Below are 460255 nucleotides of genomic sequence, written 5' to 3' on the forward strand. Positions count from 1 at the left end.
GCTGGAAGATTTCGACGTCTTCCACCCCGACCGGATGGCGTCGCGCATCCTGGGCATGGGCGACGTGCTCACCCTGATCGAACAGGCCGAGCAGGTCTTCGACGCGCAGCAGGCCGAGGAGGCCGCCGCCAAGATCGGCAGCGGCGAGTTCACCCTGGAAGACTTCCTCGATCAGATGCTGGCCATCCGCAAGATGGGCCCGATCGGCAACCTGCTCGGCATGCTGCCCGGCGCCGGTCAGATGAAGGACGCGCTGGCCGCCGTCGACGACAGCCAGCTCGATCGGGTGCAGGCCATCATCCGCGGCATGACCCCCGCCGAGCGGGCCGATCCGAAGATCATCAACGCGTCGCGCCGGCTGCGCATCGCCAACGGCTCCGGGGTCACCGTCACCGAGGTAAATCAGCTGGTGGACCGGTTCTTCGAGGCCCGCAAGATGATGACCCAGATGGTCGGCGGACTCGGGATTCCCGGTATCAGCCGCAAGTCGAACAAGAACCGCAAAGCCGCCAAGGGCAAGAGCAAAGGCAAGGGGAAGGGCCGCGGCCCGACGCCGCCCAAGGCCCGCAGCCCGTTCGGCCCCGGCATGCCGGCCGGTTTCCCGGACCTGTCGCAGATGCCGCCGGGTCTGGATGAATTACCTCCCGGGCTGGCCGGTTTCGACCTGTCGAAGCTGAAATTCCCCGGACAGAAATAGGTTTCGACGACGGGAGGTCGGCCGTGACGGCTCTACACGTGCGCGCCACCGCGCTGCCGGATGAGTCGCCGGTCGACTGGTGGATCGCCGACGGCGTGCTGTCCGCAGAGCCGATCGCCAGTGCCACAACGGTTTTCGACGGAGGCTGGATCGCTCCGGGGCTGGTGGACGCGCACTGCCACATCGGTCTCGGAGTGCACGGCGGGACCACCCTGGAGGAGGCGATCGAGCAGGCCGAGACCGAACGCGGCGCCGGCGTGCTGCTGATCCGCGACGCCGGAGTGCCGATCGACACCCGCAGCCTCGACGACCGCTCTGACCTGCCGCGCATCATCCGCGCCGGTCAACACCTGGCCCGGCCCAAGCGCTACATTCCCGGTCTGCCGATAGACCTGGAGGACGAATCCCAGCTGCCCGAGGCCGTGGCCGAACAGGCCCGCGCCGGCGACGGTTGGGTGAAGCTGATCGGTGACTGGATCGACCGGGGTGTCGGCGATCTGGCGCCGCTGTGGTCGGATGCGGTGCTCGTCGAGGCGATCGCCGCCGCACATGCCAACGGGGCCCGGGTGACCGCGCACGTCTTCGGTGAGGACGCTCTGCCCGGATTGATCAACGCCGGCATCGACTGCATCGAACACGGCACCGGCATCACCGACGACATCATCGCGTCGATGCTCGACCACGGCACTGCGCTGGTGCCCACGCTGATCAATATCGACAACTTTCCCGGAATCGCCGAGGGCGCCGGGAAGTACCCGGTGTACGCCAAGCACATGCGCGACCTGTACGCCACCAGCGCCGCGCGCATCGGTGCCGCGCACGAGGCGGGGATCCCGATCTACGCCGGGACCGACGCCGGCGGGATGATCGCGCACGGCCGGATCTCCGAGGAGATCGCCGCGCTGAACCGCATCGGGATGAGCCCGCACGACGCGCTCGGCGCGGCGTCCTGGGATGCCCGGAAGTGGTTGGGGCAACCCGGTATCGAGGACGGAGCGCCCGCAGACCTGGTCTGCTACGCCGAGGACCCCCGTCGTCCCGGGGGACCGGGGCGCCCGGATCTGGTGATCTTGGGCGGTCGGGCTTTCCGCTGACCGCGGTGCCTAGCGCCCTTGGGCGAAGCCCCAGTCCAGCAGGCCGGTAGCCTGGTCCCACATGTCGCCGGTGCTCTTCATCAACACCACCGCCAGGGTTCGGCCGTTGCGCTGGGCGACGGTGACGAACGTGTGGCCGGCCAGATCGGTGTAGCCGGTCTTACCGGCGATGTCACCCGGATAGCGATCGAGCAGTTTGTTCTGCGCGGTAAGGGTTTTGGCCCCGCCCCGGCCATCGGGGAACTGGGTGGTCCGCTGGCCGAAGATCTGCGCGATGATCGGGTACTGGATGGCCGCCCGGTAGATGACCGCCAGATCGTGTGGCGTGGTGACGGTTTCGAAGCCCGGCCCGTCCAGACCCGACGGCGACATGGCCCGGGTACTCGTCGCGCCCACGCTCTGGGCCTTGGCCGTCATCCGGGTGATCGCCGACCGGTAGCCGCCGAGCATGTCACCGAGCAGGTTCGCGGCATCGTTGCCGGAGACCATCAGCAGGCCGTCGAGCAACTGCCGTGCGGTGTAGACCGCGCCGGGAACCAGCCCGACACAGGAACATTCGACCTTGGTGTGCGCAGTCGTCGCGCGCACGGCGACATTGGGATTGAGGTTGTCCAGCACCGTCATCGCCAGCAGCGCCTTGATGGTCGATGCCGGCGCGTAGCGACCGTTCGGGTCCTTGCTGGCCAGGATGGAGCCGGCGCCCAGGTCGGCCAGCAGCCACGCCTTCGCCGCGGCGTCGGGGGCGGTGAGCGCGGTGGCGGCGTCGGGGGCGGCCGTCGCGGTGGGGGAGCCGACGGCGAGCAGCAAAGCGGTCGCCACCAGCGCGAGCCCGCGGCGGACGCGCGCGACGGCAGGCACACCCATCCCGCCGACGCTAATCAGCGCACATCACTCGCGGACAGCGGTGGCGTTGCGATTCGGACTCACCCCGGTGCCTGTCAGGGCCCTTCCGCGGAGCTCGTCGCTCAGAAGTGGATGGTGGGTTCCACAAGTGGTCTGTCGAGCGTGCTGTGGGGAGCGAGCGACTTGCGTACCCCGGTGGCCTGAAACGGGTACGCCCGTGGCGTGAGTTCGGCCCCAAGCCGCCGTCAACAGCTGTGCGGTACCGGCATCGTCCCGGTTACAGCGTGCCGATCCCCGGGCCTTGGCCCTGGGCGAAGCCCCAGTCCAGCAGGCTGGTGGCCTGATCCCAGTAGCTGGGCCCGCCCTCGCGAACCAGGCCGTACATCATCGCGATGACCAGCCGACGGCCGTCGCGCGAGGCGGCGCCGACGAACGTCTTGCGGGCCAGATCGGTGTAGCCGGTCTTGCCGGCCAGGAAGCCCGGGTAGCGTGCCAGCATCTCGTCCTGGTTGACCAGCACCCGGTCACCGCCCTTGGCCGGGAACGTCGCGCTGTGCTGGGCCATGATCTCGGTCAGCACCGGATACCCCATAGCGCCGCGGAAGATCACCGCCATATCGCGCGGGGTGGACCACATGTCGATGCCCGGCCCGTCGATACCCGACGGGCTGCCCACCCGCGTCGATGTCGCGCCCAGCGCGGCGGCCTTGGCGTTCATCTTGGCCACGGTGGCATCCATCCCGCCGAGCAGGTGCGCCAGGGTGTTGGCGGCGTCGTTGCCCGACACCAGCAGCAACCCGTCCAGCAGCTGGCGTGCGGTGTAGGTCTGGCCGGGCGCCACCCCGGCGCAGTTGCATTCCACCCGGGTGTCGGCGGCGTCGGCGACGACCGTGGCGTCCAGCGGCACCTCGTCGACGACGACCTGGGCCAGCAGCGTCTTGATGGTGCTGGCCGGGCCGGACCGGTTGTTCTCGTTGCGGCCGGCCAGGATCTCACCGCTGTCCAGATCGGCGACGATCCACGCGGTCGCCGGCCCGTCCAGCACGCCGACGCTGGCCTGCGGCTGCGGATCAGCCGGATCGGCGAGGGCCGGCGGCGCGGCGGTCAGCAGCAGACACAGGGATGCGGTGGCGGCAAGCAGTCGGCGCATGAGGATTCACGGTAGAGCCTGACAGCGGCTCAATACACATCGCGCAGGTAGCGGTGGTTGCGCATCAGGTCGTTGACGAACGCGTGGGCGCCGTCGGCATCCAGCCCACCGCCCTGGGCGACGACGGTGTGCAGCGTCCGGTCGACGTCGCGGGCCATATGGGTCGCGTCGCCGCAGACATAGAGGTGGGCACCGTCGGTCAGCCAGCCGTACAGCTCGTCGGCGTGCTCCAGCATCCGGTGCCACACGTATTCCTTCTCCACTCCGTCGCGGGAGAACGCCAGGTCCAGCCGGGTCAGCGTGCCGGACGCGGTGAATTCCTCCAGGTCCTCGCGGTAGAGGTAGTCGGTGGCACGGTGCCGGTCACCGAAGAACAGCCACGACGACCCGGTGGCCCCGACGGCCTGACGCTCGGCCAGGAAGGCCCGGAACGGTGCGATACCGGTGCCGGGCCCGACCATGATGATCGGCACATCGGGGGCGGGCAGCCGGAAGTGGTTGTTGGGGCGCAGGTACACCTCGACGCTCGACGTCCGGTCGGCCAGGAAGGTGCTCGCGGTACCGGCGCGATCGCGGCCGTCGCGGGTGTAGCGCACCGCGGCGACGGTCAGATGCACCCGGCTCGGATCAGTCAGCGGTGACGAGGCGATCGAGTAGTCCCGGGGCGCCAGCGGGCGCAGCGTCGCCACCACCTCCTCGGCGCTGAGCTCCGCGACGTCGAGCAGGTCGACCAGGTCGCGGCCGTACAACCACGCCGTCAGCCGGTCACTGTCGGTGCCGGTGAGCACCTCGCGAATCTCGGCGTCGCGAGTGCGGTCGGCGACCAGGATGCGCAACTCCCGCGACGGCGAGCGCAACTCCGCGGCGGCCAGCAACTGCGACAGCGACTGATCGTGGCCCTCGGGAATCCGGTCGCCGGGTTCACCGAGGCGCTCCAGCACCGCATCGACCAAGGCGGGATCGTTGAGCGGTTGCACCGCCAGCGAGTCCCCGGCCTGGTACGCGATGCCCGAGTCGCCGAGATCGAGCTCGAAGTGCCGGACCTCCTTGTCCGAGCCGGGGCCGGTGAGTAGCCGGTTGACCGCCACCCGCGCCCGGTACGGGTGGCCACGGTCCCAGGACGTGCCGTCGGCCCGCGCCGGTTCGGGGTCGCCGGTGGCTGCGGCAGTCGATGCCGACTGGGCGAGTTCCTCCCCGCCGCCGGCAGCGGTGACCTCCGCCGTCAGCAGCTTCACCACGTCGCTGATCCATCCGGCGGCCTGGCCGTCGAGATAGCAGTCGTACTCCGTCCGGGGCACCAGCCGCACCCCACCGAGCTCCTCCAGCCGCTCATCGATGATCCGGCTGGCGTTGTTGTACAGCGGATAGGAGCTGTCGCCAAGGCCGGCGACGGCGAAGCGCAGCCCCTCCAGGGCCGGGGCGTCGGCAGCAGACAGGGACTCCCAGAACAGTGCGCCATTGTCGGGCAGTTCCCCGTCGCCCCAGGTAGAGGCCACCACGATGAGGTGGGTGCACGACGGCAGGTCCGTCGGCGCCACCTCGTTGAGCTCGACCTCTGCGACGTCGATCCCGGCCGCCTGGGCGGCCTGGGCGAGCTGGTAGGCGACGTACTCGGCGCTGCCCATATCGCTGGCGTAGCCCAGGACGAGCGAGAACCCCGCTGATTCCGACACCGCGTTCCCTTCCCGTCGAATTAGGGAGACCTTACTTTGTCGTTTGGTTCCGGCGGTGCCTCCGTAGCCCGTTGCTGCGTCGCCGAACCGCGCAAGTTGGTTGCGGGCGGTCCCGGCTTCACTCCGGCTTCGCCGGCACTCGCTGCGCTCGCACCACCTCCGCCTGCGCTCGCCGAACCACCCGTGTTGGTTGCGGGCGGTCCCGGCTTCACTCCGGCTACGCCGGCACTCGCTGCGCTCGCACCACCTCCGCCTGCGCTCGCCGAACCGCCCGTGTTGGTTGCGGGCGGTCCCGGCTTCACTCCGGCTTCGCCGGCACTCGCTGCGCTCGCACCACCTCCGCCTGCGCTCGCCGAACCGCCCGTGTAGTTGAATCGGGGTGTGCTGAGCCTCCAGGAGATCTCCGACCGGCTGGAAATCCAGCAACTTCTGATCGACTATTCGACCGCTATCGACGGCCGCAACTTCGACGCCCTCGACGCCGTCTTCACCCCCGACGCCTATATCGACTACCGCGAATCCGGCGGGGTTGACGGACAGTTCCCGCAGGTCAAGGCCTGGCTGGCGGAGGTGCTGCCGAACTTCCCGGCCTACTCGCACATGCTGGGCAACGTCGACATCCGGCTGTCCGGCGACACCGCCACCGCCCGCACCATCTGCTTCAACCCGATGGTGCTCAACGCGGAGACCAAGCAGCTGCTGTTCGTCGGGCTCTGGTACGAAGACGCACTGATCCGCACCGCCGAGGGCTGGCGGATGACGCGTCGCGTCGAGGTGAAGTGCTTCGACAAGCTGCTGTGACCGAGGTCGTGCTCTCGGCGATTTCCGGCCGGGGTGCCCACTCTGGCAGAATGAGCAGCCGTCTGCCCCCGGCCACGGCCGCGCGGTGGTCACACACGTGAGGCAAAACCGGATCCGGGCACTCGGCCCGGCATCGCCGAATTGCAGCGTGGCAATTTTCTAGGAGAAGTTTCGTACATGGCTGTCAAGATCAAGCTCACCCGGCTCGGCAAGATCCGCAATCCCCAGTACCGCATCATCGTCGCCGACTCCCGCACCCGTCGCGATGGCCGCGCCATCGAAGTGATCGGCCGGTACCACCCGAAGGAAGAGCCCAGCCTGATCGAGGTGGACTCCGAGCGCGCCCAGTACTGGCTCGGTGTCGGTGCGCAGCCGACCGAGCCCGTCCTCGCGCTGCTGAAGATCACCGGTGACTGGCAGAAGCACAAGGGCCTGCCGGGCGCCGAGGGCACCCTGAAGGTCAAGCCCGCCAAGCCGTCCAAGCTGGAGCTGTTCCAGGCCGCGCTGGCCGAGGCCGACGGCGCCCCCTCGGGTGCGGCCGTCACGCTGAAGAAGAAGTCCAAGAAGGCCGAAGCCGAGGAGGCCCCGGCCGCCGCCGAGGCCCCGGCTGAGGAAGCCGCAGAGCAGTGAGCACCGTCGTCGTTGACGCCGTCGAGCATCTGGTTCGCGGCATCGTCGACAACCCCGACGATGTGCGGGTCGACCTGGTGACCAACCGGCGCGGCCGCACCGTCGAGGTGCACGTTCACCCCGATGACCTGGGCAAGGTCATCGGCCGCGGCGGCCGCACCGCGACCGCGCTGCGGACCCTGGTCGCCGGGATCGGCGGCCGGGGCATCCGCGTCGACGTCGTGGACACCGACCGGTAGCAGCGATGGAGCTCGTCGTCGGGCGGGTCGCCAAGGCGCACGGTGTCACCGGCGAACTCGTCGTCGACGTCCGCACCGACGATCCCGACCTGCGGTTCACTGCGGGGAAAACACTGCGGGCCAAAGGGTTCCGCGGTGCCCCTGATCGGGATATGACGATCGAATCGGTTCGCCCGCACGCCGGCCGGCTATTGATACGGCTGGCCGGCGTCGCCGACCGCGACGGCGCCGACGCCCTGCGCGGCACCCTGTTCGTGGTCGATTCGGCCGAGCTGCCGCCGATCGCCGACCCCGACGAGTACTACGACCACCAGCTCGAAGGGTTGGCGGTGCGCACGGTCGACGGCGCCGACGTCGGGCGCGTCGCCGAGGTTCTGCACACCGCTGCCGGTGAGCTGTTGAGCGTGAAAACTCCTGACGGAGCCGAGATTTTGATTCCGTTCGTCACCGCCATCGTCCCGACGGTGTCGCTGGCCGACGGCGTGGTGCAGATCGACCCACCCGACGGCCTGCTGACTCTGGCCGACGGCTCCTCCGAGCCGGACTGATCCTCGCCGTGCGGATCGACGTCGTCACCATCTTCCCGGACTACCTCGCGCCATTGCGACAGTCCCTGCCGGGCAAGGCGATTGCCACCGGCATCGTCGACCTGCGCGTGCATGATCTACGCGAGTGGACGCACGACGTGCACCGCTCGGTGGACGACTCGCCCTACGGCGGTGGCCCCGGAATGGTGATGAAGGCCCCGGTCTGGGGTGAGGCCCTCGACGAAATCTGCACCGAGGAAACACTTCTGGTAATCCCGACACCGGCCGGGCGGCTGTTCGACCAGGAGACCGCGCACCGGTGGAGCGCCGAGTCGCATCTGGTTTTCGCCTGCGGCCGCTACGAGGGCATCGACCAACGGGTCGCCGACGACGCCGCCCGGCGGATGCGAGTCGAAGAGGTGTCCATCGGCGACTACGTGCTGGCCGGGGGAGAGTCGGCGACGCTGGTCATGGTCGAGGCCGTCGTGAGGCTCCTGCCCGAGGTCCTCGGTAACCCCGAATCCCATCGCGACGACTCGCACTCGGCGCACGTCGGTGGTCTGCTGGAGGGCCCCAGCTACACCCGGCCGCCGAGCTGGCGCGACCTCGACGTGCCACCGGTACTGCTGTCCGGGGACCACGCCAAGGTCGCGGACTGGCGCGCCGAGCAGCGACGGGAACGGACCCGGCAGCGCCGTCCGGACCTGCTGGACTGAGCTGGCGCTCGCGTCTCAGCCGATGCTGTGCCCTCTGGCACGGCTGGCCTCGCTCGCTGGCGCTCGCTCGTCAGCCGATGCGGCCGCCGGGGAACATGGTCTTCACCACGTCGGTGATGGTCTGGCGGGCGGCGGCGTCGTCGGTGGGCTGCAGCGAATACACCACCATGACGTAGCGCCGCTGGGCGCCGATGACACCGGTGGACAGGTGCATCCAGTCCGCGCCGATGCAGCACATCCAGCCCTGCTTGACCGCCACCGGCTCGGCGTAGAGGCCGTCGGGGATGCCGAACCGCTGGGGATAGCCGTCCACACCGACCGGAGTGGACTGGGCCAGCGCGTCGATGATGATGTTGCTGCGCTCCGGCGGCAGGCCGCCCGTCCCGTTCAGCAGCATGTCGTAGTAGCGGACCAGGTCCGGACCCGAGGTGATGGTGTTCCACCACCGGCCGTTGCCCGGACCGGTCGTCGAGCCCAGCCCGTAGCGGGCGGCCACCCGCGGAATGATCGCGTTGCCGCCTCCGCGGCTCCAGAAGTCCTCGGCGACGTTGTCGTCGGAGGACCGCAGCATCGTCTGCAGTCGGCCGCGGTCCTCGGCGGACAGGTTCGGCTCGCGGTAGAGCAGGTCGTCGGCGATGAACAGCTTGGCCACCGACGCGGTCGCCAGCCCGCGGGCCGGTCCGCCGGAGACCTGCTGGCCGGTGTTGCGGTCCAGGACCAGCACCGAAACGCTGGCACCCTTGTCCGCCGCATCGGCCACCGCCTGGTTGGTGCGGGCGCCCAGCCCGTCGAACGAGGCTGTCGCCGGCGCTTCCGGGACGTCGAACTCCGGCGCCAGGGGGGTCACGATCTCCGCGCCGTGCGACGGCGGCGACCCGTAGACCCGGGCTTCACACCCGGCGGCCAACGCCGAGGCCAGGACCAGCAGTGACGTTCCCGCCACCCGCTTGGTAACCAGGTACGACCGGCGGCGCATCGCTGATGTCCTTCCCACGGAGGCGGAGTCTGTTCGTCGGTGCCGGCCCGATAACGGAATGGCCGCGCCGTTGCAACAGACTAGACGGCCGGGGCTACTGCCGCGAAGTTCCGCGCCCATCGCGGTGTCGTCTCCCGGCGATTTCACTCCACGGTGCGGTATCTGGCACAATTGAGCAGTTGTCTGCGCAAGCCGTGCGCGTCGAGACGACCCCGAATGCCCATCGGCTCGGTAACCGGTACGCCCACCTCGGCGAACTCGGCTGCCCACGGCCGCGACCGCAAGGATTGAATCACCGATGAACACGCTGGACTTCGTCGACCAGGCGTCGCTGCGCGACGACATCCCGGCCTTCGCGCCCGGCGACACCGTGAACGTGCACGTCAAGGTGATCGAGGGCAGCAAGGAACGTATCCAGGTGTTCAAGGGTGCGGTCATCCGCCGGCAGGGTGGCGGGGTCAGCGAGACCTTCACCGTCCGCAAGGAGAGCTACGGCGTCGGCGTCGAGCGCACCTTCCCGGTGCATTCGCCCAACGTCGACCACATCGAGGTCGTCACCCGCGGTGACGTCCGCCGCGCCAAGCTGTACTACCTGCGCGAACTGCGCGGCAAGAAGGCCAAGATCAAGGAGAAGCGCTGAAAGCGCTCGGTGAGCACCGACACATTGCTGACCGAACCACTCGCTGACCGAACCCTGAGCCTGTGACCGACGCGTCCGATCCGGCCGAGGCCGGCGAACACCCGGAACAGGCCGACGTCGACGAGCCGAAGGCAGACGCCGCCCCGGAGGCCGAACCGGCTGCCGATGAGGCCGCGGAACCGGAGAAGAAGAAGTCGACGGCACGCGAGCTTGCCGTTCTGACGGTGCTCGCCCTCGCGGCCTACTACATCGTGCTGACCTTCGTCGCGCGGCCGTATCTGATCCCGTCGGAATCCATGGAACCGACCCTGCACGGCTGCCAGGGCTGCACCGGGGACCGGATCGTCGTGGACAAGGTGAGCTACCGCTTCACCTCCCCGCACCCCGGCGATGTCGTCGTGTTCAAGGGCCCGCCGTCCTGGAACTACGGCTACAAGTCGATCCGCTCCGAGAACGCCGCCGTGCGGATGCTGCAGAACACGCTGTCGGTCATCGGGTTCGTCCCGCCCGATGAGAACGACCTGGTCAAGCGGGTTATCGCGGTCGCCGGACAAACCGTCCAGTGCCGCACCAACACCGGCCTGACGGTCGACGGCAAACGGCTCCACGAGCCGTACCTGGACCCGGCGACGCTGGGCCGCGACCCGGCGACCGACCCCTGCCTGGGTCCGGAGTTCGGGCCGGTCACCGTGCCCGAGGGCAAAATTTGGGTGATGGGCGACAACCGCACCCACTCTGCCGACTCGCGGGCGCACTGCGAGAACAGCCCCGACTTCCTGCAGACCCGGATCTACTGCACCGGCAACCCCGATCACGGCACCGTTCCGGTGGCCAATGTGATCGGCAAGGCCCGGTTCATCGCCTGGCCGCCCGGCCGCTGGGGTGGTGTCATCACGGTCAACCCGCAGCAGGGTGACTAGGTGCCGGCCTGGCCGCCGCGCACCGTCATCCGCCGCTCGACGGGCCTGCGGACCCTCGAATCGGCGCTGTACCGCAGTGGGCTGGGCCCCGTCGCGGGCGTCGACGAGGTCGGCCGCGGCGCGTGCGCCGGACCGCTGGTGGTGGCCGCCTGTGTGCTCGGCGCCGACCGCCGGGAATGCCTGGCCGCGCTCGATGACTCCAAGAGGCTCACCGAACGGCAGCGGGAGCGGCTGTTCCCGCTGATCCGTCGGCACGCCCTGGCCTATCACGTGGTGTTCATCGAGGCCGACGAGGTGGACCGGCTCGGGGTGCACGTCGCCAACATCGAGGGGATGCGCCGCGCGGTGGCCGGCCTGGCGTTGCGGCCCGGTTACGTGCTGTCCGACGGCTTCCGGGTGCCCGGGTTGGCGGTGCCGTCGCTGCCGGTGATCGGTGGTGACGCCGCTGCTGCGTGCATCGCGGCGGCCAGTGTGCTGGCCAAGGTGAGCCGGGACCGGCTGATGGTCGCCATGGATGCTCAACACCCCGGCTACGGGTTCGCCGAACACAAGGGTTACGCCACCGCCACCCACACCGCGGCGCTGGAGAGCCTCGGGCCGTGCCCCGAGCACCGGTTCTCCTACCGCAACGTGGCCGGGGCTGCGCAGCGTCGGGGCGTTCGGGCGCGCCCTGACGTCGCGCAGGCCGGTGGATGAGGGACAATGATTGGTCACCGGAGGAGAAAAATCGTCGATGAGCACCCGAAAGCCGAGCCATGAGCGCTGAGGATCTCGAAAAGTACGAAACCGAGATGGAGCTCTCGCTGTACCGCGAGTACAAGGACATCGTCGGACAGTTCAGCTACGTCATCGAGACCGAGCGCCGGTTCTACCTGGCAAACAGTGTCGAACTGATCCCGCGCAACTCCGACGGCGAGGTCTACTTCGAGCTGCGCCTGGCCGACGCCTGGGTGTGGGATATGTACCGCCCGGCGCGCTTCGTCAAGCAGGTACGGGTGATCACCTTCAAGGACGTCAACATCGAAGAGGTCGACAAGCCCGAGCTCAGGCTGCCGGAGTAGTCACCCGCTAGATGCGGGTGACGCGGCGCACCGTGATGCCCTCGGTACCGCAGCGCCGGCAGTCCACCGATCGGACTTTCATGCGCGCGGTCGCGCGGCTCAGGGCGCGCCGGCAGAACGAGTAGTGGCAACCGCACGACAGCGTGACCCAGTAGGCGGCGGCGTGTTCCTGGTGACTGCAGGCGCCCTTGCAGACGCATGGGATCTCGGGGTCGAATTCCAGGGAGGACAAGCAGCTTTCGAGGTCCGCGGTGGCGATCGTCACATGGCTCAGGGTAAAGCTGAGGTTGAGGGTAATGCGGGAGGCGCGCCCGGATATTCCGATCAAAAGATCGTGCGTTGTTTGCCCTGCGGGTCCTGGCCCTGGGGGAAGTTGCGCAGCAACGCATCCTGGGCGAAGGAGGCGACCAGTCGACCGTCGGCGGTGAAGATGTTGCCACGCCCGTGGGTACGCCCGCCGCCGCTGGTGATCGTCTCCAGATCCAGCAGCAGCCACTCGCGGGCGTCCAGGTCGCCGTGGAAGCTCAGCGTCTGGGTCAAGACCGCCGTCGATACCGTCTTGTGCGCCATGGCCTGTCCCAGATTCGGGTGCGGCCGCATGGCGGTCGCGATGGACCAGCCGTCGGTGGTGTGTGCGACGAGCGCGCGGTGCAGCCCGGGGTCATCGGCGGGCGCATCGGGAAAGCGCACCCACAGTTGCAAATTCGCCGGTCCGGTCAGCGCCGGGTCGCGGACGTCGACGTCACCGACGATGATCGTCTCCGGGGCGGTCAGTGGATGCGCTTGAGCGACGGCGGGATCGGGTGCGTCGACGTCGGGCATCTCGATCTGGTAGAACACCAGATCCGGCTCCTCGGCGTCTAACAGCACCAGCATGCGGGCACACGTGCGTCCGTCCTGCACGAAACTGACGGTCACACTGCCGATGTTGCGCCCCTCGTGCATGGTCACGACGCGGATGTCGGCCGGTTCGTCCGCCCGCACGCCGCGCGCGAACAGCGTCTGCACGGTGTGCACGCGCTTGTCCGGCATCTGGTGTGACGCGGCGACGATGCCCTGGCCGAGCAACTGTCCGCCGAAGACCACACCCCGGCCGTCACTGAAATAGGGCGCCCGCCAACTGCCGTCGGGCTGCGACCGCAACGTCAGCGCGTTGATCAGGTCGTTGTGCAGTGACGAAGCGGTGGTCATCGTCGCATTGTTGCATTCCGACGCACTATGTCCGGGCGTACCGAATACTGACGGCCGCCGACCGCGTGCGATTGTCGATGGATTCGGGTGTGTGCATAACCCCCGCGGTTCCGGACGAAAAGCACTGTCGCTGAACCGTGCCTGCCGGTCGGTGCGTCCACAGTGGGGCCATGAGCCCACCGCAGCGACTCACCCGGGCCGAGATCGGCGCCTTCGGTGAACAACTGGCCGTCGACTACCTGCTGGAGTGCGGGTTGGACATCCTGGACCGCAACTGGCGATGCCGCTGGGGCGAAATCGACGTCATCGCACAGGAATACGACGGCTGTACCGGCTCGGCCACCGTCGTCTTCGTGGAGGTGAAGACCCGGACCGGCGACGGATTCGGGGGAGTGGAACAGGCCGTCACCGACGCGAAGATGCGCAGGCTGCGCCGGCTGGCCGGCGTCTGGCTGGGCGGGCAACAGGCAGGCTGGTCGGCCATCCGGCTCGATGTCATCGGGATCCGCATGCGTCGTGGTCGGGAGCCGGAGCTGTCCCACATCAGGGCGGTGGGGTGATGACACTCGGGCGCGCCTACTCGGTGGCCATCAGCGGGCTGCGGGGACACATCGTCGAGGTCGAGGCCGACGTGGCGTCCGGGCTGCCGGGCGTGCACATCGTCGGGCTGCCGGATACGGCCGTGCAGGAATCCCGCGACCGGGTGCGCGCCGCCATCACCAATAGTGAACGGGACTGGCCGATGAAACGGCTGACCTGGTCGCTGTCTCCGGCCACCCTGCGCAAGGTCGGCAGCGCCTACGATCTCGCCCTGGCCGCATCGACACTCGCTGCCACCGGCAAACGCCCGTGGGCCCGCCTGCAGGACACGGTGCTGCTGGGGGAACTCGCCCTCGACGGGCGGGTGCGCGGAGTCCGCGGGGTGCTGCCGGCGGTGCTGGCCGCCGCGCGGGAGGGCCGCCACACCGCGGTCGTGGCCGCCGACAACCTCGCCGAGGCCAGCCTGGTCGACGGGATTGAGGTACTCGGAGTGCACACCCTGTGCCAACTGATCGACTGGCTCAACGGGAAGGCTGTGCTGGAAGAGCGGCGGGAACGGGCCATTGGAACCGCCGAGCCGATTCCCGATCTCGCCGACGTCATCGGCCAGACCCAGGCCCGCTACGCCCTGGAGCTGGCTGCCGCCGGCGCCCACCACCTGCTGTTTACCGGCCCGCCCGGAGTGGGGAAAACCATGCTGGCCCAACGACTCCCGGGTCTGCTACCGGTGCTCTCGGACACCGAGGCGCTGGAGGTCACCGCCATCCACTCGGTGGCTGGAATGCTGGCCGAGGACACCCCGCTGATCACCACCCCGCCGTTCGTGGCCCCGCACCACACCGCGTCGGTGGCCGCCCTCGTCGGCGGTGGGGCGGGCCTGGCCCGCCCGGGTGCGGTCAGCCGGGCGCATCGCGGCGTGCTGTTCCTCGACATTACCGAACATGTCCGGATGTGTACGGGACGTGTGCGTGTCATGGCACTTTGTGGGCCGAGTCGAGGCTTAACCAAACATGTCCTCGAGGACGTGTACTGTCTGCTGATTCAACACGGAGGAAGGTGGCAGAGAACTTGAGTGGTCGGCCAGTTTTGGACGGCTTGCGGGTCCAGAAGGTCGTTTTCAGCACTGGTCAAATGGCGTTCACCATCGTCGAGCCGGATGGGCATGTGCACGAGGCGGCCGATCGCTATCTGAAGACGTTCACCGTCGGTACAGCCAGGACTTATGCGTACATGCTGGTCGATCACCTGCGATGGCTCAGAAGGGAAGGCCTGACTATTGAAACCGTCAGCGCTGCTCACCTTTCGCGCTATATGGCTGCGCTCGGCGCTAAGTTTCGTGGGCCCTACGGCACCCCGTGGCGGGCCGGCAAGAAGCCGTACTCGCAGAGCGCCCTTGTTACGGCTGCGTCTTGTCTCAAGGGCTTCTATGTGCATCTCGGGTCGCGTGGAACTCGTCGCGACCTCGCGACGGAACTGAACCAAACGCGACTGCCAACAAAGTTGGACAGGCGAAGAAAATTTCTGGGGCATACCGTCTCCGGCGTAAGTGGAAATCCGCTTTCACCATCCCGAAGTGTCCGCCGTCATCCGAAGCTTCCCCCTCAACACGCCCGTGAAACCCTGGTTGCCGCAGCGCTGACTGCCCGCGATCGCATGGCGATCACCTGGCTTGCTGATGGCGGGTTTCGAGTGGGGGAGCTTTGCGGCCTTCACTTGGTGGATCTACATCTCCGCGCGAATGCTGTTTGCGGTCAATGCAAATCCAGACATGTCCATATCTGCCACAGGGAACTCAACCCCAATGGGAGTCGTGTCAAGACCAAGGTTGATTGGACTCTCAGTGATGGGGTCGTAATCGGTGGGGCAATTCGCAGAGTCAGCCCCGCGATGGTCCACTCGTACTTCGAATACATGACGACCGAATACCCGCCGAACGCGGACCACGGCATGCTCTTCGTGCAGTTGCACGGCGCACAAAGTGGCGGACCATGGGCCGCCTCCGCGCTTCGCGGAATGCTTGCGCGGACGAGTCATCGAGCTGGTATCGGCCTCGTTAAGCCGCACGCTTTGCGGCATCAATTCGCTACAGACGTTCTGAGTGCAGCTGGGGGTAACGCGCTTATCGCACGAGATGCGGGCGGCTGGGCTTCGGCCTCAACGGTTGAGGAAATCTATGGCCACGTCGATGTCGACGACCCAGTTTTTTCTAGCGCCTTGGAGCGCGTATGGCGGGAGAATGAACGTTGAAGATACTGGCGATTCTTGCCGAAGACTACGGAAGTCGTGTCCACCAGGACAGACTGGAATTGCTCTTAGCTCTCATCGCGTCCCCTACTTTTGACCCGCTATTCCGAGACGAGGTTATCTTCATTCCGCCCGATCACTATGTTTTTCCTTGGGCGTGCAACGTCCCAAATTGTGAGCGGCCGCGGTCTGATAGCACCGATAGGCTCTGCTCCAATCATCACGAGGACTGGTTGGTCGCGGCGGCTGCGAAGCAGTCCATGCTCGATTTCCTAGCTGGCGCGGAACCACTATCCACGGCGTATGGAGCGAACTCGAAGTACTGCCGTATCTGTAAAGATCGGGCTGCCTTTCATAGCAACACCCTGCTGTGCAAGCGGCATCATCGCCGTTGGTACATCGAGGAAAAACGATATGGCACTGGGGGATTCGAGGAGTGGTTGAGCAGGCAGGAGCCCCTTCCTGGATACGGCACCTGCTTGTGCCTTGTTTGCTACGATCCGGCAGCAAGCCCCCTCGGGCTCTGCCACGGGCACGCGGATCGCTACTCCGCAGCCGGCAAACCTGGAGGGGTGGAACTCCCTTGGCAGTGGGCGAGGAACCTGGAACCTCAGGGACTTCCTGTGAGCGTCCATGCGGAGAATCCACGCGATTTCAAGGATTGGTGCGCGAAGCAGTCGCCATTACAACGAGTTGGCGTCCTCAATCTGCTTGGTCTTCAGCCTGTTCTCTCGGCAGAGATCAGGTGGGGTCTGTATGCGCACACACTGGACACCGACCCCATGTGCTGGCAGGCGTATGAGATCCAACGTCTCATTAATCACTGTCGCGAGCGGGGATACGGATCGCTGTTCGACCTTGAGGCCGAGCTGAGCCATCGCAAGACCGTGAACGCTCGCGTCGCCATGGTCGCCAGAGAGATCATCGACAGGCTCCGACCGGTTTACTTCAGCCCCTCGGATACAAGAGACGCCGGCTTCATTGAGACGGATCATTTTGGTCACCGCTTCCCAACGGCGGCAAGCTATTTCGATCTATCGGGTGTGCAGCAGCCTTGGCTACGCGATTTGCTCTGGGACCACCTCGCCGAGCTCCTTCGTTCCCCCAATCCGCCGAGAAGCCGCGGTCCCTTCGACAGCTTCCGTAGAGCCGCCGTTGAACTAAGCGCGTTTTTGGACCTCAATGCACCCCAAGGGGGCAAGCTCCCACCTCTGCTAACAACAGAACATGCACAAGGATTCGTTGCCGACCAGCGGCGAAGGGAGAAGAACAAGATGGCTTCCCTGGGTGTGAAGCGTCCGGACAAGAGGCCGTCGATTGTCACTGGCACGACCCGACGTATCGTGTTCAACCATATTCGGAAGCTTCTCTACAGCGCTTTGGAGTCCGGACGGGCAGATGAGATTCAGCTGCCGAGAGATTTCATTACGGCGTTTCCCTACGGTGGAAGCGATAGTAGGGCCTCCCGCAATCCCTATAGCGATGACGTCGCAAGGGTGTTGGCCGACGAGGCGAACCTAACCGCGTTCGCCGCCAAATTCGATCCATACGACCGGGGTCTTCGTGACGTCTGGGAAGTGATTTTGGCAACCGGGCGCCGATGCAGCGAGGTTCTTTCCCTGCGACTCGATTGTGTCGGCCGCTACGGCAGCCTTCCAATGCTCTGGCACGACCAGACGAAGGTGGGGAACCTCAACGCGGGCATAAGGATCCCGGAGCGCATCTACGCGTTAATCGTTGCCCGCCAGGAAAAGACGCTAGTGCGGTTCGAAAGTCGGCAGGGCCGCCGGCCAACCGCGGCGGAACGTCGGGATATCGCGTTGTTTCCCTCGCGTGTCCGAAACCGAAGCGAGCAGCGGGCGATTTCCTACGGGTTCTTCAGCAGAAGCTTCAGCCAGTGGGTTCAGGAGATGGACCTACCGCCTTCCGTCCCCCATCAAGCCCGCCATACCCTCGCGACAAACCTCCTGAGGGCTGGCGCAACGCTGACGCATATCCGTCGATACCTAGGGCAAGTCAGTGATCGCATGGCCGAGCATTACGTGACGATTACAGACTCCGACCTCGAAGGAGTTCTGCAGACACTATGGGTCGCAGGTCCATCCGCATCTGAGCCTGGACGGCTGCTTTCAACGCCGCAAGAGCCGCTGAATCGCGAAGAAGCTCGTAATCTGGCGATTGACCTGTCCAGACGCAGTGCGCCCGCGGACGGTGGCTTCTGCACCTTTCAGCCGGTCGTAAAGGGCTCAGCCTGCCCTTGGAACCTCAACTGTCATGGTTGCGACAAGTTCGTCATGTCCGGCGCGGACCTGGTCTACTGGCGTCGCAAGCAGGAACAGTGGCGCTCCATTGCCGAACGTGCGCCCGATGACGTAACGGCTGACTATCTTCACAAGGTGTTCGAGCCGACTGCGCGAGCGATCGCCGGACTAGAACGCGCGCTCTCAAGTGTTGGACTGCTGGAAGAGGCTCTCACGCTTGACCTCCGGCGTCCTCAGGACTACTTCAACAGGGTTTGGAACACAGCTTTCTCGGTTGCGGATCTTGGCGAGCTTGCAGACGCGGGCTCACCGGCATGACAAGGAATCAGCCGAGGGAGGAGGCGCGGCGGACCGACGCTGCGAATCAGACACGTCGGGAGAACGTCTCGGCGATGCTCGAAAGGCTTGCAAAGGCGATGCGCCAACTGGACGAACGCGGCGAGGGTCTCACGGCCGCGGAAGTAGCTCGTCGGGCACGGGTCTCTCGTACCTTTCTTTACCAGAATGCGGACGCGCGAACGATGCTTTCGGACTTCAGGGTGAAGGCGGCGCAATCTAGTGCGCTTGCTGCGGAACGGAATGCAAGCCGGAGAGAAGCGATCTGGCGTGAGAGAGCTCTCAACGCGGAGGACAGCTTAAGTGAGGCGCGAGGTGAAATAACACTGCAGCGCAGAACAATTGGCTCACTGCTTGGGAAGATTGAAGAGCTTGAGTCTGCTTTGCCAGAGGAGAGCGCCAAACGGTTGCTGGGCGAAAACGAATCACTAGCACTTCAGGTCCGGGAAATAAAGCAAGATCTTCGCAATACCGAAGAGAGATTGGCGGCAGCGCGGGCCAATAACAGGTCGCTAGATGAAAGGATCGCGGAACTCGAAGTCACGGTCCTGACTAGAGATGGAGTTAAGGGGGATTAGTTAGTTCATGAATGCTGTTGCGAGATCCGACGTGCTCCGTGTCTGGTGGGAAATCCCTTTTTCGCGGAATCTGGCGATCTGGGCGCAATCCTGGAAGTGGGCACGACGCGGTGACGCTGCGCAAGCTTGCGCTTCCTACTCGCCACCGCGCCAGCGGAGGGCGCGTAGCCACCCCACAGCCGCAACCGTGTTCTCATGGCAATAAGAGCGTCCTTAAAGCGGTTCATCACCCTCGAATGCTCGGCAGACTCGCTGCGGATCGTCGTAGAGTTTCCGTCGAGCGGGATCGCCATATCGGGGTAGGTGTTCCCGACTTGACGTCGGTGTGATCTGGGACGTGATTGTGATGCGCTGGTGCTCGCGCTGATTGCTCTGCCCTGTCACCGTCGATCTGTGGGCGCCAGGGATGTGACGAGGACCGATAGCCGGCTCGCTGCGCGGTGCGCGGCGGTGGCTTCTTTCGGTGCGGCCGTCATCCACTTTGCGGTGACACCGATGCATTGGCGGGATTGGTTGCCCTCCGGGGTTTTCTTCGCGGCATTGGCGACGTTCCAACTGGTTTGGGCTTTTTTCGCGTGGTCGCGGCCGGGGGCTTTGGTGCTGTCGGCCGGGATTGTGGCCAATGTCGGGACGGCTGGTTTGTGGGTGATGGCGTGCGTTAGCGGACCGCCTTTTGGGCCGGCGGCCGGTGAGCCCGAGGCTGTGGGGGCCGCGGGGATCTGTGTGCTGCTGCTGCAGTGCTATGTCGTCATGGGTTCGGCGTGGGCGTGGTCGCGGAAGTATCAGGCTGACGAGGTCTCGGGTTTGGGTAGGTCAGTGGTTTTGATGGGTGCGAGCACGATCATGGCGGGAGCTGTGACGGTTGGCTTGGCGGCAAGCCTGCAGGGTCATGGTCATCATCACCACGGAGCTGCTGTGGAGGCGCAGGGTGGGCACCACGCCACTCCCGAGGCGAACATGGAGGGTCACCAGCATCCCTTGGAGGCGCAGGTTCCCGATGCCGATGGCGTGAGGACACCGCCACTGCCGTTGCAGCAGGACGGCCAGGGGCTGCCGGTGACGGATATGTCACTCGACATGGATGCCGATCAGGGCCATTCGGCTCCGGCCGATTCGCCGGTGGTGGCGCCGGGGGCGAAAACGGCACCGCCGGAATCGGAGTCGCCGGAGTCGGATTCAGGTGGCGAGACTGACGGTCACCAACACCATCACGACGACTGAGGCTGCCGCAGCGGTGAGTTAGTGGTGCCCGCTGTGCGGGTTGGGCGGGCTTTCCTGTGGGGCGGCGGTGGTGTGTGCTGGGATGTCGAGAGTGGTTGTGGCGGCAGCTGCGGGCGCCGGTGGGCGGGGTGAGTAGCTGATGCCGTTGGGTGCGGCGGCGACCGGGATGGTTGCCGACACCGACAGGCTTGTCAGGTCGATGGCGGAGACGGTGTTGTCGTAGCTGTTGGTGACCCACGCGAAGTGTCCGGTGGTGTCGATCGCGACGCCGTGTGGGCCGGATCCGGTGGGCACGGTTGACCGGGTGGTCATCGCGGCGGTGTCGATGACCGACAGGGTGCGGCCCGGCTTGTCGCGGCTGCCTTGGTCGGCGGACACGATGGTCTTCTCGTCGGGGGTCAGATACAGCTGGACGGCAGGGGTGGGCACGGCCGCGGCTTCGAGCACTTTGCGTTGGGACAGATCGACTTTCACCACTCTGGGCGGATCGGTGATCCCGGTGTAGGCGTATCGGCCGTCGGCGCTCACGGCGACCTGTACGGGGGATGTGCCCACCGGCACTGCGCCGACGGCGCGGTCGGTGGCCGGGTCGATCAGGTCCAGGGCGCCGGCCGTCATGTTCGCCACCACGATCACTGAACCTCCGGAAGCCGGCCGCATCCCGTGCGGCATCCCGCCGAGGGTGATCTCGCCGGCCGGGATCAGGCCCTGCCCCTGATACACCGACACAGTGCCGTCCCCGGCGTTGGTGACGTAGACCTTGCCGTTGGGTGCCTCGATGACGTGGGCGGGGTGGGATCCGGTCGGGGCCGTGGCGGTGACCCGGTAGGTCATCGGGTCGATGGCGACCACCATGTCGGCGCCGCTGGTTGCGTACACCACTGCGCCGTCACGAACGGCCTGAACGTTGTGGGGGGCGTTGATGCCGGTCATGGTCATGGCTATCGAGTGGGTGGCCGCGTCGATGACACTGAGGCTGTCGGCGCCTTCGTCGGCGACCCAAACCGAACCGGTCGCGGCGGCCGCTGGCGGTGCGGAGGGGGCGGCGTTTTGGCGTCCCGAACAGGCGCCCAGGCTCAAGCAGGCCACGCTCAGCGTCGCGGCGGTGAGGAATCGTGCGGTGGCCATGGCGGCCCCCTTGCCTGTGTGGTGCTTCCTAGGGTGTCAACGCTAGTGGCCGTGGTCGAAGACGACCAGGGTGTGGGCGAGTGCCCCGTCGACGAAATAGGCGCGGCAGTCGAAATGGTCCTCGATCGTGGAGCCGACTTCGCTGGGCGCGTGGGTCACGCCGGAGACGTTGAGCACGGTGATGCGCGAGGCGTCGATACCGGTGAGCGGTTCGCTGGCGTTGAGCGAGGAGAAGTCCCGGCCGTCGGTGTCGAGGGTGCTCGCCTCGGTGCGAAGCTCCGTGATGGTGGCTGCGGCGGGGGAGACCAGTCGCTGCAGCACGTCGGACTGGCATCGCTGCTGGGCCAGCTCTGCGGCGGTGGGGGCGTGTTCGCCCGGTCCTGCCGGTCGCAGCGCACCGGTGCCCACGGCGATCGCGGCGGCCCCCGCCCCGGCACCGACCAGCCCGGCGGTCCACCAGAGTCGGCGGCGCCCGCCGTGCTGATCACCGTGGTGGTTGCTCATCGGCTCCCGGGTCCGTCCGGTGTGCTCGCCGCGTTGTTGCCCGCAGGTGGCGGCGGGCTGGGGGTGGCTGTGCCGCCGGCGAGCCACTGCGGCCACGGCACGCTCCAATCCCCGTTCTGCCACAGTTCCAGCGGAGCTCCGCCGGTGTCGCGGACCTCGACGACGTCGCCGGGCTGGGAGAAATCGTAGAACCAGCGGGCATTGTCGGCGCTGAGGTTCAAACAGCCGTGGGAGACGTTGGTGTTGCCCTGCGCCCACACGGTGTCTTCGAGTTCATGCAGGTAGATACCGTCGGTGCTGATGCGGGTCGCCCAGTTGATCGTTTCCTTGTAGCCCAGCCGGGAGTTGATCGGCAGCCCGTAGGTCGAGGAGTCCATGACGACCGGGTTGGCCTTGTCCATCACGGTGTAGACGCCGGGCTGGGTCCAGAAGCTGATGGTGCGCCCGCCGATGGTTTCACTGCCGCCCATGCCCATCGAGGTGGGCATGGTGCGCACCAGCTTTCCGTTGCTGAACACGCTGACCTGCTTGGTGATGTCGTTGGCGATCGAGACGTGGGCGTCGCCGATGCGGAAGCTGACCGCGGTGTCGGCCTGCCCGTAGAGGCCGTCGCCGAGGGGAACGCCGTAGATGTTGGCTGCCACCGACACGGTGGTTCCCGGCGTGTAGTAGTGGCGGGGCCGCCAGTGCGCGGTGGCGTCGTCGAGCCACGTCCAGGCGCCCTCGACCGGCGGGTCGGTAGTGACCCGCAGGGTGCGCTGGGCGGCGGCGCGGTCGGGGACGGGTTCGTCGAACCGGGCGACCACAACGGTTCCGATGCCGTAGGTGCCGCCGTCGACCAAATTCTGGTTGCCGGTGGTGGTCAGCCGCACCGCGGCCTGATTGCCCGGGATCAGGGTGGTGAAACTCGACACCAGAGCCCGGGTCGTCTGGTCTTCACCGCGGCCGGTGGCGGTCACGGTGTAGGTGCGGCCGTACCCCAACGGCACGGTCGGTTTCCACACCGTGTTGTCCGGGGTCACCACCGCGTCGATGGGCTTGCCGGCGTCGTTGACCATCCTCACGCTCAGCAGGGTCCCGGCGGTCGCGGTGACGGTGACCGGTGCGAGCGGATCGACGTGCTGCGCATTCGGTGCAAGGCTCATCGACAGCGTGACCGGAGCCGGTGGCACCACGGCGCGGTGGGAGTCGGGGGCCGACTCGGCGTGACGGGCACACAGCAGCGGCGGGCAGCTCAACGCGCTGGGCATCGCGACCACTACGGCGAGCAGGACCGCCAGGTGCACGATCAGTAGCGCACGCCGCCGCAGATGCCTGGGTCCGGTTATCGCGGTAGTTCGGCCGGTGTGCAACTGCGCTCATCCTCCGAAGAGTAGGTACAACCCGGTCAGGGTGTAGGCGACCATCACCAGCATCATGGCGAGTTGTCCGGTCAGTTGGTGGCCCACCGGTATCACCCGCAGCGCCTGATCGTGGGCGGCGAGGACACCCACGACGTGGCCGGCCACCACGCAGGCGACCTTGATGGTCCACAGCAGCGTCGGGTTCAGCGACAGCACATAGACCACGTCGCCGGAATCGAGCCCGAACAGCTGCCAGCCTGCGCCCAAGGGGTCGGCCAGACGGACCACCGTCTCCTGGCCGCGCTCGACCAGGTAGGACAGGTAGTGGGCGAAGATGTAGCCCACGACGATCGGAATGAGGCAGTGCGCCAGCCGGCCGGGCAACTCGCGGCGCTGCTCGCGGGTGACGCCGCCGGTCGCGCGGGCCGCGGCCGAAAACGTCACGCCCACAACGGCGACGAAGACCAGCAGGCCAACGGTCCTGATTGCGGAGCCGCCGCCGGCCTCACCGACGAGCGGTACGCCGGCGGCGTTGCGGTCGACGAAGTTGCGGAAGCCTGTGAACCCGGAGAAGCTGTCGAAGGCCGTGGAGCCGAGAAGCATCGCCATCACCGCGACGGTGCCGGGCCGCACCGGCAGGGTGGGCAGGTGATCGAGCGGGTTTCCCACCACGATGCGTCCGGTAGCGGTGTTGCGCCGCAACGGCGCCAGCCGGGACACGGTCATGCTGTACACCTCGAAGGGATCCGCGCGGGCGAACCACCGCGACCCGAACACCGCCGCGCCGGCGAACATGGCGATGGCGTAGGCGAGGATCCACAGCTTGATCGCCCCCAGTGAGCCGGGATCGGGGCTGGCCAGTTCCAGCCACACGAACGCGAACAGGCCTGCCGCCGCCGGCCAGTATCCCCAGCGTTGCGGGTATCCCCGAGGTGGATGCCCGGTCCGCTTGCCGCCCAGAAGTCCCCAGAGGGTGCGCACCGGGGAGATCACCCGCCAGACGGGCCCGAGGAGGACCGAGACGGCGACCAGACCAACCCAGAGCAGGACGTAGAACGAGCCCGGCAGGGCGTTATCGGCGTTCTGCGGTCCCCAGATTGCCGCGATGCCAACCCACACCGTGACCAGCAGCGCCGCCGCCGCGAGGATGCTGCGCACGGGGCGCGAGTCCACGGCGGTGGTCACCCAGCCCGGCAAGGCGCGCCCGGGTTTGGCCGGGTCGAACTTCGGTGTGCGCCAGGCAACCGCGACGACGGCGAAGGTCAGGATCAGTGCCCACACACCGCCGACGAGGGCATAGTTCAGGGGGATCGGCAGATCGGTGGAACCGCCCACCCCGTGGGCGAGGACGGTCTCGCCTGCCTCGCTCATCGGGGCCGGACCGTGATGGTGACGATGGTCCTGTTCAGATCGTGCAACTCCACGTCCACCTGACCGGGAACCTCGACGGTGAACTCGAAGCGCTGACCGGGACGGGCCTGTACCTCGAAGACATGTTCGGGAATCGAATGCACGTGAATGCTGTCGGATGCATCGCTGTTGACCTCGAGTGTGATCGGCTCCCCCGCAACCGCCGTTGCCTCGGCGTTGGTGGGGGTCACGGTGCCCCCGGCGATGCTCACAGGGAGGAGTGTCCCGACCTGGGGCGGGGCGCTCGGAACGCCGGCCGCGGACGTCAGCGGGGGGGCATTTCCCGACGCGGATGATTCCAGCGGGGGTGTCGCCGTCGAACCGCATCCCGAGCCGACAAGGGCGACGAGGACACCGAAGACGGCGAGTGTTGACCGGCGCATCGCGTCAGTGCACCGCGGGGTCGGGGGTCAGTGCCCGGGTGTCCGACGACGGGTCGCCGCCGGCGGGCCGGCGGGAGGCCCGGTCGATCGCGAACACCCCCAGGCCCAATCCGACGACCGAGAACCCCAGCGCGGTCCAGGCGATGACGGGCAGCAGCCCGCCGGTGGCCTGCTTCCCGATGGTCACGGTGGGGACGGGGAACTTGGGCTTGTCGCCGCCGGTGCTCTGCTCGGTCCACGCTTCACTGGAGCCGTCGGAGAAGGTCTGTGTGGTGGGCAAGGCGAAGGTGTCGGCGTCGGGCATGGGCCCTAGGTAGAGGGCGAATTCCTGGAACTGCCCTTGCGGGAAGCCGCCACCGGGGGCCGCTGTCCAGGTCACTGTGCTGACCACCTCGTTGACCGGGGTTCCGTCGTCCTTGCGCAGCGGCGGGTCGATCTTGCGCTTCTGGATGTCCAGCGTCCAGCCCGCGACCGGTTCGGCCCGCACCGTCCGCAGCGGTGTCTCCTCGGGGATGCGGACTTCGACCTTGGTGGTGGGCGGCTTACCTGCCTCGGTGGGAACCCCCAGGGTGACCACGCCGAATCCGCCCGGGCCGGTGCCATCGAGGGTGGCGTCGACGTGGGCGGCCGCCGACGGGCTGAAAATCAGGGCCACGGCCGCGCTGACCAATAGGACTCCGGCTGTGCGCCGCAAGGGTGTGAACATCGGTACCTCCGTTGTGTTGGGTGTTGGGTGTTGGGTGTGGTGCGCGGACGCTCGGCGTGCCGAGCGACTCGTTTCGGAAATTGAGAGGGTTATCCGTGGCCGACGGGTGTGCAGTCCATCGGCATGTCGCTGTTGGGTGGCGGTAGCTGGTTCAGGCCGCCCACCTGCCCCGGTCGGGTCAGGGGGTTGTCGGCGCCAGGGTCTGTCTGAACGGCGGGCGGATGAGCCATGACGCTGCATCTGGTTGTGGAGTCGTCCTCGATGAAGGGTGCACTGCCCAGCAATGACAGGGCGACGGCGGGGGCGGCGGCGATGACCGCGACAGCGCGGGTTTTGCGCCGTAGCTGTTGCAGGGCCGTGGTGAGCTTTCCGGCGATGCGGTGCGGGGGTGTGAACATGAGTTCCTCCAGTCGGTGTCGTGCGGGTTTCTGCTCGTCGGGACCCCGTTTCCGTGCGGGGCTGTTTGTCATGGGTTCGCCGTTGCCAGGTGGGCTTCCCGGAGGTGGCCGTTGCGGGCGAGGGTGTGCAGTGCGGCGGTGCAGAGCAGTCCGATGCCGGTCAGCGCCGTCCACACGAGTACTCCCAGGCTGTGCTGGTTGGCGGCTTGCATCAGCGCCCCGGTGGCGACGTTGCCGGCCAGGATGCCGACGCCGACGATGGTGCTGTAGAAGCCGTAATGGGTGCCGACCAGTCGGCCGCCGGACAGGCCCACCACGGTGTCCATTTCGAAGGGGAACACCGCGGCCGAACCGATCGCCAGCACGGCGGTGCTCAGCAGCAGCGCCGCGATCCCAGCAGGTGTCCCGAACCGGGTGTCGGGCAACAGGATCAGCGGGGTGAAGGACAGTGCCACCACGGTCATGCCGATGACCAGGGAGCGGCTGGTTCCCCAGCGCGAGGAGAACCAGCGGGTGACCCGCAGTTGTGCGGCCACAGCCACCACGCCGGACACCACGAACAGCGCGGCGATCAGCAGCGCCTGGTGCTGGGGTGCAAGGTCCGCGGCGTGCAAAGGCAGGGCCAGATAGACCTGGAAGGACAGCACGTAGGAGCCGGTCATCGCCGCGGCGAACAGCAGGAAGGAGCGGTTGGCCAGCACGGCGCGCCAGTCCTGCCAGATCGAGGTCTGGTCCTCGACCGGGTCGGGGTCGCGGCGGGGCAGCGCGAAGAGCTGGGCGATGGTCAGCAGCGCGAACACCGCGGCCGCCGCGGCGGCGGTCGCCCGGAAGTCCACGGCCATGAACGCCAGGCCGACCAGCGGCCCGGCCAGGATGCCGGCCTGGTAGAAGACGTTGAACACTGCGAACGCCTCCACGCGGCGCTCCCCGGAATCGGCGGCCAGGTAGGCGCGCACGGCCGGGTTGAACAGCGCCCCGGCGAAACCCGTTGCAGCCGAGGCGATCAGCACCATGGGTAGTGATTGGGCGAACACCAGCAGCCCGAAGCCCGCGGTGCGCAGCAGGCAGCCCGCCACGATGAGCGGTTTGCAGCCCAGCCGGTCGGCCAGGGTGCCGCCGACGATGAACATGCCCTGCTGGGAGAAGTTGCGCACCCCCAGCACCAGGCCGACCGCCCACGCCGCCAACCCCAGCGGCCCGGCCAGATAGCCGGCCAGGTAGGGCATCAGCATGTAGAAGCCGAGGTTGATGCCGAACTGGTTGATCATCAGCAACCGGCTCGGCCAGCCGAAACTGCGCCACGAAGCGACCACGCCCATCAGCGCACCGCCCGGGTCGGGTCGACCACCGTGGCGCAGCGGGTCCAGGAAGTGATGACCGTTTCGGTGGGATCGGCAACCGTCAGCGGCTCCGACGGCGGCGGCTGCTGATCCAGCAGTCCATGCTCGCGGCAGTAGTCGTCGTTGAAGACGGTGTCGAAATAGCGCTGCGGACCGTCGGGGAATATCGCGGCGATGGTGGTCCCGGCCGGGTAGGTTCGCGCCGCCCATCCGGCCACCAGGCCGACCGCGCCCACACTCCACCCGCCGGTCGCATACTGAGCCGCCGCGAGTTCCCGCGATGCCCACACCGCCTCGCCGGGGGCGACCCAGTGGACCTCGGTGAATGCCTCGTAGTCCACATTCTGGGGATAGATGCTCGATCCCAGCCCGCGCATCAACCGCGGCCCGGCCGGCTGCCCGAAAATCGTGGACCGGACCGTGTCCACCCCGATCAACTCCATGCCGGGGTTGGACTCCCGCAGCACCCGCGCCACCCCCGCCGAGTGCCCTCCGGTGCCCACCGAGCACACCAGAACGTCGACGCGGCCCAGTTGGGCCTGCAGTTCCAGGGCGAGTCCGCGGTAGGCGTCGACGTTGTCGGGGTTGTTGTACTGGTCGGGATGCCAGGCGCCGGGGTCCTCGGCAAGCAACTGTGCGACCCGATCGCATCGGGCCTGCTGCCATCCGCCGTCGGGGTGTGGCTCGCTGACCTGGTCGACCACGACGCCGTAGGCCGACAGCATCCGGGCCACGATCGGCTCCAGCCCGGTGTCGGTGACCACGGTGACCGGGTGCCCGTACACCTTGGCGGCCAGGGCCAGGCCCAAACCCAGTGTGCCGCTGCTGGACTCGATGATCCGTGACCCGGGGGCAAGGTCTCCGCGGGCGCGGGCCCGCTCCACCATGTGCAGCGCGGGGCGGTCCTTGATCCCGCCCGGATTGAAGCCTTCGAGTTTGGCCCAGAATCCTCGATCGCCACCGGTGAACGGGGTGGTGATATGCAGAATCGGGGTGTTGCCCACCGTGGCGGCAATCGTTGCGGCGGGGTCCTGGCCATGCAGCAGCCGCGGATGGGTGCGGCGCCGGTGCGGGGGGTCGAAAGGAAGAACAGAGGTCATCGGGGGATCGCTTCCATGCGAGGCCGCGATCGACAAGCGCGGCCGCTGAAGTGGACAACAGTCACCGACCGACCAACCCGCGCCGGGTGGCGGGGTCGAGCGGTCTGCGCTATCCGATCAGCGACGCGAAATGCACAGCCGGGCCAGAACGTCACGGCCCGAAGAAACCACGATCGGCCCGCGCGGGGGATCCCGCCCGACCAGGGGCGTCTCCCGGGGCAGCAATCCCCACAGCAGTGCGGCGGCGAAGAGCAGGCCCACGGCCAGCAACGCGGGGCGTAACCGGGAGGCCACGATGTCGCCGACCTCGTCTTGAGCATCAGCTGTCGCGGCGGCGCCGATATGGGCGTGGTCGGTGAAGGCAAGCTGGTCGTGGTGGCCGTCAGCGGTCACATGGTGGTCGACCTGCGGGGCAGCCGGGGAGGCCGCGCTGGCCGGTGCCGCGCTGAAGAGCGCGACGAACACCAGTCCGATCGCCGCCCAGAACCGGGCGCTGCGCAGTGTCCGTCGGGTGACCATGATGATGCCGACGGTAGCAGCGTGCGTGCCCGATCCGGCCGTCCCGAACTGCGCTTCGAGCAATCTTCGTTGAATCTTTATCAAACCCCTACCGCCCCTGCAGCGAGCGGGGAGGACGGTCGAAGTGGACCGAAGACGGCGTTCGGCGTGGATGAGTTTCCCGGCAGGACCCGGTGGGAAGCCATGACGAGGGCCGCAGCACTAAGGAGATTCATGCCCACCTCGACCGCGGTACTCGACGTTCACGGCCTGCACTGGGCCACTTCCGCCGCGGTGGTCGAGTCGGCCCTGACGCGCCGCCCGGGGGTGACCGGGGTGCACGCCAACGCGGCCAATCAGACCGCGACGGTCACCTACGACTCAACGGCGACCTCCGTGGCCGACCTCACCAACTGGGTGCGCGAGTGCGGCTTCCACTGCGCGGGCCGCTCGGTTCCCGACCACATGTGCGACCCGATGTCAGAGCCTGCCGGCCCGCCCGCAGAGCACCCCGCCGACCATCAGGTAGTCGGCGAACACGCCCATCACGCCCCGGCGACACAGCACAGCCCGCACGAGATGATGGGCCACGGCGGACACGCCGGCATGTCGATGGACGCCATGGTGCGCGATATGCGCAACCGGTTCCTGGTGGCACTGGTGTTGTCGATCCCGATCATGCTGTTCTCGCCGATGGGCCGCGACATGCTCGGGTTCCATGTGCCCGCCCCGTTCGGGCTGCGCGACGACGTGTTCAGCTTCTTGTTGAGCCTGCCGGTGGTGTTCTACTCGGCGTGGATCTTCTTTGACGGCGCCTGGCGGGCGCTGCGCGCCAGGACCCTGGACATGATGGTCCTAGTCGCCGTCGCAGTCGGCGCGGGCTGGCTCTACAGCGTCGCGATCACCTTCACCGGCGGCGGCGAGGTGTTCTACGAGGCCGCATCGGTGCTGACAGCCTTTGTGCTGCTGGGACATTGGTTTGAGATGCGCGCCCGCGGCGGGGCCAACGAGGCGATCCGCACCCTGCTGGAGTTGGCCCCACCGATGGCGGTGGTGATCCGCGGCGGCGAACCGGTGGAGGTGCCCACCGCCGACGTGGTGGCCGGGGACCTGCTGCTGATCCGGCCCGGGGCCAAGATCGCCGTGGACGGCACCGTCGAGGAGGGCGCCTCCGACGTCGACGAGTCGATGGTGACCGGGGAGAGCCTGCCGGTGTCCAAAGCCGCCGGGGACACCGTGATCGGGGCGTCGATCAACACCACCGGCACACTGCGGGTACGGGCGACCAACGTGGGCTCCGACAGCGTGCTGGCCCAGATCGTGGCGATGGTCCAGCAGGCGCAGAACTCCAAGGCCCCCGGGCAGCGACTGGCCGACCGGGCGGCGTTCTGGCTGGTGCTCGTCGCGCTGATCGGCGGGACGGTGACCTTCCTGGTCTGGTGGTCCGTCGGGGCAGGGGTGCAGACCGCACTGCTGTTTGCGATCACGGTCGTGGTCATCACCTGCCCGGACGCCCTCGGTCTGGCCACCCCGACGGCCATCATGGTCGGCACCGGTCTGGGCGCCAAACGCGGAGTGCTGTTCAAGAATGCGACCGCCCTGGAAACCGCGGCGCGCATCGACACCGTCGTGATGGACAAGACCGGCACCCTGACCAAAGGCGAGCCCGAAGTCACCGACCTCATCGCCGAGGCAATCAGCGAGCCCGAACTGCTGGGCCTGGTGGCGGCGGTGGAAAAAGAGTCCGAGCACCCGCTGGCCGCCGCGATCGTGCGCCACGCCACCGCACGGGGAGCGACCGCTGCGTCCGCGACCGGCTTCCGCAACGTGCCGGGCCACGGGGCCACGGCCACCGTGGACGGCCGGCGGGTGGCCGTCGGCAACCGCAAACTGATGGTGGACGAGGACGTGGACGTCCCGGCGGCGTTGATGGGCCGCCGCGACGAATGGGCCTCCACCGGCCGCACCGCGGTCCTCGTCGCCGTCGACGGCCGCGGAGTGGGTGTGATCGCGCTGGCCGATGCCGCCCGGGAAACCTCCGCCGCCGCGGTCCGGGACCTGCACGACCTGGGTGTGCAGGTCGTGATGCTCAGCGGTGACAATCAGGCCACCGCGCGCCGCATCGCCGACCAACTCGGCATCGACACCGTCATCGCCGAGGTGCTGCCCGGGGACAAGGCCGCCGAGATCGCCGACCTGCAGAAGGCGGGCCGCAAGGTCGCCATGGTCGGCGACGGCGTCAACGACGCTCCCGCGCTGGCGCAGGCCGACCTGGGGGTGGCGATCGGGGCGGGCACCGATGTTGCGATCGAAACCGCCGATCTGGTGTTGATGCGCTCCGATCCCCTCGATGTGCCGATCGCGTTGCGGATCGGGCGGGGCACCCTGCGCAAGATGCGCCAGAACCTGTGGTGGGCGGTGGGCTACAACGTGATCGCGCTCCCGATCGCAGCCGGGGTGTTCCAACCGGCGTTCGGGCTTGTGTTACGCCCGGAGATCGCCGCGTTGTCAATGTCGGGATCCAGTCTCATCGTGGCCGTCAACGCCCTGATGCTCAAGGGCCTCAAACTTCCGGCACCCCCGGCGGCGCCTAGCAACCCCGGCCCCGTAACGGTCACCCAATGAAACCCGGGAAGCGCCGGGGGGCGATGCCGGCCAGCTCTAAACCCCGGGACGGGGTCGGATTTCAAAGACTCAGACAACAACCAAACACAGTATGGAGGGTCCCATGTTCACATCCCAGCCGCGCGTGGCCGGAGTTCTCAACAGATCAGCTGCCACAGTCAGAAAAGGCACCCGTCGCCTCACCGTCATTGCTGCTGCCCCAGCGTTCGGTCTGTCGCTACTGCTCGGCAGTGCCCCCGTAGCTGCGGCCGAGCCCACTACGGAGTGCAGCCAGATGGCTCATCCACCCGCCGGTCAGACAGACCCCGGTTCGGGCAACCCACTGACGCGACCGGGGCAACTGGGTGGTGTGAACCAACAGCCGGCGCCCAACGGCGACATGCCGATGGACTGCCCGCCCATCGGTCACGGATAGCCCTCGAAGTGCTTGAAATTTAGGGGCCCCGCGCTGCATGCCAGCGCAGTAACTGCTTTGGGGCCGACGCCCACCCCGGTGTGACTGCCAGCAGCTACGCCGAGGTGGGCGTCAGTGTTTCGATCGCGGTGCGCAGCTTGCCGGTGACCTCATCGGCGACGTCCTGCAATGCGGGATTCCCGGTCACTTGAACCAGCAGTTGCGGGTTCACCGCCTCCACCAGCACCCGGGTGGCATCGTCGGGGTCGGTGCGTACGACGACGTTGCAGGGCAGCAACAACCCGATCTGGCGGTCGAGGCTCACCGCCCGGTGGGCCAGTGGCGGATTGCAGGCGCCCAGGATCAAGTAGTTCTCCATGTCCTGATCCAGTTTGGCTTTCAGCGTGGCTTTCATGTCGATCTCGGTGAGCACGCCGAACCCCTGACCGGCTAGGGCCTGCCGGGTGCGGGCCACCGCATCGGCGAACGAGGAGTGCAGCGACGTCGAAATAGCAATGCTCATGCGGGTTCCCTCCGGTGTGTCGTTGCTGTCCACTTCCCGAATCTGGCACCGGTATCCACCCAGAGGGACGAGTAGGTCGGTTCTTTATCGAATCTTCACAGAACGACCAAAAGACCCGCACCAGTCTGGGGAAGGCTGTTCTGGGAAGCGATCTCAACGACGAAGGGGATGCGTGTGACCGGCAGTGGCGTGAATAGGACAAGGACTGTGGCGATCGGCGTGGTGGCGTTGGCCGCGGTGGCCGCCATCGGGGCGTGTAGCAAGTCGGCGACCACAGAGGCCGGTCCACCGGCGTCAACGTCCACCCAGATCTCGGCAACAACCCAGGCGGCCGCCCACAACCAGGCCGACATGGATTTCGCGCACAGGATGATCCCGCACCATCAGCAGGCAATCGAGATGAGCGACATCATCCTCGGAAAGCAGGGCATCGACCCCCGCGTGGTCGATCTTGCCGAGCAGATCAAGGCCGCCCAAGGCCCGGAGATCACTACCCTGCAAGGCTGGATGAGCCAGTGGGGCATGCCGATGAGTGGGATGCCGGGGATGAGCGGTAACAGCATGCCGCCCATGAGCGGAATGCCCGGGATGGATCACGGCAGCATGTCCGGGATGGACGGCATGATGTCGCCGGCGCAGATGGACGCGTTGACCACCGCCCAGGGTGTCGAGGCCAGCAAGCTGTTCCTGACCGGGATGATCGCCCATCACCAGGGTGCGCTGACCATGGCCCAGGACGAGATCAAGAACGGTCAGTTCCCCGATGCGATTGCGATGGCCAAGGCGATCCTGGACAGCCAGCAGAAAGAGATCGACACCATGAACCAGATCCTGTCCTCCCTGTAGGGGTTGGGATGTCCCAGACCCGGACCTATCAGGTGCGCGGAATGACCTGCGGGCATTGCGCTGGTGCGGTGACCGCGGAGCTGGAGAAGCTGGGTGGTGTCACCGCGGTGGCGGTCGAGGTGGTGCCGCAGGGTGATTCACCAGTCACCGTGACGAGCACGGCTGCTCTGACCGACGATGCGGTGCGCGCGGCGGTGGCGGTCGCGGGTTACGAGCTCGTCGGAACACCCTCGCTCTGAGAGGCGACCGGCACCGCCACGGTGAAGGTGGTGCCCTGACCGGGTCCGCGGCTGGCCGCGCTGATGTGCCCGCCATGGGCTTCGGTCAGCGCCTTGGCGATCGCCAGTCCGATACCCGATCCGCCGTGACCCCGGTCCCGGGCGGAGTCGGCCCGGTAGAACCGTTCGAAGACGTGCGGCAGGTGCCCTGCGGGGATCCCGTCGCCGTCGTCGGTCACAGTGAAGGCCACTTCCGGTCCGCGCCGGGTGGTGGTCAAAGTGACGTGCCCGCCGGCGGGGGTGTGCCGCAGGGCGTTGTCGAGCAGATTGCCCAGTACCTGGGTGAGCCGTTGCCGGTCAGCCCAGATCGGCGCGGTATCGCCGGCTTCGGTGTGCAGGGCAACCGCCTTGGCGGCGTAGCGGTCGGCGAACGCCGCCTTCAGTGCGGTGAGGAGTTCGGCCGTGTCGACCGGACCCCGGGCGATCGCGGTGTGGGATTCCTCTGCCTGGGCCAGCGCTGCGGCGTCGGCGGAAAACCGCACCAGACGCCCGGTCTGCTCGCGCAGCATCGCAATCGTCTGAGGGTCAAGGGTTTTCACGCCGTCCTCGACGGCTTCCAGGTAAGCCTCCAGGACCGCAACCGGGGTCCGGATTTCGTGCGCTAGGTCCCCGAACATCCGGCGGCGGGTGGATTCCACCGATTGCAGGCGCTGCGCCATCTGGTTGAACGAGCCGGCCAGGTTCTCGAATTCGTCTCCCAGTTGCGGTGGGGCGACGCGGATGTCGTAGTGGCCCTCAGCGATCGCCGCGGCTGCTTGCGACAGTTCGGCGATGGAGTGTTGCAGACGCCGGCTCAAATAGGCGGTGACGACGAACGCGGTCGAGGCGGCCACGGTGATCGCCACCGCGATCGACAGGGCGGTGGCGTGCTGATAGGCCTGCTCGGCGTGGAACTGCTCGTTGGAGTTGTGTTCCACCCCTGCCTGGTGCAGATGTTCGCGGAACAGCGGCGGCCCGACCACCGAAGCGACCACCCAGGTGGTGGCTCCGCCGGCGAGCAGCACCAGTGTCTGGGCGAGCAGCAGCCGCCCGCGCATCCCCATCCCCGGCCGCGGCGTCATCGCCCGGTTGCCATTCGGTAGCCCACCCCGCGGACGGTGAACACGAACCGCGGATCGGCGGGGTCGTCGCCGAGTTTGCGGCGAAGGTGCCCGACGTGGACGTCCACCAGGTGGTCGTTGCCCACCCATGGCTCACCCCACACCGCGTCGATGAGCTGGCGGCGGCTCCACACCGCACCCGGCCGCGACGACAACGCCGCCAGGATGTCGAACTCGGTACGGGTCAACGGGATCAGATCCCCCTCGAGGAACACCTGCCGGCTGGCCAGCTCGATCGACAGCGGCCCGAAGAGGCGGGCGGGCGGCATCTGCGCATCGGCAGCCGTTGCGCCCGGCGTCGCCGCGGCCGTGCGTGGCCGGCGCAGCATGGCGCGGATCCGGGCGACCAACTCCCGCGGGCTGAACGGTTTGGTGATGTAGTCATCGGCCCCCACCGAGAGCCCGACGATGGTGTCCATCTCGGTGTCACGGGCGGTCAGCATCACCACGTAGGCATCGGAGAACGTCCGCAGCTGTCGGCACACCTCCAGCCCGTCGATACCCGGCAACCCCAGGTCCAGCACCACCACGTCGGGATCGACCTCGCGGGCCACCGCCAACGCCTCGGCCCCGCCGTGGCAGACCGTCACCTCGAAATGTTCGCGCTGCAGATAACTGGCGACCACGTCGGCCAGGGCGGCCTCGTCATCGACCACCAACGCGCGATAGCCGAGGTCCGCGCCACCCCCGGCGGCACCGGGTAAGGAATTCATCCTCACATCGTGCCGCCCGAGCCGCGGCACACCGCGTCTTGAGCGAATCTTCACACAACCAACACCAAACCCCCGCACCCGCCGGACCACAGTGGAAAGCGCAGCCCCACAACGACAGGACCGGTGATGACCCAAGCGCCCCCGCCGGCGGTGCCGCTGACACGGCGGGGGTTTCTGGTGGCCGCCGCCGTCGGCGGTGCAGCCCTGGTGGGGTGTAGCCGCTCCACCACCGCCACCGCCCCGACCAGCGGCACCACCGAGGCGATCGCCGCGGCTGAGGCCGCCCGCCCCCACACCGGCAAGACCGTGACCGCCCGGTTGTCCCCAGGCGCCGCTGAAGTCGACCTCGGAGGCACCCGCGCCCGGACCCTGGCCTACAACAACCTCCTGCCCGGCCCGTTGATCCGGGCCAACGTCGGCGACGAGATCGCCGTCACCATCGACAACGGCCTCGACCACCCCACGTCGGTGCACTGGCACGGCATCGTGCTGCGCAACGACATGGACGGAGCCGCCCCGGCCACCCCCAACATCGACCCCGCAACGTCGTTCACCTACCGGTTCACCTCCCCGTACCCGGGCACCTACTGGGCGCACCCGCACACCGGCCTGGACACCGACTACGGCCTCTACGTGCCGCTGATCATCGACGACCCGACAGAACCGGGACGCTACGACGCCGAGTGGATCGTCATGCTCGACGACTGGACCTCCGGGGTGGGCAGCAGTCCCGAGGAGATCTTCAGCGGCCTCAGGTCGATGGGCATGGGCGCCCGATCCGGGCATGGCCCCATGGCAGGGATTCCCGCGAGGGGACCCATGGGCAATATGGGGCGCATGCCGGGAATGGGCGGCATGGGTTCGATGCCCGGGAACCCGGGTGCCGGGGTGGGCGCGGTGAGTGACCTGCTCGGCGGGGACGGCGGCGACGTCACCTACCCCTACTATCTGATCAACGGCCGAATACCAGCGGCGGCTAAAACATTCACCGCCGCACCCGGCCAGCGCATCCGCATCCGGATGATCAACGCCGGTGCCGATACCGCCTTCCGGGTCGCCCTTGCCGGCCATCGTATGACCGTCACCCACACCGACGGGTTCCCCGTCGAGCCGGTGGACGTCGATGCGGTGCTGATCGGTATGGGGGAGCGCTACGACGTCCTCGTCACCGCGGGCGACGGGGTGTTCCCGTTGGTCGCCTCGGCCGAGGGGAAGAACGCCGTGGCCCGCGCGCTGCTGTCCACCGGGGCGGGCCGCGCCCCCGACGCGGCATTCCGGCCCGCCGAACTGACCCGCAGGGTGGGAACCGTCGACACCTTCACCGCCGCACCCCAGGTCCAACTGCGCACCACCAGTGACCTTTCCATGCAGGCCCGGCTGACCGGTTCGATGATGCACTACGACTGGGCGATCAACGGCCGGCCCTACGACCAGACCGTGCCGCTGACCATCCACGAGGGTCAGAACGCCACCCTGACCTTCGCCAACCAGACCGCGATGTGGCATCCCATGCACCTGCACGGGCACACCTTCCAGGTGATCAAGGCCGACGGTAGTCCCGGTCCGCGCAAGGACACCGTCATCGTCACACCCATGCAGTCCGTGTCGGTCCTGCTCGTCGCCGACAACCCCGGTATCTGGATGCTGCACTGCCACAACGGCTATCACATGGATGCCGGGATGATGACGACCCTCAACTACAGCAGCTGACATCGCAGCTTTCGGATAGAAATCGAGGTGGAAGAGAAAGGAGACGTCCCATGATGTTCTGGTCCGACCACGACATGAGCGGATGGGGATACGCAGGCATGGTGATCGGAATGGTGTTGTTCTGGGTCCTGATCATCGTCGGCATCATCGCCTTGATCCGCTACACCACCGGTGCCACCCAAACCCGCGTCACCGCGACCCCGCACTACAGGGACTACGAGACACCCGAGCAAGTGCTGGCCTGCCGGTTCGCTCGCGGGGAGATTGACGACACCGAGTACCGCAACCGCCTTGAGGTGCTGCACAGCACCCCGCGGCGCTGACACGGCAGAGGGCGGTGGTTTCCGTGAGCCGCGACGATTTCCGCCTGCCGATCGCCGTTCGGCTCGGCGGGCACCAGCAGCGCCGAATCAGCTAGACACAAGCGCGCCATCAGAAATCCCGGGCCGAAGGCCCGGATCTTCAACCCGAAGGGATCGCCACCATGACCGAATCGACACCAACCACCGCGACGCTGGACCCGACCGACACCACCGAACCCATGGGCCGCCCCAACACCCGGCTGTACCAGGTGTTGGCCTGGGTGGGCATCGTCGCCGGGATCCTGTTCATCGTCGCCGTGGTCTTCTTCTCCGGCTTCTTCGCCGCCCACGCAACCGGCGGGTACGGATGGCACCGCGGCGTCCAGAGCGGCCAGATGGGTTCGGGCGGACCCATGGGCGCGGGCTGCCCGATGATGCAGGGCGGCGGAATGGGCCCCGGGATGATGAGTCCCGGCGGTATGCCCGGCATGGGACCCGGTGGGATGGCACCCGGTAGCTCCCGGGCATCGACCCCGCCCTCGTCAATGCCGATGCCGATGGCGCCTGCCGGACAGCGGTAAACGTCACCCCAGCGCGGGTCCAGCTGGCCGCGCGCGATGATCGCCGAGCCGGGAGAGCCTGGCGATGCGGTCACCCCCTCACCGGGCGCGGACGTAATGAGCGGTCGGCGGTTAGCGAGGAAGCGCTGACGGCCCACCGGTGCCGCAATTTCCGCGGCAGCCAAGACCTGGACAACCTTGCGGTTCTGGGATCCGCCACAAAAACCGGAAAAAGCACTTCGCCATGGTTGGCGGAATTCGTACGGCTGCGCTGATCAGAGCGGTTGGCATTCGCCAAGGTAAAGCGGACCGACCCTCAACCAGGTAGCAGAGTGGGCTGCCATTCGCCTCAGGGTGGGAAGCCGTATTCGGAAGCTGCGTACGGGCGGGCCGGCATGACTCAAGAGGGACTGGCGCTCAAGTCTGGGCTCTCTCGCAATCTGCTGTTGGACGTCGAGCTCGGGCAAGAGCGGTCTTCTTTACGAAAGATTGTTCGAAACTGGCCGAAGCTCTGGGCGCAGCACCCCACGAACTCCTGGTGATTGACGCACAGTAGATGCCCCTCACCGAGCGTCGCTTACATGTGTGTGGCACGTATCGGCCCAGATAGTGGACGACGCTTACGACTAGACGCTCAGTAAAGTGGACGAGTACGCCGAGATCGCCCCGGCCGTCATGGAGGCGCTGCGTACCCCGCTGGAGGAGGGCGAGGTCCGGCTGGCCCGCGTCGACGGGGTGGCGCGCTACCCGGCGCGGTTTCAGCTCATCCTGGCCGCCAATCCCTGCCCGTGTGCGCCGCCGGATCCACAGAAGTGCATCTGCAAGGCCGTCGACAAACGCCGCTATCTGGCCAGACTGTCCGGCCCGCTGATCGACCGGGTCGATTTGCGGGTGCAGCTCAACGCGGTGCGGGCCGGGACCATCACCGACACCTCCGGTGAGCCGACGGCGGCGGTGCGCGAGCGGGTGTGCCGGGCCCGAGCAGCCGCGGCGGAACGGTGGGCTGCGATCGGCGTGCGCACCAACGCGGAGGTGCCGGGGCCGGTGCTGCGCCGCGCCTACCGGCTGGATCGGGCCGCCATGCGGCCCCTGCACCGGGCCATGGACGCCGGGCTGCTCAGTGTGCGCGGCGTCGACCGGACGCTGCGGGTCGCGTGGTCGGTGGCCGACCTGGCCGGGCGAGACCGCCCCGGTATCGAGGAGGTCGGCGTTGCCCTGAGCTTTCGCCAGTCCGGGGAACCCCGGTGAGCGCCGAGACGACGCGCCGCGCCTGGGCCTACCTGTCCCGGGTGGCCGAGCCGCCGTGCACGCCGCTGCGGGAGCTGGTGGCGGCCGAGGGGCCGGTGGTGGCGGCGCGGATGATCTGGCAGCACAAGGAACCGGCCGAACTCACCGCGTTGGTGGCGGGCCGGCGCGGCGTCGACCGCTCGGCGGCCGACCTGGAGTTCCTGGCCGGGCGCGGCGGGCGGCTGCTCACCCCGGACGACGAGGAGTGGCCGTACCTGGCCTTCCAGTCGTTCGATTCCGCCGTCGCCGAACCCACGCGGGAGGCCGTCGCGCCGCTGGTGCTGTGGGTGCTCGGCCCGGCCCGGCTCGACGAGGTCGCCGAGCGGGCGGTGGCGATCGTCGGCACCCGAGCCTCCACCGCCTACGGCGACACCCTGGCCGCCGATTTCGCCGCGGGACTCATCGACACCGATATGGCGGTGGTGTCCGGGGCGGCCTACGGGATCGACGGCGCCGCGCACCGCAGTGCGCTGGCCTGCTCCGGGGTGACCGTCGCGGTGCTGGCCGCCGGCCTGGACGTGCCGTACCCGGCCGGGCATTCGGCTCTGCTGCACCGCATTTCACAGACCGGTGCACTGGTGACCGAGTACCCGCCGGGAGTGCGCCCGGCGCGCTACCGGTTCCTCACCCGAAACCGGTTGGTGGCGGCCCTGTCCCGGACGACGGTGGTGATCGAGGCGGGCCTGCGCAGCGGCGCGGCCAGTACCGCGGCGTGGGCGCGGCTGCTGGGGCGACCGGTCTGTGCGGTCCCCGGACCGGTGACCTCGGCCGCCTCGGCGGGCTGCCACGAGATGCTGCGCGCCGGTGCGGCGGAACTGGTCACCCGCGCCGAGCACGTCGTCGAACTGGCCGGAAGCTGCGGCGAACTCGCCGAGGACCCCGAGCATCCCAGCACCGAGCTGGACGGACTGGGCGACGTCGAACGCCGGGTCTACGAGGCGCTGCCCGGCCGAGGCGGGGTGAGCATAGAGGACATCGCGCTGGGAGCGGCGCTGCCGCCGGAGCAGGTCATCGGGCCGCTGGCGCTGCTGGAGCTGGCCGGGCTGGTGGAGAACCGGGAGGGTCGCTGGCGGCTTCGCCGGAGCAACAAGTGAGTCCAGCGAGCGGTTGTGCCGGGGCTCGCGGCGTTGGCCGACGGGCTACTCGGCGCCCAGCGCCGAAGCGACCGTCGTATCCGGTTTGTAGACGCAGATACCCTTGGCGATGGTCGCACCCAGCGAATAGTTCTCCGCCGGGATCATGGATTTGCCACCGGACAGGATCTCCTTGGCGACGGCCTCCTGCGTGGCCTCATCGAGGGTGATGAACTTCGAACACTTCATGGTCGTCGAATCCGCGGGCGCCGGGGGTAGCGGCGAGGTGCTCGTCGTCTCACCGGTGGTGGGCGTCGGTGATTCGGTGTCCGACGGCGGGGACGATTCGGTGGGCGACGGCGTCTCCGACACTGGCGTCATCGACACCGACGCCCGCACCGTCGAGGGGGCGGTGGAGGAGGCCGGGGCCTGGTTGCCGCCGGACGAGCACGACGCGGTCAGCACGGCAATTCCCACCCCGGCCAGCAACCCGGCGGCCCGCATCGTGATGTTCATGAATCGACTGTACTGTCGCGCAGCGGTGCGAAACCGCGGCAATTCTCAGAACTGGGCGTGCAGGAAACCGGCGAGCAGCACCGCAAACCCGCCGATCTCGCCGATCGCCAGCAGCACCGTCCCCGCGTGCAGCGCCGGTGTCGCATGCTCGTACTGATTGGTGGTGTCGCGCCGGATGCCGTGCCCGATATAGGCGAGGATCGCCGTCACGAAGAAGAACACCAGCACCATGGCCGCGGTCAGATTGATCGCCGACGGCCAGTCGCTGAACTCGACGAACACCGCGACCAGCAGGGTGGCAAAGGAATACATCAACGCTGCGCGGTGGGCGATGTCGACATACGGATGCGCAAGATGCTCCGGGGAGGTCGCCATCTGGCGGTACTTCCACACACCCAGGATGAGCGCCAGCAGGAAGATGCCGCCGGCTGCGCCGACCGTCAGTGCGGTTGCGAACTCCAGATGGTGCTGCGCCATGACGGCGATCATGCGCGCCTGTCACCGCGACGGTCAATCGGGTGCGCCCACAGATCAGCCGCGCAGCACTGCGAGCGGCCCGGCGAACATGGATTCCTTGATCGCGCCCAGGGTGCCGCGGTCCTTGCCGGCCAGCGGCCGCAACAGGTCTACGGCGTCGGTGGTGACGGCGTCTTCGTCCGCGACGGCGTCGACGATGCCGAACCGCAGGGCATCGGCCCCGCCGAAGCGGCGGCCCGTCGTCATGCTCGCGACGGCGGTCTGCGGGGTGAACTTCGCCTGCAGCAGTGCCGTCATTCCCGGCGTGAACGGGATGCGGATATCGGACTCCGGCAGGCAGAAGAAGCCCCGGTCGGTCCGCATCACCCGGAAATCGTGCGACATGGCCAGCATCGCGCCAGCGCCGAAGGCGTGCCCGACGACGGCCGCGGCGGTGGGTACCGGCAACGCGAGAACCCGGGCGAACAGATCGTGCACCCGGCCCACGTACCACTCCAGCCGGTCGCTGTGCGCGCCCACCCAATCCAGATCCAGGCCGTTGGAGTAGAACTTGCCGCCGCCAGTGGTCACCAGGCCCTGGGCGCCCTCCTCCAGTGCGCGCTCGATGTCGGCTTCGATCTCGTCGAGAAGTGTTGGGGAGAAACGGTTCTCGTCGTCGCCGAGATTGAGGACCGCGATGCCGTCGTGAAACTCCAGGTGCGTCATTACTGCACGGTAACATCGGGGCTGACCGGGGGGCGATACCCGGACGTATAGTCAGGCGATGGCCCCCCGCCCGCTGCACACCTTCGACGTCGTGCGTACCGAAGACCTCAACCCGCACATGGTTCGTGTCGTTTTCGGCGGGCCCGGATTCGACACCTTCGCACCCAAGGAATTCACTGATTCCTACGTCAAGTTGGTGTTCTTCCCGGCCGGCGTGGACGTCGACGCGCTGCCGAAGCCGCTGACCAACGACAGCTTTTCCGGTTTGCCGGCCGAGCAGCAGCCGACGATTCGCACCTTCACCGTCCGGGACGCCGACCCGGTGGCCCGCGAACTCACCATCGACTTCGCGATCCACGGCCACGGCGGGGTGGCTGGGCCGTGGGCCCGCGCCGCCCGGCCCGGCGACCGGCTGTACATCATGGGACCCAACGGCGCGTATGCCCCCAACCCGGACGCCGACTGGCATCTGTTGGTCGGCGACGAGGCCGCGCTACCGGCCATCACGGTGGCGCTGGCCGCCCTGCCCGCCGACGCCGTCGGCCGGGTCTTCCTGGAGACCGCCGGTCCCGAGGACGTCATCGACCTGCCCGCGCCCGCGGGGGTGCAGGTCAACTGGGTGTTCCGCGGCGGTGCGGCCGACGAGGTCGGCGACGACCGCTCCGGTGACAACTCCCCGGTGATCGCCGCGGTCCGGGCTGCCGAATGGCTGCCCGGCCAGGTGCACGTCTTCATCCACGGGGAGGCCCAGACCGTCATGCACAACCTGCGCCCCTACCTTCGCCGGGAGCGCGGGGTGCCCGCGGCGTGGGCGGCTTCCATCTCCGGCTACTGGCGCCGCGGCCGGACCGAGGAGTCGTTCAAGACCTGGAAACGCGAACTGGCCGCCGCCGAAGGTATCGATCCGGCGTAGGTGGCGCGCGTCGGCTGGCACCCCCGCGCGGGGTTCTGGCACCGTGGAAATCGTGCACCCGTCGCTCACCGTCGTGCTCGACGACTTCGACGACTTCCTCGCGCTGGAGCGGGGCCGGTCGGCGCACACCCGTCGGGCCTACCGGGGGGATCTGCGTTCGCTGCTGGAGTATCTGGACCGGCGCAGTCCCGGCGCCACGCTGAGCGCCCTGTCGCTGCCGGTGCTGCGATCTTGGCTGGCCGAACAGGCCGGCGCCGGTGCGGCGCGCACCACCCTGGCGCGGCGCACGTCGGCGGTGAAGACGTTCACCGACTGGGCGGTGCGACGCGGCCTGCTGGCCAGCGATCCCGGCGCCCGGCTGCAGCTGCCCAAGTCCCACCGCACGCTGCCGTCGGTGCTGCGCGCCGATCAGGCGCTCGACGCCATGAAGGCCGCGAAAACCGGTGCCGAACAGGGGGACCCGATCGCGCTGCGGGACCGGTTGATCGTCGAGCTGCTGTATGCCACCGGCATCCGGGTCAGCGAGCTGTGCGGGCTGGACATCGACGACGTCGACGCGAGCAGGCGGCTGCTGCGGGTGCTGGGCAAGGGCGGTAAGCAACGCACCGTGCCCTACGGCGAGCCCGCCGAGGACGCCATGACGGCCTGGTTGGGTCACGGCCGCCCGGGGTTGGTGGGCCCGTCCTCAGGACCGGCGCTGCTGCTCGGCGCGCGCGGCGGACGGCTCGATCCGCGCCAGGCCCGCACCGTCGTGCACCAGACCGTCGCCGCCGTCGACGGTGCCCCCGACATCGGCCCGCACGGTCTGCGCCACAGCGCCGCCACCCACCTGCTCGAAGGGGGTGCGGACCTGCGCATCGTGCAGGAACTGTTGGGCCACTCCACGCTGGCCACCACCCAGCTCTACACCCACGTCAGTGTCGCCCGGCTGCGCGCCGTCCACGACCAGGCCCACCCCCGGGCATGACCCGCGGGATCACCACCCTGCCCTGGGGACAGGTCAGCTACCTGGAATGGTCGCCCGACGAACAAACCGGCTGCGACGTGCTGCTGCTGCACGGCGCCGGGGTGGACAGCGCCGAACTGTCCTGGGGTGAGATCGGTCCGGGTCTGGCGGCCGCCGGGCACCGGGTGATCGCGCCGGACCATCCGGGGTTCGGCCAGAGCCCGCCGGCACCGTGGCCGGCGACCCAGGACCGGTTGGTGCGCTACGTCGGTGAGTTCGTCGACGCGCTGGGGCTGCAGGCCTACGCCATTGGCGGCCTGTCCCTGGGCGGCGGGATGACCATCGGGCACGTCCTGGCCCGACCCGAACAGGTCCGTCGCGCCATGATGCTCGGCGCCTACGGCTTCATGCCCCGGCTGACCGACGGCGCGCTGTCGAGGCCCACACAGTTGCTGACCTGGGCGATGGTGCGGACCGGGCTGCTGGAAGCGGTGACTCGGCGCCTGGCCGCAGACGGGCGCACCCTGGACTGGAGCCTGTCGCGGATCGTCCGAGACCCGGTCCGCCGCACACCCGAGCTGATGGCGGCGGTCCGGGCGGCCACCCGCACGGGCCACGGCATGCGGGAATACGCGCAGTGGCAGCGCGACCAGGTCCGATGGAATCGGCTGAAAACCGATTACACCGCACGGTTACCGGGCTTTGCCCGGCCCGCGCTGATCATCCACGGCGACCGGGATGTCGGTGTTCCGGTGGCCCGGGCTGTCGCCGCCGCCAAACTGATCCCCGACGCCACGCTGCTGGTGCTACCCGGGGCCGGGCACTGGGTGCAGCGCGACCGGCCCGACGAGGTGGTCGCCGCAATGACGGAATTCCTGGCACGCGGATGATTCCAACATCCGCGGGAACAGTCGACACTCACGATAGGGGTTTGAGCCGCACCCGGGTGCCGGTCAGCAGTCCCAGCGGATCGACGTAGTCCGCACGCGACGACGGGCCCCACATCGCACCCCAATGCAGGCAGGCCGGTGCCGGGCAACCGGGGTGGCCGGCCAACAGCACACCCAACTGCGAACCGGAATCCACCCGCTGGCCGGCCCGCACGCTCGCCCGCACCGGTTCGTAGCTGGTGTGCAGCCCACCCGGATGCGCCAGCGACACCACTGGCCGGCCGGCCAGCACCCCGGCGAAGACCACGGTGGCCGGTCCCGCCGCGTACACCGGCTGATCGGGGACACCGGCCAAGTCCACGCCGCGATGACCGCGGTGCCAATCGGGTGACGGCGCGTCGAACGCCCGGGTCACCACCGGATCCGGGCGCAACGGCCAGGACAGCCGCGTTCGGTCGGCCCAGGCCGGCGCCGCGGTGAGCAGCAGCACCGCGATCACCACCGATATGCGCATCTGCCCAGTTCAGCGCCGGGGCCACGGCCGGGCCAGTCGGGCGACCGGGGGTTGTGGATGCGCCGGCCGGTGTGGACGGAGCACCCGCTGCGACGGTGTAAACTCATTCCCGCAGCTCGTCTCGGCGGGCTGACTTCGCGCGTCTGCACCGGACTTGTGGCATTGAGTCCAACCTGCATGCCGGGCGGTCCCACCGCGGTGGGTCCGGCATCGAACGCAGTCGCCAGGGTCCGGGATCACCCGATTCCGGCCGACAACCGATAAACAAAGAGGTATGGCCGACTATGGCTGTTGTAACCATGAAGCAGCTGCTGGACAGCGGCGCCCACTTCGGGCACCAGACCCGGCGCTGGAATCCCAAGATGAAGCGGTTCATCTTCACCGACCGCAACGGCATCTACATCATCGATCTGCAGCAGACGCTGACCTACATCGACAAGGCCTACGAGTTCGTCAAGGAGACCGTCGCCCACGGCGGCACCATCCTGTTCGTCGGCACCAAGAAGCAGGCCCAGGAGTCCATCGCCGAAGAGGCCACCCGCGTCGGCATGCCCTATGTCAACCAGCGCTGGCTGGGCGGCATGCTCACCAACTTCTCCACCGTGCACAAGCGCCTTCAGCGGATGAAGGAGCTGGAGGCCATGGAGCAGACCGGCGGCTTCGAGGGACGCACCAAGAAGGAAATCTTGATGCTGACCCGCGAGAAGAACAAGCTCGAGCGCAGCCTCGGCGGCATCCGCGACATGGCCAAGGTGCCCTCGGCGATCTGGGTCGTCGACACCAACAAGGAGCACCTGGCCGTCAACGAGGCCATCAAGCTGGGCATCCCGGTCATCGCGATCCTGGACACCAACTGCGACCCGGATCAGGTCAACTACCCGATCCCGGGCAACGACGACGCCATCCGCTCCGCGGGACTGCTGACCAAGGTGATCGCCTCCGCCGTCGCCGAGGGCCTGCAGGCCCGCGCCGGTGCCGGTGCCGCCGACGGCAAGCCCGAAGCCGGCCAGGAGCCGCTGGCCGAGTGGGAGCAGGAACTGCTCGCCGGTGCGACCGCCGGCAGTGAAGCCGTCGCCACCGAACCCCCCGCCGACGCGTCCTAGTCGCAACGGTCCCCGGGCAGCCGCGGTTGTCCGGGGACCGGCGCTGGGTCCACCACGATCTTTCGAGGAACACTTATGGCTAACTACACCGCCGCCGACGTCAAGAAGCTCCGCGAGCTGACCGGCTCCGGCATGCTGGACTGCAAGAACGCGCTGGTCGAGACCGAGGGCGATTTCGACAAGGCCGTCGAGGTGCTGCGCATCAAGGGCGCCAAGGATGTCGGCAAGCGCGCCGAGCGGGCCACCGCCGAGGGCCTGGTGGCCGCCAAGGACGGCGCGCTGATCGAGCTCAACTCCGAGACCGACTTCGTCGCCAAGAACGCCGAGTTCCAGGCGCTGGCCGACCAGATCGTCACCGCAGCGGCCCAGTCCAAGGTTGCCGACGTCGACGCGCTGAACGCCGTCAAGGTCGGCGACACCACCGTCGAGCAGCTGGTCGCCGACCTGTCGGCCAAGATCGGCGAGAAGCTCGTGCTGCGCCGCGCCGCCTACTTCGACGGCACCGTCGAGACCTACCTGCACAAGCGCGCCGCGGACCTGCCGCCGGCTGTGGGTGTGCTGGTCGAGTACAGCGGCGCAAACGGCGAGGAGGCCGCGCACGCGGTCGCCCTGCAGATCGCCGCGCTCAAGGCCCGCTACCTGACTCGCGAGGACGTGCCCGAGGAGATCGTCGCCAACGAGCGCCGCATCGCCGAGGAGACGGCCAAGGAGGAGGGCAAGCCCGAGGCCGCACTGCCCAAGATCGTCGAGGGCCGGGTCAACGGCTTCTACAAGGACGTCGTGCTGCTGGACCAGCCGTCGGTGTCCGACAACAAGAAGACCGTCAAGGCTCTGCTGGACGAGGCCGGTGTGACCGTCAGCCGGTTCGTCCGCTTCGAGGTCGGCCAGGCCTGATCAAGCCACCGACCAGCAGTATCCATACTTGAGCGGCGCACCAACCGCTCACTCGTAAGGCCCCGCGCCGGCGCCGGTGATCCCGGCGGTGCGGGGTCTTACACATTTCCGGGGGACGAGAGGCCGCCGCTGCAGGTGCGCGTCGCGGCGTGCGGGCAGCCCACTAATCTGATCGGCATGCCCGTCGTACACGCCTATGCCGATGACGCACTCGGTGATCTCGATGCCGTCGGCGCCGTCGAGGCGCTGCGCTCCGGGGACGTCTCCGCCGCGGAACTGACCGAGGCCGCGATCGCCCGCACCGAGCGGCTCAACCCCGAGCTCAACGGCATCGCGTACCCGGCGTTCGAGAGGGCCCGGGATCGCGCCGCGAGCCCGGACGGCGCCTTCTTCGCCGGGGTGCCGTCGTTCATCAAGGACAACTCCGACATCTCCGGCATGCCGACGATGAAGGGCGCCGACGCCTGGGAACCGACCCCGGCCGCTGCCGACGGGGCGTTCTCCCAGCTGTTCCTGGCCACCGGGCTCAACATCCTGGGCAAGACCCAGATGTCGGAATTCGGGTTCAGCGCCGCCGCCGAGCATCCGCGCCTGGGACCGGTCCGCAACCCGTGGAACACCGAACACACCGCCGGCGCCTCGTCGTCGGGCTCCGGCGCGCTGGTCGCCGCCGGGGCGGTGCCGATCGCCCACGCCAACGACGGCGGCGGCTCCATCCGCATCCCCGCCTCCTGCACCGGACTGGTCGGCCTCAAGCCCTCCCGCGGCCGGCTGCCGCTGGAGGCCGAGCACTCCCAGATGCCGATCAAGATCGTGGCCAACGGGGTGCTGACCCGGTCGGTGAGGGACACCGCGGCGTTCTACCGGGAGGCCGAACGGCAGTGGGCGAACCCGAAACTGGCGCCGATCGGTGACATCACCGGGCCCGGGCGACGCCGGCTGAAGATCGCCGTCGTCACCCGATCGCTGCGCCGCGACAGCGCCGTCGAGGTGTGTGAGGCGACCGCGCAGACCGCGGACCTGCTGCACCGGCTCGGCCACCACGTCGAGTACCTCGACGAGTTGCCGGTGCCCGACAGCTTCGTTGACGATTTCGTGCTGTACTGGGCGCTGCTGTCGATGGCCCTGGTCCGCGGCGGCCGGCGCCGCTTCGGCCCCACCTTCGACGTGACCCGGCTCGACAACCTGTCGCGCGGACTGGACCGGCACGCCATGCGCAATCTGCACCGGCTGCCGATGGCGATGGCCCGGCTGGCCGCCACCCGGCGTCGCACCAACGCGCTGTTCGGGCGATTCGACGTGGTGCTCACCCCGACACTGGCCGAAATCCCGCCGCCGATCGGGTATCTGGATCCGATGGCCGACTACGACCAGATCATCAACCGGCTGATCGACTGGGTCGCGTTCACCCCGCTGCACAACATCACCGGCGAGCCCGCGATCTCGCTGCCGCTGTCCTCCTCGGACGACGGCATGCCGATCGGGATGATGTTCGGCGCGGCGCTTGGGCAGGACGCGACGTTGATCGAGCTGGCCTACGAGCTGGAGGAAGCCGCGCCGTTCCAGCGCCTCGGCGCCTGAACGACCTGCCCGAGCGGACCCGGTTAACCCTCGGCGGCGACCAGGGCGCTCAGCTTGACGTCGGGATTGTCGCGCTGGAAGCCCTGCAACCGCCACGGTGTGGAGAACAGCGCCAGCTTGACGCCGTCGGTGCGGGTCAGCACCTCCGCCGACACCTGCCGGCCGACGAAGTCCGCGTCGGCGGGGTCCACCACCCGGGCGACCTGATACGGCAACGGCTCCAACGAAATCGGCGCACTGAGCTCGGCGGCCATCCGGTGCGAGGCGACCTCGAACTGCATCGGCCCGACGGCCGCCAGCACCGGTGCCTGCTCACCGCGCCGCTCCGAGCGCAGCACCTGCACCACACCCTCCTGCTCGAGCTGCTCGATGCCGCGGCGGAACTGCTTGTGCTTGCTCGGATCGGTGCCGCGGGCCACCGCGAAATGCTCGGGGGAGAAGCTCGGAATCGGCGGAAACTCCACGGGCACATCGCGATACAGCGTGTCACCGGGCCGCAGCACGGCGGCGTTGGCCAACCCGATCACATCGCCGGGCCACGCGGTGTCCAGCGTCCCGCGCTGCTGCCCGAACACCGACTGGGCGTACTTGGTGACGAACGGTTTCCCGGTGCGCGCGTGGGTGAGCACCTCGCCGCGCTCGAAGGTGCCCGAATACACCCGCGCATAGGCGATGCGGTCCCGGTGCGCGGAGTCCATCCCGGCCTGCACCTTGAACACGAACGCGGAAAACGGGGCGTCGACCGCGCGTCGGATGCCGTCGACGTCGACACCGCCGTCGGGCGCCGGAGCCAGGCCGACGAGCACGTCGAGCAGCTGATTGACGCCGAAGTTCAGCGCCGCCGAGGTGAACAGCACCGGCGACGACGCCCCGCTGAGAAACTCCTCGCGGTCGAAGTCGGCGCCGTCGGCGCTGAGCAGCTCCGATTCCTCCACCGCGGTGTCCCAGTCGACACCGGCCGCGTCGTGCGCGTCGGCCGCGGCGATGTGCTCCTCCGGCGCGATGGTGGCCCCACCCGCGGTACGGGTGAACCGGATGAAGTTCCCGGTGCGGCGGTCCAGCACCCCCTGGAAATCCCCGGCGATACCGACCGGCCAGGTCAGTGGTGTGGTGCGCAGACCGATCCGCTCGTTGATCTCGTCCATCAGCTCCAGCGCGTGCCGGCCGGGCCGGTCCCACTTGTTGATCACCGTGATGATCGGAATCCCGCGGTGCCGACACACCTGGAACAGCTTGAGCGTCTGCGGCTCAAGACCTTTGGCGGCATCGACGAGCATCACCGCGCAGTCCACCGCGGTCAGCACCCGGTAGGTGTCCTCGGAGAAGTCGGCGTGCCCGGGAGTGTCGAGCAGGTTGATGACGGCGTCGCGATAGGGGAACTGCAGCGCGGTGGAGGTGATCGAGATGCCGCGGGCCTTCTCCATCTCCATCCAGTCCGACACCGTCGCGCGGCGCCCAGCCTTGCCGTGCACGGCACCGGCCTCGGTGATAGCCCGGGCGTGCAGGGCCAGCGCCTCGGTCAGCGTCGACTTGCCGGCGTCCGGGTGGCTGATCACGGCGAACGTGCGGCGGCGACGTGCTTCGGCGGCAACCTGGCCGGTCGCGGGGGCGGCGGAGATGTCGGTCATAACGTCAGCGATGGTATGGGCCGCGGCGGCAAATCGATAAATCGATCCCACCGGCACCCGGTCGGCCAACTGCCGCAGCTACCGGGCCCCCGGGCCCGCTACGGTGGTGCTATGAGCTTTCCGACGGACGATCCCCCCGGGGGCGCGCCCGCCGGTGATCCGTCGGCCCAGCCCGCAGAAGCCGCGCCGGCTTACGGGGCGATCCGCTGGCAGGAGCCCGGTGTCACCGTCCCGCGGCCGCCGACGGTCGCCGAGGCGCGTCAGCGCGAGAAGATGCGCAAGGCGCAGGAGGCCGCCGAGGAGTTCGCCCGGACTCAGCACGAGAACGCCGAGGCCCGCGCCGCCACCCGCAAGAAGATCCTGATCGGTTCGGTCGCCGCCATCGGGCTCGTCGGTGCCGTCGCGCTGGGCTATCAGCTGATGAATCGCGGCACCGTGGACGCGACCTGCGTCAAGGACGGCAGCAACGAGGTGGTGCCGGACTCCTACTGCGCCGCGGGGCACAGCTCCGGTGGCGGCGTCTTCATCTTCGCCGGGTCGCCCTACCGGTACTACTACGGCGGCAACAACCGCGGCGTCGGCACCATTGCCTCCGGTGGCAGCCTGAGCGCGCCGTCGAACAAGACCGCCAAGACCAAATCCGGTACGACGGTCTCGCGCGGCGGCTTCGGGGCCGGCAAGTCCGGTTCGGGCAGCTGATGCGCCGCGAACACCACAAGCCGCGCCCGGGCTGGGAGGAGATCGTCGCCGCCCAGGGCCTGTGCTTCGGGCTGCCGGCCCGGGATGAGCGCGGGCGCCCGCGGCCCTACTGGGACGAATCGGTGCATTACAGCTTCGAGATGGACGAGGTGCTGTCGCTGGAGGCGACCGTCGAGGTGCTGCACTCGATGTGCCTGGAAGCCGTCGAACAGGTGGTGCTGATGGGCCGCTACCGCGACTTCGGGCTGCCCGAGTGGAGCTGGGAACACATCGAAAAGTCCTGGCGCAGAACCGATCCCTACGTCTACGGCCGGTTCGACCTGCGCTACGACGGCCGCCGGCCGCCGGTGCTGTTGGAATACAACGCCGACACCCCCACCTCGCTGCTGGAGGCGTCGATCCTGCAGTGGCACTGGAAGACCGACGTCTTCCCCGACGACGACCAGTGGAACTCGCTGCACGAGAAGCTCGTCGCCCGCTGGTCCGCACTGCACGACAAACTCCCCGGCGACGAGGCGCATTTCGTCTGGTCGTCGGCCGACGCCAGCGGCGAGGACAACGTCACCCTGGCCTACATCTCCGAATGCGCGGCCGAGGCCGGCTTCTGCGCGGTCGGCCTGCCCATCGAACAGCTGGGCTGGGACAGCCTGCTGGGTCGCTTCGTCGACCTGGAAGAGGCGCCGATCTCCACGGTGTTCAAGCTGTACCCGTGGGAATGGATGCTCGACGACGAGTTCGGCCGGCACGCCGTCGAGCAACTGCCCGAGACGCTGTGGATCGAACCGCTGTGGAAGACCCTGCTGTCCAACAAGGCGCTGCTGGCCGTGCTGTGGGAGATGTACCCCGGCCACCCGAACCTGCTGCCGGCCTACATCGACGATCCGCACGAACTCACCGAGTACGTCCGCAAACCCAAACTGGGCCGCGAGGGTGCCAACATCGAGATCGTCGGGCCCGATTTCCGCACCGAGACGCCGGGCATCTACGGCGAGGAGGGCTACGTCTACCAACTGCTCGACCCGCTGCCGGAGTTCGACTCCATGCGGCCGGTGCTGGGCGCCTGGATCGTCGGCGACGAGTCGGCCGGCCTGGGCATCCGGGAGACCGCCGGCCTGATCACCGACGACGGCGCCGCCTTCGTCCCGCACCGCATTCCCCTGCAGTGATTCTGTTGTGAGTACGGAAGGACCTCCGATGACACTTGCCCTCGCGCCAGAGTTCTGGCCGAACGTCGGCCACGGCGCCACCGCGATCGTGCTCTACACGATCGTCGGGATCGCGCTGATGGTGCTGGGATTCTTCGTCATCGACTGGACGACGCCGGGACCGCTGCGCCAGATGGTGCGCGCCGGCCGGCCCAACGCGGCGGCCGTCACCGCTGCGGGTGTGGTGTCGATGGCGATCATCGTCGTGCTGGCGATCTACACCTCGACCGGTGACCTGGCCGGCGGGCTGGTCAAGACCCTGCTGTTCGGGCTGCTCGGCATTGCCTCCCAGGCCGTGTCCGTGCGGCTGCTGGAGGCGGTCAAGGGCGTGGAGATCGGCCGGGTGCTGGCCGAGGAGAAGTTCACCCCCGAGGTGCTGGTCGTCGTCGCCGGCTACCTGGCCTTCGGGCTGATCATCGCGGCCGCGATCCTGTAGACATGGGTCGGCCCCGGTGCATTCCGGGAGCCGCCGATGAGGCAGGATATTGCTGATCAGCAGCCGCGAGTCGAGGAGTCCGATGGGGGAGAGCACCAGCACCGGTGAAACGGCGAGCCGACCCAAGTACTCGCGGGTCCTGCTCAAACTCGGTGGCGAGATGTTCGGCGGCGGCGCCGTCGGCCTGGACCCCGACGTGGTCGCCCAGGTGGCCCGCCAGATCGCCGAGGTGGTGCGCAGCGGCGTGCAGGTCGCTGTCGTCATCGGTGGCGGCAACTTCTTCCGCGGCGCCCAGCTGCAGCAACGCGGCATGGAACGCACCCGCAGCGACTACATGGGCATGCTCGGCACCGTGATGAACAGCCTGGCCCTGCAGGACTTCCTGCAGAAGGAGGGCATCGACACCCGCGTGCAGACCGCCATCACCATGGGCCAGGTCGCCGAGCCGTACCTGCCGCTGCGGGCCGTGCGGCACCTGGAGAAGGGCCGGGTGGTGATTTTCGGCGCCGGCATGGGCCTGCCGTACTTCTCCACCGACACCACCGCCGCCCAGCGCGCCCTGGAGATCGGCGCCGAGGTGGTGCTGATGGCCAAGGCCGTCGACGGGGTGTTCACCGACGACCCGCGCACCAACGCCGAGGCCGAGATGCTGCCCACCGTCAGTCACCGCGAGGTCATCGATCGCGGACTGCGGGTGGCCGACGCCACCGCCTTCAGCCTGTGCATGGACAACGGCATGCCGATCCTCGTCTTCAATCTGCTGACCGACGGGAATATCGCCCGTGCCGTCGCAGGTGAGAAGATCGGAACATTGGTCACCAGCTAACGCTGGGCGCGAGCAGAACCGACGGGAGAAATCAGCAGTGATCGACGAGGCCCTCTTCGACGCCGAAGAGAAAATGGAAAAGGCGGTCTCGGTGGCCCGCGACGACCTGGCGTCGATTCGCACCGGCCGGGCCAACCCGGGCATGTTCTCCCGCATCAACATCGAGTACTACGGGTCGATGACCCCGATCACCCAGCTGTCCAGCATCAACGTGCCGGAGGCCCGGATGGTCGTCATCAAACCCTACGAGGCCTCCCAGCTGCGCCCCATCGAGGATGCGATCCGCAACTCCGACCTGGGCGTCAACCCCACCAACGACGGTTCCATCATCCGGGTGTCCGTCCCGCAGCTCACCGAGGAACGCCGCCGCGACCTGGTCAAGCAGGCCAAGGCCAAGGGCGAGGACGCCAAGGTGTCGGTGCGCAACGTGCGCCGCAAGGCGATGGAGGAGCTCAACCGGATCAAGAAGGACGGCGAGGCGGGCGAGGACGACGTGGCCCGGGCGGAAAAAGACCTGGACAAGAGCACCCACACCTACACCGCGCAGATCGACGAGCTGGTCAAGCACAAGGAAGCCGAGCTGCTGGAGGTCTAGCACCCCAGCGACCTCGCCATGGCGGCCACCAACACCAGCGAACCGGCACCCAAGCAGTCTCGCGCCGGCCGGAACCTACCCGCGGCGATCGCCGTCGGCGTACTGCTCGGCGGTCTGATCATCGTCTCCCTGGCCTGGCTGCCGACCTGGGCGTGGGTGGCCATCGTCGCGGCGGCGATCGCCGTCGCCACCCACGAGGTGGTGCGACGGCTGCGGGAGAACGGCTACGTCATCCCGCTGATCCCGCTGCTGCTCGGCGGGCAGGCGATGATCTGGCTGACCTGGCCGGCGCTGGACCCCGCCGACCAGCACCGCGCCAACACCGCCGGTGCACTCGGCGCCTTCGCCGGCACGGTACTGGTCTGCCTGATCTGGCGGCTGCTGGCCCAGGGCCCGAACGCCGCGCCGCAGAACTACCTGCGCGACGTGGCCGTCACCCTCATGGTGGCGGCCTGGATCCCCCTGTTCGGCGCGTTCGCGGTGATGCTGATCTACCCGGACGACGGCCGCAAGGCGCTGTTCACCATCCTGCTGGCGGTGGTGTTCTCCGATATCGGCGGCTACACCGCCGGCGTGCTGTTCGGCAAGCACCCGATGGTCCCGGCGATCAGCCCCAAGAAGTCCTGGGAGGGATTCGCCGGCTCGCTGACCGCCGGCACGGCCATGGCCGTGCTCGCCGTGGTGTTCCTGATGCACCAGAAGTGGTGGATCGGCATCCCGCTGGGCATCTTCCTGGTCATCACCGGAACCCTCGGCGACCTGGTGGAATCCCAATTCAAACGCGACCTCGGGATCAAGGACATGGGCACCTTGCTGCCCGGGCACGGCGGACTCATGGACCGCATCGATTCCATCCTGCCCGCCATGCCGGCCGGCTGGATCGTGCTGGCGGTCCTGACCGGGGGCTGAACCGGCCAGTCGGGTGAGCCGGATTCGCCGAGTTCGGGCCGGGGAGGCGATACTGGACCCGGTGAAACAGGAACTGGTCTTCGAGGCGCCGCGCCGGGCGATGCCGCCGCGGCATTTCGCCGACCTCGACGACGGCGCGCGGGTGGTCGCGGTCACCGAGCTGGGGCTGCCGGCGTTTCGGGCCAAGCAGTTGGCCAACCAGTACTTCGGCCGGCTGACGGCCGACCCGGCGGCGATGACCGACCTGCCCGCGGCGGTCCGCGCGCAGGTCGCCGACGCGCTGTTCCCGACCCTGCTCACCCCCGCCCGCCAGGTCGAATGTGATGCGGGGGAGACCCGCAAGACGTTGTGGCGTGCCGTCGACGGAACCACCTTCGAGTCGGTGCTGATGCGCTATCCGGGTCGCGACGGTTCGGCGGGCCGGGCGACGGTCTGCATCTCCTCTCAGGCGGGCTGCGGCATGGCCTGCCCGTTCTGCGCCACCGGCCAGGGCGGGCTGAACCGCAACCTGTCGGTCGCCGAGATCCTGGAGCAGGTGCGCGCCGCCGCGTCGGAGCTGCGCGACGAGCGCGGTGAGCGACTGTCCAACATCGTGTTCATGGGCATGGGCGAGCCGCTGGCCAACTACAACCGCGTTCTCTCGGTGTTGCGCCGGATCATCGCGGCACCGCCGAACGGCTTCGGGATCTCGGCCCGGTCGGTGACGGTGTCCACGGTCGGGCTGGCCCCGGCGATCCGCCGGTTGGCCGACGAGGGACTCGGTGTCACCCTGGCGCTGTCGCTGCACGCACCCGACGACGAGCTGCGCAACACCCTGGTGCCGGTGAACAACCGCTGGGATATCACCGAAGTGCTCGATGCCGCAACGTATTACGCGCGCACGACGGGCCGCCGGGTCTCGGTGGAGTACGCGCTCATCAGGGACGTCAACGATCAGCCGTGGCGCGCGGATCTACTCGGCAAGAAGCTGCATGCGGCGTTCGGCCCGCTGGTGCACGTGAATCTCATCCCGCTGAATCCGACGCCGGGCAGCCGCTGGGATGCCAGCCCCAAGCCCGTCGAACGCGAATTCGTCGCCCGAGTGCGGGCTCAGGGGGTTACCTGCACGGTCCGGGACACCCGGGGCCGCGAGATAGCCGCCGCATGCGGGCAGCTCGCCGCCGAAGGTTAGCGGGGGTTAGCGGATCCAGCCGCGGCTGCGGCCCCAGATGTCGCGAATCAGGAAGAACGCGCCCAGTACGGCGAAGCTGATGCACCAGATGTCCTCGACGCGGCCGACGTGGTTGCCGTGGCAGAAAAGCACCAGCAGGATGATCGCGGCGAAGCCGGCGATGTGCCAGGTGCGGTAGTTGATCTTGCTCCAGCCCCACTTCGCCGAGGGCACGTCAGCGGTGTCGACGTCGTCGTAGCGGTCCACTTCGGTGCTGACCACAGCTGCTCCTCAGATCGGGCTGGATTGCGGGCACATCATTCTGACACACCGGATTCTGGCACATCCGCCGTCGGCGGCGGGGGCACGGCCCGCAGCGCCCGGTAGGCGGCCCGGCCGAACACGTCGGCCTGCTGGGCCGGGGTGGCCCGGGTGGCGTCGGTCAGGAACGTCATCACGGCCGTCTCGCAGATCGCCAGGAACACATCCGAGAGCAGCGGGTTCACCAGATCCGGGTCGCCGACCTGCCAGCGCTCCAGCAGCGGGTACATGACCTCGGTGATCCGGTCGCGCACCTGCGCCCGGCCGAGCCGCACGGCCGGCGCGACGGCGGGATCCGGGTCGTCGGCGTACATCAGGCTCCAGGACAGCCGCCGCTGGCCGACGGCGGTCAACAACGCGGCGAACCCGTCGACGAACATCTGCTCGATGGAGCCGGTGCGTTCCGGCGGCAACATGGCGAACAGGTTCTGCAGCGCCAGATCGCGTTCCCGTTCCAGCAGCGCGGCCAGCACCTCGGCGCGGTCGGCGAAACAGGCGTACACGACCGGCCGGCTCACGCCCATACCCGCGGCGAGGGCACCCATGGTCACCCCGGACAGACCCTGCTCGGCGGCGATCTGCAGGGCGGTGTCGAGTACCTGCGGGCGCCGTCGATCGGGCCCGAGGTGGGCGGCGCGGGCGCGGGCGGTCGTCACGGTCAGCGATATTGTCACGAGCGGGCGCCCCACCGTGGCAATCCAGGCCGAACTGGCCGGAAATGCGCCAACGGATGCCGGTCCTGGAGCACAGGCACGGCACAATGGAGACGTGAGTGCGCGTACACGGGTCCTGATCCTGGGCAGCACCGGCTCGATCGGCACCCAGGCCCTCGAGGTGATCGCCGCCAACCCGGATGTCTTCGAGATCGTCGGCCTGGCCGCCGGCGGCGGAAACGCCGATCTGCTGGCTGCCCAGCGGGATGCCACCGGCGTCGACAACATCGCGGTGGCCGATGCCGCGGCCGCGGAGACGGTCGGGGCCCGCTACGCCGGCCCGGACGCGGCCACCCGCCTCGTCGTCGACACCGAGGCCGATGTGGTGCTCAACGCGCTGGTCGGGGCGCTGGGCTTGCATCCCACGCTGGCGGCGTTGGCGTCCGGGGCCCGGCTCGCGCTGGCCAACAAGGAATCGCTGGTGGCCGGTGGACCGCTGGTCACCGCGGCTGCCGCGCCCGGCCAGATCGTGCCGGTGGACTCCGAACACTCCGCGCTGGCCCAGTGCCTGCGCGGCGGGACGGCCGACGAGGTGGCCCGGCTGGTGCTGACGGCCTCCGGCGGCCCGTTCCGCGGCTGGACCGCCGAAGCGCTGGAAAGCGTCACCCCCGAGCAGGCCGGGGCGCATCCGACCTGGTCGATGGGCCCGATGAACACACTGAATTCGGCGTCGCTGGTCAACAAGGGCCTCGAACTCATCGAGACGCACCTGCTGTTCGGCATCGACTACAACCGCATCGACGTCGTCGTGCACCCGCAGTCCATCGTGCATTCCATGGTCACCTTCACCGACGGGTCGACGCTGGCCCAAGCCAGCCCACCGGACATGAAACTGCCGATCGCGCTGGCACTGGGCTGGCCGCACCGGGTGGCCGGCGCGGCGGCCGCCTGCGACTGGACGCTCGCCTCGACCTGGGAATTCGAACCGCTGGACGAGGAGGTGTTCCCCGCCGTCGCACTGGCCCGGCACGCCGGCAAGGCCGGGGGCTGCCTGCCCGCGGTCTATAACGCCGCCAACGAGGAGGCCGCCGCCGCCTTCCTGGCCGGCCGCATCGGCTTTCCGGCGATCGTGGCGACGATCGCCGAGGTGCTGGGCGCCGCAGACGCCTGGTCGGCGCAACCGGCTACCGTGGAAGACGTACTCGACGCTCAACGGTGGGCGCGGGACAAGGCGCAGGCCGTGATCGGCGCCACCGAACCGGAGGTCGCAGCAACCCGATGATGTACGTCCTGGGGGTGGTGCTGTTCGCCCTGGCCATCCTGGTGTCGGTGGCGCTGCACGAATGCGGCCACATGTGGGTGGCGCGCGCCACCGGCATGAAGGTCCGCCGTTATTTCGTCGGTTTCGGGCCGACGCTGTGGTCGACGAAACGGCCCAACAAGCTCGGTGAGACCGAGTACGGGCTCAAGGCCATACCGCTGGGCGGCTTCTGCGATATCGCCGGGATGACCGCCGCCGACGAGATCGCGCCGGAGGACGAGCCGCATGCGATGTACAAGCAGAAGGTGTGGAAGCGGGTTGCGGTGCTGGCCGCCGGGCCGGCGATGAACATTCTGATCGGCCTGTTGTTGATCTACGGCATCGCCGTGGTGGCGGGGTTGCCGAATCTGCACGCGCCGGCGGAGGCGCTGATCGGCGAGACCGCCTGCGTCTCCGACCAGACCGGCGCGGACAGCTACGCGCCGTGCACCGGTCCGGGACCGGCCGCCGCGGCCGGCATTCGGCCCGGTGACGCCATCGTCAAGGTCGGCGACACCCCGGTAGCCGGCTTCGGTGACCTGGTGAGTGCGGTCCGCGGCGCCCACGGCCCCATCCCGGTTACCGTGCGCCGGGACGGCACCGAGTTCAACACCACGGTCGACGTGGTCTCGGCCAAGCGGCTCACCGGCAAGGGCGGCGACGAGGTGAGCACCGTCGGCGCCATCGGCGTGACCGATGCGAACCAGGGCGACCGGCTCAACCACTACAACCCGCTCACCGCGGTGCCGGGCACGCTGTCCTTCACCGGTGACCTGTCGGTCGAGATCGGCAAATCCCTGGCCAGGATCCCGACCAAGGTGGGTGCGCTGGTGCACTCGATCACCGGCGGGGTGCGGGATCAGGACACCCCGATCAGTGTCGTCGGTGCGACGCGGATCGGCGGGGAGACCGTCGAGCACGGTCTGTGGTTGATGTTCTGGTTCTTCCTGGCCCAGTTGAACTTCGTGCTCGGTGCCATCAACCTGGTGCCGCTGCTGCCGTTCGACGGCGGCCACATCGCGGTGGCCTGCTACGAGAAGCTGCGCAACATGGTCCGGTCGCTGCGCGGCCTGTCCGTCGGGGCGCCGGTGAACTACATGAAGCTGATGCCGGCGACGTATGTGGTGCTGATCGTCGTCGTCGGGTACATGCTGTTGACGGTCACCGCCGACTTCGTCAACCCGGTCCGGCTGTTCCAATAGCTTTTCATTTCCAATGACCCAGGAGCGATACAGATGAACGTCGGGTTGGGAATGCCCGGTGCCCCGGCACCGGTACTGGCGCCGCGTCGGGTGACCCGTCAGCTCATGGTGCGTGACGTCGGCGTCGGCAGCGACTACCCGATCTCGGTGCAGTCCATGTGCACCACCAAGACCCACGACGTCAACGCCACGCTGCAGCAGATCGCCGAGCTGACCGCGGCTGGCTGCGACATCGTGCGGGTGGCCTGCCCGCGGCAGGAGGACGCCGACGCGCTGGCCGAGATCGTCCGGCACTCCAACCTGCCGGTGATCGCCGACATCCACTTCCAGCCGAAGTACATCTTCGCGGCGATCGACGCCGGGTGCGCGGCGGTGCGGGTGAACCCGGGCAACATCAAGGAGTTCGACGGCCGGGTCAAGGAGGTCGCCCAAGCCGCCGGTGCCGCCGGCATACCGATCCGAATCGGCGTCAACGCCGGCTCGCTGGACCCCCGGCTGCTCAAGAAGTACGGCAAGGCGACACCGGAGGCGCTGGTCGAATCCGCACTGTGGGAGGCGTCGCTGTTCGAGGAGCACGGCTTCTCCCAAATCAAGATCAGCGTCAAGCACAACGACCCGGTGATCATGGTCTCCGCCTACCAGCAGCTGGCCGCCCAGTGCGACTACCCGCTGCACCTCGGTGTCACCGAGGCCGGTCCGGCGTTCCAGGGCACCATCAAGTCCGCCGTCGCGTTCGGGGCGTTGCTGTCCCGCGGCATCGGAGACACCATCCGGGTGTCCCTGTCCGCGCCGCCGATCGAAGAGGTCAAGGTCGGCAACCAGATCCTGGAATCGCTGAACCTGCGCCCGCGCGGCCTGGAGATCGTGTCCTGCCCGTCCTGCGGACGCGCCCAGGTCGACGTCTACACGCTGGCCAACGCGGTGTCCGCCGGTCTGGAGGGGCTCGACGTGCCGCTGCGGGTGGCGGTGATGGGGTGTGTGGTCAACGGTCCCGGCGAGGCGCGCGAAGCCGACCTCGGCGTGGCCTCGGGCAACGGCAAGGGCCAGATCTTCGTCAAGGGTGAGGTCATCAAGACCGTGCCGGAGGCGCAGATCGTGGAGACGCTGATCGAGGAGGCCATGCGTCTGGCTGCCGCCGACGATGAGGGAACTCCCAGCGGTCCGCCGGTGGTCACCGTAAGCTGAGGCCATCCCCGCGGGCCCGGTTCGCCGCCCCCGTCCCTGCGCATCAGGAAGAGTTCGCATGTCGGCCCCGCCGTTCTTCCGCTTGGTCGATGAGCGACGGGTGGCCGTGGTCCGCGACGAGGCCGCGGTGGCGCGGGTGTTCGCCGAAGACCCGGTGGCCAGTTGCATGGTGGCGGCCCGGGTCGCCGACCACGGCATCGATCCGGCGGCCATCGGTGGTGAGCTGTGGACCCGTCGTCGCCCGGAGGAGTCGCTGTGTTTCTCCGGACCGAATCTGATTCCGTTGCGCGGCAAGGCCTCCGACATCAGCGCCTTCGCCGACAAGGCGATGGGTTCGCCGCGCCGGTGCTCGTCTCTGGTGGGCCCGGTCGATCTGGTGCTGCCGATGTGGCAGCGGCTGGAGCCGGTGTGGGGACCGGCTCGTGACGTCCGCGCCAACCAGCCGCTGCTGGCGCTGAGTTCGGCTCCGCAGTGTGCCGGCGATCCGCTGGTGCGCCAGGTCCGCATCGCCGAGCTGGACGCGTACCTGGAGGCCTCGGTCGACATGTTCATCGGCGAGGTCGGCGTCGATCCGCGGATCGGCGACGGCGGCCGGGCGTACCGGCGCCGGGTGGCCGCGCTGATCGCGGCGGGGCGGGCCTGGGCCCGGTTCGAGCGCGGTGCGGTGGTGTTCAAAGCCGAGGTCGGCGCGCAGTCGCCGGCGGTCGGACAGATCCAGGGCGTGTGGGTGAACCCGGAGCGCCGGGGCCGCGGCCTGGGCAGCGCCGGGACCGCGACGGTGGCCGCGGCGATTCTGGCCGGCGGGCGGATCGCCAGCCTGTACGTCAACGACTTCAACACCATCGCGCGGGCCGCCTACGCCCGGATCGGTTTCCGGCCGGTCGGGACGTTCGCGACGGTGCTGCTGGACTGAGGCCGCCGTACTCAACCGGCCGTCCGCCGGTGTGTCTCAATCGTTATCAAACGTAACGGCTCTAACATCAACCTCAATGGTTACTTGGACCTCATTAGCAACACGAGTCACAGCTTCGGCTGCGGCGCTGCTGTTGACGGCCGGGGGCCTATCGGCGTGCACCCCACGCCCGGACGGCCCCGAACCGGCCGCGCAGGAGTTCTTCGACGCGCTGACCGGCGGTGACACCACCGCGGCCGCCGCCCTGACCGACCGTCCCGAGGACGCCCGGTCCGCCATGAACGCCTCCTGGACGGGGCTGCAGGCCGAACGTCTCGACATCGCCACCCTGGGCTCGAAGTTCACCGAGGACACCGGCACGGTCCGCTACCGCTTCACCTGGCACCTGCCCAAGGACCGCACCTGGACCTACGACGGGCAGCTGAACATGGCGCGCGACGAGGGCAAGTGGGGGGTGCGCTGGACCTCGACCGACCTGCACCCGCGGCTGGGGGAGAACCAGAGCCTGCAGCTGCGCGCCGACCAGCCGCGCCGGGCCTCGGTCAACGAACTCGGCGGCACCGACGTCCTGGTCCCCGGCTACCGGTACAGCTACCAGCTCGACGCCCGCCGCGCCGGGCGCGAGCTGATGTCGACCTCGCGGGCCATCGTCGACGCGCTGCGCGACCTCGGCGGACCCACCGACCCCCAGCTGCTCGCCGAACAGGCCAGCTCGTCGACCACCCCGATGGAGCTGGCGACGCTGTCCAAGGACGACGAGGACCGTGTCGCCCCGATGCTGGCCAACCGGCCCGGCATCGTGGCGATCAAGATCCCCGACATGTTCCCCACCGATCCCGGATTCGCCCCGGCGGTGGTCAGCGAGGTCAAAAAGTCCGTCGGCGACAACCTGTCCGGAGCCCCCGGCTGGCGGGTGGTCAGCGTCAACCAGAACGGCGTCGAGACCGACGTGCTCAACGAAGTGGCGCCCGATCCGGCGCCCTCGGTGTCGATCACGCTGGACCGCGCCGTGCAGAACGCCGCACAGAACGCCGTCAACGGCCAGGGTCGCAAGGCCATGCTGGTGGTCATCAAGCCGTCCACCGGCGACATCCTGGCGGTCGCGCAGAACGGCGCCGCCGACGCCGACGGCCCGACCGCGACCATGGGCCTCTACCCGCCGGGGTCGACATTCAAGATCGTCACCGCCGGCGCGGCCATCGACCGCAACATGGCGACCCCGAACACACTGCTGGGTTGCCCCGGCGAGATCGACATCGGCCACCGCCGCATCCCCAACTACGACCGGTTCGATCTCGGCGTGGTGCCGATGAGCAAGGCGTTCGCCAATTCGTGCAACACCACCTTCGCCGAACTGGCCAGCCGGATGCCGCCGCGGGCGCTGAACCAGACCGCCGCGATATTCGGTATCGGGCGCGACTACGTGGTCGACGGCCTGCCGACGGTGTCCGGCCAGGTGCCCCCGACCGTCGATCTGGCCGAGCTCACCGAGGACGGCTTCGGCCAGGGCAAGGTGCTGGCCAGCCCGTTCGGCATGGCGCTGGCCGCCGCGACGGTAGCCGCTGGGGCGACCCCGGTGCCGCGGCTGATCGTCGGGCACAACACCGCGGTCACCGGCGACGCCAAGACGATCAGTCCGACCATGCTCGACGGCCTGCGCGCCATGATGCGGATGGTGGTCACCAACGGCACCGCCAAGGACCTCGCCGGGTACGGCGACGTCCGCGGAAAGACCGGTGAGGCCGAGTTCGAGGGTGGTTCGCACGCCTGGTTCGCCGGATATCGCGGGGATATGGCCTTTGCCGCGCTGATCGTGGGCGGCGGCAGTTCGGAATACGCCGTGCGGATGACCCGGCAGATGTTCGACAGCCTGCCCGACGGGTACCTGGCCTGATCGCACCGGCACGGGCGGCCGCGCGGGCGAAGTAAACTTGATCCGCCATGACCCTTCCCGACGATCCGGCCGCGTTGCTGCGGATTTCCGACGCCGACCGCAACGGAACCCTGCGGCGGCTGCACAACGCCGTCGCGCTGGGTCTCATCGACATCGACGAGTTCGAGGAACGATCGGTGCAGGTGGCCACCGCCCGGCTGCGCGACGAACTCGACCTGCTGGTGGGCGACCTGCCCGGTCCGGGCTCGGTGGTCACCACCGCCGCCGACCGGGTGGAGCTGCGCGGGATGCTCGGCTCGCTCAAGCGCTCGGGTGAGTGGACCGTGCCCACGCGGTTGGTGCTCTACCGCCGGGTCGGCTCGATCAGCCTCGACCTCACCCGGGCCCGGTTCGCCGGGTCCATCGTGTCCATCGAGCTCGACATGAAGTTCGGCTCGCTGGATCTGCGGCTGCCCGAGGGCGCCAGCGCCTCCCTCGACGACGTCGAGGTCAACGTCGGCAGCGCCCACGACCACCGCCCCGACCCGCCGGCCGAAGGCCGTCCGCACGTGATTCTCAGCGGGAAGGTGACCGGCGGTTCGATCGACATCCGCGGTCCGCGGCGGTCGCTGCGCGAGCGCGCGGCCGCGTTGCGGCCCGGGCGGCGCTGAACCCGGCTGCTGTTCGAATCCCGGTGTGCCGAGGGACTACTGGGGTGCCGCGACAGCCGGCGCCGTGACCGCCCGGGCAGCACACCAGCGCCGGACCGTCCGCCGCTGCGCCAGGACGATCACGGCAACGGCCCAGGCCACCGTGATCACCACGATCGGGATGAGGATCGGCAGCGCTTCGGGCGGGCGCCGGTCGTTGTCCACCACTTTGGCGAGCACGGCGAATGCCACCAGAATGTAGGCCGCCCAGCAGACGACGAGGGTGATCGCCCCGGCAAACCGGCGCCGAAGCAGCAGGATCCCGCCGGTGATCAGCCCGATGGCCAGCAGGCCGCACACCCCGCCGACGATCCCCGCCACCACCCGGGCAGCGGGATTCTCGTCCGAGCTGAGGGCGCCGTCCACGCCCGCGACGGTGCCCACCAGGAAAAGCACGCTGCTCAGCAGGCTCATTACCGCCGCGGTGATCGCGGTGCGGCCCGACGGTGCCGGCTGCGAGGAGTCCAGGGTCCCGACGGGTCCCGGCGCGAGCGGTGACCCCGGCCCGGCGGGCTGTCCCTGGCCGGTCAGCCACCGTTTGGTCGACGGCGCCAGCACCAGACCGAGGATCACCGCGGCGCCGAGCGCGGCGCGGATTGCGGTGCCCAGGCCGGGGCCGATGCGCCAGACCTCGACGTCGTCGATCTCGCCGATGGCGGCGACGATGTCGTTCCAGATCTGGCTGGAGATGATGTAGACGATGACGGCGCCGACCAGGGAGACGGCGCAGGCAGCTGCGACAACCATGCGGCCCGCGGGTTTGCGGCGCAGCAGCATGATGCCGCCGACCAGCAACCAGACCGCGAGGATCACGTTGAGCACCCCGACGACGGTATTCAGCCGGTCCATCGAGGCGATCGCCGATCTCGCCGCCGTGGTCAGGTGATCGCTGACCTCGGTGAACGATTCGTCGGTGACCCACTGCGCGTACACCGCCCAGACGGCGCCCACAGCGGAGCCGAACGCGGCGAGGAAACACAGAATCGCCGCCCACAGCGTGGTGGTGCGAGTCGGGGGGAGGACGGTCTGTGCGGGGTGGCCGGCCGGATCCCCGGGCTGTGCGGGCTGCATATCCCGAGAACTTACCGGTTTCAATGTGTGCCTACCTGCACAAATTCGCTACCGGGCGTCGAGCACCGCGAAGCCGAGGGTGGACCGGGCGGCCAGTCGGTCGCGGCCGACGTCGGTCACGTCCACCGCGGCGACGATCAGCCGGCGCCCGGCGCGGACGATGGTGGCCTCGGCGCGTGCGGGCCCCTCGATGACCGGTGCGAGGTAGTGGATGTTGAGGTCTGCGGTGGTGACGCTCTGGTCGGGGCCGACGTGATGCCCGCAGAGGATGCCGGCGGCGATGTCGATCAGGGTGGCCAGCAGCCCGCCCTGCAGGGCGCCGCGGGTGTTCGCCAGGTCCGGCCGGTTGTCGATCTCCATGATCACCCGCTCGGGGGAGTCGACCACCGTCCGGTAGTTGAGCTGTTCGAGCAGGTGCACGGTCTCGGCCATGCGTCGCACGCTATCAGTGTTCTCGCCTACTGAGAATGATGTTCTCGCCGGTGGACGCCCGGCGCGGCGGTCCGCATCGACCCGGGACTATCGTGGTGGCCATGGTTGTGCGTGCCCCCCTGCGACCCGGCGAGGTCTCGGCCACCTTGGCGGTGCCCAGGATGATCGAGCGTCCCGAATACGCGTGGCGCGACACCGTCAACGAGGGCACCGAACCGTGGGTGCAGACCCCCGAAGTCATCGAGAAGATGCGCGTCGCAGGGCGGATCGCCGCCGGCGCGCTGGCCGAGGCCGGCAAGGCCGTGGCCCCCGGGATCACCACCGATGAGCTGGACCGGATCGCCCACGACTACATGATCGACCACGGCGCCTACCCGTCGACCCTGGGCTACAAGGGCTTTCCCAAATCCTGCTGCACCTCGCTGAACGAGATCATCTGCCACGGCATCCCGGACTCGACCGTGGTGCAAGACGGCGACATCGTCAACATCGACGTCACCGCCTACATCGACGGCGTGCACGGCGACACCAACGCCACCTTCTGCGCGGGCGACGTGTCCGAGGAACATCGGCTGCTGGTGGAACGCACCCACGAGGCCACCATGCGGGCGATCAAGGCCGTCAAACCCGGCCGGGCGCTGTCCATCGTCGGCCGGGTCATCGAAGCGTACGCAAACCGGTTCGGCTACAACGTCGTTCGTGACTTCACCGGGCACGGAATCGGCACCACCTTCCACAACGGCCTGGTCGTCCTGCACTACGACCAGCCTGAGGTCGAGACCATCATCGAGCCCGGGATGACCTTCACCATCGAGCCGATGATCAATCTCGGCGCGCTGGACTATGAGATCTGGGACGACGGCTGGACCGTCGCCACCCGCGACAAGCGGTGGACCGCCCAGTTCGAGCACACCCTGGTCGTCACCGACGACGGCGCCGAGATCCTCACCCAGCTGTGATGAGCCGAGCAGACGCGCGGTGAGCGGCGCGCTGCTGGTCGCCGGCACCACCTCCGATGCCGGCAAGTCCCTGGTCGTGGCCGGTCTGTGCCGGATCCTGGCCCGGCGCGAAGTGAGAGTGGCGCCGTTCAAGGCACAGAACATGTCCAACAACTCCGCGGTCACCCTCGACGGCGGGGAGATCGGCCGGGCCCAGGCCATGCAGGCCCGCGCCGCCGGGCTGGAACCGAGCGTCCGGTTCAACCCGATCCTGCTCAAACCGGGCAGCGACCGCGCCTCGCAACTGGTGGTCCGCGGCCGGGCCGTCGGCACCGTCCGCGCCGGCGACTACATCAGCCACCGGGACGAACTGGCGTCCCTGGTTGCCGACGAATTGGCAAGTCTGCGAAACGATTATGACGTCGTCATCTGCGAGGGCGCGGGCTCGCCGGCGGAGATCAACCTGCGTGCGACCGACCTGGCCAATATGGGCCTGGCCCGCGCGGCGGACCTGCCGGTGCTGCTGGTCGGCGACATCGACCGCGGTGGTCTGCTGGCCCACTTCTTCGGCACGGTGGCCATCCTGGAACCCGAGGACCAGGCGCTGATCGCCGGTTTCCTGGTCAACAAGTTCCGCGGGGACGTCACCCTGCTGTCACCCGGGCTGCGGGAACTCGCCGAGCGCACCGGCCGGCCCACCTACGGTGTACTGCCCTGGGCCGACGGCCTGTGGCTGGATACCGAGGACTCGGTGTCGGTGCGCCCCGGCGGCGTGGTCGGCATCCCAGCACCGCCGGTGGGCGCGGAGTGGCTACGGGTCGCCGCCATCCGGTTCCCCCGCATCTCCAACAGCACCGACGTCGAGGCGCTGGCCGCCGAACCCGGGGTGTCGGTGCGCTGGGCCGACACCGTCGCCGACCTGGCCGACGCCGACCTGGTCGTGCTGCCCGGTTCCAAGGCGACCGTCGCCGACCTGGACTGGTTGCGATCCCGCGAGTTGGACCGCGCCGTCGTTGACCACGCCCGGGAAGGCGGACCGGTGCTGGGCATCTGCGGGGGTCTGCAGATGCTGTGCCGGCGCATCGACGACCCGGTGGAATCCGGGCGCGCCGCGGTGCCGGGCCTCGGCTTGCTCGACGCCGACGTCGAGTTCGCCGCGGACAAGACGCTGCTGAGGCACCGGGAGCCGTTGTCGGGCTACGAGATCCACCACGGCCAACTGACCCGCACTCGCGCCGACCCGTGGTGCCCGGACGGCTCGGCGCCCGTCGGGATCACCGCCGGCGCGGTGTACGGAACCCACTGGCACGGGTTGCTGGACAACAACGAGTTGCGGAGGCGCTGGTTGGCCGCTGTCGCAGTGCAGGCCCGCCGCGGCTTCGCCCCCGCCCCCGACACCGACGTACCCGCTGCCCGCGACGCGCAGCTCGACCTGATGGCCGACCTGCTGGCCGCCCACGCCGACCTCGACGCGATCCTGGGCCTGCTCGACCGCGGCGCACCGGCTCGCCCGACGATGCGGACCGTCCTGCATTAACCTGGGCACATGTTGGTGCGGCGTCCCGTTCAGTGGAGCCGCTCCGTCCCGGTGCTGGTGGCAGCCCTGACCGTCGCGGCGGTGGTGGCCGCGCTGGTCGCTTCGGGTGCCACAACCCGAGTGGTCGACGGCACCGCGACCTGGCCGGGGGAGCGGCTGCAGAAGGCGCTGCTCACCAAGGCGGATTTTCCCGCCGGTGTCGGATTCAACCGACTGCACGACACCCCCGACGCCGCCGGTGGCGCGGCCAACGCGCCGAGCATGCTGACTCGTCCGGAAGGCTGCTCGAACGGGCTGACCAACGTCATCGCGGCCTCCGGTGAACGCGGCCCGGGCAGCGCCGAGAAGTACGAGGTGATCTACGACGGCGCCCGGATCATGATGACCGTGCTGTCCTGGCATCTGGATCTGGCCGCACTGGAGGCGACCGCGTCGCGGTGCGAGCACTTCGTCGTGCTCTTCGACGCCGCCGACGCCGGCATCCCGATGACCACCACCGCGCTGCCGCACAGCCACCCGCAGGAGCTGATGTACAAGCAGACAATGGCGCTGGGTTCCGACGCCGCCGACGTCTACATGGGCTTCGCCAACATCGGGTCACTGTCGTTGTTCGGGGTGGTCTTCCCCACGCCCAACCCGAACGTGAACGTCAAGGCCGAACTGCCACAGACGTTTTTGACCGTGTTCGCCAAGCAGTCGGAGCGGCTGCGGGCGGTCTGAACACCAGACCGCCGTGCGGATCGGTGAAACGCCGGGACGCGCGCAGTCACGCTGGGTAGCGTGTGGCGATGTCTTCGACGACCCTCACCGTGGCCGGCCACCCGATGGCCGTCGACGTGTCGGGGCCCGACCGGGGCAACCACGTGGTGCTGCTGGGGGCGGTCACCGCTCCGCGCGACGCCTACGCCGCGCTGTGCGCGCGGCTGCACAACGCGGCGCTGCGCACCGTCGTCATCTCCACCGACGCAAGCCTGCGGACATCCCACGTGATGGGGGTGCTCGACGCCGTCGGGGTGCGCTGGGCGGTGCTGTTCGGGGATCGCGCCGGGGCGGAACGCGCCTGGGAACTCGCCGCCACCTCGCCCGGCCGGTTCACCGCCCTGGTCGCCGTCGACCGCGGGCACCCGCGGGCCTCCGACGAGTCCTCGGACTGCCCGCCGGTGGAATGCGACACCACCATGCTGTTCGGCACCCGGACCTCACGCGCGCAGGCGCGGGCCAGCCAGCGCTACGTCTACGCCGATTTCCGCCAGGTCCCGCTGCTGGACCGCAGCAACGTCGACGATCTCAACGCCCAGTTGGCCGCCGAGATCGTGCTGCGCAGCAACACCTGGTGACGCCCGTCGGCCACGACGATTCCGGCCCCGCAACCTGTTGGTTGCGAGGCCGGAATCGAGTGCGGTCGAAGGGGGACTACTTGTGGTCGGCGCCGCAGGTGCAGTTGGCGCCACACTGACAGTTGGTACAGGTGCAGTTCGGGTTGTCGCAGCCGGAATTCGTTTCATTGCTCATTCTGCATATGTTACCGCCGCCGTCCCGGCGACGGGGAGATTCACCGTAAAGTCCGGCGCCCCTTCGCCGCCGCGATCGGCGCCCAGCACCGGCAACGCCGCCGCGGCCTTTGCGGGCGGGGTGATTCCCGCCACTGCGGGCCGGACGATAACCTGGTAACCGGTAACTCCGTCCTCCCCGGGAAGTTGTGAAACCGGGCCGGGCGGACACGCGAACGCGAAGGGCGAGCAAACCCGTGGCACAGACACGAGAGACCAAAACCGACGTCGTGTTGATCGGCACCGGCATCATGAGTGCCACGCTGGGCGCGTTGCTGCGGCTGGTCGAACCTGACTGGTCGATCACCATGGTCGAGCGCCTCGACGCGGCCGCCGCGGAGAGCAGCGACCCGTGGAACAACGCCGGCACCGGGCACTCGGCGCTGTGCGAGCTGAACTACACCCCCGAGCTGCCCAACGGCACCATCGACATCACCAAGGCGGTGACCGTCAACGAGCAGTTCCAGGTATCGCGGCAGTTCTGGGCCTCGGCGGTGGAGAACGGCGTGCTGACCGACGTCCGCAGCTTCCTCAACCCGGTGCCGCACGTGTCCTTCGTGGAGGGCGCCGAACGCGTCGACTACCTGCGCCGGCGCCGCGACGCCCTGGCCGCCAACCCACTGTTCGCGGCCACCGAATTCATCAACGACAACGACGAGTTCGCCCGCCGCCTGCCGTATATGGCCGCCGGCCGAAACTTCACCGAGCCCGTCGCACTGAACTGGAGCACCGACGGCACCGATATCGACTTCGGCGCGTTGTCGAAGAACCTCATCGGCTACGGCGTGCGCACCGGAACGTCCGTCATGTTCGGCCAGGAGGTCACCGACCTCAAGCGTGACGGCGACGGCTGGGAGGTCAGGATCCGCAACCGTCGCACCAAGGAGCGGTCGGTCATCAGGACCCGGTTCGTCTTCGTCGGTGCCGGCGGCGATTCGCTGCCGCTGCTGCAGAAGTCCGGGATCACCGAGGCCAAGGGCTACGGAGGCTTCCCGGTCAGCGGGCAGTTCCTGCGCACCGCCAACCCGGCGGCCACCGGGCGGCATCAGGCCAAGGTGTACGGCTTCCCGCCGCTGGGCGCCCCGCCGATGTCGGCGCCGCACCTGGACACCCGCATCATCAACGGCCAGCCGTGGCTGCTGTTCGGACCGTTCGCCGGCTGGTCGCCGAAGTTCCTCAAGTTCGGCAAGATCACCGACCTGCCGCTGTCGGTCAAGCCGAACAACCTCGGCTCGATGATCGGCGTCGGGCTCACCCAGATGAGCCTGACCACCTACCTGCTCAGCCAGCTGGCCCTCTCGGAGTCGGACCGCATCGCCGCGCTGCGGGTGTTCGCCCCGACCGCCGACGGCGCGGACTGGGACCTGATCACCGCGGGCCAGCGGGTACAGGTGATCAAACCCGCCGAGGGCTTCGGCGGCACCCTGGAGTTCGGCACCGCCGTGCTGGCCTCGTCCGACGGCAGCATCGCCGGGCTGCTCGGTGCGTCCCCGGGTGCCTCGACCGCCGTCCCGGCCATGCTCGACGTGATGACGCGCTGCTTCCCCGATCGGTACCAGCGCTGGCAGCCGCGGCTGACCGAGCTCATCCCGTCGCTGGGCACCGAGTTGTCCGGTGAGCCCAAGCTGTTCGACGAGGTGTGGAACTGGGGGAACCGGGTGCTCGGACTGGGCTCGCAGGTTCCCGCCGTCGATCCGACCATCTGACGCCGATCATGACGCCCGCGCTGCGCCGGTCCTGGGCCAAGGACATCGATGCCGCGACGCTCTATGAGCTGCTGAAACTGCGCGTCGAGGTGTTCGTCGTCGAACAGGCGTGTCCGTACCCCGAACTCGACGGCCGCGACCTGCTTGCCGAGACCCGCCAGTTCTGGCTGGAGAACCCCGACGGGCAGGTGATCGCCACGCTGCGGCTGATGGAGGAGCATCCCGGCGGAACGAAGGAGTTCCGGATCGGGCGGGTGTGCACCCGCCGGGACGAACGCGGACACGGGCACGCCGCCCGGCTGCTGATGGCGGCACTCGCCGAGGTGGGGGACCACCCGTGCCGGGTCAACTCGCAGACCTACCTGGCCGACATGTACGCCCGGCACGGATTCGTCGCCGACGGACCGGAATTCACCGAGGACGGCATCCCGCACATTCCCATGGTTCGGGGAATCGGGTGAGTGCCCCTGCGGTTCCCCCGTATCCGTTCAGCGCCATCGTCGGTCACGACCGGCTACGGCTGGCGCTGCTGCTGTGTGCCGTACGGCCCGAGATCGGCGGCGTGCTGATCCGCGGCGAGAAGGGCACCGCGAAATCCACCGCCGTGCGGGCCCTCGGTGCGCTGCTGGCCGAGGTCGACGGCGGCCGGCTGGTCGAACTGCCGATCGGAGCCACCGAGGACCGGGTGATCGGATCACTGGACCTGCAGAAGGTGCTCGGCGCCGGCGAGCACGCCTTCTCCCCGGGCCTGCTGGCCAACGCGCACGGCGGAGTGCTCTACGTCGACGAGGTCAACCTGCTGCACGACCACCTCGTCGACATCCTGCTGGACGCCGCCGCCATGGGCCGGGTGCACATCGAACGTGACGGCGTCTCGCATTCCCACGACGCCCGATTCGTGTTGATCGGCACGATGAATCCCGAAGAGGGCGAGCTGCGTCCGCAGCTACTGGACCGGTTCGGCCTGACCGTGCAGGTGCGGGCGTCCCGGGACATCGACGTGCGCACCGAGGTGATAGCCGCGCGGCTGGCCTACGAGGCCGACCCGCACGCATTCGCCGCAGGGTATGCCGATGCCGAGGGTGCGCTGATCCGTCAGATCGCCGACGCCCGGGCCAGGGTGAGCTCCGTTGTCCTGCCGGACAACGAGTTACGGCGGATCGCCGGGCTGTGCGCGGCGTTCGACGTGGACGGTATGCGCGCCGATCTGGTGGTGGCCCGCACCGCCGTCGCACACGCCGCCTGGCGCGGCGCCGACGAGGTGGACGCCGACGACATCCGGGTGGCCGCCGAACTGGCACTGCCGCACCGCCGCCGCCGCGACCCGTTCGACGATCCGGACCTGGACTCCGATACGCTGGAACAGGCGCTGCGCGACGCCGACCCGGAGCCCGATCCGGACTCCGACCCGCCGGGCGGCGGCGCACCCGACGACGGCGGGCCCGGTGACGGACCGTCCGACGGCAGGTCGCCGAGTGGTACCGAATCGGCTGCGCCGCACGGTGAATCGGTCGACGGGCCCGGTTCCGCGGCGCCGCCGCGGCCCAGCGGAACACCCGGAGCCACCTTCCGCACCCGTGCGCTGCGGGTGCCCGGCGTCGGTGAGGGGGCACCCGGCCGTCGTTCCCGGGCCCGCAACCGCACCGGCGCGATGATCGGGCCGGCGCAGCCCGGCGATGAAAACGGCACCGGGATCCACCTTTTCGCGACGCTGCTGGCCGCGGCCGAGCGCGCCGAGAGACCCGGCCCGTTGCGCCCGATTCCCGCCGACCTCTACCGGGGCATCCGGGAGGGCCGGGAGGGCAACCTGGTCATCTTCTGCGTCGACGCCTCGGGCTCGATGGCCGCCCGCGACCGGATGTCGGCGGTCACCGGCGCCGCACTGTCACTGCTGCGCGACGCCTATCAGCGCCGCGACAAGGTCGCCGTCATCACCTTCCGCGGTCAGGGCGCCGAGGTGCTGTTGCCGCCGACATCCTCGGCCTACATCGCCGGCCGCCGGCTCACCGACTTCGCCACCGGCGGGAAAACTCCGCTGGCACAGGGCCTGCTGACGGCGTCCGAGTTGGTATCCCGGGAACGGGTGCGTGATCGCACCCGGCGTCCGCTGGTGGTGATCCTGACCGACGGCCGCGCGACCGGTGGTCCCGATCCGCTGGGCCGCACCCGGCTGGCCGCGACCCGGCTGCGCGCCGAAGATGCGGCAGCGGTCGTGGTGGACTGCGAAACCGGTTACCTACGACTGGGTCTGGCCGCCGACCTGGCCCGGGCGCTGGATGCCCCGGTCATCCGACTGGACCGGTTGCGTGCCGACGCACTGACCGCGGCGGTTCGGTCCGCCGCCTGACCAACAGGAGACCCGTTATGCCGCAAGGCCGTCCGGTCAGCGTTCCCGACGACGGGCTGAGCACCAAGGCCCGGCGCAATCAGCCGGTGCTGGCCGTGCACACCGGCACCGGGAAGGGCAAATCCACCGCGGCGTTCGGCATGGCGTTGCGCGCCTGGAACGCCGGGCTGAGCGTGGCGGTGTTCCAGTTCGTCAAGAGTGCCAAGTGGCGGGTCGGCGAGGAGTCGGCGTTCGCCGCGCTCGGCCGGTTGCACGAGGAACAGGGCATCGGTGCCCCGGTGGAATGGCACAAGATGGGCTCCGGCTGGTCCTGGTCGCGCAAACAGGGCGATGACACCGACCACGCCGCCGCGGCCGCCGACGGCTGGGCGGAGATCACCCGGCGGCTGGCCAATGCCCGGCACGATTTCTACGTGCTCGACGAGTTCACCTATCCGCTCAAGTGGGGCTGGATCGACACCGCGGCCGTCGTTGAAACGCTGGCGGCCCGGCCGGGCAGCCAGCACGTCGTCATCACCGGCCGGGACGCGCCGGCGGAACTCATCGACGCCGCCGATCTGGTCACCGAGATGGTGAAGGTCAAACACCCGATGGACGCGGGCCGCAAGGGGCAGAAAGGGATCGAGTGGTAGGAGGGGCAAGGCCCGTCACTCGGGTGAGGGCGTCCGTGGTCGGGGGAGGCACACAGTGGTGACGGAGGCGACGCCCGTCACTCGGGTGAGGGCGTCGGTGGTCGGGGGAGGCACACAGTGGTGACGGAGGCGACGCCCGTCACTCGGGTGAGGGCGTCGGTGGTCGGGGGAGGCACACAGTGGTGACGCCGGGGGTGGTGATCGCCGCGCCGGCATCCGGCACCGGCAAGACCACCGTCGCGACCGGGCTGATGGGCGCCCTGCGCCGGGCCGGGCGCAGCGTCGCCGGCTTCAAGGCCGGACCGGACTTCATCGACCCCGGATACCACGCGCTGGCCACCGGCCGGCCCGGACGCAACCTCGACCCCGTCCTCGTCGGCGACAACCTGGTCGCACCGCTGTACGCGCACGGCGCCGACGGCGCGGACATCGCCGTCGTCGAAGGCGTGATGGGCCTGTTCGACGGCCGGATCGGTGCGTCCGTCGGGGTTCCCGCCGGATCGACCGCCCACGTCGCCGGCCTGCTCGGCACCCCGATCCTGCTGGTGGTCGACGCCCGCGGACAGAGCCAGAGCCTGGCCGCGCTGCTGCACGGCTTCGCCACCTTCGACGCCGGCACCCGACTGGCCGGGGTCATCCTCAACCGGGTCGGCTCGCCGCGGCACGAGCAGGTGCTGCGCGACGCCTGCGAGACGGTCGGCCTGCCGGTGCTCGGTGCACTGCCCCGGGCCACCGAGCTGGAGGTCCCGTCGCGCCACCTCGGCCTGGTCACCGCCGCCGAACACGGCGCCGCCGCTCGGGCGGCCGTCGACGCGATGACCGCGTTCGTCGGCGCCCACGTCGATCTGGGCGCCGTCGTCGCCCTGGCCGCGGCGAAAACCGGCGCCACCTCGTGGAGCGCGGCCGAGGCCGTCGGGCAACCGGTGACCGGGGACCCGGTGGTGGCTGTGGCCGCCGGCCCGGCATTCACCTTCGGCTACGCCGAGCACACCGAACTGCTGACGGCCGCCGGCGCGCGCGTCGTCACCTTCGACCCGCTGCGCGACGAGCTGCCCGACGGGACCGCCGCGGTGCTACTCGGCGGCGGCTTCCCCGAGCAGTACCTGCCCGAACTGTCGGCCAACACGGCGCTGCGCCAACAGATCCGGACGCACTGCGGTCCGGTGCACGCCGAATGCGGGGGACTGACCTACCTGATGGACGATCTGGACGGGCACCCGATGTGCGCGGTGCTGGCCGGCTCGGCCCGGTTCACCCCCAAGCTCAGCCTCGGCTACCGCGACGCGGTCACCGTCACCGACTCCGTTGTCTTCCCGGCGGGCATCCGGGTCACCGGCCACGAGTTCCACCGCACGACGATCGACTACACGGCCGAATACAGCCCGGCGTGGAAGTTCCGGGACGCCACCGGTGCGACGGTCGCCGACGGCGCCGCACACCGGGCGGTGTTCGGCGGCTACCTGCACACCCACCCCGCCGCCAGCCCGGCCGCGGTCCGCCGGTTCGTCGAGCACGCCGTTAAGCTCACCGGGTGAGCGAGAACGCCTACCTCGTCGGGCTGCGACTGAGCGGCAAGAAGGTGGTGGTGGTCGGTGGCGGATCGGTCGCCCAACGGCGGCTGGGCCTGCTGGTCTCCGCCGGAGCCGACGTGCACGTCGTCGCCCGCACCGTCACCCCCGCCGTGGAAGCCACCGCCGGGGTCACGGTCACCCTGCGCGACTATCGCGACGGAGACCTCGACGGCGCCTGGTACGCGCTGGCCGCCACCGACGATCCCGACGTCAACGCCGCCGTCGTCGCCGAGGCGGACCGGCGCCGCATCTTCTGCGTCCGGGCCGACGCCGCCGTCGACGGCAGCGCGGTCACCCCGGCGACCTTCGGTCACGACGGATTGTCCATCGGGGTGCTGGCCGGCGGCGAACACCGGCGCTCGGCCGCCATCCGCACCGCCATCCGGGAGGCCCTCGCCTCGGGCCTGGTGCAGGCCGGTGTTGACGAGGAGACCGCCGAGTTGCGCGGCACGGTCGCGTTGGTCGGCGGCGGTCCGGGCGATCCGGAGCTGATCACCGTGCGCGGCCGGCGACTCCTGGCCCGCGCAGACGTGGTGGTCGCCGACCGGTTGGCCCCGCCCGAGTTGCTCTCGGAACTGCCCGCCCACGTCGAGGTCATCGACGCCGCCAAGATCCCCTACGGCCGGGCGATGGCGCAGGAGGCCATCAACGACGTGCTGATCGAACGGGCCCGGGCCGGGGCGTTCGTGGTGCGGCTCAAGGGTGGGGACCCGTTCGTCTTCGCCCGCGGCTACGAGGAGGTCATCGCCTGCGCCGAGGCCGGCATCCCGGTGACCGTAGTGCCCGGAGTGACCAGCGCGATCGCGGTTCCGGCGCTGGCCGGTGTGCCCGTCACTCACCGTGGCGTCAATCACGAATTCGTCGTCGTCAGCGGCCACCTGGCTCCGGACGCACCCGAATCGTTAGTGAATTGGGACGCACTTGCGGCAATGACCGGAACCATCGTGCTGTTGATGGCCGTCGAACGTATCGAACTGTTCGCCGCGGCGCTGCAAAAGGGTGGTCGACCAGCGGATACGCCGGTGCTGGTGGTTCAGCAGGGCAGCACCGCGGGCCAGCGGACGGTGCGCGCCACGTTGGCCGATGTTGCGACCGTGATTCGCAGCGAAGGAGTACGTCCACCTGCGATTATCGTGATCGGACCGGTGGTGGAGGTCGCCGACGCGGTGGGTGGCCGGTGATGACCAACACCACAGTCACGGGCTTAAACTTCTCTTAATATTACTGTAGGGTAAGCCGCTATGACGGCTCTCAACGAAGCAGAGCAGGCGATGACAGCTACCGATCCCGAACCCCGGGACCGCGCTGGGCGCCCGCGCCTGGATCGGACCGATGAGCTCGCCGGCCGGATCGCCGAATGGCTGCCCTCCTGGCGTTTCATCTCCGCAGTCGTGGCCATCGGCGGCATGCAGCTGCTGGCCACCATGGACTCCACCATCGCGATCGTGGCGCTGCCCAGGATCCAGGCCGACCTCGGCCTGTCCGACGCCGGTCGCAGCTGGGTGATCACCGCCTACGTGCTGACCTTCGGCGGCCTGATGCTGCTGGGCGGACGGCTCGGCGACACCATCGGCCGCAAGCGCACCTTCATCGTCGGCGTCGCACTGTTCACCATCGCCTCGGTTCTGTGCGCCTCGGCCTGGAACGAAACCACTCTGGTCATCGCGCGACTCCTGCAGGGCGTCGGCGCGGCGATCGCCAGCCCGACGGGCCTGGCACTGGTGGCCACCACCTTCCCCAAGGGTCCCGCACGAAATGCGGCGACCGCCGTGTTCGCCGCCATGACCGGCATCGGCTCGGTGATGGGCCTGGTGGTCGGTGGCGCGCTGGTGCAGTTCGACTGGCGGCTGGCCTTCTGGGTCAACGTGCCGATCGGCCTGGCGATGATCTACCTGGCACGCAACTCGCTGACCGAGACCCAGCGTGAGCCGATGAAGCTCGATGCCGCCGGCGCGCTACTGGCGACGCTGGCCTGCTCGGCAGCGGTGTTCGGTTTCTCCAGCGGCCCCGAGTACGGCTGGGACAGCCCCGTGGCCATGATCTCCGGGGCCGCGGCTGTGGTGTTCTTCGGCTGCTTCGTGCTGGTGGAGCGCTCGGCGGAAAACCCCGTCGTGCCGTTCAAGCTGTTCGCCGACCGCAACCGGCTGGCCACCTTCGCCGCGATCTTCCTGGCCGGCGGCGTGATGTTCACCCTCACGGTGCTGATCGGCATCTACGTGCAGGACATCCTGAAGTACAGCCCGCTGGAGGCGGGCGTCAAGTTCATCCCGTTCGTCATTGCCCTGGGGGTCGGGCTGGGCTTGTCCAGCCAGCTGGTGTCCTACTTCTCGCCGCGGGTGCTGGTGATCGGCGGCGGCATCCTGGTACTGGGCGCCATGATCTACGGCTCCACCCTGCACGAGGGCATTTCCTACTTCCCGAGCCTGGTGCTGCCGATCACCGTCGGTGGCTTCGGCATCGGCATGATCGTGGTGCCGCTGACCGTGTCGGCGATCGCCGGGGTCAGCTTCTCCGAGATCGGCCCGGTGTCGGCGATCGCGCTGATGCTGCAGAACCTCGGCGGTCCGGTGGTGCTGGCCATCATCCAGGCCGTCATCACCTCCCGGATGCTGTACCTGAACCCCACCACCCGCGACGTCAAGGTCGCCGACATGAACGACGACCAGTTGTCCGCCCTGGACCAGGGCTACGCCTACGGTCTGCTGTGGGTCGCGGCCGTCGCCGTGTTGGTGGGCGCCGCCGCGCTGTTCATCGGCTACACCGCCAAGGAAGTCGCGCACGCCCAGGAAGTCAAGGAAGCGATCGACGCCGGCGAGCTGTGACGCCGCCGTCCCGAATCGTGGGCACAGGCGTGCCAAGATGACCCGGTGAGTTTTCCGGGATATCCGCAGCAGCACTTCGGGCAGATGCCGTACCGGGGCGCCCCGGTGCCGCATCCGCAGGCAACCTTCCCGGGTTACCCGGTGACACCGCCGCGCTCGGGTGGGGGTGAGGCTCTGGTCTCGGTATTGCTGTTGCTCCCGATGCTGGTGCTCATCTTCCTGGGTGACGTGTTGCCCTTACTGGTGCCGGATCTGGACGTGCCGGGTAGATCCGGGTGGTGGTCCGCGGGCTGGGGGATCGCCCTCGGTGTGTACTTCATCCTTCTGGTACTGGTGCGCGGCCGCAGCGTGGGCCGCCGGGTGGGGGCGGTGTTTCTTGCCTTGCCGGCCGCGGTGTTCTTCAGCGGTCCGTCAGTGTGGCACGAGGTGACCGGCCACTACGGGTGGCCGCTGTCGAACAGCTTCACCGTCGGCCGGCTGATCGCGGTGTTCGTTCTGGTGGTGCTCGCCTGGGGCGTTGCCCGGCGCCGCTCCGCGCTGTGGCTGGTCGGACTCGTACTGACGTTTATCGTTGTGGCGCTGTGGCTGTGGGCCAGGGACAGCGTGGTGAACTCGTGGTCCCCAGACACCGACATGGTGCTGCTGCTGATCGTGTCCTACTACGGGGCGATGATCGCCGGCGTGCTCTGCTGCTGGGCCTTCGACGCGATGGGCTCCGGCGGGCGTGGTCGATACCCGGTCGCGATGACCCCCGGCATGGCGCCGGGCCAGCACCCGGGCATGGCGCAGCAGATGTATCCGCAACCGGGATCCGGCGGCTTCGGCTATCCGCCGTCGGGCCCGGCGCCCGGGCGGGGCAGCGGATACAACCCGATGGCCCGGTAGCCACGGCGGGGTAATCCGTTTCGGGACGACGCGCGGTGCCCGGTAGGCTGGCCCGTTGTGATCACCCGCATGTCGGAACTGTTCCTGCGCACCCTTCGTGATGATCCGGCCGACGCCGAGGTCCCCAGCCACAAGCTGTTGATCCGGGCCGGCTACGTCCGCCCGATCGGCCCGGGCCTGTACAGCTGGCTGCCGCTGGGGCTGAAGGTGCTGCGCAAGATCGAAGGCATCGTCCGCGCGGAGATGAATGCCATCGGTGCCCAGGAGATCCTGTTCCCGGCGCTGCTGCCGCGGGCACCCTACGAGCAGACCGGACGCTGGACCGAATACGGTGACGGGCTGTTCCGCCTGCAGGACCGGCGCAAGAACGACTACCTGCTCGGTCCCACCCACGAGGAGCTGTTCACCCTCACGGTCAAGGGCGAATACAGCTCCTACAAGGACTTCCCGGTGGTGCTGTACCAGATCCAGGCCAAATACCGCGACGAGGCGCGGCCCCGCGCCGGCATCCTGCGCGGCCGGGAATTCATCATGAAGGACTCATACTCCTTCGACGTCGACGACGCCGGGCTGCAGCGCGCCTACGACGCGCACCGGGAGGCCTACCAGAAGATCTTCGACCGGCTGGGCCTGCGCTACGTGATCGTCTCCGCGGTGTCCGGCGCCATGGGCGGCAGCGCATCCGAGGAATTCCTGGCCGAGAGCGAGGTCGGCGAGGACACCTTCGTGCGCTGCCTGGAATCGGGCTACGCCGCCAACGTCGAGGCGGTGACGACACCGGCGCCGGCGGGTCTGTCCGACGACGAGATCGCTGCGCTGCCGGCGGCCGTCGAACACGACACCCCGGACACCGAAACCATTGCCACGCTGGTCGACTGGGCCAACTCTGCGGGGCTGGAGCAGTTCGCCGGCCGCGAGGTCACCGCCGCCGACACCCTGAAGAACGTCCTGCTGAAGGTGCGCGTGCCCGGCGGTGACTGGGAGCTGCTGGCCATCGGCGTGCCCGGGGACCGCGAGGTCGACGACAAGCGCCTCGGCGCCGCACTGGAGCCCGCCGAATACTCGCTGCTGGAGGCCGCCGACTTCGCGAAGTATCCCTTCCTGGTGAAGGGCTACATCGGACCGAAGGCGCTGCGCGACAACGGCGTCCGCTATCTGCTGGACCCGCGGGTGGTCCCCGGGACGGCGTGGATCACCGGTGCCGACGCGCCGAATCGGCACGTCGTGGGGCTGGTCGCCGGACGTGACTTCACCGGCGACGGCACCATCGAGGCCGCCGATGTGCGCGACGGTGACCCGTCGCCGGACGGTGCCGGCGCACTGGTCAGCGCACGCGGCATCGAGATCGGCCACGTCTTCCAGCTGGGACGCAAGTACACCGATGCGTTCTCCGCCGACGTGCTCGGCGAGGACGGCAAGCCGGTGCGGCTGACCATGGGCTCCTACGGAATCGGGGTGTCCCGGCTGGTGGCGGTGATCGCCGAACAGCAGCACGACGAGCTCGGCCTGCGCTGGCCGGCCAGCGTGTCGCCGTTCGACGTGCACCTGGTGATCGCCAACAAGGACGAGCAGGCGCGCGCGGGTGCGACCGAGCTGGCCGCTGAACTGGACCGCCGCGGCCTGGAGATTCTGCTCGACGACCGGACTGCCTCGCCGGGGGTGAAGTTCAAGGACGCCGAGTTGCTCGGTGTGCCGTGGATCGTCGTGGTCGGCCGCGGTTGGGCCAACGGCGTGGTGGAACTGCGCAGCCGGTTTACCGGGGAGACCCGGGAAATCCCGGTCGCCACCGCTGCGCAGCAGATCGTCGCCGCGATCGGGTAATCCTCGCGGGACGGGTTCCGCTGTTAGTCTCGGGGTATGGACTCCGGGAGGGTGGATTCCGGGCACCGGGGCTGATCGGCAAGGGGATGGCGATGAGGCGTTTCGGCATGGTGGCGGCGGTGGCCGCGATCGGATTCTTCACGGCGGCAACGGCATCGGCGGCGCCCGACGTCACCGGCCAGTACAACGTGGAGAACTCGTCGGAGACGTGGACCGTGACCAGCTGCGGTGTCGGCTGCGTCGACATCAACTCCAGCGGCGGCCACAACCGGCATCTGCATCTCAACGACGGCCGCTGGGTCTCGGTACCGTTCGTCGGCTCGGTGCACTGCCCGGTGGACAACAGCGAGGCCGCCGCCGAGATGACGACGACGGTCAACGAGAGCTTCACCGAGTACAACGACCACACCATCCGGGTGATCGGCACCTGCGAGAACGGTTATTCATTCATCGGTCAGGCGCCGGACGTCTCGGGAGGACTCGTTAAACAGTCCTGATCTTCGGCGAGGATCAGGCCGACATCATGGCCAGAAAGCCGGGCCAGTCCGGGAACAGCGCGCGGTCGACGAGTTCGACGCGCACACCGGCCGGATCGAGATAGTAGGCGAAGGCCGAGAGTGTTTCGCCGGTGGGCCGGGCTTCCTGCCGGTACCCGGCGGCTTCCAGCCGGGCCGCGGTTGCGGGTAGGTTGTCGACCCAGTAGCCCAGATGGTGGGTGGCGTTGCCCGGCGGCGCGGTCCAGATGGTGCCCGCCACCTCCTGGACCAGTTCCAGGTGCGGAGCCTGGCGGGAGTAGACGAATTTGAACGGCACGTCGTAGTCGCCGTCGACCGTGGTGACCGACAGCGTCGCCTCCACCGGCCGGGTCCACCGGTAGCCGGCCGCCTCGGTGAGTCGTGTTGCGGCCGAGTCGATATCGGCGACGACGATGCCGACGTGGTAGAGGTCCGTGGCGAGCAGTGGTGGCGCGGTCATGAGGTTGCGTCCGTCTCGGCTTTCTCGGCGTTGCGTCGTTCCAGCCAGGCGACCAGGGACCGTCCGGCCTCCAGTACGTGCTGCTCGGCGATGCGGCGGGCACGTTCGGGATCGCCGGCTGCTATCGCGTCGAGCAGCTGGCGGTGCTCGTCGAGAGAGTGCTGCTCATGCTCGGGGAACAGGGTCAGGAAGTTGAACGGCACCACTCGTACGGCCTGGCGGACCTGAGCCGCCAGCCGGGGGGAGTGGGCGGCGCGGTGGATCTCCTGGTGAAAGCGCCAATTCGCCTCGCCGATGCTGTCCGAGCCGGAGCGGGCCTCCACCTCGGCGGCCAGCCGGCGCAGCTCGGCGAGTTCCTCGGCGGTGATGCGTTCGGTGGCCCATGCGGCTGCCTGGCCGGTCAGCACCCCGAGGATGGTGAAACTGTCCAGCACATCGGCGGTTTCAATACCGATCACGGTGATCCCGCTGCGGGGCGCGATGTGCACCAGCCCCTCGAAGGACAGTTCCAGCAGCGCCTCGCGCACCGGGGTACGGCTGGTGGCGAACTCGGCGGTGATGGCGTCCAGGTCGATGCGGCTGCCCGCGGGCAGGGTGCCGGTGAGGATGCGGTCTCGCAATTCGCGCGCAGCGCGTTCCCTGACGGTGCCGGAGACGTCGACCGGGCTGGACATGGCCAAACGCTAGCACGAATTCAACAGTTGATATCTGATATATCAGATGTTAGATTTCGGATATGACGAGCGCGAAGAAGCGGCAGATGTCCCTGGTGGCCTTCATGCAGGCCGGAAGCACCTCGGTTTACTCGGGTTCCTGGCGCCACCCCGCCAATGAGCCGGGGTACCTCGACGCGTCCTTCTACGCCAAGATCGGCCGCCAGCTCGAAGAGGGTTGTTTCGACCTGATGTTCTTCGACGACCGCCTGGCCATGCCGGGCATCTATGGCGGGACTGTCGACGAAGCGGTGCGCTACGGCGCGCGCCCGGTCAAGCTCGACCTCGGCATCGTGCTCGGCGTGCTGGCGCACGCAACGTCCAAGATCGGCCTGGGTGGCACCTATTCGACCACCTACTACGCGCCGTTCCACGTCGCCCGGACCTTCGGCACCCTCGACCACCTCTCCGGTGGTCGCGGTGCCTGGAACGTGGTGACCTCCATCAACGACAGTGAAGCCCAGAACTACGGCGTGGAGGCGATTCTCGGCCACGACGCCCGCTATGACCGTGCCGATGAGTTCATGGAGGTCGTCACCGGGCTGTGGGAGACCTGGGAGGACGACGCGATCATCGCCGACCGGGAGGCCGGCATCTTCGCCGACCCGGACAAGGTGCACGAACTGCACCACAAGGGTGAGTACTTCTCCTCCCGCGGGCCGCTGACCGTACCGCGCACCCCGCAGGGCCGACCGGTACTGCTGCAGGCCGGATCCTCGGGTCGCGGACGTGAATTCGCCTCCCGCTGGGCGGATCTCATCTTCACCGGTGATCCGGGAATCGAGGTCGCCCGCAACCACTATGCCGACCAGAAGGCCCGCATCGCCGAGGCCGGCCGCGATCCCGAGCAGGTGAAGATCTGCCCCATGGCCTACGCGGTGGTCGGCGAGACCGAAGCGCAGGCGCGTGACCGTGAGGCCATGCTGCTCAACGACCTCGTGCATCCGATGGCCTCGCTGACGCTGCTCTCGGAGCTGATGAACTACGACTTCGCCAAGCACAACCTCGACGACCCGATCACCGACGAACTGATGGAAGAAGCCCAGGGCATCAAGGGTCTGGTGAAGAACCTGCACGACCACATCGGCGGCACCGTCACCGTCGGCGACCTAGCCGCTCACCGCGCCACCCTGCTGCAGGGCCCGCGCTTCGTCGGCACCGGAACCCAGGTGGCCGACCAGATGACCGAGTGGTTCGAATCGGGTGCCTGCGACGGATTCGTGCTGGCCGCCTCGCACTTCCCGGGTGCGTTCGAGGACGTCACCCGCATGGTGGTGCCGGAATTGCAGCGCCGCGGCCTGTTCCGCGAACGCTACGAGGGCAACACCCTGCGTGACCACCTGGGCCTGAGCCGGTACGAGTCGGCCCCGTCCGCTGCTGCCGCGATCTAGATGGCGGTCAACAACGGTTCCCTCCTGGAGGGCGTACGGGTCCTGGATCTGGCGACGTTGGCGGCCGCACCTCTGGTGGCGACCTATCTCGGCGAATTCGGTGCCGACGTCATCAAGATCGAGCAACCCGGTTCGGGTGACGCGATCCGGACCTGGGGAAATCAACGCAACGGCGTCGGGCTGATGTGGAAGTCGGTGGGCCGCAACAAACGTGGCGTCACCGCTAACCTGCGCGACCCCAAAGGCCAAGAGCTGGTTAAGGGCCTGGTCAAACACGCCGACGTGGTGATCGTCAACACCCGGCCGCAGACGCTGCGCAAGTGGGGCCTGGACTACGAGAGCCTGCGCGCGGTCAACGACAAGATGATCATGTTGCACATCACCGGATTCGGGCTTTCCGGCCCGAAATCCGAGCGTCCCGGTTTCGGCACGCTCGGCGAGGCGATGAGTGGTTTCGCGAACATCACCGGCGAGGCCGACGGGCCTCCAACGCTGCCGCCGTTCATGCTGGCCGACGGCGTCGCCTCGCTCAACGCCGCGTACGCGGTGATGATGGCGCTGTATCACCGCGACGTGCACGACGGCCCCGGGCAGTTGATCGACGTGAACCTCATCGACCCGCTGTCCCGGCTGATCGAGCAGACCCTGCTCGGTTACGACCAGCTGGGCCTGGTGCCCACCCGCGCCGGAAACCGGTGGGACATCTCCGCGCCGCGCAATACCTACCGCACCTCCGACGGGAAGTGGCTGGCCATGTCCGGTAGCTCACCGGCGCTGGCGTTGCGGGTGTTCAAGGCCATCGGGCGCGACGACATGGTCACCGACGGCGACTTCTCCGACCCGCAACGACGGCTGGCCCGCGCCGTCGAGATCGACGAGATCGTCGCCGGCTGGGTGGCCTCGAAGACCCTCGACGAGGCGATGGCCGTCCTGGATGCCGCCGAGGTCGCCGCGGCGCCGGTCTACGACATCACCCAGTTGGTCGCCGACGAACAGCTGCGCCACCGCGAGGTCTTCGTCAAGGTCGACGACGACGAGCTCGGCGCGATGACGGTGCAGGCACCGGTGCCGCGATTCTCCGAGGCTCAGGGCCGGGTCGAGCACCTGGGGCCCAAGCTGGGTGAGCACAACGCCGAAGTCTACGGCGAGCTTCTGGGTTTGACCGCAACCGATTTGGAACAGCTGCGCGCCGACGGCGTGCTCTAGAAAGGAACGAAGATTCGATGACCGGGCTACTGCGCCGCTCCGAGCTCGCCCTGCCGGCCTGCAATGACCACATGTTCGCCAAGGGAGCATCCAGCGGCGCCGACCTGGTCTTCCTCGATCTCGAAGACGCCACCCCGGTATCGCTGAAGGTGGAATCCCGGGCCAAGGCGATCAAGGCGCTCAACGAGCTGGACTGGGGGCACACCGCCCGCGCCATCCGGATCAACGGACTGGACACGCCGTGGTGCCACGACGATCTGATCGAGGTCGTCACCGGGGCAGGTGCGAACCTGGACACCGTCGTCATCCCCAAGGCGCTCACCGCCCGCGACGTGTGGTGGGTCGACGTCATGCTCACCCAGCTGGAGGAGAAGCTCGGGCTGAGCAAGAAGATCCGGCTCGAGGTGCTCATCGAAGAGGTCGAGGGTCTGGCCAACGCCGAGGAGATCGTGCGGGCCAGTCCCCGGCTGGACGCGGTGATCTTCGGCGTCGGCGATTTCTCGCTGTCGCAGGGCGCGCGGGTGGACACCAACTTCGACCCACTGGACCCGTATCCCGGTGACTTCTGGGCGTACGCGCGCAACAAGGTGATGGTCGCCGCCCGGATCGCCGGGATCGACGCGATCGACTCGCCGTACCCGGACTACCAGAACCTGGCCGGCTACGAGGCCGAGGCGCGACGCTCCTCGCTGTACGGCTACACCGGCAAGTGGGCGATCCACCCGTCGCAGATCCCGATCGCCAACGCCGTGTTCGCGCCCACCGAGCAGGAGATCGCGCTGGCACAGCGCAATATGGCCGCCTACCGCGAGGCCGAAGCCGCGGGCCGCGGCGCGGTAGGCGTCGAGGGTGTGCTGGTCGATGCCGCACACGTGAAGAAGGCCCGCGAGGTGCTCGATCGCGCCGAGCTGATCAAGAGCGCGGCTCGGTAGAGGGCTCCCGGACCGTTCAGCGCGTGCTGACCTGTTGCAACCTCGATCTGATCATCTCCGTCGGCTACCGGGTCAACAGCAAGGTCGCGACCCAGTTCCGCATCTGGGCCACCGAACGCCTGCGGGACTATCCGGTGCGCGGATACGCCATCAACGAGCAGCGGCGCTGTTCGTCATTTTCTGGCCCGCAACGGTGTACTCACCGACGCTGCGGGTAACCCACGGATCACGAACAACGCCCTTGCCGCCATAACGCTTATGGTGGCTATGAGTGCCCCGAAGGAAAAGGACCTGATGATTGCCCTGCTCACCCGCATGCTCGCAGTTGAGGGTGAGCGCTAGGGAGGCGCCTATGCAGACCGCAGAGCAGATGGAGCTGGCCGGCTCCGAGGAGGCCGTCCAGCAGATCATCGATGGCTACCTGCACGACGGCATCGTCGGGCAGGTGGGCCTGGAACTGGAAGCGCACTGCGTCGACCCGGCCGATCCGGCGCGCCGACCGGGATGGGCGGAACTGACCGCGATCGTCGAGTCACTTCCGGTGCTGCCCGGTCAAGCCGTGCCCAGCATCGAACCCGGCGGTGCGCTGGAGCTCTCCGGGCCGCCGGCCGACGGCGCGGCGACTGCCATCGCGGCGATGGCCGCCGACCACGCCGTGCTGCGCGCCGCATGCGCGCAAGCGGGGCTGGGTCTGGTGCTGCTCGGCGCCGACCCGCTGCGTCCGCCGCGGCGCATCCATCCCGGGCGCCGATACCGCGCCATGGAGTGTTGCTTCCGTGCCCTCGGCCACGGGACCGACGGCGCGGCGATGATGACCTCCACCGCGGCGCTGCAGGTCAACGTCGATGCCGGTCCGCGATCGGGCTGGCCGGCCCGACTGTGGCTGGCACACGCGCTGGGCCCGGTGATGATCGCGATCACCGCCAATTCGCCGATGCTGGGCGGAGCCCGCACCGGTGCGGTGTCCGAGCGCCGGCGCATCTGGGGGCGCCTGGACCCGGCGCGCTGCGCACCGGTGCCCGACGGCGCCGACGGCTGGGCGCGCTACGCCCTGGGCGCACCGGTGCTGGCGGCCTACGCACCCGATGCCGACGGCACCGGTTCCGCCAACGCTGGTGCCGCAGCCGGGAAGCCGGTGACGTTCGCCGACTGGGCCGACGGTCGTGTTCGGCTGCACGGCCGCCGCCCGACCGCAGATGACCTCGACGAGCACCTCAGCACCCTGTTCCCCCCGGTACGCCCGCGGGGCTGGCTGGAGATCCGCTACCTCGACGCCGTCCCGCACGATCTCTGGCCGGCCGTGGTGTTCACGCTGGCGACCCTGCTCGACGACCCGCTCGCCGCGGGCCGGGCCGCCGAAGCCGTCGAACCCGTCGCCGGCGCTTGGACCACCGCGGCCCGGATCGGGCTGGCCGACCCGGCGCTGCACACCGCGGTCACCCGCTGCGTGACCGTCGCCGCCGAGCGCGCGCCGTCGTCGCTGCAGCCCGCTATGGCCGGGCTGGTGGACCGCGTCGAACAACGGCGCTGTCCCGCCGATGATTTCACCGATCGCGTGGCCGACGCCGGTTTGCCCGCAGCCCTGGCCGAACTCGCCCGGGACCAGCCGTGAGCACCCGCGACGCACTGGCCGCCGGACTGCACCGCGCCCGGCAGCGGACCCTGACGCTGACCGACCTCGACGACACCACCCTGTGCCACCAGCACGATCCGCTGATGAGCCCACTGGTGTGGGACCTGGCGCACATCGGGCAGCAGGAGGAATTCTGGCTGTTGCGCGACGGCGACCCCACCCGGCCCGGACTCCTGGCACCCGACGTCGACAGCCTCTACGACGCCTTCGTACACCCGCGCTCGGCCCGCGGCGAGCTGCCGCTGCTCTCCCCGGAACAGGCACGCAACTACTGCGCGACCGTGCGCACCGCCGTGTTGGACCGACTCGACGAATTGCCGGACGACGATCCGGGCTTCACCGTCGCCATGGTGATTAGCCACGAGCACCAGCACGACGAGACCATACTGGCCGCCATCAACCTGAGAACCGGAGTCCCACTGCTGGATTCGGGGTGCGCACTACCGGCCGGGCGCCCCGGGCTGGCAGGCGAATCGGTAGTGGTGCCGGCCGGGCCGTTCACGCTGGGCGTCGATCAGGTAGACGAGCCGTACTCGCTGGACAACGAACGACCCGCGCACACCGTCGATGCCCCGGCGTTCCGGATCGCGGTGGTACCGGTCACCAACGGCCAGTGGCGTGCCTTCATCGACGACGGCGGCTACCGGAACCCACAGCACTGGTCGGCGCGGGGCTGGGCGCACCGGGAGGAAGCCGGCCTGCAACGCCCCGGATTCTGGCACTCCGACAACACCACCCGGACACGCTTCGGACACCGCGAGGAGATCCCCGACGCTGAACCGGTACAACACATCAGCTACTTCGAGGCGCAGGCCTACGCCGCCTGGGCCGGCGCCCGGCTGCCCACCGAAATCGAGTGGGAGAAGGCGTGTGCCTGGGACCCTGCGGCCGGCACCCGGCGCCGATATCCCTGGGGGAGTGCGGAACCCACCCCGGCCCACGCCAACCTCGGCGGGGCGGCGCGCCGGCCGGCCCCCGTCGGCTCCTATCCGGCCGGCGCCTCGGCTTACGGGGTCCAGCAGTTGTTCGGCGACGTCTGGGAGTGGACCAGCTCGCGGTTTGCCCCGTGGCCGGGATTCACGCCGATGATCTACCGGCGCTACAGCGAGCCGTTCTTCGAGGGTGACTATCGGGTTCTGCGCGGTGGATCCTGGGCGGTGGCCCCCGACATCCTGCGGCCCAGCTTCCGCAACTGGGATCACCCTCACCGACGCCAGATCTTCGCCGGCCTCCGATTGGCCTGGGACGCCTGATGTGCCGGCATCTGGGCTATCTGGGCGCACCCGTGTCGGTCGCCGAACTCATGCTGGATCCAGCCCACGGGCTGCTGCACCAGTCCTATGCCCCCCGGCGCCAAACCCACGGCCTGCTCAACGCCGACGGCTGGGGTGTCGGCTTCCTCGACGGCACCGACGTGCGCCGCTGGCGCAGCGCCGCCCCGCTGTGGGGCGACGCCTCGTTCGCCTCGATCGCACCCGCGCTGCGCAGCGGTTGCGTGGTGGCCGCGGTGCGCTCGGCCAGCCCCGGCATGCCGATCGAAGCCAGCGCGACGTCGCCGTTCACCGACGGGTGCTGGCTGCTGTCGCACAACGGCGCCGTCGACCGGGCGGTGCTCCCGCACACCGACCGCGCCGAATCAGTCTGCGACAGTGCACTGTTGGCCGCACTGCTCTTTGCCCGCGGCCTGGACAACCTGGCCGCCACCGTCGTCGAAATCGGCGCCGCCGCCCCCTCGGCCCGGCTGAACATCCTGGCCGGCGACGGCACCCGGCTGCTCGCCACCACCTGGGGTGAGACCCTGTCGGTGCTGAACCTGGGCACCGGGGTGGTGCTGGCCAGCGAACCCTACGACGACGACCCGCGCTGGCGCGATATCCCGGATCGTCACCTGGTCGAGGTGGACGCGCACGGCGTGCGCCTGATGCCGCTGGAACGCCGGTGATGCCGGTGCAACTGGCCAACCACCTCGGCGCCGATTCGGCACATCGGGCGCTGCGGGACGACGTCCGCAGTGGCCTTGCGCAGACGCCGAAAACCATTCCCCCCAAGTGGTTTTACGACGAGTCCGGCAGCGCGCTGTTCACCCGCATCACCCGGCTGCCCGAGTACTACCCGACCCGTGCCGAGACCGCGATCCTGACCGACCGGTCCGCGCGGATCGCCGCTCTCACCGGCGCGGACACCCTGGTCGAACTTGGTAGCGGCAATGCGGAGAAGACCCGGCTGCTGCTGGACGCGCTGCGCGACCGCGGTTCGCTGCACCGCTACGTCCCGTTCGACGTCGACGCCGCCATGCTGGCCGACGTCGGCGCGGCTGTCGCCGCGGAGTATCCCGGCATCGAAATCATCGCCGTCTGCGGTGATTTCGAGAAACACCTGGAGACCATCCCGGACGGCGGACGCCGGCTGTTCGCCTTCCTCGGTTCGACGATCGGCAACCTCACCCCCGGCCCGCGGGCCCGGTTCCTGTCCGCGCTGGCCGCGGCCATGGCGCCCGGCGACCATCTGCTGCTGGGCACCGATCTGGTCAAGGACACCGGACGGTTGGTCCGCGCCTACGACGACGCCGACGGGGTGACGGCGGAGTTCAACCGCAACGTGCTGGCGGTGATCAACACCGAGCTGGGAGCCGATTTCGATCCGCAGGCCTACTCGCACGTCGCGCACTGGAACGCCGACGCGGAGTGCATCGAGATGTGGTTGCGGTCCGATCGTGCTCAGCGCGTGCGCATCGCCGAGCTTGATCTGGTCGTCGACTTCGCGGCGGGCGAGGCCATGCTGACCGAGGTGTCGGCCAAATTCCGGCCCGACGGCGTCGCGACCGAACTCAACCTCGCCGGCTTGCGGGCCGTGGAGTTCTGGACCGATCCGGCCGGCGACTTCGGACTGACGCTGGCCGCGAAGTGATCCGCGCCATATCGTGGTGTGCTCCGGTGCAAAATTGGGTAAACAACCGGTTGACCAAACTTTGGGAGGGTGTGCAATGAAGCGCTGGACAATGATGCTGGCCACCGGGGTGGCCGCGGCGACGCTGGTCACCGGCTGTTCGTCGACGATCGGGAACAAGGGCGGGGACACCACCTGCAAGGAGTTCACCGCCGCCGACGAGAAGACGCAGAACGAGACCATCACCAAGATGCTGACCGACCAGGGCAAGAACGAACCGTCGAACCTGGAGCTTTCCGCCACCCGGGCGGCGGTCTCCGGCTACTGCCAGACCCTCGGCACTCCGGACACCAAGATCAGCCAGGCCCCGCACCTGTAGGCCGCTACCGGCCCGGGGGATACGGCAGGTCGGTGGACCAGTCCGGATGCACCAGCACCGGACGGCCCAGATACGGGAACGCCCGCTGCGGGCAGGCCGGACGATCGCAGATCTTGCAGCCCGCGCCGATCGGCACCATCGCCTCGGCGTCGGACAGGTCGATCCCGGCCGCATACACCAGCCGGTCGGCGTGGGCGAGTTCGCAGCCCAGCCCGATGGCGAACCGTTTGCGCGCGCCCAGGTAGTGGCTGGGCTCGGAGGTCACCGTTCGGGCCAGCCAGAAGTAGCTGCGGTCGTCGGGCATCTGGGCCACCTGGGTGAGGAACTGGCCGGGCTGCGCGAACGCGCGGTGCACCACCCACAGTGGGCAGTTGCCACCCACCCGGGAGAAGTGAAATGCGGTGGCGGACTGGCGTTTCGAGATGTTCCCGGCGCTGTCGGTGCGGACGAAGATGAACGGGACACCGCGGGCGTCGGGACGCTGCAGGGTGGACAGTCGGTGGCAGATGGTTTCGAAGCCGACGTTGAAGCGTCGGGCCAGCGCATCGATGTCGTAGCGCAGCGCTTCGGCGGTTTCCAGGAACTGCCGGTACGGCAACAGCAGGGCGCCGGCGAAGTAGTTCGCCAGACCGATCCGCGCGACCCCGCGGGCGTCGGCGCTGAGCTGGTCATCGGCGGCCAGCAGGGCCGTGATCGCCGGCGAGTACTCCAGCAGTGCGATCTGGGTAGCCAGCTGGAAGGCCCGTTGGCCCGGGTAGAGCCAGCGCGCCAGCCTCAGCGTCCGGTTCTCCTTGTCGAAGATCCGCTTGGCATTCGGGGCCAGGGTGTCGTCGAGAATGACCCGGATGCCCAACGTGGACTCGAGCAGCTCGGCGAGTCGAACGTCGAGCTCGCCGACCCGCATGTTGTGTTCGGTGAACAGCGCCTCGGCGGCCATATCCAGCTCGCCGATGTAGTTCTTGCGGTCGTAGAAGAAGTCGCGGACCTCCTCGAACGGCATCGGCTGCCCCACCTCGGGGGACCCCGTCGCGCCGGGTGCGGCCTGCCCGTGCAGCGCTTCCAGCTCGACGTTCGTGTCGTGCAGCCGCCGATGCAGGTTCACCAGCGTCTGCCCGACCTCGGGCATCCGGGCCACCAGTTCCTCGATCTGACCCGGGGTCACCCGCTCGTCGACCAGGATCTCGCGCAGGTCCGCAATTAGCCGCGCGTCGGAGTCGGTGGCGAAGTACTGTGGCGGCAGGTCGAAGCGCTCGGTGACCGACAGCAGCACCGACACCGTCATCGGCCGCTGGTCGTTCTCCAACTGATTGACGTAGCTGGTGGACAGGCCGAGCGCACGGGCAAGCGCGACCTGGGTCAGGCCGCGTTCCTCGCGCAGACGCCGCAATCGGGCGCCGGCGAAACTCTTCGCCACGTTCGCAGACGATACTCCGCGAGGCTTACACAAAGTTTGCATACCGATTGGTACAAGGACGCAAAAATACGCAATTACCGGGTCTTTCCCGGATTTCCGCAGCTGCGTACCGTGCGAACTTATGCAGATTCATGACGTCCGTACCCACCGCAGCGCCGAAGACTTCCCCCGCCACGAGCACCTTGCCGCCAAGATCGCCAAGGTCGCGGCCGATCCGGTGGCCGTGCCCGCCGATACCCAGGAAATGGTGCTCAACCGCATCATCGACAACGCGTCGGTGTCGGCCGCCTCGGTGATCCGCCGCCCCGTCACGGTGGCCCGGGTCCAGGCTCAGGCGCATCCCGCGACCACCGGTTCCGGTGTCTTCGGCATCACCGGCTCGTACTCGCCGGAGTGGGCGGCATGGGCCAACGGCGTCGCGGTCCGCGAACTCGACTTCCACGACACCTTCCTGGCCGCCGAGTACTCCCACCCCGGTGACAACATCCCGCCGCTGGTCGCCGTCGCGCAGCGCCTCGGTGCCACCGGCGCCGACCTGATCCGCGGCCTGGCCACCGCCTACGAGATCCAGATCGACCTGGTCAAGGGCATCTGTCTGCACAAGCACAAGATCGACCACGTCGCGCACCTGGGCGCCTCGGCCGCTGCCGGCATCGGCACCATGCTGCACCTCGACGAAGACACCATCTACAACGCCATCGGCCAGGCCCTGCACCTGACCACCTCGACCCGGCAGTCCCGCAAGGGCCTGATCTCCAGCTGGAAGGCCTACGCCCCGGCCTACGCCGGCAAGGTGGCCATCGAGGCCGTCGACCGGGCCATGCGCGGCGAGGGCTCCCCGTCGCCGATCTGGGAGGGCGAGGACGGCGTCATCGCCTGGCTGCTCGACGGCCCGGAGCACACCTACCAGGTGCCGCTGCCTGCCCCCGGCGAGCCCAAGCGCGCCATCCTGGACAGCTACACCAAGGAACACTCCGCTGAATACCAGAGCCAGGCCCCGATCGACCTGGCGCGGCGGATGCGGGAGAAGATCTCCAACCTCGACGACATCGAGTCGATCGTGCTGCACACCAGCAACCACACGCACGTCGTCATCGGCACCGGCTCGGGGGACCCGCAGAAGTTCGACCCGGACGCCTCGCGGGAGACCCTGGACCACTCGGTGATGTACATCTTCGCCGTCGCTCTGCAGGACGGCACATGGCACCACGAGCGGTCCTACGCACCCGAGCGGGCGCACCGGCCCGACACCGTCGAGCTGTGGCGCAAGATCTCCACCGTCGAGGACCCGGAGTGGACCCGGCGCTACCACAGCCTGGACCCGGCCGAAAAGGCCTTCGGCGCCCGCGCCGTCATCACGCTGAAAAACGGTGAGGTCATCACCGACGAACTGGCCGTCGCCGACGCGCACCCGCTGGGCGCCCGGCCGTTCGCCCGCCAGCAGTACATCAACAAGTTCCTCGAGCTGTCCGAGGGCGTCGTCGAATCCGCTGAGCAGCAGCGCTTCCTGGCCGTCGTCGACGGCCTGGCCGACGCACCGGCCGGCGGCGCCGACGCGCTGAACATCGTGGTCGACCCGATTGTGCTGGACAAGGCCCCCACCATCGGCGCGGGGATCTTCTGATGACCGGGCTGTTGGGCGCCCCGTCGGCACCGGCGGACAAGCGACGCCGGTTCCGCCAGGGGCTGGAATCCGGCAAGCTGCAACGCTTTCCGGGCGCGTTCTCCCCGCTGGTCGCCAAGCTGATCGCCGAACTCGGCTTCGAGGGCGTGTACGTCTCGGGCGCGGTGCTCTCGGCTGACCTCGGCCTGCCCGACATCGGTCTGACCACCCTGACCGAGGTCACCGGCCGCGGCGCCCAGATCGCCTCGGTCACCGACCTGCCGACGTTCATCGATGCCGACACCGGCTTCGGTGAGCCGATGAGCGCGGCCCGCACCGTCACCGTCATGGAGGACGCCGGCCTGGCCGGCCTGCACCTGGAGGACCAGGTCAACCCCAAGCGGTGCGGTCACCTCGACGGCAAGGCCGTGGTGCCGACCTCGGAGATGATCAAGCGGATCCGGGCCGCGGTCACCGCGCGCCGGGACCCCAACTTCATCATCTGCGCGCGCACCGACGCCGCCGGCATCGAGGGCATTCCGGCGGCGATCGAGCGGGCCAAGGCCTACGCCGACGCGGGTGCGGACCTCATCTTCACCGAGGCGCTGCACACCCCGGCCGACTTTGAGCAGTTCCGGGCCGCGGTGGTGACCCCGCTGCTGGCGAACATGACCGAATTCGGCAAGTCCGAACTCCTCACCGCGGCACAGCTTTCCGACATCGGCTACAACATCGTCATCTACCCGGTGACCACGCTTCGGATCGCGATGGGCGCCGTCGAGCGCGGACTGCGCGAAATCGACTCGACCGGAACGCAAGCCGGCTTGCTGGACCAGATGCAGCACCGCAGTCGGCTCTACGAGCTGCTTCGTTACACCGAGTACAACCAGTTCGATTCCGACATCTACAACTTCGCATTGCAGGGAGTACAACGATGACCGTCACCGACGAACCCCGCAAGATCTTCAAGGGCCTGGCCGGAGTCGTGGTGGACACCACCGCCATCTCCAAGGTGGTGCCGGAGACCAACACCCTGACCTATCGCGGCTACGCGGTCCAGGACCTCGCCGCCAACTGCAGCTTCGAGCAGGTCGCCTGGCTGCTGTGGCACGGCGAGCTGCCGACCGACGAGCAGCTGGCGTCGTTCACCGAGCGGGAACGCGCCGCCCGGGCGCTGACCCCCGGGCTCAGCGCGCTGCTGAGCGGTCTGTCGGAGACCTGTCACCCGATGGACGTCGTGCGCACCGCCATCAGCTATCTCGGCGCGCAGGATCCCGCCGAGGACGACCCCAGTGAGCAGGCCAACCTGGCGAAGTCGGAGCGGATGTTCGCGGTGCTGCCGACCATCGTGGCCGCCGACATGCGCCGCCGGCGCGGGCTGGCCCCGATCGAGCCGCGCAGCGACCTCGGCTACTCGGAGAACTTCCTTAACATGTGCTTCGGCGAGGTGCCCGAGCCGGAGATCGTCGCGGCGTTCGGCGCCTCGATGGTGCTCTACGCCGAGCACAGCTTCAACGCCTCGACGTTTGCCGCGCGGGTGGTCACCTCCACCACCTCCGACATCTACAGTGCGGTCACCGCGGGGATCGGTGCGCTCAAGGGCGCGCTGCACGGCGGCGCCAACGAGGCCGTCATGCATGACATGATCGAAATCGGTACCCCCGACAAGGCGGCGGAATGGCTGCACGGCAAGCTGTCTCGCAAGGACAAGGTGATGGGTTTCGGTCACCGCGTCTACAAGAACGGTGACTCCCGGGTGCCGACCATGAAGGAGTCGCTGCTGGCGGTCGCCGCCGTCCGCGACGGGCAGAACTGGGTGGACATCTACAACGTGCTGGAGAGCGCGATGTACGCTGCCACCAAGATCAAGCCGAACCTTGATTTCCCGACCGGGCCCGCCTACTACCTGATGGGATTCGACATCGGTAGCTTCACCCCGATTTTTGTGATGAGCCGCATCACCGGCTGGACTGCCCACATCATGGAGCAGGCCGCCTCCAATGCCCTCATCCGCCCGCTCAGCGACTACGTCGGGCCGCCGCAACGCCCCCTGGGATAGGTACTCATGATTAGCAAGGTCCTCGTTGCCAACCGTGGTGAAATCGCGATCCGGGCCTTCCGTGCGGCCTACGAGCTGGGGTTGTCGACGGTCGCGGTGTTTCCCTACGAGGACCGCAACTCGGTGCACCGGCTCAAGTCCGACGAGTCGTATCAGATCGGCGAGCAGGGCCACCCGGTTCGGGCCTACCTGAGCGTCGACGAGATCGTCTCCACCGCGCTGGCCTCCGGCGCCGACGCCATCTACCCCGGCTACGGATTCCTGTCCGAGAACCCACAACTGGCCGCCGAGTGCGCCCGCAACGGCATCACCTTCGTGGGACCGTCGGCGGATGTGCTGGAGTTGACCGGGAACAAGGCCACCGCGATCGCGGCGGCCCGGGCCGCCGGCTTGCCGGTGCTGCGGTCCTCGGAGCCGTCCTCGGACATCGCCGAGCTGCAGGCTGCGGCGCCCGAGGTGGGCTTCCCGCTGTTCGTCAAGGCCGTTGCCGGCGGCGGTGGCCGCGGTATGCGTCGGGTCACCGAGCCCGGCGAGCTGGCCGAGGCGATCGAGGCGGCCAGCCGGGAAGCGGAGTCTGCGTTCGGCGACCCGATGGTGTTCCTCGAGCAGGCGGTCATCAACCCCCGCCATATCGAGGTGCAGATCCTCGCCGACACCTATGGCAACGTGATGCACCTGTTCGAGCGGGACTGCTCGGTACAGCGCCGGCACCAGAAGGTGATTGAGCTGGCGCCCGCGCCGAATCTGGATCCCGCACTGCGGGAACGCATGTGCGCCGATGCGGTGGCATTCGCCCGGCACATCGGCTACTCCTGCGCGGGCACTGTGGAGTTCCTGCTGGACGAACGCGGTGAGTACGTGTTCATCGAGATGAATCCGCGCATCCAGGTCGAGCACACGGTGACCGAGGAGATCACCGACGTGGACCTGGTGTCCTCTCAGCTGCGGATCGCGGCGGGGGAGTCGCTGGCCGATCTCGGGTTGAGCCAGGACGAGATCGCCATCCGCGGGACGGCGCTGCAGTGCCGGATCACTACCGAGGACCCGGGCAACGGATTTCGCCCGGATACCGGGCGCATCACCGGTTACCGCAGTCCCGGCGGTGCCGGTATCCGCCTCGACGGGGGCGCCACCCTGGGTGCCGAGGTCGGCGCCCACTTCGACTCCATGCTGGTCAAACTCACCTGCCGTGGCCGCGATTTCGCGACCGCGGTGCGCCGGGCCCGTCGTGCCCTGGCGGAGTTCCGCATTCGCGGGGTGTCGACGAACATCGGTTTCCTGCAGGCGGTTCTCGACGATCCGGACTTCCTGGCCGGCCGGGTGACCACGTCGTTCATCGACGAGCGTCCCGCCCTGCTGACCGCCCGTACCAGCGCCGATCGCGGCACCAAGATCCTCAGCTTCCTGGCCGACGTCACGGTGAATCGGCCGCACGGCGAGCGCCCGTCGGCGCTCTACCCGCGCGACAAGCTGCCCGGCGTCGATCTCGACCTCAACCCGCAGCCCGGCTCCAAGCAACTGCTCGACGAGCTCGGTCCCGCCGGATTCGCAAAGTGGCTTCGGGATTCACCGGGGGTGAAGGTCACCGACACCACGTTCCGCGATGCGCACCAGTCACTGCTGGCGACCCGGTTGCGCACCAGCGGGCTGGCCCGGGTGGCGCCGTATGTGGCCCGGCTGATGCCGGAGCTGCTGTCGGTGGAGTGCTGGGGTGGGGCGACCTACGATGTGGCCCTGCGCTTTTTGAAGCAGGACCCGTGGGAGCGGCTGGCCGCGCTGCGCGAGGGGATGCCCAACCTCTGCCTGCAGATGCTGCTGCGCGGCCGCAACACCGTGGGCTACACGCCCTACCCGGTGGCGGTCACCGACGCGTTCGTCGACGAGGCGGCGCGCACCGGCGTCGATATCTTCCGGATCTTCGACGCGCTGAACAACGTGGAGTCCATGCGCCCGGCGATCGACGCCGTGCTGGCCACCGGCACCACGGTCGCCGAGGTGGCGATGTCCTACACCGGCGACCTGTCGGACCCGGACGAGAAGCTCTACACACTGGACTACTACTTGCGGCTGGCCGAGCAGATCGTCGACGCCGGGGCGCACGTGCTGGCGATCAAGGACATGGCCGGACTGCTGCGGGCGCCGGCGGCGCACACATTGGTCTCGGCGCTGCGCTCCCGGTTCGACCTGCCGGTGCACGTGCACACCCACGACACCCCCGGTGGGCAGTTGGCCACCTACGTGGCGGCGTGGCAGGCCGGCGCGTCGGCGGTCGACGGTGCGGCGGCACCGCTGTCGGGGACCACCAGTCAGCCGTCGCTGTCCTCGATCGTCGCCGCGGCGGCCCACACCGAGTACGACACCGGCCTGTCACTGGACGCGGTGTGCAGCCTGGAACCGTACTGGGAGGGCGTCCGGCGGGTCTACGCCCCGTTCGAGGCGGGCCTGCCGTCGCCCACCGGGCGGGTCTACACCCACGAGATCCCCGGTGGCCAGCTGTCGAACCTGCGGACCCAGGCCATTGCACTGGGCCTGGGTGACCGGTTCGAGGACATCGAGAACGCCTACGCCGGCGCCGACCGGATCCTCGGCCACCTGGTGAAGGTCACCCCGTCGAGCAAGGTCGTGGGCGATCTGGCGCTGGCCCTGGTGGGCACCGGTGCGACGGCCGAGGAGTTCGCCGCCGACCCGGGACGCTACGACATCCCCGAATCCGTCATCGGGTTCTTCCGCGGCGAGCTGGGCGACCCGCCCGGCGGGTGGCCCGAGCCGCTGCGCACCAAGGTGCTCGCCGGCCGTGGCCCCGCCCGGGCGGAAACCCCGCTGTCCGACGGGGACCGGGCCGTTCTGGAACGGCCGGGAGTGGAGCGTCAGGCTCGGCTCAACGCCCTGCTGTTCCCCGGCCCGACCGCCGAGTTCGAGGCACACCGCGCCGAATTCGGGGACACCAGCCAGCTCTCGGCGAACCAGTTCTTCTACGGGCTGCGCCAGGGTGAGGAGCACCGGGTCAAGATCGACAAGGGCGTCGAGCTGCTGATCGGGATTCAGGCCATCTCCGAGCCGGACGAGAAGGGCATGCGTACGGTGATGTGCCTGCTCAACGGGCAGATGCGGCCCATCCGGGTGCGGGACCGCTCGATCGCCGCCGATGTGCCGGCCGCCGAGAAGGCAGACAAGGCCAACCCGAACCAGGTTGCGGCGCCGTTCTCCGGCGCGGTGACGCTGACGGTCACCCAAGGGGACACGGTCGAGGCGGGCCAGACCATCGCCACCATCGAGGCGATGAAGATGGAGGCCAACATCACCGCACCGAAGTCCGGGACGATCACCCGGACGGCCATCTCCGCCACCACCCACGTCGACGGCGGGGACCTGCTGGTCGTCATCGGGTAGCGGTGCTGATCCCGTCCGGGACGGCGCCGCTACGCTGAAGGGCCGAACACCCCACTTGGAGTGACCATGCCCGAACCGATGGACGCCCGCGACGGCGGAGCGCTGGCCATTGTTCGGTACTTCGACGGTTTGAGTCGCAAGGGTGCCACGCTGGATGAACTGGTCCGGGCGGCCGCCCGACTTGCCGGGGTGCCGGCCGGCGTCCGCTATGACGGGCTCACCGTGCGGTTTGCACCGAATGGGCGCCGGCTGCCCGAGACCGTCGGCGTGGGCGTGGCGAATCCGGAGATCGCCGCGCACGCCGGTCCGGTCTGGCTGGAACGGCGCGGAATGACGCAACCCAATGATGAGCTGATCGCCGAACGTCTTGCGGTCGCGGCCGAGGTCATCGGCGCCTACCGCGCGCCGGCGGGGCTGCTGACCGCGATCGACGCGGCTCACTCCTACGATATGCGGGCCACCGGGTTGGCCGATCTCAATATCGAAACCGATGCCCGCGTCCGGCTCATCGCCACGCCCCCGTCGGTGGCGTTGGCCGACACGCTCTCTGCGGTGGTACCCACCCGCTACGGGCTGCTGCGCGCGACCCTGGTGACGTCGGACTCCGATGTGCCCACCGGCCGGGCCGGGCTGGGACTGTGGGTGCGTGCCGATCACGCTCCCCAGTCGTGGCTGGCCGCGGTGATCGCCTATCGCCTCGCCGAACCGGATAACCCGATCATCGATGCCGTGGACCTCGGCGCCCTGCTCGTGCTCGCCCAAGCCTACGATCCGGACAACCCGCACCCCGATGTGACGGCGTTGAGCCGTCTCGATGTTCGCACGGCGATGATCCTGCGCGCGCTGGTGGAGGCGGACAGCATCCGGTCCGCGGCGTCGGCGCTGCAAATGCACCATTCGACGGTGCAGGTGCGCCACGAAGCGCTCACCCGGGAACTCGGCTACGACCCCAGGACACCGGTGGGCCGGATGCGCTACAGCTCGGCGGAGATGCTGCGCCGGCTCACCATCGACTGGCCGACGGCCTGACCGGATGGCGGTGCTCATCGTGGGCGACCAGTAGGTTCACCGCTGCTTAGGGTGCGCTAATCCGGCGGTTCAGCGAGGCTCGACGGAGTGGACGCGAGCGGAGCGAGTGGCCACGGAATCGAGGGGAAGCTGGGACCGCCGTAACGAACCCGGCGTTTGGCGGATCGGCGGCCCTGGATTGCTGGCATTCGGCGGCTGTTGCCGCCGGCCGGCGGCGGCTTCAATCGGAGTATGGCCGATATCACAACGGCCAACCGAATCGGACCGGCTCATCGGATCGCGTCGGCTTTGGTATCAGGTCGCTGCGCTCAATCGGGCGCGGTGCTGACATGAGGAGATAGGTGAAATGGCAACAACTTTGACGCTGGAGGAAATGGAAGCCCTGCTCGCGGAGCACGAGGCGGCCGAGTTCAACCTCGATATCGACCGGACGATGGCGACCCTCATCGACGTCCCGGTCTTCGAGCTGCCGGGGCTCAATCTCCGGATCGAGGGGTACGACGCGGTTGCCGAGATGTACCGGCGACTGCTCGCCGGCGGTGATGCGCGGAACTTCTGGGCGGAGAAAATCACCCACGCCATCGCCGAGAACAGCCTGGTCCGCGAGGCCTATATCTACTTCGACACCGCCGACGGCGAACGGAAGACCGGTCGCTACAACGTGGTGATGGAGTTCGAGGGCGACAAGATCAAGGGCGAGCGGTTTTTCATGGACGCCACCTACACCGAGGTCATCCGCGAGGTCATGGGTGAGGATTTCCTCGACGTCCCGGGGGTGTTCCCGCTGGATCAGAAGAGCCCGCCGCCGCTGGCGCGGATCGTCGACCGGGCCGCCGCACACGCCGCAAACTCCAACCACTGAGACAGCAGGACTGTGGCCCCGGTCGCCCGGACCCCGCTATGAGAAGAGTCCTCGTCTAGCATCGGCAACCGTGAGCCAAAACGTGAGCGGGCCGGTTGTGTCGACCGAGGTTCTGGTGGTGGGGTTCGGTGCGGCCGGTGCGTGCGCAGCCCTGGAGGCCCGGGCGGCCGGCGCCGATGTGCTGGTCGTCGACCGGTTCAACGGCGGTGGCGCGACGGCGATTTCGGGTGGCATCATCTACGCCGGCGGCGGAACCTCGGTGCAGCGCACCGCCGGGGTGCACGACACCGCCGACGGGATGCTGACCTACCTGCGCGCCGAGGTCGGTGACGCGGTCCGGCCGGAGACGCTGGAACGCTTCGTGGCGACCAGCCCGGCGATGATCGACTGGCTATCCGGCCACGGTGTCCCGTTCGACGCATCGGTGTGCCCGTACAAGACGTCGTACCCGAACAACCGCTACTACCTGTACTACTCCGGCAGCGAGTGCGCGGGCGCGTTCCGGGACCTCACCCCGCCCGTCCAGCGGGGCCATCGGGCCAAGGGGCGCGGCGCGTCGGGCAAGCAGGTCTACGATCCGCTGGCGGCGTCGGTGCGGCGCTCCGGGGCGCGAATTCAGTTACACACCAGGGTGACCGGTCTCATCATCGAGGGCGGTCGGGTTATCGGCGCCGACGCCGTCACGCTGGCCGGCGCCCCGGACCGCGTCCGGCGCCGGTTCGCCCGGATGGCCGCGATCGCCGCCAAGCCCGGCATCTACTACCCGCCGCTGCGGCGCGTGCTGGAATCGCGAATGGCGCTGCTGGAGAAGCGGTTCGGTCAGCAGATCAGAATCGCCGCGAGCAAGGGCGTCATCCTGTGCGCCGGCGGCTACATCGCCAACACCGAGATGATCGCCACCCACGCACCGCAATTCACCAGCGGGCTCGCCCTGGGCACCACCGGGGACGACGGGGCCGGGATCGCGATGGCGGTGGCGGCCGGCGGCGTCACCGACCACCTCGACGATGTGTCCGCGTGGCGGTTCATCACCCCGCCCAGCACGTTCTTCGGCGCCATCGTTGTCGACGAGAATGGACGGCGGATGATCGACGAGAGCCGCTACGGCGCCGCACTGGGACGCCAGCTGGTCCGCGAACACGACGGACGCGGCTGGATCCTGGCCGACGCCGCGACCATGCGCGAGGCCACTCGGCAGTTGCCGCGCGAGTCCCTGTGGTTCCAGCTGGTGCTGGCCGTGGGCCTGTCGGCCAGCGGCCGGGTCCGCGGGCACACCCTGGCGGAGGTGGCGCGCAAGGCCGGTATCGACCCGGCCGGGCTGGCCGTCACCGTCGCCGCCCACAACGACGCCATCGCCGCGGGACAACCCGACCCGATGGGCAAGCCGGCGGATTTCACCCGGGTGATCGGCGACGGGCCCTACACCCTGCTGGACATCTCGGTGCGGCCCAGCGTCATCTACCCGTGCCCGATGTTCACCCTCGGCGGGGTGCGCGTCGACGAGCAGACCGGCGAGGTCACCAGGGCCGACGGCACGCCGATCCGGGGTCTGTACGCGGCCGGGCGGACCGCCGTCGGGATCTGCGCCAACTCCTACGTCAGCGGATTGTCGATCGCCGACTGCGTGTTCTCCGGCCGTCGCGCCGGCGCCCACGCGGCCACCGCGGGGGACTGACGGCGGGCGCCGTTCCGGCGGCACAGACCGCCATTTGGCGGATTCCGGGCGCTGAATCGCTCGTGTTCGGCGGCTGTTGCCGCCGTTCGTCGGCCGTTTGAATGGGATTGTGGCGGTGATCACCGGCTTCCGGTCGCCCCTTCCCATCTATACAGCTCTGTACAGCCGGGCAAAGAGAGTGAGTTCCCATGTCGAATCTTGAGGGCCGGGTCGCCATCGTGACCGGATCGTCGCGCGGAATCGGCGCGGCCACGGCACGACGGCTGGCCGCCGACGGTGCCACGGTCGTGGTGAACTACGTCGCCTCGGCGGACAAAGCCGAGGGCGTGGTGGAGAGCATCCGGCAGGCCGGCGGTAAGGCCATCGCAATCCAGGCCGATATGGGCGACTGGAAACAGGCGCAGGGCCTCGTCGAGCAGACCGTAAAAGAACTGGGACGCCTGGACATTCTGGTCAACAACGCCGTGCAGGAGGTCGGCCGGGAACCGATCGAGGACGTCACCGAGGAGTTCACCCACAAGCAGTTCAACGTGAACATCATCGGCCCGATCGCCGCCATTCAGGCTGCCGCGCCGCTGTTTCCGGCCGAGGGTGGACGGATCATCAACATCAGCTCGTGCGTCACTGTGCACCCGGTGCCGTGGAGTGCCGTCTATTCGGGAACCAAGGCCGGTCTGGAGGGCACCACCCGGTCGCTGGCGGTCGAGCTGGGGCCACGCAACGTCACCGTCAACACCATCGGTGTGGGCTTCACCGCCACCGAGCTCATCGGAACCAACACGCCGGAGCAAAACGCCGCGTTGATCGCCCGGACGCCCCTGGGGCGCATCGGTCAGCCGGAGGACATCGCCGACGCGGTGTCGCTGCTGGCCTCGTCGGACGCGCGGTGGATCACCGGCCAGCTGGTACTGGCCACCGGCGGAATCGTGCCCTGACGAACGCCGACCCGGTCAGCCGGCGTCGGGGGACCAGTAGGCGAGCATCTCGGCGAAGGTGTCGAACGCCGGGGCCGAGACGCCGTAGGGCGCCTCGAAGTGCACGCTCAGCGGGAAGCCGAGGTCGACGACGCCGTCGATGACCCGTTTGTAGAGGTCCACCAGGTCGCGGCGTTTGCCCGCGGGTTCGTCGCCGGCCAGCCGGCGGACGAACTCCTGCTCGCGGGCGACGGCCTCGTTGCCGGGGTCCTGGATCAGCCAGTTGATCAGCCCGACCTTGCCCTCCAACTTCGGCACGAAACCGAAGGACAGCAGCAGCTCCGGCCGGTGGTCGGATTCTCGGGCGAAATCGCGCAGGAAGCCCACGATCGCATCCGAGTACAGCAACTGGGTCATGCCGAACGTCGCACCCTGGGCGCACTTGAACTCGAACCGGCCCTGCTCGCCGTCGCGAGTCGGGATCAGAATGGCCCCGCGATTGTCGACCTGATCGGCGAACATCGACAAGGCGTCGGTGGGCGCCACCCCGCCGCCCTCGCCGTCGCTCATGGTCCGCGGCACCCCGACGAAGATGATGCCGTCGAATCCTGCGTTGTTGAGCACGGTCAGCCGCTCGCCCAGCGCCGCCTTGTCCGTGAACGACGTCACCTGGGTGCACAGGCCCTTCACCCCGGGCAGCTCCGGGCCCAGGATGGACCAGAAGTCGAGAACGTCCAGCTTCGGCTTCATCGGCATCGGACGGTCGTTGTCCTCGGGGATCATCCCCGGGATCATGATGTGGCCGATGCGCCCGGCGATGCCGGACTGCGCGCTGTGGCGCAGCACCTTCTCCGCGTCCTCGTGGGCACGCTCGACGCCGTGCTCGACGTTGGGCGCCACCAGCTCCAGCGCGACGGTGTTCAACTGCACAGGGTCCTCCAACTCACATGCTCGGGTGAAAACGGTACCGGGTGGTTCCGACGCCGGGACCAACCCGCTGCGCCCCGGGATTGCCCCCGGGGCGCAACGCCCTAATTTCCGGGCGGGTTAGGCGGACACCTCGCGGACCGCCTGCGCCGCTACGGCTGTCACGCGCTACGGCGTCACGCTCGTTCCTCGCGCACCGCCTGCGCCGCTAGCACCATGTTCCGCAGGGACTCGGTGACCTCGTCGGTCTTGCGGGTCTTCAGACCGCAGTCCGGGTTCACCCACAGTCGCTCCGCCGGCACCGCAGCGACGGCTTCGCGGAGCGACGCCGTCATCTCCTTAGCCGAGGGCACCCGCGGCGAATGGATGTCGTAGACCCCCGGTCCGACGCTATTGGAGAACCCGATTGCGTTGAGGTCGTCGAGCACCTCCATGTGCGAACGCGCGGCTTCGATCGAGGTGACGTCGGCGTCCAGGTCGGCGATCGCCCCGATCACCTCGCCGAACTCCGAGTAGCACAGATGCGTGTGGATCTGGGTGCTGTCGGCCACACCCGAGGTGGACAGCACGAACGAGCCGACCGCCCAATCCAGGTACGCGGGCTTGTCGGCGTCGCGCAGCGGCAGCAGCTCGCGCAGCGCGGGCTCGTCGACCTGGATCACCGCGATACCGGCGGACTCCAGGTCCACGGTCTCCTCCCGGATCGCCAGCGCGACCTGATAGGCGGTGTCGGCCAGCGGCTGGTCGTCGCGGACGAACGACCAGGCCAGGATGGTGACCGGCCCGGTCAGCATGCCCTTGACCGGCTTGTCGGTCAGCGACTGGGCGTAGGTGGCCCAGTCGACCGTCATCGGCGTCGGCCGGGTCACGTCGCCGAACAGCACCGGCGGGCGCACGCACCGGCTGCCGTAGGACTGCACCCAGCCGTTGCGGGTGGCGAAGAAGCCGTCGAGCTGCTCGGCGAAGTACTGCACCATGTCGTTGCGCTCCGGCTCACCGTGCACCAGCACGTCCAGGCCGAGTTCCTCCTGCAGCTTGATGACGGCTGCGATCTCATCCTGCATCCGCTTGGTGTACTCGGCCTCGTCGATCTGGCCGGCCACCAGCGCGGCGCGGGCCTTGCGGATGTCGACGGTCTGCGGGAACGAGCCGATCGTGGTGGTCGGCAGCGCCGGCAGGTGCAGCCGCTGCTCCTGAGCGGCGCGGCGCACCTCGGCCGAACCGCGCTGGGAACCGGCCGCCCGGATCCCGGCGATCTGGGTGCGCAGCGCGGCGTTGTTCAGCCGCGGGTCGGACTTACGGGAGGCGACCGCGGCGTTGGACGCGGCGATCTCGTCGGCGACGGCGTCGCGCCCGTCACGCAGGGCGCGGGCCAGGGTGGCGACCTCGGCCACCTTCTCGGCGCCGAACGCCAGCCAGCTGCGCAGCGCGTCGTCGAGACCGATCTCCGGGTCCAGCGAGTAGGGCACGTGCAGCGTCGAGCACGACGTGGAAACAGCGACGGACCCCGCCGGGCCCATCAGCGCGGCCAGCTTGGCCAGCGCGGCCTGCAGATCGGTGCGCCAGATGTTGCGGCCGTCGACCACACCGGCGACCAGGGTCTTCGACGCCAGCTCCGGCACCGACGCGACAGCGGTGTTCGGGCCGTAGACCAGGTCGACGCCGATCGCCTCAATGGGAGTGCGCGCCAGCGCGGGCAGCCCGGCGCCCGGGTCGCCGAAGTAGGTGGCGACGAAGATCGACGGCCGCTTGGTCAGCGCACCCAGGCGGTTGTAGACCTTCTCGGCCAGCGCCGGGGCGTCGTCGGAGATGTCGGTGACCAGCACCGGCTCGTCGATCTGCACCCACTGCGCGCCGGCGTCGGCCAGCGCGCCGAGCAGCTCGGCGTACACATCGGTCAGCTCGTCGAGGCGGGAGACGGGCGCCTCCGCGCCGTCAACGGCCTTGCTGAGCAGCAGGAAGGTCAGCGGCCCGATGATCACCGGGCGGGCGGGCACCCCCAGTTCCTTCGCCTCGGCGAGCTCGGCGAGCACCTTCGCCGGGTTCAGGGTAAATGTCGTCTCGGGCCCGATCTCGGGGACGATGTAGTGGTAGTTGGTGTCGAACCACTTGGTCATCTCCAGCGGCGGGATGTCCTGGGTGCCGCGGGCGGCGGCGAAGTAGCGATCCAGGTCGTCGGCGACTCCGGCGACCCGGGCCGGCAGCGCGCCGAGCAGCACGGTGGTATCCAGCATCTGGTCGTAGTAGGAGAACGTGTTGACCGGGATCGAGTCCAGGCCGGCGGCTTTGAGTGCGGTCAGGGTGTCGCGGCGCAGTCCGGCGGCGACCGACTCCAGCTCGGCGCGCGAGAAATTGCCCGCCCAGTACTTCTCGGTGGCCCTCTTCAATTCACGGTTCGGGCCAATGCGGGGGGTCCCCAGCACAGTGGCGGTAAACGGTGCGGTGCTCATATGACGTCCTTCGGTACAGGGTTACTCGCCGCCGTATCAGGACGTCGTCGCAGCAGGGGACCGGTCACCGAAGAACGCCGGGACCACCGTCTGCGACCATCCGCCCAGTCCGCGAGGCGACGCGCGCCGGGCGTGGCACGCCCGGCACAACTGGCAGGTCTTCGGACTCGCGGGCGCACACCAACGATCCGGTGTTCCTACTGACCGTCGCTTCCCGGATGCAGGGCCCTGCGTACCAGTGCTTATTGACGGTGGTCGTTCCCACTTACCGCTGCGGGACAGTCCCGGATTCTCACCGGGTTCCCTCTCGTGACGGGACTGGTGACCAGCGCCCGCCACTCGATGCCGAAGCGCCCGAGGACACGACGGCAGACCAGCTGCACTGCTCAGGATAGCCGTGCCGGGTTGACCGGCCTATTCGGTGCCGCCCGGGAACGCCACGGTGACCGGGGACCGGTTGGACTCGGCCCGCCAGCGGGCGGCCAGCACCGCGGCGTCGGTCAGCGAGGTCACCGCCAGTTTGCGGGCCTCCTCGGAATTCGTCTGCTCCAGGACAGCACGCCAGGCGGTCGCGGAGTCCTCCTCCATCCGCACGGCCAGGGTCGCCGCATCGGTGGGGTTCTCGACGGTGATCGGCAGCTGATAGCCGACGGCGGGCAGCGGCGCGGTGGTCTTGAGCTCGCCGGCCAGCGCGATCGCGTGTTCGCGGCGCTCCCGGTGGCTGCTCAGCGCCTCCGAGACCAGCGGGTTGAGTTCGGGGGAGGAATGCGCCGAGACCATGCCGTAGCCGTAGATCACCCCGTGCTCGGTGGCGATCGCGTCGTAGAGCGCGGCCGGTCCGGGGTCGGTGGGCCGATCCGGTGCCGATGAGGTCGTCGGGGGTTCGGTGGTGGTGCTGCTGGGGGTCGACGCGGTGGTACTCGGCGTGGTCGACGACGGCCTCGGTGTCGCGCTGGGGGCGGGTGTGGTGGTAGCCGGTGTGCTCGGGCGGGGTTCGACGGACGTCACGGCTTGGGCTCCTCCGGAAGACCGACCAGATACAGCGCCGTGCAGGAAGCCGCGATCGAACCCAGCAGCCCGGCGCGGTACCCCGACTCGGTGACCGCGCGCCCCGAGGCGGACTCGGCCGAGCGGGTCAGCGCGGCCACCACGTCGCGGCGGGCCGGGGCCGGGGCTGCGGCGGTGCCGCCGGCGGCCGTCGTCGAACTCGTGGGGGAGCTGCCGATGGCCCGGGTGATCTCGGCGGCCAGCGCATCGGCGTGCTTGCCGCGTTCGGTGGCGACCTCGGTGTAGGCCGCGACGGTGGCCGGGCTCAGGCCCGGGGCGGCCGCGGCGGCGGTGGCCAGCGCCGCATCGGAGCGAGCCGCCTCCAACTGCGGCAGCAGCGTATCGGGCTCATTGTGCTCGTCGTGGCCGCACGCGGAGACCAGCACGCCGATCGCCGCGGCGCCCACGGCGGCACGCAACACCGAGCGTCGGCTCAACGGGGTGTCGGCGGGCACGGCCCACATCCTGCCACTGTCGCGTCCGCGCGGGCGCAGGCGTGCCGTGGTGTCGCGCGGCGTGGCCGGAGAACAGACGTTTCTGAGTATCCGGCCGGCAACCCTGGCGTATCCTGGGTGGCCGATGTCGTGCCGGATGCCCGGTACCGACCGACCGTGGACAACTCAAGATGAGGAGCTCGCCGTGACGCAGCAGTTCGCCGGGCTGCCCTCGCCACCGCAGGTGATCGAGTTGCTCGCCGCCGACTTCGCCGAGGCCGGTTATGACGTCGAGGATGTCCTCGTCGTCACCGGAACCTCGCCCCGGATCACCGTGATCGCCGACGGTGACACCCCGCTGGACCTCGACGTCATCGCCGACCTGTCCCGACGCGCCTCGGCGCTGCTCGACGAGGCGCTGCCGGAGGACACCCCGGCCTATCTGCTGGAGGTCAGCTCCGCGGGCCTGGACCGGCCGCTGACCGCCGAGAAGCACTTCCGACGCGCCCGCGGGCGCAAGGCCGAACTGGCGCTGGCCGACGGCGCGACGGTGACCGGCCGGCTCGGCCGGGTCGACGACGGGGCGCTCGATCTCGTCGTGCGCGCCGGGCGGGACGTGGCCGTGCGCCGGATTCCCCTGGCCGATATCGAGAAAGCTGTTGTGCAGGTGGAGTTTTCGACACCGAACCCGCGCGAGTTGGAACTGGCCGGAGTCCCCGGCCCGCAGACCGGAACGGAGGCTGCCGAATGAACATCGACATGGCCGCACTGCACGCCATCGAGAGCGAGCGGGGAATTCCCGAAGGGGAACTGCTCGAGACCATCAAGACCGCCCTGCTGACGGCCTACCGGCACACCGAAGGACACCAGGCCGAGGCTCGCATCGACATCGACCGCAAGACCGGTGAGGTGCGGGTGATGGCCGCCGAGCACGACGACGACGGCCGGCTGATCAGCGAGTGGGACGACACCCCGGACGGATTCGGACGCGTCGCCGCGACCACCGCCCGCCAGGTCATGCTGCAGCGCCTGCGGGACGCCGAGAACGAGAAGATGTACGGCGAGTTCTCCGCCCGGGAGGGCGACATCGTGGCCGGCGTCGTGCAGCGCGACGCCCGGGCCAACGCCCGCGGCGATGTGGTGCTGCGGATGGGCAGCGACACCAAATTCTCCGAGGGCGTCATCCCGTCGTCCGAACAGGTGCCCGGAGAGAGCTACGCGCACGGCGATCGGCTGCGCTGTTTTGTGCTCGGGGTAACCCGCGGCAACCGGGAGCCCCAGATCCGGCTGTCGCGCACGCATCCCAACCTGGTGCGCCAGTTGTTCGCCCTGGAGGTGCCCGAGATCGCCGACAAGTCCGTCGACATCGTCGCCGTGGCGCGCGAGGCCGGGCACCGCTCGAAGATCGCGGTCGCCTCCAAGGTGTCGGGCCTGAACGCCAAGGGCGCCTGCATCGGCCCGATGGGTCAGCGGGTGCGCAATGTGATGAGTGAGCTCTCCGGCGAGAAGATCGACATCATCGACTGGGACCCGGACCCGGCCCGGTTCGTCGCCAATGCACTGTCGCCGGCCAAGGTGGTGTCGGTGACGGTGATCGACGCGGCAACCAAGTCCGCCCGGGTGGTCGTTCCGGACTTCCAGCTGTCCCTGGCCATCGGCAAGGAAGGCCAGAACGCCCGGCTCGCCGCTCGGTTGACCGGCTGGCGGATCGATATCCGCAGCGACGCGGAGGAAGCGCCGGAGTAGTCAGCCGGCGGGTGTGACCACAGCGACGGGTGTGGCGGCGGTGGTTGGCGTTTCCGCGATCCAGGGCCGTTCCCGTCTTGATCGGTGCCTCGGCGGTGACGCCAGTAATTGGGTGGCGGCGTACGGGCGGTTTTTCCGCCCTGGGCTTACTGGCGACGGGCCGGGTCAGCCGGTGACGAGGACGATGAGGCCATGCGGTTGACCGGCGAGCGCGGGGGTTCTCGGCTGGACCGCCGCTCCTATCAGTAGAGCGGCTTCTCCGGCGGCGTCCTGCTCGCCTTGGACGCGGCCGTCGTAGTAGATCGTGGTCACCGTGACCTCGGGCATTTCCAGCCGGCCGTCGCTCGTGGCGTTCCAGTAGGCGTCGCGCAGCCGACCGGCGACGCGGGCGTCCGCAGCGTCGACCCGAGAGACGTTGTAGACGTGCACAGCCGGTCGCGCGGTCTCGGCGGCCGGCAGCGACGACGATGCGGCCGAGTCCGCGTGGTTGGGGGCCACCGAGAACTTGTTCCGGGAGGTCATCGCGACGACGACGACGAACGCGACGATCAGCAGTATTGCGGCTGCACCGACGAGCAGCAGTTTCTTGCTGGCTTCGGCCTCCAACGGAGTGGGCGCCGTGATCGGCACAAATGCAGAGTCGTCTTCGTGCTGACTTTGCGCCACCGGCACCTCCTGAACTATCCACAGCCCAGATCACCATAGGTGACCGGCCGCCGCCCATCGGTGCACGCGGTCGGTTACGCCGCGGGCAGCTTGACGACGCGTTTGTTGTCGCCGTCGGCGACATAGACATTGCCGTCGGCATCGACGGCGACTCCGCCCGGACTCGACAACCCGGTGAACGGCAGATCGAACTGCTCGGCGGTCTGGGGGTTGAACTTGACCACCCGGTTGAAATCGTCGCTGACGTAGACGGTGCCGGTGGAATCGACGGCGAGCCCGGTGGGGACGCTGAGCTGGCTCACGGCCAACTCGGTCGGCACGACGGCCCGCGGGGTCAGCTCAAGAACCTGATTCGGTCCGCTGTTGGCGATGAAGAGGTTTCCGTTGCCATCCAGGGCGATATCGCTGGGCGAACTCAGCGGACTCTGCGACAGCCGCTCGGTGGCGGCGGTCTCCCCGGGGCTCAGCTCGAGAACCCGGTCGTTGTTGAAATCGGTGACATAGACCGTGCCGTCGGCGCCGACGGCGATCCCGAGGGCAGAGGCCGTCGAATCCAGGCCGAACGAAAGCTCTTTGGGCGCTTCGCTGTTCGCGTCGAGTTTGAGGACCCGGTTGTTGCCGGTATCGGTGACGTAGACCGCTCCATCGGCACCGACGGCGACTGCTGCCGGCTTGTTCAGCCCGGTGAACGGGAGCTCCTCGGCAACCTCGGTGCCGGAACGCAGTCGCAGGATCTGATTGCTTCCGGCATCGGCGACGAGCACCGATCCGTCGTCCTCGATCGCGACTCCGGTGGGAAAGTCGAGTCCGGTGAACGGCAGCGCAACGGGTTCGCCGTAGGTCGTCGTTGCGGCTTGTGTCGTTGTCGCTGTTTCGGAGGGCGGTGCTGAATTCTGTTTGTGCGCAGAGCTGTTCGGCCACAGGAGTGCCACCGCGGTGATCACTGCTGCCACCGCGATCACCGCGCCGACGATCAATAGGGGCTTGCGCCGCGAGTGCTGCGGCGACGGGGCCACGACCCGCGTCGGGGGTACGTCGCCGACGGCCGATGCCACGCGGGCGGCCGACGGGGCCGCACCGCCGAGTGCGCCGCGGACGGCGGCGGCCAGCTCCGGGGCGGTCTGGAAGCGCTGCTGCGGGTCTTTGGCCATCCCGACGGCGACGACCGCATCGAACGCGGGCGGCAGGTCGGCCCGGGTTGCCGACGGCCGCGGCGGCGGGTTGTGCAGATGTCCGGTGACCTGGCGTTCCATCGAGTCGCCGGGGAACGGCTTGGTGCCGGTCAGTGCCTCGTAGAGCACGCACGCCAGGGCGTAGGTGTCGCTGCGCGGGTCGACGTCGTCGGTGGTGAATCGCTCCGGCGCCATATAGGCCCAGGTGCCGATGGTGTTGTCGGTGCCGGTGAGGCGGGCGTCGACCGCCGAGCGGGCGATGCCGAAGTCGATGAGATAGGCGGTGTCGTCGTCGCCGATGAGGATGTTCGACGGCTTGATGTCGCGATGCACCAGCCCGGTTTTGTGGGCGGCCTGCAGGGCGAGCGCGATCTGCTCGACGATGGCTGCGGCACGCGCAGGCGCCAGGGGACCGCCGGCGATTTCACCGGCCAGGTCGTGGCCGTCGATGAGTGCCATGTCGACATAGAGGCGCCCGTCGATCTCGCCGTAGTCGTGGATCGGGACGATGTGGGCGTTGTTCAGCCGGGCCGCGGAGTGCGCTTCGCGGCGGAAGCGCTGCTCGAAGCTGGGGTCCTCGGCGAGGTGCGCGGGCAGCAATTTCAGGGCGACGATCCGGTCGGTGCCGGTGTCATAGGCCCGCCAGACCTCACCCATCCCGCCGCGGCCCAGCAGTTCGATCAGCCGGTACCGCCCGAACGGAGTTCCCTCCACCAACGTCTCCCACCATGTGTCGCTATCCCGACCACGATAAGGGCACGGGATTCAGGACCGCAGCAGCTACGCGGACAGCGTTCGGTGAGTCCGTGCACCGGGATCATGTCCGCCGACGACCTGCGGCAGCTGGCCGGCGGCGAGGGGTCAGAAGCGTCCACTTCGATCCCGACGGCTGGGAAGACCCTCAAGGTTCGGACCGCCGAAGCCCCCCGAGCGGCCAATTACGGTGCGGGCGCCCCATGGCGTTCGCGTCGGCCGAAGCTGTCCTGGGCTTTTGTGTTCCTGATGGAGCGCTCGGGTCGGAGTTGGACTCTCGTGCAGTGTTGGAGCGCTCGGCGAGGGGGGTCGTCGCGGGTGGTAATCCGTGCATCGGCGAGCAGGTAGGATGAATCGTGATCCAGCACGAGTCTTCGCTTGCCGGCACGCGCCCGCATCGCAGCCCCCGCGGCCCGGTGCGAACGTGTGTCGGATGCCGAAAGCGCGAGTTGGCCGCCGAACTGATCAAGATGTCAGCCAGGCCGGACGGTGACGACGGGTACGTCGTCGTCGTTGACACGGCCGGTAATCTTCCGGGGCGGGGTGCATGGTTGCACCCCGACCAGGACTGTCTTGCGACAGCGATCCGACGGCGGGCAATCGCCCGGGCATTGCGGATCGCCGGTTCACCGGACACCACCGGGGTCGCCGAGCAGCTCGAACTGCTCGACGGGCCCAGCAACAGAACAGGCAGTAACGAACATGAGCACACCGTGAAGTCCCGATGACCATGCGTCATAGCTAACCGAGGCGTCGGCTGCCCGCTGCCGCCTCCAGATCAGGAGAAGTAGTGGCAGGTAAGGCCCGCGTACACGAGTTGGCCAAGGAACTCGGTGTCACCAGTAAGGAAGTTCTCGCCCGGCTGAGCGAACAGGGCGAATTCGTCAAATCGGCGTCGTCGACGGTGGAAGCACCCGTCGCGCGCCGTCTCCGGGAGTCGTTCGGCGGCGGTAAGGCCGCTCCGGAGGCTGCCCCCGCGGCGGCCAAGGCTCCCGCAAAGTCGCCCACGCCGGGACCGGTGCCGGGCCCCAAGCCCGCGCCGAAGCCGCCGGCCCCCGAGGCCCCGGCTGCACCGGCACCGCCCGCGCCCGCGCCCGCGGCGCAGGCTCCCGCCCCGGCCGCCCCCGCGGCTCCGGCTGCCCCCGCTGCCGGCCCGACCCCGGGTGCAGCCCCGGGCCCGCGTCCTGCGGCGCCGGGTCCCAAGCCGGGTGCCCCGCGGCCCCCGCGTGTCGGCAACAACCCCTTCTCGTCGCAGCAGCCGGTGGAACGCGCCATCCCGCGTCCGGCGCCGCGCCCGGCCCCGGGCCCCGGTGGCCCGCGTCCCGGCCCCCGCGCCACTCCCGGCAACATGCCGGCCCGGCCCGGTGCCAGCATGCCTCGCCCGCCGCGTCCCGGTGGTCCGCGTCCCGGACCCGGTGGCGGCGGCGGTCGTCCCGGTGGTCCCCGTCCGGCTCCCGGTGGTGCCGGCGGCGGCGGTAACTACCGCGGCGGCGCACCCGGTGCCGGCCCCGGCGGTGCAGCCGGCGGCGGTGGCTTCCGCGGCCGTCCCGGTGGTGCACCCGCCGGTGGTGGCGGCGGTGGCCGGCCCGGTCAGCGCGGCGGTGCCGCCGGTGCGTTCGGCCGTCCGGGCGGCGCCCCCAAGCGGGGTCGCAAGTCCAAGCGGGCCAAACGCGCCGAATACGAAAACATGCAGGCCCCGATCGTCGGTGGCGTGCGGTTGCCGCACGGCAACGGCGAAACCATCCGGCTGGCCCGCGGCGCGTCGCTGTCGGACTTCGCCGAGAAGATCAACGCCAACCCGGCCGCGCTGGTCCAGGCGCTGTTCAACCTGGGCGAGATGGTCACCGCCACCCAGTCCGTCGGCGACGACACGCTGGAGCTGCTCGGCAGCGAGATGAACTACGTCGTGCAGGTGGTGTCCCCGGAGGACGAGGACCGCGAGCTGCTGGAGTCCTTCGACCTCACCTACGGCGAGGACGCCGGCGACGAGGAAGACCTGGAACAGCGTCCGCCGGTGGTCACCGTCATGGGTCACGTCGACCACGGCAAGACCCGGCTGCTGGACACCATCCGGAAGGCCAACGTGCACGAGGGCGAAGCCGGTGGCATCACCCAGCACATCGGTGCCTACCAGGTCAGCGTCGAGCACGACGGCGTCGAGCGGCTCATCACCTTCATCGACACCCCCGGTCACGAGGCGTTCACCGCCATGCGTGCCCGCGGTGCGAAGGCGACCGACATCGCCATCCTGGTGGTCGCCGCGGACGACGGCGTGATGCCGCAGACCGTTGAGGCCATCAACCACGCGCAGGCGGCCGACGTGCCGATCGTGGTGGCGGTCAACAAGATCGACAAGGAGGGTGCGGATCCGCAGAAGATCCGGGCCCAGCTCACCGAGTACAACCTGGTGGCCGAGGACTTCGGTGGCGACACCATGTTCGTCGACATCTCCGCCAAGAACGGCACCAACATCCAGGCGCTGGAGGAAGCGGTCCTGCTGACCGCCGACGCGTCACTGGACCTGCGGGCCAACCCCGACATGGAGGCCCAGGGCGTGGCGATCGAGGCGCACCTGGACCGCGGTCGCGGTCCGGTGGCCACCGTGCTGATCCAGCGTGGCACCCTGCGGGTCGGCGACTCGATCGTCGCCGGCGACGCGTACGGCCGCGTTCGACGGATGGTCGACGAGCACGGCGAGGACGTCGAGGAGGCACTGCCGTCGCGGCCCGTTCAGGTCATCGGGTTCACCTCGGTGCCCGGCGCCGGCGATAACCTGCTCGTCGTCGACGAGGACCGCATCGCCCGCCAGATCGCCGACCGGCGCAGCGCACGCAAGCGCAACGCGCTGGCCGCCCGCAGCCGCAAGCGGATCTCGTTGGAGGACCTGGATTCGGCGCTGAAGGAAACCAGCCAGCTGAACCTGATCCTCAAGGGCGACAACGCCGGTACGGTCGAGGCCCTGGAAGAGGCCCTGATGGGGATCCAGGTCGACGACGAGGTGCAGCTGCGCGTCATCGACCGTGGTGTGGGTGGCATCACCGAGACCAACGTCAACCTGGCCTCGGCCTCGGACGCCATCATCATCGGCTTCAACGTGCGTGCCGAGGGCAAGGCGACCGAGCTGGCCAACCGCGAGGGTGTGGAGATCCGCTACTACTCGATCATCTACCAGGCGATCGACGAGGTGGAGGCTGCGCTCAAGGGCATGCTCAAGCCGGTCTACGAGGAGAAGGAGCTCGGCCGCGCCGAGATCCGGGCGATCTTCCGCTCCAGCAAGGTCGGCAACATCGCCGGCTGCCTGGTCACCTCGGGCATCATGCGGCGCAACGCCAAGGCCCGCCTGCTCCGCGACAATGTCGTGGTGGCCGAGAACCTCACCATCTCCTCGCTCAAGCGGGAGAAGGACGACGCCACCGAGGTGCGCGACGGCTACGAGTGCGGTTTGACGCTGACCTACAACGACATCAAGGAAGGCGACGTCATCGAGACCTACGAACTGGTCGAGAAGGCGCGGTCCTGATGACGGCCGGACGCGAAGGGCATCATGGCTGATCCGGCCCGGGCCAAGCGGCTCGCCAAGCGGATTGCCACGATCGTCGCCTCGGCGATCGAGTACGAGATCAAGGATCCCCGGCTGGCCGGGGTGACGATCACCGACGCGAAGGTCACCGGCGACCTGCACGACGCGACCTTGTACTACACGGTGCTGGGCACGTCGCTGAACGAGGAGCCGGACTACGCGGGTGCCGCCGCCGCGCTGGAAAGCGCCAAGGGTGTGCTGCGGTCGAAGGTCGGCGCGGGTACCGGTGTCCGGTTCACTCCGACGCTGGCCTTCTTCCGCGACACGGTTCCCGAGGCCGCCGACCGGATGGAGCAGCTGTTGGAGGCGGCGCGCGCCGCGGACGCCGAGGTGGCGCGGGCCCGCGAGGGGGCGGTCCCGGCCGGCGATCCCGATCCGTACCGCACGCCGGCGGACCGTGAGGATGAGGACGACGAACTGGGGGACGAGGACGCGGAGGTCACCGGTGACCGCGATCGAACCGTCGGCTGAGGCCCCCGGGCGCCGGGTCGACGCCCACGGGGCCATCGCGGTTCTGAACGCCGCCGACGACATCGTCATCGTCGCGCACGTCTTTCCCGACGCCGACACCATCGGCGCGGGCTTGGCGCTGGCACAGGTGCTGGAGCGGCTGGGCAAACGTGTCGCAGTGAGCTTCGCGCGGCCCGCCGCGCTGCCCGACTCGCTGCGCAGCCTGCCCGGCGGGCATCTGCTGGCGCATCCCGACGAGGTCAGCCCGAATCCGGACCTGGTGGTGACTGTCGACATCCCGAGCCGATCGCGGCTGGGGGCACTGGGCCAATTGGCCGAGCCGGACTGCGGCCGGCCGGTGCTGGTGATCGACCACCACGCGTCCAACCCGATGTTCGGCAGTGCGAATTACGTTGACAGGTCGGCGGATTCGACGACCATGCTGGTCGCCGAGCTGCTCGACGCGTGGGAGCAGCCGATCGACGTTGCCGTCGCACACTGCCTGTACGCCGGGCTGATCACCGACACCGGATCGTTCCGCTGGGCCAGCGCCCGCGCACATCGGCTGGCGGCGCGGCTGATCGACGTCGGCGTCGACAACGGCGCGGTGAGCCGCACCCTGCTCGACACCCACCCCTTCTCCTGGCTGCCGATGCTGTCGCGGGTGCTGTCCTCGGCGCGGCTGCTGCCCGACGAGGTCGACGGCCGCGGACTGGCGTACGCCGTCATCGAGCACCGCGAGGTGGCCGCGGCGCGCATCGAAGAGGTGGAAAGCGTCGTCGACATCGTGCGCACCACCGAGCAGGCCGACGTCTCGGCGGTGTTCAAGGAGGTCGAACCCGGGAAGTGGTCGGTCTCTCTGCGCGCCAAATCCGTCGACCTGACCCCGGTGGCCAGTGGTTTCGGCGGCGGCGGGCACCGGTTCGCGGCGGGCTATTCGGCCAGCGGCCCGGTGGAACTGCTCGTCGATCAGCTCCGCGCGGCCCTTGGCTGAGCCCGCTTCGACCAGGGAGATCGCCCGGCTGGCCTTCCCCGCGCTCGGGGTGCTCGCGGCTGAGCCGCTCTATCTGCTGTTCGACACCGCGGTGGTGGGGCGCCTGGGCGCCCTGGCGCTAGCGGGCCTGGCCATCGGCGCGCTGTTCCTGGGTCTGGTCTCCTCCCAGGGCACCTTCCTGTCCTACGGGACGACAGCGCGGTCGGCCCGGCATTTCGGCGCCGGCGACCGCCGCGCGGCGGTGCGCGAAGGAGTGACTGCCAGCTGGCTGGCCGTGGCCCTCGGGGTGGCGATCGTGGCCGTCGTGCAGATCGCGGCGGTGCCGCTGACCATGGCGATCGCCGGGTCGGCCGACATCGCCGACGCCGCGCTGGGCTGGCTGCGGATTGCCATCGGTGGAGCCCCGGCGATCCTGCTGTCGCTGGCCGGTAACGGCTGGATGCGCGGCGTGCAGGACACCCGCCGGCCGCTGCACTACGTCATCGCCGGCTTCGCCGTGTCCGCCGTGCTGTGCCCGCTGCTGGTGTACGGGTTGTTCGGGCTGCCGCGGCTGGGCCTGGACGGATCGGCCGTGGCGAACCTCGTCGGCCAGTGGTTGGCGGCGCTGCTGTTCGTGCGGGCGCTGGTCGGCGAACGGGTGCCGCTCGCTCCGGATCCGGGGCTGCTACGCGCCCAACTGGTGATGGGTCGCGACCTGCTGGCCCGGTCGCTGGCGTTCCAGGCGTGCTTTGTGTCCGCGGCTGCGGTGGCCGCCCGGTTCGGGGCCGCCGCGGTCGCCGCGCACCAGGTGGTGCTGCAGCTGTGGTCGTTCCTCGCGCTGGTGCTCGACTCGCTGGCGATCGCCGCGCAGTCTCTGGTCGGCGCGGCGCTGGGCGCCGGGCAGCCGCGGGCCGCCCGGTCGGTGGCGGCTCGGGTGACGGTGTTCTCCACGGTGGCCGCCACCGTGCTGGCGGCGCTGTTCGCCACCGGGTCCCGGGTACTTCCCACACTGTTCACCGACGACCCCGCCGTGCTGGCTGCGATCGGTGTCCCGTGGTGGTTCCTGGTCGCGCAACTGCCGATCGCCGGTGCGGTGTTCGCCCTCGACGGGGTGCTGCTGGGTGCCGGGGACGCGACTTACATGCGTAACGCGACGCTGGTCAGCGCCCTGGTCGGGTTCCTGCCGCCGATCTGGCTGTCACTGCGCTTCGGCTGGGGCCTGGCCGGCATCTGGGCAGGGTTGTCGACGTTCCTGGTGCTGCGGCTGGTGTTCGTCGGGGCCCGAGCCCTCTCGGATCGGTGGACGCGGACCGGCGTGGCGTAGGGCACGCGGGCATCCGCTGAGTCCCGTGCGGCTACAGGCCGCCGGCAGCCTCGGCGAGGTGGGTGCCGACAACCGTCCCGATCACCACGATGAGCGTGCCCAGCAGCGGCCACACGAACATCAACCGGCCCCGCAGCGCACCGATCAACACGCCGGTCAGCGCCAGTGCCGCGGCGAGGGCGACTCCGCCCCAGACGCCGCCGTAGGCGGCGACCATCAGGCCGTCGCTGCAGGTCCGCCCCGAGTAGGACGACGAGCAGGAGTCCCACGCCATCGGGAAGAAGAACGACCAGAACACCGCGATCACCGACAGCGCCACCTGCAGGGTGCCCACCAGCACCGTCGCCACGATGTCGGCGATCCGTGCGCCGCTCATCGGTGTGCGGACCGGGACCGGGGTCGGATACGCGTACGGGTAAACCGGCGGCGGGACCACCGGATAGATCGGCTGCGGGGGCAGGTAGGCAGGGGGGAGATCGGGGGACTCGGACACCGGTGCCGTCCTCAATTCCCGGCCGCGATGTTGATCAGATGAGCACCGATCACCACTGCGATGATGCCCACCGCGATCCCGGCGACCGGCCAGACCGACAGCGTGGTTTGCCGTTTGGCCGCCACCCAGAGGCCGACCACGGTGATCACCAGCCCGAGGGCCAGGCCGCCCCAGGTCACCTTCCAGGCGTGGTAGACGAACTCCTCGCGGCAATGCTCGAAGCAGCCGTCGGTGGCCATCGCCCAGAACAGCGTCACCCACCAGGTGAGCGCGGATCCGACGATCTGCAGCGTGGTCAGCACCGCGGCGGCCACGCCGTCGACCACGGCGCCGGTGCGGCGTGCTTCGGGTTGTGCGGGCGGGTGCGGGTGAGGGGGGATCGTCGTCACCGGACCCATTGTCCCCGTGGTCGGGGCCCTGGCGGATCGGAAAAACTACCTAAGGTCATACCATCCAGAGTTACAGAATCCTTTACAGTTGCATATTCGGCAAGGTCGGTGCGCAGTCCGCCGGCCCGGATATTCGGAATCGAGACGTGATGAGTGCAGAGGTCGAGGGTGACCGGACCCAGGTTCTGGTCATCGGCGCCGGGTTCGCCGGGCTGTATGCGCTGCACCGGCTGAGGGAACTTGGCATCTCGGCGCAGGTGCTGGAGAAGGCGGAAAATGTCGGCGGGACCTGGCTTTTCAACCGCTATCCGGGGGCGCGCTGTGACATCGAGAGCATCGAGTATTCCTACAGCTTCTCCGACGAGATCCAGCAGGAGTGGGTCTGGACGGAGAACATGCCCGCCCAACCGGAGATCGAGGCGTACCTGAACTTCGTCGCCGACCGCCTCGACCTGCGCCGCGACATCCGCTTCGGTACCGACGTCGTCGCGATGACATTCGACGAGGACGGTGCCGTCTGGCACCTGGATAGCGCCGACGGGCAGCGGTTCAGCGCGCAGTACGTCATCGCAGCCTCCGGCATCCTGTCGGTGCCACTGGAACCGCAGATCCCCGGAATGGACACTTTCGGCGGTGACTCACTGTTCACCGCCCGGTGGCCGCGCGACGGCTACCCGCTGGCCGGCAAGCGCGTCGGCGTCGTCGGAACCGGTTCTACCGGTGTGCAGACCATCCCGGTGATCGCCCGGGAAGCCGGTCACCTCTTCGTCCTCCAGCGCTCCGGCGCCTACACGCTGCCGTGGGAGGTGCGCGCCTTCGCCGACGGTGAGCTCGACGAGCTCAAGGCAAACTACCCCGAGATCCGCGCGGCCCAGCGGGCTCACCCGGTCGGCGCGGCGCGACTGAGCGCCTTCGCCCTGCTGCTGGACATGCTCACCCGCCCACCGATCACCTCGGCGACCGAGGAAGACAAGCAGCGCGCGATCGCCGAGCACGGCGTCTTCGGAGCGCTGAACTGGGGCGACGTGTTCTTCGACATGGAAGCCAACGACATGGCCCGGCGGCTGTACGGGGAGGCCATCGCCCGCATCGTCGAGGACCCGGAAACTGCTGCCGCACTAGTGCCCAGCCACCCGTTCGCCTGCAAGCGACCCATCATCGACCAGGGCTACTACGAAACCTTCAACCGCGACAACGTCACATTGGTTGACCTGCGTCGGGACCCGATCCGCACCGTCACCCCGACAGGTATCGACACCGAGCACAACAGCTATGCGCTGGACGTCATCGTCTACGCGACCGGGTTCGACGCGATGACCGGCGCACTGACCCGCATCGACGTCCGCGGGCGCGATGGGGTACCGCTGCGCGACGTGTGGGCGCAGCGGGGCCCGGGCGCATACCTGGGCATCGCGGTGGCCGGCTTCCCGAACCTGTTCATCGTCCAGGCGCCGGGAAGCCCCTCGGCGGCAACCAATTACGTCGCGGCGATGGAACAGCACATCGAATGGATCACCGACTGCATCGACCACCTCCGGAGAAACGGCAATCGCACCATCGAGGCGTGCCCCGACGCCCAGGACGCCTGGATCGCGCACACCGAGGAACTGGTCGCCCCGACGGTCCTGGTGCATCCCAGTTGCAACTCCTGGTACAACGGCGCCAACGTGCCCGGGAAGAAGCGGCGATACCTGGGCTATGTCGGCGGAATCCCGGAGTACCGGCGCCGCTGCGACGAGGTCGCCGCCGCCGGCTACGCCGGATTCACCCTCGGGTAGCGCAGCTGCGGGTTTGCGCGTTGAAGGGGATGCCGTCGGGCATGGTGACCGTTGTTGCGCTGACCGCCTATTTCACCTGGCTGCGGCCGCGCTCCAGCACGGCGGCGCGGTTGGCCTCGATGCTGGCGCCGGTGGTGCGCAGCGCCCAGTCGCGGGCTGCCTCAGCCTCGATCCAAAGGCTGGCGCCGGTCTGGGCGGTGTCGATGCGGTGGTAGGTGCCCAGCAGGGCGCGCACCGCATCCTGGTTGTTGCCGACGATGGAGGTGGCCACCGCGCGGGCGGCGTCGAGCAGCCGCTCGTGCGGCACCACCTCGGTAACCAGTCCGGCGCGCAGCGCGTCGGCGGCCGACAGGTAGTCGCCGGTCATGCTCATCCGCCGGGCCATCCCGACGCCGACCTTCTGTGGCAGCCGGACACTGAGCCCCCAGCTAGGCAGCAGCCCCACCCGGGCGTGGGTATCGGCGAACCGGGCGTTCTCCGAGGCGATCAGAATGTCGCAGTACAGCGCCAGTTCCAGTCCGCCGGTGACCGCGGCGCCGTTGATGGCACCGATCACCGGGGTGCTGATGTCCGGCCACTTCGGCGACAGGTCGGGCAGCGCGTCGGAGTTGCCGAGCTCCTTGAGGTCGACACCCGCGCAGAACACCGGGTCGGCGCCGGTGACGATGATGACGTCGACGTCCGGGTCGGCGTCGGCGGTGGCGAGGGAGGCGAAGAAGGTGTCGCGCAGTTCGCTGGACAGGGCGTTGCGGGACTTCGGCCGGTTCAGCGTCAGGGTGGCGATCCGGTCGGTGGTGTCGATCAGCAGGACGGGCTCGGTGGTCATCTGCCCACCGTAGCCGCCGCGACGCAACCGGATCCAGGGGGTCTGACAATGGATAGTTTCAGAATTGGTCCATCCGGCCGGCGCCCCGCAGCGTGAGCACCGGCGTTCCGGCGGCATCGGAGGCCGCCAGGTCCACCTCGACGTCGAAGCCCCAGTCCCGGTCCCCGGCCGGATCATCGAGGATCTGGCGCACCCGCCACGCGGTGGCGCCGCGGTCGATGATCAGCAGCGCCGGCCCGCGGGCATCGGCGCCGGTGCCCACCGCGTCGTGCTCGGCGAAATAGTCGTCGCCGACCTGTGCCCAGCGCGCCGCGGTCCAGCCGGCGTCGAGGGCGGCCAGTTCGTCCCAGCGTTCCCGGGCGAACAACTGCACCCGGTGGAACAACGCGTTGCGGACCATCGCGGTGAACGCCCGCTGGTTGGCGGTCAGCGGCCTCGGTGGGACCGGCACGGCGGACGTCGGCAGCGGGCCGTCGCCGGCGGTGATCTGTTCCCACTCGTCGAGCAGGCTCGAATCCACCTGGCGCACAAGCTCCCCGAGCCACTCGACGATGTCGGTCAGCTCCTCGGTGCGGGCGGCGGCGGGGACCGACGAGCGCAGCGCCCGGACCGCGTCGGACAGGTAGCGCAGCACCGTACCCTCGGAGCGGGTCAGCCCGTACTCGCCGACCAGTTCCCGGAACGTCATCGCACGCTCCCACATCTCCCGCACCACCGACTTGGGTGACAGGCCGGCCCCGGCGGCCCACGGGTTGCTGCGCAGGTACAGCCCGAAGGCATGCTGCAGCAGCTCGTCGAGCGGCTTGGGGTAGGTCACCTCGTCGAGCAGCTCGATGCGTTCGTCGTAGTCGACGCCGTCGGCCTTGAGCTCGGCCAGCAGCTCGCCGCGCGCCCGCTTCAACTGGGCGGCCAGGATCGGTCGCGGATCCTCCAGCGTCGCCTCGATCACCGAAACCACATCCACCGCATAGGTTTCCGAATCGGGATCCAGCAGGTCGACGGCCGCCAGGGCGAACGTGGACAGCGGCTGGTTCAGCGCGAAATCCCGCGGCAGGTCACCGGTCAGCCGGTAGCGCACGACGTCGGTCCCGGGTTCGGCCACCCGCTGCAGCACGCCGGCCTGCAGCAGCGATCGAGCGATCCCCACGGCATCGCGGATCAGCCGCAACTGCCGTTTGCGTGGCTCGTGGTTGTCGGTGAGCAGCGAACGCATCTCCGCGGCCGCGTCCGACGTGCTCGTCGCCGCACCGGAGCGGGCCGCGACATTGAGCATCATCGCCGTCGTCACCCGCATATTGCTGGTCAGGGCCTCGGGTTCGGCGGATTCCAGCCGTCGCAGCGTCGGTTCACCCCAGGGGACCATGCCCTCGGGGGCCTTGCGCCGCACCAGCTTCCGGCGCTTGCGCGGATCGTCGGCGACCTTGGCGAACTGTTTGAGGTTGGCGATCTCGTGCTCGGGCGCCTGTACGACGACGGTGCCCGCAGTATCGAAGCCGGCGCGTCCGGCCCGCCCGGCGATCTGGTGGAACTCGCGCGCGTTGAGCAGCCGGGTGCGGGTGCCGTCGTACTTCGACAGCGCCGAGAACACGACCGTGCGGATCGGCACGTTGATCCCGACGCCGAGCGTGTCGGTGCCGCAGATGACCTTCAGCAGTCCGGCCTGGGCGAGCTGTTCGACGAGGCGCCGGTACTTGGGCAGCATGCCGGCGTGGTGCACCCCGATGCCGTGGCGGACCAGCCGCGACAGCGTCGACCCGAACGCCGTGCTGAAGCTGAACCCACCGATCAGCTCGGCGATCGCCGACTTCTGTTCCCGGGTGCAGACATTCACGCTCGTCAGCGCCTGGGCGCGCTCCAGTGCCGATGCCTGGGTGAAATGCACGATGTAGATCGGGGCCCGGTCGGTCTCCAGCAGCTCGGTGATGGTCTCCTGCATCGGCGTGGTGGCGTAGGAGAAATACAGCGGTACCGGGCGTTGCGCATTGGCCACCAGCGCGGTGGGCCGCCCGGTGCGCCGGGTCAGGTCCGCGCGCAGGTTTGTCACGTCGCCCAGCGTCGCCGACATCAGCAGGAACTGGGCGCCGGGCAGTGTCAGCAGCGGCACCTGCCACGCCCAGCCCCGGTCCGGGTCGCCGTAGAAGTGGAACTCGTCCATGACGATCAGCGGCGCGGGCGCATCGTTCCGGCCGCCCTCGCGCAGCGCGATATTGGCGAGCACCTCGGCCGTGCAGGCGATGATGGGGGCGCCTGCGTTGACGGCCGCGTCGCCGGTGAGCATGCCGACGTTGACCGCGCCGAACACCTCGCACAGGGCGAAGAACTTCTCGCTGACCAGCGCTTTGATCGGGGCGGTGTAGTAGCTGCGCCGGCCCCCGGCCAGCGCGGCGTAGACCGCGCCGGTGGCCACCAGCGACTTCCCCGATCCGGTGGGCGTGGCCAGGACGACATTGGCGCCGCTGACCAGTTCGATCAGCGCCTCCTGCTGCGCCGGGTACAGCGCGGTCCCGCCGGCCTGGGCCCGTGCCGCGAACCGTTCGAAGAGTGCGTCCGGGTCGTCGCCGTGTGCCCGCAGCGGCGAGAGGTCGCCGGGATCGGTGACCAGCGGCGCCGGACCCGTCACGGGCGGTGAATCGGCAACAGCAGCCGGGAGGCCCCGCCGTGGCCGATGGTCTGGGTGGACGGCACCATCCGGACCCCGTCGCGGGGATGTTCGCCGGTACCCAGATTGCGGGCGTACCGCGGGTGGGAACCACCGGCGATCAACAGCCGGATCCGGTTGCCCGCGGTGAACCGGTGCGCGATCTCGTCCAGGGCCAGCCGGATCGGCGCGGGATCGTCCGCATCCCGGACGAATCGCCGGTAACCGTCGCTGATGTTGGTGGACCGCCCGCGCCCGTCGACCTCGCTGATCCGGACGAACACGTCGAAGTACGGGTTGTCGGAGCGGTGGTCCAGCTCCACGACGGGTGCGCCGTGCACCTCCACATCGGCGGTCAGCTCCGGACCGTTGAAAACCAGCACGTCGTCACGGGTGGCCAGCGCGTCGTCGCGGCGGCGGCCGCTGTCCGGCGACAGCAGCCGACCACCCACGGTCGGCGTCGGATCGGCCGGGTCGTAGGTGAACTGCGAGCTCACCGCTGCGTCCGGGCCGGGTTCGGCGCGCAATTCGCCCGGCTCCAGATAGAGAACCGCCTCACCCGCGTCGGCCGGCGGCCAGTCCGCCAGCTCGCGCCAGCCCCCGCCGCCGGTGACGAAGATCCGGGTGCGCGGCCGGGGTGCGACGTCGTGTCCGCCCAGGTGCCGGCCGAACCAGTCCAGGGATTCGCGCAGCACGGCCGGCGCGGCGCGGGTCATGGTGTGGGTGTGCGTCCACGGGCCGACCGTCAGGGCCACGTCGGCGCCGCGGTCACGCAGCCGCCGGTACTGCTCCAACGTCTGGTCCAGAAAGATGTCCTGCCAGCCGCCCACCACCAGGATCGGCACCTCGGCGCGGTCCAGGCCGCCGTCGCGGCGGTACGGCGCCCAAAACGGGTCGTCGAGGTCGGCGTTGCCGGTCCACGGTTCCCACCACGGCGCACCGTCGCCGAGCAGATCCCGGCCGGAGCGGCCGAGCGGCACCTCGGAAACCGCGCGGCGCACCTCCGAATACTGGCGCAGGTTGCGGATGGCGGCGCGCATCCACCCGGGTTCCTCCTGGTGGACCAGCCCGTGACTCCAGCCCAGGAAATCGTTGACGGTGAACGCGCCGGTGCCCCAGGTCGCATCGGCCAGGTCGTGCACCCCGACGATGGTCACCGCCGCGGCCAGATCCTCGGGCGGATCCTCCAGCATCGCGAACTGGGTGTGTGCCAGATACGACGGGCCGATGGTGCCGAAAGATCCCGTGTACCAAGGTTGTTCACGCAGCCAAGCCGCGGTGTCCAGGCCGTCGTCGGCCTCGTTGACCGCCGGGGAGAATTCACCGCCGGAACCGAACGTGCCCCGCACGCTCTGCAGGATCACGTGGTGACCGCGCGCGGCGTACGGCGTCCCGTACAGCTGTGCGAGTGGGAACCCGCGGCCGTACGGGCTGCGCACCAACAGGGTGCCGACCGGTTTCCCGATCGGCTCATAGTGGTCGGCGAGCAGTTCGACGCCGTCGCGCATCGGGATCGGCACGCCGCGGCGCACCCGATAGCGGTGGGTGGGGGGTGGTAGATCGGCGACGCGGCTCAGCGCCCGGTGGGCGAACTGGGGCAGCGGGGGCACCCCGCCAGGGTACGGCGTGGCCCGGACGCCGGCAGATTCCGCGAGGTCAGAACTTGTAGTAGGGGGACAGCTGCTGGGCGCGCATCATGTTCTCGGTCATGCACTCCGGGGCGTCCGGGGAGTGGATGGGGGAGTAGAACAGCGACTGCTGGATGACGCCGTAGCTGGTCTTGTAGGCGATCATGCAGGAGAACCACCACCGGTTGTTCCAGTCGGTGGGCTTCATCACCCAGTAGGTGGCCGCGCGGTGGCCGTTGATGGTGGTCTCGACGGCGTCCTTGGGCAGCGTCTGCTCATAGGTGCGCCAGACGAACGCCTCCACCGCCATCTGGTAGTTGCCGGCGTCGTACTGGCAGCGCAGGCCGTTCTGCGGTTCCGGCGGCGTGAAGCCCAGGCCGATCGAATCGGTGACGTCGAGCGGGATGTCGCGGCACGGGTCGAACGGATCGGGGTCGGTCAGGTTGAGCACCGGCCGCCGGGTGGTGCTCAGCGGCACGTCGGTGTTGCGCAGCTCGATCGGGGCGGCCCAGGTCCGCTCGACGTTCCCGAACGCGGCCGCCGAGACCCCGTCGCGCGATCCGCCGGTGCCGGCGGTCAGCACGGCGGCGGCGACGACCGCGGTCAATGCGGCCCATAACCGCAGCCTGGCAACCATGACGACCCTTCCTCGGAACCGGCTCTGCGGGCAGTGTAGCCCGGCCGGGGGCACCGCCGGCCGGAGAAACGAGAACCTGTTACAGATGGCCGGGAACCTGTTGCGCAGCGCATCGGCGGGGGCCCCGACCCGGTCAGTAGGCTGAGGCCGTGGCGAGCGGACAGGCACCGGGACGATCCCGGCCCACCCTGTGGGCGATCAGCGACCTGCACACCGGGCACACGGGCAACAAGCCGGTGGCCGAATCGCTGTACCCGTCGACTCCCGACGACTGGCTGATCGTCGCCGGTGACGTCGCCGAACGCACCGACGACATCCGCTGGTCCCTGGACCTGCTGCGCAAGCGGTTCGCCAAGGTGATCTGGGTACCCGGCAACCACGAACTGTGGACCACCGGCAAGGACCCGGTTCAGGTGTTCGGCCGGTCCCGCTACGACTACCTGGTGCAGATGTGCGACGAGATGGGCGTCATCACCCCCGAGCACCCGTTCCCGGTGTGGACCGAGGAAGGTGGCCCGGCCACCATCGTGCCGATGTTTCTGCTCTACGACTACACATTCCTGCCGGCCGGGGCGAACAGCAAGGCCGAGGGTCTGGGCATCGCCAAGGAACGCAATGTGGTGGCCACCGACGAGTTCCTGCTGTCCTCGGAGCCCTACGCCACCAAGGACGCCTGGTGCCGGGATCGGCTGGAGCACACCCGCAAACGCCTCGAAGACCTGGACTGGATGACCCCGACGGTTCTGGTAAACCACTTCCCGATGGTGCGCGAACCCTGCGACGTGCTGTTCTTCCCGGAGTTCTCCCTGTGGTGCGGCACCACCGCCACAGCCGACTGGCACACCCGCTACAACGCGATCTGCTCGGTTTACGGGCACCTGCACATCCCGCGCACCACCTGGTACGACGACGTGCGCTTCGAGGAGGTGTCGGTCGGTTATCCGCGGGAATGGCACCGCCGCAAGCCCTATCGCTGGCTCCGTCAGATCCTGCCCGACCCGCAGTACGCACCGGGCTATCTCAACGAGTTCGGCGGGCATTTCACCATCACCCCCGAGATGCGGGAACAGTCGGAGAAGGTGCGTCAACGGATCATGAGCCGGCGCGGATGAGCACGCTGATCTCCGCGCTGGTGCCCGAAACCGTCGCCGGCGCCGAACTGTACGACGACCCGCCGGGCCTGGCGCCGCTGGCAGCCGAAGAACCATTGATTGCCCGCTCGGTGGCCAAGCGCCGCAATGAATTCGTCACCGTGCGGCACTGCGCCCGGTTGGCGCTGGCCGATCTCGGGGTTGCGCCGGTGCCGATCCTCAAGGGGGAGAAGGGCGAACCGCGCTGGCCGGCCGGCATCGTCGGTTCCATCACCCACACCGAGGGCTACCGCGGTGCGGCAGTGGCCCGCAGCGCCACCGTGCGCTCGATCGGCATCGACGCCGAACCGCACGACGTGCTGCCTGACGGGGTGCTCGACGCGATCAGTCTCGACGCCGAACGCGATGAGCTCGCCGCCCTGCCGTCCGGTCTGCACTGGGACCGAATCCTGTTCTGTGCCAAGGAAGCGACGTACAAGGCGTGGTATCCGCTGACGCATCGGTGGCTGGGCTTCGAGGACGCCCACATCACCTTCGCGGTCGACGAGCTGGACGGCGCGTCGGCGTCGGGCCGCTTCTCCTCCCGCATCCTGATCGACCCGGCCGCCGAGTCCGGTCCGCCGCTGACCCAGCTGGCCGGCCGGTGGTCGGTGGCCGCGGGTCTGGCGCTGACGGCGATCGTCCTGTGAGCGAGAGCGCGCCGCAGCCGGGGATCGTCGTCGTTGACAAGCCGGGTGGGATGACCAGCCACGACGTCGTCGGCCGCTGCCGGCGGTTGTTCGGCACCCGCAAGGTCGGCCACGCCGGCACGCTGGACCCGATGGCCACCGGCGTGCTGGTGGTCGGGATCGAGCGGGCCACCAAGATCCTCGGGCTGATTGCCGGCACCAGCAAGTGCTACGACGCCACCATCCGGCTGGGGCAGACGACCTCCACCGACGACGCCGAGGGGGAGGCGCTGATCTCCGCCGACGCTTCCGGGGTGGACGACGCGGCGATCGGCGCGGCGGTGGCCGCGCTGCGCGGCGACATCCTGCAGCGACCGTCGGCCGTCAGCGCCATCAAGGTGGACGGCAAGCGCGCCTACCAGCGGGTTCGCGAGGGCGAGGCCGTCGAACTGGCCGCCCGCCCGGTGCGCATCCAGCGGTTCGACGTACTGGGTATCCGCCGTGACGGCGCCCTGGTGGACGTCGACGTCACGGTGGACTGCTCGTCGGGCACCTACATCCGGGCGCTGGCCCGCGATATCGGCGAGAGTCTCGGCGTCGGCGGGCACCTGACGGCACTGCGCCGCACCCGGGTCGGGCGGTTCGGACTGGAGCAGGCCCGCACCCTCGACGAGCTCGCCGAGGCGCCACGGCTGAGCTACACCCTCGATGAGGCGTGCCTACTGGGCTTCGCCCGCCGCGACCTGTCCGACGCCGAGACCGTCGACGTCGGCCACGGTCGGGCCCTGGAACCCGCCGGGATCGACGGGGTGTACGCCGCCGTCGCCCCCGACGGCCGGGTGATGGCCCTGCTGGAGGACTCCGGCCGCCGCACGCGATCCGTCGTGGTGGTCCGTCCGGCGACGATGCCGCTGCCGTAGGAAGCCGCGTGGTGGGCGGCACCGTCCCGCAAACCGGTGACCAAGGCCGGGACCAAGGCCCCTGTGGGGCCGGCACGCCCGGATGACAGACTGGCGACATGACTGGTATTCCCACAGCAGGCTCGATCGTCGTCGCGGATCTCATCGGAGACGCGGTGGTCCGGATCCCGGCCGGTGCGACGGTCGCCGACGCGGCCCGGGTGCTCGTCGACGCCGGCGTGGGCGCCGTGGTGGTCGGCGATGATGCCCGCCCGGCCGCGGTACTCAGCGAACGTGACGTGGTCCGGGTGGTGTCCGAGGGCCGCAATCCGGCCGATGTGCCGGTCGCCGAGGTCGCCAGCACCAACCTGGTGTGGTGCGAGGACACCGATTCCGTCGACGCCGTCGCCACCCGGATGACCGATCGCTACATCCGCCACATCCTGGTCGAGAACGGCGGCGAGCTGGCCGGCATCGTGTCGGCCCGCGACCTGCTGGGTGTCTACGCCGGCGACGCCGACGCTGTCGACGCCTGAAACCCATGCCGACTTAGGCCCGCAACGGGCCGTCGTTTCACAATGGGAAACGACGGCGCGCAGCGGTACCAGATCGGTACAGGCGCGGGTCAGAGGACCCAGATGGCCGAGGTGGCGGGAGTCCCCAGGTCGACGGCGACCTCGGATCCTCCGTCCAGCACCGCCACCGAGAGCAGCCCGGCGAAATCCCGTCGGGCCAGCACTCGCAGCCGAGCGTCCAGAGTGATGCCGAGTTCGTCGAAGTAGCGCAGCATCTCCGGGTCGTCGTCGGAAATCCGGGCCACCGTGACGGTTTCCCCGTCGCCGCATTCGCTCAGCCGGCGCGCCGGAGGCGCGGGCACGCGGCCGTCGGCGGCCGGGATCGGATCGCCGTGCGGGTCGCGGACCGGATGCCCGAGCTTGGCGTCGATGCGGTCCAGCAGCCGATCGCTGATGGCGTGCTCCAGGATCTCGGCCTCGTCGTGCACCTCGTCCCAGCCGTAGCCCAGTTCGCTGACCAGGAACGTCTCCAGCAATCGGTGGCGGCGGACCATCGCCAGCGCGGCCTCCCGGCCCGCGTCGGTCAGCGTCACCGCGCCGTACTTCTCGTGGTCCACCAGTCCCTGGTCGGCCAGCCGGCGAATCGATTCCGACACCGTGGACGGTGACACCCCCAGCCGCTCGGCCAGCATTTTGGTGCTGACCCGCTCCGCCGACCACTCCTGGACCGTCCAGATTGTCTTGAGATAGTCCTGGGCGACGGCACTCAGCTCGCCTGCACCTCCGCCGGGGACCACGTGGGGGAGTGTAACCAGCGACGCGGTCGGCGTGGTTTCACTGTGGGTGGACTCCAACGAGGGAACCCGGACGCGGCATCGTAGGCTTGGGGCGTGCAGCGGTGGCGGGGAGTAGAAGACATCCCCACGGACTGGGGCAAATGCGTGCTGACCATCGGCGTTTTCGATGGCGTGCACCGCGGTCACGCCGAACTGATCGCCCGCGCGGTCCAGGCCGGCCGCGACCACGGCGTCCCGGTGGTGCTGATGACCTTCGACCCGCACCCGATGGAAGTGGTGTTCCCGGGCAGTCACCCGGCCCAGCTGACGACGCTGACCCGGCGCGCCGAACTCGCCGAGGAACTCGGCGTCGACGTGTTCCTGGTCATGCCGTTCACCGCCGACTTCCGCCAGCTGCCCGCCGACCGCTACATCCACGAACTGCTGGTGGAACGACTGCACGTGCTGGAAGTGGTTGTCGGACAGAACTTCACCTTCGGGCGCAAGGCCGCCGGCAACGTGGACCTGCTGCGCGAGGCCGGACAGCGATTCGGCTTCGCGGTGCAGTCCATCTCGCTGGTCACCGAACATCTGCCCGGCCAGACCCTCGCGTACTCGTCGACCTACATCCGGTCCTGCGTGGACGCCGGCGACGTGGCCACCGCGGCCGAGGCACTGGGCCGCCCGCACCGGGTGGAGGGCGTGGTCGTCCGCGGCGACGGCCGGGGCCGGGTGCTGGGGTTCCCGACGGCCAACGTGGCGCCGCCGATGCACTCGGCGGTTCCCGGCGACGGGGTGTATGCCGCGTGGTTCACCGTGCTGGCACACGGCCCGGTGATCGGCTCCGTCGTACCCGGTCAGCGCTACCCGGCCGCGGTGTCGGTCGGCACCAACCCGACGTTCTCCGGCCGGACCCGCACCGTGGAGGCGTTCGTCCTGGACACCGCCGCCGACCTGTACGGCCAGCACGTCGCGGTCGACTTCGTCGCCCGCGTCCGCGGCATGGAGAAGTTCGCCGGAGTCGAGGAACTGGTCGTCGCGATGGGCCGAGATGTCGAGGCCGTGCGCGCCCTGCTCGCATCCCGCGATGCAGATGGCGATTAGGGCCCGTACCCGCCGCGCTGCTAGACTTCGGACCCGAATCCGGCATGTGCTGCAGTTCGCGGTGGCTCATGCCTTGTCCCCGCCGGGGACCGCTTTTCCCGCGGACCGATAGATGGAGTGAATTCGTGGCGCTTTCCGCCGAGCAGAAGAAGCAGATCCTGGCCGAGTACGGCCTGCACGAGACCGACACCGGTTCCCCGGAGGCCCAGGTCGCGATGCTGACCAAGCGGATCTCGGATCTGACCGAACACCTCAAGACCCACAAGCACGACCACCACTCGCGCCGCGGGCTGCTACTGCTGGTCGGCCGTCGCCGCCGGCTGCTCAAGTACGTCGCCCAGGTCGACGTCGAGCGCTACCGCGCGCTGATCGAGCGCCTCGGCCTGCGTCGCTGACGCAGGTTCGAAGCCGCGCAGCACGCTGCGCGGCCGGTTTGCCGGGAATCACCGGCGAAGATGTATTGTGAATGGGGTTTGCTGGCGTTTGGCCGGCAAACCTCCTGGTGCGACGCGCGCAGTACCGCGCGCCCGTTCCGGCGAGTCACGCAGTACCAGTCCCGAGTGTGGACCGGTCTTCGGTAGTGGCTGCCGGGTCCCCGTCAGGGCGGGCCGGCCGCTTCGATCGACGGCCGCAGCCGCATTCCGGTTCCCTGGTCCCTGTTGTGACGACGCGAAACAGCGTTGACTGGCGCGCCACGGGGCGCCCAGGTGAACAGAGAGGGCCGCGGACTTTTCATGTCTGTTGCTGAAATTGACGAGGGCGTCTTCGAATCGACCGCCGTCATCGACAACGGGAGCTTCGGCACCCGCACCATCCGTTTCGAGACCGGCCGGCTGGCCCGCCAGGCCGCCGGTTCCGTCGTCGCCTACCTCGACGACGAGACCATGCTGCTGAGCGCCACCACCGCCAGCAAGTCCCCCAAGGACCACTTCGACTTCTTCCCGCTGACGGTCGATGTCGAGGAGCGCATGTACGCCGCGGGCCGCATCCCCGGCTCGTTCTTCCGCCGTGAGGGCCGCCCGTCCACCGACGCCATCCTGACCTGCCGGCTGATCGACCGTCCGCTGCGCCCGTCGTTCGTCGACGGCCTGCGCAACGAGATCCAGGTCGTGGTCACCGTGCAGAGCCTCGACCCGCAGGACCTCTACGACGTGCTGGCCATCAACGCCGCTTCGGCGTCCACACAGCTGGCCGGTCTGCCGTTCTCCGGCCCGGTCGGTGGCGTGCGGGTGGCTCTGATCGACGGCCAGTGGGTCGCGTTCCCGACCGTCGACCAGCTGGAGAAGGCTGTCTTCGACATGGTGGTCGCGGGACGCGTCGTCGCTGACGACGTCGCGATCATGATGGTCGAGGCCGAGGCCACCGAGAACGTCATCGAGCTGGTGGCCGCCGGTGCGCAGGCCCCGACGGAGACCGTCGTCGCCGAGGGCCTGGAGGCCGCCAAGCCGTTCATCAAGGTGCTGTGCGAGGCCCAGGCCGCCCTGGCTGGCGCCGCAGCCAAGGAACTGCGCGAGTACCCGGTGTTCCCGGACTACGCCCCGGACGCCTACGACGCCGTCGCCGCGATCGCCACCGACGCCCTCGGCGAAGCGCTGACCATCGCAGAAAAGGCCGCCCGCGAGGCGCGCACCGACGAGATCAAGGTCGAGGTGCTCGACAAGCTGTCGGAGAGCTTCGCCGGCCGGGAGAAGGAAATCGGCGCCGCGTACCGTTCGCTGACCAAGAAGCTGGTTCGCCAGCGGATCCTGACCGACCACTTCCGCATCGACGGTCGCGGCATCACCGACATCCGGGCGCTGTCCGCCGAGGTCGCTGTCATCCCGCGGGCGCACGGCAGCGCACTGTTCGAGCGCGGCGAGACCCAGATCCTGGGTGTGACGACGCTGGACATGGTCAAGATGGCCCAGCAGATCGACTCGCTGGGGCCGGAGACCTCCAAGCGCTACATGCACCACTACAACTTCCCGCCGTTCTCCACCGGTGAGACCGGCCGGGTCGGTTCGCCCAAGCGCCGCGAGATCGGCCACGGCGCCCTGGCCGAGCGGGCCCTGATGCCCGTGCTGCCGAGCATCGAGGAGTTCCCGTACGCGATCCGTCAGGTGTCGGAGGCGCTGAGCTCCAACGGCTCCACCTCGATGGGCTCCGTGTGCGCCTCGACGCTGTCGCTGCTGAACGCCGGTGTGCCGCTGAAGGCTCCGGTCGCCGGCATCGCCATGGGCTTGGTGTCCGATGAGGTCAACGGTGAGCGCCGCTACGTCGCGCTGACCGACATCCTCGGCGCCGAGGACGCGTTCGGTGACATGGACTTCAAGGTCGCCGGCACCAAGGACTTCGTCACCGCGCTGCAGCTGGACACCAAGCTCGACGGCATCCCATCGAAGGTGCTGGCCGGGGCCCTGTCCCAGGCCAAGGACGCGCGCTTGACCATCCTGGAGGTGATGGCCGAGGCCATCGACGCCCCCGACGAGATGAGTCCGTACGCGCCGCGGATCACCACCATCAAGGTCCCGGTCGACAAGATCGGCGAGGTGATCGGGCCCAAGGGCAAGATGATCAACTCGATCACCGAGGAGACCGGCGCGCAGATCTCCATCGAGGACGACGGCACCGTGTTCGTCGGCGCGGCCGACGGCCCGTCGGCCCAGGCCGCGATCGACAAGATCAATGCCATCGCCAACCCGCAGCTGCCCAAGGTCGGCGAGCGGTTCCTCGGCACCGTCGTCAAGACCACCGACTTCGGCGCGTTCGTGTCGCTGCTGCCCGGTCGCGACGGGCTGGTCCACATCTCGAAGTTGGGCCGCGGCAAGCGCATCGCCAAGGTCGAGGACGTCGCCACGGTGGGCGACAAGCTGCGGGTGGAGATCGCCGATATCGACAACCGCGGCAAGATCTCGCTGATCCTGGTCGACGAGGATGAGGCCCCGGCCGCGGCCGATGCAGCAAGCGCGTCGGAGTAAGCGCACCGCAGCGGCGGCACTTCGCGAGGAGTCACTGGTCCGCAGGACCACCCTTCCGGGTGGTCTGCGGGTGGTGACCGAGCGGGTGCCGTCGGTGCGGTCGGCGTCGGTGGGTGTGTGGGTCGGTGTCGGCTCCCGCGACGAGGGTTCGTCCGTCGCGGGTGCGGCGCACTTCCTGGAACACCTGCTGTTCAAGTCGACGCCGACGCGCAGCGCCGTGCAGATCGCCCAGTCGGTGGACGCCATCGGCGGTGAACTCAACGCGTTCACCGCCAAGGAACACACCTGCTACTACGCGCACGTGCTGGACACCGATCTGTCACTGGCCCTGGATCTGGTCTCCGATGTGGTGCTGCGCGGCCGGTGCGCGGCCGAGGACGTCGAGATCGAGCGTGACGTGGTGCTCGAAGAGATCGCCATGCGCGACGACGACCCCGAGGACGTTCTCGGCGAGGAGTTCCTGACCGCCATGTTCGGCGATCATCCCGTCGGGCGGCCGGTGATCGGCAGTGTGGCCTCGGTGTCGGCGATGAGCCGCACCCAGCTGCGCTCGTTTCACACCCGGCGCTACACGCCGGAGCGGATGGTTGTGGCGGTGGCCGGCAACATCGACCACGACGAGGTGGTGGCGCTGGTGCGCCAGTACTTCGGATCCCGGCTGGACACCAGCCGCGAGCCGGTGGCACCGCGAACCGGCACCGGGCGGATCCCCGGCGACCCGACGCTGCGGCTGATCAACCGGGACTCCGAGCAGACACACCTGCTGCTGGGCGTGCGTACCCCGGGGCGCACCTGGGAGCACCGCTGGGCCACCGCCGTGCTCAACGGCGCACTCGGCGGCGGACTGAGTTCGCGTCTGTTCCAACAGATTCGGGAGACCCGCGGGCTGGCGTACTCGGTGTACTCGTCGGTCGACAGCTACTGCGACACCGGCACACTGTCGGTGTACGCCGGATGCCTACCCGAACGATTCGCCGAGGTCGTCGAGGTGGCCACCGATGTGCTGGCGTCCGTCGCCGCCGACGGGATCACCGAAGCCGAATGTCGAATCGCCAAGGGCGCCCTGCGCGGTGCCCTGGTGCTCGGACTGGAGGATTCCGCATCGCGGATGAACCGGATCGGCCGCAACGAGCTCAACTACGGGGAGCACCGCAGCCTGGAGTCCAGCCTGGCCAAAATCGAGGCGGTGACCCTCGACGAGGTCAACGCGGTCGCCCGCACCCTGCTGACCCGCCCGTTCGGCGCCGCGGTGCTCGGCGACTACCCGTCGAAGAAGAAGCTGCCCAAACAGCTCACCCGTCTGTTGTCCTAGCAGGGGACGGGCACATACCCGGGTCAGACGACGGGCAGGGAGTTGTCGCGGCGCAGCACGAAGAAATACGGCCGCCGCGAGCCGCGCAGATCCATCGCGCCGAGCACCGTGTCGGCGTCGAGGCGGCGGAACACGTCGTTGATCGGCAGCTGGTCGTAGATCATGGTCGCGGTGTCCACGTCACGGTAGCGGGTGGTGCGCAGTCGGGCCTTGGGGCCGCGGGCTGCCGCCACCGGACGCAGCGCGGTGATGCTGCGGGCCAGCGGCAGCCGCTGCAAACCCGGTAGCTTGCCGGTGGCCCCGAGCCCCGCGAACGCCACCGTCGGGTTCAACGGCCACAGCGCGGTGCCGTCGGCGGTGGGGAACAGCAGCGGATGCACGGTTTCGGCGTCGATGAACTGTTTTCCCCACCAGCCGCTGAGCTCCAGCTTTCCGTCGAGCGGATGGCCGGTCGGGAGTTCCACCCCGTGCCAGGTGCCGATCATGGACGCGGCGTCGACGGCGGGCGCGTCATCGAACAGGGCCAGGGCGTCCGCGGTACTGGTGGGGGCGTCGGGCATCACATCGGCAAGGCGCATGTTTCTCACCGTACTGGCCCGAGGGCTCCATTGGTCAAGAGTCCCGCGACGGCCTAACTACCATGGGCGGATGCACGGCCCCGATCCCTGCCCCTGCGGCGCCGGCCTCTACCGGAATTGCTGCGAACCGCTGCACACCGGTGAGCACCGCGCCGAGACCGCCGAGGCGCTGATGCGCTCGCGATACAGCGCATACGCCGCCGGCGACGCCGACTACCTGTGGCGGACCTGGCATCCGCGCACCCGGCCGCCGGCTCCGGAGGCCGATCCCGACGTGGACTGGGTCCGGCTGGAGATCCTCGACGTGGTCGCCGGCGCGGCGGGCGATTCCGACGGCGAGGTCGAGTTCCGGGCCTACTACCGCAGCACCGACCCGGACCTGCCCGGCACCCGGGTGCTGCACGAGCGTTCGCGATTCACCGTGCGGGCCGGGCGCTGGTTCTACCTTGACGACGGCATGGATCCGGACTGACCGCAGGTTGCCAGGTGCCGAACTTGTGTCCGGTGTCAGAGCGGTGGAGTGTTAGGTTTTTGCGGTGTTCAACCGGGTGATGGGACGGGTCGGCGCGGCAGCGCTGGTGACGGTGGCCGTCGCCGCCGGGCCGGTCGCCGTCGCGCACGCCGACGCCCATGAGGCGAACACCTGCGCATCCCAGGTAGCCGCGTACGACGGGGTGGTCAGCGACCTCAAGGCGCACGTCGCCACCCGCGACAGCGTCAACCGCTACTCGCAGACCGCGGTGGACAACTACAACAACCGGCTGCACGAGCTCAAGGCCCAGTTGGAGACGGTGTCCACCAAGCGGGCGTCGTGCGAGGTCGCGGTGAAGGGGCTCGGTGGCGCGCCGGCCGACATGCCCACCGAATTCACCTCGTTGAGTTCGGCGCTGGGGACCAGCCCCGGCAAGGACGCGATCAACACCTTCGTCACCGGGTTCGGCAAACTCGTCGGCGACTCCTTCAAGGACGAGCGTCTGCAGGCCAAGAAGATGCCGGCCGTGGGGGACAAGGATCTCGCGGTGCCCGGCGGGCAGATCACCGCGTATTCCGACGGTTCGCCGGCCATTTCCGCGCGCGCCGTCGTGCCGATCGCCGATGTCGTGCAGTTGTCGCAGTTCACCGCGTTGACCCCGGTCAATCAGTGGGCCGTGCTGATGGCGCGCAAGAACTATCAGTGGATGTCGAACCAGGCGGTGCTGAGTCAGTCCTCGGCCAGCGCCAAGGCCGTCAACGGCTTGGACTCGGATTGGACCTCCATGCAGCAGACCCTGGCCACCGAGACCAAGCAGACCTTGAGCGCATCGATCGACCTGCTGATCAAGAGCCAGTAGCCGAGCGTGGGAGCAGCGTCGTGAACCAACCACCGCAGCCGGGCCAGCCCGCAGAACCGCCCGCGGGCGACTGGGGTCTCGACACGCCCGTGCAGCCCGCCGCGGATTTCGATGCCGCCGGCGCGACCGAGGTCGTCAGCCCGCCTGCCGCGCCGCCGTCCTACCCGGCCGCCCCGCCGTCGTCCCCGGGCACGCCGCCGTCGTACCCGTCCCCGTCCCCGGTGGAGCCGCCGGTGCTCGACTACCCGGATTCCGGGTACGCGCCACCCGGGTACCCGCCGTCCGGCTATAACTACCCCGCGAATTACCCCGGGCCGACTGCCTACGCTCCCGAGGAACCGCCGATCAGCTACGGCGCCGTCGGGCTGCCCGGCACACAGACCGCGGGCGCGGCGGCGTGGATCTATCCCGGTGCGCCCGAGGGGCAACCGGTGCCCAAGAAATCCCGGAAGAAATGGGTCATCGTCGCGGCTACCGTGCTGGTCGTCGCACTGGCCGGCGGTGGTATCGCGATCTACCAGGTATTTTTCTCTGGCAAAGCCGACCGGGAGGCGGTCGGCACCGCGGCCACCGAGTTCACCCGGGCGGCCGCCGGCGGTGATCTGGCCGGGGTCAAGGGGTTGCTGTGCGACTCCGAGGCCGCCGGCGTTCCCGACGTCATCGCTGCGTCGGGCGCCTCAGGGGTTCCGGACAAGGATGTCCAGGTAAACCTGGGTGCGGTCGAGGTGCGCAAGGATCTGGCCTCCGCGGTGGTGACCAAGGGATCCAACCCCGACGTCACCCTGTACCTCCGCAAGCAGGGCGGCGGGTGGAAGGTCTGCGCGTCGGCCGAGAGTGACTTCGACTCCGCCGCGAAGTAAGCCGGGCCGGCCGTCCACGCAGCCAATCTTGCGGGAATCGACGACCCACCGGGTATACTCGCGGCTACCATAAGTTCAACCTGTCGACATTTGGCGACTGTTTGTAAACGATAAGGCCGGGAATGCTCAACGTTGACAACCGGGCCGCGGGCCCACACGATGCGACGCTGGACCACGAGTCGATCGTGCTGCAGGCGCGCGACGTCCACTTCGACTGGTCGGACCTGCCGGTGCACTACATACCCGGCGAGCCCTTCGTCACGCACTTCTGCAACGTGCTGCACCTGCTGCTGCCGGCCGGCGAGGAGTTCTTCGTCGAGGTGTTCAAAGAAGCGCTGCCGCTGATCCAGGACGACCAGCTGCGACTGGACGTCCAGGGCTTCATCGGTCAGGAGGCCATGCACTCCCAGACCCACGCCGCCGTGGTCGAACACTTCCGCGCCCAGGGCATCGACATGTCGCCCTACACCGACCAGATGCGCTGGGTGTTCGAGAGGGTGCTCGGCAACCGGCCCCGATGGAGCAAGCGACGCCAGCGCGCCTGGCTGCTGGAACGGATCGCACTGATCTCCGCGATCGAGCACTACACCGCCATTCTGGGCGAATGGATCCTGGAGACCCCCGAACTCGACGCGATCGGCACCCACCCCGCCATGCTCGACATGCTGCGCTGGCACGGCGCCGAGGAGGTCGAGCACAAGGCCGTCGCCTTCGACGTGATGAAGCACCTGAAGTCCGGCTACCTGCGGCGGGCACGGACGCAGTGGCTCGTCACGCCGCTGCTGTTCCTGCTGTGGGTCCGGGGCCTGAGGTTCATGTACTCGATCGATCCGGAGCTGGCGCCCGGTACCAAGGCCAGATGGCGGGACTGGTTCCTGCTGGCCCGCCGGGGCCTGGTCCCCGCTCCTATCGAACTCGTCAAGGCGGTCGGCTCCTACTACCGGCCGAGCTTTCACCCAGCCGAACTAGGCGGTATCGAAAAGGCGGTCAACTACCTGGCCGTGTCACCGTCCGCGCGCGCCGCTCACTGAGGAAACCATGACCACCACAGCTCCCGTCACCACCGTGACGGCCACCGACGGCGTCGCGCTGGCGGTGCACCGCTACAACGAGTTCGACGCCGCCCGCCCCACGATCCTGGCCATCCACGGTTATCCGGACAACCACCACGTCTGGGACGGAGTGGCCGAACTGCTGGCCGACCGCTACAACATGGCGGCTTTCGACGTGCGTGGCGCCGGTGACTCGGGCGAACCCGCCGACCGCGCCGGATACCGCTTCCCGCAACTGGTTTCCGACATCGGCACCGTGATCGATCACCTCGGCGTGGACCGGGTGCACCTGCTCGGCCACGACTGGGGCTCCATCCAGGGCTGGGCCGCGGTCACCGATCCCGACCTGATGCCCGAAATCGCCTCCTACACCTCGATTTCCGGGCCGAACCTGGAATACGCCGGGCATTTCCTGCGCTCGGTCCGCCGACCGGCCGACCTCGGTGACGTCGCCAAACAGCTCCTCGCATCCGGCTACATCGGGCTGTTCCTCACCCCGCGGCTGCCCGAGGCCTTCTTCGGATCCGGCCTGGGCGGGCGCGTCATCGCCACCCTGGACCGCATCGGGCGTTCCAGCACCCGGTCCCGACGGGACGCGGTGCCCCGCTCCGAACGGGACTACACTAACGGGCTCAACCTCTATCGCGCGAACATGCCCGCACCCATGGTCCGCCCGCCGGCCGAGCTGCCGCCGACAACCGTGCCGGTCCAGGTGCTGGTGCCCCGCAAGGACATCTTCGTCACCCCGGCTCTGCAACGGTTCACCGGCTCGATCGCCGACGGCGGTCGAGTCGTCGAAATCGAGGGCGGCCACTGGGTGGTCACCGCCCGTCCCGAGGTCATTGCCCGGCTGACCGCAGACTGGGTCGACCAGGTCGAGACCGGCCGCGCACCGGTCGGGCCCACCGAAGTCGGCCCGGGTCCGCGCCAGGTGGCCGGGAAAACCGCTCTGATCACCGGCGCGGGAGCCGGCATCGGCCGGGCCACCGCACTGGAACTGGCCCGCCAAGGTGCGTGCACCGTCATCATCGTCGACCGCGACGAGGCCGCCGCCCGCGACACCGCGGAGGCGGTCACCGCCGCCGGAGCCCAAGCCGCCGTTTACCCGACCGATGTCACCGACGAAGACGCCGTGAAAAACCTTGCTGCACAGGTCAACAGCGAACACGGTGTGATCGACATCCTGATCAACAACGCCGGTATCGGGATGGCCGGCCGATTCCTGGAGACCACCCCCGAACACTGGGACGCCATCATCGCGGTCAATCTCCGCGGCGTCCTCAACTGCAGCCGGGCGTTCGCCGAGCAGATGGTCGCCCGCGGCGAGGGCGGCACCATCATCAACGTGTCCTCGGCGTCGGCGTTCCTGCCGTCGAAGTCCATGGTCGCCTACAGCACCACGAAGGCTGCGGTGCTGGCGTTCAGCGAATCGCTGCGCGCCGACCTCGCCGACGAGGGCATCACCGTCACCGCCGTCTGCCCCGGATTCGTCAACACCAACATCGCCCGCAACACCGTCTACGCCGGGATGAGCGACGAACAGCAGGAACGGGCCCGGGCCAAGGCCGACGCCGCCTACCGGCGCCGCAACTACACCCCGGAGGCCACCGCCCGCGCGATCGTCAAGGCGATCCGCACCGGACCCCCGGTGCTGCCGATCGCGCCCGAATCCCGGTTCGGCTACGCCATGCGGCGGATCAGCCCCGGTGCGATCCGGCTGCTGGCCCGCTACGACATACGGCAGAACTGAGACGGACATGACCGCTTCCATCTGGCAGAGCCGGCCGCCCGCCCTCTACGGCCACCGCAAACACGACCGGCTGACCAACGCACTGTGGACGCTGAGTGCGGCGTTCGGCGTCGTCACCGCCATGTCCCGGTGGAAGCCCTCGAAGGTGACCCCGGTGCGGCGCACCGTCGACACCGTCATCGTCAAACGGGAACTGATCACCCCCGACGTGGTGGCACTGACCCTTGCCGACCCGGCCGGCGGACTGTTGCCGTCGTGGACCCCCGGTGCCCACATCGACGTGGCCCTGCCGTCGGGACGGATCCGGCAGTACTCGCTGAGCGGCCCGCCGGGACGGCGCACCGACTACCGGATCGCCGTGCGACGCATCGCCGACGGCGGCGGCGGGTCCATCGAGATGCACGGCCTCGCCGAGGGCGACCCGCTCACCTTCGAGGGGCCCCGCAACGCCTTCCATCTGGGCAGCGGGGAGTCCGAGGTGCTGTTCGTCATCGGCGGCATCGGGGTGACCCCCATCCTGCCGATGATCCGCGAGGCGCACGCAGCCGGAATCGACTGGCGCGCAGTCTGTGCCGGACGCAGCCGGGAATACATGCCGCTGCTCGACGAAGTGCTGGCGGTGGCGCCGGAGCGGGTCACCGTGTGGGCCGACGACGAACGCGGCGGCTTCGCCCTCGTCGACGACCTGCTGGCCGGGGCGGGCCCGCACACCGCGGTTTATGTGTGCGGGCCGACGGCGATGCTCGACGCCGTGCGCATCGCCCGCGACGAACACGCCGACGCACCTTTGCACTACGAGCGGTTCGCCGCGGCCCCGATCGTCGACGGCGTGCCGTTCGAACTGGAACTGGCCCGCTCGGGCCGGGTGCTGTCGGTACCGGCGGACCGCTCCGCGCTGGCGGTCATGCTCGACGACGACCCGACCACTCCGTACTCGTGTCAGCAGGGCTTCTGCGGCACCTGCCGGATTTCCGTGCTGCGCGGCGACGTGGACCGGCACGGACGCACCGCCGAGGCCGACGACGAGATGCTGGTCTGCGTGTCGCGGAGCCGCGGAGAGCGGATCGTCATCGACCGCTGAGCCCCACTCGCCTATGGGTAGGCTTGCCCGCATGCGGGTAGCTGTGCTGGGAGCCAAGGGCAAGGTCGGAACGACGATGGTGGGGGCGGTGCAGGCCGCTCCGGATCTGGAACTGTCGGCGGCCGTCGACGCCGGTGATCCGCTGAGCCTGCTCACCGATTCCGGCACCCAGGTCGTCATCGACTTCACCCACCCCGACGTGGTGATGGACAACCTGAAGTTCTTGATCGAGAACGGGCTTCACGCCGTCGTCGGAACCACCGGGTTCACCGCCGAGCGCCTGGACACCGTGCGGGGCTGGCTCGACCAACATCCGGAGGTCGGGGTGCTGATCGCCCCGAACTTCGCGATCGGCGCCGTGCTGTGCATGCACTTCGCCGCCCAGGCCGCACCGTATTTCGAATCCGTCGAGGTCATCGAACTGCACCACCCGCAGAAAGCCGACGCCCCGTCGGGCACCGCCACCCGGACCGCGCAGCTGATCGCCGCCGCGCGCAAGGACCTGCCGCCCAACCCCGACGCCACCAGCACCGGTCTGGAGGGGGCCCGCGGCGCCGACGTCGACGGGGTGCCGGTGCACTCGGTGCGGGTCGCCGGCCTGGTCGCGCACCAGGAGGTGCTGTTCGGCACCCAGGGCGAAACACTGACCATTCGCCACGACAGCCTGGACCGGACCTCGTTCGTCCCGGGTGTGCTGCTCGGGGTCCGTGGGATCGGCGATCGCCCGGGCCTGACGATCGGCATCGAGCCGCTGATGAACCTGACGTGAAGTCGCTGCGCACTCTGGCGCTGATCGGATTCTTCTGCGCCGCACTGCTCTTCTACTTCGTGACGCTCGGACGCATGGGCGTCGGCATGATCGCCGACGGCCGGGGCGCCGCCGTCGGACTCGGCATCGCACTGCTGATCCTCCCGCTGATCGGCCTGTGGGCGATGGTCGCGACGCTGCGGGCGGGACTGGCGCATCAGAAACTGGCCCGGCTCGCCGACGAGGCCGGAATGGAGCTCGACGTCAGTGAGCTGCCACGTCGGGCCAGCGGCCGAATTCAGCGCGATGCGGCCGACGCCCTGTTCGAGACGGTGCGCGGTGAACTCGACGCCGACCCCGACAACTGGATCCGCTGGTATCGGGTGGCCCGCGCCTACGACTACGCCGGGGACCGCAGCCGCGCGCGGGAGGCGATGCGCCGCGCCGTCGAGCTGGAGCAGGCCCAGCCGTGAGCGCGACATTGCTGATCATCCACCACACCCCGTCGCCGCACTGCCAGGAGATGTTCGAGGCGGTGCTGGCGGGGGCAACCGATCCCGAGATCGAGGGCGTCGAGGTGGTGCGCCGACCGGCCCTGACGTGCTCTCCGAGCGACGCGCTGGCCGCCGACGGCTACCTGATCGGAAGCCCGGTGAATCTGGGGTATCTCAGCGGCGCCGTGAAGCACGCGTTCGACCAGCTCTATTACCCCTGTCTGGATGCCACGCGCGGGAGACCTTTCGGCGTTTGGCTGCACGGCAACGAGGGCACCGAGGGAGCGGTCCGCGCGCTCGACGGGATCACCGCCGGACTCGGTTGGGTCCGGGCCGCAGACGCCGTCGTCGTCTCAGGCAAACCGACCAAGGCCGACCTTGAGGCGTGCTGGAACCTGGGTGCCACCGTCGCCGCGTCACTGATGGAGTAGCCGGCCGCGCCAGTCCGCGCCGGGCCTCGTGCTCGCGGAATCTACACCGCTCGCCGAGCGCGGCGGCTCAGCTGTGCACCGGGGACGGCAGCCGGTTCTCGGTGATGCCCAGCTCGTCGACCTGATAGACGTGGGCGGTGTTGAGATCGAAGAACACCCCGACCACCTCGATGCGCCCTTCGGCCACCGCCTCGGTAAGCACCGGATGCGCGATGAGGCGGCCGACCTGGATCGCCACATTGACCACCCCGAGCTGATCGGTTTCACCGAACCCACGCTCGGCCGCGGTGGCCCGGGCCGGGTGCCCGTCGTGATAGGCGGTGACGCTGTCATGGGCGTGCGCCAGCCAGTGGCTCACCGGGTTCGGCGCCTCGTCGTCGTTGTCGATCAGCGCGGTCATTGCGCCGCACGACGAATGTCCACACACCACAATCGAACTCACGCCCAACTTGCTGGCGGCGAAATCCAGGGCGGCATCCATCGACTCGTCCGTCCCGTCGTTGACCACCAGGTTTCCGACGTTGCGTACGGTGAACAGGTCACCCGGCCCGCTGGCGGTGATCACGTTCGGCAGGATCCGGGAATCGGCGCAGGTCAAAAACAGCGCGTCCGGATTCTGGTCCTCGGTCAGCTCGGCGATGTGCGGCGACAGCACCCCGCGGCCACGCCGGTTGTACTCGTCGATGCCGTCGAGGACCGAGCCGCCCTCGTCGCGGTAGCTGGCCAGCCAGGACCGCCACGGCACCAGACCCACGGCACGGGTGCCGTAGTGCCGCTTGGGCGGCGCGGCATGCGCGTGGTGCAGCTTGGCGTGCGACGACTCGATGATCAAGACGGTGCCGCCGGTGGCCTCATGCGCCCGCTTCCAGTCGGCGATCGTCTCGGAGATCGCGTGATCGACGTAGTCGGCGTTGATGGTGATGGTGACCCGCGAACCATTCGGCAGCTCGCCGAGGATCCGGGTCAGCCGCGGCAGCGACAGGAAGCTCAGCGTGCCGTCGAGTTCGACGTGCCAGTCCTCGTTGTCGTCGGCGTCGTTGCCGAATTCCGCCGGCCGGGCCTCCATGTGCGCCCGCATCACCCGCCACAGCAGGATGACGATCGAGACGGCCAGGCCTATGGCGACGCCCTCGAGCAGGTTCAGGAACACCACGCACACCACGGTGATCAGATAGACCGCGAGGTCGCCGGTACGACGGGCCATCCGGATCTGCGCCAGCTTCACCAGTTGCATGCCGATGACGATCAGCAGGCCGGCCAGCGCCGCCTTGGGCACCAACTCCACCAGGTCGGTCAGCATCGACGCGAACAGCAGAATCCAGACGCCGTGCAATACCGCCGACCACCGGGTGCGGGCACCGGCATTCACGTTGGTGGAGCTACGGACGATGACGCCGGTGACCGGCAGGCCGCTGAGCGCACCGGACACCACGTTCGCGCTGCCCTGACCGATCATCTCGCGGTCGAAATTGCTGCGCGGACCGGTGTGCAGCTTGTCGACCCCGACCGCGGACAGCAGGGACTCGACGCTGGCGATCAGCGCGACGGTCAGCACCGCCAGCACCAGGGCACCGATGTGCGCGCTCCACGGCGAGCCGTCCCCGGCGGCCGCGGCCACGTCGGGCAGGCCCACCGAATCGAAGAAGTCCTTCCCCTGCAGATCGATCCGTTCGGCCGGCAGCTTCGCCACGACGGCCACCGCGGTCCCGACGACGATCGCCACCAGTGCTCCGGGGATCACCCGCAGCCGGGCGGGCAGCTTCGGCCACAGCAGCAGGATCGCGATGACGATGACGCCGATGATCACGTCGGGCAGATGGTGGTTGACGATGCCGTGCGGGAGCGCGGCGAGGTTCTCCCACGCCGTGCTGCGCGACGCTCCGCCCATCAGGACGTGGATCTGCTGCAGGGCGATGGTGATGCCGATTCCGGCCAGCATCGCGTGCACCACCACCGGGGCGATGGCCAGTGCCGTCCGAGCGATCCGGGACAGTCCGAACAGGATCTGCAGCACACCGGCGGCCGCGGTGATGACACACGTCATCGCCCAGCCGAACTGGTCGATGAGGCCGGCCACCACCACGGTCAGGCCGGCGGCGGGACCGGTCACCTGCAGCGGGGAGCCGCCGATCAGGCCCGCGACGATGCCGCCGACGACAGCCGCGATGAGTCCGGCCATCAACGGCGCGCCGGACGCGTAGGCGATGCCCAGCGACAGCGGCAGGGCGACCAGGAACACCACCAGTGAGGCGGGCAGGTCGTGTTTGAGGTTCTGCAGAGCGGAGGATTTCGAGCCGTGCTCGAGGGAGGCAGTAGCCATCGTGGGGCCTATCGGTGTGAGTGGTGTCGACAAGAATGCGCCGGTACGGCCGCCGCCGGGGGAACCGTCAACTCGATTCACCACACGGAGGCGCCGCGGCGCCGGTCACTGTCGATCGATACCGATATCCGTCAGCCGGGAACGCCCCGGTGAATCGGGGCCACGGCTCAGCACCCGGCCGCGGACCGGACGGCCCACCACAATCGCCACGGCCAGCAGGGCGGCGAAGGTCAATGCGGCCGGCACATACGACGGCCCCGGCGGCACGTCGCGCCGCAACCGGTCACCGACGGCGCTGGCCTGGTTGACCGGGTGATGGTGGGTTTCCTCCGGAAGTTGCCAGGGAGTACTGGCGGCGGCGGCCGCGGCGGCGACCCCGGGCGCCGTCGTGCTGCCGGTGGCCGGCATGAAGAAACTCAAGGCCGCCAGCAACAACAGCAGCGCAGCATTCGCGCTCGCCCGGCGGTTACCCATGTGTTCGAGATTAGCAGCGTGTCAAGGGTGGGTGCCATTACGCGAGGTAGGCTTCGCGCCAAGGGGATTGACGTGAGGAGGGTCACATGCCGGGTTTGGCCGAGTTGGCGCTGGGGACGGCACCGATCGCCGGCGGGGCTTTGCTGGGCCTGATCGTCGGCAACGGCCGCGGGCCCGATGTGCGGGCAGGGATCAAGGCCGATATGGACCTGTTGGACCGGCTGCCGGCCGAGGACACCGAACGTCGGGCGGCTCTGCAGGGGGCCATCGACGTCCGTATCGACGACATCGTGGCGACGGTCGCCCGCAACCGGGATATCCGGGCGCTGGCCACCTCCTACCGGGGCAATTGGCGCGACATCGTGGTGTTCGTGTGCACCGTGCTGTTCACGATCGTCTGGTGGGAGGTCGACCACCACCGCGCGCACTGGCTGCCGATGTTCGTCGCCCTGATCGTGCTGTCGGTGATCTGCGCCGGGTACGCGCTGCGCGGGTTCGCTGAGGGCCTCGGCGAGTTCCGCCGCCGCCGGTGGAACTGAGGCCGTCAGCGCCGCGATAGCGGGAAAATCGGTTGCCGGGGATGGTCGCGCCGGTGCGACGATAGCTTTCGTGGACTACCAGCGCGACCTCGAACGCGAGCTCGACGGTGCGGCCGAACTGCGGCCCCGGGCGATGGCCGCCGGTGGCGCCCTGCTGATCGTCGCCGTGGTACTGACCGCGCTGAACCTGCGCCCGGCGATCACCAGCATCGGTCCGCTGCTCGGCGAGATGCGCTCCGAACTCGGGGCATCGGCGGTGTGGGCCGGCGTCCTGACCACGCTGCCGGGATTGTGCTTCGCCGCCGCCGGGCTGGCGGCACCGTGGCTGTCGCGGAGGATCGGGCTGGGCTGGGCGATCGCAGCCGGCTTGACGATCCTGACCGCCGGTCTGATCGTCCGGGTACTCGACGGGCCGGCCGTCGTGATCGCCGGCACCCTGCTGGCCACCGGTGGCATCGCCCTGGTCAACGTGCTCATCCCGGTCGTCATCAAGGGCTCATTCCCCACCCGGATCGGGGTGATGACCGGCGTCTACACCGCCGCGTTGCAGGGCGGCGGAGCGCTGGGCTCGGCCCTCACCCCGCTGCTGGACCGGATACTCGGCGGCTGGGCCGGGGCGCTGGGCGCCTGGGCGGTGGTCTCCGGGCTGGCGCTCGCACTCTGGTTGCTCGGCGCCCGGCAGATCGAGGCCGCCCGGCCGTTGAGCACCCCCACCGCACGGCGGGGCCCGTCGCTGCTGCGGTCCCGACTGGCCTGGACCATCACCCTGTTCTTCGGCACCCAGTCGTTCCTCGCGTATGTGGTGATGGGCTGGCTACCGGAGGTGTTCATCGACGGCGGCATCAGCCAGACCCGGGCGGGCCTGCTACTCGGGCTGATCTCGGTGCTGGCCGTCCCGATCAGCCTCGTCGTCGCCCCGCTGGCAGCCGGCCGGCCCAGCCAGAGCGGCTGGATCGTCGGGCTCGGCGTCGCCGGCGTCGCCGGGGTGATCGGGCTGCTGATCGACCCGGGTGCGGCGCCGGTCCTGTGGAGTGTGCTGGTCGGGCTGGGGATGAGCGTGTTCTCGCTGGCCCTGGCGGTGATCGCGCTGCGGGCGCGCGACGCGGACACCACCGCTGCGCTGTCCGGCATGGTGCAGGGCTTCGGCTATCTGCTGGCCGGGGTGGGCCCGCTGTTGTTCGGCGTGCTGCACGATGCGACGGGAGCCTGGACCGTGCCCTTTGCGATGCTGCTGGCGGTCTACGCCGTGCAGATGGTCACCGGCGCGCTGGCCGGGCGCCAGCGCTACGTGTAGCCGCGGGTCAGTAGTGGTAGGTGTCCGACGGGGCCGGGCGGTGCCCGCGCTCGTCGTACCCGACGTCACCGGAGCCGATGCCGTAGGCGCGGGCCAGATCCAGGATCTTGGTCGCCCGGGCGATACGCGGCAGGTCCGAGCCGTTGCGGATCTCGCCGCCGTCGCGGTTGAACTCGGCGAAAAACTCCTTGGCCCAGGCGATGTCGTCGGGCGACGGTGACAGGCCGGCGTTGACCGCGGAGCACTGGTCCGGCGACAGGCAGATCTTGCCGGTCATCCCGAACTCGGCGGACACCGCGGCCGCCTCGGACAGCTTCAGCGCGCTGGAGCCGACGGTCGGGCCGTCAATGGCGCTGGGCAGATGCGCGGCCCGCGCGGCGATGGTGAACCGGGACCGCGCGTACGCCAGCGTCGCCGGGTTGTCGCCGAAGCCGGTGTCGCGGCGGAAGTCGCCGATGCCGAACGCCAGCCGGAAAGTGCCCTTGGTGGCCGCGATCTCGGTGATGCGTTCCAGTCCGCGCGCGGTCTCCACCAGCGCGACGATCGGCACGCCGGGCAGCATCCGCGCGGTCTCGGTGACGTGGTCGACCGACTCCACCATCGCCAGCATCACGCCCCCGACCGAGGTGCCGGCCAGCAGTTCGCAGTCACCGGCCCACCACTGGGTGCCGAAGCCGTTGATCCGCACCCAGTCGTCGCGGCCGCCGGCCAGCCAGGAAGCGACATGGTCGCGGGCGGCGGCCTTGTCCTTGGGGGCGACGGCGTCCTCGATGTCGAGCACCACGATGTCCGCGTGCGAGCGGGTGGCGGCCTCGAAACGGTCGGCGTGCGAGCCGTTGACCAGCAGCCAGCTGCGGGCCAGTACCGGGTCGAGCCGGGTGCCGCCGTCGGTGGAATCGGTGCTGAAGGGTTGCTCGTACACGCCATAATCGTCGCCTACCGGCCGGTAGCCGAATGCCAGGGGGTCCGCGACGGGTGGGTTACAACGCCGCGCCGAACACCCGCTCCATGGCCTGCCAATGCCGCTCATCGGCGGTTTTGTCGTAGGCGCCGGCATTGTCGGGCACCGCGAACCCGTGCGCGGCCGGGTAGAACTCGACGGTGTGCTCGACGCCCGCATCGGCCAGGGCCCCATCCAGCGTGACCCCGTTCTCGGCGGTGAACGACGCGTCGCTCTCGGCCGCGGCGACGTAGACGACGGCCTGGATGCGCGGGGCCGCCAGGTGCGGGCTGTCCGGCGCCTCGGTGACCAGGCCGCCGCCGTGGAACGACATCGCGACCGCAACGCGCTCCGGAAGGCGACCGGCCACCGTGAACGACGTGCGCCCGCCCATGCAGTAGCCGGTGGTGCCGAACCGGGTGCCTGCGACGTCGGGGCGCTGCTGCAGGTAGTCGAAGAACGCAGCGGCGTCGGTGGTCATCCGCTCCGGGGTCACCTCGGCCATCATGGCGAACAGCCGGTCCCGCTCGGCCGGATCGGTGAACGCGGTGGGCAGGTCGAACGGCGCCCGACCCGCGTGTCGGTAGTAGATGTCGGGTACCAGAACCACGTAGCCCAGGGCGGCCATCCGCGCCGCCATGGCGTCGAACGTCGGCCTCGGCCCACCCGCGTCGGGGTACATCACCACCGCCGGCCACGGGCCGTCGCCGTCGGGGGTGGCGACGGTGATCCGGCAGTCGCCGTCGGGAGTGGTCACGGTGTCCGTGGCAGTCGGCATGCTTCGGTTATAGCGAAGTAAGCTGGCCTCCGTGTCAGCTTCGCCGACGGCTCCCATCCCGACGCCGTACGAGGATCTGCTTCGGCTGGTGCTGAGCCGGGGCACGCCGAAGTCCGACCGCACCGGAACCGGCACCCGCAGCATCTTCGGCCACCAACTGCGCTACGACCTGTCGGCCGGTTTCCCGCTGATCACCACCAAGAAGGTGCACACCAAATCGGTGATCTACGAGCTGCTGTGGTTCCTGCGTGGCGATTCCAACGTGCACTGGCTGCAGGAGCACGGCGTCAGCATCTGGGACGAATGGGCCGCACCCGACGGCGACCTCGGCCCGGTGTACGGGGTGCAGTGGCGCAGCTGGCCGACGCCCTCGGGCGAGCACATCGACCAGATCTCCAACGCCCTGGCGCTGCTGAGGTCCGACCCGGATTCCCGCCGCAACATCGTCTCGGCGTGGAACGTCGGGGAGATCCCGCAGATGGCGCTGCCGCCGTGTCACGCGTTCTTCCAGTTCTACGTCGCCGACGGGCGGCTGTCGTGCCAGCTGTACCAGCGCAGCGCGGACCTGTTCCTGGGCGTGCCGTTCAACATCGCCAGCTACGCGCTGCTGACGCACATGATGGCCGCCCAGGCCGGGTTGGACGTCGGCGAGTTCGTCTGGACCGGCGGGGACTGCCACATCTACGACAACCACGTCGAGCAGGTCGAGCTGCAACTGTCCCGCGACGCGCGGCCCTACCCGGAACTTCTTCTCAAACACCGCGATTCGATCTTCGACTACACCTACGAGGACATCGAGATCACCGGCTACGACCCGCACCCCGGCATCAAGGCACCGGTGGCGGTGTGAGGGCACGCCGATGACGCTGTCGCTGATCTGGGCGCAGGCACGCTCCGGGGTGATCGGCCGCGGCGGCGACATTCCCTGGCAGCTGCCCGAAGACATGGCCCACTTCAAGGAGCTGACCGTCGGCCACCCGGTGCTGATGGGCCGGGCGACCTGGGAGTCGCTGCCGCCGCGGTTTCGCCCGCTGCCGGGACGTCGCAACCTGGTGCTCACCCGAGATCCGGGCTACCGGGCCGAGGGCGCCGAAGTGGTGACCGCCCTGCCCACCGGCTTCGACGGCTGGGTCATCGGCGGCGCCCAGATCTATGCGTTGGCACTGCCGCTGGCCGGCCGTTGCGAGGTCACCGAGGTCGACGTCGACCTGCCGTTTCGCGGTGGCGACGCCATCGCGCCGGTGCTCGACGGCTCCTGGTCGGTGAGCGCCGGTGAGTGGCTGACCAGCCGCACCGGTCTGCGCTACCGCTTCTGCACCTACCTGCCTCAGGAGTAGCGTCCGGTGAGCGTGGCCAACCTCACCACCGCCCAGGCCCGTCGGGTCGCGGTCGCCGCACAGGGCTTCCACGCCCGCCCGCGCAGCGGTCCGGTCACCCGCTCCGACCTCGGCAGGCTGGTCTCCAGAATTCAGGTACTGCAACTGGATTCGGTTTCGGTGACGGTGCGGGCGCACTACGCCCCGGTGTTCAGCCGGTTCGGGGCCTATGACCGCGACCTGCTGGACCGCGCGGCCTGGTCGCATTCGGCCCGCGCACCCCGGCTGCTGGTGGAGTACTGGGCGCACGAAGCCGCGTTGATGTCGGTGCAGGACTGGCCGTTGTTGCGTTGGCGGATGCGCGAGTACACCCACGGCCGGTGGGGCACCGAGATCGTCAAGCGCAATCCGCGGCTGGCCGAGGACATCCTCGCCGCCGTCGCCGACCTCGGCCCGTCGACCGCCGGCCAGATCGAGGCGCATCTGGAATCCGCACCGCGGGCGCGCAAGGGCCCGTGGTGGGACCGAAGTGAAACCAAATGGGTGGCCGAGGCGCTCTGGTCCTCGGGAGCCCTGACCACCGCGCACCGGGTCGGATTCGCCCGCCACTACGACCTCACCGACAACGTGCTGCCCGCAGATGTACTGGCCCGCCACGTCGACGACGACGAGGCGGTGCGGGAACTGACCCTGCGCGCGGCGACCGCGCTGGGTGTTGCAACCGCCGCCGACATCCGCGACTATTTCCGGCTGTCCGCCGCCCAGGTCAAGCCCGCGTTGGCGCAGTTGACCGCGGCGGGGGAACTGGAGCCGGTCACCGTGGGCGGGGTACCGGCGTATCTGCGCAGCGGGCAACCTATTCCGCGCAGTGACCGCGGGACCGCGCTGCTGTGCCCGTTCGATCCGCTGATCTTCTTCCGGCCCAGGGTCGAGCGGCTGTTCGGCTTCCGCTACCGCATCGAGATCTACACCCCGGCCGCCAACAGGGAGTACGGCTATTACGTTTGGCCGTTCCTGCTCGACGGTGAACTGGTCGCCCGGGTCGATCTCAAGGCGGATCGGGCCGCCGGGCTGCTGACCGTGCCCGGCGCATTCCTGGAGAACGGCCGAGACCCGGTCCGGGTGGCGGCGGCCCTGGCCGCCGAGCTGGCGGCGATGGCCGACTGGCTGGGATTGCCGGGGATCAGCGTGGGGGACCGGGGTGATCTGGCCGCCCCGCTGCGGCGGGCATGCCCGTAGCGCGTCGCCGCTTCGGTCGGCAGGCTAGTACCAACTGTTGACCGGTGGCGGCCGATAACTGGATAGTCCATGTGTCGGCGCTCGGCGGTCAACATTCGGTACGGGTTCGGCTGCCAGGCCGGCGGCGCTAGGCTGCCCCGGTGGCCGAAACCGCGCCGCTGCGTGTGCAGCTGATCGCAAAGACCGAGTTCACCGCGCCCGAGTCGGTGCTGTGGAGCACCGACGTCGACGGCGGCGCGGCGCTGCTGGAGTTCGCCGGGCGCGCCTGCTACCAGGCCTGGGACAAGACGAATCCGCGTACCGCCGACAACGCCGACTACCTGCGGCATCTCATCGACGTCGGGCATCTGGCGGTCCTGGAGCATGCCACCGCGAGTTTCTACATCACCGGCCTGTCCCGGTCCTGCGGGCACGAACTCGTCCGACACCGGCACCTGTCCTTCTCCGAGCTGTCCCAGCGCTACGTCGCCGAACCCGACGCCCAGATCGTCGTGCCGCCGGGGATTGCCGGTGACCCCGAACTGGAGGGGCTGCTGGCCGACGCGGCCGATGCCAGCCACCGGGTCTACACCGAACTGCTGGATCGCCTCGACGCCAAACTGGCCGGTGACCCGTCAGCGCGGCTGCGCCAGAAGCAGGCCCGCCAGGCTGCCCGGTCGGTGCTGCCGTACGCCACCGAGACCCGCATGGTGGTCACCGGCAACTACCGCGCGTGGCGACACTTCATCGCGGTGCGGGCCAGCGAGCACGCGGACCTGGAAATGCGCCGGCTGGCCATCGCCTGCCTGCGGGAACTCGCCGCCCTGGCGCCGGCGGTCTTCGGTGACTTCCAGATCGCCACGCTGAACGACGGGACCGAGGTCGCCACCAGCCCGCTGGCCACCGAAGCCTGAGCCGGGCGACGGCGGACCCTGCGGTGGTCACGGGTAATCTGTAGCGCGTGACTACCAGCGGATTCGACGTCGGCGCGCGCGCGGGCGTGGCGGGCGAGAGCGCCCGATTGGGAACCGTCCTGACGGCCATGGTGACGCCGTTCGCCTCCGATGGATCGCTGGACCTCGACGCCGCCAAGAAGGTGGCCACCCACCTAGTGGATACGGGCTGCGACGGGCTGGTGGTCTCCGGGACCACCGGCGAATCGCCCACCACCACCGACGAGGAGAAGATCGAGTTGCTGACCGCGGTGCTCGACGCCGTCGGGGACCGGGCGCGGATCATCGCCGGCGCGGGTAGCAACGACACCGCCCACAGCGTCAAACTGGCCAAGGCCAGCGCCGCCGCCGGCGCGCACGGGCTGCTCGTGGTGACCCCGTACTACTCGAAACCGCCCCAGTCGGGCCTCATCGCGCATTTCACCGCCGTCGCGGACGCCACCGACCTGCCCAACGTGCTCTATGACATCCCGCCGCGTTCATCGATCCCGATCGCCTGGGAAACCATCCGCGAGTTGGCTTTCCACCCGAACATTGTGGCGATCAAGGACGCCAAGGGCGACCTGCCTGGCGGCGCGCTGATCATGGCCGAGACCGGCTTGCTCTACTACTCCGGCGACGACGCGCTCAACCTGCCCTGGCTGGCGATGGGTGCCACCGGGTTCATCAGCGTGTGGGGTCACGTCGCGGCCGGGCAGCTGCGCGAGATGCTCAACGCCTTCCACTCCGGCGACCTGGCGACGGCCCGCAAATGCCAGGCGACGCTTGCGCCGCTGACCGAGGCGCAGAACCGGCTCGGCGGCGTGACGATGTCCAAGGCCGCCCTGCGGTTGATCGGCATCGAGACCGGTGACCCGCGACTGCCGCAGATGCCGGCCACCGCCGAACAGATCACCGAGCTGGCCCGCGATATGCAGGCCGCCGGCGTACTCGGCTGAAGGGATCGTCGATGAGTACTGCCGCGCATACCGACCTGGCACCGCCGGGGCCGCTGCCCGACGGTGGCCTGCGGGTCACCGCCTTGGGCGGGATCAGCGAAATCGGCCGCAACATGACGGTTTTCGAGCACCTGGGCCGACTGCTCATCATCGACTGCGGGGTACTGTTCCCCACCCACGACGAACCCGGCGTCGACCTGATCCTGCCGGATCTGCGGCACATCGAGAACCGGCTCGATGACGTCGAGGCCCTGGTGCTCACCCACGCGCACGAGGACCACATCGGGGCCATCCCGTTCCTGTTGAAACTGCGCCCCGACATCCCGGTCGTCGGTTCGAAATTCACCTGCGCGCTGGTCGCCGCCAAGTGTCGCGAGCACCGCATCAAGCCGGTGTTCGTGCAGGTCGCCGAGGGGCAGCGCAGCACCCACGGGGTCTTCGAGTGCGAGTACTTCGCGGTCAATCACTCCATCCCGGACGCCTTGGCGATCGCGATCCACACCGGAGCGGGCACCGTCTTGCACACCGGTGACATCAAGCTTGACCAGTTGCCGCTGGACGGCCGCCCCACCGACCTGCCCGGCATGTCGCGGCTCGGCGACGCCGGGGTGGATCTGTTCCTGTGCGATTCGACCAACGCCGAGATTCCCGGCGTCGGCCCGTCGGAAAGCGAGATCGGCCCCAACCTGCACCGGCTGATCCGCGGCGCCGAGGGCCGGGTGATCGTGGCCTGCTTCGCATCGAACGTCGATCGGGTGCAACAGATCGTCGACGCGGCGGTCGCCCTGGGCCGCAAGGTGTCCTTCGTCGGCCGCTCCATGGTGCGCAATATGGCGATCGCCCGTGACCTGGGCTTCCTGACGGTCGACGACGCCAGCGTGATGGATATCGGTGCCGCCGAGATGATGCCGGCCGACAAGGTGGTGCTGATCACCACCGGGACCCAGGGCGAGCCGATGGCTGCACTGAGCCGGATGTCGCGCGGCGAGCACCGCAGCATCACGCTGACCGACGGCGACCTGATCATCCTGAGCTCCTCGCTGATTCCCGGCAACGAGGAGGCGGTCTACGGGGTGATCGACGCGCTGGCCAAGATCGGCGCCCGGGTGGTCACCAACAACCAGGTCCGGGTGCACGTCTCCGGCCACGCCTACTCCGGGGAACTGCTGTTCCTCTACAACGGGGTGCGCCCGCGCAACGTCATGCCGGTGCACGGCACCTGGCGGCACCTGCGGGCGAACGCCAAACTCGCCGCCGGCACCGGGGTGCCCGAGGAGAACATCGTCATCGCGCCGAACGGGGTGAGCGTGGACCTGGTCGGCGGAGTCGCGTCGATCTCCGGCGCGGTGCCGGTCGGCAAGATGTTCGTCGACGGTCTGATCACCGGTGACGTCGGTGATGCGACGCTCGGCGAGCGGCTGATCCTGAGCTCCGGGTTCATCGCGGTCACCGTCGTCGTGCAGCGCGGCACCGGCAAGCCGATGGGCCCGGCGCATCTGCACTCCCGCGGCTTCTCCGAGGACCCGAAGGCGCTGGAGTCGGCGGCGCGCAAGGTCGAGGCGGAGCTGGCAAACCTGGTGGGCGACAACGTCACCGACCCGGTGCGCATCGCCCAGGTGGCGCGCCGTACCGTCGGCAAGTGGGTCGGCGAGGTCTACCGGCGCCAGCCGATGATCGTCCCGACGGTCATCGAGATTTAGGTAGGTCCGTCACGGTGAGCGCTGTCGTGGCCGCGGGCAATATCCAGAGCTGAGGGTCGCCGCTACGGTCGCATGCTCCACCAGGTGACGGTTTCGCCGCCGTCGACCCGGCCCAGTGCACTCCCGATGCGCCGGTCGCACGGTTCTGTGCAACCCGTTTCTTCTTGGCCGGTCGACGGGCAGCCGGCCACGGTACTGGTAGCCATCGACCCTGATAAGGCCCCTGCTCGTGTCGCAAGAACTCCAGGTGCTTAGGTTCGCTCGGCGACGGCGGTCCACTCGATCTGCGAGGCGGTCAGGTCGCGTCCGGTCGGGCGGATATAGGTGTCGCGGTAATAGCCGGGGCCGGCCTGTTCGGACAGCCGCCAGCCGTGCTCGTGCAGCACATCGCCGAGGTGCTCCGGCACGAAACCGGTTTGCCACACCTGCGCCCGTTCCCGGAAGCGCCGGTACAGCGACTCGGCGCCGTAGCGGTTCTCGCCGTCGATGAAGTCCTGGCGGACGTAGCTGAAGATCAGCTGGCTGCCGGGTGCGGCGGCCGACAGCCGGTCGAACAGGGCGGTGACGGCGGCGGGGGAGAGATACTGGGTGAGTCCCTCGGCGATGAACAGGGTGCGGTAGCGGGCCCGGAACTTGTTGTCGGTCAGGCAATCCCAGATGTCGTCGTGCTCCAGGTCGGTCGCGATCAGGCGCACCGACTCCGGTTGGGCGCCCAGCACCCGGCGCACCACCTCGGCCTTGAGTTCGATGTTGACCTGTTGATCCACCTCGAACACCGGAAGATCGGAATGCCGGGCGATCCGGTAGGCGCGGGTGTCGAAGCCGGCGCCCAGCACCACGACGGCGTCGAAGGAGTTGAACGGATCCGACACCCGGTCATCGATCAGCCGTTTGCGGCAGGCGATGGACGCCCACAATCCCGGCCCGGACCGCTCGACCGCCGCGACCGCCGCCTCACGGACCCAGCCGACTCGGGTCGCCGCGACCGCCATGCGCAGCCGCGCGGGCAGGAACGCGGCGGCCAGGTCGTCGTCGACCAGCCGGCGCGCCGGTGGCTGGTTGTGCTCCACCGCAGCCAAAACCATCGGCCCGTAGGCGGTCTGGGCGGTGACATTGGTGGGCACCGGTGGGCCTCTCAGCGCTTGTTGGTGTAGCCGGCGTCGACGGGTAGCGCGACGCCGGTGACGTAGCGGCCGGCGTCGGACACCAAATAGTAGGCCGCGTTGGCGATGTCCTCGGGATCCAGCGTCTGTACCGGCAACGCGTTGCCCATATCGGGTCCGCCCTGGGACTGCTGGGCCAGCCCGTCGAGCCAGGACCGGGTGAACTCGTTGTCGATCATCGGGGTGTTCACCCCGGCGGGATGCAACGAGTTGACCCGGATATTGTGCTGCGCCAGCAGATTCGCGTAGTTGCGCATCAGCCCGACGATGCCGTGTTTGGCCGCCGTGTAGCCGATCGAGCCGGCCATCGGACCGCCGATGCCGACCAGCCCGGCCACCGAACTGGTCAACACGATGGACCCGCCGTTGCCGTACTTGACCATCGGCCGCATGGCGACGTCGACGGTGTGGTAGACCCCGGTCAGGTTCACGTCGATGACGTCCTGCCAGGCGTTCTCGGCGGCCATCGGTGCGATTCCGGCGTTGGCGATGACGATGTCGAGCCGGTCGCCGAGTGCATCGGTGCCGGCGCGCAGCGCCTCCTTGAGGCTCGCGCGGTCGCGGACGTCGGCCGTCCGCGCGACGATCCGCGACCCGGTCTCCTCGACGAGGGCGACCGTGACGGACAGGTCGTCGGCGGTGGCCAGCGGGTAGGGCACCGAGTCGATCTGTGCGCACAGGTCGACGGCGATGATGTCGGCACCGGCGGAGGCCAGGCGCAGCGCGTGGGCGCGCCCTTGGCCGCGGGCGGCGCCGGTGATGAAGGCGGTCTTTCCGCTGAGGTCACCCACGGCTCAGCCTCGCAGCAGCCCCTTGGCCGGATCGCCGCCGCCGAGCGGGGCCAGCATCTTGATGTCCGGCGCACCCTCGAGCAGCCCGCCGATTGCCCCGAACAGGGTGCCGATTGCCGGGGCGGAACTGTGCGTCTTGACGGCATCCTCGTCGACCCACTGCTCGACGAACACGAACGTGTTGTCGTTCTGGTGCACGGAGTAGAGCTGGCAGCCGGGCTCGTTGTGGACCTCCGCGACGGCGGCCAGACAGGCCGCGCGGACCTCGTCGACCTTCTCCGGTTGGGCGGTCATGGTGGCGACGATGACGACGGGCATGCGTTGTGCTCCTGGGGGCCGGCGGATGTGGTCAACCTCACCCTAGAACGTGCCGGGGTCGCGGCGGGGTATCGGACTGCATAACGAAGTGGTTTCGGCCCGGCCTGTGACCCTTGTTGCAGATGGTGCTGACGGGACAGATGCGACTAGGCTGACCGACATGCCAAGTAAGACCGCCGCCCGTACCGGCAGCAAAACGAGCAGGTCAGGGGCGCGTCCCCGGTCCGGCTCCAGCGCGAACGCGAAGGGCAAGCGCCCCGCGCCGCGCAAGCCACCCGCGCGCCGACCGGCCCCGCAGGGTTCCGTCGTCGGCAGCGCGGGCCAGGCGGTCGGCCGCGCCGGGCGGGCCACCTGGCTGATGCTGGCCCGTGGCACCGGTCGCACGGTCCGCTCGGTCGGCCAGGCGCGGGACATCGAGACCGGGCACCGCCGCGACGGCATCGCGCTGGCCCTGCTGGCACTGTCCGGAGTGATCGCCGCGGGTTCCTGGTTCGACGCCGCCCGTCCCGTCGGCGGCTGGCTTGACACCGCGCTGCGCACCGTCGTCGGCGCGGCGGTGGTGCTGCTGCCCATCGCCCTGGCCGCCATCGCCATCACGGTGATGCGCACCGAACCTCACCCGGAGGCCCGGCCCCGGGTGATCTTGGGGGCGGCGATGGTCGCTCTGGCCGTGCTCGGCCTCTGGCACCTGTGGGCCGGGTCGCCCGCCGATCCGGTCGCGCGCCGCCACGGCGGCGGATTCGTCGGGTTCGCCATCGGTGGCCCGCTGTCGGACGGGCTGACGGTCTGGCTGGCCGCGCCGCTGTTGTTCCTCGCGGGGGTCTTCGGCCTGCTGCTGATCAGCGGCACCACCATCGGCGAAATCCCGCACACCCTGCGCGAGATGTTCACCGCGCGCCTCGGCCGGGACGACTGGGACGACTACGACGGTGACTACGACGCGGACGGCTACGACGAGTACGACGACGTCGACGACGTGGCGGCCGTCGCCGACGACGCACCGACCCGTCGTACCCGGCGCCCCCGCGGCGCCGACGCCCCCACCCGGGAACTGCCGCGCCGCAATCAGCCCGACGACTTCTCCGACGGCTACTACGACAACCCGGCCGCCTACGGCGACGGTGACAACCCGGCCGCCTACGGCGACGGTGACAACCCGGCCGCCTACGGCGAGGATTCGCCCTGGTCGGCCGGCAGCCCCGCCGACAACTACCCGGTCGAGGAGCCGGCCAAGCGCGCGCCCCGGCGCAAGCCCGCCAGGGCGGTCAAGGCGGCCGAACCCGATGCGGTCACCGAACCCGTCATCGACGCCAAGGCGCTGGACCGGGTCATCGACGGCCCCTACACCCTGCCGCCGATGGAACTGCTGGCCGAGGGCGATCCGCCCAAGCGCGTCGGCCGCGACAACGACCGGCTGATCGAGTCCATTCAGGAGGTGCTGGCCCAGTTCAAGGTCGACGCGACCGTCACCGGGTTCCAGCGCGGCCCCACGGTCACCCGCTACGAGATCGAACTGGGCCCGGGCGTGCGCGTCGAGCGGTTCACCCAGCTGCAGCGCAACCTGGCCTACGCGGTGGCCAGCGAGAGCATCCGCCTGCTGGCCCCCATCCCCGGCAAATCCGCCGTCGGCATCGAGGTGCCCAACCGGGACCGGGAGATGGTGCGGCTCAAGGACGTGCTCAGCGCGCCCAGCACCCGCAAGGACCACCACCCGATGGTGTTCGGCATCGGCAAGGACGTCGAAGGCCACTTCGTCAGCTACAACCTGGCCAAGATGCCGCACCTGCTGGTCGCCGGATCCACCGGCTCGGGTAAGTCCAGCTTCATCAACTCGATGCTGGTGTCGCTGCTGCAGCGCGCCACGCCTGATGAGGTGCGGCTGATCCTGATCGACCCCAAGATGGTCGAGTTCCCGCCGTACCAGGGCATCCCGCACCTGATCACGCCGGTCATCACCGACCCGAAGAAGGCCGCCGCCGCGCTGGCCTGGCTGGTCGAGGAGATGGAGCAGCGCTACCAGGACATGAGTGCGTCCGGGGTGCGGCACATCGACGACTTCAACAAGAAGGTGCGCTCCGGGGCGATCACCGCGCCGCTGGGCAGCGAACGGGTCTACAAGCCCTACCCGTACATCCTGTGCGTGGTCGACGAGCTGGCGGACCTGATGATGACCGCCCCGCGCGACATCGAGGACGCCATCGTCCGGATCACCCAGAAGGCCCGCGCCGCGGGCATTCACCTGGTGCTGGCCACCCAGCAGCCGGTGGTGTCGGTGGTCACCGGCCTGATCAAGGCCAACGTGCCCTCGCGCATGGCGTTCGGCGTCACCAACGCCACCAACTCGCGGGTCATCCTGGACCAGGTCGGCGCCGAGAAGCTGATCGGCAAGGGCGACGGGCTGTTCCAGCCGTCGGAGGCGCCCAAGCCGATCCGCGTCCAGGGCGCCTTCGTCAGCGACGACGAGATCCAGGCGATCGTCGCGTTCACCAAGGCCCAGGCCGAGCCGCAGTACACCGAGGGCGTCACCGTCAAGACCGTCGACAAGCGGGAGATCGACAGCGACATCGGCGACGACATGGACGTGCTGCTACAGGCCGTCGAGCTCGTGGTGTCGTCGCAGTTCGGGTCGACGTCGATGCTGCAGCGCAAGCTGCGCGTCGGTTTCGCCAAGGCCGGCCGGCTGATGGACCTGATGGAGACCCGCGGCATCGTCGGGCCTTCGGAGGGATCCAAGGCGCGCGAGGTGCTGGTCAAGCCCGACGAGCTGGCCGGCACCCTGGCACTGGTCCGCGGCGGTTCCGACGCCGGCGGGGCCGGCTTCGGCGATATGGACGGCGAATCGGACTTCTAGCGATCCCGGTGTAGACGGCGGCTACAGGACCAGCAGCATCCGCGTATTGCCCAGGATATTGGGCTTGACGTAGCTCAGATCCAGGAACTCGGCGACGCCGATGTCATAGGAGCGGCACATCTCCTCGTAGACCTCGGCGGTGACCGGGGTGCCGTCGATCTCGGCGAAACCGTGCCGGCCGAAGAAATCGGTCTCGAAGGTCAACACGAACAGCCGCTGCAACTCCAGGTCCCGGGCCACCTGCAGCAACCTGCTGACGATCGCGTGTCCCACCCCGTGCCCCTTGACCGACGGGTCGACCGCGACGGTGCGCACCTCGCCGAGGTCGGCCCACAGCACGTGCAAAGCCCCGCAACCGACCACCGCGCCTTCGAGCTCGGCCACCCAGAACTCCTGCACGGATTCGTAGAGGGTGACCAGGTTCTTCTCCAGCAGGATCTTGCCGGCGTAGATGTCGACCAGGCGTTTGATCGCCGGGACATCGGGGGTGCGCGCCCGTCGCACCTGCACAGCGTCGGCCCGCGGTTCCACGACGCAAGCGTATCGGCTGCGGGTCTGCGCGGCGCCAACCGATATCCTGAGCCGGTGTCGGGACAACCACCCGCCGGAGAACCGGCGCGCCGCGTACCGGTGTTGAACCCGGCCAACGTGCTGACCGGCGTGCGGCTGGCCCTGGTTCCGGTGTTCGTGCTGGCGCTGTTCGCCGACGGCGGGCACGCCGTGACCAGCCGGATCGTCGCCTTCGCGATCTTCGCGATCGCCATCGTCACCGACCGAGTGGACGGCGAGATCGCCCGCAACTTCGACATGGAGACCGAGTTCGGCAAGCTGGCCGACCCGATCGCCGACAAAATGCTGATCGGATCGGCGCTGATCGGCCTGTCGATCCTGGGCGACCTGCCCTGGTGGGTGACCGCGGTTATCCTGGCCCGGGAGATCGGCGTCACGCTGCTGCGGTTCGCGGTACTGCACCGCGGGGTCATCCCGGCCAGCCGGGGCGGAAAGCTCAAGACCCTCGTTCAGTCGGTCGCCATCGGTTTGTTCGTGCTGCCGCTGCACGACTGGCCGCACCCCTGGACGACGGTCGCCTGGGTGGTCATGTGGATCGCGATCGTGCTGACGGTGGTCACCGGGATCGACTATCTGGTGTCGGCGCTGCGCAGCCCGCCGACCGATCCGGAGACTGGCGAGGCGGTGCCGGGAACCAATCCGAGTGCCGTCGACGTTGAAGGTTGAACACCGCGGTCCGACGGACGCTGCGTTATACGAAGGAGAATCCCGCGTGACGGCACTTTTGCGTGAGGTTATCGGCGACGAGCTGCGCCGCACCCGCACCGCGCAGGGACGCACCCTGCGCGAGGTCTCCGACTCCGCGCGGGTCAGCCTGGGCTATCTGTCCGAGGTAGAGCGCGGCCGAAAGGAGGCCTCCAGCGAACTGCTCGGCGCGATCTGCCTGGCGCTGGACGTGCCGCTGTCGCGGGTGTTGATCGACGCGGGACTGCGGATGAGCCGCACCGAGGCGCCGGTGGCCCCGGTCACCGGGCATATCGATCCGGCCACCAAGGTGGTGATCCCGCCCGTCGTGTCGATGGCCGTCGCCTGACCCGACGAGCGGTGTAGTTTCCGCGAGGAGGTGTCAGGCGTGGTGGTCGAGCCTGACCCGACGAGCGGTGTAGTTTCCGCGAGGAGGTGTCAGGCGTGGTGGTCGAGCCTGATGGTCCCCGTCCACGCGAAGCGGTCCTACCTGACGCACCCCCATCGAGGCGATAGGGTTTGCAGTACGAGACCGGACCGGTGGACCACACCGAGTGCCGCGCACAATCGATATCGAAGGCGGAGCGAAGTCATGGCCAATCCGTTCGTCAAGGGATGGCGCTACCTGATGGCGCTGTTCAACTCGAAGATCGACGAGCACGCCGATCCCAAGGTGCAGATCCAGCAGGCCATCGAGGACGCGCAGCGGCAGCATCAGGCGCTGACCCAGCAGGCGGCCCAGGTGATCGGCAATCAGCGCCAGCTGGAGATGCGGCTCAACCGCCAGCTCGCCGACATTGAGAAGTTGCAGGCCAATGTTCGTCAGGCGCTGACGTTGGCCGACCAGGCCACGGCCGCCGGTGACGTCGCCCGCGCCACCGAGTACACCAACGCCGCGGAGGCATTCGCCGCTCAGCTGGTCACCGCCGAGCAGAGCGTCGAGGATCTCAAGGCGCTGCACGATCAGGCCCTCGGTGCGGCCACCCAGGCCAAGAAGGCCGTCGAGCAGAACGCGATGGTGCTGCAGCAGCGGATCGCCGAGCGCACCAAGCTGCTCTCCCAGCTGGAGCAGGCCAAGATGCAGGAGCAGGTCAGCTCGTCGCTGCGGTCCATGAGCGAGCTCGCCGCCCCCGGCAACACGCCGAGCCTCGACGAGGTGCGGGAGAAGATCGAGCGCCGCTACGCCACCGCGATGGGTGAGGCCGAGCTGGCGCAGAACTCGGTGCAGGGCCGGATGCTGGAGGTCCAGCAGGCCAGTGTGCAGATGGCCGGCCATTCCCGGCTCGAACAGATCCGCGCCTCGATGCGCGGTGAGGCGCTGCCCTCGGGCGCCGCCGGCGCCCCCGCGGCCACCCCTGTTGCGCCGCAGCAGGGAGCCGTTCCGGAGAAGCCGCTGGGGCAGTGATGTCCGACGGGGCGCCGCCGCGGGGTTTCCGGGGTCTGGTTCAGCGCGGCGTGGACGCCGCCAGCCAGGCCGCCGACGCGGCCGCGTTCACGCTGCGGGCGATCGCCGATCCGCGCGGCCGGCTGGTCCGCAAGCGTCGGTATGCGCTGTGGATCGGCGCGTTGTTCACCATCGCCTCCGTGGTGATGATGGGCGTGACGGTGCTGATGGCGATCTGGGACACCCCGCCGTGGATGCTGCCGATCACCGCGGTCCCGGCCGCGCTGTTGGCGTTCCCGGCGACCCTGGCCTTCCTGCGGCTGCGCCGGCTCCGCACGATTCCGCTGCCCGCCCCGCGCCCGGCCTCCAGCCGCCGGCTGCCGCCGCACGGCTCGGCCGCCCGTCCGGCGATGTACGCCCTCGGCGCGTCCGAGCGCGGACTGTTCTCCCTGCTGGCGGTGATCGAGCGCGGTGAGTTGCTACCGGCCGGGGAGCTGGCCGAGCTGACCGCCGCGGCCAACCACGCGGCCGCGGCCATGGCCGGCACCGCCGCCGAGGTGGTGTCGATGGAGCGGGCCGCCGAGGCCAGCCCCGCCGGCCGCGAGTTTCTGGCGCCGACGATCAACGCCTACACCGCCCAGCTCGGCGCCGGTGTCAGACAGTACAACGAGATGGTGACGGCGGCGGCGCAGCTGGTGGCCGCGACGAACGCCGGGTCGACGTCCGGGCCGGTGCTGACCGCGTCGGTCATCGAGGCCCAGCGCTACCGCGGCGCGCTCACCGACGCCACCGATCGCATGCAGGGCTGGGCGGACGCGTTCGAACAGCTGGGCGAACTGCGCGGAGCCTAACCTCCCGGCTTACAGGCGGGGCCGCAGTGCCGGAATGACGGCGCCGACCAGCCCGCGCAAGAGCGCCTTGGTCATGTCCAGCATGTCGAAATAGTCCCGCCACAGGGTGATCTTCCCGTCGTGCACCTCGAACACCCCGCATACCCAGAACGTCAGCTGCACCGGCCCGAACCGCAGCAGATCGGTGCGCTCGTTCATCACCGTGTCGCCGTCGGTGGCACTGCGGTGGATCCGCACGTCGAAACCGAGGGCGGGGTGGTTCATCGCGGCGAACACCTTCATCACCCGGCGGGCACCGCGGATCCGGGAGAATCCGACGTTCTCGTAGACGATGTCGTCGTCCAGCAGATCCGCGGCGATATCGAGATCCTTGTCCCGCAGGGCGCACAGGAAGTCGTCGACGGCGGCGATGTTGGCGTTCGCGATGGCGGAGTTCGTGGCGGTGAGGTCCTGCGGGGTGCTCATGGGACCCACCTTAAGGTGATGCGGTGGCAGAAAGTGCGCCGTTGCGCGTGCCGGTGGTCGCCGGCCCCGATCCCGGACACGCGTTCCCGGCGCTGGCCCTGTGCCTGCGGCTGCAAGCCGCCGGTCACCTCCCGACCCTGCTGACCGGGCGGTCCTGGCTGGACACCGCCCGCGACGCCGGTATCCCCGCGGTGGAACTGCTCGGCCTGGACGCCACCGACGACGATGACGACGCCGACGACGGCGCCAAGATCCACCAGCGCGCGGCGCGGATGGCGGTGCTCAACGTGCCGGTGATCCGGGACCTGAACCCGGATCTGGTGGTGTCCGACGTGATCACCGTGTGCGGCGGGATGGCCGCGGAACTGCTCGGCCTGCCGTGGGCCGAGCTCAGCCCGCACCCGCTGTATCTGCCGTCGAGGGGCCTGCCGCCGATCGGCAGCGGCCTGGCCCCGGGTACCGGCCTGCGCGGCCGGCTGCGCGACACGGTCATGCGGGCGCTGACCGCCCGGTCGCTGGCCGACGGCGAGCGCCAGCGCGGCGCGGCGCGGGCCGGTATCGGGCTACCCGCGCGTGATCCGGGTCCGGCCCGCCGGCTGATTGCCACCCTGCCCGCGTTGGAGGTGCCGCGCCCGGACTGGCCGGCGGAGGCGGTGGTCGTCGGGCCGCTGCATTTCGAGCCGACCGACGCGGTGTTGACCCCGCCGCCCGGTGACGGTCCGCTGGTGGTGGTGGCGCCGTCGACCGCGACGACCGGCACCGTTGGGCTGGCCGAACTGGCGCTCGACACACTGATCCCCGGGGCCACACTGCCCGAGGGGGCCCGGATCGCGGTGTCCCGGCTGTCCGGCCCGGAGCTGGACCTGCCGTCGTGGGCGGTCGCCGGATTGGGTCGCCAGGACGAGCTGCTGAGCCACGCCGACGTGCTGATCTGCGGCAGCGGACACGGGATCGTCGCCAAGTCGCTGCTGGCCGGGGTGCCGATGGTGTTGGTACCCGGTGGTGGCGACCAGTGGGAGATCGCCAACCGGGTGGTGCGTCAGGGCAGCGCCGAGCTGGTCCGGCCGGTGACCGGCGAGGCGCTGGTCGCCGCGGTCGCCGCGGTGCTGGGGTCGCCGCGCTACCGGGAGGCCGCGCGCGCGGCCGCGGCCGGGCGCACCGAGGTCGCCGACCCCGTCGAGGTGCTCCGACAGGTGTAGTTCCGTTGTCTGGAACGGAGTGTGGACGCCGGCGTCGCGGATCGGGTAGACCGGATCTGACGCGTCGTCGGCGGCGGGGGACGGGAGCGCAGTGATGAACGGTGGGGGATCGCGGACGGTGCTGGGTGCGCTGGCGGCGATTCTGCTGCTGGCCGGGTGCTCGGGGCCGGCCAGGCAGGATCAGCCGGTGGCACCCACCGCGACGGCGTCGTCGACGACAGCGGCCGCGCCGACCTCGGTGGCCCCGCCCCCGTCGACGACGCCGACCTCGGTGACCGTGACCGGCACAGCGACGATGGGCGGGGCGCAGGGCGATATCTCGGTCCAGATTTCCGGCGGTGGTGAACCGCTGTTTCCCGGTGGAGCCGCGTTGCCGCTGACCGTCACCGTGACCAACACCGGGCCGGAGGCCGTCACCCAGATCGGTGTGGTCGTCTCGCTGGGTCATTGCAGCTGCACGACGCATCCGCAGAAGATGATGGCGACCGGTTCGATGGAGATGCTCGACCCGGCGACGGGTACCTGGTCGGCGGTGCCCTATGTCAGGGAGGCCGGCGGCACCGACTTCCTGGGCCAACCGGTGGTGCCGGCGTTCGACCTGGCCGCCGGATCGACCGTGACCTACCGGCTGCGGATCCGGCTGGACGCCGAGCAGCAGTATCCGGTGACCGGCGGCGCCGCCAAGGTCAACGTCACGATCACCGATCCGGAAACGGCCCGGTCGGGGTCGGCCGCGACGGCGGTGTCGCTGCCCATCACCGTGGCGGCCTGAGTAGGTTGGTCGGGTGCGCCTGACCGAATTCCACGAACTCGTCTACGCCCAGTTCGGCCGCGCCAGGGGAGCATCGATGCTGGTCGACCACGTTTTATCGTCGCTCGACGGTCGTACCGCGGCCCAAGCCGTGGCGGCCGGGGTGGAGCCGCGCGACGTCTGGCGGGCGCTGTGTGCCGATTTCGAGGTGCCTCGGGAACAGTGGTGACATGGCCCAAGATGAGTGGGCACGTGGCTGGTCGGAGGGTGCGGGTGCCGCGAGAACAGTGGTGACGCTGCCCGGGGTGAGCGGCTGGGTGGTTGTTCGGCGTGTCTCCGGCGCGCCTGCTTGCCATCGAACATCTGTTCGCTAAAGTGGTGGGCGATCGAGGGAACGGATTTGTCGGTGGCTCGGTCTAACTTGACAAGCAACCGACCGAAAACGGTCACCGACCACAACTCCTGGAGAGGTAATCACCATGGCGCAACAGGCACCGGATCGCGCAAAGGCCCTCGAATTGGCGATGGCCCAGATCGAGAAGAACTTCGGCAAGGGCTCGGTGATGCGCCTCGGCGAGGAAGCCCACCAGCCGATCGCCGTCATCCCGACCGGATCGATCGCCCTCGATGTGGCACTGGGCATCGGTGGCCTGCCGCGCGGCCGCGTCGTCGAGATCTACGGCCCGGAATCCTCGGGTAAGACCACCGTCGCCCTGCACGCGGTGGCCAACGCCCAGGCCGCCGGCGGCATCGCGGCGTTCATCGACGCCGAGCACGCGCTGGACCCGGAGTACGCCCGGGCGCTCGGTGTGGACACCGATGCCCTGCTGGTTTCCCAGCCGGACACCGGTGAGCAGGCCCTGGAGATCGCGGACATGCTGATCCGCTCCGGCGCCCTGGACATCCTGGTCATCGACTCGGTGGCCGCGCTGGTGCCCCGCGCCGAGATCGAGGGCGAGATGGGCGACAGTCACGTCGGTCTGCAGGCCCGCCTGATGAGCCAGGCGCTGCGCAAAATGACCGGCGCCCTGAGCAATTCGGGCACCACCGCGATCTTCATCAACCAGCTCCGAGAAAAAATCGGGGTGATGTTCGGATGCTTTGCCTATGGCACCCGGGTGCAGCTGTCGGACGGGACCTCCGAGAAGATCGGCAAGATCGTCAACCAGAAGATGGACGTCGAGGTGATGTCCTACGACCCGGTCACCGACCAGATCGTGCCCCGGCGGGTCGTCAACTGGTTCAACAACGGACCGGCCGAACAGTTCCTGCAGTTCACCGTCGAGAAGTCCGGCGGCAACGGCCGTTCGCAGTTCGCGGCCACCCCGAACCACCTCATCCGCACTCCGGCCGGCTGGACCGAGGCCGGTGACATCATCGCCGGGGACCGAGTGCTGGCCGCCGAGCCGCATCTGCTCAGCGACCAGCAGTTCCAGGTGATCCTGGGTTCGCTGATGGGTGACGGCAATCTGTCGCCGAACCTGCGCGGCCGCAACGGCGTTCGGTTCCGGATGGGCCACGGTGCCCGCCAGGCCGACTACCTGGACTGGAAGACCGGTCTGCTGGGCAATATCAAGCATTCAGTCCGGGAGAACGACAAGGGCGCCCGGTTCGCCGACTTCACCCCGCTGCCGGAACTCGGCGAATTGCAGCGTGCGGTGTATCTGGGTGACGGCAAGAAGTTCTTGTCCGAGGACTACCTGAAGGCGCTGACCCCGCTCGCGCTGGCCGTCTGGTACATGGACGACGGGTCCTTCACCGTGCGGTCCAAGGGACTGCAGCAGCGCACCGCGGGCGGTAGCGGCCGGATCGAGATCTGTGTCGAGGCGATGAGCGAAGGTTCACGGGAACGGTTGCGGGATTACCTGTGCGACACCCACGGACTCGACGTCCGGCTGCGCTCGGCCGGTGCCGCGGGCAAGGCGGTGCTGGTGTTCTCCACCGCGGCGACGGCCAAGTTCCAGGAGCTGGTGGCACCGTATATGGCTCCGTCCATGGAGTACAAGCTGCTGCCGCGTTTCCGTGGGCTCGGCACCGTCGAGCCGCAGTTCGTGCCGGCCTCGCAGCGGCTGGTGCCGGCGCGGGTGCTCGATATCCATGTCAAGCCGCAGACTCGTTCGATGAACCGGTTCGACATCGAGGTGGAGGGCAATCACAACTACTTCGTGGACGGCGTCATGGTGCACAACTCGCCCGAAACGACCACTGGCGGAAAGGCGTTGAAGTTCTACGCCTCGGTCCGGATGGACGTCCGTCGCATCGAGACCCTCAAGGACGGCACTGACGCGGTCGGTAACCGCACCCGGGTCAAGATCGTCAAGAACAAGGTCAGCCCGCCGTTCAAGCAGGCCGAGTTCGACATCCTGTACGGCAAGGGCATCTCCAAGGAGGGCTCGCTGATCGACATGGGTGTTGACCAGGGCTTCATCCGCAAGTCGGGATCCTGGTACACCTACGACGGCGAGCAGCTGGGCCAGGGCAAGGAGAACGCCCGCGGCTACCTGCTGACCAACCCCGAGATCGCCGACGAGATCGAGAAGAAGATCAAGGAGAAGCTCGGTATCGGGGCGGTGCTGGGCGACGAGCTGACCGATGACCCGGCACCGGCGCCCGTCGACTTCTGAGTCGCCAGAAGTCGGTGAGCCCGGCGAGGTCGGCGGCGGGCCTCGTGCTCGCGGAACTACACCGCTCGCCGAACCCGCCGGTGCAGTCGGCGGCGGGCCTCGTGCTCGCGGAACTACACCGCTCGCCGAACCCGCCGGGCGGGTGGCGCAGGCGCAGTCCTACAGTCTGCGCCTGCTCACGGCCCGGGCGCGCACTCGCGGCGAGCTCACCGAACGGCTGACCCAGCGCGGCTATACCGAGGACGTGATCGACGTCGTGCTGGGCCGGCTCGCCAAGGCCGGTCTGCTCGACGACGCCGAGTTCGCGCGGGAATGGGTGCGGTCGCGACAACTCAATGCCGGCAAGGGAAAACGGGCACTGGCCGTCGAACTGCGTAACAAGGGCGTCGACGCCGAGATCATCGATGCCACCCTGGCCGACGTCGACACCGACTCGGAACGGCGGCGGGCCGAGGAACTGGTGGCCACCCGGCTGCAGCGGGAATCCCTGGCCGACGGCGACGACGTCAAGGTCACCCGCCGCCTGGTCGGCATGCTGGCCCGCCGCGGCTACAGCCAGGGCATGGCGTTCGATGTCGTCAAAGTTGCGTTGATGGGGGAGCGGGAACGAAGGAAGGTTTAAGGCCAACCGGATCTGGGTTCTCGTTTGCGTCGAGGCGCGTAGATTCCGACCATGTTGATCTCGGCGAAGCTGGCGCCCACTTTCGACTACCCGGTGCTGGACCGTTTCTGGCGGGACGCCGACGAACTGGGTTTCCACGGAGTCTGGAACTATGACCATTTCTACGGCCTGGTGGATCCGCAGCAACCAACGCTGGAAGCCTGGACCACCCTGGCCGCGATGGCCACGCTGACCACCCGTGCACGAGTCGGCTGCCTGGTGAGCTCGGTGACCTACCGCAACCCAGGGCTGCTGGCGAAGATGGCCGTCACCGTCGACCACATGTCCGGCGGGCGCCTGGACTTCGGGATCGGCGCCGGTTGGCACGAGGATGAGCACCGCGGCTATGGCATCGAATTCCCCAGCCCGGGCGAGCGAGTCGAGATGCTCGATGAGGCGCTGGCGGTGATCCGGCGGCTGTGGACCGAGGATTCTGTCACCCACCGGGGTCGGTTCTTCACGCTGCAGGACGCCATCGCCAACCCAAAGCCCCGGCAACGGCCGCACCCGCCGATCGTCATCGGTGGCGGTAAACCGAAGATGCTGCGCGTCATCGCCAAGCACGCCGACGAGTGGAATATGCCCAGCTCCGGGGCCGCGGATTGGGCTACTACCAGCGCTGCCCTCGACGAGGCCTGCGCTGAGGTCGACCGTGACCCCAGCCAGATCCGTCGCTCCGTCCAGATCTTCCTGCACCCGCAGGATCCGGGGCAGGTCGACGCCGAGCTCGCAAAGCTGACCGGCTACGCCGAAGCCGGCTGCCAGCACGCGGTGCTGTCGTTCTATCAGCCGCCGGACCGGGAGCTGCTGAAGCGAGTCCGGGCGATCGGATCGGGCCCGTAGGGATGGCGTTCGACGTGGTCAGCGTGGCACGGGCCCAGGAGCGGCTGCGCCGGGCGGTCTGACGTGCGTGCGGGCGTGGGCGATCGCCTCGTCGAGGCCCTCGACCAGGTGGTTCTCATGACGCAGCGAGTCGATGACCCCGACATTGGCGAGCAGCCGAAGATGTTCGGGCTGCACACCTTTGATGATGACGGTCACGCCGCGGGCTTCCAGGTCCTCGGCGATCTGAGCCAGTGTGTGCGCACCGGTGGCGTCCAGCATGCCCAGCTGTGACATACGGATGATCACCACGTCGACATCGGGGTGGCGGTCGTCGGCAATGGTCGACCAGATACGTTCGGCCGCACCGAAGAACATGGCGCCGTCCAACCGCAGCAGAGCGATCCGCTCGTCGCCGGGTTGTGGGGTTCCGGGCAGATCCTCGCGGGTGACGCTCGATCGCCGCGCCACCACCCGCAGGGCGAAGAATGCGGCGACCAGAATGCCGATCTCGACCGCCTCGATCAGGTCGAAACACACGGTGACCACGGCGGTGAGCGTGAATGTTGCTGCATCCGAACGGGTGGAGCGCAGAATCGTGCCGACGGTGCGTGCCGAGATCATCCGGAACGAGGTGACCATCAGCACGGCCGACAGTGCCGCCAGCGGGATCGTCGCGACCGGCCCGCTGGCCAGATAGACCACGCCCAGCAGCAGCACCGAGTGCGTGATGGCCGCGACGCGGGTGCGGGCACCGGCGCGGATGTTGACGGCCGTGCGGGCGATCGCCCCGGTGGCCGGCATTCCGCCGAACAGGCCGGAGGCGACCGACGCCAGTCCCTGCCCGGCGAGTTCCCGGTTGGGGTCATACGGGCCGGTGGGGGACATGGTGGCGGCGACCCGCGCCGACAGCAGCGACTCGATCGCAGCCAGCGCGGCGACGGCTACCGCCGCACCACCGAGGGTACGCAGCGCCGCCAGGTCGGCCTGCGGCCACAACGGGGCGGGCAGGTGAGCGGGTAGCGCCCCGATCCGCCCCACCGACAGCCCGGTGAGGCCGACCAGGGCGGTGGCGGCGACGATGGCGGCCAGCGACTCGGGAATCGCGCGGTGCAGCCTGGGCAGCACGACCATCAGAACCACGACGAACGCGGCGATCAGTGCGGGCGGCCACCACGCCGTCCCGGGTACGTGCGCCAGGACCGTCACCGCACCGACCAGCGGCGGCTTTCCGGCCGGGGCGGGTTGGCCGACCGCGGCCGGTATCTGTTGCAGGAAGATGATGGTGGCGATACCGAGGGTGAAGCCCTCGATGACGGGCCACGGGATGAAGGTCACCGCTCGTCCCAGGCCGGTGGCTCCCGCGGTCAGCACGATCAGCCCGGCCATCACGGTGACCAGCGCGAGGCTGGCTGGACCGTAGACCGCGACGATGGGGGCCAGCACCACCGCCATCGCCCCGGTCGGCCCCGACACCTGGACATGGGAGCCGCCGAATATCGCGGCCACCGCCCCGGCGATGACGGCGGTGGTCAACCCGGCCGCGGCCCCGGCGCCGGAACTGATGCCGAACGCCAGCGCCAGCGGCAGCGCCACCACGCCGACGGTGACACCGGCCAGCAGGTCGCGGCCCCAGGACCGGGGCAGTTCCGCGTAATCGGCCCGCCGCGGCAGCAATGCGGCCAGCGCGGCGATCGGTCGGGTCATCCTCGAGCCCTCCTCGCGGGCAAAGCCGCGACTATCAACAACAAAACAATATTAGAAAAACTGCAATCAGTGGCTGTGCTCATCGGCGGGTTCATTTCGGCAGGGTTATCGGTTGTTCAGGTTTTCGGCGGTCAGCCCGCGGCCCCGGTGGACACTGGTTCGGCGGTGTCGAGCCACCCGGCCTGATCCGACACCACCCCGGTCAGGATCCGCCGCGCCGAAGCCAGCAGTTCGGCCACCTCCGGCGAGGACAGGGTGTACATCACCGACAGGCCTTCTCGGCGGGAGGTCACCAGACCGGCCCGGCGCAGTACGGCGAGCTGCTGGGACAGCGCCGCCGGTTCGATGCCGACCTCGGGCAGCATCTCCGAAACCGCCCGGTCCTGCCGGCTGAGCAACTCCAGCACCCGGATGCGGACCGGATGGCCCAGGGTCTTGAAGAACTCGGCCTTCATCCGGTACAGCGGCTGACGCGCATCCACCACACACCACCTCGACCCAATTGACGACATGCAGATATTAGCAATCCGGCAATCATGCAGGCAGGCGACCCGGGAAGCGGGCGGGACTAGTCACCGGGCTGGATGAGCACCCCCGGCGCACCGTCGGCCTCGACGGCCTCGGCATCCGGAGAACCCGACGCGCCGCGCGAGCGGGTCAACCGGCGCTCCAACCGGGTCGCCACCGCCGACAGGGCGAAATTCATCGTGATCATCAGCACCGCGATGACCAGCAGGGCCGGCAGGTAGTTGCCATAACTCGAGCCGATCACCGTGCCCTGGCGCACCATCTCCACGAACGTGATCTGGTAGCCGATGGCGGTGTCCTTGAGCACCACGACCAGCTGGGAGATCAGCACCGGCAGCATCGCCGCGACGGCCTGCGGCAGCTGGATCATCCGGACGGTCTGCCACCAACCGAGGCCCAGCGAGGCCGCCGCCTCGGTCTGACCGCGCGGCAACGAGGCCACACCGGTCCGGATGATCTCGGCGATCACCGCGCCGTTGTACAGGGTCAGACCGGTCACCACACCGGCCAGCGGCAGCTGCTGGGACGGAAACACGTCGTACAGCGCGTAGAGGAAGTAGGCGAAGATCATCATGATCAGCACCGGGACCGCGCGGAAGAACTCGACGACCACCGCGGCCGGGCGGCTGACCCAGCGGTTCGGCGACATCCGGGCCACCCCCAGCCCCACGCCGAGGATCCCGGCCAGCACCACCGACATCGCCGCGGCGGTCAGGGTGCCTTCGATGCCGGGCCAGACGTAGGTGCGCCACAGATCGGCGGTCAGGAACGGATGCCACTTGGCGGCGGCGAGCTGGCCCTTGTCGGCCAGCCGGGCCAGCACCGCCGACACCGTGATCACGGCGACGACCAGCACGGCCAATGAGATGACGCGGTTGCGCCGCCGGGCGCGGGGCCCGGGGGCGTCGAACAGCACGGACCCGCTCATCGGTACCTGCTCCTCATCGCAGCACCGCCATCCGGGAACCCAATCTGCCGAACAGCAGTCCCAGCGGCAGCGTCAGGATGATGAACCCGACGGCGAAGATCGAGCCGACGACGAGCAGCATCGCGGTGTTCTCGATCATCTCCTTCATCAGCAGCGCCGCCTCGGCCACACCGATCGCCGACGCGATGGTGGTGTTCTTGACCAGCGCGATCAGCACCGAGCCCAGCGGGATCAGCACCGCGCGAAATGCCTGCGGCAGCAGGATGAGTCGCAGATTCTGGCCGAAGGACAGACCGAGGGACCGGGCCGCCTCGGCCTGGCCGAGCGGGACGGTGTTCACACCGGAGCGCAGCGTCTCGCAGATGAAAGCCGCGGTGTAGACGCTCAATCCGAGCACTGCGAGCCGGAAGTTGCTGTCCACGATGAAGGTCGGCGACGTCGAATCGGCCAGCGTCACACCCATCGTCTGCGCCAGCCCGAACGAGCAGAACAGCAGGATCAGCGTCAGCGGCGTATTGCGCACGACGTTGACATACGCGGTGCCCAGCCACGCCAGTACCGGAACCGGCGACAGCCGCATCGCCGCCAGCGCCGTGCCCAGGATCAGCGCGCCGATCGCGGAGAACACCGCCAGCTGAATGGTCACCCAGAATGCCCGCAGCACCTTGGTGCCGTACTCGCCGAGCAGGTCGATGTCGGAGACCGCGGCGACGGCGTCGTAGCGGTCCACCTGCGGTGGGGTGGGCGTGGGTATCCCGGCCGGGCCGAGGTTGCGGTCGAACGCCGCCCGCCATTCCCCGGTGCGGATCATCTTCTCGATCGCGGTGTTGATCTGCTCCCGCAGCGTCGGGCCCTGGTGTTCTTCCGCGTTCTCCTGGCGCAGCCCGATCCCGTAGTTCTCCACCGAGAACGGCGTGCCGACCAGCTTGAACGTCCCGGGGAACTGGGCTGCATAGCCGGCCAGGATCACCTCGTCGGTGCTCAGCGCATCCAGGATCCCGTTGCGCAGCGCCTCCAGGCATGCCGAATAGGTGTCGTACTTCTGCAACTGGACACCGGGGTACTTGTCGGCGATCCGTTGCGCCGGCGTCGACCCGCCAACTGAGCACAGTTTCTTGTTGTGCGCCAACGATTCCGGGCCGACGATATCGGTGTTGTCCGCTCGCACCAGCAGACCCTGCCCGGTGGTCAGGTACGGGCCGGCGAACGCCACCTTCTGCTTGCGGGCGTCGGTGATCGAGTAGGTGGCGACGATGAAGTCGACCTGGTGGTTCTGGATCATCGTCTCGCGCTGCGCAGACGGCGCCTCCTTCCAGTCGATCTGGTCGGGGGAGTAGCCCAGCTCGCCGGCGACGAAGGTCGCGACGTCGACGTCGAAGCCGGCCAGCGACCCGTCGGGCAGCTTCGCGGCCAGGCCCGGCTGGTCGAACTTGGTGCCGATGGTGATCCGCTTGCCGCCGGCCGAGCACGACGACAACCCCAGTGGGACCAGCACGGCCAGCAGGGCCACCGCGAGCAGCCGCACCGGCCGAGACGCCAACGTCATGCTCCCTCCCGCACTAGTGGCTGAGGATCTTGCTGAGGAAGTCCCGGGCCCGTTCGGAGCTGGGATTGGCGAAGAACGCCTCCGGGGCGGCGTCCTCGACGATCGCGCCGTCGGCCATGAACACCACCCGATTGGCGGCCCGACGGGCGAAGCCCATCTCGTGGGTCACCACCACCATGGTCATCCCCTCGGCGGCCAGCGCGGTCATCACCGCCAGCACCTCGTTGACCATCTCGGGGTCCAGCGCACTGGTCGGCTCGTCGAACAGCATCACCTTGGGCTCCATCGCCAGCGAACGGGCGATCGCCACCCGCTGCTGCTGCCCGCCGGACAGTTGCGCCGGATACTTGTCGGCCTGGTTGGCCACCCCGACCCGGTCGAGCAGCTCCATCGCCCGTTTGCGCGCCGTGGCGGAGTCGAGGCGGCGGACCTTGACCGGAGCCAGCGTCACGTTCTCCAGGATCGTCTTGTGCGCGAACAGGTTGAAAGACTGGAACACCATGCCGACCTCGGACCGCAGCCGCGCCAGCGCGCGGCCTTCCTCGGGCAGCGGCACCCCGTCGATGGCGATGGTGCCCGAGTCGATGGTCTCCAGCCGGTTGATGGTCCGGCACAGGGTCGATTTCCCCGACCCCGACGGCCCCAGCAGCACGACGACGTCGCCGCGGGGCACCGACAGGTCGATATCGCGCAGCGCGTGGTGGGTGCCGAAGTACTTGTTGACCCCGCGCATCTCGACCATGGGGGATCCGCCCGGGTCCGGCTGCCACTGGGTTACCGGTGCCTCGTCGGGGACCGGTGCGTCGCCGTTGGCCTCCATGGGCAGTAGACCTTACCGAGCGAATTCAGGGTTTTCTTGCCTAAGTCACGATTTCTCGGCCCGGCGGGCGGCTCCGTACGATGAATGGGTGACTTCCTCGGTAGCGGCGCGTACCTACCAGGTCCGCACCTACGGCTGTCAGATGAACGTGCACGACTCCGAGAGGCTGGCGGGCCTGCTCGAGGACGCCGGCTACCGGCGCGCCGCCGAGGGAGCCGACGCCGACGTGGTGGTGTTCAACACCTGCGCGGTCCGGGAGAACGCCGACAACAAGCTCTACGGCAACCTCAGCCACCTGGCCCCGCGCAAGCAGGCCGACCCGAACATGCAGATCGCCGTCGGCGGCTGCCTGGCGCAGAAGGACCGCGCCGCGGTGCTGCGCCGCGCGCCGTGGGTCGACGTCGTCTTCGGCACCCACAACATCGGTTCGCTGCCGGTGTTGCTGGACCGGGCCCGGCACAACCGCGTCGCGCAGGTGGAGATCCTCGATGCGCTCGCGGAGTTCCCGTCGGACCTGCCCGCGGCCCGGGAGTCCAGCTACGCCGCCTGGGTGTCGATCTCCGTCGGCTGCAACAACACCTGCACCTTTTGCATCGTTCCGTCGTTGCGCGGCAAGGAAATCGATCGCCGCCCCGGCGACGTCCTGGCCGAGGTGCAGGCGCTCGTCGACCAGGGTGTACTGGAGGTGACGCTGCTCGGGCAGAACGTCAACGCCTATGGCGTGTCCTTCGCCGACCCCGACACCCCGCGCGACCGCGGCGCGTTCGCGTCTTTGCTGCGCGCCTGCGGTGCCATCGAGGGCCTGGAGCGGGTCCGGTTCACCTCGCCGCATCCGGCGGAGTTCACCGACGACGTCATCGAGGCGATGGCGGCGACCCCCAACGTCTGCCCGCAGCTGCACATGCCGCTGCAATCGGGCTCCGACCGGATCCTGAAGGCCATGCGCCGGTCGTACCGGGCCAAGAAGTTCCTGGGCATCATCGACCGGGTCCGCGATCTGATGCCGCACGCCGCGATCACCACCGACATCATCGTCGGCTTCCCCGGCGAGACCGAGGAGGACTTCCAGGACACCCTCGACGTCGTCGAGAAGGCCCGCTTCGCCTCCGCGTTCACCTTCCAGTACTCGCCGCGGCCCGGGACCCCGGCCGCCGACCTCGATGACCAGGTGCCCCCGGAGACCGTGGCGGACCGCTACCGCCGGCTCATCGACTTGCAGGAACGGATCTCGCTGGAGGAGAACCAGGCCCAGATCGGGCGCCGGGTCCAGGTGCTGGTCGCCGCCGGTGAGGGCCGCAAGGACACCGCCACCGCCCGACTCAGCGGCCGCGCCCGCGACGGCCGGCTGGTGCACTTCGCGCCCGGCGCGCTGGCGGAGGCCATCCGGCCAGGCGACATCGTGTCCACCGTCGTCACCGCGGCCGCCCCGCACCACCTGATCGCCGACGGCGGGGTGGACGAGCACCGGCGCACCCGGGCCGGCGACGCGACCCGCACCGACGACGGGCAACGGGTCGGCACCGCCGTCGGGCTCGGGATACCGACCCTGGGCGCCCCGGCCCCGGAGCCGCAGGGGCAGACTGGGGGCGAATGCGAAAGTGGGTGCTCATGGTGACCGATCAGGGTTTTGACGCGTACCGAAGTGAGATCGAAGCCGCCGAGCGGCGGGTGTCGCGGGAAATCGACCCGGGCGCGCGCGCCGTGGTGGTCGCCGCCCTGGTACTGGTGCTGATCGTCTCGCTGCTGCTGCCGCAGACCGGCGACGCGCGCGGCGTCGACGTACTGGTGAACTCGGCGGCCGCGCACGCCGAGATGGTCGCCCTGCCGCACCGGGTGTTCTGCTGGCTGACGCTGGTCTTCGGCATCGGCATATCGGCGCTGGCCCTGACCACCCGGCGCTGGGGCGTGGCGTGGGTGGCGCTGGCCGGCTCGGCGGTGGCCTGCGCGGCCGGGATGCTGGCGGTGTGGAGCCGACAGACGGTGAACGTCGGCCGCCACTTGCCCGAAGTGCTACCCGGCCCCGGGATCGGTCTGATCATCGGCTGGATCGCGATCATCGCGCTGACCTTCCACTGGGCGCGGGTGATCTGGGCGCGCACCGCCGCGCAGTACGCCGCCGAGGAGCTGCGCCAGCAACGGCCCGAGCCGCCGACGGCCGAGCAGCTCGGCTGACGCCTTGGCTGCCCGAGATCGGCAGCGAATCGGTCCCGGCCCTCTAAACTTTCCGGCTATGAGCAGCCCTGAGCCGAGTGGCAACGAACGGGTACAGGCCGTCCTGCACAAGGTCGTCATCGTGTCCGTCGTACTGGTGTTGCTGGTGGCGAGCTATTTCCTGCTCGCGTCGCTGGTACCGCGCTGGTGGGCCCAGCGAATCGCCGACCAGGTCCAAGGCTCGTTCCGCACCGGCATCACCCTCGGGCTGAGCACCGGGTTCGTGTGCACGTTCATCCCGATCCTGCTGGTGCTCGCCGCCATCCTGGTCTGGAACAGGTGGAAGCACATCCCGACGATCCTCTGTGCCGCGGGCGCCGTCATCGCGGCGCTGCCGAACCTGCTGACCCTCACCGTGGTGCTGGGCCGGAGTGACGCCGCACACGCCGGGGACCGCGTCCTCGACGTTCTGGCCCCGGCATACCGCGGTGCCACTGCGTGGGGGGCGATCATCGGGGTGCTGGCCTCGGCGGTGGTGATCTACTTCATCCTCAACTACCGGCGGCGCGGCCGCAGACTGCACGAGGCCGCCCGCCCCGCCGACGGCGAGTAGCCTCAGCGCTTCTTGGCGACCGCCTGGGTCGCGGTCTGCGCCCAGTCCCGCCACTGCGCGGCGCTGGCCCGGGCCTCGCCGGCCTCCTTGGCGCGCCCGGCGGCCTCGGCCTTGGTCGCTTGCTTCTCGAACTGCTCGGCGCGGGCGATGAACTGCTCGGCGCGCGCCTGGGCCTGGGGATCCGGCTGATCCGCGTCCCCCGCCTCGCGGACCTTCTTCTCGACGGCGCGGAGCCGGCGCTCCAGCTCGGCGCCGCGCTCCCGCGGCGTCATGCCGATGGCGTCCCACTTGTCGGTGATCGCCCGCAGCGCCGCGCGGGCGGCGTTGCGGTTGCCGACGTCGATCCGCTCGGCCTCGGCCAGCAACGCCTCCTTGGCGTCGGCGTTCGCGCTGAACTCGGCGTCCCGCTCGGCGCTGTTGGCGTTGCGGGCGGCGAAGAAGGCGTCTTGCGCGGCCTTGAACCGGCGCCACAATTTGTCGTCGACGTCCTTGACGGTGCGGCCCGCGGCCTTCCACTCGGTCAGCAGATTCCGGAATGCGGCGCTGGTGGGACCCCAGTCGGTCGACGACGTCAGCGCCTCGGCCCGCTCACACAGCTCCTCCTTGGCGCGGCGCACGCCGGCGCGACCGCGATCCAGCTCCGCGAAGTGGGCGCCACGACGACGGTTGAAGGACTCCCGCGCCGCGTAGAACCGCTTCCACAGTTCCTCCTCGGTCTTGCGGTCCAGCCCGCCGATCGTCTTCCACTCCTCGGCGATGGTGCGGAACCGGTCGCCGGCGGCCTTCCAGTGCGTCGAGTTGGCGGCCAGGTCCTCGGCCTCGGCGGCCAGGGTTTCCTTGCGGGCGGTGTTTGCGGAGCGCTCTTCGTCGCGCTGGGCGCGGGTCGCCTCGGCGACCTCCATGGCGTGCTGGGACAGGGCGGCCAGCCGGGCGGCCAGTGCGTCGACGTCGCCGAGCACATGGGCCTCGGGCAGGGTCTTGGCCAGGCTCGCGGCGGCATTGCCGATCTTGCGCGGCTCACCGGTGCCGGAGGCCAGCCGTCGCTCCAGCAGCGCCACCTCGGTGGCCAGGTCGTCGTAGCGGCGCCCGAAATGCTCGTAGGCGGCGTCCGCGTCGCCGGCCTGCCAGGACGCGATGACCCGCTCGCCGGCTGCGGTGATCAGCCACACCGTGCCGTCGGGGTCGACCCGGCCGAACCGGTGCGGATCGCTGGACGGGACCGCGGGCACCACGGCGGCCACCGGATGGGCGCCGGGCCGGGGGCCGGGACGCGGACCGGGCAGTGGTCCGGGGCGGGGAGTCACGGGTTGCGGGTTTTCCTGCGCCGAATCCGTCATCTGCAACCTCGTACTTCCCTGGGTGCGGACTCTCCGCACACTGCCGCGCGACGCGGCGCCGGTCGGATCTGCCGAACAATCCGATAGGGCCTATTCAAGCAGGCCGCCGCTGCGCCGTCACGATCTTGGGTGGCCACCACCGGTGCAGTTGCGCGCGGGGTCATCGAGATGGTTGCGTGGCACACCGTGTCCAACTCCGGTATCGCCGCGGCCCTGCTGGCCCTGGGCGCCGCCCTGTTCATCGGGATCGGCAACGTCCTGCACCAGCGGGCCGCGCACGCGGTCACCACCGAACCGGTCGGCAACTTCGAGCTGTTCCTTCGGCTGTTGCGGGACTGGCCGTGGTGGCGGGGCAGCCTGATCGCCGCCATCGGATTCGCCTGCCAGGCCGCCGCTCTCGGTCTGGGATCGGTGCTGCTGGTCCAGGCGCTGATGGTCACCTCGCTGCTGTTCGCGCTGGTACTCAACGCCCGCTGGACCCACCGCAGGGTCGCGCACAGCGAATGGGTGTGGGCGGCGCTGCTGGCGGTGTCGGTGACCGTCATCGTCATCGTCGGAAAACCCACGCCCGGTGCCTCCCGCGGCACCCTGCACATCTGGCTGCTGGTCGCCGCGGTGATCGTCCCGCTGATGATCGCCTGCCTGATCGGCGCCCGGATCTGGTCCGGGCCGGTCTCGGCGGTGCTGATCGCCCTGGTCTCCGGCACCTGGTGGGGCATTTTCTCAGTGCTCACCAAGGGCATCGTCGAGCTGGTCGGCGACGGGCCGATGGCGGTACTGCGCTCTCCGGAGCTGTACGGGTTCGCGCTGGCCGCGCTGGCCGGCACGGCCTGGCAGCAGGCCGCCTTCCGGGCCGGGGCGCTGACCGCCTCGCTGCCGACGCTGACCGTCACCGAACCGATGGTCGGCTCGATCCTGGGCGTGGTGGTCCTCGGCGAAACCCTGCACCCGGGCCGCGCCGGGTGGGCGGTACTGGTGGTCACGGTGGCGGTGATGGTGGTGGCCACCGCCAGGCTGGCCCGGGTGGAAGCCGACTCCGTCGAGCACGCCGACGATCCCGTCCCGGCCGGCGGCGCCGGATAGCCTGATCAGTCGTGCTGACCGCCATCGCGATCGTTCCCTCACCGCCGGTCCTGGTCCCCGAGCTGGCCGGCGGCGGCGCCGCCGAGTTCGCCGGTCTGCGCGCCGCGGTCGCCGAGGCCGCGGCAGCTCTCCCGCCGCGCTGGCTGGCGGTCGGCGTCGCGGGCGACGCACCGGCGGTGTTCGGGACCCGGGCGTCGGGCACCTTCGCCGGATACGGGGCCGACGTCCCCGTCGCACTGTCCGGCCACCCCGATCCCGCGGTCCGGGCGCTGCCGCTGTGTGCGCTGATCACCGGCTGGATCCGGGGACAGAGCGCGCCGCAGGCCGTCGCCGAGGTGCGCTGCTGGCCCGCCGACACCCCCGATGCCGCCGCGGTGGCCGCGGGCGCGGCGCTGCGCGCCGAACTCGACGCCACCGGTGAACCGATCGGCGTACTGGTGGTCGCCGACGGGCTCACCACGCTGACCCCGTCGGCCCCCGGCGGCCACGATCCCGCGTCCGTGCCGCTCCAGCAGGCCCTCGACGACGCCCTGGCCACCGGCGACACCGCCCGCCTGGCCGTCCCGCCACCGGCGGCGGGACGGACGGCCTACGCGGTGCTGTCCGGACTGGCCGGACCCGGCCCGCACGAGGTGCACCAGCTCTACCGCGACGCCCCGCTGGGCGTCGGCTATTTCGTGGGGGTTTGGAGGTTTAGCGAGGCTCGGCGGAGCGGGGACGGAGAAGGCCGAGTCAGCGGAGCTTGCGGAGCTGACGCTGGCCGGATCCGACCGTTGGTTGCGAGCCGAGTCGAAGCTGGAACCGACCATCAGGGCTGGAGGCTGTGAGTACCCGGCCAGATGTAGCGCCCGGCCTCGCCGTCGCGGAACTGCACTGCTCCTCGAACCGGCCGGTCGCGGTCATCGGCCCCACCGGGACCGGGAAATCCGCCCTCGCCCTCGATCTGGCCGAACTCCTCGCCGCCGAGGGGATCGGTGCCGAGGTGGTCAACGCCGACGCCATGCAGCTCTACCGCGGGATGGACATCGGCACCGCCAAGCTGGCGCCAGACCAGCGCCGCGGCATCGTCCATCACCAGCTCGACGTGCTGGAGGTCACCGAGACCGCCACCGTCGCCAACTACCAGAGTGCCGCCGCTGCCGACGTCGAGGCCATCGCCGCCCGCGGTGCGGTGCCGATCATCGTCGGCGGCTCCATGCTCTATCTGCAGTCGTTGCTGGACGACTGGGCCTTTCCGGCGACCGACCCGGCGGTGCGGGCCCGCTACGAGGCCCGGCTGGCCGAGATCGGCGTGGCGGCGCTGCAGCGCGAGCTGGCCGCCGTCGACCCCGAAGCCGCCGCGAGCATCCAGGCCGGCGACGGGCGCCGGATCGTGCGGGCCCTGGAGGTCGTCGAGCTGACCGGGGCGCCGTTCGCCGCGTCGGCGCCGGTCATCGGCGCACGACCCCGGTGGAACACCCTGATCATCGGCCTGGACACCGACACCGCCACCCTCGACGAGCGACTGGCGGCCCGCACCGACGCGATGTTCGCCGACGGCCTGGTCGCCGAGGTCCGCTCACTGCTGCAGGTCGGCCTGCGTGACGGGGTGACCGCCGCCCGGGCGCTGGGCTACGCGCAGGTGATCGCCGACCTCGACGCCGGCGGCGACGGTTCCGGTGCCGCCGAACCGACGTTCATCGGGACCCGCCGCTATGTCCGACGGCAGCGGTCCTGGTTCCGCCGTGACCCCCGCGTCCTGTGGCTGGGCTCCGGCGACCCGGACAACCCGGCCACGGTGCTGCGACGGTGGCACGACGTATCCTGATCAGGTGAAATTCACCAAGGGGCACGGCACGCAGAACGACTTCGTCGTGCTGCCCGACCTGGACTGCGCCCTGGAGCTGACTGCGGGCGCGGTCGCCGCGCTGTGCGACCGGCGCCGCGGTCTCGGCGCCGACGGTGTGCTGCGGGTGACCCGGGCCGGAGCCGCCGTTGACGCCGGGGCGCTGGCCCGGCTGCCGGAGGGTGTCGACGCCACCGACTGGTTCATGGACTACCGCAACGCCGACGGCTCCGCCGCCGAGATGTGCGGCAACGGCGTCCGGGTGTTCGCGCACTACCTGGCGGCCAGCGGGCTGGAGGACCGCGGCGAGTTCGTCGTCGGCACCCGCGCCGGGGCGCGCCCGGTGCAACTGCACCAGGTCGGCCCGGTGCACGCCGAGGTGACCGTCGACATGGGCAAGGCCACCCGCACCGGGACCTCCGGCGCGACAGTCGGCGGCCGCACCCTGCGCGGAGTCGCCGTCGACGTCGGGAACCCGCACCTGGCCTGCGTGGACCCCGAGCTGACCGTCGCCGCGCTGGATGCCCTCGACGTCGCGGCCCCGGTGACCTTCGACGCCGAGGTGTTTCCGCACGGCGTCAACGTCGAGGTGTGCACCGCGCCGGTCGAGGACACCGTGTACATGCGCGTGCACGAGCGCGGGGTGGGGGAGACCCGCTCCTGCGGCACCGGAACGGTGGCCGCCGCCCTGGCCGCCCTGGAACACCGCGGCGAGACGACCGGGACGCTGACCGTGCGGGTCCCCGGCGGAGCCGTCACGGTCACCATCACCGAGGGCACCAGCTATCTGCGCGGACCATCGGAACTCGTGGCCCACGGCGACATCGCCGACGACTGGTGGCGTGCGCAGCGGTGAAATTCCCCCGGGAGAAAACTCGGATGCGCTCGCCCGGGTCGCCGTGTCACCATCGAAAGCGAATATGACGAACTTTGACGACACCGTTCCCGACAGCGACGACGACCTCGACCCGGATTTCGACGACTTCGAGCCGCTCGACGATCCCGGCCCCACGGTAGGTGAACTCGCCCTGGCCGACCGCGCCGCGCTGCGCCGGGTGGCCGGGCTGTCCACCGAACTCGAAGACATCAGCGAGGTCGAATACCGGCAGCTGCGGCTGGAGCGCGTGGTGCTGGTCGGGGTGTGGACCGAGGGCAGCGCCGCCGACGCCGACGCCAGCCTCGCCGAGCTGGCGGCGCTGGCCGAGACCGCCGGCTCGGAGGTACTCGACGGGCTGATCCAGCGCCGCGACAAACCGGACCCGGCCACCTACATCGGATCCGGAAAGGCCGCCGAGCTGCGCGAGATCGTCGTCGCCACCGGCGCCGACACCGTGATCTGCGACGGGGAACTGTCCCCGGCGCAGCTGGGCGCGCTGGAGAAGGCGGTCAAGGTCAAGGTGATCGACCGGACCGCGCTGATTCTCGACATCTTCGCCCAGCACGCCACCAGCGCCGAGGGCAAGGCGCAGGTGTCCCTGGCCCAGATGCAGTACATGCTGCCGCGGCTGCGCGGCTGGGGTGAGTCGATGTCGCGCCAGGCCGGTGGCCGCGCCGGTGGCGCCGGCGGCGGGGTCGGTACCCGTGGCCCCGGTGAGACCAAGATCGAGACCGACCGCCGGCGGATCCGGGAGCGGATGGCCAAGCTGCGCCGCGAGATCAAGGAGATGAAGAAGATCCGCGACACCCAGCGCAGCGGCCGGGTACGCAGCGAGATCCCCCGGGTGGCGATCGTCGGCTACACCAACGCCGGAAAGTCCAGCCTGCTCAACGCGCTGACCGGGGCGGGGGTGCTGGTGGAGAACGCCCTGTTCGCCACCCTGGAGCCCACCACCCGCCGCGGTGAGTTCGACGACGGCCGCCCGTTCGTGCTGACCGACACCGTCGGCTTCGTGCGGCACCTGCCGACCCAGCTGGTCGAGGCGTTCCGCTCCACCCTGGAGGAGGTCGCCGACGCCGACCTGCTGGTGCATGTGGTGGACGGTTCCGACGCCAACCCGCTGGCCCAGATTTCGGCGGTGCGCCAGGTGATCGACGACGTCATCGCCGAGCAGCGGGCCGCACCGGCGCGGGAACTGTTGGTGGTCAACAAGATCGATGCCGCCGACGAACTGATGCTGGCGAAGCTGCGGGGCGCGCTGCCGGATGCGGTGTTCGTCTCCGCGCACACCGGTGCGGGCCTCGACGAGCTGCGCCGCCGGATGGCCGACGCGGTCGAACCGCGCGACGTCGCCGTCGACGTCACCATCCCGTACCGGCGCGGCGACCTGGTGGCCCGGGTGCACGAGACCGGCCGGATCGAATGTTCCGAGCACACCGACACCGGAACCCGGATCCGCGCCCACGTACCCGCCGCGCTGGCGGCCGGACTGGCGGAGTTCGCCTCGACCGGCTGAATCACAGTCTCGTAACACGATGTTCAGACGCGTGTAACCATCGTGATACGTTGATAGGTATGTCGAGCCGTACGGGTCACCGTGGCGCGCTCCAGTGGTTGATTGTGCTGATCGTCCTGGCCACCATCGGGATTCCGGCGCTGCCGGGACGAGGTGTTTCCGGTGCACGGTATGACGCGATCGGGCAATCCCAGGAGTCCGCGCCCGTGGCGGTCGACGGCCTCAACACCGCTCCGGCGGCCGCCGAGCGCGATGGCGGGCGCGCTCCACAGGAGGTGCCCCGCTCGGCGCTGGAGGAGGAGCACCTGATCCGCGCCGGCGGTCCGACGCGACTGGCGTTGGTCGTGCTGGCAGTGCTGCTCGGGGCCGGTGCCGCACTCTGGAGCGCCCGCGGCACCAGGGGCCCGCCACGGCCGCGGGATCCGCGCAGCAAGCGTTCCGGTCGCGACATTCTGCAGGATCACTGCGTTCATTTGTGCTGAGCCGACACCTCGGGTCGGGCGGGGTTCCGCCATGCCCAGATGTGTCCACGTAAGCATTCGGTCGCCGCGAGCGGCCGCCACCCACGCAGGGATCAACATGTCTGAAAAGTCTGTCACCTCTAGTAACGCTGTCACCTCTGATAACACCGGTACCGTCAGCCCCGTCGCTCCGGCCGATCGGGAACGCCAGCGGATCGGTGCCGCCGCGGTGTCGGGCGGTATCGCCGCCGCGGTCGTCGCGGTAGGTGTCGCCATGACCAGTTCTGAACCGTCCACCCTGGTTGCGACCGACCGCAGTGAACTGGAACTGACCGTCATCGATACGGATCCGGAGGCCTCGGGGCCCAAGGAATCCACCCTCGGCGAAGGGACGGCGAGCACCCAGCTCAACCCGCGGAGCAACCGCAAGCGCTACAACAACAACAAGCCGCCGCTGCGTTCCGGCGTCGGGTAGTCCGGCGTCGGTTCCGCCGCACGCCGCCACCGTCGCGGGCGCCACCGCGGTGGTGCCCGGACGGGTACCGGTCAGCGGTCAGCGGGCGGCGGTTCGTCGGTCGTCTCCAGGTGTCCCCGAGACGGGACCGGCCACTGCACGGCTGATTGCACCAAGACCGGACAGGCCGAGACCACCGTCGACGACAACGCGGGCACCGGTGACGTAGGACGCCAACGGTGAACTCAACACCACCGCCATGGCGGCGACTTCGGCCGCCTCGCCGAGCCGGCCGAGAGGTACCGCGTCGGTCCACACCTCTTCGCCGGTGGGCTGCGCCAGCCGGCGCATCCCTTCAGTACCTCGGATGGGCCCGGGCACGATCGAGTTGGCCCTGATCCCGAAGCGCCCCCATTCGAACGCCAAGTTCGCCATGAGATTGTCGATCCCGGCCTTCGCCGCGCCGACGTGAGACTGATTGGCGAACGGCAGGTACGCCTGTCCGGCAGAGAGAAAAAGGATGCTTCCCCGACTGTTTCGCAGATGTTCGAACGCGGCACGCGCGGTGTTGAAGCTGCCGAGTAGGTCAATATCGATGACCGTGCGAAAGCCATTGGGGCTGATCGTTTCCGCGGGTGCAAAGAAGTTGCCTGCGGCGCCCGCGATCACCGAGTCCAACCTGCCGAATCGCTCGACGGCGGTGGTAATCGCGACGGTCAGCGCCTCGGCGTCTCGGACGTCGGCGACCGCGGTGAGGACGCGTCCGCCGTGTGCCGAGAGTTCGTCTGCGGCGGCGTCCAGCCGCGATCGAGTGCGGCCGCAGATCATCAGGTCGGCGCCGACGGAGGCCAAACCGTGGGCGATGGCCAAGTTGATCCCGCTACCGCCGCCGGTGACGAAGGCCGCCGTGCCGGAGAGCAATTCGGGGGAGAGCAGGTCATCGATTCTGCCGGTCGTCATCAGGCATCCTCCAGGTAGCGACTGCGCAGCGGGCCCTTGACGAGCTTTCCCGTCGGAGTGCGCGGCAGGACGTCGGTGAAGTCCACCGACCGCGGCGCCTTGAAATGGGCGATGCGACTGCGGGTGTGGTCTATGAGCTCCTGCGCCAGCTGTTGGGAGCCCTCGATGCCGGCGGTGAGTTGGACGACGGCCTTGACCTGTTCACCCATTTCCGGGTCGGGCACGCCGATCACAGCGACGTCGTGGACCGCCGGGTGCAGAGCGAGTGCGTTCTCGACCTCCTGCGGATAGATATTGACGCCGCCGGAGATGATCATGAACGACTTCCGTTCGTCCAGATAGAGGTAACCGTCTTCGTCGAGGTGGCCGAGATCGCCGACGGTCGTCCAGGACGGATGCGCCCGGTGTTGGGCTTCAGCGGTCTTATCGGGGTCATTGTGATACCGGAACGGCAGGCTGTCGCGTTCGAAGTACACCGTGCCGATGTCGCCGGGGGGTAACTCCCTGCCATCGTCATCGCAGACGTGCGGTACCCCGAGAACCGCGCGCCCAACCGAGCCGGGATGAGTCAACCAGTCGGCGCTGTCGATGAAGGTCATCCCGTTCACTTCGGTGGCGGCGTAGTACTCGTAGAGAATTGGCCCCAGCCAGTCGATCATTGCGCGCTTGACATCGATCGGACAGGGCGCGGCGGCGTGGACGATCATCCGCAGGCTGGAAAGGTCGTGTGCCCCACGGATCCCGGCGTCCAGCTTGAGCAGCCGGACCAGCATGGTCGGCACCATCTGGGTTACCGTGACCCGGTATTGGGCGATGTCCTCCAACGCCTTGGTCGCGTCGAACCGGGGTGCTAGGACCACGGTCCCGCCGAGCGCGTGCACCATCGAGCACCATCGCAGTGGCGCAGCGTGATAGATGGGGGCCGGTGAATAGTAGATGTCGCCGGCACCGATTCCATACAGCCGTTCGACGATCGCGACGGTCGGGTCTCCGGGCTCGTCCACCTCGCGATCGGGCAGCGGCGGCTGAATTCCTTTGGGAAATCCCGTTGTTCCCGATGAGTACAACATGACTGCGCCACTGGGCTGCGCGTGCAGGCGCGGGCCCGCTGAGGCCAGCGCGGCTTCGAACGAGTCGAAACCGGGAACCGGCCCCCCGAACGCAAAACGGATATCGGGGGCGGTCTGCCGGGCAACCTCGGATGCCAGCGTATCCAGCTCCGCGGAGGCAATCAGCACGCGGGCACCGGAGTCCTTGACTATGTAGGCGCACTCCCCAGCGGTCAGATGATGGTTGATCGCGGTGATGTACAGCCCGGATCGCTGTGCGGCCCACAGCGCCACAAGAGCTTCGGGACTGTTGCCCGACACTAGCGCGATGACGTCACCGCGGCGCAGCCCGGCGTCGTGGAGCACTCGCGCCAGCGCGGCGGAGTCGTCGTCGAGTTGCCGGTAGGTCAGCGTCTGCCCGCTGTCGGCGTCGATCACCGCAGGACGGTGTGGAGAGGCTGCGGCATGGGTTCCCGGGTACATGGTTCCTTCCGCCGGGTCAGGGGGCGGCCGAGATGACCACGGGGTACGCCCGTTTGCTCCGGTCGTTGGTCAGGTCCAGATGGATGAACTTCGGCTCGGTGTACTCATCGAGCGCGTCGGGGCCGAGCTCGCGTCCCAACCCGCTCTGCTTGACCCCGCCGAATGGATACATCGCATTGATCATGTGCCAGTCGTTGATCCACACGGTGCCGGATTCAAGGCGCCGCGCCAACGCGAGGGCTCGCGCGGCATCGGCGCTCCAGATCCCGGCCGACAGACCGTATTCGCTGTCGTTGGCGATTGCCACGGCTTCGTCGTCGTCGCGGTAGGTCAGCACCACCAGGACCGGGCCGAAGATCTCCTCGCGAGCGACCCGCATGTGGTTGGTCGCGCCCGTCAGGATCGTCGGGCCGACCCAGTGGCCCTCGGCCAGGGCGGGATCCGACGGAATTGCGCCCTGGAAAGCGATCGTGCACCCCTCCTCCTGCCCGAGAGCGATGTACTTCTCGACCCGAGCCCGCCCTTCGGCCGAGATCAGCGGTCCCAGGTCGGTGGTCGGGTCCATCGGGTCACCGACGGTCAGCGTTCGTGCACGCGCCACGAGACGACGGACGAATTCGTCGCGCAGCGATTCGGGAACCAGCAGCCGGGTTCCGGATTCGCATGCCTGACCACTCATCAGCAGGAATCCGAAGAGAGTGCCGTCGACGGCCAGATCCAGATCGGCGTCGTCCAGAACGATGTTGGCGCCCTTTCCGCCGAGCTCGAGTGTCACTCGCTTGACGGTGTCGGCGGCCGCGGTCATGACGGCCCTGCCCACCTCGGTCGACCCGGTGAACGCAATCTTGCGGACATCGCGGTGCTCGGCCAGGCGGGCTCCGACCACCGGTCCCGGCCCGGTGACGACGTTGAGCACGCCGGCGGGCAACCCGACCTCGTCGGCGGCGCGGGCCAGCTCCAACAGCGTCAACGGAGTCTGGTCATCGGGCTTGAGCACGACGGTGTTTCCCGCCGCGAGTGCGGGACCGAGCTTCCACACCGCAAGCAGTAGTGGGAAGTTCCACGGAATGATGCCGGCGCACACCCCGATCGGGTCCTTGACGATCAGTCCGGCCGCCAGAGTCGGCGCCTCGGCCAGTGGGCCGCTGGACTGGAATGCATAGTCGCGGGCCAGTTGTGCGAAGTATCTCAGGTGGGAGATCGAGTACCCGATGAGGAATGCCTGCGCGCCACGTATTGTTGCGCCGTTCTCGTGCACCTGCAGTTTGCCGAGTTCCCCAGCGCGGGAGGCGAGGTTGTCGGCGATGGCGTCGAGGAAGTCGGCCCGCCGCTGCGGGGACATGCCGCGCCAGACGCCGATATCGTGCGCGGCCCTGGCGGCTGCGACGGCGGTGTCCACCGTGGAGAGGTCTCCATGGGCGACAGTGGCCACCAGCTCGCCGGTGGCAGGGGAGTAGACCCCGATGGATTCTCCGGTGTCGTGCCAGGAGCCGTTGATGTACATCTGGTAATGCGGGGCAGCAGTCATGGAATTGTCGCTTTCGCCTGGGGTTGCGTTCGTCAGAATCGGATGAGGCCGCGCAGATTCCGGCCGCTGTGCATGGCTTCGTAACCCTGGTTGATGTCTTCCAGGTGATACTCGCGGGTGATGAGCTCATCGAGTTTGAGCCGACCGGCCTGGTAGAGCTCCAGCATCCGGTACACGTCGTTGCGTGGATTCGCCGAGCCGAAAAGACAACCGCGAATCTGTTTTTCGTACAGGGTGAGGTCGAACAGGGACATATCGACCACCGTGTCGGTGGGGTGCGGGATCGCGGTCTGCACCACCCGGCCGCGTTTGCCGACCAGGCTCAGCGCCTGCCCGACGTAGCTGCCCTCGCCGCTGTCGGTGGTCACCACACAGACGTTGGCCATTGCACCGCGGGTCAGATCGGTGACCAGGGCGTGCGCCTCGGTGATGTCGGCGGCGACATGGGTCGCGCCGAAGTTGCGGGCCTGCTCGCGTTTGAATGCCACCGGGTCCAGCGCCACGACATGCCGCGCCCCGGCGATGTGCGCGCCTTGCACGGCATTGATGCCCAGGCCGCCGACACCCATCACCACCACGGTGTCGCCGTCGGTGGTCTCGCCGGTGCGCACCGCGGCACCGTAACCAGTGGTGACGCCGCACCCGACCAGCGCGGCCTTGTCCAGCGGAATGTCGGGGTCGATCTTGACCACCGACGAAATCGGCACCACGGTGTACTCGGAAAACGTGCCCAGCACGCACATCTGACCGAAGTCCTGGCCCCGGCCGTGGAATCGGAAGGTGCCGTCCAACTGCGGTCCGGCCATGATCGCCGCACCGAACTCACACAGGTTGCTCATGCCTGCCGCACATGGTCGGCAGCGCCCGCACGCCGGGATGAAGCTGAGCACCACGTGATCGCCGGCCGCGACCTCGGTGACGCCGGGACCGACGTCGACGACGACGCCGGCACCCTCATGTCCGCCGACCACCGGCAGGTGATTCATTGGCATGTCACCGGTGACCAGATGGTCATCGGAATGGCACAGCCCGCTGGCGGTGAGCTGCACCAGGACTTCGCGTTCCTTCGGGGCGTCGAGGTCGAGTTCCACGACCTCCCACTTCTGGTGCAGTCCGAACAGGACGGCGGCTCTGGTCTTCATGCTGGTGGGGGTTCCTTCCGGCTCAGCGGGTTTCGGGGGACCAGGTGGCGGGCAGGCTGTTGATGCCATTGATGAAGTTGGCCACTTGGAAGTGCGGTTCGGGAGCGGAGATGTCCGGGATCCGGGTGTATACCTCAGTCAGCAGCGACCGCAGCATGGTGCGGGCCAGTGCGGCACCCAGACAGAAGTGCGGGCCGCCGCCGCCGAACGCGATGTGCGGGTTGGGGTTCCGGAAGATATCGAACTTGAACGGGTCCTCGAACACATCCTCGTCGCGATTACCGGAGGCATACCAGAGCACCACCTTGTCGCCGGCCTTGATCTCCGAGCCGCGCAGCGTGATGTCCTCGACAGCGGTGCGCCGCATGTGCACCAGCGGTGACGCCCACCGCAGCACCTCCTCGACGGCCAGGTCGACCCGGCCGGGCACGTCGGCGACCAGCAGGTCCCGCTGCTCGGGGAACTGCGAGAACGCATAGATGGCATGCGCCGAGGCGTGCCGGGTGGTGTCGTTGGCCGCCACCGCCAGCAGCGTGAAGAACGCCTTGAGTTCGTCGTCGGTCATCTTCTTGCCGTCGAACTCGGCCTGCACCATCCAGCTCACCAGGTCGTCACCCGGGTTGGCGCGGCGCTCGGGGATCAGCATCGATGCGGTCTCATGCAGGTCGGCCACCGCCCCGGCGAACAGTTCCAGGGCACTGCGGTCGCCGCAGACCTCCGGGTCGGTCCAGCCGAGCAGCCGCTGGGCGGCCGAGATCGTCTTCTCGTGCACCTCTCCGGGCGGCAACCCGAAGAAGCTGGCGAAGATCCGGCCGGGCAGCTTGACCGACACCAACTCAACGAAGTCGCCTTCGCCCAGATGCGCGATTTCCGAGATCAGGTCGCGGGCGTGGCCCTGGATCCAGTCCTGCAGACGGCGCAGGTTTCGCGGCTTGAATGCGTTCATGGTGATGCCGCGCAGCTGGGTGTGCCGCGGCGCGTCCATGGCGATGAACGACTGCGCGATGTGGATCATCGCCGGTGGGAAGTCCTCCATGGTGATGCCCTGCGCGGACGAGAAGATTTCCGGGTGGCGGCTGGCGAACCGGATGTCGTCCATCTTCGTCAGCGACCAGAAACCCTTGGTGTTCTGCTCGGGCGGCAGCAGATCGGAGTCTGCGGGCCGGCTCCACGGCACCGGGTTCTCCCGGCGCAGCACCGCGAACGCGGCGTCACGCTCCTCATGCGGCCTGGCCCAGAAATCCCGGTCGCTCAGGTCGATATCTCGGTAGGTAGAAGTGGCAGTCGTCATTGGCTTGTCCTTCCGGGCTGTTGCAGTGTGTGGTTCACGTCACTCACTTGCTTGAAGCCCAGTTTTGGACATCGGACCGCCCGAATCGGGAGCCATCCGGGCCAATCTGGGCCCGCGCGGGCCATCGGCTCCGGCGGGTGGGCCGCTCAGCTCACCGGCACAGTCACCGACGCCGTCAGCCCGCCCTCGGCGCGGGTGGAGAATTGCAACGTCCCGCCGAGTGCGTCGATGATCTGCGCCACGATCCACAGGCCCAGCCCTGCAGTTCCGCGGCGGTCCGACAGGCTGACGAACTTGCCGGTCAATGCGCCCATGTTCTCCTCCGCGACGCCGGGGCCGCGGTCGTGAACGGAAATCCGCAGCTGGTCCTCGCTGCGTTCGAACACTACGTCGATGGGACGTTCCCGGCCGTGCCGCGCGGCGTTTTCCAGCAGGTTGGTCAACACCCGGCGAAGGGCCTGAGCGTCCACAGAGATTGCGGCAGTGTCGCCGCGCTGGGTGATCCGCAGTCGCGGTGGCTGCAGCCCCACCGTGTCACCGGCCTCGATCACCAGTTCCTCAAGGTTGATGCGACGGATGCGTCCGGAGGAGAACGCGGGCTGCCTGCTCAGATTGACGTCCGCCAACGCGTCGAGCATGTCAGCTAGATGCCGGGCGTGCCGGCCGGCCAGGCGTATCGTCGCGGCACGATCCCGTTGCGTCATCGGCGTCTCGTCGGCGAGTGCGGCGGTCAGCGCATCCAACGATGCAACCGGCGTTCGGAACTCATGCAACAGGACCTGCAGTCCCTCCTGCTGCGCTTGGTAGGAGCGCAGCAGCCGTGCACGCAGGTCGCGTTCTTCCTCGGCTGCGGCGTGTTCGGCTTCGGCTTCCACCAATGCCTGTATCCGCGAACGGTGTTCACGTTCAACCAGAATCGACAGTCCACCGCTGAGGACGGCGATGAAGACCAGATACAGCGCCCACCATGCACCCTGGAGCAGCGCCGGCAGCGCCGGGCGGTCTGTCGTCGCGGCACCGGCGATGACCAGGGTGTATCCGACGCCCAGCAGAACGGCGAGCGCCAGGCACTCGACGAAGGTCAACCGCGCCGCGGACGCGATCACCACCAGGAACAGCGCGAGGGCTACCGGGCTGGCGGCGCCGCCGGTCAGCCACACCAGCGTCAAGGTGAGGGCCGCATCGAGCGCAGACACCAGCGACGCATAGGCGGTGCGCCGAACCTCGAACCGGGGGAACATCATCAGCACGCACGCATAGGCCAGAGCGGTGGCCAACACCACGCCGAGCGCGACGAGATGGCTCCGCATCCAGTCCGGACCGGTGCCGGCGAGGACGCCAACCGACACCACCACCGCGACTCTCACCGCTACCACGACGCGCGCCAGACCGTAACCGTCGCGGGACGGAACGAACAGGGCACTCAGTCGCGCTGAACCGATGTTCATCTGCTCGACTTTAGGCAGCGACGACATCCGGGACTCCGGTATCGGGAACCACCCCGAGCGGCTGCGTTACCATGCGGCTGATGACACATCAACCCCTGGTGCTGGTCATCATCGATGACCACGAGCTGTTCGCGGAAGGGCTGGAACTGCTGCTCGCCCGAGACGGGGGAACGCAGTTCGTCATCGGCGGGCGCACGACGTTTGTCGAGGAGGCATCCGAGCTGGTGGCCGCCTGTAACGCCGACGTTGCGATCGTCGATCTCGCCATGCCTCCGCTGGGCGGAGTTGCGGCGATCCGGCACATCAAGGCACGCCATCCCCGTACCGGGATACTCGCGTTGTCGGGCACTGGGGATATGAACCTGGCCGAAGACGCATTGCGTGCCGGGGCCGACGGTTTCCTGTCCAAGACCCTGCGGCCGGAAGCGCTTGTCGGCCCCCTGGCGGCCATTGCCTCCGGTCTGCGGGTCCTCGACCCCGCCCTGCTCGACTCCCTGCTGTCGCAAACCCGTGGGGCCCGTTCGGACGTGCTGGAATTGTTGACCCCGGCCGATATCCGGCTGTGGGGTCTGCTGTCGGGCGGTATGGAGACCGCGGACATCGCGGCCCGGCTCCTGGTTTCGGAGCGCACGGCCAAGCGGATGGTGGCGTCACTGCTCCACAAGCTCGGGGTGACCAATCGGATCGCCGCGGCAGCTCTGGCGGGACGATGCGGCATCGAGGACGTTTCGACGGTTCAGTGATTGCGCCGCGCCGGTTCAGGTCACCCGTAGTGCCTGGGCAGGGCACATCGCGGCGGCCCGGACTACGGCGTCACGGCAGGTTTCTGCCGGGTCGGGATCCAGAATGACGACCTGCTCACTGCCGTCGGGCAGGTCGAACACCTCGGACGCCGCGAGCAGGCACTGGCCGTGGCCTTCGCACAGGCTGTAATCGACGGTGATGTGCACGTTTCCTCCGATCTCGGGTGATGGACTCGAGTATCGGTGTCGGGGCACGATGTCGACGTTGTCCGCACGCGCCAATCGGTGGCCTGCGCGTGCCATCTTGGGTATCGACTGGTTCCGCGGTCAGGCGGCAGGCTTGACCCGTGCCGGCCGATGCTTGGTGACGCCGGGGGACCGGTCGGCGCCGGTGACGGTGCGGACCAGGTCGCGCACCGGCCGCGGGCGCTGCGGTGTGCTCACCGTGTCATTGGCGCCCTCGGTGCCCGGTTCTTCGGCCTTGACCTGGTCGGTCTTGCGGTCGTTGTTCGCTGCGACGGGCCGGGGTGCGACGGACTCCCGGGTCAGCTGCGGCAGTGACAGGAGCTTCTTGGGGTTCGGCCGGATGGCGGTTTCGGGCGCGGTCGCGGGCACTTTCAGCTCGGAAGGCTCTGCGGGCACCTTGACCTCGGACGGGGCAGCGGACGCCGCCAGCCTCGAGGTATCCGTCGTCGTGGTGAGGGTCGACGGGCCGTTCGGATTCGTCGAGCCGGGCAGGTCCGGGATCTGTCCGGTGCTGATGGTCTTCCGCGCGGCGTTGAAGCCCTCCGGCACGTCGTTGATCAGGTCACGGGCCAGCGTGATCGGGTTGACCAGCGGCACGATGCCGAACGGGCTGGGGGACGAGTAGTCGGAGCGGTCGTACCCGGTTTCGATGAGCGTCTGCAGCGTCGGCTGCAGGGCGGCGACCAGCGGTTTGATCACCACGCCGGTACCGGTGGCATCGGCGAGGTCCAGGAACGGCTGGACGAGCGGCAGGGATTTGGCCGGCAGCGTCACATACAGGGTGTCCGAGGCGGGCATCTTCTGGCAGGCGGCCCCGGACGGATTATCCGTGCAGCCCTTGATGATGCCCTTGATCTCGGTCGAGGTGTACTGCCACGGTCCGGTTTGGGTGTCGCCGCGGGGATCGATGTAGGTGCCGTGTACGTACCAGAATCCGGCCAGCGCGTTGAGGTCGGCCAGTACGTTGATCGGGTACTTCGGGAAGTCGGCGACGCCGTCGTACTGGAAGGCGATATCGGTGGTGTTGACCTCCCGTTCGCCGTCGTCCAGCGGGGTGGTGTCGGTGGGGGTGGGCTGGCCGAAGGTGGCGTCCAGGATCGGCACCGTGCCCAGGATGGCCAGCCGCTCGAACACCCCGCCATTGGGCCGGTTCGGGTTGCCGATCAGCACGAACTGCAGTGCACCGGGTTCGGGCATGACGGCCGGCGGGTTGGTGCTGGACAGGTACGTCTTGTACCGGCTGGACACCGTCGCACCCTGGGAGTAGCCGAAGATGACGATCTGACCGCCGGGGTTCGTGCTGGAGATCCCGTACTGGGTGGCCAGCGAGGCGACGCCCTGCCCGACCGAATCGTTCCACTTCGCGCCGGACAGTCCGCCCCAGCCGGGCAGCGGGATCGGCCAGAACTGAGCGGGGTAGTCCACCCCGGTGCCATGGCAGCCGGTGGAGGTAGCGCCACAGACCCCGGTGGGATTTACGAAGTAGTCGATGGAGTTGTCGATGTAGTTCTTGGATTTCTCGGGGATCTGCGTCCCGGTCCCGGGTACCACCAGCACCTGGGCCGCCGCCCAGCTCAGCGCCGCCAGGCCCATTCCGGCAAACGCCAGGGCCGCGGTCACGACGAGGGCCACTGCCGCCGTCATGATCCGATGGGCCGCAGTGGCCAGTCGTTCCTTGTACATCGTCGGCCCCTCCCGCCGGACGCCGGCGGATCCACACCGGTGCGGGTCAATCCTCGCACCGGGGCGGGGAAGATACCGGTAAAACGCGCAGACTGGGGTGGTTTGCGTCACAATTTGACCAGGAATGAGAATACTGTTCTAGTTTTATCCCGGAGGTCGCCGCATCGCGCGGCGACGGAAGGGAACCCATGGGTTTGCGAGGCGAAGCCGCCATCGTCGGATTCCACGAACTGCCGTGCGTCCGCAGACCGACCGGGAACCCCGAATTCACCCTCGAGCAGTGGGCCCGGCTGGCCGCCGCCGCCATCGACGACGCCGGTCTGTCCGCCGCCGACGTCGACGGTCTGATCACCACCGGGGTCTTCGAATCCGAGATCTTCGTGCCCTCCACCGTGGTGGAGTATCTCGGCATCCCGGTCGACTTCGCCGAGTACGTCGACCTCGGCGGCGCCTCGGCTGCGGCCATGGTGTGGCGGGCCGCCGCGGCGATCGAACTCGGCATCTGCTCGGCCGTGCTCTGCGCGATTCCGGCCAACTTCCTGACGCCGATGAACCCGGCCCGGCTGCCCAACATGGGCGACGCCGTGCACTTCGGCGCGTCCAGCTTCCGCTACGGTTCACCGCAGGCCGAGTTCGAGATCCCCTACGGCTACCTCGGTCAGAACGGCCCGTACGCGCAGGTCGCGTCGATGTACGCCGCGGCCTACGGCTACGACGAACGCGCGATGGCCAAAATCGTCGCCGACACTCGCATCAACGCCAACCACACCCCCGGTGCGGTATTTGCCGACAAGCCGGCCACCGTCGACGACGTGCTGGCCAGCCCGCTGATCGCCGACCCCCTGCATATGCTGGAGATCGTCATGCCGTGCATGGGCGGATCGGCGGTGCTGATCACCGACGCGACACTGGCGCGGCGCAGCCGCAACCGCCCAGTCTGGATCAAGGGCTTCGGTGAGCGGGTGCCCTACAAATCGCCGGTATATGCCGAAAACCCGCTGCACACACCGATGTTGACGGTCGCACCCGCCGCGTTCGCGATGGCCGGACTCACCCCCGCCGATATGGACATGGTGTCGATCTACGACTGTTACACCATCACCGCGCTGCTCACGCTGGAAGACGCGGGCTTCTGCGAGAAGGGCGCCGGCATGGCCTTCGTCGCCGACCACGACCTGACCTTCGCCGGTGACTTCCCGATGAACACCGCCGGCGGGCAGCTCGGCTACGGGCAGCCCGGCAACGCCGGCGGCATGCACCACGTCTGCGACGCGACGCGGCAGCTGATGGGCCGCGCCGGTGCCACCCAGATCGCCGACTGCAACCGGGCTTTCGTCTCCGGCAACGGCGGCGTGCTCAGCGAACAAGAAGCCCTGGTACTGGAGGGGGATTAGCGAATGACCACCGCCGAAACCGCATTGGGCAGGCCGCTGCCGCTGCCCACCCCGGTGTCCCAACCGTACTGGGACGGACTGTCCCGCGGGGAGGTGTGGATCCAGTACTCGCCGTCGAGTGACCGGTATGTCTTCTACCCGCGGGTGCTGGCACCCGGAACTCTTGCCGACGACCTGGAGTGGCGCCGGATCTCCGGCAACGGGACCCTGGTCAGCTTCACCGTGGCCCGGCGCCCGGTGGCCGCGCACTTCGCCGCCGAGACCCCGCAGATTCTGGCCGTGGTCGCCTGGGACGAGGGGCCGCGGTTTGCCACCGAGATCGTCGACACCAATCCCGAAGAACTCCGCATCGGGATGGCGGTGTGGCCGGTGTTCACCGAACATCCCGACGGCGGCGTGACCCTGTTGCGCTACACCGCCGCGCGGTAGGGCCGGCCATGGTTGTCGCCGTCACCGACGAACAACACGCTCTGACCGCGGCCGTGGCCGCGCTGGCCGAGCGCCACGCCACGCCGTCGGCCACCCGCGCGGTGCTCGACGAGCTGGCTGCCGGAACGCCGGTTCGGGTGTGGAATGTACTGGTGCAGAGTGGTTTTCCGGCCGTGCACCTGCCCGAGGACTGTGGTGGCTCCGGCGGTGGCCTGATCGAGGCCGGGTGCGTGGCCGATGGTGCCGGTTACGGCCTGCTGCCCGGCCCGCTGTTGCCGACCATGATCACCGCGGCGCAGGCCGCGGCCGCACAGCCCGGGCCGGGCCGCCGGGACCTGCTGGCCGACATCGTCGCCGGCATGCCGGCCGCGACCGCGGGTCCCGACGTCGCTGCCGTGCGGCTCACCCACACGCCCGACGGCCCGCGGCTGACCGGAACCGTCGGCCCGACGCTCGGGCTGTGCGCGGCACGCCGGCTGCTGCTGGCCGCCCGCACCGGCGACGACGCCGTGGTCTGGGTCGTGCTGCACACCGCCGGATGCGATGTTACCGCCGAACCGGGCACCGACCTGACCCGCGACGTCGGCACCCTCGAACTGGCCGATCACCCGGTCGATCCAGCGAACATCGTCGACGGGTTGACTCCCGGCCACGCCCGGGAACTCGCCGTCGCGCTGCTGTCCGCCGAGGGCGCCGGCATTGCCCGCTGGTGCGTCGACAACGTCCTGGCGCATCTGAAGTCCCGCGAGCAGTTCGGCCGACCGATCGGCGCGTTCCAGGCGCTGCAGCACCGCGCCGCCGGGCTCTACGTCGACGCCGAGCTGCTGGCCGCGGCGGCCTGGGACGCCGCCCGGGCGGGCGACGGCGACGCCGACCAGCGCGCCGCGGCCGCGGCGACCGCCGCCATCGCCCTGGCCGGGCTGCCCGACCTGGTGCTCGACGCGCTCACCATGTTCGGCGCCATCGGCTACACCTGGGAACACGACCTGCACCTGTACTGGCGCCGCGCGATCGCCATCGCCGGGGCCACCGGGCCGACCGGGGATTGGGCCGCCCGGCTCGGTGACCCGGACGGGGTTGCCCGCGACTTTCACCTCGAATTACCGGACGTGGAAACGCAATTCCGCGCCGACGTGGTCGCGGTCCTCGACCACGCGGCGACCCTGGACAACGAGACACCGGGCCGCCAACACCCCGACCACGCCAACCTGCGCAGCGGCGCGCAGCGCGATGCGCTGGCCGCCGCCGGGCTGCTGGCACCACACCTGCCAGCGCCCTGGGGACGCGGCGCCGACCCCGTGCAGCAGCTGATCGTCGCCGAGGAATTCGCCCGCCGGCCGTCGGTGACCCGCTCCTCGCTGGGTATCGCCGAATGGATCCTGCCGACCATCCTGACCTTCGGCACCGACGAGCAGCGCGGCCGGTTCGCGGAATCGATCCTGCGCGGCCACACCGCGTGGTGCCAGCTGTTCTCCGAACCCGGCGCCGGATCGGATCTTGCGGCCCTGCGCACCCGAGCAACCCGGGTCGAGGGCGGCTGGCGGATCAACGGCCAGAAGGTGTGGACGTCGTTGGCCGAGCGCGCCGACTTCGGGGCACTGCTGGCCCGCACCGACCCGGACGTACCGAAACACAAGGGCATCAGTTACTTCCTGCTCGACATGAGCACGCCCGGCATCACCGTCCGCCCGCTGCGCACCGCCGGTGGACCCGCCCACTTCAACGAGGTCTTCCTCGACGACGTGTTCGTGCCCGACGACGCCCTGGTGGGCAGCCCGGGCGACGGCTGGACGCTGGCGATCGCCACCATGGCCAACGAGCGGGCCGCGATCAGCGGCTACATCAACGACGACCGCGAATCGGTGCTGCGCACACTGGTCGCAGCGCGTCCGGATCCCGACGGCCGCCGGGCCCTGGGCGACGTACGCGCCGCCACCAACGCCATCCACGCGCTGAACCTGCGGGAGACCCTGAGCCGGCTCTCCGGGCACGGACCGGGCACCGCCACCAGTGTCGCCAAGGTCGCCACCGGCCGCGTGCTGCGCCGGATCGGCACGGCCGCACTGGAACTCGCCGGTCCGGCGGCGCTCGTCGACGCCCCCGGGGACACCGCCGTCGCGCACCTGTTCCAGTTGCCGGCCGAGTTGATCGGCGGCGGCACCATGGAGATCCAGCTGAACATCATCGCCACGATGATTCTCGGCCTGCCGCGGTCATGAACGCACCTCCGCCGACGGTCGACCCGCACGACGGTCTGCCCGGCTACAAGAGGGCCCGCCGGGACCAGATCGTCGCCGCCGCGATGGCGGCGCTCAAAGAGCACGACTACGACCAGATCCAGATGCGTGACGTCGCCGACCGCGCCGACGTCGCACTGGGCACCCTGTACCGGTACTTCAGCTCCAAGGAGCATGTTTACGCCGCGGTGCTCACCGCGTGGGCCAAACCGGTGCTGACCGCCCCCGAGCCGACCGGCGACGCCGAGCAGCGGGTGCGCGACAAGGTTCGCGGCATCATCGCCAGCTTTGAGCGACGCCCGGCGTTCTTCAAGGTGTGCATGCTGCTGCAGAACAGCACCGACCACAACGCCGCGCAGCTGATGGCCGCGTTCGCCGACATCGCCTGCGACACCCTGGCCGCGGACTTCGCCGCGCTCGGACCGCAGGGCGCCGCCGACGCCGCCATCATGCTGTGGGGGATCGTCAACACCATGCTGTCGGCCGCACTGCTGCGTGGCTACCCGATGGCTGATGCCTACCGGGTCGCCGACGCGTTCATCGATCTGGTGGCGCCGCAACTGGCCGGCAGCACTTCGTAACGCCCGCCCGGACGAGGGCTGCGTCACAACCCGTCGGTCAACCAACCGGACGGTTGGGGTAAATTCGGCGCCAATATTTCGGACCCACTTCCCGGAGGCAATCCATGGGCAATGTCATCAAGTACGACCGCACGCTGTTCGAGCCGGAGCACGAGCTGTTCCGCGAATCGTTCCGCGGGTTCCTGGACAAGCACGTCGCGCCGTTCCACGACGAGTGGGAGAAGAACAAGATCGTCGACCGCAACGTCTGGATCGAGGCCGGCAAACAGGGCTTCCTGGGCATGGCGGTGCCCGAGGAGTACGGCGGCGGCGGCAACGGCGACTTCCGCTACAACGTCGTGATGGGCGAAGAGACCGTCGCCGGCCGCTACAGCGGCCTCGGCTTCATGCTGCACAACGACGTCGTGCTGCCCTACCTGCTGCGGCTGGCCACCGAGGAGCAGAAGCAGCGTTGGCTGCCGGGCTTCTGCACCGGCGAGATCATCACCGCCATCGCGATGACCGAGCCCGGCACCGGCTCGGATCTGCAGGGCATCAAGACCCGTGCGGTCCGCGACGGCGACCACTACATCCTCAACGGCTCCAAGACGTTCATCACCAACGGGATCCTCTCCGACCTGGTGATCGTGGCCGCGCAGACCGACCCGGAAAAGGGTGCGATGGGCTTCTCGCTGTTCGTCGTCGAGCGCGGCATGGAGGGCTTCGAGCGTGGCCGTCACCTCGACAAGATGGGTCTGGACGCCCAGGACACCGCCGAACTGTCCTTCACCAACGTCCGGGTGCCCGCCGAGAACCTGCTCGGCGAGGAGAACATGGGCTTCCTCTACCTGGTGCAGAACCTGCCGCAGGAGCGCATCTCGATCGCCGTCATCGCCGCCGCCGCGATGGAGGCCGTGCTGGAGGAGACCCTGCAGTACACCAAGGACCGCAAAGCCTTCGGCAAGCCGATCGGCAGCTTCCAGAACAGCCGGTTCCTGCTGGCCGAGCTGGCCACCGAGGCCACCGCGGTGCGCGTGGTGATCGACGAATTCCTCAAGCTCCACCTGGAGGAGAAGCTGACCGTCGAGCAGGCCGCGATGGCCAAGTGGTGGTCCACCGAGAACCAGGTGAAGCTGATCGACCGCTGCCTGCAGCTGCACGGCGGCTACGGCTACATGCGGGAATACTCGGTGGCGCGGGCCTACCTCGACGCCCGGGTGCAGACCATCTACGGCGGCACCACCGAGATCATGAAGGAAATCATCGGGCGCAGCCTCGGCGTCTGAGCCCGATCGGTGAACGCGGGCCCCGGCGGTTTGCCGGGGCCCGCGTCTCGTCGAGCAGGCATATCCCCAGCAAATACCGATGCGAAACGGGTCGCAGCTGCGGCACTTTCCGGTCTCAGATCGGTAATGTCCGGGTCGACGACGACAAACAGTCTCCGGAAATCGCTATCGTCGCGGGGTTGAGGAACACGACGGTGGATCGCCCGGAAGCGGTGAGTGGTGCATGACCAGGCAACGAAAACCAATCAGCCGCGTGCTGAGGCTCGCAGTGCCGGCGTGGTTTGCCGTCGTTGCCATGGCGGCGTTTCTGGTGGCCGCGCCGGCCTCCGCGACCCCGGAAAGCGATGCCGACGCGGCGATCACCGCGGCCTGGGAGGCCGCCGGCGGAGTCGACTCACCCCTGGGTGACAAGGACGGCGGGGTGTACGCCGCCGGATCCGGTTTCGTGCAGAACTTCCACAACGACGGTGCCATCTACTTCACCCCGGAGACCGGCGCGCACATCATGTACGGCCGGATCCTGGACCGCTACCGCGAGCTCGGCGGCCCGGTCGACAGCGACCTGGGCTTCCCGACGGTCGACGAGGGCGTCGGCCGCGTCAGCGCGGACAGCCGCAGCAGTGAGTTCTCCGCCGCCGATCACCCGGTGATGTTCTGGACCCCGGACACCGACGCCTGGGTGGTGCGCGGCGCCATCAACGCCGCCTGGGACCACCTCGGCGGATCCGCGGGGGTCATGGGCGTCCCGACGGCCGACGAAAGCTACAACGGTTCGGTCATCACCCAGTCGTTCAGCGGCGGCACCATCGCCTACGACACCGCGACCGGCGCATTCACCGAACCCGCCGATCACCTCGGCGAACTGGCCGGTCTGCCGATCCCCGGTGACGCGAGCTCCGCCATCAACACCGCGTGGCGGATCGCCGGCGGCAAGGGCGGACCGCTCGGAGCCCGCGAGGGAGACCCGGCCGCCGTCGGCGACGCCGGGACCGTGCAGAACTTCGCCGGCGGCAAGATCTTCTACACCGCCGACACCGGCGCCCACGCCCTGACCGGGCCGATCCTGGAGCGCTACGAATCGGCCGGCGGCCCCACCGGTGAACTCGGTTTCCCGACCAGCGGCGTGGTCGACGGCGGCGTGCCCGACGGCACCCAGGCCAGCTTCGCCGCGGCCGAACACCCGGTCATCTTCGCCACCCCCGACCACGGCGCCATCGTCGTCAACGGCCCGGTGAAGGCGGCCTGGGACAAGCTGGGCGGGGCCACCGGCCCGCTCGGGGTCCCCGTCGCCGAGCACGATATCGACCGCGACGTGATGACCCAGAAGTTCAGCGGCGGTGAGCTCACCTTCAACGCGACGGACCGCAAGTTCAGCGTCACCCCGGATGCGCTCGCGGGCCAGCTGGAAGGGGTCGAGGTCGCCAACACGGCGCTGCCGACCACCCCCGCGCCGCCGAGCGTCGCCGCCAAGAAGGGCACCGGGGCCGGTTGGTCCTGGCTGTGGTGGCTGCTGCCGGCGGCCGCGCTGGTGCTGATCCTGCTGCTGGTCTGGCAGGCCGCCCGTCGTCGCAAGAAGGCGCCGGCGGTGGTTGCCGGTGACGACGCGGACGCCGAGTACCTGCGCCAGGGCTACGGTCGCGGTCAGGACTACGACCGCCAGGGTGACTACGACCGCCCCGATGCCTACGACTACGACGAGCCGGAGTACCACGAGGCCGGCTATCGCACGGACGACCAGGACGGTCACTACGACGAACCCGGATACGACTCGCACTCCGGCTGGCGTGAGGACGACCTGGGCGCACCGGCACCGAGTTGGGAGGACGAGAACTCCGGTACCACCGAGGTGGTCATCCACGACGAACTGTTCACCCACCAGGGCTCCCACGCCCGGCGGGGGGAGGACGTCGACGACCAGGACGCCGTCGACACCGCGCCGACGCGCTACGGATTCAGCGAGGACATCGTCGTCGACGAGACGCCCTCGGGACGGCACGCGGTAGCCGAGTCGGCATCTTCGTCGCTGCTCCCGCCGCTGCCGGACTGGGGCGACAAGTACGGCCAGTTCGAGGACTACTCGTCGGGCTACCGTGAGCCCGCGCCCGGCGCCGACTACTCGTCCGGTCCCGCGGCCTACGCCGCCGAACCGGCGGCGCCGGAACGGGTTGCCGAACCCGTCGAGGAAGCGCCCGAGCCCGCTGCGCATGGCGATTCGGCCTATCCGGCGATCCATCTTCCGCTGGACGACCCGAACCAGGCACCTCCGGGGTTCCCGATAAAGGCGTGCATGCGCTCGGGCAACTACCACTTGCCCGGCGGCGCGTACTACGAGGAGACCGTCGCCGACATCTGGTTCGCCGACGAGGAGCACGCACAGGCCAACGGTTTCCACCGGGCCGACTGACGCAGTCGGCCCGGCTGGGTTGGGGTGCCTAGATCCGGCGGATTACCGTCACCCCTTTTTCCGCGGGGCCAACGGCCCGGCTGGGTTGGGGTGCCTAGATCCGGCGGATTACCGTCACGACCTTGCCGAGGATGACGGCGTCGTTGCCCGGGATCGGGTCGAAAGCCGGGTTGTGCGGCATCAGCCACACCTGGCCGGCGGTGCGTTTGAAGGTCTTGACCGTCGCCTCGCCGTCGAGCATCGCGGCGACGATATCGCCGTTGTCGGCGACGTTCTGCTGACGCACCACGACCCAGTCGCCGTCGCAGATCGCCGCGTCGATCATCGATTCGCCGACCACCTTCAGCAGGAATAGGGTTCCCTCGCCGACGAGTTCCCGCGGCAGCGGGAAGACCTCCTCGACGGCCTCTTCGGCCAGGATCGGTCCGCCGGCCGCGATCCGGCCGAGCACCGGGACGTAGGTGGGAACGGGTAGCGCATCGGAACCGGCGACCTCGGTGGTCGCGGCGTTCGGGCCGGAGTCGGCCGACTCGATGGTGACCGCGCGCGGCCGGTTGGCATCGCGGTGCAGATAGCCCTTGCGTTCCAGGGCGCGCAGCTGATGGGCCACCGACGAGGTGGAGGTGAGCCCGACGGCGTCGCCGATCTCACGGATGCTCGGCGGGTAGCCCCGAGTGGCCACTGATTCGCGGATGACCGTCAGGATGGCGCCCTGCCGCTTGGTGAGGTCCGCGCCGGCCCCGGTTTCAGTGCTATCGACCATGTAGGCGAATATAGTCCGCCCTCGCACATTTATCAAACATCTGTTCGAGCGCGTGTCTCCGCCTTGGCTAATACCATACCCCGTATGGTATTTATGGAAGGATCGTCGAGCCGAGACTGAGGAGACCGCGATGTTGGCGCTGCTGAAAAGGAGCTGGGTGGCGATCGTCGTGCTGATCGCCGTCGCCCTCGGTGCGGCGGGCGTGATCCAGTTGCGCGCGAAGTTCGGTTCCGACGAGATTTTCGCCGCGTCCGACCATCGACCGGAGACGATCGTGCCGTTCAATCCCAAGCAGGTCACCTACGAGCTGTTCGGGCCGGCGACGGCCAGCGGCAAGGTGAGTTTCCTCAACGCCGAGGCCAAGCCGCAGGAGGCCGTCTTCACCGGCCTGCCGTGGACACACAGCTTCTCCACCACCATTCCCGCCGTCGTCGCCAATCTGGTCGCCCAGGGCGACAGCGACACCCTCGGCTGCCGGATCACCGTCAACGGCGCCGTCAAGGACGAGCAGCAGGCCTCGGGCTCCTCGGCGCAGGCGTTCTGCCTGGTGAAGGCAGCATGAGCAGCGCAGGCGGTAGTCCGCGCCCCGCGTTCCCGCGATTCGTCCGGGCCTTCGCCGTCCCGATCATCGTGATCTGGGTCGCGCTGACGGCCGCGGTCAACCTGCTGGTCCCGCCGATCGAGTCGGTCGCCCGCGACCACGCGGTGTCGATGTCGCCGGCCGACGCGCCGTCGGTCATCGCCGCCAAGCGCATCGGCGCCAAGTTCGAGGAGTCCGACTCCGACAGCATGGTGATGGTGGTCCTGGAGGGCGACGAGCCGCTCGGCGCCGCGGCACACCGCTACTACGACGGCCTGGTCACCGCACTGGAGGCGGACACCGACCACGTCCAGCACGTGCAGAACCTCTGGGGCGACCTGATCACCGCCGCCGGCAACCAGAGCAGCGACGGCCACGCCGCGTACGTGCAGATCAACGTTGCCGGCAATCAGGGCAGCACCGAGGGGATCGCGTCGGTCGACGCGGTCCGGCACATCGTCGAACAGAACCCGCCGCCGGACGGCATCCGGGCCTATGTCACCGGGCCCGCGGCACTGATCGCGGACATGAACGAGGCCGCCGACAAATCCATGCTCATGATGATGGGCGTCACCGGCCTCGTCATCATCCTGATGCTGGCGGTGGTCTACCGCAGCGTGTCCACGGTGTTGCTCATCCTGGCCATGGTCGGTGTGTCGATGGGCACCGCGCGCGGGGTCGTCGCCCTGCTCGGCGACCACCACCTGCTGGGATTCTCCACGTTCGTCGTCGCCCTGCTGTCGTCGCTGGCCATCGCCTTGAGCACCGACTACGGGATCTTCCTGATCGGCCGGTACCAGGAGGCCAGGCAGAACGGCGAGGACCCGGAAACCGCGTACTACACCATGTTCACCGGCACCTATCACGTCGTGCTGGGCTCCGGGCTCACCATCGCCGGCGCGACGTTCTGTCTGCACTTCGCCCGGCTGGACTACTTCAAGACCCTCGGCATCCCGTCGGCGCTGGGTCTGCTGGTGGTGATCGCGGCCGCGCTGACCGCTTCACCGGCCATCGTCGCGGTGGCCACCAGATTCGGCCTGCTGGAACCGAAACGGGCGATCAAGACCCGCGGCTGGCGGCGGATCGGCACCGCAGCGGTCCGTTGGCCGCTGCCGGTGACCGTGGCCAGCATCCTGATCGCACTCGTCGGCCTGATCATCCTGCCGACCATGAAGATCAGCTTCAACGACCGCTACTACATCCCACAGGATCTGCCGTCCAACGTCGGATACACCGCGGCGGAACGGCATTTCAGCGCCGCCACCATGAATCCCGACATCCTGATGGTGGAAACCGACCACGACATGCGCAACCCGGCCGACATGATCGTGCTGGACCGGATCGCCAAGGCCGTCTTCCGCACCCCGGGGGTGGCCCGCGTCCAGGGCATCACCCGGCCGCTCGGCGGCCCGATCGAGCACAGCTCGATCCCGTTTCAGATCAGCATGCAGTCGCTGCCGATCACCGAGAACCTGCAGTTCATGCGCGACCGGATGACCGACATGAAGAAGATGGCCGACGATCTCGGCGCGGTGGTCGCCCCGATGGAACGCATGCAGGCACTGATGACGAAGATGAACGCCACCACGTCGAACATGACCGACGACATGGCCGCCATGACGGTCAACCTGGCCGACATGCGGGACAACATCGCCGATTTCGACGACACCGTCCGGCCCATCCGCAACTACTTCTACTTCGAGCAGAACTGTCTGAACATCCCGGTGTGCGCGGCGATCCGGTCGGTCTTCGACGCACTCGACGGCGTCGACAAGTTCAGTGAGAACACCACCTCGATGCTGGGCAACATGTCGCAGTTCCGGGCCGTCTTCCCGCAACTCATCGCGCAGCTCCCGCCGATCATCGCGGTCGTGAAGTCCGTGCAGGGCACCCTGCTGACCCTGCACAGCAGCTTCAACGGCCTGGTCACCCAGATGGGCCGGATGACCGACACCGCCACCGCCATGGGCGAGGCCTTCGACCAGTCGAAGAACGACGACTACTTCTATCTGCCGCCCGAGGCGTTCGACAATCCCGACTTCCAGCGGGGCCTGGCGCTGTTCCTGTCCCCGGACGGCAAGGCGGCCCGGTTCATCATCGTCAACGCCAACGATCCGGCCACGCCGGCGGGCATCGCGGCGGTCAAGCCGGTCCTGGAATCGGCCCGGGCCGCCGTCAAGGGCACCCCACTGGCCGGCGCCGACTTCTCGCTGACCGGCACCGCGGCGGTGTACAACGACATCCAGACGGGGACCGCCTACGACATCATGATCGTCGGGCTGGCCGCGGCGACCCTGATCTTCGTGGTGATGCTGATCATCACCCGAGCGCTGGTGGCCTCCGCCGTCATCGTCGGCACGGTGCTGCTGTCCCTGGGCGCCGCGTTCGGCTTGTCGGTGCTGGTCTGGCAACACCTGCTGGGCCTCGAACTCAACTGGATCGCACCGGTGTTCGGCGTGATCATCCTGCTGGCCGTCGGCTCCGACTACAACCTGCTGTTGGTGTCGCGGTTCAAGGAGGAGATCGACGCCGGGCTCAACACCGGCATCATCCGGTCGATGGGCGGCACCGGCGGGGTGGTCACCGCCGCCGGCCTGGTGTTCGCCTTCACCATGACCTCAATGGTGGCCAGCGACCTGACCTCGATCGGTCAGGCCGGATCGACCATCGGCATGGGTCTGCTGTTCGACACGCTGCTGGTCCGGTCGTTCATGACGCCGTCGATCGCCGCGCTGCTCGGCCGCTGGTTCTGGTGGCCGCAGAGGGTCCGGCCCCGCCCGGCCAGCACCATGCTGCGGCCCTACGGCCCTCGCGCCCTGGTGCGGTCCCTGCTGCTCGGTGAGGGATCGGAGAAGACGCCCGGCTGACCCGAACTTGTCGGTGTTGGTTATCGCCAAGCTCGCCGCTCGACTTGTCGGTGTCGATTTACCGCCAAGCTCTTCGCGGCTCCGCGCGGGTAACCGTCACGCTCTTCGCGGCTCGTTCCTCGCCGCTCGACGTGCCGGGCCTCGCCGCTCGACTTGTCGGACCCTCGCGCTAGTGTTCGGACACAGTTCGATTACGCGTTCGATTTCTACTGGATATTCGAACGGGTGCTCGAATATAGTTCGAACACATAAGCGACATATCGACTTGAAGGGGACCGACATGACCGTACTGCACGACGACATCCGCACCGTCGACCTCGATGCGGTCGGCCCGACCGCGTCCCGTCCGGCTCACCTGGACTATCCCGCCCGGCGCGCCGCCCGCCCCATCCGGGTGGCCCCGCGTGCCGTCACCCGCCGGCCCCGCGGCGGTGCCCGGCCCGCCGGTGCCGCGCTGCGTCACTCCGGCACCGGGGTCCGGTTCTCCCGGGCCGCCCACCGGCGCCGCCCCATCACCGCGGGCACCACGGTCGGGCTGGCCGTGCTGGCCGCATTGATCACCGTGTGGCTCGGACTGGTCGGCCAGTTCGGCGGCCTGGCGACGGCGCCCGAGCAGACCGCCGTCGCGGAAACCCTGGCGGTGGTCCGGGTGCAGCCGGGGGAGACGCTGGCCGCGCTGGCCGCCCGGGTGTCCCCGCAGCTGTCCACCGATCAGGCCGTGGCGCGCATCCGGGACCTCAACATGCTGGAGTCGGCGCCCCTGCAGGCCGGGCAGACGCTCATCGCCCCGATCGGCTGAACCGGCGATGGGAACCGGTGTGTGCGTCGCGGGCTCTGTAGGCTTGCCAACGGTACCGCCGCTCCCGTCGCGGTGCCGGGAAGGATCGGTCGTGCACTGCCCGTTCTGCCGGCATCCCGATTCCCGCGTGGTCGATTCCCGGGAAGCCGATGAGGGACAGGCCATTCGGCGGCGACGCTCCTGCCCGGAATGCGGTCGGCGGTTCACCACCGTGGAGACTGCCGTCTTGGCCGTCGTCAAGCGCAGCGGCGTCACCGAGCCGTTCAGCCGGGAAAAGGTGATCCAGGGTGTGCGGCGGGCCTGCCAGGGCCGCGACGTCGACGACGACGAGCTGAACCTGCTCGCCCAGCGGGTCGAGGACGCGGTGCGCGCCGCGGGCTCCCCGGAGGTCCCCAGCAACGAGGTCGGCCTGGCCATCCTGGGCCCTCTGCGTGACCTCGACGAGGTCGCCTACCTGCGATTCGCGTCGGTCTACCGGTCGTTCGAGTCGGCCGAGGATTTCGCCCGCGAGATCGAGGACCTGCGCCGTCACCGCGCCGACGCGGGATAGCCGACACCCATAGCGGCCTCAGGTCGCGCTGCGCTCGTCCTCCTCGATCGCCTCCAATACCGCCGCTCGGGTCTGCGCGGACCCCGAGAGCGCCTCGTCATCGGTTCCGGCGCACAGCAGCGCCCGTAGTCGATCCTGGTCGTACACCGCGGGTTCGGTCTCCTCGACGAACCGCGTGACGACGTCGATGAAGCGCTCGGGATCGTCGGCGAACGGGTAGTGCCCGGCCCGGTCGAAGATCTCCAGTCGGGAGCCGGGCATGGCGGCATGTGCCATCCGGGCGTGGCTGACCGGGATGACGACGTCCTGTCGCCCCCAGATCAGTTGCACCGGAACAGATTCGGTCAGATAACAGCGGTCGAGCATGGTGACTACCTGGCCGCGCCAGTCCACCACGGCCCGCAACGTGCGGGTGAAGGCCGACGACGCCCGTGGCTCGGGAAGTTCGGTCAGAATGCGCAGCATGTGCGGTAGGTCCCGGCCGAGCCCGGTGGAGCCGACCAGTCCGCCGCCGAAGCGGCCCAGCGCCTGCAGCGTGGGCAGCACACCCGGCACCCGCAACAGCGCCAGCGCCTCGCTGCCGCCGGGCAGTGACGCGGCGCGCAGCGCAATGTTCACCTCGCGGGTCACCCCGCCGGTTCCGACCAGGATCAACCGCTCCACCAGTTGGGGAAACTGGTAGGCGAACTGCATGGCCACCCCGCCGCCGAGGGAATGCCCGATCACCGTGGCCCGGTCGATGCCCAACAGACTGAGCAGATCACGCATCCCGTTGGCGTAGGCCGGCACCGAATAGTCCGCTCGCGGCTTGTCCGAGCGACCGTGACCGAGCAGGTCCGGGGCGACGACGGTGAACCGCTCGGCCAGACGGGCGTGGACCGGGTACCAGGCCGTGGCGTTGTCGCCGATCCCGTGGATCAGCAGCAGCACCGGCCCGGATCCGGCGATCCGGAACGACCGGCGATAGCCGTGGATGGTACGGAACTCCACCCGTGGGTTGAAGGTGTCGGCGGGACAGGGGAACGGGTCGGAAATGGTCACGGCGGCCCACCTCGGATGTCGGCGCCGCCACCGCGGCGCTAGATCCTGCCCGGATCGCCCCCCAACGAATCACCGGACGGGCCGTCGGCCTGCTCGGCAAGGAAACGTTCGAACTCCGCGCCGAGTTCGTCGCCGCTGGGCAGATCCTCGTCCCGGGCCAACAGTGACCGGGACTCCTGGGCGGCGACGAATGCATCGTATTGGTTCTCCAGCGCCGCCACCACTTGAGCGACCTCCTCGCTGGCCGCCACCTGCTCGTCGATCTTCGCGGCGATCTCAGCGGCCCGCGCGGTCAGCTCACCGGTCGGCAACGCCAGCCCCGCCGCGGCGCAGACCTGTTCCAACAGGGTCACCGCAGCGGCCGGGTAGTCGTTCTGGGCCAGATAATGCGGCACGTGCGCGGTGAAACCGATTACCTCGTGCCCGTGCTGGCCCATCCGGAACTCCAGCAGACTCGACGCGCTGCCGGGCACCTGAACCTCGCCCAGCCACGGGGTGTGCGAGGAGATCGCCTCGCGGTTGTTCGAGTGGGCGGTCAGGGTGATCGGGCGGGTGTGCGGAACGGCCATCGGGATCGACCCCATACCGATGGTCTGGCGCACCCCGAGCCGCTCGGCCAGCAGCCGCACGGCGGTCACGAACCGCTCCCACTTCAGGTCCGGTTCCACCCCGGTGAGCAGCAGAAACGGCGTGCCCAGCGAATCGCGCAAGGCATACAGGCTCAGCTCGGGATCCTGGTAGTCGGTGAAATGGTCGGTCTTGAACGTCATGGTCGGGCGCCGAGACCGGTAATCGAGCAGCTCGTCGACGGCGAATGAGGCCACCAGCTCGGAGGGCAGGCCATCCTTGAGCTGCGCGGCGGCCAACCGAGCGGCGTGGCCGGCGTCGGTGAATCCCTCCAGCGCATGGATCAGCACCGGGCCGCGACCATCCGCGGAGGTCAGCTGCGGTCCCGGGAATTCCAGCTCGTACATGCCGGACGGCTCAGGTCGCGAGTCATCCATCTACGTGTCCCTTTCTGCTCAGGCGTCCAGTGTCTCTCATCTGCGCCGCTTTGTTTAACGCCGGGAGTTCCCGGATTCATACCGCGGCACACGTACCGGAATCTGACGATCGCCGGCACCTGCGGCAAGATTGAGGGCATGCGTGTGCCCGCGGTGCTGATGGTGGTGTTGATGGCCGCCGCCGGCTGCGCCGTCGGCGCGTCCGGGTCGCGCCCCGCCGAGCACCCGCTGAGCACCCCGCCGACGTCCACCGGCGAGGTGGTCGCGGTCGGCGCGGTGGAGCTGCCGGCGGCCGTGCCGGTGTCCCCGGACCCACGCATCGGAGCGGTGTTCGTCGGCGACACCCAGCTGCACAGCTGCACCGGATCGGTGTTGGACAGCCCCGGCGGCGACCTGGTGCTCACCGCCGCGCACTGCCTGGCCGACGGGGTGCCGGCGCAGTTCGTCCCGGCCTTCTCCGACGCCAGCGCGGACGCCCAGGTCTGGTCGATCGACGATGTCTATCTGGATCCGCGGTGGCCGGCAAGCCAGGATCAGCGTGCCGACTACGCGATCGTGCGGGTCAGCGACAGCGCCGGGGACCGGATCGAAAGCCGGGTCGGCGGTGGCTTGCACATCGGGACACCACCCGCCGCCAACACCGCGGTGCGGGTCATCGGCTACCCGATGGGCGTCGGTGGCGGGCCGGTGAGCTGCGCCGGACCCACCGGGGCCGCCCAGGACGGGTATCCGTCGCTGCCGTGCGACGGGATGGTCGGCGGCACCAGCGGCGCGCCCTGGCTGGCCGGGTCGACGGTCGTCGGCATCATCGGCGGCCTCGACGGTGGCGGGTGCCGCGAGGACGCGTCGTTCTCCCCGCCGTTCGACGGGGCCATGCACGCGGTGCTGGCCCGCGCCGAGGCCGGCGGGCCCGGCGACCAGGCGCCGGCGAGCTTCGGCAGCGACGACTGCTGATCCACACTCTCGCCGTCATCCCCAGCCGGGTGCCCGCGGCGGTGTCGGTGCACTCGCTACCCCGGCGATCCTTGGGACCGTCGGGGCATGAGAAAACAACGCAACCTCCCCGATTTCAACAAACCGGGCACCCTGATCGCCGGGCTGCCCGCCATCCTGGGCTTCGAACCGGAACAGTCCCTGGTGCTGGTCACCCTGGCCCACCACCAGCTCGGAGCGGTGCTGCGCGTCGACCTCGATGACGGCCTGCCGGAGCGTTTGGCGGATCTGGCGGGCGTGGTCGCCGCCGGTGGTGCGGACGCGGTGGTCGCGGTCGTGGTGGACGCCGACGCCGCGTTTCGCCCCGACGAGGTCTACCTGCCGGTGCTGGCGGACCTGGCCGACGCGCTGGCCGATCTCGGTGTGCAGGTGGTTACCGGGGTGATCGTGGACCGCGTCGCCGCCGGCGGCCGGTGGCGGTGCGCCGACGGGTGTGGGCGCCGCGGACGGGTCGACGACCCGCGACTGTCGCCGCTGGCCGTCGCCGCGGTGGTCGAGGGCCGCCGGCTCTACCCCCGACGCACCGACCTGGCGGCGACCGTCGAGATCGCCGACCCGGACCGGACGGCCGAGCTCGAGCCGTTGCTCGCGGCTGCCGCCGAAGCCGCCGGCGCGGAGCGGCGGACGGCGCCGCAGGTCTGTGCCCGTCGTGAGGTCGAGGCGGCGATCGAACTCGCGCAGCGGCTGCAGTCCGGACGGCCGCTCGACGACGAGCGCCTGGTGGCCGTCGGGCAGTCACTGACCAACATCGCGGTCCGGGACGTGCTCTACGGGCTGGCGGTGGGGGAGTTGGCCGACGCGGCCGAGGAGCTGTGGGAGACGTTCGCCCGGGTGCTTCCGGGCCCGTGGCGGGTGGAGGCACTCGGGCTGCTGGCGTTCAGTGCCTACGCGCGCGGCGACGGCCCGCTGGCCGGGATCGCCCTGGAGGCCGCGCTACGCGCCAACCCGGTGCACCGGATGTCGGTCATGCTCGATTCGGCGATGCGCGGCGGCCTGCGGCCCGAGGACATCCGCTCGCTGAGCCGTGCGTCCTACCGCCAGGCAGCTCAGATCGGGGTGACCCTGCCGCAGCAGGTCCCGGACCGGCGCGCCGGGTGATCGGCGAGCCGTCAGACCTTCTCCACCCGCACGGCGTGGGCCATCTCGTGCGGCAGGTCGACGTTCTCGTGCCCCGGAATGACGATGGTGACCCCGCCGACGGGGTTGAGCTGCGCGCTGACCCGGGCGTTAGGCACCACCCCGGCGTCCTTGAACTGGGCGATCAGATCGATGTCGCCCTGCACGTGCTCGGTGATCTGGCGCACCACCACGGCCACCGGCGGACCGGCCGGCAACTCGGTCAGCCGGACCAGGTGCGACTCCCCGGCCGGGCTGGCGCCGACGCCGAGCTCGGACAGACCGGGGATGGGGTTGCCGAACGGGGAGACCGTCGGATTGTCCAGCACCGAGACCAGCCGGCGCTCGACGTCTTCGCTCATCACGTGTTCCCAGCGGCAGGCCTCGGCGTGCACCTCTTCCCACGGCAGCCCGATCACGTCGACCAGGAGCCGCTCGGCGAGCCGGTGCTTGCGCATGACGGCGACGGCCAGCGCGCGGCCGCGCGGGGTCAGTTCCAGGTGCCGATCGCCGGCGACCTGAAGCAGGCCGTCGCGCTCCATCCGGGAGACGGTCTGGCTGACGGTCGGTCCACTTTGCTCGAGACGCTCGGCGATCCGCGCGCGCAACGGCACCACGCCCTCCTCTTCGAGGTCGTAGATGGTCCGCAGATACATCTCAGTGGTGTCGACCAGGTCATTCATATGGCACCCTCCGTTGCGGTCATTCTACGTTGCCGGGTAGGCAAGCGGGTTGCTAACCACTCCGTCAGAGCAACACGGCGCACCCGCCGGAATCATCCCGGCGGGCGCGCTGTGGGCCAAGTTCAGCTGGCGTAGGAGCGTAGGCGATCGGCACGGTCGCCGTGCCGCAGTTTCACCATCACCTCGCGCTCGATCTGGCGGACTCGTTCGCGCGAGAGCCCGAAGAGTTTGCCGATCTGGTCCAGTGTCCGCGGCTGCCCGTCGTCGAGGCCGAACCGCAGCCGGATCACCTGCTGTTCGCGCTCGTCGAGCGTGGCCAGCACGTAGCGGATGTCGGTGTGCAGCAGCTCGGAGATCACCGCATTCTCCGCCGACATCGCCTCGGAATCCTCGATGAAGTCGCCCAGCGGGGCCTCCTCGTCGGAGCCGACCGGCATGTCCAGGCTCACCGGGTCGCGGCTGTGCTCCAGCAGATCGGCGATCTTCTCCACCGGGATACCCGACTCCTCGGAGAGTTCCTCATCGGTGGCCTCCCGGCCGAGCTGCTGATGCATCTCCCGCTTGATCCGGGCGAGCTTGTTCACCTGCTCGACCAGGTGGACCGGTAGCCGGATGGTGCGACTCTGGTCGGCCATGCCGCGGGTGATGGCCTGACGGATCCACCAGGTGGCGTAGGTGGAGAACTTGAAACCCTTGGTGTAGTCGAACTTCTCCATAGCGCGGATCAGTCCGAGGTTGCCCTCCTGGATCAGGTCCAGCAGCGGCATACCGCGGCCGGTGTAGCGCTTGGCCAGCGAGACCACCAGGCGCAGGTTCGCCTCCAACAGGTGCGAGCGGGCCGCGGAGCCCTCGCGTACGACGGCGGCCAGCTCGGCGCGGCGTCGCTCACCGAGACGTTTACGGGTATCCAGCAGATGCTGGGCGTACAGGCCGGCTTCGATCCGCTTGGCCAGCTCCACCTCGTCGGCGGCGGAGAGTAGCGCGGTCTTGCCGATCCCGTTCAGATAGACGCGGACCAGGTCCGCGGCCGGGCTTTGGGCGTCCAGATCCGCGTCGATCCGGTTTGCGGTGGCAGTTGCCATTTCGGCCTCCTGTTGGCTCGAACGTTGCACCCGGTACAACGCTCACAGGGGTCCGGGAGTTCCCGAAGGCCGCCCGCGGCCACGCCTTTGAGCTGCGGATATGGCGTCACGCCCTGAGAATGCCCTGAGAATGCCCCGAGAAGGCCGCTCAGCTTTGCGGCGGCTGGTCCGGCTCCGGCCGGTGAGGTTGCCCGGCGCCCGGCTCCAGCTGCCCGCGACCCGACGTCGGGAACATCCGGGGGTGACGCGGCGCGTCGGCGTAGCGGCGGGGCTCCTCGTCGGTGCGCGGCGGTCGATCGTTGGCGATCAGCACCGCGATCCACGGCAGCGGCACCGAGATCGCGATGATCAGCAGGGAGATCCAGCCGTTGTGCCAGAGCCCGTAGGCGCCGGCGGCCAGCAGCAGTGCCGGTACCCGGAACGCCATGATGGTGAGGTATTTACGGACCCGCGCCCGGTGCTCCTCCTGGTAGGGCAGAGCTGCCCTGGTGATCAGGACCGGACGACCCTCGTCGTCGAAACCCAGCTCCCGGCTGTGCTTCATGGGTACCACTCTTCCACATCCGGCGGCGGCCGGGGAGAATGGGTGCATGACTACGCAGACCATCGAGCGCCCGGACATCGACGAACGTGCCGACGACGGCACCGACGACGACGCCCCGAAGGTCTTCCACTATGTGAAGAAGGATCGGATCGCCGAGAGTGCGGTGATGGGTACGCACGTCGTCGCGCTGTGCGGTGAGGTGTTCCCGGTCACCCGCTCCGCGAAGCCGGGCTCGCCGGTGTGCGAGGACTGCAAGCGGATCTACGAATCCATGAAGAAGGACTAGGTAGCCCGCGCCCCCGGCGCGTTAGCCCGAGTCCTGGGTGCGCTGGCTGAACCGCTGCCCGGCGCGGTCGCCCAGCCAGTTGCGCAACTGGTCGGCGTGCGTGGCGGGGGCCGGCCACTCCTCCTGGATCGCGTTGTTGAGTTCGGCGCCGAGCATGATCGCCAGCCCGAGGAAGAACGCGAACAGCAGGAACGCGATGGGGGTGGCCAGCGCGCCGTAGGTGTAGCCGGTGCGGGTGATGAAGTTCAGGTAGACGCGCAGTCCGTAGGTGGCCACCACGAACACCGTGGTCGCCAGTACCGCACCGCCGACCAGCCGGTGGGTGGGCAGCGGTACCGGCAGTGACACCCGGTACAGGATGGTGACGACGGTGATCAGCGCCAGCAGCATGACCGGGTAGTACCCGAAGCGCAGCAGATTGTCCCAGTTGTCGGGCAGGTGCTGGCTGATGGTGCGCGGCCCGAGTGCCAGGAACGGCAGCACGACGATCGCGCTCACCAGCATGGCGACATACAGGCCCAAGGCGAAGAACCGCTGCCGGACCGGGTGGCGCAGCGGTGTCTGGCCGTGCGCCTCCACCACCGAGTCGACCAACGCCGAGATGGCCGACGAGCCCGCCCACAGCGAGATGACGAAGCCCAGGGACACCACCTCGCCGCGGGCGCTGGCGACGATGTCCCGCACGGTGGGTTCGATGATCTCGGCGACGACGTTCTTGGAGAAGAACCGGCCGGATGCGCCGATGAGCTGATCCTGGATCGCGCCGAGGGTGTCCGGCCCGAACAGCGGTGCGATGTAGGACAGGCTGCCGAGCAACCCCAGCAGCAGTGGCGGCAGCGACAGCACCGACCAGAACCCGGCCTGGGCGGCCTCGGAGAAGATCGAATCGTCCCACGCCTTGGCCAGCGTCCGTTTGGCGATACGCCAGGCATGGTGGCGGGTCGGCGACGGTGCCGGTGGCTGGTCGGTCATGGCCACACCAGCATCCCCGATCACCCGCGATTACGCCCGTCGACTCCCCGGGGAGTCGCGAATCGTTACTGCTGGGGCCCGGAAACCTCCAGCACGGCGGCCTGCGCGATCAGCTTGGCCTCGTGCTCGTTGGCGTGGTGCTGGCAGAACAGCAGTTCCGCGCCCGACGGCAGGGTGGCACGAACGCGGGCGGCGGCGCCGCAGCGATCGCACCGATCGGCCCGGGTGAGTTCGGGCCTGGTCAGAGTTGCGGTCATGGCTCCTCCGTTCCTCAATCGTTCGCGTGAGTTCTACTGTGTCAGACGTTTGCTGATTCCGCGTTGTTCCCCGGCCCGTTACGGATGTGTCATGTTTCACTGGCCACCCGATTTGCGCCGCGGGCAGCGCTGTGACTACCGCAAACAACGAGTTCAGCACGGGGGTTATGCCCGATTGCGCGCTGAGCGAAATCAGCCGCGCCGGTTGCGCAGCGTGTCCCAATCGTGTTCGTCTTCGAGCTCTTTGATCAGCGCCGACGTGCGTTCCCTCAGCAACCGGGTCGCCACGATGCCGACCAGGACCGCGAGCACCAGGGCAACCCAGGAAAACCGGGACAGCCAGCGCTCGGCGGCCATCCCGAGGAAATACACCACCGCGGTGGTGCCACCGGCCCAGACCACCGCACCGCTGGCGTTGGCGGCGAGAAACCGCGGGTAGTGCATCCGTAGCGCGCCCGCCAGCGGGCCGGCCAGGATTCGCAGCAGTGCGACGAAGCGGCCGAAGAACACCGCCCAGCCGCCCCAGCGGTCGAACAGTTGTCCGGCCAGCGCGACGTGACCCGGCCCGAAGTGTTTCGGGAACCGGCCGCCCAGCCAGACGAACAGGGACATGCCGAACCGGCGGCCGATCGAGTAGCCGATGGTGTCACCGACGATGGCGCCGGTGGTCGCCGCGGCGGCCACCATCACCGGATCGATCTGCAGATCGGAGCGCGACGCCAGCAGTGCGGCGCTGACCAGGGCGATCTCGCCGGGCAGCGGGATCCCCAGGGATTCCAGCCCGATCACCAGACCCACCGTCAGGTACACCGCCAGCGGCGGGATGGTCTGCAGAAACGCATCGATGTGCATCTAGGACTGTCCCCCCGATTTGTCCCGGCGCCGATCCTGCTCGTCGAGCAGGATGTCACGGGTGAGCTCCATCTGGCCAACGTGCTGGGCCAGGTCGTGCAGCACGTGCAGCAACGCCCACTCTGCGGTCGCGGTGGCCAGCACAGCTGCCCGGGTGCTGCCGCCGCGGATGCCGTCGGCCAGATTCCGGTCGCCGACGCCCTCGGTCAGCCCGACGACAACCCACTCGCCGAAGCGGGCACGCGCCGCCGACAGGCGGGTGAGCAGCTCTTCGACCGTCCCGGTGGCTCGGAACTCGCCGTCGCGATCACGGGGAATCCGTTGCCCGGCAATGAAGGATCCGGCCCAGTAGTCGACGACTCCGATGCAGTGGTTGACGATGGCGTAGCAGCTGTTGGCGCTCGGCAGGTCGGGCCGGCGGTTGGCCAGATCGTCGCCGAGGGCGGTCAGGATCGTGGCCATCGCGTCGAAGCACTCGGCGCAGACATCGACCAGCGCTTGCGTCAGCCGATCACCGGATGACATGAAACTCCCTGTTCCGCAACGGTTCAGGGCCGGCTGGCGGATTCGGCGAGCCAGCCGGCGGCGGCGGTGTCCATCGGTGCCAGCACCATCGCACCGACAACCCGAGGCGGGCCGTCAGCCGCGTGGTGATCACCGGATCAGTCGAGGTAGTCGCGCAGCACCTGGGAGCGCGACGGATGCCGCAGCTTGCTCATGGTCTTGGACTCGATCTGGCGGATCCGCTCCCGGGTGACGCCGTAGACCTGGCCGATCTCGTCGAGGGTGCGGGGTTGGCCGTCGGTCAGGCCGAAGCGCAGCCGCACGACGCCCGCCTCGCGTTCGGACAGCGTTTCCAGCACCGACTGCAGCTGATCCTGCAGCAGGGTGAACGACACGGCGTCGACGGCCACCACGGCCTCGGAGTCCTCGATGAAGTCACCGAGCTGGGAGTCGCCCTCGTCGCCGATGGTCTGGTCCAGTGAGATCGGCTCACGTGCGTACTGCTGGATCTCCAGCACCTTCTCCGGCGTGATGTCCATCTCCTTGGCGAGCTCCTCGGGGGTGGGCTCGCGGCCCAGATCCTGGAGCAGTTCGCGCTGGATGCGGCCGAGCTTGTTGATCACCTCGACCATGTGCACGGGGATGCGGATGGTGCGGGCCTGGTCGGCCATGGCGCGGGTGATGGCCTGGCGGATCCACCAAGTGGCATAGGTGGAGAATTTGTAGCCCTTGGTGTAGTCGAACTTCTCCACGGCGCGGATCAGACCGAGGTTGCCCTCCTGGATCAGGTCCAGGAACGCCATGCCGCGGCCGGTGTAGCGCTTGGCCAGCGACACCACCAGGCGCAGGTTGGCCTCCAACAGGTGGTTCTTGGCCCGGTCGCCGTCGCGGCAGATCCACTGCATGTCGCGGCGCTGGGCGGCGGGCAGCTTCTCACCCTTGTCGGTCAGCTCGGTCATCAGCTGGGTGGCGTACAGCCCGGCCTCGATGCGCTTGGCCAGCTCGACTTCTTCCTCGGCGTTGAGCAGCGCGACCTTGCCGATCTGCTTGAGGTAGGCGCGCACCGAGTCGGCCGACGCGGTCAGCTCGGCGTCCTTGCGGGCCTGGCGCAGGGCCTCGGACTCCTCTTCGTCCCAGACGAAATCGCCGGAGGCCTTGTCCTTCTCGGACGGCTCGGCGACGTCTTCGTCGTCCGCGGCGCCCTCGGCGGCCGGGGCCGCCGAGGTATCGGATGCGCCTTCGGTGTCCTCGGCCTCGTCATCGGCGACCGCGATATCGTCGCCGTCCTCCTCGTCGAGCTCCAGCGACAGGTCTTCGGCGTCCTCCAGGTCGCCGGTGGGCTCGACGTCGAGATCGTCGTCGAGGACGGCGTCCTCGGCCGCTTCGGCGGCCGGGGCGGTGGCCTTCGCCGCGCGCTTGGCCGGTGCCTTGGCCGCCTTCTTCGCCGGTGCCTTGGCGGCCCGCTTGGCCGGTGCTTTCGCGGGTGCCTTGGCGGCAGCCTTCTTCGCCGGGGCTTTCGCGGTGCGCTTGGCGGGGGCGGCCACGGCGCTGTCGGTCACATCATCGGATGCGGCGCCGGTCGCCGGGTTGGTCTTGGTGGCTGCCACGGACACCCTTTCGGTCTCGCCGGGGCCCGACGACTCGACATGAGTCACCTTCGAGCCTCGGCATTCTGGAGTATCGGCGCCTGTCGATCGAGCGTCGCCGCTGTCATGCTGTGCTGCGGGCCATCGCGTGGCCGCCTGGCAACATTGTAACGACCCGCTGTGGCTAGCGTGCGCCAGCCGAGACCATTGCCGCGCCCACGATGCCCGCGGTGTTCTGCAACTCGGCGGCCACCACCGGAGTGCGGTTGGTCAGCAACGGAATCCACTTGTCGCCCTTACGGCTGACCCCGCCGCCGGCGATGATCAGATCCGGCCAGACGGCGTTTTCCACGGCGACCAGAACCCGGGAGACCTCCCTGGTCCAGCGCTTGTAGCTCCACTCCTTGCGCTCCCGCACCGACGCCGCCGCCCGATGCTCGGCCTCCTTGCCGCCGACCTCGAGGTGGCCGAATTCGGTGTTTGGCAGCAACTGACCGTTGTGGATCACCGCCGAGCCGATCCCGGTGCCGAAGGTCAGCAGCACGATCACCCCGCTGTGGTTGCGTCCGGCGCCGAACCGCTGCTCGGCCAGGCCGGCCGCGTCGGCGTCGTTGAGCACCGTCACCGGCCGCCCGCCCAGGGCCTCGGAGTAGGCCTGCGCGACGTTGGTACCCAGCCAGCTCTCGTCGACGTTGGCCGCGGTGCGCACCACGCCGTCGACGATGACCCCGGGGTAGGTCACCCCGACCGGGCCGTGCCAGCCGAAATGCGCGACCACCTCGGCGACGGTCATCGCCACCGCGTCGGGGGTGGACGGTTGCGGGGTGGGCAGTTTGAAGCGCTCACCGATTAGCAGGCCGGTGTCCAGGTCGACGATTCCGCCCTTGACGCCGGTGCCGCCGACGTCGATGCCGAGGCTGTGATTCCCCGGCGGGGTGCTGGTGCTGGTCATTGCGGTGCTCCTGGGTTCGCGGTTGCCGCCCCAGCCTAAGAGGTCGTTGGATGTCGGGGTGGATGAACTGCGGCAGGTTGCAGAACAGTTGGCCGGTGAGGCCGCGGAGTTCGTGCGGCGGCGACGGCGCGAGGTGTTCGCCGACGGCACCCCGACGGCGGCGGTGCGCGCCAAGAGCACCCCCACCGACCCGGTCACCGTCGTCGACACCGAGACCGAGGAGCTGGTGCGACGCCGGCTCGCCGAGCTGCGGCCCGGCGACGGGGTGCTCGGTGAGGAGGGCGGCGCGGGTGCGTCTGGCCGGGCGGCCCCGGGCGGGGTCACCTGGGTGGTCGACCCGATCGACGGAACGGTGAACTTCCTGTACGGCATTCCGGCGTACGCGGTGTCGGTGGCCGCCCAGATCGACGGGGTGTCGGTCGCCGGTGCCGTCGCCGACGTGGCCGCCGGACAGCTGTATTCCGCGGCGCTCGGGGGCGGGGCGCATGTCAGCGACACCGCCGGCCGGCGCCCGCTGCACTGCGGCGACGCCCGCGAGCTGTCGATGGCACTCGTCGGAACCGGTTTCGGCTACCAGCCCGCGCGCCGCGCCGCCCAGGCACAACTGCTGGCCGGCCTGTTGCCCCGGGTCCGCGACATCCGCCGGATCGGTTCGGCAGCACTGGATCTGTGCCATGTCGCCGCGGGGCGCCTGGACGGCTACTACGAGCACGGGCTGCAGCGCTGGGACTGGGCGGCGGGGGCGCTGATCGCCGTCGAGGCCGGTGCCCGCGTGTGGCTTCCGGAGGCCGACACGGTGCCGACGGTGGCCGCCGCGCCGGGGATCGCCGAGGAGCTGTGGCAGCTGCTGGTCAGCCTCGACGGTTGAGCGTCGTCAGCAACTGGCGGCGTGGATCCTCTTGACCAGCGCCTGGTCGACCGGCTCGGTGGACTCCGGCCGAAGACCGGCCAGCACGGTCTCGATGTCGGGGCTGTGCGCGATGGCGGTGAAATCCGTGCCGATGGCCAGGTCCACCGAACTGTCGGTGCGGTCGTCGCGGTAGAGCTCGGTGCACGGCGCGACCAGCCAGACCGCAGCCGCGGCGGCCTTGCCGTGTTCACCGAACCGGATCTGGCCCTGGCAGCTCAACCGGGTGCCGGCGTACAGCGGGTCGTTGCCGGCGTCGGGCTGGGCGAATCCCAGGTCGCGCAGCGCCCCGGAGACCTCCGATGCCTGCCCGCCCTGGCCGCTGGCGTTGAGCACCCGGACCCGGGTGTCGGCCGGTTTGGCCGGTGTCACCGCGCTCATCGTCGCCGCGGTCACCGGTTCGCCCAGGCTCGGACGGGTGCCGTCGGCGGCCATCGGCGGGGGGTTGCAGGCGACGGCCTCGGTCGGCGCGGTGGTCTGGGACACCGCCATCGACCACACCACCGCGGTGATCACCGCCAGCACCGCCAGCACGATGATTCCGGGCAGGTAGTTGCGTCGCCGAAACGGCAATCCGCGCCGGTCGAACGTCGTGCCATCGGTGATTTGTGCGACCACAGACAGCACTCTAAGGGCAGCGCGCCGTCGGCCCCGCCCCAGGCGGGATCCAATTGTGATACAAATCACAGCCCAAGTCGCTGACATCTGGGCACGAATCGTTTGGCAGAGGCGTTCGGCACTGGTACAAAGCTCAGCGCAGGACCGAAGAGGGGATTGAGGCGATGGCTACCGACTACGACGCACCGAGACGCACCGAGACCGATGACGTTTCAGAGGATTCTCTGGAGGAACTCAAGGCCCGGCGCAACGAGGCGCAGTCCGCCGCGGTGGACGTCGACGAGACCGATACCGCGGAAAACTTCGAGCTGCCCGGCGCCGATCTGTCCGGCGAGGAACTGTCGGTGCGGGTGGTGCCCAAGCAGGCCGACGAGTTCACCTGTTCCAGCTGCTTCCTGGTGCACCACCGCAGCCGGCTGGCCAGCGACAAGAACGGCCTGATGATCTGCACCGATTGCGCGGCCTGAGCCCGCGCCGCCGCCCTACACCGTGAGGGCGGCCACCACGCGATCCGGATGTCGGCTGCTCACCAGCCAGTAGGGCGTCGGGTCGTCCGGATCGTCGAGAACCACCAGCACCATCGGGCCGATCCACGGCCGGTGCGCCAGGAACGCCGCCGGGTCGAACTGACGGCCCAGGGCGGCAGATTTGGCCGATGCCGGCACCGCGGCGGTCCGCTCGATGGCCGAAGTGGGCAGATGAGCGTCGTCGACCCACAGTTCGGCCTGGCCGTCAGCCGTCGCGGTCACCTTCACCACGTGCCGGCCCAGCCACAGCAGCACGACGGCGGCCACCGGCAGCAATACGGCGAACCCCACCCAGTTCGGCAAGGTGTAGAGCGCGACGTTGAGTTCCAGCGCGAGCAGGGTCGTCAGCCCCATTCCCAGCGGCCACCACCACAGCGGCACCCACAGCCGTTCCCGATAGCGGACCGTCGGCGTGGTCATCAGCGTTCCTGACACCCGGCCAAGGGTAGTCTGTGCCCTCGTGTCCACCCCGTTGGCGGTCGTCCGCCTCGACCCCGGATTGCCGCTGCCCGTCCGCTCCCACCCCGGCGACGCCGGCGTCGACCTGCACTCGGCCGACGACGTGGACCTGGCGCCGGGCCGGCGTGCGCTGGTCGGCACCGGGATCGCCGTCGCCATCCCGCACGGGATGGTCGGGCTGGTGCATCCGCGTTCGGGCCTGGCCGCCCGGGCCGGCCTGTCCATCGTCAACGCGCCGGGCACCATCGACGCCGGCTACCGCGGCGAGATCAAGGTGTGCCTGATCAACCTCGACCCGGGCCAGCCGATCCGGATCAGCCGCGGCGACCGGATCGCCCAGCTGATCGTGCAGCGCATCGAACTGCCGGACCTTGTCGAGGTCGCCTCCTTCGAGGAGGCTGGAATCGCGGACACCAGCCGCGGCTCCGGGGGACACGGATCCTCGGGCGGGCACGCGAGCCTGTGAGGCGGGGATGGATGGCAGTACGGCGATCTGACGGCACAACAGCGATGGCGGGATTCTGATGGCACTGGGCAGAAATAAAGACGGCAAGAACACCGACGGCAAGGCGAAGGACGACGACCGGGCGGTCGACGCCCCGGCCGACGACCTCGACGACGACCTGGATGCGGTGACCGCCGACGACGAGGACGGTCCGTTCGACATTGAGGACTTCGACGACCCCGAGGTGGCGACCCAGGGCCGGTTGGACCTGGGCTCGGTGCTGATCCCGATGCCGGCCGACGGGCAGCTGCAGGTGGAGCTCAACCCCGCCGGGGTGCCCGCGGCGATCTGGGTGCTGACTCCCAACGGCCGCTTCACCATCGCCGGGTACGCCGCCCCCAAGAGCCCCGGCCTGTGGCGCGAGGTGGCCACCGAACTGGCCGAATCACTGCGCAACGACGGCGCCCAGGTCAGCATCCAGACCGGCCCGTGGGGCCGGGAAGTGGTCGGCAGCGCCGCCGGGGTGGTTCGGTTCATCGGCGTCGAGGGCTACCGGTGGATGATCCGCTGCGTGGTCAACGGCGCCCCGGAGACCATCGACGCGCTGGCCGTGGAGGCGCGAGCGGCGTTGGCCGACACCGTCGTTCGCCGCGGCGACGAGCCGATGCCGGTGCGCACCCCGCTGCCGGTACAACTGCCCGAACCGATGGCCAGTCAGCTGCGGGCCGCCGCGGCCGCCCAGGCGCAGGGCCAGCAGGTGCCCGACGCCGAACCCACACCCGATCAGCAGGCGCCGGTCGCCCGGCGCAGCGCCCAGGGTTCGGCGATGCAGCAGCTCAACACCATCATCGGCGGCTGATTCAGTCCTTCGACTCGACGGCGGCCAGCGCGGCCAGGGCGGTGGCGCCCAACGCCGACGGGTCGGCGCCGAAGTCGGTCAGCGCGACGGTGCGCAGGGCCGCGTGCGGCGCCGCGGCCGCCCACTGCCGCGCCACCGACACCGGGTGCACCGGGTCGTCGGGGGAGCCGGCCACTCCCATCGGTGTCGCCAGGGTGCCCAGTTGCGCCGCGGTCGGGGCGGTGTAGTCCGCCGCGGCCTCCATCGCCTCCGGCAGTCCCGGCCACTGCCGGGTCCAGGACCGGGTCAGTTCGTCGGCCAGCCAGGCCGGGCTGGTCGCCCGCAGTTCGGCGACCGTCGCATCCAGCCCGTCGCGGCGCAGGGTCGCCGCCGTCGCTCGTGCCGCCGCGGCCGCGGGTGCGGCGTCGGAGGCTCCCAGCCACGGCGGCAGCGCGGCGAGCACCGCCAGCGCCCGCCCGGGGTGGGCGATCGCCCACGCCGCAGCGACCGCCGCCCCCAGCGACACGCCGCCCACGACGATCGGCGCGCCGGCGGCGGCCGCCTCGTCCAGCGCGTCGAGATAGCCGGCCACCAGCCGGTCCGGACACGGGCGGTGCGCGGTGAAAACCACCCCGGCCTGCGTCAACGCCGGCCCGAACGCGCGGCGCAGATAGTCGTCGTCGGAACCGGTTCCGGGCAGCAGAATCGCGCGGGCTCCGCGCAGTGTGACGGCCATCCCATGATCGTGCCTGCCGCGTGGAATTTGCCGCGCAAGAGGTCTACCGTGGCGAGTGACCGCGTGATTTCCACGGTCGTGGTAGCGACCGCCCCGCGCGGTCGCACTTGCTCAGGAGACACGATGGCTACCGCCGAGAGGTTCCTCAGTCGCTTCACCCGCCGACTCACCGAGGATCCCGAGCAGCGCGATGTCGAGGAACTGACCGACGAGGCCGCCCACACCGGTGCGCAGCGCGCGATCGACTGTCAGCGCGGCCAGGAGGTGACCATGGTCGGCACCCTGCGCGCGGTGGACTGTAACGGCAAGGGATGCTCGGGCGGGGTACGCGCCGAACTGTTCGACGGCACCGACACCGTCACGCTGGTGTGGCTGGGGCAGCGCCGGATACCGGGCATCGAGCAGGGCCGCAAGCTGCGGGTCCGCGGCCGGCTGGGCACCCTGGAGGGCGGCGGCAAGGCCATCTACAACCCGCATTACGAGATCGAGCGGTGACCGACCGGCCCGAGGCGCCCGCCGACCAAGCCCCCGAAGACCAAGCCCCCGAAGACGCGGAGACCCCGCACACCCCGGTCGCCCGGGCCGTCCTCGACCAGATGGGCGGTATCTCCGGACTCATCCAGTCGTCGCTGCCGATCGTCGTCCTCATCCCGGTGTCCAGCCGGTGGGGCCTGGCCGCCGGCGTCGGCGCCGCCCTCGGCGTCGCCGCCCTGGTGCTGGCCTGGCGGCTGTGGCGCGGGGAGTCCGCCCAACCCGCGGTGTCCGGCTTCATCGGGGTCGGCATCAGCGGCCTGATCGCCTTCCTGGTCGGCTCGACCAAGGGCTACTTCCTCTACGGCATCTGGATGTCGCTGGCCTGGGCGCTGGTGTTCGCGGTCTCGGTGCTGATCCGGCGCCCGATCGTGGGCTACGCGTGGAGCTGGCTGGGTGGGCACGGCGGCGACTGGCGCGGCGTGCGCCGCGCGGTGTGGGCCTTCGACATCGCCACCCTCGGTTGGGTGCTGGTGTTCGCCGCCCGGTTCGCCGTGCAGCGCCACCTCTACGACCTCGACGAGACCGGCTGGCTGGGGGTGGTGCGCATCGCGATGGGTTGGCCGCTGACCGCGGTCGCCGCGCTGGCCACCTTCGTCTGCATCCGGGCCGCCCAGCGGGCGATTGCCTCAGCCGGGCAGTAGCAGCTCCCGCAACGCGTCCTCGGCCTCCGGGGTAGCCACCAGCAGCAGCTCGTCGCCGCCCTCCAGCGGCTCGTCGGGCTCCGGCACGATCACCCGCTGACCGCGCAGGATGGTCACCAGGGCGGCATCGCGCGGCAGGTCCAGCTTGCGCACCGGCCGTCCGCCCCAGGGAGTGTTCTCCGGCAGGGTGACCTCCAGCAGGTTGGCGGTGCCGGAGCGGAACTTCATCAGCCGCACCAGATCCCCGACGGCGACGGCCTCCTCCACCAGCGAGGCGAGCATCCGCGGGGTGGACACCGCGACGTCGACGCCCCAGGACGCGTCGAAGAGCCATTCGTTGCGCGGATCGTTGACCCGCGCCACGACTCGCGGCACCGCGAACTCGGTCTTGGCCAACAGGGACAGCACCACGTTGGCCTTGTCGTCACCGGTTGCCGCGATCACCACGTCGGAGTCCTGTAGCGACACCGACTCCAGCAGGCTCAGCTCGCAGGCATCCCCGAGAACCCAGTGCGCCGCCGGAATGGAGTCGGTCTCGAAGTTCTCCTCCTTGCGCTCGATCAGGGTGATGTCGTGGCCGTTCTCCAACAGCTCGCGAGCGATGGAGCGGCCGACCGCCCCGGCCCCGGCGATTGCCACCTTCATCGCGTCACCTGCCGCTTTCGTCGTCGAAGTCGTCACCCGGCGGCAGCGCGGCGATGCCGATCGCCTCACCGACATGCCCGGACACCGCGGCCACGTACACCTCGTCGCCGTCCTGGATGACCGTGCGCGCCTCCGGCAGCAACCCGGTGCCGAACCGGATGACGAACGCCACCCGGGCGCCGGTCGCCTGCTCCAGGTCGGTGATCCGATGGCCGATCCAGTCCTCGTGCAACAAAACTTCGACGACGGCCACCGTGCCGGTCGGGTCGCGCCACTTGGCGGTCTCGGACTCCCGGGTCAGCAGGCTCAGCAACCGGTCGGTGGTCCACGGGACCGTGGCGACCGTCGGGATACCCAGGCGTTCGTAGACCGCGGCGCGCTTGGCGTCGTAGATCCGGGCCACCACCCGCTGCACGCCGAACGTCTCCCGGGCCAGCCGCGCCGAGATGATGTTGGAGTTGTCGCCCGAGGACACCGCCGCGAACGCACCCGCGTCCTCGATGCCGGCTTTCAGCAGCACATCCCGGTCGAAACCCATGCCCAGGATGCGTTCACCCGGGAAATCTGCGGACAGCCGCGCGAACGCGCTCTCGTCGCGGTCGATGACCGCCACCTCGTGGCCGACGCGGGCCAATCCGTCGGCCAGTCCGGCGCCGACCCGCCCGCAGCCCATCACCACTACCCGCACTTTGATTCCTTTCGGCAGGTGGTTTTCAGACGCTACGCCCGAACGCTACAACTCTTTCCCATTGCGCCTAGGCTTGGCCCTCGTGTCCAAACTTTCCACCGCGGCGCGCCGGTTGGTACTGGGACGGCCGTTCCGCAGCGACAAGCTCGGCCACACCCTGCTGCCCAAGCGCATCGCGCTGCCGGTGTTCGCCTCCGACGCCATGTCCTCGGTGGCGTACGCGCCCGAGGAAGTCTTCCTGGTGCTCTCGGTCGCCGGGCTGTCCGCCTATGCGATGACGCCGTGGATCGGCCTGGCCGTCGCCTTCGTCATGCTGGTCGTGGTGGCCAGCTACCGGCAGAACGTGCACGCCTACCCGTCCGGCGGCGGGGACTACGAAGTGGCCACCACCAACCTGGGCCCCACCGCCGGGCTGACCGTGGCCAGCGCGCTGATGGTGGATTACGTACTGACCGTGGCTGTTTCGATGTCCTCGGCGATGGCCAACATCGGTTCGGCGCTGCCGTTCGTCGCGCATCACAAGGTGGTGTTCGCGGTGCTGGCGATCCTGTTGCTGATGGCGATGAACCTGCGCGGCGTGCGGGAGTCGGGCATCGCGTTCGCCATCCCCACCTACGCGTTCATCGTCGGCATCTTCGTCATGCTGGCGCTCGGGCTGTTCCGGATCTACGTGCTCGGCGACCCGATCCGGGCCGAGTCTGCGCCCTACACCCTGCACGCCGAACACGACTTCGTCGGCCTGGCCCTGGTGTTCCTGGTGGCCCGCTCGTTCTCCTCGGGCTGCGCGGCGCTGACCGGGGTGGAGGCGATCAGTAACGGGGTGCCGGCATTCCGGAAACCCAAATCCCGCAACGCCGCCACCACCTTGCTGCTGCTGGGCTCCATCTCGGTGGCCCTGCTGCTGGGCATCATCACGCTGGCCGAGAAGACCGGCGTGAAGATCGCCGAGGATCCGGGGACCCAGCTTTCCGGCACACCGCCGAACTATCATCAGAAGACCCTCGTCGCCCAGCTGGCGCAGGCCGTGTTCGGCAACTTCCATCTCGGCTTCATCGCGATCACCGTGGTCACCGCCCTGATCCTGATCCTGGCCGCCAACACCGCGTTCAACGGCTTTCCGGTGCTGGGCTCGATCCTGGCCCAGGACAGCTACCTACCGCGCCAGCTGCACACCCGCGGGGACCGGTTGGCGTTCTCCAACGGCATCCTGTTCCTGGCGATCGCCGCCGTCGCCTTCGTCGTGGCCTTCCACGCCGAGGTGACCGCGCTGATCCAGCTCTACATCGTCGGGGTGTTCGTGTCGTTCACGCTGAGCCAGATCGGCATGGTCCGGCACTGGACCCGGCTGCTGGCCAGTGAAACCGACCGGGCGGCGCGCCGCCGCATGCAGCGCTCCCGGATCGTCAACACCGTCGGCCTGATCTGTACCGGTGCGGTGCTGATCGTGGTGCTGATCACCAAGTTCCTGGCCGGCGCGTGGATCGCGATCCTGGCGATGAGCGCACTGTTCGCGATGATGAAACTCATCCACCGGCACTACGACCGGGTGTCGAGGGAGCTGGCCAGCCTGGAGGACGACGACCACGAGATCGTGCTGCCCAGCCGCAACCACGCCGTCGTACTGGTGTCCAAGCTGCACCTGCCGACCCTGCGGGCACTGGCCTATGCCCGGGCCACCCGGCCCGACACCCTGGAGGCCATCACCGTCAGCGTCGACGACGCCGAGACCCGCCAGCTGGTGCACCGCTGGCAGGAGAGCGACATCAGCGTGCCGCTGAAGGTGATCGCCTCGCCCTACCGCGAGATCACCCGCCCGGTGCTCGACTACGTCAAGCGGGTCGGCAAGGAATCCCCGCGCACCGTGGTGACGGTGTTCATCCCCGAGTACGTCGTCGGGCACTGGTGGGAGCAGATCCTGCACAACCAGAGCGCCCTGCGCCTGAAGACCCGGCTGCTGTTCGAACCGAACGTGATGGTCACCTCGGTGCCCTGGCAGCTGCACTCCTCGGAGCGGCTGAAGAACCTCACGCCGGTGAATGCACCCGGTGACCTGCGCCGCGGGATCGTCGATTGACCGCCGAGACGCTGACCCTGACGCTCGGGGCACCGGCCAACGGCGGATCGTGCGTGGCCCGCCACGACGGCCGGGTGGTGTTCGTGCGCTACGCGCTGCCCGGCGAGACGGTCACCGCGCGGATCACCTCCGAACGCGGCTCCTACTGGCACGCCGAGGCCGTCGAGATCCTGGAGCCCTCGGCCGACCGGATCGCATCGCTGTGCCCGATCGCCGGTCCGCACGGCGCCGGTTGCTGCGACCTCGCGTTCGCCGAACCGACGGCCGCGCGCCGGATCAAGGGCGAGGTGGTCGGCAACCAGCTGTCGCGGCTGGCCCGATTCGACTGGTTGGGGGCGTCCGCAGAACCCCCGGGCGGTTCGGCGAGGCTCGGCGGAGTGGACGGGAGCGGAGCGAGTGGCCGCGGAGCCGAGGGGAAGCCGGGACCGTCCGCAGAACCCCCGGGCGGTTCGGCGAGGCTCGGCGGAGTGGACGGGAGCGGAGCGAGTGGCCGCGGAGCCGAGGGGAAGCCGGGACCGTCCGCAGAACCTGTGGGCTCGGGCGTGCCGACCGGCTGGCGCACCCGGGTGCGGCTGGCCATCGGCGCCGACGGGCGGCCCGGCTTCCACCGCTACCACAGCACCGAACTGGTGACCGACCTGAACTGCGCCCAGCTGCCCGCCGGAATGCTCGACGGCCTCAGCGTGGACGGCGCCCGGGTCGACGACCAGCTGCACATCGTGCTCGACGACGACGGCGTGCGCCACGTCGCGTGCAGCGGCGGCGAGCGGCGCACCAAGATGCTCGAGGGCGGCTACGAGGTGACCGCGCGGGTCGGCGGGCGCACCTGGCAGCTGCCGGTCACCGCGTTCTGGCAGGCCCACCGCGAGGCCGCTGAGCTCTACAGCGCGCTGGTCACCGACTGGGCGGGTGAGGTCCCGGGAGCCACCGCGTGGGACCTCTACGGTGGCGCCGGGGTGTTCGCGGCGGCGCTGGCCGGTGCGGTGGGGGAGACCGGGCAGGTGCACTCGGTGGACACCGCCCGCGCCGGTGCCCGCGCGGGCCGGGTCGCGCTCGCCGACCTGGAGCAGGTCCGGTTCACCACCGAGTCGGTGCGCCGCGCGCTGCCCCGGCTTCCCAAAGCGCAGCTGGCCGTGCTGGATCCGCCGCGCACCGGCGCCGGACGGGAGGTGATCGACGCCGTCGCCGCCGCGGGCGTGGACCGCGTCCTGCACATCGGCTGCGAGGCGGCCTCGTTCGCCCGCGACATCGGCTACTACCTCGGGCACGGCTACCGGGTCGAAGCGCTGCGGGTGTTCGACGCCTTCCCGCTCACCCACCACGTCGAATGCGTCGGTGTGCTGGTGCGCTGATGGGGTTCCCGCGCCGGCTGTTCACCCGCGGCTCCCGGCCCGAGGCGTCCCGGCTGGCCGCCGTGCTGCGCGACGACACCGTCGGCGGCCTGGTGCTGCTGGTGTCGGCGGCCGTCGCTCTGATCTGGGCCAACTCGCCGTGGTCGGACTCCTATCACGCATTGGCCGGCCACGTCGTCGGGCCGCGCGAGGCGCACCTGGACCTGCCGCTGGCCGGCTGGGCGGCCGACGGTCTGCTGGCGGTGTTCTTCTTCGCCGTCGGGTGCGAGCTCAAACGCGAGTTCGTCGCCGGTGACCTGCGCAATCCGTCGCGTGCGGCGCTGCCGATCCTGGCCGCCGTCGGCGGCATGGTGGCCCCCGCGCTGATCTTCGTCGGTATCAACGTCGCCGGCGGGTCCACCGGCACCCTGGTCGGCTGGGCGGTGCCGACGGCGACCGACATCGCGTTCGCCGTTGCGGTGCTCGCCGTGCTGGGCAGCTTCCTGCCGTCGGCGCTGCGGGTGTTCCTGCTGACCCTGGCCGTCGTCGACGACCTGCTGGCCATCACCGTGATCGCGTTCTTCTACACCGACCACGTCGCGCCGGTGCCGCTGCTGTGCGCCCTGGTGCCCGCGGCGCTGTTCGCCGTCGCGGTGCAGCGCGGGGTGCACCGCTGGTGGATTCTGCTGCCGCTGGCCGCTGCGACCTGGACTTTGGTGCACGCTAGCGGGATTCACGCCACCGTCGCCGGGGTGGTCCTCGGCTTCACCGTGCCGGTGCTGGGCCGCCACGGCGGCGGCACCGAGCGCCTGGAACACCTCGTTCGGCCGTTCTCGGCCGGGGTGGCGGTCCCGCTGTTCGCCTTCTTCGCCGCGGGGGTGACCGTCGGCGGGGTGTCCGGACTGCTCGAATCACTGGGGCTGCCGGTGACGCTCGGGGTGCTCGCCGGGCTGGTGATCGGCAAACCGATCGGGGTGTTCGGCACCACCTACCTGCTGGCCCGGTTCACCCGCGCCGATCTCGACGACGGGCTGACCTGGCGCGACGTGTGGGGCGTGTCGCTGCTGGCCGGCATCGGGTTCACCGTGTCGCTGCTGATCGGCGAGCTGGCGTTCGGCTACGGCACCGCCGACGGCGACCACGTCAAGATCGGCGTGCTGGTGGCCAGCCTGGTGTCGGCGGTGCTGGCCGCGGTCGTGCTGGCGGGCCGCAACAAGGCCTACCGGCGGATCGCCGAGGGGCAGGCCGCCGACGCCGATCGGGACTGACCCGCGCGAGTGTCCGTGCGCGGTGACACCAGGCTCGGTGCGTACACTGGTCGGATGCTCGAACAGATCCGCGGCCCCGCTGATCTGGCGCGTTTGTCGCAAGCTGAGCTCGACGAGCTGGCGGCGGAAATCCGCGAGTTCCTGATCCACAAGGTGGCCGCCACCGGCGGTCACCTGGGCCCGAATCTCGGTGTGGTTGAACTCACCATCGCCCTGCACCGGGTCTTCGACTCGCCGCACGACCCCATCGTCTTCGACACCGGGCATCAGGCGTACGTGCACAAGATTCTGACCGGGCGGGCCGACGACTTCGCCACCCTGCGCAGCAAGGACGGACTGTCCGGCTACCCGAGCCGCGCGGAGAGCGAACACGACTGGGTCGAGTCCAGCCACGCCTCGGCGGCGCTGTCCTACGCCGACGGGCTGTCCAAGGCGTTCGAGCTGACCGGGCACCGCAACCGGCACGTGGTCGCCGTCGTCGGCGACGGCGCCCTGACCGGCGGCATGTGCTGGGAGGCGCTGAACAACATCGCCGCCGGAAACCGGCCGGTGGTGATCGTCGTCAACGACAACGGCCGCAGCTACGCGCCGACCATCGGCGGGCTGGCCGACCATCTGGCCGGGCTGCGACTGCAACCGGGGTACGAGAAATTCCTGGAACGCGGGCGCGGCGCGCTGCGCCGGATGCCGGTGGCCGGCGAGGTGTGCTACCAGTTCCTGCACTCGGTGAAGGCCGGGCTCAAGGACGCGTTGCAGCCCCAGGCCATGTTCACCGACCTGGGCATCAAGTACGTCGGGCCCATCGACGGCCACGACGAGCACGCCGTCGAGCAGGCGCTGCGGCACGCCCGCGGGTTCAACCACCCGGTGATCGTGCACGTCGTCACCCGCAAGGGCATGGGCTACGGCCCCGCCGAGGCCGACGAGGCCGAGCAGATGCACGCCTGCGGCGTCATCGACCCGGTGACCGGCCAGGCTACGGGGGAGAGCGCCCCGGGCTGGACCGGCATCTTCTCCGATGAGCTGATCCGCATCGGTGGTCGGCGCCGCGACGTCGTCGCGATCACCGCGGCGATGCCCGGACCGACCGGACTGGCCGCGTTCGGCGAGCGTTTCCCCGACCGGCTGTTCGACGTCGGCATCGCCGAACAGCACGCCGTGACCTCGGCCGCCGGAATGGCGATGGGCGGGCTGCATCCGGTGGTCGCCGTGTACGCGACGTTCCTGAACCGGGCGTTCGACCAGCTACTGATGGATGTGGCACTGCACAAGCTGCCGGTCACCGTCGTGCTGGACCGCGCCGGGGTCACCGGCCCGGACGGCGCCAGCCACAACGGTATGTGGGACCTGTCGATCCTCGGTGCGGTGCCCGGCATCCGGGTGGCCGCACCGCGCGACGGTGCCACGCTGCGCGAGGAACTCGGCGAGGCGCTGGCCGTCACCGACGGGCCTACGGTGCTGCGGTTCCCCAAAGGTGCTGTCGGCGAGGATATTCCGGCGCTGCAGCGGCGCGGCGGCGTCGACGTGCTGGCCGTCCCCGCGTTCGGTTGCACGCCGGACGTGTTGATCGTTGCGGTCGGCGCGTTCGCGCCACTGGCCCTGTCGGTGGCCGAACTGCTGCGCGGCCAGGGCATCGGGGTCACGGTGGTGGACCCCCGCTGGGTGCTGCCGGTGCCCGAGGAGATCAAAGTGCTTGCCGCCGAACACACCCTGGTGGTCACCTGCGAGGACAGCGGGGTGTCCGGGGGCATCGGCTCCGCGGTATCGGCGGCGTTGCGCGCCGCCGACATCGACGTGCCCTGTCGGGACATCGGTGTGGCACAGGAGTTCCTGGAGCACGCGTCGCGCGGGGAGCTGCTGGCCGAGATGGGCCTGACCGACCGTGCGGTGGCCCGTCGGATCACCGGTTGGGTTGCCGCCCAGACCCATTCGCCCACCGAGATCAACGAAGGCGCCTGACCCGCCCCGTGAAGAAGACGACCGCCGTCGCGATCTCGCTGATCGCCCTGTTCCTCGTCCCCGCCGTGGCGAGTGCCGCGCCGATCTGGTCCGGACTCGACGCCCGCAACTACAGCGCGGTGATCCCCGCCCCGGGATCGCTGATCGAATCGGTGCCGCTGGACCCGGCGCTGTCGGTGCCCTCGGCGTCGTCGTCCTACCGGATCCTCTACGCCACCACCGACCAGCACAGCCGTCCCGCCGTGGGCACCGCGGTGGTGTTCACTCCGAAGACCCCGGCGCCGGACGGCGGGTGGCCGGTGGTGGCCTGGGCACACGGCACCGTCGGGCTGGGTGACGACTGCACCCCGTCGGCCCGGCCGCGCAGTGACCGGGACAAGGCGTACCTGTCGCACTGGCTGGACCAGGGCTACGCCGTGGTGGGCGCCGACTACGCCGGACTGGGCACGCCCGGGCTGATGAGCTACCTCAACAGCCGGACCACCGCGCACGGCGTCGTCGACTCGGTCATCGCCGCGCATGACTTGGGCCTGCCGCTGTCGCCGAAGTGGGCGGTCGTCGGCCAGTCCCAGGGTGGCGGAGCGGCCGTCGCCACCGCAAGGTGGGCCAGCGAGTTCTCCGCCGGGTCCGGGTTGGACTACCGCGGCGTGGTCGCCACCGGCACCCCGGCCGGGGTGGAACGGCTGGTCAAGAACGCCGGACCGGACATGACGGTGCCGGGCAACCTCGCGCCGGTGGCCAACGCCTACGCCGCCTACATCCTGGCCGCGCTGAACGAGGCCCGGCCGGACCTGCGGGTGGACACGGTGCTCACCCCGGCCGGGCGAAGCGCCGTCGCGCAGGCCGCCACGGTGTGCGTGCACGAGCTCGCCGACGACCTCGCCGCGATGACGGTCCCCGGATTCTTCACCGCACCGGTGGACTCCCTGCCGAATTTCGCCGCCGCGGTCGATGACTACATGGGCATCCCGGCCGCCGGGTATGACCGGCCGATCTTCCTCGGCGTCGGGCTGCGGGACCGCGACGTGCCGCCCGAGCTGACGCTGAAGTTCAACGATCAGCTGGTGGCCAACGGGCAGCCGGTGCAGTTGCACGTGTACCCCGACCAGGATCACAGCGGCACGGTGCTGGCGTCGATGCCGGACTCCACGCCCTTCCTGGCGGGTCTGTTCGCCGGCTGACCTTGCGCGGTAGTGTCACATTTCGTGGATTCTGTAACGATCATCACCGGCGGTGGCGGCGGCATGGGCCTGGCGGTCGCGCGACTCCTCGCTCGCGAGGACGCCCTGTTGCTGGCCGACGTCAACGGTGACCGGCTCGCCGCCGCCCGTGACGAACTGGCCGACACCGCATTGCGGTACTGCGACATGACGATCGACGTGACCGATGCGCGCGCGGTCGAGGCGATGTTCGACGAGGCGGCCCACCTGGGCGTCCTGCGCGCGGTGGTACACACTGCCGGGGTGAGCCCCAGCATGGGCGATGCCGAATACATCATGCGCACCAACGCAATCGGCACCGTCAACGTCAACGAGGCGTTTCATGCCCGGGCGGGCGACGGCGCCGCGATCGTCAACGTCGCGTCGATGGCCGCCCACATGCTGCCCGACGAGATCATCCCCACCGCCGCGTTCCCGCTGGCCACCGAGGACCCCGAGGAGTTCTTGACGCAGATGCTCGCGGCGTGCGAGATCGCGCCCCCCGAGGCCCGCCCGGGACTTTCGTACGCCATCGGCAAGAGCTTCGTGAAGTGGTACAGCAGTGCGCAGGCCGAGCGGTTCAACGCGCGCGGCCAGCGCATCGTCTCGGTGTCGCCCGGTTCGGTCGACACGATGATGGGCCGGCTGGAGGAGCAGGCCGGAGCCGGTGCGATGGTCGCCGACGCCGCGGTGCCGCGCTGGGGGACCGCCGAGGAGATGGCCGCGCTGATGGTGTTCTGCGTGGGCCCGACGGCCGGCTACCTCACCGGCACCGACATCCTCAACGACGGCGGGGTGATCGCCTCGATGCGCGAACGCGCCCGCAAGGCCGCCGGTTAGGAACCGTCGGCGGGGGTTCCCTCGACCGGGGTCTGGCCGGACGGGGTCTTGTCGGCGCGGGTGAGCGCGTCGGCCAGCACCGGGACCGTCAGTTCCCGCTGCCAGGGCCGCGCGCCGCCGTCGCGCAGGAACACCTCGATGGCCGTGGTGGGTTCCGCCTGTGCCGACCAGTCCCAGCACAGCCGTCGCATCAGATCCGGCGCCAGGATGTTCTCCGTCGGCACGCTGACCTGCTCACTCACCCCGGTCAACGCCGCCCGGACCACCTCCAGCCGCGCGGCCGCCTCGGGTTTGCGACGGCTCCACCGCACCGCCGGCGGCGGCCCGCTGCTCTCCTCGGACGGCGACGGCAGGTCCGCGGTGGTGCGCCCCGCCGCCAGGGCGTCCAGCCAGGTTTGGGCCGAACGGCGCTGTTTGGGGCCGCCGAAGACCGGCAGCGCGGTCAGCGCGTCGACGGTCTTGGGGTCTTCCCTAACCGCGGCGATGATCGCCGAATCCGGCAGGATCCGGCTGGGGGCGACGTCGCGGCGGGCGGCCATCCGGTCGCGGGCCAGCCACATCTCGCGGACCTGCGCCAGGGCGCGGCGGTCGCGGATCTTGTGGATGCCGGAGGTGCGGCGCCACCGGTCACGGCGGGTCGGCGATCCGGTGAACCCCATCACGTGTTCGAATTCCTGTGCCGCCCAATCGGTTTTGTTCTGCTCGGCCAGCACGCCGGCGATCGCGTCGCGCAGCTCGATGAGCACCTCGACGTCCAGGGCCGCGTAGTTCAGCCAGGCCGGCGGCAACGGCCGCTTGGACCAGTCGGCCGCGCCGTGCCCCTTGGCCAGGCCCAGACCGAGCAGCCGGGACACCATCGTCGCCAGGTTCACCCGCTCGAACCCGGCCAGCCGGCCGGCCAGCTCGGTGTCATACAGCGCCGGCGGGCGCAGTCCCAGCTCGGCCAGGCACGGCAGATCCTGGTCGGCGGCGTGCAGGATCCACTCGTCGGTGCCCAGCACCTCGGCCAGCGGCGCCAGCACGGTCGACGGGTCGCCGCCGTGGTTGACCGGGTCGATGAGCACCGTCCCGGCCCCGGCCCGTCGGATCTGGATCAGGTAGGCGCGGTTGGAGTAGCGGAACCCCGACGCGCGTTCGGCGTCGACGGCAAACGGGCCCTTCCCGCCCGCCAGCGCCTCGGCGGCGTCGGCGATGTCACTGGGATACACCGAAACAGGGGGCACACCGCCGGCCGGGGCGGTCAGCGGTGTGGCTTCGGGGTCGGCGTCCGCCTGGATGTCGGGTTCGGGGGCCATCGGTCAGGCGCGGGATCGCGAACCCAGCTCGGTGACGCCCACCGGTGGCAGTCCCGCGGCATGCTCGAGCACCACGCAGAACGCCTGCACATGCGTGGCCAGCTCCAGGTCCGTCGCGGTCCACGATGCGCGCAGCTCCAGCTGATGGGCCCGCGGCGGCCCGGAGATGTCGCCGTAGCGCACCGAGGTGGTCGCGGTGACCGTCCCGCCGAGGGCGGTGTGCTGGTTCGGGCATTCGGCCAGGGCCTCGACCAGCCAACTCCACGCCACTTCCGGCAGCAGCGGGTCGACGGCCTCGCTGGGATCCAGATCGGCCTGGATGTAGGCCACCAGGCGCATGGTGCCGTCCCAGGCGTCGGACCCCTCCGGGTCGTGCAGCAGGATCAGCCGGCCGAACGCGTCACCCTCGGACTGCTCGGGAACCACCTCGGTGGCGGGGTGGCGGACCTCGGCGCCCAGGGCGTAGCTGAACGGCGCCAGCCGCTGCGGCGGGCGGATCGGGCCCAGCTCGATCTCCCGTCGCACCGTCGCGGCATTCATCGCCACGACGGCGTCGCGGAACTCGGCCGGTTCGACAGCGGTCACGAAAACGACGCTAGCCGCTCGCGCCCGTCCGGCGGCGCAGGCGCGCCGGGCTCATGGCAGCATTGCAGGCGATGACTACCCGACGTGAGCTGCCCGGATCGCCCTATCTGGCCGCGGTCGCCGGCCGCCGTCCCGCGCACACCCCGGTGTGGTTTATGCGCCAGGCGGGCCGGTCGCTGCCCGAGTACCGCGCCCTGCGGGCCAACCACCGCATGCTGGACGCCTGCTTCGACCCCGACCTGGTCACCGAGATCACCCTGCAGCCGATTCGCCGGCACGGCGTGGACGCGGCGATCCTGTTCTCCGACATCGTCGTTCCGCTGCGCGGCGCCGGTATCGACCTGGACATCGTGCCCGACGTGGGGCCGGTGATCGCCCACCCGGTGCGCACCGGCGCCGACGTCGCCGCGCTGGGCCGCCTCGACCCCGCGTCGATGGTCCCGGTGACCACCGCCGTCGGGCAGCTCGTCGGCGAACTCGGCCAGGTGCCGCTGATCGGTTTCGCCGGCGCGCCGTTCACCCTGGCCTCCTACCTGGTCGAAGGCGGACCCAGCCGCCACCACGAGCGGACCAAGGCGATGATGCTGGGCGAGCCGGCGACCTGGCACGCGCTGATGGAGGCGCTGACCGACATCACCATCGGGTTCCTGCAACTGCAGATCGATGCCGGTGTGGACGCGCTGCAGCTGTTCGACTCCTGGGCCGGCACCCTGTCGCTGGCCGACTACCGCAGTTACGTTCTGCCGCACAGCAGCCGGGTGTTCGCCGCGCTGGCCGGTGCCGGGGTGCCGATGACACACTTCGGGGTGGGTACCGCCGAGCTGCTCGGTGCGATGTCGGAGGCGCTGGGCTCGATCCCGGCGGGCATGGTCGGCGTCGACTGGCGCACCTCGCTGACCGCGGCCGCCGGCCGCGTCGGGCCCGGCCGGGCCCTGCAGGGCAACCTGGACCCGGTGGCGCTGCTGGCCGGCTGGCCGGTCGTCGAACCCGCCGCCCGCGCCGTGTACGACGACGGCCGGTCCGCGCTGGCCGCCGGTGCCGCCGGACATGTCTTCAACCTGGGCCACGGGGTGCTGCCGGCCACCGACCCCGGCGTGCTGACCGAGCTGGTGTCGCTGGTGCACACGCTGTGACACCCGCCCGGTATGGTCGCGGGCGGTCCCGGCTTCCCCTCGGCTCCGCGGCCACTCGCTCCGCTCCCGTCCACTCCTCCGAGCCTCGCCGAACCGCCCGGTATGCCGTGATCGGCGGTGGTATCTCGGGTCTCACGGCGGCCTACCGGCTGCGCCGGGCGGCCGGCGCGGGCACCCGGATCACCCTGTTCGACCCGGCCGACCGGCTCGGCGGCATCCTGCGGACCGAGACGCTGGCCGGCCAGGTCATGGACATCGGCGCCGAGGCGTTCGTCGTGCGCCGCCCGGAGGTGCCGGCGCTGCTGGCCGAACTCGGCCTGGCCGACCGGGTTCGCACACCCACCGGCGTGCGGCCCCTGCTCTACAGCCAGGCCCGGCTGCACCCGCTGCCGGCCGGCACCGTCAACGGCCTGCCGTCGTCGGCGGCCTGCATGACCGGCCTGGTCGACGCGGACACCCTGGCCCGGCTGTCGGCCGAACCGAACCGGCCGCTGAGCTGGAGCCCGGGTGCGGACGCGACCGTCGCCGAGTTCGTCGGCGACCGGTTCGGTCCCCAGGTCGTCGACCGGTCCGTCGACCCGATGATCTCCGGCGTCTACGCGGGATCGGCGGCCAGCATCGGCATCCGGTCGGCGGTGCCGGCCGTCGTCGCGGAACTGGACCGCGGCGCACCGAGCCTGACCGCCGCGGTTCGCGCCGTGCTGCCCCCGGGCGCGCCCGGACCGGTGTTCGGCGCCATCGACGGCGGCTACCGGGTACTGCTGGACGCGCTGGTCGCCGCCTCGGCCGCGACCTGGGTGCCGACGGCCGTCGAGCGGATCGAGCCGGACGGCGCGGGCTGGCTGGTGGTCGACGACGAGGGCGCCGCGCACCGCGCCGACGGCGTCGTGGTGGCCACCGGGGCTACGCCGGCCGCGGCGCTGCTGCACCGCGCAGCCCCGGCCGCCGCGGCCGCCGCACTCCGGGTACCGGTGGCCTCATCGGTGGTCGTCGGCCTGGCCCTGCCCGGTGGCACCCCGCTGCCCGCGCAGTCCGGGGTGCTGGTTGGGGCGGGAGAAGTGTTGCACGCCAAGGCGATAACGCTGTCCACCCGGAAATGGGGGCCGACCGGGAACGTCGAGCTGGTGCGGCTGTCCTTCGGACGGTTCGGCGACACCGTCGCGGCGAGCACCTCCGACGAGCGGCTGCTGGACTGGGCGCGCGCGGACCTTCAGACGGTGTTCGGCCTGCGGGTCGACCCCGCCGAGTCGATCATCGCCCGTTGGATCGACGCCATGCCGCAATACGGTCCCGGGCACGCGCAGCTGGTATCCGCGCTGCGCGCCGGTCTGCCGCCGGGCCTGGCGGTAGCCGGCAACTACCTCGACGGCGTCGGGGTACCCGGCTGCCTGGTGGCCGCCGGGCGGGCCGCGGCGGCGCTGGTCACCGGGTAGGCGGCTGCCGGCTTTACCGCCGTGGCAGCATGGGGATATGGCCCGTCTGGATTACGAAGCACTCAACGCCGCCACCCGCTACATGATGATCTCGGTGTTCGCCGTCGAACCCGGTGCGCTCGACGACAACCGGGCCGAGGCCATCGGCGACGTCACCGCCTTCTTCAAACAGCGCGAGGACGACGGCGTGGTGCTGCGCGGGCTCTACGACGTGGCCGGTATGCGCGCGGACGCCGACTACATGATGTGGACGCACGCCGAACGCATCGAGGACCTGCAGGCCACTTACACGGGCCTGCGCCGCACCCTGCTCGGCCGGGTCAGCGAACCGGTGTGGAGTGTGGCCGCCCTGCACCGGCCCGCGGAGTTCAACAAGAGCCACATCCCGGCGTTCGTGGCGGGGGAGCCGGCCGGTGACTACATCTGCGTGTACCCGTTCGTGCGGTCCCTGGAGTGGTACCTGTTGCCGGATGACGAGCGGCGCCGGATGCTCGTCGAACACGGCATGGGCGGGCGTGACTACCCGGACGTGCGCGCCAACACCGTTCCCGCGTTCGCCCTCGGCGACTACGAGTGGATCCTGGCGTTCGAGGGACCCGAGCTGGCCCGCATCGTTGAACTGATGTGGAAACTGCGCTACACCGACGCCCGCCGGCACGCTCGCGAGGAGACTCCGTTCTTCACCGGGCCGCGGCGCAGCGTCGAGGACCTGATCAACAACCTGGCCTGAGCGCGCCTTGGCCGAACTCCATCGGGATCGCCGCCGGGCGCTGTCGTTCGGCGCGATCGCCGACGCCTATGACCGGTTGCGGCCCCGCTACGCCGACGCGCTCATCGACGCGATCGCCGGTCCCGGGATGACCGCTCTGGACGTCGGTGCGGGCACCGGCATCCTGTCTCGGCAACTGCGTGAACGTGGCGTCGACGTGCTGGCGGTGGAACCCGATCCGGGGATGGCCGGTGTGGTCCAGCGCGCCGGCATCCCGGTGGAGGTGGCGACGTTCGAGGAGTGGGATGACCGCGGCCGCGCCTTCGACCTGGTGACCTTCGGGCAGTCGTTCCACTGGGTGGACGCCGAGGTGGCGGTGCCGAGGCTGGCTGGGCTGGTTCGTCAGCCGGGCAGGGTGGTGCTGCTGTGGAACAAGCTGCGTCCCAGCAGTCCGTCGAACGACGAATTGCGTGCCGCCAGCCCGGATTACGTCAACGTCGACGCCGTCAGCTCGGACCCGTCGCAGGCCGATGCCGCACTGGCCGAATTGCGCGGTCGGTTCACCGCCGCGGGGTTCTCGGTGACCGAGCGCGAGGACTCCTGGACCGAGACCCAGCCGGGCGAGCACTGGCTCGACCTGATCTTCACCTATTCGGCGCACTCGACGCTGCCCGAGGACCGCCGGGCCGCCCTGCGCGCGGCGCTCGCCGAGGTGATCGGCGAGCGCGACGTCACCATCGCCGCCTCGACGATCGCGCTGATCGCCCAGCGGTAGCCCGCCGCGCAGCAGGTGAGCGGCGCGGCTATGGCGCGGCGGGAACCAGCGTGAGACAAATCGAATTGATGCAATACCGCTGGTCGGTGGGCGTGGGATACCCCTCACCGGCGAAGACGTGGCCGAGGTGGCTGTGGCAGGAGGCGCACAGCACCTCCGTGCGGCGCATGCCCATGGTGTCGTCGGGCCGCAGGATCACCGCATCGGAGTGCGACGGGTCGAAGAACGACGGCCAGCCGCAGTGCGAGTCGAACTTCTCGGTGCTGCGGAACAATTCGGCGCCGCAGGCCCGGCAGTTGTAGACGCCCTCGGTGTGGGTGTTGGTGTACTCGCCGACCCCGGGCCGCTCCGTACCCGCCCGGCGCAGCACGGCGAACTCCTGGGGAGTCAGCTTTTCGCGCCAGTCGTCGTCGGACAGTTGGACCTTGGCCGGGGGAAGTTCGTCGAGAGGCATCACCCCAGGTTACCGCTGCCCCGACGTCAGTAATTCCGCGGTGAAATATCGCCCTTAGATTCATATGGTCATTGCAACGTCCCTGTTCAGGAAGGTTGCGTATGACTCCGGCTTATCCGCGTGCGATGCGGCGAGAGTTTTTCGATCGGGTGTGCCTGGGCGCGACGCTTCGTGAGGCCGGGTACCAGGTTGGCGTGTCAATCCAGACCGGTTGGAGGTGGTGGGATGAAGCTGGGTCGATGCCCTTGCGATGCGGAACGGGTTCGGCCACGGGTCTGGCTGAGCCTGGTGATCCTGACAGGCCAGGTGGGTATGGGCATCGACTCAGCCTCGATGAGCGCATCGCGATCATGCGCGGCCGCGACGCTGGGCAGACGTATCAGGAGATTGCTGAGAAGATCGGCCGTGACCGTAGCGTCGTGTGGCGCGAGGTACAGCGCAACCGCAACGCCGACGGCGATTACCACGCTGGGATGGCACATTCTCGTGCTGCCCTGAAAGCCAAGCGGCCCAAGGAATTCAAGCTTCAAGACCGCGCATTGTGCGCCCAGATCGAAAACTGGATGGACGACGGGTGGAGTCCGAAGCTGATCGCCGATGTGTTGGCCCGCGACCACCCGGATGACAAGCTGGCGCAGGTGAGCCACGAAACGATCTACCAGTGCCTCTACGTGCAGGGACGGGGCCAGCTGCGCGCTGATCTGAACAAGTGCCTGTCGACTAAACGTGCCGCGCGCAAGTCCCGGGGACATCAGGAGCGCCGCGGCAAGTTCCACGATGTGTACACCATCCGCGACCGCCCGGCCGAAGCCGAAGACCGGGCGGTACCCGGGCATTGGGAAGGTGATCTGATCCTGGGGGAAGGAGTGCGCCAGCGCGATCGGCACGCTGGTGGAGCGCAGCACCCGGTTCACGATCCTGCTGCACCTGCCGGTCGACCACACCGCAGAGTCAGTGGCCACGACGATGATCGAGGCCATGAGCGACCTGCCCCAGCATCTGCGTCGCACCATCACCTGGGACCGAGGCGCGGAGATGGCTCGCTGGCGCGACATCGACATGCAGCTGCAGGCCCCGGTCTACTTCTGCGATCCGCATTCACCGTGGCAGCGCGGCAGCAACGAGAACACCAACCGACTGCTGCGGCACTGGTTCGAAAAGGGCGCTGACCTGTCGAAATTCACCAAGGCCGACCTCAAGCGGGTCCAGGACACCCTCAACAAACGACCCCGGCCCACCCTCGACCTCGACACCCCCGCCCAACGGCTCGCCGCCCTGCTCAACGACGCCGCCTGACCCCGGGCAACCAAGGCCCACCCACGGCTCGCCGCGAGTGGCTCAGAAAGGCCGCTTGCCGGGTGCCAGGGGAGGCGCGGAACCGACGGCCGGCTCCCAGTCCTTGAAGTCATCGGGCCAGAGGCTGGTGCGGCTGGACTCGTCGTAGAAGCCAGACTCCTCGCCACCGCGGAGCATCTCGGCGTTGCGCCGTGCACGTTCCTCAGCATCGGGCACCCCAAGACACGCGTACGGGTGCTCGGCCATCAAGTGATGACTCCCTTGCCGCCGCCCTTGCACGCGCCCAGCGTATGCCCAATCACCGGCCCTTGATCACCACGAGAGCAGCGATGTTGCACTAACCGCTTGACAATGCCGCCGGAAAATCGCCATGCGCTTACCGGCGCCGGAACTCGGGGGCTGGCCACGGCCCGGGCCGACACGGTTCTCCTACGCTCGCTCGCGACGCCCAGGCCTTTGCCAACCTGCCCAGAATCGCGGCCTCACCGTCGTGGCGCGTCACCCGGATGACGATCCACCCCATCTCGCGCATCGCATCGATCCGCCAGATGTCGTGGCGAAGCCGCTCGATATCGGTGTGGTGCAGGCCCTCGTATTCGTAGGCGATCTTCTTGTCGCGCCAACCTCCGTCGGCGTGGCCGATCAGCATCCCGAACTCGTTGTGGATGGGGCACTGCGCCTCCGGCCAGGGGTAGCCCGCGGTGAGGAAGAGCAGCCGCAGCCAGGTCTCCTTCGGCGACTCCGCGCCCGGGTCCACCAACGCGAGTGCCTCGCGCGCCCGGACGATCCCTTTGCGACCGCCGTACCGGGGCAGGGCCGCAGTCAGCCCCTCGCGGGTCAGCCGGGTTGCCCGGGCGAGCGCGTCGATGGCGGGGATCGACGGCGTCGCCCCACGCGACGATCCCCCGCTCTGGGTGGTGGTTGCCGTCGTCGATATAGGCCGGTCGGCTCGGATCGATCCACCGTGCTCCGTGGAGTGCGGCCGCGGAGAAGCCTGCCAGCACGCCGCGGCGCCGCGATCGCACCCACGCAGCCCTGGCGCGCAGCACCGCCGTGGGCCGTATGTCGACACCGACGTAGATCCCCTTGTGGATGGCCCGGAATCGGGTTCGCAGCCGGTGCCGCGTCAGCTGCCCGGCGGCGAGGGCCTCGGCACCGATGAATGGTTCCTCCATGCCCGGAATTTTGCTCTCGGCATCCGGTTGTCACACTTCACCGATCAGCGGCGGTGGAGATCCTGGCGTCCGCGCTGGACGCCAGTAAGCCTGTGGCGAAAAATCGCCGGCATTGTCAAGCGGTTAGTGCAACATCGCTGCTCTCGTGGTGATCAAGGGCCGGTGATTGGGCATACGCTGGGCGCGTGCAAGGGCGGCGGCAAGGGAGTCATCACTTGATGGCCGAGCACCCGTACGCGTGTCTTGGGGTGCCCGATGCTGAGGAACGTGCACGGCGCAACGCCGAGATGCTCCGCGGTGGCGAGGAGTCTGGCTTCTACGACGAGTCCAGCCGCACCAGCCTCTGGCCCGATGACTTCAAGGACTGGGAGCCGGCCGTCGGTTCCGCGCCTCCCCTGGCACCCGGCAAGCGGCCTTTCTGAGCCACTCGCGGCGAGCCGTGGGTGGGCCTTGGTTGCCCGGGGTCAGGCGGCGTCGTTGAGCAGGGCGGCGAGCCGTTGGGCGGGGGTGTCGAGGTCGAGGGTGGGCCGGGGTCGTTTGTTGAGGGTGTCCTGGACCCGCTTGAGGTCGGCCTTGGTGAATTTCGACAGGTCAGCGCCCTTTTCGAACCAGTGCCGCAGCAGTCGGTTGGTGTTCTCGTTGCTGCCGCGCTGCCACGGTGAATGCGGATCGCAGAAGTAGACCGGGGCCTGCAGCTGCATGTCGATGTCGCGCCAGCGAGCCATCTCCGCGCCTCGGTCCCAGGTGATGGTGCGACGCAGATGCTGGGGCAGGTCGCTCATGGCCTCGATCATCGTCGTGGCCACTGACTCTGCGGTGTGGTCGACCGGCAGGTGCAGCAGGATCGTGAACCGGGTGCTGCGCTCCACCAGCGTGCCGATCGCGCTGGCGCACTCCTTCCCCAGGATCAGATCACCTTCCCAATGCCCGGGTACCGCCCGGTCTTCGGCTTCGGCCGGGCGGTCGCGGATGGTGTACACATCGTGGAACTTGCCGCGGCGCTCCTGATGTCCCCGGGACTTGCGCGCGGCACGTTTAGTCGACAGGCACTTGTTCAGATCAGCGCGCAGCTGGCCCCGTCCCTGCACGTAGAGGCACTGGTAGATCGTTTCGTGGCTCACCTGCGCCAGCTTGTCATCCGGGTGGTCGCGGGCCAACACATCGGCGATCAGCTTCGGACTCCACCCGTCGTCCATCCAGTTTTCGATCTGGGCGCACAATGCGCGGTCTTGAAGCTTGAATTCCTTGGGCCGCTTGGCTTTCAGGGCAGCACGAGAATGTGCCATCCCAGCGTGGTAATCGCCGTCGGCGTTGCGGTTGCGCTGTACCTCGCGCCACACGACGCTACGGTCACGGCCGATCTTCTCAGCAATCTCCTGATACGTCTGCCCAGCGTCGCGGCCGCGCATGATCGCGATGCGCTCATCGAGGCTGAGTCGATGCCCATACCCACCTGGCCTGTCAGGATCACCAGGCTCAGCCAGACCCGTGGCCGAACCCGTTCCGCATCGCAAGGGCATCGACCCAGCTTCATCCCACCACCTCCAACCGGTCTGGATTGACACGCCAACCTGGTACCCGGCCTCACGAAGCGTCGCGCCCAGGCACACCCGATCGAAAAACTCTCGCCGCATCGCACGCGGATAAGCCGGAGTCATACGCAACCTTCCTGAACAGGGACGTTGCAATGACCATATGAATCTAAGGCCGGAAAATCGCCCTGGGCTTACTGACGGGGGGAAGTTGAGGGCGTGTTCTCTGGTACGTCCGCATCCTCGGGAGGGGCCGTCATCCACGGCGGGTCGATACCGTCATCGAGCCGGCCGGCCTCCTTGGCGTCCAGATACCGGAAGAACAGGACGCAGAACACCACCACCATCAGCAGCGACCAGCCGTAGGTGATCTTCATATACTCCAAGAACCGGCCCGTGGTCGGCCAGCGCCACATCAGCCAGCGATCCATCGTCATGAAGCCGTACACCGCCAACCACGAGGGCCAGTTGCGCAGCACCGAATTCGGCAGCACCACTGTCATCAGGAACGGGAACAGCATCATCGAGTAGTAGCCCTGCGCCAGCGACAACACCAGCCACGACGTGGTCAGCAGCACCCCCGACGAGGTCAGCATCCAGAAGCGCTGATCACGCTCGCGGTAATACCGATACAGCAGCCACAGACTGACCGCGCCCAGCACGACGAACAGCAGCCGCAGCCCCAGCAGCATCGCGTGCGGCAAGCCGTAGTAGATGCCGTTGCCGGTGATCGACGAGTTGAAATAGTCCCGCGTCTGGAAGATGTAGGGCACGGTGTTGTGGACGAAGCCCATCGGGTCCGCCGACAGCGGCCATGCCACCGCGTTGAACACCACCGGCACCCCCAACGCCGCGACCAGAGGCCGCCACTGCCGGTTGAGCAACGGCAGCAGCAGCAACACGATCAGAACCGGCTTGAGCACCAACGTCAGACCGATCGCGACACCGGCCAGCCACTGGCCGCGGTTGGTGCCCCGCAGCAACCAGGTGAAGAACAGCACCTCGGCCAGCAGCACACAGCCGTTGACGTTGGTGAACACCAGGGTGTTGGTCACCGATTCGGTGCAAAACATAGCCAGCAGCAGCGCCGGCAGTGCCACCGAACTCAGCCGGAATCCGAAGAGTCGCACCAGCACACACGCCGCGACGATGATCGCGACGGTATTGATGGCGATGAACCAGTTGCGCGACGCGAACTCCGGCAGGAAGCCGAACGGGGCCAGCAGCAGCGTTCCGCCCGGCGGATACAGGTAGTGCGGGTCGACGTAGTTGAAGTGCTCGTTGTAGATGACGATGCTGCGTCGGAAATTCGACACCGCCCGGTACACCGGGGCGAAGTCATTGGTCACCGCGCCCCAGGTGGACAGCACGTAGGCGCGGTGGATGATCGACATGATGGCAAGCGGCCAGAGCGCCAAGCGCACCACGCTCGCGGTGTCCATCGGGGTGGTGCGCGGCCGGAACGGGGCCAACAGGGTTCTTCGCACCGACATGGGTTTCGAATCGGCAGCCGTCACGTCCGCACCGTACACCGCGGCGCGGGCGGGCCCGTGTCAGGCGGGGCAGAACGTGTCGGTGTCGGGCAGCTTCCCGTCACCGATGTAGCTCAGCGCCGAATTCATGGCGCAGCCCGAGTTCACGATGGCGCCATTGCCGATGCCCTGCCACATCACCCGTCGGTTGCCGGCGCCGGCGTTGATCACCGCCGCCGCGGTGGCGGCCACCCCGTCGGATCCGATGACCGGGTTGTTGGCCACCCCCAGCAGCAGTACGTCGACCTTGAGTTCCTTGGGCTCCTCGGGCACCGAACCGCTGGGCCAGTTCAGGCACTTGACCAGGTCGAGAGCGGTGACGGCACCGGTCTGCGGATACTTCTTGCCCCAGGCGACGACGAGCTCGCGGACCCGGTCGGGCGTCGGGCGGTTCAGTGCGTCCGAGCAACGGTTGATGAACGCCCCGTCGTCGGAGCGGGCCTCGGCGGCCTGCACCAGGGCATCCAGCCCTCCGGGGTCACCGTTGCGGGCGGCGGCCAGGGCGTTGGCCAGCCGGACGGTGTTCTCCGGACCGGTGCCCACCGGGTAGCCCAGCGCGTCGACGATCGCGCTGACCAGTGCGGCCGCGGACACGCCGCCCGGGCCGCGGCCGTGCTGCGCGTCGGTGATCAGCGCGCTGACGGCGCCCTTCGGGTCCGGTCCCAGGGCGCAGTTGACGGCCGCGCACTGGGTGGCGAATGCATTGATGGAGGCCTGGGCACCCGCGGCGGACTGCTCGGCGGCGGCCTCGGCGCTGATCGCCAGCGGCAGCGGCGAGTCGAGCACCAGCCGGGCCACCTTGTCCGGATGCGCGGAGGCGTAGCTGAGCGCCACCTGGGCCCCGTTGCCGACGCCGATCAGCGCCAGCGCCGGAACATCCCAGGTGCTGCGCAGCTTCTCCAGGTCTTCGGCGGCGTGGGCGTTGTTGTACGCCGAATCTCCGGGGGAGATGGTGTCGGTGCAGTTGGTGGTGGCGGTCATGGTGACGGCGCCGAGCTTGGCCACCGGGTCGTCGCCGGACTCGAACTGGGCCTGGTCGAACATCTCGGCGCGCTCGAACGGATCCCGGCAGGTCACCGCCTGGGACCGGCCGGTGCCGCGACGGTCGAGGGCGACCACCGGATGGCTCTTGAGGATGTCGGTGCCGCTGCGGGTCAGCCATACCGGCAGCTGTTCGGAACTGGGCAGATCCGAGCCGGTGGTGAACACGACCGGGCCGGCGTCAGCGGGGGTCTGGGCCGATCGGGCGCGCACCGCACCCATGGTGATCTGGCCCTTGGTGCCGTTGATCGGGTCCAGTGGCGCCTCGAAGGTGGCGCACTCCAGGGTGACGCCGGCCGGAGCCCCGGTGACGGTCGGGCCGGTGCACGGGCCCCAGGACAAATCGTTGTTGGGCGGGGTGATCCCCGGGGGGCCCGGCGGGGGAGTGTCGGTGTGCTGGACCTGGGCACCATGGCCGCCGGAGTCGGTGGCGTATTCCGGCGCGACGGTCAGCCCGGGGGCGCACGCGGTGGCCAGCAGTACCGCGGCGAACACGGCGGGCGGGAGGACGGCCCGTCGGGCGCGGCGACTCATGCTGCCAGCCTAGCGAGGGTGTCGCAGACCCTCATGCACGTACATAGCGGGTGTAGAGGTAGCCGGCGTCGTCGGCGATCAGGTGAGCCCGGGTGTAGCCGGCGTCGATCTGGCCGGGACCGGTGGCGATGCGCCGGGCCGAGCCGCCGACCAGCGTCGGCGCGATCGTCAGGCACAGTTCGTCGAGCCGGTCGGATTCGATGAACGCCGCATGCAGCGTCGGGCCGCCCTCGGTCAACACCCGCAGCAGGTCCTTGGCCGCGAGCCGGTCGAGCACCACCCCCAGGTCGACGGTTGCGGTGTCCCGGTCCGAGCAGGACAGCACGTCGGCGACTCCGGACAGTCGGCTGCGGGTGTCGACGGCGACGTCGGCGCTGGTCAACACGATCGGGGTGACCTCGGAGGCGGTGAACACCTTCATGTCCCGGTCCAGCCGGCCACTCGCCGTGACGATCGCGATCGGCGGCAGCTCCGCCTGACCGCGCCGCTGCCGGGCGGCCCGGGCTGCCGCCGAGAGCACCGCGCCGCCGTAGTGCTCCATCCGGACGGTGCCCGCGCCGACGAGCACCACGTCGGCCAGTTCGCGCAGCACCTTGAACAGCGCCCGGTCTCCGGGGCCGGCGAGACCGCCGGAGACGCCGTCGAGGGTGGCGCCGCCATCGAGGCTGGTGATGAAGTTGGACCGCACCCAGCAGCGGGACAGCGGCTCGGGGTAGGCGTAGAGGTCCGGCAGTGCGTCGGGCGAGACGGTGTCGGTATCGCCGAGCAGTGTGAGTTTCGTCCCAGCGTCAGGTTCGGCCACAGGAAAGATTGCAGCACGTCGATACAGTTCTGGCCATGCCCGCTCCCGCCCACCTGACAGATCGGCACCCCACGGTTTCCCCGGAGCGGCTGATAGCCGGGCTGGTTCCGCCGCCCACATTCGCCGATGTGAGCTTCGACAGCTACCGCCCGGATCCCGGCGAGCCGACCCAGGCCGCCGCCGTCGGGTTCTGCCGCCGGTTCTGTGAGGAGGCCGCCAAACAGCGCGAGGGCAAGCGCAAGATGTTCGGCAAGCGTGAGCCCGGCACCGGCGTCGGTCTGTACCTCGACGGCGGGTTCGGCGTCGGTAAGACCCACCTGCTGGCGTCCATCTACTACACGCTGGCCGCCGGCCCGGCGCCCGCGGCGTTCGCGACGTTCGGCGAGCTCACCCAGCTGGCCGGGGTGTTCGGCTTCACCGAGTGCATCGACCTACTCGCCGACTACGCCGTGGTGTGCATCGACGAATTCGAGCTCGACGACCCGGGCAACACCACGCTGGTGTCCCGGATGCTGTCGCAACTGGTCGAGCGCGGGGTGTCGATCGCGGCGACGTCGAACACCCTGCCCGAGCAGCTCGGCGAGGGCCGCTTCGCCGCGCAGGACTTCATGCGGGAGATCAACACACTGTCGGCGATCTTCACCACCGTGCGCATCGAGGGCCCGGACTACCGGCACCGCGGACTGCCGCCGGCGCCTGAACCGCTGAGCGACGACGAGGTGACCGCCCGCGCCGCCGCCGTCGACGCGGCGACGCTCGACGACTTCGACGCGCTGTGCGCGCACCTGGCGACCATGCACCCGTCGCGCTACCTGGCGCTGATCGAAGGGGTGTCGGCGGTGTTCATCACCGGCGTGCACGCGCTGGACGACCAGAGCGTGGCGCTGCGGCTGGTGGCCCTCACCGACCGGCTCTATGACGCGGGCATTCCCGTGGTGGCGTCGGGGGAGAAGCTGGACACCATCTTCAGCCCGGAGATGCTGGCGGGCGGGTACCGCAAGAAGTATCTGCGCGCCACGTCGCGCTTGCTCGCCCTGACCGCCGCGGGGATGGAGCTGCCGGGGCCGGCATAGCGGGCGGTCAGCTTCCGGGGGTGCCGATGATGGTCAGGGTGCTCGACTTGTTGTTGGCCACGTAGATCCTGTGTTGGGCGGTATCGACGACGACGCCCAGCGGGTCGGTGGTGTCGATGGTCCGCAGGCTGCGCTGTTGGGCAGGCTGCACGATAGTGACGACGTTCGCGTACGGGTTGGTGGCGAACATCAGGCCGTATTCGGGGTCATAGGCTTGGTAGAACAGGTCACGGGGAAGGTAGAAGTCGTTACCGGAACGGCCCGCGACGTCGACGACGCACATGTTGCTGCCGCTGAGGCCGATGGGATTTCCGGCCCCGTCGAAGATCATTGCGCTCAGTCCTCTGCAGTCGATCGGGAAGTCCGCGATTTCCTCTCCCGAGGTGGAGTCGAGCACCGTGAACGCGGTGTTGTACGAACCACTGCCGGTGGAATAGCTGTAGTAGGCGCGGTGACGCTCGCCATCGACGCCGATACCGTCGAATGAGGCGTCACCCGAGGTCGGCACGGTGAACAGCGGCTGCCGGGTGTTGGTGTCGACAACGGAGAGGGTATTGCCGGACCGTGGGACAACCCAAAGTTGATGATTGACGGCATCGACGACGAAGTCATCCCAACGCCCGCTTGTCGCGATGGATCCAACGACGCTTCTGGTCTTCAGGTCGATAACGGCGATTTCCGTGGAATTCGCGCCGGTGGCATGGGTGACGAACAGTGATCCCGCTCCGGGATCGATGCCGACGGCTCCCAGGTCGCCTCCGACGGGGATCGTCGCAACGACGGACTGGGCGTTGACATCGACAACGGAGATGGTCTTCTCGGAGTCGTCGTATCCGGTCCCTGTCGCGCCGGAAACGGTGTACACCAACCCGGTGCCCGGGTCGTACACGACCCCGTGCGGGCGCTTGCCGACCGGGATCACGGCGAGCACCTGCAACCCATTGGCGAAATCGGTGATCCGCTTGGCTTCCCGCTCTGCGGTGTAATTCCGCCAGAACGCGATGCCGCCGGCCGCCAGCGCGATGACCACCACGACGGCGGCGCCGGCGATCAGCCGTTTCTTCAGCTTGGGTGAAAGCGGCTTGCGTTCCTTGGGCTTTCGCGGTGGGCGGGGAGGCGGGCCGTACATCGGCGGCCCGAACGGTGGCTGCCCGAACGGGGGTTGCCCGTACGCCCCGGGTGGTCCGTAGCCGGGAGGTGCCTGGTATCCGGGTTGCGAGTAGCCCGGGTACTGGCCCTCGGGATAGCGGGCGGGCGGCGGGTAGCCGCCGGGTCCGGGTGGTTGTGGCCCGTAGCCGTACGGCGTGCCCGTCATCTCGTATTCCCCCTGAAAACTCCGGCCGCCGAAATTCCCGACCGGTCACCGGACTTGCTGCTCGTACCCTACCGATCGCCGCGCGCGAGATCCGAGCGGTCGGGCCAGCACGAAGTCCTGCTCGACGTGCCCGCCGAGGGCAAAGGTGCGGGTGCCGCAGACGGTGAAGCCGCTCTTGCGGTAGAACGCCTGCGCGCGGGCGTTGCGCTGATTGACCCCGAGCCAGACGGAGGCCAACCCGTCGTAGCGGGCGGCGTCGATCGCGGCTGCCATCAGCGCCGTGGCCACCCCGGAACCGTGCGCGTCGGCGCGCACGTACATCTTCGACAGTTCCATCGTCGGCCGTCCGGGAACCGACTGTGCCACAACCGGATCGGTGGGCTCGCCGCGGATCAGCATGGTGTATCCGAGGATTCGGTCACCGGAGCGGGCGGCCAGCACGGTGCAGTCGGCATCGGCCAGATAGCCGGCGAAGTGCTCGGCGCCGAGGTGGGTGGCGATGTACCCGGCGACGTCGTCGTCGGGAACCGTTGGGGGACAGGCCAACGGGAACGTCTCAGCGGCCAGTTCGGCCAGCGCCGCCACGTCGTCGATCCCGGCGGGGCCGACGGTCACCGGGCCTACAGATCCCACTGGGCCAGGTGGAACCCGGTCTGCCGATCGGTCAGCACCACGTGGTTGACCAGATCGCGGTAGCAGTCCCAGAACACATAGCCGGTCACCGTCGACCCCTGCGGGGCGTTGAGCAACGCGTACTGCAGCGCGTCGGGGGCATCGCTGTTGCGCGGCTGGTACGCGTCACCGGTCGGGGTCACCCCGTTGAAGACGAACGTCGTCGCCATCGAATGCGGGTGCGGAACCTTGACGGCCTGGATCACCACCCGGGCCTTCCACACCTCCTCGCGCGGCCACTTCGGCGGGTTCCCGAAGCCCGGCGGCACCTCGGACTGCTCGACGCTGACGACGGTGACGTCGGCGACGATGCCCTGGGCGTCGTTGACGACGCGCAACGTGTCGGCGAGGTGCCCGATCGGGGCGTCGGTGGCAGTGGCGGTCCCGGCGCCCAGCGTCGCCGCGACGGTGGCGAGCGTGATCAACAGGGACAGACAGCGTCGGCGCATGTCAGGGATGATCCCACAACCCGGCCGGGGTGTCCGGCGACCGCCGGTGATCCGCCGAGCCGTGGCGCCGGCGAAGCGGCGTTAGGATCACCGCGCCGGTCCGCGTCCGGCGGTTGAAGGAGGCTGGCTGATGGCACCGACGGCCGCGCAGGTCGCCCCGGCGACCGTCGAGCAGACGCTGAGCCTGCTGGGCGCCACCGCCGACGGCCTGACCGGCGCCGAAGCTCAGGCCCGGCTGCAGCAGTACGGCCCGAACGCCGTCCGCACCCACCGGGTCAGCGCCCTGGCCGTGCTGGGCCGCCAACTGCACAGCGCGGTGTTGGGGCTGCTGGCTGCCACCGCCGTCGTGTCGTTCTTCCTCGGTGACAGCACCCAGTCGATCATCATCGGCATCATCCTGGCCGCCAGCATCGGCCTGGGCTTCGTCAACGAATACCGCGCCGAACGCGCCTCGGCCGCCCTGCACTCGCGAGTGCACCACGACGCCGTCGTCCGCCGCGACCGGCGGTTCGTCACGGTGGACGTCACCGATCTGGTGCCCGGCGACGTCATCCGGCTGGCGCTCGGCGAGATCGTGCCAGCCGATGTGCGGCTGATCGAGGCCGACGGACTCGAATGCGACGAGAGCATCCTGTCCGGGGAGGCGGTGGCCGCGGCGAAGTCCGTGCCGCCGGTGGTGGGGGACACCGCGCTGGCCGACTGTACCGACTTGGCGTTCATGGGCACGGTGGTCAGCGCGGGTGACGCGGTCGCGGTGGTGTACGCGACCGGCGCGGCCACCGAGTTCGGCCGCATCGCCGCCGGTCTGTCGCAGCAACAACCGGAGACCGCGTTCCAGGCCGGGCTGCGGGACTTCTCCAAGCTGTTGCTGTGGGTGGCGGTCGCGCTGACCGTGCTGATTCTGATCACCAACCTGCTGCTGCAGCGGCCGGTCATCACCTCGGTGCTGTTCGCACTGGCCATCGCCGTCGGGATCACCCCGCAGCTGCTGCCCGCCGTCGTCTCCACCAGCCTGGCCACCGGGAGCCGGCAGCTGGCGAGGCGGAAGGTGCTGGTCAAACGGCTGGTGTGCATCGAGGACCTCGGGGATCTCGACGTGCTGCTCACCGACAAGACCGGCACCCTCACCGAGGGGCGCATCACCTTGCTCGACGCCATCGAGCCCGGCGGCGGGCACTCCGAGTCGGTATTGCGGGCGGGCCTGCTGTGCAGCGACGCCGACTTGGCCTCCGGCGGCGGCTGCGCCAACCCGCTCGACGCCGCGCTGTGGGAGTCACCCAGTGCGGGTGGCACGGTCGGTTCGGCCCGACGGGTGGCGACCCTGCCGTTCGATCACACCCGTCGTGCCACCGGGGTGCTCATCGACGACGACGCCGGGCGGACGCTGATCGTCAAGGGCGCCCCCGAGCAGGTGATGGCCGACTGCACCGAGCTACCCGACGATGCGCAGACCACGCTGACCGGCCTGTTCGCCGGCGGTGCCCGGGTCGTCGCGGTGGCGAGCAAACCGGCCCCGGATCTCACCGCAGTCACCGCCGCGGATGAGTCCGGCCTCGCATTGCTGGGCTTCCTGGTGTTCGCCGACAACCCCAAACCCGCCGCGCGGGCGTCGCTGACCGAACTCGCCACGCTGGGTATCGAGGTGAAGGTGGCCACCGGCGACAACCCGCTGGTCGCCGAAAAGGTCTGTGCGGATTTGGGTCTGGCGTCCAAGGGCACCGTCACCGGGGCTGAGCTCGACGGTCTGGACGACGACGCGTTCGGCGCCGCCGCGCAGAACCACACCATCTTCGCCCGGATCTCCCCGGAGCAGAAGGCGCGCCTGATCACCGCGCAGCGCAAGATCGGCCGGTCCGTCGGGTTCCTCGGCGACGGGGTCAACGATGCGCTCGCACTGCACGCCGCCGACGTCGGCATCTCGGTCGACACCGCCACCGACGTGGCCAAGGACGCCGCCGACGTCGTGCTGCTGGAGAAGGACCTGTCGGTACTGGCCGCCGGGGTGTCCGAGGGCCGGCGGATCTTCGCCAACACCATCAAATACGTTCTGATGGGGACGTCGAGCAACTTCGGGAACATGTTCAGCGCGGCCGCCGCGTCGGCGCTGCTGCCGTTCCTGCCGATGCTGCCCAGTCAGATCCTGCTCAACAACCTGCTTTACGACAGCTCGCAGCTGGCGATCCCCACCGACAACGCCGATCCCGAGCAGCTGCACGCGCCCGCGCACTGGAACATCGCGTTCATCCGCCGGTTCATGCTCACCTTCGGGCCGATCAGCTCGCTGTTCGACTTTGTGACGTTCGGGCTGATGCTCGGGGTACTGCACGCCGGGGCGACCGAGTTCCGCACCGGCTGGTTCGTGGAGTCCCTGGCCACCCAGACGCTGATCATCTTCGCGATCCGCACCCGCCGGATCCCGTTCTTCCGCAGCCGGCCCAGTGCGGCGCTGACCGCGGCCACCTTCGCGGTGATCGCGATCGGGATCTTGCTCACGGTCTCACCGCTGGCCGGGGATCTGGGCTTCACGCCGCTGCCCTGGCAGTTCTTCGCCGCGCTGGCCGCGCTGACCGTCGCCTACCTGGTGCTGGTCGAGGTGACCAAAAAGGTCTTCTACGCCGATCCGATGCATCTGGGGGATGCGCCGCACCGGACCCGCGGCCACGTGCACCGAGTGCACCGCCGGGCGGCGCGGTTCACCCAGGGGAGAAGATTGGTCTCGTCGCCGGCATAGCGGACACCCTCGGTGACCAGGTGGTTCGTGAGGGCATTGGTTCAATCCCAGTATCGACAACAACGTCGGGAATGCATGTTTTCGCAGGTCAAGCGTGCGTGGTGCGCGATACTGGGATTGAACCAGTGACCTCTTCCGTGTCAGGGAAGCGCTCTCCCGCTGAGCTAATCGCGCGGGGGTAAATCTGAGGTGGAGACGGGAATCGAACCCGTGTGCACGGCTTTGCAGGCCGTTGCCTCACCACTCGGCCACTCCACCGCTGGGGTTGATGTGTATCACACCCTCGAGCGGATGACGGGATTCGAACCCGCGACCCTCACCTTGGCAAGGTGATGCGCTACCAACTGCGCTACATCCGCGTGCTACGGGCGAGATCGTCGTCCGTCGCGCAGGACGACCATAGTCGACGCCCGCTGGTGTGCACAAATCTCTTGTTCACGACGGGTTTCGGGGATCCGGCACCGCGGTGAACAGTTCAGAAGAAGCGGTAGCCCTGGCGCGACATGTCGAACCCGTGCCCGTCGGTGTTGGTGCAGCGCATTCCCAACTCCTGGCTCAGGCAGGTGATGCCTTCGACGGTCATCGAGCTGCCGTAGGCCAGCGGGTTCTCTGTGGTCAAGGCGGTGTCGCCGGCGCACACCACATCCGGCTGGCCGTGGGTGCGCACGAAGAGCCCCTGGCCGTAGGAGGTGTGCCGGTTGCAGTCCGCGGGCCGCGGCGGCGGGGTCCAGTCCCGGTCCCGGATGTCGCATCGCGCAGAGCCGCCGGAGATATAGCAGCCGATGTTGCCGCTGGGGGAGCTGAACGCCTGGAACGCGGCGTTGGCTGCGGTCGGAGCGCTCAGGGTGCCGACGGTCAGCAGGGCCGCGGTACCGGCGGTGAGGGCGAACTTCTTCACTGGTCAACCGTAAGTCCGCGCGCAGCAGCCTCAGACCGGAATTTCAGAGGGGGCGCCGATCGTGCTAACCTTCGGCGTCGTTCGGCTCGTCACGACGCCGACGCTCCCGGTCTCGTAGCTCAGTGGGAGAGCGTCCGCCTCACACGCGGAAGGTCGCTGGTTCGAAACCAGCCGGGACCACCACAAACCCCCTCGTCAGGGGGTTTTGCCTTCTTCGCAGCACGTTGGTGTCGAGCATCGCCCGGAAACTCGCTCGCGCCGATCGAAACGCTGAGACACCATTTGCGCGTGCACTACTTCACCGCCGACCTGCACCTGGCGCACCCCAAGCTGGCCGGGCTGCGCGGGTTCGGCACCGTGGCCGATCACGACGCCGCGGTGCTGGCGGCGCTGAGCGAACTGGATCCGGCCACCGACACACTGTGGGTGCTCGGTGACATCTGCTCGGGCGGGGTGGGATCCATGGCGTCGGCGCTGGAGCAGCTGAGCACGCTCGCGGTGCCGATGCATCTGGTCACCGGCAACCACGACCCGGTGCACCCCATGCACCGCAAGGCTCAGCGGCACTTTCCCGCTTACACCGAGGTGTTCGCCACCGTGCAGCAGATGGCCCGCACCAAGGTCGGCGACACCGGCGTGCTGATGTCGCATTTCCCGTATTCCGGTACCCCGGACCGGTTTTCACGCGAGGAATTCGAGCAGTGGCAACTGCGCAACTTCGGCCAGTGGCTGATCCACGGGCACACGCACTCCGCCGAGCGACGGTCGGGTATCCGGTCGCTGTGCGTCTCGCTGGAGGCGTGGGACCTGCGGCCCGCCTCCGCCGAGGACGTGGTGGCGGAGATGAGCTGCTAGGCCGTCGTCAGGCCCAGATCGGTCTCCCGGTGGAAGTTCGCGTCGAAATGCTCCTGCCAGGCCCACAGGTCCCGCTCAAGGTCCGCGGGCAACCCGTACTCGGTGAAGTCGGTGACCCCACCCCCGCAGCGACCGGTCCGGCGGCACGTGAGTGCCGACGATAGCGGGTAGCGGACGCCCGAGAGCCGCTGCCAGCTAACATTTCCCGCCATACGGGCCAACGGAGCGCCCCGGGATTGGATAATCGGACAATGGTCTTGCATTGGAACAGCGGATTGCGTCGGATCGGTATCGCGTTGGGCGCCGCCGCCCTGAGCCTCGGCACGCTCGCCTCGCCCGCACACGCCGACGAGGTCGCATCGCTGCCGCCGTTCCAGCCCCACCCCTCGGACTGGCAGCCGAACTACTCGGTGTGGCCGACGAGCCTGTGGCAGAACCGGGTCACCCCGGAGATGGTGGACGCCCAGCGGGAATCCTGCCAGTGGTTCAACGCCCAGTACGACCAGCTGATGGGCGGGGTGTACGGCTTCCAGAAGTTCCTCGGCCAGCAGAAGGACGTGTGGACCGCCCCCGGGGTGCAGGGCGCGGGCAACACCGTGATCGCCAATCTGGACCAGTCCGCGACGTTCCTGGAACCGCGCGCCCACACCCTCTACATCATCAACTACCCGGATCAGAGCGAATACTCGCCGCTGTACAACGGCGACTCGATCTACCACCTCTGGTACCAGTTCACGCAGATCAGCGACAAGATGAAGCGTAAGCTGCCGGCCGGCCAGATCAATGCGAACATCGCCACCGCCAACGTGTACGGCAACACCATCCGCGACTCCGGGGTCTGCATCGACGCTTGAGCACCCACAGCGACACATCCCGCATCGCGGTGGTGACCGGCGCCAGCCGGGGCGCCGGACGCGGCATCGCCGAAGCTCTCGGCGCCGCCGGTTGGCGGGTCTATCTCACCGGCCGTGACGCCGCGACGCTGGAGGTCGCGGCCACCGCCGTCACCGCCGCCGGCGGTGAGGGGATCGCGGCCGTCGTCGATCACCGTGACGACGCCGCGGTGGCCGCGCTGTTCGACCGGGTCGGAGCCGACGCCGGCCGACTCGACCTGCTGGTCAACAACGCGGCGGTGATCAGCGACCGGCTGACCGACCCGGCCCCGTTCTGGCGCAAGCCGCTGGAGTTGGCCGACGTGCTCGACGTCGGGCTGCGCTCGGCCTACGTGGCCTCCTACCACGCCGCACCGCTGCTGCTGGCCGGGCGGGCGCCGCTGATCGTGTTCACCTCATCGCCCGGGTCCGTGGTGTACATGCACGGCCCGGCCTATGGCGCGCAGAAGGCCGGCGTCGACAAGATGGCCGCCGACATGGCGGTGGACTTCGCCGACACCGACGTCACGACAATCTCGATCTGGATGGGCATCCTGCTCACCGAGCGGCTGGTCCGGGCGTTCGACGGGCATCCGGCGGCGCTGGCGGCCACCGCGCAGCACGCCGAGACACCGCAGTTCACCGGACGGCTCATCGATGCGCTGCACCGCGATCCGCAGCTGAAATCCCTGTCCGGCAGGACCCTGATCGGCGCCGAGGCGGCCGCCGGATACGGCATCACCGACGACGGCGGCCGGGTGCCGCCCTCGCACCGCGGCATGCTGGGCGCACCGCGGGAACCGTCCACGGTCATCGTCCGCTGACGTCAGTTCATCTGGGTCAGCAGCTGCGCCCGTCGTTGATCGGCCCAATCCGACATGGCGAACCCGGCGGTGGCGTCGCACATCGACAGCATCACGACCGCGTGCGGCACCGCGATCATGGCGTAGTCACAGTTCCAGCCCGATTGCAGCATCGACCAGACCACCGTGCCGTCGCCCATGGCGAACTGGGTCAGCCGCATACTCGGGCTGGTTCCCAGCGGCGAAATCCCGACCGCTCCGCCACTGCACGAGCTGACCGCGCTGAATGCGTCGAGCCGCAGCTTGTTGACATCGAGCGCGGCGATGTAGGTGTCCGCGGATTCGGCCATCATCGCGGTGCCGTTCAGCGTGTAGCCGCTCTCCGCGTGCTGGACCGACCCGGCCGGGATGAGTGGCGAATTCTTGAACAACACCGCGGCGGCGCAGCTCGCCGGATCGGCGGACGTGTAGTAGTTGGCTCCCACGAAGGTTTGGGTGGCCGTCCCGACCGGAGTCGTCGACCCGCTGGGCAGCAGCAGCGACGCGGCGTCGGGCAGCGATGCCGGCGCCGGTGCGCTGCTGGACGCGGTGGTGCTTGCGGTGGCCTCCGCGGCGACCGGCTGCCCGGGCACCGGATGGGTACAGCCGGACAGCAGCACCGCCGCGGTAGCGACCAGAGTCCATCGGCGCACGGTCATGGCATCATTCCTGCTTCTCGTCGTGATCGTCCGGGTAGAAAGCGGACAGGAACGTACGCAGCGCCACCAGGCCGCCGTTGCGCCACGCCTCATAGGCCCACAACGCGGTGATTACCGGCAGCGGGCCGAAGGCCAGCCACCAGCGTGCACCGGCCGGCACCATCTCCGCGATCAGCTCATCCCGCGGAATCCCGTCGACCTCGGCCGGCAGCCAGTCGTGCAGCAGGATGGACAGCATGCGGGTCGCCTCGAACGGCCCGGCCACCGTCGCCAGCACCCAGCTCAGCGAGGCGATCAGCAGTGCCCAGGGCCAGGCCAGCAACGGCGATTGGTCATCGACGATGTCGGCCGCTGAGCGGATCGACTCGGCCAGAAACGCGAATCCGAGGGCGAAGATCAGCACGCCGAGCTGCGCGGCCAGCAGGTCGTCGAGCACCGAGTTGGCGTTGTCGTCGCCGGACCGGATCGGCAACCCGAACGCCAGCGACAACATCCCGGCCACCAACACCAGCAACACCAGCGCCGAGGTGGCGTCGTTGACCCTCAGGAACGACTCCCGCAGGACGCGGATCACCAGATGCGACGACGTCGACGCTCGGGTCCGGTACAACATCATCACCACCAGCCCGGACAGCACCACCGACATCAGCCAGGACACCACCGCCGCGCAGATCACCATCAGGGCGATCGACGACAGAATGGGCACCAGCTCCGCGTTGTCTTCGCTGCCGTTGCGGATCACCAGCAGCGGCACCATCCCGACCGCCAGCACGCCCGCGGCGCGGACCAACAGCGGCAGGGTGAAACCGGCGATGTCGGCCGGGTCGACATCGGGCGAACTTCGCCGGATTGCGTTCAGCTCCGTGCCCAGCACCGCCCGCATCCGGTGTAGCGACAGTCGACTGGACACCTCCGGAATGTAGCGCCCGCGGCCCCGGCGGGTGGCCGGAAAGGCCGCCGCGGCGGCACGCGCTACCGTCAACGGTCGTGACCACCGATAACGCCGCCGGACACCCCGGCGGGGGATTCAACATGCCGGAGCCCACCGCCCAGGGCGGCCCGGACTACGGCAGGTTCATCGAGGCGGTGCGGGCCATCCAGGACCACGCCCGCGCCGTCGATGCCCCCGACGACGTGATCAGCACCGCCGCGGACCTGCTCGAACAGATATCGGTGTTGCTCGCGCCCTACGACGCCGACGAATGGTCCTCCCCGTCGGGCCGCCGCTTCGATCTGCCCAACCGCGGCAACGTGCTGGGCGTACCCGCCGAACTCACCCCCGTCGACGAGAACACGGTGACCGGCTGGGTCCGCTTCTCCCGGTTCCACCTGGGCCGCAACGGCGCCGCCCACGGCGGCACCCTCGGGCTGCTGTTCGACTCGGTGCTCGGTTACACCGCCGCCGTGCTCACCGGTGAGTTCACCCAGCGCACCGCCTACCTACACATCGACTACCGGGCGATCGTCCCGGTCCAGAAGCGGCTCGACATCGTGGCCCGGTTGCGCTCGCAGGAAGGCCGTAAGACCGTCGTCGAGGCGCAGCTCTACGACGGCGACAAGCTGCTGACCGAGGCTCACGCACTGTTCCTGAAGCTGAAGCCGGGCCAGCCGTGACGGGAAGCCGGGACCGTCCGCGACTGGTCCGGGCGGATAGCATGATCAACGCCCACCCCCCCTACCCGAAAGAGCAGCCATGAGTGCCCCCGCCGAACCCGACGCCGTATCGACGCTCCGGGTGCCGGCCGGGACTACCGCCGGTGCCGCGGTCCGCGAAGCCGGACTGCCCGGGCGTGGCGACCCACGCGCCGTCGTCGTGGTCGCCGAACTCGACGGCACCGTGCGCGACCTGAGCTGGATCCCGCAGACCGACGCCGAGGTCACCCCGGTCGCCGCGGACACCGAGACGGGGCGTTCGGTGATCCGGCATTCGGCGGCCCACGTGCTGGCCCAGGCCGTCCAGGACCTGTTCCCGTCCGCCAAGCTGGGCATCGGACCGCCGATCACCGACGGCTTCTACTACGACTTCGACGTCGCCGAGCCGTTCACCCCGGAGGATCTGGAGAAGCTGGAAAAGCGGATGCGCCAGATCGTCAAGGACGGTCAGCTGTTCGACCGGCGCGTCTACGCCTCCAAGGACGAGGCCCGCGCGGAGCTGGCCGGCGAGCCCTACAAGCTCGAGCTCGTCGACGACAAGTCCGGCGACTCCGACATCATGGAGGTCGGCGGCGACGAGCTGACCGCCTACGATAACCTCAATCCGCGCACCCGCGAACGCATCTGGGGCGATCTGTGCCGTGGGCCGCACATCCCGACCACGCGCTACATCCCGGCGTTCAAACTGCTGCGCAGCTCCGCGGCGTACTGGCGCGGCGACCAGAGCAACGCCAGTCTGCAGCGCGTCTACGGCACCGCGTGGGAATCGCAGGAAGCGCAGGATCGGCACCTGGAACTCATCGAGGAAGCTCAGCGCCGCGACCACCGCAAGCTCGGTGCCGAGCTGGACCTGTTCAGCTTCCCCGACGAAATCGGTTCCGGTCTGGCCGTTTTCCATCCGCGCGGCGGTGTGGTCCGCTCCGAGATGGAAGACTACTCACGGCGTAAGCACATTGCGGCCGGCTACCAGTTCGTCAACACCCCGCACATCACCAAGGAACAGCTCTACGTCACCTCCGGCCATCTGGAGTGGTACGCCGACGGCATGTACCCGGCCATGCACCTGGACGCCGAGTACAACCCGGACGGCTCCGTCCGCAAGCCCGGGCAGAACTACTACCTCAAGCCGATGAACTGCCCGATGCACCACCTGATTTACCGGTCCCGCGGGCGCTCGTACCGGGAACTTCCGTTGCGGCTCTTCGAATTCGGCAGCGTCTACCGCAAGGAGATGTCCGGCGTCGTGCACGGGCTGACCCGGGTCCGCGGTATGACCCAGGACGACGCGCACATCTACGTCACCCGCGAGCAGATGCGCGACGAGCTGGCCTCGCTGCTGGGCTTCGTGCTGGAGCTGCTGGCCGACTTCGGCCTCGACGACTTCTACCTGGAGCTGTCCACCAAGGATCCCGACAAGTACGTGGGCTCCGACGAAATGTGGGACGAGGCCACCGAGACGCTGCGCGAGGTGGCCGAGTCCTCCGGCCTGACCCTGGTGCCCGATCCGGGCGGGGCGGCGTTCTACGGGCCCAAGATCTCCGTGCAGGTGCGTGACGCGCTGGGCCGCAACTGGCAGATGTCGACGATCCAGCTCGACTTCAACATGCCCGAGCGGTTCGACCTGGAGTACACCGCCGCCGACGGCAGCCGGCAGCGGCCGGTGCTGATCCACCGCGCACTGTTCGGCTCCATCGAGCGGTTCTTCGGGGTGCTCACCGAGCACTACGCCGGAGCGTTCCCCGCCTGGCTGGCGCCGGTGCAGGTGGTTGGCATCCCGGTCGCCGACGAGCACATCGGCTACCTCGAGGCGGTGGTGACTGCGTTGCGCGGCAATGGGATTCGCGCCGAGGTCGACGCCAGTGACGACCGGATGGCGAAGAAGATCGTCAACCAGACGAACCTGAAGGTGCCGTTCATGCTGCTCGCCGGCGACCGCGACGTGGAGGCCGGGGCGGTCTCCTTCCGGTTCGCCGACCGCACCCAGATCAACGGCGTGCCCCGCGAAGCGGCGGTCGCCGCCATCACCGACTGGGTGCAGGCCCGGCGCAACGAGGCGCCCACCGCGGAGCTGCTCGACGTCAGCGAGGCGACGTGACCGAGCCGGACCGCCTGCAGAGGCTGTGGACGCCCTACCGGATGGACTACATCGTTGGGGCGGTCAAGGACCGTTCCGGCTCGGCCGCCTCCACGCAGCCGTTCACCGACATCCCGCTGATGGGCGACGAAGAGGGCCTGGTGGTCGCCCGCGGTGAACTCGTCTACGCCGTACTCAACCTCTACCCGTACAACCCGGGCCACCTGATGGTGGTGCCGTATCGCCGGGTCGCCGAGCTGGAGGACCTTACCGACGCCGAGTCCGCCGAGCTGATGGCGTTCACCCAGCGCGCGATCCGGGTGATGAAGGCCGTTTCCCGCCCCGACGGCTTCAACGTCGGGCTGAACCTGGGCAAACCCGCCGGTGGTTCGCTGGCCGAGCACCTGCACATGCACGTCGTTCCGCGGTGGTCCGGGGACGCGAACTTCATCACCGTCATCGGCGAGGCCAAGGTGATCCCGCAGCTGCTGCGCGACACCCGCACACTGCTCGCCACGGAATGGGCGGCGCAGACGTCGTGAGCGACATCTACTTCCTCACCCGGGCGGCCTATTCCAAGCTGTCCCGGCCGGTGGCCCGCGCCGCGCTCAAACTCGGCTTCACGCCCGACGCGATCACCCTGCTGGGTACCGCGGGCCTGGTGGCGACCGCGTTGACAATGTACCCGAGGGGCGAGCTGTTCATCGGGTCGTTCGTGATCTGGTTCTTCGTGCTGGCCGACATGCTCGACGGCGCGATGGCCCGGGAACGCGGCCACGGCAGCCGCTTCGGCAGCGTGCTGGATGCCACCTGCGACCGGATCAGCGACGGCGCGGTGTTCGCCGCGCTGGCCTGGTGGGCGGGCTACGGGCTGGGATCCAAATCGCTGGTGATCGCCACCGTGATCTGCCTGGTCACCTCGCAGGTCATCTCCTATGTGAAGGCCCGCGCCGAGGCCAGCGGTCTGCGCGGCGACGGCGGCTGGATCGAACGCCCGGAGCGGCTGATCATCGTGCTGGTCGGTGCCTGCTTCTCCGATATCCCCGGCCACCCGCAACCGCTGGTCCTGGCGATCGCCATGTGGGGACTGGCCGCGCTGAGCCTGATCACCGTCGCCCAGCGGGTGTACTCGGTACGGACTTCGCCGGGCGCGACCGATCCGGTTCCGTTGGACAGCGCCGCCCCCGACAGTCCGATGCCCGGGCCCGCGACGTGAGCGGAATCGGCGAGCGGATCAGCGACCTCGGGTACGCGGCGGGCTGGCAGCTCGTCCGCGCCCTCCCCGACCCGGTGGCCCGCACCGCATTCGACCTCGGGGCCCGCTACGCCGCGCGCGGCGACGGCCCCGAGCAGCTGCGCCGCAACCTGGCCCGGGTCCTCGGCGTGGCCCCCGCCGCGGTGCCCGACGCCCTGATCCTGGCGTCGCTGGAGTCCTACGCCCGGTACTGGCGTGAGGTGTTCCGGCTGCCGTCGATGGACCAGGACAAACTGCGCGTCCAACTGGAGGGCGTCCTGCGCGGCCGGGAACACTTCGACGCGGCCCTGGCCGGCGGTACGGGCATGATTCTTGCCCTGCCGCACAGCGGCAACTGGGACATGGGCGGCTTCGCCGTCGTGGCGCGCTACGGCCGATTCACCACCGTCGCCGAACGCCTGAAACCGGAATCGCTGTACCGGCGATTCCTGGAGTTCCGGGAATCCCTCGGCTTCGAGATCGTCCCGCTGACCGGTGGGGACCGGCCGCCGATGGAGGTACTGGCCGACCGGCTGCGGGCCAACGGCATGATCGCCCTGCTGGCCGACCGCGACCTGACCCGGCGTGGGGTCGAGGTGGAGTTCTTCGGCGAGCAGACCCGGATGCCGGCCGGCCCGGCGCGACTGGCCGTCGAAACCGGCGCCCCGCTGCATCCCACGCACTGCTGGAACACACCGGACGGCTGGGTCGTCGACGTCCTGCCCGCGTTGGACACCAGTTCCGGTGACGTCGCGACCATCACCCAGGCGCTGGCCGACGTGTTCGCCGAACGGATCGCCGCGCATCCGCAGGACTGGCACATGCTGCAGCCGCAGTGGATCGCCGACCTGTCCGACGAGCGCCGGGCCCGACTCGCCGAGCCGAGCTGAGCAAACAGGAATCCTGATGCGCATCGGAATGGTCTGCCCCTATTCGTTCGACGTCCCCGGCGGGGTGCAGGCCCATGTCCTGCAGCTGGCCGAGGTGTTCCGCGAGCGCGGGCACACCGTCAGCGTCCTGGCGCCGTCCTCGCGCGGCGCGAGCCTGCCGGATTTCGTCGTGTCCGGCGGCAAGGCCGTGCCCATCCCGTACAACGGTTCGGTGGCGCGGTTGCGGTTCGGGCCGGCCACCCACCGCAAGGTGAAGAAATGGATCGGCGACGGGCACTTCGACGTCCTGCACCTGCACGAACCGAACGCGCCGAGCCTGTCGATGCTGGCCCTGCAGGCCGCCGAGGGACCGATCGTGGCGACGTTTCACACCTCGACCACCAAGTCTCTGACGCTGTCGGTGTTCGGCGCGGTGCTGCGGCCCTATCACGAAAAGATCATCGGCCGCATCGCGGTGTCCGACCTGGCCCGGCGCTGGCAGATGGAGGCACTGGGGTCGGATGCGGTGGAGATTCCCAACGGGGTCCCGGTCGCCGCGTTCGCCGAGGCGCCCCTGTTGGCGGGCTATCCGCGCCCGGGACGGTCGGTGCTGTTCCTCGGCCGGTTCGACGAACCGCGCAAGGGGATGGACGCGCTAATGGCGGCGCTACCGGCGCTGGTGGCGCACTACCCGGACCTGGAGCTGCTGATCGTCGGCCGCGGTGACGAGCAGGCGCTGACCGAATCCGCCGGCGACCTCGCCGGCCATCTGCGTTTCCTCGGGCAGGTGTCCGACGAGGAAAAGGCGTCGGCGCTGCGCAGCGCAGACGTCTACGTCGCGCCCAATACCGGCGGCGAGAGCTTCGGCATCGTGCTGGTGGAGGCGATGGCTGCCGGGACCCCGGTGGTCGCCAGCGACCTGGACGCCTTCCGCCGGGTGCTGCGCGACGGTGAGTGCGGCGTGCTGGTGCCCATCGGCGACGCCGATGCGCTCGCCCGGGCCGTCATCGGCGTCATCGACGACGGCGCCGAGCGCGACGCGCTGGTGACCGCGGCGACGGCGGCGGTGGCGCGCTACGACTGGTCAGTGGTGGCCGACCAGATCATGCGGGTTTACGAGACCGTCGCCGCGCCCGGTGTCAGCGTGACGGTGGCCGGCTCATGATGGTCTGGCTGCTCGTCGCGCTGCTGGTCCTGGTCATCGTGGTGCTGCTGGTGCTCGGCACCTGGGCCTTCCAGACCGCCAACCGGCTGGACCGGCTGCACGTGCGCTACGACCTGTCCTGGCAGGCCCTCGATGCGGCCCTGGCCCGACGCGCCGTGGTGGTGCGCGCCATCGCCGCCGACGCCTACCCGGGCACAACGGAAGGCCGGAAGCTGACGATGCTGGCCGACATCGCCGAGCGGGCCCCGCGGTCACTGCGCGAGCAGGGGGAGAACGAGCTGTCCGCGGGCCTGTCGATGATCGACACCGCCGTGCTGCCGGCTCCGCTGGTGGCCGAGCTGGCCGATGCCGAGGCCCGGGTGCTGTTGGCGCGGCGGTTCCACAACGACGCCGTACGCGACACCCTGGCGCTGCGGGACCGCACCCTGGTCCGGCGCCTGCACCTGGGCGGACACGCGGCCGCGCCCCACTACTTCGAAATCGCCGAGCGCATCGGCGAGGTTGCCGCTGCGGCCGATCCGCGCACGTCGGCGCGGATCGTGCTGCTCGACGAGTCCGGAGCTGTGCTGCTGCTGTGCGGGTCCGATCCGGCTCAGCCCGACGGCCAGGCGCGGCGCTGGTGGTTCACCGTCGGTGGCCAGGTGCTCGCCGGTGAAGAGCTCGCCGACGCCGCGGTTCGCGAGCTGGCCGAGGAGACCGGGCTGATCGCCGACGCCGCGGGACTGCTCGGGCCGCTGTGGCGCCGGGAATCGGTGATCGACTTCAACGGTTCGGTGATGCGCAGCCGGGAGTTCTACTTCGTTTACCGCACAATGCGTTTCGAGCCGTCAATACATGGGCGCACCGCGCTGGAGCGCCGCTACATCCACGGCCACCGCTGGTGCGACGCCGACGCCATCGCCGAGCTCGCCGCGTCGGGGGAGACGGTGTACCCGCTGCAGCTCGGCGAGTTGCTGGACGCGGCGCGCCAAGCCGCCGAGGCCGGTGCGAGCCCCGGCGAGCCGATGGCGATCCGCTGATCGCTGTTCAGGCCCTCGGCGCGGGTCCGTACGGCGGCGGTCCCAGCGGCCCCGGTCCGTGCGGGGGTGGCGGCGCCGCGGGCGCGGACGGCACCGTGGGTATGGCGGTGACCCGTCGGTCGCGCCACAGCCCCACCACGCCGGCGATCAGCGCCGCGACGGCAAGGGTGAACAGGATGAAGCCGAAGTTGATCGACACCTCGATCATGGAGTTGATGTCGGCGTCCGAGTCGTCACCGAGTCCGCTGGCCGCCGAACTCGCACCGTTGAAGTAGTTGATCAGGCCGATCAGCCAGCACACGACCAGGCCGGCGGCCACGCCGACCAAACCGGCCAGTCGCTTCATCGGCACCGGGCGACGGGCCAGCAGAGGCCACGCCAGCCAGGAGCCCGCAGCGATCAGCAGCAGCGGCAGCACCATCCAGACGGTTTTGAAGGGGCTCGCGTCTATGTTCATAGACCCGATCAACGGGATGTCGGCCGACACCGTCGTCCAGCGCATGAACAGGGACAGCAGCGCGAATACCAGGCCGCCGTAGATCAGTCCGGCCGGCAGCATCGCCTTGGACACGCCCATGCTGCGCAATGCGGCCGCGGCCTGGTTCACCGCGGCAGGCATGGGGACACCGACGGCTTGGGTGACATCGCCGGACGATGCGGGCGGTGGTCCGGCGGCCGGCGGGGGCCCGTAGGTTGGCGGGGCGCCGGGTGCAGGCCCCGGCGGCGCGGACGGCGGTGCGGGAGTGTTCCACTGATGTCCGTCCCAGTAACTCTGGGCGCCGCGCGCGTCGCGGTACCAACCCGCGGGAAGTTCAGTGGTCATGGTGGTCCTCCTTCCGGCTGCCGCGCGGGCCGAAGCCGGCGCGACGAACGGCAACTCAGCGATACTCCGTGCAGCGAAAGCTGAATCACAATGCAGTGGACTCAGCGGGTGAACGCCGCCTTCCCGGCGTCGGGGCATACGCGGTCCATCGGTGCAGGTTCGGCAGTCCGCTCACCCCCTACCACGGGCTCAACACGGCAGCACGCCGGTGCGACGTCCCTTACCAACCATGGGATATCGCGGCGATCACCGGCGGAAGCGACCGGAGGACATTCGGGGTGAATCGGCAGCGGTCTGCCAGCGGACTCCCAGCACCGCCCCTGCACGTGGCGGCCCGCTGGCGATCGCCGGCCGCTCAGCACCGGCCGGACATTCGGCGCGCGGTGTTCACCTTTAGACTGACTGGTAACCCCACGCTAAGGAGAAAATCGCAGTGAACAGCGCCGCCAATGGCCAGCCGGCCGGCACCGAGCAGACCGGAACCGCGCGGGTCAAGCGGGGGATGGCCGAGATGCTCAAGGGCGGGGTCATCATGGACGTCGTCACCCCCGAGCAGGCCCGCATCGCGGAGGCCGCCGGTGCCGTTGCGGTGATGGCGTTGGAGCGGGTGCCCGCGGACATCCGCGCCCAGGGCGGGGTGTCCCGGATGAGCGACCCGGACATGATCGAGGGCATCATCGACGCCGTCACCATCCCGGTGATGGCCAAGGCCCGCATCGGCCACTTCGTCGAGGCGCAGATCCTCGCCGCCCTCGGTGTCGACTACATCGACGAATCCGAGGTGCTGACCCCGGCCGACTACAGCAACCACATCGACAAGTGGGCGTTCACGGTTCCGTTCGTCTGCGGCGCCACCAACCTCGGCGAGGCGCTGCGCCGGATCACCGAGGGGGCGGCGATGATCCGCTCCAAGGGTGAGGCCGGCACCGGTGACGTCTCCAACGCCACCACCCACATGCGCAAGATTCTCGGCGAGATCCGTCGGTTGACCTCGATGGCCCCCGACGAGTTGTACGTCGCCGCCAAGGAGCTCCAAGCGCCCTATGACCTGGTGGTCGAGGTGGCTCGGGCCGGCAAGTTGCCGGTCACGCTGTTCACCGCCGGCGGCATCGCCACCCCGGCCGATGCGGCGATGATGATGCAGCTCGGCGCCGAGGGCGTGTTCGTCGGCTCCGGCATCTTCAAGTCCGGCGACCCGGCCGCCCGCGCTGCCGCCATCGTCAAGGCCACCACCTTCTACGACGATCCTGACGTGCTGGCCAAGGTGTCCCGCGGCCTCGGCGAGGCGATGGTCGGCATCAACGTCGACGACATTCCGGCGCCCCACCGGCTGGCCGAACGCGGCTGGTAGCCGGTGGCGATCGAGGAGATCCTCGACCTCGAACAACTCGAGGTCGATATCTACCGGGGCGCGGTGTTCAGCCCCGAATCGGGATTCCTGCAGCGCACGTTCGGTGGGCACGTCGCCGGGCAGTCGCTGGTCTCGGCCGTGCGGTCGGTTGAACCGCAGTTCCGGGTGCACTCCCTGCACGGCTACTTCCTGCGGCCCGGTGACGCCCGGGCGCCGACGATCTACCTGGTGGAACGCGTTCGCGACGGCGGATCGTTCGTCACCCGCCGGGTCTCGGCCGTCCAGCACGGCCAGACCATCTTCTCGATGGCGGCGTCGTTCCAGACCGAACAGGCCGGTCCCGAACACCAGGACCCGGCCCCGTCCGCGCCGGACCCCGAGGACCTGCCGGGCTTCCGGACCGGCGGGTTCTTCGACGACGCGGGGTTCGCCCAGTTCGAGGAGTGGGACGTGCGGATCGTGCCCCGGTCCCAACTGACGCCTCTCCCGGGCAAGGTCAGCCCACAACAGGTGTGGTTCAGACACCGCGACCGGCTGCCCGATGACCCGGTGCTGCACATCTGCGCGCTGGCCTACATGAGCGACCTGACGCTGCTCGGCTCGGCCCACGTCACGCACCTCGACGTGCACCAGCACCTGATGGTGGCCTCACTGGACCACGCGCTGTGGTTCATGCGGGAGTTCCGGGCCGATGAATGGCTGCTCTACGACCAGTCCTCGCCGTCGGCGCACGGGGGACGGGCACTGTGCCAGGGCCAGATCTGGACCCGGGACGGACAGCTCGTCGCCTCGGTCATGCAGGAGGGCCTGACCCGGTTCCAGCGCGGCTATCCCGAGTGACCCGCGTCGGTGTGCTCGCCCTGCAGGGCGATGTCCGCGAACACCTGGCGGCCCTGACCGAGCTCGGTGTCGACGCGCAGGCGGTGCGCCGGCCCGGCGAGCTCGGCGCCGTCGACGCGCTGATCCTTCCCGGCGGGGAATCCACCGCCATCAGCAACCTGCTGCGCGCGTTCGACCTCGCCGAACCGCTGCGGGCCCGACTGTCCGACGGGATGCCCGCCTACGGATCGTGCGCCGGGATGATTCTGCTGGCCACCGAGATCCTCGATGCCGGAGCCGAGGGCCGCGCGGCGCTGCCGCTGGGTGGTATCGATATGGCGGTGCGGCGCAACGCCTTCGGCCGGCAGGTGGACTCGTTCGAGGCGGACCTGGACTTCGCCGGCCTGGACTCTCCGGTGCACGCGGTATTCATCCGGGCACCCTGGGTGGAGCGCGTCGGACCCGGGGTGCAGGTGCTGGCGACGGCCGCCGGGCACCCCGTGGCGGTGCGCCAGGGACAGGTGCTGGCCACGTCGTTTCACCCCGAGGTCACCGGCGACCGGCGCATCCACCGGTTGTTCGTCGAGATGCTGTAGCCGTACCCAATACGGGCGGCGGCGCGAAGGTGTCGCCCAGGAACCTCTCGGCCCGCACATAGGTGCGACCCATGTTGGTTGGCGTTAATGGGACGTGTGACCACGACCCTTGACGATCTTGCGGACGCTCCCGAACCCGCCGACGCACCGGCGGCCGCCCCGGAACCGGCCGAGGTTCCCGAATCGGGACGCTCGAACCCGCCCCGCTACGCGCTGCCGGTGCTGCTGATCGCGACGGCGGTCGCCTACCTGTGGAACATCACCGTCAACGGGATGGGCAACGACTTCTACGCCGCCGCCGCGCAGGCCGGTTCCACCAACGGGACGGCGCTGCTGTTCGGGTCGCTGGACGCGGGCAACTTCATCACCGTCGACAAGCCGCCGCTGTCGCAGTGGGTGATGGCGCTGTCCGGGCAGATCTTCGGGTTCAGCAGCGCCAGCATGCTCGTCCCGGAGGCGCTGATGGCCGTCGCCGCGGTGGCGCTGCTCTACGGCGCGGTGCGACGCATCAGCGGCGGCTGGGCCGGCCTGCTCGCCGGGACGGCGCTGGCGCTGATGCCGGTGGCGGCGCTGATGTTCCGGTTCAACAACCCCGACGCCGTGATGGTGCTGCTGATGACGGCCGCGGCTTACGCCACCGTGCGCGCCCTGGAGCGCAACGGCGCCCGCTGGATGGCGCTGGCCGGCGTCGCATTGGGGTTCGCCTTCCTGGCCAAGATGCTGGAAGGCCTGATGGTGGGCCCGGCGATCGCACTGGCCTACCTGGTGGCCGCCCCGGTTACCCTGCGCCGCCGGTTCTGGCACATGGCCGGGTCACTGGCCGCGTTCCTGGTGTCCTCGGGCTGGTACGTGCTGCTCACCCTGGTGTGGCCGGCCTCGTCGCGGCCCTATCTGGCCGGCTCCACCGACGACAACTTCATGAACCTGGTGCTCGGCTACAACGGGTTCGGCCGGGTGCTCGGCCACAACCACCACGGCGGCCCGGGGGGAGCCGGACCATCGGGCGGCCACGGCAGCGGACACGGTTTCGGCGGCTTCGGCAACCAGACGCAGGGCCTGCCGCGGCTGTTCACCGGCGAGTTCGGCTTCGAGATCGGCTGGCTGGTCCCGGCGGCGCTGCTGGCCGTGGTGCTGGTGCTGGTGTCCCGCGGCCGGGCGCCGCGCACCGACGCGGTGCGAGCCGGCACCCTGCTGTTCGGCGGTTGGCTGCTGGTCGACGGCCTGGTGCTCAGCTTCATGAAGACCAACGTGCACCCCTACTACTGCCTGTCGCTGGCGCCCGCGGTGGCCGGGATGTTCGCCATCGGCATCGCCGAAATGTGGCACCGCCGTACCGATAGGTTCGGCCGCTGCGGCCTGGCCGCGCTACTGCTGACCACCGGCGTGTGGGCCTGGTGGATCCTGGGCCGCAACGGCGCCTGGCTGCCGTCGCTGCGTTGGGTGATCCTGGCGGCATCGGTCGCCAGCGTGATCGTGCTGCTGGCGGCGCTGGCCGGCGGCCGCCGGGCGGTCGTGGCGCTGGTGGTGGCGCTGGCCGTCGCGCTGGCCGGGACTACCGCCTACACCGTCGCCACCTTCGGGCAGCCGCACACCGGCGGCGGGCCGTCGGTCGGGCCGCGCGACCCCGACGACGGCGGCGGCCACGACGGCTGGGGTGCCGACGTGGACAGTCCGGAGCTCGACGCCCTGCTGTCGGCGGCCGGCACCAAGTGGTCGGCGGCGATCAACCGCTCCGCCCCGGCCGCCACGCTGGAGCTGGCCACCGGCACCTCGGTGATGGCCATCGGTGGCTTTATCGGCACCGACCCGGTGCCCACCCTGGAACGGTTCCGGCAGTACGTGGCCGATGGGCAGATCGGGTACTACATCCTGCCCAAACCCAAGGACGGCGACGACAAGAACTCCCACGGCGGCTTCGGCCAGGGATCACACACCGACATCTCGGACTGGGTGAAGGCCACCTTCACCTCGAAGACGATCGGCAGCAACGACGTCTACGACCTGCGCTCGCCGCTGAAGAGGTGACTCAGTAGTTCTCGAACGCACCCAGTGAGCGCCAGCTGGGCCAGGTGGTCTCCCAGATCCGGTGGATCAGGCCGTCGCGGTAGGCCGCGATCAGCACCACCTCGATGCGGGTCGGTTCCTCACCCGGGCGGGCGGTGGTGATCCACAGGCGTCCGGCGACCCGGTCCGGCGCCTCCACCCACGCCTCGTCGTCGTATTCGATCGCGTAGCTGATCTCGGTGGCGTAGACGCCGTCGTGGCTGGCCGCGAATTCGGCGAAGTCCTGGCGCAGTCCGTCGGAGTACATGACGAAATCCGGGTGGTAGTAGCGTCTGGCGGCTCCGGCGTCCTTGCGGACGACCATCTTCTCGAACATCTCCTTGAACAACGCAATGCTCACCGGTTCATCATGCTCCGGTGCCCGTTTCCGCGGGGGACCTGCCCGAACGTAGACTGGTCAACCGAAAGCGTCATCGGAAAGAGGGCAGAACCTGCATGAGCGGGCATTCCAAGTGGGCCACCACCAAGCACAAGAAGGCCGTCATCGATGCCAAGCGCGGCAAGATGTTCGCCAAACTGATCAAGAACATCGAGGTGGCCGCCCGAACCGGTGGCGGTGACCCCGCCGGCAACCCGACGCTCTACGACGCCATCCAGAAGGCCAAGAAGTCCTCGGTGCCCAACGACAACATCGAGCGGGCCCGCAAGCGCGGCGGTGGCGAGGAAGCCGGCGGCGCCGACTGGCAGACCATCACCTACGAGGGCTACGGCCCCAACGGGGTCGCGGTGCTCATCGAGTGCCTGACCGACAATCGCAACCGCGCCGCCGGCGAGGTGCGGGTGGCGATGACCCGCAACGGCGGCAACATGGCCGACCCGGGATCGGTGGCCTACCTGTTCACCCGCAAGGGCGTGGTGACGTGCGAGAAGAACGACCTCTCCGAGGACGACGTGCTGATGGCCGTGCTGGATGCCGGTGCTGAAGAGGTCAACGACCTCGGTGACGTGTTCGAGGTGATCTCCGAACCCACCGACCTGGTCGCCGTGCGCACCGCGCTGCAGGACGCCGGCATCGACTACGACTCCGCGGAGGCCAGCTTCCTGCCGTCGGTGACCGTGCAGGCCGACCTGGAGACCGCCCGCAAGGTGCTCAAACTGGTCGACGCGCTGGAGGACAGCGACGACGTGCAGGACGTCTACACCAATATCGACATCCCCGACGATGTCGCCGCGGCGCTGGACGAGGAGTAACCGTCCCGCGGGCGTGTCCCTGACCGGGTGTGTCGGCGCCGCCCGCTAAGCTCTCGAATAGATGTTCTAGAGCTGGGAGTGCAGCGTGCGGGTGATGGGTGTCGACCCCGGGTTGACCCGGTGCGGGCTGAGCGTGATCGAGGGCGGATCGGGCCGCCAGGTCACCGCCCTGGATGTCGACGTGGTCCGCACACCCTCCGACGCGCCGCTGCAGACCCGCCTGCTGCGGATCAGCGACACCGTCGAGCACTGGATGGACACCCACCGCCCCGACGTCATCGCCATCGAGCGGGTGTTCGCCAACCAGAACGCCAACACCGCCATGGGTACCGCGCAGGCCGGCGGCGTGATCGCGCTGGCCGCCGCCCGGCGCGGCATCGACGTGCACTTCCACACCCCCAGTGAGGTCAAGGCCGCGGTCACCGGCAACGGTCGCGCGGACAAGGCTCAGGTCACCACGATGATCACAAAAATCCTTGCGCTGCAACAGAAACCGACCCCCGCCGATGCGGCCGACGCGCTGGCCCTGGCCATCTGCCACTGCTGGCGGGCGCCGATGATCGCCCGGATGGCCGAAGCCGAAGCCGAGGCCAAGGCGGCCCAGGCCAAGCGCACCTACACCGCACGGCTGAAGGCGGCTCGGGCATGATCGCCTCGGTGCGCGGCGAAATCATCGACATCGCGCTGGACCACGCCATCGTCGAGGCCGCCGGTGTGGGCTACAAGGTGATGGCCACCCCGTCCACGCTGGCCACCCTGCGCCGCGGCGAGCAGGCCCGGATGGTCACCGCGATGATCGTCCGTGAGGATTCCCAGACCCTCTACGGTTTCGCCGACGCTGAAGCGCGCGACCTCTTCTCCACCCTGCTGTCGGTCTCCGGCGTGGGGCCCAAGATCGCCCTGGCCACCCTCGCGGTCTACGACGTGCCCACCCTGCGCCGGGCGCTGGCCGACGGCGACGTCACCGCCCTGACCCGGGTGCCCGGCATCGGCAAGCGCGGCGCCGAACGCCTGATCCTGGAGCTCAAGGACAAGATCGGCGCGGCCCCCGTCGCGGCCGGAGCCGGCCCCAGCGGCCCGGTCGGCGTGCGCGGGCCCGTCGTCGAGGCGCTCACCGGCCTCGGTTTCCCCGCCAAGCAGGCCGAGGAGGCCTGCGAGAAGGTGCTCGCCGAGACCCCCGACGCGACCACTTCGCTGGCCCTGCGCTCCGCGCTGAACCTGCTGGGCAAGAACCGGTGAGCATCGCGTGAGCCGCTTTGAATCCGAGGACCCCGACGAGTCCGTCGAGCGCGACGTCTCCCCGGCGCTGACCGTGGGGGAGGGCGACATCGACGCCGGCCTGCGGCCCCGGTCGCTCGCCGAGTTCATCGGCCAGCCCCGGGTCCGCGAGCAGCTGCAGCTGGTCCTGGAAGGCGCGAAGAACCGCGGCGGCACCCCGGACCACATCCTGCTGTCCGGCCCACCCGGGCTGGGCAAGACGAGCCTGGCGATGATCATCGCCGCCGAACTGGGCACCTCGCTGCGGGTCACCTCCGGTCCCGCCCTGGAGCGCGCCGGTGACCTGGCCGCGATGCTGTCCAACCTGGTCGAGGGCGACGTGCTGTTCATCGACGAGATCCACCGCATCGCCCGGCCCGCCGAGGAGATGCTGTACCTGGCGATGGAGGACTTCCGGGTCGACGTCGTCGTCGGCAAGGGACCCGGGGCGACGTCGATACCGCTGGAGGTCGCCCCGTTCACCCTGGTCGGCGCCACCACCCGATCCGGTGCGCTGACCGGGCCGCTGCGGGACCGGTTCGGCTTCACCGCGCACATGGACTTCTACGAACCCGCCGAACTGGAACGGGTGCTGGCCCGCTCGGCCGGCATCCTGGGCATCGAACTCGGTGCTGAGGCCGGCGCCGAGGTGGCCCGCCGGTCTCGCGGCACCCCGCGGATCGCCAACCGGCTGCTGCGCCGGGTCCGCGACTACGCCGAGGTGCGCGCCGACGGGGTGATCACCCGTGACGTCGCCAAGGCTGCGCTGGCTGTCTACGACGTCGACGAACTGGGGCTGGACCGCCTGGACCGCGCCGTGCTGACGGCGCTGACCCGCAGCTTCGGCGGCGGTCCGGTGGGGGTGTCGACGCTGGCGGTCGCCGTCGGCGAGGAGTCCTCCACCGTGGAGGAGGTCTGTGAACCGTTCCTGGTCCGCGCCGGGATGATCGCCCGCACCCCGCGCGGCCGGGTGGCCACCGCGCTGGCCTGGACCCACCTGGGACTTGCCCCACCGCCACACGCGGCCGGGTTTTCTCAGGCAGGATTGTTCGAGTGATCACCGCGGGTCTGATTCTCGCGGCGCTGGCCGCGCTGCTGCACGTCTACATCTTCGTCATGGAGTCGCTGACCTGGACCTCGCCGCGCACCCGCGCGACGTTCGGGACCACGGCCGACGAGGCGCAGACCACCAAGGCGCTGGCCTTCAACCAGGGCTTCTACAACCTGTTCCTGGCCATCGTCGCGACGGTCGGGATCGTCGCTGTTGCGTCGGGGCACACGGCCGTCGGTGCGGCGCTGGTGTTCGCCGGGATCGGTTCGATGGCCGCCGCGGCGCTGGTGTTGCTGCTGTCCTCGCCGGAGCGTGCCCGCGCGGCGATCACCCAGGGCACGCTGCCGGTTCTCGGTATCGCGGCGCTGCTCATCGGGCTGCTCCGATGACCTCGGTCCGCCGACGTGCACCGCTGGTGTTCGCGGCGGCGGTGGCGGGTCTGGTCGGCTGCACCGGGCCGACGGCGGCCGCCCCCGCCACCGAGATCGCCGCGGCGCCCGCGCCGGCAGCCCCCGTCCCGGCCGCGCCCGCCGTGCCGGTCCCGGTGGGGATTCAGCCGACGCTGGCGTCGGATCCTGCGCAACTGGCCGACGATCTGGTCGCCGACGAGCGGGCCGTGCGCGACCCGTCGACCCCGGGTCCGGATCGGGTGGTCGCCGCCCGGCGCCAGCAGGCCGCCTACCGCGCCATCGTCGCGCACCCGGACTGGGACGCGGTGATCCGCCCGCGGATACCCGCGGAACTGTCCGAGGCGTACGGCCGCAATCTGAACGCCGCGCAGCAGCTCGTCGCACTGGCCTCGGTGCGAGACACCCTGCCGGCCTGGATTATTCGCCAACCGGCACCCGCCGAGGAACTACTGGGCTACTACCGCGAGGCGGAGGCGGCCAGCGGTGTCGGCTGGAACTACCTGGCCGCGGTGAACCTGGTGGAGACCCGCTTCGGCCGGGTCAACGGCGCCAGCACCGCCGGAGCGCAGGGACCCATGCAGTTCCTGCCCTCGACGTTCGCCGCCTACGGCAACGGCGGCGACATCCACGCTCCGCGCGACGCTATCCTGGCCGCCGGGCGCTACCTGGCCGCCAACGGTTTTGTCGGTGACCCCGACCACGCGCTCTACCGGTACAACCACTCCGATCACTACGTGCGCGCCATCGGCGACTACGCGGCGGTGCTGGCCGCCGACCCGGCCGCCTTCGCCGGCTACTACGAGTGGGAGGTCTACTGCAAGACCACCGCCGGTGACGTGCTGCTGCCGGTCGGCTACGCGGAAACCGCACCGGTTTCGGCCGCCGAATACGTTGCCGCCCATCCGCAGTAGCCGCTGTCAGAGCAGTCCCAGCAGCTCCAGGTCGGTCGCGTACTTGACGATCACCTCGCGGGACACGTGTGGAATGTCTTTGTCCGGGCCGATTTTGGCGTCCTGCACGGCGGCGCGGAACACCTCGGTGGGAGCCAGCGAACCATGCTGGGGGACACCGGGTTTGGTGTAGTTGTGCAGCAGCGGCAGTAGGGATGCCTGGCGCTGCCGGTCCGGCAGCCCGCGCAGCGCCGTGTCGAACCGGTCCAGCCAGCCCTGGTAGTCCGGCACCCGGGAGATCGGGTAGCCCGCCTCGATCAGCCAGTCGACGAACTCGTCCATGCCGATGCCGTCGTCGTAGGGGTTCATCACGTGGTAGGTGACGAACTCGCCGGGCTCCAGCCGGGTGCCAAGGGTGGAGACGGCCTCGGCGATGAACTCCACCGGGAGCCCGTCGTAGTGGCTGGGCTGTCGGTGCCCGCCGGGGTCGAGCTCGGTGAAGGACTCCGGCGCGATCCCGGTGGCCACCAGCGACAGCATCATCCGGGTGAACATGTCCGGCAGGTTGAGCTGCCCGGCCCAGCTGGTGTCGGCCAGGATCATGTCGCAGCGGAACACCGCGGTCGGCAGCCCGCACAGGTCGTGCGCTTCGCGCAGCAGCACCTCACCGGCCCACTTGGAGTTGCCGTAGCCGTTGGCGTAGGAGTCGTCGACGGCCCGGGTCGGGCTGGTCGCCCGGATGTCGGCGTCCTCGACGAAGGTTCCGGGCGCCATGCCGTCGCCGACGCCGATCGTGGAGACGTACAGGTAGGGCTTGATCCGGGTGCTCAGCGCGATCCGGATCAGCTCCGCGGTGCCCAGGGCGTTCGGGGCGAACAGCTGCCGGTACGGCAGCACGTGGTTGACCAGGGCGGCCGGGTCCACGATCAGGTCGACGTCGGCGGCCAGCCGGGCCCAGGTCGTCGGATCCAGACCCAGGTTCTCCTCGCCCTTGTCGCCGGCCAGCACCTCCAGATGGTCGGCGGCCAGCTCCCGGTAGTGCGCGAGCAGCTCCGGATCGCCGCTGTCGAAGGTGGCGTCCAGCCGGGCGGCGGCCTCGGTGTAGCTGCGCGCGCGGACCAGGCAGATCAGTTTCCCGTCGACCAGATCCATCCGCTCCAGCCACTCCAAAGCCAGGTAGCGGCCCAGGAATCCGGTGGCGCCGGTCAGCAGGACCGTGCGGACCTCCGAGCGGGGGCCGGGCAATCCGGGTGCGGCGGAAAGGGTTTCGGCGGGCAGGAACTTGTCCAGGGTCAGATCTGCGGCCCGGACCACGGTGGCGTCGCGCCCGTGCACCCCGTCGTACGACGGGCGGGTCGCCCCGGCCCGTGCGGCCTCGATGTGCGCGGCGATGGCGGCCAGGTCGGTTGCGGGGCTGACGATCAGCCCGACCGGCACGTCGACGCCGAAGATGTCGTGCAGCAGGTTGGAGTAGGTCAGCGCGGACAGTGAATCGCCACCCAGGTCGGTGAAATGCGCGTCCGGCGCGATATCGGCGGCTGCGGTACCCAGCAGCGCGGCGGCGGCCCGGCCGACGGTCTCGGCGACCGGTCCGGCGGCGCCGTCGGTGCGCAGCCGCGCCAGCTCGGCGGCCTGCCCGTCGGACAACTCGGCGTAGAGCGCCTCCAGCGCATCGCCGTAGCGTTCCTTCAACTTGGGCCAGGCCAGCTTGCGGATCCCCGTCAGCAGCCCGTTGGCCTGGGTGAACGGTTCGGTCTCGACGAGGAAGTCGCGGGGGATCTCATACGACTGCAGTTCGGTGGCAGCCGCCACCCGCTTGAGCGATTCGCTCAGCCGGCCCCTCAGGTCGGACGGGTCCCCGGCCAGTGCCTCGGCGGTCGGCACGATGACGGCCAGCAGATACGGCCGGGCGCTGTTGCCGTAGAGGTAGATCTGCGAGATCAACGGGCTGGTCAGATACGCGGCCTCCAGCTTGGACAGGGTGACGAACTCACCCTGGGACAGCTTGAGCACGTTGTTGCGGCGATCGACGTAGACCAGGGTGGCCGGCGCGGTCTCGGCGAAGATGTCGCCGGTCCGGTAGAAACCGTCGTCGTCGAGCACGCCGGCGGAGACTTCCGGGCGGTGGTAGTAGCCGGGGAACAGCTGCGCGCTCTTGAGCAGCAGCTCACCGCGCGGATACGGCCGGTCGGTGCCCAGATAGCCCAGCTCGGGCACGTCCACCAGTTTGTAGTCGGTGACCGGCGGGCGGCGCAGCACGCCGTCGACCATCACCGCGCCGGCCTCGGTGGAGCCGTAGCCCTCGACCAGGTGCAGGTCCAGGAATGTCTCCACCCAGGCGCGCAGTTCGGGGGAGATGGGCGCCGAACCTGTGATGGCCAGCACGTATCGGTTGCCGATCAGCCGGTCGGAGACCGTGCGCATCAGCGCTGCCTCGGCTTCCGGGGACAGCCGGCCGGCGCGGTCGCGTTCACTCGCCCATTCCTGGTGCAGCATGTCCCAGATCCGCGGCACGAAGTTGAGTTGGGTGGGACGCACCAGCGACAGGTCCTCGATCAGGGTGGACAGGTCGGGGCGGGCGGCGAAATAGGCGGTGCCGCCGGCGGACAGCGCGCCGTAGAGGATGCCGCGGCCCATCACGTGGCTCATCGGCAGGAAGCACAGCACGATCGACGGCGCGGTGGCCTGCAGGTCGTCCCACTGCCACGAGTTGTTGGAGCGCCACATGTTGGCCGCGCGGCTCTGCGGGTACATCGCGCCCTTGGGGGCGCCGGTGGAGCCCGAGGTGTAGACCAGCAGCGCCAGAGGGTCCTCGCCGACGGCGGGCGTTCGCGCCTCGGCCGGCGCGGCGGTGCGGCCGCGCCGGATGACCTCGGCCAGGGTTTCGACGACAACGCCGCTGTCGTGCAGCCGGGCGCGGGCGGCGGCCAGGGCGTCTCGGTGGTCGTCGTCGCCGTCGTGGATGTCGAACACCACCAGCCGGCTCGGCCCGGGTCCGGCTTCGATGAGGTCGACGGCGTGCGCCACGTCGACCACGGACGCGGCCAGCACGCGGGGTTCGGTTTCGGCGATGATCGGGGTCAGCGCGGCCGCGCTGGCGCTGGTCTGCAGCGGAACGGAGACCGCGGCGAGCTGGATCAGGGCGAGGTCGACGGTCGCGTAGTCGACGCTGGTGAAGCCGAGGATGGCCACCCGATCCCCGGGGGCCACGGTGTCGGCGAGCGCATCGGTGACGGCGCGGACGCGATCGTGCAGTTCGCGGTAGGTCAGCGTGTCGAAGTGCGGCGCCGGCGTGGTGGTGCTGCGACCGGTGGCCGGGTCGGTGACGACGCGGCGGGCGCGCTCGCCCACGGCGGGGCGGTCGCCGTAGCCGGTGAGCACGGTGTTGACGATGGTGGCCAAATCCAGACCGGGGGCGTCGACGGCGGCGGCCACCTCCGGATCGGGCCGGGCGGCGGCGAACTGCGGGTCGGTGGCGTAGAGCTCGGAGATCCGGCGGTTCAGCCGGGCGGTTCCGGCGGGTTCGTTGGGGGACGAGGCAACGGGCATGGCAAATCCTTGTGTGCATTAACGGTTAATCCGGGCGGCGAACGATGCCGACCGGCATTTACTACGTTAGCGAAACTAAATTAAATGTGCACGCGGGGACGCTGTCAGTTTCCTGTGTATATCGGTACGCCCGGCCGGGCGTACCGGGGTGTGGAACGCCCGCGCGGAGGTGGGCGGGCGCTCGTCGTCCTGCGTAGATGGCAGACTGGACGGCTATGGAGTCAATTGGTGTTTTTCTGCCGCTGATCGTCGTGATGGGCGCGTTCATGTTTTTCGCTTCCCGGCGGCAACGCAAGGCCATGCAGGCCACCATCGACCTGCACGAGTCGCTGCGGGTAGGGGACCGGGTGCACACCACCGCGGGCCTGCAGGCCACCATCGTGGGAATCGCCGACGACACCGTTGATCTGGAGATCGCCCCCGGCGTGGTGACCACCTGGATGAAGCTGGCCATCCGGGACAAGATCACCCCCGAGGACCTGAACGAGGATGCGGACACGCCGCGCGAGATCAGCGAGAGCGACGCCATCCCCGATTGATCCAGCGGGACACCCCCGGGCCGCCGCCTCCGGCACGTACCCTGATCGGTGCCCTCGGCACGTACTTTGATCGGTGCGCCGCGGCACCCGTCCTGACCGGTGCCCTCGGCACGTAACCTATCTGCGTGACCGATCCGCGTTCGACGCGGTCGCGGCTGAATTTCTGAGGAGACACGACACGTGGCAACGGCTAAGACGACGGTGCATCCGTACCGCTGGCTGGCACTGTTCCTGGTCCTGCTCATCGGCCTCTACCTGCTGGTATTCCTGACCGGGGACAAGCAGGGGAAGCCGAAGCTGGGCATCGACCTGCAGGGCGGCACCCGGGTGACACTGACCGCGCGCACCGCGGACGGTTCGAAGCCATCGCCCGATGCGCTCAAGCAGGCCCAGCAGATCATCGAGACCCGCGTCAACGGTCTCGGCGTGTCGGGTTCGGAAGTCGTCATCGACGGCGAGAACCTGGTGATCACCGTGCCCGGCCCGGACGGTCGCGAGGCCCAGAACCTCGGACAGACCGCCAAGCTGTACATCCGCCCGGTGGTGCAGTCCTACCCGGTGACCCCGCAGGAGCAGCCACAGGGCGAGGGCGCACCCGCCGGGACGCCCTCGGGTGAACCGGCGGCACCGGCCGGACAACCCGCCGCACCCGCGGCACCGGCCGAACAGCCGACCGCACCCGCGGCGCCGGTCGCTCCCGCAGAACAGCCGGCCGCCCCGGCCGCGCCCGCGGCACCGTCCGCGCAGCCGCGGCCCTACCCGCTGGACCCGGCCCCCACACCCACCCCGAACCCCGAGCCGGCAGCGCCAGCCCCGGCCGCACCCGCGGCCGGCGCACCCACCGCCGCCCCGGCCCCCGGCGCCCCGGCGACCCCGGAGATGCCCGATCCGCGCAAGAGCCGCGCCGAGCTGATCCAGCAGTACAAGCAGCTGCGCCAGAGCACCAACCCGCTGACCCTGTACCTGGCCGCCCAGGTCACCGCGCAGCTCTGCGGTCACGACGACCCGCTGGCCGGCAACGACGACCCGGCGTTGCCGCTGGTGACCTGCTCCCAGGACGGCAAGACCGTCTACGTGCTCAAGCCGTCGATCATCAGCGGTGAGGACATCGCCGACGCCAGCTCCGGGCTGGATCAGCAGAGCTCCCAGTACGTCGTCAACCTGAAGTTCAAGGGCGCCGCCGTCGACGTCTGGGGCGACTTCACCGCCGCCAACCCGGGTACCCAGACCGCCTTCGTGCTGGACTCCCAGGTGGTCAGCGCCCCCGCGATCCGGGAGGCCATCCGCGGTGGCAACACCCAGATCAGCGGCAGCTTCACCGCGACGACGGCCAAGGAACTGGCCAACGTGCTGAAGTACGGTTCACTGCCGCTGTCCTTCGAGGCGTCGCAGGCGGAGAACGTCTCCGCCAGCCTGGGTATGTACGCGCTGCGCGCCGGCCTGATCGCCGGTGCCGTCGGCCTGGCGCTGGTGCTGCTGTACTCGCTGCTGTACTACCGCGCGCTGGGCCTGCTGGTCGCGGTGTCGCTGGTGGCCTCCGGCGCCATGGTGTACGCCATCCTGGTGCTCTTGGGCCGGCACATCGGATACACCCTCGACCTGGCCGGTATCGCCGGTCTGATCATCGGTATCGGTATGACCGCCGACTCGTTCGTGGTGTTCTTCGAACGCATCAAAGACGAGATACGCGAAGGCAGATCGTTCCGGTCGGCCGTACCGCGCGGTTGGGCCCGCGCCCGCAAGACCATCGTCTCGGGCAACGCGGTCACCTTCATCGCCGCCGCCGTGCTCTACGTTCTGGCCATCGGCCAGGTCAAGGGCTTCGCCTTCACCCTGGGCCTGACCACCATCCTCGACGTCCTGGTGGTGTTCCTGGTGACCTGGCCGCTGGTCTACCTGGCCAGCAAGACCCAGATCTTCGCCAAACCGGCCTTCAACGGACTGGGCGCGCTGCAACAGGTCGCCCGCGAGCGGCGGGCCGACGCCGCGACGGGACGGAGGTAACCCGGTGACCGAAGACAACGGCACCCGGCGCGCCAAGCACGCCGCCGGCGACGATCCGATCGAGGAGAGCGTGAAAGACGCCGATACCGTGGCGGTCACCACGACGGACGACGAGCCGCCGATCAGTCGCGCGGTGATCGACACCAGCGCCGTCGCCGACGAAGACGCCACCGCCGACGCTGACGAGGCCGACGACGCTGACGACGGCAAGGATGCGCCCGCGAAGTCGAAGCCGGCCAAGCCGGATGCCGACAGCCCGCACCACGGCTTCCTGAGCCGGCTGTACACCGGTACCGGCGGCTTCGAGGTCATCGGCAAGCGCCGCATGTGGTTCATGATCGGCGGGGCGATGGTGCTCATCGCCATCGCGAGCATCGCGATCCGGGGCTTCACCTTCGGCATCGACTTCGCCGGCGGCACCAAGGTCTCAATGCCCCAGGGCGCCGGGGCCGACCAGATCAGCACCAGCCAGGTCGCCGACGTCTTCACCCGCAGCGTCGGCAGCGCACCGCAGTCGGTGGTGGTGGCCGGCAGCGGCAACTCGGCGACCGTGCAGATCCGCGCCGAGGCACTCGACACCCAGCAGACGCAGAAGCTGACCCAGGACCTGTTCGACGCCTTCCACCCGAAGAACCCCGACGGCCAGGTCAGCAAGGACGCCATCAGCACCTCGGACGTGTCTGCGACCTGGGGCGGGCAGATCACCAAGAAGGCCCTGCTGGCGCTGGTGGTGTTCGTCGCGATCGTGACGGCGTACATCACCCTGCGCTATGAGCGGTACATGGCGGCCGCGGCCATGGCCACCATGTTCTTCGACCTGATCGTCACCGCCGGGGTGTACTCGATGGTCGGTTTCGAGGTGACCCCGGCCACCGTCATCGGCCTGCTCACCATCCTCGGCTTCTCGCTGTATGACACGGTGATCGTGTTCGACAAGGTCGAGGAGAACACCGAGGGCTTCGAGCACTCCACCCGTCGTACCTACGCGGAGCTGGCCAACCTGGCCGTCAACCAGACCTTCATGCGCTCGATCAACACCAGCCTCATCTCGGTGCTGCCCATCCTGGCGCTGATGGTGGTGGCCGTCTGGCTGCTCGGTGTCGGCACCCTGCAGGATCTGGCACTGGTGCAGCTGGTCGGCGTCGTCGTCGGCACGTATTCCTCGATCTTCTTCGCCACGCCGCTGCTCGTCGCGATGCGGGAACGCACCGATCTGGTGCGCACGCACACCCGCCGGGTACTCAATCGTCGGGCCAAGGCCGCGGGGAAGGGCTCGGCGAAGTCGGCGGCGGATTCCGGCGACACCGACGACGAGTCCGGAGACGCGGACGCCGGCGAGAAGACACCGGTCGGCGCCGGTACCGGGACGTCACGACCGTCGCGGCCCAGCCGTCCCGGGCGGCCCACCGGTAAGCGCAACCCGCGCCGGGCCTGACCGATGCTCCTCGGGAGAACCCGCCGCCGTGCCGTTGCCACTGCGCTGGCCCTGACGCTGGTCGCCGCGGTTCTGGGCGGCTGCGGCCGCAACGCCGGGGAGATCGAGTACGTCGTGGGTGGACCGCTGGACACCTACAACACCAATACCGTCGCCGGCGCGGCCTCGGCGGGGCCGCAGGCGTTCGCCCGGGTGCTGACCGGTTTCGGCTACCACGGGCCCGACGGCCAGATCATCGCCGACCACGACTTCGGCACCGTGTCGGTGGTCGGACGGGCTCCGCTGGTCCTCGACTACCAGATCGCCGAGAACGCGGTCTACTCCGACGGTGTCCCGGTGACCTGCGACGATCTCGTCCTGGCCTGGGCCGCCCAATCCGGCCGGTTCCCGGACTTCGACGCCGCCAGCCGCGCCGGCTACGGCGATGTGGCCAGCGTGGACTGCCAGCCCGGCCAGAAAAAGGCGCGGGTGGCGTTCATCAACGATCGCAACTTCGTCGACTACATGCAGTTGTTCTCGGCGACGTCGATGATGCCGTCGCACATTCTGGCCGACACCCTGGGCTACGGCATCGTCGAGGCCGTGCAGTCCGGTGACGTCACCCGGATGGGCGAGGTCGCGCGGGCGTGGAACACCACCTGGGCCCTGCACCCGGGCGTCGACCTCAAGGCGTTCCCGTCGTCGGGCCCGTACCGAATCGACGCCGTCCGCGACGACGGCTCGGTGGTGCTGGTCGCCAATGACCGCTGGTGGGGGCTCAAGCCGGTGACCAACCAGATCACCGTCTGGCCGCGCGCCGCCGAGATCCAGGACCGGCTCGACGCCGGAACCGTCGACGTCATCGACGTACCGGCCGGGTCCTCGGGCACGTTGACCGTGCCCGACGGTTACACCCAGCTCAAGTCGGCATCGGCGGGCATCCAGCAGCTGATTTTCGCGCCGGTGGGCGTCCTGTCGGTGATTCCGGCCCGGCGGGCTCTGGCGCTGTGCACCCCGCGCGACGAGATCGCCCGCGACGCCGAGACGCCGGTGTCCAACGCGCGGCTCGACGCGGCGACCGACGACGCGCTGGCGGCCATGGAGAACGTGCCCGAGGCCGCGCCGTTCGGTGGCTCGGACCCCGCGGCGGCACGCGCGTCGATCGGTGGGCAGCCGCTACCGGTCCGGATCGGCTACCGCACACCCAACGCCCGGCTGGCGGCCGTCGTCGGCGACATCGCCAAGGCCTGCCAGCCGGCGGGTATCACCGTCGAGGACGCGGCCGGCGACGATATCGGGCCGCAGAGCCTGTCCGAGGGCCGCATCGACGCGCTGCTGGCCGGCACCGGCGGCTCCACCGGCGGCGGCTCCACCGGATCCTCGGTGTTCGACGCCTACCAGTTCCACAGCGCCAACGGAAACAATCTGCCGCGCTACATCAACCCGAAGATCGACGGCATCGTCGCTGCTCTGGCGGTCAGCTCCGACCCCAAGGAGCAGTCCCGGCTGCTGCACGACGGCGCGGTGGCCCTGTGGACCGACATGCCGACCCTGCCGCTGTACCGACTGCAGCGACTGCTGATCACGTCGCCGAAAATGTCGGCCGTGACACCCAACCCGACCCGGTGGAGCGCGGGCTGGAACATGGACCGCTGGCAGCGCACCAAGTGAGCGATGTTGGCGAGCTGATCGTCGAGCTGACCCGAACCGTCGAGGACTTCCCGCAGCCGGGTGTGCAGTTCTGCGACCTCAGCCCGCTGCTGGCCGACCGGCACGGACTGGCCGCGGTCACCGACGCGCTCGCCGAGATCGGTGCCGGCGCCGACCTGATCGCCGGGATCGACGCCCGGGGCTTCCTGCTGGGTGCGGCGGTGGCGACCCGGCTCGGCGTCGGGATACTGGCCGTCCGCAAGGGCGGCAAGCTACCGCCACCGGTGTTCCGCGAGGAATACCGGCTGGAATACGGGAACGCCGTCCTGGAGATCCCCGCCGAAGGCATCGATCTGACCGGGCGCCGGGTGTGGATCATCGACGACGTGCTGGCCACCGGCGGAACGGTGGCCGCCACCGTCCGGTTGCTGCAGACCTGCGGCGCGGCGGTGGCCGGCGCCGCGGTGGTGCTGGAGCTGACGGCGCTGGACGGGCGCGCCGCGGTGGCTCCACTGCCGGTCCACAGCCTGGCCCGGGTCTAGGCGCTCCGCGGTGACCGCCCGGGAGGGAATATCCTGGAGCCGCGCCGGTTCTTGTGACGGGAGGTGGGCATGAGCGATGATCCCGCGCTGATGAGCGATACCGACTCGTCGGCTGTGCCCCCGGACGTCCTGGACCAGCCGGTACCGGCCACCGCTGCGACCCCCGCGGAGCCGACCGAGCCCTTGCGGGCCGCCACCAGCGCCTCTCGGCGGGTCCGTGCGCGGCTGGCCCGGCGGATGACCGCCCAGCGCAATGCCTTCAACCCGGCGCTGGAACCGCTGGTCACGGTGCACCGGACGATCTACCCCAAGGCCGACGTCGCGATCCTGCAGCGCGCCTACAACATCGCCGAGGAACGGCACGCCTCACAACTGCGCAAGTCCGGCGATCCCTACATCACCCATCCGCTGGCGGTGGCCAACATTCTCGCCGAGCTGGGCATGGACACCACCACGCTGGTCGCCGCGCTGCTGCACGACACCGTCGAGGACACCGGGTACTCGCTGGAGCAGCTGACCGCCGAATTCGGTGAGGAGATCGGTCATCTCGTCGACGGGGTGACCAAGCTGGACAAGGTGGTGCTGGGTAGCGCCGCCGAGGGCGAGACCATCCGCAAGATGATCATCGCGATGGCGCGTGACCCCCGGGTGCTGGTGATCAAGGTCGCCGACCGGCTGCACAATATGCGCACCATGCGGTTCCTGCCCCCGGAGAAGCAGGCGCGCAAGGCCCGGGAGACGCTGGAAGTCATTGCCCCGCTTGCCCACCGGCTGGGGATGGCGACGGTCAAGTGGGAACTCGAGGACCTGTCGTTCGCCATTCTGCATCCCAAGCGGTACGACGAGATCGTTCGCCTGGTGGCCGACCGGGCGCCGTCGCGGGACACCTACCTGGCCAAGGTGCGGGCGGAAATCGTTGCCACCCTGGCCGCCTCGCGGATCACCGCCACAGTGGAGGCCCGACCCAAACACTACTGGTCGATCTACCAGAAGATGATCGTCAAGGGCCGCGACTTCGACGACATCCACGATCTGGTCGGGGTGCGGATCCTGTGCGACGAAATCCGGGACTGCTACGCCGCCGTCGGTGTGGTGCATTCGCTGTGGCAGCCGATGGCCGGCCGGTTCAAGGACTACATCGCCCAGCCCCGCTACGGGGTGTATCAGTCGCTGCACACCACGGTGATCGGCCCCGACGGCAAGCCGCTGGAAGTGCAGATCCGCACGCGCGATATGCACCACACCGCCGAATACGGGATCGCTGCGCACTGGCGGTACAAGGAGGCCAAGGGCCGCAACAACGTTCTGCACCCGCACGCGTCCGCCGAGATCGACGACATGGCCTGGATGCGGCAGCTGCTGGACTGGCAGCGGGAGGCTGCGGACCCCGGCGAATTCCTGGAGTCGCTGCGTTACGACCTGGCCGTGGCCGAGATCTTCGTGTTCTCGCCCAAGGGCGACGTGTTCAACCTGCCGGCCGGGTCGACGCCGGTGGACTTCGCCTACGCGGTGCACACCGAGGTGGGGCACCGGTGCATCGGCGCGCGGGTCAACGGCCGTCTCGTCGCGCTGGAACGCAAGCTGGAAAACGGCGAGGTCGTCGAGGTTTTCACCTCCAAGGCGCCCAATGCCGGGCCGTCGCGGGACTGGCAGGGGTTCGTCGTCTCGCCGCGGGCCAAGGCCAAGATCCGGCAGTGGTTCGCCAAGGAGCGCCGCGAGGAGGCGCTGGAGGCCGGCAAGGAGGCGATCGCCCGGGAGGTGCGCCGCGGCGGACTGCCGTTGCAGCGGCTGCTCAACGGCGAGTCGATGGCGACCCTCGCCCGTGAGCTGCGCTACACCGACGTGTCGGCGCTCTACACCGCCGTGGGGGAGGGGCACATCTCCGCGCGGCACGTCGTGCAGCGGCTGGTGGCCCTGCTCGGCGGCGACGACGCCGCGGCCGACGAGATCGCCGAGCGGTCAACGCCGTCGAATTACCCTGTGCGCCAGCGCAGCAACGACGACACCGGTGTCGCCGTCCCCGGGGCTCCGGGCACGCTGACGAAGCTGGCGAAGTGCTGTACCCCGGTTCCCGGCGACGCCATCCTGGGCTTCGTGACCCGCGGCGGCGGCGTCAGCGTGCACCGCACCGACTGCACGAACGCCGCTGCGCTGCAACAGCAGGCCGAGCGGATCATCGACGTCAAGTGGGCGCCGGGACCGGGTTCGGTCTTCCTGGTGGCGATTCAGGTGGAGGCGCTCGACCGGCACCGGCTGCTGTCCGACGTCACCCGGGTGCTGGCCGACGAGAAGGTCAACATCCTCTCGGCGTCGGTCACCACGTCCGATGACCGGGTGGCGATCAGCCGCTTCACCTTTGAGATGGGCGACCCGAAGCACCTGGGCCACGTGCTCAACGTGGTGCGCAACGTCGAGGGCGTCTACGACGTCTACCGCGTGACCTCCGCCGCCTGACGAAGCCCGTGCGAGCGTAGTGAGTTCGGGCGAGGAGGGCGGCAGTGCGGTGGGTCGCCTGACGAAGCCCGTGCGAGCGTAGTGAGTTCGGGCGAGGAGGGCGGCAGTGTGGTGGGTCGCCTGCTACCCGTCGCGTCCGGAGGGGAGCGCGCCGAGTGTCTTGGCGAGTGTGCGCCAAATATCGTCGTGGTCCTCATGTCGTGAACGGTAGTCCCGTCCACCGACAACCAATCGAAAACTAGTTTGAAAAAAGTGTTGACGATGACATTTCAGGGAGTAGAATAGCTAGCAAGTTCGAATAACCGCCTCCGTGGAGGCTACGCCCGCGCTACGTCATCGCCAGGCTCGACCGTCCCGCATCGGGGTGGATGATCGGAGCCGTTGCACTATTCACCCCGATACGCGCACCGTGTGCGCCGGTCGGGGAAGTTCGGGTGGTCGTGATGACTGCTGCGGTTTGCGAGGTGACGGGTTCTGCCGTTGGTCTCGATGTGTTTCTGGATGAGTTCGACGGGTTTGTCGATCGGCTCATCGATCAGCTTGCCCCGGTGCCGGTTTCGGTGCCGGCCGGGGCTGCGGGTTCGGTCGGGCTCGCGCCGCCGGTCTGTATCCCGGTCCCAGCGGCGACGGCCGCCGGTGCCGACATCGACCGCGACGCCACCGAGAGCCACCACGGCGGCGGCCGCACGCTATTTCATCTGTTGGATGCCCCTGCGGGTGTGGTTGATGAGCCGCGGCTGCTGGCGGTGCTGAAAACCGGTGTGGCGGCGGTGAATCTGTTGCACCACCTACTCGCCACCGCGACCGTAGCGGCCGAACGCGCCGGAATCCCGACGCGGCGGCATCTGCGTTGCGGGGCGGATCTGCTGACCGGGCTCGGGATGGCCCCGGCGGCGGCCTACCGGCTGGCCCGCGTGGGCCGCGCCGTCCCCGAACTGCCCGCCCTGACCCGAGCCGCGCGGGTCGGTGGGGTGGGGGTGGAGTTCGCCGACGCGGTCGGCAAAGGCCTGTCCCACATCCGCAGCCGCATCGAACTGACCGACGCCGACGCGGCCGAGGTCATCAGGAAATTGATGGTGCAGTCCACCCCGGCGGAGGTCAACCGTAGAGCCCGCGGCATCGCGATCGCCCGCGTCCGGGCACAGCAAGCGGCCGGTGCCACCGGCACCGACCCTGATGCCGACGCTGGGGTGCCGGTAGCCGAGAACGCCGACCTCAACACCATGACGCTGACCCACAACGACGAAGGCCGGGTCACTGCGACCCTGGATCTGGACGTGGTGACCGGCGAGGAACTACTCGCCGCCCTGGACCCGCTGTGCCGCCCCGTCGCAGAACCCGACGGCTCCCGCGATGCCCGCCCACCGAGTCGGCGCCGCGCCGACGGGTTCGGCCAACTGCTGCGCGACTACCTCTCCGGATCCACCCGACCCCTCTCCGGCGGAGTGCTCCCCCACGTCTCGCTGATCCGTCCGATACCCGCCGTGACACCGGTTGCCGCCGGTGACGGCGGGCAATTGTGTGGCCACCGTCCCGCCGACCCGTATGTGGGCCCCGATCCCAGCGCCGGATGGTCCGACGAGTTCGTCGACATGCTCGGGTACACCGGGCCGATCAGCGCGGCCACCGCGGACCTGATCACCTGTGACTGCACCCTGGATGTGATTCATGTCGACGGCAACGGCGCCCCACTGGACGTGGGGCGCAGCCAACGGTTGTTCCCGCCGCACATCCGCCGCGCCCTGATCGCCCGAGACCGCGGCTGCGCCTTCCCCGGCTGCGGACGCCACCCCTCCTGGTGCGACGGCCACCATATCCGCCCGTGGGACCCCGACGGGGTGACCAGCCTGGATAACGGCGTGCTGCTGTGCCGGCGCCACCACACGATGATTCACCACTACGGCTGGCAGGTCTACCTCGGCACTGACCGGCACCCCTGGTTCATCCCGCCCCCGGATCCGGCCCACCCCAACCGCCCGCGGGAGCACCTGCGCTCCCACACCCGACGCACCCTCACGGCGCTCCCCGCCGCGGCGTAACCGTCCTCGGGCAGTGATAGCAGCAACCGCGAGACCGCACCCCCCGACAGCGCCCCGCCGGGAAACCGATCCAACACAACTGAACATGCTCACCCTCAACCGAAGATGCTCTCCCACACCCGAATACGAATAACCGCTGAACCTTGACAACTCCACAGAGAAAACGCCACAGGCGGGAGCCGGGCCGGAAAACACCAGACACCGAGCCGACACCCGCCACCCCGCAGCGGATGGAAAGCTGCTACGGGATCAGGCCGGCTCGGTGCCCAGCGCGCGCAGCGCGATGCGAGTGGCCTCGGCGATGGTTGGCTTGCCCTGGTCCGACGCCCGGTCGTCGGGAGCGGTGAGTGCCGCGATGACGATTGGTGCTCGGTCGGGTGGCCAGAGGACGGCAATGTCGTTGGCCTGTCCGGCGAAACCGCTGCCGGTTTTGTCACCGACTGTCCATCTCGCCGGAACCCCGGCTCGGATCGTCTCCCCGCCGGTGGTATTCGCCTTGAGCCAGCCGGTCAGCAGCTCGCGTCCGTGTGGATCCAAACCGTCATCGAGAGCTACTCGGGTAAGGGTGGAAACCAGCTGCGCGGGGGTAGAGGTGTCCTTGTCGCCGTCGGGATAGTTCAACGCCGTTTCGTTGCGGTCCATGCGGGAGATGTTGTCGCCCAGCGTTCGAACGAACTCCTGGGTTACTGCCGGCCCGCCGAGGGTTGCGATGAGCAGGTTCGCGGCGGTGTTGTCGCTCTGGGTGATCATGGCTTCGCATAGTTGGGCCACCGTCATCCCGTCGTACAGGTGGGTCGCGGTGACCGGGGCCCACTCCAGGATGTCGGCCGGGGTGTAGTGAATCGTGCGGTCCAGCAGACCGGCCTCGGTCAGTCGGCGGTGCAACACCGTCGCAGCGATGAAGGTCTTGACCGTCGAGCACATCAGGAAGCGTTCGTCACCGCGGTGACTGACCGTGGATCCGTTGGCGGTGTCGAGGGCGAATAACCCGAGCTTTCCGCCGAATCGCCGTTCCAACGCGCCGAGTTCGGCAGTGGCCCGATCGGCTGCGCCGGCGTCCGAGCCGGGGGAGTCTGGCCGGCTTGGGGTGCACGCGAGAACCGCTCCGCCGATGCCCGCGAGGACTCCGGTGAGGACGGCGCGGCGCGACGTTGTCAACCGCTCGACGGTCCAGGCGCGGGGAACCAGTTGTCCGCCATGGCGACTGGACCGTCGGCCGGCAGTCGTGGCCTCCGGCGCACGATCGTCACGAGCACGCCGACGGCGATCAGGGCGATGAGCACCCCGGCTCCCACCAGCGTGTACCGCAGCGGAGCCGAAGCGGGTTGGCCGGCAAGGGTTGTCGGCTGTGTCGACTGCTCGATCAACATCAGCGGCAGGGCACCGGTGCTCAGGGTAGACGCGAGCTCTTTCGCGTCTGTCGCGGTGAACGAGCCGCTGACCAGAGTGGTGCCGCCGCGGATGGCCTCCCGGATCATCGGTGCGGTGACCACCTGTGAGTCCAGCACGAAGGCGGTCTGGATGCCCGGGTTGGCCGCGGTGAAGTCGCCCCAGACCACCGCGGCGTTGCCATTGAACTTCAGGTTGACGACGTATTCGCCGGACTGCTGGTCGAACCCCGAGGTCGCCGCGACCACATCGGTGCCCGAGATGATCGACGGCTTGAGGATGTAGACGGTCTTGCCGTCCTTCGCGCAGGCCACCAGCGGGAGCGCCGGGTCGTCGTTGCCGGCCAGCGGGTCGTCGTGACCGCAGAGTTGCGCGGTGACCTGGGCGGCCAGGTACAGGGTCAGCGGGTTGGTGCTCTGGCGCAGTTTCTTGTACTGCTGAATCAGCTCGACGCGGTCGATGCCGCTGCCGCTACCGATCTGGTCCGCGGGTGCTCTCGAATCGTCGGTCACCGGATAGGTATGCACCACCGGCCGGATATACAGCCGCCCGGTGGGGATCACCCGCGCGATTGCCTCGGCGCTGCCGTCGGGAGCGATCACCGTCAGCGTGGTGCCGTCGACCCGGACATCCGAATGCGGCAGCTCCAGATCGGCGATCCGCCGGCCGAGCGTCGTCGCGGTCTGTTGCAGCGCGTCCTCGGTCGGGGCGCTGCCGTCGGCGGTCGCCGTGCTGAAGGTGAGCTGCACTCCGGGTTGCCCGGGCGTCCCAGCCCAGCGATCCGCGGTGGCCAGCACCACGGTCGCGTACAGCGCTGCCAGTGCGATGATTGCGACGGTGCCGAGATAGCGCCGCAGCCACGACGGCCGCGTCGAGAGCGGGTAGATCGGGTCGCCGCCATACTCCGTGCCGCCGTGGGCTGCCGGGGGATACCCGGCACCGGGATGACCGGCGCCCGGGTACCCGGGCGGGACGGGAGCCGGCGGCGAAAACCCCGGCGGCGGATATCCCGCCGGCGGATCTGGTCGTTCGTCGGTCATCGCACGCCCCCGTTGGTCATCGCGCCTCGTCGGTCACCGCGCAGCCTCGTCGGCTACCGCGCAGCTCAGTCGACGCGAACCGACTTGATCTTCACGTCGGTCTTGGGTTTGCCGTCGGGCGTGCCGTTCGCCGTCCCCTCGGCGCCGATCTTGTCCAGCGTGGCCAGACCGGTCTCGTCGATGGTGCCGAACACCGTGTACTGCGGCGGCAGCTGCGAGTCCTTGTACACCAGGAAGAACTGGCTGCCGTTGGTGTTCGGACCGGCGTTGGCCATGGCCAGGGTGCCGCGCGGGTAGGTCACCGGCTTGTCCAGGTTCGGGCTGCCGGCCGGGTACTGGTCGGTGGGGTACTCGTTGCCGAACTTGTAGCCGGGACCGCCGGATCCGGTGCCGCCGGGATCGCCGCACTGCAGCACCGACAGGCTCGGGCTGGTGGTCAGCCGGTGGCACGGGGTGTCGTCGAAGTAGCCCTGCTGGGCGAGGCTGACGAAGCTGTTCACCGTGCACGGGGACTTCGCGTTGTCGAGCATCAACCCGACGTTGCCCGCGGTGGTCGACATGCTGACGCTGACCTGGGCCGGGTCGGTGGGCACCTTGCCGGTACGCGGCGGCTTGTTCGCCTTGGCCGCCGACTCCTTCACCGTGGCGGGATACTGGCAGTTGCCGCCCAGGTTCGCCGACGGTGTGAATTTCGGCAGGGACCCGGTCCCGGCGTTTTCCGGCTCGGCGTTGGCGGTCGCCTCGGCGACGGTGGTGGGGTCCACCTCGGCGCTGTTGCCCGGGTTGTCCTCCCGGTGCAGCCACCAGAACGTCCCGCTGGCGACGGCCGCCACCACCACGGCCAGCACGGCCGCCCCGATGGCCAGCGTTCGTTGCCGCTTGGCCTTGGCCTCGCGGCGTTCCAGCTGCCGGTCCAGCTTGCGCTTGGCCGCGGCACGTCGTTGCTCATTGGTCGGCATACCGACGAGTCTGCCAGCCCCGTGCCCATCCGCGGTCGCGGGTGCGGCGAGTGCGAGGATGAGCCACGTGCTGATCTCGGGGTTCGCCACCGGACTGTTCGACACCAACTGCTACCTGGTCGCGCAGGCGGCCTCCGGGCCGGTGCTGGTGGTCGATCCGGGCGACGACGCGGTCGGCACCTGCGAGTACTACTTCGCCGCCAACGACTGGGCGCCTGCCGCGGTCCTGCTCACCAACGCCCGGCCCGGCCACGCCGCTGCCGCCTACGATCTGGCCGCCGGTTGGGATATCCCCGTCTACCTGCACCGGGGGGACCGCGATCTGCTCGCCGAAGGCGATTACGGCGAGCCCGACGACGTCCGCGAGGTGGCCGACGGCCAACAGCTCGACATCGGCGGTGTCGAGGTGAGCGTCGCGCACCTCGGGTCGCCGACCCCCGGCTCGGTGGCCTACCGGGTGACCGCCGACACCGACGAAGGCCCGGTACCCGTAGTGTTTTCCGGTGACACCCTGCTTCTCCGCGCTGTCGGGCACGACTGTGACGGCGCCGGCGACCCCGACCCGGACCTGGTGGCCGCCGTCGCGGCGAAACTGATGGTGCTCGACGAGAAGACCGTGGTCATGCCGGGCCACGGCAGCAGTACCAGCATCGGCGCCGAACGCCGCGTCAACCCGCACCTCAAGGATTTGCTGTGAGCCAGACCTTCAAGGCCCCCAAGGGCATCCCGGACTATCTGCCCCCGGAATCGGCGGTCTTCGTCACGGTGCGCGACACCCTGTTGGCCACCGCCCGGCGCGCCGGCTACGGCGACATCGAGCTGCCGGTCTTCGAGGACACCGCGCTGTTCGCCCGAGGAGTCGGCGAATCCACCGACGTCGTCTCCAAGGAGATGTACACCTTCGCCGACCGCGGCGACCGCTCGGTGACGCTGCGCCCGGAGGGCACCGCCGGGGTGATGCGCGCGGTCATCGAGCACGGCCTGGACCGGGGCGCGCTGCCGGTCAAACTCTGCTACGCCGGACCGTTCTTCCGCTACGAACGCCCGCAGGCGGGCCGCTACCGCCAGCTCCAACAGGTCGGGGTAGAGGCCATCGGGGTCGACGACCCGGCCCTGGACGCGGAGGTCATCGCCGTCGCCGACGCCGGGTTCCGCGCACTCGGCCTGACCGGGTTCCGGCTGGAACTCACCTCGCTCGGCGACGACACCTGCCGGCCCGCCTACCGCAACCTGCTGCAGGAGTTCCTGTTCTCGCTGCCGCTGGACGATGCGACCCGGGCCCGCGCCGAGATCAACCCGCTGCGCGTGCTCGACGACAAGCGGCCCGAGGTGCGCGAGTTGACCGCCGCCGCCCCGGTGATGCTCGACCACCTCTCCGACGAGGCCGCCGAACACTTCCAGACCGTGCGCGCGCACCTCGATGCCCTCGGGGTGCCCTACGTCATCAACCCGCGGATGGTGCGGGGCCTGGACTACTACACCAAGACCACCTTCGAGTTCGTGCACGACGGGCTGGGCGCCCAGTCCGGGATCGGCGGCGGCGGCCGGTACGACGGGCTGATGGCACAGCTCGGCGGCCAGGAACTCTCCGGCATCGGTTTCGGGCTCGGGGTGGACCGCACTCTGCTGGCGCTGCGCGCCGAGGGCGTCGATCCGGCGCCGGCGGCGCGGGTGGACGTCTTCGGGGTGCCGCTCGGTGCGGCGGCCAAGCTGGAACTGGCCCGGATCGGCGCGGAGCTGCGCGCGGCGGGGGCCCGGGTGGATCTGGCCTACGGCGATCGTGGGATCAAGGGCGCCATGCGCGCGGCCGACCGCTCGGGCGCGGCGATCGCGCTGGTCGCCGGGGATCGCGACATCGAGGCCGGGACCGTGGGCGTGAAACTGCTGGCGACCGGAGAGCAGATCGACGTACCGGTCTACGAGGTCGTCGCCGTGGTGCTGGCCCGCCTCTAACGCATCAAAGTGCGGCGGGTCGCCGCGCGGATTCGGGCGCGTGCTCGCGGCGCAGGCCGACGCCGACCAGTCGGGCCGGCAGCACGGAGATCGCCGGAACCAGCCGCAGCAGGGCCGCGACGGCGCCGACCAGCGGCCCGGGTGCGGCCAGGTCGCGGCCGGCCAGTACCGGTGCCAGCAGTCCCCGGTGCAGGATCCGCTGCACCGACTGGATCGCGGCGGTGGGCAGCCGGCGGCGTCGCTGCACGGCCGCTAGATCCTGCGCGGTCACCCGATGCTCGAGCAGCGGCCGGTACAGCAGCGTCGCGGCGGCGACGGCATCCTGAATGGCGAGGTTGACGCCGACTCCGCCGGCCGGTGACATGGCGTGCGCGGCGTCGCCGATGCACAGCAGGCCTTCGCGATGCCAGCGGGGCAGCCGGTTGAGCTCCACGTTGAGCAACCGGACCGCGTCCCAGTCGGTGAGGCCGTCGGTGTCGCACTCCGGTGCCAGCACCGCCAGCTCCTCTTTGAGCCCGTCGAGGCCCCGGGCGCGCAGGGCCGCGTCGGCGCCCTTGGGGATCAGGTAGGCGATCTGGAAATAGCCGACCCGGGGAATCATGATGATCGCGCGCCCGGGCATCGTGCGCGGCAGCAGTGAGTATTCGCCGGCGCCGGTGCGCGGCAGCCGGAACCACCACACGTCGAAGGGCACCGGGTAGTCGTGCGGCACCAGAGCGGCGTCGGCGCGCAGCAGCGAGGTTCGGCCGTCGGCGGCGATGGTCAGCTCCGCGCGCAGTTCGCCGTCGCCGTCGGGCCCGCGGTAGGTGACCCCGACCACCCGAGATCCCTCGAACAGCAGGCCGGTCACCTCGGTGCTCATCCGCAGGTGGAAGCGCGGCTCCTCGGCGCCCGCGGCGGCCAGCAGGTTCAGGAAATCCCATTGCGGCACCATCGCCACGTACGGATGCGCCACATGCAGCCGGCCGAAATCGACCGGCGTCACCATCGTGTCGCCGAAGGGCACCTCCATGCTGGTCAACCGGGAGTGCGGAATGGCGTCGAACCGCTCGAACAGGCCCAGCTCGTCGAGCAGGGTCAGGGTCGACGGGTGCACGGTGTCGCCGCGGAAATCGCGCAGGAAGTCGGCGTGCTTTTCGAAGACGGTGACCTCGACGCCGCACCGAGCCAGGATCAGCCCCGCCATCATCCCGGCCGGTCCGCCACCGGCGATTGCGACCCCGGTCGCCGTCATCGGCCCTGTGCGATGGTGTTGAGCAGCTCGTCGGTGCGCCCGATGCCGCCGTCGAGCCGGTAGCCGCGCATCAGCACCTTCTTGCCGCCGGGCGTCAGCGCGACGAGTTTGGCCGCCGTCGAGTTCAGTTGCGGGCGGCGGATGAAGCTCACCTGGTCGAGGGCGGTGATCGCACCACCGGAGTAGCTGAACAGGTTCAGCTTGCGATCGAGCACCGCCACCGTGCGCCGTTCCGGCAGCGGGGCCTTGCGGCGGGTTCGGTAGGTCAGCACGACCTTGTTGGTGATCAACGCGAGAACCACGCCGGCGGCGACCAGCCCCCACCCCGGCCCCGGGTTGTAGTTGACCAAATTCCAGACACCAACGCCGATCGCGGCGAGGGTGGCGAGGGCCACCACCACGATCAGGTTGCTCAGCAGGCCGGTGCCGCGGTCCAGCAGCACGACCTTGCGCCCGTCGTCGGTGACGACCAGCCCCCCGGTGTTGACGAGGATGTCGGCGGCGGGCGGGGACGCATCGGTCATGCACGACAGCGTGCCACTGCACGGCCGTACGCGGGGCGGGACCCCGCCAACCGGACCGCCAACCGGGGCCGCCGACCGTACCCCGACGATCTGACGCCGGATGTAACGCTGGGGTAGCGTCGGGCTATATGAGGAACATGGGAATTGCACGCAAGGTAGGGCTGACCGTGCTCGCGGCGGCCGCATCGGTTGCTCTGGTTCCGGGTGTTGCCGCGGCTGATCCGGCCGAACACCAGATCCGGTACACGCTGACCCAGGCCGAAGGCGCGACCTTCGACCTCTACTACCTGGCCAGTCAGCCGCCCAGCAAGCAGGCCTACGACGCCGACGCCTACAAGTACCTCAAGCACGAGTCCATCGATCTGGCCCCGGGCCAGACCTGGACCTTCGACACCACGCTGTCCGACCCGACCTGGGCGATCTTCACCGTGTCCAGCACCACCCACGGCGGGCGCCCGGCGCCGATGGCGACCTGCGAGATCTCCGTCGACGGCCAGTCCGCGGTGCACAACAGCGCCGACTACAACCCGCGTTGCGACCTCAAGAACTGGGTCGGCGGCGCCGCGCCGGCGGCACAGCAGAACACCCCGGCGGCGGCCACTCCGGCTGATGCCACCCCAGCCGATGCCATCCCGGCGGACGCGGCCCCGGCGGCGGCCACTCCGGCTGATGCCACTCCCGCCGACGCAGTCCCGGCCGCTGGCGACGCCGCTGCGGTGGGCGGCGCCCCCGCCTGAGCCACCGGGCCCGTTAGCGCTCGGGTTCCGTCAGCCCTCGGGCTGGGAGAACTCCATGACCTCGAGGTTCCAGTAGCCCCGCAGGTTGGTGATCAGACCGGCGTCGTCGACCCGATAGGTGAACACGCCGCGCACCTTGCTGCGGAACCCGCCCTCGAACTGGCTGCTCAGCACCAGGATGTGCGCGATCTCCGCCGGTGACGACGACGGGAACGTCTCCTCGCAGACGATCTGGGTGTTCGACTTGCCGACGATGGTGTCGTAGAACTCGGCGACCGCCGCCTTCCCGCGCACCCCGTTGCCGTCGGCGTTGGTCGGGGCGGGCCCGATCGGGTCCTCGATCACGACGTCATCGGCCATCAGCGCCAACCACGCCTCGCGGTTACCCGAACTCACCGCCGCCCACGATGCCTGTGATGCTTCCAACGCGGTGCGGACGGCGGTCTCGGTCATCTCAGGAACGTCCTCGTTTGACTTGGTTGAACGGCACGCCGCGGTCGGCGGCGTACTCGCGGGGGAAGTTCAGTATGCGCTCGCCGATGACGTTTCTCGCCATCTCCGAGCTACCGCCGCCCAGTGAACCGGTCTGCCGGGACAGATACCGGATGCCCAGGCCCAACAGGTCGGCGTTCTCGCCGGCCTCCTCGACGACGCCGGCGGTACCGGCGATCGCCAGCGAGGTGTCCACCTCCAGCTCGGTGGTCTCGGCGTGGAACAACCGGATCAGGGTGCCCGCGGTCGGCGGCAGCGCACCGGTGGCGATCGACGCCGACACGTGCTCGATCAGCTGCTCCTTGACGGCGCGGCGCACCAGCGCGCGGCCGGCCAGATCCTGCACCCGGGCGTCCTCGCCCTGGCCGGTGGCCTCGGCCAGTGCCACGTAATCGGTGGGGGCCTCTTGCAGATTCTCCGGGCCCCGGCCGCTGGAGAACTCCGAACCGCCGCCCACCGCGCGCCGCTCGTGGAACAGCTGGCGCGAGGCCACCTCCCAGCCCTTGTTCACCTCGCCGACGACGGCGTCGTCGCCGAGGCGCAGGCCGTCGAAGAACTCCTCGCAGAACTCCTCGTTGCCGTTGACCTCGGTGATCCGGCGCATGGTGATGCCCGGCGCGTTCAGCGGCACCAGGAACATGGTCAGGCCCTCGTGTTTGGGCACACTGGCGTCGGTGCGGGCCAGCAGCAGCCCGTAGTCGGCGGCGAAGGCGCTGGTGGACCAGGTCTTGGCGCCGTTGATCACCCAGCCGTCGTCGGTGCGGTCGGCGCGGGTGATGACCCCGGCCAGATCAGACCCGCCGCTGGGCTCCGACAGCAACTGGCACAGGACCTCCTCGCCGCGGATGGCCGCGCCGATCCGATCGCGCTTTTGGGCCTCGGTACCCATGTCCAGCAGCGTCGCCGCGCAGATCGCGAACGTCGGGACGTTGAGGATCAGCGGCATCTCGTAGTCGCTGCAGACCGCGTCGAACGCCTTCTGATACGCGAAATCCAGTCCCAGACCGCCGTATTCACGAGGGAAGCAGATACCGGCGAAGCCGCCGGCGTACAGCCGCTGCTGCAGCTCGGTGGCCCGGTCCCAGCTGCTCTGCTCGGCGCGCACCGAGAACGGCGGGTTCTTCGGGTCGATGCGCGGCATGTTCTCGGCCAGCCACTGCGCGGCCCGGGCGGCGAATTCGGCGACCGTCTCGGTGCCCGTCGTGGTGTCCAGGTCGGTCATGCGGTGGCCTCCTCGAGCCGGCGGCTCATCGCGTACACGGCGCGGTGGTGGTCTTCCGGGGAACCGAACATCGCCCGGTACAGGGCAGCCCGGCGCAGGTACAGGTGCAGATCGTGCTCCCAGGTGACCCCGATCCCGCCGTGCAGCTGCACGCAGTCCTGAAGGATCACCGGGGCCCGTTCGGCCACATACGCTTTGGCGACGCTGACCAGTCGGGGAGCGTCGTCGCTGTGTTCGGCGACCGCGGAGACGGCGCCGGCGGTGGTGGCCCGGGCGGCCTCGAACCACATCTTCATGTCGGCGGCGCGGTGCTTGAGCGCCTGGTACGACGCCAGCGGACGGCCGAAGCTGTGCCGGTCGCCCAGCCACTGGTAGGTGAAGGCCAGCACGGTGTCCAATATCCCGACCAGCTCGGCGCACTGCAGCACGAGGGCGATCTGGCGCTGCCGCTCGATGATCGCGGCGGTGTCCGCGGCCGTCCCGACCACCGCCGAGGCATCCAGCGCCACACCGGCGAATTCGGCTCGGGCGTAACTCTTCACCAGATCGACGCTGCCGACCCCAGTGACCGTGACACCCGGTGCGTCGGTGGGCACCAGGAACTGGCGCACGACGCCGTCGCACACCGCGGGCACCAACAGCACACCGGCCTGGGCGCCGGCCTCGATGCGGTCCTTGGCGCCGTCGAGGCGGTACCCGTCGGCGGTCGCGGTCGCCACGGTGGCGATGGTCGTGGCCTGCGTCGGGGCACTCGGCCGGCCCGGTTCGTAGACGGCCCAGGATCCGACCAGTTCCCCGGAGACCAGGGCGTCGATGGTGTCCTGGTGACCCTCGGGCGCCTCGACGAGCCCGGCCAGCACCACCGACACCGGATGCAGCGGCCCGGGGGCGACGGTGTGACCGATCAGTTCGGCGATCACCGCCAGGTCGGCCACCCCGTCACCGGAAACGCTTCCGCCGCCGAGGGATTCGGGTACCAGCAGGCTGGTCCAGCCCAGCTCGGCGGCGCGCTGCCACCAGTCGGGATCGAAGGATTCCCCGGCGGCGTGCAGTTCACGGACCCGCGCCAGCGAGCCTTCCTTGTCGAGGAAGGCCGCGGCGGTGGACGCGAAGAGCAGCTGTTCGGGATTGGTGGCGGCGGCAGCGGTCATCGACGCGATCTCAGGCGATGACCAGCGCGGGCACGTCGGGGGAGTGCCGGATCTCGTTGGGCACCTTGAACAGGTCGATGAGGTTGCCGCCCATCACCTTTCGCACTCCCTCGTCGTCCAGGCCGTGGGCCACCAGATCGTCGACCAGGGTGATCGGGTCGGACAGGCCCTCCGGGTGCGGCCAGTCCGAGCCGAACATGACGCGGTCGATGCCGCACAGCTCGGCCATCTCCTTGAAGTTGTCCTCCCAGAACGGCGCGACGTAGACGCAGCGGCGGAACGCCTCCACCGGATCCTCGGGGAACTCGCTGGGCAGCTTGGCGTAGACGTCGGACAGCTGGTGCTGCAGGTAGGGCACCCAGGACGCACCGTTTTCCACCGACAGGATCCGCAGGTCGGGGTTGCGGTGGAAGGCGCCGTGGCAGATCATCGCGGCCATGGTGTCCTCGATGGGCCGCTTGCCCATCGCGACCATCCGGAACGCGGTCGGCTTGAACGGCAGGAACTCGTCGGCGGGCTCCCAGTCGTTGAGGTACTGCGCGTAGCCCGAGTCCGAGGCGTGCATGCAGACCGGGATGTCGGCGGCGACCACGGCCTGCCAGAACGGGTCGAACTCGGGCAGGCCCATGGACCGGGTGCCGCGGTAGCCGGGCACCGGGGCCGGGCGCACCAGCACGGTCTTGGCGCCGCGCTCCAGCGCCCATTCGAGTTCGGCCAGCGCGCGGTCGACGTTGGGCAGGGTGATGACCGGGGTGGAGAAGATCCGGCCCTCGTAGTTGAACTGCCAGGTCTCATACATCCACTCGTTGAGCGCGTGGATCAGGTCGTGGATCAGGTCCGGGTCGTCCTTGAGGCGCTCCTCGACCAGGCTGGCCAGAGTCGGGAACATGATCGTGTAGTCCAGGCCGAGGGAGTCCATCACCTCGAGCCGGGCAGCGGGGTCACGGAAGGCGGGGATGGCCTTCATGGGCTTGCCCATGATCTCGCGGTAGCTCTTGCCTCCCGAGCCGTGGCGGAAGTACTCCTCCTGGGCGCCGGGGCGGGCGACGACCTCGAAGGTCGGGTTGGGGATGTAGTCGCTGATCTGGTTGCGGACCACGATCTTGGTGCGGCCGCGCACGTCGATGTAGTCGATGACGCCCTTGCGGTTGTCCGGGACGAACTTGGTCAGCGCTTCCTTGGGCTCGTAGAAGTGGTTGTCGGCGTCGAACACCGGGTAGCCGAGAACGCGTGACGGCATGAGGGCTCCTTCGGGGCGGGGTTTCCGCGGTATCGGGGCTGGTTCTGCGGGGCTGGTAATGACGTTACCGCACTGTGGTAACGAGATTACCACGTGGGCGCACGTGCTGGCCAGTGATGACGGTCGGAGAATATCTGTGCAGTTCAGGCGGGGTGTGTGGGATCGGCGGCGGCCAGGCCGTGCAGGCAGAAGCGATACAGGTGGCCAGCGTCGACGGGGCTGCCGTACAGGTCGTTTCCCAGCCCCCGCAGCCGCAGCGCCCCGAGCACGGTCTGCATCAGGATCGCGGCGTCCGGGTCGACGTCGAGGTCGGCGCGGAAGGTGCCCTCGGCGATCCCGCGGCGCAGGATGTCCGCGTACAGCGTGTGCAGCGGCGCCAGTACCGCGGCGAACTCCCGGGGGCGGTTCTCCATCAGGTGGTCGTTGTAGTACGTCAGGCCCCGGTTGATGCTGTCTTGGGTGCTGGACTCCGCCGGGGCGCTCATCCGCTCGATCACCCGACGCAACGCCTCGGTCGCTGGCAGCGACTCGGTCTCGACCCGCCAGCGCGCCGTCGCGTCGGCCATGATCCGTTCCACCAGCGCCAGCAGCAGTTCGTCCTTGGTGGCGAAGTGCTGATAGAACGCCCGCAGTGAGGTTTTGGACCGTTCCACCACTTCCAGCACGGTGAAATCCGTGCGACCGGTCTCGCCGAGAATCGACAGTGCCGAACGCATGAAACTCTGCGCCCGCGACTCGGCGGCGGGCGTGCTCGCCCCGGCTTCGGTCGTCATGACGCCCGAGGGTACCGCCCGGCCGGGACGACCGGTGACCGCTTTCGACGATGCTGAGCGACTGCTTGGCGCGCGGCCGATCGGGGGCTAGGGTTCTGGACCCATGGCCGAATGGTTCCTGTTCCTGCCGCAGCTGCGGTTGGGCATCGACGCCGTCGTGGCGCGCGCGGTGGCCGCGGAATCCGCCGGCTTCGACGGCATCGCGTTCATCGACCACCTGGAGCCGCCGGCCGCCGTGGACCAGCCCATCTGGGAGGCCATGACGCTGGCCACCTGGGTGGCCGCGCACACCGAGCGGCTGCGCATCGGGCACCTGGTGCTCTGCGACGCGTTCCGCCACCCGGCCGTTCTGGCAAAGCAGGCCGTCACGCTGGCCGAGGTCAGCGGCGGGCGGTTCGAACTCGGTCTGGGCTCGGGATCCTGGCCCGACGAATTCACCCGGTTCGGGCTGCCCGACGCCGATGACGCCAAGGCCCGCGCAGCCCGGCTGGCCCGCGACGTCACGACGATCCGCGACTGCTGGGGCCTCGGCTCCGACACCGCTATGATCCAGAAACCGCTTCCCACACACCGTATTCCGCTGCTGTTCGGCGGCACCGGCAAGACCACCCTGGCACTGGCCCGCGACTACGGCGACTGGTGGAACATCCCGTCGCACCAACTGGACCGCCTGGACGCGCTGATGCCGCGGGTCGGCGACGCGCGGGTATCGATGCAGCAGATGGTCGGCTTCGTCGGCGACGGCGCGGACGAGGCCGAGATCGCGACAACCAGCAAACGTCGCTTCGGCTACCTCGGCTCCGGGCTGGTGTGCGGGGACGCCGCGGCGATGATCGAACACTTCGGTGCGCTCGCCGATCGCGGGGTGCAGCGCTTCTACGTCTGGTTCGCCGACTTCGCCGCCCCGGACACCCTGCACGCATTCGCCGACACCGTCATCACCGCGCTCTGAATCACTCGAATGTGAACAACCGAAAGGACACCCACCCTGTGAGCACCGAAACCACACCCGCTCAAGCCGACGGCGCCGGGCCTCGTGCTCGCGGAACTACACCTCTCGCCGAACCCGCCGAATGGACGCTGGACGAACTGCTGGCGCTGTTCGACGTGCCCGACGCCGACGGGGACACCATCGTCGCCCCCACCGGCCGCGCCGGTGAGGACGAGCGCCAGGTGGTCGAGGGCACCCAGGTGCTGGCCCAGGCCATCGTCGCAGTGGCCAAGCGATTCGGCGACAAGTCGATCCGCGCGGCGCACGCAGTGTTCTCCCGCGCGGTGATGGTTGGCGCGCCGGTTGAGTTGCACCTCGACGTCTTCCACGAGGGCCGCTCGATGGCCACCGCGGTGGTGACCGCCAGCCAGAACGGCAAGCGCGCCATCACCGTCACCGTGCTGGCCGATGTGCCCAGCGCCGACGTGATCCGCCACCAGCAGGCCAAGCCCGACGTCGCCGGCCCGGACGGGGCGAACGTCTGCACCATGCCGATGGTCGGCCGTCAGGTCCGCCTCGTCGACGTCATCGACGTCAACAGCCCCGATGAGGTCGGCCCGCCGGAGCTCTACGCTTGGCTGCACTACGAGCCGGTGCCGCAGCGCGAGGACCTGGCCAAGGCGCTGATCGCGTACTTCACCGGGCACCTGGGTATTTCGACGACCATGCGGGCGCACGAGGGCATCGGCACCGCCCAGGCGCACTACACCGTCTCGACCGCGCCGATGACCATCAACATCACCTTCCACGAGCCGTTCGGCTGGGACGGCTGGCTGCTGTACACCCACGAGAGCACCCAGGTCGGCGCGGGCATGTCCTATATCCGGGGCACCGTGCACACCGAGGCCGGGGACCTGATCGCGTCGTTCAGCCAGGACGCGATGATCCGTCCGCTGCGCACCACCGACACCTCCATCAAGGCGGAGTCCCGGCTGTAGCGGTCAGCCGTTGTCCAGATCGGTGGCGCTGTAGGTGTCGCACTTGCGCGCGTCACCGGTCTGGTAGCCCACGGTGAACCAGTGCTGGCGCTGGGCGGCCGAGCCGTGCGTCCAGGACTCCTTGTTCACCCGCCCGGTGGCGGCTTTCTGGATCCGGTCGTCGCCGACGGACTGGGCGGCCGACAGGGCATCGGCGATGTCCTTGTCGCTCAACGGCTTCAGGAACGGCGTGTCCGAACCCGGCGCGTTGGTGGTGGAGGCGTGGTGGGCCCAGACGCCGGCGTAGCAGTCGGCCTGCAGTTCGGTACGCACGCTGCCGCCGGTGGCGCCCTGCACGCCCTTCTGCGCCTTGCTGATGTCGCCGAGCAGGTTCTGCACGTGGTGGCCGTACTCGTGGGCGATCACGTACTCCTGGGCCAGCGGGCCACCGCTGGAACCGAACCGGTCCTGCAGCACCTGGTAGAACGACGTGTCGATGTAGACGGTCCGGTCGGCTGGGCAGTAGAACGGTCCGACGTCACTGGTCGCTGCACCGCAGGCGGTGTTGGTGGATTCGGTGAACAGGTGCAGCTTGGGGCGGCTGTAGCCCTTGAGCAACTGCGACCACACCTGGTCGACCGAGTTGCCGGTGGCGATCACCCGGCAGTTGACGTTGTCGTTGGCGTCCTTGCCGGTCTTGCACTGCGACACGTCGAAGCCCGGTGTCGCGGCCCCCGGCTGCTGTGCCGTCTGCCCGCCGGTCACGCTGCCCGGGTCGATACCGAAGAACAACGCGATCAGCACCACCACCAGGCCGCCGACGCCGCCGCCGACCGCGAGCCCCCGGCCGCCCATCCCGCCGCCGGAGGACGTGGTGGACGTGTCGATCCGGATTCCCTCGTTGAAGGTCATCGCTTCTCCGTTCCGGTGGCGCCGCAGCCGCCGTGTCTAGCCATGATTGTCACACCGAGTAGCGCGCGTCGGTATATCGACGCAGATTGTGCAGGAACCGCTGGAACAGCCAGCCCATCACCGGGCGGCCCAGCGCCATCCCGATCCGCCCGGCCGCCCCGTTGGGCTTCATCGACATGATCCAGGTCAGGTTGCAGCCGTCCTCGGTCGGGACGACGCGGTAGTCCTCGGCGAACGCCGAGATGGAACGCGTGCTGGCCTCGTTGAACCGGAACGACATCCGGGTGTGGGGCTCCCAGGTCAGGAACTCCTCGTCGCCGACGATCCCGCCGCGCATATGCACGGTGCGGGTGGTGCCCACCCCGTAGGGCTCCGGACTGGTCCAGGTCACCTTGGTGATGACGGTGGCCCACACCGGCCACGATTCGGCGTCGGACAGCACCTCGAACAGCTCCTGCGGCGAGATCCGCAGGTCGACGGTGCTGACGAACCGGTACGGCGCGGTGTCGATGAAATGCAGCCCGACCCGCTCGCAGGGGTAGCTCTTCGCCATGCCCGCAGCCTAGCCGTGACTAGCCGGGCGGTTCGGCGAGGCGGCGCCGCATAGACTGACAAACCGTCTGCAGGGCCTGGAGCCCTGTCCCGTGAATCCGTAGGAGTTTTTCGTGCTGCGCAGCCACCGTGCCGGTTCCCTTCGGCCGTCCGACGCCGGAACGACCGTCACCCTGGCGGGCTGGGTGGCGCGCCGACGGGATCACGGCGGCGTCATCTTCATCGACCTGCGCGACTCCAGCGGCGTCGCACAGGTGGTGTTCCGCGACGCCGGCGTGCTCGAGCAGGCGCACCGGCTGCGCGCGGAGTTCTGCGTCTCGGTCACCGGCGTCGTCGAGATCCGGCCCGAGGGCAACGCCAACCCCGACATCGCCACCGGCGAGATCGAGGTCAATGCCACCGAATTGACGGTGCTGAGCGAATGCGCGCCGCTGCCGTTCCAGCTCGACGAGACCGCCGGCGACGAGGCGCGGCTGCGCTACCGCTACCTGGACCTGCGCCGCGACGGCCCGGGCAACGCGCTGCGGCTGCGTTCGCGGGTCAACGCCGCCGCCCGCGCCGTGCTCGCCGAGCACGACTTCGTCGAGATCGAGACCCCCACCCTGACCCGGTCCACCCCCGAGGGCGCGCGGGACTTCCTGGTGCCCGCCCGGCTGCAGCCCGGCTCGTTCTACGCGCTGCCGCAGAGCCCGCAGCTGTTCAAGCAGTTGCTGATGGTCGCCGGCATGGAGCGCTACTACCAGATCGCGCGCTGCTACCGCGATGAGGACTTCCGCGCCGACCGCCAGCCCGAGTTCACCCAGCTGGACATGGAGATGAGCTTCGTCTCCGCCGACGACGTCATCGCGGTCTCGGAACAGGTGCTGGCCGCGCTGTGGGCGCTGATCGGCGTGCAGCTGCCGTTGCCGCTGCCGCGGATCGGCTACGACGAGGCGATGCGCCGCTTCGGCACCGACAAACCCGATCTGCGCTTTTCCGTCGAACTCGTCGAATGCACCGACTATTTCACCGACACCCCGTTCCGGGTGTTCCAGGCGCCCTACGTGGGGGCGGTCGTCATGCCCGGCGGCGCCGACCAGCCGCGCCGGACGCTGGACGGCTGGCAGGAATTCGCCAAGCAGCGCGGCCACAAGGGCCTGGCGTACGTGCTGATCGGCGAGGACGGGACCCTGGGCGGGCCGGTCGCCAAGAACCTCTCCGACGCCGAACGCGACGGCCTCGCCGCCCACGTCGGCGCCAAGCCGGGGGACTGCGTGTTCTTCGCCGCCGGTGCGGCCAAGGGTGCGCGCGCCCTGCTGGGCGCGACGCGCATCGAGATCGCCAAGCGCCTGGACCTGATCGACCCGGACGCCTGGGCGCTGACCTGGGTGGTGGACTGGCCGCTGTTCGAGGCCACCGACGAGGCCACCGCCTCCGGCGACGTTGCCGTCGGCTCCGGTGCCTGGACCGCCGTGCACCACGCCTTCACCGCACCGCAGCCCGACAGCATCGCCACCTTCGACACCGATCCGGGTGCCGCGCGCGCCGACGCCTACGACATCGTCTGCAACGGCAACGAGATCGGCGGCGGGTCGATCCGCATCCACCGCGCCGACCTGCAGGAGCGGGTGTTCGCGATGATGGGCATCGACCATGACGAGGCGCGTGACAAGTTCGGGTTCCTGTTGGACGCCTTCGCCTTCGGCGCACCGCCGCACGGCGGCATCGCGTTCGGCTGGGATCGGATCACCGCGCTGCTGGCCGGCGAGGATTCCATCCGCGAGGTCATCGCGTTCCCCAAGACCGGCGGTGGTGTCGACCCGCTGACCGACGCTCCGGCACCCATCACCGCCGCGCAGCGCAAGGAAGCCGGTATCGACGCGAAACCCGAAGCCGCCAAGACCGCGGCCGCCAATCCCGAAGCCGGGGGAGCCCAACCGACGGAGTAGGCGTGGCCGCGTCCGGTCGCCCTCCCGGGCTCCGAAGTTCGTGCGTTCTGATGATTTGCGCCCGCCCCGCCGGTGCTTGACTGTGGGTGAACCGAAACGCACGAAGGCGGTTGCCATGTTCCACATTCATCAACCGGACAGCCCGGATGCGGTGCTGGTACACCGGCATCTGCACATCCCGCATCCGCACCTACCCGAATACGAACCCCACCCGGTGTCCTCGCATCGGGAGCCCAGCTACCTCGAAAAGTCGCGGATGGCCCGGGAAATGGGCCACTTGTAACACGAACACGCGCAAAACGCGGGGTGAACCACGCTGTGGTGGGATCCCCCCATGGGCATCAAGGTGGCGCTGGAGCACCGCACCCACTACCGCTTCGACCGGCTGGTGCAGGTGCACCCGCACGTCATCCGGCTGCGGCCCGCCCCGCACTCACGCACCCCGATCGAGGCCTATTCGCTTCAGATCGAGCCGGGCGACCATTTCATCAACTGGCAGCAGGACCCGTTCGGCAACTTCCTGGCCCGGGTGGTGTTCCCGGAACCAGCGCGCGAATTGAGCATCACCGTCGGCCTGATCGCCGACCTGAAGGTGATCAACCCGTTCGACTTCTTCATCGAGGACTACGCCGAGACCGTCCCGTTCGACTACTCGAAGGCCCTGGCCGCCGACCTTGAGCCCTACCTGCGCCCAGTCGATGAACACGGCGACGGGTCGGGGCCCGGCGAGCTGGTGTGCAACTGGGTGCGGGAAGTCGCCGTCGTCCCCGGCACCCGCACCATCGACTTCCTCGTCGCGCTCAACCAGGCGGTGCACGCCGACATCGGCTACAGCGTGCGGATGGAACCGGGTGTGCAGACACCTGATGTCACCCTGGGCACCCGCATCGGGTCGTGCCGCGATTCGGCGTGGCTGCTGGTGTCGGTGCTGCGCCAACTCGGCCTGGCCGCCCGGTTCGTATCCGGCTATCTGGTGCAACTGACCTCCGACGTGCCGGCACTCGACGGCCCGTCGGGCCCGGCCGCCGATTTCACCGACCTGCACGCCTGGGCCGAGGTGTACATCCCCGGTGCGGGTTGGATCGGCCTGGACGCCACCTCCGGGCTGTTCGCCGGCGAAGGACACATCCCGCTGTCGGCGACCCCGAACCCGGCCGCCTCGGCGCCGATCACCGGTGCCACCGGGATCTGCGAGACCACAATGGAATTCAGCAACACCGTCACCCGCATCCACGAGGACCCCCGGGTCACCCTGCCCTACACCGAGCAGTCCTGGTCGGCGATCGTCGACCTCGGCGCCCGGGTCGACGCCCGGCTGGCCGCCGGTGACGTCCGGTTGACCGTGGGTGGGGAGCCCACCTTCGTGTCGATCGACAATCAGGTCGACCCGGAGTGGACCACCGCCGCCGACGGCCCGGACAAACGGCGCCGGGCCAGCGCGCTGACCGCCCGGCTCAAGGCGACCCTGGCCCCGCACGCGCTGACCCAGCGCGGCCAGGGCAAGTGGTATCCCGGAGAACCGTTGCCGCGCTGGCAGATCGGCCTCGTCTGGCGCACCGACGGCGAACCGCTGTGGCACGACGACACTCTGCTCGCCGACCCGTGGGCCGAACACCGCGACCCCGAATCCGCCGACCCGGCTGCCGCCCGGGCGCTGCTGGCTGCCCTCGCCGAGGATCTCGGCCTGCCGCAAACACAGGTGCGCCCCGCCTACGAGGACGGCCTGGCCCGGCTGGCCGCGCTGGTCCGGCTGCCCGACGGGGACCCGGTCGAAGCGGCCGACGACCCGGCCGAGGGCGCGGCCCGCGCCGAGCTGCTGGCCCGCCTCGACACCCCGGCCGACGACCCGGCGGCCTATCTACTGCCACTGCACCGCCGCGACGATCACGCCGGGTGGGCCAGCGCCGACTGGCGGCTGCGGCGCGGGCGCATCGTGCTGCTCGACGGGGATTCCCCGGCTGGGCTGCGACTGCCGCTGGAGTCCATCAACTGGACCCCGCCGCGGCCCGTCGCCGAAGCGGACCCACTGGCCGACCGGGGCCCGCTGGACACTTCGGACGCCGATCCCGCGGTGATCGACACCGCAGCGGACGTCCCGCGCACCGCGGTGGTCGCCGAGATCCGCGATCACCTGCTGCACGTCTTCCTGCCGCCGACCGAGACCGCCGAGGACTTCGTCGACCTGGTCACCCGGCTGGAGCGCGCCGCGGCGGCGGTCGGCACCCCGCTGGTGGTCGAGGGCTACGGCCCGCCGGTCGACCCGCGGCTGCAGACCATGACCATCACCCCGGACCCCGGGGTGATCGAGGTCAACGTCGCGCCCAGCGCCGGCTTCGACGAACAGCTCGACGGGCTGGCCACGCTCTACGAACAGGCCCGGCGCTCCCGGCTGTCCACGGAATCCTTCGACATCGACGGCACGCACGGCGGCACCGGCGGCGGCAACCACATCACCCTCGGCGGCCGCACCCCCGCGGACTCGCCGTTCCTGCGCCGCCCCGACCTGCTGGTGTCCATGCTGACCTACTGGCAGCGGCACCCGGCGCTGTCGTATCTGTTCGCCGGCCGGTTCGTCGGCACCACGTCGCAGGCGCCCCGGGTCGACGAGGGCCGGGCGTCGGCGCTCTACGAACTGGAGATCGCCTTCGCCGAGATCGCCCGGCTGGGCGAGGACGGAGCGGCCCCGGCGTGGGTCACCGACCGGGCCCTGCGGCATCTGCTCACCGACATCACCGGCAACACCCACCGCGCCGAGTTCTGCATCGACAAGCTCTACAGCCCCGACAGCAGCCGGGGGCGCCTGGGCCTGCTGGAACTGCGCGGGTTCGAGATGCCGCCGCACTACCAGATGGCCATGGTGCAGTCCCTGCTGGTGCGATCGCTGGTGGCCTGGTTCTGGGAGCAGCCGCTGCGCGCCCCGCTGATCCGCCACGGCGAGAACCTGCACGGCCGGTACCTGTTGCCGCACTTCCTGATTCACGACATCGCCGACGTCGCCGCAGACCTGCGCGCACACGGCGTCGACTTCGAGACCAGCTGGCTGGACCCGTTCACCGAGTTCCGCTTCCCGCGCATCGGCACCGTCGTGCTCGACGGGATCGAGGTCGAACTGCGCGGGGCGATCGAGCCGTGGAACACCCTGGGGGAGGAGTCGACGGCCGGCGGCACCGCCCGCTACGTCGACTCGTCGGTCGAACGCCTGCAGGTCCGCCTGGTCGGCGCCGACCGGCAGCGTCACCTGGTGACCTGCAACGGGCACCCGGTTCCGCTGCTGGCCACCGACAACCCCGACGTCCAGGTGGGCGGCGTGCGGTACCGGGCCTGGCAGCCGCCCAGTGCCCTGCATCCCAGCATCACCGTCGACGCCCCACTGCGCTTCGAGCTGATCGACACCACCGCCGGCATGTCCCGCGGCGGCTGCACCTACCACGTCTCCCACCCCGGCGGCCGGTCCTATGACACCCCGCCGGTCAACGCGGTGGAGGCCGAGTCGCGGCGCGGCCGCCGATTCTCGGCCACCGGATTCACCCCCGGCCCCATCGACGTCGCCTATCTGCGGGAGAAGGTGGCTCGCCAGTCGACGGATACGGCGCCGCCGGGCATCCTGGACCTGCGCAGGGTGCGTACCGTACTGCGGTGACCGGTTCTGTGCGACCATGCCCCGGACCGCGGTATCGGAGAGAGACGGAGGTGCACCGGTGACGCCGCTGCCCACCTCCGGCACCGCCACCGCACCGCCTGCACCCGGTTACGACGAGTTCCGCGGCTCCGACGGCGCCGTCCGCGTGTCCTGGCAACGCCTCGATGAGCTGCTCGCCGAGGCCGGCGGCGCGGGCCTGGAGCGGCTGCGCACCGAGGTCGCCGAACTCGTCGACTACAACGGCATCACCTCCGGCGCCGCCGACGGCACCACCGGCGACTGGCGCCTGGACGGCGTCCCGCTGCTGATCTCGGCCGCCGAATGGGAGGCGCTGGAGGCCGGGCTGCTGCAACGCTGCCGGCTGCTCGACGCCGTGCTCGCCGACCTGTACGGACCTCAGCGCTCCCTGACCTCCGGAGCGCTGCCGCCGCAGCTGTTGTTCGCCCACCCCGGCTATCTGCGGCCCGCGCGCGGGATCACCGTTCCCGGGCGCCACCAGCTGTTCCTGTACGCCGCCGATGTCAGCCGGACGGTGTCGGGGGAGTTCACCGTCAACGCCGACTGGACCCAGGCGCCGTCTGGTGCCGGCTACGCGATGGCCGACCGTCGGGTGGTGGCGCACGCCGGGCCGGTGACCTACGAGCGGATCGCGCCGCGGCCGGTGTCCCCGTTCGCCACCGCGCTGCGGCTGTCGCTGATCGACGCCGCCCCGGAGACCGCCGAGGACCCGTTCGTCGTGGTGCTCAGCCCGGGCATCAGATCCGAGACCGCCTTCGACCAGGCCTATCTGGCCTCCGCCCTAGGATTCCCGCTGGTCGAGAACGACGATCTGACGGTCCGCGACGGTGCGCTGTGGATGCGGTCGCTGGGCACCTTGAAACGGGTCGACGTGGTGCTGCGCCGGGTCGACGCGGACTACACCGATCCGCTAGACCTGCGTGCGGATTCCCGCCTCGGCGTGGCCGGGCTGACCGAGACCTCGCGGCGCGGTGCGGTCACCGTCGTCAACCCGCTGGGCAGCGGGGTGCTGGAGAGCCCCGGAGTGGCCCGGTTCCTGCCGGAACTGGCCCGCGAGCTGCTCGGTGAGACGCCACTGCTGGCCTCGCCGCCGAGCTACTGGGGCGGCATCGATGCCGAGCGCGCGCATCTGCTGGCCCGCCTCGATGCCCTGATCATCGCCCCGGTCACCGGGGGGCGGCCGATCAACGGGGCGTGTCTCTCGGTTGCGCAGCGCCGCGAACTGGCGGCCCGGATCGAGGCCGCGCCCTGGCAGTGGGTGGGCCGCGAGCTCCCGCAGTACTCGCAGGCGCCCACCGGGATCGGCGCCGGGCCGCTGGCATCGGTCGGTGTCGCCATGCGGTTGTTCGCCGTCTCCCAGGGCGGCGGTTACGCGCCGATGATCGGCGGCCTGGGCGGGGTGGTCGCCCTCGGCGAGTCCGGCGTGAAAAATATTGCCGCCAAGGATATCTGGGTGCTGCCGACCAAGCGGGCGGAGAGCGCCGCCGGTTCCCCGCCGGTCGAGCTGCCCGCCGTCACCCCGGTCGCCGCCGTCGGGATCAGCTCGCCGCGTGTGCTGTCGGACCTGTACTGGACCGGGCGGTATGCCGAGCGGGCCGAAACCATGGCCCGGCTGCTGACCGTCACCCGGGAGCGCTACCACGAATACCGGCACCGCCAGGACATCGCGGCCAGCGGCTGCGTACCGGTCCTGCTGTCCGCGCTCGGCGCGCTGACCGGCACCGACACCGGGGCCGACGGCGACGCCGCCGAGCAGATCGCTACCGCCCCGACCACCATGTGGGCGCTGACGGTGGACGCCGCCCGGCCCGGGTCGATGGCCCAATCGGTGCTGCGGCTGGGCATGACCGCGCGCTCGGTGCGCGACCAGCTGTCCAACGACACCTGGACCGTGCTGGCGGGTGTCGAACGAAACGTGCTGGGGCACAGCCGGACTCCACCGGACTCCCGGATGCGGGCGGAGCACCTGCTGGCCACCGCCCAGGCCCGCACCCAGGCCGGGATGCTGGCCCTGTCGGGCCTGGCTGCCGAATCCACCGTGCGCGACGTCGGCTGGACGATGACCGACATCGGCAAGCGCATCGAACGCGGTGCGAACCTGGCGGTGCTGCTGGGTGCGACGCTGACCGCCGTGGACGACCCCGCCGTCGAGCAGGTGGTCGCCGAGGCGGTGCTGGTGGTGTGCGAATCCTCGATCACCTACCGGCGGCGCACCCTGGGCCAGATCCGGATCGCCGCGCTGGCCGACCTGCTGCTGCTCGACGAGCACAACCCCCGATCCCTGGCGTTCCAGCTGGAACGGCTGCGCCAGCGGCTGCGCAGCCTGCCCGGTTCGACCGGCGCCACCCGCCCAGAACGCCTGGTCGACGAGATGGTGACCCGACTGCGTCGGCTGGAGCCCGCGGAGCTGGAGGACGTCGACGCGGCCACCGGCCGTCGTGCCGCCCTGGCCGGACTGCTCGATGCCGTCGAAACCGGACTGCGTGAGCTGTCGGATCTGCTTGCCGCCACCCAGCTTTCACTGCCCGGGGCGATGCAGCCGCTGTGGGGTCCGAACGAACTGCGGGTGCTGCCGTGACCCGCTACTATCGGATCACCCACCGCACCGACTACCGCTACTCCGATGTGGTGACCAACTCCTACGGGCGCGGACACCTGGCACCGCGGGACACCGACCAGCAGCGCTGCCTGGACCACCGGCTGGACATCGCCCCGGCGCCCTCGGACCGGACCGAGTCCGCCGATGGGTACGGCAACCGCAGCACCTACTTCCAGATCACCGAACACCACCGGGAGCTGACGGTGACCGGGACGTCGGTCGTCGCGGTCGATCCGCCGCCTGCCTCCCTCTACGGCGACGGCGCGGCGATCGGACCGTGGGAGAACGCCCGGCCCGCCGGGCCCGACGGGGCGCTGGCCGTCGAATTCACCCTGGACCTGGCCGACCCGGAGATAACCGACGAGGTACGAGCCTATGCCGCACCGAGTTTCGTGCCCGGCCGTCGGTTGATCGACGTGCTGGCCGACCTGAACTCCCGGATCCACAGCGACTTCACCTACCGGTCCGGGTCCACGACGGTGTCCACCCGGGTCGCCGAGGTGCTGGCCGTCCGCGAGGGGGTGTGTCAGGACTTCGCCCGGCTGGCCATCGCCTGCCTACGGGCCAACGGCCTGGCCGCCGGCTACGTGTCGGGCTATCTGGCCACCGACCCGCCGCCGGGCCGGGAGCGGATGATCGGCGTCGACGCCACACACGCCTGGGCGGCGGTGTGGACGAGTGAGAACCGTTGGCTGGGCCTGGATCCCACCAACGACCAGCTGGTCGACGAGCGCTACATCGTGGTCGGCTGGGGCCGCGACTACGCCGACGTGCCGCCGCTGCGCGGCATCATCTACACAGATTCGGAGAGTAGTGTTATCGAGGTGTCCGTGGACGTCGCACCGCTGGAGGAGCATGCGTGACTTCCGCTGCCCGGGCTGCGGGCAGCACCTGGCCTTCGAGAACTCCCTGTGCCTGACGTGTGACACCCCGATCGGCTTCTCGCCGGCCGACCGGGTGATGCTGCCCGTCGAACCCGACGGGGACTATCTGATGTGCGCGAATCTGCATGCCGCGGCGTGTAATTGGCTGGTACGCCGCGAGCCCGGCGGACCGGTGCTGTGCGAGTCCTGCCGGCTCACCCGCACCCGGCCGGCCGACGCAGACACCGCGGCGATGGCGGCCTTTGCGCTGGCCGAAGGCGCCAAACGCCGGCTGATCGCCGAGCTGACCGAACTGGGCCTGCCGATCACCGGCCGCGACGCCGACCCGGACTACGGATTGGCCTTCGACCTGCTGTCGTCCGCCGGGGGACCGGTCACCACCGGGCACCACAACGGCCTGATAACCCTGGACCTGGCCGAGGGCGACGACGTGCACCGCGAGCAGTTGCGCGCCGAGATGGACGAGCCCTACCGCACCCTGCTGGGGCATTTCCGGCACGAGATCGGCCACTACTACTTCTACGTGCTCATCGACCCGGAACCGGCTCAGCGCGCGGCGTTCACCGAGCTGTTCGGCGACCCGGACACCGACTACCAGGCGGCGCTGGACCGGCACTACTCCTCGGGTCCACCCGCGGGCTGGGAGGACGACTACGTCTCGTCGTACGCCACCATGCACCCGGCCGAGGACTGGGCCGAGACATTCGCGCACTACCTGCACATCCGCGACACGCTGGACACCGCCGCGGCGTTCGGGCTGGCACCGGCCGCGGGGACGTTCGACGGCAAGCTGTTCGGGCCCAGCGCCTTCGACACGCTGATCGAGATGTGGCTGCCGCTGGCCTGGTCGCTGAACATGGTGAACCGCTCGATGGGCCGCGACGATCTCTACCCGTTCGTGCTGCCGGTGGCGGTGCTGGAGAAACTGCGTTTCCTGCACGGCGTGCTCGAGGGGCAGGCTGCTTCCGGCGTCGACCCAGACTCCAGGTAGGTGCCTCTCGGCGTGTCGCCTGCGCCTGTTCTGCCTCAACGACAGGAGATATCACTTCAGCACCATGAGTCACTTCCGTAACAGGATCCGGCTAGCATGGGCCGGGTGACCGACCGCTACGGCATGGACGTGCTGGCCCGCAATCCCCATGAGGGCCGCAAGGTTCGCTCCACCGAGCAACCCGTGCAGATCGGCATGGTCGTCGAGGACGCCACCAGCGGTTTCGTCGGCGCGGTGGTGCGCGTGGAATACGGCCGGATGGACCTGGAGGACCGGCGTGGTCGGGTCCGCGGCTTTCCCGTCGGCCCCGGCTACCTGATCGACGGCAAGCCGGTCATCCTCACCGCACCGAAGCGCAGCGCCCCCAAGGCCCCGACCCGCACCGCGTCGGGCTCGGTCGCCGTCCCCGGAGCCCGCGCCCGCGTCGCGCTGCCCAGCCGCATCTACGTCGAAGGCCGCCACGACGCCGAACTCGTCGAACAGGTCTGGGGTGCGGACCTGCGCATCGAAGGCGTGGTCGTGGAGTACCTCGGTGGCATCGACGACCTGCCCGCCATCGTCGCCGACTTCGCCCCCACCCCCAAGCGCCGCCTCGGCGTGCTGGTCGACCACCTGGTGGCCGGGTCCAAGGAATCCCGCATCGCCGCCGACGTCGCGGCCGGGCCCGGCGGGGCGAACACCCTGGTGGTCGGGCACCCCTTCATCGACATCTGGGCAGCGGTCAAACCCGCCCGGCTCGGATTGTCCGCCTGGCCGGACATCCCGCGAGGCACCGACTGGAAGAAGGGCATCTGCGCGGCGCTGGGCTGGCCGCACGCCGACCAGGCCGACACCGCCGCCGCCTGGCAGCGCATCCGGTCGACGGTGCGGGACTGGACCGACCTGGAACCCGCGCTGATCGGCCGCGTCGAGGAACTGATCGACTTCGTCACCACCACCGAATAGCCGAACCGCAGGCTAGGAGCAGATGCTGGGACGGCCCACCAGGTAGTTGCACTGCATCGGGAACCGGTTGGCCACCGGCGGATCCAGCGGCGCCAGGAACGCCAGGGTGAACGGCGTCGTCTCGATGCCCGCCGGCAGGCCGCACCCTTCGGCGGTGATCCGCTTGTGCGTGCCGGTCAGCCCGTTCTCGGTGAACGCGTAGATCTCGGTGGTGGGGGCATAGCCGCCGCCGGGGCACACCGCACCCTCCGAAGCGGTGTACCGCGCGGTCCACAGCCCGTTGGTCAGCTTGAACCGCTGATCGAAGGAGGCCAGCCGGTTGTCCCGGCCACCGGCAGTCGGCGTCTTGGCCGCCACCAACAGATCGCAGCCCATGGTCTGGATATCGGTGTCGGTGTAATCGCTCTGGATCCGGGTGCCACTGGGCTGGCTGCACAGCGTCTGCATCGACCAGACGGTCGACGGCGACCCGGCCATGGTGAACGCATAGGTGCCGTCAGCGGGCGGCAGCACCGCGTGCGCGGGCGCCGCGAACAGGGCCGCGGCGGTGGCCAGCGCCCCGGCAAGCGCGGCGGCACGACGACGGGGGTTCATGGCGGGCAGTGTATCGCCGTGGTAAGCCTGAGCGGTGCCGGAATCTTCAGACGACACGGCCGGCCTGTTCGACGTCGAGCCCGACGCGCAGGCGTCGGCGAGCGCCGCGGACAACCCCGATCCGAGCGCCCCGCTGGCCGTCCGGATGCGCCCGAGCAGCCTCGACGAGGTCGTCGGGCAGGAGCACCTGCTCAAACCGGGTTCGCCGCTGCGCCGCCTCGTCGAAGGCTCGGGCGCCGCGTCGGTCATCCTCTACGGCCCGCCCGGCACCGGCAAGACCACCCTCGCCTTGCTGATTTCACACGCCACCGGGCGCCGTTTCGAGGCGCTCTCGGCGCTCTCAGCCGGGGTCAAGGAGGTCCGCGCGGTCATCGACGGCGCGCGCCGGGCGGCCGTGCACGGTCAGCAGACCGTGCTGTTCATCGACGAGGTGCACCGGTTCTCCAAGACCCAGCAGGACGCGCTGCTGGCCGCGGTGGAGAACCGGGTGGTGCTGCTGGTCGCCGCGACCACCGAGAACCCGTCGTTCTCGGTGGTGGCGCCGCTGCTGTCGAGGTCGCTGATCCTGGCCCTGCAGCCCCTGGGCCCCGAGGACATCGCCACCGTGCTGCGCCGCGCGATCGACGACCCGCGGGGCCTCGGCGGCACCGTCACCGTCACCGACGACGGGCTGGAGCTGCTGGTTCGCCTCGCCGCCGGGGACGCCCGCCGTGCGCTGACGGCGCTGGAGGTGTCCGCCGAGACCGCCGGGGACGGCGCGGTCACCGCCGAGGTCGTCGAGCAGTCCCTGGACCGGGCCGCGGTGCGCTACGACCGCGACGGCGACCAGCACTACGACGTCATCAGCGCGTTCATCAAGAGCGTGCGCGGCTCCGACGTCGACGCGGCGCTGCACTACCTGGCCCGGATGCTGATCGCGGGGGAGGACCCCCGCTTCGTGGCCCGCCGGCTGATGATCCTGGCCAGCGAGGACATCGGGCTGGCCGACTCGAACGCGCTGCTGGTCGCCAACGCCGCCGCAGCCACCGTCGCGCTGATCGGCATGCCCGAGGCCCAGCTGACGCTGGCGCACGCCACCGTCTACCTGGCCACCGCCCCGAAATCCAACGCCGTCACCACCGCGCTGGGCGCCGCGATGGCCGACATCCGGGCCGGCAAGGCCGGCCTGGTGCCCCCGCACCTGCGCGACGGGCACTACGCCGGCGCGGCCAAGCTCGGCCACGCCCAGGGCTACCGGTACGCCCACGACGCGCCCGAGGGGGTGCTCGCCCAGCAGTACCCGCCCGACGAACTGGTCGGCGTCGACTACTACCAGCCCACCGGCCGCGGCGCCGAGCGGGAACTGACCTCGCGGGTGGCGCGTTTACGCGACATCATCCGGCGACCCCGGCGCTGACCGCCGCGCGCCGCCCGAACGGTACCGAACCGCCCTCCCGGTATTGTGAGGCGGTTAACGACGGGCGATAGAAGAGTGACGACGTGCAGACTCACGAGATCCGGAAACGGTTCCTCGACCATTTCGTGAACGCGGGCCACACCGAGGTGCCCAGCGCCTCGGTGATCCTCGACGACCCCAACCTGCTGTTCGTGAACGCCGGGATGGTGCAGTTCGTGCCGTTTTTCCTCGGCCAGCGCACCCCGCCGTACCCGACGGCGACCAGCGTGCAGAAATGCATCCGGACCCCGGACATCGACGAGGTCGGCATCACCACCCGACACAACACCTTCTTCCAGATGGCCGGCAACTTCAGCTTCGGCGACTACTTCAAGCGCGGCGCGATCGAGCTGGCCTGGACCCTGCTGACCAAGCCGGTCGCCGACGGCGGCTACGGCTTCGACCCCGAGCGGCTGTGGGCCACCGTCTACTTCGACGACGACGAAGCCATCGAACTCTGGCAGGAGATCGCCGGGCTGCCCCCCGAGCGGATCCAGCGCCGCGGCATGGCCGACAACTACTGGTCGATGGGCATCCCCGGCCCGTGCGGCCCGTGCTCGGAGATCTACTACGACCGCGGCCCGGACTACGGCGTCGACGGCGGCCCAGTCGCCAACGAGGACCGCTACATCGAAATCTGGAACCTCGTGTTCATGCAGAACGAGCGCGGCGAGGGCACCAGCAAGGAGGATTTCGAGATCCTCGGCCCGCTGCCGCGCAAGAACATCGACACCGGCATGGGCGTGGAGCGCATCGCCTGCCTGCTCCAAGGCGTCGACAACGTCTACGAGACCGACCTGGTCCGCCCGGTCATCGACGTGGTCGCCGCGCTGGCGCCCCGCGGCTACGGCGCCGGCAACCACGCCGACGACGTCCGCTACCGGATCATCGCCGACCACAGCCGCACCGCGGCGATCATCATCGGCGACGGCGTGAGCCCCGGCAACGAGGGACGCGGCTACGTGCTGCGCCGGCTGCTGCGCCGGATCATCCGGGCCGCCAAGCTGCTCGGCGTCGAGCAGCCGATCATGGCGACCCTGATGGCCACCGTGCGCGACGCCATGGGCCCGTCGTACCCGGAGCTGGTCACCGACTTCGACCGGATCAACCGGATCGCGGTGGCCGAGGAGACCGCGTTCAACCGCACCCTGGCCGCCGGATCCAAACTGTTCGCCGACACCGCCGAGGCCACCCGCGCGGCCGGCAAGACGACGCTGTCGGGCGTCGACGCCTTCACGCTGCACGACACCTACGGCTTCCCGATCGACCTGACTCTCGAAATGGCTTCCGAAGCGGGGCTTTCCGTCGACGAACTGGGCTTCCGGGAACTGATGGCCGAGCAGCGCCGGCGCGCCAAGGCCGACGCCGCGGCCCGCAAGAACGCGCACGCCGACCTGACCGCCTACCGCGAACTCGTCGACGCCGGGCCCACCGAGTTCACCGGGTTCGACGAATTGACCACCCAGGCAAAGATTCTGGGCATCTTCGTCGACGGCAAGCGGGTGCCGGTGGTGTCTCACGGCGCCGAGATCCGCGACGCGGACCGGGTGGAGATCGTGCTCGACCGCACCCCGCTGTACGCCGAATCCGGCGGCCAGATCGCCGATATCGGGGCGATCTGCGGCACCGGCGCGAGCGCCTCGGCGAAGGCGGCGGTCACCGACGTGCAGAAGATCGCCAAAACCCTGTTCGTGCACCGGGTCAACGTGGAATCCGGCGAGTTCGTCGAGGGCGACACGGTCACTGCCGAGGTCGACCCGGCCTGGCGCCGCGGCGCCACCCAGGGCCACTCCGGTACCCACATGGTGCACGCCGCCCTGCGGGAAGTGCTGGGCCCCAACGCCGTTCAGGCCGGTTCGCTCAACCGCCCGGGCTACTTGCGCTTCGACTTCAACTGGACCGGTCCGCTGACGGAGAGTCAGCGCACCGAGATCGAGGCCGTCGCCAACGAGGCCGTGCAGGCCGACCACGAGGTGCACACCTTCACCACCGAACTGGAGCGGGCCAAGTCGATGGGCGCGATGGCGCTGTTCGGCGAGGCCTACCCCGACGAGGTCCGCGTCGTCGAGATCGGCGGGCCGTTCTCGCTGGAGCTCTGCGGTGGTACCCACGTGCACAATTCCGCCCAGATCGGGCCGGTCACCCTGCTCGGCGAATCCTCGGTGGGCTCCGGCATCCGCCGGGTGGAGGCTTACGTAGGGCTGGAGTCGTTCCGCCACCTGGCCCGCGAACGCGCGCTGATGGCCGGGCTGGCGTCCTCGCTCAAGGTGCCCTCGGAGGAGGTGCCGGCCCGGGTCGCCACCCTCGTCGAGCGGCTCAAGGTCGCCGAGAAGGAACTCCAGCGCAGCCGGCTCGCCACGGCCCGCGCCGCCGCCGCCGACGCCGCGGCCGGCGCCGAAACCATCGGCCGGGTCCGCGTCGTCGCGCAGCGACTGGCCGGTGAATTCTCCGCCGGCGACCTGCGCGCCCTGGTCGGCGACATCCGCGGCAAACTCGGCTTTGACCCGGCCGTCGTGGCGCTGATCGCCCACGGTGCCGACGGGGCCGTGCCGTTCGTGGTCGCCGTCAATCCCGCCGCCGTCGATCTCGGCCTGTCCGCCAACGACCTGGTCAAGGCCCTCGGTGCGGCCGTCGACGGGCGCGGCGGCGGCAAGGCCGACCAGGCTCAGGGGTCCGGCCGCAATCCCGCCGGCATCGACGCGGCGCTGGCCGCGCTGCGCGCCGAGATCGCCAGAAGCTGACCCGGCAGTGACCGACGCCGCCACGCGCCGCCCCGACCGGCCCGGGCCCGACGACCCGGGCCGCGGCAGGCGCATCGGGGTGGACGTCGGGACGGTTCGCATCGGCGTCGCCGGCTGCGATCCCGACGGCATTCTGGCCACTCCCATCCAGACCCTGCGCCGCGACGGCAAGCACCTCGGCAGGTTGGTGCGACTGGTCGCCGAGCAGCAGGCCGTCGAGGTCATCGTCGGCCTGCCGCGCACCCTGGCCGACCGGGCCGGCTCCTCGGCGCGCGACGCCGTCGAGCTGGCCGATGCGCTGGCCGGGCGCATCGCCCCGGTGCCGGTGCGGCTGGCCGACGAGCGACTGACCACCGTCGGCGCCCACCGGGCCCTGCGCGAGGCGGGGGTGCGTGGCCGCAACCAGCGAGCGGTGGTCGACCAGGTCGCCGCGGTCGCGATTTTGCAGGGCTGGTTGGATCAACGACGCAGCATGCCGGCCGGGCCGGCAACCGAATCGGAGGACAGCGTGGACGGAACCCCGCGTGGCTGACCGGGCCGGCCGCCAGCGCGCCCTGCCGCAGCAGGTGGGACCGCCGCGGGACCGGATGACCCGCACCCGCCGGGCCCGCGCCGTGCGCAACCGGCGCCGCCGCCGCACCATCGGGCTGTTGACCATGGCCATGCTCGGTGCGGTCATCGTCGCCGGGGTAATGCTGGGTGGCCACCTGCTGGGCAACCGCGGCCCGGTGACCGACTACGCCGGCGACGGCGACCACGACCTGCTGTTCGAGGTGCACAAGGGCGACACCACCCGGGTGATCGCCCAGGCGCTGGCCGACCGGGGCGTCATCGCGACGACACCGTCGTTCATGACCGCCGCCGAGGGCAACGAGAACATCCGGATGATCGACCCGGGGTTCTACCTGGTCCGCACCCGCGCGTCGGCGGCGTCGACGGTCGCGGCGCTGACCGACCCCGACAACCGGGTCGGCAAACTCACCGTTCCCGAGGGCCAGCAACTCGACGACGTCACCGATCTGCGCAACAAGAAGACCACCGACGGCATCTTCACTCTGATCCACAAGGCCAGCTGCTACCGCATCGACGGCACCGAGAACTGCGTGTCGGTCGAGGATCTGCGGTCCGCGGCCGGCGCGGCCAGCCCGGAGGAACTGAAAGTGCCCGACTGGGCGGTCAAACCGGTGACCGCGCGCGGCAGCGACTACCGGCGGCTGGAGGGCCTGATCAAGGCCGGCACCTGGCAGTTCAACCCCACCGCGTCCGCGCGGGAGGTGCTGGCCTCACTGGTGGACACCAGCGCCGTGCACTACGCCGAGGACGGACTGCTGGAGGCCGCCAACACCGTCGGCTTGACACCGTATGAGGTGCTGACCGTGGCATCGCTGGTGCAGAAGGAAGCCAATCCCGAGGATTTCGACCGGGTGTCGCGGGTGATCTACAACCGCCTCGATGTCCCGCAGAAACTGCAGTTCGACTCCACGGTCAACTACCTGCTGGACAAGCGTGAGGTGGCGACCACCGACGCCGACCGGGCCCGCAAGACGGCGTGGAACACCTACGCGATGGACGGCCTGCCGGCCACCCCGATCTGCTCGCCCGGCCAACCCGCGCTGACCGCCGCCGAGCACCCCAAGGACGGCGACTGGCTGTACTTCGTCACGGTCAACTCCGACGGGCTGACCCTGTTCACCCGCGACTACCACCAGCACCTGGCCAACATCGAGATCGCCCGGCGCAACGGTGTCCTCGACAGTGTCCGCTGACGCGGGGACGACGGCGCGCAAGGCGGCCGTTCTGGGCAAGCCCATCGCGCACTCCCGGTCCCCGCTGCTGCACCTGGCCGCCTACCGGGCGCTGGGCCTGACCGACTGGACCTACGAGCGCATCGAATGTGACGAGCAGGCGTTGCCCGGGCTGGTCGCCGGCCTCGGCCCCGAATGGGTGGGTCTGTCGGTGACCATGCCGGGCAAGTTCGCCGCCCTGCGCACCGCCGACGTGCGCACCGACCGGGCCGAGCTGCTCGGCTCGGCCAACACCCTGGTGGCCACCGACGGCGGCTGGCTGGCCGACAACACCGACGTCGACGGGGTGGCCGGCGCGCTGGGCTCGGTGCTGGCCGATGGGGAGCGGATCGAGCGCGCCGTCGTGCTCGGCGCCGGCGGTACCGCACCGGCCGCCGTCGCCGGTCTGTCCGCCCTGGGCGCCGCCGCGGTCACCGTCGTCTCCCGCAGCCGCGATCGCGCCGAGAACACCCTGGCGGTGGCCGCGGCGACCGGCCTCACCGCGGACTGGTGCGGGTGGGACGCCGCCGCGGTCGGTGACGCCGTCGCACCGGCGTCCGCGTTGGTGAGCACCGTGCCCGCCGATGTCGCCGCGGACCTGGCCGATGTGCTGGCCGGCGTCCCGGTGCTGCTGGACGCCATCTACCACCCCTGGCCCACACCGCTGGCCGTCGCGGTGACCGCCGCCGGTGGCCGGGTGGTCGGCGGCCTGACCATGCTGCTGCACCAGGCGTTCACCCAGGTGGAACTGTTCACCGGTCGCCCGGCGCCGCGCGCCGAGATGGCCGCCGCCCTGGCCTGTGCATAGCCGATCGGGGTTCGGGCCGACGCGCCCCTAGCCTGCGGTGATGGCGATCCTTTCGGCGGCGGCAGCGGGGGTGTGGCTGATCCTGCTCACGGTCGCCGACCTGCGCACCCACCGGCTGCCGAACGTGCTGACCCTGCCCGGTGCCGGGGTCATCCTCGCCGGTGCCGCACTCGCCGGTGCGCTCGCCCCGGCCGTACTCGGCGCGCTGGCACTGACCGGCCTGTACGGGCTGGCGCACCTGATGGCCCCGGCCCAGCTCGGCGCCGGCGACGTCAAACTCGCCATCGGCCTGGGCGCGCTCAGCGGGCCGTTCGGCGCCGGGACCTGGTTCCTGGCGGCGCTGACCGCCCCGCTGCTGACCGCCGGGTGCGGGCTGGCGCGGCGTCGGCGGCGCCTGGCGCACGGCCCGTCGATGTGTCTAGCCACCGCCGCGGCGGTAGCGCTGGCCTGGGCGGGCCGGTAGCGACGGCCGGCCCGGCCCATTGGCACCGGTCCATTCGTGGTCCGCGGCGGTGCCGTGGGAGAATGACAGCCGTGTTGCGCTGGACTACTGCCGGGGAATCCCATGGCCGCGCGCTGCTGGCCATGGTCGAGGGCATGGTCGCCGGCGTGGCCGTCACGGGCGATGACATCGCCGAACAACTGCGCCGCCGGCGCCTGGGCTACGGCCGGGGCGCCCGGATGAAGTTCGAGCAGGACCAGGTCACCCTGCTCGGCGGGGTCCGGCACGGGCTCACCCTGGGCGGCCCGGTCGCCATCGAGATCGGCAACACCGAGTGGCCCAAGTGGGAATCGGTGATGTCACCCGACCCGGTGCCCGCCACCGAACTCGACGTCGCGCGCAATGCGCCACTGACCCGGCCCCGGCCCGGCCACGCCGACTACGCCGGCATGCTCAAGTACGGCTTCGACGACGCCCGCCCGGTGCTGGAGCGGGCCAGTGCCCGCGAGACCGCGGCCCGGGTGGCCGCCGCAACCCTGGCCCGGCAGTTCCTGCGCCAGTGCCTCGGCGTCGAGGTGCTCTCCCACGTGGTGTCCATCGGCGCCTCCGACCCGTACGTCGGCCCGCCACCGGCCGCCGGTGACCTGACCGCCATCGACGACAGCCCGGTGCGCGCGTTCGACGCGGCCGCCGAGGCGTCGATGATCGCCGAGATCGAGTCCGCCAAGCGCGACGGCGACACCCTCGGCGGCGTCGTCGAGGTGGTGGTCACCGGGCTGCCGATCGGGCTGGGCTCGTTCATCAGCGGCGCCGACCGCTTGGACAGCCAGCTGGCGGCCGCGGTGATGGGCATCCAGGCGATCAAGGGTGTGGAGATCGGCGACGGCTTCGAGACCGCACGCCGGCGCGGCAGCGCGGCGCACGACGAGATGTACCCCGGTCCCGACGGGGTGGTGCGCTCGACGAACCGGGCCGGCGGCCTGGAGGGCGGTATGACCAACGGGCTGCCGCTGCGGGTGCGCGCCGCGATGAAACCGATCTCGACGGTGCCGCGGGCGCTGGCGACGGTCGACATGTCCACCGGCGAGGAAGCCGTGGCCATCCATCAGCGCTCCGACGTGTGCGCGGTGCCCGCCGCCGGGGTGGTCGCCGAGGCGATGGTCGCCCTGGTAGTGGCTCGGGCCGCACTGGAAAAGTTCGGTGGCGACTCGCTGACCGAGACCCGCCGCAACGTCGACGGCTACCTGCGGGCCGTCGCCGAACAGCAGCCGAACCAGGCCCGGGATTCGCGCACCCGGGACGCCGGATAGGGCGGTCGCCATGGCACCCCGCGCGGTCCTGGTGGGCATGCCCGGTTCCGGCAAGTCGACCATCGGGCGGCGACTGGCCAAGGCGATGAAGGTGGAGTTCGTCGACACCGACGCCAAGATCGTCGAGACCACCGGACGCAGCATCGCCGACATCTTCGCCACCGACGGCGAGGCCGGATTCCGCCGGATCGAGGAACAGGTCATCCGCGACGCCCTGGAGAATCAGGACGGCATCGTGTCGCTGGGAGGTGGCGCGATCACCTCGCCGGGAGTGCGCGAGGCGCTGTCCGGGCACACCGTGGTCTTCCTGGAAATCGGTGTGGCCGAAGGGATCCGGCGCACCTCCGGCAACGTCAACCGGCCGCTGCTGGCCGGCGACGACGCCGCCGCCACCTACCGCAAGCTGGCCGCCGCGCGGGTACCCCTGTACCGCAGGGCCGCGACCGTGCGGGTTTCCACCAACCGGCGCAACCCCGGCGCGGTGGTGCGCTATCTGATGTCGCGGCTGGAGAATCCGGGCGCGCCCCGGCCCAACCGGCGTCGTCGACGCCCGCCGTGGCGGTTCACCCCGCCCAGACCGGGACCGTCCGCCGACGCCACCCCGCCGACCCCCGCCACCCCGGCCGCCCTGGCCGCCCGACGTCGTGAAGAGGCTCAGTAATGCAAAGCGATGCGATCCGCGTCGAGGTTGCCGTCACCCCGCCGTACCCGGTGATCATCGGCGTCGGGCTGCTCGGTGAGCTCGGCGAGCAGCTCGCCGGCGTGCGCAAGGTGGCGATCGTGCACCAGCCGACCCTGGCGGTGACCGCCGAGGCCGTCCGCGAATACCTGGGCGGCCACGGCATCGACGCGCACCGCATCGAGATCCCCGACGCCGAGGACGGCAAGGACCTGCCGGTCGTCGGTTACATCTGGGAGGTGCTGGGCCGGATCGGGCTGGACCGCAAGGACGCCATCGTCAGCCTGGGCGGCGGAGCTGCCACCGACGTCGCCGGGTTCGCCGCGGCCACCTGGCTGCGCGGCATCGACGTCGTGCACGTGCCTACCACGCTGCTGGGCATGGTCGACGCGGCCGTCGGCGGCAAGACCGGCATCAACACCGACGCCGGTAAGAACCTGGTCGGCGCCTTCCACCAGCCGCGCGCGGTGCTGGTGGACCTGGCCACCCTGGAAACGTTGCCGCGCAACGAGTTGGTGGCCGGGATGGCCGAGATCGTCAAGGCCGGATTCATCGCCGACCCGGTGATCCTCGATCTCATCGAGGCCGATCCGCAGGCGGCGACCGACCCCGCCGGCGACGTGCTTCCGGAACTGATCCGCCGCGCCATCGTCGTCAAGGCCGAGGTGGTCGCCGCCGACGAGAAGGAATCGGCGCTGCGCGAGATCCTCAACTACGGCCACACCCTGGCGCACGCCATCGAGCGCCGCGAACGCTACCGCTGGCGCCACGGCGCCGCGGTGTCGGTGGGCCTGGTGTTCGCCGCCGAGCTCGGCCGGATCAGCGGCCGGCTCGACGACGAGACGGCCGACCGGCACGCCTCGGTGCTACGCGCCCTGGGCCTGCCCACCGGCTATGACCCGGACGCGCTGGGGCAGCTGGTGGAGTACATGAGCGGCGACAAGAAGACCCGGGCCGGGGTGCTGCGCTTCGTGGTGCTCGACGGGCTGGCCAAGCCCGGCCGGCTGGAGGGCCCGGACCCGGCGCTGATCGCCGGGGCCTACGCCGCGCTGGGGGAGTAGCCCTCGCCTCAGTGCTGGTGGGCGATGCTCCAGACCGGCAGCGGGTCGGGTAGGTGCAGCCAAGCGTCCTGCCCGGCGGCCATCTCCGCGTCGGTCAGCAGGGCCGCGGACAGCAGGCCCCGCAGATGCCGCGGCTTGAGGTCGACTCCGATGAACACGATCTCCTGGCCGGGGTCGATCGTCGTCGACGACCAGTACGCGGCCGGCTCGATGGTCAGGTTCGGGCCCGCCTGCGACCAGAACGCGACGATGCCGGGTCGGGTCGCCAGCCAGCAGAATCCCTTGGACCGCAACAGGCCTCGCAGTGCGACGAGAACGGACTCCAGCCGCTGCGGGTGGAACGGTCGGTCGGCGCGGAAGGTGAAGCTGGAGATCCCGTACTCCTCGGTCTCCGGGGTGTGACCGTCGGCGATCTCCTCCTCCCAGCCGGGCGTCTCGGCGGCGATGTCCGGGTCGAATCGGCCGGTGTCGAGCAGCAGATCCAGCGGGGCGACGCCGTGGTCGGTGCGCACGATCTCCGCGCGCGGGTTGAGCCGGCGCAGCACGGATTCGGTGCGGGCGGTCGCCGCCGGGCCGGCCAGGTCGGTCTTGTTCACCAGGATGACGTCGGCGAACTCGACCTGTTCGCTGAGCAGATCGGAGATGTTGCGGCCGTCGTCCTCCCCGGCCGCCAGCGCGCGCCGCGCCAGTGCGTCACCGCGGGCGAGTTCGGGCAGGAAGGTCGCGGCGTCGACGACGGTGACCAGGGTGTCGAGGCGGGCCAGGTCACCCAGGGAGAAGCCGTCCTCGAACTGCCAACTGAAGGTGGCGGCCACCGGCATCGGCTCGGAGATGCCGGTGGACTCGATCACCACCTGGTCGAATCGGCCCGCGCGCGCCAGGTCGGCGACCGCAGCGATGAGGTCCTCGCGCAGGGTGCAGCAGATGCAGCCGTTGGTCAGCTCGACCAGCTTCTCCTGGGTTCGGTCGAGGTGGCCCTGACCGGCGATCAGGGCGGCGTCGATGTTCACCTCGCTCATGTCGTTGACGATGACGGCGACGCGCCGGCCCTCGCGGTTGGCCAGGATGTGGTTGAGGACGGTGGTCTTGCCGGCGCCGAGGAAGCCGGACAGCACGGTGACGGGGATCAGGGATTCAGCCATACCATTAATGATAATCGTTTTCATTAAGACGTGCCCCGTGTGGGTCTGGCGGCGCCGGTCACCGCCGGTTCAGGTACTCCGCCACGCCGGAGGCGATGGCGGCCGCATAGGCCGCCCGCCCGGTCGGGGTCTCCATCAGCGCCGCGTCGTGGGCGTTCTTCATATTCCCGGTCTCCACCAGGATCGACGGATACTGCGCCAAATTGAGCCCGGTCAGATCCGACCGACCGTAGAGGCCATCGTTGCCGATGTAGGTCGACGGCGTCATCCCGGCGCCGGCCAGCGCGTCGCGCATGGTCTTGGCATACACCAGCGACGGCCCGGACTGGGCGGCGTTGAGCGCCGGAGACGAGTAGTTCACGTGGAACCCGCGCCCGCTGGGGGGACCGCCGTCGGCGTGCACGCTCAGGACCGCGTCCGGGTGCAGCGCATTGGCCATCTCCGCGCGCTGGTCGACACAGGGCCCCAGCGCATTGTCGTTGCCCCGCGACATCGCGGTGCGGACACCGAGCCGGCTCAGCTCCTGCCGGATGCGCAGCACCACATCCCAATTGAAGCTGTGCTCCGGGTAGCCGCTGTCGGTGTTGGTTCCGGTGGTCTGGCAAACCTTGGTTCCCCCGCGGCCGGTCGGCACCGGCCGGTCGATCGATGCGTCGTTGGCGCCGTTGTGCCCAGGGTCGAGAAACACGATCGCCCCGGCCAGCGGAGCGCTCGCCGCGGCGACCGGCGCGGTCAGCAGCGCATCCGGCAGACCTAGGAAAACCCCTGCCGCCACGGTGTTTCGCAGCATGTCGCGGCGGGTCAGCGTGGTGAGCGGGCCGGTCCGCCCGGGGCAGGGAACTTCGCGCATGCCAGGCAAGGTAGTGCGGCGGCCGACACCGCTCCCGCAGGCGCGGCGCACCCGATCGTTGCGGGTCGGTCACAGCTTGCTGGCAAACAACTGCACGGCCACTGCGGACCCGCTGGGACGCTCAGCTCTCGGAGCGGGGCTCCTCGGCCGTGCCAGAGCCCAGGGCCGCGCCGGCCGCGGCGACATCGGTCTCGACGGTGTCGGCGGTGATGGCTTCGAACACGTCGGTGTCGGCGCGGTCCTCATGGATACCGCCGTGATGCGGAGCCTCCGGCCCCTTGCGGTCCACCGCCACCCGGCCCAGCGCGACGGCCAGGGTCGCCGGCAGGAACACCAGCAGCGCCGTGAATGCCGCGAAGGTGGTCAGTTCCTGGGCGATACCCGGGGAGTACAGCGCCGGGTAGAACAACGAGATGATCCAGGTGACGACCCCGCTGAGGCCCCCCGCGACCAGCCCCGCGATCAGCCAGGTCATCGCCAGGTCCGCGCGGTGGTCGGGGTCGGGGTTCGCCCGGGCGTCGGCCTGCCCGTCGCGCCAGCCCCAGACCAGGGCGACGACGGCGATCACCGCGACCGACACCGAACTGATCAGCACCGCCTGGGTCTGGTGCAGATTGATCAACGTGCCCTGCACGAGCCGGACCACGGTCATCAGGCCCGCCAGCACCAGGCCGCGCACCAACCACTTGCTCATGACCGTTCAGCCTAGCGAGTACCGTTTGCCGACGTGACACAATCCCGCCGACGCGTCAACCTTGCTGCGGCCTGCCGCGCCCGCGGACTGGACGCGATGCTGGTCAGCGACCTCGACAACGTGCGGTACCTGTCCGGATTCACCGGCTCCAACGCCGCGCTGCTGGTCTACGCCGATGACCGGGGCGCGGTCCTGGCCACCGACGGCCGCTACCGCACCCAGGCGACCGCGCAGGCTCCCGACCTGGAGACCGTCATCACCCGCTCGCTCGGTGCGGCGCTGGGCCGCCGCGCCGCCGACGACGGGGTACACGCGCTGGGTTTCGAGTCGCACGTGATGACCGTCGACGCCCACGCCGCGTTGAGCGACCTACTGGCCGAACTGCCCGGGGTGCGCCTGGTCCGGGCCCGCGGGCTGGTCGAGGCCCTGCGCGAGATCAAGGACGCCGGCGAGATCGCCCTGCTACGGGGTGCCTGCGCGGTTGCCGACACCGCGCTGACCGAGCTGATCGAGCGCGGCGGACTGCGCCCGGGCCGCACCGAGCGCGAGGTCCGCAACGACCTGGAGGCGTTGATGCTGGCCGGCGGCGCCGACGGGCCATCGTTCGAGACCATCGTCGCCACCGGCGTGAACTCGGCCGTTCCGCACCATCGGCCCACCGGCGCGACCCTGGCCGCCGGTGATTTCGTCAAGATCGATTTCGGCGCCCGGGTGGGCGGCTACCACTCGGACATGACCCGCACCTTCGTCCTGGGCCGAGCCGCGGACTGGCAGCGGGAGATCTACGCCCTGGTCGCCGACGCCCAGCGGGCCGGGCGCCACGCCCTGAAACCGGGCGCGGTGCTGGCCGACGTCGACGCCGCGGCGCGCGTGGTCATCGCCGCCGCCGGCTACGCGGAGAACTTCGGCCACGGACTGGGCCACGGGGTGGGACTGCAAATCCACGAAGCGCCGGGGATCAACGCGACCGCCACCGGTACACTGCCTGCTGGCGCCGCGGTTACCGTGGAGCCCGGTGTCTACCTGCCCGGTCGAGGCGGTGTCCGGATCGAGGACACGCTGATCGTCGCCGGTGACACATCTGGGGCCGGTGACGAGCAGCCGCCGGAACTGCTGACCCGGTTCCCCAAGGAACTCAACATTCTCTAGAACGAGAAAGCTAGGAGCGTTTCGCCGTGGCATCGACTGCCGATTTCAAGAACGGGCTGGTCCTCAACATCGATGGCCAGTTGTGGCAGATCATCGAATTCCAGCACGTCAAGCCGGGCAAGGGCCCCGCGTTCGTCCGGACCAAGATCAAGAACGTGCTGACCGGCAAGGTCAACGACAAGACGTTCAACGCCGGGGTGAAGGTGGAGACCGCCACCGTCGACCGGCGCGACGCCACCTTCCTCTACCGCGACGGCAGCGACTTCATCTTCATGGACTCCCAAGACTACGAGCAGCATCCGCTGTCCGAGGCGCTGGTCGGCGACGCCGAGAAGTACCTGCTGGAGAGCCTGCCGGTGCAGATCGCCTTCCACAACGGCGCGCCGCTGTACCTGGAGATGCCGGTGTCGGTCGAGCTCGTCGTCACCCACACCGAGCCGGGCCTGCAGGGCGACCGCTCCAGCGCGGGCACCAAGCCCGCCACCGTGGAGACCGGCGCCGAACTGCAGGTGCCGCTGTTCATCAACACCGGCGACAAGCTCAAGGTGGACACCCGCGACGGGAGCTACCTGGGCCGCGTGAATGCCTGAAAAACGCCCGGTGCGGGGGCGGCACGCCGCCCGCAAACGTGCGGTCGACCTGCTGTTCGAGGCCGAGGCGCGGGGCCTGACCCCGGCCGAGGTCGCGACCTCGCGCGCGGAACTGGCCCGCACCCAGCCCGATGTCACCCCGCTGGCCGACTACACCGTGCTGGTGGCCAACGGTGTCACCGAACACGCCGCCCACCTCGACGACCTGATCTCGTCGCACCTGCAGGGCTGGACGCTGGACCGGATCCCGGCCGTCGACCGGGCGATCCTGCGGGTCGCCGTGTGGGAACTGCTGCACGCCGAGGACGTACCCGAGCCGGTCGCCGTCGACGAGGCGGTCAAGCTCGCCAAGGAACTGTCCACCGACGACTCGCCCGGCTTCGTCAACGGCGTCCTGGGCCAGGTCATGCTGGTCACCCCGCAGATCCGGGCGGCTTCCGGTGTTCTGCGGGCACCCGTTGTCGAACCCGACTAGTGTTCGACGGGCAGTAACCGTGCACTCCGCGCGGTAGACACCGGAAGGGGTGGTGGGTCATGGGGTTCAATCCCAAGGATGCGGTGCAGTCGGCGAAGGATATCGCCAGCTACGCCGTCGAAATGTCCGGTGACATCGTCGATAACGCGGTCGAGGTGCTCAAGGGCAACGTCGCCGAGGGGACGACGAACATCGTCCAGGATTCCCTCGACATCGCCGGGCACTCGGTGCAGAAGGCCGGCGAGATCCTCACCGGCCGCAAGGACGACGAGGACGACGAGAAGTAGACCGGCGCCTCAGCACTCCAGCGCCTGGTAGGTCCGCCGGACGAACCTGGGCTGGGCGGTCCGCAGCGCGACCAGGGACGTGTTCCCGGCGATCGCCGCGGCGTCCGGCGACAGGTCCGGCGCGTTCTGGATCAGATAGATCAGGATCAGGTCGTTCTCCGGATCGGCCTGCCACCAGGTGCCGTAGGCGCCCGGCCAGGTGAACGATCCGGCGCCCCCGGGCCCGAACAGCGGCGCCGAGCGCGCCGGATCGGTCACCATCGACAGGTTCAGGCCGAACCCGCGGCCGATCCAGTACGGCATCCCCAGGAACGGCACCTGCTTCTGCTGCTCGGTCAGCCGGTCGGTGCGCATGTCCCGCACCGACTCGGGCGAGAGCACCCGCACCCCGTCGACGGTGCCGCCCTCCAGCAGCATCCGGGCGAACCGCAGGTAGTCATCGGCCGTCGACCACAATCCGGCGCCGCCCTGGCAGAACGCCGGCGGCGTGACCTGCGGCGGCCCCATCACCGAATGCCGCAGCGTGCCCTCGGGCGTCAGCGCGTACATGGTGGCCGCCCGCCGGCGCGACTGCGGCGTCAGGAAAAAGCCGGTGTCGACCATGCCCAGCGGCCCCAGGATCTGGTCGTCGAGCACCTCGTGCAGCGGCTTGCCCGCGATCCGCGAGATCAGGATGCCCAGCACGTCGGTGGCGTGGCTATAGGTCAACTGCTGGCCCGGCTGGTGCACCAGCGGCAGCGTGGCCACTTCGGCCAGCCAGGCGTCGGCGTCCTGGCGCAGCGATACCCCGGCGTACGCGCGCGCCAGCGGTCCCGGGATGGAGAATTGGTAGGCCAGCCCGGAGCGGTGGGTCATCAGATCCTCGACGGTGATGGCGCGCCGTGCCGGCACCGTGGCATCCAGCGGCCCGCGCGGATCGGCGAGCACCCGCATCGAGGTGAACTCCGGTAGCCAGTTGGTGATCGGATCCGACAGCGCCAGCGCGCCCTCTTCCACCAGGGTCATCGCCGCGGCGACGGTCACCGGCTTGGTCATTGAGGCGATCCGGAAGTTGGTGTCTCGGGTCATCGGCACCCGGGCGTCGACGTCGCGGTAGCCGATCTCGTTGACCTGCAGTACCTTTCCCCGCTGCCAGACCAGGGTGACCGCGCCGGCCAGCAGTCCGGCGTCGACGGCCGCGGTCACCGATTCGGCGTTCGCCTCTAGCTTCACCCGCCTCACGTTAGCCTGCCTGAATGACCAGTGGCCCGACGGTTGGACGCCCGCTGCGCAAGGTGGCGTTCGCCAGCTTCATCGGCACCGCCATCGAGTTCTACGACTTCTACATCTATGGCACCGCAGCGGCCCTGGTCTTCCCGCACGTCTTCTTCCCGAACCTCGATCCGACCATGGCGACCATCTCGTCGCTGGCCACGTTCGCGGTTGCGTTCCTGTCGCGGCCCATCGGTGCGGCGGTCTTCGGACATTTCGGTGACCGCCTGGGCCGCAAGAAGACCCTGATCGCCACCCTGCTGATCATGGGCACCTCCACCGTCGGCGTCGGTCTGGTTCCCTCGGCGGCCAGCATCGGCATGGCCGCCCCGGCGATCCTGCTGGCGCTGCGGCTGGCGCAGGGCTTCGCGGTCGGCGGCGAATGGGCGGGCTCGGCGCTGCTGTCGGCCGAATACGCGCCGACCGAAAAGCGCGGCGCCTACGGCATGTTCACCCAACTGGGCGCCGGCGCGGGCCTGGCGGTGTCCAACCTGGTGTTCCTGCTGGCCACGGTCACCATCTCCGAGTCCAGCCCGGCGTTTTTGACCTGGGGCTGGCGCATCCCGTTCCTGTTCAGCGCGGTGCTGCTGATCGTCGCGCTGTACGTGCGGCTGAGCATCGACGAGACCCCGGTGTTCGCCGAGGAGGTCCGCCGCGGCGCGGTGCCGCGGGCACCGCTGAGCGAACTCCTGCGCAACCAGGGCGCCCAGGTGCTGCTCGGCGCCGGCTGCATGGTCGGCATCTTCACCATGAGCTTCCTCGGCGGCACCTACCTGATGAACTACGCCAACACCCACATCGGGCATCCCCGGCCGCTGGTGCTGTCCGCCGGGGTGCTGGCCGGGGTGATGCTGATGGCCTGCTCGGCACTGTCGGCGGTGCTCTCGGACCGGTTCGGCCGGCGCCGGGTGATCCTCGTCGGCTTCCTCGCCGCGCTGCCGTGGGCGTTCCTGGTGATGCCGCTGATCGACTCCGGGTCCCCGGCGGCGTTCCTGGTGGCGATCGCCGGCATCTTCTGCCTGTTCGGGCTGTCCTACGGGCCGATCGGGGCGTTCCTGCCGGAGACCTTCGCCACCCGCTACCGCTACACCGGGGCTGGCCTGGCGTTCAACCTGGCCGGGATCGTCGGCGGGGCCCTGCCCCCGCTGGTCGCCGGGGCGCTCGTGGCGGCCGTCGGGAGCTGGGCGGTGGGTCTGCTGATCGGCGGGTTCGTGCTGGTCAGCATCGGGTGCACGCTGGCGCTGCCGGAGACGCAGGGTCGGGCCCTGGCGGCCTGCTAGGGTATCGGGCAGTCCGACATCCTTTAACGATCCGTCCAGAGAGGCGGAGAAGGAGGTCCGAAACCACTCGTGGGCGCCTCAGAATCCGGGCGCGAATTGATGTCGTCGGCCGACGTCAGTCGCACCATTGCGCGGATCGCGCATCAGATCATCGAGAAGACCGCCTTGGATTCCGCCGACGCCCCGCGTGTCGTGCTGCTGGGCATCCCGAACCGGGGTCCGGAGCTGGCCGCCCGGCTGGCCACCAACATCACCGACTTCTGCGGCGTCAGCCTCGGTCACGGTTCACTGGACATCACCCTCTACCGCGACGATCTGAACTCCAAGCCGCCGCGACCGCTGGAGGACACCCGGATTCCGCCCGGCGGCATCGACGACGCCCTGGTGATCCTGGTCGACGACGTGTTGTACTCCGGGCGCTCGGTCCGCGCCGCACTGGACGCGCTGCGCGATATCGGCCGGCCCCGGGCCGTGCAACTGGCCGTCCTGGTCGACCGCGGCCACCGGGAACTGCCGATCCGCGCGGACTATGTCGGCAAGAACGTGCCCACCTCGCGCGCCGAGAACGTCGAGGTCCGCATCGCCGAACACGACGGCCGCGACCAGGTGCTCATTTCTCTCCCCGAGGAGCAGACCCGGTGAAACACCTGCTGAGCGCCGCCGACCTCACCCGCGACGAGGCGACCGCCATCCTCGACGACGCCGACCGGTTCGCCGCGGCGCTGCTGGGCCGCGAGGTCAAGAAGCTCCCCACCCTGCGGGGCCGGACCGTCATCACCATGTTCTACGAGAACTCGACGCGCACCCGGGTGTCCTTCGAGGTGGCCGGCAAGTGGATGAGCGCCGACGTCATCAACGTCAGCGCCTCGGGTTCCTCGGTGGCCAAGGGGGAGTCGCTGCGCGACACCGCGCTGACGCTGCGCGCCGCGGGCGCCGACGCGCTGATCATCCGCCACCCGGCCTCCGGTGCGGCCCATCAGCTGGCGGCCTGGACCGCCCAACCTGACTCCCCATCCGGGGGTCCGTCGGTCATCAACGCCGGCGACGGCACCCACGAACACCCCACCCAGGCGCTGCTGGACGCCCTGACCCTGCGGCAGCGGCTGGGCGGCATCGAGGGCCGCCGCGTGCTGATCGTCGGCGACATCCTGCACTCCCGGGTGGCCCGCTCCAACGTGGCCCTGCTGAACACCCTCGGCGCGGAGGTGGTGCTGGTGGCGCCGCCGACCCTGCTGCCGACCGGGGTCGCGGACTGGGGTGCGACGGTCACCGGCGACCTGGACGCCGAACTGCCCGCGGCCGACGCGGTGATGATGCTGCGGGTGCAGGCCGAACGGATGAACGGCGGCTTCTTCCCGTCGGCGCGTGAGTACTCGATCCGCTACGGCTTGTCGGAGAAGCGCCACGCGCTGCTCGCCCCGCACGCCGTCGTGCTGCACCCGGGGCCGATGCTGCGCGGCATGGAGATCGCCTACTCGGTCGCCGATTCCACCCAAACCGCTGTGCTGCAACAGGTTTCCAACGGTGTACACGTCCGGATGGCGGTGTTGTTCCACCTGCTGGTCGGCGCCGACGCCGGGGAGGAGTGAGCTGATGAGTCCCGTTCTGATCCGCGGTGTGCGGCTCTACGGTGCCGGCGATCCGGTCGACGTGCTGGTCGACGATCGCCAGATCGCCGAGATCGGCGCCGGCCTGACCGCCCCCGCGGACGCCGAGGTCATCGAGGCGACCGGCCAGATCCTGCTGCCCGGCCTGGTTGACCTGCACACCCACCTGCGCGAACCTGGCCGCGAGGACACCGAGACCATCGAAACCGGTTCGGCCGCCGCCGCTCTGGGCGGATTCACCGCGGTGTTCGCGATGGCCAACACCGACCCGGTCGCCGACACCGCCGTCGTCACCGACCACGTCTGGCAGCGCGGCCAGGACATCGGGCTGGTCGACGTGCACCCGGTGGGGGCGGTCACCGTCGGCCTGGCCGGTGAACAACTCACCGAGATGGGCGCCATGGCCGCCGGTGCCGCCCGGGTCAAGATGTTCTCCGACGACGGCAAATGCGTGCACGACCCGCTGGTCATGCGCCGGGCCCTGGAGTACGCCTCGGGTCTGGGCGTGCTGATCGCCCAGCACGCCGAGGAGCCGCGACTGACCGTCGGCGCCGTCGCGCACGAGGGCCCCAACGCCGCCCGGCTGGGCCTGGCCGGCTGGCCGCGGTCGGCCGAGGAGTCCATCGTCGCCCGCGACGCGATCCTGGCCCGCGACGCGGGTGCCCGGGTGCACATCTGCCACGCCTCCACCGCCGGCACCGTGGAACTGTTGAAATGGGCCAAGGGGCAAGGGATTTCCATCACCGCCGAGGTCACCCCGCACCACCTGCTGCTGGACGACTCCCGGCTGGCGAGCTACGACGGGGTCAACCGGGTCAACCCGCCGCTGCGCGAGGCGTCCGACGCGCTGGCGCTGCGCGCGGCCCTGGCCGACGGGGTGATCGACGCCGTGGCCACCGACCACGCCCCGCACGCGGCCCAGGAGAAGTGCTGCGAGTTCGCCAACGCCCGGCCCGGCATGCTCGGCCTGCAGACCGCGCTGTCGGTGATCGCCGAAACCATGGTCGCCCCGGGCCTGCTGGACTGGCGCGGGGTGGCGCGGGTGATGAGCGAGAACCCGGCCGCGATCGTCGGATTGGCCGACCAGGGCCGCCCGCTGGCCGTCGGGGAACCGGCGAACCTGACCGTCGTCGACCCGGAGGCCCGGTGGACGGTCACCGGTGACGAACTGGCCAGCAAGTCCACCAACACCCCGTACCAGTCGATGACACTGCCCGCCACGGTCACCGCCACACTGCTGCGCGGCAGGATCACCGCCCGCGACGGGCAGGCCCGACGACGCGAGGTGGACGCCCCGTGAACACTCCCACCCTGGTCAGCTCGCTGATCTTCGCCGCGGTGGTTGCGGTGATCGTCAGCTACCTGATCCACCTGATGCTGCGCGGCTGGCGGCACCGCGCCGAGCGTCAGGTCTCGCTGGTCGGCACCTTGCCGCCGATGCCGGAAACCGTCGGGCCGGCCGAAATCCCGGCCACCAAGGGGCTTTACGTCGGCAGCACGCTGGCACCGCAGTGGAACGACCGGATCGCCGTCGGCGACCTCGGCTACCGGTCCAAGGCCGTGCTCACCCGCTACCCCGAGGGCGTCATGTTGCAGCGGATCGGCGGCACGCCGATCTGGATACCCGCCGCCTCGATCGTGGCGATCCGCACCGAACGCGGCCACGCCGGCAAGGCACTGACCTTCGACGGCATTCTGGTGATCCGCTGGACACTGCCGTCGGGCACCGACATCGACACCGGATTCCGTGCCGATGACCACAGCGTGTACGAAACCTGGACCGGGAAGGAAGACGGATGAGCGGCAACAGGCCCGCCGTGCTGGTGTTGGAGGACGGCCGGGTATTCACCGGTACCGCCTTCGGTGCGCTCGGTCAGACCCTCGGCGAGGTGGTGTTCACCACCGCGATGTCGGGCTACCAGGAGACCCTGACCGACCCCAGCTACCACCGGCAGATCGTCGTCGCCGCCGCCCCGCAGATCGGCAACACCGGCTGGAACGACGAGGACGCTGAGAGCCGCGACGACCGGATCTGGGTGGCCGGCTACGTCGTTCGCGACCCGTCGCCGCGGGCGTCGAACTGGCGCGCCACCGGCACCCTCGACGACGAACTGGCCCGCCAGAACGTGGTGGGCATCGCCGGCGTCGACACCCGCGCCATCGTGCGCCACCTGCGCACCCGCGGATCGATGAAGGCCGGGGTGTTCTCCGGCGCCGCCCTCGACGACGCCAAGGGCCCCGAGGAACTGCTGGCCCGGGTCCGCGAGCAGCCGCCGATGCTGGGCGCGAACCTGTCGGCCGAGGTCAGCACCGAGGTGCCCTACGTCGTCGACGCCGACGGCGACGCGCGCTTCACCGTCGCGGCCATCGATCTGGGCATCAAGTCCAACACCCCGCGGATGTTCGCCGCCCGTGGCGTGCGCACCCACGTGCTGCCGTCCTGGTCGGGCTTCGACGCCATCGCCGACCTGGCGCCCGACGGGGTGTTCCTGTCCAACGGTCCCGGCGACCCGGCCACCGCCGACGCGGTGGTCGAGCTCACCCGGCAGGTGGTCTCAGCCGGAATCCCGCTGTTCGGAATCTGTTTCGGCAACCAGCTGCTGGGCCGGGCGCTGGGCTTGTCCACCTACAAGATGACCTTCGGGCACCGCGGCATCAACGTCCCGGTGATCGAGCACGCCACCGGCAAGGTCGCGATCACCTCGCAGAACCACGGCTTCGCACTGGAGGGGGAGGCCGGACAGGAGTTCGACTCGCCGTTCGGTCGCGCCGTCATCAGCCACACCTGCGCCAACGACGGTGTGGTGGAGGGAGTCCGGCTGATCGACGGCCGGGCCTTCTCGGTGCAGTACCACCCGGAGGCCGCCGCCGGCCCGCACGACGCCCAGAACCTGTTCGACCGGTTCATCGACCTGATGGAGAAGCACTGATGCCGCGCCGCAGCGACCTCAACCACATTCTGGTCATCGGCTCCGGGCCGATCGTCATCGGACAGGCCTGTGAATTCGACTATTCCGGATCCCAGGCCTGCCGGGTGCTACGCGAGGAGGGCCTGCAGGTCACCCTGGTCAACTCCAACCCGGCGACCATCATGACCGACCCGGAGTACGCCGACCAGACCTACGTCGAGCCGATCACCGCGGCGTTCGTGGAGAAGGTGATCGCCCAGCAGGCCGAGCGCGGCAACAAGATCGACGCGCTGCTGGCCACCCTCGGCGGCCAGACGGCGCTGAACACCGCCGTCGCGCTGTATGAGAACGGGGCGCTGGAACGGCACAACATCGAGCTGATCGGCGCGGACTTCGAGGCCATCCAGCGCGGCGAGGACCGGCAGAAGTTCAAGGACATCGTCGCCCGCGTCGGCGGCGAATCCGCCCGCTCCCGGGTGTGCTTCAACATGGAGGAGGTCCGCGAGACGGTCGCCGAGTTGGGCCTGCCCGTCGTCGTGCGCCCGTCGTTCACCATGGGCGGGCTCGGCTCGGGCATGGCCGCCACCCTGGAGGACGTCGAGCGGATGGCCGGCGACGGCCTGGCGGCCTCGCCGAGCGCCAATGTGCTGATCGAGGAATCGATCTACGGCTGGAAGGAATTCGAGCTCGAGCTGATGCGCGACGGCAACGACAACGTCGTGGTCGTCTGCTCGATCGAGAACTTCGACCCGATGGGCGTGCACACCGGTGACTCGGTGACCGTCGCCCCGGCGATGACGCTCACCGACCGGGAATACCAGAAGATGCGTTCCCTGGGCATCGCCATCCTGCGCGAGGTCGGCGTCGACACCGGCGGCTGCAACATCCAGTTCGCCATCGACCCGCGCGACGGCCGGTTGATCGTGATCGAGATGAATCCGCGGGTGTCGCGGTCTTCGGCCCTGGCGTCGAAGGCCACCGGCTTCCCGATCGCCAAGATGGCCGCCAAGCTGGCCATCGGCTACACCCTCGACGAGATCGTCAACGACATCACCAAGAAGACCCCGGCCTGCTTCGAGCCGACGCTGGACTACGTCGTGGTCAAGGCACCGCGGTTCGCGTTCGAGAAGTTCCCCGGCGCCGACCCGACGCTGACCACCACGATGAAATCGGTCGGCGAGGCGATGTCGTTGGGCCGCAACTTCATCGAAGCACTCGGCAAGGTCATGCGGTCGCTGGAGACCAAGCGCGCCGGGTTCTGGACCGGCCCCGACCCCGACGGCGACGACGCCACCCTGGACGCGACCCTGACGCGGCTGCGCACGGCCACCGACGGCCGGCTCTACGACATCGAGTACGCGCTGCGCATCGGCGGCACCGTCGAACAGGTTGCCGCGGCCTCCGGCGTGGACCCCTGGTTCGTCGAGCAGATCGCCACCCTGGTGGCGCTGCGCACCGAACTGCTGGCCGCCCCGGTGCTCGACGAGACGCTGCTGCGCCGCGCCAAGCACAGCGGCCTGTCGGATCAGCAGATCGCCGTGCTGCGACCGGAACTCGCCGGTGAGGCCGGTGTGCGGGTGCTGCGCGAGCGACTCGGCGTGCACCCGGTGTACAAGACCGTCGACACCTGCGCCGCCGAGTTCGAGGCGACCACGCCGTACCACTACAGCAGCTACGAGCTGGATCCGGCCGCCGAGAGCGAGGTCGCCCCGCAGGACCAGCGGCCCAAGGTGCTGATCCTCGGGTCCGGGCCGAACCGGATCGGCCAGGGCATCGAATTCGACTACAGCTGCGTGCATGCCGCCACCACGCTCAGTGCCGCCGGCTACGAGACCATCATGGTCAACTGCAACCCGGAGACGGTGTCCACCGACTACGACACCGCCGACCGGCTCTACTTCGAACCGCTGACCTTCGAGGACGTGCTGGAGGTCTACCGGGCCGAACAGGCTTCCGGGGCAGGCGGTCCCGGCGTGGTCGGGGTCATCGTTCAGCTGGGCGGGCAGACGCCGCTGGGGCTGGCGCACCGGCTGGAGAACGCCGGGGTGCCGATCGTCGGCACCAGCCCGGCCGCCATCGACCTGGCCGAGGACCGCGGCGCCTTCGGTGAGGTGCTGACCAACGCCGGCCTGCCGGCGCCCCGGTTCGGCACCGCCACCACCTTCGAGCAGGCCCGAAAGATCGCCGCCGACATCGGGTATCCGGTGCTGGTCCGCCCGTCCTACGTCCTCGGTGGGCGCGGCATGGAGATCGTCTACGACGAACAGACCCTGGCCGGTTACATCACCCGGGCCACCGAACTGTCGCCCGAGCACCCGGTGCTGGTGGACCGGTTCCTCGAAGACGCCATCGAGATCGACGTCGACGCGCTGTGCGACGGCACCGAGGTGTACATCGGCGGCGTGATGGAGCACATCGAGGAGGCCGGTATCCACTCCGGTGACTCGGCGTGCGCGCTGCCGCCGGTCACCCTGGGCCGCCAGGACATCGAGGCGGTTCGCCGCGCCACCGAGGCCATCGCGCACGGCATCGGGGTGGTCGGGCTGCTCAACGTGCAGTACGCGCTGAAAGACGACGTGCTCTACGTGCTGGAGGCCAACCCGCGCGCCAGCCGCACCGTGCCGTTCGTGTCCAAGGCCACCGCGGTCCCGCTGGCCAAGGCGTGCGCCCGGATCATGCTGGGGGAGAGCATCGCCGAGCTGCGGGCCGAGGGCCTGCTGGTGCCCGAGGGGGACGGGGCCAGCCCGTCGCCGCACGCGCCGATCGCGGTCAAGGAGGCCGTGCTGCCGTTCCACCGGTTCCGCCGCGCCGACGGGTCCAACGTGGATTCGCTGCTGGGACCGGAGATGAAGTCCACCGGCGAGGTGATGGGAATCGACGCCGACTTCGGCAGCGCATTCGCCAAGAGCCAGACCGCCGCCTACGGTTCGCTGCCGGCCACCGGCACGGTGTTCGTCTCGGTGGCCAACCGGGACAAGCGCTCCCTGGTCTTCCCGGTGAAACGGTTGGCCGACCTCGGATTCCGGGTGTTGGCCACCGAGGGCACCGCGGAGATGCTGCGCCGCAACGGGATTCCGTGCGACGAGGTGCGCAAGCACTTCCAGGAGCCGACGCCGGAGCGGCCGGCGCGCTCGGCGGTGGAGGCGATCCGGGCCGGGGAGGTCGACATGGTGATCAACACCCCGTACGGCAACTCCGGTCCCCGCATCGACGGCTACGAGATCCGCGCCGCGGCCGTGCAGATGAATATCCCGTGCATCACCACCGTGCAGGGCGCCTCGGCGGCCGTGCAGGGCATTGAGGCCGGCATCCGCGGCGACATCGGGGTGCGGTCGCTGCAGGACCTGCACAGCGCGCTCGGGGGCTGAGATGACCGGCTCGTTCGGGGACCGGCTGGCCGCGGCCATGGCCGAGCGCGGGCCGCTGTGCCTGGGCATCGACCCGCACCCGGAGCTGCTCGCGGCATGGGGACTCTCGGCCGACGCCGACGGGCTGGCCCGCTTCGCCGACGTCTGCGTGCGGGCTTATTCCGGGTTCGCGATCGTCAAACCCCAGGTGGCGTTCTTCGAGGCCTACGGCGCGGCCGGGTTCGCGGTGCTGGAACGCACCATCGCCGCGCTGCGCGCCGCCGGGGTACTCGTGCTGGCGGACGCCAAACGCGGCGACATCGGGTCCACCATGGCCGCCTACGCGCAGGCCTGGGCGGGGGACTCGCCACTGGCCGCCGACGCCGTGACGGCTTCCCCGTACCTCGGGTTCGGCTCACTGCGGCCGCTGCTGGACACCGCCGCCGCCCACGGGCGCGGTGTGTTCGTGCTGGCCGCCACGTCGAACCCGGAGGGCGCGAGCGTGCAGCAAGCCCGCACCGAGGACGGCCGCACGCTGGCACAGGCGATGGTCGACGCCGCGGCCGCGGAGAACCGCGACGCGGGTGTGCTGGGTTCGGTGGGCGTGGTGGTCGGCGCGACGCTGTCGGTGGTGCCCGACGTCTCGGCGCTGCGCGGACCGGTGCTGGTGCCGGGTGTCGGCGCCCAGGGTGGCCGGCCGGAGGATCTCGCGGGCCTGGGTGGCGCGCTACCCGGTCAGCTGCTGCCCGCGGTGTCGCGGGAGGTGCTGCGCGCCGGCCCGGACGCCGCCGCCATCCGCGCCGCCGCGGAGACCCTGCGCGACGCCGTCTCTCACCTGTTGTAGGCCCATCGCCCGTCGAACGTGGCCTTGTGTCTCATTTCTTGCCCGGACGTTGCCTACAGCGGGATCCAGACGGGGCCCAGCCAGAAGCCCCAGGCGGCGTAGCCCGGGTCGTAGACCGGGGTGACCCACTGTCCGCCGTAGTTGAACGGCTGGTGGTCGAAGCGGCCCTGCTCGATGCCCCGCCAGGCCCGATCGGGCGGCGGAGCGATGAAGCCCGCGCCACGGCCGCCGAAGTCGTGCCGTCCGCCGAAATCGCGGCCGCCGATGTCGTGGCCACCGCCGTTGCAGTTGTATCCGCAGGGGCTGCCCGGGTGCGCCGATGCGACGGCCGTACCGCCGAGCAGACCGGCGATGCCCAACCCGGCGGCGACCGCCGCCCCGGCCGCGACGGTGCGCATCCGCGTGCTGTTCGTGAGGCTGGTTTTCATGGCGGTTTCTCCTTCCGAGACTGCGAACCTTCGTCCGCTTTGACCCGACATCCAGCAGGTTAAGTAGTCGAGCTATGTATCAGCTGTAGCCGAGATGGGCGCGACAGATGAAGTCGCGACACGCGCGACACGCCGCACGACGCCCGGAATGGCCCGTTGTGGCCGCGGGTACACCCGGAAAGTTCGGCGGTATCGGTCACCCGAGGGCAAAAAATCCGCTCCCGCAACGGAAAAATACATACTGACCTGCATGTTTGTCGTCGCGGTCGGGCCGGCGGGGACAACGGCGGCATCCTGCGCGGGCCGCGCCGCCGTCGGCGACACCCGCGCCGGGAGACCCCCAACACACGGGTCCGTGCGGGTTGGCGGCGGGGGTGGGGTTAGATTTCGTCGTAGCGGCTCGGTACGGTCGTCGTCGCTGGCTGAACTACCTGGCCGAGGCACACAAGAAATGGCCAACGATTGGCTGAGATACGGAGGAACCGTGGCCCTTCCCCAGTTGACCGACGAACAGCGCGCAGCTGCGTTGGAGAAGGCTGCTGCCGCACGTCGCGCGCGGGCCGAGCTCAAGGACCGGCTCAAGCGTGGTGGCACCAACCTCAAGCAGGTGCTCAAGGACGCCGAGACCGATGAGGTCTTGGGCAAGATGAAGGTCTCTGCGCTGCTGGAGGCCCTGCCCAAGGTGGGCAAGGTCAAGGCGCAGGAGATCATGACCGAGCTGGAGATCGCCCCCACCCGCCGCCTGCGCGGTCTGGGCGACCGTCAGCGCAAGGCTCTGCTGGAGAAATTCGATCAGGGCTGATCTGACCGATAGCGCCGCCGGGGGACCGGACGGCACCGCACCCGGACGGGTGGTGGTGCTGTCCGGTCCCTCCGCGGTCGGGAAGTCCTCGGTGGTCGCCCGGCTGCGTGCCGCGTTGCCCGAGCTGTACTTCTCGGTCTCGGCGACAACCCGTGACCCCCGGCCCGGCGAGGTCGAGGGCGTCGACTACCACTTCGTCAGCCCGGCCGAATTCGATCGTCTGATCCGCGACGGCGAGCTTCTGGAGTGGGCGGAGATCCACGGTGGCCTGCAACGATCGGGCACCCCGGCCGCCCCGGTGTACGACGCGGCCCGGGCCGGACGGCCCGTGCTCATCGAGGTGGACCTGGCCGGCGCCCGCGCGGTCAAGGAGATCCTGCCCGAGGCGCTGACGGTCTTTCTGGCGCCACCCAACTTCGAGGTGCTGCGCGAACGGCTGACCGGCCGCGGCACCGAACCGGCCGACGTCCAGGCGCGGCGGTTGGAGACCGCACGCGCCGAACTGGCCGCCCAGGGCGACTTCGACACCGTCGTCGTCAACACGCAATTGGAGTCGGCCTGCGCCGAATTGGTATCCTTGCTGGTGGATCCCGGCGCCGCTGCCGCCGACTGATCCCTCCGCTGAACTTTTGACCCGTAGCCTTACCCCGTAGGAGATTCCACGTGAGCACCCCGAACGACACCCTGTCCGCCGACCAGGCCGAGGGCGGCGCGGGTTACATCGGCTCCTACGACCCCCCGCTGGGCATCACCAACCCGCCGATCGACGAGCTGCTGGACCGCACGTCGAGCAAGTACGCCCTGGTCATCTACGCCGCCAAGCGTGCGCGCCAGATCAACGACTACTACAACCAGCTCGGCGACGGGATCCTGGAGTACGTCGGCCCGCTGGTCGAGCCGGGCCTGCAGGAGAAGCCGCTGTCGATCGCCATGCGCGAGATCCACGGCGACCTGCTCGAGCACGCCGAAGGCGAGTAGCGGGCACACCCCGATGGGCAAGCGGATCGTCGTCGGAGTCGCCGGTGGCATCGCGGCCTACAAGGCCTGCGCGCTGATCCGGGCCTTCACCGAGGCCGGTCATCAGGTCCGGGTGATCCCGACCGAATCGGCGCTGAACTTCGTCGGCGCCGCCACCTTCGAGGCGCTCAGCGGCCAACCCGTGCACACCGGGGTGTTCACCGAGATTCCCGAGGTCGCCCACGTGCGCCTCGGGCAGCAGGCCGACCTGGTCGTCGTCGCACCCGCCACCGCAGACCTGCTGTCGCGGGCGGCCGCCGGCCGGGCTGATGACCTGCTGACCGCCACCCTGCTGACCGCGCACTGCCCGGTGCTGTTCGCCCCGGCCATGCACACCGAGATGTGGCTGCACCCGGCCACCGTCGACAACGTCGCCACCCTGCGGCGCCACGGCGCCGTCGTGCTCGATCCCGCGGCGGGCCGGCTCACCGGCGTCGACAGGGGCCCGGGGCGCCTGCCCGAGCCCGACGAGATCGCCGCCCTGGCCGAGCTGCTGCTGGCCCGCGCCGACGCCCTGCCGCGCGATCTGGACGGCCGTCGGCTGCTGATCACCGCGGGCGGCACCCGCGAGCCGCTGGATCCGGTCCGGTTCATCGGCAACCGCAGCTCCGGCAAGCAGGGCTACGCCGTGGCCCGCGTCGCCGCCCAGCGCGGCGCCGAGGTCACCCTGATCGCCACCAACGCCACCGCCCTGCCCGACCCGGCCGGGGTTGCTATGGTGCGCGTCGGCTCGGCCGCCGAACTTGCCGACGCCGTCGCCAAGCTGGCCCCGGAATCCGACGCGCTGGTGATGGCCGCCGCCGTCGCCGACTTCCGGCCGGTGCACGTCGCCGACGCCAAGATGAAAAAGGGCGCAGACTCCGAACCCTCGGGGATCGAACTCGTCCGCAACCCCGACGTACTGGCCGGGGCGGTATCGGCGCGGGCCGACGGCCAGCTGCCGAAACTGTCGGTGATCGTCGGGTTCGCCGCCGAGACCGGCGACGAGAACGGCGACGTGCTGTTCCACGCCCGGGCCAAGCTCGCCCGCAAGGGCTGTGACGTGCTGGTGGTCAATGCCGTCGGGGACGGCAAGGCGTTCGAGATGGACCACAACGCGGGCTGGTTGCTGTTTGCCGACGGCACCGAATCGGTGCTGGAACACGGCTCGAAGACCGAGATGGCCAGTCGCATCGTCGATGCGGTCGCCGGATTGCTGCGCGGCTGACGCCCAGGCGGCCCGGGCGGGGCGACCTGCCGTCAGCCGGTGACGCTAGGCTTTGATAAACCAACTAACGGTTCGATGGACGTGTGGGAGGCCTCAACGTGGGCGAAAGTGGTCGGCTGTTCACCAGCGAGTCGGTGACCGAGGGACATCCGGACAAGATTTGCGACGCGATCAGTGACTCGATCCTGGATTCGCTGCTGACCGACGATCCCAAGTCCCGGGTGGCCGTCGAGACCGCGGTGACCACCGGCCAGGTCCACGTCATCGGCGAGGTGACCACCTCGGCGCGCGAGGCGTTCGCCAACATCAACGCCACCGTCCGCGAGCGGATCCGCGAAATCGGCTACGACTCCTCGGAGAAGGGCTTCGACTACGAGACCTGCGGCGTCAACATCGGCATCGGCGCGCAGTCCCCGGACATCGCCCAGGGCGTGGACACCGCCTATGAGACCCGCGTCGAGGGCGAAAGCGACCCGCTGGACCTGCAGGGCGCCGGCGACCAGGGCCTGATGTTCGGCTACGCCAACACCGACACCCCCGAGTACATGCCGCTGCCGATCGCGCTCGCGCACCGGCTGTCGCGGCGGCTGACCAAGGTCCGCAAGGACGGGGTGCTGGACTACCTGCGCCCGGACGGCAAGACCCAGGTCACCATCGCCTACGACGGCAACACCGCGCTGCGCCTGGACACCGTGGTGCTGTCCACCCAGCACGCCGACGGTGTGGACCTGGTCGGCGGGCTGACCCCGGCCATCCGGGAGACCGTGGTCGACGTGGTGCTGGCCGAGCTGGGCCACGAGACCCTGGACACCTCGGACTTCAAACTGCTGGTCAACCCGACCGGAAAGTTCGTCATCGGCGGACCGATGGGCGACGCGGGACTCACCGGCCGCAAGATCATCGTCGACACCTACGGCGGGTTCGCCCGCCACGGCGGCGGCGCCTTCTCCGGCAAGGACCCATCCAAGGTGGACCGCTCGGCCGCCTACGCCATGCGCTGGGTCGCCAAGAACGTGGTGGCCGCCGGCCTGGCCGAGCGGGCCGAGGTGCAGGTCGCCTACGCGATCGGCAAGGCTGCCCCGGTCGGGCTGTTCGTCGAGACCTTCGGCACCGAGAACTTCGACCCGGCGCGCATCCAGAAGGCCATCACCAGCGTCTTCGACCTGCGCCCCGGCGCGATCGTGCGCGACCTGGACCTGCTGCGCCCGATCTACGCGCAGACCGCCGCCTACGGCCACTTCGGCCGCGACGACCTGGATCTGCCGTGGGAGCGCCTCGACAAGGTCGATGACCTGAAGGCTTCTGTTTAACGACGAAGGTGGGGCCGTCTGACGACGAAGGCGGCGCGAGGTACGAGCGCCGTTGAGGAGTCGGACACTGCTGGTGGCACGAGCCCCGTTGAGGAGTTGAACAATCCGGCTCCGTTTAACGACGAAGGCGGGGCGAGGCACGAGCCCTGCTGAGGAATTGCTGTCTTGGAGCCCCTCCACGCGCCGGTAGATTCAGTCTTGTGACGCCTCCCGGAGACCCTGGCACGCTCGATGACGTCAGCGTGACGCGCCGAGCGTTGTATGCGCTGATCCAGCCGGGGTGGATGCACCTCGCAACGCTGTTTCCGGTGCTGGCGCTGGCCTGCGCCTGGCCGCTGATCCGGCTGCTGCACTTCTGGGGGATGCTGCTGATTCTGGCTGCGACGGCCACCTGGCTCACCTGGTTTCTGGTGAAGGCCAGGGGGGTGCGCGCACTGCCGGTCCGGCCCGTCCCGGTGCGGTTCTTCTCCCGGCGGGTGTTTCGCGGCGTGCTAGCGCTGATGGTGGCGGGTCTGGCGACCGTGCTGGCCTATTGGGCTGTGCTCGCGGTTGTCGTCGATCCGACGGTGGCGCTCGGCTGGACGGGTGCGGGCATGCTGTTTCTGATCCCGTTCATCCTGGCGGTGCCTGCGATCGGCTGGCGGCTGGACCCGACCGGCGTCGACAGCTCTGCGCTGCGTGACCTCCCGGATCAGCCGGCGACGCTGGATCCGCTGATCGCGTCCCGGGAGCCGCTAGCCGTTTGCGCGACGCTGGCCTACGTGGGTCAGCTCGGCGACGACCTGCTGGCCCGAACCCTGGGAATCAGTACCTACGACGTGAGCCGGGTGAGTGCGGAACTGGTTCGCGCGCAATACATCTACGTTCAGCCCGACGGGCCCGGGTGGTGGCTGGGGCTGACCCCGGCGGGCCGGGCCGCCTACCGTCGTCACCTGCGGGCGCTGGGCGCGTGAAATTGCCGCGCTGAAACCCCTCCGGCAGTCGGTAGCTTCAGATCCATGATCAGCACCGACCAAGCCGGAACCCTCGAAGACGTTGCGCGCGTACGGCGCGAGCTGTTTTCGGGCAAGCTGCCCGTACGGTTCACACTATGGCTCCTGGTGCCGTTTGGATTGTTCGCCGCAAGCCCCTGGCTCTCGGACCTGATGGGGTCATGGTTTTCTCTGCTGGCCCTGGTTGTCATGTTGGCATGGCTGAGCTCGATGAGACTGGTGAACCGCGAATCGCCCGACGCGGCAGTTCGCGCGCCGCGGTTGTTTTCACGGCGGCCGATGCGCTTCGGCCGGGGGGCTTATCTGGTTGGGTGGCTGGTGCTGTCGGCACCGGTGGTCGTCGTGGGTCCCGGCTCGAGTGTGCGGTACGTCGCCTATCCGCTGGCAGCCCTGCTGGGCGTGCTGTGGTTCCGGTACAGCGAATCGCTGGTCGGGCGCCTGGACCCCACCGGCGTCGACAGCCCGCCGTTGCTGGAGGCGCCCGACCAGCCGCCCTCACTGGACCCGCTGATCGCCCCGGCGCGGGAGTTGCGTGCATGCGCCGCGCTGGCGTATGCGCGTCAGGTTGACAGCGGCGTCGTGGCGCACCTGACCGGTGACGTCGACGTCCTTGCGTGCGTTCCTGACCTGGTCGCCGCGGATTACGCCGTCACACAAGATGACGGGGAGCAGACGTGGCTGTCGCTGACCCCGCAGGGCCGCGCCGCCTACCGTCGTCACCTGCGGGCGCTGTTGGAGGGCGGCGCCTGAATCCAGGCGCTGCCCTGTTCGCGGTCCAACGCGGTGACGGCCCGGTTGCGCAGCCCGAAGATGTAGACGCCCAGGCTCACCCCGATCACCGCGGTCACGTAGACGATGAACCAGCCCGGGTGGTGGCCGGACTTGGCGGCCTGGAACAGCATCGGCGCGGTCCCGCCGAACACCGAATTCGCCAGTGCGTAGCCCAGTCCCACGCCCAGTGCCCGGACCTCGGCCGGGAACAGCTCGGCCTTCACGATGGCGTTGATCGAGGTGTAGCCGGTCAGGATGACGTAGCCGAGGGCGGTCAGCGTGAACGCGGCGACCGCCGAGGTGGTCTGCGGCAGATAGGTGAGCAGCACCCAGGTGTAGGCGAGGCCGCCGATCCCGAAGAACACCAGCAGCGGCTTGCGGCCGATGCGGTCGCTGATCAGACCGCCGACCGGTTGCAGCGCCATCAGGAAGATCAGCCCCAGCAGGTTGATCCAGGTCGCGGTCATCGCCCGGTCGGATCCGAAGGCGGACTTGACGATTGCCGGTGCATTGACGCTGTAGGTGTAGAACGCGACCGTGCCGCCGGCGGTGATCAGGAAGACCAGCAGCAGCGGACGCCACTGCGTGGTGAACAGTGCCCGCAGTGAGCCGGCGCTCCGGTCGGAGCCCGAGCGGATCTGCTCCAGGTGCGCATCGCTGAGCGACTCGTCCATGCTGCGGCGGATCCACAGCACCACCAACGCCGCGACGCCGCCGAGGAAGAACCCGATGCGCCAGCCCCAGTCCTTGAGCGCATCGACGTCGAGTGCGCTCAGCGCGATCAGCAGGGTGAACTGTGCCAGCACATGGCCCCCGACCAAGGTCACGTACTGGAACGACGACAGGAAACCGCGCCGGTTCGCCGTCGCCGCCTCCGACATGTAGGTCGCCGATGTGCCGTATTCGCCGCCGGTGGCGAATCCCTGTATCAGCCGGGCGATCACCAGCAGCACCGCCGCCCAGTTGCCGATGGAATCCCGCGTCGGCATCACCGCCACCAGGAACGAGCAGGCCGACATGATGGTGACGCTGATCATCAACGCGTTCTTGCGCCCGCGGCGATCGGCGAACCGGCCGAAGAACCACGAGCCGACCGGGCGCATGACGAACGTGACCGCGAAGATCGCATAGATGTACACCGTCGAATTGGTGTCCGCCGCATCGAAAAACTTCGCCTCGAAATACGGCGCGAACACCGTGTAGACGTAGACGTCGTACCACTCGACGAGGTTGCCGGCCGAGCCCTTCACCGTGTTGAGCACCGCCCGTGGCGTGCTGGTCTGGGTGCGGGTGGGACTCGTCATGGTTGTCGCCTCGGAAGGTGTGTACGACTCAGTCGTGCAGCGCGGCCCGCAGTGCGGCCAGACCGCGCCCGGTCGCCGCGGTCGCGGCCGGCACCACACCCGAGTAGGCGATGTAGCCGTGCACCAGGCTGTCGGCCACGTCGACGGTGACCGGGACCCCGGCGGCGGCCAGCAGCTCGCCGTAGCGGATGCCGTCGTCACGCAGTGGGTCGTGCCCGGCCACCGCGATGTACGCCGGAGCCGCCTCGAACAGGTCTCCGCGCGCCGGGATCAACGTCGCCGGCGCCTCGGCGAGGTTGACGTGCCGGGCGTAGGCGGCGGAGAACGCCGCGACCGTCGCGGTGTCGAGGATCGGTGCGTCGGCGTTCTCGGTGAACGACGGCAAGCTGGTGTCCCACACCACCGACGGGTACCAGAGCAGCTGGAAGGCCAACCCCAACCCGGCATCGCGGGCCCGCAGCGCAGCCCCGGCGGCCAGGTTGGCTCCGGCCGAATCCCCGGCCACTGCAATCAGCTTCGCGTCCCCGCCCAACGACGGGGCGTTCAGGGCCGTCCACTCGAGTGCCGCCCACACGTCGTCGGGTGCGGCGGGGAACGGGTGTTCGGGGGCGAGCCGGTAGTCCACGGAGACCACGATGGCGTCGGCGCCGACGGCGTGCTCGCGGGCGGCGGCGTCGTAGCTGTCCAGATCACCCAGGACGAAGCCGCCGCCGTGCAGGAACACCACCACCGGATGGCCGGGCGCGGCGTTCGGCGGGGTGTAGATCCGCAGGCCCACCGGCCCGCCCGGACCGTCGATGCTGTAGTCCTGCGCATCGACCTCGGGGTGCAGCGGACGGCGCGGCAGCTCCCGGAAGCGCTTCCGGGCGGCCTCGATCCCGTCGTCCAGACTCAGTTGGAACGGAACCGCGTCGAGTACCTTCTGCATGATGTCGTCGATGGCTGCCATGGGATCAAACTACGCACCGCGGGTGCGCCGGTGGTGGGTGGCCGCCGCGGTCGCGGGGGCGGCCTACGGGGTGTTCCTCATCGTCGCCGCGGCCGGTCTGCCCGCCGGATCCGACCTGGCCGGCCGATTCCCCGGCCAGCCGGTGGCCAAATCACTGATGGCGCTGCTGCTGGCCGCCGCCGCGCTCTGGCATCCGATCCGCCGGGAACGGATCGGGCTGATCGCCGCGCTGGGATTCTCCGCCTCCGGGGACTTCCTGCTGGCCATCAGCTGGTGGAAGCCGTCGTTCATCGGCGGGTTGGGATCGTTTCTGCTCGCGCACCTGTGCTACCTGCTGGTGCTGGCCCCTTTGATTCGGCGCAGGCAACTGCCTGCCGCCCGGTTGGTGGCCGCGGTGGTGGTGACCGTGGCCTGCCTCGGGCTGCTCGCCTGGTTCTGGCCGCATCTGAAAGAGATGACCGTCCCGGTCACCATCTACATGCTGGTGATCGCCGCCATGGTCTGCGCGGCCTTGCTGGCCGCGCTGCCGACGGCCTGGACCGCCGTCGGCGCGGTGTGCTTCGCGTCCTCCGACGCCATGATCGGCACCAGCGTGTTCATCCGCGGCGACGAACTCCTGGCGGTGCCGATCTGGTGGGCGTATGCCGTCGCGCAACTGCTGATCACCGCCGGGTTCTTCTTCGCGCGCAGCGCCGCCGGAATGTCGGACGCGCCTGCTAAACCGGCACCATGACCGTCATCCGGCAGGCCGCCGAACACGAGCCGATCGCTCGGGTGCTGCCGATGCTCACCGTCCCGCACCTCGACCGCGACTTCGACTACCTGGTGTCGGCCGAGCAGTCCGACGACGCCCAGCCCGGCGTGCGGGTGCGCATCCGCTTCCACGGCCGCCTGGTCGACGCGTTCGTGCTGGAACGCCGCTCCGACAGCGACCACGACGGCCAACTCGGCTGGCTGGACCGGGTCATCTCACCCGAGCAGGTGTTGACGCCCGACATCAGGCGGCTGGCCGACGCGGTGGCCGCCCGCTACGCCGGCACCCGCGCCGACGTCCTGCGGCTGGCCATCCCGCCCCGGCACGCTGCGACGGAGAAGAAACCCAGTCTCGCGCCGGCCGAGTTGTTCACTCCCGCACCGGATCCGGTGTACTGGTCGGCGTATGCCGGTGGTGAGAAGTTCCTCGCCGCGCTCGGTGACGGCCGCGCGGTGCGGGCGGCGTGGCAGGCGCTACCGGGGGAGGATTGGACCGCCCGGTTCGCCGAGGCCGCCGCGGCGGCGCTTTCCGGTGGCCGGTCGGTGCTCGCCGTCGTCCCCGACCAGCGCGACGTCGACGCCCTGGCCGCCGCCGCGGCGCTCACCTGCGACGAGGACAACGTCGTGACGTTGAGCGCCGGACTGGGCCCGTCGGCGCGCTACCGGCGCTGGCTGTCGGTGCTGCGCGGCTGCTCCCGGGTGGTGATCGGCACCCGCAGCGCGGTGTTCGCACCGGTGGTCAACCTCGGTCTGCTGATGATCTGGGACGACGGCGAGGACACCCTCGCCGAACCCCGCGCCCCCTACCCGCACGCCCGCGACGTCGCCATGCTGCGCGCCCACCAGCTGCGCTGCGCGGCCGTCATCGGCGGCTATGCCCGCACCGCCGAGGCCCAAGCACTGGTCGACAGTGGCTGGGCCCACGACCTGGTCGCCCCCCGCGCCACGGTCCGTGCCCGCGCGCCCCGGATCGTCGCCCTCGACGACGACGGCTACCTGCAGGAACGCGACCCGGCGGCCCGCACCGCCCGGCTGCCGTCGGTGGCGCTGCGCACCGCCCGCACCGCACTGGACGCCGGGCACCCGGTGCTGGTCCAGGTGCCGCGGCGCGGTTACGTCCCCGCGCTGGCCTGCGCGGAATGCCGCACGGTGGCCCGCTGCCGGCACTGCACCGGGCCGCTGGCACTGACCTCGGGCAGCTCCGGGGCCACCTGCCGCTGGTGCGGCCGCGCCGACCCGGTGCCCCGCTGCAACGCCTGCGGCGCCACCCGGGTGCGCGCCGTCGTCGTCGGCGCCCGGCGCACCGCCGAGGAACTCGGCCGCGCCTTCCACGGCGCAACCGTCATCACCTCGTCGGCGGAAACCGGGGTGGCGACCCTCGGCCCTGGCCCCGCTTTGGTGATCGCCACCCCCGGCGCCGAACCCCGGGCTCCCGACGGCTACGGCGCGGCTCTGCTGCTCGACGGCTGGGCCCTGCTGGGCCGGGCGGACCTGCGCGCCGCCGAGGACGCGCTGCGCCGCTGGCTGGCCGCCGCCGCGCTGGTACGGCCCGGGACCGACGGCGGGACGGTCACCGTCGTCGCCGAGGCCGCCATCCCCACCGTGCAGTCGCTGATCCGGTGGGATCCCGTCGGGCACGCCCGCGCCGAACTGGCGGCCCGCACCGAGGTCGGGTTGCCGCCCGCGGTGCACCTGGCCGCCCTCGACGGCCCCGCGCCCGCGGTCACCGCCCTGCTGGCCGACGCCGGGCTGCTGAGCGCGGACCCCGGGTATCCCGCCGAAGTGCTCGGACCGGTGCCGCTGCCGGCCGGCGCCCGGCGTCCCGCCGGCATCGACGGCGACGCCGAGATCATCCGGATGCTGGTCCGCGTGCCCCGCGATTTCGGCCTCGCGCTGGCCACCGCGCTGCGCCGGGCCACCGGGGTGGCCTCGGCGCGCCGCGTTCATCAGCCGGTCCGGGTACAGATCGACCCGCTGCGCATAGGCTGACCCAGTGCTGCGCATCCTGGCCCGGGTATTGCGCTGGGCGCTGGCCCTCGGTCTGCTGGCCATCGCCGTGCTATGGCCCCTGCTGGCCGGTGGCACCGACTCCGCCGGCGCCGTCGCCGAAGACGACCCGGTGGTCATCACCGAACTGCAGGCCGACTTCCAGGTGGGCGCCGACGGCACCATGGCCGCCACCGAAACCGTCACCGGGTACTTCCCGCCCGGCCGTCACGGCCTGTTCCGTTTCTGGGACACCACCAATCCCAACGAACCCGGCGTGCGGCAGCGACCCATCCTGGACTCCGTCACCGTCGACGGAGATCCCGCCCGCACCGAGCTGAGCACCCGCACCGGCGAGCGTCTGCTGGTCGCCAAGATCGGCGACCCGGACATCGTGCTGACCCCCGGCCTGCACGTCTACCAGCTGCGCTATCGCATCCCGGGTGTACTCGACCCGGGCGACACCGGCGCGGACCGGCGGTTCGCCTCCGGGACCGGCGACACCGCGCCCACGGCCACCGCGTTCTACTGGAACGTCGTCGCGCCCGCCTGGAACAACCGCATCGACCACGCGAGCATCACCGTCACCCTGCCCGGCGAGATCACCGGCGCGCAATGCTCGGTGGGGCTCGGCCTCGGCCGCGCCTGCGACGACCTGAGCATCACCGGCCACACCCTGACCGTCGAGGCGACCGCCCTGCGCCCGCACACCCCGGTGACCGTCCGCGCCGGCGTCGACGTGCCGACACCTGAGCGGCTGGTCCTGCCCTGGGGCCAGCGCTGGGACGCGATCCTGGGCACCTCGGTCGCCGGGGTGCAGGTGGTGCTCGGATTGACCCTGGCCGCCGCGGTGATCGGGGTGGCAGCCGTTCGGGCCACCCGGGAACCCGCCCCTGGTTTCCCGCTGCAGTACGCCCCGCCGCCCGGGTTGGGCCCGGTGCAGTGCGAATACCTGCGCACCGAATCGGTTCCTCCCGGTGCGTTGGCCGCGACGCTGCTGCACCTGGCCGAACGCGGCGTGGTGTCCCTGACCCGTCGTTCCGCCGACGACTGGAAGGTCACGACGGTCCCCGGCGCACCCTTCGCGAGCATCGATCCGGTCGGCCGCGCGGTAGCCGGCGCGCTCAACCTCGACCAGCCTGGCGGAAAGTTCAGCGCCAACGGCACCGCGAAGGCCGGCGAGAAACTCCGCGCCGCCGGCAACACACTGGACTCGGCGGTGCGCAAATGGGCGCGGGACGCCGGCTTGCTGGTTCCGCGGCGATCCGAGTGGCTGGTGCGGGTGGCCAACGTCGTGGCGCTGATTCTGCTGGTGCTGGCCTCGATTCGGTGGTTGGGCGCGCCCACCATGTGGGTGCTGCCGTTCGGGGCGTTCTTCTACGCCTCGGCGCCGGGATGGCTGCCGGGCGTGGGCACCCGGCGCACCGCCGAGGGACGGCGCGTGTGGTCGACGGCCGAGGGGTTCCACCGGATGCTGGCCACCGACTCGGCGCCGGCCCGCTTCGATTTCAGCGCCCGCAACGACCTCTACACCGCCTACCTGCCGTTCGCCGTGGCCGGGGGAGTCGCGGCGGCCTGGGCCGCCAAGTACCGGCAGGAGACCGGCGAAACGCCTCCCACCCCGAGCTGGGTGCACGGCAGCGGCGGGAATGCCGCAGCGTTTGCCTCCGGGTTCACCGACAGCTTCTCCTCGGCCCTGTCGTCGTCGATCAGCGCCTACACCGCCTCCCAGACGTCGTCGTCGAGCAGCGGGGGCTCTTCCGACGGAGGCGGAGGTGGTGGAGGCGGCGGTGGTGGTGGCGGCGGAGGCTCCTGGTGATGAGCTGCCGAGCGCGGCCCATAAACTGATCGGCGTGCGTCTTGTATTCGCCGGCACCCCCGCGCCCGCCCTGCCGGCGTTGCGCCGCCTCATCGCCTCGCCTCGCCACGAGGTGATCGCCGTGCTCACCCGCCCGGATGCCGCCGCGGGCCGCCGCGGCAAACCCGCCCCGTCACCGGTGGCGAACCTGGCCGAGGAGGCCGGTATCCCGGTCCTCAAACCGGCCCGCCCCAACGCGGGCGAGTTCGTTGCCGAACTCGCCGCGCTGGCCCCGGACTGCTGCCCGGTCGTCGCCTACGGTGCGCTGCTGGGATCCGAACTGCTGGCCGTACCCGGCCATGGCTGGGTGAACCTGCATTTCTCGCTGCTGCCAGCCTGGCGTGGCGCCGCCCCCGTGCAGGCGGCCATCGCCGCGGGTGACACCGTCACCGGCGCAACGACATTCGCCATCGAACCGGCCCTGGACTCCGGCCCGGTCTACGGCGTGGTCACCGAAACCATCCGGGACACCGACACCGCCGGGGGCCTGCTGGACCGGCTCGCCGAATCCGGCGCCGGCCTGCTGGAGGCCACCCTGGACGGCATCGCCGATGGCGCCCTGACCGCCGTGCCGCAACCCACCGACGGGATCAGCCTGGCCCCGAAGATCACCGTCGAGGCCGCCCGGGTGCGCTGGACCGAGCCCGCCCAGGCCGTCAACCGGAACATCCGCGCCGTCACGCCCAGCCCGGGAGCCTGGACCATGATCGGCGACCTGCGGATCAAGGTGGGCCCGGTGTCCCCGGTCGATGCGGAGTCGTTGCCGCCCGGTGTCATTCGCGTCGAACGCAACCGGGTACTGGTTGGAACCGGTTCGGCGCCCGTGCAATTGGGTGTGGTGCAGCCACCGGGTAAGAAGCCGATGGCCGCGGCCGACTGGGCCCGCGGCGCCCGCCTCGACGAAGCGGTGGCCCGATGAACCAGCGGGACAACATGAACCAGCGAGGCAACGGCCCCCGCCGGCCACGCACCGACCGGTCCCACAATGACCGGCAGCGAGGTGACCGGCAGCGTGGCGATCGGCCGCGAAACGACCGGCCGCGGACGGATCCCCGGCGTCAGCCGCTCGACCCGGCCGATGCCGATGCGCGCCGGGCTCTTCACGGCGACTCGCCGCGCGAGGGGAAGCCAGACGCCCGAGGCGAACGGCGGCGCGGCAACTCGCCGCTCGACCCGGCGCGACGGGCCGCGTTCGACACGCTGCGGGCGGTCACCGAGCGCGACGCCTACGCCAACCTGGCCCTGCCGGCGCTGCTGGCCGAACGCGGAATCACCGGCCGCGACGCCGCATTCGCCACCGAACTGACCTACGGCACCTGCCGCACCCGCGGTCAGCTCGACGACATCATCGCCGCCACCGCCAACCGCCCGGTCGCCGATATCGACCCGATCCTGCTGGACCTGCTGCGCCTCGGCGCCTACCAGCTGCTGCGGACCCGGGTCGAGCCGCACGCCGCGCTGGACACCACCGTCAGCGCCGCCAAGAACGAATTCGATTCCGTCCGGGGCGGTTTCGTCAACGCGGTGCTGCGCAAGATCTCCACGCGGGACCTTGACGGCTGGGTCGCCGAGCTGGCCCCGGACCGGGCCACCGACCCGATCGGCAACCTCGCCTTCGCCCACGCCCACCCCCGCTGGATCGCCCAGTCCTTCGCCGACGCCCTCGGTGCCGACGCGGCCGAGCTGCCCGCGGTGCTGGCGGCCGACGACGCCCGCCCCCAGGTGCATCTGGCCGCCCGGCCCGGCGTACTGACCGCCGCCGAACTGGCCGAACAGACCGGCGGCACCGTCGGCCGCTACTCGCCGTACGCGGTGTACCTGCCCGGCGGTGATCCCGGCCAGATCGCCGCGGTCCGCGAGGGTGCGGCGCTGGTGCAGGACGAGGGCAGCCAACTGGTGGCCCAGGCGCTGACCCGGGCCCCGCTGGAGGGGCCCGACGGTGGCCGCTGGCTGGACCTGTGCGCCGGGCCCGGCGGCAAGACCGCACTGCTCGCCGCGATCGGCAAGGGCGTGGGCGCGACCGTGACGGCCGTCGAGCCGGCGCAGCGTCGCGCCGAGCTGGTCGAGCAGAACACCGCCGGCCTCGACGTCACCGTGCTGTGCGTCGACGGCCGCGATGTCGAGGAGATCCTTGGCGCCACCGGGCTCGGCGAGGGTGCACCGGGTTTCGACCGGGTGCTGGTCGACGCCCCGTGTACCGGTCTGGGCGCGCTGCGCCGCCGCCCCGAGGCCCGCTGGCGACGTCAGCCCGCGGATGTCCCGGTACTGACCAAGCTGCAGCGCGAACTGCTGGCCGCGGCGATCGCCCTGGTGCGCCCCGGCGGGGTGGTGCTGTACTCCACCTGCTCACCGCACCTGGCCGAAACCGCCGGAGTCATCGCCGACGCCGTCCGGCGCCACCCGGTGGAGTTGCTCGACGCCCGGGAGCTGTTCGAGCCAGTGGAAGACCTCGGCGCCGGTCCAGCCGTGCAACTGTGGCCGCACCACCACGGCACCGACGCCATGTTCGCCGCCGCGCTGCGCAAGAAGTAGCCGCGGGCTACCCGAGTTCGATCACGCGCGGCCCGCCGCCGCACTGCGGAAGCTCCCCGCCGCTGCCGTCGGAGTTGAAGGGGCGCCTGGCCTGGGTCAGGCCCTCGTTGAGGAAGTAGCAGGTGGCGCTCGGCGCCCACCGGTAGGAGAACGGGTTCTTTGGCTGGGCGCGCGCCCACTGCTGCCCGTAGTGCGATCCGTCGGGGTATGCCTCGCCCATGCAATAGCGGCTTCCGCCGCCGATCTGTTCGTGAAAGTTGCCACCGGGGCACCAGCCCGCGTCGCCGTTGGGGATGAACGGGTCGGGATCCGCCGCCGCGGTCGGGGCCAGGCTCAGCGTGGTCGCTGCGGTGAGCGCGGTGGCTCCGGCGAGCAAAGCCCTCTTGATCATGTAAACGCTCCTTCGTTGCAGGCAGTTTCGTTCGGGCGGCATGGTGGTTCGATTGCCGCCGCCCGTGCGCCTTGGTCCGTAGATCGCAAATCCTTGGCAGAACGTTAACGCGGACAGGTGTCTCCGCTGACCGTCGTTGCGGGGAGCCCAAGTACCCTGTTCAGGGTGTCACGCACTCCCGCCCAGCCCATGATCGCGCCGTCGATTCTGACCGCCGACTTCGCCCACCTGGCCGACGAGGTCGCCGCCGTCGACAACGCCGACTGGCTGCACGTCGACGTGATGGACAACCACTTCGTGCCCAACCTCACCATGGGCCCGGTGGTGGTGGAGAGCCTGCTCAAGGTGGCAAAAGTCCCGATGGACTGCCACCTGATGATCACCGACCCCGGCCGCTGGGCCCCGGGCTACGCCGAGGCCGGCGCGCACAACGTCACCTTCCACGTCGAGGCGGCCGAGGACCCGGCGGCCGTGGCCCGCGACATCCGCGCCGCCGGCGGCAAGGCCGGACTGGCGATCAAGCCCGGCACCCCGCTGGATCCCTACCTGGAACTGCTGCGCGACTTCGACACCCTGCTGGTGATGTCGGTCGAACCCGGATTCGGCGGCCAGAAATTCATCCCCGAGGTGCTCTCCAAGGTCGCCACCATCCGCAAACTGGTCGACTCCGGTGAGCTGTCGATCCTGGTGGAGATCGACGGCGGCATCAACGCCGACACCATCGAAGCCGCCGCCGAGGCCGGGGTCGACTGCTTCGTCGCCGGCTCGGCCGTCTACAGCGCCGCCGACCCTGCCGCGGCGATCGTCAAACTCCGGGAACAGGCCGCCGCCGCCTCTCCACATTTGAGTCTGTGAGTCCAGCGCGATGCCGATGACCGGACTGCAGGAGGCCATGCGGGCGGCGATCGCGCAGTCCGAGAAGGTCAAGGGCAGCACCTACCCGAACCCGCCGGTCGGCGCGGTCATCCTCGATGCCGACGGGCAGATCGCCGGGGTCGGCGCCACCCAGCCCGTCGGCGGCGCGCACGCCGAGATCGTCGCGCTGCGCCGAGCCGGCGGCCGGGCCACGGGCGGAACCGCCGTCGTCACCCTCGAACCGTGCAACCACCACGGCCGCACGCCGCCGTGCGTCGACGCACTGCTGGCCGCCGGGATCACCAATGTGGCCTACGCCGTCGCCGACCCCAACCCGGAAGCCGCCGGGGGAGCCGAGGCACTGGCCGCGGCCGGGCTCACCGTCACCGGCGGCCTGCTCGCCGACGAGGCCGCCGGCGGTCCGCTGCGGGAATGGCTGCACCGCCAGCACACCGGCCGGCCGCACCTGACCTGGAAGTTCGCCGCCAGTATCGACGGGCGCAGCGCGGCCGCCGACGGCACCAGCCAGTGGATCACCAGTCCCGCCGCCCGCGCCGACGTGCACCGCCGTCGCGCTGCCGCCGAGGCCATCATCGTCGGCACCGGCACTGTCTTCTCCGACGATCCGACGTTGACCGCCCGCCCCGCCGACGGCACCGAGGTGACTCGCCAGCCGCTGCGCGTCGTCGTCGGGCATCGCGAAATTCCCGGCGACGCAAGGGTACTCAACGACGATGCGTCCACCATGGTGATCCGCACTCACGACCCCGAGGAGGTGCTGCGGGCCCTGGGCGACCGTACCGACGTCATCCTCGAAGGCGGCCCCACCCTGGCCGGGGCGTTCCTGCGCGCGGGGCTGGTCGACCGGATCCTCGGCTACCTGGCGCCCATGCTGCTCGGCGGCCCGGTGACCGTGCTCGACTCGGTCGGCGTCGCCACCATCGGCGACGCCAGCCGCTGGCGCTACGACCAGGTCGAGCGCGTCGGCCCGGACCTGCTGGTCAGTTTGATTCCGGAGTAGCGGATACCTCGACTGCGGCGTCGCCGTTCTCCGGGGCGTCGTCGTCCTCGTCCCCGTCGACATTGACGTTGCGGCCCGCGATCAGCGCACCCAACGCCGCGCCCATCAGACAGATGACCGCGGTGGCCCCGAAGATCTCGCCGTACTGCTGGGCGAAGGCACGCCGGGACACCGCACCGATCTCGGCCAGCGAGGGGTTGGCGGCCGACATGATCTGGTGGAACCGGTACAGGCCCCAGGCGGACAGGGCGGCGACGCCGACCAGCATGCCGACCATCCGGGCCACCACCACCAGCGACGAGGCGATCCCGTGCTGGGCCTTGGGCACCACCCGCAGTGCGGCAGACGTCAGTGGCGCGATGACCAGGCCCAGGCCGACCCCGGCGATGATCAGGTCGGTATCGAACTTCGGCAGCGCGATCGGCCCGAGCTGGTGGTGCTCGGTCATCACGTCGACGTCCCAGTGGGAGATCAACAGGTAGCCGAACGACGCGATCAGCATCCCGGGGATGACCACCATCCGGTCGCCGAACCGCTCGGCGAGGAAGCCGCCGACGACGGCGCCGATCGGCAGGGCGACCAGGAACCACATCAGCGCGAGGGCGGCGTCGCTCTGGCTGAGCCCGGCCACGCCGCGGCCGAACAGTTCGACATTGACCAGGGTGACCATCAGCGCCGCACCGGTACAGGCCGAGGCCGCCATCGCCGCCAGGAACGGCAGGACCCGCATATTGCGCGGGTCGATCAACCGGGTCTTTGCCTGCCATTCCCACAGCAGGAACAACACCGCGGCGACGGCCGCGCCGATCACCATCGGCACACCCCAGTCGGGCAGGATCTGCTTGCCGTCCGGGTTGGGGTTGTACAGGCCGAGCACCGCCAGGCCGAGCGCGACGGCCAGCAGCAGACCGCCGACCACGTCGACCTTCTCGGTCTTGGTGGTGGCCCGGTCATGGCCGGGCAGGCTGATGTGGATCAGCGCCATCGCCAGCAGGGTGAGCGGCACGTTGATCCAGAAGACGTCTTTCCAGGTGTGCAGCATGGCGACCACCGCGATGCCCCACAGCGGACCGAGCACGCTGCCCAGCTCCTGGGCGGCGCCGATCCCGCCGAGGATCTTGGTGCGATCCCGCGCCGGCCACAGGTCCGCCGCCAGCGCCAGGGTCACCGGCAGCAGCGCGCCGGACGCCGCACCCTGCACCACGCGGCCGAAGATCAGGATGTTCAGCGGGGTCAGAATCCCGGACATGTCGCTCAAGGTGGTGCCGATCGGCAGCACCCGGCCGAACATCTCCAGATCCAGATAGTCCAGGTCACCGGCCAGCGCCTTGCCCAGGCTGGCCGACGCCGCGGTGATCACCGAGCCGATGGCGAAGAACACCAGGCCCAGCTGCAGCACCGTCTTGCGGCCGAACCGGTCGGAGGTGCGGCCCAGCAGCGGCATCGCGGCGACGTAGAACAGCAGATAGCCGGTGATGATTGGGGTGACCCGCTGGATCTGATTCACGCCGATGCCGACATCGCGCATGATGTCTTCCATGATCGTGACCACGACGTAGGTGTCGATGGCCCCGAGCAGGACGGCCAGGCCGCCGGCGCCGATGGCGACGTAGCGGCTGGAACCGGAGCGCATCGGTTACTGCGCCGGTTTGGTGACGGTCACCGGCTTGTTCCAGTTCGACAGGGTCACCTGCACCGACGTGTTGGCGTTCGGGGAGATCTTGGCCCGGACCAGGTTGTGGTCGCCGTCGGGAGAGATCCACACGGTGCTGTCGATCGGCGCGGTGGCGTTGAGCTGCGGCAGCAGCTTGTTCGCCGCGTCGGCGCTGACCTTGCCGCTGACCTTGACGGTGTCGACGGTGCCGTTGAGCTTCTCGGTCTTCTCCGACTTCGCGTCGGAGAAGTTGGTCAGCAGGTTGGCCAGACCCTCGTTCGGATCGAGGATGACCGACGGGTCGTAGTACTTCTTGGCCTCGCCGACTTCGGAGTACTTGTCGCCGGTGATCTTGGCGTAGAGCAATCCGTCGGCGACGACGAACGGCACGTCCTTGGCCGTCTGGCCGAACATCGACACGTCAACCGTGCCCTGCGCGGCGGTGGCCGGCACGGTGGTCAGGTCACCCGAGAGCTTCTGCACCGGCATTTCCTCGATGGTGCCGGTGATCTCGATCTCGATATGCGCACTGGTCACGTTCTTGGTGGTCGCGGCCGATGAGCTCACCAGCGCGGCGCCGTCGGGCAGCGAGTCCTTCTTGCTCGGTGCGCAGCCGGCCATCAGGGCTACTACGGTGCCGGCGGCAACCAGCGAGGACATCAGGGCGGTCGTACGGCGTCGCGTCTGCATGCCCTGCATGGTAGTGGCTTGCGCGGAATTGCCGGGGCGCCGTTTACCCTGTGGGCGTGTTCACCGGAATAGTCGAGGAGCTCGGCGAGGTCGTCGAGGTGCAGGAATTCGCCGATGCGGCCCGATTCGTCATCCGCGGTCCGCTGGTGACCGCCGACGCCGGCCACGGCGATTCGATCGCCGTCAACGGCGTGTGCCTGACGGTCGTGGACGTCGCCGACGGGACGTTCTCCGCCGACGTGATGGCCGAGACGCTGGCCCGGTCCAGTCTGGGCGGACTGGGTCTCGGGTCGCCGGTCAACCTGGAACGCGCGGCCGCCGTCAACAGCCGCCTCGGCGGGCACATCGTGCAGGGGCACGTCGACGGCACCGGCACGGTGATCGCCCGGACCCCGTCGCAGCACTGGGAGGTGGTGCGTTTCGCGCTGCCGGCCGAACTGGCGAAATACCTGGTGGAGAAGGGTTCCATCACGGTCGACGGGACCTCGCTGACGGTGTCGGGCCTGGGCCGCGACGCCGACGGCGACTGGTTCGAGGTGTCGCTGATCCCGACCACGCTGGCGGCGACGACCCTCGGTGCGGCCGTTGTCGGAACCCGGGTCAACCTGGAGGTCGACGTGCTCGCCAAATACGTCGAGCGGTTGCTGGCCGCCCGGGAGCAGCCGGGGGAGTAACCCCCTGGTCTCGGTGGTTCATACTTGGTGAGCGTTTCGCGCGGTGATGCCGCACGCAGCGCGCCAGAGCGTCGAGGGTTCCAGCGTAGGAACCGGCAAGGTGGCAGGAAAGATGACCAGGCTGGACACCGTTGAACGGGCTGTCGCCGACATCGCGGCCGGCAAGGCCGTCGTCGTCATCGACGACGAGGACCGGGAGAACGAGGGTGACCTGATCTTCGCGGCCGAGAAGGCCACCCCGGAACTGGTGGCGTTCATGGTCCGCTACACCTCGGGCTACCTGTGCGTGCCGCTGGACGGCGACATCTGCGACCGGCTCGGCCTGCTGCCCATGTACGCGGTCAACCAGGACAAGCACGGCACCGCCTACACCGTCACCGTCGACGCGAGAAAAGGTGTGGGGACCGGGATTTCGGCGGCCGATCGGGCCACCACCATGAGGCTGCTGGCCGACCCTCAGGCCGAGGCCGGCGACTTCAGCAAGCCCGGCCACGTGGTGCCGCTGCGTGCCAAGGACGGCGGCGTGCTGCGCCGGCCCGGGCACACCGAGGCCGCCGTCGACCTGGCCCGGCTGGCCGGGCTGCAGCCCGCGGGCGCGATCTGCGAGATCGTCAGCCAGAAGGACGAGGGCTCGATGGCCCTGACCGACGAGCTGCGGGTGTTCGCCGACGACCACGACCTGGCGCTGATCTCCATCGCCGACTTGATCCAGTGGCGGCGCAAGCACGAACGCCACATCGAGCGCATCGCCGAGGCCCGCATCCCCACCCGGCACGGTGACTTCCGCGCCGTCGGCTACTCCAGCATGTACGAGGACGTCGAGCACGTCGCCCTGGTCCGCGGCGACGTGTCCGCCGACAACGGGGAGGACGTGCTGGTCCGGGTGCACTCGGAGTGCCTGACCGGCGACGTGTTCGGCTCGCGGCGCTGCGACTGCGGCCCGCAGTTGGACGCGGCGATGGCGATGGTGGCCAAGGAGGGCCGCGGCGTGGTGCTCTACATGCGCGGGCACGAGGGCCGTGGCATCGGCCTGATGCACAAGCTGCAGGCCTATCAGCTGCAGGACGCCGGCGCCGATACCGTCGACGCCAACCTGGAGCTCGGCCTGCCCGCCGATGCCCGCGACTACGGCATCGGCGCGCAGATCCTCGTCGACCTCGGTATCAAGTCGATGCGGTTGCTGACCAACAATCCGGCCAAGCGGGTTGGCCTGGACGGCTACGGCCTGCACATCACCGAGCGGGTGCCGCTGCCGGTGCGGGCCAACGCCGAGAACATCCGCTACCTGATGACCAAGCGTGACCGGATGGGCCACGACCTCAGCGGCCTGGACGACTTCCACGAATCCACCACGATGGACGGCTACGACGAGGCGGTGTACCTGCTCGGCGAGCGGCACAACCCGGGCGCGCAGCCGGAGACCGGTAACTCGTGAGCGGGTACGGGATTCCGGACCTGCCCGACATCGACGCATCGGGACTGACGCTGGCTCTGGTCGCCAGCACCTGGCACGACGAGATCTGCACCGCCCTGCTCGACGGCGCCCGGCGCACCGCCGCGGTGCTCGGCGTTGAGGAGCCTACGGTGGTGCGGGTGATGGGCGCCATCGAACTGCCGGTGGTGGCACAGGAACTGGCCCGCAGCCATGACGCCGTCGTCGCGCTCGGCGTGGTGATCCGCGGTGGCACACCGCATTTCGAGTACGTGTGCGATGCCGTCACCGCCGGGCTGACTCGGGTGTCGCTGGACGAAGCCACCCCGGTCGCCAACGGTGTGCTGACCTGCAACACCGAAGAACAGGCGCTGGATCGTGCCGGCCTGCCGGATTCCGCCGAGGACAAGGGCGGCCAGGCCGCCGCGGCGGCGCTGAGCACCGCGGCCACCCTGCGAGAACTGCGTGCCCTACGGTGAGCGCCACCGACACCTCCTCCTGGGACGCTACCTTCCGGGCTCGCGTCACCCCGATCGTCGCCGTCATCGTCGCGGTGCTGCTGCTTGCCGTGCACGTGGGGATCGCGGCACTGCTGACCATCAAGAACACCGGGGTGTACTTCCGGTTCTCCGACCAGGTGTCCTTCGTCGTGCTGGGTATGGTGTTCGCCGGTTTGGCGCTGCTTTTGACCCGGCCCCGGTTGCGCATCGGCCCGGCCGGGGTGGCGGTGCGAAACACCCTGGGCGAGAAGGTCATCCCGTGGTCGCAGGTGCGCGGCATCAGCTTCCCGGTCGGTGCCCGCTGGGCCCGGGTCGACCTCGACGACGACGAGTACGTCCCGGTGCTGGCCATCCAGACCCACGACAAGGAACGCGCCGTCGCCGCCATGGACGAAGTCCGCCGGCTGGTCGCCAAGTACCAGGGCTGACCGTCGGGAGTGCACTGAGCGTGGCGTTTTCGCCCGAATCGGGGCTTTCGGGCGAGCTCACTGCACTGCCGATCCGCAAACCACGGCCCAGCGCACCGTCGACGCCCTAAACCACGCTCACCGCACTCCCGAACGCGCTTAGCGCACTGTCGACGCTCAACAATCGGCCCGACGCGCTCCCGGCCACACACCGATACCCCCACAAACAACACCAGCTACTTTCGTAACAGGACCCAGTCGCGATCTGCGGCGTTTGGTGTGCGCAACTGGTCTTTCGACACCGCGACGACGGTCGACGGACCACTTGCGTACCGCTCGTGTATTTCCGACCTGGGCTTTTGCCGGGCCGGCGGTACCTAACTGGTCGGTGGGCACCAACACCCCCGTTGAATGACCAGTTAGCTACCCGCAAGCGGCAGCGGCGCGCCAAATCCTGGTCTCCGGGCGTCGGTTCACCCGCACTCGCCGCTCCCGACCGCCGATGTCTGCCGCGCGGGCACTTCGTTTCTATCGCTCCCGGGCCTCTTCCTCGCTCGTCGAACCCGTCGGGGCGGATCAGTAAGGTTGAACCCGTGCCCGATCCCGCCAGTTACCGTCCGGCACCGGGCAGCATTCCCACCGAGCCCGGTGTGTACCGGTTCTCCGATGTCCACGGCCGGGTCATCTACGTCGGCAAGGCCAAGAACCTGCGCAGCCGGCTGACGTCGTACTTCGCCGACCTGTCCGGCCTGCACCCGCGCACCCGCCAGATGGTGACCACCGCCGCCAAGGTCGAGTGGACGGTGGTGGGCACCGAGGTCGAGGCCCTGCAGCTGGAATACAACTGGATCAAGGAGTTCGACCCGCGGTTCAACGTCCGCTACCGCGACGACAAGTCCTATCCGGTGCTGGCGGTCACCGTCGGCGAGGAATACCCCCGGCTGTTCGTCTACCGCGGCCCCCGCCGCAAGGGGGTGCGCTACTTCGGGCCCTACGCGCACGCCTGGGCCATCCGGGAGACCGTCGACCTGCTCACCCGCGTTTTCCCCGCGCGCACCTGCTCCAACGGCGTGTTCAAACGCCACCGGCAGATCGACCGTCCGTGCCTGCTCGGCTACATCGACAAGTGCTCGGCGCCGTGTGTGGGCCGGGTCAGCGCCGACGAGCACCGCCAGATCGTCGACGACTTCTGCGACTTCCTGTCCGGGCGGACCGACCGGTTCGCCAAGGAGCTGGAACGCCAGATGACCGAGGCCGCCGAGGAACTCGACTTCGAGCGGGCCGCCCGGCTGCGCGACGACCTGTCGGCGGTGCGCCGCGCCATGGAGAAACAGGCCGTCGTCCTCGGCGACGGGACCGACGCCGACGTCGTCGCGTTCGCCGCCGACGAACTGGAGGCCGCCGTCCAGGTGTTCCACGTGCGCGGCGGCCGGGTCCGCGGCCAGCGCGGCTGGGTGGTGGAAACCACCAGCGACCCCGAAACCGAGGACGACCCGGCCAGCGGAACCACCGGCGAGCAGCGCCTGGTCGCCCAGTTCCTCACCCAGTTCTACGGTGACCAGGCCGATCTGGGGGCTGCGGCCGACGGCGGCGGGGCGACCGGCGACGACGCCACCAACCCGGTGCCGCGGGAGGTGCTGGTGCCGGTGCTGCCCCCGGACGCCGACCAGCTGGCCCAGTGGCTGTCCGGGCTGCGCGGGTCCCGGGTCAACCTGCGGGTGGCCCAGCGCGGCGACAAGAAGGCCCTGGCCGAGACCGTCGCCCGCAACGCGGCCGAGGCGCTGGCCCAGCACAAGCTGCGTCGCGCCGGTGACTTCAACGCCAGATCCGCTGCCCTGCAGAGCATCCAGGACACACTGGAGCTCGACGACGCCCCGCTGCGCATCGAGTGCATCGACATCAGCCACGTCCAGGGAACCGACGTGGTGGCATCGCTGGTGGTGTTCGAGGACGGCCTGCCGCGCAAGTCCGACTACCGGCACTACGCCATCCGGGAGGCCGCCGGCGACGGACGCTCCGACGACGTCGCCTCTATCGCCGAGGTCACCCGACGCCGGTTCGCCCGGCACGCCTCCGATACCGCGGCCACCGACGCGCAGGCGGCCACCGACGCGCAGGCCACCACCGGCGCGGACTACGTCGCGGAAGGCCGGACCAGGAGATTCGCCTACCCGCCGAACCTGTTCGTCGTCGACGGCGGCGCCCCCCAGGTCAACGCCGCCGCCGCGGTGATGGCCGAGCTGGGCATCACCGATGTCGCGGTGATCGGGCTGGCGAAACGACTCGAGGAGGTGTGGCTGCCCAACCTGGACGGCACCGCACCGGACCCGGTGATCCTGCCCCGCAACAGCGAGGGCCTCTACCTGCTGCAGCGGGTCCGCGACGAGGCGCACCGGTTCGCCATCGCCTTCCACCGCAGCAAGCGCTCCAAGCGGATGACCGCGTCGGCGCTCGACGCGGTGCCGGGGCTCGGAGAGCGCCGCCGGGCCGCGCTGGTTGCCCATTTCGGGTCGGTGGCCCGGCTCAAACACGCTACGGTCGAGGAGATCACCGTGGTGCCCGGAATCGGCGTGGCGACGGCCACCGCCGTCCTGGCCGCACTCGGGGTGCCGGGCGAGGAGAACCGCGACCAGAAGACCCGCGAGGACGGCAATGACTGAACCACCCCGCGACGCGGACGGTGCGCCGGTATCCGGCCCGCCCATCGACGTCGTTCTGGTCACCGGCCTGTCCGGCGCCGGCCGGGGCACCGCCGCCAAGGTCCTGGAAGACCTGGACTGGTACGTCGCCGACAACCTGCCGCCCGATCTGATCGCCCGGATGGTCGACCTGGGCCTGGCCGCCGGCTCGCGGATCACCAAGCTGGCCGTGGTGATGGACGCCCGCTCCCGCGGCTTCACCGGGGACCTGGACTCGGTGCGCAGCGAGCTGGCCACCCGCGGCATTCACCCGCGGGTGCTGTTCCTCGACGCCGCCGACGACGTGCTGGTGCGCCGCTACGAGAACAACCGGCGCGCCCATCCGATGCGAGCCGGGCTGACGCTGGCCGAGGGCATCGCCGCCGAGCGCCGGATGCTGGCCCCGGTGCGCGCGGCCGCCGATCTGGTGATCGACACCTCGACGCTGCCGGTGCGGGCCCTGCGGGAGACCATCGAGGAGGCGTTCGGCGCCGAGACCGTCGGGACCACCGCCGTCACGGTCGAATCCTTCGGCTTCAAATACGGGCTGCCGATGGACGCCGACATGATCGCCGACGTGCGATTTCTGCCCAACCCGCACTGGGTGGACGAACTGCGCCCGCACACCGGGCAGCACCCGGACGTCCGCGACTACGTGCTGGGCCAGTCCGAGGCCCCGCGGTTCCTCGACACCTACGAGACACTGCTGTCGCTGGTCATCGACGGCTACCGGCGTGAGGGCAAGCGGTACGTGACCATCGGAGTCGGCTGCACCGGCGGCAAACACCGCAGCGTCGCGATCGCCGAGGCGCTGGCCGGCCGCCTCTCGTCGTCCCCGGGGTTGTCGGTGCGAGTGCTGCACCGGGATCTGGGGCGCGAATGACCCGCGTGAGGATCGCAGGGAGGACCGCAGCGCAGCGAGGACCGGAGCGCGGGTGGAAGGCGAGATGATCACCCGAACAACCACCAGCACCCCCCGCATCGTCGCCCTCGGTGGTGGGCACGGGCTGTACGCGACGCTGTCGGCGGCGCGGCGGCTCACTCCCTACGTGACGGCGGTCGTCACCGTCGCCGACGACGGCGGATCGTCCGGCCGGCTGCGCGCCGAACTGGACATCGTGCCCCCCGGGGACCTGCGGATGGCGCTGGCCGCGCTGGCGTCCGACAGCCCGCAGGGGCGCCTCTGGGCGACCATCATCCAGCACCGGTTCGGCGGCAGCGGCGCGCTGGCCGGCCACCCCATCGGCAACCTCCTGCTGGCCGGGCTCGACGAGGTGCTGCACGACCCGGTCGCCGCACTCGACGAACTGGGCCGGGTGCTGGGCCTGCGCGGCCGGGTGCTGCCCATGTGTCCGATCGGGCTGCAGATCGAAGCCGACGTCACCGGCCTGGAATCCGACCCGCGGATGAGCCGGGTGATCCGCGGCCAGGTCGCCGTCGCCACCACCCCCGGGCAGGTGCGACGGGTCCGGCTGCATCCCGGGCACGCGCCGGCCACCCCGCAGGCCGTCGACGCGATCATGGCCGCCGACCTGGTGGTTCTCGGCCCGGGCTCGTGGTTCTCCAGTGTCATCCCGCACGTGCTGGTCCCGGGTCTGCTCTCGGCGCTGCGCTCGACGCCCGCGCGGTGTGCGCTGGTGCTCAACCTCGCCGACGAGGCCGGGGAGACGGCCGGTTTCAGCGCCGAACGCCACCTGCACGTGCTGGCCCAGCACGCCCCGGATTTCACCGTGCACGAGATCATCGTCGACGCCGCCCGGGTGCCCGGCGAGCGGGAGAGAGACCAGCTGCGGCGCAGCGCCGAGGTGCTTTCGGCAAACGTGGTGTTTGCCGACGTTTCCCGACCTGGTACACCATTACATGACCCGGCGAAGTTGGCCTCGGCACTCGAAGGAGTGTTGACACGGGGGAGTGAGGTCAGACCGGTCGCGGCGACTGCGCCGCTGGCTGCCGAGGGGATTATGCAGAAAAGAGGGGACGAGCCGTGGCGATGACGGCGGAGGTCAAGGACGAGCTGAGCAGGCTGGTCGTCAACTCGGTCAGCGCACGCCGCGCCGAGGTGGCGGCGCTGTTGCGGTTTGCCGGCGGCCTGCACATCGTTGCCGGTCGCGTGGTCGTGGAGGCCGAGGTCGATCAGGGCGTCATCGCCCGACGGCTGCGCAAGGACATCTTCGAGCTGTACGGCTACAACGCCGTCGTGCACGTGCTGAGTCCCAGCGGCATCCGCAAGAGCACCCGCTACGTGGTGCGCGTCGCCAAGGACGGGGAAGCGCTGGCCCGCCAGACCGGGCTGCTGGACCTGCGCGGCCGGCCGGTGCGCGGACTGCCCGCCCAGGTCGTCGGCGGGACCGTCGCCGACGCCGAGGCGGCCTGGCGCGGTGCTTTCCTGGCGCACGGGTCGCTCACCGAACCGGGCCGGTCCTCGGCGCTGGAGGTCAGCTGCCCGGGGCCGGAGGCGGCCCTGGCGCTGGTCGGCGCCGCCCGGCGGCTCGGGGTGTCGGCCAAGGCTCGCGAGGTCCGCGGTGTGGACCGGGTGGTGGTGCGCGACGGTGAGGCGATCGGCGTGCTGCTGACCCGGATGGGCGCCCAGGACACCCGGCTGAGCTGGGAGGAGCGCCGGATGCGCCGCGAGGTGCGGGCGACGGCGAACCGGCTGGCCAACTTCGACGACGCCAACCTGCGCCGCTCGGCGCGCGCGGCGGTCGCCGCCGCGGCCCGGGTCGAGAGGGCGCTGGCGATCCTCGGCGACGGGGTGCCCGACCATCTGGCGGCCGCCGGTGCGCTGCGCGTCGCCCACCGCCAGGCGTCCCTGGAGGAGCTCGGCCGGTTGGCCGATCCGCCGATGACCAAGGACGCCGTCGCCGGCCGGATCCGGCGGCTGCTGTCGATGGCCGACCGTAAGGCCAAGCAGGACGGCATCCCCGACACCGAGTCCGCCGTCACCCCTGACCTGCTCGAAGACGCCTGAGGGCCGTTCGGCCGACGCGGCGAAATTGCCGCGCGTCGGCCACCCGGCCGGTGGTTAGAGTTTGCTGGTGACTTCTCGTTCAGCCGTCCCGGCGTCCTTCATCAAGGCGGTCCTGTGGGCCCTGGCCATCGCCGTCGTCGGCGTCGGCTTGTTCGCCTTCGGTGTGAACTCGGCCAACAGCGACGGCCCGCCCACCTGCGGTGGGAAGACCATGAAGCGCGGTGACGAGTGCGTCGGCACCAAATCCGGTCGACGGGACTACGACCAGGTCAAGAAGAGTGACCACACCTCCGGTCTGTTCATGATGGGCCTCGGTGCCCTGATGCTGCTCGGCGGTGGCGCAATGCTGGTGATCGCCATCCGGGACCGGAAGCTGGTGCAGCCCGGCGACAAGGTGGTGCTGACTCCCGGGGCGGTGGGCCGGATCACCGGCATCCCGGAGACCGCGTCGGTCAAAACGTATACGGCGCTGTTCAACAACGCCCCGACGCTGGACCGGCCGGATCTGGCGGGGCCTTTCAGTGTCGCGCAGACCACCGATTACCAGCGCGCCGGCCTGAAAGCGGTGCAGATTCTGCAGTTGCGGGACGAGGTCGACGGGTCGGCGCGGCGGATTGCCTACCAGGCCGTCATCCTCTATTCCTCGGTCAAGATCGCCGAGCAGGTGTTCGCCGACATGCAGGTGCGCTGGCGCAGCGCCTCGGGCCTGACGGTCACCGACCGCGCGGGTGACGCGTCCTACCGGTACACCTTCGGTTCGGCGCTCGACGCCGCGGACACACTGTCGGTGTATCGGGCGCAGGAAAACGGAGACGGCTGGACCTCCCAGCACACGGTGACCCGGCGCGGCAACGCGATCGTCGCCGCCCAGATCTACGGTTACTGGGAGCAGCCCGGCCCGGCCGCCGACCTGCTCGCGGCCGCCGCCCACGCGATCGGTGACGGTGAACCGGTGATATCGGTTCGTGCCACCGACCTGCCGCCGAGATCGACGGCGGAGCTTGAAGCCCTGCTGCCGTCGCCCGCCCGGGTTGCCGAGATCATCGGCACGGCCGGCCTGACTCGCACCGCGACCCGGACCGCGCTGTACGACGACTCCGGAAACGTCGGCGAGGACGGTTGCGTGGGGGCCTTCGCGCTGGCCCAGCGAGGGGTGTTCGACGACACCGGCTGGATGGCGGTCCGCAACCACACCCTGCAGAACGAGTCCGACGACGCGCCGCGGGTCTATCTCGACCAGGCCGTCGTCGTGATGCCCAGCGCCGAGGCTGCCGCCGCGGTGCTGGCCGGCCAGAAGCAGCAGTGGTCCGGGCTGGCGGGGAAGATGATTTCCTGGACCAACAGCAGCGACCTGCTGGTGCGCAACACCTACGGACCGCTGGTCTACACCGGCGCCCTGCTGGCGATCAGCCGTTTCGAGGAGGGCGGCGACGGCTGGGCGACCCAGCGCGCGATGACCGTCAGCGGCCGCGTCGTCATCGACATCCAGCTGTCGGGCCGGTTCGCCCCGGCCACCCAGGCCGTCGACCTGGCCGCCGTCATCGCGGCGGCCGCGCCCGGAGCCGCGCCGTCAGCACCCGGCCTTCCGGTGCCCGACCCGCAGCCCACCCCGGTGACCGTGGCGGCGGCCGAGGCGCTGCTGCTGTCGCCGCAGCGAGTCGCCGGGATCGTCGGCGCGCAACGGTTGGAGTCCGAGACCACCGCGACGGTGCTCTACGACGACACGTCCCTGCTGCCCGAGGGCGAGCCGTTGAGCCCGTACGCGTTGGCGCAGGCCGGTGTTTACCGGGGCACCGGTTGGCTGGCGGTGCGCCCACAGAAGCTGACCGGTCAGACGTCCCCGGAGAGCGCCTGCACGGTATTCCAGGCGGTCCTGGTATTCCTGAGCGAAGAAGCCGCGACGGCGGCGCTGAATGCGCAGCGGGCGGACTGGCAGCGCGCGGCCGGCCGGGTGATCACCACCAACATCGACAACGTTGGGGCCGTGTGGGAGTACTCGGCCCTTTTCGAGGCGCCGGCCTCTGACGGGGGTGGTGCGCTGTCCATCAACCGGACCCAGCGCGACACCGGCGGGTGGAGCGTGCAGCGGGCGATCCGGCAAGCGGGCAATGTGCTGGTCGAGGTGCACGCATCGGGCCGCTGGAGCAGCCCGAAGGGCGCCGGGGATCTTGCGGCGACGATCGCCGTCGGAGTGCCCACCGGGCCGGCTCCCGCCTCGGCCCCGCCGGCTCCAGCCCCGGCTGCGCCCGCCCCGGCGTTCGACCATGGGCCGTTGGCCTTCGACACCACCGGGCTGGTCCGCGAACCCGACAGCTGGGTCGACCCGCGCACCGGCGACGATTTCCGGATCGGCGAGTTCAGCGGGGAGGCCACCGGCGCGCCGCTGGACCAGCTGCCGGAGCTGCGCCGCTGGGCGACTACCGGGATCGGGCGCGAGGGCTGCGTCGTGTCCGCCGACGTGACCGAGGTCGACGGGCTGCCTGCGCTGGTACAGCTGCTCAAGGCGCCCAACCCGGGTAAACCGCGCGGCGTGGTGTACATGGCGAGCGTGGTCCTCCCGCGCGCCGGGAGGTGGGTGCAGCTCAACGGGATCTTCCCGGAGGGTTCCGACAGTGGTGTCCGGGACGTGATCATCGGAACCCGGGTCGGGCCGGACGCGATGTACCCGCCGCACCCGTACGCGCCGGACTTCACGTCGCGGCTGCCGTACTCGGTGGCCGACGACGCCCGTTTCGACGCGGAGTTCCCCGACCACCCGGTGACCCGGGCCCGGCGCTGGATCGCCGCGGTGGTCCCGACCATCCGGATCGACCCGGCCTTCGCGGCGCTGCCGCCGGGGTAACCCCGGCCCCGACCTGCGCGAAGGGGCCTGAGCCGCACCCGGATTCACGTCGCGGCGGCCTGTCGCCCCGGCCGGTCACCCGATGTTGGTCCGTCTGTCACCGACCGGATCCGGCCCAACCGCACCGGGAGGGCGTCGGACCACTAGGCTGGCGCACGGGTACATCACTCATCCCGTATTCGTGGATCCAACGAGGAGACAGCTGTGACCATCCGGGTAGGCGTGAACGGCTTCGGCCGCATCGGACGCAACTTCTTCCGCGCCCTCGACGCGCAGAAGGCCGAAGGCAAGAACACCGACATCGAGATCGTTGCGGTCAACGACCTGACCGACAACGCCACCCTGGCGCACCTGCTGAAGTTCGACTCGATCCTGGGCCGGCTGCCCTACGACGTGAGCGTCGACGGCGACACCATCGTGGTCGGCGACCACAAGATCAAGGCGCTGGAGGTCAAGGAAGGCCCGGCCGCACTGCCCTGGGGCGACCTCGGCGTCGACGTCGTCGTCGAATCCACCGGCATCTTCACCGCCCGCGCCAAGGCGCAGGGCCACCTCGACGCCGGCGCCAAGAAGGTCATCATCTCCGCGCCGGCCAGCGACGAGGACATCACCATCGTGATGGGCGTCAATGACGACAAGTACGACGGCAGCCAGAACATCATCTCCAACGCCTCCTGCACCACCAACTGCCTCGGCCCGTTCGCCAAGGTCCTCAACGACGAGTTCGGCATCGTCCAGGGCCTGATGACCACGGTGCACGCCTACACCCAGGACCAGAACCTGCAGGACGCCCCGCACAAGGACCTGCGCCGGGCGCGGGCCGCCGCGATCAACATCGTGCCGACCTCGACCGGTGCCGCCAAGGCCATCGGCCTGGTGCTGCCCGAGCTCAAGGGCAAGCTCGACGGCTACGCCCTGCGGGTGCCGATCCCCACCGGCTCCTGCACCGACCTGACGGCCGAACTGAAGAAGACGGCCACCGCCGAAGAGATCAACGCCGCCATGAAGGCCGCCGCCGAGGGCCCGATGAAGGGCATCCTCAAGTACTACGACGCGCCGATCGTCTCGTCCGACATCGTCACCGACCCGCACAGCTCGATCTTCGACGCGGGCCTGACCAAGGTGCTGGGCAACCAGGCCAAGACGGTGTCCTGGTACGACAACGAGTGGGGCTACTCCAACCGTCTCGTCGACCTGATCGCCCTGGTCGGCAAGTCGCTGTAGAACCATGACGGTGCAGACTCTCGACGACCTGCTTGCCGAGGGCGTTGCCGGTCGTGGCGTGCTGGTGCGCTGCGACCTCAACGTTCCCCTCGACGGCGACGGGAACATCACCGACCCGGGCCGCATCATCGCGTCGCTGCCGACCCTGTCGGCGCTGGCCGACGCCGGCGCCAAGGTCGTGGTGACCGCTCATCTGGGCCGCCCCAAGGGTGCGCCCGAGCCGGCGTTCTCGCTGGCCCCGGTGGCCCGCGAGCTGGGGGAGCGGCTCGGCCGGCACGTGCAGCTGGCCGGTGACGTGGTCGGCACCGATGCGCTGGCCCGCGCCGAGGGTCTGACCGACGGCGACGTCCTGCTGCTGGAGAACATCCGGTTCGATCCGCGGGAGACCAGCAAGGATCCCGCGGAGCGGGCCGCGCTGGCCGCCGAACTCGTCGAGTTGGTCGACACCCCCGGCGGGCCGCAGGCCGCGTTCGTCTCCGACGGCTTCGGGGTGGTGCACCGCGAGCAGGCTTCGGTCTACGACGTGGCCAAACTGCTGCCGCACTACGCGGGCACCCTGGTGGCCGCCGAGGTGGCGGTGCTGCGCCGGCTGACTGAGGCCGGCGAGCGGCCGTACGCCGTCGTGCTCGGCGGTTCCAAGGTGTCCGACAAGCTCGCGGTGATCGAGAACCTGGCCACCAAGGCCGACAGCCTCATCATCGGCGGCGGCATGTGCTTCACCTTCCTTGCCGCGCAAGGGTTTTCGGTGGGTACCTCGCTGTGTCAGGAGGAGATGGTCGAGACCTGCCGGCGGTTGCTGGAGGAGTACGGCGACGTCATCCACCTGCCCGTCGACATCGTGGTGGCACCGTCGTTCTCCGCCGACGCGCCGCCGACCACGGTGGCCGCCGACGCCATTCCGGTCGACCAGATGGGCCTGGACATCGGGCCGGAGTCGGTGAAGCGGTTCAGCGCGCTGCTGTCCAACGCCAAGACCATCTTCTGGAACGGCCCGATGGGCGTGTTCGAGTTCCCGGCGTTCGCCGCCGGCACCCGCGGGGTGGCCGAAGCGATCATCGGTGCCACCCAGAAGGGCGGCTTCAGCGTCGTCGGCGGCGGCGATTCGGCCGCCGCGGTGCGCACCCTGGGCCTGCCCGAGGACGGATTCAGCCATATCTCCACCGGCGGCGGTGCGTCGTTGGAGTATCTGGAGGGCAAGGAACTCCCCGGCATCGCCGTATTGGAAACCTAGGAGCGCACGTGTCACGCAAACCGCTGATCGCGGGTAACTGGAAGATGAACCTCAACCACTTCGAGGCCATCGCTCTGGTGCAGAAGATCGCCTTCTCGCTGCCCGACAAGTACTTCGACCGCGTCGACGTCACCGTCATCCCGCCGTTCACCGATCTGCGCAGCGTGCAGACCCTGGTCGACGGGGACAAGCTGCGGCTGACCTACGGCGCCCAGGACGTGTCCCAGCACGACGCGGGCGCCTACACCGGCGAGATCAGCGGTGCGTTCCTGGCCAAGCTCGGCTGCACGTTCGCCGTCGTCGGGCACTCGGAGCGGCGCACCTACCACAACGAGTCCGACTCGCTGGTCGGCGCGAAGGCCGCCGCCGCGCACAAGCACGGGCTCACCCCGATCATCTGCATCGGCGAGTCGCTGGGCGTGCGCGAGGCCGGCGATCACATCGCCTGGAACGTCGCACAGCTGCAGGGCTCCCTGGCCGGCCTGTCGAACGAGCAGATCGCCGCGTCGGTCATCGCCTACGAGCCGGTCTGGGCGATCGGCACCGGGCGGGTGGCCAGTGCCGCCGACGCCCAGGAGGTCTGCGGGGCGATCCGCGCCGAACTGGCCAACATCGCGACCCCGGAAATCGCCGAGACGGTGCGCGTGCTGTACGGCGGTTCGGTGAACGTCAAGAACATCGGCGAGCTGATCGCCCAGCCCGATATCGACGGCGCGCTCGTCGGTGGTGCGTCGCTCGACGGTGAGCAGTTCGCCCAGCTGAGCGCCATCGCCGCGGGTGGGCCCCTGCCGTAGGGAAGGGCTGGCTCCGGTAGGGTTGTCGCCATGCAACTTGGCCTGCAGATCCTGCTGGTGGTCACCAGCATCCTGGTGGTGCTGCTGGTGCTGCTGCACCGTGCGAAAGGTGGCGGTCTGTCCAGCCTGTTCGGCGGCGGCGTGCAGTCCAGCCTGTCCGGCTCCACCGTGGTGGAGAAGAACCTGGATCGGCTCACCTACTTCGTCATCGGGATCTGGGTGGTGTCCATCGTCGCGATGGGCCTGCACATCAAGTACGGAACCCCGGCCCCCGACGCCGACACCATTCCGCCGCTGTCGTGACGCAGCCGCCGGCCGGTTGGGGCCAGCCGCCTCCGCAGTACGGCCAGCCGCAGCAGTACGGGCAGCCGCAGTATCCGCAGCAGCAGCAGGCCCAGCAGCCGCAGTACGGCCAGCCGGCGCAGCATCTGCAGCCGCAGTACCCGCAGCTTCAGCACGCGCAGCACCCCCAGCAGGCCGGTCAGGGCATCGCGGTGACCACCATGTTCTTCCCGCTGTCCTGGATGTTCTTCCTGACCAAGCCGAAGATCTTCATCGACGGGCACCAGTGCCCGCCGGCGGCGTGGGGCCGGACGCTGTATCCCGTCGGGCCCGGACAGCACCACGTGCACGTCCACACCCCCTACATGCTGCCCCCGCAGGTGGGCAAGGCGGACACCGTGGTGGGCGTCTCGCCCGGTCAGTTCACCGAGCTGGAGTACCGCGCACCGGTGTGGTCCTTCAGCCCGGGATCACTCGGTGTGGGGCCGCAGAAGTACAACGGCATCGGCATCACCATCGGCGTCATCGTGGTCCCGCTGGTGATCTTCCTGCTGTTCTTCGTGATCATGCTCGCCTCCATCTGATCCCGTCCTGATCGCGTCGTGCGTTCCGGGATGCGCCCGGTGACCACGCCACCAATACTGGACGGCATGGCACAGACCTCCTCGCGGGACACCGACAATTCCCTGGCCCCGTTCGGTGCCGTGCAGCGCACCCGGACCGGTTGGGATGCCACCGAACCGATGCGCGACGACATCCGGCTGCTCGGCGCCATCCTCGGCGACACCATCCGCGAGCAGAACGGTGAGGAGATCCTCAACCTCGTCGAACGGGCCCGGGTGGAGTCGTTCCGGGTCCGCCGCTCCGAAATCGACCGCGCCGAACTGGCCCGGATGTTCGACCGGATCGACACCGACACGGCGATTCAGGTGATCCGGGCGTTCACCGATTTCGCGCTGCTGGCCAATGTCGCCGAGGACATCCACCGGGAACGCCGCCGCGCCATCCACGTCGCCGCCGGGGAACCCCCACAGAACTCCACGCTGGCGGCCACCTACGCCAAACTCGACTCCGTCGACATCGACTCCGACGCCGTCGTGGACGTGCTGGCCGATGCCCTGGTCGCGCCGGTGATCACCGCGCACCCCACCGAAACCCGTCGTCGCACCATCTTCGAGACCCAGAACCGCATCACCGAGTTGATGCGCGCCCGCATCCCGGGCACCACGCGCACCGTCGGCGGTGCCGACGTCGAGCTGGAGCTGCGCCGCCACATCCTGCGGTTGTGGCAGACCGCGCTGATCCGGCTGTCCCGGCTGCGGATCACCGACGAGATCGACAGCGGCCTGCGCTACTACCCCGGGGCCTTCCTGGAGGTGATCCCGGCGATCAATGCCGAGGTCCGCGAGGCCCTGCAACGCCGCTGGCCCGGCTCGGACCTGCTGGCGCAGCCGATCCTGCGGCCCGGGTCGTGGATCGGAGGTGACCGCGACGGCAACCCCAACGTCACCGGCGCGGTGGTGCGCGAAGCCACCGGGCGCGCCGCCCGCACGGCGTTCACCCACTACCTGGCCGAGCTGACCGTGCTGGAGATAGAACTGCCGTTGTCCGCGCGGCTGGTCACCGTCAGCGACGAGCTCAACGCGCTGGCCGACCTCGTCGACCAGCCGCTGCGCACCGACGAGCCCTACCGTCGGGCGGTGCGTGCCGTCCACGGCCGGCTCACCGCCACCGCCGAGGCCATCCTGGACGACCGCCCGTCGAACATGCGCGACCTGGGGTTACCGGCCTATCTCAGCGCGGACGAAATGCTGGCCGATCTCGATGTCGTCGACGCCTCGCTGCGCGGCCACGGTGACGGGCTGCTGGCCGACGACCGACTGGCCCGGTTGCGGGAATCGTTGCGTACCTTCGGATTTCACCTGTGTGGGCTGGACATGCGGCAGAACTCCGACACCCACGAGGAGGTCGTCGCCGAACTGCTGGCCTTCGCCGGTGCACACCCGGACTACCTGTCACTCGACGAGGACCAGCGGGTGGCGCTGCTGACCGCCGAACTGTCCACCCGTCGTCCGCTGACCCGCCCGGGCGACGACCTGTCCGAACTGACCGGTAAGGAACTGGGCATCATGCGCGCCGCGGCCGAAGCGGTGGCCGCCTACGGCCCGGCGACCGTGCCGAACTACATCATCTCGATGTGCCAGTCGGTGTCCGACCTACTGGAGGCGGCGCTGCTGCTCAAGGAGGCGGGCCTGCTCGACGCCGCCGACCCTTCGATTTACGCCCGGTCCGACGAGCAGTGTAGTTCTGCGAGGAAGGGGCCGGGCGAGTCGATTTACGCGCCGGTCGGCATCGTGCCGCTGTTCGAGACCATCGAGGACCTGCAGGCCGGCGCCGCGATCATGGACGCAGCCTTGGAACTGCCGCTGTACCGGCGCATCGTGGCCGCCCGCGGCCACCGGCAGGAGGTCATGCTCGGCTATTCGGACTCCAACAAGGACGGCGGCTACCTGGCCGCCAACTGGGCGCTGTACCGCGCCGAACTGGACCTGGTGGAGATGGCCGAACGCAACGGGATCCGGCTGCGGCTGTTCCACGGCCGCGGCGGCACCGTCGGGCGCGGCGGCGGACCCAGTTACGACGCCATCCTGGCCCAGCCGCCCGGCGCGGTGGGCGGATCGCTGCGGCTGACCGAGCAGGGCGAAGTGATCGCCGCCAAGTACGCCGAACCGAAGATGGCCCGGCGCAACCTGGAATCGCTGGTCGCCGCGACGCTGGAGTCGACCCTGCTGGACGTGGAAGGCCTCGGCGAGCAGGCCGAGGCCGCGTACGCGGTGCTCGACGACCTGGCCGCCCGCGCCCGCGAGTGCTATGCCGACCTGGTGCACCGCACCCCGGGGTTCGTCGAATACTTCGAGACGTCCACCCCGGTCAGCGAGATCGGGGCGCTCAACATCGGCAGCCGGCCCACCTCACGCAAGCAGACCACCAAGATCTCCGACCTGCGTGCCATTCCGTGGGTGCTGGCCTGGAGTCAGTCGCGGGTGATGCTGCCCGGCTGGTACGGCACCGGAACCGCGTTCGCCGACTACATCGCCGAGGGGGAGCAGCTCGGCGAAGACCGGCTGGCCGTGCTGTCCGATCTCTACCGACGCTGGCCCTTCTTCGCGACCGTGCTGTCGAACATGGCGCAGGTGCTGGCCAAATCGGACATGGGCCTGGCCGCCCGCTACGCCGAGCTGGTGCCCGACGAGGCGTTGCGCGAGCGGGTGTTCTCCAAGCTGGTCGCCGAGCACGACCGCTGCATCGCGACGTTCAAGGCGATCACCGGTTACGACGACCTGCTGGCCGACAATCCGGCGCTGGCCCGGTCGGTGTTCAACCGGTTCCCGTACCTGGAGCCGCTCAATCACCTGCAGGTGGAACTGCTGCGTCGCTACCGCGGCGGGGACACCGACGAGAGGGTGCAGCGCGGCATCCTGATGACGATGAGCGGGCTGGCCACCGCGCTGCGAAACTCCGGGTAGCGGGAATCTCCGAGGGGCTGCTTCGTCGTGGTTCGCCGGGACTGACGATTTAGACGTCCAGCACGGCCACGACCTTCTCGGCGGTTTCCTTGGCGGAGGCGGGGTTCTGCCCGGTCACCAACCGCCCGTCGACGACGGTGTAGGACGTGAACGGCAGCAGTCCCTTCTCATAGAGCGCACCGCGGTCGCGCATCTCCTGTTCGACGTTGAACGGCACCAGCTTGGCGACGCGGGCGAGCACCTCCTCGGTCCAGGAGAAGCCGGTCAGTCGGCGCCCGGTGACCAGCAGCGACCCGTCGCTCAACCTGGTGTTGAGCAGTCCGGCGTAGCCGTGGCACACCGAGGACACCACGCCGCCGCGTTCGAAGATCTCCCGGGTGATGCGCTGCAGGCCCTCGCTGTCGGGAAAGTCGAACATCACCGCGTGGCCGCCGGTGAAGTAGATCGCGTCGAAGTCCGCCGGGTCGATCTGCTCGGGTGCGGCGGTGTGCTCCAGCAGCGCCATCTTCGCGTCATCGTTGCGCCAGGCCTTGGCGCTCTTGTCGTAGTTGGGAAATGTCAACGACCGCGGCTCCAGGGGACACAGGCCGCCCTTCGGGCTGACGATCGTCTGCTGATAGCCGGCCTCGGCGAAGACGTCGTAGGCGTGCACCAGCTCCGAAAGCCACAGACCCGTGGGCTCGGTGGGGTCGGCGTAGTGGGAAACGTTGGTGACGACGTTGAGGATGCGTGGGGACATGTACTCAAGCATTGCGCTCTGCGGCCCGCTGCGCCACTCCTCGGCCGAATGTGTGCCACACCTCCGTGTCCCGGTCGGGCTGCGGGCCCCTTGCGCGTCGTGGATGATGGCGCTGTGAGCGTGATCCCGGCGCCGGTAGCGGTGAAGAAGGTGGCGTTGTTCGCCACCTGCCTCAACGACGTGATGTGGCCGGGCACTCCGATCGCCGTCGTCCGGTTGCTGCGCCGGCTCGGTTGCGAGGTCGATTTCCCCCGCGGGCAGACCTGCTGCGGCCAGCCGTTCACCAATACCGGCTACGCGCCGGAGGCAGCGCCCTCGGTGCGCGCGTTCGTGCGGGCGTTTGCCGACTACGATGCCGTCGTCGCACCGTCGGGGTCCTGTGTGGGATCGGTGCGCCACCAGCACCGCGACATCGCCCGACGGGCCGGCGACGCCCGGCTGTGCGCGGATGTCGAGGACCTCGCCCCGCGCGTGTACGAACTCTCGGAGTTCTTAGTCGACGTATTGGGCGTGACGGACGTCGGCGCCTATTTCCCGCACCGGGTGACCTACCACCCGACCTGTCATTCGCTGCGGATATGCCGCGTGGGCGATCGGCCGCTGCGACTGCTGCGCGGGGTCCGCGGGATCGATCTCGTCGAGCTGCCCGATGCCGACCAGTGCTGCGGCTTCGGCGGCACCTTCGCCATGAAGAACCCCGACCTGTCGGTGGCGATGGGCTCGGACAAGGCCCGCCACGTCCGCGACACCGGTGCGGAAGTGCTTGTCGCCGGGGATAATTCCTGCCTGGCGCACATCGGCGGACTGCTGTCGCGCCAGCGCGCCGGGATGCGGATCCTGCACCTGGCCGAGGTCCTCGCCGCGACCGAGGAAGACCCGGCGTGAGCAGCCACGTCGGGGTGACCCGGGCGTTTCTCGGCATGCCGGAGCCGTTGCCGAAGTTCCCGGACGCCGCCCGGGAGGCGCTGACCGATTCGGTGCAGCGCCGCAACCTCGCGCACGCCACCGGTCTCATCCGCGCCAAGCGCGCGGAGGTCGTCGGCGAACTCGACAACTGGGAGGAGCTGCGCCGGGCCGCCGAGGCGATCAAGAACGCCGCGCTGCACCGTCTCGACGAGCGGCTGCTGCAGTTCGAGGCCAACGCGACCGCCGCCGGGGCGCAGGTGCACTGGGCCCGCGACGCCGAGGAGGCCAACCGGATTGTCATCGACCTGGTCCGGGCCGCCGGGGCCCGCGAAGTCGTCAAGGTCAAGTCGATGGCCACCCAGGAGATCGAGCTCAACGAGGCGCTGGCGGACGCCGGCATCGACGCCTGGGAGACCGACCTGGCCGAGCTGATCGTCCAGCTGGGCCACGACTGGCCGAGCCACATCCTGGTTCCGGCCATCCACCGCAACCGCGCGCAGGTCCGGGAGATCTTCCTGCGCGAGATGGGCAAGGTGGGCCGCCCCGCGCCGGCCGATCTCTCCGACGAACCGTCCCGGCTCGCCGAGGCCGCCCGGCTGCACCTGCGGGAGAAGTTCCTGCGTGCAGAGGTGGCGATCTCCGGCGCGAACTTCGCGATCGCCGACACCGGCAGCCTGGTCGTCGTCGAATCCGAGGGCAACGGCCGGATGTGCCTGACCCTGCCGCAGACCCTGATCTCAGTGGTCGGCATCGAGAAGGTGCTGCCCAGCTGGGCCGATCTCGAGGTGTTCCTGCAGGTGCTGCCGCGCAGCAGCACCGGGGAACGGGAGAACCCGTACACCTCCATCTGGACCGGCCCGGCCACCCGGCCCGACGGGACCGTCGACGGCCCGGCGAACATGCACATCGTGCTGCTCGACAACGGCCGCACCGACGCGCTGGCCGACCCGGTCGGCCGGGATGCGTTGCGCTGCATCCGCTGCTCGGCCTGCCTCAACGTCTGCCCGGTCTACCAGCGCGCCGGCGGGCACGCCTACGGATCGGTGTACCCGGGGCCGATCGGCGCGGTGCTCACCCCGCAGCTGCGCGGCATCACCACCGATGTGGACCGGTCGCTGCCGTATGCGTCGAGCCTGTGCGGCGCCTGCTTTGACGCGTGCCCGGTGCGCATCGACATCCCGGCGCTGCTGGTGCACCTGCGGACCCGGGTGGTCGACGACAAGCGCGGCGGGCGGCCGTCGGCGGAGTCTGTGGCGATGAAGGCGGCGAGCTGGGTGTTCGGTGACCACCGCCGATTGGCGGCCGCCGGGAAAGGCGCCGCGCTGGCCGGAAAATCCTTGCGCAGCAGACTGTTCGGCGCCAAGACGGTGCTGCGCTGGCTGCCCTGGCCGGCCAGCATCTGGTCGGGGGCCCGCGACGTCCCGGTGCCACCCACCGAAACCTTCCGCGACTGGTGGGATCGCACCGACGGCGGGCGGGAGTCGTCGTGACCGGGGCGCGCGAGGAAATCCTCGGCCGGATCCGTTCCGCCCTGGCCGACCGCCCGGCTGCGGCCCCGGTGTCCTGGAATTACGGCGCCGCGGTGGGCACCGGAGACCTGGACGCGGTCGCGCGGTTCGTGGAGCGCACCCGCGACTACCGGGCCCGGGTGACCCGGATACCCCGCGCCGACGACGCGGCGGTCGCCGCCGCGGTCGCCGATGCGTTGGCCGGGGCGGGCAGTGTCATCTCCGACGGTCGGGCCCGGGAGCGCTGGTCGGGCGGCGCGGACTGGCGCCACGACGACGGGTTGTCGGCGACCGAACTGGACCGGATCGACGCCGTGGTGACCGCGGCGGCCGTCGGCATCGCCAACACCGGCACCATCGTGCTGGACCACGGGGCCGGCCAGGGCCGTCGCGCATTGAGCCTGGTGCCCGATCTGCACGTGTGCGTACTGACCGTCGACCAGATCGTCGACGACGTGCCCGCGGCGGTCGCCCGGCTCCTCCGGTGCGGCAGCCAGAGCAGCCCGCAGACCTGGATCAGCGGTCCCAGCGCCACCAGCGACATCGAACTGGACCGGGTGGAAGGCGTGCACGGGCCCCGCACGCTGCACGTCCTCGTCGCCGGCTAGGTCGCGGCGGGGTGTCAACCGGGCAACTTCGCCCGGTTGCCGGGGCAGAATGACTGCACGGCGGCACCGATGAGAAATCCCGAACTGTATTCATCCATGCCCGAGTTGGTGTGCACCGTGTTCAGCAGGTCCAGGAACGGCACGTTGTTGTCGAAGGACGCGCACACCTGGTGTCCGGCGTTGATCGCGTAGGTGGTGCTCGGGTACCGGATGTGCTGTTGCTGGAGGCTCAGCAGATATGCCTTCTCGGGGATGGTGAGGTTGTCGGCGTGCGCGGCGGGGCAGACGCACACCGCAGCGACGGCCAGCGCTGCGCCCGCCGTGACGGTTCGGATGTACGCCATGGTGGCCCGCCTGATCTCGTGAGTGCGGCGGTTACAGCCCGGTCCGGTTGCGGACGGCGTTGATGGCGCCGCGCACCGCGTTCTCGGTGGCTGCGATCGGCGAGACGGCGACCTCCCCGACGCCCAGCAGCACCTCGACCCGGTCGACGACGTTGTTGAGCCGGTCACCGACCTCGATCAATCGCTCGGCCAGCGTATCGATGCTGCCGATGGTGTCGTTGAACCGGGCCAGCGTGTGGTCCAGCCCCTTGATCGAGGTGTCCAGATCGCTCAGCGTGGCGCCCAGCGTGGTGATCACCCCGTCGAGTTGCCCGACGGTCTGATCGGCGTTCAACGCGGCCTGGGCCAGGTTGCGGATGCGCTGTTGGGTCGGGCGGGTGCCGCGGCCGGTTCTGTCCACCATGGGTTTATTAAACCCTGCCCGGGACTAAACGCCGCCCGGTTTGTCACGGCGGTCCCGGCTTCCCCTCGGCTCCGTCGGAATCTCGGTGCCGAGCGCCGAGGCCGCGGCCGCGTCCAGCAGCCACCGGGTCGCCTCGGTGCCGAACGCCCCGGCCGCCGGAACCGCGGTGGCCGGAGCCCCACCGAGCGCGGCGGCCACCGCGTCGGCCTTCTCGGCGCCGGCGACCAGCAGCCAGACCTGGCGCGAGCGCCGCACCGCGGGCAGCGTCAGGGTCAGCCGCCGCGGCGGAGGCTTGGGTGAATCATCCACCCCGACAACGAATCTCGCGGCCTCGCGGACCGCGGGGGAGTCGGGGAACAGGGAGTTGACATGACCTTCGCCACCCATGCCGAGCAGGTGGACGTCGAATACCGGGGTGGGGGCCCCGCCGTCGGCCAGGCCGGACAGCAGCAGTTCGTAGGCGGCCGCGGCCGCGTCCAGGTTGTCGCCGAACTGGCCGTCGGAGGCCGGCATCGGGTGCACGTTGGCCGCCGGGATGTCGATGCCGTCCAGCAGCGCCTGGCGGGCCTGCAGTTCGTTGCGGTCGGGGTCGGCGGCCGGCACGTAGCGGTCGTCGCCCCAGTACAGCTGCACCGCCGCCCAGTCGACGTCGGAGCGGTCCCGCAACCGGCGCGCCAGGTTGATCCCGGCGCCGCCGCCGGTCAGCACGACGTGGGCCACACCGCGGGCGGCGACGGCACCGGCGATCTCGCCGACCAGGGCGTCGGCGGCCGCGGTGACCAGGGTGTCGGCGTCGGCGAAGGTGAGGACCTGGGGCTGCGGGCGGTTGCTCATCGGTACTCCACTCGGTCCAGGCCGCGCAGGGCCGTCAGGTAGATGCCGTCGGGTTCCAGCCGGCGCAGATCCTCGGCCAGGCAATCCGCGGTACCGCGGTAGGCCAGCGGCAGCAGCGCATCGGGGCGCCCCGTGCGGCTCAGCGTGGCCGTCACCCCGGGCTGCGGCCGGCTCAGCGCGATGGTCTCGGTGTCGGTGTGCAGCTCGACCAGCGGTTGCCCGACGGTCCGGTGGACCGGGCAGTCCAGTCGGCTGACCAGCCAGCCGGCCAGAATGTCGAACGCCGGCTCGGCCGCGCGTCCCCGGACCAGCACCGAGCGGACCTCGGTATCCGCACCGTCGTCGAGCGCCGCGGCCAACAGTGCCCGCCAGTAGGTGACCCGGCTCCAGCACAGGTCGGTGTCCCCGGGGGTGTAGCCGGCCAGCCGGGAGCGAATGTCGGCCAACGGATCCGGGGCGCCGGTCGCGTCGGTGATGCGGCGTAGCGCCAGCCGGCCCAGCGGATCCTCGGCGGGCGCCGCCGGTGCGGCATCGGGCCACCACGCCACCACCGGGGTGTCGGGCAGCAGGAACGGGGTCACCACGCTGGCGGCATGCTCGGCCAGCGGGCCGGACAGCCGCAGCACCACCACCTCCCCGGCGCCGCCGTCGCGGCCCACCCGGATCTGGGCGTCGAGTCGCGGGTCGCCGGCCGACGCGTCGGCCGGGCTGACCAGGATGACCCGGCACGGATGTTCGCGGCTGGCGTCGTTGGCGGCGGCGATCGACTCCTCCAGCACCGACTCGGCGGTCACCGACACCACCAGGGTCAGTACCCGGCCCATCGTCGAAACGCCCTGCTCCTCGCGCAGTGCGACCAGCCGACGGTTGACGTCGTTGGTGGTGGTGCCCGGCAGGTCGACGATCATCAGGGCCGCCGCCACTGCCGGCCGGTGCGCGCCAGCATCTCATCCGCCGATTCCGGGCCCCAGCCGCCGGCCGGATACGGTTGCGGCCGCCCGCCGTCGGCATCCTCGCGGGCCCAGTTCTCCAACGCGGGATCGAGGATGCGCCAGGACAATTCGACTTCCTTGTTGACCGGGAACAACGACGGCTCGCCGAGCAGCACGTCGAGGATCAGCCGCTCGTAGGCCTCCGGGGACTCCTCGGCGAACGCCGTGCCGTAGGAGAAGTCCATGTTCACGTCGCGGACCTCCATCAGGTGCCCGGGCACCTTGGAGGCGAACCGCAGGGTGATGCCCTCCTCCGGCTGCACCCGGATCACCAGCGCGTTCTGGCCGATGTCGGTGCTCATCGCCGCGTCGAACGGCATATGCGGCGGCCGTTTGAACACCAGGGCGATCTCGGTCACGCGGCGGCCGAGCCGCTTGCCGGTGCGCAGGTAGAACGGCACCCCGGCCCAGCGCCGGGTGTTGATCTCGCAGGCGATCGCGGCGTAGGTCTCGGAGGTGGAGGTGGGGGAGAAGCCCTGCTCGTCGAGCAGCCCGACGACCGGCGTGCCGCCCTGCCAGCCCGCCGCGTACTGACCGCGCGCGGTGTTCTCCGACAGCGGCTCGATCAGCTGCGTCGCCGAGAGCACCTTGATCTTCTCCATCTGCAGCGCCCGCGGCGAGAAGCTGACCGGCTCCTCCATCGCGGTGAGCGCCATCAGCTGCATCAGGTGGTTCTGGATCACGTCGCGCGCGGCGCCGATGCCGTCGTAGTAACCGGCGCGGCCACCCAGTCCGATGTCCTCGGCCATGGTGATCTGCACGTGGTCGACGTAATTGGAGTTCCACACCGGCTCGAACAGCTCATTGGCGAACCGCAGCGCCAGCAGGTTCTGCACCGTCTCCTTGCCCAGGTAGTGGTCGATGCGGAACACCGAGGACTCCGGGAAGACGTCGTTGACCACCGAGTTCAACGATTCGGCACTCGCCAAGTCGTGGCCGAACGGCTTCTCGATCACCACCCGGCTCCAGCACCCCGGCTTGTCCTGGGCGGCCAGCCCCGAGGACGACAGCTTCTCGCAGACCAGCGGGAACGACGCCGGTGGGATCGACAGGTAGAAGGCGTGATTGCCGCCGGTGCCGCGGGTCGCGTCGAGACCGTGCAGGGTCTCGGCCAGCCGCGCATACGACGCGTCGTCGTCGAAGTTGCCGGATACGAACCGGAAGCCCTCGGCCAGGCGGTCCCACACCTGCTGCTCGAACGGGGTCCGGGAGTGCTGCGCGACGGCGTCGCGCACCACCTGGGCGAAGTCCTCGTCGGCCCAGTCCCGACGGGCGAATCCCACCAGCGCGAACGACGGGGACAGCAGGCCCCGGTGGGCCAGGTCGTAGATGGCCGGCATCAGCTTCTTGCGGGCCAGATCGCCGGTGACGCCGAAGATCACCATCGCGCATGGACCCGCGATGCGGGGCATCCGCTTGTCGGCCGGGTCGCGCAGCGGATTGCGCGCCGAGGCCTGCGGTGGGGTGGTGCCGCTCATCGCCGGTCTACCGTCGGGCGTCGAGTTGCCCGCTCACGGCGTCGATCAGCTCCTGCCAGGATTTCTCGAACTTGTCCACGCCCTCGTCCTCCAGCAGCCGGAAGACGTCGGGCAGGTCGATCCCGACGGTGGCAAGCTTGTCGAACACGATCTGCGCGGTCTCGGCGGTGCCGGTGATGGTGTCGCCGGTGATCTCGCCGTGGTCGGCGACGGCCTCCAGCGTCTTGTCCGGCATGGTGTTGACGGTGTTGGGCGCCACCAGCTCGGTGACGTAGAGGGTGTCGGGATAGTCGGGGTTCTTCACCCCGGTCGAGGCCCACAGCGGGCGCTGCACCCGGGCGCCGGCGGCGGCCAGCGCCTCGAACCGGGTGCCCCCTTCGAACACCTCCTGGTAGGCGGCATAGGCCAGCCGGGCGTTGGCGACCCCGGCCTCGCCGCGGGTGTCCAGCGCCACGTCGGTGCCGATCGCCTCCAGCCGCTTGTCGATCTCGGTGTCCACCCGGGACACGAAAAACGATGCGACGGAATGGATTCCGGACAGGTCGTGGCCGGCCGCGCGGGCCGCCTCCAGGCCGGCCAGGTAGGCGTCCATCACCGCGCGGTGCCGCTCGACGGAGAAGATCAGCGTGACGTTCACCGAGATGCCCTCGGCGATGACGGCGGTGATCGCCGGCAGGCCCGCGAGCGTCGCCGGGATTTTGATCAGCAGGTTGGGCCGGTCGACGATCTTCCACAGCTCGACGGCCTGGCTGACGGTCTTGGCGGTGTCGTGCGCCAGCCGCGGATCCACCTCGATGGACACCCGGCCGTCCACGCCGTCGGATGCGGTGAACACCGGGGCCAGCACGTCGCAGGCCTCGCGGACGTCATCGGTGGTGACGGTGCGGATGGTGGTGTCGACGTCGGCGCCGGCCGCGGCCAGCTCGCCGACCTGGGCGTCATAGGCGGTGCCGCTGGTCAGCGCGGCCTGGAAGATCGACGGGTTGGTGGTGACCCCGACGACGCTGCGGGTGGCGACCAGATCGGCGAGGTTGCCCGACTGCAGCCGCTCCCGGGACAGGTCGTCGAGCCACACCGACACCCCGGCCTGCGACAGGGCGGCCAGGTTCGGGTTCTGCGTCATGGGCGTGCCTTTCCGATGCTGCGGTTGGCGGCGGCGGTGACGGCTTCCACGGTGAAGCCGAACTTCTCGAAGAGCACGGTGTCCGACGCCGAGGCGCCGTAGTGCTCGATGGACACGATCTCCCCGGCGTCCCCGACGAACCGGTACCAGGGCATCGCGATGCCGGCCTCGACCGACACCCGGGCGCGCACCGACGGCGGCAGCACCGTGTCCCGGTACTCCTGCGGCTGGGCGTCGAACCACTCCACGCACGGCATGGAGATCACCGCGGCGGACACGCCGTCGGCCGCCAGTGCATCCCGGGCGCCCAGCGCCAGGGCGACCTCCGAACCGGTGGCGATCAGCAGCACGTCGGCGTCGGCGGGGGACCCGGCCAGCACGTAGCCGCCGCGGGCCACGCCCTCGGTGCTGGTGCCGGCCAGTACCGGGACGTTCTGCCGGGTCAGGATCAGCCCGACCGGCCCGCGGCCACCGGCGCGCTCCAGCACGGCGCGCCAGGCCGCCGCGGTCTCGTTGGCGTCGGCGGGCCGGACCACCGAGAGCCGGGGGATGGCCCGCAGTGCGGCCAAGTGCTCGATCGGCTGGTGGGTGGGCCCGTCCTCGCCCAGACCGATGGAGTCGTGCGTCCACACATAGATCGGGTCGATATCCATCAGCGCGGCCAGCCGCACCGCCGGGCGCATGTAGTCGGCGAACTGCAGGAAGGTGCCACCGTACGGGCGGGTCGGGCCGTGCAGCACGATGCCGGACAGGATCGCGGCCATCGCATGCTCACGGATACCGAAGTGCAGGGTGCGGCCGTACCAGGTGGCCGTCCAGTCCTCGGTGGAAATCGACGGCGGGCCGAAGGATTTCGCGCCCTTGATGGTGGTGTTGTTGGACCCGGCCAGGTCCGCCGAGCCACCCCAGAGCTCCGGCAGCACCGGGCCGAGCGCGGCCAGCACCGCTCCGGAGGCGGCGCGGGTGGCCGGTCCCTTGGCGTCGGGCTCCCAGGACGGCAGGGCATCGGCCCAGCCGTCGGGCAGCGTGCCGGCCTGCAGCCGGTCCAGCAGCGCCTTGCGCTGCGGCTCCCGCGCCGCCCACGCATCGAAGTCGGCCTGCCAGACGGTGTGCGCGGCGCGACCGCGGGTGACCAGCTCCCGGGTGTGGCCGATGACGGCGTCGGACACCTCGAAGCTGCGGTCCGGGTCGAAGCCGAGGATCTTCTTGGTGGCGGCGACCTCGTCGGCGCCCAGCGCCGAGCCGTGCACCCCGCCGGTGTTCATCTTGGTCGGGGCCGGATAGCCGATCACGGTGCGCAGCGCGATGAACGACGGCCGGTCGGTCACCTCCTTGGCGGCGGCGATGGCGGCCTCGATGCCGACGACGTTCTCCCCGCCCTCGACCTCCTGGACATGCCAGCCGTAGGCCCGGTAGCGGGCGCACACGTCCTCGCTCAGCGCGATGTCGGTGTTGTGTTCGATGGAGATCTTGTTGTCGTCCCAGAACACGATGAGGTTCCCCAGCTGCTGGGTGCCGGCCAGCGAGCTGGCCTCGCTGGTGACGCCCTCCTCGATGTCACCGTCGGAGGCGATGACGAAGATGTAGTGGTCGAACGGGCTGGTGCCGGGTGCGGCGTCGGGGTCGAACAGGCCGCGCTCGTAGCGGGCGGCCATCGCCATCCCGACGGCCGAGGCCAAGCCCTGGCCCAGCGGGCCGGTGGTGATCTCCACACCCTTGGTGTGCCGGTACTCGGGGTGGCCCGGGGTCAGCGAGTCCCAGGTGCGCAGCGCCTCGATGTCGGACAGTTCCAGCCCGAAACCGCCCAGGTACAGCTGCAGGTACAGGGTCAGGCTGGAATGGCCGCAGGACAAGACGAACCGGTCGCGGCCCAGCCACTCGGTGTCCGACGGGTCGTGGCGCAGCTGCCGCTGGAACAGGGTGTAGGCCAGCGGGGCCAGGCTCATCGCGGTGCCAGGATGGCCGTTGCCGACCTTCTGCACCGCATCCGCGGCCAGCACCCGGACGGTATCGACCGCGCGGGTATCGACGTCGGTCCAATCGGCCGGATGGCTGGGCTGGGTGAGCGCGGCGATATCCTCCGCAGTGGTCACAGATGATCTCCTCGTAGGGCGTGCTGGCGCAGGCTGCCGGCGCACGGGTCGCTGCCACAACCCTAATCGGCCGCCGCCGGGCCGTGCAGCGCGCCCGGGACATATTCCGCCATGCGGTTACCGGGTGACGGCCGGTGCGGTCTACCATTCTCTGTAGTAGACGGCGCGCGATGCTCGGTCGCCGCCGGCAGCGAGGAGTCAGTTGGTGAGAATCCGCGAGGAACGCGTCGCCCCGGCGAGCGGCGGCCGCATCCGCTCCACCATGCTGGCCTACCTGGGGCTGACCAAGCCCCGGGTCATCGAATTGCTGCTGGTCACCACCATTCCCGCGATGCTGCTGGCCAACCGCGGCAACGCCATCGACCCGCTGCTGATCCTCAACACCCTGTTCGGCGGCATGCTGGCCGCCGCGGGCGCGAACACGCTCAACTGCGTCGCCGACGCCGACATCGACAAGGTGATGAAGCGCACAGAACGCCGGCCGCTGGCCCGGGCGAGTGTGCCGCGCAGCCACGCGCTGGTCTTCGGCCTGGTGCTGTCGGTGGCGTCCTTCTTCTGGCTGTGGCAGACGACGAACATGCTCTCGGCGCACCTGGCCGGGCTGACCATTGCGTTCTACGTGTTCATCTACACGCTGCTGCTCAAGCGGCGGACCTCGCAGAACGTGGTGTGGGGCGGCGCCGCCGGGTGCATGCCGGTGATGATCGGCTGGTCGGCGGTCACCGGCACCATCGAGTGGCCGGCGCTGGTGATGTTCGCCGTCATCTTCTTCTGGACGCCGCCGCACACCTGGGCGCTGGCCATGCGCTACAAGGAGGACTACGCCGCGGCGGGGGTGCCGATGCTGCCGGTGGTGGCCACCGAGAAGCAGGTCACCCGCCAGATCGTCATCTACACCTGGCTGACCGTCATCGCCACGCTCGCGCTGGTGCCGGCCACCGGCTGGCTCTACACGGTGGTCGCGGCCGCCGCCGGCGCCTGGTTCCTGGTGCTGGCACACCGGCTGCAGGCCGGGGTGAACCGCGGCGAACCGGTCAAGCCGCTGAAGCTGTTCCTGCAGTCCAACAACTACCTGTCGGCGGTGTTCGTCGCACTGGCCGTCGACTCGGTGCTGGACCTGCCCACCCTGCTCAGCCTCTACGGGCCGTAGCCGCGGGGAGCGCGTCGGCACCGTATGGGCACAGCAAATTCGTCGCCGTCGGTGGCCATCATCGGCGCCGGGTTCGGCGGGCTCGGCATGGCCGTCAAATTCAAGCAGGCCGGGATCACCGACCTGACCCTGTTCGAGAAGGCCTCCGACGTCGGGGGAGTCTGGCGCGACAACGACTACCCCGGCGCCGCCTGCGATGTGCCCTCACACCTGTACTCGTTCTCCTTCGCGCCGTATGCCGAATGGTCCCGGCGCTTCGCCCCGCGCGACGAGATTTACGACTACCTGCGCCACTGCGCCCGCTCCTTCGGCATCTACCCGCACATCCGGTTCGACACCGAGGTCACCGGGGCGAGTTTCGACGAGGAGGCCGGCGAGTGGGTGATCGAACTGGCCGGCGGCGGCGGCACACACCGGGCCACCGTTTTGATCACCGCGACGGGCCAGCTGAGCCGCCCCGCGTACCCGCGGATCCCGGGCCTCGACTCGTTCGCCGGGACGATGTTCCACTCGGCGACCTGGGACCACGACCACGACCTGACCGGCGAGAAGGTCGCGGTGATCGGAACCGGGGCCTCGGCGATCCAGTTCGTCCCGCCCGTGGCCGCGCAGGCGGCCCACCTCGAGCTGTTCCAGCGCGGCGCCGCGCACGTGCTCCCCAAGCCCGACTACCCCTACCCGAAGCCGGTCCGGAAACTCTTCCGGCGGATCCCGGCGCTGCTGAGGCTGTCGCGCTGGGTCACCTACGCCGAACTGGAACCCCGCGCGCTGGCCTTCGTCGACTACCCGCAGGCCCTGCGTCTCTATGAGATCCGGTTCCGCCGCCACCTGGCCCGCGATATCCGCGACCCGCAGTTGCGCGAGCAACTCACGCCCACTGATCCCATGGGCTGCAAGCGGATTCTGCTGTCCAACGACTACTACGAGGCACTCGCGCGGGACAACGTCAGCCTGGTGACCGAGCCGATCACCGCCGTCGTGCCGCAGGGCCTGGTCACCGCCGACGGCGTGCTGCACGAGGCCGACACCATCATCCTGGGCACCGGGTTCGCCGCCACCGACTTCCTCGCACCGATGCAGATCACCGGGCGCGGTGGCACCCGGCTCAACGACGTCTGGCGCGACGGCGCCGAGGCATACCTGGGACTGTCGGTCTCCGGGTTCCCCAACTTCTTCATGCTCTACGGGCCCAACACCAACCTGTCGCACAGCTCGATCGTCTACATGCTCGAAGCGCAGATGGGCCACGTGCTGGACGCGGTCGGCGAGATCCGGCGGCGCGGACTCAAATGGCTCGAGGTGCGCCCCGATGTACTTTCCGAGTTCAACATGCGCATTCAGCACAAACTCGACCACACGGTCTGGGCGGAGAACTGCTCGAGCTGGTACCGGACCGCCGCCGGCAAGAACACCCAGAACTGGCCCGGCTTCACCTTCGCCTACCGCGCGGCCGCGCACCGGCTGCGCGAGTCGGACTACGACTTCGTCGGACGCTAGGGCACCAGCACGATCGAGCCGACGGTCTTGCGGTCCTGCAGGTCCTGATGTGCCCGTGCGGCCTCGGCCAGCGGATAGTGTTCGCTGACCGTGATGTTCAGCACCCCCGAGGCGATCTCGTCCATCAGCTCGCCCGCGCGCCAGGCGAATTCGTCGGCGGTCCGGGTGAAGTGCGCGAGGTTGGGCCGGGTCAGGTACACCGATCCGGCGGTGTTGAGGCGCTGCGGATCCACCGGCGGGACCGGGCCCGAGGACGCCCCGAACAGCGCCAGGGTGCCGCGCACGGCGAGGCTGGCCAGGCTGGCGTCGAAGGTGGAGCGGCCCACCCCGTCGTACACGGCGTTGACGCCGTGGCCGCCGGTCAGTTCCCGGATCCGGTCGCCGAACTCGGTGGGATCCTCGGGGTAGTCGAGCACCGCGACCGCACCGGCGGCCCGCGACAGGTCGGCCTTGGCCTGGGTGGACGCCGTGGTGATCACCTTGGTGCCGATGCCGGTGGCCCACTGGGTCAGGATCAGCCCGACGCCGCCGGCGCCGGCGTGCACCAGCACGGTGTCCTGCGGGCCCACCGGGTACACCGACTTGATCAGGTAGTGGGCCGTCATCCCCTTCAGCAGCGCCGAGGCGATCGCGTCGGCCGCCACGCCCTCGGGCACGTAGGCAACGAAATCCGCTGGGGCAACGCAGAATTCGGCGTAGGCGCCGTCGGCGTTGGCGGTCACCACCCGGTCGCCGACGTTGAGCGCGGCCACCCCCTCGCCGACCGCGGCGACCGTCCCGCACACCTCCGAACCGACCACGAACGGCAGTTCCCGTGGGTACAGACCGGACCGGAAATAGGTGTCGATGAAGTTCACGCCGATCGCCTCGGCCTTGATCAGCACCTCGCCCGGACCCGGCTCGGGGCGGTCGCACTCGACGAAGGACAGGGCTTCCGGACCGCCGGTCTGGGCGACTTCGATAGCGTGCATGCCACCATCATGCTTGACGACGCTTCGGTCAGTGAGGTTCGGATGAAGTTGGCGCGTCCCGATGTCTTTCACCCACGCATCGTGCTGGCCGGGTGTTCTCGGCTGCCCGCCGGGGACGGCGACGACGACGGCCTGGTGCAGGCCCTGCGCGTCCGCGGCCAGCACGCGCACTGGCTGCCTTGGGACGACCCGGCGACCCTGGCCGCGGACCTGGTGATCCTGCGCGCCACCTGGGACTACACCGAGCGGCTGCCGGAGTTCCTGGACTGGGCCCGCGCGGTGCCGCAGCTGCTGAACTCCGCCGACGTGGTGGCCTGGAACGTCGACAAACGCTACCTGCATGACCTGGCGGTGGCCGGAGTCCGGGTGGTGGAGAGCGAGTTCTTCGATCCCGGCGAGACCGTGCACCTGCCCGGCGGCAGCGTGGTGGTCAAGCCGGCGGTCGGCGCCGGATCGGTCGGGGCGTGCCTGTTCGACGGCCACACCGCGGCCCGCCGGCACGCCGAAGCGCTGCACGACGCGGGATCCACCGTGCTGGTGCAGCCGTATGACCGGCGCATCGAGGCCGGCGAGACGGCGCTGGTGTTCTTCGGCGGCGAGCCGTCGCACGCCTTCACCAAGGCGCCGATGCTGGCCGAGGAGGGATACCCCGCCGAGCTGGACCCGTCGGGCACCTTCGCCGTCGAACAGCTGGCCGCCGCCGACCCCGATCCGCGGGTCTGGGACTTCGGCGCCGGGGTGTTGGCGGCGGCCGTCGCGCACCTGGGCATCGCCGTCGGCGACCTGCTCTACGCCCGGGTGGACCTGATCGGCGGTGCCGAGGACGCCACGCTGCTGGAACTGGAGCTGGTCGAGCCGAGTCTGGGCTGGGCCGTGCAGAGTCCGGCGGTGCGGGCGGCGGGGGAGCGCCGGTTCGCCATGGCGGTGGAATCGGCGCTGCAGCGCCTCGGCCTGGGCCCGATGTCGCACCGCCCGCCCAAGTTCTGAGGGGCGCTGAGCCCGTTTGGCGTCGAGTCAGACCTCAGGCGGTCGACACGCCGGTGCCCGGCAGCGCTGCGTCTGACTCGATGGGTTCGCGGGTCTTCCCGACGGCCCATACCGCGGCCGTGCCCGCGGTGATGGCGGCGGCCAGCGCGACGTGCACGGCGACCAGGGCCGCGGGCACCCCGTTCTCGAACTGAACGACGCCGACCACGCCCTGCAACGCGACCAGGCCCACCAGGACGCCCAGCCGCAGCCGCACCCGCCGGGGTGCCCGCACGGCCGCCAGCCCGAAGCCCAGGCCCACCAGCAGGCACAGATAGGCCACCAGGAGCCCGCCATGCAGCTGCACCAGCGTGGTGATCTCCACCGCCAGCCGGGCGACGGGCCGCTCGACGCTCTTGTCACCGGCATGCGGGCCGGCGGCGGTGACCAGAGTGCCGGTCACCAGAACAGCGGCCAGCGACACCGCGCCGAGTGCGGTCAGTGCGCGCAGGGGGGCGGGCACCACCCGGACGGGCACGCCGTCGTCGGGCTCGCCGACCTTGATGAACAGCAGTGTCGCCAGCCACACCATCGCCATCGACACCACCAGGTGCACGGCGACGGTCCACCACAGCAGCCCGGTGCGCACGGTGATCCCGCCGATGACGGCCTGCAGCACGGTCGAGGCCGGCATCAGCCACGCGTAGACCAGCACCTCGCGGCGCCGGTGCGCCCGGGTCAGCGCCAGCACCGCGGCGATCGCGGTCGCCACCACCAGGAAGGTCACCATGCGGTTACCGAACTCGACGGCCTGGTGGATCCGAGGCACCTCGGCGTGCGCGACGGGTACGAAGCTGCCCGGGAAGCACTGCGGCCAGGTGGGGCAACCCAGCCCGGAGGCGGTCACCCGGACGATCGCGCCGGTGACGGCGATCAGGCCCTGGCTGAGCACCACCAGCGCGGCGATGACCGACTGGGCCCGACGGCTGGGTTCGGGCAGCAGGTCGACGAGGCGGGTGAACAGTGCTCCGATGGACACCGCCTGATGGTAGCCGAGCCGAAACTACCGACCGTAGTAGAGCCGGATCAGGTGAACCGGAACCAGCGCAGCGCGCCCGCGCCCGCGACCACACCCCAGACGACCAGCACCGCGATGGCGAACCCGTCCACCGACAGCGTCGCCGCCCGGGTCAGCGCCTCGGTCAGTGCACCCGAGGGGCTCAGCCGGGCGAAGGACTGCAGCGAGGCGGGGACCAGGCCGGCGTTCGAGGGCAGCACCAGCGCGCCCAGCCCGGCGAAGACGAACCAGCCCAGGTTGGCCACCGCCAGCACGATCTCGGCGCGCAGCGTGCCGCCCAGCAGCAGGCCGAGCGCGGCGAAGGTCGCCGTGCCCAGCGTGATCACCAGCGCGCCGAGTGCCAGGCCGGCCGGGTTCGGCCGCCAGCCCAGGGCCAGTGCGATGCCGCCGAGCAGGATGGCCTGCAGGAACACCGTCGTCACCACGGCCAGCGCCTTGCCGGCGATGACCCCCCACACCGGCAGGGCGGTCGCGCCGAGCCGCTTGAGGGCGCCGTAGCGGCGGTCGAAGGCCACCGCGATGGCCTGGCCGGTGAACGCCGTCGAGATCACCGCCAGCGCCATGATGGCCGGGGTGAACACCGCCGCCCGGGCGGCCCGGTCGGGCCCGAAGTCACCCAGCGGCAGCAGGATCATCCCGACCAGCAGGGTGATCGGGATGAACATGGTCAGCAGCAGCTGCTCGCCGTTGCGCAGCAACAGTTTGAGTTCCAGGCCGTACTGGGCGGCCAGCATCCTCGGCACCGACGACGGCCGGGGGTCCGGCGCGAAGGTGCCGGGCGGGAACAGGGCCTGTTCGGCCCCGGTGGCGTCGGTCATCGCAGCTCCCGTCCGGTCAGGTCGAGGAAAACGTCCTCCAGGCTGCGCTGTTCGACGCGCATATTGGTGGCCAGCACGTCCAGCCGGGCGCACCAGGCGGTCACGGTGGCCAGCACCTGCGGTTCGATGCAGCCCTCGATCAGATAGTCACCGGTGCCGGTCTCGCTGACCCGGTAGCCCTCCGGCAGCGCCGCGGTCAGCAGTGCCAGGTCCAGCCGGGGCGGGGCGGAGAACCGCAGCTGGTCCTCGGCACCGGAGCGCATCAGCTCGGCGGGCGTCCCGGCGGCCACCGTCTTGCCGTGGTCGATGATGACGATCCGGTCGGCGAGTTCCTCGGCCTCGTTGAGGTGATGGGTGGTCAGCACGACGGTCACCCCGTCACGGCGCAGCGCGTCGATCAGCTCCCACACCACCAGGCGGGCGTGCGCGTCCATCCCGGCCGTCGGCTCGTCGAGAAACACCAGTTCCGGGCGGCCGACGACGGCGCAGGCCAACGCCAGGCGCTGCTGCTGGCCGCCGGAGAGCCGACGGTAGGTGGTGCCGGCGGCGTCGGTCAGCCCCAGGGTGTCCAGCAGCCACGCCGGATCCAGCGGATCGGCGGAGTAGGCGGCCACCAGCCGCAGCATCTCCCCGGCCTTGGCGGCCGGATAGCCGCCGCCGCCCTGCAGCATCACGCCGATCCGCGGGCGCAGCCGGGCGTTGTCGGCCACCGGGTTCAGGCCCAGCACCTCGATGGTCCCGGAGTCGGGGGCGATGAATCCCTCGCACATCTCGACGGTGCTGGTCTTGCCGGCGCCGTTGGGTCCCAGCAGCGCGAACACCTCGGCGCGTGCGACGTCCAGATCGAGCTCGGACACCGCCGTCGTCGGCCCGTAGCGCTTGCTGACCCCGCGCAGCCGTACTGCCGGGCCCTCCGATGGCGAACTCACGGTGATCCAGCGTAGGTCACGGCGCTTGCGCCTCCACCGGCCGCCGCCAGGGCAGTTGCCGGTGGGTGAGTACCACCAGGGCGGCGACGATCAGGGCGCTGGCCGCAGTGGCGTAGGCGATCTGGAACAGGGTGAAACGGTCACCGTTGGCGGTGGGACCGAAAATGCCGACGACCAGCGACACCACGATCGCCGCGATGCGGAACCGGGGCCGCGACGCCCAGCAGGCCAGCGGGATGATCGCCCACAGCAGGTACCACGGCTGCACCACGGGGAACAGCAGCACCGTGGCGCCGAGCGCGACGCCCAGGCCGCCGACCGGGTGCAGCCGGCCGCGCAGCACGGCGACCAGCAGCCAGCTGACCACCACCGCGATGATCAGCACGCCGATGGCGCGGGTCAGCGACAACACCGCCGTGGTGTGGTCACCCAGCCCCAGCAGGATGCCGATCTGCCCAGAGCCCAGCGCCAGCAGCGTCGGCGGCGACATCCAGCTGCGCACCACATTCGCCGTCCCGAGGGTGAACAGCCAGCCGAAGCCCAGCCCGCTGGCCCAGCCGACCGCGGCCATCACGGCCAGCGACAGGGTGCCCAGGCTGGTGCAGGAGATCAGGAACGCCTTGACGGTGCCGCCCCAGCGGTGCGCCAGCGCCATCGCGACGAACCCGAGCGCCAGTAGCGACGGCAGCTTGACCTGCGAGGACAGCGTGATCAGCACCGCGCCCAGCAGCAGCTCGGCCAACGGGACCCAGCTTCGCCAAGTCTGTCGGTCAGTGGGCCAGGCCAGCGGCCGGGGCACCAGCCGCCGGTGCGAATCGATGCCGCGCAATGCGAACTCGGTGCCGGCCAGCATCAGGCCCAGCATCAGCGCTTCGTTGTGGATGCCGGCAACCAGGTGCATCAGCAGCAGCGGGTTGGTGGCGCCCAGCCATAGTGCGCTGACCTCGGCGACCCCGCAGCGCCGCGCCAGCCGGGGGATCGCCCAGACGATCATCAGCACGCCGACCAGCACGATCAGCCGGTGGCAGAGCACCGCGGCGACGATGTTCTCGCCGGTCAGGTCGGAGATGTCGCGGCCGATCCACAGAAACAGCGGCCCGTACGGCGCCGGGGTGTCGCGCCACATGCTCGGCACCGACAGGGTGAAGACGTGGCCGAGTCCCAGGCCGGGGGCGGGCCCCACCGCGTAGGGGTCCAGGCCCTTGCTGGCGATCTCGCTCTGGGCCAGGTAGGAGTAGACGTCCTTGCTGTACATCGGCGGGGCGACCAGCAGCGGCAGCATCCACAGCAGCAGCGTGCGGTCCAGATCGGCTCGGGACATCAGCCGCGGGCTGCCCACCGGGGAGCGCGGGCCGAGCGCGAAGCGGCCCAGCAGCAGCCAGGCAAGGGCCATCATCACCGCGCCGGTGGTGGTCATGGTCAGCGACACCGTCTGCAGCCGCGACGGCAGGTTGAGCAGCCGGACCCCGAACGTCGGGTCCTGCACTACCGGACGGGCCCCGGCACCCAGCGCCCCGATGGCCATCAGCATCGTTCCGGTCGCGCCGAAGATCCGGGTGCGGCGCATGGTGCGCAACTCGCCGGCGTTCAGCGGTGCGCCGACCGCCCGCTCGTCGCCGTGCCACCGATTGATCGACGTGCTCAGCGCCTGCGAGGACAGCGCGGATCGGCGGGGTGCCACCCGGGCAGCCTAGCGCCCGAGGCAGGTAAGGGTGCCCTTGCTGGACCGGCTCGCGGAATTGCGCCACACTGATGTTGTGAAATTCGTTCCCGGGGTTGTTCCCGCGGCACCCGCAGTGGCGCCCGCGGCCGGTGACGGTCACACCCGCCGGGCCATCATCCAGCTGCTGCTGGAATCCGGGCCCATCACCGCCGGTGGCATCTCGGCCCAGCTCGGGCTGTCGGCCGCCGGTGTCCGTCGGCACCTGGACGCTCTGATCGAAGCCGGCGACGCCCAGGCGAACGCGGCGGCGGCCTGGCAGCAGGAGGGCCGGGGCCGGCCCGCCAAGCGGTATCTGCTGACCGCGGCCGGCCGGGCCAAGCTCGAACACGCTTATGACGACCTGGCCTCGGCGGCCATGCGGCAGTTGCGGGAGATCGGCGGCGACGACGCCGTGCGCACCTTCGCCCGGCGCCGCATCGACGCGATCCTGGAAACCGTGGCACCGGCCGCCGACGAGGACGAAGAGACCGTCGAACGGACGGCCGAACAGATCGCAGCGGCGCTGACCGGCGCCGGCTATGTCACCAGCACCACGCCGGTGGGCGGGCCCATCCGCGGCGTGCAGATCTGCCAGCACCACTGCCCGGTATCGCATGTCGCGAGCCAGTTCCCGGAACTGTGCGACGCCGAGGCGCAGGCGATGTCGGAGCTGCTGGGCACCCACGTCCAGCGGCTGGCCACCATCGTCAACGGCGACTGCGCCTGTACCACCCACGTACCGCTGGCCCCGACCGCCCACTAGCAGTAGCAGTACCTTCGGCACAGCCCCGCGCCGAAGCACCGACGAACGAAAAGAGGAGCGTCGCAATGACTCTCACACCGGAGGCGGAAACCGTCACGGGGCCGATGTCGCAGGAAGAGGCACTGGCGTCACTGGGGCACTATGACTACGGCTGGTCGGATTCCGATACCGCCGGCGCCGCGGCCACCCGGGGGCTGTCCGAAGCGGTGGTCCGCGACATCTCCGCGAAGAAGAACGAGCCGGAGTGGATGCTCGACATCCGGCTCCGGGCGCTCCGCACCTTCGAGAAGAAGCCGATGCCCAACTGGGGTGCCAACCTCGACGGCATCGACTTCGACAACATCAAGTACTTCGTGCGGTCCACCGAGAAGCAGGCGGGGTCCTGGGAGGAGCTGCCCGAGGACATCCGCAACACCTATGACCGCCTGGGCATCCCGGAGGCCGAAAAGCAGCGGCTGGTCGCCGGTGTCGCGGCCCAGTACGAGAGCGAAGTGGTGTACCACCAGATCCGCGAGGACCTGGAGGCCCAGGGCGTGATCTTCCTGGACACCGACTCCGGGCTGCGGGAGTACCCGGAGATCTTCAAGGAACACTTCGGCACCGTCATCCCCGCCGGCGACAACAAGTTCTCCGCGCTGAACACCGCGGTCTGGTCCGGCGGATCGTTCATCTACGTCCCGCCCGGCGTGCACGTCGACATCCCGCTGCAGGCCTACTTCCGGATCAACACCGAGAACATGGGCCAGTTCGAGCGGACGCTGATCATCGCCGACGAGAACTCCTACGTGCACTACGTCGAGGGTTGCACCGCGCCGATCTACAAGAGCGATTCGCTGCACTCGGCCGTCGTCGAGATCATCGTCAAGCCCGGTGCGCGCGTTCGGTACACCACCATCCAGAACTGGTCGAACAACGTCTACAACCTGGTCACCAAGCGGGCCCGGGCCGAGGCCGGCGCCACCATGGAGTGGATCGACGGCAACATCGGCTCCAAGGTCACCATGAAGTACCCGGCGGTGTGGATGACCGGCGAGCACGCCAAGGGCGAGGTGCTCTCGGTGGCGTTCGCCGGCGAGGGCCAGCACCAGGACACCGGGGCCAAGATGCTGCATTTGGCGCCCAACACCAGCTCCAACATCGTGAGCAAGTCGGTCGCCCGCGGCGGCGGCCGGTCCTCCTACCGCGGGCTGGTGCAGATCAACAAGGGTGCGCACGGCTCCAAGGCCAGCGTGAAATGCGATGCGCTGCTGGTGGATACCATCAGCCGCTCCGACACCTACCCCTACGTCGACATCCGCGAGGACGACGTCACCATGGGGCACGAGGCGACGGTGTCGAAGGTCAGCGACAACCAGCTGTTCTACCTGCGCAGCCGCGGACTGACCGAGGACGAGGCGATGGCGATGGTGGTCCGCGGGTTCGTCGAGCCGATCGCCAAGGAACTGCCGATGGAGTACGCGCTGGAGCTCAACCGGCTGATCGAGCTGCAGATGGAAGGCGCGGTCGGATAATGGCACAACTGGAAGCCACGCCCGGCGCACCGGTCGTGGTCAACAAGGGCGAGCTCTTCTCCTCCTTCGACGTCAACGCCTTCGAGGTACCCGGCGGGCGCGACGAGAACTGGCGGTTCACCCCGCTGCGGCGGCTGCGCGGCCTGCACGACGGCTCGGCCACGCCGACGGGGCACGCGACGATCACCGTCACCGAAGCGCCCGGCGTGCGGACCGAAACCGTCGGCCGCGATGACCAGCGGCTCGGCCAGGGCGGAGTGCCCACGGATCGAGTTGCCGCCCAGGCATTCTCGTCATTCGACTCGGCGACCGTGGTCACCGTCGAACGTGGCGCCGAAGTCGAGCACGCCGTCCGGATCACCATCGACGGCCCCGGCGAGGGCGAGGTGGCCTACGGGCACCTGCAGATCCGCGTCGAGGAACTCGCCCGGGCGATCGTCGTCGTCGACCTGCGCGGCAGCGGCACCTACGCCGACAACGTCGAACTGATCGTCGGCGACGCCGCCGCACTCGGGGTCATCTGGATCGCCGACTGGGCGCCGGACATGGTGCAGGTCAGCGCCCACCACGCCAAACTGGGCCGCGACGCCCGGTTCGGGCACGTCAACGTCACCCTCGGCGGCGACGTGGTGCGCACCGCGATCACCACCCGGTTCACCGCCCCGGGCGGGGACGCCCAGCTGCTCGGCACCTACTTCGCCGACGACGGCCAGTTTTTCGAATCTCGGTTGCTGGTCGACCACACCCACCCCAACTGCCGCTCCGACGTGCTCTACAAGGGTGCGGTGCAAGGGGATCCGGAGTCGCGGCGGCCCGACGCGCACACCGTGTGGATCGGCGACGTGCTGATCCGCGCCGAAGCCACCGGCACCGACACCTTCGAGGTCAACCGCAACCTGCTGCTCACCGACGGTGCCCGCGCCGACTCGGTGCCCAACCTGGAGATCGAGACCGGCGAGATCGTCGGCGCTGGGCACGCCAGCGCCACCGGACGTTTCGACGACGAGCAGCTGTTCTACCTGAGGGCCCGGGGCATTCCCGAAGACCAGGCCCGCCGGCTGGTGGTCCGCGGATTCTTCAACGAGATCATCACCAAGATCGCGGTGCCGGCCGTCCGGGATCGCCTCACCGCCGCCATCGAACACGAGCTGGAACTCACCGAATCGAGAATGTCGTGACCACCCTGGAAATCAAAGACCTGCACGCCGCCGTCATCGCCGACGACGGCACCGAGATCCCGATCCTCAAGGGCGTGGACCTGATCGTGCGCTCGGGTGAGACGCATGCGGTGATGGGCCCCAACGGATCCGGCAAGTCGACGCTGTCCTACGCCATCGCCGGACACCCCCGTTACCGGGTGACGTCCGGGTCGATCACCCTCGACGGTGCCGACGTGTTGGCCATGAACGTCGACGAACGTGCCCGCGCCGGACTGTTTTTGGCGATGCAGTACCCGGTCGAGGTGCCCGGGGTGTCGATGTCGAACTTCCTGCGCACCGCGGCCACCGCCGTGCGCGGCGAGGCACCGAAACTGCGGCACTGGGTCAAAGAGGTCAAATCGGCGATGGCCGAACTGGAGATCGACCCGACCTTCGGCGAACGCAGCGTCAACGAGGGCTTCTCCGGCGGCGAGAAGAAGCGCCACGAGATCCTGCAGCTGAGCCTGCTCAAGCCCAAGATCGCCATCCTCGACGAGACCGACTCCGGCCTGGACGTCGACGCGCTGCGGATCGTCAGCGAGGGCGTCAACCGGTACGCCGAGGCCGAGCACGGCGGCATCCTGCTGATCACCCACTACACCCGGATCCTGCGCTACATCCGTCCGCAGTTCGTGCACGTCTTCGTCGACGGCCGGATCGTGGAATCCGGCGGCCCGGAGTTGGCCGACCAGCTCGAGGAGCACGGCTACGAACGGTTCACCCAGGCCTCGGCCGGTGCATGATGACCACCGCCACCGGGCTTGACGCCGACCGGCTGACCGCCATTCGCGCCGACTTCCCGATCCTGGGCAAGGTGATGCGCGGCGGGCAGCAGTTGGCGTACCTGGACTCCGGGGCGACCTCGCAGAAGCCGCTGGCGGTGCTCGACGCCGAACGCGACTTTCTGCTCAATCACTACGGCGCGGTGCACCGCGGTGCGCACCAGCTGATGGAGGAGGCGACCGACGCCTACGAGGACGGCCGCGCTGCGATCGCGGCCTTTGTCGGCGCCGGCGACGACGAGCTGGTGTTCGTCCGCAACGCCACCGAGGGGCTGAACCTGCTGTCCTATGTGCTGGGCGACAACCGGTTCGCCGGTGCCGTCGGGCCGGGCGACGTCGTGGTGGTCACCGAACTCGAACACCACGCCAACCTGATCCCGTGGCAGGAGCTGTGCCGTCGCGCCGGCGCCGAGCTGCGCTGGTACGGGGTCACCGATTCCGGGCGCATCGACCTGGATTCGCTGACCCTGGACGAGCGGGTCAAGGTGGTGGCGTTCTCGCACCACTCGAACGTCACCGGCGCGATCGCCCCGGTGCCCGAACTGGTGGCCCGGGCCAAGGCCGTCGGCGCGCTGACGGTACTCGACGCCTGCCAGTCGGTGCCGCACCAACCCGTCGACTTCACCGCCCTGGACGTCGATTTCGCGGCGTTCTCCGGGCACAAGATGCTCGGCCCGACCGGCATCGGCGCGCTCTACGGCCGCCGCGAACTGCTGTCGGAGCTGCCGCCGTTCCTCACCGGCGGCTCGATGATCGAGACGGTCACCATGGAGCGCTCCACGTATGCGCCCGCCCCGCAGCGCTTCGAGGCCGGCACCCCGATGACCTCGCAGGTCGTCGGCCTGGCCGCGGCCGTGGGCTACCTCGAGGCGATCGGCATGGACGCCGTCGCGGCCCACGAGCACGAGCTGGTGCTGGCCGCACTGGCCGGGCTCCAGGACATCCCGGAGGTCCGCATCATCGGGCCGTCGGCGCAGGACTCGGTGACCGCCGGATTGCGCGGATCCCCGGTGTCCTTCGTGGTCGACGGCGTGCACGCGCACGACGTCGGGCAGGTCCTCGACGACGAGGGGGTCGCGGTCCGCGTCGGGCACCACTGCGCCTGGCCGCTGCACCGCCGCTTCGGCGTCGCCGCCACCGTGCGCGCCTCGTTCGCCGTCTACAACACCCTCGACGAGGTGGACCGGATGGTTGCCGGGGTACGCCGCGCCGTCGAGTTCTTCGGCAGGAGCTGAACCGTGCGACTGGAACAGATGTACCAGGACGTGATCCTGGACCACTACAAACACCCGCACCACCGCGGGCTGCGCGATCCGTTCGACGCCCAGGTACATCACGTCAACCCGACCTGCGGTGACGAGATCACCCTGCGGGTCACGCTGTCCGACGACGGCCAGACGGTCAACGACGTGTCCTACGACGGGCAGGGCTGCTCGATCAGCCAGGCCGCGACCTCGGTGCTCGCCGACGAGGTGATCGGCGAAACCGTCGGCGACGCACTGAAAACCGTGACCGCCTTCCAGGAGATGATCTCCTCGCGCGGCACCATCGCCGGCGACGAGGATCTCATCGGCGACGGCGTCGCCTTCGCCGGCGTCGCCAAGTACCCGGCCCGGGTCAAGTGTGCGCTGCTGGGCTGGATGGCTTTCAAAGATGCGCTGGCCCAGGCCAGCGGGGAAAAACATGCGCTGGCAGCCCGGACACGATCAAAGGAGACGGCCGAATGAGCACCCTGACGCCCGAAGAGCAGTTGCTGGTCGATGTCGAGGAGGCCATGCGCGACGTGGTGGACCCCGAGCTGGGCATCAACGTGGTGGACCTGGGCTTGGTCTACGGGCTCAACGTCGAGCAGGGCGAGCCCGGCAAGATCGCGTTGATCGACATGACCCTAACGTCCCCGGCCTGCCCGCTCACCGATGTCATCGAGGACCAGACCCGCACCGCGCTGGTGGGCGCGGGCCTGGTCAGCGAGATCCGGCTGAACTGGGTGTGGAACCCGCCGTGGGGCCCGGACAAGATCACCGACGACGGCCGCGAGCAGCTCCGGGCCCTGGGCTTCACCGTTTAGCGACTTCGGGCCCCGAATTCTCGACACCTCTCCCGCATATACCCCGTGGGGTATGATATCTCTGGGAACAACGCCGTTCCCGTCGGTGTTAGGAGAGACGTGGCTACCAAAGACATCACCGCGGCCGAGTTCGACGACCTGGTCAGCGGCAACGACATCGTTCTGGTGGACTTCTGGGCATCCTGGTGCGGTCCGTGCCGTGCCTTCGCGCCCACCTTCACCAAGGCGTCCGAGGCGCACCCCGACGTGGTGTTCGCCAAGGTCGACACCGAGGCCGAGCAGCAGCTCGCCGCGGCGGCGCAGATCCGTTCGATCCCGACCCTGATGGCATTCAAGAAGGGCAAGCTGGTGTTCAACCAGGCCGGCGCCCTGCCGCCTGCGGCGCTGGAGGACCTGATCGCCAAGGTCAAGGAGTTCGACATCGACGCCGCCATCGCGGCGCAGCAGTCCGAATAGGGCACGCTACCGTGGGTCGGTGACCAGCGCATCGGCCTCTGAATTCGTCGTCGTCGACCGGCCCGGTGACGGCGTCGCCCGGATCACCCTGAACCGCCCGGAGCGGATGAACTCCATGGCGTTCGACGTGATGCTGCCGCTGCGCGACGTACTTCGCGACATCGGCAACCACAACGACGTCCGCGCGGTGATCTTGACCGGGGCCGGGCGGGGCTTCTCCTCGGGCGCCGACCACAAGTCCGCCGGAGCGGTCCCGCACGTGCAGGGCCTCACCCGCCCGACATTCGGGTTGCGCACCATGGAGATCCTCGACGACGTCATCCTGGGGCTGCGCCGGCTGCACCAACCGGTGATCGCCGCGGTCAACGGTGCGGCGATCGGCGGCGGGCTGTGCCTGGCGCTGGCCTGCGACATCCGGCTCGCGTCCACCGAGGCGTACTTCCGCGCCGCCGGCATCAACAACGGGCTGACCGCCAGCGAACTGGGGTTGAGTTACCTGCTGCCGCGGGCCGTCGGATCGAGCCGAGCCTTCGAGATGATGCTGACCGGCCGCGACGTGGACGCCGCCGAGGCCGAGCGCATCGGCCTGGTGTCGCGGGTGGTGCCGGGCGAGGAGCTGATCGGCGCGTGCGTCACAATGGGGGAGCGCATCGCCGCGTTCTCCCGGCCGGGTGTGGAACTGACCAAGCGAACTTTATGGTCGGGGCTGGACGCCGGTAGCCTGGAGGCACATATGCAGGCCGAGGGTCTGGGCCAGCTCTACGTGCGCCTGCTCACCGCAAACTTCGAGGAAGCGGTCGCCGCGCGCGCCGAGGGCCGGGCACCGGTCTTCACCGACGACAAGTAATGGAGCCCTACCGTTGATTACCGCGACGGACCTGGAGGTCCGCGCCGGTGCGCGCACGCTGCTGGCCGCCGACGGCCCGGCGCTGCGGGTGCAGCCCGGCGACCGGATCGGCCTGGTGGGGCGCAACGGCGCCGGCAAGACCACCACCATGCGCATCCTCGCCGGCGAGGGTGAGCCGTACGCCGGCACCATCACCCGCACCGGGGAGGTCGGCTACCTCCCGCAGGATCCCCGCGAGGGCGACCTGGACGTGCTGGCCCGCGACCGGGTGCTCTCGGCGCGCGGGCTGGACACCCTGCTCTCCGACCTGGAGAAGCAGCAGACGCTGATGGCCGAGGTGGCCGACGAGGCCGCCCGGGACAAGGCGGTGCGCCGCTACGGGCAGCTGGAGGAGCGGTTCTCCGCACTCGGCGGTTACGCCGCCGAAAGCGAGGCGGGACGGATCTGCGCCAGCCTGGGACTGGCCGATCGGGTACTCACCCAGCCGCTGCGCACCCTCTCCGGCGGTCAGCGCCGCCGGGTGGAACTGGCCCGCATCCTGTTCGCCGCCTCGGAATCCGGGGTGGCCGGGGGATCGACGACGCTGCTGCTCGACGAACCGACCAACCATCTCGACGCCGACTCGATCGGCTGGCTGCGCGATTTCCTGCGCAACCACACCGGCGGGTTGGTGGTGATCAGCCACGACGTCGACCTGCTGGCCGACGTGGTCAACCGGGTGTGGTTCCTCGACGCCGTCCGCGGCGAGGCCGACGTCTACAACATGGGCTGGCACAAGTACCTCGACGCCCGCGCCACCGACGAGCAGCGCCGGCGACGGGAACGCGCCAACGCCGAACGCAAGGCTGGTGCGCTGCGCGCCCAGGCCGCCAAGATGGGCGCCAAGGCCACCAAAGCGGTTGCCGCCCAGAACATGTTGCGCCGCGCCGACCGGATGCTGGCCTCCCTGGACGACGAGCGTGTCGCCGACAAGGTGGCCCGGATCAAGTTCCCCACCCCGGCCCCGTGCGGCAAGACCCCGCTGATGGCCAAGGGACTGACCAAGACCTACGGATCGCTGGAGGTGTTCACCGGAGTCGATCTGGCCATCGACCGCGGATCCCGGGTGGTGGTGCTGGGGCTCAACGGTGCCGGTAAGACGACGCTACTGCGGGTGCTGGCCGGCGCCGAGACCCCCGATGCGGGGCGGCTGGAACCCGGGCACGGTTGCAAGATCGGCTATTTCGCGCAGGAACACGACACCCTGGACAACGACGCCACCGTCTGGGAGAACATTCGCCACGCCGCCCCGGACACCGGCGAACAGGACCTGCGCGGGCTGCTCGGTGCATTCATGTTCACCGGCCCGCAGCTCGAGCAGCCGGCCGGAACCCTGTCCGGTGGTGAGAAGACCCGCCTGGCGCTGGCCGGGCTGGTGGCTTCGACGGCCAACGTGCTGCTGCTCGACGAGCCGACGAACAACCTGGACCCGGCGTCTCGGGAGCAGGTGCTCGACGCGCTGCGCAGCTACACCGGCGCCGTCGTGCTGGTCACCCACGATCCGGGTGCCGCCGAGGCGCTGGAGCCCCAGCGGGTGGTGCTGCTGCCCGACGGCACCGAGGACCACTGGTCGGCGGACTACCAGGAACTCATCGAGCTGGCCTGAGCCCCGGCCGCTCGGTCAGGACTGCTGCCGCACCGACTGTTCCACCAGGTCCAGCACCGCGCCCAGCTGCTCGGGATCGTCGCCGCTGGCCAGCCGGGCGACCAGGCCGTCGAGCACCAGGTCCAGGTAGGTCTGCAGCACCTCGCCGGGCACGTCCTCGCGCAGCCGCCCGGCGTCGCGCTGACGGCGCAGCCGCGCGCTGGTGGCCGCCGACAGCTCGGCCGAGCGTTCCGACCAGCCGCGGTGAAACGCCGGGTCGGTGCGCAGTTTCCGGGCGATCTCCATCCGGGTGGCCAGCCAGTCGTACTGATCCGGTGCGGCGAGCATGTCCCGCATCACCTGGATCAGGCCCTCCCGGCTGGCCACGTCGGCCATCCGCTCGGCGTCCTCGCGCGCCAACTCGAAGAACAGCGAATCCTTGTCCCGGAAGTGGTGGAAGATCGCCCCCCGGGACAGCCCGGTGGTCTCCTCCAGACGGCGCACCGTCGCCTTGTCATAGCCGTACTCGGCAAAACAGCGACGGGCGCCGTCGAGGATCTGGCGGCGGCGTGCGGCCAGATGGTCCTCGCTCACTTTCGGCATTGAGGTGGTCAGGCCTTCAGCATGTTGCGCAGCACGTACTGCAGGATGCCGCCGTTGCGGTAGTAGTCGGCCTCACCGGGGGTGTCGATGCGCACCACGCCGTCGAACTTCACCGTGGAGCCGTCTTCCTTGGTGGCGGTGACCTTGACGGTCTTGGGCGTCTTGCCGGCGTTGAGCTCCTCGATGCCGACGATGTCGAACGTCTCGGTGCCGTCCAGGCCCAGCGTCTTGGCGCTCTCGCCCTCGGGGAACTGCAGCGGGATCACGCCCATGCCGATCAGGTTGGACCGGTGGATGCGCTCGAACGACTCGGCGATGACGGCCTTGACGCCCAGCAGCGTGGTGCCCTTGGCCGCCCAGTCGCGCGAGGAGCCCGAACCGTACTCCTTGCCGCCGAGCACGACCAGCGGGATGCCGGCGCGCTGGTAGTTCATGCAGGCGTCGTAGATGAAGGCCTTCGGGCCGCCCTCCTGGGTGAAGTCCCGGGTGTAGCCGCCCTGGGTGCCCTCCAGGCCGATGGTGTCGAGCACCTTGTTCTGCAGCCGGATGTTGGCGAAGGTGCCGCGGACCATCACCTCGTGGTTGCCGCGACGGCTGCCGAGGGAGTTGTAGTCCTTGCGGGCCACCCCGTGTGAGTCGAGGTAGTCCGCGGCCGGGGTGCCCGGCTTGATCGGGCCGGCGGGGCTGATGTGGTCGGTGGTGACCGAGTCGCCCAGCAGCGCCATCACCCGGGCGCCGGTGATGTCGGACACCGGCTCGGGCTCCATCTTCATGCCGTCGAAGTACGGCGCCTTGCGCACGTAGGTCGAGTTCTCGTCCCAGGCGAAGGTGTCACCGGACGGGGTGGCCAGGTTGCGCCAGTGCTCGTCGCCCTTGAAGACGTCGGCGTAGGACTTGCGGAACATGTCCTGGCTGATCGCGTTCTTGATGGTGTCGTCGATCTCCTGCGCCGACGGCCAGATGTCGCGCAGGAAGACGTCATTGCCGTCGTTGTCCTTGCCCAGTGCGTCGGTTTCGAAGTCGAAGTCCATGGTGCCGGCCAGCGCGTAGGCGATCACCAGCGGCGGCGACGCCAGGTAGTTCATCTTGACATCGGGGGAGATGCGGCCCTCGAAGTTACGGTTGCCCGAAAGCACCGCGGTGACCGTCAGGTCCTCGTCGTTGACCGCCTTGGAGATCTCCTCCGGCAGCGGACCGGTGTTGCCGATACACGTGGTGCAGCCGTAACCACCCAGGTAGAAGCCCAGCTTCTCCAGGTACGGCCACAGGCCGGCCTTCTCGTAGTAGTCGGTGACCACCTGGCTGCCCGGTGCCATGTTGGTCTTCACCCACGGCTTGGACGACAGGCCCTTCTCCACGGCGTTGCGGGCCAGCAGGGCCGCGCCGATCATCACCGACGGGTTGGAGGTGTTGGTGCACGACGTGATGCCCGCGACGGCGACGGCACCGTGGTCTAGGACGAACTCACCGCGCTCGCCCTTGACCCGCACCGGCTTGGACGGCCGGCCCTCTGAGCCGTTGGCGGCGGACTGCACGACGACGGCGTCCTCGTCGGCGAACGACAGCTTGGCCGGGTCGCTGGCCGGGAAGGACTCCTCGAGCGCCTCGTCGAGCTGGGTGTGCGGCGCCGGGTGGTTTTCCTCGACGTAGTTGTGGATGTCCTTGCGGAAGGCGATCTTGCTCTCCGACAACAGAATCCGGTCCTGCGGGCGCTTCGGTCCGGCGATCGAGGGCACCACGGTGGACAGGTCGAGCTCCAGGTACTCGGAGAACGCCGGCTCGTGGTCCGGGTCGTGCCACATGCCCTGGGTCTTGGCGTAGGCCTCAACCAGCGCCAGCTGCTCGTCGGTGCGGCCGGTCAGGCGCAGGTAGTTGATGGTCTCGTCGTCGATCGGGAAGATCGCGCAGGTGGAGCCGAACTCGGGGCTCATGTTGCCCAGGGTGGCGCGGTTGGCCAGCGGCACCTCGGCCACGCCGTTGCCGTAGAACTCGACGAACTTGCCGACCACACCGTGTTTGCGCAGCATCTCGGTGACGGTCAGCACCACGTCGGTGGCAGTGACCCCGGGCTGGATCTCGCCGGTCAGCTTGAAGCCGACGACGCGCGGGATCAGCATCGACACCGGCTGGCCCAGCATCGCGGCCTCGGCCTCGATGCCGCCCACGCCCCAGCCCAGCACGCCCAGGCCGTTCTCCATGGTGGTGTGGCTGTCGGTGCCCACACAGGTGTCGGGGTAGGCCTGGCTGACGGTTTTCCCGCCTTCCACCCGGTCGCGCACCATCACGGTGCGGGCCAGGTATTCGATGTTGACCTGGTGCACGATGCCGGTGCCCGGCGGGACCACCTTGAAGTCGTCGAAGGCGCCCTGGCCCCAGCGCAGAAACTGGTAGCGCTCGGAGTTGCGCTCGTACTCCAGCTCGACGTTGCGGGCGAAGGCGTCGGCGGTGCCGAACACGTCGAGGATGACGGAGTGGTCGATGACCATCTCGGCGGGCGAGAGCGGGTTGACCTTGTTCGGGTCACCGCCCAGAGCAGTGACGGCCTCGCGCATGGTGGCCAGGTCGACCACGCACGGGACGCCGGTGAAGTCCTGCATGATCACCCGGGCCGGGGTGAACTGGATCTCGATGCTGGGTTCGGCCGCCGGATCCCAGTTGGCGATGGCCTCGATGTGTTCCTTGGTGATGTTGGCGCCGTCTTCGGTGCGAAGCAGGTTCTCCGCCAACACTTTCAGGCTGTAGGGAAGTTTCTCGGTACCGGGTACCGCGTCCAGGCGGTAGATCTCGTAGCTGTTGTCCCCGACCGTGAGCGTGGCGCGTGCTCCGAAAGAATTCTGGCTGGTCACATCGACTCCCGCATTGAGTTTTTAACGCAGACCGGGCTGTGGCACTGCGGTCGAACCACTTTAACAGTACGCTTGTCCTGCAACTGGTGGGGGCCGGTTTCCCGGTTTTTTTGCGGCAGTTCTCGCTCGTGTGCTGTCCCGTTCACGGCCCGCACTGAAGTACCGTCGCAGCATGCACGGGCTGTTGTTCGATCCCTACCTCCCGACCGAGATCCCCGCCGGCGTCGACATGGTCGACGTCCAGGCGCAGGTCGACGCGACCGGGTTCGCCGTCCCGGCCGGCGCCGACGCCGCGGAGATCGACGGACTCCGCCAGGTGGTGACCGAGGCCGCCGATCACGGCATCGACCTCAAGATCGTGGTGGTCGCGCCGACCCCGCCGGTCGACGCGCCGCTGCGCGACGTCGCCAACGACGTGGGCGCCCAGCATCCCGGCGCGACGGTGCTGGTGCTCGGCGCGCCCTACGCCGGCAGCTTCAGCACCACCTACGACCGGGCCACGCTGGAGGCCGCCGAGGACGTGGCCAAGACCGGGAACGGTCCGGTGCAGGCCTCGCAGAATTTCCTCAGTCAGTTGCAGACGCCTATTTTTCCGTGGACCTCGTTTACCGTCGCGCTGGTCGCCGTGGTGGCGATCGCGGCGGGGGTGACGCGGTTATTGCAGGTGCGCGCCCGTCGTGAGTTCGACGGCGGAAACACCGATGTGGGTGCAGCCGAAAAGGCTTCTGCCAGCACGGCATAGCGGCTTCTCGCCGATCCGCAGGAAACTCTGCGCAATTCCCAAGGTCACGGCCAGGTCACATTGTTTAAATCACAAACTTGTAATTTGTGACTGAAGTTTCATCAGGGACTTTTGTGACGTACGGTGCAAAGGGTGCCTAATGTGCGAATGAGGTTTATGTGACTCGTTTGACCAGTGTGGCACCGGTCGGGTTGTAGCACTAGGGGAGACACGGTTCCGATGAGGCTTATCCACGGCGCGTCGCCGCTGCTGACGGTGGCGCTTCTGCTGGGCACGGCGGGTCAGGCCGGCGCAGATCCGGCTCCGGCGCCCGACGGCCTCGGCGCGCTGATCGCCGCCGTCGCCGAGGCCAATCAGCGACTCGACGAGCTCGGCGCGCAGGTACAGACGCAGCAGGAGAGCGTCAACAAGAGCCTGGTCGAGGTGCAGACGGCACGGGACAACGCCGCCACCGCCCAGACCGAACTGGCGGCCAGTCAGCAGTCCGTCCGCGACTGCGACGGCGCCATCGCCGACGCCCAGTCCCGATTCGACGACTACGCCGTCCAGACCTACATGAACGGACCGTCGGACGCGCTGCTGACGGCCAGCAACCCAGACGAGGTGATCCAGGCGTTGGCCGCCGACGACGCCGTGGCCAACGTCTCCAACCGGGTGATGGGCGACCTGAAGCGGACCCGGACCGAGCAGGCCAACCGGGAATCGCGGGCCCGCCTCGCCAAGGAGAAGGCCGACGCCGCGGCCGCCGACGCCAAGACCAGCCAGGACAACGCGGTCGTCGCGCTGCAGACCGCGCAGGCCAAGTTCGGTGACCAGCAGGGCGAGATCAACAAGCTGGCCGCCGAGCGCGACGCCGCCCGCGCCCGGCTCAACGAGGCGCGCGCGGCGATGGCCCCGTCCGGCCCGGCGACCTCGGGCCCCGCCAATCCGGCCACCCCGCCCGCGGTGGTCCCGGAGTCCCGCGGCCAGGCCGCCCCGCGCGACGGCGACTGGGATCGCGCGCCGGCCGGCGCGGCACCGCCCTACGGTGATGCCAGCCAGTGGGACACCACGCTGCCGATGGTGCCCAGCGCCTTCGTCTCCGGCGACCCGATCGCCATCGTCAACGAGGTGCTCAACATCTCGTCGTCCTCGGCGCAGGTGACCGCCGGCCTGGGCAAGAAGTTCCTGCAGAAGCTCGGCATCCTGGCGCCGGATGCCACCGGCATCACCAACAACGGCGCCATCCCGCGGGTGTACGGCCGGCAGGCCTCCGAGTACGTCATCAACCGCGGCATGGCCGTGCGGGGCACCCCGTACTCCTGGGGCGGCGGGAACGCCAGCGGTCCCACCAACGGCATCGACTCCGGCGCGGGCACCGTGGGCTTCGACTGCTCGGGGCTGGTGCTGTACTCGTTCGCCGGCGTCGGCATCCAGCTGCCGCACTACTCGGGCTCGCAGTACAACATGGGCCGCAAGATCCCGTCCGCCGAGATGCGCCGCGGCGACGTCATCTTCTACGGCCCCGGCGGCAGCCAGCACGTCACCATCTACCTGGGCGACGGCCAGATGCTGGAAGCCCCCTACACCGGATCCGTGGTCAAGGTGTCCCCGGTGCGCACCAGCGGCATGACACCGTACGTCGTCCGCTACATCGAATACTGACGATCTGAATCGAGACTGTATGCCGCCCAAGACCTTTGGCATCCGACCCGGGTGGAACCGGTTGCTGGCCGCAGTGGCCGTGACCGTCGTCGCACTGGGTTTGGCGCTCGGTCTGGCACCGGTGTCGAGCGCTGATCCCGACGGCGGCTGGGACCCCACCTTGCCCAAGCTGATCAGCTCCGGCGCGCCCGGGGACCCGCTGGCGATCGCCAATGCGTCGCTGGCCGCCACCACCCAGGCCACCCAGGCCACCATGGACCTGGGCCGCAAATTCCTGTCCAAGATGGGTCTGGCCAGTGACCCGGCGTCGCAATCGGTGGCTCCCGGCCGGGTCCGCGGACCGGCGGCCATCGAATACGTCATCCGCCGCGGAGGCTCACAGATCGGTATGCCCTACTCCTGGGGCGGCGGCAAGCCGACCGGGCCGAGCACCGGCGTCGGCGACGGCGCCAACATCTACGGCTTCGACTGCTCGGGGCTGACCCAGTACTCGTTCGCCGGGGTGGGCGTGCTGATCCCGAAGTACTCCGGCGACCAGTACAACACAGGCCGCAAGGTGCCGATCTCGCAGGCCAAACGGGGTGATCTCATCTTCTGGGGCCCCGGCGGCAGCCAGCACGTCGCGCTCTACCTGGGCAACGGCCAGATGCTGGAGGCCTCCGGCAGTGCCGCCCGGGTCAAGGTCAGCCCGGTGCGCACCTCCGGCATCCAGCCCTACGCCGCGCGGATCATCGAGTCCTGAGCAAGCCCTGAGCCAGTCCTGAGGCGACGGTGTGCCAAGACGCGCCACGCGCCGGGCACGTCGACGGAACTCTGATGGCCTGGACGGCGTTCGAAACGCGCCAGGCGCCGGGCAACGTCGACGGAACGTGGTTGGCCTGGACGGCGTTCGAAACGCGCCAGGCGCCGGGCAACGTCGACGGAACGTGGTTGGCCTGGAATAGTTTGTGTACGTACCTCCCGGTGACATCCGGGATCATGGTTGTGGACCAAGCAACAAGAACAGCTTCGGAGGATTGTCGATGACGTCAGCAGGTGGGTCGCCCAACTACACGCCGGCCGGCTCGTCCGGCGGCGCACATGCGGCCCCGGCCGAGGTCCAGACGCTTGAGCGGGCCATCTTCGAAGTCAAGCGGATCATCGTCGGGCAAGACCAGCTGGTCGAGCGGATCCTGGTCGGACTGCTGGCCAAGGGCCACGTGCTGCTCGAGGGTGTGCCCGGCGTGGCCAAGACCCTGGCGGTGGAGACCTTCGCCAAGGTGGTCGGTGGCAAGTTCTCCCGCATCCAGTTCACCCCCGACCTGGTGCCCACCGACATCATCGGCACCCGCATCTACCGGCAGGGCCGCGAGGAGTTCGACATCGAGCTCGGCCCGGTGGTCTGCAACTTCCTGCTCGCCGACGAGATCAACCGCGCCCCGGCAAAGGTGCAGTCCGCGCTGCTGGAGGTGATGGCCGAACGCAAGATCTCCATCGGCGGCAAGGACTACCCGCTGCCCAAGCCGTTCCTGGTGATGGCCACCCAGAACCCGATCGAGAACGAGGGCGTCTACCCGCTGCCCGAGGCCCAGCGCGACCGGTTCCTGTTCAAGATCAACGTCGGCTACCCCACCCCGGAGGAAGAGCGCGAGATCATCTACCGGATGGGCGTCGTCCCGCCGGAGCCGAAGCAGATCCTCGACACCGGTGACCTGCAGCGACTGCAGGACCTGGCGGCCAACAACTTCGTCCACCACGCGCTGGTCGACTACGTGGTCCGGGTCATCACCGCCACCCGCGCACCCGAGCAGTTCGGGATGAACGACGTGAAGTCGTGGATCACCTTCGGCGCCTCGCCGCGCGCCTCGCTGGGAATCATCGCCGCCGCGCGTGCCCTGGCCATGGTCCGCGGCCGCGACTACGTCATCCCGCAGGACGTCATCGAGGTCATCCCGGACGTGCTGCGCCACCGTCTGGTGCTGTCCTACGACGCGTTGGCCGACGAGATCTCGCCGGACACCGTCATCAACCGGATCCTGCAGACCGTGGCGCTGCCGCAGGTCAACGCCGTCCAGCAACCGCAGCTGGCGGCGACGGCGGCCGGCGGTCAGTGAGCGGTCAGAATGCGATCCACCCGCCGTCGTTCGGCCGCGGGGAGATCGGCGACCCGAAGCTCTCGGCGGCGCTGCGCCAGCTGGAACTGACGGTCAAACGCAAGCTCGACGGGGTGCTGCACGGCAACCACCTCGGGCTGATCCCCGGGCCCGGATCCGAGCCGGGGGAGTCCCGGATGTACCAGCCCGGCGACGACGTGCGCCGGATGGACTGGTCGGTGACCGCCCGTACCACGCACCCGCACGTGCGGCAGATGATCGCCGACCGCGAGCTGGAGACCTGGCTGGTGGTCGACGTGTCGGCCAGCCTGGATTTCGGCACCACCGGATGCGAGAAGCGTGACCTCGCGGTCGCCGCGGCGGCCGCCATCACCTACCTGAACAGCGGCGGCGGCAACCGGATCGGCGCGGTGATCACCAACGGCGACCAGACCGTGCGGCTGCCCGCCCGTTCCGGCCGCCAGCACGAGCAGGAGCTGCTGAGGGCCATCGCGACCATGCCGCGGGCCCCGCTGGGCGTGCGCGGCGACCTCTCGGTCGCCATCGACGCTCTGCGCCGCCCGGAACGCCGTCGCGGCATGGCGGTGATCATCAGCGACTTCCTGGGCCCGATCAACTGGATGCGGCCGCTGCGGGCGATCTCCGCGCGCCACGAGGTGCTCGGCGTGGAAATCCTCGACCCCCGTGACGTCGAGTTGCCGCCGGTCGGTGACGTGGTCCTGCAGGATGCCGAATCCGGTGCGACCCGCGAATACCGGATCGACGACGCGCTGCGCGAGGACTTCGCCCGCGCCGCGGCCGCGCACCGCGCCGAGGTGGCCCGCACCCTGCGCCGCTGCAATGCGCCGCTGCTGACGCTGCGCACCGACCGCGACTGGATCTCCGACATCGTGCGTTTCGTGGCGTCCCGTCGCCGCGGCGCGCTGGCCGGACAGCAATGACGGCCGCCCCGACCGAAAAGGCCTGCCAGCGATGACTCTCCCGTTCTTCGGCCCGATGTCCCTGTCGGGGTTCGCGCACCCGTGGTTCTTCCTGTTCCTGATCGTGGTGGCCGGCCTGGCGGCGCTGTACATCGCCGCCCAGCTGTCCGGGTACCGCCGTTACCTGCGCTTTGCCAACACCGACCTGCTCGATTCGGTGGCCCCGAACCGGCCCAGCCACTGGCGGCACCTCTCGGCGGTCCTGATGATCGTGGGGCTGACGCTGCTGACCATCGCGATGGCCGGTCCCACCAACGACGTGAAGGTGCCCCGCAACCGGGCCGTGGTGATGCTGGTCATCGACGTCTCGCAGTCCATGCGGGCCACCGACATCCCGCCGACCCGGCTCGCCGCCGCCCAGGAGGCGGCCAAGCAGTTCGTCAGCGAACTGACTCCGGGCATCAACCTCGGCCTGGTCGCCTACGCCGGCACCGCGACGGTGCTGGTGTCGCCGACAACCAACCGGGACACCACCAAGGCCGCGATCGACAAGCTGCAGCTGGCCGACCGCACGGCCACCGGCGAGGGCATCTTTACCGCCCTGCAGTCGATCGCCACAGTCGGCGCCGTCATCGGCGGCGGCGACGAGCCGCCGCCGGCCCGGATCGTGCTGCTGTCCGACGGCAAGGAGACCGTGCCGTCCAACCCGGACAACACCAAGGGCGCGTTCACCGCGGCCCGGATGGCCAAGGAGCAGGGCGTGCCCATCTCCACCATCTCCTTCGGCACCCCGTACGGCTACGTCGAGATCAACGACCAGCGTCAGCCGGTACCCGTCGACGACGCCACCCTGAAGAAGATCGCCCAGCTCTCTGGTGGCAACGCCTACAACGCCGCCAGCCTGGAAGAGCTCAAGCAGGTCTACACCACCCTGCAGCAGCAGATCGGCCATGAGCTGGTCCGGGGCGATGCCAGCGTCGGCTGGCTGCGGATGGGCACGTTCATCGTGGCGCTGGCCGCGCTGGCGGGGTTGTTGATCAACCGGCGACTGCCCGGATAGGGGCCTACCCTCGCCGGACCGACCGGTGGGTCGGCTTCATCGAAATCAGCCCGAGGCGATAGGTTGACGCTATGACCGACACCGCCAGCACCGACGCCGCGACCAGCGGCGCGCGCCCACCGTTCGTCTCCCGATCCGTCCTGGTGACCGGTGGTAACCGCGGGATCGGACTGGCGATCGCCCAGCGGCTGGCCGCCGACGGACACAAGGTCGCCGTCACCCACCGCGGCTCCGGCGCGCCGGAGGGGCTGTTCGGTGTCGTGTGCGACGTCACCGACAACGAGGCCGTCGACCGCGCGTTCAAAGAGGTCGAGGAGCACCAGGGCCCGGTCGAGGTGCTGGTGTCCAACGCCGGCATCTCCAAGGACGCGTTCCTGATGCGGATGACCGAGGAGCGCTTCGAAGAGGTCATCAACGCCAACCTCACCGGGGCGTTCCGGGTGGCTCAGCGCGCCTCGCGCAGCATGCAGCGCAAGCGGTTCGGCCGGATCATCTTCATCGGCTCTGTCTCGGGCATGTGGGGCATCGGCAACCAGGCCAACTACGCCGCGGCCAAGGCCGGCCTGATCGGCATGGCCCGTTCGATCTCCCGGGAACTGGCCAAGGCCGGCGTGACGGCCAACGTCGTCGCCCCCGGCTACATCGACACCGAGATGACCCGCGCGCTCGACGAGCGCATCCAGGAGGGTGCCCTGGAGTTCATCCCGGCCAAGCGGGTCGGCACCGCCGAGGAAGTCGCGGGAGCGGTCAGCTTCCTGGCGTCGGAGGACGCCTCCTATATCGCCGGCGCGGTCATCCCGGTCGACGGCGGCATGGGCATGGGCCACTAGCACTTATCGAAACCCGCTGAACAGTAAGGATTTTCACATGGCAGGCATTCTCGAAGGTAAGCGGATTCTCGTCACGGGGATCATCACCGACAGCTCGATCGCGTTCCATATCGCCAAGACCGCCCAGGAGGCCGGCGCCGAACTGGTGCTCACCGGCTTCGACCGGATGAAGCTGATCCAGCGGATCGCCGACCGGCTGCCCAACCCGGCGCCGCTGCTGGAACTCGACGTGCAGAACGAGGAGCACCTGGCGTCGCTGGCCAGCCGGATCGCCGAGGTCATCGGCGAGGGCAACAAGCTCGACGGCGTCGTGCACTCGATCGGCTTCATGCCGCAGACCGGAATGGGCGTCAACCCGTTCTTCGACGCCCCCTACGACGACGTGGCCAAGGGCATCCACATCTCGGCCTACTCCTACGCCTCCCTGGCCAAGGCCACCCTGCCGGTGATGAACGCCGGCGGCAGCATCGTCGGCATGGACTTCGACCCCACCCGGGCGATGCCGGCCTACAACTGGATGACGGTCGCCAAGAGCGCCCTGGAATCGGTCAACCGGTTCGTCGCCCGCGAAGCGGGCAAGGTCGGTGTGCGGTCCAATCTCGTTGCCGCCGGACCGATCCGGACCCTGGCGATGAGCGCCATCGTCGGCGGTGCGCTCGGCGAGGAGGCCGGCGAGCAGATGCGGCTGCTGGAAGAGGGCTGGGACCAGCGGGCCCCGGTCGGCTGGAACATGAAGGACCCGACCCCGGTCGCCAAGACCGTGTGCGCCCTGCTCTCGGACTGGCTGCCGGCCACCACCGGCGACATCATCTACGCCGACGGCGGCGCCCACACCCAGCTGCTCTGACCGTCGCGCCTTGACGGACGTCGACGCCCTGCTGCTGCTGTCGTTCGGTGGCCCGGAGGCCCCCGAGCAGGTCATGCCGTTCCTGCGCAATGTCACCCGCGGGCGCGACATCCCGGATGCGCGGCTGGCCGACGTGGCCGAGCACTACCTGCATTTCGGGGGCGCCTCGCCGATCAACGGCATCAACCGGGCGCTGATCGGCGAGATCCGGGCCCTGGCGGCGGCCCGCGGCGAGGATCTGCCGGTGTACTTCGGCAACCGCAACTGGGAGCCATACCTGCAGGATGCCGTTACCACCATGCGGGACAACGGGGTACGCCGGGCGGCGGTGTTCGCGACGTCGGCGTGGGGCGGCTACTCCAGCTGCGGTCAGTACACCGAGGACATCGCCCGGGCCCGCGCCGCCGTCGGTGACGGCGCGCCGGAGCTGGTGAAGCTACGTCAGTTCTTCGACCACCCGCTGTTCGTCGAACTGTTCGCCGAGGCGATCACCGCGGCGCGTGGCACCCTGCCCGACGGACTGCGGGACGACGCCCGGCTGGTGTTCACCGCGCACTCCATCCCGGTGGCCGCCGACGAGCGCTGCGGCCCCAACCTGTACAGCCGCCAGGTCGGCTACGCGTCCCGGCTGGTCGCCGCGACCGCCGGGGTCACCGACTACGACCAGGTGTGGCAGTCGCGATCGGGCCCGCCGCAGGTGCCGTGGCTGGCCCCGGATATCGCCGATCACCTCGGTACGCTGGCGGAGCGGGGCACACGGGCGGTGATCATCTGCCCGATCGGCTTCCTGTCGGATCACATCGAGGTGGTGTGGGACCTCGACACCGAGCTGGCCGCCCAAGCCGCCGAGGCCGGGATCGCCGTCGCCCGCGCCGCCACCCCCAACGCCGACCCGCGGTTCGCCGCCCTGGTGCTCGACCTGCTCGACGAACTGCGCACCGGTGCCGAGCCGGCCAGAGTGTTGGGTCCGGACCCGGTGCCGGGCTACGGGCTCAGTGTCAACGGGGCACCGTGCTCACCGGACTGCTGTGGGGTGTGACCCGGGCGCCTCGCGCCGATCTGGCTGATTCCGCCGGGCGGGCCGAGTTCGTGCGTGTGGCCCACCCCGCGCTGCCTGGTGGCCGCCGGCATCGAAGTACGGTACCGCCTCAGGTGCCATACGTATGGCGGTCAGACCTGCCACGCGGACCGCAGGATGGCGTCGACGGCGGCCAGCCGCGCGGTGCGCACCACCAGTGACAGCGGTTGCAGCGCGGCACCGGCCAGCTGAACCCCCGACGACGACTGGATGGAGATCGGGGTCATGCCCTCGCTGACGGTCAGGATCGCGTCGACCTGCGCGGCGGTGTCGAGCACCCGCAGGGCCCGGTCCGGGGCGTGGTCGGGTGCGGCGTGCTCGCGGTCGGCCGCCAGCAGCTGCTCGACGAGCTCGCGCGGGTCTTCCACATTCGCCCCCGGTCCGCCCGCCCGCAACGTGGTCAGCTGTTCGGCGGCGGTGCGCACCGCCGAACGCAGTTCCAGCTCGGCGGCGCCCAGGTCGAACTGTTCGGCAGCCGGCCCCGATGGAAGGGAGTAGACGGTCCAGGACAGCGAGCCGTCGGGCTCCGGCTCGTCGCCGTAGGCGTCCTCGGTCTCGCCGTATTCGGGCACCAGGCCGATGGCCCCGTCCTCGCTCTCGATGCGTACGGCCTCACCGACGGCCAGCGCATCGGCGGCGAACGCGCTGCCCGGCGGCAGCCCGCGGACGTCACCGGGCACCGGCAGCACCAGGCTCAGCGCCGGCCGGCCGGTGCGCGGACCGGCCGCCATGCGCAGCACTTGCAGGATCGACACCACCCCGGCGTCGTCGACGTCGGGCCAGGGCAGCCCGGTGCGGTTGGCGGCACCCAGGTCGTAGGCGGTGACGCGGTGATGCGGCGCCCACAACGACAGCGCGTCGAGCACGTCGTCGGGGGCGGCCCGCCCGGCCAGCCAGGCGTTACCCCACAGGGCCAGCGAAACACTCGGGCACCACATGGTCGGGGAGTTTAGCCGCTGACATCGTGCTGCCCGTCGCAGTGCGGCCGGGTTAGGGTGGGCATATGCCCGCGGCACTGATCTGGCTCATCGCGGCGCTTCTGCTGGCCGGCGCCGAGGCGCTCACCGGTGACATGTTCCTGCTGATGCTCGCCGGTGGAGCCCTGGCTGCGGCCGTCAGCCGCCAGCTGCTGGACCTGTCGCCGTGGGTCGACGGTGCGGTTTTCCTGGTGGTCTCGGTCCTGCTGGTCACCCTGGTGCGCCCGACCCTGCGTAGACGGCTGCAACCGGCGGCGCTGCCGGAGGTCGGCATCGAGGCGTTGGCCGGCCGTTCGGCGATCGTGCTGGAACCGGTGAGCCGCCACGGCGGTCAGATCAAGCTGGCCGGCGAGGTGTGGTCGGCGCGGCCGATGGTGGAACACGACGTGTACGGCCAGGGCGAGGAGGTCAGCGTCATCGCCATCGACGGCGCGACCGCCATCGTCGGACCGACGGGCTTTGGAAACTCGATCGAGGGGAGCGCGACATGATGCCGGCTTTGATACTGCTGCTGGTCCTGATCGGCCTGGGCGTGGTGATCGTCGTCAAATCGGTGGCGCTGATCCCGCAGGCGGAGGCCGCGGTGATCGAACGCCTCGGTCGCTACAGTCGCACCGTCAGCGGCCAGCTCACCATCCTGGTTCCGTTCATCGACCGCATCCGGGCCCGCATCGACCTGCGCGAGCGGGTGGTGTCCTTCCCACCGCAGCCGGTGATCACCGAGGACAACCTGACGCTGAACATCGACACCGTGGTGTATTTCCAGGTCACCAACCCCCAGGCCGCGGTGTACGCGATCAGCAACTACATCGTCGGCGTCGAGCAGCTGACCACCACCACGCTGCGCAACGTGGTCGGCGGTATGACCCTGGAACAGACGCTGACCAGCCGCGATCAGATCAATGCCGCGCTGCGCGTGGTGCTCGACGAGGCCACCGGCAAGTGGGGGCTGCGGGTGTCGCGGGTGGAACTGCGGTCCATCGACCCGCCGCCGTCGATCCAGGAATCGATGGAAAAGCAGATGAAGGCCGACCGCGAGAAGCGCGCCATGATCCTCACCGCCGAGGGTGTCCGGGAAGCCTCGATCAAGCAGGCCGAGGGCCAGAAGCAGTCGCAGATCCTGGCGGCCGAGGGCGCCAAGCAGGCCGCGATCCTGGGCGCCGAGGCCGAGCGGCAGTCCCGGATCCTGCGCGCCGAGGGTGAGCGGGCCGCCCAGTACCTCAAGGCCCAGGGCGAGGCGAAAGCCATCGAGAAGACGTTCGCGGCCATCAAGGCCGGCCGGCCCACCCCGGAATTGCTGGCCTACCAGTATCTGCAGACCCTGCCGGAGATGGCCAAGGGCGAGGCCAACAAGGTGTGGCTGGTGCCCAGCGACTTCGGTTCTGCGCTACAGGGTTTCACCAAGATGCTGGGGGCACCCGGAGACGACGGCGTGTTCCGCTACACCCCGTCACCGGTCGATCCGGCGCCGACGGGCACCGACGACGAGGACGTGGCCGACTGGTTCACCGGCGGCACCGATCCGGGCACGGCGCGGGCCGTCGCCGCCGCCGAAGCGGCCGCCGCGGCGCCGTCACCGACGTTGCCGGGCACCCCGCCGTCGATCCCGGGCGGACCCGCTGTGCCGCCGCAGGGATTGGCCTCCCCGCCGCCCGGGTACCCGCAGCCGACGGGAACTCCGCAACCCGGCGTGCCGCAATCCGGAATGCCGCAACACCGAAGGGACTGACCCAATGCCCGCACTGAACTCCAACCGCACCTACGCCGCGCTGGCCGCGTTCCAGGCCGCCGACGCCGTCGCGTGCGCGATCCCCGCACCGCAGATCACCGCGGCCCTCGACGCGGTGAACTGCCCGCCGGAGATCCGCCCGGTGCTGCCGGTGGTCAAGGCCGCCTCGGCGATCGGCCTGCTGTCGGTGTACCGCTTCCCGGGCCTGGCCCGGCTGACCACCGTCATGCTCACCATCTACTTCACCCTCGCCGTCGGCGCGCACGTGAAGGCCAAGGACTTCAGCCCCGGGCTGGGTGCGGCGTCGTCGTTCCTGGCGCTGTTCGCCACCCTGGCCGCCACGGGCCCGCAGCGCGAGTCCTAGCCGGGCCACTCCTGCTGATTCTCAGGCCGCCGGGGCGCTGATCTCATCGCCGTGGTGGGCATGTTGGGCGTGCACATGCCGGCGGTGCATCCGCCACTCGTACACCAGCCCGGCGATCCCCACCCCGGCCGTGCACGCCGACACCAGCAGCAGGACCGGGCTGACGGTTCCGGTCATTGCGTCGCCGAGGACCACCACCGCGGCGGTGCCCGGCAGCAGGCCGGCCATCGTGGCCAGCGTGTAGGGCGCCAGGCGCACCGTCGAGGCGCCCGCCGCGTAGTTGATCACCGAGAACGGGATCGCCGGGATCAGCCGCAGCGACAGCACCGCCGGCCAGCCGCGCCGGCGCAGGTGCTCGTCGGCGGCCTCCATTCGCGGATGGGCCAGCACCCGGGACAACCGCCAGTCGAACGCGCGGACGGCCAGCATGGCCAGTACTGCGCTGATGGTGCTGGCGGTCACCGCGATGAGGACGCCCAACGCCGACCCGAAGAGCAGGCCAGCGGCCAGGGTGAAGGCGGTGCGAGGGAACGGAAACACGGTGACCAGGGCGTGCGCGGCCAGGAACGCCAGCGGCAGCCACGGCCCGGCGGCCGCCGACCAGTCGCGCATCTGCATCGCCGAGGGCAGCGGGACCCACAGTACGATCGCCACCAATGCGACCAGCGCAATCGAGGTGAACACCACCCGCCGGCCGGAGAGTTGGCGGGCGACGGCGAACACGGTGACCGGCAGCGTGCGGAGCACCGCCAACGAGCGTCGCAAACTCCCATCGGGCCCGGCCACGGAAAACCAGCGTACGGGTTCCCGATGAACAACCGGTGTTACCGGCCGGTAGCCAGCGGCCGGATCGAAACCGCCGGTCACCATCATTTAGCCTGAGGAGAACGCCATTTCACAGGAGCTGCCAGTGTCTTCAGGGGTATCCGTCGAGCCCGCCCACCGGGCCGAGTTGGAAAAGACCCGCGCCCAGTGGCGCTCCGGGGTCGCCAAGGTGCTGTCCAAGACCACCCGCAAAGAGCCCGCCGAGCTCGGCGACGAGCCGGAACGGCTGCTCGACACCCTCACCTACGAGGGCGTCACCGTCCGTCCGCTCTACACCGCGCTCGACGAGCTGCCCGAGGCCCCGCTGCCCGGGCAGTGGCCGTTCACCCGCGGTGGCGAGGCCACCCGCGACGTGCTGGCCGGCTGGAAGGTCGCCGACGTGCACCCGCTGCCGGGACTGACGGTCGCCGACGCCAACGCCGCGCTGCTGGCCGAGCTCGGTATCGGCATCAGTGCCCTGGTGCTGCGCGTCGGGGACGACGGCGTCGCGTCCGGCGACCTGGACCGGCTGCTCGAAGGCGTCTATGTCGAGCTGGTACCGATCATCATGGAAGGCGCCGTGGGCGCCGAGTACACCGCCAACACCGACGCTTTGCTGCGGCTGGCCGCCGCCGTCAAACCCGAATACCGCGCGTCGGTGTCGATCGACCTGGGCGCCGACCCGCTGACCGCCGCGCTCACCGGTGCGGCCGCCCCGACGCTGGAGGACGTCACGGCCGTCGCCGTCCGGAGCCACAACGCCGGCCCCGGCATCCGCGCCATCACCGTCGACGGCGCCGCCCTGCACAACCGCGGCGCCGACGCCGCCCTGGAACTCGCCGGAGCCATCGCCGCGGGCACCGACTACCTGCGGGCGCTGACCTCGGCGGGACTGTCCACCGCAGACGCGTTGCGCCAGATCAGCTTCCGCGTCGCGGTGGCCGATGACCAGTTCGCCGGCATCGCGAAACTGCGTGCGCTGCGGCTGCTGTGGGCCCGGGTGGCCGAGGTGGCCGGCGCCCCGGAAGCCGGCGCCACCCGGGTGCACGCCGTCGCGTCGCTGGCCATGATGAGCCAGCGCGACCCCTGGGTGAACATGCTGCGCAGCACGCTGGCCGCCTTCAGCGCCGGGGTCGGCGGCGCCGACACCGTACAGCTGCACAACTTCGACGTCGCCATCCCCGGCGGCGTACCCGGCGCCGCTCCCGGCTTCGCCCGGCGCATCGCCCGCAACACCCAGCTGCTGCTGCTGGAGGAGTCGCACCTGGGCCGCGTCCTCGACCCGGGCGCGGGATCCTGGTTCGTGGAGGACCTCACCGAGGAACTCGCCGGAGCCGCCTGGACACACTTCCAGGCCATCGAGGCGCACGGGGGATTCAGCGCGGCAAGTGATTTCGTGAACGACACGGTCGCGCAGGTCCGCGACCGCCGCCGGGCCGACATCGCCCACCGCCGCGTCGCCGTCACCGGCGTCAACGAATTCCCCAACCTCGGCGAGGACCCGCTGCCCTACACCGAGGACTTGGCCGGCGTCGTGCGCTACGCCGCCGATTTCGAGGCGCTGCGGGATCGCTCCGACGCCTTCCTGGCCGCCTCCGGCTCCCGGCCCAAGGCGCTGCTGCTGCCGCTGGGCCCGCTGGCTGAGCACAACGGGCGCACCACGTTCGCCGCCAACCTGCTGGCCTCCGGCGGCATCGAGGCGATCAACCCCGGCCAGCTCGACGCCGCCGGTATCGCCGACGCCGTCGCCGCGGCAACCGAATCCGGCCTGCGCGGTGACATCGCGGTCATCTGCGGCACCGACGCACGCTACGGCGAGGAGGCCGCGGCGATCGTCGAGGCCGCTCACGGTGCGGGGCTGGCCCAGGTGTTCCTGGCCGGACCGCAGCGCGCGGTCGCCGAGGCGCCGGTGCAGCCCGACGGCTACCTGAACATGAAAATCGATGCCGTCGAAGCGCTTTCGGCGATGCTGACCCGATTGGGGGCGTGATGACCGCCAGCAAGACCTCCGCCATCGGCAGTTTCGCCGACGTCCCGCTGCACGCCGACGGCGCCGCGCCGGCCGCGCCGACACCCGAGCAGGCCACCGCGGCCGTCGACGCCGCGGCGGCGGCCAACGGCTACACCGCCGAGCAGCTGAAGTTCGAAACCCCCGAGGGCATCGACGTCCGACCGCTCTACATCCGCGCCGACCGCGACGCGGTGGCGGCAGCCGGCTATCCCGTCGACACCGTCCCCGGCGAGCCGCCATTCATCCGCGGCCCCTACTCGACGATGTACGTCAATCAGCCGTGGACCATCCGCCAGTACGCCGGCTTCTCCACCGCCGCGGAATCCAATGCGTTCTACCGGCGTAACCTCGCCGCCGGCCAGAAGGGCCTGTCGGTGGCCTTCGACCTGGCCACCCACCGCGGGTACGACTCCGACCACCCCCGGGTCACCGGCGACGTCGGCATGGCCGGGGTGGCCATCGACTCCATCCTGGACATGCGGGAACTGTTCGACGGCATCGATCTGGGCGCGGTCAGCGTCTCGATGACCATGAACGGCGCGGTGCTGCCGATCCTGGCGCTGTACGTGGTGGCCGCCGAGGAACAGGGCGTACCGCCGGAGAAGCTGGCCGGGACCATCCAGAACGACATCCTCAAAGAGTTCATGGTCCGCAACACCTACATCTACCCGCCCAAGCCCTCGATGCGGATCATCGCCGACATCTTCGCCTACACCAGCGCGAAAATGCCGAAGTTCAACTCGATCTCGATCTCCGGCTACCACATCCAGGAGGCCGGTGCGACGGCCGATCTGGAGCTGGCCTACACGCTGGCCGACGGCGTCGAGTACATCAAGGCCGGTCTCGACGCCGGCCTGGACATCGACAAGTTCGCCCCCCGGCTGTCGTTCTTCTGGGGCATCGGGATGAACTTCTTCATGGAGGTCGCCAAGCTGCGTGCCGGCCGGCTGCTGTGGAGCGAACTGGTCGCCCAGTTCAACCCCAAGAGTGCCAAATCCCTGTCGCTGCGCACACATTCGCAGACCTCCGGGTGGTCGCTGACCGCCCAGGACGTCTTCAACAACGTCGCGCGAACCTGCGTGGAGGCGATGGCCGCCACCCAGGGGCACACCCAGTCGCTGCACACCAACGCCCTCGACGAGGCGCTGGCGCTGCCCACCGACTTCTCCGCCCGCATCGCCCGCAACACCCAGCTGCTGCTGCAGCAGGAGTCGGCGACCACCCGCCCGATCGACCCGTGGGGCGGCTCCTACTACGTCGAGTGGCTGACCGCCCAGCTCGTCGAACGGGCCCGTGCGCACATCACCGAGGTGACCGAGCACGGCGGCATGGCGGCATCGATCGCGCTGGGCATCCCCAAGCTGCGTATCGAGGAGGCCGCCGCCCGCACCCAGGCCCGCATCGACTCCGGCGCCCAGACACTGATCGGCGTCAACAAGTACCAGCTCACCGAGGAAGAGCAGATCGAGGTCCTCAAGGTCGACAACTCCAAGGTGCGCGGCGAGCAGCTGGCCAAGCTGGAGCGCCTGCGCGCCGAGCGCGACGAGGCGGCCACCCAGGCCGCACTGGCCGAGCTGACCCGCGCCGCGGCGGCCACCGGTCCCGCCGGCGAAGACGGGCTGGGCAACAACCTGCTGGCCCTGGCCATCAACGCCGCCCGGGCCAAGGCCACCGGCGGGGAGATCTCCGACGCGCTGGAGAAGGTCTACGGCCGCTACCAGGCCGAGATCCGTACCATCTCGGGGGTGTATCGCGACGAGGCGGGCCGCGACGGCGGCGAGTCGAAGCTGACCGCGGTGACCGCGCTGGTCGACGCGTTCGCCGAGGCCGACGGCCGCCGCCCCCGCATCCTGGTCGCCAAGATGGGCCAGGACGGGCACGACCGCGGCCAGAAGGTGATCGCGACGGCGTTCGCCGACCTCGGCTTCGACGTCGACGTCGGCCCGCTGTTCGCCACGCCCGACGAGGTGGCGCGCCAGGCGTCGGACAACGACGTGCACATCGTCGGCGTCTCGTCGCTGGCCGCCGGGCACCTGACCCTGGTCCCGGCGCTGCGCGACGCCCTGGCCGCCGTCGGCAGGCCTGACATCATGATCGTGGTCGGCGGCGTGATTCCGCCCGGCGACTTCGACGAGCTGTACGCCAACGGGGCAACGGCGATCTTCCCGCCCGGCACGGTCATCGCCGACGCGGCCGGAGACCTGCTGCACAAGCTGGCCGACCGGCTCGGCTACGACCTGGGCTGACGCGTGGACATCACCAGCCTCGCCGCCGGGATCCGGGCGGGCGATCGGTCCGTCCTGGCCCGGGCCATCACCTTGGTCGAATCCACCCGCCCCGACCACCGGGACCAGGCCCAGCATCTGCTGCTGGAGCTGATGCCGGAAGCCGGCAGCGCCATGCACGTCGGCATCACCGGCGTACCCGGGGTTGGCAAGTCGACCTCGATCGAGGCCCTCGGCATGTACCTGATCGAGGCCGGTCACCGGGTCGCGGTGCTTGCGGTGGACCCGTCGTCCACCCGGACCGGGGGTTCCATCCTCGGCGACAAGACCCGGATGGGCCGGCTGTCCGTGCACCCCGACGGCTACGTCCGCCCGTCGCCGACGTCGGGCACCCTCGGCGGGGTCACCAAGGCGACCCGGGAGACCATCGTGCTGCTGGAGGCGGCCGGATTCGACATCGTCCTGGTGGAGACGGTCGGCGTCGGTCAGTCCGAGGTCGCCGTCGCCGACATGGTCGACACCTTCGTCTTCCTCACCCTGGCCCGCACCGGCGACCAGCTGCAGGGCATCAAGAAGGGTGTGCTGGAGCTCGCCGACATCGTGGTGGTCAACAAGGCCGACGGCGCGCACAAGATGGAGGCCCGCTCGGCCGCCCGGGAGCTGGCCGGTGCGATCCGGCTGATCTACCCGCGCGAGACCCTGTGGCGGCCCCCGGTGCTCACCATGAGTGCCCTGGAGGGCACCGGCGTGACCGAACTGTGGAACACCGTCTGCGATCACCGCCGGGTATTGACCGAGGCCGGTGAGTTCGAAACCCGGCGCCGCAACCAGCAGGTCGACTGGATGTGGGCGATGGTGCGCGACGAGGTGCTGGACCGGGTGCTCACCGCGCGCGGGGTCAAGGCGATCCGGGCCGACGTCGAGTCGGCCGTTCGGGAGGGCCGGCTCACCGCGGTGTTGGGGGCCGAACAGATTCTGGCGGCGGTGGCTGAGTAACCGGAAGTCTCCGGTGTGACCGCGCGGCGGATTTGCGCACGGGGATTTTCTGGTGTTTTCCGACGGTGCTTCGGCCGAATGAGGTGCCGGCCCGACCATCGGACACGGTGTCGTCTCGCCATCCGACGACACCTAGATATCCCATTTCCGACACCGTGTCGCGATTTTCGGCTACCTAGTCGAAACATGCTACGTAGTCGGAACATGCTGTGAGCAAACATGTTTTGAATCGCTGATTGGACGCTGGTCGCCATCTTTCGGCCTTGGCGGCCATCGGTACAGCTATGAACCCGCTGAGAGTCGGTGATGAAAAGCGTTGAGCTGCAATATGACTTGATCTGTCAAAAAATCGTGCCGGGGGAGACGTCGCGTCGAGGGAGGCCTTGACAGCCTTCCTGGCCGATCCTATGGTTTGCGTGAAATCAGCGGTATTGCTTGATGTTCGATGACGCACATCAAAGAATCGCTCACATTGGTCCGGGACGTCGAAACCTGTCCGGGGCTCATTTCGCGTCCCGCAGTCGCGGCCGCACCTTTATCCGGGCGAGGAGTTCTGTCAGGCATGTCTGCGTCTTCGTACACGCCCGTCGCAGTGATCGGGATGGCCTGCAGACTGCCCGGTGGCATCGACTCGCCGGACTCGCTGTGGACCGCCCTGCTGGGAGCAGAAGACCTGGTCAGCACCGTTCCGCCCGGGCGCTGGGACGCCGATGACTACTACGACCCGCAACCCGGAGTGCCCGGTCGGTCGGTGTCCAAGTGGGGTGGGTTCATCGACGATGTCGCCGGATTCGACGCCGAATTCTTCGGTATCGGCGGGGCGGAGGCCACCGCGATCGACCCACAACACCGGGTACTGCTCGAAACCGCCTGGGAAGCAGTCGAACACGCGGGGATCGACCCGAAATCCCTGGCCGGCACCCGCACCGGAGTGTTCGTGGGCATGACCCACGGCGACTACCAGTTGCTGGCCGCCGACGCCAATGTCATCGAGGGCCCATACGGGTTCACCGGCACCAACTACAGCCTGGCTTCTGGTCGGATCGCCTACGCGCTGGGTGCCTGCGGCCCCGCCTACACGGTGGATGCGGCCTGCTCATCGGGTTTGCTCGCAGTCCACCTCGCCTGCCGCAGCCTCGATGACGGCGAAAGCGACACCGCGCTGGCCGGCGGGGTATCACTGCTGCTGGACCCGCGCAAGATGGTGTCCGGATCCGCGCAGGGCATGCTGTCGGCGACCGGACGGTGCCGGGCGTTCGACGTCGCCGCCGACGGGTTCGTCTCAGCCGAGGGTTCGGCCGTCCTCATGCTCAAACGGCTGGCCGACGCTCGGCGCGACGGGGACCGGGTTCTCGCGGTGATCCGTGGCACCGCCGCCAACCAGGACGGGCACACCGTCAACATCGCCACCCCGTCCATGTCGGCGCAACGGGCGGTATATACCACCGCACTGACTGCGGCCGATGTCGATCCGTGTAGCGTCGGAATGGTCGAGGCGCACGGCACCGGCACCCCGGTGGGTGACCCCATCGAGTACGAGAGCCTGGCCGGCGTCTACGGAACCGCCGGACCATGCGCGCTGGGATCGGTGAAAACCAATGTGGGACACAGTCAGTCAGCCGCCGGTGCAGTCAGCCTGATCAAGGCGGTGCTGTCGGTTTCTCACGGCATCGTGCCAGCGAATCTGCACTTCTCCGGCCTGCCCGAGAAACTCCAGTCGATCCCGACCGGTCTGTTCGTGCCCCAACAGACCACCGATTGGCCGGTCACCGGGGACGGACCCCGCCGGGCCGCGGTCTCGGCCTACGGCTTGTCCGGCACCAACGTACACGCCGTCATCGAGCAGGCTCACGACGAGATCCCGCAGCCCGCACCCGGAGCCGACACCGCGCCGGCTCTGTTCACCGTTTCGGCGAGCTCGGAAGAGGAGCTGCGACGCAGCGCGATCCGCCTGGCGCAGTGGGTGTCCGGACCATTCGAAGACACCGGTGCCGGGCTGGGAGATCTTGCCTACACGCTGGCCCGCCGCCGTGGCCACCGGCGCCATCGGGTGGCGGTGACGGCCCGCGACAGCGCCGAGTTGGGGACCGCGCTACATGATGCGGGGGCACTGGCGCACCCGGCCGCGGTGGGGAACGACGACCGCGGGCCGGTCTGGGTGTTCTCCGGCCATGGCTCCCAGTGGCCCGCGATGGGCGCAGGATTGTTGCGCACCGAGCCCGAATTTGCTTCAGCCATAGCTGAACTGGAACCGTTGATGGTAGCGGAGGCGGGCTTTTCGATCACCGAACTGCTGACCGACCCCGCGCCCGTCACTGCCATGGACCGGGTCCAGCCGGCGGTGTTCGCCGTACAGATCGGGCTGGCCGCGACGCTACGGGGCCACGGCGTGCACCCGGCCGCGGTGATCGGTCATTCCATGGGTGAGGTCGCCGCCGCAGTCGTGGCCGGTGGACTGTCGCTGCGCGACGGCGTCGCGGTCATCTGCCGCCGCTCGGCCCTGATGGCCTCGATCGCCGGCTCCGGAGCCATGGCATCGGTGGAACTGCCCGCCGCCCAGGTCCTCTCCGAGCTCGCCGGTCGCGGTATCGGTGATGTAACCCTGGCGGTGGTGGCCGCACCGGGCTCCACCGTCGTCGGGGGCAACCGGGATTCGATCCGGCAGTTGCTCGCCGACTGGGCCGCGCGGGACATCGCTGCGGCCGAGGTGGCCGTCGAGGTCGCCTCCCATTCCCCGGAGGTCGCGCCGATCCTCGACGACCTGATCGAGGCTCTGACCGATCTGAACCCCGGGGAACCGCATTGTGACTATTACTCGTCGACGCTCTACGACCCGCGCGACCGGGCTGATTGGGACGCGTATTACTGGGCGGACAATCTGCGACACACGGTCCGCTTCGCGGCAGCAGTCCAGGCCGCACTCGAGGACGGCCACCGCGTATTCGCCGAACTGTCCCCGCACCCCCTGCTGACCCACGCCGTCGACCAGACCGCGCGGGACCAGGACACCTCCGTGGCCACGGTGGCAGCCATGCGCCGCGACCAGGATGGGGCTGGCGGGTTGCTTCCGGTGGTCGGCGCCCTGTACGCCGCCGGAGCCGCGGTGGATTTCGGAGCGATCCTGCCGGACGGGTCCATGGTGGACGCGCCGCTGCCCAGCTGGACCCACCAGCACCTGATGGTCGACCGCGACGAAGCCGGACCGACTGGCCCGACCGTTGCCGCGCACCCACTGCTGGGCGCCCACGTGCGGCTGGCCGAGGAACCCGAACGCCACGTCTGGCAGGCCGATCTGGGGACCGACGTCCAGCCGTGGCTGGCAGACCACCGGGTGCACACCGCCGCAGCGTTGCCCGCGGCGGCGTACTGCGAAATGGCGCTGAGCGCGGCAAGCGCCGTGCACGGACCGGGTGCGATCGCCACCGATATCACCTTCGAGCAGCTGCTGCTGCTCGATCCCTCCACCACCGTGTCCAGCACGGCGAGCGTGGCCGTCGGTGGCGGCAGCGCGTTCGTCGTGGAGACCGGCGGTGACGGTGGCGCCGTGCGCCGATCCGGGGCCCGACTAGCTCCGGCATCGCAGGAGCGTCCCGGTCGCCGCGACATCACGGTGCTGCGCGATACGCACCCCCAGCACATGGGCGGGGACGAACTGCGGGCCTGGTTCGCCGAGCGCGGGATCGACTACGGCCCGGCGTTCACCGGACTGACCGCCGCCTATACCGGCGGCGGACCGACCGTCCTCGCCGAGGTCAGCCTGCCCGTCAAGCTGCGATCGGCCCAGCGCGGCTACCTTATCCACCCCGCCTTGCTGGATGCCTGCTTCCAAGCCGCCGGCGCACACCCCGATCTGCAGGCCGACCTCACCGGGATGCTCGCGCTGCCACTGGGTGTGGCGCGGCTGCAGGTGCACGCCGACCCCCGGGCGGCCCGCTACTGCCTGCTCCGGATCAACCGGATAGACCTGACCGAGATCGACGCCGATATCGAGGTCCTCGACGAATCCGGTGCGGTGCTGGTCACCGTCACCGGTCTGCGCCTGGGTACCGGGCTGTCCCTGGGGTCGCGCAGGGCCCGCATCCTGGACGATCGCCTGCTGACCATCGATTGGGCCGCCGCACCGAATCCGACGCCATCGGCGGGCCAGGCCGGCCGCTGGCTGCTGATCGCTGCAACCCCGGGAACTGCCGGGCGGCTGGACACATTGGCCGCAGCGCTCCGCGACCACGGTGCGGCCGTCGAGACGCTGGCCCTTGCACCCGATACCGCCTGCGCGACGGACATGGCGGCACTCACCGAACTGCTGGCCCGCGAACGCTTCGCCGGGATCGTGATCCGCACGGCACCGACAGCCGACCGCGACACACCGGTAGCCGGCCTAGACCAGGTCGGCCGGTTGGTACCGGTACTGGCGGCCGTCGCCCAAACCCCCGGCGAGCACGGTGTTTTCCTGGTCACCGAGAACGCCCAGCAGGTACTGCCCGACGAGCCGATCGATCTGTCGCAGGGCGGGCTGCGCGGCTTGGTCCGGGTATTCGCCATGGAACAGCCCGGCACCGCGACCGTCCAGATCGACCTCGACACCGACTCCGACGCGTCGGATGTCGCCGCGCAGTTGCTGTCCGGCGCCGCCGAGGATGAAAGTGCCTGGCGCGCCGGCCACTGGTACGTGGCACGACTGCGGCCGACGCCGTTGCGACCCGACGAACGACGGAGCGTGCGCGCCGATCACGCAAGCGACGGGTTGCGCGTCGAGATCCGCACGCCGGGCGACCTGGAATCGGTCGAGCTGGTGGCCGTTGACCGGCATCCACCGGGACCCGGCCAGATCGAGGTCGCCGTCGCCGCATCGGCCCTCAACTTTGCCGACGTGCTCGTCGCACATGGCCGCTACCCGAGCTTCGAGGGACGACTTCCGCAGTTCGGGGCGGACTTCGCCGGAGTGGTGACGGCCGTCGGAGCGGGCGTCGTCGAACACCGCGTCGGCGATCGGGTCGCCGGAATCACCGGCCAGGGCGCGTGGGCGAGCTATCTGACCTGCGATGCGAGCCTCGCCGTACGCCTCGACGATTCGATCACCGACGGTGTCGCGGCTGCCGTACCCAGCGCCCACGCCACCGCCTGGTACTGCCTGCACGAACTCGCGCGGATCCGCCGGGGCGACAAGGTGCTCATCCACTCCGCCACCGGCGGCGTCGGCCAGGCCGCCGTCGCCATCGCGCGCGCTGCCGGCGCCGATATCTTCGCCACGGCCGGCAGCCCGGCGCGTCGTGATCTCCTGCGGCAGTGGGGAATCGACCACGTCTACGATTCCCGTAGCACGGCCTTCGCCGACGAGATCCGGGCCGACACGGCCGGTTACGGCGTGGACATCGTGCTCAACTCATTGCCCGGTGCGGCGCAACGCGCCGGTCTGGAGCTGTTGTCGTTCGGCGGCCGGTTCCTGGAAATCGGCAAGCGTGACATCTACGGGGACACCCGCTTGGGATTGCTGCCGTTCCGGCGCAACCTGTCGTTCCACGCCGTCGACCTCGCCCTGCTCACCCTCACCGAACCGGATGCCGTGGCCCGAGTGTTGACCTGCGTGTATCGCGCCATCGCCGACGGCGTGCTGCCGGCACCGGCCACCACCGAATATCCACTGTCGGAAGCGGCGACCGCACTGCGGACCATGGCCGCGGCCGGCCACACGGGCAAGCTGGTCCTCGTCGTGCCCCGCACGGGCGCCAGCGAGGTGGTACTTCCCCCCGAGCAGGTTCCGGTCTACCGGCCCGACGGTGCGTACCTGATCACCGGTGGTCTGGGCGGGCTCGGGCTGCACCTGGCTCAGCGTCTCGCGCAGGCGGGCTGTGGACGTATCGTGCTGAACGGCCGATCGGCGCCGACCGCCGAGGCGTCGGCCGTGCTGGCCGATATCGGCGCCACGGGCACCGAGATCGTGGTCGTCCGTGGCGATATCGCCGCCGAAGGCACCGCCGCGTGGCTGGTCGAGGCGGCGATGGCCACCGGATTGCCGGTGCGCGGCGTTCTGCACGCGGCAGCGGTCATCGAAGACGCGACCGTACCCAACATCACCGACGAGTTGCTGAAACGGGACTGGGGCGCCAAGGTTCACGGCGCCTGGCACCTGCAGCAAGCCACCGCGGACTCGCCGCTGGATTGGTTCTGCGTGTTTTCCTCGGCGGCCGCGATGGTTGGGTCCCCCGGACAGGGCGGGTACGCGGCCGCCAACAGCTGGCTGGATTCCTTCACCCGCTGGCGTCGCACGCAGGGGCTGCCGGCAACGGCCATCGCCTGGGGTGCCTGGGCGCAGATCGGACGCGGTCAGGCTCTGGCCGGGACAGTCACCGACATGGCCATCGCGCCCGACGACGGCGCACATGCCTTCGAAGCGGTGATCCGCTCTGATCGGGCATACACGGGTTACGCGCCGATCGCGGGAACGTCGTGGGTCCGGGCATTCGCCCGGTCCAGCAAGTTCGCCGAGGCGTTCGCCGCGCTCGGCGCAGGCACCCCCGGGACCAGCGCTCTGCGGGCGGAATTGCGTGAGTTGCCGCCGCACGAATGGCCGGCCCGGCTGCGCCGATTGGTCACCGAACAGATTGGGCTCATTCTGCGTCGCAGCGTCGAGCCGGACCGTCCGTTGACCGAATGCGGTCTGGATTCACTGGGCAGCCTGGAGATCCGTACCCGCATCGAGAAGGAAACCGGTGTAAGGGTGGGTGGCACGGCGATCACCACCGTGCGCGAACTCGCAGACCACCTCGCCGGTGCGATCGCCGCCCAGGACGACGCCGCGACATCGGGACCGGCATGGTCGCGATAACGGCAATCGGGGACTGGAACGGCGAGCCGGGGGAGTTGACCTCCTGGCATCCTTCGCCGGCCAGCCGGGCCCGATTGGCGTCGGCGCCGGTGAGTCCCATCCCGGTCAGCTATCAGCAGGAACAGCATCTGCGCGCGTTCCGTTCGCACACCGCTCGCGGCACCGAGATGGCCAGGTTGAACATCCCGGCCTGGGATATGCCCGGTCGCTGCGACGTGCGGGCGATGTCCCACGTGATCAACGCCTACCTGCGCCGGCACGACACCTACCACAGCTGGTTCGAGTTCGGCGCCGACGACTCCGTGGTACGTCGGACCGCGCGCAGCCCCCGCGACATCACACTGGTGCCGGTGGCTCACGGTGAGCTGACGGCGGCACGGTGGCGCGAACACGTGCTGTCCACGCCGGGCCCGCTGCAGTGGGACTGTTTCGGATTCGGGGTCATTCAGCGCAAAGACCATTTCACGTTTTACCTCGCCATCGACCACGTGCACACCGATGCGATGTTCATGGGTCTGGTACTTACCGAGATTCACCTCATGTACACCGCACTGGTCGGTGGACGACCGCCGATTCCGCTGACCCCCGCCGGCAGCTACCACGACTACTGCCTTCGGCAGCGCGCCTATACCGAATCGCTGAGCCTGCAATCACCGGAGGTTGTCGAGTGGATCCGATTCGCGCAGGGCAACGACGATGTGCTGCCGCACTTCCCGCTGCCATTGGGGTCAACCGACCACGCCTGGGGAGGTGACCTGATCACCGTCGACCTGCTCGACGCGGACCAGGGAGCCCGGTTCGAATCGGCGTGTGTCCGGGCCGGCAGCAGATTCTTCGCCGGGGTGCTCGCCTGTGCAGCTCTCGCCGAGACCGAACTCACGGGACGACGAAAGTATTTCGCGATCACACCGACGACGACCCGGCGGTCCGCCGAGGAGTTCATGACTACCGGCTGGTTCACCGGACTGGTGCCGGTCACGGTCGAGGTGACACCGGACTCGTTTGCCGACACCGCCCGATCCGCACAGCATTCCTTCGACGCCAACGTCGCGCTGGCCGATGTACCCGTCGAGCGGGTACTCGAACTGGCTGCGCCACTGGGCATCACCGCGCCCGCGCCGGGAGTGACCATGGTGTCCTTCCTCGACGCGGGGCTGCCGCCGCTCTCACCGGAAATCATCGACGCATGGGAAGGTATGAACGGAAAGCTGTTCTTCGACAACCGATCCGCATACCAGGTAGGCGTCTGGGTGAACCGGACCGCGCGGCGAACCACCGTTACCGTGGCGTTCCCGGACAATCCGGTCGCCCGAGCCTCGGTGACCCGCTACCTGGAGGTGCTGGTGCGGGAGTATCGCGACACCGCCAGCGGCGAGGGATACGGCAACGGCCCGTCGCGGGCGGTTCGGGTCCGGGCACACCGACCCGGGATACGTGCCGAAGCGCCGGTTGGCGGCTGACCGATGGCCGCACCGGCGCACCCGGATCTGCTCGACTATCTCGACCAGGCGATGTTCCTCGGACTGCGGGCGACCGGTCAGGCCGCGGTCATGCAGTGCATCTGGATCTACCAACGCGCGGTAGATCTGGACGGCGTACACCGATTCCACCGCAACTTCGGACGGGGACTGGCCGGGCGTCGGATCGAACCCTCGCCACTGCCGTTCGGCCGGCACCGTTGGGCCTCCGGCGCTCCGGGTGCGTTGGATGTCGGCACCGACCCCATCCCGCGCTCCGATGTCGCGGACTGGCTGGATCACCGTGCCCGATTGCCGATCGACCCGCAGTGGGGCCCGGGTTGGCACCTGGCGGTGCAACCGCTGACCGACGGTGGCACCGTCATCAGCCTGGTCGGCTCGCACTGCCTGGCCGACGGAGGCGGGGGAGTTCTGGAGATCCTCAACGCGGTCAACGGCACACCCCGCACCCTCGGGCACCAGCCGGTCGGGGCCCGAACCCGCCGCCGGGCACTGGCCGCCGATGCCCGCCAGCTGGTGCGCGATCTGCCCACCGCCGGACGGGCTCTGCGCCAAGCCCTCCGAACCGTGGCCCGCGACAATGAGCGCCGAAGGCGTCCAATCCGGTCCGCGGAACCCCGCCGTCGCGACGCCGTCCCCACCGATCACGGCAACGTCGTTGTCGCATCGGTCACCTGCATCGTGGCAGCAGACCGATGGCGCAGCCGCGCCGAGTCGCTGGGCGGAAACTCGCACTCGCTGCTGGCCGGATTCACCGCCCGGCTCGGCCACCGGATGGGCAGAGGTACCGGACCGGACGGCACCGTCGCCCTGATCGTCCCGATCAACGACCGCCGCAGCCTCGACGACACCAGGGCCAATGCGGTACGGCTCGGCGACGTCCGGATCGACCCGCGACGGGTTACCACCGACCTGAGCGTCGCGCGCGCCGACATCCGAGAAGCGCTGGACCGGCTCGACCGGGCACCGGACCCGACACTGCACCTGCTGCCGCTGATTCCGTACGTGCCCAAGCGGGCCGTCGGGCGGCTGGCCGAAACGGCGTTCGGGTTCGCCGACCAGCCCGCCTCCTGCTCCAACATGGGCGTCCTCCCTGCCGAGGTCGCCCGCCTCGACGGCGCCGATGCGGACTACGTCGCGATGCGCGGGATCGACCGCCATATCACCCGGTCGGTACTCGAACAGCGCAGCGGCCTGCTGACCGTGGTCGGTGCGCAGGTGGGCGCGCACCTGTCCATCGCGGTGGTGGGCTACCAACCCGGTGCGGTCAACACCCGGGCCTGGCTGGCAGATCTGGTGGCCGCAACGTTGTCGGATTTCGCGCTCGACGGCGTCGGCATCTGATGTCGGTCCGTCTCGGCTATCTCGATCAGGCCGCGCACCTGTCGATGCGAGCCACCGGGCGGCGGCAGCTGGTCCAGCTCGGGTGGTTGTATCGACGGCCGGTGGACCCCGAGGGAATCGCCCGATTCCATCGCAACTTCGGCCGTGGCCTGGCGGGCCGCCGCATCGAGCGCTCACCGCTGCCGTTCGGCCGGCACCGCTGGGTCGCCGCTCCCGATCCCGCTCCGCTGAAGTTCAGCGAAATTGTCAGGCCCGGTGAGGAACTCGGCGACTGGTTCGACGAACGGTCGCAGATCCCGGTCGATCCCGAGCACGGTCCGGGCTGGCACATGGCGGTGCAACCGTTCAGTGCCGGCGCAACGGCCGTCACCGTCGTCGGATCGCATTGCCTGCTCGACGGGGTGGCGGTGTTGACGGCCGCCGCGCACGCCGCTGACGACCGCGCCGAACCCATGGACTGGCCGCCGCCGCGTTCCCGGTCACCGGTGCGCGCGGTGCTGGCCGATCTGGCCCAGACCTGCCGCGACATCCCGGATCTGGTGGCTGCCGCGCGTGCCGGCCTGCGCGGTATCGGCGGCGAACCGGGAGACAGAACCGGGGTGGTCGTCGAGGCGGCCGACGGTGACCGGCTGGTCCGGGTGCCCGCCCTCAACGTGTTTGTCAGCGCCCGGGCCTGGGACGAGGTCGCTGCTCGATTCGGTGGCAACGGTTACAGCCTGCTCGCCGGGCTGGCCGCCGAGTTGGGGCGCCGGATGCGCCGCTGCGGCGACGGCCGGGCCGCCGAGTTGCTCATCGCGCTCAGCGAGCGAACCGTCGGCGACACCCGCGCCAACGCGCTGCGGATGGCCACCGTGCGGGTCGACCCCGCCACAGTCACCACCGATCTGACTGCGACGCGCACTGCGATCCGCGCCGCTGTGGCGGACGCGCGCACCACCGGCGACGGCATGTTCGCGATGCTGCCGCTGGCCCCCTTCGTCCCGCTGCGGGTGGCCCGGCGGCTGGGTGCCGCCATGTTCGGAAGTCAGCCGATATCGTGCTCCAACCTCGGCGAACTGGACCCGGCGGTGTGTCGCCCGGACGGCACCCCCGCCGACAGTCTCTTCCTTCGCCCGGTGGACCAGAACGTCCGCGAGCACGAAATCACCACCGGCGGAGGACAACTCGTCGTCGTCGCCGGGCGTGTCGGCGGCGTGGTGACGATCGGTATCGTCGGCTACACACCGGGCGGGGACAACACCCGGGCCGGTCTGCGGGCATTGGTCGACGCCGCGCTCGGCGCGTTCGGCCTGATCGGTGAGTTCGTTTGACCCAGTCGCACCCCGGACGGGTGCTGCCGGCCATCGGCCGGCTGGTGGTTGCGCACCCGGTGCTGGTGATCCTGGCGTGGGTCGCGACAGCGGTGGTCCTGACACTGACCATCCCGCCCCTGGCGGTGGTGGCGCAACGCAACCCACCACCGCTGCTACCCGCCGACGCCCCGGTACTGATGGCCGGCAACGCCATGCAATCCGCATTCGGGGAGGCCGGCTCCGGCAACGTCGCCGTGGTGGTGCTGCACGACGGCCACGGTCTGAGTCCCGGTGACGAATCTGTCTACCGGGATCTGGTCGCCCGCTTGCGCGCCGACACCGACGACGTCGAATCGATCCAGGACTTCGTCGCCATCCCCGAGCTGCGCGAGGTGATGACCAGCAAGGACCAACAGGCCTGGACCTTGCCGATCAGTCTCACCGGGACCATGGGTACACCGGGCGGCCAGGCGGCGTTCCGGGGCGCCATGCGCATCGTCGAGGAGGCGACCGCGCACACGGCGCTCACCGCCGATGTCGTCGGGCCGGCCGCCACACTGGAAGACGTCAACGACATCGGTGCCGGCGATCAGCACCTCATCGAGATCGCCACCGTTGTCCTGGTGCTCACCATCTTGATCCTGGTGTATCGCAACGTCGCTGCCATGCTGATGCCGCTGCTGACCATCGGAGTGTCACTGGTGGTCGCACAGCAGGTGGTGGCCGGACTGGGCCTGCTCGGGTTGGGTCTGGGACCCCAGACGCTCATGCTGATGACCGGAATGATGATGGGAGCCGGGGTCGATTACGCGGTATTCCTGTTCAGCCGCTATCAGGAGTTGCTGCGCGCCGGTCAGCGATCCGACGACGCCCTGGTCGCCGCGCTGCAGACGATCGGGGAAGTGATCACCGGTTCGGCCGGAACAGTCGCGCTGACCTTCGTCGGTTTGGGGCTGGCCACCCTGGGGGTATTCGCGACCGTCGGACCCGCTCTCACCGTCACCATCGCCACCGGTTTCCTCGCCTCGATGACATTGCTGCCGGCTCAGATCGTGATCGCCGGCCGGCGGGGCTGGATCGCACCGCGCCGGGACCTCACCGGTCGACTCTGGCGGCGCACCGGCGTGGCTGTGGTCCGCCGGCCCGGCCGTTACCTGGCCGTCAGCCTGGCGGCACTGCTCGGGCTGGCTGCCTGCACCGGATTTGCCAAGTTCAACTTCGACGACCGGATCACCTTGCCGGCCGAAGCGGCGAGTAACCGTGGCTACGACGCGATGACCGCGCACTTCCCGATCAGCACCACCCTGCAGCAATTCGTCGTCATCCACGCCCCGGATCAGGATCTGCGGAGTCCACGGGCCCTCGGCGACCTCGAGCAACTCGCCGCGCGGGTAGCCCAACTACCAGGTATCGACGCCGTTCGTGGCTTGACCCGGCCCACCGGCGAAACTCTGGAGCAAAGCCGCGCGACCTACCAGGCCGGTGAGGTCGGTGGAAAGCTGCGTGACGCTTCGTCGCAGATTGCCCGGAACGACGGAAATCTCAGCCAGCTCAGCGACGGGGCCGACAAACTCGCTGAGGTGCTCGGTCAGGTCCGCGACCAGGTCAGCGGATCGCTGGGCAGTATTCGCATTCTGCTCGGCGCCCTCACCGAGTTGCAGACGAAGGTGGGCGGCGGCCTCACGCTGGCCGAAATCGACCGCACCGCCACGCTCGTCGACAATATGCAGACGATGGGCGGCGCCCTTGATCAAAGCATCGAGCGGATGAGCCGGTTGCACACCTGGGCCGCACCGATGGTTACCGCGCTCAACGCCAGCCCCGTCTGTGACGCGGACCCCGGGTGTGTGGCCGGCCGTGCCGATCTGACTCAACTGGCCGAATCCGGCGACAATCCGCCGATGCAGGCGCTGAAGGCCCTGGTGCAACAGCTCAAGAATACGAAATCCTCTACAACTCTTGGGGATTCGGTACGCAAACTGGGCCGCAGCCTGGCAACGGTGTCCGCCTCGGCCCGAAGTCTGGGTCTCGGCGGCGCCGGAGGCACCCAGAACAAACTCGTCGAGGCGCTCAACGGGGCCGGGACACTGGCCGAGTCCAGTCGAAAGCTCGCCGACGGCGTGCAGCTACTGGTCGACCGGACCAGGGAAGTCGGCGGTGGTCTGGATCAGGCGTCGCAGTTTCTGCTGGCGATGAAACGCGACGCCGCGACCCCGTCGATGGCTGGCTTCTACATTCCGCCCGAGGTACTGAGCCACTCGGAGTTCGAGAAGGCCGCCAAGCTGTTCGTATCCGCCGACGGGCACACGGTGCGCTATCTGGTGCAGACAGCGCTGAACCCGTTCGGTACCGAGGCGATGGACCAGGTGGATCAGATCATCGGGGCCGCGCGCAGCGCACTGCCCAACACCACCCTGGCGGGCGCCGAAATCTCGATGGTCGGGTTCTCCGCGGTGAACCATGACATCCGCGACTACTACACCAGCGACCTGCGGTTCATCGTGGTGTTGACCCTCGTGGTGGTGTTTCTGATCCTGGCGCTGTTACTCCGGGCCGTCGTTGCCCCGCTGTATCTGGTGGCCTCGGTGGTGCTGTCCTACGCCTCGGCGCTGGGCATCGGAGTCGCGGTCTTCCAGTTCGGGCTGGGACAGCACCTGCACTGGAGTGTGCCCGCAATGGCGTTTCTGGTACTGGTGGCGGTCGGCGCCGACTACAACCTGCTGCTGATTTCCCGTATTCGCCAGGAATCCGGGCGGGGGGTACGCACCGGCACCATTCGCACGGTGGCGGCCACCGGCGGTGTGATCACCTCTGCCGGTCTGATATTCGCTGCCTCCATGCTGGCACTGACGGTATCCAGCATCAGCACCGTGGTCCAGATGGGTTTCGTGATCGGTGTCGGCCTGCTGCTGGACACATTCCTGGTGCGGACCGTCACCGTGCCAGCGCTGTGCGTGTTGGTCGGCGATGCCAACTGGTGGCCGTCGGGGCGCTACCGTACCCGCTCGAAGGCGCCGCTGACGTAACGTTCGACGCACGCCTGCCGGCGGATCTTTCCGCTTGTGGTCAGCGGGATCGCACCACGCGACACCAGGACCAGCTCGCTGGCGGCGATGCCGTGCGACTCCGAGATCGCCGAATGCACGGAGTTCTCGATCTGGGCCAGATGCTCGCGGATCTCATCTTCGGTGTTGCCGCGCTTCTTGGTCTCCACGATCGCGACGAGCTCCTCGGCGTCGGCGCCCTGCACCACGAGCGCCACCGACCGGCAGCCGGAGATCGCGGTGATCGTGGCCTCGATGTCGTCGGGATAGTGGTTACGGCCACGCACGATCAGCAGATCCTTGATCCGCCCGACTATGAACAGCTCGCCGTCGGAAAGGAACCCGAGATCGCCTGTGCACAGCCAGCTTTCGGCTGGAGTATCCGATGTCGGTTCCACGATGACACCGGCGAAGGTGCGAGCGGTCTCTTCGGGTTTGTTCCAGTACCCCTGGCAGACATTGTCGCCGCGAACCCAGATCTCGCCGATTTCCCCATCGGCGCACTCCCGATGGGTCTGCGGATCGATGATGCGCACGGCGGGGGAGTCCGGGCAACCGTAGGAGACCAGCGTGGTTCCGGTTTCGGAGCGTTCGGCGACACCGTCGGAGAGCCGGTCCGGATCGAAATGCACGACGGTCGGGGCGGCTGCTGGGGCCGCGGTTGCGACGTACAGTGTGGCCTCGGCCAAGCCGTAGGACGGGCGGATCACACCGGCGGACAGCCCCAGCGGCGCGAACCGGCGCGTGAAGCGATCCAGCGAGCCGGGCAACACCCTTTCGGCACCGTTCATGATGGCCAGCACCGAACTCAGATCGCAGCCGGGCAGTTCGTCGTCGCCGACTCGCGCGGCGGACAGGTCGAAGGCGAAGTTCGGTGCGGCACTCAGCGCATGGGGATGGGCGGCAAGCAGCTGCAGCCAGCGGGACGGACGGGCCAGGAACGCCAGAGGGGTGGTGAATACCGTGTGCCAGCCACCGAGAATCGGTGCGCAGATGCCCAGTAACAGGCCCATGTCGTGGTAGAAGGGCAGCCAGGACACCACCGTTGTGTCGGCGGGCGCCACCCCGCCATGGTGTGGGAAGAAGTACCGGATCATCTGCCGGTAGTTGGCTACCAGGTTGCGGTGCGAGACCATGACGCCGGCCGGTACCCGGGTTGATCCCGAGGTGTACTGCAGATAGGCCACGTCCTGAGTGGATCGGCGGCGGCGTGTCCCGGACCCCCGGGTCGGTGCTTCTGCCCGGGCGACGTCGATGATGGTTGCCGCCGGCGCTGCTGCGGCATGCGCGGCGACGGCCGCTTCCGTGGCCGAATCTGTCAGCAGTACCGCCGGTTGGGCGTCGGCGAGGACTGCGAGCACCCGCTCGTCGGCGGTCCCGGAGGCCGGAGGCGAAAGCGGTACCGCGATCAGGTCGGCTTCCAGGGCCGCGAGAAAACCGACCAGATAGTGCAGGTTCTGCGGGGTGAGGATCGCGGCGCGGTCGCCCGGTTGGGCGCGGTTGCGCAACACCCCGGCGAGATCGGTCACTCGGCGATAGAGCTGCGCCCAGGTCAGCTCATGGGCGACGCCGTCCCAATTCGTGTCGTAGTCGATGAAGGTGAACGCGGGGTCATTGGGTTGCAGGCTGGCACGCTCCCGCAGCACAGCCGTCAGTGACGTTTCGATGATTCCGGGTTCCTTTCAGTATCGCACCGACGGCGCATGGCAATTCTACTGATCGACGGCGCTGGCCGGGGTGCTCGCGCGCCCAGCCCTTCGCACCACCTCCGCCTACCCGATGGTCGAACCGCCCGGTTGGTCGCGGGCGGTCCCGCTTCGGTAACGGTCCGGCCAATTCCCGCCCAACTGGACCATAAGTCTGACTACGGTCAGTGTTATGAACGAGACAGCTGTCCTCACCCGTGGCAGTGGGTTGCCGCGCGGGGTACGCGGTGCGGCGGATCCCGCGTTCGCCTGGGCGGTGCGCCAGTTCGCCGCGATGTTCCCGCACCGGCGCTTCGGCGGCGGTGCGTTGTCGGTCTACCTCGACGGTGAACCGGTCGTCGACGTGTGGACCGGCTGGTCGGACCGGGCCGGCCGGCAGCACTGGGACGCCGACACCGGCGCGATGGTCTTCTCGGCGACGAAGGGGGTGGCCTCGACGGTCATCCACCGGCTCGCCGACCGCGGCCTGATCGACTACGACGCTCCCGTCGCGGAGTACTGGCACGAGTTCGGTGCCAACGGCAAGGCCGAC

Annotated in this window: 429 protein-coding genes, 4 tRNA genes, 6 pseudogenes and 1 riboswitch (2 of these 440 cut by a window edge); of the genes and pseudogenes, 291 read left to right on the forward strand and 148 right to left on the reverse strand. The window is 69.6% G+C overall.

Translation table 11 applies throughout. The annotated features are described in order from the left end of the window. Positions 1–697, forward strand: the final stretch of a protein-coding gene (gene ffh / locus G6N16_RS10060; protein WP_083029904.1) for a signal recognition particle protein. 869 nt of this gene lie to the left of the window's left edge; only the last 697 of its 1566 coding nucleotides appear in the window; its start codon lies beyond the left edge, outside the window; it ends in the stop codon at positions 695–697. A gap of 23 nt (positions 698–720) precedes the next feature. Then, positions 721–1791, forward strand: a complete 1071-nt coding sequence (locus G6N16_RS10065) for an amidohydrolase family protein (RefSeq protein WP_083029844.1) — start codon at positions 721–723, stop codon at positions 1789–1791. 9 nt (positions 1792–1800) lie between these two features. On the opposite strand, the gene G6N16_RS10070 is transcribed toward G6N16_RS10065, so the two are convergent. The 3 genes from G6N16_RS10070 to G6N16_RS10080 all read right to left on the reverse strand — a co-directional run bounded on the left by G6N16_RS10070 (position 1801) and on the right by G6N16_RS10080 (position 5457). After that, on the reverse strand, positions 1801–2655 hold the full coding sequence (locus tag G6N16_RS10070) for a D-alanyl-D-alanine carboxypeptidase family protein (RefSeq protein ID WP_083029843.1): 855 nt from the start codon (positions 2653–2655) through the stop codon (positions 1801–1803). A 256-nt stretch (positions 2656–2911) separates the two neighbouring features. Continuing rightward, a complete protein-coding gene (locus G6N16_RS10075) occupies positions 2912–3784 on the reverse strand; it encodes a D-alanyl-D-alanine carboxypeptidase family protein (RefSeq protein ID WP_083029842.1) in 873 nt (290 codons plus the stop codon). 29 nt (positions 3785–3813) lie between these two features. Beyond that, positions 3814–5457, reverse strand: a complete 1644-nt coding sequence (locus tag G6N16_RS10080; RefSeq protein WP_407663633.1) for a diflavin oxidoreductase — start codon at positions 5455–5457, stop codon at positions 3814–3816. 381 nt (positions 5458–5838) lie between these two features. Here G6N16_RS10080 and G6N16_RS10085 point away from each other — a divergent pair, with 381 nt between their 5' ends. The 5 genes from G6N16_RS10085 (at position 5839) to trmD (ending at position 8370) form a co-directional block, all read left to right on the forward strand. Further along, complete coding sequence (locus tag G6N16_RS10085) at positions 5839–6258, forward strand: nuclear transport factor 2 family protein (protein WP_083029841.1); 420 nt, start codon at positions 5839–5841, stop codon at positions 6256–6258. Between the two features lie 177 nt (positions 6259–6435). Next, complete coding sequence (gene rpsP, locus G6N16_RS10090; protein ID WP_083029840.1) at positions 6436–6888, forward strand: 30S ribosomal protein S16; 453 nt, start codon at positions 6436–6438, stop codon at positions 6886–6888. Continuing rightward, the gene (locus G6N16_RS10095; RefSeq protein WP_083029839.1) at positions 6885–7127 is read left to right on the forward strand and encodes an RNA-binding protein; all 243 of its coding nucleotides are present in this window, start codon (positions 6885–6887) and stop codon (positions 7125–7127) included. The genes rpsP and G6N16_RS10095 overlap by 4 nt, the downstream gene beginning before the upstream one ends. A gap of 5 nt (positions 7128–7132) precedes the next feature. Then, positions 7133–7675 carry a ribosome maturation factor RimM gene (rimM, locus tag G6N16_RS10100; protein WP_083029838.1) on the forward strand — a complete coding sequence of 181 codons (543 nt, stop codon included), beginning with the start codon at positions 7133–7135 and terminating at the stop codon, positions 7673–7675. Positions 7676–7683: 8 nt separating this feature from the next. Then, a complete protein-coding gene (gene trmD / locus G6N16_RS10105; RefSeq protein ID WP_083029837.1) occupies positions 7684–8370 on the forward strand; it encodes a tRNA (guanosine(37)-N1)-methyltransferase TrmD in 687 nt (228 codons plus the stop codon). A gap of 70 nt (positions 8371–8440) precedes the next feature. Here trmD and G6N16_RS10110 read toward each other — a convergent pair whose 3' ends face one another. Beyond that, on the reverse strand, positions 8441–9346 hold the full coding sequence (locus G6N16_RS10110; protein ID WP_083029836.1) for a serine hydrolase: 906 nt from the start codon (positions 9344–9346) through the stop codon (positions 8441–8443). 298 nt (positions 9347–9644) lie between these two features. Here G6N16_RS10110 and rplS point away from each other — a divergent pair, with 298 nt between their 5' ends. The 4 genes from rplS (at position 9645) to G6N16_RS10130 (ending at position 11967) form a co-directional block, all read left to right on the forward strand. Continuing rightward, positions 9645–9986: a 50S ribosomal protein L19 gene (gene rplS, locus G6N16_RS10115; protein WP_083029835.1), complete on the forward strand. Its 342-nt coding sequence runs from the start codon at positions 9645–9647 to the stop codon at positions 9984–9986. Between the two features lie 62 nt (positions 9987–10048). Beyond that, a complete protein-coding gene (gene lepB, locus G6N16_RS10120) occupies positions 10049–10906 on the forward strand; it encodes a signal peptidase I (protein WP_083029834.1) in 858 nt (285 codons plus the stop codon). Further along, positions 10907–11602 carry a ribonuclease HII gene (locus tag G6N16_RS10125; protein WP_083029833.1) on the forward strand — a complete coding sequence of 232 codons (696 nt, stop codon included), beginning with the start codon at positions 10907–10909 and terminating at the stop codon, positions 11600–11602. It begins immediately after the preceding gene. 59 nt (positions 11603–11661) lie between these two features. Continuing rightward, on the forward strand, positions 11662–11967 hold the full coding sequence (locus G6N16_RS10130) for a DUF2469 domain-containing protein (RefSeq protein ID WP_083029832.1): 306 nt from the start codon (positions 11662–11664) through the stop codon (positions 11965–11967). A 7-nt stretch (positions 11968–11974) separates the two neighbouring features. Here the strand turns inward: G6N16_RS10130 and G6N16_RS10135 are convergent, their stop codons facing one another. Then, positions 11975–12232, reverse strand: coding sequence for a hypothetical protein (locus tag G6N16_RS10135; RefSeq protein WP_234805764.1), 258 nt, complete (start codon positions 12230–12232; stop codon positions 11975–11977). Positions 12233–12291: 59 nt separating this feature from the next. Further along, positions 12292–13158 (reverse strand): acyl-CoA thioesterase, encoded by an 867-nt coding sequence (locus G6N16_RS10140; protein ID WP_083029831.1) that lies wholly within the window; start codon positions 13156–13158, stop codon positions 12292–12294. Positions 13159–13328: 170 nt separating this feature from the next. Between G6N16_RS10140 and G6N16_RS10145 the strand changes: the two genes are divergently transcribed. The 6 genes and pseudogenes from G6N16_RS10145 (at position 13329) to G6N16_RS10170 (ending at position 20338) form a co-directional block, all read left to right on the forward strand. Next, complete coding sequence (locus G6N16_RS10145; RefSeq protein ID WP_083029830.1) at positions 13329–13718, forward strand: YraN family protein; 390 nt, start codon at positions 13329–13331, stop codon at positions 13716–13718. Further along, a pseudogene (locus G6N16_RS10150) lies at positions 13718–14650 on the forward strand (YifB family Mg chelatase-like AAA ATPase); the annotation flags it as partial. The gene G6N16_RS10145 and the pseudogene G6N16_RS10150, both read left to right, overlap by 1 nt. Positions 14651–14754: 104 nt before the next feature. Further along, positions 14755–15945, forward strand: coding sequence for a tyrosine-type recombinase/integrase (locus G6N16_RS10155; protein WP_234805763.1), 1191 nt, complete (start codon positions 14755–14757; stop codon positions 15943–15945). A 620-nt stretch (positions 15946–16565) separates the two neighbouring features. Continuing rightward, on the forward strand, positions 16566–18521 hold the full coding sequence (locus tag G6N16_RS10160) for a tyrosine-type recombinase/integrase (protein ID WP_197913100.1): 1956 nt from the start codon (positions 16566–16568) through the stop codon (positions 18519–18521). Continuing rightward, complete coding sequence (locus G6N16_RS10165) at positions 18518–19117, forward strand: DUF6262 family protein (protein ID WP_133052896.1); 600 nt, start codon at positions 18518–18520, stop codon at positions 19115–19117. The genes G6N16_RS10160 and G6N16_RS10165 overlap by 4 nt, the downstream gene beginning before the upstream one ends. Before the next feature lie 450 nt (positions 19118–19567). After that, positions 19568–20338, forward strand: coding sequence for a hypothetical protein (locus tag G6N16_RS10170; protein ID WP_133052895.1), 771 nt, complete (start codon positions 19568–19570; stop codon positions 20336–20338). 18 nt (positions 20339–20356) lie between these two features. On the opposite strand, the gene G6N16_RS10175 is transcribed toward G6N16_RS10170, so the two are convergent. The 10 genes from G6N16_RS10175 to lpqS form a co-directional block, all read right to left on the reverse strand. Then, positions 20357–21466 carry a YVTN family beta-propeller repeat protein gene (locus G6N16_RS10175; protein ID WP_083029826.1) on the reverse strand — a complete coding sequence of 370 codons (1110 nt, stop codon included), beginning with the start codon at positions 21464–21466 and terminating at the stop codon, positions 20357–20359. Positions 21467–21508: 42 nt separating this feature from the next. After that, positions 21509–21970, reverse strand: coding sequence for a hypothetical protein (locus G6N16_RS10180; RefSeq protein WP_083029825.1), 462 nt, complete (start codon positions 21968–21970; stop codon positions 21509–21511). Next, positions 21967–23220, reverse strand: coding sequence for a L,D-transpeptidase (locus G6N16_RS10185; protein ID WP_083029900.1), 1254 nt, complete (start codon positions 23218–23220; stop codon positions 21967–21969). Before G6N16_RS10185 ends, G6N16_RS10180 begins: the two co-directional genes overlap by 4 nt. Positions 23221–23328: 108 nt before the next feature. After that, positions 23329–24684 carry a hypothetical protein gene (locus tag G6N16_RS10190; protein WP_083029824.1) on the reverse strand — a complete coding sequence of 452 codons (1356 nt, stop codon included), beginning with the start codon at positions 24682–24684 and terminating at the stop codon, positions 23329–23331. Continuing rightward, positions 24681–24935, reverse strand: a complete 255-nt coding sequence (locus tag G6N16_RS21785) for a hypothetical protein (protein WP_234805762.1) — start codon at positions 24933–24935, stop codon at positions 24681–24683. The genes G6N16_RS10190 and G6N16_RS21785 overlap by 4 nt, the downstream gene beginning before the upstream one ends. Positions 24936–25110: 175 nt before the next feature. Beyond that, positions 25111–25812: a YcnI family copper-binding membrane protein gene (locus G6N16_RS10200; RefSeq protein ID WP_163787849.1), complete on the reverse strand. Its 702-nt coding sequence runs from the start codon at positions 25810–25812 to the stop codon at positions 25111–25113. An 89-nt stretch (positions 25813–25901) separates the two neighbouring features. Further along, positions 25902–26210: a hypothetical protein gene (locus G6N16_RS10205; RefSeq protein WP_163787850.1), complete on the reverse strand. Its 309-nt coding sequence runs from the start codon at positions 26208–26210 to the stop codon at positions 25902–25904. A 68-nt stretch (positions 26211–26278) separates the two neighbouring features. Next, positions 26279–27529, reverse strand: a complete 1251-nt coding sequence (locus G6N16_RS10210; protein ID WP_083029821.1) for an MFS transporter — start codon at positions 27527–27529, stop codon at positions 26279–26281. Beyond that, a complete protein-coding gene (locus G6N16_RS10215; RefSeq protein WP_083029820.1) occupies positions 27529–28650 on the reverse strand; it encodes a PLP-dependent cysteine synthase family protein in 1122 nt (373 codons plus the stop codon). The genes G6N16_RS10210 and G6N16_RS10215 overlap by 1 nt, the downstream gene beginning before the upstream one ends. A gap of 117 nt (positions 28651–28767) precedes the next feature. Next, positions 28768–29232 carry a putative copper homeostasis (lipo)protein LpqS gene (gene lpqS / locus G6N16_RS10220; RefSeq protein ID WP_083029819.1) on the reverse strand — a complete coding sequence of 155 codons (465 nt, stop codon included), beginning with the start codon at positions 29230–29232 and terminating at the stop codon, positions 28768–28770. A gap of 150 nt (positions 29233–29382) precedes the next feature. On the opposite strand from lpqS, the gene G6N16_RS10225 reads away from it, so the two are divergent. After that, complete coding sequence (locus G6N16_RS10225) at positions 29383–31773, forward strand: heavy metal translocating P-type ATPase (RefSeq protein WP_083029818.1); 2391 nt, start codon at positions 29383–29385, stop codon at positions 31771–31773. Between the two features lie 509 nt (positions 31774–32282). On the opposite strand, the gene G6N16_RS10230 is transcribed toward G6N16_RS10225, so the two are convergent. Further along, entirely contained in the window at positions 32283–32690 is a 408-nt protein-coding gene (locus tag G6N16_RS10230; protein WP_083029899.1) for a DUF302 domain-containing protein, read from the reverse strand. A 168-nt stretch (positions 32691–32858) separates the two neighbouring features. Here G6N16_RS10230 and G6N16_RS10235 point away from each other — a divergent pair, with 168 nt between their 5' ends. Both G6N16_RS10235 and G6N16_RS10240 read left to right on the forward strand, forming a co-directional pair. Then, a complete protein-coding gene (locus G6N16_RS10235; protein WP_083029817.1) occupies positions 32859–33536 on the forward strand; it encodes a DUF305 domain-containing protein in 678 nt (225 codons plus the stop codon). 8 nt (positions 33537–33544) lie between these two features. Then, entirely contained in the window at positions 33545–33775 is a 231-nt protein-coding gene (locus G6N16_RS10240) for a heavy-metal-associated domain-containing protein (RefSeq protein WP_083029816.1), read from the forward strand. Here the strand turns inward: G6N16_RS10240 and G6N16_RS10245 are convergent. Then, a complete protein-coding gene (locus tag G6N16_RS10245; protein ID WP_083029815.1) occupies positions 33745–34875 on the reverse strand; it encodes a sensor histidine kinase in 1131 nt (376 codons plus the stop codon). The two genes, G6N16_RS10240 and G6N16_RS10245, sit on opposite strands and share 31 nt — an antisense overlap. Continuing rightward, complete coding sequence (locus G6N16_RS10250) at positions 34872–35627, reverse strand: response regulator (protein ID WP_083029814.1); 756 nt, start codon at positions 35625–35627, stop codon at positions 34872–34874. Before G6N16_RS10250 ends, G6N16_RS10245 begins: the two co-directional genes overlap by 4 nt. A 126-nt stretch (positions 35628–35753) precedes the next feature. Between G6N16_RS10250 and G6N16_RS10255 the strand changes: the two genes are divergently transcribed. The 5 genes and pseudogenes from G6N16_RS10255 (at position 35754) to dprA (ending at position 40580) form a co-directional block, all read left to right on the forward strand. Further along, positions 35754–37337: a multicopper oxidase family protein gene (locus tag G6N16_RS10255; RefSeq protein ID WP_083029813.1), complete on the forward strand. Its 1584-nt coding sequence runs from the start codon at positions 35754–35756 to the stop codon at positions 37335–37337. A 50-nt stretch (positions 37338–37387) separates the two neighbouring features. Next, positions 37388–37660 carry an SHOCT domain-containing protein gene (locus G6N16_RS10260; RefSeq protein WP_083029812.1) on the forward strand — a complete coding sequence of 91 codons (273 nt, stop codon included), beginning with the start codon at positions 37388–37390 and terminating at the stop codon, positions 37658–37660. 161 nt (positions 37661–37821) lie between these two features. Further along, positions 37822–38220, forward strand: coding sequence for a hypothetical protein (locus G6N16_RS10265; protein ID WP_083029811.1), 399 nt, complete (start codon positions 37822–37824; stop codon positions 38218–38220). 621 nt (positions 38221–38841) lie between these two features. Further along, a pseudogene (locus tag G6N16_RS10270) lies at positions 38842–39447 on the forward strand (ATP-binding protein); the annotation flags it as partial. Next, the gene (gene dprA / locus G6N16_RS10275; RefSeq protein ID WP_083029810.1) at positions 39444–40580 is read left to right on the forward strand and encodes a DNA-processing protein DprA; all 1137 of its coding nucleotides are present in this window, start codon (positions 39444–39446) and stop codon (positions 40578–40580) included. The pseudogene G6N16_RS10270 and the gene dprA, both read left to right, overlap by 4 nt. Before the next feature lie 45 nt (positions 40581–40625). On the opposite strand, the gene G6N16_RS10280 is transcribed toward dprA, so the two are convergent. The 3 genes from G6N16_RS10280 to G6N16_RS10290 are packed head-to-tail and all read right to left on the reverse strand — an operon-like array spanning position 40626 to position 42257. After that, entirely contained in the window at positions 40626–41075 is a 450-nt protein-coding gene (locus tag G6N16_RS10280) for a hypothetical protein (protein ID WP_163787851.1), read from the reverse strand. 45 nt (positions 41076–41120) lie between these two features. Further along, complete coding sequence (locus G6N16_RS10285; protein ID WP_083033906.1) at positions 41121–41552, reverse strand: hypothetical protein; 432 nt, start codon at positions 41550–41552, stop codon at positions 41121–41123. 54 nt (positions 41553–41606) lie between these two features. Continuing rightward, positions 41607–42257, reverse strand: a complete 651-nt coding sequence (locus G6N16_RS10290; RefSeq protein ID WP_083033892.1) for an enoyl-CoA hydratase-related protein — start codon at positions 42255–42257, stop codon at positions 41607–41609. Between the two features lie 58 nt (positions 42258–42315). On the opposite strand from G6N16_RS10290, the gene G6N16_RS10295 reads away from it, so the two are divergent. Genes G6N16_RS10295 through G6N16_RS10305 form a run of 3 tightly spaced genes read left to right on the forward strand, consistent with a single transcriptional unit; the run spans position 42316 to position 45006 of the window. Beyond that, on the forward strand, positions 42316–43170 hold the full coding sequence (locus G6N16_RS10295; protein WP_083033894.1) for a siderophore-interacting protein: 855 nt from the start codon (positions 42316–42318) through the stop codon (positions 43168–43170). A gap of 52 nt (positions 43171–43222) precedes the next feature. Beyond that, positions 43223–44137, forward strand: a complete 915-nt coding sequence (locus tag G6N16_RS10300) for a tyrosine recombinase XerC (RefSeq protein ID WP_220096812.1) — start codon at positions 43223–43225, stop codon at positions 44135–44137. Further along, the gene (locus tag G6N16_RS10305) at positions 44134–45006 is read left to right on the forward strand and encodes an alpha/beta fold hydrolase (protein ID WP_083033898.1); all 873 of its coding nucleotides are present in this window, start codon (positions 44134–44136) and stop codon (positions 45004–45006) included. The genes G6N16_RS10300 and G6N16_RS10305 overlap by 4 nt, the downstream gene beginning before the upstream one ends. A 28-nt stretch (positions 45007–45034) precedes the next feature. Here G6N16_RS10305 and G6N16_RS10310 read toward each other — a convergent pair whose 3' ends face one another. Beyond that, positions 45035–45520, reverse strand: a complete 486-nt coding sequence (locus tag G6N16_RS10310) for a M23 family metallopeptidase (protein WP_083033900.1) — start codon at positions 45518–45520, stop codon at positions 45035–45037. 284 nt (positions 45521–45804) lie between these two features. On the opposite strand from G6N16_RS10310, the gene rpsB reads away from it, so the two are divergent. From rpsB to G6N16_RS10325, 3 genes are all read left to right on the forward strand, one after another. Further along, positions 45805–46623, forward strand: coding sequence for a 30S ribosomal protein S2 (gene rpsB / locus G6N16_RS10315; protein WP_083033902.1), 819 nt, complete (start codon positions 45805–45807; stop codon positions 46621–46623). A 75-nt stretch (positions 46624–46698) separates the two neighbouring features. Further along, complete coding sequence (gene tsf, locus G6N16_RS10320; RefSeq protein WP_083033904.1) at positions 46699–47517, forward strand: translation elongation factor Ts; 819 nt, start codon at positions 46699–46701, stop codon at positions 47515–47517. A 177-nt stretch (positions 47518–47694) separates the two neighbouring features. Beyond that, positions 47695–49098, forward strand: a complete 1404-nt coding sequence (locus tag G6N16_RS10325; protein WP_163787852.1) for an amidase — start codon at positions 47695–47697, stop codon at positions 49096–49098. A 23-nt stretch (positions 49099–49121) separates the two neighbouring features. Here G6N16_RS10325 and G6N16_RS10330 read toward each other — a convergent pair whose 3' ends face one another. Continuing rightward, positions 49122–50726, reverse strand: a complete 1605-nt coding sequence (locus G6N16_RS10330; protein ID WP_083030850.1) for a peptide chain release factor 3 — start codon at positions 50724–50726, stop codon at positions 49122–49124. A gap of 201 nt (positions 50727–50927) precedes the next feature. On the opposite strand from G6N16_RS10330, the gene G6N16_RS10335 reads away from it, so the two are divergent. From G6N16_RS10335 to rlmN, 7 genes are all read left to right on the forward strand, one after another. Beyond that, positions 50928–51425, forward strand: coding sequence for a hypothetical protein (locus G6N16_RS10335; RefSeq protein ID WP_083030861.1), 498 nt, complete (start codon positions 50928–50930; stop codon positions 51423–51425). Next, positions 51425–52591, forward strand: coding sequence for a glutathionylspermidine synthase family protein (locus tag G6N16_RS10340; protein ID WP_083030849.1), 1167 nt, complete (start codon positions 51425–51427; stop codon positions 52589–52591). Before G6N16_RS10335 ends, G6N16_RS10340 begins: the two co-directional genes overlap by 1 nt. Before the next feature lie 28 nt (positions 52592–52619). Further along, on the forward strand, positions 52620–53066 hold the full coding sequence (locus tag G6N16_RS10345) for a DUF350 domain-containing protein (protein WP_083030847.1): 447 nt from the start codon (positions 52620–52622) through the stop codon (positions 53064–53066). 82 nt (positions 53067–53148) lie between these two features. Then, positions 53149–53892: a UMP kinase gene (pyrH, locus tag G6N16_RS10350; protein WP_083030846.1), complete on the forward strand. Its 744-nt coding sequence runs from the start codon at positions 53149–53151 to the stop codon at positions 53890–53892. A gap of 37 nt (positions 53893–53929) precedes the next feature. Then, positions 53930–54487: a ribosome recycling factor gene (gene frr / locus G6N16_RS10355; protein WP_083030844.1), complete on the forward strand. Its 558-nt coding sequence runs from the start codon at positions 53930–53932 to the stop codon at positions 54485–54487. An 18-nt stretch (positions 54488–54505) separates the two neighbouring features. Then, positions 54506–55396 carry a phosphatidate cytidylyltransferase gene (locus tag G6N16_RS10360; RefSeq protein ID WP_083030843.1) on the forward strand — a complete coding sequence of 297 codons (891 nt, stop codon included), beginning with the start codon at positions 54506–54508 and terminating at the stop codon, positions 55394–55396. Positions 55397–55496: 100 nt separating this feature from the next. Beyond that, positions 55497–56567, forward strand: coding sequence for a dual-specificity RNA methyltransferase RlmN (gene rlmN, locus G6N16_RS10365; RefSeq protein ID WP_220096813.1), 1071 nt, complete (start codon positions 55497–55499; stop codon positions 56565–56567). Positions 56568–56573: 6 nt separating this feature from the next. Here rlmN and G6N16_RS10370 read toward each other — a convergent pair whose 3' ends face one another. Both G6N16_RS10370 and G6N16_RS10375 read right to left on the reverse strand, forming a co-directional pair. Continuing rightward, the gene (locus G6N16_RS10370) at positions 56574–56828 is read right to left on the reverse strand and encodes a DUF2631 domain-containing protein (RefSeq protein ID WP_083030840.1); all 255 of its coding nucleotides are present in this window, start codon (positions 56826–56828) and stop codon (positions 56574–56576) included. 35 nt (positions 56829–56863) lie between these two features. Next, positions 56864–57523, reverse strand: a complete 660-nt coding sequence (locus G6N16_RS10375; protein WP_110810832.1) for a TetR/AcrR family transcriptional regulator — start codon at positions 57521–57523, stop codon at positions 56864–56866. Between the two features lie 112 nt (positions 57524–57635). Between G6N16_RS10375 and dxr the strand changes: the two genes are divergently transcribed. From dxr to G6N16_RS10405, 6 genes are all read left to right on the forward strand, one after another. Next, positions 57636–58802, forward strand: coding sequence for a 1-deoxy-D-xylulose-5-phosphate reductoisomerase (gene dxr, locus G6N16_RS10380; protein ID WP_083030838.1), 1167 nt, complete (start codon positions 57636–57638; stop codon positions 58800–58802). Further along, the gene (locus G6N16_RS10385; protein WP_083030837.1) at positions 58799–60022 is read left to right on the forward strand and encodes a M50 family metallopeptidase; all 1224 of its coding nucleotides are present in this window, start codon (positions 58799–58801) and stop codon (positions 60020–60022) included. The genes dxr and G6N16_RS10385 overlap by 4 nt, the downstream gene beginning before the upstream one ends. Before the next feature lie 33 nt (positions 60023–60055). Continuing rightward, positions 60056–61207: a flavodoxin-dependent (E)-4-hydroxy-3-methylbut-2-enyl-diphosphate synthase gene (ispG, locus tag G6N16_RS10390; RefSeq protein WP_083030835.1), complete on the forward strand. Its 1152-nt coding sequence runs from the start codon at positions 60056–60058 to the stop codon at positions 61205–61207. Positions 61208–61265: 58 nt separating this feature from the next. Further along, on the forward strand, positions 61266–62120 hold the full coding sequence (locus G6N16_RS10395; protein ID WP_083030834.1) for a GNAT family N-acetyltransferase: 855 nt from the start codon (positions 61266–61268) through the stop codon (positions 62118–62120). 76 nt (positions 62121–62196) lie between these two features. Then, entirely contained in the window at positions 62197–64014 is a 1818-nt protein-coding gene (locus G6N16_RS10400; protein ID WP_083030832.1) for a penicillin-binding transpeptidase domain-containing protein, read from the forward strand. Positions 64015–64061: 47 nt separating this feature from the next. Beyond that, entirely contained in the window at positions 64062–64664 is a 603-nt protein-coding gene (locus tag G6N16_RS10405; RefSeq protein WP_083030831.1) for a DUF1707 SHOCT-like domain-containing protein, read from the forward strand. Positions 64665–64700: 36 nt separating this feature from the next. On the opposite strand, the gene G6N16_RS10410 is transcribed toward G6N16_RS10405, so the two are convergent. Together G6N16_RS10410 and G6N16_RS10415 are read right to left on the reverse strand one after the other, a co-directional pair. Next, a complete protein-coding gene (locus G6N16_RS10410) occupies positions 64701–65774 on the reverse strand; it encodes a hypothetical protein (protein WP_083030829.1) in 1074 nt (357 codons plus the stop codon). Positions 65775–65822: 48 nt separating this feature from the next. Continuing rightward, positions 65823–66206: a PaaI family thioesterase gene (locus tag G6N16_RS10415; RefSeq protein WP_083030828.1), complete on the reverse strand. Its 384-nt coding sequence runs from the start codon at positions 66204–66206 to the stop codon at positions 65823–65825. Positions 66207–66307: 101 nt separating this feature from the next. On the opposite strand from G6N16_RS10415, the gene map reads away from it, so the two are divergent. From map to G6N16_RS10485, 14 genes are all read left to right on the forward strand, one after another. After that, the gene (map, locus tag G6N16_RS10420; protein WP_083030858.1) at positions 66308–67165 is read left to right on the forward strand and encodes a type I methionyl aminopeptidase; all 858 of its coding nucleotides are present in this window, start codon (positions 66308–66310) and stop codon (positions 67163–67165) included. Between the two features lie 19 nt (positions 67166–67184). Beyond that, a complete protein-coding gene (locus G6N16_RS10425; protein ID WP_234805841.1) occupies positions 67185–68681 on the forward strand; it encodes a cobyric acid synthase in 1497 nt (498 codons plus the stop codon). Between the two features lie 9 nt (positions 68682–68690). Next, positions 68691–69401: a hypothetical protein gene (locus G6N16_RS10430; protein ID WP_234805840.1), complete on the forward strand. Its 711-nt coding sequence runs from the start codon at positions 68691–68693 to the stop codon at positions 69399–69401. Between the two features lie 68 nt (positions 69402–69469). Further along, a complete protein-coding gene (locus G6N16_RS10435; RefSeq protein WP_083030855.1) occupies positions 69470–70018 on the forward strand; it encodes an alpha/beta hydrolase in 549 nt (182 codons plus the stop codon). A gap of 410 nt (positions 70019–70428) precedes the next feature. Beyond that, positions 70429–71937 carry a malate dehydrogenase (quinone) gene (mqo, locus tag G6N16_RS10440; protein WP_083030825.1) on the forward strand — a complete coding sequence of 503 codons (1509 nt, stop codon included), beginning with the start codon at positions 70429–70431 and terminating at the stop codon, positions 71935–71937. Between the two features lie 8 nt (positions 71938–71945). Further along, positions 71946–72398, forward strand: coding sequence for a GNAT family N-acetyltransferase (locus tag G6N16_RS10445; RefSeq protein WP_083030823.1), 453 nt, complete (start codon positions 71946–71948; stop codon positions 72396–72398). Then, positions 72395–74284 carry a VWA domain-containing protein gene (locus G6N16_RS10450; protein WP_083030822.1) on the forward strand — a complete coding sequence of 630 codons (1890 nt, stop codon included), beginning with the start codon at positions 72395–72397 and terminating at the stop codon, positions 74282–74284. The genes G6N16_RS10445 and G6N16_RS10450 overlap by 4 nt, the downstream gene beginning before the upstream one ends. A 17-nt stretch (positions 74285–74301) precedes the next feature. Then, positions 74302–74916: a cob(I)yrinic acid a,c-diamide adenosyltransferase gene (cobO, locus tag G6N16_RS10455; RefSeq protein ID WP_083030820.1), complete on the forward strand. Its 615-nt coding sequence runs from the start codon at positions 74302–74304 to the stop codon at positions 74914–74916. A gap of 179 nt (positions 74917–75095) precedes the next feature. Further along, a complete protein-coding gene (locus G6N16_RS10460; RefSeq protein ID WP_197913101.1) occupies positions 75096–76451 on the forward strand; it encodes a cobyrinic acid a,c-diamide synthase CobB in 1356 nt (451 codons plus the stop codon). Next, on the forward strand, positions 76448–77668 hold the full coding sequence (cobA, locus tag G6N16_RS10465; protein WP_083030818.1) for a uroporphyrinogen-III C-methyltransferase: 1221 nt from the start codon (positions 76448–76450) through the stop codon (positions 77666–77668). Before G6N16_RS10460 ends, cobA begins: the two co-directional genes overlap by 4 nt. A gap of 60 nt (positions 77669–77728) precedes the next feature. Beyond that, on the forward strand, positions 77729–79309 hold the full coding sequence (locus tag G6N16_RS10470) for an MFS transporter (protein ID WP_083030817.1): 1581 nt from the start codon (positions 77729–77731) through the stop codon (positions 79307–79309). A gap of 45 nt (positions 79310–79354) precedes the next feature. Beyond that, the gene (locus tag G6N16_RS10475; protein WP_083030816.1) at positions 79355–80194 is read left to right on the forward strand and encodes a hypothetical protein; all 840 of its coding nucleotides are present in this window, start codon (positions 79355–79357) and stop codon (positions 80192–80194) included. Between the two features lie 57 nt (positions 80195–80251). Beyond that, entirely contained in the window at positions 80252–82015 is a 1764-nt protein-coding gene (locus G6N16_RS10480; protein ID WP_083030815.1) for a proline--tRNA ligase, read from the forward strand. A gap of 92 nt (positions 82016–82107) precedes the next feature. Next, positions 82108–82512: a hypothetical protein gene (locus G6N16_RS10485; protein ID WP_133052930.1), complete on the forward strand. Its 405-nt coding sequence runs from the start codon at positions 82108–82110 to the stop codon at positions 82510–82512. A 13-nt stretch (positions 82513–82525) separates the two neighbouring features. Here G6N16_RS10485 and G6N16_RS10490 read toward each other — a convergent pair whose 3' ends face one another. Together G6N16_RS10490 and G6N16_RS10495 are read right to left on the reverse strand one after the other, a co-directional pair. Next, positions 82526–82990 (reverse strand): VOC family protein, encoded by a 465-nt coding sequence (locus G6N16_RS10490; RefSeq protein ID WP_083030813.1) that lies wholly within the window; start codon positions 82988–82990, stop codon positions 82526–82528. After that, positions 82987–83664, reverse strand: a complete 678-nt coding sequence (locus G6N16_RS10495; RefSeq protein ID WP_110810827.1) for a GntR family transcriptional regulator — start codon at positions 83662–83664, stop codon at positions 82987–82989. The genes G6N16_RS10490 and G6N16_RS10495 overlap by 4 nt, the downstream gene beginning before the upstream one ends. 62 nt (positions 83665–83726) lie before the next feature. Here G6N16_RS10495 and G6N16_RS10500 point away from each other — a divergent pair, with 62 nt between their 5' ends. The 9 genes from G6N16_RS10500 to G6N16_RS10540 all read left to right on the forward strand — a co-directional run bounded on the left by G6N16_RS10500 (position 83727) and on the right by G6N16_RS10540 (position 92130). Further along, positions 83727–85094 (forward strand): LLM class flavin-dependent oxidoreductase, encoded by a 1368-nt coding sequence (locus tag G6N16_RS10500; protein WP_083030811.1) that lies wholly within the window; start codon positions 83727–83729, stop codon positions 85092–85094. Next, positions 85095–86300: a CaiB/BaiF CoA transferase family protein gene (locus tag G6N16_RS10505; protein ID WP_083030810.1), complete on the forward strand. Its 1206-nt coding sequence runs from the start codon at positions 85095–85097 to the stop codon at positions 86298–86300. It begins immediately after the preceding gene. Positions 86301–86317: 17 nt separating this feature from the next. Beyond that, complete coding sequence (locus G6N16_RS10510; RefSeq protein WP_083030808.1) at positions 86318–87232, forward strand: HpcH/HpaI aldolase/citrate lyase family protein; 915 nt, start codon at positions 86318–86320, stop codon at positions 87230–87232. Positions 87233–87255: 23 nt separating this feature from the next. Continuing rightward, a complete protein-coding gene (gene rhuM, locus G6N16_RS10515) occupies positions 87256–87450 on the forward strand; it encodes a RhuM family protein (protein ID WP_083030807.1) in 195 nt (64 codons plus the stop codon). Positions 87451–87584: 134 nt separating this feature from the next. After that, the gene (gene egtA, locus G6N16_RS10520) at positions 87585–88844 is read left to right on the forward strand and encodes an ergothioneine biosynthesis glutamate--cysteine ligase EgtA (protein ID WP_083030805.1); all 1260 of its coding nucleotides are present in this window, start codon (positions 87585–87587) and stop codon (positions 88842–88844) included. Further along, the gene (gene egtB / locus G6N16_RS10525; protein WP_083030804.1) at positions 88841–90118 is read left to right on the forward strand and encodes an ergothioneine biosynthesis protein EgtB; all 1278 of its coding nucleotides are present in this window, start codon (positions 88841–88843) and stop codon (positions 90116–90118) included. The genes egtA and egtB overlap by 4 nt, the downstream gene beginning before the upstream one ends. Beyond that, positions 90118–90807, forward strand: a complete 690-nt coding sequence (gene egtC, locus G6N16_RS10530) for an ergothioneine biosynthesis protein EgtC (RefSeq protein WP_083030802.1) — start codon at positions 90118–90120, stop codon at positions 90805–90807. Before egtB ends, egtC begins: the two co-directional genes overlap by 1 nt. Then, positions 90807–91772: an L-histidine N(alpha)-methyltransferase gene (gene egtD / locus G6N16_RS10535; RefSeq protein WP_083030801.1), complete on the forward strand. Its 966-nt coding sequence runs from the start codon at positions 90807–90809 to the stop codon at positions 91770–91772. Before egtC ends, egtD begins: the two co-directional genes overlap by 1 nt. A 76-nt stretch (positions 91773–91848) precedes the next feature. Then, positions 91849–92130 (forward strand): OmpA family protein, encoded by a 282-nt coding sequence (locus G6N16_RS10540; protein ID WP_083030799.1) that lies wholly within the window; start codon positions 91849–91851, stop codon positions 92128–92130. A gap of 4 nt (positions 92131–92134) precedes the next feature. Here the strand turns inward: G6N16_RS10540 and G6N16_RS10545 are convergent, their stop codons facing one another. Next, positions 92135–93586: a type II toxin-antitoxin system RelB family anti-toxin gene (locus tag G6N16_RS10545; protein ID WP_083030798.1), complete on the reverse strand. Its 1452-nt coding sequence runs from the start codon at positions 93584–93586 to the stop codon at positions 92135–92137. 79 nt (positions 93587–93665) lie between these two features. Here G6N16_RS10545 and prpD point away from each other — a divergent pair, with 79 nt between their 5' ends. The 8 genes from prpD to G6N16_RS10585 all read left to right on the forward strand — a co-directional run bounded on the left by prpD (position 93666) and on the right by G6N16_RS10585 (position 105097). After that, positions 93666–95168 carry a 2-methylcitrate dehydratase PrpD gene (gene prpD, locus G6N16_RS10550; RefSeq protein WP_083030796.1) on the forward strand — a complete coding sequence of 501 codons (1503 nt, stop codon included), beginning with the start codon at positions 93666–93668 and terminating at the stop codon, positions 95166–95168. Beyond that, entirely contained in the window at positions 95168–96085 is a 918-nt protein-coding gene (prpB, locus tag G6N16_RS10555; protein WP_083030794.1) for a methylisocitrate lyase, read from the forward strand. Before prpD ends, prpB begins: the two co-directional genes overlap by 1 nt. Then, complete coding sequence (locus G6N16_RS10560) at positions 96082–97206, forward strand: bifunctional 2-methylcitrate synthase/citrate synthase (protein WP_083030792.1); 1125 nt, start codon at positions 96082–96084, stop codon at positions 97204–97206. Before prpB ends, G6N16_RS10560 begins: the two co-directional genes overlap by 4 nt. Positions 97207–97212: 6 nt before the next feature. After that, entirely contained in the window at positions 97213–100596 is a 3384-nt protein-coding gene (locus tag G6N16_RS10565; RefSeq protein ID WP_083030791.1) for a pyruvate carboxylase, read from the forward strand. A gap of 66 nt (positions 100597–100662) precedes the next feature. Beyond that, entirely contained in the window at positions 100663–101625 is a 963-nt protein-coding gene (locus G6N16_RS10570) for a hypothetical protein (RefSeq protein WP_133052929.1), read from the forward strand. Positions 101626–101971: 346 nt separating this feature from the next. Next, positions 101972–102487: a nuclear transport factor 2-like protein gene (locus G6N16_RS10575; RefSeq protein ID WP_133052928.1), complete on the forward strand. Its 516-nt coding sequence runs from the start codon at positions 101972–101974 to the stop codon at positions 102485–102487. Between the two features lie 70 nt (positions 102488–102557). Beyond that, a complete protein-coding gene (locus G6N16_RS10580) occupies positions 102558–104162 on the forward strand; it encodes an FAD-binding protein (RefSeq protein ID WP_234805839.1) in 1605 nt (534 codons plus the stop codon). A 188-nt stretch (positions 104163–104350) separates the two neighbouring features. Next, positions 104351–105097, forward strand: coding sequence for an SDR family NAD(P)-dependent oxidoreductase (locus tag G6N16_RS10585; protein ID WP_083030787.1), 747 nt, complete (start codon positions 104351–104353; stop codon positions 105095–105097). A gap of 15 nt (positions 105098–105112) precedes the next feature. On the opposite strand, the gene G6N16_RS10590 is transcribed toward G6N16_RS10585, so the two are convergent. The 4 genes from G6N16_RS10590 to G6N16_RS10605 form a co-directional block, all read right to left on the reverse strand. After that, positions 105113–106006, reverse strand: coding sequence for a mycobacterial-type methylenetetrahydrofolate reductase (locus tag G6N16_RS10590; RefSeq protein WP_083030786.1), 894 nt, complete (start codon positions 106004–106006; stop codon positions 105113–105115). 173 nt (positions 106007–106179) lie between these two features. Beyond that, complete coding sequence (gene metE, locus G6N16_RS10595) at positions 106180–108453, reverse strand: 5-methyltetrahydropteroyltriglutamate--homocysteine S-methyltransferase (RefSeq protein ID WP_083030785.1); 2274 nt, start codon at positions 108451–108453, stop codon at positions 106180–106182. A gap of 135 nt (positions 108454–108588) precedes the next feature. Further along, positions 108589–108804, reverse strand: a riboswitch (cobalamin riboswitch). Positions 108805–108867: 63 nt separating this feature from the next. Continuing rightward, complete coding sequence (locus G6N16_RS10600) at positions 108868–109461, reverse strand: ferritin-like domain-containing protein (protein ID WP_083030784.1); 594 nt, start codon at positions 109459–109461, stop codon at positions 108868–108870. Next, positions 109458–109964 carry a hypothetical protein gene (locus G6N16_RS10605; protein WP_083030783.1) on the reverse strand — a complete coding sequence of 169 codons (507 nt, stop codon included), beginning with the start codon at positions 109962–109964 and terminating at the stop codon, positions 109458–109460. The genes G6N16_RS10600 and G6N16_RS10605 overlap by 4 nt, the downstream gene beginning before the upstream one ends. Before the next feature lie 175 nt (positions 109965–110139). On the opposite strand from G6N16_RS10605, the gene rimP reads away from it, so the two are divergent. Further along, positions 110140–110685, forward strand: a complete 546-nt coding sequence (rimP, locus tag G6N16_RS10610; protein ID WP_234805838.1) for a ribosome maturation factor RimP — start codon at positions 110140–110142, stop codon at positions 110683–110685. Next, positions 110682–111680 carry a transcription termination factor NusA gene (nusA, locus tag G6N16_RS10615; RefSeq protein WP_083030781.1) on the forward strand — a complete coding sequence of 333 codons (999 nt, stop codon included), beginning with the start codon at positions 110682–110684 and terminating at the stop codon, positions 111678–111680. Before rimP ends, nusA begins: the two co-directional genes overlap by 4 nt. Before the next feature lie 165 nt (positions 111681–111845). Here nusA and G6N16_RS10620 read toward each other — a convergent pair whose 3' ends face one another. Together G6N16_RS10620 and G6N16_RS10625 are read right to left on the reverse strand one after the other, a co-directional pair. Then, positions 111846–112346, reverse strand: a complete 501-nt coding sequence (locus tag G6N16_RS10620) for a LytR C-terminal domain-containing protein (RefSeq protein WP_133052927.1) — start codon at positions 112344–112346, stop codon at positions 111846–111848. Positions 112347–112420: 74 nt separating this feature from the next. Beyond that, positions 112421–114232 carry a serine/threonine-protein kinase gene (locus G6N16_RS10625; RefSeq protein WP_235674064.1) on the reverse strand — a complete coding sequence of 604 codons (1812 nt, stop codon included), beginning with the start codon at positions 114230–114232 and terminating at the stop codon, positions 112421–112423. Positions 114233–114741: 509 nt separating this feature from the next. Here G6N16_RS10625 and G6N16_RS10630 point away from each other — a divergent pair. From G6N16_RS10630 to G6N16_RS10650, 5 genes are all read left to right on the forward strand, one after another. Continuing rightward, positions 114742–114999 carry a DUF448 domain-containing protein gene (locus tag G6N16_RS10630; protein WP_308205343.1) on the forward strand — a complete coding sequence of 86 codons (258 nt, stop codon included), beginning with the start codon at positions 114742–114744 and terminating at the stop codon, positions 114997–114999. A gap of 62 nt (positions 115000–115061) precedes the next feature. Then, entirely contained in the window at positions 115062–117791 is a 2730-nt protein-coding gene (gene infB, locus G6N16_RS10635; protein WP_163787853.1) for a translation initiation factor IF-2, read from the forward strand. Between the two features lie 24 nt (positions 117792–117815). Further along, positions 117816–118322 carry a 30S ribosome-binding factor RbfA gene (gene rbfA, locus G6N16_RS10640; RefSeq protein WP_083029564.1) on the forward strand — a complete coding sequence of 169 codons (507 nt, stop codon included), beginning with the start codon at positions 117816–117818 and terminating at the stop codon, positions 118320–118322. Beyond that, positions 118297–119295, forward strand: coding sequence for a DHH family phosphoesterase (locus tag G6N16_RS10645; RefSeq protein ID WP_083029565.1), 999 nt, complete (start codon positions 118297–118299; stop codon positions 119293–119295). Before rbfA ends, G6N16_RS10645 begins: the two co-directional genes overlap by 26 nt. Then, the gene (locus tag G6N16_RS10650) at positions 119288–120598 is read left to right on the forward strand and encodes an MATE family efflux transporter (RefSeq protein WP_272937576.1); all 1311 of its coding nucleotides are present in this window, start codon (positions 119288–119290) and stop codon (positions 120596–120598) included. The genes G6N16_RS10645 and G6N16_RS10650 overlap by 8 nt, the downstream gene beginning before the upstream one ends. Before the next feature lie 31 nt (positions 120599–120629). Here the strand turns inward: G6N16_RS10650 and G6N16_RS10655 are convergent, their stop codons facing one another. Both G6N16_RS10655 and G6N16_RS10660 read right to left on the reverse strand, forming a co-directional pair. Beyond that, positions 120630–121091, reverse strand: a complete 462-nt coding sequence (locus G6N16_RS10655; RefSeq protein ID WP_083029566.1) for a hypothetical protein — start codon at positions 121089–121091, stop codon at positions 120630–120632. 11 nt (positions 121092–121102) lie between these two features. Beyond that, the gene (locus G6N16_RS10660) at positions 121103–121480 is read right to left on the reverse strand and encodes a hypothetical protein (protein WP_133052885.1); all 378 of its coding nucleotides are present in this window, start codon (positions 121478–121480) and stop codon (positions 121103–121105) included. A 149-nt stretch (positions 121481–121629) separates the two neighbouring features. Here G6N16_RS10660 and G6N16_RS10665 point away from each other — a divergent pair, with 149 nt between their 5' ends. Continuing rightward, complete coding sequence (locus G6N16_RS10665; protein WP_083029568.1) at positions 121630–123258, forward strand: flavin-containing monooxygenase; 1629 nt, start codon at positions 121630–121632, stop codon at positions 123256–123258. Positions 123259–123325: 67 nt separating this feature from the next. Here the strand turns inward: G6N16_RS10665 and G6N16_RS10670 are convergent, their stop codons facing one another. Genes G6N16_RS10670 through G6N16_RS10685 form a run of 4 tightly spaced genes read right to left on the reverse strand, consistent with a single transcriptional unit; the run spans position 123326 to position 128987 of the window. Continuing rightward, positions 123326–124084 (reverse strand): enoyl-CoA hydratase, encoded by a 759-nt coding sequence (locus tag G6N16_RS10670; protein ID WP_083029569.1) that lies wholly within the window; start codon positions 124082–124084, stop codon positions 123326–123328. 58 nt (positions 124085–124142) lie between these two features. Further along, on the reverse strand, positions 124143–126704 hold the full coding sequence (locus tag G6N16_RS10675) for a DEAD/DEAH box helicase (protein WP_083029570.1): 2562 nt from the start codon (positions 126702–126704) through the stop codon (positions 124143–124145). Continuing rightward, positions 126701–128332, reverse strand: a complete 1632-nt coding sequence (locus tag G6N16_RS10680) for a CocE/NonD family hydrolase (protein ID WP_083029571.1) — start codon at positions 128330–128332, stop codon at positions 126701–126703. The genes G6N16_RS10675 and G6N16_RS10680 overlap by 4 nt, the downstream gene beginning before the upstream one ends. A 46-nt stretch (positions 128333–128378) precedes the next feature. Further along, complete coding sequence (locus G6N16_RS10685; RefSeq protein ID WP_083029572.1) at positions 128379–128987, reverse strand: DUF3558 domain-containing protein; 609 nt, start codon at positions 128985–128987, stop codon at positions 128379–128381. Positions 128988–129136: 149 nt separating this feature from the next. Between G6N16_RS10685 and G6N16_RS10690 the strand changes: the two genes are divergently transcribed. The 4 genes from G6N16_RS10690 (at position 129137) to G6N16_RS10705 (ending at position 132181) form a co-directional block, all read left to right on the forward strand. Further along, on the forward strand, positions 129137–130099 hold the full coding sequence (locus G6N16_RS10690; RefSeq protein ID WP_083029573.1) for an ACP phosphodiesterase PptH: 963 nt from the start codon (positions 129137–129139) through the stop codon (positions 130097–130099). After that, on the forward strand, positions 130096–130767 hold the full coding sequence (gene pptT, locus G6N16_RS10695; RefSeq protein WP_083029574.1) for a 4'-phosphopantetheinyl transferase PptT: 672 nt from the start codon (positions 130096–130098) through the stop codon (positions 130765–130767). The genes G6N16_RS10690 and pptT overlap by 4 nt, the downstream gene beginning before the upstream one ends. After that, a complete protein-coding gene (truB, locus tag G6N16_RS10700) occupies positions 130764–131666 on the forward strand; it encodes a tRNA pseudouridine(55) synthase TruB (RefSeq protein ID WP_083029575.1) in 903 nt (300 codons plus the stop codon). Before pptT ends, truB begins: the two co-directional genes overlap by 4 nt. Positions 131667–131764: 98 nt before the next feature. Next, on the forward strand, positions 131765–132181 hold the full coding sequence (locus G6N16_RS10705) for a CBS domain-containing protein (protein WP_083029576.1): 417 nt from the start codon (positions 131765–131767) through the stop codon (positions 132179–132181). Positions 132182–132270: 89 nt separating this feature from the next. Here G6N16_RS10705 and mntR read toward each other — a convergent pair whose 3' ends face one another. Continuing rightward, the gene (gene mntR, locus G6N16_RS10710) at positions 132271–132957 is read right to left on the reverse strand and encodes a manganese-binding transcriptional regulator MntR (protein ID WP_083029577.1); all 687 of its coding nucleotides are present in this window, start codon (positions 132955–132957) and stop codon (positions 132271–132273) included. Positions 132958–133050: 93 nt separating this feature from the next. Between mntR and G6N16_RS10715 the strand changes: the two genes are divergently transcribed. From G6N16_RS10715 to G6N16_RS10730, 4 genes are all read left to right on the forward strand, one after another. Beyond that, the gene (locus G6N16_RS10715) at positions 133051–134040 is read left to right on the forward strand and encodes a bifunctional riboflavin kinase/FAD synthetase (RefSeq protein WP_083029578.1); all 990 of its coding nucleotides are present in this window, start codon (positions 133051–133053) and stop codon (positions 134038–134040) included. 125 nt (positions 134041–134165) lie between these two features. Next, positions 134166–134435, forward strand: coding sequence for a 30S ribosomal protein S15 (gene rpsO, locus G6N16_RS10720; protein ID WP_083029579.1), 270 nt, complete (start codon positions 134166–134168; stop codon positions 134433–134435). Between the two features lie 339 nt (positions 134436–134774). Then, positions 134775–136997: a polyribonucleotide nucleotidyltransferase gene (locus G6N16_RS10725; RefSeq protein WP_083029677.1), complete on the forward strand. Its 2223-nt coding sequence runs from the start codon at positions 134775–134777 to the stop codon at positions 136995–136997. Then, positions 136975–138309 carry a M16 family metallopeptidase gene (locus G6N16_RS10730; RefSeq protein WP_110810742.1) on the forward strand — a complete coding sequence of 445 codons (1335 nt, stop codon included), beginning with the start codon at positions 136975–136977 and terminating at the stop codon, positions 138307–138309. Before G6N16_RS10725 ends, G6N16_RS10730 begins: the two co-directional genes overlap by 23 nt. Positions 138310–138332: 23 nt before the next feature. On the opposite strand, the gene G6N16_RS10735 is transcribed toward G6N16_RS10730, so the two are convergent. Continuing rightward, a complete protein-coding gene (locus G6N16_RS10735) occupies positions 138333–138887 on the reverse strand; it encodes a DUF4334 domain-containing protein (protein WP_083029581.1) in 555 nt (184 codons plus the stop codon). A 70-nt stretch (positions 138888–138957) separates the two neighbouring features. On the opposite strand from G6N16_RS10735, the gene G6N16_RS10740 reads away from it, so the two are divergent. From G6N16_RS10740 to G6N16_RS10780, 9 genes are all read left to right on the forward strand, one after another. After that, complete coding sequence (locus tag G6N16_RS10740; protein WP_083029582.1) at positions 138958–139359, forward strand: YchJ family protein; 402 nt, start codon at positions 138958–138960, stop codon at positions 139357–139359. Between the two features lie 64 nt (positions 139360–139423). Continuing rightward, positions 139424–140218, forward strand: a complete 795-nt coding sequence (locus G6N16_RS10745; RefSeq protein ID WP_083029583.1) for a hypothetical protein — start codon at positions 139424–139426, stop codon at positions 140216–140218. Positions 140219–140238: 20 nt separating this feature from the next. Further along, complete coding sequence (locus G6N16_RS10750; protein ID WP_133052886.1) at positions 140239–141078, forward strand: Rv0361 family membrane protein; 840 nt, start codon at positions 140239–140241, stop codon at positions 141076–141078. 122 nt (positions 141079–141200) lie between these two features. Further along, positions 141201–142109, forward strand: a complete 909-nt coding sequence (locus tag G6N16_RS10755; protein ID WP_083029585.1) for a metal-dependent hydrolase — start codon at positions 141201–141203, stop codon at positions 142107–142109. Between the two features lie 7 nt (positions 142110–142116). Then, the gene (locus G6N16_RS10760; RefSeq protein WP_083029586.1) at positions 142117–143880 is read left to right on the forward strand and encodes an SDR family oxidoreductase; all 1764 of its coding nucleotides are present in this window, start codon (positions 142117–142119) and stop codon (positions 143878–143880) included. 7 nt (positions 143881–143887) lie between these two features. Then, positions 143888–144961 (forward strand): PDR/VanB family oxidoreductase, encoded by a 1074-nt coding sequence (locus G6N16_RS10765; protein WP_083029587.1) that lies wholly within the window; start codon positions 143888–143890, stop codon positions 144959–144961. A 31-nt stretch (positions 144962–144992) separates the two neighbouring features. Continuing rightward, positions 144993–145730, forward strand: coding sequence for a 4-hydroxy-tetrahydrodipicolinate reductase (gene dapB, locus G6N16_RS10770; RefSeq protein ID WP_083029588.1), 738 nt, complete (start codon positions 144993–144995; stop codon positions 145728–145730). Then, positions 145727–146182: a hypothetical protein gene (locus tag G6N16_RS10775; protein ID WP_083029589.1), complete on the forward strand. Its 456-nt coding sequence runs from the start codon at positions 145727–145729 to the stop codon at positions 146180–146182. Before dapB ends, G6N16_RS10775 begins: the two co-directional genes overlap by 4 nt. After that, positions 146179–146634: a flavodoxin family protein gene (locus G6N16_RS10780; protein ID WP_083029590.1), complete on the forward strand. Its 456-nt coding sequence runs from the start codon at positions 146179–146181 to the stop codon at positions 146632–146634. The genes G6N16_RS10775 and G6N16_RS10780 overlap by 4 nt, the downstream gene beginning before the upstream one ends. A gap of 67 nt (positions 146635–146701) precedes the next feature. On the opposite strand, the gene G6N16_RS10785 is transcribed toward G6N16_RS10780, so the two are convergent. Together G6N16_RS10785 and G6N16_RS10790 are read right to left on the reverse strand one after the other, a co-directional pair. Further along, entirely contained in the window at positions 146702–148954 is a 2253-nt protein-coding gene (locus tag G6N16_RS10785) for a SulP family inorganic anion transporter (RefSeq protein WP_083029591.1), read from the reverse strand. Positions 148955–149059: 105 nt separating this feature from the next. Continuing rightward, complete coding sequence (locus G6N16_RS10790; protein WP_083029592.1) at positions 149060–149428, reverse strand: hypothetical protein; 369 nt, start codon at positions 149426–149428, stop codon at positions 149060–149062. A gap of 86 nt (positions 149429–149514) precedes the next feature. Here G6N16_RS10790 and G6N16_RS10795 point away from each other — a divergent pair, with 86 nt between their 5' ends. Then, a complete protein-coding gene (locus G6N16_RS10795; RefSeq protein WP_083029593.1) occupies positions 149515–149967 on the forward strand; it encodes a hypothetical protein in 453 nt (150 codons plus the stop codon). A gap of 133 nt (positions 149968–150100) precedes the next feature. Then, on the forward strand, positions 150101–151261 hold the full coding sequence (locus G6N16_RS10800) for a CynX/NimT family MFS transporter (RefSeq protein ID WP_083029678.1): 1161 nt from the start codon (positions 150101–150103) through the stop codon (positions 151259–151261). Positions 151262–151268: 7 nt separating this feature from the next. On the opposite strand, the gene G6N16_RS10805 is transcribed toward G6N16_RS10800, so the two are convergent. Continuing rightward, the gene (locus G6N16_RS10805; protein ID WP_083029594.1) at positions 151269–152183 is read right to left on the reverse strand and encodes an HpcH/HpaI aldolase/citrate lyase family protein; all 915 of its coding nucleotides are present in this window, start codon (positions 152181–152183) and stop codon (positions 151269–151271) included. Positions 152184–152241: 58 nt separating this feature from the next. Then, on the reverse strand, positions 152242–152979 hold the full coding sequence (locus G6N16_RS10810) for a dienelactone hydrolase family protein (RefSeq protein WP_083029595.1): 738 nt from the start codon (positions 152977–152979) through the stop codon (positions 152242–152244). 31 nt (positions 152980–153010) lie between these two features. Here G6N16_RS10810 and G6N16_RS10815 point away from each other — a divergent pair, with 31 nt between their 5' ends. The 6 genes from G6N16_RS10815 to G6N16_RS10840 all read left to right on the forward strand — a co-directional run bounded on the left by G6N16_RS10815 (position 153011) and on the right by G6N16_RS10840 (position 159104). Beyond that, positions 153011–153829, forward strand: a complete 819-nt coding sequence (locus G6N16_RS10815; RefSeq protein WP_083029596.1) for a thymidylate synthase — start codon at positions 153011–153013, stop codon at positions 153827–153829. Positions 153830–153839: 10 nt separating this feature from the next. Continuing rightward, positions 153840–154316: a dihydrofolate reductase gene (locus G6N16_RS10820; RefSeq protein WP_110810744.1), complete on the forward strand. Its 477-nt coding sequence runs from the start codon at positions 153840–153842 to the stop codon at positions 154314–154316. Positions 154317–154328: 12 nt separating this feature from the next. Next, complete coding sequence (locus G6N16_RS10825; RefSeq protein WP_083029680.1) at positions 154329–155534, forward strand: winged helix-turn-helix domain-containing protein; 1206 nt, start codon at positions 154329–154331, stop codon at positions 155532–155534. A gap of 140 nt (positions 155535–155674) precedes the next feature. Further along, entirely contained in the window at positions 155675–156427 is a 753-nt protein-coding gene (gene thyX, locus G6N16_RS10830) for an FAD-dependent thymidylate synthase (RefSeq protein WP_083029597.1), read from the forward strand. Positions 156428–156474: 47 nt separating this feature from the next. Next, on the forward strand, positions 156475–157404 hold the full coding sequence (gene dapA / locus G6N16_RS10835) for a 4-hydroxy-tetrahydrodipicolinate synthase (RefSeq protein WP_083029598.1): 930 nt from the start codon (positions 156475–156477) through the stop codon (positions 157402–157404). A gap of 11 nt (positions 157405–157415) precedes the next feature. Further along, entirely contained in the window at positions 157416–159104 is a 1689-nt protein-coding gene (locus G6N16_RS10840; protein WP_083029599.1) for a ribonuclease J, read from the forward strand. Positions 159105–159355: 251 nt separating this feature from the next. Here G6N16_RS10840 and G6N16_RS10845 read toward each other — a convergent pair whose 3' ends face one another. The 3 genes from G6N16_RS10845 to G6N16_RS10855 are packed head-to-tail and all read right to left on the reverse strand — an operon-like array spanning position 159356 to position 161376. Continuing rightward, complete coding sequence (locus tag G6N16_RS10845) at positions 159356–160228, reverse strand: SAM-dependent methyltransferase (protein WP_083029600.1); 873 nt, start codon at positions 160226–160228, stop codon at positions 159356–159358. Positions 160229–160239: 11 nt separating this feature from the next. Then, on the reverse strand, positions 160240–161058 hold the full coding sequence (locus G6N16_RS10850) for a mycofactocin-coupled SDR family oxidoreductase (RefSeq protein WP_083029601.1): 819 nt from the start codon (positions 161056–161058) through the stop codon (positions 160240–160242). Positions 161059–161061: 3 nt separating this feature from the next. After that, positions 161062–161376: a putative quinol monooxygenase gene (locus tag G6N16_RS10855; protein WP_083029602.1), complete on the reverse strand. Its 315-nt coding sequence runs from the start codon at positions 161374–161376 to the stop codon at positions 161062–161064. 160 nt (positions 161377–161536) lie between these two features. Between G6N16_RS10855 and G6N16_RS10860 the strand changes: the two genes are divergently transcribed. Continuing rightward, positions 161537–164227, forward strand: coding sequence for an FtsK/SpoIIIE family DNA translocase (locus G6N16_RS10860; RefSeq protein ID WP_179961196.1), 2691 nt, complete (start codon positions 161537–161539; stop codon positions 164225–164227). A gap of 21 nt (positions 164228–164248) precedes the next feature. Here the strand turns inward: G6N16_RS10860 and G6N16_RS10865 are convergent, their stop codons facing one another. Then, positions 164249–164758: an amino-acid N-acetyltransferase gene (locus G6N16_RS10865; protein ID WP_083029681.1), complete on the reverse strand. Its 510-nt coding sequence runs from the start codon at positions 164756–164758 to the stop codon at positions 164249–164251. A 54-nt stretch (positions 164759–164812) separates the two neighbouring features. Here G6N16_RS10865 and pgsA (G6N16_RS10870) point away from each other — a divergent pair, with 54 nt between their 5' ends. The 4 genes from pgsA (G6N16_RS10870) (at position 164813) to pspM (ending at position 167716) form a co-directional block, all read left to right on the forward strand. Next, complete coding sequence (gene pgsA / locus G6N16_RS10870; RefSeq protein ID WP_197913102.1) at positions 164813–165463, forward strand: CDP-diacylglycerol--glycerol-3-phosphate 3-phosphatidyltransferase; 651 nt, start codon at positions 164813–164815, stop codon at positions 165461–165463. Positions 165464–165509: 46 nt separating this feature from the next. Next, entirely contained in the window at positions 165510–165830 is a 321-nt protein-coding gene (gene clgR, locus G6N16_RS10875; RefSeq protein WP_083029604.1) for a transcriptional regulator ClgR, read from the forward strand. Between the two features lie 243 nt (positions 165831–166073). Beyond that, the gene (gene pspA / locus G6N16_RS10880) at positions 166074–166886 is read left to right on the forward strand and encodes a phage shock protein PspA (RefSeq protein ID WP_083029605.1); all 813 of its coding nucleotides are present in this window, start codon (positions 166074–166076) and stop codon (positions 166884–166886) included. Next, a complete protein-coding gene (gene pspM / locus G6N16_RS10885; RefSeq protein ID WP_407663634.1) occupies positions 166883–167716 on the forward strand; it encodes a phage shock envelope stress response protein PspM in 834 nt (277 codons plus the stop codon). Before pspA ends, pspM begins: the two co-directional genes overlap by 4 nt. A gap of 9 nt (positions 167717–167725) precedes the next feature. Here the strand turns inward: pspM and G6N16_RS10890 are convergent, their stop codons facing one another. After that, positions 167726–168181, reverse strand: coding sequence for a limonene-1,2-epoxide hydrolase family protein (locus G6N16_RS10890; protein ID WP_083029607.1), 456 nt, complete (start codon positions 168179–168181; stop codon positions 167726–167728). A 41-nt stretch (positions 168182–168222) separates the two neighbouring features. On the opposite strand from G6N16_RS10890, the gene G6N16_RS10895 reads away from it, so the two are divergent. The 6 genes from G6N16_RS10895 to G6N16_RS10920 all read left to right on the forward strand — a co-directional run bounded on the left by G6N16_RS10895 (position 168223) and on the right by G6N16_RS10920 (position 174259). After that, a complete protein-coding gene (locus G6N16_RS10895; protein WP_083029608.1) occupies positions 168223–169380 on the forward strand; it encodes a glycosyltransferase in 1158 nt (385 codons plus the stop codon). A 94-nt stretch (positions 169381–169474) separates the two neighbouring features. After that, positions 169475–170152: a hypothetical protein gene (locus G6N16_RS10900; protein ID WP_133052887.1), complete on the forward strand. Its 678-nt coding sequence runs from the start codon at positions 169475–169477 to the stop codon at positions 170150–170152. 13 nt (positions 170153–170165) lie between these two features. Then, positions 170166–170360: a DUF3046 domain-containing protein gene (locus G6N16_RS10905; protein ID WP_083029610.1), complete on the forward strand. Its 195-nt coding sequence runs from the start codon at positions 170166–170168 to the stop codon at positions 170358–170360. A 250-nt stretch (positions 170361–170610) separates the two neighbouring features. Beyond that, positions 170611–172755: an intein-containing recombinase RecA gene (gene recA / locus G6N16_RS10910; RefSeq protein ID WP_083029611.1), complete on the forward strand. Its 2145-nt coding sequence runs from the start codon at positions 170611–170613 to the stop codon at positions 172753–172755. Continuing rightward, the gene (locus G6N16_RS10915) at positions 172724–173377 is read left to right on the forward strand and encodes a regulatory protein RecX (protein WP_083029612.1); all 654 of its coding nucleotides are present in this window, start codon (positions 172724–172726) and stop codon (positions 173375–173377) included. Before recA ends, G6N16_RS10915 begins: the two co-directional genes overlap by 32 nt. Positions 173378–173428: 51 nt before the next feature. Next, positions 173429–174259, forward strand: a complete 831-nt coding sequence (locus G6N16_RS10920; RefSeq protein WP_083029613.1) for an LLM class F420-dependent oxidoreductase — start codon at positions 173429–173431, stop codon at positions 174257–174259. Positions 174260–174277: 18 nt separating this feature from the next. Here G6N16_RS10920 and G6N16_RS10925 read toward each other — a convergent pair whose 3' ends face one another. The 6 genes and pseudogenes from G6N16_RS10925 to G6N16_RS10945 all read right to left on the reverse strand — a co-directional run bounded on the left by G6N16_RS10925 (position 174278) and on the right by G6N16_RS10945 (position 179689). After that, a complete protein-coding gene (locus G6N16_RS10925) occupies positions 174278–175945 on the reverse strand; it encodes a SulP family inorganic anion transporter (protein ID WP_083029614.1) in 1668 nt (555 codons plus the stop codon). A 131-nt stretch (positions 175946–176076) separates the two neighbouring features. Continuing rightward, a complete protein-coding gene (locus G6N16_RS10930; protein WP_083029683.1) occupies positions 176077–176427 on the reverse strand; it encodes an ArsR/SmtB family transcription factor in 351 nt (116 codons plus the stop codon). 86 nt (positions 176428–176513) lie between these two features. After that, positions 176514–177401, reverse strand: a complete 888-nt coding sequence (locus G6N16_RS10935) for an amino acid ABC transporter permease (protein ID WP_083029615.1) — start codon at positions 177399–177401, stop codon at positions 176514–176516. A 13-nt stretch (positions 177402–177414) separates the two neighbouring features. Further along, positions 177415–178095 (reverse strand): amino acid ABC transporter permease, encoded by a 681-nt coding sequence (locus tag G6N16_RS21790; RefSeq protein WP_234805748.1) that lies wholly within the window; start codon positions 178093–178095, stop codon positions 177415–177417. 27 nt (positions 178096–178122) lie between these two features. After that, a pseudogene (locus G6N16_RS21795) lies at positions 178123–178947 on the reverse strand (glutamate ABC transporter substrate-binding protein); the annotation flags it as partial. Between the two features lie 13 nt (positions 178948–178960). Beyond that, complete coding sequence (locus G6N16_RS10945; RefSeq protein ID WP_133052890.1) at positions 178961–179689, reverse strand: amino acid ABC transporter ATP-binding protein; 729 nt, start codon at positions 179687–179689, stop codon at positions 178961–178963. A gap of 76 nt (positions 179690–179765) precedes the next feature. Here G6N16_RS10945 and miaB point away from each other — a divergent pair, with 76 nt between their 5' ends. The 3 genes from miaB to G6N16_RS10960 are packed head-to-tail and all read left to right on the forward strand — an operon-like array spanning position 179766 to position 182531. Then, positions 179766–181382, forward strand: a complete 1617-nt coding sequence (gene miaB, locus G6N16_RS10950) for a tRNA (N6-isopentenyl adenosine(37)-C2)-methylthiotransferase MiaB (RefSeq protein WP_083029618.1) — start codon at positions 179766–179768, stop codon at positions 181380–181382. Continuing rightward, positions 181358–181939, forward strand: a complete 582-nt coding sequence (locus G6N16_RS10955) for an Rv2732c family membrane protein (protein ID WP_407663635.1) — start codon at positions 181358–181360, stop codon at positions 181937–181939. The genes miaB and G6N16_RS10955 overlap by 25 nt, the downstream gene beginning before the upstream one ends. A 58-nt stretch (positions 181940–181997) precedes the next feature. After that, positions 181998–182531, forward strand: coding sequence for a hypothetical protein (locus G6N16_RS10960; RefSeq protein ID WP_083029619.1), 534 nt, complete (start codon positions 181998–182000; stop codon positions 182529–182531). Between the two features lie 2 nt (positions 182532–182533). On the opposite strand, the gene G6N16_RS10965 is transcribed toward G6N16_RS10960, so the two are convergent. Beyond that, positions 182534–183868, reverse strand: coding sequence for a DUF349 domain-containing protein (locus G6N16_RS10965; RefSeq protein WP_083029620.1), 1335 nt, complete (start codon positions 183866–183868; stop codon positions 182534–182536). A 168-nt stretch (positions 183869–184036) separates the two neighbouring features. Between G6N16_RS10965 and G6N16_RS10970 the strand changes: the two genes are divergently transcribed. The 7 genes and pseudogenes from G6N16_RS10970 to G6N16_RS11000 all read left to right on the forward strand — a co-directional run bounded on the left by G6N16_RS10970 (position 184037) and on the right by G6N16_RS11000 (position 190105). Then, on the forward strand, positions 184037–184951 hold the full coding sequence (locus tag G6N16_RS10970; protein ID WP_083029685.1) for a DMT family transporter: 915 nt from the start codon (positions 184037–184039) through the stop codon (positions 184949–184951). Positions 184952–184962: 11 nt separating this feature from the next. Further along, positions 184963–185643 (forward strand): annotated as a pseudogene (locus tag G6N16_RS10975) (hypothetical protein); the annotation flags it as partial. Between the two features lie 176 nt (positions 185644–185819). Next, a complete protein-coding gene (gene miaA / locus G6N16_RS10980; protein WP_083029686.1) occupies positions 185820–186758 on the forward strand; it encodes a tRNA (adenosine(37)-N6)-dimethylallyltransferase MiaA in 939 nt (312 codons plus the stop codon). A gap of 4 nt (positions 186759–186762) precedes the next feature. Continuing rightward, complete coding sequence (gene dapF / locus G6N16_RS10985; RefSeq protein ID WP_083029621.1) at positions 186763–187632, forward strand: diaminopimelate epimerase; 870 nt, start codon at positions 186763–186765, stop codon at positions 187630–187632. Positions 187633–187696: 64 nt separating this feature from the next. Continuing rightward, positions 187697–189169, forward strand: coding sequence for a GTPase HflX (hflX, locus tag G6N16_RS10990; RefSeq protein ID WP_083029622.1), 1473 nt, complete (start codon positions 187697–187699; stop codon positions 189167–189169). Between the two features lie 59 nt (positions 189170–189228). Further along, a complete protein-coding gene (locus tag G6N16_RS10995; protein WP_133052888.1) occupies positions 189229–189651 on the forward strand; it encodes a hypothetical protein in 423 nt (140 codons plus the stop codon). Between the two features lie 97 nt (positions 189652–189748). Further along, positions 189749–190105 carry a hypothetical protein gene (locus tag G6N16_RS11000; protein ID WP_133052889.1) on the forward strand — a complete coding sequence of 119 codons (357 nt, stop codon included), beginning with the start codon at positions 189749–189751 and terminating at the stop codon, positions 190103–190105. Positions 190106–190183: 78 nt separating this feature from the next. On the opposite strand, the gene G6N16_RS11005 is transcribed toward G6N16_RS11000, so the two are convergent. The 6 genes from G6N16_RS11005 to G6N16_RS11030 all read right to left on the reverse strand — a co-directional run bounded on the left by G6N16_RS11005 (position 190184) and on the right by G6N16_RS11030 (position 197985). Further along, positions 190184–191005, reverse strand: coding sequence for an SDR family oxidoreductase (locus G6N16_RS11005; protein WP_234805742.1), 822 nt, complete (start codon positions 191003–191005; stop codon positions 190184–190186). A gap of 38 nt (positions 191006–191043) precedes the next feature. Continuing rightward, the gene (locus G6N16_RS11010; RefSeq protein WP_083029626.1) at positions 191044–192576 is read right to left on the reverse strand and encodes an AMP-binding protein; all 1533 of its coding nucleotides are present in this window, start codon (positions 192574–192576) and stop codon (positions 191044–191046) included. 16 nt (positions 192577–192592) lie between these two features. Next, the gene (locus tag G6N16_RS11015; protein ID WP_083029627.1) at positions 192593–194104 is read right to left on the reverse strand and encodes an aldehyde dehydrogenase family protein; all 1512 of its coding nucleotides are present in this window, start codon (positions 194102–194104) and stop codon (positions 192593–192595) included. 32 nt (positions 194105–194136) lie between these two features. After that, positions 194137–195246 (reverse strand): NDMA-dependent alcohol dehydrogenase, encoded by a 1110-nt coding sequence (locus tag G6N16_RS11020; RefSeq protein ID WP_083029628.1) that lies wholly within the window; start codon positions 195244–195246, stop codon positions 194137–194139. Positions 195247–195268: 22 nt separating this feature from the next. Continuing rightward, positions 195269–196537 (reverse strand): cytochrome P450, encoded by a 1269-nt coding sequence (locus G6N16_RS11025; RefSeq protein WP_083029629.1) that lies wholly within the window; start codon positions 196535–196537, stop codon positions 195269–195271. Between the two features lie 146 nt (positions 196538–196683). Then, on the reverse strand, positions 196684–197985 hold the full coding sequence (locus G6N16_RS11030) for a sensor histidine kinase (RefSeq protein WP_083029630.1): 1302 nt from the start codon (positions 197983–197985) through the stop codon (positions 196684–196686). An 80-nt stretch (positions 197986–198065) separates the two neighbouring features. Here G6N16_RS11030 and G6N16_RS11035 point away from each other — a divergent pair, with 80 nt between their 5' ends. Continuing rightward, a complete protein-coding gene (locus G6N16_RS11035) occupies positions 198066–198728 on the forward strand; it encodes a response regulator (protein ID WP_083029687.1) in 663 nt (220 codons plus the stop codon). Between the two features lie 15 nt (positions 198729–198743). Here G6N16_RS11035 and G6N16_RS11040 read toward each other — a convergent pair whose 3' ends face one another. Both G6N16_RS11040 and G6N16_RS11045 read right to left on the reverse strand, forming a co-directional pair. Further along, complete coding sequence (locus tag G6N16_RS11040; protein ID WP_083029631.1) at positions 198744–198935, reverse strand: ferredoxin; 192 nt, start codon at positions 198933–198935, stop codon at positions 198744–198746. Between the two features lie 120 nt (positions 198936–199055). Next, a complete protein-coding gene (locus G6N16_RS11045; RefSeq protein WP_083029632.1) occupies positions 199056–200657 on the reverse strand; it encodes a PE-PPE domain-containing protein in 1602 nt (533 codons plus the stop codon). A gap of 188 nt (positions 200658–200845) precedes the next feature. On the opposite strand from G6N16_RS11045, the gene G6N16_RS11050 reads away from it, so the two are divergent. The 6 genes from G6N16_RS11050 to G6N16_RS11075 all read left to right on the forward strand — a co-directional run bounded on the left by G6N16_RS11050 (position 200846) and on the right by G6N16_RS11075 (position 208967). Continuing rightward, positions 200846–202051, forward strand: coding sequence for a thiolase family protein (locus G6N16_RS11050; RefSeq protein WP_083029633.1), 1206 nt, complete (start codon positions 200846–200848; stop codon positions 202049–202051). A gap of 3 nt (positions 202052–202054) precedes the next feature. Then, the gene (locus G6N16_RS11055) at positions 202055–202480 is read left to right on the forward strand and encodes a Zn-ribbon domain-containing OB-fold protein (RefSeq protein ID WP_083029634.1); all 426 of its coding nucleotides are present in this window, start codon (positions 202055–202057) and stop codon (positions 202478–202480) included. Between the two features lie 8 nt (positions 202481–202488). Then, positions 202489–204699, forward strand: coding sequence for an acyl-CoA dehydrogenase family protein (locus tag G6N16_RS11060; RefSeq protein WP_083029635.1), 2211 nt, complete (start codon positions 202489–202491; stop codon positions 204697–204699). After that, positions 204696–205298, forward strand: coding sequence for a TetR/AcrR family transcriptional regulator (locus G6N16_RS11065; RefSeq protein ID WP_083029636.1), 603 nt, complete (start codon positions 204696–204698; stop codon positions 205296–205298). The genes G6N16_RS11060 and G6N16_RS11065 overlap by 4 nt, the downstream gene beginning before the upstream one ends. A gap of 104 nt (positions 205299–205402) precedes the next feature. Then, on the forward strand, positions 205403–206563 hold the full coding sequence (locus G6N16_RS11070) for an acyl-CoA dehydrogenase family protein (protein WP_083029637.1): 1161 nt from the start codon (positions 205403–205405) through the stop codon (positions 206561–206563). A 253-nt stretch (positions 206564–206816) separates the two neighbouring features. Next, positions 206817–208967 (forward strand): LGFP repeat-containing protein, encoded by a 2151-nt coding sequence (locus G6N16_RS11075; RefSeq protein WP_163787855.1) that lies wholly within the window; start codon positions 206817–206819, stop codon positions 208965–208967. A gap of 94 nt (positions 208968–209061) precedes the next feature. Here the strand turns inward: G6N16_RS11075 and lexA are convergent, their stop codons facing one another. Next, on the reverse strand, positions 209062–209730 hold the full coding sequence (gene lexA, locus G6N16_RS11080; RefSeq protein WP_083029639.1) for a transcriptional repressor LexA: 669 nt from the start codon (positions 209728–209730) through the stop codon (positions 209062–209064). Positions 209731–209860: 130 nt separating this feature from the next. On the opposite strand from lexA, the gene G6N16_RS11085 reads away from it, so the two are divergent. From G6N16_RS11085 to nrdR, 4 genes are all read left to right on the forward strand, one after another. Continuing rightward, positions 209861–210292, forward strand: coding sequence for an MmpS family transport accessory protein (locus G6N16_RS11085; RefSeq protein ID WP_083029640.1), 432 nt, complete (start codon positions 209861–209863; stop codon positions 210290–210292). Continuing rightward, the gene (locus G6N16_RS11090) at positions 210289–213177 is read left to right on the forward strand and encodes an MMPL/RND family transporter (RefSeq protein ID WP_083029641.1); all 2889 of its coding nucleotides are present in this window, start codon (positions 210289–210291) and stop codon (positions 213175–213177) included. The genes G6N16_RS11085 and G6N16_RS11090 overlap by 4 nt, the downstream gene beginning before the upstream one ends. Positions 213178–213457: 280 nt before the next feature. Beyond that, entirely contained in the window at positions 213458–213976 is a 519-nt protein-coding gene (locus G6N16_RS11095) for a LysM peptidoglycan-binding domain-containing protein (RefSeq protein WP_083029642.1), read from the forward strand. A 91-nt stretch (positions 213977–214067) separates the two neighbouring features. Further along, the gene (gene nrdR / locus G6N16_RS11100; protein ID WP_083029643.1) at positions 214068–214526 is read left to right on the forward strand and encodes a transcriptional regulator NrdR; all 459 of its coding nucleotides are present in this window, start codon (positions 214068–214070) and stop codon (positions 214524–214526) included. 18 nt (positions 214527–214544) lie between these two features. Here nrdR and G6N16_RS11105 read toward each other — a convergent pair whose 3' ends face one another. Then, positions 214545–215567, reverse strand: a complete 1023-nt coding sequence (locus tag G6N16_RS11105) for an alpha/beta fold hydrolase (RefSeq protein WP_083029644.1) — start codon at positions 215565–215567, stop codon at positions 214545–214547. 38 nt (positions 215568–215605) lie between these two features. Further along, positions 215606–216571, reverse strand: a complete 966-nt coding sequence (locus G6N16_RS11110; protein ID WP_083029645.1) for a proteasome assembly chaperone family protein — start codon at positions 216569–216571, stop codon at positions 215606–215608. Positions 216572–216709: 138 nt separating this feature from the next. Here G6N16_RS11110 and G6N16_RS11115 point away from each other — a divergent pair, with 138 nt between their 5' ends. Next, complete coding sequence (locus G6N16_RS11115) at positions 216710–217525, forward strand: trypsin-like serine peptidase (RefSeq protein WP_083029646.1); 816 nt, start codon at positions 216710–216712, stop codon at positions 217523–217525. 87 nt (positions 217526–217612) lie between these two features. Continuing rightward, positions 217613–218662: a DUF4192 domain-containing protein gene (locus G6N16_RS11120; protein WP_083029647.1), complete on the forward strand. Its 1050-nt coding sequence runs from the start codon at positions 217613–217615 to the stop codon at positions 218660–218662. Positions 218663–218673: 11 nt separating this feature from the next. Here the strand turns inward: G6N16_RS11120 and G6N16_RS11125 are convergent, their stop codons facing one another. The 3 genes from G6N16_RS11125 to G6N16_RS11135 all read right to left on the reverse strand — a co-directional run bounded on the left by G6N16_RS11125 (position 218674) and on the right by G6N16_RS11135 (position 220989). Further along, complete coding sequence (locus tag G6N16_RS11125; protein ID WP_083029648.1) at positions 218674–219363, reverse strand: iron-dependent transcriptional repressor DtxR; 690 nt, start codon at positions 219361–219363, stop codon at positions 218674–218676. A 122-nt stretch (positions 219364–219485) separates the two neighbouring features. Then, complete coding sequence (locus tag G6N16_RS11130; protein WP_110810748.1) at positions 219486–220475, reverse strand: sigma-70 family RNA polymerase sigma factor; 990 nt, start codon at positions 220473–220475, stop codon at positions 219486–219488. Positions 220476–220593: 118 nt separating this feature from the next. Then, positions 220594–220989 carry a DUF3099 domain-containing protein gene (locus G6N16_RS11135; protein ID WP_083029650.1) on the reverse strand — a complete coding sequence of 132 codons (396 nt, stop codon included), beginning with the start codon at positions 220987–220989 and terminating at the stop codon, positions 220594–220596. 46 nt (positions 220990–221035) lie between these two features. On the opposite strand from G6N16_RS11135, the gene G6N16_RS11140 reads away from it, so the two are divergent. Then, the gene (locus tag G6N16_RS11140) at positions 221036–221275 is read left to right on the forward strand and encodes a DUF3039 domain-containing protein (protein WP_083029651.1); all 240 of its coding nucleotides are present in this window, start codon (positions 221036–221038) and stop codon (positions 221273–221275) included. A gap of 21 nt (positions 221276–221296) precedes the next feature. On the opposite strand, the gene G6N16_RS11145 is transcribed toward G6N16_RS11140, so the two are convergent. From G6N16_RS11145 to ppgK, 6 genes are all read right to left on the reverse strand, one after another. Next, a complete protein-coding gene (locus G6N16_RS11145; RefSeq protein WP_083029688.1) occupies positions 221297–222247 on the reverse strand; it encodes a YihY/virulence factor BrkB family protein in 951 nt (316 codons plus the stop codon). A gap of 65 nt (positions 222248–222312) precedes the next feature. Continuing rightward, positions 222313–222504 (reverse strand): DUF7455 domain-containing protein, encoded by a 192-nt coding sequence (locus G6N16_RS11150; RefSeq protein ID WP_083029652.1) that lies wholly within the window; start codon positions 222502–222504, stop codon positions 222313–222315. A gap of 192 nt (positions 222505–222696) precedes the next feature. Next, positions 222697–223356 (reverse strand): DedA family protein, encoded by a 660-nt coding sequence (locus tag G6N16_RS11155; protein ID WP_083029653.1) that lies wholly within the window; start codon positions 223354–223356, stop codon positions 222697–222699. After that, positions 223357–223881 (reverse strand): DinB family protein, encoded by a 525-nt coding sequence (locus G6N16_RS11160; protein WP_165756820.1) that lies wholly within the window; start codon positions 223879–223881, stop codon positions 223357–223359. A gap of 137 nt (positions 223882–224018) precedes the next feature. Beyond that, positions 224019–225644 (reverse strand): RNA polymerase sigma factor, encoded by a 1626-nt coding sequence (locus G6N16_RS11165; protein ID WP_283165506.1) that lies wholly within the window; start codon positions 225642–225644, stop codon positions 224019–224021. Continuing rightward, the gene (gene ppgK / locus G6N16_RS11170) at positions 225631–226398 is read right to left on the reverse strand and encodes a polyphosphate--glucose phosphotransferase (RefSeq protein WP_083029655.1); all 768 of its coding nucleotides are present in this window, start codon (positions 226396–226398) and stop codon (positions 225631–225633) included. The genes G6N16_RS11165 and ppgK overlap by 14 nt, the downstream gene beginning before the upstream one ends. Before the next feature lie 58 nt (positions 226399–226456). Here ppgK and G6N16_RS11175 point away from each other — a divergent pair, with 58 nt between their 5' ends. Further along, positions 226457–227266, forward strand: coding sequence for an inositol monophosphatase family protein (locus G6N16_RS11175; protein WP_234805745.1), 810 nt, complete (start codon positions 226457–226459; stop codon positions 227264–227266). Positions 227267–227272: 6 nt separating this feature from the next. Here the strand turns inward: G6N16_RS11175 and cei are convergent, their stop codons facing one another. Continuing rightward, a complete protein-coding gene (gene cei, locus G6N16_RS11180; protein ID WP_083029656.1) occupies positions 227273–227923 on the reverse strand; it encodes an envelope integrity protein Cei in 651 nt (216 codons plus the stop codon). A 164-nt stretch (positions 227924–228087) separates the two neighbouring features. On the opposite strand from cei, the gene G6N16_RS11185 reads away from it, so the two are divergent. Further along, positions 228088–228390, forward strand: coding sequence for a DUF4193 domain-containing protein (locus G6N16_RS11185; protein ID WP_083029657.1), 303 nt, complete (start codon positions 228088–228090; stop codon positions 228388–228390). A gap of 15 nt (positions 228391–228405) precedes the next feature. Here G6N16_RS11185 and G6N16_RS11190 read toward each other — a convergent pair whose 3' ends face one another. Continuing rightward, positions 228406–228885 (reverse strand): DUF3093 domain-containing protein, encoded by a 480-nt coding sequence (locus G6N16_RS11190; RefSeq protein ID WP_083029658.1) that lies wholly within the window; start codon positions 228883–228885, stop codon positions 228406–228408. 25 nt (positions 228886–228910) lie between these two features. Here G6N16_RS11190 and dut point away from each other — a divergent pair, with 25 nt between their 5' ends. Further along, complete coding sequence (gene dut, locus G6N16_RS11195; RefSeq protein WP_083029659.1) at positions 228911–229375, forward strand: dUTP diphosphatase; 465 nt, start codon at positions 228911–228913, stop codon at positions 229373–229375. 58 nt (positions 229376–229433) lie between these two features. Beyond that, entirely contained in the window at positions 229434–230213 is a 780-nt protein-coding gene (locus G6N16_RS11200; protein WP_083029660.1) for a DUF3710 domain-containing protein, read from the forward strand. A 1-nt stretch (position 230214) separates the two neighbouring features. Here G6N16_RS11200 and G6N16_RS11205 read toward each other — a convergent pair whose 3' ends face one another. Continuing rightward, positions 230215–230928, reverse strand: coding sequence for a hypothetical protein (locus G6N16_RS11205; RefSeq protein WP_083029661.1), 714 nt, complete (start codon positions 230926–230928; stop codon positions 230215–230217). A gap of 123 nt (positions 230929–231051) precedes the next feature. On the opposite strand from G6N16_RS11205, the gene G6N16_RS11210 reads away from it, so the two are divergent. Both G6N16_RS11210 and G6N16_RS11215 read left to right on the forward strand, forming a co-directional pair. Continuing rightward, on the forward strand, positions 231052–231423 hold the full coding sequence (locus tag G6N16_RS11210) for an OB-fold nucleic acid binding domain-containing protein (protein ID WP_083029662.1): 372 nt from the start codon (positions 231052–231054) through the stop codon (positions 231421–231423). After that, positions 231420–232103 (forward strand): DUF3159 domain-containing protein, encoded by a 684-nt coding sequence (locus G6N16_RS11215; protein ID WP_234805746.1) that lies wholly within the window; start codon positions 231420–231422, stop codon positions 232101–232103. The genes G6N16_RS11210 and G6N16_RS11215 overlap by 4 nt, the downstream gene beginning before the upstream one ends. Here the strand turns inward: G6N16_RS11215 and G6N16_RS11220 are convergent. Together G6N16_RS11220 and G6N16_RS11225 are read right to left on the reverse strand one after the other, a co-directional pair. Next, positions 232089–232748, reverse strand: a complete 660-nt coding sequence (locus G6N16_RS11220) for a potassium channel family protein (protein WP_083029663.1) — start codon at positions 232746–232748, stop codon at positions 232089–232091. The genes G6N16_RS11215 and G6N16_RS11220 overlap by 15 nt on opposite strands. A 4-nt stretch (positions 232749–232752) precedes the next feature. Further along, positions 232753–233436, reverse strand: a complete 684-nt coding sequence (locus tag G6N16_RS11225) for a potassium channel family protein (protein ID WP_083029664.1) — start codon at positions 233434–233436, stop codon at positions 232753–232755. Positions 233437–233518: 82 nt separating this feature from the next. Between G6N16_RS11225 and G6N16_RS11230 the strand changes: the two genes are divergently transcribed. The 6 genes from G6N16_RS11230 to G6N16_RS11255 are packed head-to-tail and all read left to right on the forward strand — an operon-like array spanning position 233519 to position 242107. Next, positions 233519–235510, forward strand: a complete 1992-nt coding sequence (locus G6N16_RS11230) for an APC family permease (protein ID WP_083029692.1) — start codon at positions 233519–233521, stop codon at positions 235508–235510. Further along, a complete protein-coding gene (locus G6N16_RS21645; protein ID WP_235674065.1) occupies positions 235507–236862 on the forward strand; it encodes a class I SAM-dependent RNA methyltransferase in 1356 nt (451 codons plus the stop codon). Before G6N16_RS11230 ends, G6N16_RS21645 begins: the two co-directional genes overlap by 4 nt. Continuing rightward, entirely contained in the window at positions 236862–238109 is a 1248-nt protein-coding gene (gene nhaA / locus G6N16_RS11240) for a Na+/H+ antiporter NhaA (protein ID WP_083029666.1), read from the forward strand. The genes G6N16_RS21645 and nhaA overlap by 1 nt, the downstream gene beginning before the upstream one ends. A gap of 54 nt (positions 238110–238163) precedes the next feature. Next, positions 238164–240068 (forward strand): 1-deoxy-D-xylulose-5-phosphate synthase, encoded by a 1905-nt coding sequence (dxs, locus tag G6N16_RS11245; protein ID WP_083029667.1) that lies wholly within the window; start codon positions 238164–238166, stop codon positions 240066–240068. Between the two features lie 8 nt (positions 240069–240076). Beyond that, on the forward strand, positions 240077–241249 hold the full coding sequence (locus tag G6N16_RS11250) for an alpha/beta hydrolase family protein (RefSeq protein ID WP_407663637.1): 1173 nt from the start codon (positions 240077–240079) through the stop codon (positions 241247–241249). Positions 241250–241273: 24 nt separating this feature from the next. Further along, positions 241274–242107 (forward strand): SDR family oxidoreductase, encoded by an 834-nt coding sequence (locus G6N16_RS11255; protein ID WP_083029668.1) that lies wholly within the window; start codon positions 241274–241276, stop codon positions 242105–242107. Here the strand turns inward: G6N16_RS11255 and G6N16_RS11260 are convergent. Further along, entirely contained in the window at positions 242104–243402 is a 1299-nt protein-coding gene (locus G6N16_RS11260) for an HRDC domain-containing protein (RefSeq protein WP_083029669.1), read from the reverse strand. The genes G6N16_RS11255 and G6N16_RS11260 overlap by 4 nt on opposite strands. Before the next feature lie 3 nt (positions 243403–243405). Further along, on the reverse strand, positions 243406–243987 hold the full coding sequence (locus tag G6N16_RS11265; RefSeq protein WP_083029670.1) for a DUF3000 domain-containing protein: 582 nt from the start codon (positions 243985–243987) through the stop codon (positions 243406–243408). A gap of 71 nt (positions 243988–244058) precedes the next feature. Here G6N16_RS11265 and hemE point away from each other — a divergent pair, with 71 nt between their 5' ends. From hemE to G6N16_RS11285, 4 genes are all read left to right on the forward strand, one after another. Beyond that, positions 244059–245120 (forward strand): uroporphyrinogen decarboxylase, encoded by a 1062-nt coding sequence (hemE, locus tag G6N16_RS11270; RefSeq protein WP_083029671.1) that lies wholly within the window; start codon positions 244059–244061, stop codon positions 245118–245120. 107 nt (positions 245121–245227) lie between these two features. Further along, on the forward strand, positions 245228–246553 hold the full coding sequence (locus tag G6N16_RS11275) for a protoporphyrinogen oxidase (RefSeq protein WP_083029672.1): 1326 nt from the start codon (positions 245228–245230) through the stop codon (positions 246551–246553). A gap of 37 nt (positions 246554–246590) precedes the next feature. Next, on the forward strand, positions 246591–247283 hold the full coding sequence (gene hemQ / locus G6N16_RS11280; RefSeq protein ID WP_083029673.1) for a hydrogen peroxide-dependent heme synthase: 693 nt from the start codon (positions 246591–246593) through the stop codon (positions 247281–247283). A 7-nt stretch (positions 247284–247290) separates the two neighbouring features. After that, positions 247291–248037 (forward strand): class I SAM-dependent methyltransferase, encoded by a 747-nt coding sequence (locus tag G6N16_RS11285; RefSeq protein ID WP_083029674.1) that lies wholly within the window; start codon positions 247291–247293, stop codon positions 248035–248037. Positions 248038–248065: 28 nt separating this feature from the next. Here G6N16_RS11285 and msrB read toward each other — a convergent pair whose 3' ends face one another. Continuing rightward, positions 248066–248491, reverse strand: a complete 426-nt coding sequence (msrB, locus tag G6N16_RS11290) for a peptide-methionine (R)-S-oxide reductase MsrB (protein ID WP_083029675.1) — start codon at positions 248489–248491, stop codon at positions 248066–248068. Between the two features lie 101 nt (positions 248492–248592). Between msrB and G6N16_RS11295 the strand changes: the two are divergent. Beyond that, positions 248593–249787 (forward strand): annotated as a pseudogene (locus G6N16_RS11295) (IS30 family transposase). Positions 249788–249829: 42 nt separating this feature from the next. Here G6N16_RS11295 and G6N16_RS11300 read toward each other — a convergent pair. Next, on the reverse strand, positions 249830–250033 hold the full coding sequence (locus G6N16_RS11300; protein WP_163787791.1) for a hypothetical protein: 204 nt from the start codon (positions 250031–250033) through the stop codon (positions 249830–249832). Between the two features lie 130 nt (positions 250034–250163). Then, positions 250164–250962, reverse strand: a pseudogene (locus G6N16_RS11305) (hypothetical protein). A gap of 218 nt (positions 250963–251180) precedes the next feature. On the opposite strand from G6N16_RS11305, the gene G6N16_RS11310 reads away from it, so the two are divergent. Beyond that, positions 251181–251384, forward strand: coding sequence for a hypothetical protein (locus G6N16_RS11310; RefSeq protein WP_163787791.1), 204 nt, complete (start codon positions 251181–251183; stop codon positions 251382–251384). A gap of 42 nt (positions 251385–251426) precedes the next feature. Here the strand turns inward: G6N16_RS11310 and G6N16_RS11315 are convergent, their stop codons facing one another. From G6N16_RS11315 to G6N16_RS11330, 4 genes are all read right to left on the reverse strand, one after another. After that, positions 251427–252620, reverse strand: coding sequence for an IS30 family transposase (locus tag G6N16_RS11315; protein WP_163787790.1), 1194 nt, complete (start codon positions 252618–252620; stop codon positions 251427–251429). 68 nt (positions 252621–252688) lie between these two features. After that, the gene (locus tag G6N16_RS11320) at positions 252689–254026 is read right to left on the reverse strand and encodes a glycosyltransferase family 87 protein (RefSeq protein ID WP_083033969.1); all 1338 of its coding nucleotides are present in this window, start codon (positions 254024–254026) and stop codon (positions 252689–252691) included. A gap of 21 nt (positions 254027–254047) precedes the next feature. Beyond that, positions 254048–255601 carry an alpha/beta fold hydrolase gene (locus G6N16_RS11325; RefSeq protein ID WP_083033967.1) on the reverse strand — a complete coding sequence of 518 codons (1554 nt, stop codon included), beginning with the start codon at positions 255599–255601 and terminating at the stop codon, positions 254048–254050. A gap of 31 nt (positions 255602–255632) precedes the next feature. Then, the gene (locus G6N16_RS11330) at positions 255633–256403 is read right to left on the reverse strand and encodes a pyrimidine reductase family protein (protein WP_264025143.1); all 771 of its coding nucleotides are present in this window, start codon (positions 256401–256403) and stop codon (positions 255633–255635) included. A gap of 35 nt (positions 256404–256438) precedes the next feature. Here G6N16_RS11330 and zapE point away from each other — a divergent pair, with 35 nt between their 5' ends. Next, positions 256439–257476: a cell division protein ZapE gene (gene zapE / locus G6N16_RS11335; RefSeq protein ID WP_083032554.1), complete on the forward strand. Its 1038-nt coding sequence runs from the start codon at positions 256439–256441 to the stop codon at positions 257474–257476. Positions 257477–257483: 7 nt separating this feature from the next. On the opposite strand, the gene G6N16_RS11340 is transcribed toward zapE, so the two are convergent. The 3 genes from G6N16_RS11340 to G6N16_RS11350 all read right to left on the reverse strand — a co-directional run bounded on the left by G6N16_RS11340 (position 257484) and on the right by G6N16_RS11350 (position 259912). Then, entirely contained in the window at positions 257484–258509 is a 1026-nt protein-coding gene (locus G6N16_RS11340; protein WP_133052978.1) for a YncE family protein, read from the reverse strand. Between the two features lie 327 nt (positions 258510–258836). After that, positions 258837–259406 (reverse strand): GNAT family N-acetyltransferase, encoded by a 570-nt coding sequence (locus tag G6N16_RS11345; protein WP_234805959.1) that lies wholly within the window; start codon positions 259404–259406, stop codon positions 258837–258839. Between the two features lie 5 nt (positions 259407–259411). Then, positions 259412–259912: a hypothetical protein gene (locus G6N16_RS11350; protein WP_083032559.1), complete on the reverse strand. Its 501-nt coding sequence runs from the start codon at positions 259910–259912 to the stop codon at positions 259412–259414. 130 nt (positions 259913–260042) lie between these two features. Here G6N16_RS11350 and mgtA point away from each other — a divergent pair, with 130 nt between their 5' ends. Further along, positions 260043–262643 carry a magnesium-translocating P-type ATPase gene (mgtA, locus tag G6N16_RS11355; protein WP_083032560.1) on the forward strand — a complete coding sequence of 867 codons (2601 nt, stop codon included), beginning with the start codon at positions 260043–260045 and terminating at the stop codon, positions 262641–262643. 99 nt (positions 262644–262742) lie between these two features. Here the strand turns inward: mgtA and G6N16_RS11360 are convergent. The 4 genes from G6N16_RS11360 to G6N16_RS11375 form a co-directional block, all read right to left on the reverse strand. Next, positions 262743–262817: transfer RNA gene (locus G6N16_RS11360), tRNA-Val, on the reverse strand. A 13-nt stretch (positions 262818–262830) separates the two neighbouring features. Beyond that, positions 262831–262901 (reverse strand) — tRNA-Cys (locus G6N16_RS11365). A gap of 28 nt (positions 262902–262929) precedes the next feature. Beyond that, positions 262930–263002, reverse strand: a tRNA-Gly gene (locus G6N16_RS11370). A 116-nt stretch (positions 263003–263118) separates the two neighbouring features. Next, positions 263119–263541 (reverse strand): DUF6636 domain-containing protein, encoded by a 423-nt coding sequence (locus G6N16_RS11375; RefSeq protein WP_234805960.1) that lies wholly within the window; start codon positions 263539–263541, stop codon positions 263119–263121. 108 nt (positions 263542–263649) lie between these two features. On the opposite strand from G6N16_RS11375, the gene G6N16_RS11380 reads away from it, so the two are divergent. From G6N16_RS11380 to G6N16_RS11395, 4 genes are all read left to right on the forward strand, one after another. Then, a tRNA-Val gene (locus tag G6N16_RS11380) sits at positions 263650–263724 on the forward strand. Positions 263725–263829: 105 nt separating this feature from the next. Beyond that, positions 263830–264396: a metallophosphoesterase gene (locus G6N16_RS11385; RefSeq protein WP_083032562.1), complete on the forward strand. Its 567-nt coding sequence runs from the start codon at positions 263830–263832 to the stop codon at positions 264394–264396. A gap of 251 nt (positions 264397–264647) precedes the next feature. Then, on the forward strand, positions 264648–265250 hold the full coding sequence (locus tag G6N16_RS11390) for a hypothetical protein (RefSeq protein ID WP_083032565.1): 603 nt from the start codon (positions 264648–264650) through the stop codon (positions 265248–265250). Continuing rightward, entirely contained in the window at positions 265247–266092 is an 846-nt protein-coding gene (locus tag G6N16_RS11395) for an SDR family NAD(P)-dependent oxidoreductase (protein WP_083032566.1), read from the forward strand. Before G6N16_RS11390 ends, G6N16_RS11395 begins: the two co-directional genes overlap by 4 nt. A gap of 2 nt (positions 266093–266094) precedes the next feature. On the opposite strand, the gene G6N16_RS11400 is transcribed toward G6N16_RS11395, so the two are convergent. Both G6N16_RS11400 and G6N16_RS11405 read right to left on the reverse strand, forming a co-directional pair. Beyond that, the gene (locus G6N16_RS11400) at positions 266095–266769 is read right to left on the reverse strand and encodes a hypothetical protein (protein WP_110810927.1); all 675 of its coding nucleotides are present in this window, start codon (positions 266767–266769) and stop codon (positions 266095–266097) included. 4 nt (positions 266770–266773) lie between these two features. Then, positions 266774–267679, reverse strand: a complete 906-nt coding sequence (locus tag G6N16_RS11405) for a hypothetical protein (RefSeq protein WP_234805961.1) — start codon at positions 267677–267679, stop codon at positions 266774–266776. 122 nt (positions 267680–267801) lie between these two features. Here G6N16_RS11405 and G6N16_RS11410 point away from each other — a divergent pair, with 122 nt between their 5' ends. The 7 genes from G6N16_RS11410 to G6N16_RS11440 all read left to right on the forward strand — a co-directional run bounded on the left by G6N16_RS11410 (position 267802) and on the right by G6N16_RS11440 (position 274783). Further along, positions 267802–268383, forward strand: coding sequence for a PaaI family thioesterase (locus tag G6N16_RS11410; RefSeq protein WP_083032603.1), 582 nt, complete (start codon positions 267802–267804; stop codon positions 268381–268383). Positions 268384–268462: 79 nt separating this feature from the next. Further along, complete coding sequence (gene thrS, locus G6N16_RS11415; protein WP_083032570.1) at positions 268463–270517, forward strand: threonine--tRNA ligase; 2055 nt, start codon at positions 268463–268465, stop codon at positions 270515–270517. A gap of 41 nt (positions 270518–270558) precedes the next feature. Further along, positions 270559–271038, forward strand: coding sequence for an HIT family protein (locus G6N16_RS11420; RefSeq protein ID WP_083032605.1), 480 nt, complete (start codon positions 270559–270561; stop codon positions 271036–271038). Further along, on the forward strand, positions 271035–271712 hold the full coding sequence (gene pgsA / locus G6N16_RS11425) for a phosphatidylinositol phosphate synthase (protein ID WP_083032606.1): 678 nt from the start codon (positions 271035–271037) through the stop codon (positions 271710–271712). Before G6N16_RS11420 ends, pgsA (G6N16_RS11425) begins: the two co-directional genes overlap by 4 nt. Next, a complete protein-coding gene (locus G6N16_RS11430) occupies positions 271709–272620 on the forward strand; it encodes a phosphatidylinositol mannoside acyltransferase (protein WP_110810928.1) in 912 nt (303 codons plus the stop codon). Before pgsA (G6N16_RS11425) ends, G6N16_RS11430 begins: the two co-directional genes overlap by 4 nt. A 16-nt stretch (positions 272621–272636) precedes the next feature. Further along, positions 272637–273764: a glycosyltransferase family 4 protein gene (locus G6N16_RS11435; protein ID WP_083032573.1), complete on the forward strand. Its 1128-nt coding sequence runs from the start codon at positions 272637–272639 to the stop codon at positions 273762–273764. Then, positions 273761–274783 carry an NUDIX hydrolase gene (locus G6N16_RS11440; RefSeq protein ID WP_083032574.1) on the forward strand — a complete coding sequence of 341 codons (1023 nt, stop codon included), beginning with the start codon at positions 273761–273763 and terminating at the stop codon, positions 274781–274783. The genes G6N16_RS11435 and G6N16_RS11440 overlap by 4 nt, the downstream gene beginning before the upstream one ends. Positions 274784–274790: 7 nt before the next feature. Here the strand turns inward: G6N16_RS11440 and G6N16_RS11445 are convergent, their stop codons facing one another. Continuing rightward, positions 274791–275606, reverse strand: a complete 816-nt coding sequence (locus tag G6N16_RS11445; RefSeq protein WP_133052979.1) for a DUF2510 domain-containing protein — start codon at positions 275604–275606, stop codon at positions 274791–274793. A gap of 433 nt (positions 275607–276039) precedes the next feature. On the opposite strand from G6N16_RS11445, the gene pdxS reads away from it, so the two are divergent. From pdxS to G6N16_RS11465, 4 genes are all read left to right on the forward strand, one after another. After that, positions 276040–276957 (forward strand): pyridoxal 5'-phosphate synthase lyase subunit PdxS, encoded by a 918-nt coding sequence (pdxS, locus tag G6N16_RS11450; RefSeq protein WP_083032577.1) that lies wholly within the window; start codon positions 276040–276042, stop codon positions 276955–276957. Positions 276958–276960: 3 nt separating this feature from the next. Beyond that, on the forward strand, positions 276961–277797 hold the full coding sequence (tesB, locus tag G6N16_RS11455) for an acyl-CoA thioesterase II (RefSeq protein ID WP_083032579.1): 837 nt from the start codon (positions 276961–276963) through the stop codon (positions 277795–277797). Further along, a complete protein-coding gene (gene pdxT / locus G6N16_RS11460) occupies positions 277794–278372 on the forward strand; it encodes a pyridoxal 5'-phosphate synthase glutaminase subunit PdxT (RefSeq protein WP_083032581.1) in 579 nt (192 codons plus the stop codon). Before tesB ends, pdxT begins: the two co-directional genes overlap by 4 nt. A gap of 87 nt (positions 278373–278459) precedes the next feature. Then, a complete protein-coding gene (locus tag G6N16_RS11465) occupies positions 278460–280397 on the forward strand; it encodes an ArnT family glycosyltransferase (RefSeq protein WP_083032582.1) in 1938 nt (645 codons plus the stop codon). Between the two features lies 1 nt (position 280398). Here G6N16_RS11465 and G6N16_RS11470 read toward each other — a convergent pair whose 3' ends face one another. Further along, positions 280399–280776 carry a nuclear transport factor 2 family protein gene (locus G6N16_RS11470; protein ID WP_197913127.1) on the reverse strand — a complete coding sequence of 126 codons (378 nt, stop codon included), beginning with the start codon at positions 280774–280776 and terminating at the stop codon, positions 280399–280401. Between G6N16_RS11470 and G6N16_RS22125 the strand changes: the two genes are divergently transcribed. From G6N16_RS22125 to G6N16_RS11505, 7 genes are all read left to right on the forward strand, one after another. Continuing rightward, a complete protein-coding gene (locus tag G6N16_RS22125) occupies positions 280757–280828 on the forward strand; it encodes a hypothetical protein (RefSeq protein WP_407663687.1) in 72 nt (23 codons plus the stop codon). The genes G6N16_RS11470 and G6N16_RS22125 overlap by 20 nt on opposite strands. 43 nt (positions 280829–280871) lie before the next feature. Next, positions 280872–281627 carry a YebC/PmpR family DNA-binding transcriptional regulator gene (locus G6N16_RS11480; protein WP_083032587.1) on the forward strand — a complete coding sequence of 252 codons (756 nt, stop codon included), beginning with the start codon at positions 280872–280874 and terminating at the stop codon, positions 281625–281627. Between the two features lie 85 nt (positions 281628–281712). After that, a complete protein-coding gene (ruvC, locus tag G6N16_RS11485; RefSeq protein WP_083032588.1) occupies positions 281713–282276 on the forward strand; it encodes a crossover junction endodeoxyribonuclease RuvC in 564 nt (187 codons plus the stop codon). Continuing rightward, a complete protein-coding gene (ruvA, locus tag G6N16_RS11490; protein ID WP_083032590.1) occupies positions 282273–282866 on the forward strand; it encodes a Holliday junction branch migration protein RuvA in 594 nt (197 codons plus the stop codon). The genes ruvC and ruvA overlap by 4 nt, the downstream gene beginning before the upstream one ends. Before the next feature lie 7 nt (positions 282867–282873). Beyond that, positions 282874–283941, forward strand: coding sequence for a Holliday junction branch migration DNA helicase RuvB (gene ruvB / locus G6N16_RS11495; protein ID WP_083032592.1), 1068 nt, complete (start codon positions 282874–282876; stop codon positions 283939–283941). After that, the gene (locus tag G6N16_RS11500; RefSeq protein ID WP_083032593.1) at positions 283938–284324 is read left to right on the forward strand and encodes a DUF1304 domain-containing protein; all 387 of its coding nucleotides are present in this window, start codon (positions 283938–283940) and stop codon (positions 284322–284324) included. The genes ruvB and G6N16_RS11500 overlap by 4 nt, the downstream gene beginning before the upstream one ends. Continuing rightward, on the forward strand, positions 284321–285256 hold the full coding sequence (locus G6N16_RS11505; protein ID WP_083032595.1) for a lytic transglycosylase domain-containing protein: 936 nt from the start codon (positions 284321–284323) through the stop codon (positions 285254–285256). Before G6N16_RS11500 ends, G6N16_RS11505 begins: the two co-directional genes overlap by 4 nt. 6 nt (positions 285257–285262) lie before the next feature. On the opposite strand, the gene car is transcribed toward G6N16_RS11505, so the two are convergent. Beyond that, positions 285263–288784 carry a carboxylic acid reductase gene (car, locus tag G6N16_RS11510; RefSeq protein WP_083032596.1) on the reverse strand — a complete coding sequence of 1174 codons (3522 nt, stop codon included), beginning with the start codon at positions 288782–288784 and terminating at the stop codon, positions 285263–285265. Between the two features lie 215 nt (positions 288785–288999). Here car and yajC point away from each other — a divergent pair, with 215 nt between their 5' ends. From yajC to G6N16_RS11545, 7 genes are all read left to right on the forward strand, one after another. Beyond that, positions 289000–289323: a preprotein translocase subunit YajC gene (gene yajC, locus G6N16_RS11515; RefSeq protein WP_083032598.1), complete on the forward strand. Its 324-nt coding sequence runs from the start codon at positions 289000–289002 to the stop codon at positions 289321–289323. Between the two features lie 180 nt (positions 289324–289503). Next, positions 289504–291327: a protein translocase subunit SecD gene (secD, locus tag G6N16_RS11520; protein WP_163787858.1), complete on the forward strand. Its 1824-nt coding sequence runs from the start codon at positions 289504–289506 to the stop codon at positions 291325–291327. A 121-nt stretch (positions 291328–291448) separates the two neighbouring features. Beyond that, entirely contained in the window at positions 291449–292762 is a 1314-nt protein-coding gene (gene secF, locus G6N16_RS11525; RefSeq protein ID WP_407663688.1) for a protein translocase subunit SecF, read from the forward strand. A gap of 3 nt (positions 292763–292765) precedes the next feature. Then, positions 292766–294412 (forward strand): ABC transporter substrate-binding protein, encoded by a 1647-nt coding sequence (locus G6N16_RS11530; RefSeq protein WP_083033881.1) that lies wholly within the window; start codon positions 292766–292768, stop codon positions 294410–294412. Beyond that, positions 294409–294933 (forward strand): adenine phosphoribosyltransferase, encoded by a 525-nt coding sequence (locus G6N16_RS11535; RefSeq protein WP_083033884.1) that lies wholly within the window; start codon positions 294409–294411, stop codon positions 294931–294933. The genes G6N16_RS11530 and G6N16_RS11535 overlap by 4 nt, the downstream gene beginning before the upstream one ends. Positions 294934–295002: 69 nt before the next feature. After that, entirely contained in the window at positions 295003–297387 is a 2385-nt protein-coding gene (locus tag G6N16_RS11540; protein WP_083033886.1) for a RelA/SpoT family protein, read from the forward strand. Positions 297388–297830: 443 nt separating this feature from the next. Beyond that, entirely contained in the window at positions 297831–299426 is a 1596-nt protein-coding gene (locus G6N16_RS11545; protein ID WP_163787859.1) for an HNH endonuclease signature motif containing protein, read from the forward strand. 249 nt (positions 299427–299675) lie between these two features. Here the strand turns inward: G6N16_RS11545 and bla are convergent, their stop codons facing one another. The 3 genes from bla to G6N16_RS11560 form a co-directional block, all read right to left on the reverse strand. After that, complete coding sequence (bla, locus tag G6N16_RS11550; RefSeq protein WP_083030577.1) at positions 299676–300584, reverse strand: class A beta-lactamase; 909 nt, start codon at positions 300582–300584, stop codon at positions 299676–299678. Then, a complete protein-coding gene (locus tag G6N16_RS11555; protein ID WP_083030578.1) occupies positions 300581–301855 on the reverse strand; it encodes a SecDF P1 head subdomain-containing protein in 1275 nt (424 codons plus the stop codon). Before G6N16_RS11555 ends, bla begins: the two co-directional genes overlap by 4 nt. A gap of 65 nt (positions 301856–301920) precedes the next feature. Beyond that, the gene (locus tag G6N16_RS11560; protein ID WP_083030579.1) at positions 301921–302814 is read right to left on the reverse strand and encodes a peptidylprolyl isomerase; all 894 of its coding nucleotides are present in this window, start codon (positions 302812–302814) and stop codon (positions 301921–301923) included. Positions 302815–302872: 58 nt separating this feature from the next. Here G6N16_RS11560 and G6N16_RS11565 point away from each other — a divergent pair, with 58 nt between their 5' ends. Then, positions 302873–303511 carry an MBL fold metallo-hydrolase gene (locus G6N16_RS11565; protein WP_083030580.1) on the forward strand — a complete coding sequence of 213 codons (639 nt, stop codon included), beginning with the start codon at positions 302873–302875 and terminating at the stop codon, positions 303509–303511. Then, a complete protein-coding gene (hisS, locus tag G6N16_RS11570; protein ID WP_083030581.1) occupies positions 303508–304767 on the forward strand; it encodes a histidine--tRNA ligase in 1260 nt (419 codons plus the stop codon). The genes G6N16_RS11565 and hisS overlap by 4 nt, the downstream gene beginning before the upstream one ends. Positions 304768–304771: 4 nt before the next feature. On the opposite strand, the gene G6N16_RS11575 is transcribed toward hisS, so the two are convergent. Beyond that, on the reverse strand, positions 304772–306001 hold the full coding sequence (locus tag G6N16_RS11575) for an FAD-dependent oxidoreductase (RefSeq protein ID WP_083030582.1): 1230 nt from the start codon (positions 305999–306001) through the stop codon (positions 304772–304774). Beyond that, entirely contained in the window at positions 305998–306525 is a 528-nt protein-coding gene (locus G6N16_RS21800) for a hypothetical protein (protein WP_234805826.1), read from the reverse strand. Before G6N16_RS21800 ends, G6N16_RS11575 begins: the two co-directional genes overlap by 4 nt. A 137-nt stretch (positions 306526–306662) precedes the next feature. Here G6N16_RS21800 and G6N16_RS11585 point away from each other — a divergent pair, with 137 nt between their 5' ends. Then, positions 306663–307262, forward strand: a complete 600-nt coding sequence (locus G6N16_RS11585) for an Rv2576c family protein (RefSeq protein ID WP_322790456.1) — start codon at positions 306663–306665, stop codon at positions 307260–307262. A gap of 30 nt (positions 307263–307292) precedes the next feature. On the opposite strand, the gene G6N16_RS11590 is transcribed toward G6N16_RS11585, so the two are convergent. The 5 genes from G6N16_RS11590 to G6N16_RS11610 all read right to left on the reverse strand — a co-directional run bounded on the left by G6N16_RS11590 (position 307293) and on the right by G6N16_RS11610 (position 312140). Continuing rightward, positions 307293–307715, reverse strand: a complete 423-nt coding sequence (locus G6N16_RS11590) for a nuclear transport factor 2 family protein (RefSeq protein ID WP_083030583.1) — start codon at positions 307713–307715, stop codon at positions 307293–307295. A 1-nt stretch (position 307716) separates the two neighbouring features. Continuing rightward, entirely contained in the window at positions 307717–308976 is a 1260-nt protein-coding gene (locus tag G6N16_RS11595) for an acyl-CoA dehydrogenase family protein (RefSeq protein WP_083030584.1), read from the reverse strand. After that, on the reverse strand, positions 308973–310127 hold the full coding sequence (locus tag G6N16_RS11600; protein ID WP_083030585.1) for an acyl-CoA dehydrogenase family protein: 1155 nt from the start codon (positions 310125–310127) through the stop codon (positions 308973–308975). The genes G6N16_RS11595 and G6N16_RS11600 overlap by 4 nt, the downstream gene beginning before the upstream one ends. A 10-nt stretch (positions 310128–310137) precedes the next feature. Next, complete coding sequence (locus G6N16_RS11605; RefSeq protein ID WP_083030586.1) at positions 310138–311367, reverse strand: amidohydrolase family protein; 1230 nt, start codon at positions 311365–311367, stop codon at positions 310138–310140. Between the two features lie 143 nt (positions 311368–311510). After that, positions 311511–312140: a TetR/AcrR family transcriptional regulator gene (locus G6N16_RS11610; protein ID WP_083030587.1), complete on the reverse strand. Its 630-nt coding sequence runs from the start codon at positions 312138–312140 to the stop codon at positions 311511–311513. Positions 312141–312243: 103 nt separating this feature from the next. Between G6N16_RS11610 and G6N16_RS11615 the strand changes: the two genes are divergently transcribed. Next, complete coding sequence (locus G6N16_RS11615; protein WP_083030588.1) at positions 312244–313092, forward strand: LLM class flavin-dependent oxidoreductase; 849 nt, start codon at positions 312244–312246, stop codon at positions 313090–313092. 128 nt (positions 313093–313220) lie between these two features. Further along, the gene (locus tag G6N16_RS11620) at positions 313221–314069 is read left to right on the forward strand and encodes an acyl-CoA thioesterase (RefSeq protein ID WP_110810821.1); all 849 of its coding nucleotides are present in this window, start codon (positions 313221–313223) and stop codon (positions 314067–314069) included. A gap of 3 nt (positions 314070–314072) precedes the next feature. Here G6N16_RS11620 and ypfJ read toward each other — a convergent pair whose 3' ends face one another. Both ypfJ and G6N16_RS11630 read right to left on the reverse strand, forming a co-directional pair. Beyond that, a complete protein-coding gene (gene ypfJ, locus G6N16_RS11625; protein WP_083030591.1) occupies positions 314073–314960 on the reverse strand; it encodes a KPN_02809 family neutral zinc metallopeptidase in 888 nt (295 codons plus the stop codon). A gap of 49 nt (positions 314961–315009) precedes the next feature. Further along, complete coding sequence (locus G6N16_RS11630; protein ID WP_083030593.1) at positions 315010–315513, reverse strand: SRPBCC family protein; 504 nt, start codon at positions 315511–315513, stop codon at positions 315010–315012. Between the two features lie 112 nt (positions 315514–315625). Between G6N16_RS11630 and aspS the strand changes: the two genes are divergently transcribed. The 7 genes from aspS to G6N16_RS11665 all read left to right on the forward strand — a co-directional run bounded on the left by aspS (position 315626) and on the right by G6N16_RS11665 (position 326517). Then, complete coding sequence (gene aspS, locus G6N16_RS11635) at positions 315626–317440, forward strand: aspartate--tRNA ligase (protein WP_083030594.1); 1815 nt, start codon at positions 315626–315628, stop codon at positions 317438–317440. 115 nt (positions 317441–317555) lie between these two features. Beyond that, complete coding sequence (locus G6N16_RS11640; RefSeq protein WP_163787860.1) at positions 317556–317723, forward strand: hypothetical protein; 168 nt, start codon at positions 317556–317558, stop codon at positions 317721–317723. A 51-nt stretch (positions 317724–317774) separates the two neighbouring features. Beyond that, positions 317775–321080 (forward strand): transglutaminase family protein, encoded by a 3306-nt coding sequence (locus tag G6N16_RS11645; RefSeq protein ID WP_083030595.1) that lies wholly within the window; start codon positions 317775–317777, stop codon positions 321078–321080. A 16-nt stretch (positions 321081–321096) separates the two neighbouring features. Next, positions 321097–323676 carry a circularly permuted type 2 ATP-grasp protein gene (locus G6N16_RS11650; protein ID WP_083030596.1) on the forward strand — a complete coding sequence of 860 codons (2580 nt, stop codon included), beginning with the start codon at positions 321097–321099 and terminating at the stop codon, positions 323674–323676. Beyond that, positions 323673–324560 carry a transglutaminase family protein gene (locus tag G6N16_RS11655; protein ID WP_083030597.1) on the forward strand — a complete coding sequence of 296 codons (888 nt, stop codon included), beginning with the start codon at positions 323673–323675 and terminating at the stop codon, positions 324558–324560. The genes G6N16_RS11650 and G6N16_RS11655 overlap by 4 nt, the downstream gene beginning before the upstream one ends. After that, a complete protein-coding gene (locus tag G6N16_RS11660; protein ID WP_083030599.1) occupies positions 324553–325572 on the forward strand; it encodes a zinc-binding metallopeptidase family protein in 1020 nt (339 codons plus the stop codon). Before G6N16_RS11655 ends, G6N16_RS11660 begins: the two co-directional genes overlap by 8 nt. Positions 325573–325677: 105 nt before the next feature. Then, the gene (locus tag G6N16_RS11665) at positions 325678–326517 is read left to right on the forward strand and encodes a DUF3097 domain-containing protein (RefSeq protein WP_083030675.1); all 840 of its coding nucleotides are present in this window, start codon (positions 325678–325680) and stop codon (positions 326515–326517) included. Positions 326518–326529: 12 nt separating this feature from the next. On the opposite strand, the gene G6N16_RS11670 is transcribed toward G6N16_RS11665, so the two are convergent. Continuing rightward, positions 326530–327111, reverse strand: coding sequence for a hypothetical protein (locus tag G6N16_RS11670; RefSeq protein ID WP_083030600.1), 582 nt, complete (start codon positions 327109–327111; stop codon positions 326530–326532). A gap of 34 nt (positions 327112–327145) precedes the next feature. Here G6N16_RS11670 and G6N16_RS11675 point away from each other — a divergent pair, with 34 nt between their 5' ends. The 9 genes from G6N16_RS11675 to aroB all read left to right on the forward strand — a co-directional run bounded on the left by G6N16_RS11675 (position 327146) and on the right by aroB (position 337371). Next, complete coding sequence (locus tag G6N16_RS11675) at positions 327146–328507, forward strand: replication-associated recombination protein A (RefSeq protein WP_083030602.1); 1362 nt, start codon at positions 327146–327148, stop codon at positions 328505–328507. 83 nt (positions 328508–328590) lie between these two features. Further along, the gene (gene alaS, locus G6N16_RS11680) at positions 328591–331287 is read left to right on the forward strand and encodes an alanine--tRNA ligase (protein ID WP_083030607.1); all 2697 of its coding nucleotides are present in this window, start codon (positions 328591–328593) and stop codon (positions 331285–331287) included. 7 nt (positions 331288–331294) lie between these two features. Continuing rightward, positions 331295–331819, forward strand: coding sequence for a Holliday junction resolvase RuvX (gene ruvX, locus G6N16_RS11685; RefSeq protein ID WP_083030608.1), 525 nt, complete (start codon positions 331295–331297; stop codon positions 331817–331819). Next, on the forward strand, positions 331812–333053 hold the full coding sequence (gene mltG / locus G6N16_RS11690; RefSeq protein ID WP_234805828.1) for an endolytic transglycosylase MltG: 1242 nt from the start codon (positions 331812–331814) through the stop codon (positions 333051–333053). Before ruvX ends, mltG begins: the two co-directional genes overlap by 8 nt. Continuing rightward, on the forward strand, positions 333043–333879 hold the full coding sequence (locus G6N16_RS11695; protein WP_083030609.1) for a shikimate dehydrogenase: 837 nt from the start codon (positions 333043–333045) through the stop codon (positions 333877–333879). The genes mltG and G6N16_RS11695 overlap by 11 nt, the downstream gene beginning before the upstream one ends. Positions 333880–333919: 40 nt before the next feature. Continuing rightward, the gene (locus G6N16_RS11700) at positions 333920–334342 is read left to right on the forward strand and encodes a prepilin peptidase (protein ID WP_083030611.1); all 423 of its coding nucleotides are present in this window, start codon (positions 333920–333922) and stop codon (positions 334340–334342) included. Positions 334343–334413: 71 nt separating this feature from the next. Beyond that, the gene (gene aroC, locus G6N16_RS11705; RefSeq protein ID WP_083030679.1) at positions 334414–335631 is read left to right on the forward strand and encodes a chorismate synthase; all 1218 of its coding nucleotides are present in this window, start codon (positions 334414–334416) and stop codon (positions 335629–335631) included. Between the two features lie 10 nt (positions 335632–335641). Further along, complete coding sequence (locus tag G6N16_RS11710) at positions 335642–336292, forward strand: shikimate kinase (RefSeq protein ID WP_083030613.1); 651 nt, start codon at positions 335642–335644, stop codon at positions 336290–336292. Beyond that, positions 336292–337371, forward strand: coding sequence for a 3-dehydroquinate synthase (aroB, locus tag G6N16_RS11715; protein WP_083030615.1), 1080 nt, complete (start codon positions 336292–336294; stop codon positions 337369–337371). The genes G6N16_RS11710 and aroB overlap by 1 nt, the downstream gene beginning before the upstream one ends. A gap of 8 nt (positions 337372–337379) precedes the next feature. On the opposite strand, the gene G6N16_RS11720 is transcribed toward aroB, so the two are convergent. The 3 genes from G6N16_RS11720 to G6N16_RS11730 form a co-directional block, all read right to left on the reverse strand. Next, positions 337380–338513, reverse strand: a complete 1134-nt coding sequence (locus G6N16_RS11720; protein WP_083030628.1) for a GTP-binding protein — start codon at positions 338511–338513, stop codon at positions 337380–337382. Between the two features lie 58 nt (positions 338514–338571). Beyond that, entirely contained in the window at positions 338572–339303 is a 732-nt protein-coding gene (locus G6N16_RS11725) for an Rv3717 family N-acetylmuramoyl-L-alanine amidase (protein ID WP_083030681.1), read from the reverse strand. 181 nt (positions 339304–339484) lie between these two features. Beyond that, entirely contained in the window at positions 339485–340057 is a 573-nt protein-coding gene (locus tag G6N16_RS11730; RefSeq protein ID WP_083030632.1) for a B-4DMT family transporter, read from the reverse strand. A 33-nt stretch (positions 340058–340090) separates the two neighbouring features. Between G6N16_RS11730 and G6N16_RS11735 the strand changes: the two genes are divergently transcribed. Genes G6N16_RS11735 through G6N16_RS11750 form a run of 4 tightly spaced genes read left to right on the forward strand, consistent with a single transcriptional unit; the run spans position 340091 to position 342558 of the window. Further along, positions 340091–341206 carry a M24 family metallopeptidase gene (locus G6N16_RS11735; RefSeq protein ID WP_083030634.1) on the forward strand — a complete coding sequence of 372 codons (1116 nt, stop codon included), beginning with the start codon at positions 340091–340093 and terminating at the stop codon, positions 341204–341206. A 26-nt stretch (positions 341207–341232) separates the two neighbouring features. Further along, a complete protein-coding gene (efp, locus tag G6N16_RS11740; RefSeq protein WP_083030635.1) occupies positions 341233–341796 on the forward strand; it encodes an elongation factor P in 564 nt (187 codons plus the stop codon). Further along, positions 341789–342271 (forward strand): transcription antitermination factor NusB, encoded by a 483-nt coding sequence (gene nusB, locus G6N16_RS11745; RefSeq protein WP_083030637.1) that lies wholly within the window; start codon positions 341789–341791, stop codon positions 342269–342271. The genes efp and nusB overlap by 8 nt, the downstream gene beginning before the upstream one ends. Positions 342272–342330: 59 nt before the next feature. Then, positions 342331–342558, forward strand: a complete 228-nt coding sequence (locus G6N16_RS11750) for an Rv1893 family protein (RefSeq protein ID WP_083030639.1) — start codon at positions 342331–342333, stop codon at positions 342556–342558. A 9-nt stretch (positions 342559–342567) separates the two neighbouring features. On the opposite strand, the gene G6N16_RS11755 is transcribed toward G6N16_RS11750, so the two are convergent. Next, positions 342568–343770, reverse strand: a complete 1203-nt coding sequence (locus tag G6N16_RS11755) for a serine hydrolase domain-containing protein (RefSeq protein ID WP_083030640.1) — start codon at positions 343768–343770, stop codon at positions 342568–342570. A 23-nt stretch (positions 343771–343793) separates the two neighbouring features. Here G6N16_RS11755 and G6N16_RS11760 point away from each other — a divergent pair, with 23 nt between their 5' ends. From G6N16_RS11760 to pyrF, 8 genes are all read left to right on the forward strand, one after another. Further along, the gene (locus tag G6N16_RS11760) at positions 343794–345089 is read left to right on the forward strand and encodes an MFS transporter (protein ID WP_083030642.1); all 1296 of its coding nucleotides are present in this window, start codon (positions 343794–343796) and stop codon (positions 345087–345089) included. A gap of 69 nt (positions 345090–345158) precedes the next feature. After that, on the forward strand, positions 345159–345731 hold the full coding sequence (gene pyrR, locus G6N16_RS11765) for a bifunctional pyr operon transcriptional regulator/uracil phosphoribosyltransferase PyrR (protein WP_083030643.1): 573 nt from the start codon (positions 345159–345161) through the stop codon (positions 345729–345731). Then, positions 345728–346678: an aspartate carbamoyltransferase catalytic subunit gene (locus G6N16_RS11770; protein WP_083030645.1), complete on the forward strand. Its 951-nt coding sequence runs from the start codon at positions 345728–345730 to the stop codon at positions 346676–346678. Before pyrR ends, G6N16_RS11770 begins: the two co-directional genes overlap by 4 nt. 4 nt (positions 346679–346682) lie before the next feature. Then, a complete protein-coding gene (locus G6N16_RS11775) occupies positions 346683–347996 on the forward strand; it encodes a dihydroorotase (RefSeq protein ID WP_083030646.1) in 1314 nt (437 codons plus the stop codon). Further along, positions 347993–348496 carry a PH-like domain-containing protein gene (locus tag G6N16_RS11780; RefSeq protein ID WP_083030648.1) on the forward strand — a complete coding sequence of 168 codons (504 nt, stop codon included), beginning with the start codon at positions 347993–347995 and terminating at the stop codon, positions 348494–348496. The genes G6N16_RS11775 and G6N16_RS11780 overlap by 4 nt, the downstream gene beginning before the upstream one ends. Next, positions 348493–349626 carry a glutamine-hydrolyzing carbamoyl-phosphate synthase small subunit gene (carA, locus tag G6N16_RS11785; protein ID WP_083030649.1) on the forward strand — a complete coding sequence of 378 codons (1134 nt, stop codon included), beginning with the start codon at positions 348493–348495 and terminating at the stop codon, positions 349624–349626. The genes G6N16_RS11780 and carA overlap by 4 nt, the downstream gene beginning before the upstream one ends. Next, complete coding sequence (gene carB, locus G6N16_RS11790; RefSeq protein WP_083030651.1) at positions 349626–352973, forward strand: carbamoyl-phosphate synthase large subunit; 3348 nt, start codon at positions 349626–349628, stop codon at positions 352971–352973. Before carA ends, carB begins: the two co-directional genes overlap by 1 nt. A gap of 1 nt (position 352974) precedes the next feature. After that, the gene (gene pyrF / locus G6N16_RS11795) at positions 352975–353796 is read left to right on the forward strand and encodes an orotidine-5'-phosphate decarboxylase (protein ID WP_083030653.1); all 822 of its coding nucleotides are present in this window, start codon (positions 352975–352977) and stop codon (positions 353794–353796) included. 53 nt (positions 353797–353849) lie between these two features. Here pyrF and G6N16_RS11800 read toward each other — a convergent pair whose 3' ends face one another. Next, positions 353850–354224, reverse strand: coding sequence for a hypothetical protein (locus tag G6N16_RS11800; RefSeq protein WP_234805829.1), 375 nt, complete (start codon positions 354222–354224; stop codon positions 353850–353852). Positions 354225–354708: 484 nt separating this feature from the next. Between G6N16_RS11800 and mihF the strand changes: the two genes are divergently transcribed. The 7 genes from mihF (at position 354709) to G6N16_RS11835 (ending at position 360302) form a co-directional block, all read left to right on the forward strand. Continuing rightward, positions 354709–355026 carry an integration host factor, actinobacterial type gene (mihF, locus tag G6N16_RS11805; protein ID WP_083030684.1) on the forward strand — a complete coding sequence of 106 codons (318 nt, stop codon included), beginning with the start codon at positions 354709–354711 and terminating at the stop codon, positions 355024–355026. Between the two features lies 1 nt (position 355027). Continuing rightward, complete coding sequence (gmk, locus tag G6N16_RS11810) at positions 355028–355639, forward strand: guanylate kinase (RefSeq protein WP_234805831.1); 612 nt, start codon at positions 355028–355030, stop codon at positions 355637–355639. A gap of 71 nt (positions 355640–355710) precedes the next feature. After that, positions 355711–356004, forward strand: a complete 294-nt coding sequence (gene rpoZ, locus G6N16_RS11815; RefSeq protein WP_283165309.1) for a DNA-directed RNA polymerase subunit omega — start codon at positions 355711–355713, stop codon at positions 356002–356004. A 13-nt stretch (positions 356005–356017) separates the two neighbouring features. Continuing rightward, positions 356018–357250 carry a bifunctional phosphopantothenoylcysteine decarboxylase/phosphopantothenate--cysteine ligase CoaBC gene (coaBC, locus tag G6N16_RS11820; protein ID WP_083030657.1) on the forward strand — a complete coding sequence of 411 codons (1233 nt, stop codon included), beginning with the start codon at positions 356018–356020 and terminating at the stop codon, positions 357248–357250. 98 nt (positions 357251–357348) lie between these two features. Beyond that, entirely contained in the window at positions 357349–358560 is a 1212-nt protein-coding gene (gene metK / locus G6N16_RS11825; RefSeq protein WP_083030659.1) for a methionine adenosyltransferase, read from the forward strand. A 200-nt stretch (positions 358561–358760) separates the two neighbouring features. Further along, entirely contained in the window at positions 358761–359513 is a 753-nt protein-coding gene (locus G6N16_RS11830; protein WP_133052924.1) for a winged helix DNA-binding protein, read from the forward strand. A 45-nt stretch (positions 359514–359558) separates the two neighbouring features. Further along, complete coding sequence (locus G6N16_RS11835; RefSeq protein WP_083030662.1) at positions 359559–360302, forward strand: hypothetical protein; 744 nt, start codon at positions 359559–359561, stop codon at positions 360300–360302. Here G6N16_RS11835 and G6N16_RS11840 read toward each other — a convergent pair. Together G6N16_RS11840 and G6N16_RS11845 are read right to left on the reverse strand one after the other, a co-directional pair. Then, on the reverse strand, positions 360269–361627 hold the full coding sequence (locus G6N16_RS11840; protein ID WP_083030664.1) for an MFS transporter: 1359 nt from the start codon (positions 361625–361627) through the stop codon (positions 360269–360271). The two genes, G6N16_RS11835 and G6N16_RS11840, sit on opposite strands and share 34 nt — an antisense overlap. A gap of 28 nt (positions 361628–361655) precedes the next feature. Continuing rightward, positions 361656–362576: an alpha/beta hydrolase gene (locus tag G6N16_RS11845; protein ID WP_083030665.1), complete on the reverse strand. Its 921-nt coding sequence runs from the start codon at positions 362574–362576 to the stop codon at positions 361656–361658. Between G6N16_RS11845 and G6N16_RS11850 the strand changes: the two genes are divergently transcribed. The 5 genes from G6N16_RS11850 to G6N16_RS11870 are packed head-to-tail and all read left to right on the forward strand — an operon-like array spanning position 362557 to position 369705. Then, positions 362557–363309, forward strand: a complete 753-nt coding sequence (locus G6N16_RS11850; protein ID WP_407663638.1) for a lysoplasmalogenase — start codon at positions 362557–362559, stop codon at positions 363307–363309. The two genes, G6N16_RS11845 and G6N16_RS11850, sit on opposite strands and share 20 nt — an antisense overlap. Further along, a complete protein-coding gene (locus tag G6N16_RS11855; protein WP_083030669.1) occupies positions 363306–365318 on the forward strand; it encodes a primosomal protein N' in 2013 nt (670 codons plus the stop codon). Before G6N16_RS11850 ends, G6N16_RS11855 begins: the two co-directional genes overlap by 4 nt. A gap of 16 nt (positions 365319–365334) precedes the next feature. Beyond that, positions 365335–367134: a DUF2207 domain-containing protein gene (locus tag G6N16_RS11860; protein ID WP_163787970.1), complete on the forward strand. Its 1800-nt coding sequence runs from the start codon at positions 365335–365337 to the stop codon at positions 367132–367134. Positions 367135–367168: 34 nt separating this feature from the next. Continuing rightward, positions 367169–368092: a methionyl-tRNA formyltransferase gene (fmt, locus tag G6N16_RS11865; RefSeq protein WP_083033256.1), complete on the forward strand. Its 924-nt coding sequence runs from the start codon at positions 367169–367171 to the stop codon at positions 368090–368092. Then, positions 368089–369705: an RsmB/NOP family class I SAM-dependent RNA methyltransferase gene (locus G6N16_RS11870; protein ID WP_234806009.1), complete on the forward strand. Its 1617-nt coding sequence runs from the start codon at positions 368089–368091 to the stop codon at positions 369703–369705. The genes fmt and G6N16_RS11870 overlap by 4 nt, the downstream gene beginning before the upstream one ends. A 7-nt stretch (positions 369706–369712) precedes the next feature. Here the strand turns inward: G6N16_RS11870 and G6N16_RS11875 are convergent, their stop codons facing one another. Further along, complete coding sequence (locus G6N16_RS11875) at positions 369713–370096, reverse strand: hypothetical protein (protein ID WP_083033241.1); 384 nt, start codon at positions 370094–370096, stop codon at positions 369713–369715. A gap of 189 nt (positions 370097–370285) precedes the next feature. Here G6N16_RS11875 and rpe point away from each other — a divergent pair, with 189 nt between their 5' ends. Both rpe and ribD read left to right on the forward strand, forming a co-directional pair. Beyond that, positions 370286–370951: a ribulose-phosphate 3-epimerase gene (gene rpe, locus G6N16_RS11880; RefSeq protein WP_083033243.1), complete on the forward strand. Its 666-nt coding sequence runs from the start codon at positions 370286–370288 to the stop codon at positions 370949–370951. A 16-nt stretch (positions 370952–370967) separates the two neighbouring features. Further along, complete coding sequence (gene ribD / locus G6N16_RS11885; RefSeq protein ID WP_083033260.1) at positions 370968–371972, forward strand: bifunctional diaminohydroxyphosphoribosylaminopyrimidine deaminase/5-amino-6-(5-phosphoribosylamino)uracil reductase RibD; 1005 nt, start codon at positions 370968–370970, stop codon at positions 371970–371972. Here the strand turns inward: ribD and G6N16_RS11890 are convergent. Next, positions 371953–373605, reverse strand: coding sequence for an MFS transporter (locus G6N16_RS11890; protein WP_110810955.1), 1653 nt, complete (start codon positions 373603–373605; stop codon positions 371953–371955). The two genes, ribD and G6N16_RS11890, sit on opposite strands and share 20 nt — an antisense overlap. 3 nt (positions 373606–373608) lie before the next feature. Next, a complete protein-coding gene (locus tag G6N16_RS11895) occupies positions 373609–374286 on the reverse strand; it encodes an LppX_LprAFG lipoprotein (RefSeq protein WP_456152501.1) in 678 nt (225 codons plus the stop codon). A gap of 86 nt (positions 374287–374372) precedes the next feature. Between G6N16_RS11895 and G6N16_RS11900 the strand changes: the two genes are divergently transcribed. The 15 genes from G6N16_RS11900 to ppc all read left to right on the forward strand — a co-directional run bounded on the left by G6N16_RS11900 (position 374373) and on the right by ppc (position 392875). Then, complete coding sequence (locus G6N16_RS11900; protein ID WP_083033261.1) at positions 374373–374990, forward strand: riboflavin synthase; 618 nt, start codon at positions 374373–374375, stop codon at positions 374988–374990. 112 nt (positions 374991–375102) lie between these two features. After that, the gene (locus tag G6N16_RS11905; RefSeq protein ID WP_083033244.1) at positions 375103–376425 is read left to right on the forward strand and encodes a bifunctional 3,4-dihydroxy-2-butanone-4-phosphate synthase/GTP cyclohydrolase II; all 1323 of its coding nucleotides are present in this window, start codon (positions 375103–375105) and stop codon (positions 376423–376425) included. Then, entirely contained in the window at positions 376422–376901 is a 480-nt protein-coding gene (gene ribH / locus G6N16_RS11910) for a 6,7-dimethyl-8-ribityllumazine synthase (RefSeq protein WP_083033246.1), read from the forward strand. Before G6N16_RS11905 ends, ribH begins: the two co-directional genes overlap by 4 nt. Continuing rightward, a complete protein-coding gene (locus G6N16_RS11915; protein WP_083033247.1) occupies positions 376898–377350 on the forward strand; it encodes a PH domain-containing protein in 453 nt (150 codons plus the stop codon). Before ribH ends, G6N16_RS11915 begins: the two co-directional genes overlap by 4 nt. A gap of 572 nt (positions 377351–377922) precedes the next feature. Further along, positions 377923–379989, forward strand: coding sequence for an excinuclease ABC subunit UvrC (gene uvrC / locus G6N16_RS11920; RefSeq protein WP_083033248.1), 2067 nt, complete (start codon positions 377923–377925; stop codon positions 379987–379989). Next, entirely contained in the window at positions 379982–380890 is a 909-nt protein-coding gene (gene rapZ, locus G6N16_RS11925) for an RNase adapter RapZ (RefSeq protein WP_083033249.1), read from the forward strand. Before uvrC ends, rapZ begins: the two co-directional genes overlap by 8 nt. Positions 380891–380954: 64 nt before the next feature. Continuing rightward, positions 380955–382001 (forward strand): gluconeogenesis factor YvcK family protein, encoded by a 1047-nt coding sequence (locus tag G6N16_RS11930; RefSeq protein WP_083033263.1) that lies wholly within the window; start codon positions 380955–380957, stop codon positions 381999–382001. Beyond that, positions 381998–382975 (forward strand): DNA-binding protein WhiA, encoded by a 978-nt coding sequence (whiA, locus tag G6N16_RS11935; RefSeq protein ID WP_110810957.1) that lies wholly within the window; start codon positions 381998–382000, stop codon positions 382973–382975. The genes G6N16_RS11930 and whiA overlap by 4 nt, the downstream gene beginning before the upstream one ends. Positions 382976–383042: 67 nt before the next feature. After that, positions 383043–385817: a sensor domain-containing protein gene (locus tag G6N16_RS11940; RefSeq protein ID WP_083033251.1), complete on the forward strand. Its 2775-nt coding sequence runs from the start codon at positions 383043–383045 to the stop codon at positions 385815–385817. Positions 385818–386021: 204 nt separating this feature from the next. Continuing rightward, positions 386022–387041 (forward strand): type I glyceraldehyde-3-phosphate dehydrogenase, encoded by a 1020-nt coding sequence (gene gap / locus G6N16_RS11945; protein ID WP_083033253.1) that lies wholly within the window; start codon positions 386022–386024, stop codon positions 387039–387041. 4 nt (positions 387042–387045) lie between these two features. Next, positions 387046–388272: a phosphoglycerate kinase gene (locus tag G6N16_RS11950; protein WP_163787861.1), complete on the forward strand. Its 1227-nt coding sequence runs from the start codon at positions 387046–387048 to the stop codon at positions 388270–388272. 8 nt (positions 388273–388280) lie between these two features. Further along, positions 388281–389066, forward strand: a complete 786-nt coding sequence (tpiA, locus tag G6N16_RS11955; protein WP_083030505.1) for a triose-phosphate isomerase — start codon at positions 388281–388283, stop codon at positions 389064–389066. Positions 389067–389096: 30 nt separating this feature from the next. After that, complete coding sequence (gene secG, locus G6N16_RS11960) at positions 389097–389369, forward strand: preprotein translocase subunit SecG (RefSeq protein WP_083030504.1); 273 nt, start codon at positions 389097–389099, stop codon at positions 389367–389369. Next, complete coding sequence (locus tag G6N16_RS21805) at positions 389366–389932, forward strand: hypothetical protein (protein ID WP_234805814.1); 567 nt, start codon at positions 389366–389368, stop codon at positions 389930–389932. The genes secG and G6N16_RS21805 overlap by 4 nt, the downstream gene beginning before the upstream one ends. 66 nt (positions 389933–389998) lie before the next feature. After that, positions 389999–392875, forward strand: a complete 2877-nt coding sequence (ppc, locus tag G6N16_RS11970) for a phosphoenolpyruvate carboxylase (protein ID WP_234805813.1) — start codon at positions 389999–390001, stop codon at positions 392873–392875. Between the two features lie 49 nt (positions 392876–392924). On the opposite strand, the gene G6N16_RS11975 is transcribed toward ppc, so the two are convergent. Further along, on the reverse strand, positions 392925–393614 hold the full coding sequence (locus G6N16_RS11975) for a type 1 glutamine amidotransferase domain-containing protein (RefSeq protein WP_083030515.1): 690 nt from the start codon (positions 393612–393614) through the stop codon (positions 392925–392927). A gap of 114 nt (positions 393615–393728) precedes the next feature. Between G6N16_RS11975 and G6N16_RS11980 the strand changes: the two genes are divergently transcribed. The 3 genes from G6N16_RS11980 to G6N16_RS11990 are packed head-to-tail and all read left to right on the forward strand — an operon-like array spanning position 393729 to position 396636. Next, positions 393729–394499, forward strand: a complete 771-nt coding sequence (locus tag G6N16_RS11980; RefSeq protein WP_264026985.1) for a (Fe-S)-binding protein — start codon at positions 393729–393731, stop codon at positions 394497–394499. Positions 394500–394534: 35 nt separating this feature from the next. Then, positions 394535–396010: a LutB/LldF family L-lactate oxidation iron-sulfur protein gene (locus tag G6N16_RS11985; RefSeq protein ID WP_083030514.1), complete on the forward strand. Its 1476-nt coding sequence runs from the start codon at positions 394535–394537 to the stop codon at positions 396008–396010. Continuing rightward, a complete protein-coding gene (locus tag G6N16_RS11990; RefSeq protein WP_083030501.1) occupies positions 396007–396636 on the forward strand; it encodes a LutC/YkgG family protein in 630 nt (209 codons plus the stop codon). Before G6N16_RS11985 ends, G6N16_RS11990 begins: the two co-directional genes overlap by 4 nt. A 14-nt stretch (positions 396637–396650) precedes the next feature. Here G6N16_RS11990 and G6N16_RS11995 read toward each other — a convergent pair whose 3' ends face one another. The 7 genes from G6N16_RS11995 to tkt are packed head-to-tail and all read right to left on the reverse strand — an operon-like array spanning position 396651 to position 403903. Next, the gene (locus tag G6N16_RS11995; protein WP_083030500.1) at positions 396651–396980 is read right to left on the reverse strand and encodes a DUF732 domain-containing protein; all 330 of its coding nucleotides are present in this window, start codon (positions 396978–396980) and stop codon (positions 396651–396653) included. Positions 396981–397011: 31 nt separating this feature from the next. Next, a complete protein-coding gene (locus G6N16_RS12000) occupies positions 397012–397383 on the reverse strand; it encodes an ATPase (protein ID WP_083030499.1) in 372 nt (123 codons plus the stop codon). A gap of 24 nt (positions 397384–397407) precedes the next feature. Next, positions 397408–398217: a 6-phosphogluconolactonase gene (pgl, locus tag G6N16_RS12005; protein WP_083030498.1), complete on the reverse strand. Its 810-nt coding sequence runs from the start codon at positions 398215–398217 to the stop codon at positions 397408–397410. Then, the gene (opcA, locus tag G6N16_RS12010) at positions 398214–399125 is read right to left on the reverse strand and encodes a glucose-6-phosphate dehydrogenase assembly protein OpcA (RefSeq protein WP_083030513.1); all 912 of its coding nucleotides are present in this window, start codon (positions 399123–399125) and stop codon (positions 398214–398216) included. The genes pgl and opcA overlap by 4 nt, the downstream gene beginning before the upstream one ends. Next, a complete protein-coding gene (gene zwf, locus G6N16_RS12015) occupies positions 399125–400687 on the reverse strand; it encodes a glucose-6-phosphate dehydrogenase (RefSeq protein WP_083030497.1) in 1563 nt (520 codons plus the stop codon). The genes opcA and zwf overlap by 1 nt, the downstream gene beginning before the upstream one ends. Positions 400688–400694: 7 nt before the next feature. Then, a complete protein-coding gene (gene tal, locus G6N16_RS12020) occupies positions 400695–401810 on the reverse strand; it encodes a transaldolase (RefSeq protein WP_083030496.1) in 1116 nt (371 codons plus the stop codon). After that, on the reverse strand, positions 401807–403903 hold the full coding sequence (gene tkt, locus G6N16_RS12025; protein WP_083030495.1) for a transketolase: 2097 nt from the start codon (positions 403901–403903) through the stop codon (positions 401807–401809). Before tkt ends, tal begins: the two co-directional genes overlap by 4 nt. A 205-nt stretch (positions 403904–404108) precedes the next feature. Between tkt and G6N16_RS12030 the strand changes: the two genes are divergently transcribed. Both G6N16_RS12030 and G6N16_RS12035 read left to right on the forward strand, forming a co-directional pair. Continuing rightward, a complete protein-coding gene (locus G6N16_RS12030) occupies positions 404109–405053 on the forward strand; it encodes a heme o synthase (RefSeq protein ID WP_083030494.1) in 945 nt (314 codons plus the stop codon). 24 nt (positions 405054–405077) lie between these two features. After that, positions 405078–406550: a flavin-containing monooxygenase gene (locus G6N16_RS12035; RefSeq protein WP_083030493.1), complete on the forward strand. Its 1473-nt coding sequence runs from the start codon at positions 405078–405080 to the stop codon at positions 406548–406550. Here the strand turns inward: G6N16_RS12035 and G6N16_RS12040 are convergent. Then, entirely contained in the window at positions 406547–407521 is a 975-nt protein-coding gene (locus G6N16_RS12040; RefSeq protein WP_083030492.1) for a quinone oxidoreductase family protein, read from the reverse strand. The genes G6N16_RS12035 and G6N16_RS12040 overlap by 4 nt on opposite strands. A 42-nt stretch (positions 407522–407563) precedes the next feature. Here G6N16_RS12040 and G6N16_RS12045 point away from each other — a divergent pair, with 42 nt between their 5' ends. Beyond that, a complete protein-coding gene (locus tag G6N16_RS12045; RefSeq protein ID WP_083030512.1) occupies positions 407564–408508 on the forward strand; it encodes an ATP-grasp domain-containing protein in 945 nt (314 codons plus the stop codon). A gap of 34 nt (positions 408509–408542) precedes the next feature. Here G6N16_RS12045 and G6N16_RS12050 read toward each other — a convergent pair whose 3' ends face one another. From G6N16_RS12050 to mptB, 4 genes are read right to left on the reverse strand one after another with little or no spacing between them, the layout of a single operon-like run. Continuing rightward, complete coding sequence (locus tag G6N16_RS12050) at positions 408543–409526, reverse strand: COX15/CtaA family protein (RefSeq protein WP_083030491.1); 984 nt, start codon at positions 409524–409526, stop codon at positions 408543–408545. Positions 409527–409573: 47 nt separating this feature from the next. After that, entirely contained in the window at positions 409574–410383 is an 810-nt protein-coding gene (locus G6N16_RS12055; protein ID WP_083030490.1) for an ABC transporter permease, read from the reverse strand. After that, positions 410380–411312: an ABC transporter ATP-binding protein gene (locus tag G6N16_RS12060; protein ID WP_083030489.1), complete on the reverse strand. Its 933-nt coding sequence runs from the start codon at positions 411310–411312 to the stop codon at positions 410380–410382. Before G6N16_RS12060 ends, G6N16_RS12055 begins: the two co-directional genes overlap by 4 nt. Before the next feature lie 16 nt (positions 411313–411328). Beyond that, on the reverse strand, positions 411329–412993 hold the full coding sequence (mptB, locus tag G6N16_RS12065; RefSeq protein WP_083030488.1) for a polyprenol phosphomannose-dependent alpha 1,6 mannosyltransferase MptB: 1665 nt from the start codon (positions 412991–412993) through the stop codon (positions 411329–411331). A 31-nt stretch (positions 412994–413024) separates the two neighbouring features. Between mptB and G6N16_RS12070 the strand changes: the two genes are divergently transcribed. The 10 genes from G6N16_RS12070 (at position 413025) to G6N16_RS12115 (ending at position 422285) form a co-directional block, all read left to right on the forward strand. Beyond that, positions 413025–413777 (forward strand): helix-turn-helix transcriptional regulator, encoded by a 753-nt coding sequence (locus G6N16_RS12070; RefSeq protein ID WP_179961198.1) that lies wholly within the window; start codon positions 413025–413027, stop codon positions 413775–413777. A 65-nt stretch (positions 413778–413842) separates the two neighbouring features. After that, on the forward strand, positions 413843–415288 hold the full coding sequence (gene sufB / locus G6N16_RS12075; protein WP_083030487.1) for a Fe-S cluster assembly protein SufB: 1446 nt from the start codon (positions 413843–413845) through the stop codon (positions 415286–415288). Further along, on the forward strand, positions 415288–416466 hold the full coding sequence (sufD, locus tag G6N16_RS12080) for a Fe-S cluster assembly protein SufD (protein WP_083030486.1): 1179 nt from the start codon (positions 415288–415290) through the stop codon (positions 416464–416466). Before sufB ends, sufD begins: the two co-directional genes overlap by 1 nt. Further along, positions 416463–417230 carry a Fe-S cluster assembly ATPase SufC gene (gene sufC, locus G6N16_RS12085; protein ID WP_083030485.1) on the forward strand — a complete coding sequence of 256 codons (768 nt, stop codon included), beginning with the start codon at positions 416463–416465 and terminating at the stop codon, positions 417228–417230. Before sufD ends, sufC begins: the two co-directional genes overlap by 4 nt. Then, positions 417230–418504 (forward strand): cysteine desulfurase, encoded by a 1275-nt coding sequence (locus G6N16_RS12090; protein ID WP_083030484.1) that lies wholly within the window; start codon positions 417230–417232, stop codon positions 418502–418504. The genes sufC and G6N16_RS12090 overlap by 1 nt, the downstream gene beginning before the upstream one ends. Positions 418505–418507: 3 nt before the next feature. After that, positions 418508–418996, forward strand: a complete 489-nt coding sequence (gene sufU, locus G6N16_RS12095) for a Fe-S cluster assembly sulfur transfer protein SufU (protein ID WP_083030483.1) — start codon at positions 418508–418510, stop codon at positions 418994–418996. Further along, on the forward strand, positions 418993–419337 hold the full coding sequence (locus G6N16_RS12100) for a metal-sulfur cluster assembly factor (protein WP_083030482.1): 345 nt from the start codon (positions 418993–418995) through the stop codon (positions 419335–419337). The genes sufU and G6N16_RS12100 overlap by 4 nt, the downstream gene beginning before the upstream one ends. A 99-nt stretch (positions 419338–419436) precedes the next feature. Beyond that, a complete protein-coding gene (gene trxA, locus G6N16_RS12105; RefSeq protein WP_083030481.1) occupies positions 419437–419793 on the forward strand; it encodes a thioredoxin in 357 nt (118 codons plus the stop codon). Positions 419794–419812: 19 nt separating this feature from the next. Then, the gene (locus tag G6N16_RS12110; RefSeq protein WP_083030480.1) at positions 419813–420640 is read left to right on the forward strand and encodes an enoyl-CoA hydratase; all 828 of its coding nucleotides are present in this window, start codon (positions 419813–419815) and stop codon (positions 420638–420640) included. Positions 420641–420653: 13 nt separating this feature from the next. Next, positions 420654–422285, forward strand: coding sequence for an ABC-F family ATP-binding cassette domain-containing protein (locus tag G6N16_RS12115; protein ID WP_083030479.1), 1632 nt, complete (start codon positions 420654–420656; stop codon positions 422283–422285). A 15-nt stretch (positions 422286–422300) separates the two neighbouring features. Here G6N16_RS12115 and G6N16_RS12120 read toward each other — a convergent pair whose 3' ends face one another. Together G6N16_RS12120 and acnA are read right to left on the reverse strand one after the other, a co-directional pair. After that, positions 422301–422867 (reverse strand): TetR/AcrR family transcriptional regulator, encoded by a 567-nt coding sequence (locus G6N16_RS12120; RefSeq protein ID WP_083030478.1) that lies wholly within the window; start codon positions 422865–422867, stop codon positions 422301–422303. A gap of 8 nt (positions 422868–422875) precedes the next feature. After that, a complete protein-coding gene (gene acnA, locus G6N16_RS12125; RefSeq protein WP_083030477.1) occupies positions 422876–425713 on the reverse strand; it encodes an aconitate hydratase AcnA in 2838 nt (945 codons plus the stop codon). Positions 425714–425885: 172 nt separating this feature from the next. On the opposite strand from acnA, the gene G6N16_RS12130 reads away from it, so the two are divergent. The 9 genes from G6N16_RS12130 to G6N16_RS12170 all read left to right on the forward strand — a co-directional run bounded on the left by G6N16_RS12130 (position 425886) and on the right by G6N16_RS12170 (position 434888). Beyond that, positions 425886–426455 carry an Rv1476 family membrane protein gene (locus tag G6N16_RS12130; protein WP_083030476.1) on the forward strand — a complete coding sequence of 190 codons (570 nt, stop codon included), beginning with the start codon at positions 425886–425888 and terminating at the stop codon, positions 426453–426455. Between the two features lie 219 nt (positions 426456–426674). Then, positions 426675–428099 (forward strand): NlpC/P60 family peptidoglycan endopeptidase RipA, encoded by a 1425-nt coding sequence (ripA, locus tag G6N16_RS12135; protein WP_083030475.1) that lies wholly within the window; start codon positions 426675–426677, stop codon positions 428097–428099. Between the two features lie 19 nt (positions 428100–428118). After that, positions 428119–428841, forward strand: a complete 723-nt coding sequence (ripB, locus tag G6N16_RS12140) for an NlpC/P60 family peptidoglycan endopeptidase RipB (protein WP_083030474.1) — start codon at positions 428119–428121, stop codon at positions 428839–428841. Positions 428842–429121: 280 nt separating this feature from the next. After that, a complete protein-coding gene (moxR1, locus tag G6N16_RS12145; RefSeq protein WP_083030473.1) occupies positions 429122–430192 on the forward strand; it encodes a chaperone MoxR1 in 1071 nt (356 codons plus the stop codon). Continuing rightward, the gene (locus tag G6N16_RS12150; protein ID WP_083030472.1) at positions 430189–431133 is read left to right on the forward strand and encodes a DUF58 domain-containing protein; all 945 of its coding nucleotides are present in this window, start codon (positions 430189–430191) and stop codon (positions 431131–431133) included. The genes moxR1 and G6N16_RS12150 overlap by 4 nt, the downstream gene beginning before the upstream one ends. 31 nt (positions 431134–431164) lie before the next feature. Continuing rightward, positions 431165–432172, forward strand: a complete 1008-nt coding sequence (locus G6N16_RS12155; protein ID WP_083030471.1) for a VWA domain-containing protein — start codon at positions 431165–431167, stop codon at positions 432170–432172. 71 nt (positions 432173–432243) lie between these two features. After that, positions 432244–433002, forward strand: a complete 759-nt coding sequence (gene fabG1, locus G6N16_RS12160) for a 3-oxoacyl-ACP reductase FabG1 (protein WP_083030470.1) — start codon at positions 432244–432246, stop codon at positions 433000–433002. Between the two features lie 37 nt (positions 433003–433039). After that, the gene (gene inhA, locus G6N16_RS12165) at positions 433040–433849 is read left to right on the forward strand and encodes an NADH-dependent enoyl-ACP reductase InhA (protein ID WP_083030469.1); all 810 of its coding nucleotides are present in this window, start codon (positions 433040–433042) and stop codon (positions 433847–433849) included. A 10-nt stretch (positions 433850–433859) separates the two neighbouring features. After that, the gene (locus G6N16_RS12170) at positions 433860–434888 is read left to right on the forward strand and encodes a ferrochelatase (protein WP_083030468.1); all 1029 of its coding nucleotides are present in this window, start codon (positions 433860–433862) and stop codon (positions 434886–434888) included. 131 nt (positions 434889–435019) lie between these two features. Here the strand turns inward: G6N16_RS12170 and G6N16_RS12175 are convergent, their stop codons facing one another. Beyond that, positions 435020–435865, reverse strand: a complete 846-nt coding sequence (locus tag G6N16_RS12175; RefSeq protein WP_163787863.1) for an Rv1486c family protein — start codon at positions 435863–435865, stop codon at positions 435020–435022. 65 nt (positions 435866–435930) lie between these two features. Between G6N16_RS12175 and G6N16_RS12180 the strand changes: the two genes are divergently transcribed. Genes G6N16_RS12180 through G6N16_RS12190 form a run of 3 tightly spaced genes read left to right on the forward strand, consistent with a single transcriptional unit; the run spans position 435931 to position 437997 of the window. Then, entirely contained in the window at positions 435931–436395 is a 465-nt protein-coding gene (locus G6N16_RS12180; RefSeq protein ID WP_083030466.1) for an NfeD family protein, read from the forward strand. Continuing rightward, positions 436395–437633: an SPFH domain-containing protein gene (locus G6N16_RS12185; RefSeq protein WP_083030510.1), complete on the forward strand. Its 1239-nt coding sequence runs from the start codon at positions 436395–436397 to the stop codon at positions 437631–437633. The genes G6N16_RS12180 and G6N16_RS12185 overlap by 1 nt, the downstream gene beginning before the upstream one ends. Positions 437634–437637: 4 nt before the next feature. Further along, positions 437638–437997, forward strand: coding sequence for a DoxX family protein (locus tag G6N16_RS12190; RefSeq protein WP_083030465.1), 360 nt, complete (start codon positions 437638–437640; stop codon positions 437995–437997). Between the two features lie 21 nt (positions 437998–438018). Here the strand turns inward: G6N16_RS12190 and G6N16_RS12195 are convergent, their stop codons facing one another. Further along, a complete protein-coding gene (locus tag G6N16_RS12195) occupies positions 438019–438744 on the reverse strand; it encodes a TVP38/TMEM64 family protein (RefSeq protein ID WP_234805812.1) in 726 nt (241 codons plus the stop codon). Positions 438745–438907: 163 nt separating this feature from the next. Here G6N16_RS12195 and mutA point away from each other — a divergent pair, with 163 nt between their 5' ends. The 8 genes from mutA to G6N16_RS12235 all read left to right on the forward strand — a co-directional run bounded on the left by mutA (position 438908) and on the right by G6N16_RS12235 (position 457999). Continuing rightward, the gene (gene mutA / locus G6N16_RS12200; protein ID WP_083030464.1) at positions 438908–440791 is read left to right on the forward strand and encodes a methylmalonyl-CoA mutase small subunit; all 1884 of its coding nucleotides are present in this window, start codon (positions 438908–438910) and stop codon (positions 440789–440791) included. Then, entirely contained in the window at positions 440791–443058 is a 2268-nt protein-coding gene (gene scpA / locus G6N16_RS12205) for a methylmalonyl-CoA mutase (RefSeq protein WP_083030508.1), read from the forward strand. The genes mutA and scpA overlap by 1 nt, the downstream gene beginning before the upstream one ends. 3 nt (positions 443059–443061) lie before the next feature. Continuing rightward, the gene (meaB, locus tag G6N16_RS12210; protein ID WP_083030463.1) at positions 443062–444033 is read left to right on the forward strand and encodes a methylmalonyl Co-A mutase-associated GTPase MeaB; all 972 of its coding nucleotides are present in this window, start codon (positions 443062–443064) and stop codon (positions 444031–444033) included. 562 nt (positions 444034–444595) lie between these two features. Beyond that, on the forward strand, positions 444596–450859 hold the full coding sequence (gene pks2, locus G6N16_RS12215) for a sulfolipid-1 biosynthesis phthioceranic/hydroxyphthioceranic acid synthase (RefSeq protein WP_083030462.1): 6264 nt from the start codon (positions 444596–444598) through the stop codon (positions 450857–450859). 89 nt (positions 450860–450948) lie between these two features. Beyond that, complete coding sequence (locus G6N16_RS12220; protein ID WP_234805811.1) at positions 450949–452319, forward strand: condensation domain-containing protein; 1371 nt, start codon at positions 450949–450951, stop codon at positions 452317–452319. Positions 452320–452322: 3 nt separating this feature from the next. Then, positions 452323–453681 carry a hypothetical protein gene (locus tag G6N16_RS12225; RefSeq protein ID WP_083030460.1) on the forward strand — a complete coding sequence of 453 codons (1359 nt, stop codon included), beginning with the start codon at positions 452323–452325 and terminating at the stop codon, positions 453679–453681. Further along, the gene (locus G6N16_RS12230; protein ID WP_083030459.1) at positions 453681–454991 is read left to right on the forward strand and encodes a WS/DGAT/MGAT family O-acyltransferase; all 1311 of its coding nucleotides are present in this window, start codon (positions 453681–453683) and stop codon (positions 454989–454991) included. The genes G6N16_RS12225 and G6N16_RS12230 overlap by 1 nt, the downstream gene beginning before the upstream one ends. Beyond that, entirely contained in the window at positions 454988–457999 is a 3012-nt protein-coding gene (locus G6N16_RS12235; RefSeq protein ID WP_163787864.1) for an MMPL/RND family transporter, read from the forward strand. Before G6N16_RS12230 ends, G6N16_RS12235 begins: the two co-directional genes overlap by 4 nt. Here the strand turns inward: G6N16_RS12235 and G6N16_RS12240 are convergent. Beyond that, a complete protein-coding gene (locus G6N16_RS12240) occupies positions 457966–459663 on the reverse strand; it encodes a fatty-acid--AMP ligase (RefSeq protein ID WP_407663642.1) in 1698 nt (565 codons plus the stop codon). The two genes, G6N16_RS12235 and G6N16_RS12240, sit on opposite strands and share 34 nt — an antisense overlap. 214 nt (positions 459664–459877) lie before the next feature. Here G6N16_RS12240 and lipL point away from each other — a divergent pair, with 214 nt between their 5' ends. After that, positions 459878–460255, forward strand: the start of a protein-coding gene (lipL, locus tag G6N16_RS12245) for an esterase/beta-lactamase LipL (protein ID WP_407663691.1). It continues 909 nt past the right edge of the window; the window shows 378 of its 1287 coding nt (coding positions 1–378); it begins with the start codon at positions 459878–459880; its stop codon lies off the right edge, out of view.

This window comes from Mycolicibacterium insubricum, from assembly GCF_010731615.1.
GTDB classification, from domain to species: domain Bacteria; phylum Actinomycetota; class Actinomycetes; order Mycobacteriales; family Mycobacteriaceae; genus Mycobacterium; species Mycobacterium insubricum.

Bases quoted from the DNA above. Each gene is read 5' to 3' on its own strand.
- G6N16_RS10070 (WP_083029843.1), bottom strand. From the start codon at position 2,655: ATGGGTGTGCCTGCCGTCGCGCGCGTCCGCCGCGGGCTCGCGCTGGTG.
- G6N16_RS10075 (WP_083029842.1), bottom strand. From the start codon at position 3,784: ATGCGCCGACTGCTTGCCGCCACCGCATCCCTGTGTCTGCTGCTGACC.
- rpsP (WP_083029840.1), top strand. From the start codon at position 6,436: ATGGCTGTCAAGATCAAGCTCACCCGGCTCGGCAAGATCCGCAATCCC.
- rimM (WP_083029838.1), top strand. From the start codon at position 7,133: ATGGAGCTCGTCGTCGGGCGGGTCGCCAAGGCGCACGGTGTCACCGGC.
- G6N16_RS10110 (WP_083029836.1), bottom strand. From the start codon at position 9,346: ATGCGCCGCCGGTCGTACCTGGTTACCAAGCGGGTGGCGGGAACGTCA.
- rplS (WP_083029835.1), top strand. From the start codon at position 9,645: ATGAACACGCTGGACTTCGTCGACCAGGCGTCGCTGCGCGACGACATC.
- G6N16_RS10130 (WP_083029832.1), top strand. From the start codon at position 11,662: ATGAGCGCTGAGGATCTCGAAAAGTACGAAACCGAGATGGAGCTCTCG.
- G6N16_RS10140 (WP_083029831.1), bottom strand. From the start codon at position 13,158: ATGACCACCGCTTCGTCACTGCACAACGACCTGATCAACGCGCTGACG.
- G6N16_RS10145 (WP_083029830.1), top strand. From the start codon at position 13,329: ATGAGCCCACCGCAGCGACTCACCCGGGCCGAGATCGGCGCCTTCGGT.
- G6N16_RS10165 (WP_133052896.1), top strand. From the start codon at position 18,518: ATGACAAGGAATCAGCCGAGGGAGGAGGCGCGGCGGACCGACGCTGCG.
- G6N16_RS10175 (WP_083029826.1), bottom strand. From the start codon at position 21,466: ATGGCCACCGCACGATTCCTCACCGCCGCGACGCTGAGCGTGGCCTGC.
- G6N16_RS10180 (WP_083029825.1), bottom strand. From the start codon at position 21,970: ATGAGCAACCACCACGGTGATCAGCACGGCGGGCGCCGCCGACTCTGG.
- G6N16_RS10185 (WP_083029900.1), bottom strand. From the start codon at position 23,220: ATGCCCAGCGCGTTGAGCTGCCCGCCGCTGCTGTGTGCCCGTCACGCC.
- G6N16_RS10190 (WP_083029824.1), bottom strand. From the start codon at position 24,684: ATGAGCGAGGCAGGCGAGACCGTCCTCGCCCACGGGGTGGGCGGTTCC.
- G6N16_RS10200 (WP_163787849.1), bottom strand. From the start codon at position 25,812: ATGTTCACACCCTTGCGGCGCACAGCCGGAGTCCTATTGGTCAGCGCG.
- G6N16_RS10205 (WP_163787850.1), bottom strand. From the start codon at position 26,210: ATGTTCACACCCCCGCACCGCATCGCCGGAAAGCTCACCACGGCCCTG.
- G6N16_RS10210 (WP_083029821.1), bottom strand. From the start codon at position 27,529: ATGGGCGTGGTCGCTTCGTGGCGCAGTTTCGGCTGGCCGAGCCGGTTG.
- G6N16_RS10215 (WP_083029820.1), bottom strand. From the start codon at position 28,650: ATGACCTCTGTTCTTCCTTTCGACCCCCCGCACCGGCGCCGCACCCAT.
- G6N16_RS10225 (WP_083029818.1), top strand. From the start codon at position 29,383: ATGCCCACCTCGACCGCGGTACTCGACGTTCACGGCCTGCACTGGGCC.
- G6N16_RS10230 (WP_083029899.1), bottom strand. From the start codon at position 32,690: ATGAGCATTGCTATTTCGACGTCGCTGCACTCCTCGTTCGCCGATGCG.
- G6N16_RS10235 (WP_083029817.1), top strand. From the start codon at position 32,859: ATGCGTGTGACCGGCAGTGGCGTGAATAGGACAAGGACTGTGGCGATC.
- G6N16_RS10240 (WP_083029816.1), top strand. From the start codon at position 33,545: ATGTCCCAGACCCGGACCTATCAGGTGCGCGGAATGACCTGCGGGCAT.
- G6N16_RS10245 (WP_083029815.1), bottom strand. From the start codon at position 34,875: ATGACGCCGCGGCCGGGGATGGGGATGCGCGGGCGGCTGCTGCTCGCC.
- G6N16_RS10250 (WP_083029814.1), bottom strand. From the start codon at position 35,627: ATGAATTCCTTACCCGGTGCCGCCGGGGGTGGCGCGGACCTCGGCTAT.
- G6N16_RS10255 (WP_083029813.1), top strand. From the start codon at position 35,754: ATGACCCAAGCGCCCCCGCCGGCGGTGCCGCTGACACGGCGGGGGTTT.
- G6N16_RS10260 (WP_083029812.1), top strand. From the start codon at position 37,388: ATGATGTTCTGGTCCGACCACGACATGAGCGGATGGGGATACGCAGGC.
- G6N16_RS10265 (WP_083029811.1), top strand. From the start codon at position 37,822: ATGACCGAATCGACACCAACCACCGCGACGCTGGACCCGACCGACACC.
- G6N16_RS10280 (WP_163787851.1), bottom strand. From the start codon at position 41,075: ATGAACATCACGATGCGGGCCGCCGGGTTGCTGGCCGGGGTGGGAATT.
- G6N16_RS10285 (WP_083033906.1), bottom strand. From the start codon at position 41,552: ATGGCGCAGCACCATCTGGAGTTCGCAACCGCACTGACGGTCGGCGCA.
- G6N16_RS10290 (WP_083033892.1), bottom strand. From the start codon at position 42,257: ATGACGCACCTGGAGTTTCACGACGGCATCGCGGTCCTCAATCTCGGC.
- G6N16_RS10295 (WP_083033894.1), top strand. From the start codon at position 42,316: ATGGCCCCCCGCCCGCTGCACACCTTCGACGTCGTGCGTACCGAAGAC.
- G6N16_RS10305 (WP_083033898.1), top strand. From the start codon at position 44,134: ATGACCCGCGGGATCACCACCCTGCCCTGGGGACAGGTCAGCTACCTG.
- G6N16_RS10310 (WP_083033900.1), bottom strand. From the start codon at position 45,520: ATGCGCATATCGGTGGTGATCGCGGTGCTGCTGCTCACCGCGGCGCCG.
- rpsB (WP_083033902.1), top strand. From the start codon at position 45,805: ATGGCTGTTGTAACCATGAAGCAGCTGCTGGACAGCGGCGCCCACTTC.
- tsf (WP_083033904.1), top strand. From the start codon at position 46,699: ATGGCTAACTACACCGCCGCCGACGTCAAGAAGCTCCGCGAGCTGACC.
- G6N16_RS10325 (WP_163787852.1), top strand. From the start codon at position 47,695: ATGCCCGTCGTACACGCCTATGCCGATGACGCACTCGGTGATCTCGAT.
- G6N16_RS10330 (WP_083030850.1), bottom strand. From the start codon at position 50,726: ATGACCGACATCTCCGCCGCCCCCGCGACCGGCCAGGTTGCCGCCGAA.
- G6N16_RS10340 (WP_083030849.1), top strand. From the start codon at position 51,425: ATGCGCCGCGAACACCACAAGCCGCGCCCGGGCTGGGAGGAGATCGTC.
- G6N16_RS10345 (WP_083030847.1), top strand. From the start codon at position 52,620: ATGACACTTGCCCTCGCGCCAGAGTTCTGGCCGAACGTCGGCCACGGC.
- pyrH (WP_083030846.1), top strand. From the start codon at position 53,149: ATGGGGGAGAGCACCAGCACCGGTGAAACGGCGAGCCGACCCAAGTAC.
- G6N16_RS10360 (WP_083030843.1), top strand. From the start codon at position 54,506: ATGGCGGCCACCAACACCAGCGAACCGGCACCCAAGCAGTCTCGCGCC.
- rlmN (WP_220096813.1), top strand. From the start codon at position 55,497: ATGCCGCCGCGGCATTTCGCCGACCTCGACGACGGCGCGCGGGTGGTC.
- G6N16_RS10385 (WP_083030837.1), top strand. From the start codon at position 58,799: ATGATGTACGTCCTGGGGGTGGTGCTGTTCGCCCTGGCCATCCTGGTG.
- ispG (WP_083030835.1), top strand. From the start codon at position 60,056: ATGAACGTCGGGTTGGGAATGCCCGGTGCCCCGGCACCGGTACTGGCG.
- G6N16_RS10395 (WP_083030834.1), top strand. From the start codon at position 61,266: ATGTCGGCCCCGCCGTTCTTCCGCTTGGTCGATGAGCGACGGGTGGCC.
- G6N16_RS10400 (WP_083030832.1), top strand. From the start codon at position 62,197: ATGGTTACTTGGACCTCATTAGCAACACGAGTCACAGCTTCGGCTGCG.
- G6N16_RS10405 (WP_083030831.1), top strand. From the start codon at position 64,062: ATGACCCTTCCCGACGATCCGGCCGCGTTGCTGCGGATTTCCGACGCC.
- G6N16_RS10410 (WP_083030829.1), bottom strand. From the start codon at position 65,774: ATGCAGCCCGCACAGCCCGGGGATCCGGCCGGCCACCCCGCACAGACC.
- G6N16_RS10415 (WP_083030828.1), bottom strand. From the start codon at position 66,206: ATGGCCGAGACCGTGCACCTGCTCGAACAGCTCAACTACCGGACGGTG.
- map (WP_083030858.1), top strand. From the start codon at position 66,308: ATGGTTGTGCGTGCCCCCCTGCGACCCGGCGAGGTCTCGGCCACCTTG.
- G6N16_RS10430 (WP_234805840.1), top strand. From the start codon at position 68,691: ATGTTGGTGCGGCGTCCCGTTCAGTGGAGCCGCTCCGTCCCGGTGCTG.
- G6N16_RS10435 (WP_083030855.1), top strand. From the start codon at position 69,470: ATGTCTTCGACGACCCTCACCGTGGCCGGCCACCCGATGGCCGTCGAC.
- G6N16_RS10445 (WP_083030823.1), top strand. From the start codon at position 71,946: ATGACGCCCGCGCTGCGCCGGTCCTGGGCCAAGGACATCGATGCCGCG.
- cobO (WP_083030820.1), top strand. From the start codon at position 74,302: ATGCCGCAAGGCCGTCCGGTCAGCGTTCCCGACGACGGGCTGAGCACC.
- G6N16_RS10470 (WP_083030817.1), top strand. From the start codon at position 77,729: ATGACGGCTCTCAACGAAGCAGAGCAGGCGATGACAGCTACCGATCCC.
- G6N16_RS10485 (WP_133052930.1), top strand. From the start codon at position 82,108: ATGAGGCGTTTCGGCATGGTGGCGGCGGTGGCCGCGATCGGATTCTTC.
- G6N16_RS10490 (WP_083030813.1), bottom strand. From the start codon at position 82,990: ATGACCGCGCCACCACTGCTCGCCACGGACCTCTACCACGTCGGCATC.
- G6N16_RS10495 (WP_110810827.1), bottom strand. From the start codon at position 83,664: ATGTCCAGCCCGGTCGACGTCTCCGGCACCGTCAGGGAACGCGCTGCG.
- G6N16_RS10500 (WP_083030811.1), top strand. From the start codon at position 83,727: ATGACGAGCGCGAAGAAGCGGCAGATGTCCCTGGTGGCCTTCATGCAG.
- G6N16_RS10505 (WP_083030810.1), top strand. From the start codon at position 85,095: ATGGCGGTCAACAACGGTTCCCTCCTGGAGGGCGTACGGGTCCTGGAT.
- G6N16_RS10510 (WP_083030808.1), top strand. From the start codon at position 86,318: ATGACCGGGCTACTGCGCCGCTCCGAGCTCGCCCTGCCGGCCTGCAAT.
- egtA (WP_083030805.1), top strand. From the start codon at position 87,585: ATGCAGACCGCAGAGCAGATGGAGCTGGCCGGCTCCGAGGAGGCCGTC.
- egtC (WP_083030802.1), top strand. From the start codon at position 90,118: ATGTGCCGGCATCTGGGCTATCTGGGCGCACCCGTGTCGGTCGCCGAA.
- egtD (WP_083030801.1), top strand. From the start codon at position 90,807: ATGCCGGTGCAACTGGCCAACCACCTCGGCGCCGATTCGGCACATCGG.
- G6N16_RS10540 (WP_083030799.1), top strand. From the start codon at position 91,849: ATGAAGCGCTGGACAATGATGCTGGCCACCGGGGTGGCCGCGGCGACG.
- G6N16_RS10545 (WP_083030798.1), bottom strand. From the start codon at position 93,586: ATGCAAACTTTGTGTAAGCCTCGCGGAGTATCGTCTGCGAACGTGGCG.
- prpD (WP_083030796.1), top strand. From the start codon at position 93,666: ATGCAGATTCATGACGTCCGTACCCACCGCAGCGCCGAAGACTTCCCC.
- prpB (WP_083030794.1), top strand. From the start codon at position 95,168: ATGACCGGGCTGTTGGGCGCCCCGTCGGCACCGGCGGACAAGCGACGC.
- G6N16_RS10560 (WP_083030792.1), top strand. From the start codon at position 96,082: ATGACCGTCACCGACGAACCCCGCAAGATCTTCAAGGGCCTGGCCGGA.
- G6N16_RS10565 (WP_083030791.1), top strand. From the start codon at position 97,213: ATGATTAGCAAGGTCCTCGTTGCCAACCGTGGTGAAATCGCGATCCGG.
- G6N16_RS10570 (WP_133052929.1), top strand. From the start codon at position 100,663: ATGCCCGAACCGATGGACGCCCGCGACGGCGGAGCGCTGGCCATTGTT.
- G6N16_RS10575 (WP_133052928.1), top strand. From the start codon at position 101,972: ATGGCAACAACTTTGACGCTGGAGGAAATGGAAGCCCTGCTCGCGGAG.
- G6N16_RS10585 (WP_083030787.1), top strand. From the start codon at position 104,351: ATGTCGAATCTTGAGGGCCGGGTCGCCATCGTGACCGGATCGTCGCGC.
- metE (WP_083030785.1), bottom strand. From the start codon at position 108,453: ATGAGCACCGCACCGTTTACCGCCACTGTGCTGGGGACCCCCCGCATT.
- G6N16_RS10605 (WP_083030783.1), bottom strand. From the start codon at position 109,964: ATGTGGGCCGTGCCCGCCGACACCCCGTTGAGCCGACGCTCGGTGTTG.
- nusA (WP_083030781.1), top strand. From the start codon at position 110,682: ATGAACATCGACATGGCCGCACTGCACGCCATCGAGAGCGAGCGGGGA.
- G6N16_RS10630 (WP_308205343.1), top strand. From the start codon at position 114,742: ATGTCAGCCAGGCCGGACGGTGACGACGGGTACGTCGTCGTCGTTGAC.
- rbfA (WP_083029564.1), top strand. From the start codon at position 117,816: ATGGCTGATCCGGCCCGGGCCAAGCGGCTCGCCAAGCGGATTGCCACG.
- G6N16_RS10665 (WP_083029568.1), top strand. From the start codon at position 121,630: ATGAGTGCAGAGGTCGAGGGTGACCGGACCCAGGTTCTGGTCATCGGC.
- G6N16_RS10670 (WP_083029569.1), bottom strand. From the start codon at position 124,084: ATGACCACCGAGCCCGTCCTGCTGATCGACACCACCGACCGGATCGCC.
- G6N16_RS10685 (WP_083029572.1), bottom strand. From the start codon at position 128,987: ATGGTTGCCAGGCTGCGGTTATGGGCCGCATTGACCGCGGTCGTCGCC.
- pptT (WP_083029574.1), top strand. From the start codon at position 130,096: ATGAGCACGCTGATCTCCGCGCTGGTGCCCGAAACCGTCGCCGGCGCC.
- G6N16_RS10705 (WP_083029576.1), top strand. From the start codon at position 131,765: ATGACTGGTATTCCCACAGCAGGCTCGATCGTCGTCGCGGATCTCATC.
- G6N16_RS10725 (WP_083029677.1), top strand. From the start codon at position 134,775: ATGTCTGTTGCTGAAATTGACGAGGGCGTCTTCGAATCGACCGCCGTC.
- G6N16_RS10730 (WP_110810742.1), top strand. From the start codon at position 136,975: ATGCAGCAAGCGCGTCGGAGTAAGCGCACCGCAGCGGCGGCACTTCGC.
- G6N16_RS10735 (WP_083029581.1), bottom strand. From the start codon at position 138,887: ATGCGCCTTGCCGATGTGATGCCCGACGCCCCCACCAGTACCGCGGAC.
- G6N16_RS10740 (WP_083029582.1), top strand. From the start codon at position 138,958: ATGCACGGCCCCGATCCCTGCCCCTGCGGCGCCGGCCTCTACCGGAAT.
- G6N16_RS10755 (WP_083029585.1), top strand. From the start codon at position 141,201: ATGCTCAACGTTGACAACCGGGCCGCGGGCCCACACGATGCGACGCTG.
- G6N16_RS10760 (WP_083029586.1), top strand. From the start codon at position 142,117: ATGACCACCACAGCTCCCGTCACCACCGTGACGGCCACCGACGGCGTC.
- G6N16_RS10765 (WP_083029587.1), top strand. From the start codon at position 143,888: ATGACCGCTTCCATCTGGCAGAGCCGGCCGCCCGCCCTCTACGGCCAC.
- dapB (WP_083029588.1), top strand. From the start codon at position 144,993: ATGCGGGTAGCTGTGCTGGGAGCCAAGGGCAAGGTCGGAACGACGATG.
- G6N16_RS10785 (WP_083029591.1), bottom strand. From the start codon at position 148,954: ATGGCTACTGCCTCCCTCGAGCACGGCTCGAAATCCTCCGCTCTGCAG.
- G6N16_RS10790 (WP_083029592.1), bottom strand. From the start codon at position 149,428: ATGGGTAACCGCCGGGCGAGCGCGAATGCTGCGCTGCTGTTGTTGCTG.
- G6N16_RS10795 (WP_083029593.1), top strand. From the start codon at position 149,515: ATGCCGGGTTTGGCCGAGTTGGCGCTGGGGACGGCACCGATCGCCGGC.
- G6N16_RS10800 (WP_083029678.1), top strand. From the start codon at position 150,101: ATGGCCGCCGGTGGCGCCCTGCTGATCGTCGCCGTGGTACTGACCGCG.
- G6N16_RS10810 (WP_083029595.1), bottom strand. From the start codon at position 152,979: ATGCCGACTGCCACGGACACCGTGACCACTCCCGACGGCGACTGCCGG.
- G6N16_RS10820 (WP_110810744.1), top strand. From the start codon at position 153,840: ATGACGCTGTCGCTGATCTGGGCGCAGGCACGCTCCGGGGTGATCGGC.
- G6N16_RS10840 (WP_083029599.1), top strand. From the start codon at position 157,416: ATGAGTACTGCCGCGCATACCGACCTGGCACCGCCGGGGCCGCTGCCC.
- G6N16_RS10855 (WP_083029602.1), bottom strand. From the start codon at position 161,376: ATGCCCGTCGTCATCGTCGCCACCATGACCGCCCAACCGGAGAAGGTC.
- G6N16_RS10860 (WP_179961196.1), top strand. From the start codon at position 161,537: ATGCCAAGTAAGACCGCCGCCCGTACCGGCAGCAAAACGAGCAGGTCA.
- pspA (WP_083029605.1), top strand. From the start codon at position 166,074: ATGGCCAATCCGTTCGTCAAGGGATGGCGCTACCTGATGGCGCTGTTC.
- G6N16_RS10890 (WP_083029607.1), bottom strand. From the start codon at position 168,181: ATGAGCACCCCGCAGGACCTCACCGCCACGAACTCCGCCATCGCGAAC.
- G6N16_RS10900 (WP_133052887.1), top strand. From the start codon at position 169,475: ATGAACGGTGGGGGATCGCGGACGGTGCTGGGTGCGCTGGCGGCGATT.
- recA (WP_083029611.1), top strand. From the start codon at position 170,611: ATGGCGCAACAGGCACCGGATCGCGCAAAGGCCCTCGAATTGGCGATG.
- G6N16_RS10915 (WP_083029612.1), top strand. From the start codon at position 172,724: ATGACCCGGCACCGGCGCCCGTCGACTTCTGAGTCGCCAGAAGTCGGT.
- G6N16_RS10920 (WP_083029613.1), top strand. From the start codon at position 173,429: ATGTTGATCTCGGCGAAGCTGGCGCCCACTTTCGACTACCCGGTGCTG.
- G6N16_RS10925 (WP_083029614.1), bottom strand. From the start codon at position 175,945: ATGACCCGACCGATCGCCGCGCTGGCCGCATTGCTGCCGCGGCGGGCC.
- G6N16_RS10935 (WP_083029615.1), bottom strand. From the start codon at position 177,401: ATGAGCGGGTCCGTGCTGTTCGACGCCCCCGGGCCCCGCGCCCGGCGG.
- G6N16_RS10945 (WP_133052890.1), bottom strand. From the start codon at position 179,689: ATGGTCGAGATGCGCGGGGTCAACAAGTACTTCGGCACCCACCACGCG.
- miaB (WP_083029618.1), top strand. From the start codon at position 179,766: ATGGGCAGTAGACCTTACCGAGCGAATTCAGGGTTTTCTTGCCTAAGT.
- G6N16_RS10955 (WP_407663635.1), top strand. From the start codon at position 181,358: ATGCGAAAGTGGGTGCTCATGGTGACCGATCAGGGTTTTGACGCGTAC.
- G6N16_RS10960 (WP_083029619.1), top strand. From the start codon at position 181,998: ATGAGCAGCCCTGAGCCGAGTGGCAACGAACGGGTACAGGCCGTCCTG.
- G6N16_RS10965 (WP_083029620.1), bottom strand. From the start codon at position 183,868: ATGACGGATTCGGCGCAGGAAAACCCGCAACCCGTGACTCCCCGCCCC.
- G6N16_RS10970 (WP_083029685.1), top strand. From the start codon at position 184,037: ATGGTTGCGTGGCACACCGTGTCCAACTCCGGTATCGCCGCGGCCCTG.
- hflX (WP_083029622.1), top strand. From the start codon at position 187,697: ATGACGAACTTTGACGACACCGTTCCCGACAGCGACGACGACCTCGAC.
- G6N16_RS10995 (WP_133052888.1), top strand. From the start codon at position 189,229: ATGTCGAGCCGTACGGGTCACCGTGGCGCGCTCCAGTGGTTGATTGTG.
- G6N16_RS11000 (WP_133052889.1), top strand. From the start codon at position 189,749: ATGTCTGAAAAGTCTGTCACCTCTAGTAACGCTGTCACCTCTGATAAC.
- G6N16_RS11010 (WP_083029626.1), bottom strand. From the start codon at position 192,576: ATGTACCCGGGAACCCATGCCGCAGCCTCTCCACACCGTCCTGCGGTG.
- G6N16_RS11015 (WP_083029627.1), bottom strand. From the start codon at position 194,104: ATGACTGCTGCCCCGCATTACCAGATGTACATCAACGGCTCCTGGCAC.
- G6N16_RS11020 (WP_083029628.1), bottom strand. From the start codon at position 195,246: ATGAAGACCAGAGCCGCCGTCCTGTTCGGACTGCACCAGAAGTGGGAG.
- G6N16_RS11025 (WP_083029629.1), bottom strand. From the start codon at position 196,537: ATGACGACTGCCACTTCTACCTACCGAGATATCGACCTGAGCGACCGG.
- G6N16_RS11030 (WP_083029630.1), bottom strand. From the start codon at position 197,985: ATGAACATCGGTTCAGCGCGACTGAGTGCCCTGTTCGTTCCGTCCCGC.
- G6N16_RS11035 (WP_083029687.1), top strand. From the start codon at position 198,066: ATGACACATCAACCCCTGGTGCTGGTCATCATCGATGACCACGAGCTG.
- G6N16_RS11045 (WP_083029632.1), bottom strand. From the start codon at position 200,657: ATGTACAAGGAACGACTGGCCACTGCGGCCCATCGGATCATGACGGCG.
- G6N16_RS11050 (WP_083029633.1), top strand. From the start codon at position 200,846: ATGGGTTTGCGAGGCGAAGCCGCCATCGTCGGATTCCACGAACTGCCG.
- G6N16_RS11055 (WP_083029634.1), top strand. From the start codon at position 202,055: ATGACCACCGCCGAAACCGCATTGGGCAGGCCGCTGCCGCTGCCCACC.
- G6N16_RS11060 (WP_083029635.1), top strand. From the start codon at position 202,489: ATGGTTGTCGCCGTCACCGACGAACAACACGCTCTGACCGCGGCCGTG.
- G6N16_RS11065 (WP_083029636.1), top strand. From the start codon at position 204,696: ATGAACGCACCTCCGCCGACGGTCGACCCGCACGACGGTCTGCCCGGC.
- G6N16_RS11070 (WP_083029637.1), top strand. From the start codon at position 205,403: ATGGGCAATGTCATCAAGTACGACCGCACGCTGTTCGAGCCGGAGCAC.
- lexA (WP_083029639.1), bottom strand. From the start codon at position 209,730: ATGGTCGATAGCACTGAAACCGGGGCCGGCGCGGACCTCACCAAGCGG.
- G6N16_RS11085 (WP_083029640.1), top strand. From the start codon at position 209,861: ATGTTGGCGCTGCTGAAAAGGAGCTGGGTGGCGATCGTCGTGCTGATC.
- G6N16_RS11090 (WP_083029641.1), top strand. From the start codon at position 210,289: ATGAGCAGCGCAGGCGGTAGTCCGCGCCCCGCGTTCCCGCGATTCGTC.
- G6N16_RS11095 (WP_083029642.1), top strand. From the start codon at position 213,458: ATGACCGTACTGCACGACGACATCCGCACCGTCGACCTCGATGCGGTC.
- G6N16_RS11110 (WP_083029645.1), bottom strand. From the start codon at position 216,571: ATGGATGACTCGCGACCTGAGCCGTCCGGCATGTACGAGCTGGAATTC.
- G6N16_RS11115 (WP_083029646.1), top strand. From the start codon at position 216,710: ATGCGTGTGCCCGCGGTGCTGATGGTGGTGTTGATGGCCGCCGCCGGC.
- G6N16_RS11120 (WP_083029647.1), top strand. From the start codon at position 217,613: ATGAGAAAACAACGCAACCTCCCCGATTTCAACAAACCGGGCACCCTG.
- G6N16_RS11125 (WP_083029648.1), bottom strand. From the start codon at position 219,363: ATGAATGACCTGGTCGACACCACTGAGATGTATCTGCGGACCATCTAC.
- G6N16_RS11135 (WP_083029650.1), bottom strand. From the start codon at position 220,989: ATGAAGCACAGCCGGGAGCTGGGTTTCGACGACGAGGGTCGTCCGGTC.
- G6N16_RS11140 (WP_083029651.1), top strand. From the start codon at position 221,036: ATGACTACGCAGACCATCGAGCGCCCGGACATCGACGAACGTGCCGAC.
- G6N16_RS11145 (WP_083029688.1), bottom strand. From the start codon at position 222,247: ATGACCGACCAGCCACCGGCACCGTCGCCGACCCGCCACCATGCCTGG.
- G6N16_RS11150 (WP_083029652.1), bottom strand. From the start codon at position 222,504: ATGACCGCAACTCTGACCAGGCCCGAACTCACCCGGGCCGATCGGTGC.
- G6N16_RS11155 (WP_083029653.1), bottom strand. From the start codon at position 223,356: ATGCACATCGATGCGTTTCTGCAGACCATCCCGCCGCTGGCGGTGTAC.
- G6N16_RS11160 (WP_165756820.1), bottom strand. From the start codon at position 223,881: ATGTCATCCGGTGATCGGCTGACGCAAGCGCTGGTCGATGTCTGCGCC.
- ppgK (WP_083029655.1), bottom strand. From the start codon at position 226,398: ATGACCAGCACCAGCACCCCGCCGGGGAATCACAGCCTCGGCATCGAC.
- G6N16_RS11185 (WP_083029657.1), top strand. From the start codon at position 228,088: ATGGCTACCGACTACGACGCACCGAGACGCACCGAGACCGATGACGTT.
- G6N16_RS11200 (WP_083029660.1), top strand. From the start codon at position 229,434: ATGGCACTGGGCAGAAATAAAGACGGCAAGAACACCGACGGCAAGGCG.
- G6N16_RS11205 (WP_083029661.1), bottom strand. From the start codon at position 230,928: ATGGCCGTCACACTGCGCGGAGCCCGCGCGATTCTGCTGCCCGGAACC.
- G6N16_RS11210 (WP_083029662.1), top strand. From the start codon at position 231,052: ATGGCTACCGCCGAGAGGTTCCTCAGTCGCTTCACCCGCCGACTCACC.
- G6N16_RS11220 (WP_083029663.1), bottom strand. From the start codon at position 232,748: ATGAAGGTGGCAATCGCCGGGGCCGGGGCGGTCGGCCGCTCCATCGCT.
- nhaA (WP_083029666.1), top strand. From the start codon at position 236,862: ATGGGGTTCCCGCGCCGGCTGTTCACCCGCGGCTCCCGGCCCGAGGCG.
- dxs (WP_083029667.1), top strand. From the start codon at position 238,164: ATGCTCGAACAGATCCGCGGCCCCGCTGATCTGGCGCGTTTGTCGCAA.
- G6N16_RS11260 (WP_083029669.1), bottom strand. From the start codon at position 243,402: ATGGCCCCCGAACCCGACATCCAGGCGGACGCCGACCCCGAAGCCACA.
- hemE (WP_083029671.1), top strand. From the start codon at position 244,059: ATGACTACCCGACGTGAGCTGCCCGGATCGCCCTATCTGGCCGCGGTC.
- hemQ (WP_083029673.1), top strand. From the start codon at position 246,591: ATGGCCCGTCTGGATTACGAAGCACTCAACGCCGCCACCCGCTACATG.
- msrB (WP_083029675.1), bottom strand. From the start codon at position 248,491: ATGCCTCTCGACGAACTTCCCCCGGCCAAGGTCCAACTGTCCGACGAC.
- G6N16_RS11300 (WP_163787791.1), bottom strand. From the start codon at position 250,033: ATGGCCGAGCACCCGTACGCGTGTCTTGGGGTGCCCGATGCTGAGGAA.
- G6N16_RS11310 (WP_163787791.1), top strand. From the start codon at position 251,181: ATGGCCGAGCACCCGTACGCGTGTCTTGGGGTGCCCGATGCTGAGGAA.
- G6N16_RS11315 (WP_163787790.1), bottom strand. From the start codon at position 252,620: ATGACTCCGGCTTATCCGCGTGCGATGCGGCGAGAGTTTTTCGATCGG.
- G6N16_RS11325 (WP_083033967.1), bottom strand. From the start codon at position 255,601: ATGAGTCGCCGCGCCCGACGGGCCGTCCTCCCGCCCGCCGTGTTCGCC.
- zapE (WP_083032554.1), top strand. From the start codon at position 256,439: ATGCCCGCTCCCGCCCACCTGACAGATCGGCACCCCACGGTTTCCCCG.
- G6N16_RS11350 (WP_083032559.1), bottom strand. From the start codon at position 259,912: ATGCGCCGACGCTGTCTGTCCCTGTTGATCACGCTCGCCACCGTCGCG.
- mgtA (WP_083032560.1), top strand. From the start codon at position 260,043: ATGGCACCGACGGCCGCGCAGGTCGCCCCGGCGACCGTCGAGCAGACG.
- G6N16_RS11390 (WP_083032565.1), top strand. From the start codon at position 264,648: ATGGTCTTGCATTGGAACAGCGGATTGCGTCGGATCGGTATCGCGTTG.
- G6N16_RS11400 (WP_110810927.1), bottom strand. From the start codon at position 266,769: ATGACCGTGCGCCGATGGACTCTGGTCGCTACCGCGGCGGTGCTGCTG.
- G6N16_RS11410 (WP_083032603.1), top strand. From the start codon at position 267,802: ATGCCGGAGCCCACCGCCCAGGGCGGCCCGGACTACGGCAGGTTCATC.
- thrS (WP_083032570.1), top strand. From the start codon at position 268,463: ATGAGTGCCCCCGCCGAACCCGACGCCGTATCGACGCTCCGGGTGCCG.
- G6N16_RS11420 (WP_083032605.1), top strand. From the start codon at position 270,559: ATGGACTACATCGTTGGGGCGGTCAAGGACCGTTCCGGCTCGGCCGCC.
- G6N16_RS11435 (WP_083032573.1), top strand. From the start codon at position 272,637: ATGCGCATCGGAATGGTCTGCCCCTATTCGTTCGACGTCCCCGGCGGG.
- G6N16_RS11440 (WP_083032574.1), top strand. From the start codon at position 273,761: ATGATGGTCTGGCTGCTCGTCGCGCTGCTGGTCCTGGTCATCGTGGTG.
- G6N16_RS11445 (WP_133052979.1), bottom strand. From the start codon at position 275,606: ATGACCACTGAACTTCCCGCGGGTTGGTACCGCGACGCGCGCGGCGCC.
- G6N16_RS11465 (WP_083032582.1), top strand. From the start codon at position 278,460: ATGGGACGTGTGACCACGACCCTTGACGATCTTGCGGACGCTCCCGAA.
- G6N16_RS11480 (WP_083032587.1), top strand. From the start codon at position 280,872: ATGAGCGGGCATTCCAAGTGGGCCACCACCAAGCACAAGAAGGCCGTC.
- ruvA (WP_083032590.1), top strand. From the start codon at position 282,273: ATGATCGCCTCGGTGCGCGGCGAAATCATCGACATCGCGCTGGACCAC.
- G6N16_RS11505 (WP_083032595.1), top strand. From the start codon at position 284,321: ATGACCTCGGTCCGCCGACGTGCACCGCTGGTGTTCGCGGCGGCGGTG.
- car (WP_083032596.1), bottom strand. From the start codon at position 288,784: ATGCCCGTTGCCTCGTCCCCCAACGAACCCGCCGGAACCGCCCGGCTG.
- yajC (WP_083032598.1), top strand. From the start codon at position 289,000: ATGGAGTCAATTGGTGTTTTTCTGCCGCTGATCGTCGTGATGGGCGCG.
- G6N16_RS11530 (WP_083033881.1), top strand. From the start codon at position 292,766: ATGCTCCTCGGGAGAACCCGCCGCCGTGCCGTTGCCACTGCGCTGGCC.
- G6N16_RS11540 (WP_083033886.1), top strand. From the start codon at position 295,003: ATGAGCGATGATCCCGCGCTGATGAGCGATACCGACTCGTCGGCTGTG.
- G6N16_RS11545 (WP_163787859.1), top strand. From the start codon at position 297,831: ATGACTGCTGCGGTTTGCGAGGTGACGGGTTCTGCCGTTGGTCTCGAT.
- G6N16_RS11555 (WP_083030578.1), bottom strand. From the start codon at position 301,855: ATGACCGACGAACGACCAGATCCGCCGGCGGGATATCCGCCGCCGGGG.
- G6N16_RS11560 (WP_083030579.1), bottom strand. From the start codon at position 302,814: ATGCCGACCAATGAGCAACGACGTGCCGCGGCCAAGCGCAAGCTGGAC.
- G6N16_RS11565 (WP_083030580.1), top strand. From the start codon at position 302,873: ATGAGCCACGTGCTGATCTCGGGGTTCGCCACCGGACTGTTCGACACC.
- G6N16_RS11575 (WP_083030582.1), bottom strand. From the start codon at position 306,001: ATGACGGCGACCGGGGTCGCAATCGCCGGTGGCGGACCGGCCGGGATG.
- G6N16_RS21800 (WP_234805826.1), bottom strand. From the start codon at position 306,525: ATGACCGATGCGTCCCCGCCCGCCGCCGACATCCTCGTCAACACCGGG.
- G6N16_RS11585 (WP_322790456.1), top strand. From the start codon at position 306,663: ATGGGAATTGCACGCAAGGTAGGGCTGACCGTGCTCGCGGCGGCCGCA.
- G6N16_RS11590 (WP_083030583.1), bottom strand. From the start codon at position 307,715: ATGACCGAGACCGCCGTCCGCACCGCGTTGGAAGCATCACAGGCATCG.
- G6N16_RS11595 (WP_083030584.1), bottom strand. From the start codon at position 308,976: ATGACCGACCTGGACACCACGACGGGCACCGAGACGGTCGCCGAATTC.
- G6N16_RS11600 (WP_083030585.1), bottom strand. From the start codon at position 310,127: ATGACCGCTGCCGCCGCCACCAATCCCGAACAGCTGCTCTTCGCGTCC.
- G6N16_RS11605 (WP_083030586.1), bottom strand. From the start codon at position 311,367: ATGCCGTCACGCGTTCTCGGCTACCCGGTGTTCGACGCCGACAACCAC.
- G6N16_RS11610 (WP_083030587.1), bottom strand. From the start codon at position 312,140: ATGACGACCGAAGCCGGGGCGAGCACGCCCGCCGCCGAGTCGCGGGCG.
- G6N16_RS11615 (WP_083030588.1), top strand. From the start codon at position 312,244: ATGGCCGAATGGTTCCTGTTCCTGCCGCAGCTGCGGTTGGGCATCGAC.
- ypfJ (WP_083030591.1), bottom strand. From the start codon at position 314,960: ATGACCTTCAACGAGGGAATCCGGATCGACACGTCCACCACGTCCTCC.
- G6N16_RS11630 (WP_083030593.1), bottom strand. From the start codon at position 315,513: ATGGCGAAGAGCTACCCCTGCGAGCGGGTCGGGCTGCATTTCATCGAC.
- G6N16_RS11640 (WP_163787860.1), top strand. From the start codon at position 317,556: ATGTTCCACATTCATCAACCGGACAGCCCGGATGCGGTGCTGGTACAC.
- G6N16_RS11645 (WP_083030595.1), top strand. From the start codon at position 317,775: ATGGGCATCAAGGTGGCGCTGGAGCACCGCACCCACTACCGCTTCGAC.
- G6N16_RS11650 (WP_083030596.1), top strand. From the start codon at position 321,097: ATGCCCCGGACCGCGGTATCGGAGAGAGACGGAGGTGCACCGGTGACG.
- G6N16_RS11660 (WP_083030599.1), top strand. From the start codon at position 324,553: ATGCGTGACTTCCGCTGCCCGGGCTGCGGGCAGCACCTGGCCTTCGAG.
- G6N16_RS11670 (WP_083030600.1), bottom strand. From the start codon at position 327,111: ATGAACCCCCGTCGTCGTGCCGCCGCGCTTGCCGGGGCGCTGGCCACC.
- G6N16_RS11700 (WP_083030611.1), top strand. From the start codon at position 333,920: ATGGCGATCCTTTCGGCGGCGGCAGCGGGGGTGTGGCTGATCCTGCTC.
- G6N16_RS11710 (WP_083030613.1), top strand. From the start codon at position 335,642: ATGGCACCCCGCGCGGTCCTGGTGGGCATGCCCGGTTCCGGCAAGTCG.
- aroB (WP_083030615.1), top strand. From the start codon at position 336,292: ATGCAAAGCGATGCGATCCGCGTCGAGGTTGCCGTCACCCCGCCGTAC.
- G6N16_RS11720 (WP_083030628.1), bottom strand. From the start codon at position 338,513: ATGGCTGAATCCCTGATCCCCGTCACCGTGCTGTCCGGCTTCCTCGGC.
- G6N16_RS11725 (WP_083030681.1), bottom strand. From the start codon at position 339,303: ATGCTGCGAAACACCGTGGCGGCAGGGGTTTTCCTAGGTCTGCCGGAT.
- G6N16_RS11730 (WP_083030632.1), bottom strand. From the start codon at position 340,057: ATGAGCAAGTGGTTGGTGCGCGGCCTGGTGCTGGCGGGCCTGATGACC.
- nusB (WP_083030637.1), top strand. From the start codon at position 341,789: ATGCCTGAAAAACGCCCGGTGCGGGGGCGGCACGCCGCCCGCAAACGT.
- G6N16_RS11750 (WP_083030639.1), top strand. From the start codon at position 342,331: ATGGGGTTCAATCCCAAGGATGCGGTGCAGTCGGCGAAGGATATCGCC.
- G6N16_RS11760 (WP_083030642.1), top strand. From the start codon at position 343,794: ATGACCAGTGGCCCGACGGTTGGACGCCCGCTGCGCAAGGTGGCGTTC.
- G6N16_RS11775 (WP_083030646.1), top strand. From the start codon at position 346,683: ATGAGTCCCGTTCTGATCCGCGGTGTGCGGCTCTACGGTGCCGGCGAT.
- carA (WP_083030649.1), top strand. From the start codon at position 348,493: ATGAGCGGCAACAGGCCCGCCGTGCTGGTGTTGGAGGACGGCCGGGTA.
- carB (WP_083030651.1), top strand. From the start codon at position 349,626: ATGCCGCGCCGCAGCGACCTCAACCACATTCTGGTCATCGGCTCCGGG.
- pyrF (WP_083030653.1), top strand. From the start codon at position 352,975: ATGACCGGCTCGTTCGGGGACCGGCTGGCCGCGGCCATGGCCGAGCGC.
- G6N16_RS11800 (WP_234805829.1), bottom strand. From the start codon at position 354,224: ATGAAAACCAGCCTCACGAACAGCACGCGGATGCGCACCGTCGCGGCC.
- coaBC (WP_083030657.1), top strand. From the start codon at position 356,018: ATGGGCAAGCGGATCGTCGTCGGAGTCGCCGGTGGCATCGCGGCCTAC.
- G6N16_RS11835 (WP_083030662.1), top strand. From the start codon at position 359,559: ATGATCAGCACCGACCAAGCCGGAACCCTCGAAGACGTTGCGCGCGTA.
- G6N16_RS11840 (WP_083030664.1), bottom strand. From the start codon at position 361,627: ATGACGAGTCCCACCCGCACCCAGACCAGCACGCCACGGGCGGTGCTC.
- G6N16_RS11850 (WP_407663638.1), top strand. From the start codon at position 362,557: ATGTCGTCGATGGCTGCCATGGGATCAAACTACGCACCGCGGGTGCGC.
- G6N16_RS11845 (WP_083030665.1), bottom strand. From the start codon at position 362,576: ATGGCAGCCATCGACGACATCATGCAGAAGGTACTCGACGCGGTTCCG.
- G6N16_RS11855 (WP_083030669.1), top strand. From the start codon at position 363,306: ATGACCGTCATCCGGCAGGCCGCCGAACACGAGCCGATCGCTCGGGTG.
- G6N16_RS11870 (WP_234806009.1), top strand. From the start codon at position 368,089: ATGAACCAGCGGGACAACATGAACCAGCGAGGCAACGGCCCCCGCCGG.
- G6N16_RS11875 (WP_083033241.1), bottom strand. From the start codon at position 370,096: ATGATCAAGAGGGCTTTGCTCGCCGGAGCCACCGCGCTCACCGCAGCG.
- rpe (WP_083033243.1), top strand. From the start codon at position 370,286: ATGATCGCGCCGTCGATTCTGACCGCCGACTTCGCCCACCTGGCCGAC.
- ribD (WP_083033260.1), top strand. From the start codon at position 370,968: ATGACCGGACTGCAGGAGGCCATGCGGGCGGCGATCGCGCAGTCCGAG.
- G6N16_RS11890 (WP_110810955.1), bottom strand. From the start codon at position 373,605: ATGCGCTCCGGTTCCAGCCGCTACGTCGCCATCGGCGCCGGCGGCCTG.
- G6N16_RS11895 (WP_456152501.1), bottom strand. From the start codon at position 374,286: ATGTCCTCGCTGGTTGCCGCCGGCACCGTAGTAGCCCTGATGGCCGGC.
- G6N16_RS11905 (WP_083033244.1), top strand. From the start codon at position 375,103: ATGACCAGGCTGGACACCGTTGAACGGGCTGTCGCCGACATCGCGGCC.
- rapZ (WP_083033249.1), top strand. From the start codon at position 379,982: ATGACTGAACCACCCCGCGACGCGGACGGTGCGCCGGTATCCGGCCCG.
- G6N16_RS11930 (WP_083033263.1), top strand. From the start codon at position 380,955: ATGATCACCCGAACAACCACCAGCACCCCCCGCATCGTCGCCCTCGGT.
- whiA (WP_110810957.1), top strand. From the start codon at position 381,998: ATGACGGCGGAGGTCAAGGACGAGCTGAGCAGGCTGGTCGTCAACTCG.
- G6N16_RS11950 (WP_163787861.1), top strand. From the start codon at position 387,046: ATGACGGTGCAGACTCTCGACGACCTGCTTGCCGAGGGCGTTGCCGGT.
- secG (WP_083030504.1), top strand. From the start codon at position 389,097: ATGCAACTTGGCCTGCAGATCCTGCTGGTGGTCACCAGCATCCTGGTG.
- ppc (WP_234805813.1), top strand. From the start codon at position 389,999: ATGGCACAGACCTCCTCGCGGGACACCGACAATTCCCTGGCCCCGTTC.
- G6N16_RS11975 (WP_083030515.1), bottom strand. From the start codon at position 393,614: ATGTCCCCACGCATCCTCAACGTCGTCACCAACGTTTCCCACTACGCC.
- G6N16_RS11985 (WP_083030514.1), top strand. From the start codon at position 394,535: ATGCCGGAGCCGTTGCCGAAGTTCCCGGACGCCGCCCGGGAGGCGCTG.
- G6N16_RS11995 (WP_083030500.1), bottom strand. From the start codon at position 396,980: ATGGCGTACATCCGAACCGTCACGGCGGGCGCAGCGCTGGCCGTCGCT.
- G6N16_RS12000 (WP_083030499.1), bottom strand. From the start codon at position 397,383: ATGGTGGACAGAACCGGCCGCGGCACCCGCCCGACCCAACAGCGCATC.
- pgl (WP_083030498.1), bottom strand. From the start codon at position 398,217: ATGAGCAACCGCCCGCAGCCCCAGGTCCTCACCTTCGCCGACGCCGAC.
- opcA (WP_083030513.1), bottom strand. From the start codon at position 399,125: ATGATCGTCGACCTGCCGGGCACCACCACCAACGACGTCAACCGTCGG.
- zwf (WP_083030497.1), bottom strand. From the start codon at position 400,687: ATGAGCGGCACCACCCCACCGCAGGCCTCGGCGCGCAATCCGCTGCGC.
- tal (WP_083030496.1), bottom strand. From the start codon at position 401,810: ATGACGCAGAACCCGAACCTGGCCGCCCTGTCGCAGGCCGGGGTGTCG.
- G6N16_RS12035 (WP_083030493.1), top strand. From the start codon at position 405,078: ATGGGCACAGCAAATTCGTCGCCGTCGGTGGCCATCATCGGCGCCGGG.
- G6N16_RS12040 (WP_083030492.1), bottom strand. From the start codon at position 407,521: ATGCACGCTATCGAAGTCGCCCAGACCGGCGGTCCGGAAGCCCTGTCC.
- G6N16_RS12045 (WP_083030512.1), top strand. From the start codon at position 407,564: ATGAAGTTGGCGCGTCCCGATGTCTTTCACCCACGCATCGTGCTGGCC.
- G6N16_RS12055 (WP_083030490.1), bottom strand. From the start codon at position 410,383: ATGACCGACGCCACCGGGGCCGAACAGGCCCTGTTCCCGCCCGGCACC.
- sufB (WP_083030487.1), top strand. From the start codon at position 413,843: ATGACTCTCACACCGGAGGCGGAAACCGTCACGGGGCCGATGTCGCAG.
- sufD (WP_083030486.1), top strand. From the start codon at position 415,288: ATGGCACAACTGGAAGCCACGCCCGGCGCACCGGTCGTGGTCAACAAG.
- G6N16_RS12090 (WP_083030484.1), top strand. From the start codon at position 417,230: ATGACCACCGCCACCGGGCTTGACGCCGACCGGCTGACCGCCATTCGC.
- G6N16_RS12100 (WP_083030482.1), top strand. From the start codon at position 418,993: ATGAGCACCCTGACGCCCGAAGAGCAGTTGCTGGTCGATGTCGAGGAG.
- G6N16_RS12120 (WP_083030478.1), bottom strand. From the start codon at position 422,867: ATGCCGAAAGTGAGCGAGGACCATCTGGCCGCACGCCGCCGCCAGATC.
- G6N16_RS12130 (WP_083030476.1), top strand. From the start codon at position 425,886: ATGCACGGGCTGTTGTTCGATCCCTACCTCCCGACCGAGATCCCCGCC.
- ripA (WP_083030475.1), top strand. From the start codon at position 426,675: ATGAGGCTTATCCACGGCGCGTCGCCGCTGCTGACGGTGGCGCTTCTG.
- ripB (WP_083030474.1), top strand. From the start codon at position 428,119: ATGCCGCCCAAGACCTTTGGCATCCGACCCGGGTGGAACCGGTTGCTG.
- moxR1 (WP_083030473.1), top strand. From the start codon at position 429,122: ATGACGTCAGCAGGTGGGTCGCCCAACTACACGCCGGCCGGCTCGTCC.
- G6N16_RS12155 (WP_083030471.1), top strand. From the start codon at position 431,165: ATGACTCTCCCGTTCTTCGGCCCGATGTCCCTGTCGGGGTTCGCGCAC.
- fabG1 (WP_083030470.1), top strand. From the start codon at position 432,244: ATGACCGACACCGCCAGCACCGACGCCGCGACCAGCGGCGCGCGCCCA.
- inhA (WP_083030469.1), top strand. From the start codon at position 433,040: ATGGCAGGCATTCTCGAAGGTAAGCGGATTCTCGTCACGGGGATCATC.
- G6N16_RS12175 (WP_163787863.1), bottom strand. From the start codon at position 435,865: ATGTGGTGCCCGAGTGTTTCGCTGGCCCTGTGGGGTAACGCCTGGCTG.
- G6N16_RS12180 (WP_083030466.1), top strand. From the start codon at position 435,931: ATGCCCGCGGCACTGATCTGGCTCATCGCGGCGCTTCTGCTGGCCGGC.
- G6N16_RS12185 (WP_083030510.1), top strand. From the start codon at position 436,395: ATGCCGGCTTTGATACTGCTGCTGGTCCTGATCGGCCTGGGCGTGGTG.
- G6N16_RS12190 (WP_083030465.1), top strand. From the start codon at position 437,638: ATGCCCGCACTGAACTCCAACCGCACCTACGCCGCGCTGGCCGCGTTC.
- scpA (WP_083030508.1), top strand. From the start codon at position 440,791: ATGACCGCCAGCAAGACCTCCGCCATCGGCAGTTTCGCCGACGTCCCG.
- pks2 (WP_083030462.1), top strand. From the start codon at position 444,596: ATGTCTGCGTCTTCGTACACGCCCGTCGCAGTGATCGGGATGGCCTGC.
- G6N16_RS12225 (WP_083030460.1), top strand. From the start codon at position 452,323: ATGGCCGCACCGGCGCACCCGGATCTGCTCGACTATCTCGACCAGGCG.
- G6N16_RS12230 (WP_083030459.1), top strand. From the start codon at position 453,681: ATGTCGGTCCGTCTCGGCTATCTCGATCAGGCCGCGCACCTGTCGATG.